Source organism: Streptomyces sp. NPDC048172, from assembly GCF_043202595.1.
Taxonomy (GTDB): domain Bacteria; phylum Actinomycetota; class Actinomycetes; order Streptomycetales; family Streptomycetaceae; genus Streptomyces.
The window spans coordinates 630,655-1,077,202 of the sequence record NZ_JBIDAT010000002.1 but is presented as its reverse complement, the minus strand read 5'-3'; the positions used below and the strand labels follow the sequence as shown (position 1 = coordinate 1,077,202).

Genomic DNA, 446,548 nt, shown 5'->3' with positions numbered 1-446,548 from the left:
ACCCGCTACGACAAGACGGCCGAGTCCTACCAGGCAGCCGTCGCCCTCGCCTCGCTCCTGATGTGGGCGTGACATTTGAAGACACTGCCTAGGGGGAGAGGCGTTCCACGGTCCACTTGGCTTCGGTGGCGTCCGTACGGGCGTAGCGGAGGCGGTCGTGGAGGCGGTTTTCTCGGCCCTGCCAGAACTCGACGGTCTCCGGGCGGACCCGGAAGCCGCCCCACTGCGGGGGTGCCGGGATGTCCTCGCCCTCCGGATAGCGGTCGGCCAGCCGTGCGTACACGGCGTCCAGCTCCTCGCGGGAGGCGACCGGCACGGACTGCTCGCTGGCCCAGGCGCCGAGCTGGGAGCCGTGCGGGCGGGTGCGGAAGTACGCGGCCGTCTCGTCGCGCCCGGTCCGCTCGGCCGTGCCGGAGACGATGACCTGGCGGGCGATGTCGTGCCAGGGGAAGAGCAGCGAGACGTACGGGTTCGCCTCCAGCTCGCGGCCCTTGCGGGAGGCGTAGTTGGTGAAGAAGACGAAGCCCCGCTCGTCGTACTGCTTCAGCAGGACCGTGCGGGAGCTGGGGCGGCCCTCGGCGTCGGCGGTGGAGACGACCATGGCGTTCGGCTCGTGCAGGCCGCTGTCGGCCGCCTGCTCGAACCAGCGGGTGAACTGCTGGTACGGGTCGGGCGCGAGGTCGCTCTCCGCGAGGCCCCGCGCGCGGTAGTGGGCGCGCATCGAGGCCGGATCGAGGGTGGTGGGGGCGGTGGTTGCGGCGTCGTCAGCATGGTCAGCGTGAGGCACGCCGCCAATCTTGCAGCATCCCGGCGCCGCGCGGTCAGACAGTCTGCCCGGAGCCGGGAACGGAGACGGGAGAGGTGGGGGTGGTGTGGGTTCCGGGCCGCACCGGATATCGTGACCGCTCCGTACGAGGAGGGGACCGGAACCACGGCCCCGACCTCGCAGCGGGTGACGACCGGCCGCACCGGGCATGACCGGGGAGACGGCAGGTCCAGGGAGCCGCACTCACGAGGGAGCCGCCACTATGTCCGATTTCGTACCCGGACTTGAGGGAGTCGTCGCGTTCGAGACGGAGATCGCCGAGCCCGACAAGGAAGGCGGTGCGCTGCGCTATCGAGGCGTGGACATCGAGGACCTGGTGGGCCATGTGTCCTTCGGGAACGTCTGGGGTCTCCTGGTCGACGGCGGTTTCAACCCCGGGCTGCCGCCCGCCGAGCCCTTCCCCATCCCCGTCCACTCCGGTGACGTCCGCGTCGACGTGCAGTCCGCGCTGGCCATGCTCGCCCCCGTCTGGGGCCTGAAGCCGCTGCTCGACATCGACGAGCGCACCGCCCGCGACGACCTGGCGCGGGCCGCCGTCATGGCGCTGTCCTACGTGGCGCAGTCCGCGCGCGGCCAGGGCGTGCCGATGGTGCCGCAGCGCGAGATCGACAAGGCCGACACCATCGTCGAGCGCTTCATGCGGCGCTGGCGCGGCGAGCCGGACCCGCGCCACGTCGCGGCCGTCGACGCGTACTGGACGTCGGCCGCCGAGCACGGCATGAACGCCTCGACGTTCACGGCCCGCGTCATCGCCTCCACGGGCGCCGACGTGGCCGCCTCCCTGTCGGGCGCCGTCGGTGCCATGTCGGGCCCGCTGCACGGGGGCGCGCCCTCGCGGGTGCTCGGCATGATCGAGGAGATCGAGCGCACGGGCGACGCCCGCGCCTACGTCAAGCGCCAGCTCGACCAGGGCGAGCGCCTCATGGGCTTCGGGCACCGCGTGTACCGCGCGGAGGACCCCCGGGCGCGGGTGCTGCGGCGTACGGCGAAGGAGCTGGGCGCGCCCCGCTTCGAGGTCGCCGAGGCGCTGGAGCGGGCGGCCCTCACGGAGCTGCGGGAGCGGCGTCCGGACCGGGTGCTGGAGACGAACGTCGAGTTCTGGGCGGCGATCGTGCTCGACTTCGCCGAGGTCCCGGCGCACATGTTCACGTCGATGTTCACCTGCGCCCGTACGGCCGGATGGTCGGCGCACATCCTGGAGCAGAAGCGGACGGGCCGACTGGTCCGGCCGTCGGCCCGGTACGTGGGGCCCGCGCCCCGCGACCCCCGTGAGATCGAGGGGTACGTGGAGCAGGGCTGAGCGCACCGCGAAGGGGCGGGTGGGGCGGCGCCGCCCCACCCGGCGCCGCCCCGGCCTGCGGCGTCTCACCTCGTGGGCGAGGTGGGCGCCTCCTCCGCGACGGGCGGCGCGGCCTCTCCCGCGTGCCCGTCGGGCTCGGGGTCGGTCCCCAGGGAGTCGACGAGGGCGTCGCCCTCGACGGAGCCCTCCGGTTTGACCAGGCCGATCACCACGTACAGCACCAGCGAGGTGAGCAGCGGCCAGCCGACCGTCATCGCCTCGGTGACGTCCGCGTCGGGGACGCCCCAGTAGAGGTACGACCAGACCGCGAGGCCGCCCGCCCAGGAGCCGATCGCGGCCCAGGCGCCGTTCCGTTTGAACCAGGGCAGGAGCCCCAGCATCAGCGGGATGGAGATCGGGCCCATGGTGGCCGCGACGATGCTGACGACCACCGTCATGATGAAGCCGTCGGGGTCGCTGAAGAGCGCGAAGCCCATGCTCACGGTGACGAAGGCGACCGTCGTGATGCGGGCGAAGAGCAGTTCGCGGCGCTCGGTGAGGCGGCGCAGCCTGGGGAAGAGGACGGGCGCGAGGTCGCGGGTGATGACCGCGGTGATGACGTTGGAGTCGGAGGCGACCATCGCCATCGTGTGGGAGAAGAAGCCCGCCAGCAGCAGTCCGATGAGGCCCGTGGGCAGGAGTTCCTGCGCGAGCTTGATGTAGGACTCCTCGCCGTTCTCCAGGCCGGGGACGATCAGGGGTGCGGCGATCATCGGGATGAAGAGGATCAGCGGCCAGATCAGCCACAGGGCGCTGGAGAGCAGGGCCGACTTCTTCGCCCGTGAACCGGAGGGCGCGGACATGTAGCGCTGCGCCAGGTTCCACATGCCGCCGTTGTACTCGAAGGTCTTCACGAGCAGGAACGCCATGATCAGGCCGGTGGTGACGCTGCCGTTGACCGGGTCGCCGTGGCTCTCGGGGAGGTCGCCCCACATGGTCCACAGGGTGGAGACGCCGCTCAGGTGCGCCATGACGGCGACGAGCATCGCGAGGCCCGCGACGGCCTGGATGACGAACTGCCCGAAGTCCGTGAGGACATCGGCCCACAGCCCGCCGAACGCCATGTAGAACATCGTGCAGACGCCGGTGAGGATGATCCCCCACTCCAGCGGTATGTCCGCGAAGCCCTTGAGCAGGACGGCGATCGCGACCCACTTCGCCGCGATGTCCACGACCTTGAGGGCCGCGCCGCTGTAGGCCAGGACCTGCTGGGTGGGGAGGTTGTAGCGGACCGCGAGGTACTCCAGCGGCGACTTGACGTCGTGCTTGGCCCGCAGTCTGTTCCAGCGCGGGGCGAAGAGGAAGGCGCCGACGCCGACCCCGAGCCCGATGGTGAGGGGCCACCAGAAGTAGACGGTGATCCCGTAGTCGTAGGCGACGGCCGCGAAGGTCACGAACATGATCGCGCTGTAGCCGGACATGTGGTGCGAGATGCCGGAGAGCCACCACGGGATGCGGCCGCGCGCGGTGAAGAAGTCAGCGACGTTCTCGATGCGTTTCGTCGACCACAGGCCGATCCCGATCATGACGCAGAAGTACGCGCCGACGACGACCCAGTCCAGACCGGACATGGCGGCTCCTCTGGTTCATCCATATGAACTCGTGCCAGCTCGCTGAACAATCGCCGTCACACTAGGAGCGCCCTATAGGAGCGTCAAGACTGCGCACACGGCGAAGCGCACAAGAAAAGCCCCTTCCGGTTCACATCCGTGTCGGATACGAACCAGAAGGGGCAGTACGGCAGTTGCGGGCGTTCAGGCGGTCAGGTCCAGCCACTCCCCCACGGCCAGCACGCGTGCGCGCCGCCCGGCGTGCGCGCGGAACTCGCCCTCCGGGTCGGGGACCTCGGCGTAGCCCGCGATCTTCTCCGGCTGCTCCGGCGCGTAGTGGACCGGCACCGCGTGGCGGGCGTCGAGGATCTCCGCGGCAGCGGCGGCCTGTTCCGGGTCGAGTGCGGCGGGCAGCGGGCTCGGCGGCTGGAGGTGCGGCGCGTCGACCACCGCGCCGTTGGCGGGCAGGAACACCGCGTCGAACGGGCTGAACCGGCGCGCGACCAGCCACCAGTAGCCGTGGAACATCGTGTCGCCGCCGTGGAAGACCCGCTGCCCGTCGGCCTCCACCACCCAGTTCACCTGCGGGTCGCCCAGCCCGTCGACGGCCGGGACGGCGGTGACGCGGAACGGCCCCTCCTCGCGGGTGGACCAGACGTCCACGGTCTCGGCGGCCAGCCCGTGCTGGACGAGTTCCTTCTCGGCCAGGAGCGTCGTCGCGTTGTCCACGTCGTCGCCGTGGCCGGGCGCCGGGCGCAGCACCGGCGCCCCCGGTGTCAGCGCCTCCGCGAGCGCCGCCGCGTCGGTGTGGTCCCGGTGCAGGTGGGTGACGAGCGCGAGACCGGCCCGCCCGTCCGGCGCCACCAGCCCCTCGCCGGACGTCCACCCCGTGAACAGCGGCGAGAGGTCCCGCACATGGTCGATCAACAGCCGCTCACCGCCGCCCGCCTCGACCTCCACCCCGGCCCAGCCCAGCCGTCGTACGCGCATCCCGCACTCCTTCGCTCATGGTTCCTGACTCCTGTGACTGCCGCGGAATTTAGCGTACGAGCGTTCTCCAAGGCAATAGAGAACGCCCGTACGCTATCCTTCTCGCATGTCACCACGACGCTCGGCGGCCGAAGCGCTGCTCACCAGGGGCCGGATCCTCGGCCGCGCGGCGGAGATCGCCTCCGAGGAAGGGCTCGACGGCATCACCATCGGCCGCCTCGCCGACGAGCTGGGGATGAGCAAGTCCGGGGTGCACAAGCACTTCGGCACCAAGGAGACGCTGCAGATCTCCACGCTGGACAAGGCGTTCGTGGACTTCTGGCACCGGGTGGTCGAACCCGCGCTGGCCGAACCGCCGGGCCTGCGGCGGCTGCGCGCCGTGTGCGCCAACTCCGTGGACTACCTGGCGGAGCCCCTGCTGCCCGGCGGCTGCCTCATGACCGCCGCGCTCTCCGAGTACGACGGCCGCCCCGGCCGGGTGCGCGACGCGGTGGCCGAGGTGTGGTCGCGCTGGCGGGGCCGGCTGCGCGCCGACCTGGCCGCTGCGGTGGACGGCGGGGAGCTGCCCGCCGGGTTCGACGTCGACCAGGCGCTGTTCGAGATCGTCGCCGCCGGGCTGGCGCTGAACGCGGCCATGCAGCTCCAGCACGACGCGGCGGCCGTGGACCGGGCCCGCCGTGCGATCGAACGGGCGCTGGCCCAGCGCTGACCCGCTGCCCCCTCACTCCGCGAGGGCCGCCTCCACCAGCGTCGCCCACTGCGCGACCACGCGGGCCCGTCGCGCGCTGTCGTCCGTCAGCAGATTGGCGAGGCCCAGCCCGCGCGCCATGTCGAGCAGCCCCTGCACGGTCTCCCGGACGCCGGGCTTCCGCTCGTCCGCGCCGAGGAGCTCGACCGCCATCCGGTGCGTCTCCCGCCCGATACGGGCCTCCAGCGCGGTCACCCGAGGCCCGAGCTGCGGCTCGTTCGACGCGGCGACCCACAGGTGCAGCGCGGCCCGGAAGAGGGGCCCGGTGTAGAGGCCGACCAGGGTCTCGACGGCCTCGTACGCCGAGCACCCCGGCCGCACCGCCTCCCGCAGCACCCGCGACCGTTCCTCCGCGACGTACTCGACGGCGGCCGTGAACAGGTCCTCGCGCGTGGGGAAATGGTGCTGCGCCGCGCCGCGCGAGACCCCGGCGTGCTCGGCGACGACCGTGACCGTACTGCCCGACCAGCCGTGCTCGGCCAGGCACGTCACGGCCGACTCCAGCAGCCGCTGCCGGGTGGCGCGGCTGCGGTCCTGCTTGGGGGCCGCGCCGCGGGTGACGTTCACCGGACCTCACCCGCCACGAAGCTGCCCGGGGTCACGCCGGGGCGCCCGGTCCGGCCGGGGGTCCGGGGGTTGCCCCCGGAAGAACACAGAACGGCCGACTCCAGCAGCCGCTGCCGGGTGGCGCGGCTGCGGTCCTGCTTGGGGGCCGCGCCGCGCGCGTTCAGGGGGTGGGCGGGTGGAGCCATGCGGGGTCCCGTCGTTCGAGGAAGGCGGTCATGCCCTCGCGCGCCTCCTCGGACGCGAAGAGCCGCGCTGACAGCTCGGCGAGGGTATCCGTGTCCCGGTCGAAGGCGTCCAGCACCTCCCGGGTGACCAGCCGTTTCGACTCCGCGAGGCCCTGCGGGGAGCCGCGCCGCAGCCCGTCGAGGACGGGCACGAGCGCGGCGTCCGGGTCCTCGGCGGCCAGCGTCACCAGCCCGATACGGGCCGCCTCCTGAGGCCCGAAGCGCTCCCCGGTGAGGTAGTAACGGGCGGCGGCCCGGGCGTCGATACGCGGCAGCACCGGCATCGAGATCACCGCGGGCGCCACCCCGATCCGCGCCTCCGTGAACGCGAACGTCGCGCCCGGCCCCGCCACCGCGATGTCGCACGCCGCGAGCAGCCCGGTGCCGCCCGCGCGCACGTGCCCGGTGACGCGCGCGACGACCGGTTTGGGGAACGCCACGACCGTACGCAGCAGCCGCGCGAGGCCGCGCGGGCCGTCCCCCTCCAGGGGCTCGCTCAGATCGGCGCCCGCGCAGAACGTGTTGCCGGTGTGCGCGAGCACGACGGCGCGGGCGTCGCCGTCCTCCTCCGCCTCCCCCAACGCCTCGTACAGCTCGGCGACGAGGCGTGCGGAGAGCGCGTTCCGGTTGTGCGGCGAGTCGAGGGTGAGCGTCGTGACGCCGTCCCCGCTCTCGCGCCGTACCAGGCCGCCCATCAGTACGACTTGGGGAGGCCGAGGGACTGGTGGGAGACGTAGTTGAGGATCATCTCCCTGCTGACCGGCGCGATACGGGCCACGCGGGCCGCCGTGATCATCTGGGCGAGCCCGTACTCCCTGGTCAGGCCGTTGCCGCCCAGCGTGTGCACGGCCTGGTCGACGGCCTTCACGCAGGCCTCGCCCGCCGCGTACTTCGCCATGTTCGCGGCCTCGCCCGCGCCCACGTCGTCGCCCGCGTCGTAAAGATGCGCGGCCTTCATCATCATCAGCCGGGCCAGCTCGATCTCGATGTGCGCCTGCGCGAGGGGGTGCGCGATCGCCTGGTGCGCGCCGATGGGCTCCTTCCACACCTGCCGCGTACGGGCGTACTCCAGGGCCTTGCCGAGCGCGTGCCGCGCCATCCCGAGGGAGAAGGCGGCCGTCATGATCCGCTCCGGGTTGAGCCCGGCGAAGAGCTGGAGCAGCCCGGCGTCCTCGTCGCCCACGAGGGCCTCCGGGGGCAGCCGTACGTCGTCCAGCGTCAGTTCGAACTGCTTCTCCGGGGCGGCGATCTCCATGTCGATCATGCGCCGCCCGAAGCCTGGCGCTTCGCGGGGGACCATGAAGAGACAGGGCTTGAGCTTGCCCGTACGGGCGTCCTCCGTACGGCCGACGATCAGCGTCGCCTCGGCGATGTCCACGCCGGACACGAACACCTTGCGGCCGGTCAGTATCCAGTCGCCGGTCTCCGGGTCGCGACGGGCGGTGGTCGTGATGCGGTGCGAGTTCGAACCGGCGTCCGGCTCGGTGATCCCGAACGCCATCTTCCGGGTGCCGTCCGCGAGTCCGGGCAGCCACTCCCTCTTCTGCTCCTCGGTCCCGAAACGGGCTATCACCGTGCCGCAGATCGCCGGCGACACGACCATCATGAGCAGGGGGCAGCCCGCCGCGCCCAGCTCTTCGAGCACGATCGCGAGCTCGGCGATGCCGCCGCCTCCGCCGCCGTACTCCTCGGGGAGGTTCACCCCGAGGTACCCCAGCTTGGCGGCTTCCGCCCACAGCTCATCGGTGTGCCTGCCCTCGTCGACGACACGCGCGAAGTATTCCCGGCCGTAACGAACGCCGAGCGCGGCGACTGCTTGGCGTAGGTCCTGCAACTCCTGTGCTTCGAGGAGGGGCTTACTCTCCGACATGGCTGAACCTCCATTTTTCACGGGGATCGAGTGGCACCGCACCTGACATCGGGGCTTGCCCCTCCAGGGGCACGGGGGTCACGACGCATCGGGGCTTGCCCCTTCTCCCCAAGGGGCGCGGGGCTGTGCTTGTTTTGCGGCTCCGCCGCGCGGGCGCGCCCGGTCACAACACATCGGGGCTTGCCCCTTCTCCCTAGGGGCGCGGGGCTGAGTTTGTTTTGCGGCTCCGCCGCGTGGGCGCGCCCGGTCACAACACATCGGGGCTTGCCCCTTCTCCCTAGGGGCGCGGGGAACTGCGCGACAAGCCACGACGCGGCGGCAGCCCGCGAACCACAGCCCGGGGCAACCCGAACCCGGCTCTTGCACCGGGGCACCCGGCGTGGGGGGCTGCGCTTGCCAACCCTGCGCCTTGCGCAGACTTCCCAAGCACAGTGGGGTCGAGGGAGAAGCAGAGCAGCCCTCTCCCAGCGCGGCGCGCGGCCCAAGCACAGCTGGCCTGCCGAGCTTCGCGGGAGGGCGAAGCGGACGTGCCCCGTCTGGGGCGCGGGGAACTGCGCGACGAGCCACGACGCGGCGGCAGCCCGTGAAGCAGTGCGAGGGGCAGGTCGGGGGGCGGTCATGTCACGACGGCCAGGACCGCGCCGGAGGCGACCTGTTGGCCGACCTTCACGGCCAGAGAAGAGAGCAACCCCTCTGTCGGCGCCACCACTTCGTGCTCCATTTTCATGGCCTCCAGCCAGAGCAGAGGCTGGCCCGCGGTCACCGGGGAGCCCGGAGCGAGGCCCTCGGCCACCCTCACCACCGTTCCCGGCATCGGGGCCACCAGGGAGCCGGGCGCGAGGGTGGATTCCGGTTCGCGGAGGAGGGGGAGGGCCGTGAAGGCGTGGGCGCCGAGGGGGGAGTCGACATGGACGCGGGCCCCGTAGGCCGAGACGGCGAACGCACGCCGCACCCCCTCCGCTTCGAGGACGACCAGCGCACCGGAGGCGCTCACCACCCGTACCCCCGGCAGATCCACGGGCGTCAGGGCGCCACCCCTCTCCCAGCGGTACCGGACAGTGCGTTCCGCGCCCTCCGGCTCACACCGGAAGCGCTTCGTGCACGGCTGGGAGACCACGTTGCGCCAGCCGCCCACCCGCGGGGCCGCGTTCCGGGCCGCCTCCGCCAGGGCCGCCGCCAGCAGCGGGAGGGAGTCGTCCTCCTCCGCTGCCGTCAGCAAGGGCAGGTGGCGGTCGTAGAAGCCGGTGTCCACGCGTCCGGCCATGAACTCCGCGTGCCGGAGCGACCGTACGAGCAGGGAACGGTTCGTCTCCGGACCGTGGACGCGGGCCCCGTCCAGTGCCCGCGCGAGCTTCCGTACGGCCTCCTCGCGCGTGGGCGCGTGGGCGACGACCTTGGCGAGCATCGGGTCGTAGTGGACGCCGACCTCGGTGCCCGCCTCGACGCCGCTGTCCGTACGCACGGAGTCGGGCACGTCGAGCCGCAGCACCGTCCCCGTCTGTGGGCGCCAGCCGCGCGCGGGGTCCTCCGCGTAGAGGCGGGCCTCGACGGCGTGGCCGCGCGCGGGCGGCGGGCCGTCCGAATCCAGCGCCGTGCCCTCCGCTATCCGCAGCTGCCAGGCGACGAGGTCGAGGCCGTGGACGCACTCGGTGACGGGGTGTTCGACCTGGAGGCGGGTGTTCATCTCCAGGAAGTACGGGCGGCCCTCGGCGGAGACCAGGAACTCGACGGTGCCCGCACCCACGTACCCCACCGCGCGCGCCGCCGCGACGGCGGCCTCGCACAGGACACCGGTCAGGGCCTCGCCGAGCCCCGGCGCCGGGGCCTCCTCGATGACCTTCTGGTGGCGGCGCTGGAGCGAGCAGTCGCGGGTGCCGAGCGCCCAGACCGTGCCGTGGGTGTCCGCCAGGACCTGGACCTCGACGTGGCGCGCCCGCTCGGCGTACGGCTCGACGAATACCTCGCCGTCCCCGAAGGCGGAGGCCGCCTCCGCGCGCGCGGATTCGATCTCGCGTTCCAGCAGGGCGAGTTCGCGTACGACGCGCATGCCGCGTCCACCGCCGCCCGCCGCCGCCTTCACGAGCAGCGGCAGGTCGGACTCCCCCGGATCTTCCAGCGGTGCGAAGACCGGCACGCCCGCCCCGGCCATGAGCTGCTTCGCCCGCGTCTTGGAGGCCATGGCCTCGATCGCGGCGGGCGGCGGCCCGATCCAGACGAGCCCGGCGTCCGCGACGGCGCGCGCGAAGTCCGCGTTCTCGGAGAGGAAGCCGTAGCCGGGGTGGACGGCGTCGGCGCCCGCGGCGAGCGCGGCCTTCACGATCAGGTCGCCGCGCAGATAGGTGTCGGCGGGCGCGGCGCCCGGCAGCCGTACGGCGGCGTCGGCCTCCCGCGCGTGCGGGACACCGTCCGCCTCGTCGGCGTCGGAGGCGACGGCCACGGTGGAAAGGCCCAGGTCGCGGCACGTACGGAAGACGCGGCGCGCGATCTCCCCGCGGTTGGCGACCAGTACAGAAGTGATCACGTCCCAGTCCCCTTCACAAGTCCCGTCATTTCAGATCACATCCGGAAGATGCCGAAGCCGCCGCGCGCGCCCTCGACGGGCGCGGTGTGGATCGCGGACAGGCACAGCCCGAGCACGGTGCGCGTGTCGCGCGGGTCGATGACGCCGTCGTCGTAGAGCCGCCCGGACAGGAACATCGGCAGCGACTCGCTCTCGATCTGCTGCTCGACCATGGCCCGCAGCCCGGCGTCCGCCTCCTCGTCGAACGGCTTGCCCTTGGCCGCCGCCGACTCCCGCATGACGATCGACAGCACGCCCGCGAGCTGCTGCGGGCCCATGACCGCGGACTTGGCGCTGGGCCAGGCGAAGAGGAAGCGGGGGTCGTAGGCCCGGCCGCACATGCCGTAGTGCCCGGCGCCGTAGCTCGCGCCCATCAGCACGGACAGATGGGGCACCTTCGAGTTCGAGACGGCGTTGATCATCATCGAGCCGTGCTTGACGATGCCGCCCTGCTCGTACTCCGTGCCGACCATGTAGCCGGTGGTGTTGTGCAGGAAGAGGAGCGGGATGTCGCGCTGGTTGGCGAGCTGGATGAACTGGGTGGCCTTCTGCGACTCCTCGCTGAAGAGCACGCCCTGCGCGTTGGCCAGGATGCCCAGCGGATAGCCGTGCAGCGAGGCCCATCCGGTCACCAGGCTCGCCCCGTACAGCGGCTTGAACTCGTCGAAGTCCGAGCCGTCGACGATCCGCGCGATCACCTCGCGCGGGTCGAACGGCGCCTTGAGGTCCCCGGGGACGATGCCGAGCAGCTCCTCGGGGTCGTGCAGCGGCTCCCGTACGTCCGTGGCCACCGGGTCCGCGTGCGCCTTGCGCCAGTTGAGGCGGGCGACGACGCGGCGGGCCTGGCGCAGCGCGTCCGGCTCGTCCTGCGCGAAGTAGTCGGCGAGGCCCGAGGTACGGGCGTGCATCTCGGCGCCGCCCAGCTCCTCGTCGTCGGCCTCCTCGCCGGTCGCCATCTTGACCAGCGGCGGGCCGCCGAGGAAGACCTTCGCGCGCTCCTTCACCATGATCACGTGGTCGGACATCCCGGGGATGTACGCGCCTCCGGCGGTCGAGTTGCCGAAGACGACGGCGAGCGTCGGGATCCCGGCCTCCGACAGCCGCGTGATGTCCCGGAAGAGCGCCCCGCCGGGGATGAAGATCTCCTTCTGGCTGGGCAGATCGGCGCCGCCGGACTCCACGAGCGCGATGCAGGGCAGCCGGTTCGCGTAGGCGATCTCGTTGGCGCGCAGCGCCTTCTTCAGCGTCCACGGGTTGCTGGCCCCGCCGCGTACGGTCGGGTCGTTCGCCGTGATCAGGCACTCGACGCCCTCGACGGTGCCGATGCCGGTCACCAGCGAGGCGCCCACCGTGTAGTCGCTGCCCCACGCCGCGAGCGGCGACAGCTCCAGGAACGGCGTGTCCGGGTCGAGCAGCAGCTCGATCCGCTCCCGCGCCAGCAGCTTGCCGCGTCCGCGGTGCCGCTCGACGTACTTCTCGCCGCCGCCCGCGACCGCCTTCGCCTGCTCGGTGTCCAGCTCGTCGAGCTTGCCGAGCATCTCCTCGCGGTTGCGCGCGTACGCGGCTCCCGCCGTGTCCAGTGCGGTCCTCACCTCGGCCACTTCAGCAGCTCCTCCGGTATCTCCATGTGCCGCGACCTCAGCCACTCCCCCAGCGCCTTGCCCTGCGGATCGAACCGGGCCTGCGAGGCGACGCCCTCGCCGAGGATCCCGTCGACCACGAAGTTGAGGGCCCGCAGGTGGGGCAGCACGTGCCGCGTGACGTCCAGCGCCGCCGCCTCCGGGAGCAGCGCGCGCAGCCGGTCGGCGGTCAGCTCCGCCTCCATCCACTCCCATACGTCCGGGTCCTGGTCCCGCGCCCAGACCCCGATGTTGGCGCTGCCCCCCTTGTCGCCGCTGCGGGCGCCGAGGACGTGCCCGAGGGGGACGGCGCGCGTCTTCCCTCCGGGTGCGTCCCCGAGCCCGAAGCAGGCCGTTCTCATCGGCCGGAGCGCCCGTACGGGCTCGTGGTCCCCGTCCGGTTCGGCGGTCCAGGACACGTCCACCCGTGCCCCGTCCGGCAGCACCGCGACATGCGGGACCTCCGTCGCCGGGACGAACGCCGCCTCGAACACCCCGTACGGCGCGCCCTTCCCCGGCGGTGCCGTCACATGGAAGCCCGGGTAGCTCGCGAGGGCCAGCTCGATCGCGGCGCCGGACAGCGCGCGCCCCACCGCTTCCTGGTCCGGGTCGCGGACGACGAGCCGCAGCAGCGCGCTGGCCTCCTCCTCCGACCCGGCGTCGGCCCGGTCCGTACGGGCGAGGGTCCAGCGCACGTGCTCCGGCCGGGCCTTGGCCAGCGCCGCCTCCATCTGCTCCCGGACCAGCGCGGCCTTCTCCTCGACGCCGAGTCCGGTGAGCACGAACGTGACCTCGTTCCGGAAGCCCCCGAGCCGGGTGAGGCCCACCTTCAGCGTCTCCGGGCGGGGTTCGCCCCGTACGCCCTCGACGCGGACACGGTCCGGCCCGTCCTGCGTCAGCCGTACGGTGTCGAGCCGGGCGGTGACGTCGGGGCCCGGGTAGCGCGCGCCCGTCGTCTCGTAGAGGAGCTGGGCCGTGACCGTGCCGACGGTGACGGCGCCGCCCGTTCCGGGGTGCTTGGTGATCACAGAGGAGCCGTCGGCCCGGATCTCCGCGAGGGGGAAACCGGGGTGGCGTACGTCGATGGCCTCTTCCGCGAAGAGGGCGTAGTTGCCGCCCGTCGCCTGGGTGCCGCACTCCAGGACGTGGCCCGCGACGACGGCTCCGGCGAGCGCATCCCAGTCGTCCTCGGCCCAGCCGAAGCGCGCGGCGGCGGCCCCACTCACCAGCGCGGCGTCCGTGACGCGCCCGGTGACGACCACGTCGGCGCCCGCGCGCAGGCACGCGGCGACGCCCGCGCCGCCCAGGTACGCGTTGGCCGTGAGCACGCCCTCGCCCCAGCCCCCGCGCGCCAGCAGGTCGTCGCCCTCGACGTGCGCCACGCGCGCGGGTACGCCCACGCGCTCGCTCAACTCCCGTACGGCGTCGGCGAGCCCTGCCGGGTTGAGCCCGCCCGCGTTCGTGACGAGCGTGACGCCCCTCTCGCGCGCGAGCCCGAGCCCCTCCTCCAGCTGCCGCAGGAACGTCTTCGCGTACCCCCGCGCGGGGTCCTTCAGCCGGTCGCGGCCGAGGATGAGCATGGTCAGCTCGGCGAGGTAGTCGCCGGTGAGGACGTCGAGGGGCCCGCCGGTGAGCATCTCGCGGACCGCGCCGAAGCGGTCGCCGTAGAAGCCGGAGGCGTTCCCGACGCGCAGCACGCCGTCCGTGGCCGTGGGCGTGGGCGTCACGGCTTCTTCCGCTCCCGCCCGGCGCCCGGCGTTCCCGCGAAGGACTGCGCGATGCCGAGCCAGCGCTCGGCCTCCTCGCCCTCGGCGCGTACGTCCGCGTCGTCGCGGTGCAGGCGCTGGGTGACCAGGAGGCAGAAGTCGACGGCGTCCCCGGTCACGCGCTGCGCCGCGTCCTCGGACCCGTGGGTCCACACCTGGCCCGCCGGTCCCGTCACCTCCACGCGGAACGGCTCGGCGGGCGGCTCCAGGCCGCGCACCGCGTACGCGTAGTCCCGCGCCCTGACGCCGATGCGGACGACGTGCCGCAGCCGGTCCGTGACGGGGTGGGGGACGCCGAGCGCGTCGGTCACGTCGCGGCCGTGCGCCCACATCTCCATGATCCGCGCGGTGGCCATGCCGGGCGCGCTCATCGGCAGCCCGTACCAGGGCATCCGGGCCCCGGACGGCTGCGCGGCCAGCGCGCCCAGCAGCTCGGCGCGGCTGGTGCGCCAGCGGCCGAGCAGCGCGCCGGGCTGCGCCTGGGCGCCCTCCTCGGCGGCGTCGTCGACGAACCCCATCGGGTCCTCCCGCGCCATGAGGCGCTCGGTCTCCCGCTGGAAGCCCTCCGCGTCGGTGGCCGCGAGCAGCGCCCGTTCGTCGGTCCAGGCGAGATGGGCGATCTGGTGCGCGACGGTCCACCCGGCGGCCGGTGTCGGGAGGGCCCACTCCTTGGCGGAGAGCCCGGCCACGACGGCCTCCAGTTCCTCGCCCTCCGCCCGCATGTCGTCGAACACCTCGTGCGATACCGCCGCGTCAGGCATGCCGCTCCTTCAGGTCCTTCGTGGACGTCACGTCAACAAGCCGCGTGCGGATCGAGAGTGACAGCGATCCCAAAAACAAGCAAGCGTGCTTGCATAAATCGAAGTCGCGGCTCCCCAGGAGACGTTGACGGCACGGGAGGTCAACGGTATGCAAAGGATTGGCCTAGTCCAGAGGAACGAGGATCGGGGAAGGACGGAGGAGCGACCGTGACCAGCGCCGCCCCCACCATGCCGCTGCACCAGCTGGACGTGCCCGCACCGCAGGTGCTGCCCTTCGCCATCGGCTCGTTCGACTCGATCGGGCCGCTCTCGCGCGCGTCCTTCCCGCACCGGCACACGTTCCACGAGATCGCCTACGTCACCCAGGGCACCGGCTCCCACGTGATCGACCTGCGCCGCTGGCCGCTCGCGCCGCCGCACCTGTGCTTCATCACGCCGGGCCAGGTGCACCACTGGGAGCGGGTCACCGGACTCCAGGGCGTCGTCGTGCTGTTCGAGGACGCCTTCCTCCTCGCGCACCCCGGCGACCGCGACCGGTTACGGCGCCTCGGCGACGCCCCCTCCCTCCCGCTCACGGGCCGCGCCGCGCACCGCGTGGACGGGCTGCTGGCGCGGATGCGCGAGGAGTACGCGGAGCAGCAGCACGACATGGTCTCCGTGCTCCAGGCGTATCTCCACATCCTGCTGGCCGAGGCGGCACGGCTGCCGCCCGCAGCGCCGCCCGGCGACCCGGCCAGCGCGCCCGAGCCGGTGGGCAGGACCGCCGCCGTCGCCGCGGAGTTCGTACGGCTGCTCGCCCGGCCCGGCGCCGCCGCCGAACTCTCCGTCCGTACGTGCGCGGCCGAGCTCGGCGTCTCGGTCGGCCATCTGACGGCCGCCGTCCGCGAGTCGACGGGCCGCACCCCCGGCCGGCTCATCCGGCACGCGCAGGTGCTGGAGGCCAAGCGGCTGCTCGCCGGTACGGCGCTGACCGTGGGGAAGGTCGCGCGCGAGGTGGGCTTCGCGGACCCGGCGTACTTCTGCCGCTTCTTCCGCCGCGAGACCGGCACGAGCCCCGGCGAGTTCCGCCGCAGGGCCGACGGAAATCACCACGCTCCCCGCGCTCCGTCCATCGACCACGGCACACCCCGCCCGTAACGTCGCAGCCACCGGGCCCACAGAGCACCCCCTGAGGGCCGGACGCGTCCCGCCCCGCACTTCCCCCACCCCAGGAGAGCGAGGAAAGCACCGTGGACGAGACCCCCGAAGAGACCCCCCGCGAGACCCCGGACGGCTCCGCCAAGCGCGGCATGACCCGTAAGAGCGTGCTGAGAGCCGCCATGGCCGCCGCGCCCGCCGCCGTCCTGCTGGGCGCGGGCGCCGCCGCGACCCCCGCGCTGGCCCGCGACAAGGTCGCGGACCGCAAGCCGCTGGAGGCCACTCCGACCTGCGACGACGGCGACGATCCGACCCCGCCGCAGATGGAGGGCCCCTACTTCAAGCCCAACTCCCCGAAGCGGGACTCGATCGTGCCGCCGGGCGCGCCCGGACGCCCGCTCAGCGTCAGCGGCTACGTCTTCAGCGTGGGCTGCAAGCCGCTCGCCAACGTCCTGCTGGACTGGTGGCAGGCCGATGCGAACGGCGCGTACGACAACGTGGGCTACCGCTTCCGCGGCCACCAGTTCACGGGCGCCGACGGCAGCTTCAAGCTCACCACTCTGCGGCCCGGGCTCTATCCGGGGCGCACCCGGCACCTGCACGTCAAGCTGCAGGCGCCGAACCGGCCCGTCCTCACCACCCAGCTCTACTTCCCGGGCGAGCCCAGGAACCAGACGGACCCGATCTTCGACGCCCGTCTCCTGATGACGGTCCAGCCGGTCGGCTCCGGCTACCAGGCCAGCTTCGACTTCGTCCTGAACGTCTAGCCCGAAGCCTGGCTTCTCCCTCCGCCCCACAGCGCTTGGCAGGCCTGGGCTTCTCCCTTCGCCCCACTGTGCTTGGGAAGTCTGCGCAAGGCGCAGGGTTGGCAAGCGCAGCCCCCTGCGCCGGGTGCCCCGCGCAACGGGGCCGCGCCCGGGGTGCCCCGGGCCGTGATTCGCGGGCTGCGGCCGCGTCGTGGCTTGTCGCGCAGTTCCCCGCGCCCCTTAAGGAGAAGTAGGTGAGCTCCTTCAGGGGTGCGGGGGCGAGGGGTCTCAGGGGGTTTTCAGGGCTTCGGCCAAGACTTCCGCGAGGTGGCGGCTCCGGACGCCGCCCAACTGTTCGAGCTGGGTCCGACACGAGTACCCGTCAGCAAGAAGCTCCGTGCCGGGCGCGGCCGAACGGACGGCGGGAAGGAGCTGGTCCTCGGCGCAGGCCGCCGAGACCTCGTAGTGCCCGTCCTCGAAGCCGAAGTTGCCCGCCAGGCCGCAGCAGCCGCCGCTCAGCTCGCCGGTCAGTCCCGCCCGTTCACGCAGCCGCTTCTCGGATGCCTCCCCGATCACGGCGTGCTGATGGCAGTGGGTCTGACCGGCGACCGGCCGGTCCAGCCTCGGCGGCGTCCAGTCCGGCGCGTACTCCTCCAGGACCTGCGCGAACGTACGTACGGACGCGGCGAGGCGGGCCGCGCGCGGGTCGTCGCCGAGCAGCTCGGGCACGTCCGTCTTGAGCGCCGCCGCGCACGGCGGTTCGAGCACGGCGACCGGCAGCCCCGCGTCGAGCGCGGGCTCGATGTGGTCGAGGGTGCGGCGCATGACCGTACGGGCGCGGTCGAGCTGGCCCGTGGAGACGTACGTCAGGCCGCAGCACACCTGCTTCGGCGGCACGGCGATCCGCAGCCCCGCGTCCCTGAACACCTCCACCGCCGCCGAACCGGCCTCCGGCGACAGGTAGTTCGTGAAGGTGTCCGGCCACAGCACGATCCGCTGCCCGTCCTCCGGACCCCGGTCCCTGTCGCTCTGCTTGCGCCACCAGCGCGTGAACGGCGTACGCGGCAGCGCCGGGATGTCGCGCTCGGGCGCGATCCCGCCGAGCTTCTTGGCGACGGCGGCGAGCGGGCCGATCCGCGCGCCCGCGTTCAGCAGCGGCACCGCGCGGGTCGCCGCGCCGAGCCGCAGCCACTCGGGCAGCCACCCCATCGAGTAGTGCGCCATGGGGCGGCGCTTCCCCTCGTAGTGGTGGTGCATGAACTCGGCCTTGTACGTGGCCATGTCCACGCCCACCGGGCAGTCCGTGCGGCAGCCCTTGCAGGACAGGCACAGGTCGAGCGCGTCGCGCACCTCCTCCGACTGCCAGCCGTCGGTCACCACCTCGCCCGCGAGCATCTCGTGCAGCAGCCGCGCGCGCCCGCGCGTGGAGTGCTTCTCCTCGCCGGTCGCGCGGAAGGACGGACACATCACGGAGGCGCCGGGCGCCGACTCCGTACGGCACTTGGCGACGCCCACGCAGCGCCGTACGGCCGCCGAGAAGTCCCCGCCGTCGTGCGGATAGCCGAACTCGACGTCGACGGGCCCGCGCCGGGCCAGCGGCTCGAAGCGCAGGTTCTGGTCGATACGGTCGGGCCGCACCAGCATCCCGGGGTTGAGCCCGCCCTTCGGGTCCCACAGGTCCTTGAAGCGGTTGAAGAGGCCGATCATCTCGTCGCCGTACATCTTCGGCAGCAGCTCGGCGCGCGCCTGCCCGTCCCCGTGCTCGCCGGAGAGGGAGCCGCCGTGCGCGACGACGACGTCTGCCAGGTCGTAGGAGAAGTCGCGGAACTTCTGGATCCCCGCCTCGCCCAGCAGATCGAAGTCGATACGGACGTGGATGCAGCCGTCCCCGAAGTGCCCGTACGGCAGCCCGCGCAGCCCGTACTCGCGCAGCAGCCCGCGGAAGTCCTTCAGATACGCGCCGAGCCGCGCCGGCGGCACCGCGCAGTCCTCCCACCCGGGCCAGGCCTCCGCGCCGTCCGGCATCCGCGTGGCCGTCCCGGAGGCGTCCTCACGCACCCGCCACAGCGAGCGCTGCGCGCCCGGGTCCGTGACCAGGGAGTGGTCCGTGGTCCCCTCGCGCGCGGCCCGGCACAGGTCTTCAGCGTTGGCCCGCGCGTGCGTCGGGTCGTCCCCGCCGACCTCGACGAAGAGCCAGGCGCCGCCCCTGGGCAGCGAGGCCCGGGCCGCGTCGCTCACGAGATCGTTGGCCATGCCCTCGACGGTGAGCGGGCCGTACGGCAGCAGTCCGGCCGCCGCCTCGGCCGCCGCGCTCTCGTCCGCGTACCCGAGCACGGCCAGCACCCGCGCGCCCGGCACGGGCACGAGCTTGACGGTCGCCGCGGTCAGCACCCCCAGCGTGCCCTCGCTGCCGGTGAAGGCACGGGCCCAGTCCTCACCCTTCTCGGGCAGCAGCTCGTCCAGCGCGTACCCCGAGATACGGCGCGGCAGCTCGGGAAACCCGGTGCGCAGCCGCGCCAACTCACCCTGCACGAGTGCCGCCGCCCCCTCGCGCAACCGCCCCGGCACCCCCTCGCCGCCCGCCGCGAGCCGGGCACGCTCACCCCCGTACGTCAGCACGTCCAGCGCGCTCACGTTGTCGGCGGTCGTGCCCCAGGCGACGGAGTGGGAGCCGCACGAGTTGTTGCCGATCATCCCGCCGAGCGTGCACCGGCTGTGGGTGGACGGATCGGGCCCGAACGTGAGCCCGTACGCCCCGGCGGCGTTCCGCAGCTCGTCGAGGATCACGCCGGGCTGCACGACGGCGGTCCGCGCCTCCGGGTCGATCTCCTGGATCGCCCGCATGTGCCGCGTGAAGTCGAGGACGACCCCGACGCCGGTCGCCTGCCCGGCAATCGACGTCCCGGCCCCTCGCGCGACCACGGGCACGCCCCGCTCCCGGCACACCGCCAGCGTGGCGGCCACGTCGTCGGCGTCCCTCGGCGCCACCACGCCCAGCGGTACGCGCCGATAATTGGAGGCGTCCATCGTGACCAGCGCCCGACTGGCCGTGTCGAACTCGACCTCGCCCCGCACCACGCCGCGCAGGGCCCGCGCCACATCCTCTGCCTGTGCCTGTGCCATGGGGACAGGGTGCATCCTGAAGGGGCCGTACGCGATCACTACGGTTCGGACGAGTCGCCCTAACAGCCCTACCGATACGGCACATTGCCGCCCCCGTTCAGGCGGATCCCCGTTCGATACCGCGACGCACCTGGGTGATCACGTGCTGCGCCTCCGCGCCGAACACGGCCGAGGCGTGGAACGTCTCCCAGACCCGCCGGTAGGTCGCGACACTGTCGGCGTCATCGATCCACAGCTCGGCGTGCCAGTCCTCTACGACGACCAGTCGTTGGTCAATGACCCGGAACGAGTTCCCCGGAGGCAGTGCGAGCTCCGCGTCCTGCGGCACGATCCCCAGGCACACGGTGTCCATGCCCACGACACCCGACAGACGGTCGAGCTGCGCGGCCAGCACAGGAGCGGGCGCCACGCGGGCACGCAACGCTCCCTCCCAGATCAGCACGTTCAGCTGGTTGCCCGGCTGGTAGAGCCATTCTTGCCGCCTCATGCGGGCCCGTACCGCGTCTTCTGTGTCGCGGGGAGAACAGTGGAGCGCCGCATAGTGCTCGAAGATGTGGCGGGCGTAGTCAGCGGTCTGGAGCATCCCGTCTACCGCGAAACTGGCCCACTTGTGCAGCGTGCTGGAGTCGTCAACCAGCGTTTTCCACGTGTCCTGCACCGGTCGGTGGCCTGCCGCGAGCTGCCGTCGCCATGAGCGGATGTGCGACTCAAAGCCCTTCAACCGGCCATGCAGCTCGGCGAACGCCCCGGCATGCCCCGTGGCCTCTGCCCACGCCCGGAGGTCTCCGGACGTGGGCGTCTGTCTGCCGTTCTCCAGCTTGCTGACCTTCGACTGAGGCCAGCCGAGCCGTTCCGCCAATTCCGTACCGGTGAGACTGCCGAGAGGGCTCTCCACGCGGAGTTCTCTGAGACGTCGCCCCAGGTCCTCCCGGGCCTTCTGGTAATCCGTGCTCACCGGTACAGTTCTGCGCCCTCCTACTCGTTCTTGTCCAGCCCTGCGGCGAACTCCTCGTGCGGCACCGCGTGGTGCCACGCCGCTTCCCGGACCATGGAGTACCGCACCACCTCGGCGGGTTCCGTGATCAGCTCCACGTCGAGAAGCTGATCGTCGTCATCGAACCGCAGGAGAGCCACCAGCCGGCCGTCGAACAGCCAGAAGTCCTCGGCGGGGAGCCTCAACCGGTCGGCCTCTTCCCGCGACAGATTGCGGATGTCCTCACCGAAGGTGCTGTTGTGCTTCGCGTTGTCGAGCAGATAGAGCTGGCCGACAGTCGGTGGCTCATCCACGATCCGTACCCGTTCCACCCGCTTGCCCTGCTCGGTCTGCGAGCGGATCAGCCGGGGGTACCGTCGGTCGGGATCCCAAGCGGCAGCTCCGGACTCCACGAACTGCCGATAGCTCTCCGTCGCTTCGTCGCTGGCATATCGGCGGCGGGTCTCCAGCCGCCACGTCGAGTGCTCGAACGTGCGGAAGAGATCACCGAACTCCTTCAGATCGATGATCCGCGCCTGTCGCGTCGAGTCCTTCGGCGCCCAGTCCACCAGAAGCTCACGTGGCACGACGACCGCGACCTCGCCCTCTGCCAGGCGCTGCAGTTTCGCCATATCGTCCGGATCGGTGAGCGGGGGTCCATGGACGATCACCTCCCCGCTGTCCAGATCCTCGTGCACGGAAGGACACCCGTCGTCCCCGCTACCCGTCCCGTTGAAACGCAGCCTGCGCGCCATGCGATCGCCTCTCGCTCGTCCACCGCTTGTGGATCCCCGCGCAGCAAGACTGTCCGGGGTCACAGAGGAATGTCGAGGCATTACCGGGTGTCACGAGAGAATAATCAAGAATATTCCCCGCGACTCCCAACTCCCGCCGCATAACGTCACGTTCCATCAGCTCCCAGCCATGAGGGCATGACGGAGGGAAACTCCGCGTGACGGACGACAAGCCCGCGCTCACACTCCGCGTCTACCACGCACGCGACGGCAGCCGTACGGCCCGGTTCGCGTCCGACAGGACCATCCCGTACGACGCATGCAAGCCGCTCGCTTCCGAGCGATGGCCCGTCTGCGAATGCCCTCGATGCCGGAACAGCGCTCACGTACGGCAACAGTCCCTGACCGGGAATCGACCTGAAGGAGATCGATCGTGACTGGCACCCACAAGGGCGACCCCGCGCCCATCGAGCCCCCACCGCCGCCCCCGCCGCCGCACCCCGACAGCGGTCCGCCGCCCGGAGACGGGGGGCGGCGCAAGTGACCGGGACCTCTCTCGGCTGGCAGACGCTGGTCCGTGACCTGCGCGGCTCCGGGGTCCTGTCGGACGACTGGGCAGCGGCCTTCACCGCCGTCCCCCGCGCCGGGTTCCTGCCCGATCGGGTCTGGCCGTTTCGCCAGGAGAGCGGCACCTACTCGGTCGCCGACCGAGCCGAGGACCCCGACGCGTGGCAGCGCTGGGCCGAGTCCGACGTCCCGCTCGTCACCCAGTGGGACGACGGCGGCCATACGGGCAGCGGGCCGGGCCGGGTCTCCACCAGCTCGGCGTCGATGCCCAGCGTCGTGGCCCGCATGCTGGACCAGCTCGAAGCGCGCCCGGGCATGCGGATCCTGGAGATCGGCACCGGCACGGGCTGGAGCGCCGCGCTCCTCGCCCACCGGTTCGGCAGCCGCGGCGTCACGAGCGTCGAGGTCGACGAGGCCGTGGCCGCTCGCGCGCGAACCGCACTGCGTGGCGCGGGGCTTGCCCCGAACGTACGTGCCGCCGACGGCCTCAAGGGGTGCCCCGAAGGGGCGCCGTACGACCGGATCATCGCCACCTGCGGACTGCGCGAGATCCCCGCCGCGTGGCTGGAGCAGGCACGGCCGGGCGGGGTCATCCTCGCTCCGTGGGGCACCGACTACAGCAGTCAGGACGCCCTCGTCCGTCTCGTCGTCAGTGCCGACGGCACGTCGGCGTCCGGCCGCTTCACGGGCCCGGCGCAGTTCATGAAGGCCCGCTCCCAGCGCCTGCGTCAGCCCCCGCACGCCGCGTACGTCCCCGACTTCCCCGGAGACGCCACCCGGACGTCCACCAGGCTGACGGCGGACGACCTGGGCGACGGCGACCCGTACGACGTGGCCGGCTTCGCCATCGGCCTCCGCGTACCGGCGTGCGCGCACACGGTGCACCGGCAGACGGACGGCACGACGGCCTTCTGGTTCTACGGGCTCACCGACAAGTCCTGGGCCGTCGCCGCGTTCCCCAGCGGAGACGTCCACCAGTCCGGGCCGCGCCGCCTGTGGGACGAAGTGGAGAGCGCCTTCCGCTGGTGGGACGGCCAGGGTCGCCCCTCGTACGAGCGCCTGAGCCTGACCGTCACGAGCGACGGCACACAGAATGCGAGGGCCCATGACGACGCAACGCAAACTCGTCCGCGCCCTTGAGGGCGAAGGGGCACTCCCGGCGGCGTGGCGGGACGCCGTGGCCTCGGTGGACCGGGCCCTGTTCATTCCCGAGGTCTTCGAGGGAGGCGACTTCAGCGCCGACCCCGAGGCCTGGCTCCGGACCGTCTACAGCGATGTTCCCGTGGTCACCCAGGTGAACGACGGGAAGGAGACGGATCCAGGAGCGTTCCGGCTGCCCACCTCGTCCTCCTCGATGCCGTCGATCATGCTCGAAATGCTGGAACTGCTCGAAGTCCAGGACACGGACACCGTGCTGGAGATCGGCACCGGAACGGGATTCAACACGGCGTGGCTGGCCCACCGGCTCGGTGACCGGCGGGTGTTCAGCGTGGAGCTCGACCCGGTGATCGCAGCCGGGGCGGAGGAGAATCTGAAGCACGCCGGGTTCCGGCCGACCGTGGTGGTCGGCAACGGGTACGAGGGGTACGCCGAAGGGGCGCCGTACTGCCGCGTCATCTGTACGTGCACCGTGCGCGAGATCCCGCGCGCCTGGCTGGCGCAGTGTCCCGACGGCCGGATCGTCACGCCCTGGGGCAGCAGTTTCTTCAGCGGCTCGTACGCCACGCTGGACGTGGCGGACGGTGAGGCGCACGGCACGTTCTCCGGCTACCCGGCCTTCATGTGGGACCGCACTCAACGGGCCGGAGCGGGACGCATCGTAGACCTATACGGCCGCGAGGAGGGCGAGAAGGGAACGACCGGCATCGAGCCGCGGAACGTCATCCAGGACGGCCCCGCGTTCTTCACGGGCCTGACCGTCACCGACGCGTGGTACCGATGGTGCGAGGCGGTAGACGGCAGCGGCGAAGCCACCCTGTGGCTCTTCTCCGACGACCGGAAGTCGTGGGCGACCGTGGAGTACACGCCGCATGCGGAGACGTACGAGGTGGAGCAGTACGGGCCACGGGCGCTGTGGGACGAGGTGCGGGCGGCGTTCCTGCGGTGGCACGACCTGGGTGGACCGGAGCGCCACCGGTTCGGGCTGTCAGTCGGCGCCGACGGCCAGCGGGTATGGCTGGACGACCCGCGAACACCGTCACATGACCGTTCCGGGTGGGAGGCGCTGGTCCGGGGCCTGTGCGACTGTGCGACTCCGGGTCCTGACGGACGGCTGGGCACGTGCCTTCGCCGCGCCGGTCCGAGTGCTCGGCGCGCGTCAGGCGCCGCCCGGCAGCGCGGCCTCCAGCAGTGCCAGCTCCTCGGTGCTCAGGGCCAGTGATGCCGCACCGGCCGAGTCGCGGATCGACTCCGGGCGGCTGGCTCCCGGGACCGGGACGACCACGGGTGAACGGGCCAGCAGCCAGGCCAGGGCGACGCGTTGCGGGCTGGCGCCGTGGGCTGCCGCGACGCGGTGGAAGGGCGTGCCCTCGGCCGCGGCCGGGGGCCCCGTAGGGCCTTCGAGGGAGCTGCGGGAGATGCCGCCGAGCGGGCTCCAGGGCAGGAAGGCCAGGCCCAGTTCCGCGCACAGGCGCAGTTCGGGCTCGCTGTCGCGTACGGCGGGTGAGTACCGGTTCTGTACGGAGACGAGGTCGTCGCCAAGGATTGCGCGCGCCTCGCGGATCTGGCCGGTGTCGGCGTTGGAGATCCCCGCGGCGCGGATCGTGCCCGCGTCCAGCAGTTCGCGCAGCGCGCCGACGGAGTCGGACCAGGGCACGGACGGGTCCGGCTTGTGGAGCTGGTAGAGGCCGATCGCCTCGACGCCGAGCCGTCGCGCCGACGCCTCTGCGGCCTGCTTCAGGCGCTCGGGCCCGGCGTCGACGGTCCAGCTTCCGTCCCCGGGGCGCCCGCGTCCGCCCTTGGTGGCGACCAGGACGTGGGAGGTGTCGCCGCCGTAGCTCGCGAGGGCGCGGGCCACGAGCAGCTCGTTGTGGCCGGTCTCGTCCGCATGCCAGTGGTAGCTGTCGGCGGTGTCGATGAGGGTGACGCCCGCGTCGAGGGCGGCGTGCACCGTGGCCACCGCGCGCTCCTCGTCCGGCCGCCCCTCGATGGACAGCGGCATGGCGCCGAGCCCGATGGGGCTCACGGCGGTGTCTCCGATGGTGCGGTGCGAGTGTGAGTGCAAGTGCAGGTACGGCATGCGGTCCAGCCCCTTACGCTACGGCTTCGGCAACGGCGCCCGGCAGCCACTCGGCCGTGCGGGAAAAGGCGAAACCCAGGCTCTTGGCGCGGGCGTTGCTCATGGCGTAGTGACGGTCGTACGAGAACGGTGAGGCCGACTCGCCCGCCGCGACGGTCCGGTAGAGGGGCTCGCGGCCGAGCCCTTCGCCCACGGCGGCGGCCAACTCGCGCACGTCGAGCAGGCCGTCGGAACAGGCGTTCAGCGGGCCGGTGAAGTCGGTGTCCGTGGCCGCCCACGCCAGCAGGTCCGCCAGTTCCTCATGGTGGACGAAGACCGTGGGAAGCGCCTCGTCGTGCACCAGGATCTCCTCGCCCCGGGCGACGCGCGTGACGTAGTGCGCGAGGCGTCCGGTGAACTCCCGTGCGCCGCCGCCGAGTACGTGCGCGCTGCGTACCGTCGCGAAGGGGGAGCCGGCCTGCCGTGTGAAGACGGCCTCCGCCTGCCGCTTGCCCTCGCCGTAGTGGTCATCCAGGTAGGCCTCGTCGTGCCAGGGCAGGTCCATGCTCACGGCCCAGTCGGCCGGGGCCACCTGCTCCTCCGGCACGGGCACGCCGGGCGGTACGGGCGGGAGCGCCGCGCTCGCCGGGTCGTACACCTCGATGGTGGACGTCATCACGTAGCGCCGGGTCCGGCCCCGGAAGACGCGGGCCGCCATGGCCGCCTGCACGGGCGTGTAGCAGACCTGGTCGATGACCACGTCGAACTCCCGCGAGCCCAGCGCCCCGGTCAGCGCCGCCTCGTCGTCGCGGTCGGCGACGAGGTGGTCGACGCCCTCGGGCGGCGCGGTGGAGCCACGGTTGACCACGGTGACGTGGTGTCCGGCGTCGCGCAGCCGCTCGACGAGGTGCTTGCCGATGTACCGGCTGCCGCCGATGACACAGATCCTCTTCACTCGATGCACTCGATCCGTCGGGTTCATGTGTTCATCGTGGCGAGCTACGGTCGCCAGCAGAAGTGCCGACCTACTGACGCCGTATGAAGGAAAACTGTTGATGGACGTCCAGCGGTTCCGCGTCCTGCGCGCGGTCGCGGAGCACGGCAGCTTCAACCGTGCGGCAGCCGCCCTCCACCTCACCCCCTCGGCCGTCTCCCAGCACATGGCGGCGCTGGAGCGCAGCGTCGGCACCGAGGTCGTCGCGCGCAGCACGCGCGGGGTCACCCTCACCGAGGCCGGGCGCATCATGGTCGGCGCCGCCGAGTCGGTGGCGGCCGAACTGGAGGACGCCCGGCGGCGGATCGACCGGCTCGGCACGGGACGCGCGCAGCTCACCGTCGCCACGTTCACCACCGGCGGCCGGGTCCTGCTGCCCGGCGCCCTCGCCCGGCTCACGGCGGCCCACCCCGACACCGTGCTCCACGTCAGGGAGGGCGAGCCGGAGCAGAGCGTTCCGCTGGTGCGCCAGGGCGCGGCGGACCTCGCGCTCGCCTACCACTTCGACGGCCCCCTGCCGGACGGCCAGGGCCCGCGCCCCGGCGTGCGGTGGACCCCGCTCATGGAGGACCCGCTGCACGCGGTCCTGCCCGAGGACCACCCGCTGGCGGCCCGCGAGACGCTCGACCTCGCCGAGCTGGCATCCGAGCCCTGGGTGCTGGGCTGCCTCAAGACCGAGGCGTACCTGCGGCGTTACGCCGAGCGCGCCGGGTTCGCGCCGGAGATACGGGGCACGACCACCGACTACTTCTTCGCCCGCACCCTCGTCGCCTCGGGCCTCGGCGTCTCGCTGGTGCCCTCCCTCGCGCACACCCCCGCGGTCGCGGGCCTGCGCACCGTCCCCCTGGCCGCCCCGGCCCCGGCCCGCCACCTCGGCGTCCTCACCCTCACCCGCCACGCGGACCGCCCCCGGACCGCGACCCTGGTACGGGCGCTCCGGGAGCAGGCCGCCGCGCTCAGCACCGTCAGTACCGGAAGCTCGCCCCGTCCTCCGAGAGGTAGAGCATGAAGGGCCTGATCAGCTCGCCCCCTCGGACAGGACGCAACTCGACCCCCAGCTCCCGCACCGCGGCGATTGCCCCCACCAGCTCGGGCGGGAAGCCCTGCCGCCTGGCCTCCTCCTGGGCCGCGTAGAGCGCGCTCACCTCGGCCCAGCCCTCCCCCGGCTCGAACCGGCAGACGAACCACGGCTGGTCCACCTCGACGTCCGACAGATGGCCGACGAGCGAGGAGCCGTACAGGACCTCGTAGTCACGGCGGGGCCGGTCCGCGGTCACTCCGCGCCCACCCGCAGCTCAGGCCACGCCTCCAGCAGTCGCGGCGGCGCCGCCTGCTGCCAGGAGTCGAGGAGCATGTCGCGCAGCTCGGCCATGTCCTCCAGGGCCGCCAGCCGGGCCCGCACCCAGTTCGACGAGAACTCGTGCGGCGGGACCCAGAACTTCTCCGGCTCGGCCTTGATGAGCTCCTCGCGCTCCAGCCGGGGGCAGCGCACCGCGAACGAGGACTCGTCGTCCGGCATCGTCACGAACATCTTTCCCGCGACCCGGAAGGTGGGCATGCTCCAGGCCGTCACCTCCTTCGTCTCCGGGAAGGAGAGGGAGATGCGGCGCACGTCGTCGGGTCCCGGGCGGGGTGCGGTCATGGCGCTCATGGCGCCCAATCGTAGGACCGGGCACCGACACCCTCCCGTCGGCGGATGATCACCGAGAGTGGCCCTCATCTCACGCGGTGGACTCCAGGCATAGGACAGAGTCCTGGCGGCTAGGCTGCCCGCGTGGCTGATCTCGAGATTCCCGCTGACATCAAGCCCGCCGACGGTCGTTTCGGCTCGGGTCCCAGCAAGGTGCGTACGGAGGCGCTCAGCGCCCTGGCCGCCACCGGCACGTCACTCCTCGGCACCTCCCACCGCCAGGCCCCGGTCAAGGACCTGGTCGGCAGGGTGCGGGACGGCGTGCGGGAGCTCTTCTCGCTCCCCGAGGGTTACGAGGTGGTGCTCGGAAACGGCGGTTCGACCGCCTTCTGGGACGTGGCGACCCACGGCCTCATCGACGCCAGGTCCCAGCACCTGTCGTTCGGCGAGTTCTCCTCCAAGTTCGCCAAGGCCGCCCAGCAGGCGCCCTGGCTCGGCGAGCCCAGCGTCGTCAAGAGCGACCCGGGCACCCACCCCGCCGCGCACGCCGAGAGCGGCATCGACGTCTACGCGCTGACGCACAACGAGACCTCGACCGGTGTCGCGATGCCCCTGAAGCGCGTCCAGGGCGCCGACGAGGGCGCGCTCGTCGTGGTCGACGCCACGTCCGGCGCGGGCGGCCTGCCCGTCGACATCGCCGAGACCGACGTCTACTACTTCGCGCCGCAGAAGTCCTTCGCCGCCGACGGCGGCCTGTGGATCGCGGTCTTCTCGCCCGCCGCGGTCGAGCGCGCCGAGCGCATCGCCGCCTCCGACCGCCACATCCCGGCGTTCTTCGACCTCCAGACGGCGATCGACAACTCGCGCAAGAACCAGACGTACAACACCCCGGCGCTCTCCACGCTCTTCCTGCTCAACGACCAGCTGGAGTGGATCAATGGCCAGGGCGGCCTGGACTGGGCGGTCAAGCGCACCGCCGACTCGTCCTCGCGGCTGTACGGCTGGGCGGAGAAGTCGCCGCACGCGTCCCCGTTCGTCACCGACCCGGCGCAGCGCTCGCAGGTCATCGGCACGATCGACTTCGACGACAGCGTGGACGCGGCGGCCGTCGCCAAGGCCCTGCGCGCCAACGGCGTCGTGGACACCGAGCCCTACCGCAAGCTGGGCCGCAACCAGCTGCGCGTCGCGATGTTCCCCGCCATCGAGCCCGCGGACGTCGAGGCCCTCACGGCCTGCGTCGACTACGTGATCGAGCGACTCTGACCCCTTTCGGGCATCCCGCTCATGCGTGCCGGGTACCCGGCACGCATGAGCACTCCCACCACCGGCCTCCGGATCTTCGCCCGTGAGCGCAGGGTGCGCCTGACGACGTACGCGCGCGAGGGCACCCCCGTGGGGCACGTCTCCGGCATCGCCGTCGAGGGCGATCGCGCGTACGTCCGTACGTCCGGCCGGGACAGCCGGAACGCCCATCTCGCCCGCTACCCGGAGGTCGAGATCACCCCGGCCACCCTCGGCGGCACCCCGAACGGCGCCCCCGTGAAGGCCCGGGCCCGCCGCCTGGAGGGCGCCGAGGCGCGGCACGCGGCCGCCCGCCTCGCCCGCCGCCACCCCCTCACCCAGGGCCTGGCCGTCCCCTTCTGGTGCGCGGTACGACTGAGCAGACCCGTCCACTACGAGCTCCGCCTCGTCGGCGAATAAGAGGGCACCAACCAGGGGCGCGGGGAACTGCGCGCCCAGCCGGCCACCGGGCGGCAGCCCGCGACGCACGGCAAGGGGCAGCCCCTGCTCGGCACAGCAGCAACCGTCACTTGCTCAGGCGTTGGAACTTCCGTACCGCCAGCGGCAAGAAGACCGCGGTGATGATCACCGGCCACACCACGGCCATCAACCCGGAATTCTGCTCGATCCAGGAGTCCCCGACCGGCAACGGGTTGCCGTACAGCTCCCGGATCTCGTTCGCCGTCGCGGACACCGGGTTCCACATGGCGACGGCTCCCAGCCAGTCCGGCATCGCGGACGGCGGCGTGAAGACGCTGGAGATCATGCCGAACGGGAAGGCCACCGCGAAGAGGTTGCCCGCCGCCTCCTGGTTCGGCGTCACCAGCCCCAGCAGCACGCCGATCCAGATCAGCGAGAACCGCAGGAGCAGCAGCAGCACGAAGGCGTAGAGCGTCTCCAGCAGCGAGCCGTCCGAGCGCCAGCCGACGACCAGGGCGATACCGGCCAGCACCGCGAGGTCCAGCGCGGCGTGCAGCACGTCGGAGACGCCGCGGCCCGTGACGACCGCCGAGGGCGCCATCGGCATCGAGCGGAAGCGGTCGGTGACGCCCCGCTCCTTGTCGACGACGACGGCCATGGCGGTGTTCATGAAGCCGAAGGCCATGGTCATCGCGAACATGCCGGGCAGCGCGAAGTCCTTGTACTCCACGCCCTCGCCGACGTCCATGGCGCTGCCGAAGACGTAGACGAAGAGCAGCACGGAGACGATGGGGAAGCCGAGCTGCCAGGCGATCAGGGACGGCTGCTTCACGAGGTGGGTGAGGTCGCGGCGGACGATGGTCCAGCAGTCGGCCGCCGCCCAGTACAGCCGCCGTTCCGGGGCCGACGTGCTCATGGCGTGCTCTCCTTCTTCTCGGCTTCGTCCGTACGGCTGCCGGTCAGGGTCAGGAAGACCTCGTCCAGCGTCGGGCGGCGCAGCCCGATGTCCTCGACGGCGACGCCCGCCTCCTGGAGGGCGCGCGCGACCTCCGTGAGCGCGGGCACCCCGTCGGTCACGGGCGCGTGCACCCGCAGCTCCTCCGCCTCGGTCTCCGGCTCCACGCCGCCCGCCGCCACCCGGGCGACGGTCTTGACGACGGCGGGGAGGTCGACGGCCTCGGCGGCCACGACCTCGACGCGGTCGCCGCCGATGGCGCGCTTGAGCCCGGCGGGGGTGTCCTCCGTGACGTTCCGCCCCCGGTCGATGACGGTGATGCGGTCGGAGAGCTTGTCGGCCTCGTCCAGATAGTGCGTGGTCAGCAGGACGGTCGTGCCGCTCTCGGTGAGGCCGCGCACCGCCTCCCAGACCTCGCTGCGCCCGCGCGGGTCCAGGCCCGTCGTCGGCTCGTCGAGGAAGAGCACCTCGGGCGCCAGGATCATGCTGGACGCCAGGTCGAGGCGGCGCCGCATGCCGCCGCTGAAGTCCTTGGGCTGCTTGTCGGCGGCCTCCGTGAGGCTGAACCGCTCCAGCAGCTCCCCGGCGCGGGCCCGTGCCCGCGCGGTGCCGAGGTGGAAGAGGCGGCCGAACATCTCCAGGTTCTGCCGGGCGGTGAGGATCTCGTCCACCGCCGCGTTCTGCCCCGTCAGTCCGATGCTGCCGCGCACGCGGCGCGGCTCGGCGCTCACGTCGAAGCCGCCGACGCGCGCCCTGCCCCCGTCGAGCCGGACGAGCGTGGTCAGGATGCGGACCGCGGTGGTCTTGCCCGCCCCGTTCGGCCCCAGCAGCCCGTGCACGGTGCCGCGGGGCACCGCCAGGTCGAATCCGTCCAGCGCCCGCTTGTCCCCGTACGTCTTCCGGAGCCCCTCGGCGAGGATCGAGTGCTCACCCACGTGCCCTCCCTCTTCGTCCCGCCCATAAAATTGAGTACGCTGTACCCATATGAAAGAGCGTACACCCTACGCAGATCGCCGCAAGGGAATTTAGGATGGCGGCACCATGACGACGGACTCCGCAGACAGTGCAGACGGCCCGGACAACGAGGGCCTCGCCCGGCTGAAGCGCAGCCTCGACCTGCTGTGGAGCGGCGGGGAGAGACCGCGGCCCGCGCGCGGCCCCAAACCGGGGCTCACGCTCGAACGGATCGTCGTCACCGCCATCGACCTCGCCAACCGCGAGGGGCTCGGCGCCCTCTCCATGCGCAAGGTCGCGGGCGAGCTGGGCGTCGGCACCATGTCGCTGTACCGGTACGTGCCGGGCAAGGGCGAGCTGATCGACCTGATGGTCGACCACGTCAACGGGCCCGTGGAGGAGCTGGAGGAGAGCCGCGGCCTGGGCTGGCGGGCCACGATGGAGTTCATCGCGGAGTCCTCCTGGACCCTCTACACCACGAACTCCTGGATCCTCCAGGTCAACCAGGCCCGCCCGATCCTGGGCCCCAACTCCATGGCGGGCTTCGAATACGCCCTGGAGGCCCTGGAGGGGCTCGGGCTCAGCGGCCAGGAGCAGGTCGGGCTCCTGGTCGCGATCGACAACCTGGTGACGGGCGCCGCGCGCTCCCACGTGCTCTACCAGCAGGCCGCGCAGCAGTCAGGGGTGACGGACGAGGAGTTCTGGAACACCCAGGGGCCCTACGTGGAGCGGGCGATGCGGGACGGCGCGTTCCCGCTGATGGAGGCGCTGCCGGAGGACTCGTTCGCGGCGACCGGCGAGCAGCTCATGCGCTTCGGCCTGGGGGCCCTGCTCGACGGCTTCGCCGCGCTCATCGCGAGCCGCGCCGGAAGAGACGGCGCAGCCCCAGCCACAGGCCCAGAGCCACCGCGAAGGTGACGCCGCCGATCACGACCTTCCCGCCGTCCCGGTCCGTGCCCTCGCCGTCGCCGCCACCGGCCCCGGACGAGGCGCCGGACGAGGCGCCGCCGCCCTTGCCGTCCTCGCCGCTCCGCTCCGCGCGGATGACGCTCTCCGGGCGGCGCTGGCCCTCCAGCTCGACCGGCTCGACCTCGCTGTTCGCGCCCTCCGAGCCGAACATCAGGGTCCGCCCGTCGGGCGTGAACGTCACCGACTCGCCCTGCCGCTGGAGCGGCACGGGCACCGTGCCGAGGCTCTCCGGCTCCGTGCCGTCCTTCCAGCGGAAGATCTCGCCGCTGAAGTAGCTGCGCAGCATCAGCCGGGTGCCGTCGGGCGAGAACGCGCCGTCCGTCGCGTAGACCTTCGTGTCCGCGATCCGGCGGAACGTGTTGACGCCGCCCGCCGTCAGCTTCCCCGGGCCCTCGTAGATCCCGCCCTTGCCCTCGTCGCTCTTGCTGGTGAGGTAGACCCGGCCGGTCTTCGGGTGGACCATCAGCGACTCGGCGTCGCGCGGCCCGTCGTCGTACTTCACCGTGTAACGCGTAGGGGTGACCGAGATGTTGCCCTTGAGCCGCTCGGGCTCGTGGAAGCGGTAGATCCACACCTCGGGCCAGCGGCCGTTGAAGTTGTCGCCGATGTCCCCGACGAAGACGTCGCCGTCCGGGCCGACCGAGACCGCCTCGACGTCGCGCGGGTCGATGCCGCGCAGCGTGACGGTGGCGACCGTCTTTCCCGTACGGCCGTCGACCGCGTACACGTACGGGCCGTCGTCGGAGTCGTTGTGCGTCCAGTAGACGCCCTTGTGGGCGCGGCTGGCGGCGAGGCCGCTGGACTCGGTGATCCGCTCGTCCTCGATCGTGAAGCTGTCGGGGGTGTCGGCCGCGGCCGGGGGCGCCCCCGTCAGCAGCAGACCGGTCACACCGGCCAGACCGGCGGCACCGGCCACCCCGGCGACAGCGACAGCACGCACACGCGACCCCACAGACATGCCCTCCAGTGTCCAGCATCACGGTGCAGCTCAGAGCGTGATCCACAAGGATGTGGGGATGCGCGTTCTCTGCGTCGGCGACTCGATGACCATCGGCGCCGCCGGCGACTACACCTGGCGGTACCGGATGTGGCGGCACCTGTGCCGTACGTACGGCGGGCCGTTCCGTATCGTCGGGCCGCGCACCGCGCTGCACGAGGACTCCCTCGACTACGCCGAGCCCGCGTTCCCCGAGAAGGCCCGCGGCCATCTCGCCGGGTGGGGCGAGGGCTGGCAGCACCTGGCGCCCGTCGTCGGGGACGCCGTCCGCGCGCACAAGGCGGACACGCTGCTGGTCTCGCTGGGACTGATAGACCTCGGCTTCTACACGGACGCCGAACAGACCGTCGAGCACGTCCGCCGCTTCCTCGACGGGGCCCGCGCCGCCGCGCCGCGGCTGCGCGCCGTGCTGCTGCCGGTCATCCCCAACGTCCGCGCCGCCTCCGACCCCGCGTTCGGCGCCGAGTGCGCGCACTTCAACGAACTGCTGGCCAAGACCGCGGCCGACCTCTCCGAGCCGCGCTCACCCCTGCTGCTCGCCTCCCCGCCCCACGACTGGGACCTCGACCGCGACACGTACGACGGCACGCACCCCTCGTCCGAGGGCGAGCACCGGATCGCCGCCGCCTTCGCGGAGGCGCTGCACCAGGGCTGGGACGTCGGCGGCCCGTACGTCCGCGAGGGGCACGGGGAACGTCAGGGCACCTCGCGCAGATAGAGCGCGCCGCAGCTGTGGCAGAGCGGCTCGCCCTGCGGTGTGCCCCACGCTTCGCTGGACTGCGTCGCCGAGGCGGGGTCCAGGTCGCGCCCGCACATGGCCGTGGTGCCGTCCAGCCGCACCACGTGCCAGATCTTGACCTTGGCGTCCCGCTCCCCCGGCGAGACCCCTTCCTCGTATTCCGCTCGCAATTCGTGTTCCATGCGCCCACACTGCCTCAGTCGCCGCGATACCGCGCGGCGTCGAACGCCCGCCCCGCGCGATCCCGGCACGATGTACGCACCGGAGAGGACCAGTCCCATGCAGTCGCCGCAGCAGCCCGGCACCGCCGCCGTACGCGAGTACCCGGTCGGAGGCGCGGCCTCCGGTCCGTACGGGATCGCGTGCGGGCCCGACGGCGCGCTGTGGCTGACCCTGGTCCACAGCGGCGAGATCGCCCGGCTCGTCCCGGGCGACGAGACCGGCGCCGAGACGCGCACGTTCCCGCTGGACTCCCGGGCCTGCGGGCCCACCGTGATCACGCCGGGGCCGGACGGCGCGCTGTGGTTCACCCGCTTCCAGGACCACCGCCTCGGCCGGATCACGACGCGCGGCACCGCCGAGTCCTTCTCCCTGCCCGAGCCGGACAGCGGGCCCTACGGGATCGCGGCGGGCCCCGACGGCGCCCTGTGGTTCACCGAGATGAACCGGGACCGGATCGGCCGGATCACCCCGGACGGCGAGGTCACCGAGTTCCCGCTGCCCTCCTCCGGCACGTACCCCTCGGCGATCGTCCAGGGCCCGGACGGCGCGCTGTGGTTCACCCTCAACCAGGGCAACGCGGTCGGCCGGATCACCGTGGACGGCCGGATCACCCTCCACCCGCTGCCCACGCCGGGCGCGGCGCCCGTCGGGATCGCGTGCGGGACGGACGGGGCGCTGTGGTTCGTGGAGATCGGCGCGGGCGCGGTGGGCCGCATCGCGGCGGAGGACGGCCCCGGCGACGGCCGGATACGCGAGTTCCCGCTCCCCGACCGTACGGCCAGGCCGCACGCGATCGTCGCGGACCCGGCGCCGGGCGGCGGCTGCTGGTTCACCGAGTGGGGCGGCAACCGGCTGGGCCACGTCTCGCCCGACGGCGCGATCACCGAATACCCCTTGCCGTCCCCCGCCTCCGAGCCGCACGGGCTCACGGTCGGCCCGGACGGCGCGGTCTGGGCGGCCCTGGAGACGGGCGCGGTGGCCCGCCTGGAACGTTGAACAGGTGACATCGGCGGAGCGCGCCCCTTGCCTGGAGCCCACTCGAAGCGCCTAGCGTGACGGCCATGGAGTACACGCAGCTAGGACGCACCGGGCTCAAGGTCAGCCGCCTCGTCCTCGGCACCATGAACTTCGGGCCGCAGACGGACGAGGCCGACAGTCACTCGATCATGGACGCGGCGCTCGACGCGGGCGTCAACTTCTTCGACACCGCCAACGCCTACGGCTGGGGCAACAACAAGGGCCGCACCGAGGAGATCATCGGCAACTGGTTCGCGAAGGGCGGCGACCGCCGCGACAAGACGGTCCTCGCCACCAAGGTCTACGCGAACATGGCGCCCGACGGCGCCTCGCCCTGGCCCAACCACGACCGCCTCTCGGCGCTGAACATCCGCCGCGCCGCCGAGGCCAGCCTGCGCCGGCTCCAGACCGACCACATCGACCTCTACCAGTTCCACCACGTCGACCGGCACACGCCGTGGGAGGAGATCTGGCAGGCCCTCGACGTCCTCGTCCAGCAGGGCAAGGTCCTCTACGCGGGCTCCAGCAACTTCGCGGGCTGGCACATCGCCCAGGCCAACGAGACGGCGGCCCGCCTCGGCTCGTACGGCCTGGTCAGCGAGCAGTGCCTCTACAACCTCGCCGAGCGCCGCGCCGAGATGGAGGTCGTCCCCGCCGCCCAGTCGTACGGCCTGGGGGTCATCCCCTGGTCCCCGCTGCACGGCGGACTGCTGGGCGGCGCCCTGCGCAAGTCCCGCGAGGGCGGCAAGGGCCGCTCCGCCTCGGGCCGCGCCGCGGACGCGCTGGCCCACACGCAGGTCCGCGAGCAGATCGAGGCGTACGAGGCACTCGCCGACAAGCACGGCCTCGACCCCGGCGAGATCGCCCTCGCCTGGCTCCTGACCCGCCCCGGCGTCACGGGCCCCATCGTCGGCCCCCGCACGAGCGCCCAGCTCGACTCGGCCCTCCGCGCGGTCGACCTGACCCTCCCGGAAGAGCTCCTCACCACCCTGGAAACCCTCTTCCCCGGCCCGGGCCCCTCCCCGGAGGCCTTCGCCTGGTAGCCCCGACGGGCCTCACTCGAAGGTGACGCTCCCCTTTTGACCTGGGCAGACATTGTGCAAGCATGGGCGCATGGCTACCAGGATGCTCAGCGTGCGCATAGACAGCGAGACCCTTGAGTCGGTGAAGGAGCGGGCCCAGGAGCGAGGCATGACCGTCCAGGACTACGTCGTGCGGTCACTCCAGCGGGACGAGTTCGAGGAGCGCTTCAAGGAGGCGTTCACCGAATCGCTGGAGCTGTACGGCGATGTCCTGGCCGAGGCGGACATCGAGGCGTTGCCACCCCAGAAGGGGACCGAGGCCGCGTGACCCACCACCTCGACTTCCGCCAGCTCCTCTGGGCGGCGGAACAGCTCCCTGGCGATCCGCAGGCGGACGACTACGGCGCACTCGTGGTCGCCGCCGAGCGGACCGCGGCCGAGGCGTTCGGTTACGAGGTCTACGGCTCCACGCCGCTCAAGGCCGCCGCCCTGCTCCAGACGATCGTCCTCCTCGAACCGCTGGAGCACAGCAACCGCACATTCGGCTTCGCCGCCGCCAGGGCCTTCCTGATGGCGAACGGCATGCGCCTGCGCCCGAAACCGGACGAGTTGCGTGAGCTGATGGCGGACATCCGACCCGGCGCAGCCGGTGTCCGGGCCATCGCCGAACGGCTCACACGCTGGACCGAGATCTAGCTCTCAGTTGCCGCCCAGGGCCGAGGCGAGGATCACGACGACGAAGAGGAGCAGAAGCGTGGCCGTCACCACGCGCATTCTGGTCTTGGCATTCACACCGACAACGGTAGCCGGGTGCCGGGCGGCGCCGTGGTGAGGGGTCACTCACCCAGGGGCCAGCTGGTCAGCGGCTCGTAGCGGGGCTTCTCGCCCTCCTGGCCCGAGACCGGCAGGCGGCTGTGGACCAGGGTGAGGCGGTCCGCCGTCCAGGAGGTGCCGGTGAAGGGGCCGAGGGCCTCGACGTACGGGCGCAGGTCCACCGGGTCCGAGCGGCGGACGCGGGCGAGGGTGAGGTGGGGGCGGAAGGGGCCGTGGGGCTCGTCCATGGTCAGCCCCGAGCGGCGTCCGGCGGCGGCAGCGGCTCCGGCCAGCCGCTTCAGGGGCTCGCGGTCGCTGCCCTCGCCGAGCCCCGCCCACAGCGCCCGGTCGCCGAACCGGCCGCCGCCCGCGAGCCGCAGCGTGAGGGGCGCGGCGCGGTGGGCGGCGCGGGCGAGGCGTTCGCGCAGTTCCTCGCGCGTCTCCGGGTCCTCCACCTCGCCGTAGAAGGCGAGGGTGAAGTGCCATCCCGCGCGCTCGGTCCAGCGCAGCTCGCCCGCGCCGGGGAGGGCGCGCAAGCCCTCGGCGGCACGGGCGAGTTCGTCGGCGACGGGGTCCGGCGGCAGGACGGCGGCGAAGAGTCTCATCGGGACAGGATGCGGTCTCCTACGCCGCCTCGGCGACCGGCTCCCGTTCACGCTCGTGCGAGCGCGCCGTCGCCGCCGCGGTCGCCGCCGTCGGCACGAAGCGGACGTGCGGGTGGCCAGGGCGCAGGTCGACCGCGAGCTTCAGGCCCGCGAGGCGCCCGAGGACCAGCGCGACGACGACCGCGATCGCGGCCGAGATCAGCCCGCCCGCCACGAAGCCGATCCGGGGACCGTACGTGTCGGTGACCCAGCCCATGATCGGTCCGCCGATGGGCGTGCCACCCATGAAGACCATCACGTACAGGCTCATCACCCGGCCCCGCATCACGGGGTCGGAGGCCATCTGGACGCTGGCGTTCGCCGTGACGTTGAAGGTCAGGCCGACGATGCCGATCGGGGCCATCAGCGCGGCGAAGATCCAGTACGACGGCGAGAGCGCGGCGGCCATCTCCAGCACCCCGAAGAGCAGCGCGGCGCCGACCATCAGCCGCATCCGGGAGTGCCCGCGGCGCGCGGAGAGCAGCGCACCGGCCACGGAGCCGACCGCCATCAGCGAGTTGAGCAGCGCGTACGTGCCGGGGCCCGCCTCGAAGACCTTGTCGGTGAACGCGGTCAGCCAGATGGGGAAGTTGAAGCCGAAGGTGCCGATGAACCCGACGAGGACGATGGGCCACAGCAGCTCGGGGTGCGTACGGACGTAGTTCAGGCCCTCGCGCAGCTGGCCCTTGCTGCGCGGCGCGCGCTCGCTGGGCGTCAGCTCGCCGGTGCGCATCAGCAGCAGCGCGACGAGGGGCGCGACGAAGGAGAGCCCGTTGAAGAGGAACGCCCAGCCGCTGCCGACGGCCGAGATCAGCAGACCGGCGACGGCGGGCCCGGTGATGCGGGCCGTCTGGAAGTTCGCCGAGTTGAGCGCGACCGCGTTCCGTATCTGGTCGGGGCCGACCATCTCGGAGACGAAGGTCTGCCGCGCCGGGTTGTCGACGACGGTGACCAGGCCGAGGACGAACGCGAGCGCGTAGATGTGACCGGCCTGGACGTGCCCGGAGAGCGTCAGCGCGGCGAGCGCGAGCCCGGTCAGGCCCATCATGGTCTGGGTGATCAGCAGCAGCATGCGCTTGGAGCAGCGGTCGGCGATCACGCCGCCGTACAGCCCGAAGAGCAGCAGGGGGAGGAACTGGAGGGCCGTGGTGATGCCGACGGCCGTGGAGGAGCCGGTGAGGCTCAGGACCAGCCAGTCCTGGGCGATGCGCTGCATCCAGGTGCCGGTGTTGGAGACGACCTGGCCGCCCGCGAAGAGCCGGTAGTTACGGATCCGCAGCGAGCTGAACATCGAGGTCTTGGCGGGACCTTGGGCAGCGGGGGTCTTGGTCGTGGTGGTGTGACGGGGTGCGGGTGCGGAGTCTGCTCCGTTGCCCGTACTCACAGGGGGTTCGCCTCCTCGGCTCTTTCGTCTTGCTTCTTACAGATGCGCGAGTTTCTCCAGCACGGGCGCGGCGGCGCGCAGCGTCGCCCAGTCGTCCTCGTCCAGCTCGGCGACGAGCTCGGCCAGCCACGCGTTCCGCTTCGTGCGGGCGGCGGCGAGCATGGATTCGGCCTGCTCGGTCTGGGTGACCACCTTCTGGCGGCGGTCCTCCGGGTGCGCTTCGAGCCTGACCAGCCCCTTGGCCTCCAGCATCGCCACGATCCGGGTCATCGACGGCGGCTGCACGTGCTCCTTGCGCGCCAGCTCGCTCGGGGTGGCCGAGCCGCAGCGGGCGAGGGTGCCGAGCACGGACATCTCCGTGGGGCTCAGCGACTCGTCGACCCGCTGGTGCTTGAGCCGTCGGGAGAGGCGCATCACGGCAGAGCGCAGCGCGTTGACCGCGGCGGCGTCAGCGGTGTCGGGAGTGTCGGGGGGCTGTTCCGGCATGTTATTTAGAGTAACTCATTACTGCGCCTAAAGACCACCAGGTTTACGGCCCGTATCTCACACGTACGGGTGAGACGGCGCACATTCCCAGGACAACTCAAGGGGTCTGGCGTGGACCTTGGTGGGGTGACCGCGTCAACCTCGCACTCTCCCGACTCCAAGGTGCTGAGCCTGCGGATAGACAGCGCGCTCTTCACCCGTCTCTCCGAGCACGCCGCCAAGCGCGGAATGAGCGTCCAGGACTACGTGGTCCGCATGCTCGTCCGCGACGATTTCGACGAACGGTTCCAGACAGCCGTCGAGGAGACCGAGCGGTTCTACGGGCATTCGGCCTGAGCCCCGCGTTCCCCGCACTCCCCCGTCGGGAGCGGGAGGCGCAGGGCGAACACCGAGCCCCGTCCCGGCGTGCTGGCCGCCGTGACCGTGCCCCCGTGCGCCTCCGCGAGCTTGCGGACGATGGCCAGGCCCAGCCCGCTGCCGCCGCCTCTGCGGCCGCGGGACTTCTCCGCGCGCCAGAACCGGTCGAAGACGTGCGGCAGTTCGCCGGGCGCGATGCCCGTCCCCGTGTCCGCGACCTCCAGCACCGCCTCCCCGCCCTCGCACCGGGCCGACAGCGTCACCGTGCCGCCCGCGGGCGTGTGCCGGACGGCGTTCGAGACGAGGTTGCCGACCGCCTGGCGCAGCCGTACGGGGTCGGCGTCCAGCTCCGGGGCCCCCGCCCCCGTCCCCGCCCCCGCGCCTTCGCCGGGTTCCGCGACCGTCAGCGTCACGCCCGCCGCCTCGGCCGCGGCGCGGTGCGCGACGGCGGTCGCGCGCAGCAGCTCCGCCACCTCCACCCGCTCCTTCTCCAGCCGCAGTTCGCCCGCGTCCGCCTCCGCCAGGTCCCGCAGGTCGTCGATGACGTGCTGGAGCAGCAGGGCCTGGCTCAGCAGTGCGGAGACCAGCTCGGGGTCGGGGTCGGCGAGGCCGTCCTCCACGGCCTCCAGCCAGCCCCGGATGTTGCTCAGCGGCGTCCGCAGCTCGTGCGCGACGTCGCTGGTCATCGCCTTGCGCGCGGCTTCGAGCTGGGCGCGGCGCGCCGACATCGCGTTGAAGGCCGCCGACAGCCGCGCGATCTCGTCGCCGCCCGCCACCTCCACGCGCGCCGCGAGATCGCCCTCCTCCATCCGCCGCGCGGCCCGCGTCAGCGTCCGCAGCGGCCTGACCAGCCGTACGCCCGCGAGCGCGGTCACCGCCACCGTCACCACCAGCACCAGCGCCGCGCCCCCGGCGATCCGCAGCTTGTTGCCCGGCGAGAGGTCGAAGAAGGTCGAGGCGGTACGGCCCGTGCTGCCGACGTAGAGCCGCACGGCGGGCGCCACGTACGAGGCGAGCTGCTGGCTGCGGCTGGTGGCGAGGCACGAGGCGGCGCGCGGGGAGCGGGCGTCGTCGCGCACCCGCGTCGGCTGCCAGCTCCCGTCCAGCTCCAGCCGGACGCCGGGCTCGCCGCGCCGCGACAGGCAGGCATTCACCAGGGAGTTGAGCGCCTTGAGCGCCTTGGCCTCGGTGGGGGTGGGCTCGTCGAGCCGCTCGTCCGAGCAGCGCACGCCCCCGGTGCCCGGCGGCGCGGGCGCGGGCGCCTTCGACGGCGCCTCGGGCGGCCTGGACGGCACGTCGGTCGGCGCCGCCGTGACCGGCCTGCCCGACGGTTCGCCCGAGGGCTCGGCCGGCACCTTGGGCACGCCGCCCTCGGTCGGCGCCCCGGAAGGTTCCGTGCCGGACGGTTCCGTACGGGACGTGACGACCCGGGGCCGTCCGCTCGGGCCGACCTCGACCCGCGCCCGTACGCCCCGCGCGGCGGTCCGGCACTCGGCCACCCGCTTCGCGTAGGTACGCAGGCGGGTGCGCTCGGCCTCGGGCAGCCGGAACGGGCCCACCGCGCGCGGGTCGATCCCGTCCGCCGCGCCCTCCGGCAGCAGCTGGGGGTCGACGGCGAGCGGGTCGACGACCGCCGTGGGCCGGTCCGGCGGCCGGTACGGACGCTCCGGTTCCGGGTCGGAGTCGGCCACCGCGCGCCCGGCCTTGTCGAGCAGCACGACGCGGTGCCCCGTACGGGCCGCGAGCCGGCCGACGAGGGGACCGGCGCCGTCCCAGTCCGGGTGCGCGGCGGCGTGGCCGAGCAGCGCGTCGTAGATCCGCGCGTCGTCGGCGAGGGCCTGGCCGCGCTCCTCGCTGATCGCCACCGCCGTCGTCCGCACGACCACCCAGCCGGTCGCCGCGACCGAGCAGACGGAGACCAGCGCGGAGACCGCGAGCAGCCGCAGCAGCAGGCTGCGGCGCAGCGGGACGCCGGACTCCGGGGCCGGTCGCCCCACCGCGCGCCTCACCGGCCCGCCGCCCCTGCCGCGCGGACCGTCCGCAGTGCGCGAAGCCCCATGACGTATGCGGCGGCGCCGCGCGGCGGAACGCCGGGCTCCGGCGCGGGTCTCCGCGCGGACCGCCGGACCGGGGGCCTCACCGGCCCTCCTCGCCGACGGCCGGGTCGGCGAGCTTGTAGCCGACGCCGTAGACCGTCAGCAGGGTGCGGGGGTGGCGCGGGTCGTCCTCGATCTTCTTGCGGAGGTTCATGACGTGCACGTCGACCGTCCGGCTGGTGATGTACCCGTCGAAGCCGTGCAGCCGCTCCAGGATCTGCGCGCGCGTGAACACCTGCCCCGGCCGCTCCACGAGCACCTCCAGCAGCCGGAACTCGCCGGGCGTGCACTCGATGCGGCGGTCGTGCGCCCGTACCTCGTGTCGCGCGGGATCGACCGCCAGCGGCCCGGCGCACAGCGCGGCCGAGGCCTCGGGCTCCGGTCGCGCCCGGCGCTCGCCCCGGCGCAGCAGCGACCGGGCGCGCGCCGTCAGCTCGCGGGGGCTGAACGGCTTCGTCATGTAGTCGTCGGCGCCCAGGTCGAGCCCGAGCAGCAGGTCGTCCTCGGTGGAGCGGGCGGTCAGCATCAGCACCGGCAGATCGGCCAGCGCCTCCTCGGACCGTACGATCCGGCACACGTCGAACCCGCCCACGCGCGGCATCATCACGTCCAGCACGAGCAGGTCGGGCCGGTGCCGCCGCAGGGCTTCGAGGGCCGCCCGGCCGTCGTGGACGACGGTCACCGTGTGCCCCTCGCGGTCCAGGTAGCGGCGGATCAGCTCGGCCTGTCCCTCGTCGTCCTCGGCGACCACCACGTGCGCGTTCATGACGGCGAGTCTAGGAACGTCTGTTCCTTTCGGGGCCGTTCAGGGGCGGCTCCGGGCCAGGGCTCATCGAGCGGCCACCGGTTCCTGACAACCGTCTGACAATTGCCCGGCACTCTCACCGCCATGACACATCGCCTCACATCCGTACGGCGCGCCACCGCCGCCTGTGCCCTCGTCCTGTCCGCCTGCGCGGCGCTCACCGCCTGCGGAGGCGGCGGCTCCGGCGAGGACACCGGCGCGCGGAAGAACGTGGCCAACGTGAGCGACGCCTCGCCCTCGGCGAAGCCCGCGAAGCCGGAGAAGCAGGGGAAGCCGGGGAAGCCCGGCGAACCGAAGCCCGAGAAGCCCTCGAAGACGCCCGGGAAGCCCGGGAAGCCCGCCCCCGCGAAGCCCCCGAAGGCGGGGAATCCGGGGAGCCCGGGGAATCCGGAGCGGCCCTCGGCCCGGCCGAAGCGGCCGGGGACCCCGCGGTCGGAGTCGCCGTCCGCCGCGCCGAAGCTGCCCGGCTCCGCGAAGGACCGCCGCGTCTACCTCGACTGCCTGCGCGAGCACGGCGTGAAGGTGGAGAAGGCCACGCCCGCGCCCGTACCGGCGTCGAAGGCGAAGGCCGTGCGGGCCTGCGCGGCGAAGGTGTCCGGCGCGCGGGGATAGCGCCGGCGCGGCCGGGGCCATCGGCCACTGACCACCGGCCGCACAACGGAACGGGCGGGGCCTCCTGGGAGAGGCGCCCGCCCGTTCGCCCGTACGTCATCACGTCCGTACGTCAGCGGCTACTTCACGCCGAGCACCTGCTCGATCGGGTTGAGCAGGAAGTAGACGAGGAAGCAGAAGCCGACGGCGTTCAGCAGCCACGGCACCTCACGGATCCGGCCCGTCGCCGCGCGCAGCACGATGAACGCGATCACGCCCATGCCGATGCCGTTGGTGATGCTGTACGTGAACGGCATCGAGATCAGCGTCAGGAACGCCGGGATCGCGACCGTCGGATCGCCCCAGTCGATGTCCCGGACGTTCGAGGACATGATCAGGAAGCCGACGACGATCAGCGCGGGCGTCGCGGCCTGCGAGGGGACGACCGTCGCGAGCGGCGTGAAGACGAGCGCGAGCAGGAAGAGCCCGCCGGACATCAGGTTGGCGAGGCCCGTCCTGGCGCCCTCGCCGACGCCCGCCGTGGACTCCACGAAGCAGGTGTTGGCCGAGCAGGAGCCGACGCCGCCCGCCGCGACGCCGACGCCGTCCATGAAGAGGATCCGGCCCATCCGCGGGAGCTGGCCGTCCTTGTCCGCGAGGCCGGACTCCTCGCCGACGCCGATGATGGTGCCCATCGCGTCGAAGAAGCCGGACAGCAGCACGGTGAAGACGAAGAGGCAGCCCGTCAGCCAGCCCACCTCGTGGAAGCCGCCGAAGAGGCTCACGTCGCCGATGAGCCCGAAGTCCGGGGTGCCGACGATCGAGTCCGGCACCTTCGGGACGGCCAGGCCCCAGGCGGTGTCGGGGATCTCCGCGATCGTGTTGATCAGGATCGCGACGAAGGTCATCACGACGATGCCGATCAGGATGGCGCCCTTGGTCTTCCGGACCAGCAGGACGAACATCAGGATCAGCCCGAGCACGAAGACCAGCACCGGCCAGCCCTGGAGCTGGCCGCCCTGGCCGAGACCGAGCGGCACGGTCGTGTGCGCCTTGTCGGGGTTGCGGGTCACGAAGCCCGAGTCGACGAGGCCGATGAGGCAGATGAAGAGGCCGATGCCGATCGCGATGGAGCGGCGCAGCCCGTTCGGGATCGCGTCCATCACGCGCTGCCGCAGCCCGGAGGCGACCAGCACCATCAGCACGAAGCCCGCGAGCACGACCATGCCCATGGCGTCGGGCCAGCTCATCTTGGGCGCGAGCTGGAGCGAGACGACGGCGTTGATGCCGAGCCCGGCCGCGAGGGCGATGGGCACGTTGCCGATGACGCCCATGAGAACGGTCGTGAGCCCGGCCATCAGCGCGGTGGCGGTCACGAGCTGGCCGTTGTCGAGCTGGTGGCCGAACTTGTCCGTACCGGCGCCGAGGATGATCGGGTTCAGGATGATGATGTACGCCATCGCAAAGAACGTGGCGAGGCCACCCCGGATCTCCTGGCTCACGGACGAGCCGCGCTCCGAGATCCGGAAGAAGCGGTCCAGCGGGGAGCTGGGGATGGGCTTGAGGGAAAGGGGTTCGCCCTTGCCCTTCTCGGTGTCGGCCGGACCGGCCGGACCCGAAGCGGACATGCGTGACCTCGAAGGTGCTCAGGAGTGGCGGTGCGTGGATCAACTTGGAGCATCGAACGAATGAAACCGGTCAATTCCAAGTAGGTTCAGTATGAACAAACAAGCCCGGTGATCGCTATCTCCGCGCGTAGACATCTCCGGGGACTGGCTAGGCTTGGCCCCATGGGCCTGATGAGCAAGTGGACCGACGGCGAGCGCGAGGCGCCCGAACCGCTGGAGGGCAACGTCGTCGCGACGACCGTCGCCGGGACGGTGGTCTGGCTGGTCCTCTTCCTCGCCCAGCTCCCCTTCTACGGCTGGTTCGACGAGCGCGGGCACACGTGGTGGGTCTGGACGTGCGCCGCGGGCACGGGCCTCGGCGTGATCGGCATCTGGTACGTCCGGAAGCGGGACGCCGCGATTCGCCGGGCCGCCGCCGCTCGGCCCGAGGCCTGACACCCGGTAACCCGACACAAGAGGGTGCCCCCTCAGGGGCGCGGACCTGTCCTCGATATGCGGCTCCAAGACTTCGGGGCTCGCCCCTTCTCCCTAAGGGGCGCGGGGCTGTGTTCGTTTTGCGGCTCCGCCGCGTGGGCGCGCCCGGTCACGACACCTCGGGGCTTGCCCCTTTGCCCTCCAGGGGCGCGGGGAACTGCGCGACAAGCCACGACGCACCCGCAGCCCGCGAACCACAGCCCGGGGCAACCCGAACCCGGCCCTGTACGCGGGGGCACCCGGCGTGGGGGGGGCTGCGCTTGCCAACCCTGCGCCTTGCGCAGACTTCCCAAGCGCTGCAGGGAGAGGCAGGGGCGCGGGGAACTGCGCGGCCAGCCACTACGCAGCCGCAGCCCGCGAAGCACAGGACGGGGCACCCCGAGCCCGGCCCTCGGGCGAGGGGCCCCGGCGAAGAGGTTGGTGTGACCGGAGTTCGTCCCTGATCGGGAGAAACCCGGACGGGCCACGTACGGTCAAGGCATGACGCACCGCATCCCGGAGAGGCCCGCGCCCGACGAGGCTCTCGGCACGAGTCCGGCACGTCTCACCGGGCTGACCCGTCAAGAGGTCGCGGAAAGGGTGGGGCGGGGCGAGGTCAACGACATCCCCGTCCGCAGCAGCCGCTCCACCGCGGACATCGTCCGCGCCAACGTCTTCACCCGCTTCAACGCGATCATCGGCATCCTCTTCCTGATCATCCTCGTGGTGGGACCGATCCAGGACGGCCTCTTCGGCTTCGTGATCGTCGCGAACACCGGGATCGGCATCATCCAGGAGCTGCGGGCCAAGAAGACGCTCGACAATCTGGCCGTCATCGGGGAGTCCAGACCCACCGTCCGCCGCGACGGCGCCTCCGCCGAGATCCCGACCGGCGAGATCGTGCTCGGGGACCTGGTGGAGCTGGCGCCCGGGGACAAGTGCGTGGTCGACGGCGAGGTGGCCGAGGCCGACAGCCTGGAGGTCGACGAGTCGCTGCTGACCGGCGAGGCCGACCCCGTCGTCAAGCGGCCCGGGGACAAGATCATGTCGGGCAGCTTCGTGGTCGCGGGCAGCGGTGCGTTCACCGCGACCAAGGTCGGCCGCGAGGCCTACGCGGCGCAGCTCGCCGAGGAGGCGTCCCGCTTCACGCTCGTACACTCCGAGCTGCGCAGCGGCATCAGCCAGATCCTGAAGTACATCACCTGGATGATGGTCCCGGCCGCGATCGGCCTGATCGTCAGCCAGCTCGTCGTCGAGGACCACGGCGTGGACGAGGCCATCCGCCGCATGGTCGGCGGCATCGTGCCGATGGTGCCCGAGGGCCTGGTGCTGCTGACGTCCGTCGCCTTCGCGATCGGCGTCATCCGGCTGGGCCGCAAGCAGTGCCTCGTGCAGGAGCTGCCCGCGATCGAGGGCCTGGCCCGGGTGGACGTCGTCTGCCTGGACAAGACCGGGACGCTGACCGAGGGCGGCATGGACGTCCGCGAGGTACGGCCGCTCGGGGGCGCCGACTCCGCGACCGTGGGGCGGGTCCTCACCGCGCTCGGGGCCTCCGAGGCGCACCCCAACGCGAGCCTCCAGGCGATCATCGAGGCGTATCCGGCGGGCGAGGGCGTCTGGGAGTGCACCGGGACGCTGCCCTTCTCCTCCGCGCGGAAGTACAGCGGAGCCTCGTTCACCGAGACCGACGGGACGGCCAGTTCCTGGCTGATGGGCGCGCCCGACGTGCTGCTCGCCAAGGACGACCCGGCTCTCGGCGACATCGACCGGCTCGACCGCGAGGGGCTGCGGGTGCTGCTGCTCGCGCAGGCCGCGCACCCGCTCGACGCGCCGCACGTCGCCGAGGGCGCCGTGCCCACGGCCCTCGTCGTCCTCGAACAGCGGCTGCGCCCCGACGCCGCGGCCACCCTTGAGTACTTCGCCGAGCAGGACGTGCAGACCAAGGTCATCTCCGGTGACAACGCGGTCTCCGTCGGCGCCGTCGCGGGCAAGCTCGAACTGCCGGGCGCCGAGGCCCCGGTGGACGCGCGCAAGCTGCCCGAGGACCAGGCGGAGATGGGCCGCAAGGTCGAGGACGGCGCCGTCTTCGGCCGCGTCACCCCGCAGCAGAAGCGGGACATGGTCGCCGCGCTCCAGGCGCGCGGCCACAACGTCGCGATGACGGGCGACGGCGTCAACGACGTCCTCGCCCTCAAGGACGCCGACATCGGCGTCTCCATGGGCTCGGGCTCCGAGGCCACCAAGGCCGTCGCCCAGATCGTCCTGCTCAACAACAGCTTCGCGACGCTGCCCTCGGTCGTCGGCGAGGGCCGCCGCGTCATCGGCAACATCGAGCGCGTAGCGAACCTCTTCCTCACCAAGACCGTCTACTCGGTGCTGCTGGCGCTCCTGGTGATCTGCTGGCAGATCCCGTACCCGTTCCTGCCGCGCCACCTCACGCTGCTCTCGACGCTGACGATCGGCGTCCCCGCCTTCTTCCTCGCCCTCGCGCCCAACAAGGAGCGCGCCAGGCCCCACTTCGTACGGCGCGTGATGCGGTACGCGATCCCGTCCGGCGTCATCGCCGGGATCGCCACCTTCACCACGTACCTGCTCGCCCGGCACCACTACACGGGCGAGAACGCGCTCGACGCCGAGACCAGCGCGGCCACGCTCACCCTCTTCCTCATCGCCATGTGGGTGCTGGCCATCGTCGCCCGCCCCTACACCTGGTGGCGCGTCGGCCTGGTCCTGACGATGGGCGCGGGCTTCCTCATCGTGCTGGTCACGCCCTGGCTCCAGGACTTCTTCGCCCTGAAGCTCGTCGGGACGACGATGCCGTGGGGCGCGGTCGGGGTCGCGGCGGTCGCGGCCGTACTGCTGGAGATCGCCTGGCGCTGGGTGGCCCGCAAGTTCCCCGCATAGCGGACAGTCTTCGACACGGAGGAGCGTCATGCCGCTCACAGGCGAGTACGAGCCGAGCACCGCGCAGGTGGTGCGCGACCACGTGGAGCTGTACGAGGGCTCCGGTGGCACGGAGGGGACGACGATGCTTCCGCTCGTCGGCCCGGAGGACACCCGGCGGCGGGACCTGCCCGTCGTCGTCCTGACCACCGTGGGCGCGCGGAGCGGGAAGCTCCGCAAGTCCCCGCTGATGCGGGTGGAGCACGAGGGGGCGTACGCCGTGATCGCCTCCAACGGCGGCACGCCGCAGCACCCCGTCTGGTACCACAACGTGGTGGCCGACCCCCGGGTGGAGCTCCAGGACGGCCCGGTGCGCCAGGACATGCGGGCCCGCGAGGTGACCGGGGCCGAGAAGACCGAGTGGTGGGCACGGGCCGTCGAGGCGTACCCGGACTTCGCCGACTACCAGCAGAAGACGACCCGCGAGATCCCCCTCTTCGTCCTCGAACCGGTGCCCGGGGGCCACTGAGCAGGGGCTGCCCCGCCTGTCCGCCGCAGGCTGCGGGGGGGGGGGGGGGGCGCCCCCCCCCCCCCGCCCCCCCCCCGCCCGCGGGGGGGGGGGCAACGCCGCGACAAGCCACGACGCAGTCGCGGCCTGCAACGCCACCGCACGGGGCAGCCCCTGCCCAGCCCCGAGACGAGGGCAACCACGATCCGCCGGACCGGCTAACCCGCCTCCCCGTCCCGGGGGTTCTGGCCCGGGCCCGGGTTGCCGAGGTGCAGTGGGCCGTGGACGTCGCGTGCCTGGAGGACGACGCCCTGGTTCCCGCCGGAGATCGTGTTGTGCACGTCGCCCGTGCCCGTGCGCGCCGTCTCGGCCTGCTGGCGCCAGCTGGCGAGCTCCCGCGCGAAGTCGGCGTCGGCACGTGCGCGCATGGCGAGGGCGAAGGCCAGCGCCTGGGCCCGGTCCTGGTCTGCGGGGGACCGGGCCAGGTCGTCCCATTCCGGCTCGCCGGTGGGCGCCGGATCGCTCTCCCCACGCTGGAACGGACGCCGCACCAGCGCGCCGAGCGAGGTCCAGGCCGCCTGCCCGGCCCCGCCCGCGGCGCCTCCCGCCAGTGCCAGCAGAAGAGAGATCGACAGTGGCTCCACGGAGCGCCCCCTGAGTCAAGTCATGTTCGCGTCCCGCCGGTTGAGGACCCGCGGGCTTCCCCCGAACGATACGGCGGGGCGCCCGTGTCGTCTGCCAGGAGGCGGGCGATGCCCTCCGGGCTGAAGATGTCGCGGGCTGCGAGGGCCACGCCGCCCGCGAGGCCGGGGGCGGAGTCCGGTTCGGTGGTGGTGATGGTCAGGCGGCGCGTGGCCAGCGGCAGGGCGCGCTGGTAGACGACGGCGCGGACGCCGGAGAGCAGTTCGTCGCGCTGCTCGCTCATCGGGCCGCCGAGCACCAGCGTGCGCGGGTTGTACATGTGGACGAGCATCGCGACGACCTCGCCGATCTCGGTCGCGGCCTGCCGGATGCGGTAGAGGGCCTCGGGGTCGCCGTGCGCGACGGCCTCGGACAGCAACCGCGGGCCCTCCTCGCCCGTGAAGCCGAGGTCGCGCAGGACGGCGCTGTGCGAGGCGATGGCCTCCACGCAGCCGGTCTTGCCGCAGCGGCACAGCACCTCGCTGTCGCCCGAGGCCCGCAGATGGCCGATGTCGCCCGCCGCTCCGTCGGCGCCGCGGTGGACGGAGCCGTCCGCCGTGATGATCCCGGCGCCGATGCCCGCGCCGATCTTCAGCGCGAGGAGCGGCGCGTCGACGTCGTCGCGGGCGGCCTCGCCCAGCGCCATGAGGTTGACGTCGTTGTCCACCACGACGGGCGCGGCGAACTGCTCGCGCAGGTGGGCGCCGACGGGGTAGGCGTCCCAGCCGGGCATGATCGGCGGGCGTACGGCGCAGCCGTGCTGGAAGTCGACGGGGCCCGGCAGGCCGACGACGAGTTCGCGCACCGGTGCGCCGTCCCGGCCGTGCGCGCCGAGGAGTTCGCGGATCCGGGAGGTGACGGCGCCGAGCACCGCCTCGGGCCCGTCCTCGACGGGGACGGGGACGACGGAGCGCGCGACGACCGTGCGGGAGAGGTCGGCGAGGGCGACCGTCGTCGCGTTCACGTCGACGTCCGCGACGGCGATGGTGCCCGCGTACGGGCTGATCGTCAGCACCTTCGGGGGACGGCCGCGCACCGAGGAGCCCGCCTCGGTCTCGGCGAAGATCCCGCGCCGCAGCAGATCGTCGACCTGCTGCCCGACGGTGGAGCGCGCCAGCGAGGTGCGGCGGGCGATCTCCGCGCGGCTCGTGGCCTCTCCGGAGGCCACCGCGCCAAGTATCCGGCGCAGGGCGACAGTTGCAAAGTTTCCGCCTGAATCAGTCGCCATGATGCCGCTCCCCGCCCCTTAAATCTTCGAATTTATGCACTCCGAAAAACTAAATTCGGCCTCTTGTGCGTGTCAATGGACTGAAACAAGCTGGCGGCCGAACGTCAGCAACACAGGAGGTCCGCACATGAGCCGCGCGAGCAGCGGAGCGGCCGTAGTCGGCGCCGGGATGATCGCCCGCGTCCATGTCCGAGCGATACGCGCCGCGGGGGCGGAGGTGCGCGGGGTCGTCGCCTCGTCGCCGGAGCGCGGCACGCGGACGGCGAAGGAGTGGGGCCTCCCCCACGGATACCCGGACCTCGCGGCGGCGCTCGCCGACGACACGGTCGGCGTCGTCCACGTCTGCACCCCCAACGCGCTGCACGCCGCGCAGGCCGAGGCCGCGCTGCGCGCCGGGAAGCACGTCGTCTGCGAGAAGCCGCTGGCCACCTCGGCCGCCGACGCCGCGCGCCTCGCGGCCGTCGCCGAGGAGACGGGCCGCGTCCTCGCCGTCCCGTTCGTCTACCGCTACCACCCGCTCGTACGCGAGATCCGGGCGCGGGCGCAGGCGGGCGAGTTCGGGGCCTGGCAGCTCCTGCACGGCAGTTACCTCCAGGACTGGATGCTCGACCCGGGCGCGGGCTCCTGGCGCACGGACCCCGGACTGGGCGGTCCCTCGCGGGCGTTCGCCGACATCGGCTCCCACTGGTGCGACCTGGTCGAGTGGGTCGCCGGGGTCCGCTTCGAGGAGGTCTCCGCGCGGCTCGCCACCACCGTCGAGGGGCGCGCCCCCGGCACCGAGGACACCGCGGCGGTCCTGCTGCGCACGGACGAGGGGCTGCTCGGCACGCTCACCGTCTCCCAGGTCTCCGCGGGCCGTAAGAACCGCCTCTGGTTCGAACTGGACGGGGCCCGGGGCAGCGCCGTCTTCGACCAGGAGCAGCCCGAGACCGTCTGGCTCGGCACCGAGGAGGGCGCCCGCGTCCTCGCCCGCGACCCCGACCGGGGCAGCCCCGAGCAGCGCCGCCTCTCCACGCTGCCCGCGGGCCATCCGCAGGGCTACGCCGACTGCTTCCGCGCCTTCGTCGCCGACGCGTACGCGGCCATGGCGGGCGAGAAGCCCGAGGGGCTGCCCGAGGCGGAGGACGGGGCGCGCTCGGCGCGGCTGGTCGAGGCCGTCCTCGACTCCGCGCGCTCGCTCGCATGGACCCGTATCAGAAGGGACGACTCCGCATGAAGCTCGGAATGCTGACCGCCTGCCTGCCGCAGCTCCCGCTGGAGCAGATCGCCGACCATGCCGCGTCCGCGGGGTACGAGGCGCTGGAGGTGGCCTGCTGGCCGGGGACCGGCGGGCGCGACTTCGAGGCCGCGCACCTGCCCGTCGCCTCCTTCGGACAGCGCGAGGCCGACGCGACCCGCGCCCTCTTCGACCGGCACGGCCTGGAGCTGTCGGCGCTCGCGTACTACGAGAACAACCTGCACCCCGACCCCGCGCGCCGCGAGGAGATCCGCACCCATCTGCGGCACACGATCGACGCGGCGACGGCCCTGGAGGTGCCGTACGTCGGTACGTTCGTCGGCCGGGACTGGAACCGGTCGGTGGCCGAGAACCTCGCCGAGGCCGAGCGGATCCTCCCGCCGCTGGTCGAGTACGCGGGCGAGCGCGGCGTGAAGCTCCTCATCGAGAACTGCGTGATGGAGGGCTGGCACCCCGACGGCTACCCCGGCAACCTCGCCTACTCGCCGGAGCTGTGGGAGTGGATGTTCTCCCTCGGCCTCTACCTCAACTGGGACCCCTCGCACCTCACCTGGATCGGCATCGACCCGGTGGAGACGATCGCCCCGTACATCGACCGGATCCCGCACGCGCAGGCCAAGGACGTCGAGCTGCGGCCCCGGGACCGGCAGCGCTACGGCCACTTCGGGCCCGCGACAGGCCGCGAGGCGAACCCCTGGGACATGGGCTGGTGGCGCTACCGCGTGCCCGGCCTGGGCCAGGTCGACTGGCCGCGCGTCGTCGACCGGCTCTACGAGGCGGGCTTCACCGGCACGCTCTCCGTCGAGCACGAGGACCCCGTCTGGGGCGGCGACGAGACCCGCGTCAAGCAGGGCCTCGACATCGCCCACCGCACCCTGCGCCCGCTCATCGTCGGCTGACCCCTCACCACTTGGAGCACCACGTGACCTTCTCCCCCTCCGCACCCGCCCGGGTCGGCATCGTCGGCACCGGCAACATCTTCGACCGGTACGTGAAGGGCATGGCGCGCTTCCCGCGCCTCAGCCTCACCGGCTGTGCCGACCTCGACCACGCCCGCGCCGTCAAGGCGGCGGCCGAGCACGGCATCGCGGCGTACGACTCCGTCGAGGCGCTGCTCGCCGACCCGGACGTCGACATCGTCGTCAACATCACGCCGCCCGTCGCGCACGCCGCCGTCACCACCCAGGCGATACGGGCGGGCAAGCACGTCTACGTCGAGAAGCCCGTCGCCGCCACCGTCGCCGAGGCGGAGCCGCTCACGGCCCTCGCCCAGGAGCGGGGCGTGCGCTACGGCTCGGCGCCCGACACGTTCCTCGGCAGCGCCGCGCAGACGGCGCGCGCGGCGCTGGACGACGGCGCCATCGGCACGCCCGTCGGCGCCACCGCGTTCGTCACCCACAGCAGGGCCGAGACCTGGCACCCGGACCCGACGTTCCTCTTCGCGCCCGGCGGCGGCCCCGGGCTCGACCTCGGCCCGTACTACCTCACCCACCTGGTGAACCTCCTCGGCCCGATCGCCACCGTCTCCGGGCTCAGCCGGATCGGCGCGCCCGTGCGCACGGTGACCAGCCCCGGCCGCACCGTCGAGAGCATCGAGGTCACCACGCCGACCCACGCCGCGGCCGTCCTCGGCTTCACCTCCGGCGTCATCGGCTCGCTCCAGATGAGCTTCGACGTCTGGAACCACCACCTGCCGTTCATCGAGGTCTACGGCACCGAGGGCACCCTCAGCCTCCCCGACCCCAACGGCTTCGACGGCGACGTCCGCGTCCGCCGCAACCTCGACGCGGAGTGGACGACGCTGCCGCCCGTCCTCCCGCCGTCCGGGCCGCTCGACATGGAGGTCCAGATGCTGCGCGGCAGCGGCGTCGACGACCTCGCGGGCGCCGTGGACGGGGCCCCGCACCGCGCCTCGGCCGCACTCGCCTTCCACGTCCTCGAAGCGCTCGAAGCCGTCGAGAGGTCCAGCACCACGCGCCAGGTCGTCGAGCTGTCCTCGACGGTCGGGCGTCCGGCACCCATGCACAGCGAAGGAGCAACCGCATGACCGCGCACGCACCCGTGAAGTTCGGCGTCGACCTGATCACCTTCTACAGCCCCTCGTTCTGGGACCTGCCCGACGAGAACGCCATCCAGGAGCTCTCCGACCGCGACCCCGAGGCGATCTGGCGGAAGATCCTCGACGCGGCGGGCGAGGCCGGGATCACCAGCCTGGAGGTCACCTTCGGCCCGGCGGACACCGACAGCATCCGGCGCGCGTTCGGCGGCCCGAAGGAGTTCAGGAAGGAACTCGAAGGCCGCGGCATGGAGCTGAAGAGCGCCTTCTACCTGGAGGGGAGCTGGGAGCCGGACGCCGACCGCGGGGCGATAGCCGACAGCGCGGCGGCGTACGCCCGGTTCATCAGGGAGGCGGGCGGCGACGTGCTGGTGGCCGCGCCGCCGATGCGTACGACGTGGAACGCGGAGCCCCCGGTCTTCGCCGACTTCGACTTCATGAAGAACGTCGCCGACATCGCCCACGTCGTCGGCCACGCCAGCCTCCAGGAGGGCGTGACGACCGCGCTGCACACCGAGGCCCACTCGACGTTCTGCACGGCGCGCGACGTGGACCTGCTGATGTCCCTCACCGACCCGCTCTTCGTCAGCCTCTGTCCCGACACCGGGCATCTGGCCCTCTCCGGCGGCGAGCCCTCCCACATCGTCTCCCGGCACCGCGAGCGCGTCGTCATCTCGCACTGGAAGGACGCCACGGGCCCGGCGCCGCTGCGCGTCCCGATCGACGAGTCGATCCACGAGGAGCACCGGGAGTACTTCCGCCGCGTGGGCGCCGGTTCCGTGGACTGGTTCTCCTGGGGCCGGCTGATGCGCGAGATCGGCTTCACCGACCTGGCGCTCCTGGAACTGGACGCGGTCGCCGACCCGGTCGCGGAGATCACGGCGGCGCGCGAGTTCATCGAGCGTTCGCTCACGACGGTCTTCCCGTAAGGCACGACCATGACTGACAGTGTCGTCAGCTCCCCGGAGCAATCCGGGGAGGTCCCGCCGCTCCCCGCGCAGGGCCGCGCGAGCGCCTCGTTCATCGCCCTGTTCATCCTGGCGCTCTTCGGGAGCTACGTCGCGATCATCACGCCGTCCGTCGTCTCCCTGGCCCTCAAGATCCAGCAGATCGACCCCGACGGCAAGGTCGGCTCGCTCTCCCTGGTGCTCAGCGTCGGCGCGCTGTGCGCCGTGATCGCCAACCCTCTCTTCGGCAAGCTCAGCGACCGTACGACCTCCCGGTTCGGGATGCGCCGCCCCTGGATGCTCGCGGGGCTGGTCGGCGGCGGCGCGGGCCTCGCGCTCGTCGCCGGGGCCACCACCACCGGGATGGTCCTGGTCGGCTGGTGCGTGGCGCAGACCTTCTTCAACGCGCTGCTGGCGCCGCTCGTCGCGATCCTGCCCGACCAGATCCCCCCGCGCCAACGCGGCGTCGTGGGCGGCCTGATGGGCATCTGCTACCCCGTCGGGCTGATCCTCGGCACCTGGATCGCGCAGCGAATGGCCACCTCGGCGCCCCGGGCGATGATCCTCGCCCCGATGGCCGTGGCCGCCGTCACCGTGCTGCTGCTGTGCGTGAAGCTGAAGGACCGCAGGCTGGAGAAGGCCGACCAGGAGCCGTGGAACCTCCGCGAGTTCCTGCGCACCTTCTGGTTCAACCCGCGCAGGAACCCCGACTTCGGCTGGGCGGTCCTCAGCATCCTGCTCGTCTCGACCGCGATCATGACGTTCGTGACCTACCAGGTCTACTACCTCTCCGACTATCTCCACATCGACGAGGACCGGCTCCCGTCGCTGACGTTCGTCCTCACCCTCGTCGTCAACGGCACGAGCGCGGCCACCGCCGTCGTCTCGGGCTGGCTCGCCGACCGCTTCCACCGGCGGAAGTTCTACATGGTGTGCGCGGGGCTGCTCGCCGTCGCCGGGTTCGCCGTCCTGATCGGGACGCGCTCGCTGCCCGGCATGTTCACCGGGGCCACCATCCTCGGCCTCGGCATGGGCTTCTTCTACAGCGGGCACTACACCCTCCCCGCCTCCGTGCTGCCCAGCGAGCAGGACGCCGCGAAGGACATGGGCGTCGTCAACATCGCCGTCACGCTGCCCAGTTCGCTCGTCCCGGTCTACGCGCCGACGCTGCTGGACCTCGGCGGGGACGGGAGCAACTACCCCGCGGTGTTCGTCTCCGGCATCGTGCTCGCACTGCTGGGTATTCCGGCCGTCCGCCGCATCCGAGGCGTGAGCTGACGAATCCGGACAAGAATCCGGGATGTCAATTCGGCGCCACCGCACGGGACCTGGGATCAGTTCAACTGAACCAGCGGAAAGTTTACGCGTGTTGAAATCGCGAAACACAGCGGGAAGAATCGCGTCGCGTTCCCACGCATGGCCGCACGCCGCCATGCGTCAGTACGCGAAGGAGAATTCAGATGCCCCCCAGGTCCCGTATGGTGGTCGCCGTCGGCGCGGCGTTGGCCACCGTGTCCCTGATCAGCGGCTGCGGCCCGGAAGAGGGAAGCGGTGCGGGCGGGGAGGGCGGCTCCTCCGGCTCCACGGCGGCGAAGGCGAAATTGCTGCACCAGGTCCCCATGCCGAAGGTCTCCGAGATGGCCGATGCACAGGGCATGTGGACGACGAAAAGGAATTTCGTGAAGGTCGGCCTCAAGCGGATAACCGGATATCCGCTGAACGGCGGCACGGCCCGCTGGCAGATACCCCTCGACGGTGAGGTCTGCTGGTCGTCCCCCGAACCCACGAAGGACGGCCTCGTCGCCGTCCTCTTCGAGAACGACAAGGCGGACTACGCCGACTGCACGGAGGTCGGCCTGGTCGACCTGAACTCGGGCAAGCTCCGCTGGAAGAAGCGGGCCATGGACGACGGCGACCCCATATCGCTCGACGAGGTGACCATCGGCGGCGGCACCGTCGCCGCGGGCGGCACCGGCGGCACCGCGGGCTGGTCGACGGGCGGCCGGGGGCTGTGGAAGTCGGACAACATGGACGGCAAGTGCCCGGCCGACGCGTACGCGGGCGAGGGCGAGAAGCTGATCGCCGTCCGCGACTGCGGCACCGTGAAGAACCCGAAGCTGCGCGTCGAGACGGTCGACCCGCGGACGCGGAAGCCCAAGTCGGCCTTCACCCTCCCCGCCGGTACGGAGAACGTCCACGTGGCCTCGACCGACCCGCTGGTCCTCGCCGTGGACGACGGCAAGGCCAAGGGCGGCAGCGGCGTCTCCGAGTTCCTCACCGTCGACGACAGCGTGCGCCGCGGCCAGCTCCTCTCCCGCATCCCGATGGGCGGGGGCAAGTACGGCGAGTACGACGCCGACTGCCCTGCGACCGAGGTCACCGACTGCCAGCAGGTCGTGGTCAGCAAGGAGGCCGACGCCCTCTACCTGGGCACCCAGGACTCGGCGAAGGGCAACGCGAACAACGACGTCGTCGCGCTCAGCCTCAAGACCGGCAAGCGCGTCGCCAGGATCCCGGGCGACACCGGCAGGTTCATCCCCATCGGCCTCACCCCGGGCGGGGAGGTGCTGGCCTACCAGCAGGCCGGCTACACCAGCGGCGGCGCGGTCTGGAAGATCTCCCCCAACACCCGCAAGAAGACGAAGATCCTCCAGAACCCCACCTCCTCGCGGAAGATCGAGAGCGCCCTGGAGATCGGCGATGGCCGGATCCGCTACGCGGGCAAGCGGCTCTACATCGGGAACGACGACGTCACCGAGCCCTCCGGCAGCAGCGCCGAGAAGGACCCCCTCGCCGCCGTCTTCGGCCCGAAGTGACGAAGTGACCCCGGGGCGGCCCCCACGGCCGCCTCCTGAAACCCCGGTGCCGGGGTCACCCTGGCAGGGCCCCGGCACCGGTCACCGCTCGTCCAGGTCCGCTCAGTCGAACCAGCGCGCCCGCGCCAGCTCCTCCGTCCGCGTCGGGTCCTCCAGCAGCGCCGCCACCTCGAAGCGGCGGCTCCACGCGCCCGCCGCCCAGGCCAGCCCCGCCGCGACGCCCTCCAGCGTCGCCGCGTGCAGCGTGCCGTCGAACGTCAGCCGCCAGTCGGCGCCCTCCCCGTCCACGAACAGCTCGTCGTGCTCGCGGTACGTCTCGGGGGCGCCCGGCAGCAGCACCCGTACGGCGTCCGGGACGGCCCGCTCCACGCCCTCCCCGGCGACCGCGCCGGGCACCGCCTCGCTCAGCCTCCGCACCTCCAGCAGCGCCGCCAGCTCACCGGCCAGCTCCGGCCGTACGGGCAGCAGCGCGCGGTCCCCGGCCAGCTCCAGCAGGTCCGGCGCGTCGGCGATCAGCACCTCGCCCGCGTCGGTCACCACCACGTCCTCGTCCCGTACGGCGCGCAGCTCGTCCGGCAGCGTCACCTCGGCCGGGTCGAGGCCCGCGTCGGCGAGGAGCGAGTACAGGCCGTGCAGCTGGGCCGCGCCGACGGGCAGTTCGGGGTCGGCCAGCCGCGTCAGCAGCTCGGCCGCGCCGCCCGGCTCCTCCAGCAGCGCCGCGGCCGACGTACGGACGCCGAGCGCGCGGAGCACCTGCGTGTCCCGCACCTCGCCGGGGTCGGCCTCCTCGTACAGCCCGCGCAGCAGCGGGTCGCCGCCCGCCGCGCGCAGCCCGGCCGGGCGCCTGCCGTCCAGCACGGGGTGGCCGCGCAGCCACCAGGCGGTGTACGGCCGTACGGTCTCGGTCCCGCCGCCCGGCATCCGTACCCGTACGGGCGCGGTGAGCGCGTCGCGCAGCGGGGGCCGGGAGAGCATCGCGAGGGCCTCGGGCCAGCAGTCGTCGTCCACGAGGTCCAGGTCCCGTACGGCGACGATCTCGGTCGCCACGGGCGGCACCGGCGCCTCGGAGTCGCCGAGCCGGTCGAGGACGTCCTCGCACCACACGTCGACGGCGTCGAGGAGGCCCACGTCGTCGGGCTCGGGGAAGTCGCTGTCGCGCGGCTCCAGTTCGTCGGGGTCGAGGACGACGTCGGTGGTGCGGACCAGCGCGAAGCCCGCCTGCACGCCGACGGCGGTCAGCGGCTGCTCGCCCCAGCGTTCGGCCAGCTCCTCGTCGCAGGCGGCCAGCTCGCCCTCGCGCAGCACGCGGGCGAAGGGGCTGCCGGGGTAGACGAGTTCGGCGGCGGGCGCGGGCTCGCCGTCCTCGTCGGGGAGCGCGAGGGCGCCCAGCCACGGCTCGTCGCCGGGCCCGAGCCCCGCGTCCCGGACGAGCCCGAGCACGGTGTCGGCCAGCTCGTCGGGGTCGATGTCCGGCTCGTCGTCCTCCAGCGAGGCGGCGACGGCGGCGCGCACCTGCGGCGTCGTGAGCACGGCGCGCGGCGTGGCCGTGGTCGCGCCCAGCTTCTCCAGCAGCGGGTGCACGGCGTCCTGGTGCGCGACCTTCAGCCCGAAGCGGGCGAGCTGCTCGGCGGGGACGGCGCCGTCCGGCTGCGGCAGCAGCACGTGCCGGGGCCCCACGGCCGTACGGGCACCGTCCGCGAGCGGCACGGGCAGGCCGGTGAGCCGGTCGGGGTCGGTCCCGGCCAGCGAGTCGTAGAGCCGGTACCACCAGCCGGGGGCGCGTTCGACGCCCGCGAGCCGGTCGACGGCCTCGCCCAGCGGCACCCGGGCGACCTCCAGGACCCGCAGCTCGGTGCGGCGTTCGAGCCCGGCGGGCAGCAGGTTGGGGAAGATCTCGGCGAGCACGGCGACCGTCGCGGCGCTCGCGCCCTCCACCAGCTCGGCGTCCCTGGGCCGCAGCGCGTACGGCTCGTCGGCGGCCCCTTCGCCTTCCTCGGGGCGTGCGGCGCCCGCCAGGAACGGGACGCGCGGCAGCCGTTCGAGGACCAGCGCGCGCAGCTCCCCGTCCAGCTCGCCCAGCCCGAGCGGCCCGGGGACCAGGCTCAGGGTGCCGGTGGCGACGGGGTGCCAGTCGCGCAGCAGCGCGGCGTACGCGTCGGCGGCGCGCTCCAGCAGGAAGCGCGTCAGCGGCCCGGGCGCGACATGGCGGCGGGTCGGCTCCAGCGGGAACGTCGCGAGCAGCAGCGCGGGGAAGCCCAGCGGCTCGTCGGTCGGCGTCGGCGCGTGGACGAAGGCGGCGGTGCGCGGCCGGACCGGCGCCCCCTCCGTATCGACCGGAACGGCCCAGGTCACGGACCACTCGGGCCGTACGCGCTCCTCCACGGGCCGGTCGGCGAGCAGCTCGGGCGCCGCGGCGCCGTGGTCGGCGGAGACCCGCCAGCGCGTGGTCCCCGAGGCCGAGTCCTCGACCCGGACGTACGGCCCGTCCTCGTGCCGCGTCAGCGTGCGGACGCCGTCGCCGTCGCCGGTCTCCACGACGACCTCGGCGAGCCCGGGGAGCGCGAGCAGCAGCGCGTCGTCCACCGCGGCCAGCAGCTCAGCGGCGAACCGGTGCGCCGCCTGGTCCCGCAGCGGCAGCCGTACGACCGTGTCGTAGCCGTCCGGGACGGGCCCGGCGTCCTCCTCGCCCGCGGGGAACGGCAGCCGCAGCAGCGGCACATGCCCCTCGCGCCGCCCCAGCTCCTCGGCCAGCGCCGGGTGTTCCTCCGCGGTGCGCCGGGTCAGCTCCCGCGCCTCCTCCAGCGACCAGCGCACGCCCTCGCCCGTACGGCCGACGAGCGCGGGCGCGTCCGTCACCGCGAGGACGGCGGAGAAGCCGACGCCGAAGCGGCCGACGGCGCGGCGGTCGGTGTCGTCCCGCTTCGCGGAGGCGCGCAGCGTGGAGAGGGACTCCACCCCGGCCGCGTCCACCGGCCGGCCGGTGTTGGCGGCGGTGAGCGCGGTGCCGGTGAGGGTCAGCCGGAGTCTTCCGGGGACGCCCGCGCGGGCCGCCGCGTCCGAGGCGTTCTGCGCCAGCTCGATGACGAGACGGTCGCGGTAGCCGCCCAGGGCGAGGTCCTGCTCGGCGTTCGCGTCCTCCCGGAAGCGGGCGGCGGACGCCGCCCAGCCTCCCAGCACTCCGTCACGAAGCCGCCCGGTCCCGAAGCTGTCCTTCACGACTCCCCATTCCGTCGACGTCCCGGCCCGTACGGGCCCACCGGAGCATAGGCGCAACGGGGCGTGTACCCGGACGGCGAGGGATCAGCCCCCTCGCGTCAGCCCACCTCGCCGGGGCGGGTGTCCGTGGAGGGGTCGGCGTGCTCGTCGCCCGACGGGCCGAAGTCGGCCCTCGTCTCGTCGAGGACGGGCGGCGGGGGCTGCGGGGGCCGGGGCATGACGGCGGCCTCGGAGTGGCCGCCGCAGCCGTAGGCGAGCGAGACGACGTGCCCGTCCGCCGGGCCGAACTCGTTCGCGCACACCCCGAAGGCCTGGCGCAGCGAGCCCGCCATCGGCACCAGGAAGCCGCAGCTCACGCAATTCGCGGGCGCCGACTGGGCCATGGGGGCCTTCGGCCCGTACTCCTCCTCCCAGCGGTCGGCCGCCGCGTGCAGCCCGAACCGCGACAGGACGCGGGGCCGGGCCATGCCCAGCTCCTCCGCCACGGGCGCGATGCCGCCGCGGACCGGGGGCTCGGCCGGGGTCGCCAGCTCCTCCGGCTCCTCGTCCTCGCCCGAGAAGCCGGGTTCGAGGCGCAGGTCCTCCGCGTCGGTCGGCAGCAGGTCGCCCGGGCCCAGGTCGCCGGGGCGCAGCCGCTCGTTCCACGGCACCCACTCGGGCGCCATCAGCGCCTCGGGCCCCGGCAGCAGCACCGACTCGTCGACGGTGACGTGCTTGGCGCGGGAGGCCCGCGCCACCGTGACGGCCCAGCGCCAGCCCCGGTAGCCGGGCTCGCGGCTCTCGAAATGGTGGGTGACGACACGGTCCCCGTCGGCGACGGCCTCGATCCAGTCGCCCACTGCCTCGGGGCCCGTGACCTCGGTCAGCGCGTCGCGCGCGAGAGCGACGGCCTCGACGCACAGCTTGTCGGGGGCACGTCGGCTCCGGGAGGCGCCGCGGGTGGTCGCTCCCACGTTCCTGGCCCCCGCGTCACTGGCTTCCGCGCCACTGGCCCCCGCGCTACGCGTAGCGCTCCGCGTCGCGGCACTCATGCAGCACTCACAAGAATCGTCTCTCCTACGCCGTTGCGCCGTTGTCGGCGTGCACAGCCCGTACGGCCTCTGAGGAGACGGCGCGTGACCGGCGGGGACGGAGCGGGACCTGTAGGCCGCTGCGACGTCCGCGCCCGCGCTCAAAGGGCCGTGCGGTGCGCACCGTCCACCCACGCTACCCCACAGGTCCCGGGAAGGAATCCGCAGCCAGCCGCAATGACCCGCCGAGACCCTCTTCTCCGGCGGTTCTGCGGCACACTGAACGTCGTGGCTGCGGACATCCCCGGGCGCCGCTCCGGGAAGCCCTCCCGTGCGGCGCGCGCCCTCAGAAGGCCGCCCGCCGCACTGGCGCGCCGCATCCGGCGGGCCACGCACGCGCACGGCGCGGGCGAGTCGGGGCTCGGCAGACTCATAGAGCTGCACGCCGTCAACTCGGCGGGCGACATGCTCATCACCGTGGCACTCGCCTCCACGGTCTTCTTCTCCGTCCCCACGGGGGAAGCGCGTGGCCGTGTCGCGCTGTACCTCCTGGTGACGATGGCGCCCTTCGCGCTCCTCGCCCCGGTGATCGGCCCGCTGCTCGACCGGATCCCGCACGGGCGGCGGGCCGCGATGGCGGGCGCCATGCTGGCCCGCGCGCTGCTCGCTCTGACCATGGCGGGCGCGGTGGCCACGGGCGGCCTGGAGCTGTACCCGGCGGCGCTGGGAGTGCTGGTCTCCTCCAAGGCGTACGGCGTGGTGCGCTCGGCGGTCGTGCCCCGGCTGCTGCCGCCCCGGATCTCCCTGGTCAAGGCCAACTCACGGGTCACCCTCGCCGGGCTCCTCGCCACGGGCGCCGCGGCCCCGGTCGGCGCGGGCCTCAACGCGATCGGGCCCGGCTGGCCGCTCTACGGGGCCTCCGCCGTCTTCGTCACCGGCACCTTCCTCTCGTTCTCCCTCGACCACAAGGTCGACTCGGCGAAGGGCGAGCGCAAGGCGAAGCTCGCCGCCGAGTCGAGGGCGGCCGGCGACAACGACGGGCGGGACGGCAAGGGAGGCACGAGCGGCAGGGACGGCACGCGCGGCAAGGGCGGCACAGGCGGCATGCACGGCACACGCGGCAAGGGCTCCCGGCCCGGCCTGCGGACGGTCGGCACCTCGGTCCTCAGCGCCCTGTTCGCGAACTCCGCGCTGCGCGCCCTCTCCGGCTTCCTCACCTTCTTCCTCGCCTTCCTGCTCCGCGAGCACCCGCTCGGCGGACTCTCCGCCGCCCTCTCCCTCGGCCTGGTCGGCGTCGCCGCCGGTACGGGCAACGCGCTGGGCACGGCCCTCGGCGCCCTCCTCAGGTCCCGCGCGCCCGAGGTGATCATCACCTTCGTGCTGTTCTGCGCCCTGGGCGCGACGATCACCGCCGCGCTGCTCTACGGCACGATCGCCGTGACCGCCGTCGCCGCCACGGCGGGCCTCGTCCAGGCGCTCGGCAAGCTGTCGCTGGACGCGCTGATCCAGCGGGACATGCCGGAGGAGTTCCGCACCTCGGCCTTCGCGCGCTCCGAGACGCTGATGCAGATGTCGTGGGTCGCGGGAGGCGGCATCGCCATGGCCCTGCCACTCGTCGGGCAGCTCGGCATGGCCGTCGCCGCCGCCGTCGTGGCCGCCGGGGTGCTCGCTGCCGTACGGGGGCTGCTCGGCTCGGCGCGCCGCGGCACGCCGCACCCCCGCGTCGCCTGACGCGACCAGCCCGGTAGCCTGCCCGCATGTCGTCACAGTCGCGGCGGACCATCCGCACCGCCACCGTCATCGGGGCCGTCTCGCTCGGCCTCATCGCTCTGTCCGCGTGCGAGAAGCCCACCCCGCGTGCCACCGCCACGGTCGGCAGCACCACGATCTCCACCGAGGCGTCCTGCTACGACGACGGGAAGACGATCCCGCAGGACGAGGTCCGCAAGTGCCTCAGCAAGAAGTCGGAGAAGACGATCTCCGTCGGCACCGGCGAGAAGCTCCGCATCGGCGTCGAGCCCGACATGGCGGAGAACGGCTGGCTCGTCTTCGTCAACGGCCAGCCCGCGCTGCCCGACCCGGTCAAGAAGACCTACTACTCCTTCCCGGGCGAGGCCTTCTTCCAGTCCCAGAGCGCCCAGGGCCAGCCCTCGGCGCCGAAGAAGACGGCGCAGATCAGCATCGTCGAGGCGGACGGCAGCGACTTCAAGGGCGTCTGGCACCTCAAGCTGAAGAACGACAACGGCTGATCCCCTGACGACCGTGCCGGGCACCCTCGTCGTGACCGCCGTCGACGCCGAGCGCGACGCCGTCGCCGCCGCCGACGGGGGTCTCGACGTCCTCGCGGGCGGCGTGGGCCCGGCCGCCGCCGCGGCCTCCACCGCGACCGCGCTGGCCCTGGCCCGGCGCCCGTACGGCCTCGTCGTCTCCGCCGGGATCGGCGGCGGCTTCCACGACGGCACGGCCCTCGTCGTCGCCGAGCGGATCGTCGCCGCCGACCTCGGGGCCGAGACCCCCGACGGCTTCATGCCCGTGACGGAGCTGGGCTTCGGCCGCGACGCGCACACCGCGCCCCCCGCGCTCGTACGGGACGTCGCCCGGGCGACCGGCGCCGTGCCCGGCGACGTCCTCACCGTCTCCACCGTGACCGGCACCGCCGAGCGGGCCGCCGCGCTGAGGGGACGTCACCCCCGCGCTGCGGCCGAGGCCATGGAGGGGTTCGGGGTCGCCGAGGCGGCGGCCGCGCACGGCGTGCCCGTGCTGGAGATCCGCGCCGTCTCCAACCCCGTGGGCCCGCGCGACCGCGCGGCCTGGCGGATCCCGGAGGCGCTGGCGGCGCTCACCGCCGCCTTCTCCGCGCTCGTACAGACAGGAGCAGCACCATGGACGCCATGAGCGACGCCATAGGCATCGCCTACTCCCCCTGCCCCAACGACACGTTCGTCTTCGACGCGTGGGCGCACGGCCGCGTCCCCGGCGCCCCGGAGCTCGACGTCACGTTCGCCGACATCGACGTGACCAACGGGATGGCCGAGCGCGGCGAGGGCGATGTGCTGAAGGTGTCGTACGCCGTTCTCCCCTGGGTGCTGGAGGAGTACGCGCTGCTGCCCTGCGGCGGCGCGCTCGGCCGCGGCTGCGGGCCCCTGGTCCTGACGGCGGAGCCGGGCGGCCCCGCGTCGCTCGCCGGGAAGCGCGTGGCGGTGCCGAGCGAACGCTCCACGGCGTACCTGCTCTTCCGGCTCTGGGCCGCGAGCGAGGTGCCGGGCGGGGTCGGCGAGGTCGTCGTGATGCCCTTCCACGAGATCATGCCCGCGGTGCGCGACGGCAAGATCGACGCCGGTCTCGTCATCCACGAGGCCCGCTTCACGTACCAGGAGTACGGCCTGCACAAGCTGGCCGACATGGGCGAGCACTGGGAGGCCACCACGGGCCTGCCCATCCCCCTCGGCGCGATCATCGCCAAGCGCTCGCTGGGCGAGGAGACCCTGCGGAACCTCGCCGACAGCGCCCGCGCCTCGGTCCGCGCGGCCTGGCGGGACCCGGAGACCGCACGCCCCTACGTCGCGGCCCACGCCCAGGAGATGGACCCCGCGGTCGCCGACCAGCACATCGCGCTCTACGTCAACGAGTTCACGGAGAGCCTCGGCGAAGACGGTTACGGAGCGGTCCGGGCCCTTCTTTCCCGTGCGGCCGAGGAAGGGCTGGTCCCACCTCTTCCGGCTGACGCCCTCGTTTTTCCCTGACAAGGGAGTGCCGCGGACCGCGCGTCGCAGTCCGCGGCTCATGCCCTGGCCGGGCGCGCCCACGCGGCGGAGCCGCATATCGGATGCAGCCCCGCGCCCCTGCGGGGCGCCTGTCAGACGTCCAGCTGGTCCGCCACCGCGCGGAGCATGCCCGCGATCTTGCGGCCGTGCTGCTTGTCGGGGTAGCGGCCGCGCTCCAGCGACTGGGAGACGCCGTCCAGCAGCGTCGTGAGGTCCTGCACGATCGAGGCCAGCTCGTCCGGCTTGCGGCGCTGCGCGGCCGCGACGGACGGGGCGGGGTCCAGCAGGGTCACCGAGAGAGCCTGGTCACCGCGCTGCCCCGCGACGACGCCGAACTCGACCCGCTGGCCAGGCTTCAGTGCGTCCACTCCGTCCGGGAGGACGGACGAGTGGACGAAGACGTCACCGCCGTCGTCGCGGGAGAGAAAGCCAAAACCTTTCTCACTGTTGAACCACTTGACCTTGCCGGTAGGCACGTCTGTCCTCGTCCTTGTACTCGTCCGGCCCATCTTTCTTGAGGATGACGGCCGGGCTGCGGCTGCTGGAAAAACAACTGGCTCTGCTGCGCGAGGCTGCCGAGAGCCGTCGAAGCTCGTGAAGACGCCCCCCAAACCCCCGGAATAGCAGTTGAGCGGGCCCGAAAGACCCGCCGACAACAAGGTTAATGGCCCGAAGCCCGGTGGCAAGGTGCCGCCGAGTGGTTCCTCCGCGCTCCTGCCCCGGGCCTACCCTGAGCGGGTGAACGCTGAAACTCCCTCCGCCGGTGATCTTCTCGTACGGATCGGCGGCATCGTCTTCCTGGTCGGCGCGGTCGCCACGCTCGTCACGGTGGCGCCGCTCTTTCTCGGCACCGACCGCTTTCCCGCGCCCGCCTATTTCGTCTGCATGCTGATGGGCGTGGGTTTCGCACTCGCCGCCGCCGGGCTCGTACGGTCGGCCGCCGCGCAGCGCAGGGCCGCCGCGGACGGCTCAGCGGGCTGACGCCAGCCACTCCGGGAACGCGGTGAGGTCGGGCAGCACGACGTCCGCCCCCTCCGCGCGCAGTTCGTCCGCGCCGCAGGGCCCGGTCGCCACTGCGACAGAGATCACACCGGCCCTGCGGGCGCCGCGCACGTCCCCCACGTGGTCGCCGACGTACGCCGTCGCGTCGTGCTCGCGCAGCGCCGTCGCCTTGCCCTCCGCCCACAGCTCGCCGATCAGCACGTCGGGCGCCAGCCCCACATGGTCCAGGTGCAGCTTCGCGTTGCCCTCGTGCTTGGCCGTGACGACGAGGGAGCGCCCGCCCACCGCCCGTACGGCCTCCAGCGCCGCGAGCGCGCCCGGCAGCGCCGGGGACGGGGCGACGGCGAACCTCGGGTACAGCGCGCGGTAGCGGTCCGCCATCTCCGGGATCGCCTCGGCCGGGAACCAGTGCGCCAGCTCCTCGGCGAGCGGCGGGCCGAGGCGGGTGATGGCCAGGTCCGCGTCGATGTACGCGCCCGTCTCCCGCGCCAGTTCGACGTACGCCGCGCGGATGCCGGGGCGCGAGTCGATCAGGGTCATGTCGAGGTCGAAGCCGATGGTCGGGGCCGGGAGGTCGTGCTGAGCCATGCCGATCATTCTGCCTTGCCCCACCCCGTACGATTAGGGCTGCCTAACCTATGAACCCGAGGACACGATGCCTTCCGCCGCACCGACGACCACGCCCCAGGGCGCTCAGCGGCGATCCGGCGGCACCGGGTCCCGCACCCCGCGCCGCGCGGTGCTCGCGCGGCGGCTCGCCTGGACGCTGGCGGCGCTCGGCGCGCTGGCCCTCGCCGCGCTGCTGAGCCTGGCGCTCGGCTCCCGTTCGATCGCGCCGGGCGAGGTCTGGCACATCCTGCTGCACGGCGGCGACAGCAACGCCGCCGAGGTCATCCGCACCATGCGCGTCCCCCGCACCCTCGTCGGCCTCATGGTCGGCGCCGCGCTCGGCGTCGCGGGCACGGTCATGCAGGGCATCACCCGCAACCCCATCGCCGAGCCCGGCATCCTCGGCATCAGCCAGGGCGCCTCGGTCGGCGTCGTCTGCGCGATCGCCTTCGCCGGGGTGCACTCGCTGACCGGCTACGTGTGGTTCGCGTTCGCCGGTGCCGGTGTCGCGGCCGTCGGCGTCTACGCGGTCGCCGCGCGGGGGCGTGGCGGCGCCACGCCGGTGAAGCTCGCGCTGGCGGGCGCCGCGGTCAACGCGCTGCTGGTCGCCGTGATCTCCGCGATCCTCACGACGCGGGCCGCGGCGCTCGACGAGTTCCGCTTCTGGCAGGTCGGCTCGCTCTCCGGGCGGGACGCGGAGATCGCCGGGCAGATCTGGCCGTTCCTCGTCGCCGGGCTGCTGCTCGTCCTGACCGTCGCGCGCGGGCTCGACGCGCTGGCCCTCGGCGAGGACGTCGCGAAGGGGCTCGGCCAGAACGTCGCGACGGTACGGGTGGTCGGCGGTCTCGGCGCGACGGTCCTGACGGGTGTCGGGGTCGCGGCGGCCGGCCCGATCGCGTTCGTGGGCCTCGCGGTCCCCCACATCGCCCGAGCGATCGTCGGCGGCGACCACCGCTGGCTCTTGCCGATGGCCGCGCTTCTGGGTCCCGTCGTCTTGCTGGTGTCCGACGTCGCCGGGCGCCTCGTCATGCGCCCCGGCGAGGTCCCTGCGGGCGTCATGACGGCCCTGATAGGCGTCCCGTTCCTGATCGCCCTCGTCCGGAGAAGGGGGGTGGCGGCGTGATTCCGGTTCCGCCTTCCGGGCTGCCACGCGTGGACGCGTTCGCGGCTGCGGATGCGTCGTGGCTTGTCGCGCAGTTCCCCGCGCCCCTGACGGGGCACGACGAAGATGCGCCCTGTAGGGGCGCGGGGAACTGCGCGAGCAACCAGCACGCTCCCGCGCTCGGCAGCGGCGCCCGGGGGGCAGGACGGTGACCGCACTGCACACCCCCGCCGGGTACAAGGCGATACGCAACGGCCGTACGTCCTGGTTGATTCACAAGCGGGGCTCGATGGTCGCGCTCGGGCTCGCGGTCGCCCTCTTCGCCGCGACCGTCGCGAATCTGACGCTCGGAGAGACGACGGTCAGCCCCACCGAAGTGGTGAAGGTGATGTTCGGCCAGCCGTCTCCGGACGAGCTGGTCGTCGGCACGTTGCGGATGCCGCGGCTCGTCGTCGGGCTCCTCGCGGGCGCAGCCCTGGGCGTGGCCGGCGCCCTCATCCAGACCGTGGCCCGGAACCCCCTCGCGAGCCCCGAGATCATCGGGGTGACGCACGGGGCCTCGGCACTCACCGTCGGCGCGATGACGTACGGCATCACCTCGTACGCCGCGCTCCCCTACCTCTCCGTCGCGGGCGGGCTCGCCGCCGCCGCGCTCGTGTACGTGTTCGCGTGGCGCGGCGGCCTGCACGCGACCCGCTTCGTGCTGATCGGCATCGGCATCTCGGTGGCGCTGCGCTCCGTCACCCAGCTCTTCCTGACCAAGGGCGACTATCTCGTCGCGCAGCAGGCGAAGGTGTGGATGACCGGCTCGCTCAACGGCCGGGGCTGGGACCAGGCCGGGCCGCTCGGCGTCGCGCTGCTGGTGATGCTGCCGCTGGTCGTCTGGTCGGCGCGCGCGCAGCGGAACGTCACGCTGGACGACGACACGGCCACAGCCCTCGGCGTGCGGCTGGGGCGCAACCGGCTGGGGCTCGTGTTCACGGGCGTCGTCCTCGCGTCCGTCGCGACGGGCGCTGCCGGGCCCGTCGACTTCGTGGCGCTGCTCGCCCCGCAGATCGCCCGCAGGCTGACCCGTACGGCGCAGATCCCGCTCGTCTCCTCCGCGCTGCTGGGCGCGTTCATCGTGACGCTCGGGGATCTGCTGGCCCGCAAGCTGTTCGCGCCGACCGAGCTGCCGGTGGGTGTGCTGACGGCGGCGGTCGGCGCCCCGTATCTGATCTGGCTGATCGTGCGCACGAGCAGCAGCCGTCGCAGCCGTAGTGGAGCCACTCATGAGTGAGACCCCGAAGTCCCGCCTGGCCGCGCGCGGGCTGACCCTGGCGTACGAGGACCGTACGGTCGTCGAGGGCCTGGACCTGGACGTGCCGGACGGCGAGGTGACCGTCGTCGTGGGGCCGAACGCCTGCGGCAAGTCGACCACGCTGCGCGCCCTCGGGCGGCTGCTCAAGCCGAAGCACGGCTCGGTGCTGCTGGACGGCGCGGAGCTGGCGCGGATCCCGACGCGGAAGATCGCGCAGTCGATCGGGCTGCTGCCGCAGTCGCCCGTGGCGCCCGAGGCGATCACGGTCGCCGACCTCGTCTCGCGCGGGCGGCAGCCGCACCAGCACTGGTGGCAGCAGTGGTCCGAGGACGACGAGCGGGCCGTGACGGACGCGATGGAGCGGACCGATGTGACGGACCTCGGTGACCGGCCCGTGGACGAGCTGTCGGGCGGGCAGCGGCAGCGCGTGTGGATCGCGATGGCGCTCGCGCAGGAGACGGATCTGCTGCTGCTCGACGAGCCGACGACGTACCTCGACATCGCGCACCAGGTCGAGGTGCTGGACCTGGTGCGGCAGCTCAACCATGACCGCGGGCGCACCGTCGTGATGGTGCTGCACGACCTGAACCAGGCGGCACGGTACGCCGATCATCTGGTCGCCATGAAGGACGGCCGGATCGTCGCGCAGGGGCCGCCGGACGAGACCGTGACGGCCGGGCTCGTCCGCGAGGTGTTCGGGCTGGAGTCCGTCGTCATCCCCGATCCGGTGACGGGCGACCCGCTCGTCGTCCCCGGCACCCCCAGCATCGCCATACGAAAGGCCACACAATGAAGGTCACCCGCTCCGCGGCCCTCATCTCCCTCTCCCTGGCCTCCGCGCTGACGCTCTCCGCGTGCGGCTCGGACGACGACTCCGGGGAGAAGTCGTCCAAGGGCGGCACCCACACCGTCAAGACCGTCAACGGCGACGTGAAGGTCCCGAACGACCCGAAGCGCGTGGTCGTCCTGGACACCGCCGAGCTGGACTCCGCGATCACGCTGGGCGTCAAGCCGCTGGGCGCGACGACGGCGCAGCCGGGCAAGCCCTTCCTCTCCTACCTCCCCAAGGAGAAGACGGAGGGCATCGAGAACGTCGGCGTCATCGCGCAGCCCAGCATGGAGAAGGTCGCGGGCCTCAAGCCGGACCTGATCCTCACCAACAAGGAGCGGGACGCGGACCGTTACGACGAGCTGTCGAAGATCGCGCCGACCGTGATGACGAAGACGACCGGCTACCCCTGGAAGGAGAACTTCCAGGTCCACGCCGACGCGCTCGGCAAGAAGGCCGAGGCGAAGAAGGTCCTCGCGAAGTACGACGCGCGCACGGCGAAGGTGACCAAGGCGCTCGGCGGCGAGAAGAAGGCCGCGGGCATCGAGACGAGCGTCATCCGCTTCCAGGAGGGCGCGGACACCCGTATCTACGGCCACAAGGCGTACATCGCCACGCTGCTCAAGGACGTCGGCCTCGGCCGCCCCAAGGTCGCCGACCAGGCGAAGGCCTACAACGGCCTCGCGATGGACGTCAGCCCCGAGCAGGTCGACAAGGGCGACGCGGACGTCGTCTTCTACACCTCGTACGGCGACACGAAGAAGTCCGGCGAGCAGAAGACGGTCAAGAGCCCGCTGTGGAAGAACATGCGCGCGGTGAAGGAGAAGAAGGCCTTCCACGTCGAGGACGAGCTCTGGATCCAGGGCATCGGCTACACGGCCGCCGACAAGATCCTCGACGAGATGGAGGACGACCTCACCAAGTGACCCTGGTGAGGCCGTCTCCCGGACCGCGGGCCGTCAGCTTCTGACGGCCCGCAGTCCCTTCGGGACCAGGGCGCGCTGGAGGAGGGCGAGGCCTCCGTCGGCGAGGAGGGCGAGGGCGGCGACCCAGAGGGCTGCCGCGATGACGCCCTGGAGGCCGTACGTGGCCTGGCCGAGGACGATGTCGCCGAGGCCGCCGCCGCCCGCGACCGTGGCGAGGGTCGCGCTGGAGATCACGTAGACCACCGCGATCCGGATGCCGGAGAAGAGCAGCGGGAGGGCGAGCGGGAGTTCGACCTTGAAGAGGACCTGGGCCGGGGTGAGGCCCATGCCGCGGGCCGAGCGGACGAGGTCGGGGTCGACCTGGTCGACGGCCAGGTAGGCCTGGCTGAGGATCGGCGGGATCGCCGTGATCAGCAGGGCGATGGCGATGTTCGTGAAGTTCAGGCCGAAGATGCCCAGGCCGATGGCGATGACCGCCAGGTTCGGCAGCGCGCGCCCGATGTTGGAGACGCTCGTCGTCAGGAACTCGCCCTTGTGGAGGTGGCCGAGCCACAGGCCCGCCGGTACGGCGACCGCCAGCGAGACGGCGATGACGATCGCGCACATCCACACGTGCTGGCCCGTCTTCTCCAGGAGGAGGGGCAGCCGGTCGGCCATGAAGGTGAAGGAGTCGAAGAAGGTGTGCATCTCTCAGACCGTCCTTCTCGTGCGCGCCCACGGGGTGAGCAGGCGTCCGGCCAGCACCAGTACGGCGTCGGCCGCCAGGGCCAGCGCCACCGCCAGCGCGCCCGCGCCGATGAACTGGGTGTTGAACGGCGACTGGAGCGCCTTGAGGATCAGCGAGCCGAGGCCCTGGTCGACCACGTAGGCCGCGATGGCGACGACGCCGATCGTCATGACCGTCGCCACGCGCAGGCCCGCGACCAGGGACGGTACGGCGAGCCGGAGTTCGACCTTGAAGAGGATCTGGCGCCGGGTCAGCCCCATGCCGCGCGCGGCCCGCACGGCGTCCTCGGGGACCTCGCGCAGGCCCGTGAGGATCGTGGTGAAGAGGAGATAGAGGGTGTACGAGACGAGCGCGATCTCCACCGTCAGCACCGAGAAGCCCGTCACCGGGACCAGGAGCTGGAAGAGGGCGAGCGGCGGGATCGTGTAGAGGAACGAGGCCACGCCGGAGACCGGGGCCGCCAGCCAGCCCTGGAAGTGCGCCAGGACCGCCGCCGCCACGGCGAGGACGAAGCCGATCGCGACCGCGATCAGGGTGAGTTCGAGGTGCTCGACCAGCGCGGGCCAGAACAGGTTCGACCAGTGGCCGGTGAACCAGTCGGCGCAGAACGTCGAGTCGTTCGCGACGCAGGAACTCGGCTCCCCGAAGTCGGGGATGACGGGACCGCCGGACAACGGTGCGCTCATGCCGCGCCCGCCTTCCGTACGGCGTCGAGCGAGGCGTCGCCCAGCGCTTCGCCGGACGCGCTCACGACCCGTACGGCGTCCGTGCCCTCGGCGACCATCAGGGAGAGCGCGGAGCGCAGGGTGGCGTCGGACGCGAGGGCGGGGAGCGCGTCGGAGGCGGGGGACGTGAGGTCCAGGTCCGACAGGCGCGTCAGCGTCAGCCGCTTCAGGCCGCGGTCGGCGCCGACGAAGCGGGCGACGAACTCGTCGGCGGGCTCCTTCAGCAGGGTGCGCGGGGTGTCGTACTGGGCGAGCCTGCCGCCCTCGCGGAAGATCGCGATACGGTCGCCCATCTTCACGGCCTCGTCGATGTCGTGGCTGACGAAGATGACCGTCTTGCGTATCCGCTCGTGCAGCGCCAGGAACTCGTCCTGGACGTGCTCGCGCGTGATCGGGTCGAGCGCGCCGAACGGCTCGTCCATCAGCATCACCGGCGGGTCGGCGGCGAGCGCACGCGCGATGCCGACGCGCTGCCGCTGGCCGCCGGAGAGCTGCGAGGGGTACCGCTTGCCGTACTCGCCGACGGGCAGCCCGACCAGCTCCAGCAGCTCGCCGACGCGTTCCTTGACGCGCTTCTTCTCCCAGCCGAGGACCTTGGGCACGGTCGCGACGTTGTCCGCGATGGACAGGTGCGGGAAGAGGCCGGTCTGCTGGATGACGTAGCCGATGGAGCGGCGCAGCTGGATCGGGTCGAGGTCGTTGATGGACTTCCCGCCGATACGGATGTCGCCACCGGTCAGCTCCGCGAGGCGGTTGACCATCATCAGGGCGGTCGTCTTGCCGGAGCCCGAGGGGCCGAGCAGCACGCAGATCTCGCCCGCGGGGACGGTGAGGGAGAGGTCGTCGACGGCGGGCGTCTCCGAGCCGGGGTACGTCTTGACGACGTGGTCGAAGACGATTTCTTCAGCGTCCGCTGTGGATTGCTGGGTCATTAGGTTGTTCTCCTAGAGAAGGCCGTTGGCCTTGAGGAACTGCTCGGCGACCTCGCCGGGGGTGAGCCGTACGGTGTCGACGGCCCGGTTGAGGTCCTGCACGGCCTTCTCCGTCAGCAGGCTGTCGATCCGGTTCAGCACCTTGGCGAAGCCGGGGCCCTGCTCCTTGAGCACGTCCTCGTGCACGACGGGGGCGACGTTCTGGAAGCCGTAGAAGCCCTTGTCGTCCTTGAGCAGCGTGTAGTCGCCCTTGGCGAGCTGCGGGTCGGTGGTGAAGACGTCGGCCGCCTCGACCTCGCCGTGGTCCAGCGCGGTGTACTGGAGGCCGATGTTGAGGGACTTGACCTTGGTGTTGGTCAGGCCGTACTTCTTCGCCATCTCCGTGTAGCCGACGGCGCCCTCGATGTTGTCGGGGTACTCGGCGAAGGCCACCTTGGGCGCCTTCCTCAGGTCGCCGATGGTCTTGAGGCCGTACTTCTTCGCGAAAGCGGGCTTCACGGCGACCGCGTTCTTGTTCTGGAACGGCGTCGGGTCGAGCATCGTCAGCCCGTGGCCGCGCTTCTCCTGGAAGGCCTTGGCCTCGCGGAAGGTGGCCGCCGCCGAGTGCGGGATCCGCTCCTGGTCGGCGAGGACCTGGAGGATCACGCCGGTGTACTCGGGGTAGAGGTCGATCTGCCCGGAGGTCAGGGCGCTGTCGATGATCTCGGTGCTGCCGATGTTGGACTTCAGCTCGACGTCGTACCCGGCCTTCTCCAGGGCCTGCTTGTACATCTCGCCGATGATCCACTGCTCGGTGAACTGCTTGGCGCCGATGACGACCGTCGGCTTCCCGCCGGGGGCGGCGCCCGCCCGCGCGCAGCCCGTCAGGGCCGCGAGGCAGGCGAGGGCGAGGAGGGCCGCGCCGGTCGCGCGGACGGCCGGGGCGACGGCCGGGGCGGGCCTCACACCTCGTCCCGGGGGACGGAGAACGACCAGGTCCGCGTGAAGACCTCACGCTCCTCGGCGCCGCTGCCCTCGTACGCCGTCAGCTCGTTGACGACGAGGAAGTCGGTCGAGTCGGCCGTCATCCGGGAGCGGGTGTGCACGCGGGTGGCCCAGCCGTCCCGCGCCCGGCCGATGATCTCCTCGCGCTCGCACTCCACGGCGGCCGAGAGCGGGTCGCCCTCGGTGAGCCGGAAGCGGTTGAGGTCCCGGCCCGTACGGGTGAGGCCGTCGGCGTGGTCGGTCATGGTGCCGTCGGCGGGCGTGGTGAGGATCGTCTGCTCGCCGGTCTCCAGGTCGAGCGTGACGGTGCGTTCGCCGGGGATGTCCGTCAGCTCGATGCTGTGCGGCGGGCCCTCGCGCGGCGGCTCGTACGGGCGCAGCGCGGCGTCGGCGTCCTGCGGCGCCCGTACCGGGAGGCACAGCTCGCCGTGCGCCGGGTCGAGCGCGACGGTGACCTTCTCCGGGGACGGCCAGGCCCAGGGCCAGAGCGAGGCGGAGACGGCGACGCGTATCCGGTTCCCGGCGCCGAAGGCGTGCCCGATCGCGAAGAGCGGCACGGTGACCTCGTACGTACGTCCGGGCTCCAGCGGCGTGGGCTCGGCGTGGCCGTCCCGGTGGGTGAGGTTGAGCAGCCCGGTGGTGACGAGCTTGGAGGAGCCGTCGGGGAAGACCTCGCACAGCCGCACCGCGAGCTGCGCCTGCGGGCGGTCGCTGGTGACGCGGAGGGTGACGGAGGGGGCGCCGAGGATCTCGACGGTCTCGGTGAGGACTTCGCCGGTGAAGCAGGCGGACCGGCCGTCGTCGGCGGCCTGGTCGGTGTACTGGCCCGGTACGTCCCCGAACTTGAGGAAGTCCCCGGAGGCCGCGCCGAGCGTGAGCGGGGAGCGGAGGAGGGCCGTCCCCTCGTGGCTCAGCTCCGCGAGCGGGGTGCGGGCCTCGGTGACGCCGGGCGCGGGCCAGGAGGGCTCGGCGACCCAGCGGCCCGGGCGGGCCTCGCGGTCGGTGCCGACGGGCGCGGAGTCCGGCATCCAGGCGCGCAGCCGGGGCTCATCCATGATCCCGTTGTCGGCGCCGCGCATCCAGTGGTCGAACCAGCGCACGCACTCGCCCTGGAAGTCCATCGCCGGGCCGGGTTCGGCCTGGTGCGGGTAGGTGTGCGCCCAGGGCCCGACCATGGCCTTGACCGGCGCCTTCTCCGGGTCGAGGTGCTCCAGCAGCCGGAATATCGCGCCCCGGTACGGGTCGAGCCAGCCGCCGACCGCGTAGACGGGCACCTGGATCGCGGAGTGGTCCTCGCAGACGGAGCCGTGCCGCCAGTAGGCGTCGCGGCGCTGGTGGGAGAGCCACGTCTCGGCGTACGGGACGGTCGCGTCGAGGCGCGCGAGCCACTCCTCGCGCCAGCGCTCGCCCAGCACGGAGGGGTCGCCGGGCCGGGCGTTGTACGCGAGCATCGTCGCGGCCCAGGGCAGCATCTCGGAGGCGAGCAGCGCGCCGCCCGCGTAGTGCACGTCGTCCGCGTAACGGTCGTCGGTGGAGCAGACGGTGACGACGCAGCGGAGCTGCGGGGGCTGGAGCGCGGCGATCTGGAGGCCGTTGAACCCGCCCCAGGACTTGCCGATGATCGCGACCTGCCCGTCGGACCACTCCTGGCGCTCGATCCAGGCCAGGACTTCGAGCGCGTCGTCCAGCTCCGTCTGGTGGTACTCGTCGAGCATCACGCCGTCCGAGTCGCCGCTGCCCCGGCAGTCCACGCGGACGGCGGCGTACCCGGCCTGCGCGAACTGCCCGTGCAGCGTCGCGTCGCGCGGCGCCGTCCCGTCGTTCTTCCGGTACGGGATGTACTCCAGGACGGCCGGGACGGGGGCGCCCGTCCCCGCGCCCGTCCCCGTCCCCGCGCTCGCCGGGAGCCAGACGCGCGCGGCGAGCCGCGTGCCGTCCTTGAGCGGGATCCATACGTGCCGGAGCACCCGGACGGGGTGGGCGGCGGGATGGGGGTTATGCGGTGCGGAGGTCGAACTCATGCCCTGGGACCCTAGACGAGCCCTAGGGGCGAATTACCCCTTATGCGGCCTACGTTCCTTGTTGTTCAACGATGAACAACGACACAGGAATGGGGGGCTCCGGATTGGGTAGGCGTGCGTTCGAGTGCATGCCTATGCAATGACAGAACAACGGTTCACGGCGCTCAGGACGCCGCCTCCCACTCCGGGGCGAGCACCGACCAGATCTCGATGTCGTGCCGTACGCCGTGGTGCTCGCGGTACCCGCGCAGCACCGCGTCCCGGCGCATCCCCAGCCGCTCGGCGACGGCGAGGCTCGCCGCGTTCTCCGAGGCGGCCCACCACTCCACCCGGTGCATCCCGCGCTCCCGGAACGCCCAGTCGATCAGGACCCGCACGGCCCGCGTCACCAGCCCGCGCCCGGTGGCCGAGGGCTCCAGCCAGCACCCGGCCTCGCACACGCCCTGTTCCGCGTCGAACGTCCGGAAGAGCACGCCCCCGACGAGCCGCCCCTCCAGCCAGATCCCGTCCAGCCGCCCGGCGTCGGCGGCGGCCTTGTCCGCGTACGACTGGAGCCAGGCCCGCGCGGAGTCGAGATCGACGGCGGCGTCCGCCAGCCCGATGAACCGGCCGACGTGCTCCCGCCCCCGGTCCATGTGCTCCAGGAACTCCCCGGCCCGCCACGGCTCCAGCGGCCTCAGCTCGGCCCCGTTCCCCAGCTCCCGCGCGTACATCCCCGCCACCTCCGTACCACCGCGCCGTACCTTCGCCTCGCGATCTTCGCACGCGGCGGGGAACGGGCCGTCAGCCGTCGTACGCGTAGAAACCCTGGCCGGACTTCACGCCCAGGTGCCCCGCCTCGACGTACTTCCGCAGCAGCTGCCTGGGGCCCTCGGGCAGGTAGGGGCGCTCCCGCGCGTAGTGGTTCTCGATGTCCAGGACGACGTCGAGGCCGACCTGGTCCATCATCCGGAACGGACCCGCCGCGAGCCCCATGTTGATCCGCCACATCGCGTCCACGTCCTCGGGCGTCGAGACCCCCTCGGCCACCACGGCCAGCGCCTCCCGCTTGATGGCGGCCCAGACGCGGTTGAAGATGAAGCCGGTGGACTCCCTGTGCGCCACGAACGGGAAGACCCCGAAGCCCGGCAGCTCGCGCTTGAGCAGGTCGAGGATCCCGGGGTCGGTGTGCCCGTCGGACATGAGGTCGATCGCGACCTGCTGCGGCGGCATGTAGAAGTGCATGTTCAGCACGCGCTCGGGGCGAGAGACCCGCTCGATGAACTCGCCGGTGGCGTACGACGAGGAGTTGCTGGCCAGGATGGTGTCGGGACCGGCCTCCTGGTCGAGTCGGCCGAAGATCTCCTTCTTGAGGTCGAGCCGTTCGGGCACCGCCTCCACCACCAGCCAGGCGTCACGCAGCGCCTCCGCCATGTCGTCGGTGATCGCGACCCGGCCCGGCGTCCCGCCCTCGATGCCCGCCGCGACCTCGGCCACGTGCTCCTCGACGTAGGACCGCGCGGCGTCGCCCGCCTGCTGCGACTTGTCGTAGACGCGTACGAGCCCGCCCCGCGTGGCGAACATCAGGGCGATGCGGCGGCCGAGGGTGCCCGCGCCGATCACGGCGACGGGCCGGTCGTGGATGCCGGTGGGGAGCGTGAAGGTCATGTCTCGTCCTGTGCTTTCCGTGGGGGGTGGAGAGGGGGAACGGGAGGAACGGGAGGGCTAGCGCAGGCACAGCCCGGTCAACGGGAACGGCAGCGCGACGACTTCGCGCGGCTCCTGCCCGGCGGCGGCGCCGCCCGGCAGGGGGACGGCGCGGATGCGGCCGTGGAGGTCGGACACGTAGGCGAGGCCCGCCTCGCCGTCCACGGCGAGGCCGATCGCCTCCCCGAAGCCGTCGGCGAGGATCTCGGGCGCCTGCCCCGCCGATCCGGCGGGCGGAACGGGGGCGCGGTTGAGGGTGTTGCCCGCGGGCGCGGCGCCCCGGTCGGTCCAGTACAGCCAGCCGCCGTCGAGGTGCAGGTCGATCGGCTCGGGCAGCCCGCTCCAGAGCACCTCGACGTCGGTCCGGTTCCCGGCGCTCTGCCCGGCCGGGAGCTCCAGACCCACGCGGAGGATCCGGCCCTTGCCGCCCTTTGCGGGGCCCTTCTGGCTCCAGTACAGATGCCCGCGTACGGGGTCCACCGCGACGCCGACGCACTCGCCCATGACCCCGTCCCCGGCGGGGTTCACCACCAGGTCGGCCAGGCCGCCGCCGTCCACCCGGACCCGGCTGACCCGGCGCCCCTCGCGGTCGCCCCAGTACAGGGTTCCGGCGCCGTCGGAGGTGAGCTGCTTGCCGGTCGTGAGCGCGCCCTGTGGGACCACGTCGCGCCGCTGCCCGCCGTCGGGGCCCACGGCGTGCACGCCGCCGTTGCGCCGGGAGAAGTCCTGCCCCGCCTCGCCGGACCTGTCGGGGTCGGCCACCGGGGCTCCCATGGTGGTCCAGCAGACGGTTCCGGTTCCGGTGTCCACGGCGATGCCGTCCGGGGCGGCTCCGGCGTCGTCCACGAAGGTGTCCACCCGGCCGTCCGGGAGGCTCACGCGCAGCACTCTCCCCGGCGCGAACTGGAGTACGAGCAGTTCTTTCGGCTCTTCCGGCTCTTTCGGCTCATTCGGCATGACGGGTCGTCCTCGTTCTCGCTCGTTCTCGCTCGCTCTCGCTCGCTCTCAGTGCTTCGCGGTCTGTTCCGGCCAGCCCAGCGGGCCGAGGACCGCGCGGGTCCGTCCGTCGCGCCGCTCGACGAGGCGCTCGTAGGCCTGTTCGCCGGTGCCGTAGGTCTCTTCGACGGCGTCGAGGACCTCGCCCATGCGGGCCGGGTCGGGGCTGCCGTCCTCGAAGGTCAGCTGCGAGCCGACGTGCTCCACGAGATGGCGCATGCCGCCGGGCCCGCCGCCGAGGGCGCCGCTCTCGAACGGCCCGGTCACCGCCCAGCGCAGCCCGAGCGAGGCCCGCACAAGGTCGTCGAGATCCTCCACTCCGATCACGCCCTGCTGCACCAGGTAGGCGCACTGGCTGTTGAAGACCTTCTGGAGGCGGTTGCCGACGTAACCCGGGATCTCCTTCTTCAGCCGGACCGGCAGCTTGCCGAGACTCCGGTAGACCTCGACCGCCCGGTCCACGGCCCGCGCGGCCGTCCCCGGCCCCGGCACCACTTCCACCAGCGGCATCAGCTCCGGCGGGTTGAACGGGTGGCCGACCACGATCCGCCCGGCCGCCGGGTTGCCCCGGGCGATCACCGAGGGCAGCAGGGACGAGGAGGACGAGGCCAGCACCACGTCGTCGCGCGTGTGCGCGGCCAGCGTGGCGAACATCTGCTCCTTGACCTCGACCCGCTCCGGTCCGGCCTCCTGCACGAAGTCCGCGCCCGCCGCCGCGGCGGCCAGGTCGGCCGTCGCCGTCACCGGTACGCCCGCCAGCTCCCTGTCCACCAGCTCGTCCAGGTCGGGCCGCGGGTCACTGAGGCGTACCTCCCACCCCGCCGCGTCGAACAGACGCGCCCAGGAGACGCCGATGACACCGGCGCCGACGATGGTCACGACCGCCATGAAGATCACCCCAAAGGAACGACGGGCTATTTCCGCAAAACAGTCGACACCCGAGATGGCAGGTCTGTCCAATATATGATTGCCTAGTAGGCCATATGACCAGCGATATCAACCTGTCACGGCGACTGCTGGAGCAGTTCCTGGTCGTGGCCCAGGAGAAGCACTTCGGCCGGGCCGCCGACCGGCTCGGAATGAGCCAGCCGCCCCTCAGCCAGTCCATCCAGCGCCTGGAACGGACGGTGGGCGCCCGCCTGTTCGACCGCGGCCCCGGCGGCGTCCGCCTGACCGCGGCGGGAGAGGCGTTCGCCGTGGACGCGCGGCGGCTCCTCGACCTGCAGACCGCCGCGGTCGTACGGGCGCGGCGGATCGCCTCCGGCACGGAGGGCGCCGTCCGGGTCGGCTATGTGAGCCTCCTCAGCCACCTCTACCTGCCCGCGCTGCTGCGCGCGGCGGCCGAACGGCTGCCCGGACTCCGCGTGCACCTCCAGCACGACTCGTCGGCGGGGGTGGTCGACCGGGTGCGGGACGGGACCCTCGACCTCGGGTTCGTCCGCGATCCGGCACGGCTCTCCGACGACCTCCTCAGCGAGGTCGTCGCCACCGAGCGGATCGCCGCCGCTGTGCCGCGCGGCCACCCGCTGGCCGACGCGGACGGGATCGACCTGGCGGAACTGGCGCACGAGGACTTCGCCCTGCCCGACCCTGCCGCGCTGCCCGCCCTCGCCGGACAACTCCAGGTCGCCTGCCGCGAGGCGGGGTTCACCCCGCGGGGGGTGGCGATGGCCGACGACCTCAGCGGCCTGTTCAGCTACGTCGGCGCGGGCCTGTGCGTCAGCCTCGCGCCCGAGGGGCTACGCCATCTCGCCGTCGCCGACGTACGCCTCGTCCCGCTCCGCGGACACTCGGGGCACCTCGACACCGCCGTCTACGCGATCCGCCGCCCCGACGCGGACCCGGCGGTCCTCAGCCTGCTTGACCTGGCGGTCGCCTTGCGGCCCTCCACCGCCTGAGTGGCGTGGCCGCTGGGCAGAGGTTGCCCCTGTCTGTGTGTCGCAGGCTGCGGGTTGTTGGGTGGTTGCTCGCGCAGTTCCCCGCGCCCCTGAGGCCTCAGGGGCGCGGGGAACTGCGCGCCCAGCCACAGCGACAGCCGCAGCCTGCAAGGCACCGCACGGGGCAGCCCCTGCCCAGCCCCGAGACGAGGGGCAACCACGGTCCAACGGCCCCGTCCCCTCACGTGTCGCAGCCGACCCCGTCCCCGTCCCGGTCCAGGTGCCGCCCGTAGCCGGGCTCGCCCCGGTGCACGGGGGCGGCACCCGCGGCACGGGCCTCGGAGCAGTTGCCGTAGGAGACCGGCGCGCCTCCGCCGCCGCCCTCCTCCTCCGCGGGAGCGGGGGCGGGCGCCTTCGCGGTGACCGTCGCGCGTGCCGTCTTCGTGACCCGTACCTTCACGGTCTCGGTGACGGTGGGCCTCGGCGCCGCCTTCTTCGCCTTCGGCGCGGCGGTCTTCGTGGCCGTGGCCGTGGCGGTCACCGTCGCCGTCGCCTTCGCGGACGGCTTCGAACTCGCCGCCGCCTTCCCCCCGTTCTCCTCGCCGTTCGCGCCTATCCCCACCCCGAGGAAGAGCGCGAGCGCCAGCCCCGGCAGTACGAACCGCTTGCGCGCCCAGCGCGGGCGGGGCTGCGGCTGAGGGTAGGGCTGAGGCTGCGGTGGATATCCCTGTGGATACGGATTCGTCATGATCCCCCCTGGATTCAGGTGGGATGACGTTAAGTCGACGGGACGCGTGGGACGAGGGCCGAGTGGCCCTACCCCTTCGCCGGGCGGCGTGAGCGCCAGAGCAGGAAGAGGGCGCTGGCCACCGCCGCCACGCGGAGCACGACGGGCACCAGGCCCTGCATCGCCTCGCTCATCGCGTCACCGCCCTGCGGAATACGGTCGCCCCAGCGCCCCTCCGTACGGCCCCAGAGCCAGACCGCCGCGCCCGCCACCACCAGGCCCGGCATACCGGCCGCCGCCCACTTGGCCTCGACGCGGCTCAGTCTCGGGGACCACCAGGCCGCGAGCCAGCCCGCCGCCAGGGGGATCAGCGAGCCGGTGACCGCGCCCGCGACCAGCAGGAGCCCGGCGCCCAGCTCGACGATGCCGCCGACGCGGGGGCCGCTCGCGGCCTTGCCGGTGGCCTTGGCGGTGGCCTTGGCGGTGGCGCGGGCGCCGAGGAGCCGCCCGAACAGGGTGTTGCGGGGCGTGGATTCCGTGGATGGGGGCGCCGCGGCGCCCGCCCCGTCCGCGGCCTCCTTCTCCTTCTCCTCCTCGTCCTTCTTCTCCGGCGGCGGCTTGAGCACCTCCGGCAGCTCGATGCCGCCCGAGAAGCCCGGCACGTGCTCGCCCATGGCCATCGGCACGCCGCCGCCCTGGCCGAAGGGGCCGGGGTCCACCCGCCACCAGTCCGGGTTGGACTCCTCGGGCCCCAGCTCGTCCGCGCTCGCCAGGTGCGGGGGCGCCCCGCTCTGGCCCAGCCCGGGCGGCGAGACCGGCGCTTCCGGCTCGGCGCGCGGGATCGGCACGCTCGGCACGGCGGGGCCGGTGCCGGGGCCCGGCTCGTCGTCGTCGCGGAACCGCGTGGTGTCCGCGGCCGCCGCTGCGGCCCGCTGCGAGGGGACGGCGGCGGCGGACGACGGCGGGGGCGCGCCCCCGTTGGCCGCCGCGACGACCTCCGCCGGCTCGCCGAGCGAGCCCAGGATCTTCCGTACGGCCGCCTTGCTCTCCGCGCCGCCGTCCTCGGCCCGCATCCGGTCGATGCGCGTGCGCAGGCCGCCGACCAGCCGCGCCCGCTCCGCGGCCGTCATCGACGTGCCGTGCGCCAGATCACCGATCCGGCTCAGATAGTCGAATACGAGCTGATCGCTCTCGATCCCCACCAAGTCCCCAACGCCTGCTCGCTGCCCGCCGCCCGTCCGCCCGCCGGCCCGGGATGTGCCCGCCGTACGCCGCCCGCCCGTACGGCCCCGTCCGCCACCCGCTCCGACAGGCCCTGACGCCTCCGCAACGACCGTACCGCGCTCACCCCGCTACCGTGGGAGGGGTGAGCAGCGAGCAGAACGGCCGGACACCCCCACGTCAGGCAGGCCCCTCGGCGCCGCGCACCCTCGCGGAGGACCTGCGGGCACGGGAGGACGGCGCGCTGGCCGATCTGCTGCGCACGCGCCCCGACCTCCTCTCGCCCGTCCCCGGCGACCTCACGCAGCTCGCGACCCGCGCGGGCACCCGCGCCTCCGTGGCCCGCGCGCTCGAACGGCTCGACCAGTTCACGCTCCAGGCCGCGCAGGCCCTCGCGCTGCTCCCCTCCTCTCCCACCCCCGCCGACCCTCCTCCGGACGAGGCACTGGCCGCGCTGCTCCCGGGTGACGAGGCGGCGGCCCAACTCCCGTACGCGCTGCGGCGATTGCGCGAGCAGGCCCTCGTCTGGGGCGGCGAGGGGCAGCCCCGTCTGGTCCGTACCGCCCGCGAGCTGCTCACCTCGGCCTCCCCCACCGGGCTCGGGCCCACGCTCGCGGAGGCGGCGACCACCGCGAAGCTCTCCCCCGCCCGCCTCCAGGAGATCCTGGCCGCCGCCGGGCTCCCCGCCACGCACGACCCGGTGAGCGCCCTCGCCGCGCTGACCTCGCTCTTCACGGACCGTACGCGGACGGAGGCGCTGCTCGGCGGGGCCCCGGACGGCGCCGGGGCGCTGCTGCGCAAGCTGGAGTGGGGCCCGCCGTACGGCACGGCCGACACCGAAGCGCCCTCGCCGCCGGTGGCCTGGCTGCTGGACAGAGGCCTGCTGGTCCAGGCCGGACCCTCCGAGCCCGGCAAGGTCGTCCTGCCGCGCGAGGTCGCGCTCCAGCTGCGCGGCGGGCACGCGCACCGCGTCCTCGAACCCGTACCGCCGCCCGTCGCCGTGGCCCGCGCGCACGATCCGCAGACCGTGGACGCGACGGCCGCCGGGCAGGCGCTCGCCGCGCTCGCCGCCGTCGAAGAGCTGCTCACCGCCTGGGAGTCGGAGCCGCCGCCGGTGCTCCGCGCGGGCGGCCTGGGCGTACGCGACCTCAAGCGCGCGGCGCTCGCCCTCGACGTCCCCGAGCCCACCGCCGCCTTCTGGGCCGAACTCGCCTACGGTGCCGGGCTGCTGGCCTCCGACGGCGAGGCCGACGAGACGTACGCGCCGACGCCCGCCTACGACGACTGGCTCCGCCTCCCGCCCGCCGAGCGCTGGACCCGCCTCGTGGCCCCCTGGCTCACGGCCACCCGCGTCGCGGGGCTCGTCGGCGAGCGCGACGCGAAGGGCCGCACGCTCTCGGCCCTGGGGCCGGGCCTCGACAGGGGCCTGGCCCCGGAGATCCGCGGCCGTACGCTCGCACTGCTGGCGGAGTTGTCGGAGGAACCTTCCGGCGCGGCACCCGACCCGGCACCCGGCGCGGCACCCGACCCGGCGACGCTCCGCGAACGGATGCGCTGGGAACGGCCCTTGCGCGGCCAGGACGTGCCCCCGCCGCACGACCTGCGCTCCCGCCTCGTCAACTGGACCCTCACCGAGGCGGAGGCGCTGGGCCTCACGGGGAGAGGGTCCCTCGCGAGCTACGCCCGCCCCCTGCTGGCGGACGAGCCGAAGGCGGCCGAGGCGGCCCTGTCCCCCCTGCTCCCCCCGCCCCTCGACCACGTCCTGCTCCAGGCCGACCTCACGGCCGTCGCGCCGGGGCCGCTGGAGCGCGAACTCGCCACCGCGCTCGGCACGCTCGCCGACGTCGAGTCCAAGGGCGGCGCGACCGTCTACCGCTTCACGCCCGGCTCCGTCCGCCGCGCCCTCGACGCCGGACGCACCGCCGCCGACCTGCACGCCTTCCTCGCCGCGCACTCCCATACGCCGGTGCCGCAGCCCCTCACGTACCTGATCGACGACGTGGCCCGGAAGCACGGCGTCCTCCGGGTGGGCGCCGCGAGCTCGTACGTCCGCTGCGACGACGACGCGCTCCTCACCGAGCTGCTCGCCGACAAACGCTCGGCGCCCCTGCGCCTCCGCCTCCTGGCCCCCACGGTCCTGGCGTCCCCGGCGCCCCCGGACCAACTCCTCGCCCGCCTCCGCGACATGGGCTACGCCCCCGCGGCGGAATCCTCCGACGGCGACGTGCTCCTCACCCGCCCCGACGCCCACCGCACCCCGCCCCGCACGGCCCCCGCCCCGGTCCCCGACGGGCCCCCGCTCCCGGCCCGCACCCTCCTCACGGCGGCCGTACGCGCGATCCGCGCGGGCGACCACGCCGCGACGCTCCCCCACACGCCCCCGCGCCCCTCCGCGGCCCCGAACGGCGATCTCCCCCGCACGATCATGGCCGAGACCCTCGCCACCATGCAGTCCGCGACCCTCACGGGCACCCCCCTCTGGATCGGCTACGTCAACGCCGACGGCGCCGCCAGCCAGCGCGTCATCGCCCCGGTCAAGGTCGAGGGCGGCTTCGTCACGGCCTACGACCACACGGCGGACGAGGTCCGCACGTATCCCCTCCACCGGATCACGGGGGTGGCGGAGGTCCCGGAGGACTGAGCGTCCACGCTGTACGGCTCCGCGTTCGATGGCCCCCTCTATCGGGTGAACGTACCGTCGTACGTGGGACCGCGAACCGCATCGACGTCCAGACTCACCACCCATGGGAGCAGTGATGGCCACCGACGTACACAACGAGCACTGGGTGTGCCCTCGCCCCGAGGGGTGGACATTCGATCAGGCGCAAGACCTGGATCTGCCCTTCGACTGGGAACTCGTGGATGGGAAGATCGTGGTTCGTGGGCAGGCCATGGTGTGGCACAGCCGAGTGCAGCGGAAGCTCGCCAACGCCCTGGAACAAGTACAGGTCAGGCCATACGCGGTGGACACCGAGGTGTGCGTGCTGCTGGACGAGCACAATGCCCGCAAGCCGGATGTGCTCGTCTACGACGACGAGGGTCTCCGGATCGGCGACGCCGAATACGTATCCGTCTCCCGGGTCGCGCTGGCCGTCGAAGTGGTGTCCCCCGGCTCCCGCAGCACGGACCGTTCCATGAAACCCGCGCAGTACGCCGCTGCCAAGATCCCCTACTACTGGCGCGTGGAGCTGGAGCGGGACGAGCAGATCGCCGTGCACGAGTTCTGGCTGAACGTGGACACCCTCTCCTACTTCCCCCGCCCCGAACGCCCCGTGCACCGCCGCGAACTGGTGACGGAGCACCCGTTCCCCACCAAGATCGACCTGGCGGCTCTGACCGGCTTCTGAGCCCATAACCCGTGGTCTATCGATACGCGGCCAAGGCCGATCAAGAATCTCTTCCCCGGCCCCCCGCCCCTCCGTGAGACTCGAATGCGTCGGAACCACTCGTCAAACGGGGGAGAGTGGCGATGAAGCCATCAGGTGATCATCCGCGCCCCGGACGACACACGGAGAAACGGAGCGCGACATGATGCGTACGCGTACACGAATCGCCGCCGCGGCGGCCACCCTGCTCACCGCCGGGATGCTGGCGGTCGGCACCGCCGGTTCGGCCCAGGCGGCGGACGCCCAGCCGACGCGGGCCGCCGGCACGGTGTCGGTGGCCGAAGAGGGTGAGTTCTACGGCGACTACTGGAACCGGAACGACTGCGAGAACACCGGTCAGTGGCTCAAGAACACTGGCCAGTACGGCCACTACGTCTGCGAGAAGGACTGGCTGAGCGGCGACTGGAACCTGTATGTCTACAACTGACCGGTTCCGGTGAAGCCCGCCGCCGGGCCCTGACACGGGTCCGCTGACGACTTCGCCAAGTCCTCCAGCCGGACGGGTCCGGCTGGAGGACACGCGTCAGACCGCGCCCGAAGACCCTCACCCCTCCCAGGAGATCAGCCCCTCCACCTCCGGGACCACGAACCGTCCGTAGCGGAACGCGTCCCCCAGCCGCAGCAGCCGTTCATACTGCTCGCGCCCGATATCTGTTCCCGTCGCAGATACAGCCCGCAGCAGAAACCTGATGCCCAATTCAGGAGAACACTGCCTGACGCATCTCGAAAGAGCGGAAATCACCGATTCGTCGAACCCGGTACGGGCGAGGGAAGAAATCTCGCCGAGAGCCTCATCGACGTGATCCCGGCCGGGGTCCAGATCCTCGGCACTCAGCTCCTCCTCCCCCCTCGTCGACAGCCAGCTCGTGCATTCCCCGGCGATGATCCGCATCCACTCCTGACCGGAGGAGATGCGGAGCCCGAACCGGAACCCGCCTTCTACGCTCCAGGTCCAGAGGGTCTCGATGTCGGCGACATCCATGGTCTCGGCGAGGGCGACCACGTCTCGGCGCAGAACCTGCACGTCGCGCGGGTCCGAGTCGCCCGCCAGAGCGGCCTTGAGGTTGTCCACCTCCGTACCGTAATTGCTCCAGTCTTGATGGTAGACACTCGACAGCCAAGTGACACCGAAATCGAACGCTGTGAACCGCGACATGAGACCACCAGTCAAAATGGATAAGCCGTCTTGATTATATAGCCACCCGGGGCCCCCTTATGGCGCTCCAGCGTGACCCTGTATCCATTCCCCGCATCAGTGATGCTCCTGTCGTGATGCGCCACCCACCCGAGCGAATTATCGGCCCCGAAGCGACCGGGCGGAAGCGAAAGTTCCTGCCTGCTACCCCGAAGCCAATTCGAGATCCGTTCCGAATTGTTCGCAAGGGCATAGTCGACTACTTGCTGAGCCGTCTGCTGGTCGACGAACACACCATTCGGCGTGGGTCTTCCCATTCTTGCAGTCTTCTCCTGAGCGAGTTCGATCGCTCGCCGCTGCGTGACATGCACGTGCTCGTCGAGTGTGTGCGCGACGCGGCTGTTTCTCCTACGGCTCTCTTCCAGATCTCCCGCTCCGCATTTCGGCGCGAGGCCCATGGGATCGGTCCAGGCGTACGGGTTGTCGACGTACGTCGAGGGATTGGGCGAGGGCGAGAGACCGAGGGGATCTGGGGTGGCGTAGCGGGCGGTGTCGGGATCGTAATGGCGGTGATAGTTGTAGTGGAGTCCGGTTTCGGGGTCGTGGTACTGGCCTGGGAAGCGAAGCGGTGTGTGGGCGGTGGCGTCGCGGTTCCAGGTGGTGGTGCCCCAGAGTGTGGTGCGGGTGTGCCATGCGACTTCGCCGAGTTCGTCCACCAACTCTGTCGGAGTGCCGACCAGGTCCGTGACGATGGCGTAGAAGCGCGCGTCCATCTCACGCTGGGACGTGGCGTCGGTGAGACGTTCGGCCTGGGTGACGGGGTGCAGGCCCCGGTGGTCCCACGTGAGGGTGACGGGGTGGCGGCCGTCGATCGCGGTAGTGGTCTGCTCGACAAGGATGGCGCCGTCCCAGGTGAACTCCACACATTCCAGAACGGTGTCACCGTCGGCGTCGAGTCGCCGCTTGCTGGTGCGGCGGCCCAGCGGGTCGTAGGTATAGCGCCAGAGCGTGCCGTCCGGGGTGGTGCAGGAGAGCAGACGGTCCTCGGCGTCCCATTCGTATCGCCAGGTGTCGGGCTTCTTCGAGAGGCGAGGCTTCTGACGCAGGACGATACGGCCCGCCTCGTCGTGTTCGTAACGGACGCGACCCGCTGACCGGATGCGGGTGCCGGTGTAGGCGCGCTCGCCTCGCGCGTCGGGAGAGGCGTGGCCGGAAGGCCAGTTGGCGTGGGTTTGGTTGCCCGCCTCGTCGTAGGCGTAGGACTCACTCCAGTCGCGGGCATGGACGGCGGTCACGCGGCCTGTCCGGTCGAGGGTGAAGCGGCGCGCGCCGTCGCGGGAGTCGTCGATGCCCAGCAGGTTCCCGGTGGGAGCGTAGGAATAGGCGCGCTGGACGACTTCGCGCTGTCCGGCGCCGTTCACGGACAGCGCGGCCAGGCGGCCCGCCTGATCCCACACGTGGTCCAGTGTCAAGGCGCCATTGAGCTGACGGGTGGTCTCACGGCCCGCCGCGTCGTGGGCCGAGTCGAGGGCGTGGCCATTGGTGGTGACGCCGGTGCGGTTGCCCGCCGCGTCGTAGACGTACGTCGAGACCGTGCCGGTGGGGGTGACGCGGCGGGTGACACGGCCCAGCGCGTCGAAGACGCGGGTCAGCACTCGGCCATCCGCCATCTCCGTCCTGATCCGGCCCAGCTTGTCGTGCTGGTAGCGCAGTTCGCCATCCGGGCCCGAGGCGTGAGTGAGGCGTCCGACCGGGTCGTAGGCGTAGGTGGTCACCTCGCCCGCCGCGTCCTTACGGACCAGTTGTCCGAACACGTCACGGTCGAAAGCGATGGTCTCGCCCAACGGAGTGGTACGAGAGACCAGCTGGCTCGCCGCATCGTAGGCGTAGTGCTGGGTACGGCCGTCGAAATCCGTCTCCCGGACCAGGCGGCCCACCGCGTCATAGTGGTAACTCCACTCCAAGCCCTGGGGGTTCATCACCTTCGTCAGGCACAGATGAGCATCGTGCTCGAAGGTGTAGCGGGCCCCGTCCGGGCCTGTGCGGGACTCCAGGACGTCGAAATGGCCGTACTCGTACGCCGTTTCGCCGCCTGCGGCGTCGATGTGGCGGGTGCAGTTGCCCTCGCCGTCCCATTCCCAGCGCTCGGTGACGCCGTTCGCGTCAGTGCGGCGAGCCAGGTGGCTCTCCGGGGTCCACTCCAGTTCGGTGCGGGCGCCCAATGGGTCCACGATCTGTGTCGGGCGCCCGAAGGCATCGCGTCCGTAGGCGGTGGTGGCGCCCAGGGGGTCGGTGATCTCGACGGGGAGGCCCGCCGCGTCGCAGCGCACGTGTGTGGTCGCGCCGAGCGCGTCCGTCAACGTCGTGAGGTGGCCCCGGCTGTCGTACGTGCAGCGGGTGGTGTGGCCCGCCGGGTCGGTCACGGTCGTGCGGTTGCCGTACGCGTCCCACTCCTCGCGCCAGACCGTGCCGTCCGGGCCTGTTGTCGCCGTGGGGAGGCCCATTTCGTTGCGGACGAACGACGTGCCCGTTCCGTCCGGCCACACGATGCTCGCCAGGTCGCCTCGCTGGTCATAGGCGTAGCGGGTGGTGCGGCCGAGGGCGTCTGTGTGGGAGAGGGGGCGGTTGTACGCGTCCCTTTCCGTCTTCGTGCGGTGGCCCAGGGGGTCGATTTCGCCGACCATTTGGCCGCGGTCGTCGAAGAGGGTGCGGGTCGACTCGCCCGCCGCGCTTGTCAGGGTGGTGGCCCGGTGGCCCGTCGTCTGGTCGGTGCCGTCGTAGTCGATGCGGACCTGCATGTGGCCCGCGGTGCCGCCCTCGGCGATGACGCGGTCGAGGTTGTCGTAGACGTAGTCGTAGCGGCGGTCGTTGGTGTCGGTCCAGGCGATCACGCGGCGCTCTTCGTCGTACTCGAAGCGGAGCGGTACGCCCGTGGAGTTGGTGACCTCCGTCAGGTTGCCCGCCTCGTCGTAGCCGTAGCGCAGGACCTCGCGCGAACCCAGGGACAGGGTCCTTACGCGGTCGCCCTCGACCGTCAGGCGGATCTCGTAGCCGCCACTGTGGACCAGGCGGGACGGGGTGCCTGTCTCCTCGTCGTACTCGAAGGTGACGCTGTTGCCGTTGCGGTCGGTGAGCTGCTCCAGCACCGCGGTGCCGTCCTCGCCCGACAGCGGGGGAGCGAAGTGGCGGGTCCAGCCCGTGTCCGGGTCCGTGAGGGTGTAGCCGCCGTCCACCTCGCGGTCCAGGGGCATCCTGGCCGTGCCCGCCGTCGGCAGCGTGGGCAGGCCCGGGGCCGGGTGCGGGAAGGACAGGAGGCGGCCGTCCTCCCCCACGTAGATGACGCCCTCCGCGTCGACGTCCAGGCGCTGGTCCAGCGTCGAGGACCAGGACGGGCCGAACCAACGCCCCTGCCGGTAGCCGGACTCGACTCGGCGCACGAAGGAGAAGGGCAGGGTGCCGGGCAGCGTCAGGTCCGTCTGGGGGAGGTACATCCGTCCCGTGGACAGGTCGACCGGATCCGTCCCTCCCGACGGGGTCTCCTCGCCCTTCTTGGCCGCGTCGTCCGGGCCCTTCTTCTCCAGGTCCACGCGGGGTTTGGGGACGTCGTCCGCGACGCGTGCCCCGCGTGCGGCGGTGCGGCTCGCCTTCGCGGCCCGCAGCGCGGCCCCCGCGCCCTTGGTACCGGCCAGTTCGGGGATGAGGCGGCCGACGCCCTCCGCGCCGTCCTTCTGGAAGCCGTCCCACATCTGCTTGCCGGTGCCGACCGGGTCGTTGGCCATCCGGACGATGCCCATGTTGGTCGAGGCGAGGTTGGTGGCGTACTCGGCGGGGTGGGTGAGGTTGTAGGGGTCGACCGGGTTCACCGACCGTACGAAGCCGTACGTGCCCGCGACACCCTTGACCACGCCACCGGCCACATGCGTCGCGTCCAGCTTGAGGCCTTCCAGGCCGTCCTTGGCGCGCTCGCCGTAGTCCGGCTTGGGCGGTGCCGCCTCCGCCGCGGCCTTGACCGCCTTCTGGGCGCGTGCTGCGGCCGTGTTGCGCTGGGTACGGGCCTCGACCAGCTGCTCCTCGGCCTCGTCCTTCTTGTCGTCCTTGTACTTGGCCACCGCCTCGCGGGCCTGACGCTGCGCCCACTCCACCGTTCCGGCGAAGTCGTCCAGCGCTCCGGCGGCCTTCTCGCAGGCGTCGGCGGCCTTGGTCCACTTCGCGGGCTCCAGGCCGACCTTGTCCCAGAACGCGTCCGCCGCCTTGCCCTTCAGCTTCCCCTCGGGCAGCCGCTTGAGGCCGCGCGCGACCTGGTTGAACGCCTTCTGGAAGTCGGTCAGATGCTCCGACGTCGCGCGCAACTTGCCGGGGCTGCCGTAGACCAGCCGGTCGGGCTCGTCCGACTCGTCGAGCTGGAGTTCGGCGACGTCCGCCCCCAGCCGGTTGGCCATCGAACGGGACTTGTCCCGTACGAAGTCCGCGCCGCCCTGCCAGCCCGCGTCGTCCAGCCGGTCAGCGCCCCAGTTGCCCATCCCCTCGACGCCATCACCGACGGCCTCCTTGGCGTCCTCGAACTTGTCCTTCACCCCGTCCGGAACAAGATCGCCCCAGCCCATCAGCCCCGCCCGCAGAATTCCTCGAAGCTCGCATCCGGGAGTCCCATCCCCGCCCCTCCAGCATCGTCGTCCCCACGGATGACACAGCACGCTACCAAACGCGCAATCCTTTGATCACACAGAGCGACCGAACGCCGGGTGCGGCACACTGGACGGATGCCCGGACCTCTGATCGTCCAGTCGGACAAGACCCTGCTTCTCGAAGTCGACCATGAGCAGGCCGACGCGTGCCGTCGTGCCATCGCGCCGTTCGCGGAGCTGGAGAGGGCGCCGGAGCACATTCACACGTACCGGCTGACGCCGCTGGGGCTCTGGAACGCGCGGGCGGCCGGGCATGACGCGGAGCAGGTCGTGGACGCGCTCGTGGCGTACGCGCGGTATCCGGTGCCGCACGCGCTGCTCGTGGACATCGCGGAGACGATGTCGCGTTACGGGCGGCTCACGCTGAGCAAGCACCCGGCGCACGGGCTGGTGCTGACCACCACCGACCGGCCCGTCCTCGAAGAGGTGCTGCGGTCGAAGAAGATCCAGCCGCTCGTCGGGACGCGGGTGGACGAGGACGCCGTGGCCGTGCACCCCTCGGAGCGGGGGCAGATCAAGCAGGTGCTGCTGAAGCTGGGCTGGCCCGCCGAGGACCTCGCGGGGTACGTGGACGGGGAGGCGCATCCGATCGCGCTGGACGAGAGCGGCTGGGCGCTGCGGCCGTATCAGGAGCAGGCCGTCGAGGGGTTCTGGCACGGCGGCTCCGGGGTCGTCGTGCTGCCCTGCGGTGCCGGGAAGACGCTCGTGGGGGCCGGGGCCATGGCGCGGGCCCGCGCGACCACGCTGATCCTCGTCACGAACACGGTCTCCGCGCGACAGTGGAAGCACGAGCTGGTGAAGCGGACCTCGCTCACCGAGGACGAGATCGGCGAGTACAGCGGGACGCGGAAGGAGATCCGGCCCGTCACGATCGCCACGTACCAGGTGCTGACGACCAAGCGGAAGGGCGTCTACCCGCATCTGGAGCTGTTCGACTCCCGCGACTGGGGCCTGATCGTCTACGACGAGGTGCATCTGCTGCCCGCGCCCGTCTTCAAGTTCACGGCGGATCTGCAGGCCCGGCGGCGGCTGGGGCTCACCGCGACCCTCGTACGGGAGGACGGGCGGGAGTCCGACGTCTTCTCCCTCATCGGCCCGAAGCGGTTCGACGCGCCCTGGAAGGAGATCGAGAACCAGGGCTACATCGCACCCGCCGACTGCGTCGAGGTCCGGGTCAGCCTGACCGACTCGGAGCGGCTCGCGTACGCGACGGCCGAGGCCGAGGAGAAGTACCGCTTCTGCGCGACGACGGACAGCAAGCGGAAGGTCACCGAAGCGCTGGTCCGCAAGCACGAGGGCGAGCAGACGCTCGTGATCGGCCAGTACATCGACCAGCTCGACGAGTTGGGCGAGCACATCGGCGCCCCCGTCATCAAGGGCGACACCAGCAACGCGCAGCGCGAGAAGCTCTTCGACGCCTTCCGGCAGGGCGAGCTGTCCTGCCTCGTCGTCTCGAAGGTCGCCAACTTCTCCGTCGACCTGCCGGAGGCGACGGTCGCGATCCAGGTCTCGGGGACGTTCGGGTCGAGGCAGGAGGAGGCCCAGCGCCTCGGGCGCGTGCTGCGGCCGAAGGCCGACGGGCACGAGGCCCGCTTCTACTCCGTCGTCGCCCGCGACACGATCGACCAGGACTTCGCCGCCCACCGCCAGCGCTTCCTCGCCGAGCAGGGGTACGCGTACCGCATCGTCGACGCGCACGAACTCCTCGCGGAGTAACTACACCAGGGCCAGCGTCCCCGGCACGGCCAGCAGCGCGGCGAGGGCCACGAGCCAGCGGAGCGGTGCGTGGCGGCGGCGCCATGGGACGCAGGCGCTGAGCGCGGTCATCGCGAGGAAGACGGTGAGGGCGAGCGAGAGCGCGGAGCTCTGTTCTGCGGCAGCGGTACGGCCGAGCGTGCCCGCCTGACGACCCATCTCGATGCTCCAGGCCCAGAAGAGGAAGAAGGGCCCGGCGAGGAGCAGGGCGCACAGCGGCGCCACCCACCCGTGAGGACCCGCTCCGCCCCGTGGGCGAGACGGGCCGCGCGTTCCTCTTCGGGCTCGGCGTTCGCCGCCGCCCACCAGGCGCGCAGTGCGGTGTCCCCCGTATCGGTCATGGTTCCACTGAACCGCCGTACGGGGCGCGGGTCTTGAGTACGGGTACTCAGCGGTACGGGTACTCAGCGGTGGCGGCGGACGACGCCGGGTTCGTCGCAGGCGCCGAGGACGGCGACGCTGAAGGCGGCGCCCGCGAAGACACGGACGGCGCGCAGGGCACGGGTGGCACGGAGGGCGTCACCGGCACGGCGCCGGGACGACGGGCGGATTCCGGTCGCGGGGGCGTTCACGGTTGCGGTGTTCATGGTTCAAGGATGCGTTCGCGCAGGTCCCGGCACATCGGCCGAAGGTCCGGAACCCCGGTGCCCTTCGTCAGCCGTACGGCTGACCCCGGACCAGGGAGAACCCTGAGAACCCTCCCGGCCCCCCTCAGGGGCGTACGCCGGGGCGGGTCCTAAATTCGTTGGCCCCGCCATCCGCGTCTGGTTAGACTCCCGCACTTGCCCCCTCCCCTCCGGCCCCGCGCGGCCGTGCGGCGGGAGGAGCCTGCCGCACGGAAACCGGCCGGCCGTCCGACACACGTATTCCAGACGTCACCGCACGCGCCCCTGACCGCGTGCGGCCCGGAGGCATGCCCGTGACCAGTGATTCCCTTACGCCCGATCCCCTGGCCCGGGAGCGTGCCCATCTCGCCGGCTCGCGTGCCGCGCTGCGCGCGATGCGGGCCGACGCCGAGGCCCTGGACATCCGCGACGTGACCGCGAACTGGGTCAACGCCGAGGTGCTCCAGTCCGGCCTCGAACAGCGGATCGCCTCGCTCGCCGACCTCGCGCACGCGCCGCTGTTCTTCGGCCGCCTCGACTATCTGCACGACCACGGCGGCGAGGACGGCCACAGCTTCTACATCGGGCGGCGGCACGTCCACGACGCGGACGGCGACCCGATGGTGATCGACTGGCGGGCGCCGGTCTCGCAGCCGTTCTACCGGGCCTCGAAGAAGGACCCGCAGGACGTCGCGCTGCGCCGCCGGTTCGGTTACACGGGCGGCGAGCTGACGGCGTACGAGGACGAGCACCTCACCGACCCCGCGGAGGCCGAGAGGACCAGCGCGCTGCTCCAGGCCGAGATCGAGCGGCCGCGCGTGGGGCCGATGCGGGACATCGTCGCGACGATCCAGCCCGAGCAGGACGAGATCGTGCGTGCCGGGATCGAGGGCACCGTGTGCGTGCAGGGCGCGCCGGGGACGGGGAAGACGGCGGTGGGCCTGCACCGTGTCGCGTATCTGCTCTACGCGCACCGCGAGCGGCTGACCCGCACCGGCACCCTGGTCATCGGGCCGAACGACTCCTTCCTCAGCTACATCGAGCAGGTGCTGCCCGCGCTGGGCGAGCTGGAGGCCCGGCAGACGACCGTGGAGGGGCTGGTCGCCCGCCCGGATGTCCTCGTGCGCGGTACGGACTCCGCCGGGACCGCCCGCATCAAGGGCGACGCGCGGATGGCCGAGGTGCTGCGCCGCGCGGTGCGGTCCGGGGTGCGGATGCCGGACGAGGGGTGCGTGGTGGTACGGGGCTCGCGCCGCTGGCGCGTACCGGCGTACGAGATCGAGGAGATGGTCCGCGAGCTCCTCGCCCGCGGCATGCGTTACGGCGCCGCGCGCGAGGCCCTCCCGCAACGAATCGCGCACGCCGTGCTCGTACGGATGGAGGCGGCGGGCGAGGCGCCGGACGACCGTACGCAGAACGCGGTCGCGCGGAACGCGGAGGTCAAGGCCCTCGTCAAGGCGGTCTGGCCCGCGGTCGATCCGGCGAAGCTGGTGCTGCGGCTGCTGTCGGACGCGGAGTTCCTGGCGGAGCAGGCGGAGGGGATCCTCACGCCGGACGAGCAGAAGCTGCTGCTCTGGGCGAAGCCCGCGCGCGGCGTGCGGTCGGCGAAGTGGTCGGCGGCGGACGCGGTGCTGGTGGACGAGGCGTACGACCTGGTGGAGCGGACCTCCTCGCTCGGCCATGTGGTGCTGGACGAGGCGCAGGACCTCTCCCCGATGCAGTACCGCGCGGTGGGGCGGCGCTGCACGACGGGCTCGGCGACGGTGCTGGGCGACCTCGCGCAGGGCACCACGCCCTGGGCGACGGAGAGCTGGGCCGAGGCCCTCTCCCACCTGGGCAAGCCGGAGGCGGCGGTCGAGGAGCTGACGGAGGGCTTCCGTGTGCCGCGCGACGTCATCGCGTACGCCTCACGGCTGCTGCCCGACATCGCGCCGACCCTGCGGCCCGCGACCTCGGTGCGCGAGTCGCCGGGCGACTTCGCCGTACGTCCGTCCGACGGCCTGGACACCGACATCGTGACCGCCTGCCGCGAGGCTCTCGGCAAGGAGGGCTCGATCGGGCTGATCGCGGCGGAGCCCCGTACGGCCGCGCTGGGCAAGGCACTTGAGGCGGCGGGACTGCCGTACCTCTCCCCCGGCGAGGAGACGAGCCAGGACGTCCGCCTCACCCTGGTCCCCGCCACCCTGGCCAAGGGCCTGGAGTACGACTACGTGGTGCTGGACGAGCCCGCGGCGATCGTCGGGGCCGAACCGGACGAACGCACGGGCCTGCGCCGCCTCTACGTGGCCCTGACCCGCGCGGTCTCGGGCCTGACCGTCCTGCACGCGACACCGCTGCCGGGGGCGCTGGCGGAATAGGGGCCGCCCCCTGGGTCAGGGGGCGGTGGGTGTACGCGCACGAAGCCGGTCCGGTAGGCGATGGCGACGAGCTGGGCGCGGTGGCGGGCGCCGAGCTTGGTCATGATGCGCTGGATGAACGTGCGCACGGTCAGCGGGCTGACGTACAGGCTCTCCGCGATCTCGTCGTTGGTGAGACCTTGGGCGGCCTGGGCCAGGACTTCACGTTCCCGGGGGGTGAGGGACCGGAGTGCGTCCGGTGTGGCGGCGGTGGCGGCGTCGGGACCCGCGAGGTAGCGGGTGACCACGGCGTGGGTCGCCAGGGAGGACAGGACCATGTCCCCGGCCGCCACGGTACGGATGGCGCTGAGCAGTTCGGCGGGGCCGACGCCCTTGCCCAGGAAGCCGCTCACCCCCGCGCGCAGCGCTCCGGTCACGTACTCGTCGGTCTCGAAGGTGGTGAGGATGAGGACACGGGTGTCGCCCAGGGCCGGGTCACCGGTGATCTCCTGCGCGGCGGCCAGACCGTCCTGCCCCGGCATTCTGATGTCCATGACCACGACATCCGGTGCGGTCGTGCGGGTCAGCTCGACGGCCTGGGCGCCGTCGCCCGCGACGCCGACGACGTCCATGTCGTCGCTGGCGTCGATGAGGATCTGAAAGGTGCCGACAAGGAGTGCCTGGTCGTCGGCGAGGAGCACCCGGATGGTCATACGTCGTCCTCGTGGTCGGTGAGCGGGACGCCCGCGGCGTGGGGCGCGTCGGTGGGGAGCTCCGCGACCACCTCGAATCCGGCGCCGGACCTCGGCCGGGCGCGCAGGCGTCCGCCGACGGCCTGGGCGCGCTCCCCCATGCCGACCAGGCCGTATCCGGCCGCGCGTGGCTGCGTCCGCTGCTGCCCGTCGTCGCTGACGGTGAGGGTCAGGAGCCGGTCGGCGTAGGCGAGGCGGACCGAGGCCGTGGTCGTCAGGGCGTGCTTGGTGACGTTGGTCAGCGCTTCCTGGACGATCCGGTACGCGGTGAGGTCGACCCCCGGTGACAGCGGCTGCCGAGCGCCGTCACAGGTGAGGCGGACGGTCAGTCCGGCGTGCCCGAACGAGTCGAGGAGCGCGGGGATCTGGGCCAGGCCGGGTGCGGGTTCCGCCGGGTCCCCGGCATCGCCGGTCTCGCGCAGCAGTCCCACCGTCGCCCGGAGTTCGTTGAGTGCGGAGACCAGGGTGGTGGTGAGGTTGCGCATCACGTACTGCGCCTTGTCCGGCTTGGTGGCCAGCAGATAGTCGGCGGTGGCGGCCTGGGCGTGGGCGAGGGTGATGTGGTGGGCGACGACGTCGTGGAGTTCACGGGCGATACGCATCTGCTCGGCGCCGACCCGCAGGCGCGCTTCGTCCTCGCGCGTGCGTTCGGCGAGTTCGGCGCGTGCTTCCACGGCGGTGACATAGTCGCGTCGGCTGCGGGTGGAGTCGGCCACGGCGCTGGACAGGAGGGTGAAGCCGACGAGTCCGACCTGCTCGGACTGCAGTCGCGTGCCGTCCGGTGCCCAGCTGACGGAGGCGGCCAGCAGGGCGAGGACGCACGCGGCGGTGGCCCGTCCGGCGGTGCGCCGGTCGGTGCGCAGGGCGAGGGAGTACAGCGCCGCCATGGCGGTGGCGGCGACGGTGGAGCCGAACTCGTAGCCCAGCCAGGGGCCCATCGCGCCCAGGACGGCGCCGCACGCGGTGGTGGCGGCCACCGTCAGGCGCGGGAACCCGCGGTGCGCGAGGAAGACGGCGGCCGAGACCGCGGCGACGAACGCCGCGGGCAGCGGCGGCCATTGGGCGATGCGGGGTGGCTGGTCCATGGCGGTGGAGACGGCCGTGACGCCGAAGAGCGCCACGGCGAGCGTGACATCGACGGTCCGGGGATGGCCGCGGGCCCACAGCCGCAGTTCGGCGATCAACGTGATCTCCTTGGCCGGTCGTTGCTTCATCGTCGGCTCGGGTTCCTGGCGGTCGGCCCGGCGGTCGCGGGGCGGTCGCGGGCTATGCGTTCACCGACTCCTCCCGGGGTGTGGTCCGTGCCGGAGGGCCGGGGTCGGCTCCGAGGCGCCGGGTGAGCTTCTCGCCCTCGACGTCCACGTCCGGCAGCACCTTGCCCAGCCAGCGCGGCAGCCACCACGCTGTGCGGCCCAGCAGGGCGAGGACCGCCGGGACGAGGGTCATCCGGACGATGAACGCGTCGAAGAAGACGGCGGCGGCCAGGCCCAGACCCATCATCTTGATCATGGAGTCGGTCATGCCGATGAACCCGGCGAACACCGCGATCATGATGACGGCGGCGGCCACGACGACCCGGGCGCTGTGCCGGAAGCCGGTGACGACGGCCTGAGCGGGCCGCTCGCCGTGCACGTACGCCTCCCGGATGCGGGTCACCAGGAAGACCTCGTAGTCCATGGCCAGGCCGAAGACCACGCCGATCAGGAAGATCGGCATCATGCTCATCACCGGGCCGGTCTGTGCGACACCGAGCAGGTCGGCCAGCCATCCCCACTGGAACACCGCGACGATGACGCCGAACGCCGCGGCGACCGAGAGCAGGAAGCCCAGCGCCGCCTTGAGCGGTACGAGCACCGAGCGGAACACGATCATCAGCAGCAGGACGGCCAGGCCCACGACCACCGCGAGATAGGGGACGAGCGCGGCGGTGACCTTGTTCGAGACGTCGATGTTCATCGCCGTCTGGCTGGTCACCAGCATGGACGCGCCCGCGTCGGCCTCCACCCGGTCCGCTTCGGCGCGGAGGGTCTTGACGAGGTTCTTGGTCGCGGTGGCGCTGGGGCCTGTGCTGGGCACGGCGGAGACCATGGCGGTGTCGCCCGCCTTGTTGAACAGGGGCGGGGAGACGTCCACCACGCCGTCGGTGGCCTTGAGGGTCTTCGTGGCCTGCGCGACGGCCGCCTTCGGGTCATCGGCCTTCTTGGCGTCGATGGCCACGGTCAGGGGGCCGTTGAAGCCGGGGCCGAATCCGTCGGCGAGGGCGTCGTAGGCGCGGCGCTGGGTGGTGGAGGTGGGCTGTGCCTCGTCGCCGGGCAGGCTGAGCTGCAGATCCAGCGCCGGGACGGCGACGACGCCCAGGCCCACGACGCTCAGCAGCAGTGAGGCCAGCGGTCGGCGAATGACGAAGCGCGCCCACCGGCTGCCCGCCGCCTCCTTGGCCCCCGTGGTCTCCTTGGCCCCCGTGGTCTCCTTGGCCCCCGTGGTCTCGTTGGCCCCCGCCGCCTCCTTGGCCGCGGCGGTCGGCTGCCGTGCCGCGCGGTGTGCGCGGGGCAGGACGGCCTGGGGGAAGAACCCCAGCAGCGCGGGCAGCAGCGTCAGCGCGACCAGCACGCCGATCACGACGGTCCCCGCGGCGGCGAGCCCCATCTCGGTCAGCATGGGCACGCCCGCCACGGACAGTCCGGCCAGAGCGATCACGACCGTGGCTCCGGCGAAGACGACGGCGGATCCCGCCGTGCCCACCGCCCGGCCGACGGCCTCTTCGGCCGGGTGCCCTTCGGCTCGTTCCGCCCGGTAGCGCGAGACGATGAACAGGGCGTAGTCGATGCCCACGGCCAGCCCCAGCATGAGCGCCAGGGTGATCGTCGTGGTGGGCAGGCCGAGGGCCATGATCGCGCAGATGCCCGCGCCGAGCCCGACGAGGGCGGTGACCAGCGGCAGACCGGCGGCGACCAGCGCGCGGAAGGTGAGGAACAGCACCAGTGCCGCGACGCCGATGCCGATCAGCTCGGTGACACCGCCGAACTCGGGGCCCGCGTCCACGGCCGACCCGCCGACCTCCACGGTCATGCCCGCGTCCCGGCCGTCCTCGACGGCGTCCATGAGGGCCTTCTTCGTGTCCTCGGTCAGCTTCTCGCCCGGCGCGTCGTAGGTGACGGTCGAGTACGCGGTGCTGCCGTCCTCGCTGACGGCGTCGTCCTCGAAGGGGCTCAGGGCCTCTCTCACCTGAGAACCGGCGCCGACTTCGTCGACGACCCTCTCCACCGCGGCCCTGGTGTCGCCGGCGGTCACCTTCCGCCCGTCAGGGGCCGCGAAGACGATCCGCGCGTCGGCGCCCTCGGAGTTTCCGCCGGGGAAGCGCTCGTCGAGCAGGTCGAACGCCCTCTGCGACTCGGTGCCCGGGACCGTGAAGCCTTCGTCCTCGGCTTCCGGCGCGTTCACCGCGGCGAAGGCGCACGCTCCCAGGAGCACCACCCACAGCAGCGCGAAGTAGCGGCGCCTGCGGAAGGACAGCCGACCGAGTCGGTAGAGCAACGAGGCCATGACGAGGTGCTCCAGTCAGGAGGGAGGAATGCGCGGCGGCGACGGCTGTCTCCGGCCGCTGTGGCTCCATCGTTCGGGGCCGGAGGCGTCATCGTCGTCCCGCACCTGCTGACACCGCGGCGTACTGAAACGGCAGTACGGGCGTCGTGGGAACCGCGCCCCGGAGCGGTGCGGAACCTAGGCCCTGGGCGAGGCGGCCTTGAGTTCCGGGTACTCCGGGAGTCGCCAACCACCGCCCCGGTCCTCCTTCGAGAGCCGCGCGGCGAGATCGGGGATGCGCAGAAGGCAGGCCAGCGCCGTGACGGAGTGGAGCGCGCCGATGGCCGGTCGGCTCCTGGGCATGCCCAGCCGCAGGAGGCGCGGTTTCACCTCGGCCTGGATCCCGTCGGCGAACGGCCGCAGCGTGGACTCGTAGTGCGCCAGGGCCGTGGGCAGGTCGTGCGCATGCCGGTTGATCTCACCGGCCAGGACGTACGCGCCGACCAGGCCGCCGGAGACGCCCATGCCGCTGTAGGGGGAGGCGCAGTGTGCGGCGTCCCCGGCCAGTACCACCCGCCCCTTCGACCAGGTGTCGGTGCGTACCTGCGCGACCTCCTGGGAGTAGAAGCTCTCGGTGGTCCGCATGCCGTCGAGGAACCGCTCGGTCTGCCATCCCGCGTCACGGAACCTGTCCGTCCAGAACTGTTTCTGGCGTTCGACCGGCTCCCGGTGGACGGCTGAGGCTTCCGCGGACTCCTCCCGCAGCACGGCATAGACCTGCGTCTCGGTCGGATTGTGGCTCCTGCGCATGATCATCCGGCCGCCGGGGGCGTTGTAGGTGTCCCGGATGTCGCTGTCCGACGCGATGCGCGGCACGAACCAGTACGCCATGTGGATGCCCACCCGCCAGTACGGCTCGGGGGAACCGGTCGGCAGGATGGCGCGCCGGACGCGTGACCCTTGCCCGTCCGCGCCGACCAGAAGGTCGAACTCGCCGGACGTGCCGTCGGAGAAGTGGGCGACGACGCGCTTCTCGTCCTGCTCGAAGCGCTCCACGCCGATGCCGAAGACGTGGTTGACGTGGTTGCCGTGGTTGACGTGGTCCGCGTCGTGCTTCGTCGCCTCGTGGAGGATGCGCACCAGGTCGCCGCGCATGATCTCGTACTCGGACGTCAGGCTCTGCCGGCCCCGCCCGGTGGTGTTGGCCATGATCGTTGCCCGCGCCTCGCCCTTCGCGTTCACGAAGGCGACCCCCGCCTCGTCGACGAGCGCGCGCCGGACCGCGCCGAGCAGCCCCATGCGCGCGACGGCCTCGATGCCCTGACCGCGCAGATCGACCTGCGCGCCGCTGGCCCGCAGGGCCGGGAAGCGCTCGACGACGGTGACCTCGTGGCCTCCTCCGGCCAGCCAGTACGCCAGTGCCTGGCCGGTGACTCCGCCGCCGCAGACGAGGACCTTCAGGGAGCCGGACGCTGCCGCACGCACCATGGCGCACACCCTTTCTATCGGTGATAGGCACTTTTGCAGCGTCGTCTATCACCGATAGATTGTCAACGTGAAGATGAACCGCGAGACCGTCGTCGCCGAAGCGCTGGACCTGCTGGACGAGGTCGGCCTGGACGCCGTGAGCACCCGGCAGCTGGCCAGACGACTGGGCGTGGAGCAGCCGTCGCTCTACTACCACTTCCGGAACAAGAGTGAGCTGCTCAGCGCCATGGCGGAGGCTGCCGTAGCGCCCCACGCGGCGGCTCCGCTGCCGCAGCCCGCCGATCACTGGCGGGACTGGTTCCTTGAGAACACACGCAGCTTCCGGCGGACCCTGCTGATGCGCCGCGACGGCGCGCGGCTCCACGCCGGAAGCATGCCCGGCGGGGCGGACCTCGACAGGATCGCCCGCAAGATGGACTTCCTGCTCGCCTCAGGGCTGCCGGAGCGGGAGGCCCAGATGGCGATGCTCGCCGCCAGCCGTTACACGGTCGGGTGCGTCCTGGAAGAGCAGGCGAACGCCACCGTCGCCCCCGGCGCCGACCCCGACCCCGGCGCCGACACGGACCACCCGGTCGTCCCGGCGATCGACGAGGAGTCGGCGTTCGAGGCGGGCCTGGCCCTCATCCTGGACGGCCTGGCGCGGCACGCCGAGGCGTGACCCCCGGCCCCCCGTCAGCCGTCCGTGGAGGTGAGCAGCACCTCCACCAGCCCCGGGAACCTCGACTCCAGGTCGTCGCGGCGCAGTTCGACGTAGCGGTTGCGGCCGACGACCCGGGTCGAGGTGACGCCCGCCTCGCGGAGGATCCGCATGTGGTGGGAGATCGTCGACTTGTGGAGGTGCTCCAGGCCCAGCCGCCGCGCGGAGCAGTCGCACTGGACGTCGCTGCGCGCGAAGACGCCGAAGAGGTGCAGCCGCGTCGGGTCCCCGAGCGCGTGCAGCACCTTCACCATCTCGATCTCCTCGATGTCCGGTTGGGGCAGCAGCTCACCTTCGGCCACGCCTCGCACCTCCCTCGCCCGAAACTGTTTGATACTCGTCCAACAATCTCTATTGTTTGACGTACCTCAAACTGTATCCTCCGGGGGAAGGACACCCGTGCGTCTGCGTCTGCTCCTGCTCGCTCTCGGCACGTTCGCCGTGGGCACCGACTCGATGGTGATGGCCGGGATCCTCGGCCGTATCGCCCGCGACATGGACGTCAGCGTCCCCGCCGCCGGGCAGCTGGTCACCGTCTTCGCCCTCTCCTACGCGCTGCTCGCGCCGGTCCTCGCGACCGTCACCGCGCGCTGGCCGCGCCGCCGGGCGCTGCTGGCCGGGATGGCCGTCTTCACCGTCGCCAACGCGCTCAGCGCGCTCGCCACCGACTACCCGTTCCTGCTGGCCACCCGCGTGCTCGCGGCGGCGGGCGCCGCGCTCTACACCCCGACGGCGACGGCCGCCGCCACCCTCCTCGTCGCGCCGGAGCGGCGCGGCAGCGCGATGGCCACCGTGTACGGCGGGATGACGGTGGCCACCGCGCTGGGCGTGCCGCTCGGCACCTACATCGGCCGCAGCGACTGGCGGCTGACCATGTGGCTGGTGGTCGTCCTCGGCGCGCTCGCGCTGGCCGGGCTCGCGGTGCTGCTGCGCGGGCTCCCCGCCCCGTCCGGCGCCCCCGGGCTGCGCGACCGGCTGCGGCCGCTGCGCGACGGTCGGATGCTGGGCGCCGCGAGCACCACGTTCCTCTTCCTCCTGGCCGTGAACGCGGTCTACATCTACCTCGCCACCGCCGTGCACGACGCCACCGGCGGCCGCGCGGCGCAGCTCACCCTGGTCATGCTGACGACGGGCCTGGCCTCGGTCGCCGGGAGCTGGCTGGGCGGCCGGTTCGTCGACCGCCTCGGCGCCCGTACGGTCCTGCTCACCGGCGGCACGGCCCTCGTCCTGGCCTTCGCCGCGCTGCCGTGGCTCGGCCGTACGATGCCCGGCGCGCTCACGTACGCCGTCGCCGCGCCGCTCGCCGGGTGGATCGTGGCCGTCGCGCTCGCGCACCGCATGTCCTCCCTGGACCCGGCCAGCACGCCGCTCCTGCTCTCCCTCAACAGCAGCGCGCTCTACCTGGGCGTCGCGGCGGCGGGCGGCGTGGGCAGCCTCTCCCTCACGGCGTTCGGGGAGCGCTGGTTCCCGCTGACGTCGGCCGCCGTCGCCCTGGCCGCGCTCGCGCTCACGGCGGTGACGACGGCACGCGGGCGCACGCGGCTCCCGGAGCCCGCGGAGCACCCGGACCCCCCCCGTACCCCCTCCACCCCTTCCGCGCGGGAGCGGACGCCCGCATAAGGTGACGCGATGAGCACCCTGTCGTACGCGGACGTGAAGGCGGCGGCCGACCGTGTCGCGGGCCATGTGCGCCCGGTGGCCGTCGCCCCCGGCGATCCGGACGGGCCCGCGCTGGCCCTGGAGTTCCTGCAGCACACCGGCACCTTCAAGGCGCGCGGCGCGCAGAACTTCCTGCTCGCGCACCGCGAGTCGGGCACCCTCCCCGACGCGGGCGTCACCCTCGCCTCCGGCGGCAACGCGGGCCTGGCCAACGCCTGGGCCGCCGGACGCCTCGGCGTCCCCGCCACCGTCTTCCTCCCGGAGACGGCCCCGCCCGTGAAGGTCGCGCGGCTGCGCGGGTACGGCGCCGAGGTCCGGCTCGCCGGGTCGGAGTACGCGGAAGCGGCCGCGGCCTGCGAGGAGTTCGCGGACCGTACGGGCGCGCTGCGCTCCCACGCCTACGACCACCCCCTGATCGCGGCGGGCGCGGGCACGCTCGTGGACGAGATCCTGGAACGGTCGTCTTCCACGCCGGACACGCTGATCGTCTCGGTGGGCGGCGGCGGCCTCTTCGCGGGCGTCGCGACGGCCGCCCACCACCACGGCGTCCGTACGGTCGCCGTCGAGCCCGAGCACTGCCGCGCGCTCCACGCGGCCCTGGAGGCGGGCGCGCCCGTGGACGTCCCCGTCGACTCGGTCGCCGCCGACTCGCTCGGCGCCCGCCGCGCGACCCCGCTCGCCCTGGCGGCGGCCCGCGCCTCCGGCGCCCCCTCGGTGCTGGTGCCGGACGCCGAGATCGTACGGGCGCGGCGCGCGCTCTGGGACGGGCACCGCGTCGCAGTCGAGCACGCGGCGGCGACGGCGCTGGCGGCGCTGACCTCGGGGGCGTACGTCCCGGAGGACGGCGAGCGCGTCACGGTCGTCCTGTGCGGCGCGAACACGGACCCGACGGACCTCGCGGGGCCCGCGAGCTGAGGGCTGCCGCCCGCTCGGGGCCGTGCAGAGACTGCCCCTGACCGTGCTTCGCGGGGTGCGGGCGCGCTGCGCTTGCGCGCGCAGTTCTCCGCGCCCCTCACGGGGCGCTCAGGCGCGGGGGACCTCCACGAACCACTCCCGCCCCAGCACCAGCGCGAACAGCGGTGCGGGCAGCCGCACCAGGGCCCGCCACACGGCGGCCATCCGGCCGTGGCCGCCCACCGCGGAGGTGTGCGCGGCGAGCGCGTCCCGCTTGCGGCGCGCGTACCGCCCGACGCGGAGCGTGTGCGTGATCGCCTCGCGCGGGCTGAACGCGGCGCGCAGCGCGGCCGGGTCGTGCCGGAAGGGGATCCGCAGCAGCCGTACGAGCCGCACCAGGCGGGCCACGACGTCGCGCGGGATCGTGGCCTCCAGCAGCCGTACGCCGCCGTCGAGTTCGGCGGCGCGGCGCCCGACCTCGTGCACCTTGACGTGGTCGGGGTGGCCGTAGCCCCCGTTGGGGTCGTAGCTCAGCAGCACGTCGGCGCGCTCCTCCGCGAGCACCGCCGCCAGCCGCCCGGCGGCCTCCTCCAGCCCGGCGCGGACGAACCGCTGCCGGTCCGGCGGGTCCGGGTACAGCACCGGGCCGTGCCCGCTGTCCGCGTACCCCAGGTGCACCACGCGGGCCACGCCCAGCACGTCCGCGCTGGCCTGCAACTCCCGCAGGCGCGGCGCGGTCTCCCCCTCCGGCACCGGGCCCATCAGCCCGTCGGCGGCCACCACGACGACGACCCGGTGCCCCTCCGCGGCGGCGCGCGCGAGCGTCCCCCCGGTGAGCAGCACCTCGTCGTCGGGGTGCGCGTGGAAAGCGACCAGAACGGACATGCCTACGCCTCCGCTTCCGCGTCGCCGGGTTCCTGGACGTTCGCCGGGGTCGCGACGGGCGTGAGGTGGGTCAGCGCGCACAGCCAGCCGCCCGCGCGCCGCACGAACACATCGGTCGTCCACTCGTCGGCGTCGTAGCGCTGCCCCCGGTAGTGCGCCGTGTTGGTGATACGGCCGGTGACGACGGCGGTGTCGCCGTAGACCCGGATCCGGGGCGGCCCCACGAAGCGCATCGCCGAGTGTGTCAGGTCCCCCGACGCGACGAGCGCGAGGAACTGCTCCCTGGTGGCGGGGCCCGTCGCGCCGACGATCGTCCACTCCTCGGCCATGAAGGCGCCGATCCGCGCGGCGTCGTCGGAGACGATCGCCTCCGCCCAGTCCTCGGCGACGCGCAGCAGCAGCGCGTACTCCTGCTCGCTCGCTTCACCCGTTTCGTGCGTCATGGGGGGATTATCGGGCGCGGCCCCCGCCGGTGATCGCCGTTCGGCGAGATTCCGCGCGAACGACGGTACGGCCGCACCTCCGCCGCCCGTACCGTCACCCGTACCGTCGTTCGTATGGGTTGTGGTTCGGAGATCCGGGACGGTTACCTGACGGCGGCCGAGAGCGCCCTCGAACTGCTGCGCGCACGCGCCGTGGCCGAGGCGTGGGAGGAGCCAAGCGCGCTGGAGGGGTACAGCGTGGGCGGGCTCGCCGCGCATCTCGCGAACCAGATCCTCCAGGTCCCCGAGGTCGAACCCACCGCACCAGGGACCCCCGTTCCGGTGCTGGAGCACTTCACCCGCGCGCCCTGGTTCGGCCGGGACGACACCGCGCGCGAGGTGAACGACGCGATCCGTACGGCGGGCGAGGACGCCGGACGCGACGGCCCCGCGGCGCTCGTCGCGCGGACCGCCGCGGCGCTGGAGGAGGTACGGGCGCGGGTGGACGCGGCCCCCGACGACCTCGTCGTCCATCTGCCGCGCGCGGGCTGGGACCTGACGTACGACGACTTCCTGCTGACGCGCCTGATGGAACTGGCCGTGCACGCCGACGACCTCGCCGTCAGCGTGCGCGTACCGACCCCCGGGCTGCCGGAGCCAGCGCTCCTGGCCGTCACCGACCTGCTGTCGCGCCTCGCCGTGCGGCGGCACGGCGCGCTGCCGGTGCTGCGCGCGCTCTCCAGGACGGAGCGCGCGCCGGGCTCGGTCTCGGCGTTCTGAGGGTGCCGGGGGCCGTTACGGCCGTGGCCGCCAGTCGGCGATGAGCTGGAGGAGGCCGGGGAAACGGGCCTCCAGGTCGTCGATGCGGACCTGGTTGCGCCGCGAGAGGCCGTACTGGCGCTGCCGGATGAGGCCCGCGTCGCGCAGCGCCCGGAAGTGGTGCGTGAGCGAGGACTTGGGGCGATCGAGCCCGAACCAGGTGCAGGCGTGGTCGTACTCCTCGGCCTCCAGCAGCAGCTTGCGCACCACACCCAGCCGCAGCGGATCGCTCAGCGCCGCCATCACGACCTCCAGCCGGATCTCGTCCCGCGCGGGCTCCGGCAGCGGCTCGGGAACCTCGCCCTCGCCGGAGGGCGGAGGCGGCATACGGAACGCGGTCGGGTTGGCGGTCGGGTTGGCGGTGGCGGTGGCGGTCATGGGGCGGCTCCTCTCGCGCGGCACGGCACCATTGTACGAGTTGATTCGTACCGCCGGGCGGTGGTACGACTTCTCTCGTACCGACTGTACGAGTCTCTTCGTACCGCTTCCCCTGGAGCCTGGAGCCCCCATGCCCGCGTCCGTGTCGACACCCCTGTCCGTGCCGCCGTCCACCGAGGCCCCTACCCCCTCCCGCCGCTGGGTCCGGCTGGCGGCCTGGCCCGTCGTCGCCGTACTGGCCCTCTCCAACGAGCCCGCCCCGCTCTACGTCCTCTGGCAGCGCGACCTCGGCTTCTCCTCCGCGACCCTCACCCTGATCTACGCCTTCTACATCGCGGGGCTCCTGGGCACCCTCACCGTCGCGGGCACCCTCTCCGACCGCTTCGGGCGCAAGCCGGTGCTGGTCCCCGGCCTCCTCCTCGGCATCGTCGCCGGGGCGCTCTTCGCCACCGCCCACTCCGTGCCCGCGCTCGCCCTGGCCCGGCTGCTGAGCGGCATCGCGGTCGGCGCCTTCCTCTCCGCGGGGCTCGCGGCCGTGACCGATGTGGCCGACCGCGCGGACAAGAGGTTCGCCGGGCTCGTGGCGTCCTCGTCCATGGTCGGCGGCGCGGCGGTCGGCCCGCTGCTCGCCGGAGTGCTGTCCGAGACACTGCCGGGCCCGTCGGTGACGGTCTTCGTCGTCCAGATCGCGCTGCTGCTGGCGGCACTGCCGGTCGTGCTGCGGATGCCGCTGCCGCGGCCGGAGGGGCGGCCGGGCCTCACGGGAGGCGGTTGGATACGGATCCCCAACGCCCCGCGCCCGCACCGCCGTCAGCTCCTCCTCGGCCTCGCGGTCTTCGCGCCCGCCATCGCCGCGACCGGCTTCGTGCTCTCGCTCGGCCCCACGCTGCTGGCCGACCTGCTCCACACGAGCAGCCGGATCCTGTCCGGGGTCACGATCTTCGGGCTCTTCGCGGCGGCGACGGGCGTCCAGTTCGCCGCGCGCCGCCTCCGTACCCGTACGGACCTGCTGGCCGGTGCCGCGCTCACCGTGACGAGCATGGCCGCGCTCGCCCTCGCCGTCGCGACCACCTCGGTGCCCGCGCTGCTGGCCTCGGCCGTACTGGCGGGCCTGGGCCAGGGCCTCACCCAGCTCGGCGCACTGACCATGCTCAGCGCGAACGTCCCCACGTCCCGCCTCGCCGAGGCGAACGCGGCACTCACCGCCGGGGGTTACCTCCTCGCGGGCCTCCTCCCGGTGGCGGCGGGCACGGTCAGCGACGCGACGACCCTGACGACGGGCACGACCGCCTTCGCTCTCGCGGTCACGACCCTGGTGACGACGGGAGCGCTGACGGTCCTACGAGCGGACCGCACGCCCTGACACAGGAAGGCGCTCCCGGTCACGACACGTCGGGGCTTGCCCCCTCAGGGGCGCGGGGAACTGCGCGCCAAGCCACGACGCACTCGCACCCCGCGAACCACAGCCCGGGGCACCCCGAACCCGGCTCCCACTTCGGGGGCTCAGGCGTCGAGGGCGTCGCGCCACACTCGTACGGAGGACGCGCCGACCGGCCCGGCCCACCCGCCGGGCCGGGCGGCGCCCCCGATGTGGAAGGCGGTGATCCCCGCCTCCCGCAGACCCGGCAGCCGCTCCAGCGTGAGGCCGCCCCCGACGAGGATCGACGCCCCGTAACCGGGCTCGCCCGCACGCGTACGGGCCGCCTCCTCGTACAGCGTCTCCAGGCCCTCGCCGACACCGTCCGGCGAGCCCGCAGTCAGATACGTGTCCAGGCCGCCACGGCCCGGCGCCCCGGCCCCGGCCGGCACCTCGGCCCCGACCCCGGCCTCAGCAAGCTGCTTACGCAGCGCCGCACGGTCGGCGGCGCGGTCGACCGCCCGGTGGAACGTCCAGCGGCAGCCCCGGATCTCCTCGGCCAGCGCCCCGATCGCCGCCATGTCCGGCTGCCCGGCCTCGTCGAGGAAGCCCAGCACGAACTCCTCGGCCCCCTCGGCACGCAGCTCGCGCGCCCGCGCGCACAGCGCCGCGACACCCGCCTCTCCCCCGGCGGAGAAGCCGTCCGCGAGCCGGAGCATCACGCGCGCCGGGATGTCGCACGCGGCGCGGATCGCGGCGAACGTCTCACGCGTGGGCGAGAGGCCGTCGGCGGCGATGTCGCTGACCACTTCGAGGCGGTCGGCGCCTCCGGCCTGCGCGGCAGCCGCGTCCTCCGCGCTGAGCGCGATCACCTCAAGGATTGGTCTAGACATATCGCACACACTGCCATACCCCGGGTAGCCCTGGAAGACACGGATCACTCCGGAAGAGAATTGTCGCCATGACCGCGCCCGCCGCACGTACACCCCACGACCCTGACGACCTGCACGCCGTCCTCCTGTCCCGGTGGAACGCGCTGCTCCTACGGGCCCGGGGCGGTGCCACGAGCCCCGACCCCACACCGTACGGGCAGGAGCTGCTCGGCCGCTGGTCCGAGCCCCAGCGCCGTTATCACGACCGCTCCCATCTCCTCGCCGTCCTCAACCGGGTGGACGAGCTGGCGCCGCACGTCTCCGGCGACCCGGGGTTCGACCTCGACGCGGTGCTGTTCGCCGCCTGGTTCCACGACGCCGTCTACCGCCCCGACCGCAGCGAGAACGAGGAGCGCAGCGCCCACCTCGCCGAGCGCGCCCTCCCCGAGGCGGGCGTCGCCGACGCGCTGACCGCCGAGACGGCACGCCTGGTCCGCCTCACCGTCACCCACGACCCGTCCCCCGGCGACACCAACGGCGCCGTGCTCTGCGACGCCGACCTCGCCGTCCTCGCGGGCTCCCCCGAGGAGTACGCGCGCTACGCGTCCGACGTCCGCGAGGAGTACGCCTTCGTCCCCGACCCCGTCTTCCGCGAGGGCCGCGCCGAGGTCCTGCGCCAGCTCCTCGCCCCCGAACGGCTCTTCCGCACCCGCTACGGCCGGGACAACTGGGAACACACCGCCCGCCGCAACCTGAGCACGGAACTGGAGCTGCTGACCTAGCCGCTGAGCCGCCGGCCCCGCCGTATACGCTCGCGCACGCCCGTCTCAGGTCCACAGGGGGAAGGTCATCATGCCACTGCGCTGCGCCGTGCTCGACGACTACCAGGGGGTCGCCACGACCCTCGCCGACTGGAGCCCCCTGAGCGGCCAGGTCGAGGTCACCAGCTTCCGCGAGCACCTGGCGACCGAGGACGAACTGGCCCGGGCCCTGGCGGACTTCGAGTTCGTAGTCACCCTGCGCGAACGCGTCCCCTTCCCCGCCAGCCTGCTGGACCGCCTCCCCCGCCTCAAGCTGCTCATCGCCTCCGGAATGCGCAACTCCGTCATCGACTACGCCCACGCCGAACACCTCGGCATCACCGTGTGCGGCACGCAGAGCACCCAGGCGCCCCCGGTAGAACTCACCTGGGCCCTGCTCCTGGGCCTCGCCCGCAACCTGGTGACGGAATCCGAGGCGCTGCGCACGGGCGGCCCCTGGCAGTCCACGATCGGCGCCGACCTGACCGGGCGCCGCCTCGGGCTGCTCGGCCTCGGCAAGACGGGCGCCCGGATGGCCCCGATCGGCGCGGCGTTCGGCATGGACGTCGTCGCCTGGAGCCAGAACCTGACCCGCGAACGCGCCGAGGCCGCAGGCGCGCAGCTGGCAGCCTCGCAGGAAGAGCTCCTGGAGAGCGCCGACTTCGTCTCCGTACACCTCAAACTGAGCGACCGTACGCGCGGCCTGCTGGGCGCCCCCGAGCTGGCGCTGATGAAGCCGACGGCGTACCTGATCAACACCTCGCGCGCCGCGATCGTGGACCAGGAAGCGCTGCTGGCGGCTCTGCGCGAGGGCCGCATCGCAGGCGCGGGCCTCGACGTCTTCGACACCGAGCCTCTCCCCCCGGACCACCCTCTCCGCACGGCCCCGCGCGTCCTCGCCACCCCGCACCTGGGCTACGTCACGGAGGCCAACTACCGCACGTACTACGGCCAGGCGGTCGAGGACATCCAGGCCTACCTGACGGGTTCGCCGGTACGGGTACTGGGCTGAGGAGGGCCGATCTAGAGTCTGGAGGGTGGACGAGGAGACGAAGCCAGCACCGGTGCCCATAGCGGCGCACAAGGCCCTTCTCCTGGGCGCGAGCGCGTACGACGACCATCCGCGCATCGCCTCGCTCCCCTTCGTCCCCGAGGACCTGCAACGCCTGGCCGACGCCCTGCGCGAGCGCGGCTTCGCGAGCGCCGAGATCCCCGAGTCCCCGCGCGGCACGACCCGCAATTTCCTCACGGCCCAGCTCACCCGCTTCCTGCGCGGCGCGTCCCCGGACGACTCCCTGCTCATCGTCCTGAGCGGCCACGGAATGCACCACGACGGCGCCGACTACCTCATCCCCGAGGACGCGGAGATGGACGTCCCGCACTTCGAGGAGAGCTGCGTACGGATCGACTGGTCCCGCGAACTGGAACTCTCGCCGGCAGCGCAGGTCATCTTCCTGGTAGACGCCTGCCGGGAGGGCGTGGCCCAGGACGCGATGTCAGGCGGCGGCCCACCCGGCATGCGCGCCTGGGGCACCCACGAGATCGCCACGAACCTCCGCCGCAAGGTCGCCTACGTCTACGCCTGCTCACCGGGCGAACTCGCCCTCTACGTCCGCCACTCGGACGTCGCCGAAGGCGACTCCTTCAGCCTCTTCTCGCGCGCGGTGAGCGAAGTCGTGAAGGAACGACCGGGGGCGTTGGATCTGGCGGCCTTCGAAACGGCGGTCCAGGAGAGGGTCACCGCGCTGCGCGCCTCGTACGCCCGTACGCGCCCGCCACAGACGGTCCGCGTCCTCACGGACACCGACAAACGGACGTTCCCGGTCCTGCCGGGCCCGACGCGGGACGCGGGCGAGCACCCGTGGGTACGGGTGGTGGCCCGGCACGCGGCGTGGGAACGGGTCCCGGAGCTGTGGCGGGACGAGGCGCGCTCAGGGGCGTTGACGCTGGCATCGCGCCTGGCGGAGTCCTACGAGGAGGCGGCATCGGCACTCCGTGACGACCCTTGGCACGACGGAGAGTTGGCCGAACGGACGAGCGTCCGCACAGCCTTCCTCGTAGGCCGCATGCGCCGCGACGAGGAGCTGTCGCCGACGGAGGCGGCCCTGATCGCGCTGCTGCCGCTGGTGAGCCAGGCGCTGTGGGCGAGGGAGACGGCGACGTCGCCCCTGGCCCCGTCCTTCGTCCAGGGCTACCCGAGGCTGAACCGCCGCCTGGAGGGCGGGGGCCCGGTCCCGGAGATCGAGTGGTGGCTGCGCCACCGGGCCTCGCTGCGTCGCCCGGAGATGTACGCGCCGGACGCGCTGAAGTCCCTGCTGGGCGACGACGGGTACGAGGGCGTGACGTCCTCCCGCCTCATCCGCCTCCTCAAGGACCAGCGCTCGGCCCCCTTCGGCCCACCCGGTGACGACTTGACGGACGGCGTCCCCGTCGCCCCGAGCACGGCGTACGAGCACGAGGTACGGGAACGCCTGGTGGCGGCACTCACGAAAACGGGCCACGCGCTGGCGATCGACCCGGTGGACCTGCCGGAGGTGGTGGTCGAGCATGTGGGCATCTCGGACAGCGTGGATCTGTCCGAACTCCTGCGGACCCTCCGTAAATCGGAATGGATAGCGAGCGGGGTCGGGAGGGCACTGAGTGCGGTCTGCGAACACCCGGCGGTTCAGATCGCGTTGCAGGAGCACGCGGGGCGGGTGGACGAGCTGCTGCGCGGCGTAAACGGAGCGGCGGGGAAGGCGGACCCCGTGGCCTCGCTCCCCCCGTTCGCGAACCCGGACCGCGTACGCCTGAGCGGCAACACCCCGGCGGACCTGTCCTCGGGCATCCGTTTCCACTTGGCGGAGGACCGCGTACAGGAGCTGCTGATCGGCGAGGACCTGTACGGGGACGCGGGGCTCGCGGTGCGGGAGCTGTACCAGAACGCGCTGGACGCGTGCCGGTACAGGGAGGCGAGGACGGAGTATCTGCGCCGGAGCGGCACGGATCTCCCCGCCTGGGATGGGGGAATCTCTTTCACACAGGGTGTGGATGAACGAGGCCGCCCGTACCTCGACTGTGCGGACAACGGCATCGGCATGGGCGTGGAGGAGTTGAGTCACACCTTCTCGCAGGGCGGCTCGCGGTTCGTCGATCTCCCCGAGTACGTCGAGGAGTCCGCGGAATGGTCCCGCCTGGACCCGCCTGTGGAGTTGCACCCCAACAGCCGCTTCGGCATCGGGGTGCTGAGCTACTTCATGCTCGCCGACGAGATCACGGTCCACACCTGCCGTCTCGACCGGGATGGCCGCCCGGGGAGAGAGCTGCGGGTCACGATCGCGGGGCCCGGAAACCTCTTCCGGGTGGAGGACGTGGGGCAGGGGCGCGAGGCCGGTACGCGGGTGCGGCTGCACCTGACTCGACGGGCGGCCCGTCGCTCGTGCGTGGACCAGTTGTTGAGCGTGCTGTGGGTGGCCCAGTACGCGACCCGGGCGGTGCACGGGTCGCGGGTGCAGGACTGGGAGCCGGGGGTGCTGTGCGGGGAGGCGGTGGAGGTACGGCGGCGGCAGCAGGAGGACAGCTCCCCGCAGCGCTGCCAGCCCTCGTCCCGTCCGGACCTGTGGTGGGCAGAGGACAATGGTCTCGTCCTGGCGGACGGCCTGGCGCCCCCGCCCGGCCCACAGCCGCACGTCGAACTGCACGGGATGGTCATCAACCTGACGGACCGGGACGCGCCCCGCCTCTCCGTGAGCCGTCGGGAGACGCTTGCCTTCGACGCCCCACTCGTGCGGCTCCGCGCCCTCGACGCACTGCCGAGCCTCTTCGGACCACTTGCCCGGGAATTCGTCACACCGATGTGGCTGAACGCGATCACTCACAACGATCCGTTGCTGGCAGACGCCATGACGACGTACATGGAGGAGCACAGCATCGACTGGCCCTCCGCCCCCCAACGGCCCTTCACCGGGGTCGGCGTGTTTCCTCCAGATGGGCTGTTGCGGCCGTTGACCACCGGATACGACCCGCACATGGACGACGACGACGTCCCCTGGCACCTGGACAGCGACGGAACCGTGCCCGTGGTCGAGGCTCTGCCCGCCTACCTACTGCGCCGGAGGCTGGGAACGCTGCTGTGCGCCACAGGGGAGGCCGTGCCGGGTTCCCCCTGGATCGCCCGACCGTCGGATCTCCATCTGCTGACCGGTCTGCGCGCGGCGCTGCGGGGGTGGGAGAACGCCCTCGCCTCAGTGCCCCACCCTGACGGCTTCGGCGATTCCATCCAGCGGGCCCTGCAGGCACTGGGCTGGCTGGACACGACCGTTCCTGTGCCGCCTTCGGCGGTCTTCCAACGCGTATGGGCGACGCGCCGTCCGGCCCGATACGTCGTGGAACGGCTGAAGCACCTGGATCACACGGTCGCGCCCATGGGAGCCGCCCTCGACGTCACGCCCGAAGACGTACCGCTGCTCCGCCCCTTCTCTCCCACGGATGACTGGCTGACCCCGGGCATCGAACTCTCGCGGGCCCAGATCTCGTTCAGCGCGGCTCAGGCCGGGGTGACACCCGCGGAGGCGGCAGACCGGCTGCGGCAGCTCGGCTTCGGCACGGCCGAGGGCGAGGACGAGGGCGACCGATCGGGCAGGACACACCAGTCGGCCGACGAGGCGGCGATCCTTCACGCGACGTGGGACCTGCCCGTGCGCGGCGACAGAACCGGCGACACCGCCGTGCCTCTGGCCCGTATCGTCCAGGCCGCCCATCGCACGGGCCACCCGATCCACTCCGTGCACCGGGTGCTGGGCGAGGCGGGGTTCCGCCCGGCCCCGGAAGCCACGTCGCTCGGCCTGCTCAGCGATGACGACAACACGGTGCTCAGCGAAGTTCTGCCACTGGATTTCCCCGTACCGATCGGCCCGATATGGCACGCCGCGACGCGCCTGAATCGTGACGTGCGTGACGTGGCGGGACGACTGCGCGAACTGGGCTACACCGTCCCCGACCCGATTCCGACCCCGTGGACGACGCACCCGGACCTAGCGGCAGAGGCGCTCCATCTCCAGGCTCGGCTCCCCCAGGCTCTGCGCCGTCAGCTGGCCACAGGCGCCGCGATACACGAGGACACGCTCGACAGCCTGACTCGCCGCATCAGATCAAGAAGCTTCGACCGTGAGCCGGCGGCCCTGTTCCTCAGCATCCTCGGCTACGAGACGGCTCCCGAACCGCCCGCCTCCCCGAGGTCCAACCCCCAGATTTCGCTCCTCACCGGAGAGCTGACCGCCCGCAAGGGCTACGGAGAGAACCCCAGCCCCCGCATCGCCCCCGGCCACATGACCCTCCGCGACCTCGCCCTCGCGGCGGCCCACAACCACACCACCCTCCGCGAAGCGGCCGAGGTCGCCACCGACCTCGGCATCCGCCACGACATCGAAGACTGGTTCAGCTAACGGACCAGAAACCCCGTGTCCAGCACCGGATACGGCTCCGGCAGCCGCAGCGGGCGCCCGAAGGCGACCTCCGTCTTCTCCGTGTACGCGGAACCTTCCGGCTGGGAGAAGGCATACGCCCTGCCTTCCTCACGGTGGACGAGGACGTAGACCGGCACGCCGGCTGCGGCGTAGCTCCGGTACTTGGGGCCGGTATCCGTCTCGTGGTTGGACGAGGTGATCTCCCCGGCCAGGGCCAGCAGTTCGACGGGGTACCACCCTCGATGGGCCTTGCGGTACGCCTCGTCCACCTCGCTGGGCTCACGATGCTGAACGTAGAAGTCCGGAATCACCAGCGCCTGCGTACGTCCGCCCTTCGGTCCCGCCCGATAGCCGTTTCCGAAACCAGCCGCGTGAAAGCCTGCTGAGCGGAGCTGAAAGTAGAGCTCACTGGCGGCGTGGTTGTGTTCGTTGTCAGGCTGCGGCGGCACGATAGCCATCCCCTCGACGCACTCCGGCCGAACGGGCACCTCTGATGCCCGTTCGATCGCGATCAGTAGATCGATGGGGTCTTGTGGCTGGTTCGTCGGCTCAGGCATGGGATCGGCGCTCACGCTGTCCTCCGTCGTCTCTGTTGCCAGGCTACGCCTGGGCCAGATACCCCAGCAGGAGCGTCACAGGTTCGACGGGGACACGTACGGATCCCGCCGGTGTTCACCCGATCGTGGCAGGCAGCGGGCCAAGTGTGATCCGGCGCACCTCACCAAATGTCTCTTCATGGAATGCCACCCCCGTCCCCCAGGTTGACTCCTGACATGCCCACCGATGCCCTCGCCGAGGCCGAGAAGCCTGCCCCTGCCCGTGTCCCGCTCGCCGTTTACGTGCTTGGGCTGGCGGTCTTCGCGCTAGGGACCTCGGAATTCATGTTGTCCGGGATTCTGCAGCCCCTGGCGCGGGACATGGGGGTGAGCATTCCGAAGGCGGGGATGCTGATCTCGGCGTTCGCGATCGGGATGGTCGTGGGGGCGCCGCTGCTCGCCGCCGCGACGCTGAAGCTGCCGCGGCGTACGACGCTGATCGCGCTGCTCATCGTCTTCATGCTGGGGCAGATAGCGGGGGCGCTCGCGCCGACGTACGGCGTGCTGTTCGTGTCCCGCGTGGTGAGCGCGCTCGCGTGTGCCGGGTTCTGGGCGGTCGGCGCGGCCGTCGCCGTCTCGCTCGTACCCGTGAACGCGCGGGCCAAGGCCATGGCGATCATGGTGGGCGGGCTCAGTATCGCGAACATCGCGGGGGTGCCCGCGGGCTCGTTCCTGGGGCAGCAGGCCGGGTGGCGGTCGGCGTTCTGGGCCGTGGCGGTGCTGGCGGCGGTCGGGCTGGTGGGCGTGATCGCGTTCGTGCCGCGTACGGCGCCCGCGACCGGCGACGATGCCCCGAACCTCCGGCGTGAGCTGGGGATCTACCGGGACAAGCAGGTCTGGCTCGCCCTCCTCACCATCGCGCTCAACGCGGGCGCCGTCTTCGCCCTCTTCTCCTACCTCGGACCGCTCCTCACCGACGTCGCCGGGCTCCCGGAGAGCTGGGTGCCGACCGTGCTCGGGCTCTTCGGGATCGGCGGGCTGGTCGGCACGGTCATCGGCGGGCGTATCGCGGACGCGCACATGTTCGGGACGATGTACGGCGGGATAGCCGCGTCGACCGGCGTGCTCGCGCTCCTCGCGCTGCTCGCCGAATACCGGTGGGCGGCGATCACGCTCGCGCTGATGCTCGGCGTCACCGCCTTCACCACGGCCCCGGCGCTCAACGCCCGGATGTTCAACGTGGCGAACGCGGCCCCCACCCTCGCGGGCGCGACCACCACCGCCTCCTTCAACATCGGCAACACCGTGGGCCCCTGGCTCGGCGGCCTCGTCATCAGCGCGCACTGGGGGTACGAGGCCGTGGCCTGGACCGGCGCGGTCCTCGCCGCCGCGGGCGTCGCCGTCACCGCCGTCGCCTCGCGCGTACAGCGCCGGGAGAGCGAAACGCGCGTCGTGGCCTCCGGGAGCGCCGCGCCCCGGGCCGTGGGCGTCAGCTCGGACTGACCGGACTGACCGGACTGACCGGACTGACCGCGACCGCCTTGAAGAAGGCGTAGTGGAACGTGCCGCCGCCCTCCCCCGTACGGCGCAGGTCCGCGACGCCCCGCTCCCAGTCCTCGGCCGTCATCATCCCGGCGGCCAGCGCCTCGTCCCGTACGCCCTCGACCATGGCCGTGAAGGTGTCGAGGATGACGCCCTGTGCCAGGTCCGGGCGGGAGTCGTCGACGTAGACCTCGCGCGGCGTCACGGTCACGTCCGTCAGCCCGGCGGCGGTCAGGAGCGGGTGCAGGCGGCGGCCCAGCAGGGCGTTTCCGCCCGCCCCGGCCTGGAGGCGTACGAGCGCGTCGACCGCCGCGCGGGCGTAGGCGCTCTCGGGGTGGAAGACCGCCGTGCCGTGGTCGCCCTCGATCACGGTGAGCGTGCCGCCGGGGCGCAGGACGCGGCGCAGCGCGCGCAGGCCCGCGACGGGGTCGGGCAGGTGTTCCAGCACGAAGCAGACGAAGACGTGGTCGAACGCGCCGTCCTCGAAGGGGAGCGCGTGCAGGTCGGCCTCGTGCCACTCCACCTCGGCGCCGGGCGCCTCTGCCGCCAGCCGCACGCGGGCCTGCGCGAGCGAGTCGGGCGAGATGTCGACGGCGGTGATACGGGCGCCGGGGCTCCCGGCGACCAGGTGCGTGGTCTGCGCGCCGACCCCGCACCCGGCCTCCAGGACCCGGCTGCCCGGCGGGTACACGGTGCCGGCGTGCAGCAGCCCGGCGAGCGAGTCGGCCTGGTCGCCGAGCCTGCGGGACTCGTACGGGGAGTAGCCGTGGACGTAGCGCGGGGATTCGGGCGTCGTGGTGGTCACAGCACTCGCTCTCTTCTCTCGGTTCGTGTGCTCCCCCTCAATCTCCCGTCCACAATGGTCCTGTGCACAGGTCCAATGGCGACGCTGCCCACCGGTCCAAAGGTGCCGACCGGTCCAAAGGTGCCGACCGGCCCCACAGCTCCGGCTCCGACTTCCTGCAGCTCGACATCGCGCAGGCGCCCCCCGGCGGGCTCGCCGACTGGCTCGCGCGGCGGCTGCGGCGCGCGATCTCCGACGGCCGCCTCCCGCTGGGCAGCACCCTGCCCGCCACGCGCGTGCTCGCCGCCGAGCTGCGGGTCTCGCGCGGCGTGGTGACGGAGGCGTACCAGCGGCTGGTCGAGGACGGGCACGTGGTGGGGCGGGGGCGGCGCGGGACGGTCGTCGTGTCCGTACCGCCGACGGCGCCCGCGCCTCCAGCGCCGCTCGGGGACCCGAGCGCCGACGCGCTCTTCGCCCCCTCCCCCACCGACGAGGTCTTCGAGACGCTGCGCGCCGCGCCCGCGCGCGTGGACCTCACGCCCGGGGTGCCGGACCTCGCGGCGTTCCCGCGCGCGGCCTGGCTGCGGGCCGAGCGCGCGGTGCTCGCCGAACTGCCCGCCGCCGAGCTGGGGTACGGGGATCCGCGCGGCGCCCCCGCGCTGCGTGCCGCCATCGCCCGCTGGCTCGCCCGCAACCGGGGCATCGCCGCGTCCCCGGACGAGGTGCTGGTGGTGAACGGCACGGCGCAGGCGCTCGTCCTCGCCGGTGAGGCCCTGCACCGGGACGGGTACGGCGCGATGGCGGTCGAGGAACCGGGCTCCCTCGGCGTACGGCTGCACATCGCGCGCACAAGGCTCGCGACGCCGCCGGTCCCGGTGGACGAGGAGGGCGTACGGGTGGACGTGCTCCGCGAACTCGGCGTGCGGGCGGCGCTGCTGACACCGGCCCACCAGTTCCCGACGGGGGTGGTGCTCAGCGGGGAGCGGCGCCGGGCGCTGATGCGCTGGGCGGAGGCGACGGGCGGCCTGGTCTTCGAGGACGACTACGACGCCGAGCACCGCTACGACCGGCCGCCCGTCCCCGCGCTGCGCTCCGTCCTCCCCGAGCAGGTCTGCTACACGGGCAGCGTCTCCAAGCTGCTGGCGCCCGCGCTGCGGGTGGGCTGGGTGCTGGCGCCGCCGCGGCTGCACGCGGCGATGGTGGCCGCCAAGCGCCACGCCGACCTGGGCAACCCGGTGCTGCCGCAGCTCGTGCTGGCCCGGCTGATGGACTCGGGCGAACTGGAGCGCCAGCTCCGCCAGTTGCGCCTCCGGCACCGCCGCCGCAGGGACGCGATGGTGGCGGCGCTGCGGGAGCTGGTGCCGGAGGCGGTGGTGCACGGCGCGGCGGCGGGGCTGCACCTCATGGTCACGCTGGAGGGCCCGTACGGAGACGTGGACGACACCCGTCTCGCGGCCCGCGTCCTCGAACGGGGCGTCAAGACGCATCCCCTCTCCTGGCACCGCCAGCGCCCCGGCCCCCCGGGCCTGGTCCTCGGCTACGCGGCCCGTACGCCGACGGACATCGCGGAGGGCATCGGGGAGCTGGCCCGGGCACTGGACGGCCGGTAGCCGGGCGGGCCGCTCACGCCGCCTACTTCACCGGCTTCAGCTTCTTGCAGAGGTCCGAGGCGTCGTACTTCACGTCGGCGTCCTTCTTCACCTTCTTGAAGTTGCCGACGAAGGCGTCATGGACCTTCGAGCCCCCGACGCGCGCGAGGAGTTCGTCGTTCTCTTCGAGCGAGGACGGGGTGAAGTTCTCCGAACCGGTGACGGTGACCTTCTGCTTCTTCCCCAGATAGGTGCCGTCGATCATGATGTGCTTCTGGTGGTTCCCCGTCTCGCGCGCACCGCGCGAGAACCCCTGGAGCCGGACGTCCTTCTTGAAGGGGACGGGCAGGGTGAGCAGTCTGCAGGCTTGCGAGGACACCTGGTTGGCTACGACATCGACGGAGCACCCGTTGAGGGCAAGGGCCCGGAGCTGCCAGGCCGCCTTCTCCCGCGCGACCCACCAGTTGCTCACGCGCACCTTCGTGCGGCGGCCGTCCTTCCGGCAGGTGACTCCCTTGAGGATGTTCGCGATCGTGTCGTTCCCGTCGTTCCGCGGGTGGAAGTAGGTCTTGACGTTGCCGGTGGTCCTGGGCCGGTTCTTGTTGTAGTAGTCATCGATCGGCTTGTCCTTCTTGAGGACGTCGAAGTACCCCTTGAGCCGCTTGTGGAGGCCCTTGTTGCCGACGGCGGTGTAGCCGGAGTTCCAGCCCTTGGTGCCGCCCACCCCTCCGGTCTTCTTCGTCGTGAGGTTGGACGTCGTCACGAAGCTGACGTCGGTCTCGTCGAAGGTGTTGGAGAACAGCGCGAACTTGCTGTGCAGCGCGGGCGAGCCCTTGGACCCGAGGCAGCCCTTCTCGCAGAGCTTCGCCCAGGAACCGCGGCCTTCCGCCGTCAGCTTGTCCCTGAGGCCGACGAAGATCTCGGGAGCCTTCCGCAGCGTGCCGCTGTCGGCGAGGACCTTGACGGTGACGCCCTCGTCGGCCGCCTCGGCCAGCTCCTTCGCGACCGTGCGGTCACGGAAGAGGAAGGTCGAGAGGCGGATCGTGGAGCCCGGCCGTGCCCCGCGGATCAGGCCGATCAGATGGTCCTGGACGTCGTCCCGGGCTTCCGGATAGCGCGGATCGTTGAAGACGACGGGCTTCAGCGGGTCGCCGGGCGGATCGGCCGCCGCGGGCGTGCTCGCCAGCAGGGGCGCGGTCACGCCGAGGGCCACGGCCGCCACGACCGCCCGTCCCTGCCTCTTGCCGAGTGTCCTTCTGGTACGGCTGCTCATGGAGTCGCTCCCCCGTGCGAGTAGGTGGGGTTTCCCCCTTCTGCTCCGCGCGATGCTCCGGGAGGGACGAACGGCCGCACCACCTCTTTCGGCGCTGCCCGAAAGAGGAAAAGAGGACAGGTCACTTCTTACGGCGCCGCAGCCCCGCCTCGGTCAGGCGCCGTACGAGCTCCTTGCTGCCGACCTCCACGGCCCCCGCCCGCACCGCGTCCGCGTACCGCCCGCTCGGCACGTCGTAGTGGTCGCCGTCGAAGGCGCGGAGGGGGCAGCCGATGCGGGCGGCGAACTCGTGCAGCTCCTCGTACGAGTGGTCGCTGACCAGGTGCGACCACATGCGGCCGTGCCCGGGCCACTGGGGCGGGTCGATGAGGACGGTCACACGTGCTCCCCCAGCGCGCCCACCCGCGCGACCACCGTCATCGTCTTGCCACACACCCAGTGCGGGTCCTCGCCCAGCTCGGGCTCGACGTCCATCGCGTGCGGGTCGGCGCCGACGCAGACGGGGCAGACGGGCCACCGCCCGAACCGTTCGAGCAGGGCGTCCTGGACGTCCTGGGCGACCAGACCGTCCACGTAGGCGACTCCGTCGGGCCACTCGCCGACCCACCAGCGGCGGTGCGCGATGGACTCCTCGACGAGGGAGACGATGTCGGCGCGCGCGACGTCGCTCGCCTCCAGGTCCGCGAGGATCAGCGCCCGCGCGGCGTGCAGCGCCTTCTCCAGGTCCGGTGCGTCCGGTTCCGCTTCCTCTTCCATACCTCCATTGCACCATCTGACCCATTGACGCGGCGCGTGTCTGAAAATATCTTCCAAGGGTGACGAGCAACGTGAAGGAAACTTTCTCCATGCCCTCGCGGCCCCCGAGCCAGTCGCGCGGGACGCCGGGTCCGGGACCGGCCCGGACGCCGGGTCCGACCGCGCTGGCCGCCAAGGTGCGGACCATGGCCCCGTCGATGACGCGCTCCATGCAGCGCGTCGCCGAGGCCGTCGCCGGGGATCCGGCGGGCTGCGCGCAGCTCACCGTCACGGGGCTCGCGGAGCGCACCGGCACGAGCGAGGCCACGGTGGTCCGGACGTCGCGGCTGCTCGGCTATCCCGGGTACCGGGACCTGCGGCTGGCGCTCGCGGGGCTCGCGGCGCAGCAGGAGTCGGGCGCCGCGCCCGCCGTCACGGCCGACATCGCGGTGGACGACCCGATCGCGGACGTCGTCGCCAAGCTCGCCCTCGACGAGCAGCAGACCCTCGCCGACACGGCCGCCGGGCTCGACACCGCGCAGGTCGAGGCCGCCGTCATGGCGCTCACCGCCGCCCGCCGCATCGATGTGTACGGGGTGGGGGCTTCGGGCCTCGTGGGCCAGGACCTCGCGCAGAAGCTGCTGCGCATCGGGCTCGTCGCGCACACCCACGCCGACCCGCACCTCGCGGTCACCAACGCGGTGCAGCTGCGCGCGGGCGACGTGGCCGTGGCGATCACCCACTCGGGGCGCACGGTCGACGTGATAGAGCCGCTGCGCGTGGCCTTCGACCGCGGCGCGACCACGCTGGCGATCACCGGCCGCCCGGACGGCGAGATCGCGCAGTATGCGGACCATGTCCTCACCACCTCCACGGCACGCGAGAGCGAGCTGCGCCCCGCCGCCATGTCGAGCAGGACGAGCCAGTTGCTGGTCGTGGACTGCCTGTTCATAGGAGTCGCGCAGCGTACGTACGAGACGGCGGCCCCGGCCCTGTCCGCGTCGTACGAGGCGCTGGCCCACCGCCATTCGCCGCGCCCCCGCGCCCGCTGATCCACGGGACACCCCGCGCCCGTACGGGCGTACCGGCGTGCGGGCGTACCGACGTACCGGCGTACGCACAAGCGCCCGACGACCCTCCCTCACCTGCCCGAACGCAGAAAGAGCCGCGCCTTCATGACCACGCACCCGACAGATCCCTCCGTCTCCACCTCGTCCGCGTCGCTCCGCGCCCAGCTGGAGACGCTCACCACCGAGGCGTTCCGCAGCGAGCTGTCCGAGATCGACCGGCTGCCCACGCTGGAGATCGCGAAGATCATGAACGGTGAGGACGCGACGATCGCCGCCGCCGTCGCCGAGCAGCTCCCCCGCATCGCCGCCGCGATCGACGGCACGGCGGAGCGCATGGCCCGCGGCGGCCGGCTGATCTACGCGGGCGCGGGCACCGCGGGCCGCCTCGGCGTGCTGGACGCGAGCGAGTGCCCGCCCACCTTCAACACGGCGCCGGGACAGGTCCTCGGCCTGATCGCGGGCGGCCCCAGCGCGCTGGTCACGTCCATCGAGGGCGCCGAGGACAGCAAGGAGATGGCCGCCGCCGACCTCGACGAGCTGGAGCTGCGGGCCGAGGACACGGTCGTCGGCATCTCCGCCTCGGGTCGTACGCCGTACGCGGTGGGCGCCGTCGAGCACGCCCACGACGGGTACGGGGCGCTGACCATCGGCCTGTCCTGCAACGCGGACTCGGCGCTCGGCGCCGCCGCCGACCACGGCATCGAGGTCGTCGTCGGCCCCGAGCTGCTGACCGGCTCCACCCGGCTGAAGGCGGGCACCGCCCAGAAGCTCGTCCTCAACATGCTCTCGACGCTGACCATGATCCGGCTCGGCAAGACGTACGGGAACCTGATGGTCGACGTCCGGGCCTCCAACGACAAGCTGCGGGCCCGCTCCCGGCGCATCGTCGCGCTGGCCACCGGCGCGCCCGACGACGAGATCGAGGCGGCGCTCGCCGCCACGGACGGCGAGGTGAAGAACGCGATCCTCACCCTCCTCGGCGACGTCGACGGCCCCACCGCCGCGCGTCTCCTCACCGAATCGGGCGGCCACCTGCGGGCCGCCCTGAAGTCCGCGGCCTCCACGACCAGAACCCCCTGAACCACTGCCCAGCACCACTCGAAGAAGAGCGACTGCACCATGAGCACTGAGAACAGCGCGGCCCGCGAGATCGCTGCGGCGATCCTCCCGCTCGTCGGCGGGGCCGGGAACGTCACATCCGTCACGCACTGCATGACCCGTATGCGCCTCGGCCTCGCCGACCGCTCCCTCGTCCGGGACGAGCCGCTCAAGGCGCTCCCCGACGTGATGGGCGTGGTCGAGGACGACACGTACCAGATCGTGCTGGGGCCGGGGAAGGTCGCCCGGGTCACCCCCGAGTTCGAGGCGCTGGTCGAGGAGGGCCGGGAGGCGCACCCCGTCTCGGCGGACGAGCTGGCCGAGCGGGGCGCGGCGATGCGCGCCGCGCGCAAGGAGAAGAACGCGACGCCGGTGAAGCTGATGCTGCGCCGCATCGCCAACATCTTCGTGCCGCTCATCCCCGCCCTCATCGGCTGCGGCATCGTCGCGGGCATCAACGGCCTGCTCACCAACCTGGAGTGGCTCCCCTCCCTCACCCCGGCGCTCACCGCCATCGCGTCCGGCTTCATGTCGCTGATCGCGGTGTTCGTGGGCGTCAACACGGCCAAGGAGTTCGGCGGCACCCCGGTGCTCGGCGGCGCCGCGGCCGCGGTGATCGTCTTCCCGGGCGTCGCGGACGTCTCCGCCTTCGGCGAGAAGCTGGCGCCCGGTCAGGGCGGCGTCCTGGGCGCGCTCTTCGCGGCGCTGCTCGCGGTGTACGTCGAGAAGGGGTGCCGCCGAGTCGTCCCGCAGGCCCTCGACGTCCTCCTCACCCCCACGCTCACGGTGCTGGTCTCGGGCCTGGTCACGCTCTACGGCCTGATGTTCGTCTGCGGCGAGCTGTCCACGGGCATCGGCCACGTGGCGAACTGGCTCCTGGAGCACGGCGGCGCCTTCGCGGGCTTCGTCCTCGGCGGCCTCTTCCTCCCCCTCGTCATGCTGGGCCTGCACCAGGCGCTCATCCCCATCCACACCACGCTCATCGAGCAGGACGGCTTCACGGTCCTGCTCCCCATCCTGGCGATGGCGGGCGCGGGCCAGGTGGGCGCGGCACTGGCGATCTACCTCCGCCTCCGCCACAACACCTCGATCCGTACGACGATCAAGTCGGCGCTCCCGGCGGGCTTCCTCGGCGTCGGCGAACCGCTGATCTACGGCGTCTCGCTCCCCCTCGGCCGCCCGTTCATCACGGCCTGCGTGGGCGGCGCCTTCGGCGGCGGCGTCGTCGGCCTCTTCTACCAGCTCGGCACGTCGGTCGGCTCCACCGCCATCGGCCCCTCCGGCTGGGCCCTCTTCCCCCTCCTCAAGGGCAACCACTCCCTCGGCGCCATCGCCGCGATCTACGCCCTCGGCCTCGCCGTCGGCTACGCGGCAGGCTTCCTCGCCACCTACTTCTTCGGCTTCAGCAAGCAGATGCTGCACGACCTGAACACGGAACAGGAGCCCCCGGCACCCGTCGCCGGATCAGAGATCGAGGACACACCCCCGGCCCCGGCTCCGACCCCGGCACCGGCCTCGGGCTCACTCGTATGACTGAAGCACCGGGATACGGGCCCCGGTACCCTTGGCCTCGGCGAGGATCCCGGCCATGGGAGCAGCAATGAGCGTCGAGCCCGAGTACGAGTGGCCCCGCCCGCCGGAAGGCGGCTACACCGCAGAAGACCTGGACCGGCTCCCCAACCTTCCGCCCCACACGGAGCTGATCGACGGGAGCCTCGTCTTCGTGAGTCCGCAGGCCTATTTCCATATGCTCGCGATCGACCTGCTGAGTCGACGCCTAACGCAGCAGGCACCGCCAGAGACCCTGGCGGTGCGCGAGATGACGGTGACGCTGGATCGAGGCAATCGTCCAGAACCAGACGTCATGGTTGTCGCCAAGGAGGCTCTGCACAGCCTGGACCAGACCACGTTCCGCCCCGAGGACGTGCGCCTCGCCGTCGAGGTCGTCTCGCCGGACTCGCTGGCGCGCGATCGAGACACCAAGCCCCGGAAGTACGCGGGGGCAGGCATCCCGCACTTCTGGCGGGTCGAGAACGACGGAGGCCGAGCGGTCGTCTACGTCTTCGAGCTGGAGCCCGCAACCAAGACGTACGCCGTCACCGGCATCCACCACGACCGGCTCAAGCTGACCGTCCCGTTCGCCCTCGACATCGACCTGGCGGAGATCAGGCTCAGCCCAGCAGCTCCGTGAGCTCCTCCCAGCCCGCCTCCGTGTCCGGCGTACGGGTGTGGGGCGCGCGGAACCAGGCGAGGTACTCGGTCATGTCCTCCAGGTCCCAGCGGGTCCGGTAGAGGTCGAGGGCCGCCGGGTCGGGTTCGTGGCCGGTGGCCTCGGCGTAGTGGGCGAGGTCGGCGGGGGTCTCGGCGACCTGCCACAGGTCGCGTTCGGGGGCCGCGAGGCCGACCGTGTCCCAGTCGGCGAGGCGGAGGCCGCCGGGGGTGCGGAGGATGTTCGCGCTGTGCGGCTCTCCGTGGGTGACGACGGGGCGGGCACCGGCGGCGGCGACGCGGGCGGCCAGGGCGTCGAAGGCGTCCAGGCGGTGCCGCAGGGACGCGGCGTGCGCGGCGAAGAGCGCGCGGGCCGGTTCCGCGAAGGGGCCGCCGTCCCAGGGCCCGGACAGATCGGCGAGCGTCTCCTCCAGGAGGCCGCGCCGGGAGAGGGCCGGGCCGGCGGCGGGCGCCCGCGGCGGGGGCTCGGCGCGGTGCAGGGCCGCGAGCGCGTCGAGGGCGCGGACGCGGTCGTCCGGCGGGAGCGGCGCCCCGTCCGGGTCCGACTCGCCGTCCTCGTACGGGAAGACGCTGAGCGCGTACCGCTCACCGAGGCGCACGGTCGTACGGCCGTCCCGGTCGCGGACCGGGGCCAGCACGAAGCCGAGGCCCCGGTCCGCGCGGAGGGCCGCCGCCGTGTCCATGGCGGCGGTCAGCCCCCGCGCGGCGGCCTCGGTCCCCTCCCCGCAGTACGGCTTGGCCGTCAGGTCGGCGACGGTCACGAACCATCGCCCGTCACCGGCCCCCGACGCGTCCTCCGCGTGCCAGTGGTGGTCGCCGAAGCCGACCGGCAGGTATGCCGGGTCCCGTTCGGGCTCGATCCCCCATCCCCGCAGGGCACTTCGCAGGGCGCGTACGTCCAGGTCGTCCGGCTGATGCCTCATGCGGGGACGGTAACAAGCGAGACGGACGGGGCGTCAGCGCACCGTGACGGTCAGGACGTTGGACGCCTTGCCGCCCGCGAGCAGGCGCAGCTCGTTCTTGCCCTTGAGGCCGAGCTTCACGCGCAGCGTGTACGCGCCCGACTTGTTGACGGTCGTCGTCGCGGGCAGCGCGCGCCACGTGCCCTTCTGCTTCTGCTCCAGCACGACCTTGCTGCCTGCCTTGATGCCCTTGGTCTCGCCCTTGACGCGGAACTCCTGCCACGCCTTCACGACGGTGTGGTCAGCGGTCGCGTGGTGGCTCGCGGCGGCGGCCGGGGCCGGGTCGGTGTGCGCCGGGACCGGCTTCGGCGGCGCGGGGACCTGCGGCGCGGCGACGGCGGTGGCGGCACCGGCGCCCAGGAGCCCCGCCGTCAGCAGACCGGCTGCGGCGACCCGGACCCGACGCGACATGACGATGCTGTGCGTGCTGTGCATGGAGACGCTTCCTCTGCTGTGAGCGGTGAGTGGTGAGTGGTGCGTAGTGGGTACAGCTCCAAGAAACAACAGATGCGACGAACGCGCCATAGGACCTGAGTGCCTGATTTATGCCTTACATGCGTACAACCTCCGGGACCTGCGGGACGTCTGACCCCTCGTCCGATCGGAGAACAGGCCGACTGGCGGTCACCCGCCCGGCCCGCCCGGCCCGCCGCCTCGCCCGTACGTCCGGGACGAGGGAGACGAGCCCGAGCACGGCGAGCCCGGCCCCGATCCAGACCGGGGCCCGCATCCCGTACGAGGGGATCGCGGCGCCGCCGAGCGACGAGCCGATCATGACGCCGAGGGTGATGAAGGAGGAGTGGACCGTGTTGACCAGCGGCCCCGCGTTCCCGACCCGCTGCACACGGGCCGCCATCGCCGGGTTCATGGTGACGCCGACGAGGCCGATGCCCAGCATGAACAGCACGGCGGGCACGGGCAGATGGGCCAGCAGCGCGAAGCCCGCGAGGAAGAACGTGTTCAGCACGAGCCCGGTCAGCAGCACGCCGAGCGTCCAGCGGTCGGCGAGCCGCCCGACGACGTAGTTGCCGACGACGGTCGCGGCCCCGTAGGCGATCAGCAGCGGGGGCACGCTGCCGGTGCTGAAGCCGGTGACCTCGGTCAGGATCGGGTTGAGGTACGAGAACGCCGAGAAGGTCGCCCCGATGATGAGCGTGCTGGTGCTCATCACCACCCAGAGCCGGGGCTTGCGGAAGACACCCAGCTCACCCCGTACACCACCCTTGTCCTCCGCGGCGCGCTCCATCCGGGGGACGCCGACGACCGTGACGAGCGCGGCGACGACGGTGAGCGCGGTGATCGCCCAGAAGGCCGCGCGCCAGCCGTACCGCTCGCCGACCAGCGTCGAGAGCGGCAGCCCGAGCAGCGTGCCGAGCATCAGCCCGCTGAGCGCGACGGAGACCGCGCGCCCCCGCACCTCGGGCCCGGCCAGCCGTACGCTCAGTGAGATCGCGAGGCCCAGGAAGGCCGCCGAGGCCGTCCCGGTGACGAGCCGGGCCGCGAACATCGCTCCGTACGTGGGCGCCGCGGCGGCGAGCACGTTCCCGGCGAGGAAGATCGCGAAGATCACGGCCAGCGCGCGCTTCGGCGGCAGCCGCAGCATGGCCGCCGCGAGCAGCGGCCCGCCGAACGCCATCGCCGCGGCGAACGCGGTGATCAGGTAGCCGACCTGGGGGATGCCGACGTCGAGCCCGTCGGCGATCTGGGGCATCAGCCCGGCGACGACGAACTCGCTCGTGACCATCGAGAAGACGCCGAGAGCGAGGACGTAGATGGCTAGGGGCACGGTGGGCCGCCTCTCCGTGGTGACGGTTACGGTTACGGTGATGGTTTTGGATGGATCAGTTCAAAACTTGGGCAGAGAAAAGCACGCCGCCAGGCGTACGGAAGATCAGCGCGCCAGGGCGCCCACGGCCGTCTCCGCGACGGACTCCAGCGCGGCACGGTCGGCGCCGCCCTGCCCGGAGACCCGCATGCCGCCGATCACGGCGTTCACGAAGCGGGCCAGCGACTCCGCGTCCCGCCCGTCCGTGACCGTGCCGTCCCGCTGGCCCGCCTCGATCACGGCCCGCAGCGCGGCGAGCCGGACGGCGAGGTCGCGGTCGATCATGCGCGAGAACTCCGCGTCGCGCCCGGCGAGTTCGACGGTGGTGTTGACGGTCAGACAGCCGATGCCGTGCCCGTCCCGCCGATACTCCTCCTCCTGCTCGACGATCCGCGCGAACAGCGCCCGCAGCCGCGCCAGCGGCTCCCGCTCCTCGTCCTCCAGGATGTCGAGCTGGATGCCCGTCATCGCGTCGATGTACCGCGCGAGGGAGCGGCGGAAGAGGTCGTGCTTGCTGGTGAACGTGTTGTAGATGCTGCTGCGGCCCAGGCCGGTGGCGGCGCACAGATCCTGGGTCGAAGTGGCCTCGTAGCCCTTCTCCCAGAAGGCGCGCATCGCCGCGTCCAGGGCCCGCTCCTCGTCGAAGAGGCGTGGTCGGGCCATGCGGAGCACGCTAACAGGTTATGTATCGGTCAGTCCAATACAGGTGAGGGGGCCGGATCCCACCGGCTCAGCGGGTCAGATAGCCGCGCAGGCCCTCCAGGAACGGGGTCAGCCGCGTCTCGTAGTGCTTCTGGAGCGGCTCCAGGTCGGCGAGGAAGTCCTCCCGCATGAAGTCCAGCGCGTTCGGCGTCAGGAGCGAGCCCGGGAGCGCGGCCAGCATCCGGGCCGTGGGCCTGGCCACCCGGTCCGACACGTCGACGACCGGACGTCCGCGCCCCACCATCTCCAGCGCCGTCGACAGCATGGACCGCATCGTCATCCGGTCCGGCCCGCCGATCTCGAACGTCCCCTCCGGCGCGCCGGGTTCGGACGCGCGCGCCACGAGCGAGCCGACGTCGTCCACATGGACCGGCTGGTGGTTCTGCCTCCCGGCGCCCGGCAGCGGCAGCACGGGCAGATAGCGGCAGGCACGGACGATCCGGTTGATGCCGTTGTCCCGCGGCCCGTAGACGAACGCGGGGCGCACCGTGACGTGCTCCATCCCCGATCCCTCGACGGCGAGCTCGCCGCGGCGGATGGCCTGGAAGTACGGCTTGACGGGGTTCTCCGTGACACCGACGCCCGCGACGTAGACGTACCGCCGCACGCCCGCCGCGCGGGCCGCGCGCACCAGGCGCTCGGTGCCGAGGCCGTCGTACTCCAGGAAGTCGTGCCGCTGCCGCGGCTTCTCGAAGGGGTAGTCGGGGAAGTTGGCGCTCTGCACCACGACGTCCACCCCCTCGACGGCCGGGCCGAGGGTCGTCGGGTCGAGCATGTCGCCCCAGCGGTAGCCGTCGTGCCGGGCCGCGAGCGGCGCGTTGTGCGTCACGACGACGACGTCCCAGCCCGTGTCGCGCAGCGCCTCGACGCAGGCGCCGCCGATGAATCCCCGGCCGCCGACGACGGCGGCCGTGCCTCGCTTCTCTCGTGCGCTCATGTGTGCCCCGTATCGGTGGAGTTCGGACGGGTGGAAGAGAGAGGACCGGCGTCGCGGCGCTACAGCATCATCATCCGCATCCGGGTGCCCAGCGAGGGCACCGACGGCGAGGCCAGCTCGCGGTAGAACCGGGAGGCCAGCTCCACGTTGCGGGCCATCCGGCGCATCGCCAGGTCGCGTGCCGTCCGCGCCCCGGGGGTGGTGCTGCACAGCACCCGCGCCCACTGGTTGGAGATCCGCTGCGCATACGCCGTACGCGCCTGCCGGCGGCGCTGGAAGGCGGAGAGCCGGGCGGCGCAGAAGTCGCCCGTGCGGACCGCCTCCTCGGCGACCTCGCGCAGCAGCGGTACGTCCTCCAGCGTGAGCGAACCGCCGAGCCCGAGGTGCGGCAGCATCCCGTGCGCCGCGTCGCCCATCAGCACGGCGCCGTCGGTGGCCCAGCGCGGCACGGTGACGGTCCAGGGGCGGACCACCACGGCCCGCTCGACCTGGTCGAAGGCCGCGGCGTACTCCTCGTCGAGCCCGTCCAGCTCCGCGTACCTGCGCAGCGCGCGCTCCGGGTCCGCCGCGGCGTCCGCCTCCGGCTCGACGCTGTAGAGCCAGCTCGCCTTGTCGCCGAGGCTCACACAGCCGCCCGAGCCCGTCGCGGAGAGGGCCTGCCGGGACTCACGCGCGGGCAGCGGTCCGCCGACGCCCGTCACGATGGCCTGGCCCCGGGGCTGCCAGCGCGAGGAGGGGAGCCCCAACTCGCCGCGGAGCCGGGAGCCCGAACCGTCGGCGCCGATCAGCAGCGGGGTGCGCAGCTCCGTCGTGTCCTCACCGCGCCGCAGCCGAACGGTCCAGGTCGCGCGCTCGCGGCGGAGGCTCCACTCGTCCACGGAGTCGAGGATGCGCACCCCCGCGCGGAGCGCGGCGTCGCGCAGCACGGATTCCAGCCGCGAGGGCCGAATTCCCAGGAAGGTGCCCGCGCCGAGTTCCGCCAGATCCACCTGTATCCGGGTGTCGGTCCGCTCGGTCAGAAACCATGCGAGCGAATCCAGCTCGGCGCCCTCGCGGAGCGCTTCGGGAAGCACTCCCAGCCATCGGAGACTGCGAGTTCCCGGAGGCCAGAGCAGAAAGCCGAAAATATCCGCCTTGGCTTTCCCGCGCGATTCGACGATCGCCGTGTCGATTCCGGATTCAGCCAGTGCAATGCCCGTGGACAAGCCCGCGAGACCACCACCGACGATGGTGATATCGGGCTTCTCCACGGCGGGACGTACTCCGTCGCTCACCACGCCCCAACGTTCGCATCGGAACCAGAGGTGCACAAGTGAAGTGCGGAACAACAACTGTGATCCGCAAAAGAGTTGAGATATTCCGCGCGGCGCGGTGCCGGAGCTCAGTCCGCGCGCAGCCCGCAGAGGCTCTGGCCCGCCACGAGCTGTTCCGTGCGGACCGACCGGAACCCCGCCTCGCGCAGCTCGGGGGCCAGCTCCCGCGGGGTCGTCAGCGGGTGACAGCCCTGGGTGCACGCCAGCACCAGGTCCAGCCCGAGAGCGGTCGGGTTGCTGTCGTGGAAGATCGAGACCAGCACGAGGGTGCCGCCCTCGCGCAGCGCGCCGCGCAGTGTGCGGAAGAGCGCGGGGCGCTCCTTCGCCGCGAAGTAGTAGACGTTGTTGAGCAGCAGGATCACGTCGTACGGGCCGTCCAGTTCGGCCTCGCGGACGTCCCCCCGGCGCACGGTGAAGCGGTCGTCGAGGGACCAGCGGCGCAGGTTTGCCGTGGCCAGCTCGACGGAGGCGGGCTGCACGTCCAGGCCGGTGCCCGTGCTGCCGGCCCGGTGGCTCGCGGCCCGCAGATAGGTGCCGGAGCCGCAGCCCACGTCGAGCACCCGGCCGCCGCGCGCCTCGGCCACCGCCTCCCGCACGTACCCCGCGATCACGCCTTCGGCGATGCGGGACGACTCCGCGATCGTCCCCGCGTACCGCGGCAGATGGTCGCCGAGCGCGCCGCCGCGCAGCGTCTCGGGCAGCTCGCGGTAGACGGTGCCGTGGTACGCGGTCTGCTCCTCGACCAGCGCGCGCAGCACGCTGCCGTTCCGCCCGACGAGGGCACGGGCGCGCCTTCCCTTGAGGCGGTACCGGTCGCCGGACGCCGCGAGCTCGCCGAGCGAACGTCCGAGTTCGAGGAAGATCCGGAACTGCGCGGCGCGGTCCGCCGCCACGCCGAGCCGCTCCTCCAGCTCGGCCGCGGTGGCGGGGGATTTCAGCTCCTCCAGCAGGCCGAGATTCACCGCGGCATGGAGGAAATGCATGCGCGTGAACTGCTGCGAATCCCGCAGCAGCAGTGCGTGGGCGGTCGGGTCGGGCTGGCCGAGCGCCGCTCGGAGAGTCCTGCTCCATTTACTCGAAGGCACGCCGGATTTCCTCCAGTTCGCCGCAGGCGAGAAATTGACAAGTGGGAGCCAGCGTAGAACTCCCCCTTGACGCCCACCAGATGACCGGTAGCGTCGTTTCTCGCGTTGCACCTTGATCATTGATGAATTGGACGGTCGGTCGAGTCGAGCATCCCGGCGGAATGCGCCAGGAATGCCGGGGAACGGGGAGAACGCGGTGGAGAACAATGACCTGCGGGGCCGCGGCGGGCCCGCCCGTCGTACGTTCGTCGTCGGCACGCTCGGCGCCGGCGCGACCGCGCTCGGCATCGGCGGGGTTCCGGCCCTCGCCGCCGGTGGCGGGCGGCGGAAGGTCGCGGTCCTGGGCGGCGGCGTCGCGGGCCTGACCGCGGCACAGGAGCTGGCCGAGCGCGGCTTCGAGGTGACCGTCTGGGAGCGCAAGGAGCTGGGCGGCAAGTCCCGTTCGATCCCCGTCAAGGGCACCGGCTCCGGCGGGCGCAAGGACCTGCCCGGCGAGCACGGCTTCCGCTACGTGCCGGGCTTCTACCACCACCTGCCCGAGACGATGGCGCGCATCCCGGCGGCCGGCGGGGGCGACGAGAGCGTGCACGACCACCTGGTGGCGCAGGCGGGCGTGCTGTACTCCCGCACCGGCGGCCGGGAGGACCTCCAGCTCGAATCGAACCCGGACGGCCTGCCGTCGCTCGAGGAGATCCAGCGGCTGGTGACCGCGCTCGTGCAGCAGCTCGGGGCGCTGCCCGCGCGCGAGACGGCGTTCTTCGCCCGGCAGATCGCGATCTTCGCGACGAGCGGCGAGAAGCGCAGGTTCGGGCAGTGGGAGAAGACGCCCTGGCGCGAGTTCCTCCGCACGGACGAGATGAGCGAGGAGTTCCGCCGCATGTTCGCGGAGGGGCTGACCACGCATCTGGTGGCCTCCCGCCCCGACATCGCCTCGACGCGGGCCACCGGCATCCTCACCGAGCTCTACTTCTACGCCCTCGCCGGGCGCGGCAGCACCGGCAAGCTCGGACGGGTGCTGGACGCGCCGACCAGCGAGTCCTGGATCCAGCCCTGGGTGGCGTATCTGCGGGAGCGCGGCGTGCGCTTCCAGGTCGGCTGGACGGTGGACCGACTGACGCTCGGGGACGACGGACGGCTCGCGTCGGCACACGCCAAGGGCCCGGGCGGCGAGGAGCGCCGGATCGAGGACGACTGGTTCGTGTGCGCCCTGCCCGTCGAGCGCGCCCGCGAGCTGTGGAGCCCGGAGCTGCGCAGGGCGGACCCGGCGCTGGCCCGGATGGACAAGCTCCGTACGGAATGGATGAACGGCATCCAGTACTACCTGGACCGGCCGACGCCGGTGCTCAACGGCTTCGTCGACTACCTCGACTCGCCGTGGGCGCTGGTCTCCCTCAGCCAGGCCCAGTACTGGGGCGACTTCCCCGCCGAGTACGGCGACGGAAAGGCCGCCGAGTCGTTCTCGGTGAACATCGCGCAGTGGGACGAGCCCGGCATCCTCCACAAGAAGCCGGCCCGCGAGTGCACCCCCGAGGAGATCGCCGAGGAGACCCTCGCCCAGATGCGGGCGGCGCTGGAGGACACCGGACGTACGGTGCTGCCGGAGAAGTCCGTGCTGCGCTGGCACCTGGACCCGGCCATCAGCTACCCCGGCGGCGGCAGCACGGCCGCCAACGACGAGCCGCTGATCGTCTCCGAGGCGGGTTCCTGGGACAACCGGCCGGGGCACCGCACCGCGGTCCCCAACCTCTTCCTCGCCGCCGACTACGTCCGCGACAACCTGAGCTGCGCCACGATGGAGGGCGCCAACGAGACGGCCAAGCGCGCCGTCAACGCGCTGCTGGAGGCGGCCGGTTCGGACGCCGACCCGTGCGCGGTGCACGAGCTGTACGCGCCGCCGGAGTTCCGCCTTCTCCGCAAGGCGGACGATGTGCGCTACCGCTTGGGGCTGCCGCACGTTCTGGATACGCCGTGGAAGTTCTGAGCGTCTTCCCCGGACGGCTGAGCAGGGACTGCCCCTACCTGTGCGTCCCAGTCCGCGCGTGAGTTGTGGCCGAGCGCGCAGTTCCCCGCGCCCCTGACGGGGCCCCTGTCGTCAGCGGCGGCGCAGCACCATCCTCAGACCGCCGCGCGGGCGCAACGTGACGGTGGGCTGAAGCGTCGGCACGCCCCCCGGGACGAGGTCCAGGCGGAAGCGCTGGGTCAGCATGGCCACGGTCGCTGTCGTCTCCAGGAGGGCGAAGACGTTGCCGACGCAGCCGCGTCTGCCGCTGCCGAACGGGATGAACGCGTGCTTGGGGCGGCCCTCGCCCGCGCCGGGGAGGAACCGCGTGGGGTCGAAGCCCTCCGGGTTCTCCCAGGCGGCCGGGTGCCGGTGCACGAGGTACGGCGGCAGCGCGATCGTGCTGCCCGCCGGAATCGGCACGCCGTCGATCTCGTCGTCCTCCGCCGCGTCCCGCTCCAGCGTCCAGAACGGCGGGTAGAGTCGCATGGCCTCGCTGAGCACGGCCTTCGTCCACACCAGGCGGTCCATGTCGGCGAGTTCGGGCGCGCGAGCGCCGAGCACCGTGTCGACCTCGTCCTCCAGCCGGGCGCGGGCCCACGGGTGGGCGGCGAGCAGGGCGCAGGTCCAGGTGAGGACCGTCGCGCTGGTCTCGTGCCCGGCCATCAGGAAGGTGACGATCTCGTCGCGGAGCTGTGCGTCGCCGATCGCCGAGCCGTCCTCGTAGCGGGCCGCGAGCAGCGCGTCCAGCAGGTCCTGCCGCTCGCCCTCCGGCCCCTCGCCCTCGGGCCCCCGGCCCGCGCGGCGTTCGGCCGCGAGCTGTTCGACGACCTCGTCGATGGCCTCGACCGTGCCCCGCCAGGCCCGGTAGCCGGGCGTCGTGCGCAGCCCGAGCCGGGGCGCGGGCAGCAGTAGAGGGTTGCGCATCGCCGTCGTCGCGAAGTCCTGCATGCCGGTGACGGCCGCGGAGACCCGCTCCCCCGCGCCGCGCAGGTCGGCGCCGAACAGCGCCTCGCCCACGATGTTCAGCGTGAGGAGGCTCATCGTCTCCGAGACGTGCACGAGCGCGCCGTCGGGCAGCCGGTCCCAGCCGTCGAGCGTGGCGCGCACCTGCCCGGTCATCCCGGGCAGGAATCCGCTCACCCTGCGGTGCGAGAACAGCGGCTGGATCAGCCGCCGCTGCCGCTCCCACAGCGCGCCCTCGCTGGTGACGAGCCCCTCGCCGAGGAAGACGCGCAGCGGGCGGTAGGTGGCGGCCTTGCGGTAGTTGTCCTGACGCGAGACGAGGACGTGCTCGGCGTGGGACGGGTGGCACATCAGGAACAGCGTGTGCCGGGGCAGCAGCGGGACCCGTACGAGATCGCCGTAGCGCCGGTAGAGGCCGAGCGCCGCCGCCAGCGGATCGCGGCCGATGGCGGGCAGCAGCCGCGCCGCCTCGGCCCGGCCGGGGCCCGCCGCGCGCGGGGCGGTGAGGGTGTCTCCGGTGCTCATCGTTCAGTCCCTCCGCCGCAGGGTCATCGCCATCTCGTGCGACGGGCGCAGCGTCACGGTGACCTTGGGGACCGGCTCGAAGCCGGGCAGCAGGTCCAGCCGGTACCGCTGGGTGATCATGGTGAGCGCGAGCACCACCTCGATCATCGCGAAGGCGTTGCCGACGCAGCCGCGCTTGCCGCCGCCGAACGGGATGAACGCGTGCTTGGGACGGCCCTCTCCGGCGCCCGGCAGGAAGCGCCCGGGGTCGAACGCCTCCGGGCTCTCCCACACCCCCGGATGCCGGTGCACGAGGTACGGCGGCACGATCACCGTGTCGCCCTCGCGCACCGGAAGCCCCGCGACCTCGTCATCGGCCGTGGCGTCCCGCTCGCTCGTCCACACGGGCGGGAACAGCCGCATCGACTCGTGCAGCACGGCACGCGTCCACACCAGCTTGTCCGTGTCCTCCTGGGTGGGCGGGCGGCCCGCCAGCACCGTGTCGACCTCCTCCTCCAGCCGGGCGCGGGCCTCCGGCGCGGTGGAGAGCAGGTAGAGCGTCCAGGCCAGGCAGGTCGCGCTGGTCTCGTGGCCCGCCATGAAGAACGTGACGATCTCGTCGCGGAGTTGGACGGGGCTGATCGCCGAGCCGTCCTCGTGGCGCGCTTCGAGCAGCGCGTCCAGCAGGTCCTGCCGCTCCCGTGCGGGGCTCCGGCCCGCCAGCCGGTCGTCGATCACCCGGGCCACCACCTCGTCGATGGTGTCCTTGGCCCGGTCCCACTGCCGGAAGCCGGGGCTGGTGCGGCGGGCGGCGCGGGGCGAGACCCAGGTCAGCGGGTTCTTGATGACCTTGGTGACGGCGTCCTGGAGCGTCTCGACCGCGTCGTAGACACTGTCGCGGTCCCCGGTGAGGTCGGCGCCGAACAGGGAGGCGCCGACGATGTCGAGGGTCAGGCCGCTCATCTCCTCGGTGGCGTCCACCACGGTGCCGTCCGGGCGGGCGTCCCACTCCTCCAGCATCCGCTCCACGGCGGCGACCATCAGCGGACGCAGGTTCTCCACCCGGCGGTGCGAGAACAGCGGCTGGATCAGCCGCCGCTGGGTCTCCCACAGTTCGCCGTCGCTGGTGATCAGCCCGAGTCCGATCCACTCCCGCAGCGGACGGTAGGTGAACGCCTTGCCGTAGCGCTGCGCGCGGTCCACGAGGACGTGCTCGACGTGCTCGGGGCGGGCGAACAGATGGATGGCCCGGTGGGGCGCGAGCGGCAGCCGCACGACGTCCCCGTACCGGGCCACCGTCTGGTACATCGAGCGGATCGGGTCGGAGACGGCGAGCCGCAGCAGACCCGGCATCTGGTGCGGGCGCGGCCCGGGCGCGCGGTCCCGCACCGCGCGCCGCCGTCCCGGAAGGCCCCCGCGGGGCGTTCCGTTCATACCTGTGCCTCCCCGTCACTCGTAGCGTCACTCGTAGCCGATCGCCTGCACCACGTTGAGCTTCCCCGCGCGCCGCGCCGGGGGCACCGAGCCCGTCAGCGCGATGAGGACGGCGCCGACCGCCAGTCCGAGCGCCGCCGGGGCGACCGAGAACGGGATGTCCATGGCGAGCGTCTTGGCCATCACGTCCGTCGACAGATAGTGCAGCGCCGTGCCGACGACGAGCCCCGCCAGGCCGCCGACGACGCTGACGGCCGTGGCCTCGGTGAGGATCACCCGGCGCACGTACCGTCTGCTGCTGCCCAGGGCGCGCAGGATGCCCAGCTCGCGGCGGCGCTCGACGACCGACAGCATCAGCGTGTTGAGCAGCGCGAGCCCCGCCACGCCCGCGATCACCCACTGGAGCGCGAGCGCCAGCGAACCCACCTGCTTGACGGCGGACTCGGTGGCCGCGACGGACTCGCTGCCGTCCAGGACGTGCACCGGGTACGGCTGCGCCTCGGCGCTCTTCTCGACCCGGGCCCGCACCGCGGACTCCTCGGCGCCGGGCTTGAGCAGCACCTCGTAGTAGGAGGCGCCGGTGGGGCCGAACCACCGGGAGAGCTTGTCCAGCGAGAGCGCGACGAGCCCGGCGTCCATGCTGACGTAGTCCACGACGTCCGCCACCCGGATGCGCTGCTCGCCGCGGGCCGTCGGCAGGGTGAGGGTGTCGCCCTTCTCCAGCCCCTTCTCCTTGGCGTACGTGCCGGAGACGACGGCGCCCGTGCCCGCGAGGAGCTGCTCACGGGCCTCCGGCGAGGCCAGGCGGTAGGCGGTGGCGTTGCTCGGGCCGTCCATGCCGAGCAGCAGGGCACGCTTGCCGGGCTGGTTGAGGTACGTGAACTGGCCCGCGACGACGCGCTCGACGCCCTCGGTGCGCCGCAGCTCGCGCTGCGTCTCACGGGGCAGCAGCGGCCGTACGGGCAGCACGTCCTTGGCGGCGCGCTGCACGATGAGGTCGGAGTCGGCCAGCGTGGAGACGTTCTCGGAGGCGGCGTCCACCGTGTTCTGCGAGGAGCCCGTGGTGGCGACGCCGATGGCGACGGCCAGGCACACCGTCATGCCGGTGGCCCACGCGCGGCGCGGCGCGGCACGCACCGCCGAGGCGGCGATCCGCCCCGAGGGGCCCATCAGCGTGGCGAGCCCGGCGACGGCGCGGGTGAGCGGGCCGATCAGCGCGTAGGCCAGCAGGATCACGCCGAGCAGCAGCAGCGAGCCGCCGCCGAAGGAGCGCGCGTCGTCGAAGGCGACGGCCACCCCGAACGCGCCCGCGATCAGGACGACGCCGAGCACCAGCGCCCCCACCCGGCCCTTGCCGTGCGCCTCCTCGGCATCGCCAGCGGCGGGATCGGCGGTACGCATGGCCTCCACCGGCGGTACGCGCGAGGCGCGGCGCGCGGCCAGCCACGAGGCCGCGAGCGAGGCGACGACGGCGGCGATCACGGCGGCGGGCACCGCGGTCGCGGGCACGGCGAGCTCGACCTCGGCGTCCACGGCGTCGGTGATCACCGGCGGCAGCGAGTCGATGCTGGCGCCCGCCATCGCGTAGCCGAGCGCGCTGCCGACCGCGGCGCCGACGAGGGCCAGCAGCAGCGACTCCGTCAGGAAGTCCCGCAGGATGGGGCGCCGCCGGGAGCCCAGGGCGCGCAGCGACGCCATCTCGCCGCGGCGTTCCGCCGCGGCCATGTTCATGCTGTTGAAGATCAGGAATCCCGCGACGACCAGCGCCATGAAGGCCACCAGCAGCGTGATGTTGCGGACCATGGCGGTGGCGTCGTCCGCCTGGTCGGCGCGGAACGAGGGGTCGGCGACGAACGCGCCGGGACCCAGCTCCTTCGCCAGCCGGTCGCGCAACGCGCCGGTGTCCGTGCCGGGTTCGGCGACGACGAGCACGGACTCCACCCGGTCCCCGAGCCCCGCCAGCCGCTGGGCCTCGGGCAGCGCGGCGACGAGGTACGACCCGTCGTTGACGCTCCCCGCGGCGCCGCCGTCGAGCCGGGCGCCGACCCGCACCTCGTGCGAGGCGCCCGTCATGGACGCGACGCGCAGCGTGCCTCCCTCGCCCCCCTTACCGTCCTTGCCGTCCTTGCCGTCCTTGCCGTCCTTTCCGCCCTTGATCCCCTCGACGCCGGGGCCCGCGAAGACCATGGCGTGGTCGGGGCGCCCGCCGTCGCCCGCGGTCTCGCGCGCCGCGTCGGCCGCGACCCCGGACAGGTCGCTGTCCAGCGCCGACGCCGTGCTGTCGGTGCCGAACAGCAGCAGCCGCTCGCCGTCGACCTCCACGGACGAACGCACCAGCGGCACCGCGGCCTTGACGCCGTCGACCCGCGCCACGCGGCGTGCCTCGGCGGCGCTGAGCCCGTCGTCCGTACGGCCGGTGATCTCGATGTCCGCGTCCCCGGCCACCTGACCGGCGAGACGGCCCGAGGAACCGCCGACCGAACCGTAGATGCCGAGCACGGCGACGATGAGCGCGGCGGCGACCGTCAGCACCCCGAGGGAGAGCGCGGTACGGGCCGGGTGCAGGCGCAGATGGCGCAGGTTGAACAGCCGCAGGCGGCCGAGCACGGCCAGCGGCCCGGCCCGACGGCGGCGCGCCCCGTCGGCGCTCACGGACGGGTCCCCTCGCCGATGAACTTGGCCACCACGTCCGCGGGGACGCCGTCCCCGACGACCTCGCCGTCGGTCAGCAGCACGGCGCGGTCGCTGCGCAGCGCGGCGTCCATGCTGTGGGTGACCATCACCACCGAGCGCTCCGAGCCGTCGTGCGCGAGGGAGGCGAGCAGGTCGAGGAGCTCGTCGCCGGTGCGCGAGTCCAGGTTTCCGGTGGGCTCGTCGGCGAGCAGGATGCCGGGGTCCATGATCAGGGAGCGGGCGACGGCCACGCGCTGCATCTGGCCGCCGGACAGCTCGCCCGGCCGGTGCCCCGCGCGGTCGGCGAGGCCGACGCGCTCCAGCAGCGCCATCGCCTCGTCACGCACCGAGCCGAGCTTGTCGCCGTCCAGCAGGCGGGGAACGGCGACGTTCTCCCACGCGGACAGCGCCGGAAGCAGGTTGAAGAACTGGAAGATGAACCCGACGCGGCGGCGCCGGAGATCGGCGAGCGCGTCGTCGCCGAGCTTCGCCAGATCCGTGTCGTCGATGAGCACGCGTCCCTCGGAGGGGACGTCGAGCGCCCCCATCACGTGCAGCATGGTGCTCTTGCCCGAGCCGCTCGGCCCCAGCACGGAGACGCACTGGCCGCCCCCCACCGTCAACGACACGCCGTTCAGCGCGCGTACGGGCTGACGGCCGCGTAGGTAGTCGTGCACCACGCCGTCCAACCGGACTGTGGCCATGTACGGGGTCTCCCCTCTTCCGAGGCCGACCACCGCGTACGGGAAGCGGCGGTCTCCTGCTGGGTCACCTGTGCCGTTCCGTGCGGGCACAGTCTGTCCGGGCGAGGTTCCGTTAATCCAATGGATCACCAGGCGTACCGGATGACCCGGACACCGCCGCGCGCAGCGCGTGCCGGGCGATCTTGCCCGTCGAGGTGCGGGGCAGCGCGTCCACCAGGCGCAGCGTCCGCGGCTGCTTGAACGGGGCGAGCCCGGCGCGCACATGCGCCCGCAGCTCCCGGCGCAGCGCCGCCTCGCCCTCGTCACCGCTCCCGGCGCGGTCCTCGTGCGGGCGTACGTACGCGAGGACCTCCGTCGTGGCGTGCGGGCCCGGCACGCCGATCACCGCGCACTCGGCGACGGCGGGGTGCCGGAGCAGGCAGTCCTCGATCTCGGTCGGCGCCACCTTGAAGCCGCCGACCTTCAGCACGTCGTCGGAGCGGGCGACGAACGTGTAGACCCCGTCCTCGTCCCGGCTGAGCTGGTCCCCGGTGCGGGTCCAGCCGCCCGCCATGGTCGCCAGCGTCGCGGGCTGGTCGTTCCAGTAGCGCGCGGCGTTGGCCTCGCCGCGCACCCACAGGTGGCCGGTCTCGCCAGGACCGAGCACCCGCCCCTCCTCGTCGCGGAGTTCGGCCTCGAAGCCGGGCACGACGGTGCCGCTGGCCCCCGGCGGGGTGCCGCCGGGCTCGGAGGCGAGGAAGATGTGCAGGCACTCCGTGGAACCGAGGCCGTTCACGATGTCCACGCCCGTACGGGCCCGCCAGCGCTCGGCGAGGCTCGCGGGCAGCGGCTCCCCGGCCGAGACGTACCGCCGCACGCCGGACAGATCCGCGTCCGCGTCCCCGTCGCCGCCGCGCTCGGCGACCGTCAGCATCGCGGAGTACAGCGCGGGCACGGCGCACAGCACGGTCGGCCGGCACCGCGAGACGAGCCGGAGCACGCGCGCGGCCTCGGCCGGTTCGGGCATCAGCAGCGTGGCCGCCCCGGCGGCGAGCGGGAAGAGGAAGGAGTTCCCGAAGCCGTACCCGAAGGACAGCTTGGCCGCCGACAGGCACACGTCGCCTGGGGTGAGACCGAGCCGGGCCGGGAACGTGCCGAGCACCGCGAGCAGCCCCCGGTGCAGATGCACGACGCCGCGCGGCGCGCCGGTGCTGCCGGACGTGTACTGGATGACGGCCATGTCGTCGACGCTGACGGGGGCGACGGGGCACTCCTCGTCGGCCGACGCGAGCCGCACGCCCAGGGCGGGTTCGGGCCCCTCGTGGACGTCGGCCGCGACCCACACCTCGCGGGGCCACGCGGCCTTGTCCAGCCCGGCGGCCCCGGGCGCGGCCCGCACGGCCGCGAGCTGCGCGGGCCCGACGACGGCGAGCAGCGGCCAGCAGTCCACGAAGATCCGCGCCAGGTCGTCCGGCGTCAGCTGGGTGGCCAGCGGCACGGGCACGGCGCCCAGCCGCAACAGGCCCAGCACGCAGGCCACATAGTCCGGGCTGTCCGGCATCACGAGCGCGACCCGCGTCTCGTACCCGACGCCCGCGGCCGCGAACGCGTTCGCGGCCCGGCAGGCCCGCGCGTGCATCTCGCGATAGCTGACCCGCTCATGCTCCGTCACCGCGCACAGCGCGTCGCCGCGCCCCGCGGCCAAGTGATCGTCCAGAAAACGGTGCACGCTGTTCCCGTCGGCCGGGAAGGGAGACGCGCTGCGGCGGTGCTGGGTCATGCCGGGGTACCTCCATCACGGGGCCTACCGAAGACAAGAGCGGCGGCGGGCCCATCGGGATCGGCGACACACACGGGAGCTGTCGCGGTGCGGTCGGGGCCGGTACGGGCCAGCGCGAGAACGGCCAGCGCCGCCTGGAGGGCTCCCGCCGCGCCGGCACAGTCACCGAAGGCGTCCGTCACGGCTGCGGCGTCGTGTACGGGCCGGACGGCGCGGCCCCGGAGCGGCTGGGGCGACGCCCCGGCCAGGTCGGCCGTACCGCCCGCCGCGCGGCACGCGGGACCGCCCGCCGGGCCGTACGCGGGGTCGCCCCCCGGACCGTTCGTCGGGCCGTCCGTGCAGCTCCCCGGCAGGGCGTTCGTCGGGTCCTGGCCACCCGTCAGGGACGCTTCCGCGAAGGCCGCTCTGGTCGCACGGGCGGCGGGGTTGGTCTCCGGTGGGCCGAACGCGGATCCGCCGCCCAGCAGCCGGGCCAGCACCCGCGCGCCACGCGCCCGCGCCGTGGCGGCCCGCTCCAGCACGAGCACGACCGCCGCCTCGCCCGGCACGGACGGCTCGGGGCCCTCCGCCGCGCCGGGCCGTGCCGCGTCCGTGACGGGATCACCGGGGCCCGTGCCTGCGGCCCGGCGGCCCGCCAGGGCCCGGCGGCGGGCGGTGTGTTCGGCGTGGCCGAGGAGTTGGACGCCGCCCGCGAGCATGACGTCCGCGGCGCCCGTACGGATGGCGCGGGCGGCGGCGGCCAGCGCGTCGAGGGAGGCGGCGCGGCCCGTGGAGAAGGTGAGGTTGGGGCCCGCGGCGCCGGTGAGGATTGAGACGGCGGAGGCAGGCGCGTTGAGCCCCGTCTGCGGGCCCTGCGCGGGGTTGACGCGGGCGACGCCGCGCGCCAGCCGCGTCGCGAACAGCGCCGCGTAGTCCTCCAGTCCGCCGCTGGTGGTGCCCGCGGCGATCCCCACCGCGGGATCGCGGTCCCGGGTGCGGGGCAGGCCCGCGTGCAGGCAGGCGTCCGCGGCGGCCACGGCGAACGCCCGGCACTCGGCGCTCATCGTGCGGGTGCCCTTCGTGGTGGCGAGATGCTCGGCGGGGTCGTACGGCGCGAGCGCGGCCAGCCGTACGGGAGCCGCCTCCGGCTGGCCCGGGGGCGCGGGCAGTGCCCGTTCCGCCGCGTGGGCCGCCCGGCCGCCGTCCGGGCCCGCGTGCCGCCACAGCGCCTCATGGCCCACGCCGGCCGTGGTGAGCGCTCCTACGCCGGTCACGACCACCTCGTGGCTCGCGCTCATGCGGCCTCCCCCGGGTCCGGCCCGGTGAACACCACGCAGCAGTTGTTGCCGCCGAAGCCGAACGCGTTGTTCATGGCCACGCGCAGCGGAAGGTGCCGGGGTGCGTCGCGGACGAGGTCGAGGCCCGCGGGGAGGCAGTCCGGGTCCGGGTTGCGCACGTTGGCCGTCGGCGGGACGCTCCCGTCCCGCAGCGCCAGGACGCACGCGGCCGCGGCGATGGCCCCGGCCGCTCCCTGGGCGTGTCCCAGCAGGGACTTGAGGGCCGTCACCAAGAGCGGCTCCGCCGCGCGGCGCCCTCCTGTCCCCTCCCCCTCGGTGAAGACCCGGGCGAGGGCGCGGGCCTCCGCGATGTCGTTGGCCGGGGTGCCGGTGCCGTGCGCGCTCACGAAGTCCACGTCGTCGGGGCCGAGTCCGGCCGCGCGCAGCGCCGCCCGCATCGAGCGGACCGCGCCCTCGCCCTCGGGGTGCGGCGCCGTCATGTGGTACGCGTCGGAGACGTTGCCGTGCCCGGCGACGACGGCGAGCACGCGGGCGCCACGGGCGCGGGCGCCCTCCTCGGACTCCAGCAGCAGCACCCCGGCGCCCTCGCCGAGCAGCAGTCCCTCCCGGCGCGCGTCGAAGGGCCGTACGACGTCGGGCGAGAGGGCCCGGAAGCTGGTGAACATCAGGTACATCGCCTCGGACAGCTCGTCGCTGCCGCCCGCGAGCATCGCGTCGGCCCGCCCCTCGGCGACGGCGTCCGCCGCGTGCGCGATCGCGCCGTTGCCCGCGGCGCAGGCGGTGGGCAGCAGGATGTGCGGCCCGTACAGCCGGAAGGAGGCGGCGGGCAGGGCGCTGATCCGGGACGGCTTGTACGCCCCGGGCGAGGCGCCGGGCGGGAGGCCGCCGGGGTCGTCCCCCGGCACCCCTGGCACCCCTGGCTCTCCGTACGCCCCGGGCTCTCCGTACGCCCGGCCGTACGCCGCACGCAGCGCCGGTTCGATGCCCGGTCTGTTGCCCACCACGATGCCGAACGCGGCGCCGACCCGCTCCGGCGCGTACGGCCCGGCCAGACGGCCGCGCGCGGCGGGGTCCGGGTCGGCCAGGCCGCCGTCGGCGAGCGCCAGCCGGGTGGCGGCCAGTGCGAAGGATTCGCTGCGGGTCAACGGCCCGTGCCCGTACGAGGCGTCGGGCCAGGGGGGTGTCCACTCCCGGATCTCGCCGCCGTGCCGCGTGAGGCAGCCGTCGGTGTCGAAGAGCGTGACGGGCCCCGTGCCGACCCGGCCCGCGCGGACGCCGGACCAGAACTCCTCGGCGCCCGTACCGAGGGCCGAGACGACGCCGAGGCCGGTGACCACGACGCGGCGGCGCTCCCGCATGCCGCCCATTCACTCCCCCATGACACGCCGGGTGATCTTCACCACGGCGCTCACCGAGTTCATCTCCGCCTCGTCGGCCACCGTGTACTCCGCCCCGAGCCGCTCGCGGAGCGCCGCGACGAGTTCGAGGATGAGCAGCGAGTCGCCGCCCGCCTGCCGGAAGTCCGTCTCGTCGTCCAGCTCTTCGGGGGCCAGCTCGAAGATCCGCAGGGCGTTCTCGCGGACGGCCTCGCGGATCTCCCGCTCGCTCGTCGGTGCCGTCATTCGACCTTCTCCCTTCGTTCCGGTGCGTACCGCCCGGACGTGAGCGCCACCGCCGTGCGCACGGTGTCGCGATGGATCCCGCCGGACCAGTGGAGGTGCTGGGTGGTGAGCGCCCAGAAGGCGACCGAGCCGGCGACCCCGGCGAGCGTCGCCCACTCCGGCGCGTACAGCAGGGCGCCGACGCTCAGGGTCAGCACCCAGTACTGGTAGAAGAACTCCCGCGTCGCGTGCCGCTCCTCCGCCGTCCCGGCCCGCCACAGGCAGCGTCCCAGCGCGGCGGCCACGGGGATCAGCAGCAGCCACAGCAGGAAGCGCGGCGGGAAGGCGCCGCCGAGCACGAAGGCCGTGACGAGCAGGTACGTGGAGCCCACCATGGCCCCCGCGAGCCAGGTGCCGTAGCGGTGCAGCAGGTCTATCCACGCGCTGCGGTAGCCGATGCTGGCGTCGCCCGCCAGGTCGGTGAGGTCCTTGGCGCCGCCGAGTGCCAGCAGCGTCACCATCCCGACCGTGAAGAACGGCAGCCCGTATCCGGCGAAGTCCCGCAGCACGTCCGCGTTCCAGCGCTCCTGCGCGAGGACGGTGCCGATGACGAACGTGCCCCCGAAGTGGAAGGTGAGCAGCAGCGGGGCGAGGTAGCGGTTCCGGGAGAGCCGCAGCCCGTAGGAGTAGTTGACGCCGCTGAACCCGGCGAGGAAGAGGAACAGCGCCAGCCACGGGTCCGGGTGCCGCACCAGCACCACGGCGTCCAGCAGCAGCACCACGCCCCACCCGGCGAACGCGGCGCGGCGCAGCAGCGGGAACCCGGCCCGGCGGCACAGCGCGGTGCGCTCGGGCCGGTTGATCTCGTCCTCCGCGCGGTCGGCGAGGCGGTTGAGGGACTCGGTGCCGAGACCGTGCGCGCACCAGTAGACGGCCCCGAGCGCGATCCACTCCCAGCGGGCCCGGCCCTCGGCGACGAGCGCGGTGTAGTAGGGCAGGAAGTACAGAGCGGTGAAGCGGATGCTCGTGGCACGCAGGAGCGCGTCGGTTCTGGTCAAGGGTTCGCCACTCCACGAAGAGGTGGGCTGCTCGTCGGGTCAGCTCGCGCGGTGGGCGACGCCCGCGCACAGCAGGTCGAGGGTGTCCTTGGCCGGTCCGTCCGGGAGCGGGGCGAGGGCGGCCCTGGCCTCCTCGACGTACGCGTCCAGCCGCTCGCGGGTCCGCGCGACGGCGGAGTGGTGCCGCAGCAGTTCGATCGCCTCGGCGCACTCCGCTTCGCCGAGCGCGGTTCTGCGTCCGCCGGGCTCGGTGGTGCCCAGCAGCTCCCGGAGCCGGTCGCTGTCCTCGCCGGGGCTGTTCAGCGCGTACAGGAGCGGCAGGGTGGGAGCGCCCTGGACGAGGTCGGTCCCCGGCCGCTTGCCGGACTTCTCCTCCTCGCCGAAGAGGTCGAGCAGGTCGTCCGAGATCTGGAAGGCGAGGCCGAACGCCTCCCCGTAGCGCTCCAGCGCCTGTACGGCCTCCGGTTCGGCGCCCGAGGTCAGCGCGCCGAGCCGGAGGCACGCGCACAGCAGCGAGGCGGTCTTCTCGGAGACCATCGTGGCGTAGTAGACGGCGGGGTCCTCGCCCTCGGCGGGGCCGGTCATCTCGCGGATCTGGCCGGTGACCAGCCGCACGAAGGTGTTCACCTCCAGCCGGGCCTCCAGCACCGGGAGACGGGCCAGCAGCAGGAAGGCCCGGGCGAAGAGGAAGTCCCCGGTGAGCATGGCCACCGCGTCGTTCCAGCGCGCGTTGACGCTGGGACGGCCGCGCCGCAGCGTGGCGCCGTCCAGCACGTCGTCGTGGCAGAGCGCCGCGGCGTGCACCAGCTCGCAGGCGGCGGCGGTGGACAGGACGGAGGGCCCGGTCGGGTCCCCGAACCGCGCGGCCAGCAAGGTCAGCATCGGACGGTGACGCTTGCCTCCCGCGTCCATCAAATGCTGGGACGCCTCGTGCAGCAGCGGCATTTCACTCTTGATCGACTCGCGGATGATCTCTTCGATGTCGACCAGTTCCGCCTTGATATCGGTGGCCAGTTCCTGATCGGCGATAGGAGGCTGACGCGGACTTCCTGCTGGGCTCACACATTCCCCCTGAGTGTCCGACGGACAGTGCGAACGGGACTGATGCCTGCGCCAGGGTACGTACATCGCCCCTTGTGGCAACAGGTCTTCGAGAGTCGTACGGGGCCACGGAGGAAGGACTTTTCCGTGCCGCCCGATCGGAAAACGGGATTCCACCACGTCACGGGCGCGGAATTCACGCCTCCGCCAACTTTCCCGCGATTCACGCGAGTTGCCGAATGCCATTCCTAGTTCCGCACATCGTGAATACTTCCGCACATCGTGAATACTTCCGCGCTTTTCTATGCGCCTCCTCCGGCATCGGTGAGGCTGAGGCCGTCGGCCCGAAATGAGGAGGACGAATGCACAGCACGCACTGCGCGTCTCCGTCATGCCGAGCTGCCGGGGGAAAGAGTCTGTGCCGCCCGTGCCGGGACCGGCTGCGGCGGGAGCTGTCCGGACTTCCCGAGCTGTACGAGGAGTGCGCCCCCGGCCTCGCCCGTGACTTCGCCCCGCTGGAGAGGGTGAGCGGCAGCCGGGGCTCCGCGGCCCCCGTCAGCGAGCCGCGCCTGCGGGCGCGTTCCGCCGTCCTCTCCGTCCTCGCGTCATGGAGCGACTTGGTGCTGAGCGAGCGCGGCACCGACGGCCCGCACCGGGCCGAGCACCGGGACCGGCCCGACCGGCTCGAAGTGACCGCGCTCGCGGCGTTCCTGCTGGTCCACCTGGAATGGCTGGCCGAGCACCCGGCGGCGGGCGACTTCGCCGAGGAGGTCGCCCAGGTGACGGGAGCCGTACGGCAGGCCATCCAGCCGGAGGCCGCGGCCCCGGCCGAACTGGGGCCCTGCGGGCGGCCCGGCTGCGGCAGCCCGCTGACGGCTGTCGCGTCCCGGGGCGCACCGGGCCGGGTGCGCTGCGCGGCGGGCCACGTCTGGGAGCCGCACGAGTGGCTGCGGCTGCCGCACCGCCGCCGCACGCTGCCCACCCAGCTCGCCGCCGTGGCGGCCGGGGTCTCGGAGGCGACCGTGCGCAAGTGGGCGAGCCGGGGCAAGATCACCCGGTACGGCAGCCCGCACCGCGCGCAGTACGACCCCGACGAGATCCTGGCGGCCACCGGGCGGACGACCGGGCCGGAGTCGCGGCGGACCGCTGGCTGAGCCCTGGTTGGGCCCTGGTTGAGCCCTAGCCGAGCCGGTGCCCGAGGGCCACCAGTTCGTCGGCCGCCGCCCGCACGGCCGCCACGTCCCGGTCTCCGGGCCCGGGGCCCGCGGGCAGCAGGGGCCGCACCGTGGAGCGCCCGGCGCGGACGGCGGGGTGCCGCCGCGCGACCCGGGTGAGGCCCTGCCCGGGGCCGGCCTCCAGGAGCGTGAAGTCGCCGTCGTCGAGCAGCCGTCGCAGCGCCCCCCAGAACAGCACCGGCTCGGCGGGCTGGCGGGCCCAGAACGCCGGGTCGGTGATCTGTTCCGGGGTCAGCGGCGCCGTCGTGTACGCGGAGTAGACGGGCACCGTGGGCGTGCCGGTGCGCACCGGGGCGAACAGCGGCTCGGTCGCCAGCGCGGCCGGGGCCATCAGCGGGCTGTGGAAAGCGCTGTGCGAGGGCACGGTCTGGCAGACGAGGTGGCGTTCGCGCAGCACCTCCGCCGCCTTCCGCAGCGCCTCCTCGGGGCCCGCGAGGATCGTCTGGCGGGGCGCGTTGACGGCGCCGACCACGACGTCGCCGGTCAGTACGTCCGTCAGCTCGCGCTCCGGCGCCGCCACCGCGAGCATCCCGCCGGGCGGCGCCGTGACGAGGACGCGGGTGCGCTCGACGATCAGCCGGGCGGCGTCCTCCATGCGGAAGACGCCGCCGAGGGTGGCCGCGACGGTCTCGCCGACGCTGTGCCCGAGCAGCGCCGCGGGCCGGACGCCCCAGCTCTCCACGAGCCGCCCCAGCGCGTAGTCGACGGCGAAGAGCAGCGGCTGCGAGCGGGTGGCGTGGTCGAGCGGCACGAGCGGACGTTCGGCGAGCCAGTCGGCGCGCACCCGCGCGCCCTCCTCGCCCATGGCCTCGAAGACGCTCTCCAGCGCGGCGGCGAAGACCGGTTCCGCCGCGTGGAGCCCCACGGCCATCCGGTCGTACTGCGAGCCCTGCCCCGGCAGCAGCAGCGCGACCGGCGGGGACGCGGATGCGGATGCGGATGCGGATACGTTCATGACCTCTCCTCCGGTACGTCGAGGATCTCCACCACCGCGCAGGACCACGTGAACCCGGCACCCACGCTCGCCAGCAGGCACAGGTCGCCGGCGGCGAGCGCGCCGCTGGTGAGCAGGTGGTCGAGCCCGGCGATCGGGTCTCCGGCGCCGAGGTGTCCGACGTACCGGCTCCAGGGCCAGGTGGTGCGCTCCGGCGCGATGCCGAACTTGCTGAAGTAGCCCGTGGCGAGCCGCCGGTGGCCCATGTGCGGCAGCGCGAACCAGGCGATGTCGTCGATCCCGGCGTCCGCCTGGCTCAGCGCCTGCTTGATCACCGTCTGCTGGCACGCGCTGACCCGCGAGATCGTGAAGGAGACGCTCGTACGCGCGAGGAAGTCCCGCTTGCACGTGTCCAGGTCGACGACGGAACGGCTGCTGAACGGGACGGCTCCGAAGGCGTCGTCGCCGCGGTGCATCCCCTCCAGCTCCGGTTCCGAGACGGTGACCAGGCTGCGGAGCCGTGCGAAGCCACCGTGCCGCGAGAGCACCAGCGCGGTCCCGCCGTCGCCGTACACGGTGCCCGGATCGCTCCGCCAGCGGTCGAACCCCGGCGGACACCACCGGTCCCCGGTGGTGACGAGCGCGGCCGAGGTGCCCGGGTCGGCGCGCAGGTAGGCGGCGGCCAGCCCGAGCGCGCCCAGGCCGCCGTTGGACGCCTGGTGGACGGCGTACGCCGGGCAGTTGTTGCCCAGCGCCGCCCGCTGGACGTACGAGGCGGGCGCCCAGATCTCGTGCCCCTGGTAGTAGGCGTGTGCGTGCAGCAGCAGGTCGACGTCGGCCGGGACGGTCCCGGCACGGCGCAGGGCGAGGCGCGCCGCGTCCACGGCCATCCCGGTCGCCGTCTCCCCCTCGGAGACGGCGACCGAGCGCATCTTGGTGGACGCGGCGAGCTCCGGATCGCACAGCCCGGCCTCGACGGCGTCCTCCGTCGTCATGGCCGGTGCGATCCGGGTGCCGACCCCCGCCAGATGGATGCCGGAGGTGATCACCTCGCGTTCGCCTCCGGGGCCGCGGCGTTCAGATACGCGTTGACGACCTTGAGGAACGCGGCGGGGGTCTGGGCCTGCGCCAGCTCCTCCTCCGGCACCTTGATCTTCAGCTCCCGCTCGACACGGCTGACCGTCTCCAGCACGGCCAGCGAGTCGAAGCCCAGGTCGCCGAAGTCGACGTCGGCTATGTCGCCCTCCAGCGCGGTGTCCTCCTCCTCGCCGAGGCACTCGCGCATGATGGTGGTCAGTTCCGCCAGACGCAGCTCGCTCATGGTGATCTCCTTCGGTTCCTTCGGTTCGTACGGTGGCTTCGGTCCGTGCGGTGGCTTCGGTCCGTGCGGTCAGCTCAGCAGCGCGGCCAGGCTCGCGACGGTGGCCGCGGGCGAGGGCATGGCGGCCATCTCGGCCGCGACCTCCTGGCTCGCGGCGCGCGGCGCGGGGGTGTCGAGCAGCGCGCCGACCGTCTTGGCCACGCTGTCCACCGCCACGTCGGCCGGGGCCAGTTCGAGGCCCGCGCCGCGCTCGGTCAGCACCCGCGCGTTCGACAGCGCGTCGCCCTTCGTGGTCGGCACGATCACCTGGGGCACCCCGGCTCCGAGAGCGGCGAACATGGTGCCCATGCCGCCGTGGTGCACGACGCCGTCGCACGTCGGCAGCAGGGCGCTCAGCGGGATCCAGTCCACGGCCCGTACGTGCGGCGGGGGTTCGCCGATCAGCGCGCTCAGGTCCGCGCCGCCGGAGGTCAGCACGACCTCGACGCCCAGCTCCGCCGTGCCCCGCACGAGAGCGGACAGCAGCTCGGCCTGCCCGCTGTGGGCCGCGACCGAGCCGAGGGTGACGACGATGCGCCGCCGCTCGCCCCGCCGCAGCGCCCAGGAGGGCAGCTCACCGCCCCCGTTGTACGAGGAGGGACGCATGGTCAGCACCGGGTACGGGCTCTCGCCCCGCGGGGCCGTCGGGCTGACCCGCTCCAGCGAGTCGGGGCCGAGGCTGATCTCGGCGTCCGGGTGCGCGGAGCCCTCGTGCACGGCCGCGGCCCTGCCGCGCAGCGGGAACGAGGGGTGGCGCAGGCCGAGGCCGTGGACCACCGCCGGGACGCCGGTGTTCCGCGCCGCGACGAGCCCGGCCGGCAGCATCGGGGGGTGGAGCACCGCGTCGGCGCCCCACGTACGGGCGGTGTCCTCGACCCCGTCGAGGAGCATGTCGCCGATCTCCCCGAAGGCCGCGAAGACGCGGTCCATCGTCTCCTCGACGGACATCTCCCGCTCCACCGCCGTGGTGGCGAGCGTGATGTACGGCCGGGTCACGTCCTGGCCCGGCGCGGCCTCGACGGCGGGCAGGCCCGCCTCCGTGACGGCCCGCAGCGCCGGTCCGGAGACCGCGAACAGCACCTGGTGTCCGGCGAGTTGGGCGGCGTGCGCGAGGGGGACGAGCGGGGTGACATGGGAGAAACCGGGCGTGGTGGTGAACAGATACCGCACAGGATTCCTTTCTGCGGGACGCTTCCGCTGGACGCTCGGGGGAAGGGGCGGGCCGTCAGCCGAAGAGCTCGGTCAGGCGCGCGACCACCGCGGACGGCTCGGGCATGGCGGCCATCTCCGCGGCGACCTCCCGGCTCGCCGCCCGGTAGCCCGGCGCCGCGAGGACCTCGCGGACGGCCTTGGCCACGCTGTCCGGTGTCACGTCGCGCGGGAGGAGCGTCACCCCGGCCCCGCGCCGCTCGGTGACCTCGTGCGCGGCGGGCGATCCGCCGCTCGGCGGGACGGTGATCTGCGGGACGCCGGTGGCGTAGGCGGTGTACATCGTGCCCATGCCGCCGTGGTGGACGACCGCGTCGCAGGTCGGCAGCAGCTCGCTGAGCGGCAGCCAGTCGACCAGGCGCACATGGGCGGGCAGCGGGTCCGGCAGCGCCGACAGCTCCGACTTGCCCGCCGTCACCACCAGTTCGACGTCCAGCCGCTCGGTGCCGCGCACGATGTCCGTCAGCAGATAGCCCTCGCCGCCCGTCGCGGGCGCCGAGCCCATGGTGGCGACGACGCGGGGGCGCGCGCCGGGCGTCAGCGCCCAGGGCGGGATGACGGAGGCGCCGTTGTACGGCCGCAGCCGCATGGGGAGCACGTCGACGACGCTCTCGTCCTCGCCGGGGGCGTCGTTGAGCGCCTCCAGCGAGGCGGGGCTGTAGGTGACCTCGGCGTCGGGGTGCAGGGGGGGTTCGTCGAGTCCCAGCCGCTCCGCGATGCCGCCCAGGTAGTACATGCCCCAGTAGGTGGGGTGCCGCAGACCCACGCCGTGCACGGCGGCCGGGATGCCCAGTGCGCGGGCCGCGATCAGCCCGGTGGCGAGCCCCGGCTCGTACACCAGCGCCTCGGCCCCCCAGGCGCGGGCGGTCTCCACGATCCCGTCGGCCATCCGGTCACCGATCTCCCGCATGGCGACGCCCATCAGCTCCATGAGCTGCTCGTCGGGCAGGTCCGGCTGGAGGGTGTCGGTCGTCAGCTTGTCCATCAGCACGTCGGTGCCCCGGCCGGGCGCGACGTCGACGACGGGCAGCCCGGCGGTGACGCCGAGCCGCGCCGCGCCGCCGCTGGTGGCGACGAGCACGTCGTGCCCGGCGAGCCGCGCGGCGCGGATCAGCGGGACCATGGGGAACAGGTGGGAGCCGCCGGGCATCGTGGTGAACAGGTACCGCACAGGTCTTCCTCTCTCTGGACGTGCGACGTGTGGACGTCTGGACGCTTTGGTCCGGCGGTCAGGCGGCCTGGCGGTCCCGCGCCTTCAGCGGCCCCCACCAGTCGCGGTGGGTCTGGTACCAGCGCACGGTGCGCTCCAGCCCCTCCTCGAACGAGACGTGGGCCGTGTAGCCCAGCTCGTCGCTGATCTTGCCGATGTCGACCGAGTAGCGGCGGTCGTGCCCCTTGCGGTCGGCGACGGGACGGACGGCCGACCAGTCGGCGCCGCACAGCCCCAGCACCCGCTCGGTCAGCTCGCGGTTGGTCAGCTCCGTGCCGCCGCCGATGTTGTAGATCTCCCCGGCCCGGCCCTTCTGCGCGACGAGCGCGACGCCCCGGCAGTGGTCGTCCACGTGCAGCCACTCGCGGACGTTGCCGCCGTCCCCGTAGAGCGGCAGCGGAAGGCCGTCGGCCAGGTTCGTCACGAACAGCGGGAGGAGCTTCTCCGGGTACTGGTACGGGCCGTAGTTGTTCGAGCAGCGGGTGACACAGACCTCCAGGCCGTGGGTCCGGTGGAAGGCCAGGGCCATCAGGTCGGAGGCCGCCTTGGAGGCCGCGTAGGGCGAGTTGGGCTCCAGCGGGTGGTACTCCGGCCAGGAGCCCTCGTCGATCGAGCCGTACACCTCGTCCGTGGAGACGTGCACGAACCGCCGGACGTCCGCCGCCAGCGCGGTACGCAGCATGGTCTGGGTGCCGAGCACGTTGGTGCGCGCGAAGTGGTGCGCGTCCTCGATCGAACGGTCCACATGGGACTCGGCGGCGAAGTGCACGACCAGGTCCGTGCCCCGCATGAGCTCGGTGGCGAGCTTGGCGTCGCAGATGTCGCCGCGCACGAACGTCAGGCGCGGATCGCCCGCGACCGGCGCGAGGTTGGCCATGTTGCCCGCGTACGTGAGCTTGTCCAGCACCACCACGCGCGCGCCGTCGAGGCCCGGGTAGGCGCCGGCGAGCAGTTCCCGTACGAAGTGCGAGCCGATGAACCCCGCGCCGCCGGTCACCAGGACGCGCGGTCCGCCGGGGATCATGCGGGCACCACCGCGGCGCTCCGCGCGGCGAGATCCATCAGATAGCGCCCGTAGCTCGTGCTGGCCATCTCGCGGCCCAGCCGGTGGCACTCCTCGGCGCTGATGAAGCCCATGTGCAGGGCGATCTCCTCGACGCAGGCGATGCGTTCCCCCTGACGGTGCGAGAGGAGCTGGACGTACTGCCCGGCCTGGAGGAGCGCGTCGTGGGTGCCCATGTCGAGCCAGGCGAAGCCCCGGCCGAGGGCGGTCAGCCGGGCCCGGCCCTGGGCGACGTACGCGTTGTTGACGTCGGTGATCTCCAGCTCGCCGCGCGCCGACGGGGTGATGTTCTTGGCGATGTTCACGACGTCGCTGTCGTAGAGGTAGAGGCCGGTGACGGCGAGGTTGGAGCGCGGGACGGCCGGCTTCTCCTCGATCGAGAGCAGCCGCCCCTCCGCGTCGGTCTCCCCCACGCCGTACCGCTGCGGATCCTTGACGGGGTAGCCGAACAGGGCGCAGCCGTCGAGCTGCCGGATGCTCTCGTGGAGGATCGCGGAGAAGCCGGGGCCGTGGAAGATGTTGTCGCCCAGGATGAGCGCGACCTGCTCGTCCCCGATGAAGTCGGCGCCGATCAGGAGCGCTTCGGCGATGCCGTTGGGCTCTTCCTGCTCGGCGTAGGAGAGGCTGACGCCCAGCCGGGAGCCGTCGCCGAGCGTGCTGCGGAACATCTCCAGGTGGTGCGTGGAGGAGATGACGAGGATCTCCTTGACGCCCGCCAGCATGAGCACCGACAGCGGGTAATAGATCATGGGTTTGTCGTAGACGGGCAGGAGCTGCTTCGAGACCGTGCCCGTCAGGGGGCGCAGCCGGGTGCCGCTCCCCCCGGCCAGAATGATCCCTTTCATGGGTGAACCTCCAGATGTGCTCAAGGTCGTCTCAGCGCGCGGCGCCGAACCAGCCCCGCAGCGCGTCCCGCAGCGCCGCCGTACCGGTCCCGGCCCAGGCGACATGGCCGTCCGGGCGGACGAGCGCGCTGTCGGCACCGGCGGGAAGGTCCGCCGGCGGCGGCGCGGACGCGACCGCGACCCGGTCCGCCCAGCCCGCCGCCGCCTCGCGCAGCGCGGCCCGGCGTCCGGAGCCGGAGCCGGGGCCGGAGCCGGAGCCGGGGTCGTCGGACAGGTCGATCACGGCGCCACGGCCCGCGCGCAGCGGGGCCGCCAGCTCCTCGTGCGGCAGCCGGGGCAGCCAGGTGCCGACCAGCGGGTGGGCGCCCGGCGGGGCCGGGTAGCGGATGTCCAGGCCGCTCACCGAGGCGGCCAGATGGCGCCGGACCTCGTCCAGGCCGAGGAGCTCCCCGAGGACGGTGCGCAGCCCCTCGACCTCGGGCCCGCCGAGCAGCACCCGGGCCTGCGCCCCGACGCTGCTCTGCACCCGCGCGCCGACCGCGTGCCGCTCGGTGTGGTAACTCTCCAGCAGCTCTTCGCCCGCGCGGCCCCGCACGGCCGAGGCGAGCTTCCAGCCGAGGTTGACGGCGTCCTGGAGACCCAGGTTGAGCGCCTGGCCGCCCACCGGGAGCTGCTGGTGCGCCGCGTCCCCCGCCAGCAGGACGCGGCCCTGCCGGTAGCGGGCGGCGAGGCGGCGGGCGTCCCCGAAGGCGCCCACCCACAGCGGGGTGCCGCCGCCGATGTCCTCGCCCGTCACCCGGGACCAGGCACCGGCCAGCTCCGCGAAGGGGACGGCGCCGGTGCGCTCAACCGGGGCGCGGCCGAACTCGTGCACCATCACGCGCGTCACGCCCCCGCCGAGGTCTCCGGCGACGGCCAGGCCGCGCGGGTGCCGTTCGAAGCGGCGGGCGGCGATGTCGATGCCCCGGACGTCGGCCCGCAGCAGCTCGCGCGCCGCGTCCGTGCCGGGGAACGGGATGCCCGCCAGCTCACGGACGGTGCTCTCCTCGCCGTCGCATCCGACGACGTACGCCGCGCTCATGCGCCGCTCCCCGCCGGGCGCCGCGACGCGGACGGTCACTCCGCCGGCGTCCTCCTCCAGCTCCCGCAGCTCGTGACCCCGGCGGAGGTCGGCGCCGAGCCGGACGGCCCAGCCGCCCAGCAGCTCCTCCGTCCGGGTCTGCGGCACCTTCCACTGGCCCGGCCAGTCGGTGGCGGTGCCGTCCAGGTCGAGCGGGAGCCCTCCGAAGTGGCCCCGGGGCACCTGCGGAGGGGTGCCGAACTCGGCGAGCAGCCCGCGCAGTTGGAGGATCTCCATGGTCCGCGAGTGCAGGGTGGAGGCCCGGGACTCGGTGCCGGGGGCCGGGAGCCTGTCGATGACCGTCACCCGGGCGCCGCCCAGCCGCAGTTCGCCCGCGAGCATCAGCCCGACGGGCCCGGCACCGACCACCAGCACCTCGGTGTCCGTGGTCCGTCGCATCGGCTCAGCGCCCTTCCGCGTACCGCTTGGCGTGCTCCAGCGTGGTGCGGCTGTTGGTGCTGAGCGCGTTGTGCACGAAGACCCCGGCCTCCTCGGTCGTCACGCCGGTGCCCAGGACGCGGGGGATGTTGGCGGGGTCGAGCACCACGGTGTGCTGCGAGGTGACCGTGGTGATGCCGTTGCCGTGGTCCTCCAGGGTCCAGCAGCCGGTGTGCAGCGTCATCAGGGGCGGCAGTGTCGTCTGCTTGTAGACGATCCGGTGGTGCGGGAAGCACACCCGCACCGACTTGGTGGTGTGCGTCGAGCCGTCCTTCGCGCGGGTGTCCATCTCCAGCTCCTGGAGGCCGGGGCTGTCCTCGCGCAGCGCGACGCGGGCCACGTGCGGCAGCCGCTCCTCCCACAGCCCGGCCTCGTCGAGGAAGGCGAAGACGTCCTTGGCCTCGCCGCGGACGCGGACGCTGTCCTCGAAGGAGAGCAGCCGCTCGCCCTCCCCCGCGACGGCCTCGACGTTCCGCTTGAGCGCGTCCAGCTCGGCGCGGCTGTTGCGGTCGACGGCGCCGTCGAGCCACTCCAGCTGCGCGGGGTCGTCGTCCACCGCGCGGTAGTCGTGCAGCAGCCGCACCAGGCAGCCGTCCGCCGTGGGTTCGACGACCCAGGCGCCGCCCATCGCCGCCACGGGCGGTGTGGAGACCTCCTGCCGGAAGTCGATGCGCAGGCCGTCCGGGTCGAGCCGACGGCGCGAGGTCCAGCTCTTGGCCTCACCGCGCGCGGTCGCCCAGATGCGGATGCGTTCCTCGTCCGCCGTGCGCTCGTCGCACTCGACGTGCACGGTCGGCGGGAAGATCCTGGGCCAGTTCTCGACCTCGGCGATCAGCCGGTAGACCTCGGCGGCCGGGGCGTCCACGGAGATCTGGTGTTCCACTTCACGGGTCACGTTGCTGTCCTCCGTCCGGTGTCCGTCTGTCCGGTGTCAGAAATTGCCGAGGCCCCCGCAGACGTTGAGCGCCTGCGAGGTGACCGAGGCGGCGGTGTCCGTGACGAGGTAGCCGACCAGCCCGGCGACCTCGTGCGGCATCGAGTAGCGGCCCAGCGGGATCTTGGCCTGGAAGCGCTCCAGCACGTCGTCCTCGGAGAGCTCCCAGGCGTTGGCGTAGCCCTGGCGTACGCGCTGCGCCATCGGCGTCTCCACGTAGCCGGGGCAGACCGCGTTCACGGTGATGCCGCTGCTGGCCAGCTCGTTGCCGAGCGCCTTGGTGAAGCCGACGACGCCGTGCTTGGAGGCGGAGTACGGGGCGCCCATCACGACGCCCTGCTTCCCCGCCGTGGAGGCGATGTTGATGATGCGGCCGCGCTCCTTGTGCCGCATGCCGCCGGTGTTGAGCACCTCCCGCGTCATCAGGAAGACGCTGTTGAGGTTCGTGTCCATCACGTCGAACCACAGCTCGTCGGCGATGTCGGCGGTGACGCCGCCGCCGCTGCGGCCCGCGTTGTTCACCAGCACGTCGACCGTCCCGTAGCGGTCGACGGCCGCGCTCACGAAGGCCCGTACGTCCTCGGGCCTGCGCACGTCGCACGTCGTGCCGTCGACGTCGAGGCCCTCGCCCGTGAGCTGCTTCACCGTCGCGGCCACGTTCTCCGGGTCACGGGCGCACAGGAACACCCGGTGGGCGCCCCCGGCTCCCAGGGCCCTGGCCACGGCCAGGCCGATGCCGCTGGTGGCCCCCGTGACGATCGCGGTCCGCTGTGCCCGCTGCTGCGTCTGAGCGGTCATGTCGTCCTGCTCCCCACATTCCTCGGTTCCTGCATGCGCGGCCTCATCCCGCGGCCCGTACGGCCATCGCGGAGTTGAAGCCGCCGAATCCGCGCGCCACGACCAGCGCCGCGCGCGCCGACGGCACCGGCCGCTCCTCGGTCACCAGGTCCAGCGCGTACTCCGCGGCCGGTGCCACGTTCGTGGTCGGCGGGATCACCCCGTCCCGCAGCGCGAGCAGCGCCGTGATCACGTCCAGCGAGCCGGCGCCCGCGCCGAGCCGCCCCGTCATCGTCTTGGGCGCGGTGACGGGCACCCCGCACGGGCCGAAGACGGCGGTGAGCGCGTCGGCCTCCACCCGGTCCAGCTCGGGCACGGCCGCCGCGTCCGCGAAGACGACGCCGATGTCCGAGGGCGTCAGCTCCGCGTCCTCCAGCGCCAGTTCCACGGCCCGCCGCAGTCCGGGCTCGCGCCCGCTGCCCGGCCGGGGGTCGAACGTCGCCCCGTACCCGGCGATCTCGCCGTACGCCCGCGCGCCGCGCTCCCGCGCTGCGGCCTCCTCCTCCAGGACGAGCAGCGCCCCGCCCTCACCGGGCACATGGCCGCCCGCCGCGGGGTCGAAGGGCAGGTAGGCGCGGTCGGCGTCCTCGCTGAGGCTGAGCCGTTCCTGCGCCAGGTGCGCCACCCAGCCCCAGGAGCACAGCGAGGAGTCGACGCCGCCCGAGAGCATCAGCGGGACGCCCTTGCGGACCCGCCGCCTGGCCTGCGCCACCGCGTCGAGCCCGCCCGCCTGGTCGCTGACCAGGGCGCCGCTGGGGCCCCGGGTGCCGTTGCGGATGGAGATCTGGCCGGTGTTCACGGCGTAGAACCAGGCGAAGGACTGGTAGGCGCTGACATGGTCGCCGCCCTTGCTCCACAGGTTGCGCAGCTCCCGCTCGCCGAACTCGTAGCCGCCCGCCGAGCTGGCGGTGACCACGCCCGTGCCGTACTCGGGCAGTTCGGCGGGGCTGGCGCCCGCGTCGGCCAGCGCCCAGTCGGCGGCGACGAGCGCGAGGCGCGTCATGTGGTCGGTCTGCGGCAGCAGCCTGCCCGGGAGGTGCTCCTTCGCGGTGAAGCCGGTCACCTCCCCCGCGAGCTTGGCCGGGTACCCCGACGGATCGAAGCGGGTGAGCCTGCGGATGCCGCCCCGCCCCGCCCGGGTCGCCGCCCAGTAGTCCCGTACGCCGAGCCCGTTCGGCGCCGTGACCCCGGCCCCCGTGACCACCACGGTCGCGCTCACGCCGCGCTCCTCTCCGGCCCGGTCAGCACCATGGCGCTCTGGAAGCCGCCGAAGCCGCTGCCCACGCTGAGCACCGCGTCGGTGCGCCACTCGCGGGCCGTGTTCGGCACGTAGTCCAGGTCGCACTCGGGGTCCGGCGTGGACAGGTTGGCGGTCGGCGGCACCACGTCGTCCCGGATCGACAGCGCGCAGGCCGCGATCTCCAGCGCCCCGATGCCGCCCAGCGAGTGGCCGACCATCGACTTGATGGAGCTGACGGGCGTGCGGTATGCGTGGTCGCCGAGGCTGGCCTTGAACGCGGCGGTCTCGTGCCGGTCGTTCTGCTTGGTGCCGGAGCCGTGCGCGTTGATGTAGTCGATGTCCGTGCCGTCGATCCTGGCCTCGTCCAGCGCCGCCCGGATCGCCTCGGACAGCTCCTTGCCGTCGGCCCGCAGCCCGGTCATGTGGTACGCGTTGCAGCGCGAGGCGAAGCCCGCGACCTCGGCGTGGACGGTCGCGTCCCGCCGCCGCGCCCGCTCCAGGTCCTCCAGGACGAACACCGCGCACCCCTCGGCCAGCACGAAGCCGTTGCGGGTCCCGTCGAACGGCCGCGAGGCGTGGCCCGGATCGTCGTTCCGCGGCGACGTGGCCTTGATCGCGTCGAAGCAGGCCACGGTGATCGGTGAGATGGGCGCGTCGGTGCCGCCCGCGATCATGATGTCGGCCGAGCCCTCCCGGATCAGCTCGGCCGCGTGCCCCACCGAGTCGAGCCCGGAGGTGCAGCCGGTCGAGATCACCGTGGCGGGCCCCTCCGCGCCGACCGCCCAGGCCACCTCGGCCGCGAACGAACTGGGCACGAAGTGCCGGTAGAGATGACGTGCCGCGTACTCGTGGCTGGTCAGCTCCAGTCGGCCGTCGTCGCTGGCGACGCGGTACTCCTCCTCCAGGCTCATCGAGGCGCCGACCGCGCTGCCCACGGTCACGCCGGTACGGACCGGGTCCAGCTCGCCCGGCTCGATGCCGCTGTCGGCCACCGCCTCCCGCGCCGCGACGACCGCGAGCTGCGCGGCGCGGTCCATGCGGCGGATCTCCTGCGGGGTGAGGCCGTGCGCCTCGGGCTCGAAGTCGATCTCGGCGGCGATCCGCGAGCGGTACGGCGACGGGTCGAAGAACGTGATGCCCCGTGTGGCCGTGCGCCCCTCGCTGAGCATGTTCCAGAAGTTCTTGGTGCCGGTACCGCCCGGCGCCATCACTCCGATTCCGGTGATCGCTACGCGTCGTTCCACCGTCAACTCCTCCGGTTCGGGCTCGGCATCACGAAGACGGGCTCCAGCGGTAGAACCGCGTGGCCATCGCGTCGGCGGGCGACCGCCAGGTCTCGGGGTCGTACGGGTCGACGAACGGCCGGAGGTCGGCACTGACCTTCTGGAAGAGGGGGTGCGAACGGGCCTCCTCGATGTGCCGGCCACCGCCGTCGTCGGCGAAGTCCTGGAGATGGAAGTAGAGCCCCTGGTAGCTGAAGAGCTGCCGCCGCAGCGTGCCCATGCGGTGCGGCATCTCCGTGTCGTCGAACTCCCCGAAGATCCGAGCGATGTCCCCCTCGGCCTCGGGGTGGATCCTGGCCACGATCAAGGTGCTGTGCATGTGCGTGCGTCCATTCCTGTAGCGACGTGTGGGTGGGCGCCCCGTCAGGGGCGCGGGCCTGTGCCGATATGCGACTCCGCCGCGCGGGCGCGACAAGCGCCCCGAAGCAGGCCCCGGAGGGGCCGCTTCAGGGGCGCGGGGAACTGCGCGACCGGCCACGGCGAAAGCCGCACCCGGCAACGCACGGAAAGGGGCTCCCCCTGCCCCGCTACGCGGGCGCCGGGGGCCCGAACCAACGGCTGAGCGCACCCCGCAGGTCCCCGCAACCCGGAGAGACCCAGGCGACATAGCCGTCGGGCCGTACAAGCACGGCATCCGCGGAGGCCACAGGATCGTCGTCCCCGGCGACATGCGCCGCGGCGGTGACGACGTCGACCCGCCCGGCCCAGCCCTCGGCAACGGCCCGGACCTCAGGGCTGGCCGCCAGATCGAGCAGCACGCCCCGCCCGGAATGCAAAAGCTCCGTGACGCTCGTCTTCTCGTTCTCCTGAATCAGGTCGCGCGGCGGCATGCGCCGCCCGAGCAGCGGGTGGTCGCCCTCCGCCGCGTAGCGGATCTCCAGGCCGCTGACCATGCCGACGAGGTGCCGGTTCACGTCGTCGAAGGCCATCAGCTCGGACATCACCGCGCGCAGCGGCTCCACCTCGGTGCCGCTCAGGTAGAGCAGGCCCTGGGCCTGGGTGTTCATCAGGACGCGGGCGCCCACGGGGTGCCGTTCGTCGTGGTACGTGTCGAGCAGCGCGCCCGGCGCGCCCGGCGCGTCCGGCGCGCCCGGCGCGTCCGGCGCGTCGCCGCGCACCACGGCCCCCAGCTTCCAGCCGAGGTTGACCGCGTCCTGGACGCCCACGTTGAGGCCCTGGCCGCCAGCCGGGAGGTGGATGTGCGCGGCGTCCCCGGCCAGCAGGACCCGGCCCCTGCGGTACGTGTCGGCCTGGCGTGCCGAGTCGGTGAAGGCGCTCGCCCACAGCGCGGTGCCGCCGCTGATGTCCTCCCCCGTGAGCCGCTGCCAGGCGGCGGCCACCTCGGAGAAGGCGGGCGGCCCGGTGCGTGGGGCCGGGGCCGTTCCGCGCTCGCACACGATGATCCGGTCCACGCCGTCACCGAGCGGCGCGTTCATCGCCATGCCGCCGGGGACCCGCTCGCCGATCGGGCGGGCCGGGAGGCCGCATCCCTCGACGTCGGCGAGGAACATCTCCAGCGTCGGCTCGCTGCCGGGGAAGCCGAAGCCCGCCAGCCCCCGCACGGTGCTCCGGCCGCCGTCGCAGCCCACCAGGTAGGCGGCGCGCAACCGCTCGGGCCCGTCGGGGCCCTGGACGTCCGCTTCGACGAGGTCGCCGCTCTCGCTCAGCGCGGTCAGCTCCCGGCCGCGCCGGATGTCGGCGCCGAGCCGCTCCGCCCACTCGGTGAGCACGGCCTCGGTGCGCCACTGCGGGATGCCGTTGGCGCTGAAGTGGATGCCGTCGAGGACGCTGAAGTCCACCGGCAGTCCGCCGAAGTGGCCCGCGGAGGACGTCGCGATCTCGCCGAACGCACCGAGCAGTCCGCGCTGGTCGAAGACCTCCATGGTGCGGGCGGTGAAGCCCAGTCCCCGGGACTGCCCGCTGGGTTCGGCCAGCCGCTCCACGACCACGACCCGGGCGCCCGCGAGCCGCAGCTCCCCGGCGAGCATCAGTCCGGTGGGCCCCGCGCCCACCACGATCACGTCGGTGTCCATGTCCGTACCCCCCTTCACGGCCGGCGGCATATCTCGGCCTCGATCTCCTGGCACCGCCCGTAGTCGGGGAGGGCGCCGCGGGCCTCGGCCTCGGCGAGGGTCTCCGCGACGCTGTCCCGTTCGGACAGCACGGGCTCGATGTCGTCCGGAACGGGGAGGCCCAGTGCGGGGTCGAGGGCCGAGAGGGCGAGTTCGTTCTCCGGCACGTAGCTGCTGGAGAGCATGTACGACATCACGGTGTTGTCGGTGAGCGCGACGAACGCGTGGCCGACGCCGACGGGGAAGTACATGGTGCGGAAGTCGCGCTGATCCATCAGCACCGCGTCCCACTGGCCGAAGGTCGGGGAGCCGACACGGATGTCGACGACGATGTCGAGCGCCTGCCCCCGCGCGCAGTAGACGTACTTCGCGGTGCCCGGCGGGGTCGCGGTGTAGTGGATGCCGCGCACCACTCCGCGCCGGGACTCGCTGTGGTTGGTCTGGGCCACGCGGAAGAGCGTGTGGCCGGTGGCCGCGCTGAACGCGGGTTCCTGGAACGGGGAGATGAACCGTCCCCGGTCGTCGTCGAACACCTTGGGTGTGAACTCCAGCGCGCCGTCTACGGCGAGCTTGCGTGCGTCCATGGTCTCTCTCCGTGGTCTCCGTGACTCGGTGTGCGGAACTCCGGACGGCGGCTGCTCACAGCGCCGCGAGCACCTCGCGCACGGCGCTGATCACCTTGTCCTGGTCGTCCTCCGACAGCGAGGGGTACATCGGCAGCGAGAAGATCTCGCCCGCGAGCCGCTCGGTGACCGGCAGGGAACCCTCGGACCAGCCCAGCCCGGCGAAGCCGGTCATGGTGTGGACCGGCCACGGGTAGCTGATGTTGAGGTGGATGTCGTACGCCTTCAGCGCCTCGATGACCTCGTCGCGCCGGGGGTGCCGGACCACGTAGACGTAGTGGACGTGGGTGTTGCCCTCATTCGCCCGCGGCAGTACCAGCCCGGTGTCGCCCAGCCCCTCCTCGTAGCGCGCGGCGACCCGTTCGCGGCCCTCGACGTACGCGTCGAGCCGGGTGAGCTTGCGGCGCAGGATCTCGGCGTGCACCTCGTCGAGGCGGCTGTTGTGCGCGGGGGTCTCGACGGTGAAGTACTGCTTCTCCATGCCGTAGTAGCGCAGGCGGCGCAGCTTCGCCTCGACCTCGTCGCGCGAGGTGACGACGGCACCGCCGTCCCCGTAGGCCCCGAGCACCTTGGTCGGGTAGAAGGAGAACGCGGCGGCGTCGCCCATCGTCCCGGCGAGCGCGCCGTGGTGGCGGGCCCCGTGCGCCTGGGCGCAGTCCTCCAGGACGGCCAGCCCGTGCCGCTCGGCGAGCGCGCGCAGCGGCGCCATGTCCACGCACTGCCCGTACAGGTGCACGGGCAGCAGGCACTTCGTACGGTCCGTGATCGCGGCGGCCACTTGGTCGGTGTCCATCAGGAAGTCGTCCTCGCGCACATCGACGAAGACGGGGGTCGCGCCGGTCGAGTCGATGGCCACCACGGTCGGCGCCGCGGTGTTGGAGACGGTGACGACCTCGTCGCCGGGGCCGACGCCGAGAGCCTGGAGGCCCAGCTTGACGGCGTTGGTGCCGTTGTCGACCCCCACGCAGTGCGCGGCGCCGTGGTAGGCGGCGAACTCCTCCTCGAAGCCGCGCACGCTCTTGCCGAGCACGAGCTGGCCGGAGCTGAAGACGGAGTCGACGGCGGCGAGGATCTCCTCGCGCTCCTTCTCGTACTCCGGCAGGTAGTCCCAGACCCGGGTGGTCATGCCTGCTCCTTCCTGGACGTCGGGGCGTGGGTGGCGACGAAGAGGCCGCGGCCGCTCTGCACGCCGTCGATGTAGTCGAAGTCGAACCCGGCCTCGCGCAGCGCCTGTTCGTACTCGGCGCGCGAGAACAGCCGGTGGGTGTAGCTCTCCTGGAAGTGCCGGGCGCCGTCGGCGGCGTTCGCGACGACGTAGTGCACCTCCATCCGCGAGACGTCGCCGTCGCGGCGGGTGTGCGAGACGCGCGCGATGGAGGTGCCGTCGGGGCTGATCACGTCGGCGGACACGTAGCCGTCGATGAACCGCTCGGTGAACCACCACGGATCGACGGCCACGACGCCGCCGGGCTCCAGGTGACGGGCGAAGCACGCGAACGTGTCCCGCAGCTCGCCGTGGGTCCAGGCGTGTCCGACGGTGCCGAAGAGGCAGACCAGGGCGTCGAAGCGGCGGCCGAGGTCGAAGGAGCGCATGTCCCCGTGGTGCAGGGGCACGTCGGGGAGGCGGCCCTTGGCGACGGTGAGCATGTCCTCGACGTAGTCGAGCCCCTCGACGTGACCGAAGTCCTCGGCGAAGTGCACGAGATGGGACCCCGTGCCGCAGCCGACGTCGAGCAGCGAGGCGGCTCCCGGGGCGCGCGAGCGGACCGTCTCCGTGAGGAAGGCGGCCTCTGCCGGATAGTCCTTGCCGCGCAGCGAGTACACGGCGTCGTAGATCGTGGAGAACTCTTCTCCGTACATCTGGCTGATTCAGCCTTTCTTCTCGGCGACGGTTGCGGCGTCGGCGACGGTGTCGGCGGGGCGGGCCAGCGCGGCGACCGTGCGGTCGATGCCCTCGCTGACGGACACCACGGGCGTCCAGCCCGTGGCCGACCGGAATCCGGAGGAGTCGATGGTCACGCCGCGGAAGTCGGTGACCGGCGCGTGCTCGGGCGGCGGAACCGAGACGACGCGGACCGGCGGGCTGCCGGTCCGCTCCGCGACGGTCCCGGCGATGGTGCGGAAGACGTCGCCGAGCCGGTCCCCGCGCCCGGCGCCGAGCGGCCAGTGGCCGCCGACGAGCCCGTCGGGCCTGTCGAGCGCGGCCAGGAACGCCGCGGCCACGTCGTCGACGTGCACCAGGTCGCGGGTGACGGTGCCGTCGTGCCACATGGTCAGTTCCTCGTCGGCGAGCGCCTTGCGGATCATGGCCGAGACCACGCCGCGGTCGTGCGCGTCCGGGGCCGGGGAACGGCCGTACACGGTGGGCAGGCGCAGGCTGACGCCGCGCACGAGGCCGTCGGCTGTGGCCTGCTTCAGCACCTGCTCGGCGGTGAGCTTCTGCCGGTCGTAGGCGGTCTCGGGCCGGTCGGGTTCGCTGCCGTCGATGGGGCGTTCGGGCGGGACGCCGATCTGTGAGGCGGAGCCGCTGTGGAAGACCAGCGGCGGCTGCCCGTCCCCGCTCCGTGTGCCCAGTACGGAGACGAGGTCGCGCATCACGCCGACGTTCACCCGCTCGCTGGCCGGGTCGTTCTCGGCCGCGCGCCAGCCGCCGTCGCACAGCAGCAGGCAGAAGACCGCGTCCGAGCCCTCGACCGCCTCGGCGAGCGACCGGCGCTCGGTGAGGTCGGCGGTGCGGATCTCCACCCGGGCCCGGGCGTCCCGCGGGACGGTGGCGGGGCGGCGGGCCACGGCCCGCAGCCGCACGGGGCGCCGTGCGAGCGCCGCCGTGACGGCGGAGCCGATGAAGCCCGTGGCACCGAGGACGGTGATGAGTGGCAGCTGCTCCGGGTCCGGCCCCGCGGGCGCGGTGCCGACCGGGTCGCGGGCCGTGTCGCGGGCCGTGTCGCGGGCCGTGTCGCCCGTCATGTCGAGAGCCTCCTTGTGGTGCGCAGGCACGCCAGCAGGCTGCGCGCCTGCACGTTCAGGTAGTGGCTGTGCCGCAGCAGACCGGTGAGCTGATGGACGGTCATCCAGCGGTGTTCGGGGTGCTGGAGCCCCACGTCTGACGCATCCGTCTCGACGATGAGGTGACGGTTGACGACATGGTGGAAGCGCCCGCCCTCGTCGGAGAGCACGGTGTCGAACAGCACCGCTTCCGGGCCGGCCGACAGCGCCGTGTCGAGGAAGCGCGGCCGGGCGGCGGCAGGCAGATGCGCGTAGTTCCGCGGCAGGCACTGCACGGTCGGCGCCAGCTCCGCGACGTCGACCAGGCCCGGCTCCACCCGCAGATGCATCAGCGCGTGCGGGACGCCGTCGATACGGGCGACGAGCAGCGCGAGCAGCCCGGTGCCGGGGGCGGCGATCATCGGCTGGCTCCACCGGCCGACCTCCCGGCCGGCGGCCTCCACCCGGACGCCGATCACCTCGAAGAACGCGCCGCTCTCGTGCGCGATCCGCTCCTCGTCCCGCCGCCAGCCCGTGAGCCCGCGCAGCGGCACGCTCGTGGCGCCGGTGTCCGCGCGGGAGCGGACGTCGGTGATCCAGCCGAGGATCTCCGCGTCGGTGTACAGGCCCGGCCCCTCCGGCGCGTGGTCGTCGAGGGGCAGGCACGAGAGCACCGTGCGCGCGTCCATGTTGACGAGGTCGTCCATGGCCAGCAGCCGGTGGACCTGACCGAGCGTCAGCCAGTGGAAGCCTTCGAGCGGTTCGACGTCGTCGGTGGTCTCGACGACCATGTTCCGGTTGCGCTTCCGCAGGAACCAGGCGCCCTGTTCCGACTGCCGCACGTCGGCGAGCGTCTGCCGGGGCGACGCGGAGGTGAAGTACTCCAGGTACGGGACCGCCTTGCCGCGGTGAACTCCCGTGAAATTGCTCCGGGTCGCCTGGACGGTGGGGGAGATCTGAAGGCCGTCCCGGTTTCCGGGCTCGGCCTTCAACTGCATCAGCAGGTGCAGCACTCCGTCGAATTCCTTGACCAGGATGCCGAGGATCCCGACCTCGGGTTGATTGATGATCGGCTGGTCCCAACGCGGAACCGGGCCGTCGGAGGCGCGGAAGGAGAGCCCTTCGATGGCGAAGAACTTTCCGCTGTGATGCCGGATGTCCCCGGTCTCCGGATCGCTGTCCCAGCCGTCCAGAGCGCCGAGCGGGACCCGCTCGGCGCGTGCGTAGACACGGCTCTGCAGCTCCTCGCGCCGACGGTGGAACTCGGCCAGGTCCGCGACCACGCGCCCGGGGGAGAGCACGGATTCGGCAAGCCGTGAGGAGGCATTTCCCATACGTACACCTCGCACATGAAAAAAGCCCCCGATAAGGGGGCGCGATCGGCCGGGCGGATTCAGGCACACCTCGACCGCCGGAAAAGCGTGACACGTCGGTCGAGGCAATGTCAATTACCGCAGGAAGGAGCTGAATTCCATTACTTCCGCTCACGGGTGACCATGACGTTCGTCATGGTCACCCGTGAGCGGAAAATAATGCGGGGACCCGGGAAAAGGCGTCAGGAAAATCGTGACGGATAACCACCCGCGATTCAGCGTGTCCCCCGGTAGAATTACGGACCGCTTCGGGACAGCTACTCGGGGGAGGATTTCATGAGCGCGCGGACCAGCAGGCTCACGGATGCCGACAGGACGGGTGGAGCCGCACTGCGCCGCTTCTTCCGGCGTGTGGAGAACCGGTTCAGCCGTACCGAGCCCCGGGAGCACGCCTACGCCTACCTGTGCCATCTGCTCTCCCAGCCCGTCGAGACGCGCGCGGGCTGGGAGGACGGCCGCAACCGGCTGCTCACCACGTCCCGCTGGGACGAGGACGGGGTGCGCGACCTGGTCCGCGACACGGTGGTGGAGCACCTGGGCTCGCCCGAGGGCGCCCTCGTGCTCGCGGAGGAGGGCTTCCTCAAGAAGGGCCGCCACTCGGCGGGGGTCGAGTGGCAGCACTGCGCCGCGTCGAACCGCACGGACAACTACCAGATCGGGGTCTTCCTGCTCTACGCCGACCGGCACGGCACCGCCTCCGCGATCGACCGCGAACTGCTGCTGCCGCCCAGCTGGACCCGGGGCACCGTGCGCCGCGAGCGCGCCGGCGTGCCCGCGGAGGCGGGTGCCCGTGCCCGGGACGAACTCGCCCTCGCGATGCTGGACCGCGCGTTCGCCGCGCGGGTGCCGGCCCGCTGGGTGCTCGCGGACACTCCCGGCTTCGGCGACAGTGCCCGGCTGCGCGCGGCGCTGGAGGCACGGCGGACGCCGTACGTCCTCGCCTGCGCCGAATCCGGGCACTCCCCGCGCGTCCCGTTGGAGAACGGCTTCGTCCGGTGGCGTACCCCGCGCTGGGGCGGTGGCTCCTACGTGGCCTTCCTGCCCTGGACAGCCGGGCACGACCGCCTCGTGGAGGCCGCGGAGACCGGCGCGGCGGCGGGGCTCGCGCTCGGCTCCGCCCGGCAGGAGGCGGGCCTGGGCCGCTACACGGTCCGTCAGTGGCGGGCGTGGTACCGCCACATGACGCTGGCCATGTTCGCGCACGCCTGTCTCACCGTGAGCCGGGGCCGGACCGCTCCGGGGCCCGCGTCACGGGCGGGGTGAGGGCGCCCCGTCCCGTTCCGTCCCGGCCGCCCTTCTCAGATCCAGCCCGCTTCCCGGGCCCGGCGCAACGCGGTCGTCCTGTTGCTCGCCACGAGCTTGCGGATGGCGGAGGACATGTGGTTGCGCACCGTCCCCTCGCTGAGGCCCAGTTGCCGGGCCACGGCGCTGAGCGTCCGGCCGTCCTCCGCGCACCGCAGGATCTCCGTCTCCCGGACGGTGAGCGGGTTCTGGCCGGCCGTCAGGGCGTCGGCGGCCAGCTCGGGGTCGATGTAGCGGCCGCCGTCGTGGACGTCCCGGATCACGCTCAGCAGCCGGTCGGCGCTGATGTCCTTGGAGAGGAAGCCCCGCACTCCGGCACGGAGCGCGCGCTGCACCTGCCCCGGACGGCCGTAGCTGGTGAGGATGATGACGGGAAAGCCGCTGCGCTCGGCCTGGATCCGCTCGGCCGCCTCGATGCCGCCCATGACGGGCATGTCGACGTCGAGGATGGCCAGGGACGCGTCGTGCCGTCCGATCAGCTCCACCGCCTGGTCCCCGCGCCCGGTTCCGGCGACCACTTCGAGGCCGTCCTCCAGGTTGAGCAGGGTCATGAACGCCTCGCGGGTGATGGCCTCGTCCTCCGCGATGACCAGCTTGATCATCCCAGTACCCCCTTCTCCTCGGACCGGATCCGGACGTTCCTCTGCACCTTCCGCATGAAGTCCTCCGCGCGGACGCGCCGTGCGGTACCGGACCGGCCGGGCGGGTCGGCCGGGCCGGGCGGGCCGGGCGGCTCCTCCTGCGGCAGCGGCACGACGGTGTCGACGGCGTACGTGCCGCCCGGTCCGTAGCCGTGGCTCAGCTCGCCGCCCACGGTCCGCATACGGCGGGCGAGCCCGGCCAGACCGCTGCCCTGCCCGCGGCGCGGGACGCCGGGGTCGGCGCCGTCGTTCGTCATCCGGAACCGCACGTGCGACCCGTCGATCCACACCCGGATGTCGCAGCTCACGGCGCTGCTGTGCTGCAGGATGTTCGTGCATCCCTCCCGCACCACCCAGCCGAACGCCTCCTGGACCGGCTCGGCCAGCCCCTCGGGCACGTCCGAGACGGTGACCCGGATGCCCGCCGTCTGCAACGCTCCCCGCACGCCCTCGATCTCGGTGACGAGCGACAGCGTGCGGTAGCCGCGGGCCACCTCGCGCACATCCGCTATGGAGCGCTTGGAGAGCGCGGTGACCGACTCGACCTCGCCCCGCGCGCGCTCCGGCTGCTCGTGGATGAGCCGGGTGGCCAGTTCGCTCTTGAGAGCGATGACGGAGAGGCTGTGCCCGAGGAGATCGTGGAGGTCTCGGGCGAAGCGCAGCCGCTCCTCCAGGACGGCCATGTACGTGAACCGTTTGCTGGCCTGGACGACCTCGCGGTAGAGGGCGCCGAGCCAGCCGACGAAGAAGTAGATGAAGACGATGCTCGCGCCGCCGAGGACGAGGTTCACCACGTCGACGACGTGCGACTCCTGGAGCAGCAGGACCACGGCGGCCAGTCCCAGGGTCATGGCGATGACCGGGAGCGCGGCCCGCATGCGCAGATTCAGCACCGCGAGGCCGGAGAAAGGAACGGTGAGACTGACCCAGTAACCCTGGAGCACCACCGCCAGAAGAATGGTGCAGATTCCGCAGGCGAACAGCTCTCCAGGACGCCCGTTGTGGCCGATTCCATTCCTCACCACGCTCCAAGTTACTCGCGCGTAAGTGAAGCAGAAAATCGGCACGATTAAGAGTGCGAAAAGGAGGTGAGAGGAAGGGGGGCCACTGGCGGCCCATATCGTCTTCCCGTAGAGCCCAACGGTCAGACCGATTCCCAGGAAAATGATTCCGGCGAGACGTGAGATTGAATCCGCTGATCGCTCGACCGGTATACCGCTTTCTGCCACCATTGACACACTCCCCCGCGTGTCCAATTGTTAAAAATTACCGGGTACGGTACCACGGGAATCCGGAACGGTACCGGACTGTATGCGTCCGGGTGCCCCGTGGAGCACCTGCGGACTCCACCGCACTCCTCACCTTTCGCAGTTGGCGCGACACTCTGTGGGATCGACGGACGGGTTCGGCGACGGCACGGGACGGGCTGTCCGCGGCGCGGACAGATGCGACACATCGGCGGAATCGAAACCGCCATCCTCGCTTCCTTTCGGCCATGGGCGGAGACCGCGAGCGTAATCGAGAAGCCGTGCGAAGCGCCCCCAAGTGCGGTACTGGGAGCCCAAGTGCGGAACACGAAGTCGGCCCCGGAAGCCCGCAGGACCGTCTCGCATGCCCTCCGACCTGCCCAAACACCCCTGCGAGACGGCATGTAGCGGGAGCCAGACGCGATGTCGCGCCCCAGGGTCAGGAGTCGGACGGGGCTCCCGCCCGGGCGGAGAGGACGAGTGCGCGATGACCCGAACAGCGACGGCGCCGAGCGGCCAGGACGAGGCGCTGCGTGCCGTGCTGGCCGACCGCGCCCGCCCCTCCCGGCCCCATGCGCTGCGCACCTCGCTGGTGTTCGGCTGGCGAGCCATGCTCAAGATCAAGCACGTCCCGGAGCAGCTTTTCGACGTCACTCTCTTTCCGGCCATGATGATGCTGATGTTCACGCATCTTTTCGGCGGCGCCCTGGCGGGATCGACCGGCGACTATCTGACCTTCCTGCTGCCCGGAATGATGGTGATGAGCGTCATGATGACGACGATGTACACGGGCATCGCCCTGAACATCGACGTCAACAAGGGCATATTCGACCGGTTCCGCACGCTGCCGATCTGGCGCCCGGCGGCACTCGTGGGCGCGCTCTTCGGCGACCTCGTGCGCTATACGCTCGCCTCTGCCGTGATGGTCGCTCTCGGGCTCGTTCTGGGATACCGGCCGGACGGCGGGCCGTTGGGCGTTCTAGGTGCCGTCGCGCTGCTGCTGCTGTTCTCCTTCAGTTTCTCGTGGATCTGGACGGCGTTCGGCCTTCTGATGCGCACGGAGAAGTCGGTGCAGAGCGTGAGTTTCAGCGTTCTGTTCCCGCTCGCCTTCGTCAGCAACGTCTTCGTGGAGCCCGACACCATGCCCGACTGGCTCCGGGCCGTCGTCGAGGCCAGTCCCGTCACCCATCTCGTCGACGCCATGCGGGGGTTGATGAACGGTGACGTGGACGCCGGGCGGATCGGCCTCGTCCTGCTGTCCTGCACCCTGATGACCGCCGTGTTCGGCTCGGTCACGATGCTGCTCTACAACCGCAAGAGATAGCACCCCGGCAGGCCCGGAGCCCGCTCCTACGCCCTCACAGCGACCAGCTCCGCGTGCCGCCGCCCGCGCGGTAGCAGCACGTCGCGCCCGTCGAGACGGTCTCGCGCAGATGCGCCGCCAGCTCCGGATGGCGCTGGCCGAGCCGTCGCAGCGCGTGCCGGATGCGGGCCGTCACCGTCTTGCGGGCCCGCTCCGACTCGTCCCCCAGCCTGCGGGTGCGGCCCAGGAGCCCGGCGGCGCCGCGCAGTTCGTCCAGCAGCGCCTGACGCTCCTCGTCGAGGGTCGCCGCGCGCCGGTCCTGGCCCAGGTCGAGGGCGCGCTCGATCTCCTCGTCGAGCAGCGTCAGCCGGTGGCGATAGCGGGTCTTGGCCTCCTCGTCGAGCACGGCGTCCCCGCCCAGGCTCCGCGCCGCGACGACCATGTCCCCGCCCTCCGGGGCGAGAAGCCGCGCGGCGGGCACCTCGGTGCCCGGGCTGCTGATGAGCACGTGCAGGTCGCGCAGCCCCTTCGCGTCCGGCACATGGACCGTGCGGCCCGCGAAGCTGAGCGTCCACATCCCGTCGTCGAGCCGGAAGACGGCCGTGGTTCCGTCCGGCTCCCCCTCCTCGGGACGCCGCTCCTCGGACGCCTGAAGCGCCTCGGGCGACTCCAGGACCTCGGGCGTCTCGGGTGCCTCGGGGGTCTCGGATGCCTCACGCACCTCAAGTACCTCGGACGCCTCAGACACCTCAGACACCTCAGACACCTCCGGTGTCCCGGGCGCCCCCGCCCCCGGCACCGCCGAACCGGCCGTGGTGCCCTCACCGTCCCTGGTCCGGCGGACGCGCTGCAGGACGTCGGTCATCCCCAGCTCCACCGCCTCCTGTTCGGCCTCGTCCAGCAGCCGGGCCGCGGTCTCGCCGTCCCCTCCGGCGCCGCGCGCGACCAGCGCGGCGGCAAGCCGTGCCCGCGCCTCGGTGGCCCACGGACGGGCCCGGAACCGGTCGGCCGCGCGGCACGCCGCGGTGAACCCGTCGACCGCCGCGCCCCAGCGCTCCTGCGCCGCGTCGAGCATCGCCGACCACAGCACGTACGGCCCCTGGATGTCGTACGCGGCGACCGAGACGGCCCACTGTCCGAGATAGGGCGCGAGCGCGGCCCGCGCCTCCGCCACCAGCTCCGGATCGCCGGAGGCGGCGGCGGTCTGGGCCTGGAACCGCAGCCACAGCGGCGTGAACCAGGGCACGTGCGGCTCGCCGAGCGCCGCCGTCCCGGTGAGGTAGCGCAAGGCCGGTCCGACGTCGCCGCGCTGCACCGCCGTGGTGGCTTCGATCAGCCGGGGGTAGAGGTGCGTGTCCTCGCGGCCGGCCGACTCCAGCAGCCCGTCGATCTCCTCGTAGCGGCCCTGGAGCGCGCAGAGAGCCCAGCGCTGGTGGTACCAGACACCCGCGCGGTCGATGTAGGGCTGCTCACCCAGGTCGTACGCCCGGTCGATGAACTCCCTGGCCTCCGCGAACCGCCCGGTCATCGTGGCGACCGCGCCCTGGCCGGAAAGGGCGGCGTGCACATGGCGGGGCAGGCCGGAGCGTTCGGCCCGGCCGACGAACGCGAGGTGCTCCTCCAGGAAGCGCGGATCGCCCTGCTCCAGCAGCGTGCCCGCGTACAGCGACGAGGAGTGCAGCTCCAGTTCGGCGTCGGCCGTACGGCGGGCCACCGCGGCCATCTCCTCGATGATCTTCTGCCGTTCGGGCACGCTGCCCGGTGACCAGATCGCGTCGTGCCGTGCCCGCAGGCTGAACGCGAGCGCCTCGTCGTCCTGCCCCTTCCTGGCCAGCACCACCGCGCGGACGCTCAGCTCCTGCGCGTGGTCGTACGGCGTCAGCGACGGGGCGGCGGGCGGCGCCTGGGCCTCGCCCGGTTCCGGCGTCAGGGTGCGGTAGGCGTCGGCGAGCACGTCGTCCCCCACCCGGCCCTGCCCGCCCTGGTCGCCGCCGTGCAGCGCCAGGCTGTGCAGCGTCAGCGCGACACGCGCCAGCAGCTCGTCGTCGCCCAGCACGCGCGCCGCCGCGGCGGCCTCCTCCAGCGTCCGGCGCCCGCCCTCCAGGTCGTTGGTCTGATACTGCGCCGCGCCCAGGTCGAGTGCGACGGCCGCGCGCCGGTGCGGCAGGTCGGCCGGGATCAGCTCCAGCGCCCGGCCGTAGTGGCCGACCGCCTCCTCCAGCGCGAGCCGCGCCGAGGCGTCGCGCGCGGCGGCCAGCAGATGCTCCACCACGTCCGTCACGTCCAGCTCCCCGGCCGCGAGGTACGCGTGCCGGGCCACCTCCGACGGCCCCGCGTGCCGCCGGAGCGCGGGCGCGCGCTCCAGCGCCCGGATCACCGCCGCGTGCCGCCGGACGGACTCGGCACCCTCCAGTCCCACGGACAGCGTCTCCCGCACCAGGTCGTGCACGAAGGCGAACCGCCCCTCGTCCAGCGGCACCACCAGCCGGGCGGCCACCGCCTGCCCCAGCAGCCGGTCCATGTCCTCGGCGGGCAGATCCACGCAGGCCGCGACCAGTTCGGGATGGAATTCGCGGCCGAGCACCGCGGCCGCCGTGAGAGCGACGGCCACCTCGGACGGCAGCAGCGCGAGACGGCTGCGCAGCGCCGAGCGGACACCGGGCGCGATGGCGGTGATGGAGTTGCCGCTGTGCCACAGCCGGGCGCTCTGCTCGACGAAGAACGGGTTGCCCCCGGTGCGCCGGTGGACCTCCGTCGCCAGATCGGGGGCCGGCTCCCGCCCGGCCGTCCGGGCCATGAGCGCCGCGACCTCGCGCGGTCCGAGCCCCGTCAGCGTGACGGTGCGCGCCTTCGCCGCCAGCGGCTGGAGCAGCGGGGCCAGCGGATGGTCGCCCGACTCGATCTCGGCGTCCCGATAGGTGCCGATCACCAGCAGCCGCTCGAACCACGTGTGCTGCACGACGAATTCCAGCAGCCGGACCGACTCCGTGTCCGCCCAGTGCAGATCCTCCAGTACGACCGCCACCGGACGCTCCTGCGCGACGGTCACCAGCAGCGTGGTGACCGCGTCGCTGAGCCGGAACCCCCGCTCGTCCGACGACCGCCCGACGCCGGACGCACCGGCGGACGTGGCGGACGTCCCGACGGACGTACCGGCGGACGTTGCGGACGTACCGGCGGGAGTACCGGGCGTACTCGCGGGCGCGGCGGCCTCGCCCAGCAGGAAGGCCAGGGACTCGCCGGCCGCTGCCGCCGCCCGTCGCCACTCCTCCTCGCCGAGCGCCCGCCGCAGGCCGCGCACGACCTGGACCCAGGGCCAGTACCCCGGGGCGCCCTCGCGCTCCCAGCACGTGCCGCTCACCACCAGCACGCCCCGGCCGCGCGCCCGGCCCAGCACCTCGGCGACGAGCGCGGTCTTCCCGATCCCCGCCTCGCCCGTGACGAGCACCAGTCCCCCGTGACTGCCGGACGTGCGGTCCAGCTCGGCCGTCAACAGCCGGGCGGGGTGCTCGCGGCCGATCAGCGCTGGTGTGTCCACGAAGCTCTGTCCCCCCAAGGAGTCGGTGTGGCCAGGTCGTTCGGCCGTCCGCCAGATCGTGTCTCGCAATCGCGACGTCCATTCTCGCGCCCTCCGGATGCGAGGGCCAACGCACTTGGCGTCAACACGTCCCGCACCGCACACGAGAAGTCAGGAGAGAAATTTCCATGAGCACCACGAGCCAGTCTCCCCCGAGTGGAGAGGGCCCTCCCCCGGCCGCGGAGGGGCCCCCGCGATGGACCCATCGCCTGACCGGGTTCCTCGTGGGCCGCCGCACGAAGTGGGCCGTGCTGGCGATCTGGATCGTCCTGCTGGCGGCGCTGGGCCCGCTGGCGGGCAAGCTGGCCGACGTCGAGGAGAACGACGCGGCGGCGTGGCTTCCCGGCCAGGCCGAGTCCACCAAGGTCGTCGAGCTCCAGGAGAAGCTGCGCGACGACGAGACGATCCCCGCCCTCGTGGTCTACGAGCGCGAGGGGGGCATCACCAAGGCCGACACCGCCAAGGCCCAGAAGGACGCGGCCGCCTTCGCCGGGCTCCCCGGCGCCGAGAAGGCGCAGGGCCCCTTCCCGTCCAAGGACGGCAAGGCGCTCCAGACCGTGGTGCCGATGACGGACGACAAGGTGGACAAGGCCGTCGAGAAGGCGCGGGAGATCGCCGAGCGCGGACCGCCCGGGCTGGAGAGCCACGTCACGGGCCCCGGCGGCCAGGCCGCCGACCTGTTCGAGGTCTTCGAGTCCATCGACGGGCTGCTGCTCCTCGCCGCCGCCGGCATCGTGATCGTCCTGCTGCTGCTCATCTACCGCAGCCCGGTGCTGTGGTTCATCCCCGTGCTGAGCGCGCTGTTCGCGCTGGCCGTCTCGCAGAGCGTGGTGTATCTGCTGGCCAAGTACGCCGACCAGACGGTGAACGGGCAGAGTTCGGGCATCCTCACCGTCCTCGTGTTCGGCGTCGCCACCGACTACGCACTGCTGCTCGTCGCGCGCTACCGGGAGGAGCTGCACCGCCACGAGGACCGGCACGAGGCGATGGCCTACGCGCTGCGCCAGGCGGGCCCCGCGGTGCTGGCCTCCGCCTCCACCGTCGCCGTCGGCCTGCTGTGCCTGCTCGCCGCCGACCTGAACTCCACCTCCGGGCTGGGCCCGGTCGCCGCCACCGGTGTGCTCGTCGCGCTCGCGGCGATGACGACGCTGCTGCCCGCGCTGCTGGTGATCTTCGGCCGCTGGGTGTTCTGGCCGGTCGTCCCCCGCTTCGAGCCGGAGGCGGCGGCCGCGGGCCCGACGGACGAGGCCGCGGCCCGGCACGGCGTCTGGTACCGCGTGGCCCGTGCCGTCGCCGCGCGTCCCCGCGCCCTGTGGGCGGGCGTCAGTGTGGTGCTGGTCGCGATGTCCTTCTCGCTGGTCTCGCTGAAGGCCGAAGGGCTCTCCGACGCGGGCCAGTTCACCGGCAAGCCCGACTCGGTGACCGGCGCCGCGGTCCTGGCGGACCACTTCCCGGCGGGCTCCGGCGTGCCCGCCGAGATCGTCGCGAAGGCCGCCGCCGCCGAGGACGTGCGGAAGGCCGCCGCGGGCACCTCGGGCGTGGCCGAGGTCAAGGAATCGGCCAAGGCCGCGGGGTATGTGCAGCTCGACGCGACGCTGCGCGATCCGGCGGACAGCGAGGCGGCGCGCAAGACCGTGGAGCGGCTGCGGGAAGCGGTCCATGACGTGCCGGGCGGGGAGGCCCTCGTCGGCGGCACCTCCGCCACCACGCACGACATGATCGAGGCCGCGGACCGCGACAACAAGGTGATCATCCCCGTCGTGCTGGTCGTGGTCTTCCTGATCCTCGTCGCGCTGCTGCGCGCGCTGATCGCGCCGCTGGTGATGATGGCGACGGTCGTGCTCTCCTACCTCGCGTCGCTGGGCGTCTGCGGGCTGATCTTCCAAGAGGTGTTCGGCTTCGAGGGCACGGACGCCGGATTCCCGCTGCTGGCCTTCATCTTCCTGGTCGCACTGGGCGTGGACTACAACATCTTCCTGATGCACCGCGTCCGGGAGGAGACGGAGGTCCACGGCACCCGGGAGGGCCTGGTGCGCGGGCTGGCCCTCACCGGAGGCGTGATCACCTCGGCGGGACTGGTGCTCGCCGGCACGTTCGTCGCGCTGGCCACCCTGCCGCTGGTGAACCTCGCGGAGATGGGCTTCATCGTGGCCTTCGGTGTCCTCGTGGACACCTTCGTCGTCCGGTCGCTGCTGCTGCCCGCGCTGTCCTACGACATCGGGCCGCGCATCTGGTCTCCCGGCAAGCTCTACCGCCGGGAGAAGGACCGTACCGACGGAGACGCCGGGGCAGAGGAGAAGCGCCTCGCCCCGGCCCGCTGACCCGGGCGCGGAGCCGCGCGTGCGCGCGTGAGCCACGCACCCGGAAACGGCCTTCCCGGACTGGACCCCCGCCCGTCCGGGAAGGCCTCCTCTCTTGCGAATTCTCTTGCGAAACGGCCGTGAAACACCGCTGTGCCTAGAGTCGTCCATGCAGTCAGCGCACATCCGGGCCGCGCGCCCCGCCGACCTCCCGGCCGTCGCCGCGATCTACGCGCACTACGTCGCGCGTACGGTCGTCACGTTCGACGAGGAGCCGCTGGACGCCGCCGCGTGGCGCCGCAAGTACGACGACCTGGCCGCGCGCGGCCTCCCCTTCCTCGTCGCCGCCGGGCCCGGGGACGAGATCGCGGGGTACGCGTACGCCGCGCCCTGGCGCCCCAAGCCCGCCTACCGGCACACGGTCGAGGACACGGTCTATCTGGCGCCGGGCCGTACGGGGCAGGGGCTCGGCGGCGCACTGCTCGCGGCGCTGCTCCTGCGGAGTGCGGGGGCCGGGGTACGGCAGATGATCGCCGTCATCTCCGACGTGGACGAGGAGGTGGGCCCCGCCTCGATCGCCCTCCACGCCCGCCACGGCTTCAAGGAGACGGGCCGTCTCACCGCGGTGGGCCGCAAGCACGGCCAGTGGATCGACACTGTGCTGATGCAGCGGTCCCTGGGGGTCGGTTAGGGGGTGCCCCGTCCCGTGCGTTGCGGAGTGCGCGTACGTCGTGGCTTGTCGCGCAGTTCCCCGCGCCCCTTCGGGGCTCAGGGGCGCGGCCCGCGAAGCACAGTCCGGGGCAGCCCCTGCCCGGAACCGGCGAAGGAGGGAAACCCTCACTCTCCGCGTCGTACCACCGGCTCCTGCAGCTCCGTGACCCAGTTCTCCGGCCCGCCCTCGCAAGAGAGCTGAAGCTCTCTCGGCAGCCCCGCCGAGCGATACCCGTTGGCTTCGATCCAGCGGGCGAGGGTCTGGAGGGACGGCATCACGTCGTCCATCGACCCGTGGTGGACGATCGTGGCGGCCGACTCGACCTCCGGGAGGTCGACGACCGCGAAGTCGTGGCCCTCTGCCACAGCGCCGGGCGCGATCTGCACCCCGGCGTGCACGACGACCGCGTCCTCGCCATGGTCGGGCCCGGCGCTCTCGTAGTACGCGAGCCCCATCCCCGCGGGCGGGATCCCCGCCTTCGCGAGCCGGGGGAACAGCTCCCCGTACAGCGGCTGGATGACAGGTCCGATCGACCCGGGCTCGGCGTGCTCGGCGACGCCGGTCAGCTCGGCCAGCCGTACGGCGGGCAGCCGCTTGACCACGATGTCGTCCGACGACATATGACCCTCGCTCTCGATCATCCGGAGTCGCGCGCCGACCCGCGCCAGCCGGGCGGCGTCCGCCGCGAGCTCGGCCTCCAGTTCGGCCTCGCGCAGCCGCAGCATGCCGCGCAGCTCCGCCGCGCTGACGGGCTCGCGCTCGTCGAGGATCACCCGCACCTGCTGGAGCGTGAAGCCCAGGTCCTTGAGGGCGATGATCCGGTTGAGGCGGGTGAGCTGGTCGGCGGCGTAGTAGCGGTAGCCGCTGAACGCGTCGACGTGGGCGGGGCGCAGCAGTCCGACCGCGTCGTAGTGCCGCAGCATCCGTACGGACACGCTGCCGTGGGCGGCGAAGTCTCCGATGGTGAACATGACGCCCCCTACTCCACGGCCTCACACGGTGTGAGGGTCAACCTCGCGGGACTCGGTCCGCTCGTCCCAGCACTCGATCTCGCCCGGCAGCCCCGGCACCCGGTCCCGGGTGAAGACCGGGTCGAGGCCCTCGCGGCGCTGGGCGAGGTAGTCCTCCAGCAGTTTCCACGCGATCGCGGACAGCGGCAGGATCGCGAGCAGATTGACGAGCGCCATGCCGCCCATGAAGACGTCCGCGAGGTTCCACACGACGTCGACCGAGCCGAGCGCGCCCCCGAAGACGGCCGCCAGCACCAGCACCCGGTACCCGGGCAGCACCCAGCGGCGCCCGGTCATGAAGCGGATGTTCGACTCGCCGTAGTAGTAGTTGCCGATCAGTGTGGAGAAGGCCAGCAGGAAGACGACGAGGGTGAGCACATGGCCCGCCCAGCCGCCGAGCGTGTCCGTCAGCGCGGTCTGCGTGAGGTCGGCCCCGCCGCGCTCGGAGAGCGAGGGGTTGGAGGTGAGGATGATGAACGCCGTCATCGAGCAGATCAGCAGCGTGTCGAAGAAGACACCCAGCGTCTGCACCAGGCCCTGCTTCACGGGGTGGGTGACCTCGGCCGTCGCCGCCGCGTTGGGCGCCGAGCCGAGCCCCGCCTCGTTCGAGAACATCCCGCGCCGCACGCCCTGCTGGATCGCCGCGCCCAGCGCGCCGCCCGCGACCTCGCGCACCCCGAAGGCGCCGCCGACGATGTCGGCGAAGACGCGCGGCACGTCGTTCACGTTGAGCAGCACGACCGCGAGGCCGAGCAGCAGGTAGAGCACGGCCATGACGGGGACGACGAGGGAGGTGACCGTGGCGATGCGGCGCACGCCCCCGAAGACGACCATGCCGAGCAGCACCACGAGCCCGGCGCCCGCGCCCGCCGCCGGGAAGCTGTCGCCGAACGAGCCCCGCGCGACCGAGGCGATGGTGTTGGACTGCACCGCGTTGAAGACGAAGCCGAAGGTCACGGTGATGACGACGGCGAACAGCACCCCCGCCCAGCGCTTCCCCAGCCCCCGCTGGATGTAGTACGCGGGCCCGCCCCGGTACGTACCGGAGTCGTTGCCGCCCGCGTCCCTGTTGCGCACCTTGTAGAGCTGCGCGAGCGCGGACTCGACGAACGCGGACGCGGCGCCCAGCAGCGCCATGACCCACATCCAGAACACGGCCCCGGCCCCGCCCGCCGTGATCGCGGCGGCCACACCGGCGATGTTGCCCGTACCGACGCGGGCGGCGGCGGAGATCGTGAAGGCGCCGAAGGCGGAGACCTGCTTACGCCCGTCGGGCCCGGTCTCCGCCTTGTCGCCGAGCACCCGGATCATCTCGGGCAGCATCCGTATCTGCACGCCCCGTGACCGGAGGGTGAACCAGAGCGCGGCGCCCACGACCAGCGGGATCAGGAGATACGTCCAGAAGACGTCGTTGACGTCGAGGATGAGGGAGTTCAGCGAGTCCACACGGCGCCCTTGGAAGTTATGACGGTAACTACGGCAAATCTTCCGTAGCGTACGTGTCCGGACGGACCCGGCGCGAACCCGTAGGAAGCGGCTGACCATGCGCTTTCTCACACGCCCACACGAAAGAGCACCCCGGTGACCGGGGTGCTCTTATGTACGGAAGCGATGCGCGGGGTGGAGGACGGTGTCGGGGACCCGCCGGGGTCACAGGCTGCCGCTCCGCAGCATGACCCGGCCCAGGCCGGCCTGCGCGGTGGCCAGGCCGCGGATCACGGGGATCGTGGTCGCGAGGAGCACGACGCCCAGCGCGGTGTTGAAGGCGATGTCGGGGCCGCGGCCGGTGAGACCGAAGGCCAGGTCCATCAGCCCGTCGTTCTCGTCACGCGGGATCGACCAGGACCACAGGCCGTACGTCAGCCCGCCGATGCCGCCCACCAGCCAGGTCAGCGTGATCGAGAACGTGGCGACCCGGACCGGGAAGGCGACGACCGCGTGCACCAGGTCGCGCCAGCCCTGCGCGTCGGCCAGCATGCCCCAGCCGCCGCGCGGGGTGCGCTCGGGCTCGGCGGGCAGCGGACGGCCGCTGATGCGCTCGATCTGCGCGGCCTCGACCCGGGCGAACCAGCGGGCCATGGCGAGCGTGCCGCCGAGGACCGGGAGGCCGACCAGCAGGATCAGCGTGGAGAGACCGAGGGAGAAGCCGGTCACCATCAGCACGAAGGCCGCGATGCCGAGCGGCAGACCCGAGAGGAGGTACGCCACCTCCCGCCGGAACCGGCCCGGAACGCGGGCCGCCGTGCCCATGTGCTGGTCGGTGACCGTCGGTGCCATCTGGAACTCCATCGTCGTCGTCATGTCTCTACGATCCCGCCGCGCGGGCCCGGAGAGCAGCCGCCTGAGTGGCGTCTCGGAAGGTGTAGCTAACACCACCCCTTGGGGCGTCCCAGGTCAACACCGGCCCCCGGGAGCACAGTTGGAAAGAGACAGGAAGACCGTCACTCACCACGGATAAACTCCCGCACCATGCGTGAACACCGGCACCACAAACAGCAGTTCGCCGCACTCGTCCTCACCGCCGCGGTCGCGCTGACCGGGTGCGGGGGCGAGGACGGGGGGTCCGCCGACGGCAAGAAGGACGGCGGGAAGAACGGCAAGGGAGACGCGGCGGCGAAGGCCGACCCGTCGGGGCCTTCGGGGAAGTCCAAGGGCGCGATCCCGGCGAAGGGCGTCGTGGTCAAGGCGTGGTGCGCCGTCCCGGCGAACAAGCCCGCGGACGTCGTCGTCGAGGCGTGGGACCCCGGGTCCTGGAAGAAGGTGGCCACCACCACGTTCACGCTCCCGACGACCACGGTCATGACGGAGGAGGACAACGCGAGCACCCCGCTCGCCGAGCTCTGCAAGGGCGACGTCGTCACCCCGGAGGACACCGGCACCGGCACCGGCACCGGCACCGAGGACGAGGGCCCCAAGGCCCTCGCGGAGCCCCGCGTCCGCCAGCTCTTCAACGACGACTTCACCAAGCTGGCCGTCGTCCTCAAGGACACCGAGACGGAGGGCACCCGGGCCGCGGTCGTCACGCCCGGGAACGCCAAGCCCACGATGGTCAACAAGTCCGGGGGCTCGGACTTCGCCGACGCCCCCACCGAGCAGCACCCGGTCTTCGCGCCGGGCGGCTCCGACCAGGTCTGGTACATGACCAAGGCCGAGAACGAGGACAAGCCCACCTTCTTCACCGCCCCCGCCGAGCGGCGCGGCAAGGGCGACGAACTGAGCGCCCAGCGCCCCGGCTTCACCCTCGCGGGCAGCCCGGCCGGCCCGGCCAGCGCGCTCACGGCAAGCGTGCTGCGCCTCAGCCCCGACAGCCGCAAGGCGGCGGGCTTCCACGAGATGCAGGGCATGAACGTGGTGGACGTCCCCCGCCGTACGACCGTCCAGCGCGACGACGACGCCCCGCTCCACCCCCTCGGCAGCTGCATGCCGCTGGGCTGGACGGACAGCACGACGGTCCTGTGCGGCGAGCGCGAGATGACGGAGGACGACCCGGCCAGGAAGAACAACTTCTGGACGGTGGACTCCACCCGCCTCAAGAAGGACGAGGAGCCGCCCTCGGCGGCGATCGGCAAGCCGATCCTCCCGAAGACCAGCCGCAAGAACACGCTGCGCGCCCTCTCCCCGGACGGCAAGCAGATGATCCTCACCTCCCGCCAGGGCACGGTCACCGAGCACTTCACGGCCCGTACGGCCCCGGGTGCGGCCCCGAAGAAGATCACGGCGAAGGGCGCGGACCAGGCGCTCCGCGCGGGCCAGGTCCTGGAGTGGCGCTGAGGACCCGACCGGAATCCGACGGGGACTTGCCATCTCTGTCACTTAGTGACACTGTCACTAAGTGACAGAGAGCCGCGGGGCACCAGCCCCGCAGCGTGCGGCGTCAGGGAGTCGGATCATGGAGTCAACGCAGAGCCAGCAGCAGGCGGCGCCCGGCGCCCTCACCGCCTTCGCCCGCTTCGTGCTCTGCGGCGGCGGAGTGGGGCTCGCCTCCAGCCTCGCCGTGGCGGCCCTCGCCTCCTGGATCCCCTGGGCCCTGGCCAACGCCCTGATCACCGCGGTCTCCACGCTCCTGGCCACCGAGTTGCACGCCCGCTTCACCTTCGGCGCGGGCAGGCACGCGAGCTGGAGCCAGCACGTACAGTCGGCGGGCTCCGCCGTGGCCGCGTACGCGGCGACGTGCCTGGCGATGCTCACCCTGCAGCAACTGGTCGCGGCGCCGGGCGCGTTGCTCGAACAGGCCGTCTTCCTGACGTCCTCCGCTCTCGCGGGCGTCGCACGCTTCGCGGTGCTGCGCCTCATCACCTTCACGAAGCGCCCCCACCCGAACCCCGTACTCCCCCTCCCGGCCACCCCCCGCACCCCCCTCACGCCCGCGACCCTCTGCTACGCCGCCTGACCGGCGGACAACCCCGCAGCCGCCACCTCGTGGCGGCCGCTGCCGCCGTACCGGCGAGCAGCGCCGCGGCGGCCATCCCCCAGCCGACGGGCGACCCGGCCGGTGCCCACGTCCAGTCCCACCACTCCGTTCCCGAGCTGAACCAGACGAGCGGGAGCGCCGACGCCACCGGCAGCGCCCAGGCGAGATGCTGTCCGAGCAGCCGCCGGGAGAGCAGGGCGAGCCCCAGCCACAGCAGCAGGGAGCGTACGAAGACGACCCCTGCGCCGGGCCCCGCGGCCACGCTCTCCGTGACGAAGGAGAACGCGCAGGCGAGGGCCGTCAGGGCAGCCCCGTATCCGCGACGGACGCGGGCGAACCGCGCTCCGGCGAGCGCCTCGAAGTCGTCCATCGGCCCGCTGAACGCGGCGGCCAGGAACACCGCGGCCAGCAGCGGGAGTTCCGTACGGAAGGGAACGCCACGCGTCTCGGTCCCGGCTCCGAACGAGGGGACGGGGACGAGCCATCCGCCCAGCACGGCCGACACCAGCGCCACGGCCGCCACGCCGGTCAGCACGGGCGCCGCGCGGCGGGTCCGGGCGAGCCGCAGGAGATCGGCGCGGGACGTCACTCCCCCTGTTCCCCGCAGCCGCGCAGGCTCCTGGCGAGCACGGCCCGCTGACGGGACGTCCACGCGCGCTGATCGGCCTCGGTCGCGCGGACGATCCGGCGCGCCGAACCCTGGGCCCCCTCGGCCCCGGACATGTGCAGCCCGTCGTCGGCTTCCCCGGGATCCACCCCCATGGCCCGGTACTCCAGCCAGAGGTCGATGCGGTCCGACGCCCGCCAGCCCCGCTCGTCACCGCCGGGAATCCGGCAGTCCCCGAAGCTCTGCCGCGACACCTCGACGGCCATGGCGATCGCCGCGGTCCGCACGTGCCCCTCGGTGATGTCGAAGCCCGCGTCACCCAGCCTCGTACGCCGCAGCCCGAACTCCCGGAAGGTCTCCGGCGTCCTCACCCAGTCCTGCGGGATACGCGACAACCGGTCGGCCATGGCGGTCAGTTCGGGCAGGTACCGGCGGTGCTCCGGCCATACGCACACCCGGGGCGCGTCCGCCCCGGCCTTCCGGCACAGCGGCTCGACGGCCGTCGACGGGCGCTCCACCTGGATCTCACTGCTGACGGCGACGCCCGCGAGCGTGGCGAGCGACGCCGCGGCGGCGGCCAGCACCGCGAGCCGCCCGGCGACGGTGGACCGCGGCCGGGGCAGGCCCCCGGACCGCCGACGGGGGTGCGGCACCAGAACGGCCAGCGCCGCCAGCGCCAGCGCGAAGGCCACGCGCACCGCCACCCGACCGGGGCGCAGCATCTGGTCCGGCGCCCCGGACAGCGCGGACCAGCCCCAGGGGTCGCCGACGCCCAGCATGAGAAGGAAGCCGCCCACCCCGGCCAGGACGGGGGTGAACGCCGGGGAGGGCCAGAAGCGGCCCGCCAGATGACCGGCCGCCGCGAACACGACGAGCGTCGCCGCGCCCAGCAGGAGGTAGGAGGGCCACAGGAACCCCGGCCCCGCGTCGGGGAAGGAGACCGCGGCCGCGACGGCGCAGCCGGAGCCGTACGCGGCGAAGCCGAGGGTCAGCGTCGCGGCGAGCCGCATGCTCTCCACCTGCCAGCCCGGACGCGCGGCACCGAGCACGGCCTCCGGCATGCCCGCGCGCGAACCGCGCCCGGCCTGCCAGGCCGAGACCGCCGCCAGAACCGTCCCGAGGAACAGGGTGACGACCTGCGCGGCGGCACTGGCCTCCGGCCACACCCCGATCCAGTACCGCTGCCGCCCGAACAGTACGAGCATGTCCACAGCGAGCAGCACCGGCAGCACGGCCAGCAGTGGCGAGCGCCGCAGCTCGATGCGGTAGACGCGCCACACGCTAAACCCCCTCCCGCTCCCCGAGCACGGACATGTACCCCCGCTCCAACGGGGTGTCCCCAGCAGCCCCCCACACCGCTTCCCCCGCCAGCCGCCCAGGAGTCCCCCGATAACGGACCCGCCCCTCACTCAGCACGGTCACCCCGTCACACACCGCTTGGACGTCCTCCACCAGATGCGTGCTCAACACCACGGCCGTCCCCTCCCGGGCCAGCGACCGGATGAGCCGGCGGAAGTCCAGCCGCTGCGCGGGGTCCAGCCCGACCGTCGGCTCGTCGAGCAGCACCAGCGACGGAGCCCCGACGATCGCCGCGGCGATTCCGGCCCGCCGCAGCATCCCGCCCGACAGAACCTTCATCCGCTCCCGCGCCCGGTCCTCCAGCCCCACCGCGGCGAGGGCCCGCCGCGTGGCGTCCCCCCTCGCCCGCTTGGGCACCTCCCGGAGCCAGGCGCAGTAGTGCACGAAGTCCTCGACGGAGAAGGCCGGGTAGTACCCGAAGTCCTGCGGCAGGGCCCCGATCCGCCGCCGCGCCCGGCGCGCGTCCCGCTCGGTACGGATCTCCTGCCCGAACAGCACGAGCCTGCCGTCACGCGGCGGCAGCAACGTGCTCAAGGTCCGCAACAGCGTGGTCTTCCCCGCCCCGTTGGGCCCCAGAAGCCCGGTGACCCCGGACGGCACCCCCAGATCAAGCCCCTCGATCACCGGCTCCCGCCCATACCCCTGCACAAGCCCGACGACCTGCGCGATGGCTGCGTTCATACGACGTACTCCGTGTGCGCGGGCGGTGGGCCCACCGCCATGACGGGCCCACCGCGTCCGGTCAGGTCGAGGTCAGCTCACTCGCGTCTTCCTGAGGTCGAATCGGCATTCGGCCGTGCTGAACTTGCCCCTGTATCCCGGGTCCAGGAATTCGCTGTCCCACTTGTCGGGCTGGCTCGCACAGTCGTACTTCACGCCGTACGTCCCCCCGCTGGCACTCTTGCAGTACGCGTGCCCCGTAGTGCTGTACCAGTACCCGCGGCAACCGTGGGTCCAGTTCCTCTCGTGCGAGGCGAAGGCCATCGGAGCGGTCAGCGCGATCACGGCCGACGCGGCAGCTCCCAGCGCACAGGTCTTGGCCGCGATCCCTAACTTCCGCCGTCTTTCCGGTGTGAGTGTCACGTGAACTCCTGAGCTCGTGGCAACGGTGGTTCATGACATGACCGGGTTGCACGGTGCAGCGCCACGTCGTCCGTACGACGGCAGCGCGCACCCGAGGGCGTGATGTCGTTCGCCGGAAATCGGCAGAAGGCATCGCTGGTCAGGCGATACCTGCAGAGCCCCCCGTTCGACACACGGCATTGCACGCCGTGGCGTCAGGCGATTGCCTTGAGTGACCATATGGGGGTGGTGTGAATCCTGTAAAGCCCCTGCGGTGACGCTGCGTTGATCATTCGGAACAGCTCACGGCTCAACACCGAAGGGCGGTGCCCCTCCCCCGAAGGGAAGGGACACCGCCCTCAGTTGGTGCGGGGTCGAGCGGGGGGACTCAGAAGTCCATGCCGCCCATGCCACCGGCGGCAGCCGCGTCGGCGCCCGCGGCGGCCTTCTCCGGCTTGTCGGCGATGACGGCCTCGGTGGTGAGGAAGAGCGCCGCGATGGAGGCGGCGTTCTGCAGCGCGGAGCGCGTCACCTTGGCCGGGTCGAGGATGCCCTCGGCGATCATGTCGACGTACTCACCGGTGGCGGCGTTCAGGCCGTTGCCCGGGGTGAGGTTGCGGACCTTCTCGACGACGACGCCGCCCTCAAGACCGGCGTTGACCGCGATCTGCTTGAGCGGGGCCTCCAGGGCCAGCTTGACGGCGGCGGCACCGGTGGCCTCGTCGCCCTCCAGCTCCAGCTTCTCGAAGACCGTGGCGGCCTGCAGCAGGGCCACGCCACCGCCCGCGACGATGCCCTCCTCGACGGCCGCCTTCGCGTTGCGAACGGCGTCCTCGATGCGGTGCTTGCGCTCCTTGAGCTCGACCTCGGTGGCGGCACCGGCCTTGATGACGGCCACGCCGCCGGCCAGCTTCGCCAGGCGCTCCTGGAGCTTCTCGCGGTCGTAGTCCGAGTCCGAGTTCTCGATCTCGGCGCGGATCTGGTTCACGCGACCGGCGACCTGCTCGCTGTCACCGGCACCGTCGACGATGGTGGTCTCGTCCTTGGTGATGACGACCTTGCGGGCGCGGCCCAGCAGGTCGAGACCGGCGTTCTCCAGCTTGAGGCCGACCTCTTCGGCGATGACCTGACCGCCGGTGAGGATCGCGATGTCGTTCAGCATCGCCTTGCGGCGGTCGCCGAAGCCCGGGGCCTTGACGGCGACGGACTTGAAGGTGCCACGGATCTTGTTGACGACCAGCGTGGACAGGGCCTCGCCCTCGACGTCCTCCGCGATGATCAGCAGCGGCTTGCCCGACTGCATGACCTTCTCCAGCAGCGGAAGGAGGTCCTTCACGTTGCTGATCTTGGAGTTGACGATGAGGATGTACGGGTCCTCCAGCTCCGCCTCCATGCGCTCCATGTCGGTGGCGAAGTAGGCGGAGATGTAGCCCTTGTCGAAGCGCATGCCCTCGGTGAGCTCAAGCTCCAGACCGAAGGTCTGCGACTCCTCGACGGTGATGACGCCTTCCTTGCCGACCTTGTCCATGGCCTCGGCGATGAGCTCGCCGATCTGGGTGTCGGCGGCGGAGATGGAGGCGGTGGAGGCGATCTGCTCCTTGGTCTCCACGTCCTTGGCCTGCTCCAGCAGCGCGCCGGAGACGGCCTCGGTGGCCTTCTCGATGCCGCGCTTCAGCGCCATCGGGTTGGCACCGGCGGCAACGTTGCGCAGGCCCTCCTTGACGAGCGCCTGGGCCAGGACGGTCGCGGTCGTCGTGCCGTCACCGGCGACGTCGTCCGTCTTCTTGGCGACCTCCTTGACCAGCTCGGCGCCGATCTTCTCGTAGGAGTCCTCGAGCTCGATCTCCTTGGCGATGGAGACACCGTCGTTGGTGATCGTGGGGGCGCCCCACTTCTTCTCCAGCACGACGTTACGGCCCTTGGGGCCGAGGGTGACCTTGACGGCGTCGGCGAGCTGGTTCATGCCGCGCTCAAGCCCTCGCCGCGCCTCCTCGTCGAAGGCGATGATCTTGGCCATGTGAAGTGGTCCTCCCGGACGGGATGGGATTTCTCCGGACCGCGCTGGCGCCCGCGACGGACGGTCTGCGACCCGGCGGTTCCTTGCCCCACCCGGCCTGCGGACCTCACCGACCCGGTCCTCTCTGTCACTCTCACGCGGAGAGTGCTAACGCCAATAATTAGCACTCGACCCCCCTGAGTGCAAGCGGCTCAGAGTACGTCCCGGAGCCCCCGGGCACAGCAGGAGGGGCCGCACCCCCTCGGGGTGCGGCCCCTCCTCTCAGTTCGCGCAGTCTGGTCGGCGCTCAGCCGGTCACGCGGACCATGTCCGCCTGCGGCCCCTTCTGACCCTGCGAGATCTCGAACTCGACCCGCTGCCCTTCATCCAGGGTGCGGTAACCGTCCATCTGAATCGCGCTGTAGTGGACGAACACGTCCGCACCACCGTCGACCGCGATGAAGCCGTACCCCTTCTCCGCGTTGAACCACTTGACGGTGCCCTGAGCCATTCCTAACTCCCCTATTACTGGCCCTTGCACGAGCCCGCACCTCGCGAACCCGGGTCAGACCTCACCCCCAAACCGGGACCAATCCGGAGGGGGCGTGCGCCGGAACGCGTCGACCGCCGCTGAATGTATCTGCACGGACGCCCTCCGCAACAGGTCAATCGGACGAGAATTCTGGGCACGGCCGATCGGATGATTCCCCTCAACTGCGCGGAAAGCAGGGCAAGTCGGGCCGGACATAGAGGACCTACACGACAATTAGCTCCCCGATTTCGGGCACAACTTGTCGCGGTCTCATATGCGTTCGGCAAACGCGCGGGAGGGACTCCCGTCACTCTACCGTCTCCTGAAACACGGAATCGCCCCTTCCGGCTCTGGGCCGGGAGGGGCGACTCCGTACCGTTCGACGTCAGTTGATCTTTTAGCTTCTAGCCGCCCGCGACCGCCGGAATGATCGAGACGCCCGCGCCCTCGGGGGTCGGCGTCTGCAGCCCCTGCTCGAAGCGGACGTCGTCGTCGTTCACGTACACGTTCACGAAGCGGCGCAGCTTGCCCGTGTCGTCGAGCACGCGGGCGCCGATACCGGCGTGGTTCTTCTCCAGGTCGGCCAGGACCTCGCTGAGGGTCGCGCCCTCGGCGCTCACCTCGGCCTGCCCGCCGGTGTAGGTGCGGAGGATGGTGGGGATCCGGACGTTCACGCTCATGCTTCTGCTTCCTCTCTCAAGGCGGGGACGGGGCTCAGGCCAGACCGGCGTCGCGGAACGCGTCCAGGCTGGGGCGGATGACGGCGGTGGGCCGCGACGACGGCGCCACGGCGTCCAGGGTCTTCAGCCCGTCCCCCGTGTTCAGCACGACCGTCGTGAGCGCGGGGTCGATCGCCCCGCTCTCGATCAGCTTGCGGGTGACGCCCAGCGTGACCCCGCCCGCGGTCTCCGCGAAGACGCCCTCCGTACGGGCCAGCAGCTTCATCGCGTCGACGATCTGCTCGTCGTTCACATCGTCCACCGCGCCGCCGGTGCGGCGGCAGATGTCGATCACGTAGGGCCCGTCCGCCGGGTCGCCGATGGCCAGGGACTTGGCGATCGTGTCCGGCTTCCTGACGGGACGGACCGCGTCGGTGCCGTCCTTGTAAGCGCGCGAGACCGGCGAGCAGCCCTCCGCCTGCGCGGCGAAGATCCGGACCGGCTTGTCCTCGACCAGCCCGAGCTTCACCAGCTCGCGCAGCCCCTTGTCGATCTTCACGAGCTGGCAGCCCGAGGCCACGGGGATCACGATCTGGTCCGGCAGCTCCCAGCCGAGCTGCTCGCAGATCTCGTACGCCAGGGTCTTGGAGCCCTCGGCGTAGAACGGCCGCAGATTGACGTTGGTGAAGCCCCAGCCCTCGCCGAGCGGGTCGCCGATCAGCTCGGAGCAGAAGCGGTTCACGTCGTCGTAGGTGCCGTCGATGGCGACCAGCTGGCCCCCGTAGACCGCGGCCATGACGACCTTGGACTGCTCCAGGCCGTCCGGGATGAAGACGCAGGAGCGCAGGCCCGCGCGGGCCGCCGCGGCGCCGACGGCACCGGCCAGATTGCCGGTGGAGGAGCAGGAGAGCGTGGTGAAGCCGAAGGCGCGGGCGGCCTCCAGCGCGATGGCCACCGGGCGGTCCTTGAAGGAGTGCGTCGGGTTGCCGGAGTCGTCCTTCACGTAGAGCCCGCCGGTGACGCCCAGCTCGGCGGCGAGGCGGTCGGCCTGGACGAGCGGGGTCAGGCCCGGGTTCAGATTCGGCTTCGCCGCGACGTCCGCGGGGACGGGGAGCAGCGGCGCGTACCGCCACATGTTCGACGGGCCGGACGCGATACGGGCGCGGAGCGCCTCGGGGTCGCCGCCCGGCAGCTCGTACGCCACCTCCAGCGGCCCGAAACACTCCAGGCACACGAAGCTGGGGCCGAGCGGGGTGCGGGTGCCGCACTCGCGGCAGGAGAGCGCCACGGCGGGACCGAGATCAAAAGTGGAGGTGGTGGAGGTGGTGGTGCTTTCCACTGCTTGCACAGCCATGGAGGCGAGGCCCTTTCTCCTCATCTTCCCCGTGGCGTATCTCGTCACGGGACGGAATTGGCACCGTCCCCACGCGGGGCCTCGCCGTCGGAAGAATGGCGTGGCTCGCGGGATGGTTGCCGGGGCTTCAACGGGCCGTTCCCTCTGCCCCTCTGGATGAGCTGCTATGGCGCTGACCCGCAGGCCAGGCGTTTGTCACACATCACCCGCGAACCCCGGCATGCGAGGTTCACGTGCGTTGTTCAAGACTGTAACCGACACCTCTGACCCTTGAGATAGTCGTCCGAACCGCGAGATGGATCACAGGAAGGCGGGCCCGTGCTCGACGAAGTGGGCCACTGGCTGCGGCGTCGCTCCTGGCGCGCCGCCGACCGGCCGCTCGACCAGCTCCTCGCCGCCAAGCGCCGCACCGGCACCACGGTCAGCGTGGTGCTGCCCGCGCTGGACGAGGAGGAGACGGTCGGCCGGATCGTCTCCGTCATCCGCCGCGACCTGTCCGCGCTCGTCGACGAGCTGGTGGTGATGGACTCCGGCTCCACCGACCGTACCGCCGAGGTCGCCGCGGCGGCGGGCGCCAAGGTGATCCACCGCGACGAGGTGCTGCCCCGGCTGGCGCCCAGCCCCGGCAAGGGCGAGGTGCTGTGGCGTTCGCTGCTGGCCACGCACGGTGACGTGGTCTGCTTCGTCGACGCGGACCTGCGCGAGTTCTCCGCCTCCTTCGTCTCCGGCATCGTCGGCCCGCTGCTCACGGACCCGGACGTCGCGTTCGTCAAGGCGATGTACGACCGCCCGCTGGACGGCGTCCCGGCAGGCGGCGGCCGGGTGACCGAGCTGGTGGCGCGCCCGCTGCTGAACCTGCACTGGCCGCGCCTGGCGGGGATCGTCCAGCCGCTCGGCGGGGAGTACGCGGCGCGCCGCTCGCTCCTGGAGCGCCTCCCCTTCCCGGTGGGTTACGGGGTGGAGCTCGCCCTGCTCATCGACGCCCTGGAGACGGCGGGCCTCGACGCGCTCGCCCAGGTCGACGTCGGCGTCCGCCACCACCGCCACCAGGACGGCCAGGCGCTCGGCCGGATGGCCGCGGCGATCTACGCGACGGCGGAGCGCAGGCTGCCCCAGGGGAGCGCCCGGGCCCGGAGCCTCACCCCGCTCACCCCGCTCACCCAGTTCGAGCGGGACGCCTCCGGCGCGTTCGTCCCGCGCGACCACGTCCTGGTCACGGAGGAGCGCCCGCCGATGCGCACCGTCCCGGAGTACGCGCCGCGCGGCACATACGTTTGAGTTCGAGGGCCGACGGCTAAGCTCCGCGCATGGCCGCTGGCGCAACTTCCCAGGTACTTGTGGCGTCCAACCGGGGCCCTGTGGCGTACGCGCTGGGTGCCGACGGCGGACTCGCCCCCCGGCGCGGCGGCGGCGGCCTCGTCTCCGGGCTCTCGGCGATCGGCCCCGAGGCCGGGGCGGTCTGGGTCTGCGCGGCGCTCGGCGAGGGCGACCGGGAGGCGGCCCGGCGGGCGGGGAAGCGACTGGCCCCCGAGGACACGGGCGGCCAGGCCGTACGGATGCTGGACCTCGCGCCGGACGTGTTCGAGGCCGCGTACCACGGCGTGGCCAACTCGGTGCTGTGGTTCGTCCACCACATGCTCTACGAGACGCCGCTGGAGCCGTCCTTCGACGCGGACTTCGCGCGGGAGTGGGCGGCCTACGAGGCGTACAACACCGCGTTCGCCGACGCGCTCGCCGAGGAGGCGGGGCACGGCGCCGCCGTCCTCGTGCAGGACTACCACCTCACGCTCGTCCCCCGGCTGCTCCACGAACGCCGGCCCGACCTGCGCATCGGCCACTTCTCGCACACGCCCTGGGCCCCGCCGGACTACTACCGGCTGCTGCCCGACGCGGTGGCCGAGGCGGTGCTGCGCGGAATCCTCGGCGCGGACCGCGCCGCGTTCCTGACCTGGCGCTGGGCGGAGGCGTTCGCGGAGTGCTGCGCGCGGGTGCTGGGCGCCGAGGTGCGGCGGGAGCCGTTCCGGGTGATCCACGAGGGCCGCACGACGGAGATCGGCGTGCACGGCCTCGGCGCCGACGCCGACTTCCTGCGCGAGCGCGCGCACCGCGACGACGTGGCGGAGCGGATGGCGCAGCTGCGCGAGCAGATCGGGTACGGGCCGGACGGTGCGGCGCGGAGGACGATCGTCCGCGTGGACCGCACCGAGCTGTCGAAGAACATCGTGCGCGGCCTGCACGCGTACCGGCGGCTGCTGGCCGACCACCCCGAGTGGCGCGAGCACGTCACGCACCTCGCCTTCGCCTACCCCTCGCGCCAGGACCTGCGGGTCTACCGCGACTACACGGCGGAGGTGGCGCGCGTCGCCGAGGCCGTGAACGAGGAATTCGGGGTCCCCGGCTGGACCCCCGTCCTCCTGCACGTCGAGGACGACTTCGCGCGCTCCCTCGCCGCGTACCGCCTCGCGGACGTCGCGCTCGTCAACCCGATCCGGGATGGGATGAACCTCGTCGCCAAGGAGGTCCCCGTCGTCTCCGACGAGGGCTGCGCGCTGGTCCTCTCCCGCGAGGCGGGCGCGTACGAGGAACTGCGCGAGGACGCGATCGAGGTCAACCCGTACGACGTGACGGCCACCGCCGAGGCGCTGGGCGCGGCGCTCGGCCTGGAGCGGTCGGTGCGCGCCGAGCGGACGAAACGGCTCGCGACGGCGGCCACGGCACTGCCGCCGACGCAGTGGTTCCTGGACCAGCTCGACGCCCTACGCGCCTGAGATCTCCTCCGCGAGCCCTTCCAGGAACGCGACGACTCCTTCGGGGCCCGGAACCAACAGGTCGGCCCGTGCGGCGAGTTCGGGCACGGACTCGCCCGTTCCGGCTGCCGAGCTGCACACCAGCAGCCCGTTCACCCCCTGCCCTCTCATCTCCTCGACCGCGTCGTAGGCGGCCAGATCGCCCAGATCGTCCCCCGCGTACGCGACGGAGCGCGCGCCCTTCTCCCGTACGAACTCCTTCAGCGCGGCGCCCTTGTCCGCGCCCGGCGGCCGGAGTTCGAGCACCATACGGCCGGGCTCGACGAGCAGCCCATGCCGCGCGGCGAGGCCTGCGAGGGGCTCCCGCAGGAGGTCGAGGACTCGGTCGGGGTCCGCCGTACGCCGCGTGTGCACGGCCAGCGCCCGCCCCTTGTCCTCGGTCCAGGTCCCCTCGGGGACGCCCAGCTCCGCGAGGAGCGGCGGCAGTTCGGCCCGTACGGCGGCGACGCCGGGCGGCGCGGGGGCGGCGTGCGCCTCGCCGGTGGCCGCGTCCCACCGCTCCGCGCCGTACGCGCCGAGCACGGTGAGGTGCGCGAGTGCGGCGACGCCTTTGAACCCCCCGTGGGCGACGGCCTCCTCGGCGGGGCGGCCGGTGATCACGGCGACGGCCCGCAGCCTTGGCGCGAGGCGCGCGAGCGCGGGCACGGCACCGGGGTGCGCCCGCGCGTCTGCGGGGTCCCCCACGATGGGCGCCAACGTCCCATCGAAGTCCAACCCAAGCACGGCTTCCCCGGGCCCCCGAAGCAACGCCCCCAGCCCTTCCCGCCCGACACCGGTCAGAGGCTCACCAATACCCATACCCAGAGCCTACGGCGCAAGCCCCAGCCCCTGCTTCTCCCTCGCCCCCTGCGAAGCTTGGGAAGTCTGCGCTTCTCCCTCCACCCCACAGCGCTTGGGAAGTCTGCGCTTCTCCCTCCGCCCCACAGCGCTTGGGAAGTCTGCGCTTCTCCCTCCGCCCCACAGCGCTTGGGAAGTCTGCGCTTCTCGCTCCCGCTGTGCTTGGGAAGTCTGCGCAAGGCGCAGGGTTGGCAAGCGCAGCCCACTTCGCCGGGTGCCCCGCGCAACGGGGCCGCGCCCGGGGTGCCCCGGGCTGTGCTTCGCGGGCTGCGGCCGCGTCGGGGCTGGGCGCGCAGTTCCCCGCGCCCCTTAGGGAAAAGGGGCTAGCCCCGAGGTGTCGTGACCGGTCGCGCCCACGCGGCGGAGCCGCACATCAGACACAGCCCCGCGCCCCTGAGGGAACAGGGGGCAAGCCCCGAGGTGTCGTGACCCGGGGCTAGCGTGTGCGGTCGCGGCGGGATTGGCGGCGGGCTCGGAGGCGATTGACCGTGACGGGGTCGTGGGCGAGGGCGCGAGGATCGTCGAGGAGCGCGTTGAGGAGCTGGTAGTACCGAGTAGGGGAGAGGCCCAGCCGCTCCCGTATCGCCCGCTCCTTGGTGCCGGGCGCCGACCAGCCCACCCGCTCCAGGGCGAGTATCGCCTCGTCCTGGTCGGACAGCCCCTGCCCCTGCTCGTTCATGCCTTCCAACGTACCGGGCCCTCCTGACGGGCCTACTCCGAGCGCTCCTCCGACTCCGCCGCCCGCTGGATGGCCCCGAGGACGGACGCCGGGTCGCCGCCGGGCTCGACGGCCTTGCCGATGTTCTTCTTGACGTCGGCGCTCGCCCGCGCCCAGGAGACCTTGCCCGCGGGGTAGAACTCGGCGTCCGGGAGCTGGTCCAGGAAGCGCCACAGCTCCTTGTGCCTGCGGTCGCCCCGCATCCGCTCGGTGGCCGAGGTGGTGACCGGCATCAGGTCGTAGCGGTCGGCGAACGCGTAGTGGTTCTTCTCCCGGTAGACGTAGTCGAGGAACTTACGGGCCTCCAGCCTGCGCCCGTTCTCCTTGAAGGCCATCATCCAGTCGGCGACGCCGAGCGTGGCCTCGGAGGGGCCGCCCTTGCCGGGGATGCGGCCGGTGCCGTACGAGATCTTGCCGCGGTCGGCCTGCTGCATGAGCGTGGGGTGGCCGTTGAGCATGCCGACGTCGCCCTCGCTGAAGGCGTCGAAGAGGGTCTGCCGGTCGATGCGGCCCGGCTTGCCGCCGGTGAGGCCGGGCTTGACCAGGTTGTCGCGGATCCAGGCGAAGGTGTCGATGTTGGCGGCGGAGTTGATCGTGTAGTTGCCGACGGTGTCGGTGTAGCCGCCGCCCCCGCCGAGCATCCAGATCAGCGTCTCGGCGGGTGCCTCCTCGCGCCCGAGCGGCAGCCCGTACGGGTACTTCACGCCCGCGTCCTTCAGCTTCGCGGCCGCCTCCTTGAGCGCCTTCCAGCTCTGCGGCGGGTCGTCGGGGTCGAGCCCGGCCTTGGCGAAGAGGTCCTTGTTGTAGAAGAGCAGCCGGGTGCTGGAGACGAACGGCAGCCCGTACTGGACGCGCCGCACCTCGCCCGCCTCGGCGAGGCCGGTGAGGAAGTCGGCCTGGACGGGGATCGAGAGCAGTTCGTTGGCCTTGTAGAGCTTGCCCTGCGCGGCGTAGTCGGCGTACGCGCCGATCTGGGCCAGGTCCGGGGAGTCGCCCGACTCGACCATCTCGGCGACCTTCCGGTCCACGTCGGACCAGCTGTAGACGGAGACGTCGACGCGGATGCCGGGGTGCTTCTTGGTGAAGGACGCGGCGAGACCCTTCCAGTACTTCTCGGAGCTGTTGTCGGCCGAGTCCCCGTAGTCGGCGGCGACGAGCTTGAGGGTCGCCTCGTCGGATCCCGGCCCGGAGTCGCACCCTGCCGCCGTCATCCCGACGGCACCGGCCGCGCCGGTGGCGGCGGCCAGGCTCAGGAATCGCCGTCGTTCCATCATTCCGATACCCCTCAAACCCCTGCCGTGACCTGGTGTCTCCCTGTCACGGGTCGTGCCGATCGTGCTGAGCGCCCGTAAATGTTCGATGTACGTTCACTTGCGCACTGTTGCGCGGTGTCGCGCGCCGAGTCTCTCTTGTGCGCCCTCATAGGTCTACACCAGTGTGCCCATCGACACGGAATCCTTCATTCCTCCCCCGCGCACGGGCACACCGCCGGAAAGATCCCCTGAAGTGGACTAGACCTATTCTGTCCTCTCGCGGGAGACTGCTACGTGTGAGTACCTCTGACTACGCCGCAGTCCCGTACGTCGTGGCCCTGGACGTGGGCGGCACCGGAATGAAGGCCGCCCTGATCGGCGCGGACAACGAGTTGCTGCACGAGGCGCGCCGGCCCACCGTGCGCGAGCACGGCCCGGAGGCGGCGGTCGAGGGCGTCCTCGCCTTCGCGGCCGAACTGCGCGCCCTCGGTGTCGAGCAGTACGGGACGGAGCCCCTGGCCGCGGGCGTCGCCGTGCCCGGCACCATCGACGAGGCGAACGGCGTCGCCGTCTTCTCCGCCAACCTCGGCTGGCGCGACGTGCCGTTCCGCGCGCTGCTGCGCGAGCGGTTCGCCGACGGCCGCCCCGCCGGGATGCCCCCGCTGCCCGTCGCGCTCGGCCACGACGTCCGTACGGGCGGCCTCGCCGAGGGCCGGATCGGCGCGGGCGAGGGCGTCGACCGCTATCTCTTCCTGCCGCTCGGCACCGGCATCGCCGGGGCCATCGGCATCGACGGCAAGGTCGAGCCCGGCGCGCACGGCGCCGCGGGCGAGATCGGCCACATCGTCGTGCGCCCCGACGGGCCGCCCTGCGGCTGCGGGCAGCGCGGCTGCCTGGAGCGGCTGGCCTCCGCCTCCGCCGTCGGCCTCGCCTGGGCCGAGGCGTGCGGCGACCCGCAGGCCACGGCGGCCGACGCGGCGAAGGCCGTCGAGTCCGGGGACCCCCGCGCCGTCGCCGTCTGGCGCGACGCCATCGACGCGCTCGCCACCGGCCTCGTCACGGGGCTCACCCTGCTGGATCCCCGCACACTGATCATCGGCGGTGGCCTGGCCGAGGCAGGCGACACCCTCTTCGTACCGCTCCGGGAGGCGGTCCGCGAGAAGGTCACGTTCCAGCCCCTCCCGGCCATCGTGCCCGCGGCCCTCGGGGACGCCGCGGGCTGCCTGGGCGCGGGTCTTCTCGCCTGGGATCTTCACTCCGCGGAGGTTGCGAGCCGATGACCAAGCGAACGGTGCTGACCGGGGCACGTGCGGTGCTGCCGGAAGGCGTGCGGGAGGACGGCAGACTCGTCGTCGAGGGCACCACCCTCGCCGCCGAATCCCCCGGCGGCGAGGGCGACGTCCTCGACCTGTCGGGCCACTGGATCGTGCCCGGCTTCGTGGACATGCACGTCCACGGCGGCGGCGGCGCCTCCTTCTCCGCGGGGACGCCCGAGGAGGCCCTGACCAGCATCCGCACCCACCGCGAGCACGGCACCACCACCATGGTCGCCTCCACCGTCACCGGCGACCTCGACGACCTGTGCCGCCAGGCGGCGGCGCTCAGCGAGCTGGCCGAGGAGGGCGAGCTCGCGGGCGTCCACTTCGAGGGACCGTTCATCTCCTGCGAGCGGCGCGGCGCCCACGACCCCTCGCTGCTGCGCGACCCCGACCCCGCGGACGTACGCAAGCTGCTCGACGCGGCGCGCGGCACCGCGAAGATGGTGACGCTCGCGCCCGAGCGCCCCGGCGGCCTGGAGTCGGTGCGGCTGCTGGCCGACAGCGGCGTCATCGCGGCCGTCGGCCACACCGACACGGACTACGACGGCACGCTGGAGGCCATCGAAGCGGGCGCGACGGTCGCCACGCACCTCTTCAACGCGATGCCGCCGCTCGGCCACCGCGCGCCCGGCCCGGTCCCCGCGCTCCTGGAGGACGAGCGGGTCACCGTCGAGCTGATCAACGACGGCACCCATCTGCACCCCTCCGTGCTGGAGCTGGCCTTCGACCGCGCGGGCGCGGGGCGCGTCGCGCTGATCACCGACGCGATGGGCGCCGCGGGCATGGAAGACGGCCGCTACCCGCTCGGCCCGCTGGAGGTCGAGGTCAAGGACGGCGTGGCCCGGCTGATCGAGGGCGGCTCCATCGCGGGCTCGACGCTCACGCTCGACTCCGCGTTCCGCCGCTCGGTGACCGTGGACAGACTGCCGGTCCCGGACGTCGTCCAGGCCATCTCCACCAACCCCGCACGCCTGCTCGGCGTCGACGACAAGGTGGGCACCCTGGAACCGGGCAAGTACGCGGACCTCGTCGTCCTGGACGAGGACTTCGCCCTGGCGGGCGTGATGCGACGGGGTGAGTGGGTGGTCCGCCCCCTTGGGGGCTGAGACGGAACTGCCCCTTGCGGAGCATCGCAGTCCGCGGCTTGCACGGTGGCTGAGCGCGCAGTTCCCCGCGCCCCTTCGGGGCGCCCCGAAGCGCCCCGCAGGGGCGGCTTCAGGGGCGCGGGGAACTGCGCGACCGGCCACGGCACCAGCCGCAGCCTGCGAAGCGCAGCGCGAGGCAGCCTCTGATCAGCCCCGATGCCGGGCACGGGCTAGAAGAGGCGCGGTCCCCCTGGCATGATCGCTCGGGCGTTCGCGAAAGAGCGCACGAAAGGTCGTCTCGGAGAGGACGGTGCGCAGCACGATGTTCCTGACGGTCACGCTCAACGCCGCGCTCGACCTCACGTACCGCGTACGGCGGCTGGAGCCCCACGCCTCGCACCGGATACGCGAGGTGACGGAGCGCCCCGGCGGCAAGGGCCTCAACGTCGCCAGGGTGCTGGCCGCGCTCGGGTACGAGGCGACCGTCACCGGCTTCGTCGGCGGCGGCACGGGCGCGGAGCTGCGCGGCCACCTCACCGAGGAGCCCGCGGCGTCGGGGGTGCGCGACGCGCTCGTCCCCGTGGCGGGCACCACCCGCCGCACGGTCGGCGTCGTCGACGAGACGACCGGCGACACCACGCAGTTCAACGAGCCGGGCCCGCACATCTCCCCCGCCGAGTGGACCGCCTTCCTCGGCGCCTACCGCGAGCTGCTGCGCGAGGACGTCCGCGCCGTCGCGCTCTGCGGCAGCCTGCCGCCGGGCGTGCCCGTGGGCGCGTACGCCGCGCTCGTGCGCGAGGCGCGCGCCGCCGGGGTGCCCGCGCTCCTCGACACGAGCGGCGAGCCGCTGCGCCGGGGCCTCGCCGCGCGCCCCGAGCTGATCAAGCCGAACGGCCAGGAACTCGCCGACATCACCGGCACCACCGATCCGCTGCGCGCGGCCCGCGGGGCCCAGCGGCGCGGCGCCCGTTCGGTGGCCGCCTCGCTCGGCGCCGACGGGATGCTGCTCGTCACCCCGGACGGCCTCTGGCACGCCGACCCGGTCGAGCGGCTGGCGGGCAACCCCACGGGCGCGGGCGACTCCGCCGTCGCCGCGCTGCTGTCGGGGCTCGCCGAGGGGCTGTCCTGGCGGGACATGCTGGCCCGCGCCGTCGCCCTGTCGGCCGCGACCGTACGGGCCCCGGTGGCGGGCGAGTTCGACGCGGATACGTACGCGCGGCTGCTCCCCCTGGTCCGGATCAGCGAACCGGAGGAGCCGGAAGCGCCGGCGTGAGATCGGGTCGCCGGGTCGGCCGTGGTCAGAACCTCAGTTCTTGACCCAGCCTTCCTTGAGCCAGAACTGGTCGAGGTTGAAGTTGCACTTGTTGCCGTCGCCGCAGGAGATCTGCACGCGGTTCCGGCCCTTCTCCAGGTCGACCCAGGCGAACGTCTTGGTCCAGCCCGCCTCCCAGTCGCCCTTCTTGGCGCCGGTGAAGTTCTTCATGCTGACGGGCCGGGGGATCTTCTCCCCGTTCACGGTCAGGGTCGAGTTGGCGTCCTCGCCGGGCACCCCGTAGCGCACGAAGACCGTGTACTTGCCGGACTTCGGGATGTCCTTCATGGTCCAGGTGACCGAGGCGCCGGTCTGGTTCATGCCGCCGACGTACGTGCCGCCCTTGCCCTGTGCCTTGGCGACGTCCTTGGCGGGCGCGGCTCCCCCCGCGAGCGTCGCGCCCGCGGCGTCCTTGCGCGGCGGCAGTCCGGTCTGCGGCGCGGGCTTCTTCTTGCCCTTGTCCTTGGCGTCGTCCTGGCCGCCCTTGTCCTTCTGCTCCTGGCCGCTGGGCTTCTCCGCGCCCTGCGCCGTGTCACCGTCGTCGTTGAAGACGATGGCCGCGCCGATGCCCGCGACGACGGCGGCGACGACCGCGATCGCGCCGATCAGCAGGCCGTTCCTGTTCCGCCTGGCGCCGCGCCCCTGGCCGCCTCCCGGACCGCCCGGGTGCCGCGCAGCCGCGCGCCCGCCGGGCATGGTCTCCGGCGCCGCGTAGTGCGCGTTGGGCTGCTGCGGGGGAACGGTCGGGGGCTGCGCCGGCGGCTGGTACGTCTGCGCCTGCGGGCCCCCGTACTGCCGCTCGCCGACCGCGCGCACCTGGTTGTACGACCGACGCGGGACGCCGGGCTGCTGGGCCGTCGCGCCCGTGCTGCCCTCTTGCCGGTACAGGTAGGCGAACGGGTCCTCGTCGCCCTCCGGCGCCGCCCCCGTGCCGTTGCTCTCGGCGGTCATCCCTTCACTCCCTACTGCGTCAGGTATCCGGCGAGCCTACCGCCCCCGGACTACCCGGACGCCTGCCCCAGAATGATCCACAAACCATCCACACGTGGCCGCAGGGGCCCAACGCGGGACTCATCGCAAGTTCACCTGGAGGCTACTGGTCCCGCGCCCCGGGCCCTCAACCCGCCCGGCGCTGCCCCTTCGACCGGGAGCGCTTCTCGACGTACATCCGCTGGTCGGCGGATTGCAGGATCTCCTCGGGCGTCATGCCGCAGGCCGCCCAGCCGATGCCGAAGCTGGCCCCGACCCGCACCGCGCGGCCGTCCACCCGGATCGGGGGGATGATCGCGTTCCGCAGGCGGACGGCGAGGTCCTGGGCCTCGGAGGGGCCGAGCCCGTCCGCGAGGACCACGAACTCGTCGCCGCCCATCCGGGCCACCGTGTCGTTGTCCCGCACGCCGCCGGAGAGGCGGCGGGCGACCTCGACGAGGACCGCGTCGCCGCTGTGGTGCCCGAAGCGGTCGTTGATGGACTTGAAGCCGTCCAGGTCGCAGAAGAGGACGGCGAGCCCCTTCTCCCCGGGCCCGTCGCCCTCCGGCGGCCTGGCGTGCACATGGTGGGGGTCGGGCCTGCCGCCGGGCCCGGACGCCGCCCCTGGCATGCCGGGACCGCCCACCGTGAACGGCAGCGCGCCGGGCGGCACGGGGCCCCCGAACTCCTCGGGGACCTCGACGCCGGGAAGGGAGCCGTCCACGGCGAAGCCGTCCGCGGCGTATCCGTCGTACCCCTCATAGCCCTCGTAGCCCTCGTACGCACCGGGGGCCGCGTGACCCGGGTGGCCGGGGTGGCCCGGGTGAACCTGGTGGCCCTGGTGGCCCGCGTGACCGCCGTAGGCGCCGTACGCCCCGTGCGGGTGGGCGTTGGGGTCCTGGGGCTGCCAGGCGCCCTCGTACCCATCCGAGCCGTCGTAGGGCACCTCCGGCCCCGGCCCGTAGCCCCGGGCCGCCTCGAAGGCGCCGAGGCCGGGGGTGCGGTCGTGGGTGCCCCAGCCGTGCCGGGCGTCGACGGCGCCCATCTCGTGGTTGCCCGCGGCCTCCAGGCGCGCGACGTCCGAGACGGCGGCGGTGCCGCGGCCCGGCTGCGCGCACAGGCGGCTGCCGAGCCGGGCGCGCAGCTCGGCGCTGTTGGGCAGCCCGGTGAGCGAGTCGTGGCTGGCGCGGTGGGCGAGCTGGAGCTCGTGCCGCTTGCGCTCCTCGATGTCCTCGACGTGGGTCAGCAGATAGCGCGGCCCGTCCGCCGCGTCGGCCACGACGGAGTTGCGCAGCGAGACCCAGACGTACGAGCCGTCGCGCCGCGCGAGGCGCAGCTCGGCCCGGCCGCCCTCGGCGGACGTACGCAGCAGGGTGCCGATGTCCTCGGGGTGGACCAGGTCGGAGAACGAGTACCGCCGCATGGCGGTGGCGGGGCGGCCCAGCAGGCGGCACAGCGCGTCGTTGATCCGCAGCAGCCGCCCGTGCTGGTCGCCGCCCATCTCGGCGACGGCCATGCCGCTCGGCGCGTACTCGAACGCCTGGCGGAAGCTCTCCTCGCTCGCGCGCAGCGCCTGCTGCTCGCGCTCCAGCCGGACCAGGGCCCGCTGCATGTTCGACCGCAGGCGGGCGTTGCTGATCGCGATGGCGGCCTGCGACGCGTACATCTGCAGGGCCTCGCAGCCCCAGGCCCCCGGCCTGCGGCCGTTGCGCGGCTTGTCGACCGAGAGGACGCCGAGCAGCTCGCCGTCCGACGCGTAGAGCGGGGCGAAGAGGCGGTCCATGGGGTGCCAGCCGTCGTTGTGCTGCGGCACGATGCCCGTCGCGTGCCACTGCGGCACGTCGTCGTCGTCGAGCACCCAGCCCTCGGTGTACGGGATGAAGCGGAGCGAGCCCCACTGCTCGCCCATCGTCAGACGGCGCTCCCAGGAGGCGCGGGAGCCGACACGGCCCGCCATCATCGCCTCGGCGGCCGGGCTGCCCGCCACGGCCGCGACGACGAGATCGCCGTCGGCCCGCACCAGGTTCACCGCCGCGATCTCGAAGCCCAGCCCCTCGACCACGCCGTCCGCCACGGTCTGGAGCGTGTCGGCCAGACTACGGGCGGTGTTGAGCTGCGCCACGACATGGTGCAACATACGCAGACTGGCGAGGCGGACATAGGGCTCCGACTCGGTTTCCATCGCCCTCCCCCTGAGCCTTGTACGTCATCTCCAGGTGCTCGCGGGACTTCGTCACGTCGCGGGTCCGACTGCCACGGCCACTGAATCACAGCGAGCTGTTCACCCGGTACACAGGGTCAACAATTAATGCCCTCTGTGACTCAAGTCACAACAGTGTGCTATCGGTTGACTGCGCCGCGCGGTCGGCAATCGAGACCGGAGCCGGAAAATCCGGTCGTAACCGCCTCGCATACCGCCCGTTTCACCCGCAATGCGACCGGTGGTCCTAGGCCCGGTCTGGTCCCCGAGCCCGATGCGGGCCCCGCGCGGAGATCGTTAGCGTGTACACGTGTCCCACCCAGTGCAGCAGCAGATGACGGCCCACGCGTCCCAGACCCACGTACCCCGGCAGATGCCCCATGCTGGAGGAGTGAGCGACGAGGAGTTCCGGGCCGCCATGGCACGGCTGGCGGCGGGGGTGGTGCTCGTCACCGTCCACGACCCCGACGAGGGCCCGCGCGGCGAGGACGTCGGCATGACCGCGACGGCCTTCGTCTCCGTCTCCCTCGACCCGCCCCTGGTGATGGTGAGCCTGCGCGACGGCTCCCGGATGGACGAGGTGCTGGAGCGCCAGGACCTCTGGGCCGTCTCGCTGCTGACCGAGGGACAACGACAAGCCGCCGGTCGCTTCGCAATGAAGGGGCGGCTCAGCGACCGGCTCCTCTTCCAGGACCTGCCGCACTCGCGCGGCACGGTCTCCGGCGCCCCCCTGGTCGACGGCGCGCTCGCCGCCGTCGAGTGCCGCACGGAGCAGCGCGTACGGGCCGGTGACCACACCCTGGTCATCGGCCGCGTGCTCGCCACGACCCGCACCGGAGGCGAGGGCGGCCCGCTCCTCTACTACCAGGGCCGCTACCGGAACCTGGGCTGACGCCTCTGGTCCCGGCTAGTCCCAGCCGCCGCCCGAACGGCCCCGCTTCACGTCGCCGCGGCGCTTCTTCTCGCGCAGCCTGCGCTCGTTGATCCCGCGCGGGATCCGCTTCTTGCGGCGGGGCGGCGGGGGCGGTGCCGTGGCCTCCGCGAGCAGCGCCGCCATGCGCACGGCGGCCGTCTCCCGGTTCCGCCACTGGGAGCGGTGCTCGCTCGCCCGTACGACGAGCACGCCGTCGACCAGGCGCCCCGCGAGCCGCTCCAGCGCGCGCCGCTTCCAGACCTCGGGCAGCGCCTCGGTCTTCGCGAGGTCGAGGCGGAGCTCGGCCTGACTGTCGCTGGTGTTCACATGCTGGCCGCCCGGGCCCGAGGAGCGCGAGAAACGCCACACCAGCTCGGCCTCCGGCAGGGAGACCGCACCGCGGATGACATAGGGACCGGACATGTGTCCATGGTCGCGTTCCGCGGCTCTCGCGTCACCCCGTTTTCCGGGCACGCACCGCCCCTGACCGGGCATCGCGACAGGGAAACGTAAAGAAGGCAAAGAAACCTGGAACCCGCCCGTCCCCCGGCTGCGTTGTGGAAGGTGTGAGGTCACGGGACCGGATCAAGGCATCGTGTCCCGTGGATCTCGCGACACCAAGGACCGACCCCCAGGAACACGACAAGAAGGGCTCCTCCCATGGCTGTAAGCCTGTCCAAGGGCGGCAACGTCTCGCTCACCAAGGAGGCACCGGGCCTGACCGCCGTCACGGTCGGCCTCGGCTGGGACGTCCGCACCACCACCGGCACCGACTTCGACCTCGACGCGAGCGCCATCGCCGTCACCGCCGAGGGCAAGGTCTACTCGGACCAGCACTTCATCTTCTTCAACAACAAGGCGACGCCGGACCAGACCATCGTCCACACCGGTGACAACGTCACGGGTGAGGGCGAGGGCGACGACGAGCAGATCAAGGTCAACCTCGCGGGCCTGCCCGCCGAGATCGACAAGATCGTCTTCCCGGTCTCGATCTACGACGCGGAGTCCCGCAGCCAGAACTTCGGCCAGGTGCGCAACGCGTTCATCCGCATCGTGAACCAGGCGGGCGAGGCCGAGATCGCGCGTTACGACCTGAGCGAGGACGCCGCCACCGAGACCGCCATGGTCTTCGGCGAGCTGTACCGCAGCGGCGCCGAGTGGAAGTTCCGCGCCGTCGGCCAGGGGTACGCCTCGGGTCTCGTCGGCATCGCCCAGGACTTCGGCGTCAACGTCTGAGGTTCGCGGACGGCGTCCGCGCCGTGACCGACGCGGGGTGGTGCTCTTGGGGGAGCACCACCCCGCTGACGTGTCCAGGCCCATGACACCATCGGGCCGTGCTCGACATCGGCTACTCGCTCTCCCGCCGCTTCCCCGACCCGCCCCAGACGGACTACCGCACGGCGGACGTACGGACGCTGCGGCACGATCTCTTCTGCGGCGACGTCTATCTCGCCGACACCGAGGCCGACCGCGAGCTGTCCACAGCGTGGGGATGGGTGCCCGTCCTCGACTTCGCGTGGGCGCTGTGCGACATCGCGGAGGAGCTCGACCGCGACCCCCTCGGCGCCCGCTCCCCCGGCCCGCACCGGGCCGAGCTGGACTTCACCGAGTCGGCGGACAGGCTGCGCTTCACGCGCCGCTTCGGCTGGGTGGACATCACGGCGGACTGGACCGCCTCCGACGAGCGCCCGCTCTCCTTCTCGCACAGCGAGCTGCGCCGCGAGACCCGTGACTTCCTCCGCGACCTGCTCGCGGACCTCACCGACATGCACGAGGGCCTGGACGCCAATCCGGCCGTCTGGGACCTGATGGCCCGCTTCCCCCGCGTCTGACGCCGCATCCGACCCCGCATCCGAGCGTCGGCCCCTCCGGAGTGCGCGCCCGCGCCCGCCTTCCTACGCTGGAGAGCGAACCGCACGAAGGTGGTGGGACCTCATGGGCCAGCCCCCCGAGGAGCAGCGCGAGCGGCGTGCCGAGGGCGAGATCCTCGCGCGCGTGAAGCAGCTCGTGGCCGACGAGCACCGGCTGCGCGAGCAGCTCGCCCAGGGCCGCGTGACCGCCGAGGAGGAGCACGAGGTCCTGGGCGGGCTGGAGCGCGAGCTGGACCAGTGCTGGGACCTGCTCCGCCAGCGCCGCGCGAGGCGCGACGCCGGGGAGAACCCGGCCGACGCGTCCGTGCGCCCCTCCTCGGAGGTCGAGGGCTACCTGTCCTGAGCCGCGCCCCCGGCGGCGCCGTCCCCGGCGGGGGACACCCGGACCAGCACCGTCCCGTGCGCGGGGACCTTGGCCGCTATCTCCCCCTTCGAGGTCCCGTCCTCGTGCTTCCACAGGTCACGGACCTTGTACGCGTCCGCGTCCGGGAGGCCGACGGCCTTCGCGGTCGTCGATATGGACTGCTCCTCGCCCGTCTCGTTGAAGAGCGCGACGGCACGGCTGCCGTCCTCCATCTCCTTGCCGACGACCCAGCGGCCGCCCTCCTGGGAGACGACGGCGCCCTGCTTGCCGAGCGGGTCCTGATCGACGGCGATGACCTCTTCGTTCTCCAGGATCTCCAGCGTCTCGTCGCTCGCCTTGCGCAGGTCGGAGCCGATGAGCAGCGGCGCGGCCATGATCGACCACATCGAGAAGTGCGTGCGGTACTCGGTGTCGGTCATGCCGCCGTTCCCGACCTCCAGCATGTCCGGGTCGTTCCAGGCGCCCGGCTTGGCGTACTGCGCCAGCGGCAGGTTCTGCTTCATGATGCCGAGCATGCTGTCCCAGTTGTCGGAGATGTCGCCGGTGGTGCGCCACAGGTGCCCGACGTCCCCGGCCCACTCCCAGGGCTTGTTCTCGCCCCACTCGCAGATGCTGTAGACGATGGGGCGGCCGGTCTTCTCCAGGGCCGCGCGCATCGTCTCGTAGCGGTCCTGGGCGGGGACGCCCTGGTTGTTGCAGTTGTCGTACTTGAGGTAGTCGACACCCCAGTCCGCGAACTGCTGGGCGTCGCTCTCCTCGTGGCCGAGCGCGCCGGGCATCCCCGGCTCCGTGTTGCACGTCCACGTCCCGGCGCTGGTGTAGATGCCGAGCTTGAGGCCCTTGGAGTGCACGTAGTCGGCGACGGCCTTGATCCCGTTGGGGAAGCGCTCCTTGTTCGGGACGAGCTTGCCCTCGGCGTCGCGGCCGGGCTCGGCCCAGCAGTCGTCGAGGTTCACGTACTCGTAGCCCTTCTCCTTCAGGCCCTTCTCGACGAACAGGTCGGCGATGCCCTTGACCATGTCCTCGTTGAACTCGGCGCGGCAGTGCGTGGAGTTCCAGTTGTTGAACCCCATGGGCGGGGTCTTGGCGAGCCCGTCACCGGGCGCGGAAGCAGCGGGGGCTGCGGGGGCCGGGTCCGACGCTGGTGCCGGTTCCGCTTGCGCGGGCACCGACAGCCCCAAGGTGCACAACAGGGTGAGGGCGAGCGTTCCTACCGCTCTCTTCATCCGTTCCTCCAACCTCGCTCGACACGCACATTGGACATGAACGCAACAAGTCCCCCCGCGAAGTCACCGTACGACCGTGTTCGCACGTGTGGAACCCTGCCGACAATTGTTTGTTTCCGTTGCCTCTGGAGACTCTTACTCCACCCGCACCCCGATCTGCGCCGCGAACGCGGGCGCCAGCTCCATGAGCTGGGCCGGACTGATCACCGCGCCCGCCAGCCGGTCCACCCCCGTCGCGATCTCCAGCTCCGTCACCCCGCGCAGGTCCACATCCTTGAGCGTGACCTGCCCGAACTCCGCCCGGCGCAGCACGCAGTCGACGAACGTCACCCGCTCCAGCACCGCCCCGCCGAAGTCCGGCTCGACGAGCACGCACCCCTCGAACGTGACGTCCCTGAGCTTCGCCTGACGCAGATTCAGGAAGTCCGCCTTCCCGCCCCGCACCAGCACTCGGTTCAGCCGCGCCCCGTGCAGCTGCGTCCCGCCCAGCCGCGCGTCGCGCAGCTCCACGTCCCGCAGCTCGGCCCCGGCCAGGCGCGTGCCGACGCCCCACACGCCGTCCAGCACCGAATCGAGCACCCGGGCCCGCTCCAGCCCCGCCTCGTCCAGCCCGCAGTGGTAGATCCCGCAGTCGAGGAAGGTCGCCCCCGCGGCCTCCGCACCGCCCAGGTCGAGATCCTCGAAACCCACCCCGTCGTAGTCCCCGTCGGGCTCCAGGCCCGCGCCACCCCTTCCCTCGTGCCCCTCGTACGGCCGCAGCTCGGGCAGCCCGATCTCCGGCCGCCGCGCCTCACGTACCCCCGCCGCTCCACTCGCCTTCGCCATCCACCCATGCTGCACCGCACCACTGACATCGCCCGGGACGGCCTCCGGCACCCCTTGACTTGAACGTAACTTCAAGTAGCAGACTCACACACGCCACCTGCCGCGCCGACCACGAGGAGCCCTCATGCACGCCGCCCGTCTGCACGCCTTCGGCCCCGCCGGGAACCTCACGTACGAGGAGGCCCCCGACCCCGTGCCCGGCCCTGGGCAGGTCCGGATCGCCGTGGAGGCGGCGGGCGTCCACCTCATCGACTCCGTCCTGCGCGCGGGACGGCAGCTGGGCCCCTTCCCGCTCCCCGAGCTGCCGACGATCCCCGGCCGCGAGGTCGCGGGCACCGTCGACGCGCTCGGCGAGGGCACCGACGCGAGCTGGCTCGGCCGCCGCGTCACCGTCCACCTGGGCCAGGTCCCGGGCGGCTACGCCGAGTTGGCGGTCGCCGACGCCGCCGCGCTCCACCCCGTACCGGACGCGCTCTCCGCGCCCGCCGCCGTCGCCATGATCGGCACCGGCCGTACGGTCATGGGCGTGCTCCGGTCGGCGCGGATCGCCCCCGAGGACACGGTCCTGGTCCTCGCGGCCGCGGGCGGCATGGGCGCGCTCCTCGCGCAGTACGCCAAGCACCGCGGCGCCTTCGTCGTCGGCGCGGCGGGCGGCGAGGCCAAGACCGCCCTCGTCCGCGAGCTCGACGTCGACCTGGCCGTCGACTACGCCCGCGCGGGCTGGGCGGACCGCGTACGGGCCGAGCTGGGCGGCGACCGCCCCGTCACCCAGCTCTTCGACAGCCCCGGCGGCGTCCTCGCCCGTACGGCGCTCGACCTGCTCGCCCCCGGCGGCGTCCACCACGCCTACGGCGGCTCGTCGTCCCTCGTCTCCGACGACGCGACCCCCGCCCTCACCGACGAGGAGCTGAGCGCCCGCGGCATCACCGTCCAGCCGCTGCCCGCCGCCCTGGTCCAGGGGCACAAGCGCGAGCTGGAGGAGGAGTCCCTCGCGCTCGCGGCGAAGGGCGTCCTGGTGCCGCTCGTCAGCACGTACCGCCTCGCGGAGGCGGCGGAGGCCCACGCGGCACTGGAGTCCCGGGCGACGACGGGCAAGGTGGTCCTGGTCCCGTAGACGTCCCGTGATCGTCGCGTAAGCGGAACTCGGGGTCCCGCCCCACACGGGCCCATGGCGAGGGCCTACGGTTCCCTACTATGACCACGAGGCGGAAGCGTTGGCCCATCGGCGTGGCCCTGTTGTGCGTGCTGGCACTGGCCGCGGCGGCGGCCGTATTCCTGCTGTTCAGACAGCACAAGGAGGAGACGGCGACCGTCGAGATCCAGGAGGGCTGGCGCGCGTACCAGGTGTACGCAGCCGTCGATCAGGCGCTCGACGTCCGCGAGGGCACGACGCGCAAGGCCGCCGAGCGCGCCGCGCGCAAGGGCACCCTCCGGCTGCCGCCCGAGGCCAAGGACAACCCGGAGGGTTACCTCGCCGCGGGCACGTACAACCTCAAGGACCGCACCCCGACGACCCTGCTGGCCGCCATGGTCCGTACGTACGAGAAGCGCCTGGCGCGCGACGGCGTCGACGACTACGCGACGCTCACGACCGCCAGCATCGTCCAGGCCGAGGCCGACAACCCGAGGGACATGGGCAAGGTCGCCCGCGTCATCGCCAACCGCCGCGCCCAGGGCATGCCCCTCCAGATGGACTCCACCATCAACTACGCCCTGAAGCGCTCCACCCTCGACACCACCGCCGAGGACACCCGCCTCGACTCCCCGTACAACACCTACCGCTACAAGGGCCTTCCCCCGACCCCCATCAACACCCCCGGCCTGCACGCCCGCCGCGCCACGGCGAAGCCGCCGCAGGGCGACTGGCTGTACTTCGTCACCGTCGCGCCGGGTGACACCCGCTTCACGGCGGACTACGAGCAGCACAAGAAGTGGGTGGAGGAGTTCAACGAGAACCAGCGGCAGCAGCGGAGCCAGAACTGAGGGGGCCGACGTGGTGGACGCGAACAAACGCCCGAAATAAGGCACGCTGGAAGACATGACACAAGAAGTCATCAGGGCCTTCGACGCGGCCTTCACGCTCTTCGACCGTACGGTCCACCAGGTGCGCGACGACCAGTGGACCGAGATGACCGCCTGCGCGGACTGGACGGCCCGCGACCTGGTGAACCACCTGGTCAGCGAGCACCTCTGGGCCCCGCACCTGCTCCGTAAGGAGACCCTCGCCGAGGTCGGCACCCGTTACGACGGCGACGTCACCGGCGACGACCCGACGCGCGCGTGGGAGGAGGCGAGCGCGGCCTCCCACGAGGCCTTCCACGCCCCGCACGCCCTGGAGGGCGAGGTCCACGTCACGGGTGGCACCATCCCCGCCACCGACTACGCCTGGCAGATGACGACGGACCTCGCGGTCCACGCCTGGGACCTCAGCCGCGCGACCGGCACCAAGGTCCACCTCCAGGACTCCCTGGCCGACCCCCTCTACGAGAAGGCCCGCGCCTTCGTCTCCCCGACGGGCCAGCCGGGCCTCTTCGAAGCGCCGGTGACTCCGCCGGAGAACGCGGACGCCCACACCCGCCTCCTGACGCTCCTGGGCAGGCAGCCGTAACCGTCGGTTTCATGGGGAAGGCCCCATCCGGAGATCGAACTCCGAATGGGGCCTTCCAGAGGCTGGGGCGGCCTCAGTTGCTGCAGGAACCCTGCCCCAGGACACCGAGCCCGCAGAGCAGGTTCAGCCCGAGACCCGTCGGCCCGTCGTCGGTGACGCTGGTCGGACGGTTCTGGACCACGTCCTCCGGGGTGTCGGCCGCGAGGGCGACGCCGGCGCTGGAGAAGAGAGCCGCCGTCACGACGGCGGCGCTGACAATGCCGGTACGGATACGCATTGCGCCTCCAAGAAAAGGGTGCACTGACATTTAAACGATCACCGCCCCTCCCCCGCCCCGCCATCGCAACTACGCCGTCCGGGGGACGCCTTCCTTCAAGGCCGGGGCGTAGGAGGCGGGCAGGACCGCGTCGTCGCCCGGCACTCGGCGAGCCGGGCGACGACCCAGGGGTCACCGTCGAGGAAGCCCGGTAGTCGCGTCTCGTCGTCGATGTGCGCGACGGAGAGCTGCTCAGCGGTGAGCCCTTCGCTCTCCCGGAGATCGGCGCCCCGAAGATCGGCCCCCGTGAAATCGGCGTGGCTCACCATCGCGCCCCGCAGATCGACCCGAGCCAGGGCCGTACCCGCACACCGCGCCCGATGCAGAGCGGCACGGCACATGTCGGCGTTGTTCAGGATGCTCCCCACCATGCTGACGCCCCGCAGATCAGCCCGCCGCAGATCGGAAGCCGTCAAGAACATCCACTCCAGCCGCGGCGGCGACTCGAACTCGAAGTCCCGCAGACTGAGCCCCGCGAGATCGGCATGCCGAAGATCGATGCGCCGGGCCTCTTCCCTCGCGGGCCGACGCGCCAGCACCTCAACAGCCGCCTGTACATCAACCGGAACCTCAACACCCCACTCGGGCCCGCCCTCGAACGCCCCACGCCCGGCAGGAAGCGCGGAAGGATCCCACCCCCGCCCCCTCCCTCTCTGATTCCGCACGAACCCGGCCAACACCTTGGTCACGGCACCATGTTCGGTAGCCGACTCGACCAGCACATGCTCAAGCCCGTACACGGCCCCGAGCCGCACCTCGACCTTCTCCGAAGCGAGGCTCTCGACGGCCATCCGGAACCGCTCGGTCACCTGCCCACGCCGGGACAGCAGATAGGTACGGGCCGTATAACCAAGACTGGCAACCACGGTGACCCCCGCCAACGCCGCAAGCACGGTCTGCCGCACGGCATTGATCGCCTCAGCCCGCTCCTTCCCCGCGAGCCCTTGGACGGTGTCCCCGGCAACGACCCACGAGACGGGCCCGAGCACGACCAGGACCCCACCGAGGACCACCACCCCGGCGACGCCCCACCGCACGCCCTGCCCCCTCCTCAGACGTAACCACGCACTGCGGACATCGTTGATCACGCGACGATCCTCCCCCTCTCTGACCTGGAGAAACGCATGCGCGTACGCACTGCCGCACTCACCCTCGCCGCGCTCGCCGCCGCAGGCAACGCCGCCCCGGCAGTGGCCGCCGACCAGCCCACGACCAACACGGGTCCCTGCACGGTCCCGGCAGACTCGGGCAAGGAGTACAAGTACACGGTCGACACCTGCCAGTTCCTCGGCCAGTTCGGCCTGAACTCCCTGGTCCACGGGGCAGTCCTCGGCAAGGAAGCCCCGGCGGAGGAGCCCACCGCGTAGTACGGGACGCCTCGCCCCGACGAGGCCAACGGGGGCGCGGGGCGACTGGCAAACTAGCCCCGCATGACGAGCCAGATCATCGCCTGGGTCGGCGTCCTCTTGGGCGCGGTGACGTCGTTCTTCGCCACCAGCATGGTGGAACGTGCCAAGTTCAGGCAGACGTTGGCGACACGGTGGGACGACCGCAAACTCGATGCCTACATCGAGTACAGCGCGTGCGTGAAGGATGCGAACCGCGCCGCGAAGCAGCTCCTCGACGCCCACGAGCGCGGCGCGGACACCACCGAGCCCTTGGCGGCGATGGAAGCAGCGGAGGCCCGACGCTCCATCGCCTTCGAGGGCCTGGTGCTCCTGACGGACCAGGCCTCAACCGAGGCCGCCGCCCACGTCAACGAGCGCCTGTGGGCACTCCTGAAATGCGCCAGCGCCCCAGCCGACTTCTCCCCCACCGACCGCCAGGCCGCGAGCCCCGCAGTCATCCACGCCCTGAACAAACTCCACGACACGGCACGAGCGGACCTGGCGATATCCACGCGGGAGCGCTGACCGCGGGACCGAGCGCGCTGATGCCCCATCAGACATCGCTCCCAGCCCATCCCATGGATTGCCGCACGGCACAGATAGGCACGCTCGGAATCCCAGAGCGAGCCTCCTGCGTAGAGGATCAGACCCACCTACAGAATCAAACCGTCCACCTTCTGTTTACAAGCTGTAGGTGGGTCGGGCGGTGGGGGTCATACCGGTCGCTGCGGGGTGCCGGAGGGGCGGCGCCGGACGATGGCGGTTGGCGGGGTTGCTGTACTTCGCTGCTGTACCGCAACGGCCCCCGCCTGGACCTCAGCCACAGACAGCCCGCCACGACGGCGGGAGCGCCAAACGACCAGGCGCGCGTGTGGCTCGCCGCACCGGCCGCCGGGCTCAGCCACGCTGTCGTGCTCTTCTCGTCCCGCAACACGATCAACAGAAGGCTATGCATCAGGTGCGTCAAGCGGTGCCAAGATCCCGCGCAGCATGAATCGACATGCTCGAAGCACGCGAAGGGAGAGGCAAGGACAGCGTGTTGGTCGTAATCTGTTATCAAGCGGTGGGCAAGCAAGCTGACCCGCCCGAGGTAGCCAACAATATGCGGGGCGGCAAATGGAGATCTCAGATCAGGTTACTTCTAGCGAAGCCGCAGAAAAATTGAGAGGGCTCTCAGAAACAGCTTCTGCAATAGCCGAAGAACAAACCGCAAAGTCCCCTCGTGAACTCAAGGAGGCATACCTAAACTGGGCTCTTTCAGCAGAGAGAGTCATTGGAGAGCTGACCCAAGATGATTCCGCTGATCGAATACTCTCAGACAGACACTGGAGAATTCGAGCCGAGGCAGATGACAGCACACACTGCGTCGAACTGATCATCTCCGAAATTCACTCTCAATGCAGATGGTTGAACCGGATCCAGCAGTCGATGACTGCTCAGATAGCCAGATTTCAGGCACGCGAGGGAACCGCTTTCATACTTGACAGTAACATCTTCCTTCAATTCCAACTATTCACTGATATTGACTGGCGCGAGGCGCTTGGCGCCGAAAAAGTCAGAATAATTGTACCCTTGAAAGTGCTAACCGAGTTGGACGACAAAAAAACGTCGCCCAAGAATAGCCTCCGCAAGAGGGCCCAGCGAGTAATAGTCGAGCTAGGTAACCTGCTGGAGAACTCGGCTTCCAGTCCAGCAGTATTGAGTGAAGACGTAACAATTGAAGTATTGGACCGCACGGGCACTGCTACTTCCCCTGTGAACGCCGACGACGCTATCTTGGACGAAGCTCGATATGTTTCACAGATGCTGGAAAATCCGATAACGGTGGTAAGTGACGACACCGGAGTACGACTGCGGGCAAGCCAGCGGGGTCTCCGGACACTCAGGCTGGAGGATAAGTACCGGCCAGTTGACACCTCCGACGGAAGGGAGGACTCCAGTAAGGTAAAAATGAAACTGCTGTTTCACGAGAACAGCCAATTTCTAGACCCCGGGAGCAGCACAACAAAGATTTTTGAAATTGAGTCCGAAATGGCTGAAGTGATCGGCGACCGGGAGCCTCTCGCAATGCCGGGTCGGCGCGCCTACTCGGCATTGTCTGAATACAGCGCAAGTGACGCAGAGGAATACAATCGCAAACTGGATGACTGGTACCAAGAAGTGCGAGAGTGGGCCGAGAAATGCGAACGGGTTTGCTCGGTTAGATATCGCGCCGTGGAGCTACCGCTAATTCTCGTCAACTCGGATAAAATCCCAATCGGAGACATCCGATTGCAGGTATCCATTCGGTCCGCGAAGGACGCTCTCAAGTTCTCCCAGGAAGACGATTTCAAGCTTCCGGAGAGTCCACAGCCACCTCAAAAGCCAAGCAGGTTCGGGATTAACCTCTTTTCGAATATCAGCGGTATCCAGGCATGGGAGCCCAGTTTGCCAATTCCGGGGGTAGAATCTTGGCAGATCGAAGACGATAGACGTGTCGCCAGCATTACCCTTGAACAAGTTCGACAAGGGCAGTCTCTGCCAGTTCCTGACTCCATCCTAGTTTGTCACCCTGTCCCAGGCGAAGCGGTCGGAGGTTTCGAAATTGAATGGGAATTGCTGACCTCTCAGCCGCCGGGGAGTAACAGGGGGAAGCTGCAAGTTAGACCTCGCCGCGAGAATTACATGTGATTCCGGTGGAGCGGAAGAGGAACTTGACTTGACCGCATGACTGCTGACCAGACTGTCGAAGTGCCACGTTGGGCTACAGCCCGTCGCAGCAGCTTCCTGTTGTCGCGCGGGGCGGCGGGGGCGTGCCGGAGCGGGGCGGAGACAGGAGCGGCGGCGCGGGCCCGCCGGGCCGCGCGTGGCCCGCGTGAGCGGGCCGCCTTGAAGTCGTCGGGAAAGTTGTTACGCACGCCCGCTCTCGAAGTGAGCTACAAGCAACTCGGTTCAGCCAGAGGCCGGTTCGAGCGCGCCGAGCGCGGCTGTGATCAGGGATCGGGCTTGCGCACCGTAGACCGCCGATTCCCGGAGCCGCGAGAACGCCTTGCGGTAGAGCTCGACCTCGCCAGGAGCCGTGACCGTCACCCGGGCGGACAGCAACTCGACGTGTGCGCGGCGGTCGTCGAAGACGGTGAAGGTCTCCAGCGGCCAGACGGAGCGAGCTGCGGTGAACGGGATGATGCCGACGGAGACCGCGGGCAGCGTCATCAGGGACAGCAACTGGCCGAGTTGGCCCGCCATTACCTCAGGCGTGCCGATCCGGTAGCGCAGTACGGACTCCTCGATGAGGACAGCGAAGCAGTGATCGCCCTCGCGGATCACCTGTGAGCGCTTCATCCGGGCCCTCACGGCGTCGGCCACGTCGTCCGGCGTCCCATGCATGCCCGCGATACCGGAGAGAAGCGCGGATGCGTACTCCGGGGTCTGGAAGATGCCGGGCATCACGTGGGAGCAGTAGATACGGAAACGCCGGGTCCGCTCGTACAGCGGGACGCTGGACTCCTGGAGGCGGCGCAGGCCGGCCCGTTGGAGCCTTTTCCACTGGACGTACATCGAGTCGGCCTGGCGGTTCGCCGCGATCAGGTCGGCTGCCTCGGACCCCGCGGAGCAGACGGCGCACCATGCCCGTACGTCCGCGTCCGACGGCGCCGTTCTGGCCGCCTCGATACGGGACGACTTCGACTCGCTCCAGCCGCACCGCGCGGCCACCTCCCGCCTCGTCAGTTCCGCGTCGAGGCGGACTTCCCGTAGACGTGCGGCGAGAGCCTCGCGTGCGGCCTGGGCGCTGGAGGACGGTGACGTCGGCATCGGTTGCGAGGGGGGCGTCAGAGCTCGTACTTCTCGTGCGGCACCGCCCGCTGCCACACCGCCTCGAACGCCGTCGCGCACAGGCCCAACACCCCCGCATCCGTCGTCAGTTCGTCCTCCACCACCTCTCCCTCCCCCGAGAAGTGATGGAGGCGGGCGAGGCGGCCGTCGAAGAGCCAGAAGTCGTTGCCGGGCAGCGCGAGGTCCGAGGCGTTCCGGCGCGGCAGCCAGCGGACCTCCTCACCCGCCTCGACGTTGGCACGCGTGACGTAGTGCTCCCAGCGGATGTACTCGCTCACCGGCTCCGACACGACGCGGGCCCTCCGGACGCTGACCCCACGGGCGATGGCCCGCGCGATGTGGTCGTGGAAGGGGCGCCACCATGACGCGCGCGCGTCCCAGTCGATCCGTTCTCCCCGCCGCCACGCCTCGAATTGGGGGTTGCTGGCATAGCTGTCCCTCATCTCCAGGTGGACAGCATCGGAGCGGGTGCCGAGCAGCAGCTCACCGAATGCCGGTGCCGGGAACCGTCGAGGGCATCGCACGCCTTCCTGATCATCGGCATCATGCGTGCCGGAAGCCTCACCACGTCTTCGTACTCCGGGATCGGGCCGTTGGCGGGGAAGTTCGCCTCGCACTCGTTCCGGAGCGCGGAGCTCGCCTTCCAGCCGTGCACCACGAGTTCGCCCTTCGCCTCGTCCACCCACACGGTCGGACAGTGGTCCTCATTGGTCTCCGGGTCGATCCCGACGAACCTCAGCGGCATGGCGTCCTCCCACAGCGAGTGACTTGCCTGAGCTTGCCCGCCCATCGTCCCGTCACCGGGGCACCTGCGGGATGGCTTGCCCCTTTATTGCCGTGCAAGTCCGTGCAAGTTCGTGGAGCCATGGAATCCGCCCGGTCTTGACTGAACGCACCGCATACCTACGGCAAGGACAAGGCGATGAGTGAGCATCCGTACGACCGAGGCACGCTGCTCGTGGACGAGAGCACTGCGGCGCCACCAGTCTCCCCCGCGTGGACGGGCATGGTCGTCATCGCGCTCGGCGAACCACAACATCCCCGCTATCGCCTGATCACCGCCACCGGGTACGAGTGGACCACCGGCCACCTGACCGTACGCGAGGCGACCAGCACGGAGCGCACCGCGTACGAGCGCGTGCTCACCGCTCGCGGGTACGTGCTGCCCCAGAGCCCGGCCTCCTCATGAACCGCGACGTGTCACGGCTGACGATCCGGATCTCGCGCGACGGCGGAAGGACGTGGACCACTCCGCGAACGATCACCCGCGACCCGGCACGGGACCGGCTCCCGCTCTCCGACGGCTTCCCGCCGTGCGCCTGCGCGCGCTGCCGGAGCGCTGCCGCAGGGCACGGAAAGGGCCCGCCCCAAACCCCCGGGACGGGCCTCTCACCTGCGTAGACAAACCGAGCCGCCTGTCGGATTCGAACCGACGACCTTCTGTTTACAAGACAGATGCTCTAACCAGCTGAGCTAAGGCGGCGCGCACGGGCGCGGATGGCGTGCCCGTGCAGTGTACCCACCCCCGTACCGCCGCCCGCGAGGTGGTTTCCGGGGCAGTGCAGGCCACGGTACGGACCCGGACGTGACCGGAGGTACTGACAAAACCGGAGCCTTGGGGTTAGCGTCACGTCAGGTTCGCTCGGTTCCATGTGGTTCCAGCCAGCGGGCCAGACCCCTTTACGACGGATCGTCCGGCACGTACCTGCCGGTGAAGGAGAAAAACAACATGGCCACGGTCACCTATGACAAGGCGACCCGGGTGTACCCGGGTGCGGAGACCCCCGCTGTCGACAAGCTCAACATCGACATCGAGGACGGCGAGTTCCTCGTCCTCGTCGGCCCCTCCGGCTGCGGAAAGTCGACCTCCCTGCGGATGCTCGCGGGTCTCGAGGACGTCAACGAGGGCAACATTCGGATCGGTGACCGCGACGTCACGCACCTTCCGCCGAAGGACCGGGACATCGCGATGGTGTTCCAGAACTACGCGCTGTACCCGCACATGTCCGTGGCCGACAACATGGGCTTCGCGCTCAAGATCGCGGGCGTGAACAAGTCCGAGATCCGGCAGAAGGTCGAGGACGCGGCCAAGATCCTGGACCTCACCGACTACCTCGGCCGCAAGCCCAAGGCGCTCTCCGGCGGTCAGCGCCAGCGCGTCGCGATGGGCCGCGCGATCGTCCGTGAGCCGCAGGTCTTCCTCATGGACGAGCCGCTGTCGAACCTGGACGCGAAGCTCCGCGTCCAGACCCGTACGCAGATCGCGGGCCTCCAGCGCCGCCTCGGCATCACCACCGTCTACGTCACCCACGACCAGGTCGAGGCCATGACGATGGGCGACCGCGTGGCCGTCCTCAAGGACGGTCTGCTCCAGCAGGTCGACACTCCGCGCCACATGTACGACCGCCCGAACAACCTCTTCGTCGCCGGCTTCATCGGCTCCCCGGCCATGAACCTGGTCGAGGTCCCGATCACCGACGGCGGCGTGAAGTTCGGCAACAGCGTGGTGCCCGTCGAGCGCGAGGCCCTCAGCGCCGCGTCCGACAAGGGCGACAGGACCGTGACGGTCGGCGTCCGCCCCGAGCACTTCGACCTGGCGAACGGCGAGGGCTCGACGCTCTCCAAGGACGAGCCCGCGGGCGTCGCCGTGACCGTGAACGTCGTCGAGGAGCTCGGCGCCGACGGTTACGTCTACGGCACCGCCGACATCGGCGGCGAGACCCGCGACCTGGTCGTCCGCGTCTCCGGGCGGAACGTGCCCGAGAAGGGCTCCACCGTCCACGTCGTCCCGCGCGGCGGCGAGACCCACGTGTTCTCGACCTCCTCCGGCGAGCGCCTCTCCGACTGACGTAACAGGAGAGCAGGAGCAGGAGCAGGACATACGAGTGCGGCGGGCCCTTCCACGGCCCGCCGCACTCATGTTTCCGGCCCCTCTTTACGAGCGCACGCCCGAACAACCCAAAATTCCCGTCCCTCGATACGGTGACAAAATGTCGCCAAATCACTACCCCTCGCTACGATCGCGGGCGTGAACCACGCAGCCCGCCGTATCGGCCGATCCCTCGCCCTCGTCCTCCCGGTCGTCCTCGTTCTCTCCGGGACACTCGCCGTCACCCGCGTTCCCTGGGCCACGACCGCGCCCAGCGACTCGCAGGTGCTCACCGCCTCCGCCGAGAAGGCGTCCACACAGGCGAAGTCCCGTGCCCCGCAGGACATGCTCCGCGACCGGCTCGTCGCCGAGCTCCAGGAGGAGAACCCCTCCGCCGCGCTCACCAGCCTCCAGAAGGAGATGGCGCGCAAGCCGTCCCTCGCGAAGCACTGCTCGTCCATCGCGCGGGCGCTCGGCAGGGCGGCGGTGAAGAAGTACGGCGCCGCGCACCGCGCGCACCGCTACTCGCGCCCCGTCTGCGACACCTCGTTCGCCTACGGGGTCGCCCAGATGAACTGAGGGCACGCCTGCCCCCGCACCACGCACTACGCACCATGCACCACGCACCACGCACCACACCCCGCGCATAGGCTGCGGCTCATGACCGCGCATCCGACCCAAGCCGTGATCCTCGCCGGTGGCCAGGGATCACGGCTTCGGCCGTACACCGACGACCGTCCCAAGCCGATGGTCGAGATCCCCGGCACCGGGACACCGATCATCGGCCACCAACTGGCCTGGCTCGCCGCCGAGGGCGTCACCGACGCCGTCGTCTCCTGCGGGCACCTCGCCGAGGTGCTTCAGGAGTGGCTGGCGGGCACCGAACTGCCGCTCCGCGTCACGACCGTGATCGAGCGCGAGCCCCTGGGGCGCGGCGGCGGGCTGAAGTTCGCCGCGCGCGAGCTGCCCCGCGCCGACGAGCCCTGGTACGCGACGAACGGCGACATCTGGACCCGTTTCTCGCTCCGCGAGATGGCCGCGTTCCACGCCGAGCGCGACGCCACCGCGACCCTCGCGCTGGCCCGGCCGCGCATCCCGTGGGGCGCGGTGGAGACCGACGAGTTCGGGCACGTCCTCGACTTCATCGAGGCCCCACCGTCCCCGTATCTGATCAACGCGGGGGTCTACGTCTTCTCGCCGTCGTTCACCGGCCTGCTGCCCGACCGGGGCGACCACGAGCGCGCCACGTTCCCGCGCCTCGCCAGGGAGCGCCGCCTCGCGGGCTTCCCGCTGCCCCAGGGCTCGTACTGGCGGGCCATCGACACCGCCAAGGACCTGACCGAGGCCGCACGCGAACTCGCCCAGCACAGGGGCGAATAGAGCCTCCGTACAAGGGCTCCGTACGCGTACCTGCGTACGCGCATGCGTGAGGGCTGCCGGGATCCTCTCCCGGCAGCCCTCACGGCGTTCAGAGCACTGCTCAGTCCCCTGTCACTGGCCGCCCAGCAGGCCGCCCAGCGTACGGCCGCCACCGCCGCCGCTGTCGCCGCCGCCGCCCGACGAGCTGCCGCCCGACGAGGACGTGCCGCCGCCGCTGCCCGCCGTGGACGTGCTGCGGGCCGCGCTGCCCGCGTCAGGGCCCGCGGAGCCGCCAGAGGTGGCCTCGGGCTGCGCGGGCTGCTCCTGGGCGGGAGGCGCCGTCTGGCGCTGCGCGGGGCTGGTGGTGGTCTCCTGCTGCTGGCTCGGCGTCGTCTCCGGGCCCGTGGTCGCGCGCTGCTGGTCGCCGGGCTGGGTCGCGCGGGACGAGGGGCGGGTCTTACGGCGCGAGTCCGTGCCCTCGGGTGAGCCCGTCGCCTCGCCGGGGCCCTGGGACGCCTGGCCCGTGGTGGTGCTCGCGCCGGGGCGCTTCGGGAGGGGGGAGCCGGGGAGCTGGTTGGTGGGCGTCTCGCCCTTCCTCGGCACGGTCGCGACCTGCGAGGAGCGGACCGCGCTGCCGAGCAGCGAGCCGATCAGCAGGGCGCAGCCGACGATGAGCGTGGCCAGGACCGTGCCCCGGCGCAGTACGCGGCGGCGCAGGTCCCAGAGCGGGACGCGGGGGCCGAGCTTGCGCCAGGCGTCGCCCGCGAGCCGCGCGTCGACGGAGTAGACCGGGGCGCCCGCGATGATCAGCGGGCTCCATGCGGCCAGATAGATGATGTCCGGCGCGTCGTACACGGGGACGCTGCTCCAGCTGACCGTCAGCAGCAGCGCCACCGACAGCAGCGCGCCGAACGAGGCCGCCAGCCGCTGCCACAGGCCGAACATCGTCAGCACGCCGACGATGACTTGGAGGAACGCCACCGTCAGCCCGGCGCCGACCGGGTGCGCGAGCGCGAAGTCGCGCAGCGGGGAGGCGATCGCCCAGGGGTCGAGGGAGCGCAGCCACGTCACCATCGAGCCGCGCTCGCCGCCGTCGAAGTAGACGGGGTCGCAGAGCTTGCCCATCCCGGCGTAGACCGTGATGAAGCCGAGGAAGACGCGGAGCGGGAGGAGCACGACGCCGAGGTTCATGCGCCGGTCGGGGTAGAAGCCGTGCCGTACGGAGTCGCCGCGGCGGCGCTCCCCGCCGTCGGCGTCCGCCGGGCCGACCACGACGGCCTGCATGCTGCCGGGACCGCCGGGGCCGCCGTGGAGGGTCTCGAACTCCCCGGTGTCCTCCGGCTCGTCGAACGGCTCGTCGAAGGCGCCGCGCGCCGGGCGTACGCCGCTCAGCAGCGGGGGCTGGGCCTCCGAGGGCTGGGGGCCGCGGGGCGGGCCGACGACCGTGGCGGGGCCCGTCGGGGGGCCGGCGGAGCCGGGGCGTGCGACGGGGTCGCCGACCTGGGGCAGCACCTGGGTGGCCGTGGCGTCGCCGCCTCCCACGCCGCCCTCCACGCCGTGCGTCCGCTCCGCCTCGGCCGTACGGACGGCCTGCACCAGCCGCGTCGCGCCCGTGTCGTCGGGCTCGGCGCGGCCGCTCCACACGACGGGCGTACGGCGCCTGCCGCCCGCCGCCGCTCCGGCTCCCGCCCCGACGGCGGCCCCGGCGCCCGCTCCGACCGCGGCACCCGCGGTCGCCACGGCGGGCATGGGCTGGGTCTCCTCGGCCACGTGCGGGCGCGCGGGCCCTGAGGCGGCCGCAGGGCCGAGCCGCACCCGGAAGCTCGCGTGATTGACGACCACCTCAGCGGGGTCGGACGGAACCTTGACCGTGCTCAGCACCGGCTCGTCGTCGAAGAAACCGCTCGGGCCCGCGGCGCCAGCGCGGGGTGTTCTGGTGTCCACACTCATCTAACCGAGTGATGGACGTTTAGGACACTGCCTTGACCGTCCCGATCTGTCCGAGACCCGTCAAGATCACCGGGCCCGGGACACGCCCCTCGGTCAGCGGCGGCGGCGTGCCGCCTCGTAGAGCACGACCCCGGCGGCCACACCCGCGTTGAGCGACTCGGCGCCGCCCGGCATCGGGATCCGCACACGCGCGTCGCACGTCTCGCCGACCAGCCGCGACAGGCCCTTGCCCTCGCTGCCGACGACCACGACGAGCGGCCCGTCCAGCGCCGCCAGCTCGTCCAGCTCGACCTCGCCGTCGGCCGCGAGGCCGACGACCATGAGACCGGCCTTCTGGTACGCCTCCAGCGCACGGGTGAGGTTGGCGGCGCGCGCGACCGGCGTACGCGCCGCCGTGCCCGCCGAGGTCTTCCACGCGCCCGCCGTCATCCCGGCCGCGCGGCGCTCGGGGACGACCACGCCGTGGCCGCCGAAGGCGGAGACGGAGCGGACGACGGCGCCCAGGTTGCGCGGGTCGGTGACGCCGTCGAGGGCGACGATCAGCGGGTCCTCGCCCTCGTCGTACGCCGCCGCCGCGAGGTCCTCCGGGTGCGCGTACTCGTACGGCGGGACCTGGAGGACGACGCCCTGGTGGTTGAGCCCGTTGGTCATCCGGTCCAGCTCGGGGCGCGGGGCCTCGACCAGGTGGATGCCGCCGCGCTCGCCCGCGACGCGGACGGCCTCGCGGACGCGCTCGTCGTTGTCGACGAACTGCTGGACGTAGAGCGCGTTGGCCGGGACGCCCTCGCGCAGGGCCTCCACGACCGAGTTACGGCCGACGACCAGCTCCGAGGTGCCCTTGCCGCCCCTGGCGCCCTTGTGCTGCGGGCGGCCCTGGGCGCGGCGCGCCTTGGCCTGCGCGGCGCGCTGCTTGGCGTGCCCCTTGCGCATCTCGGCGGGCGGGGTCGGCCCCTTGCCCTCCAGGCCACGGCGCCGGTTGCCGCCACTGCCGACCTGCGCGCCCTTCTTCTTGGACACGCTCCGGTTGGAACGCGGATTGTTCCCGGCCATCACGGCACCTACCTGTTTCCTGGCGCGCGGTCAGCGCGGTGTTCGAACATCAGACTGTCAACGGTACTGGGCCGCCGCACCGCTCCGCCTACTCGGCGGTGAGCTCCCAGCGGGGGCCGTGCGGGGTGTCCTCGATCGCGAGGCCGGCCTGCTTCAGCTCGTCGCGCAGGGCGTCGGCCGTCGCGTAGTCCTTACGGGCGCGGGCGGCCTGCCGCTGGTCGAGGACGAGCCGGACGAGGGAGTCGATGACGGAGTGCAGCTCCGCGCCCCGGTCCCCCGAGCCGCCCCGCGTCCAGGTCTCGTCCAGCGGGTCGAGGCCGAGGACGCCGAGCATGGCGCGGACCTCGGCCACGGCACGGACGACGGCGTCCTTCTGGTCCTCGGTGAGGGCCGCGTTCCCCTGCCGGACGGTGTTGTGGACGACCGCGAGGGCCTGCGGGACGGCGAAGTCGTCGTCCATGGCCTGCGCGAACGCCTCGGGCACCTCGGCGGCGGGGGCGACCTCGCCGACCGTCTCGCCCGCGCGCTGCAGGAAGCCCTCGATGCGGGAGAAGGCGGACTCGGCCTCGCCCAGGGACTCCGCGCTGTACTCGATCGTGGAGCGGTAGTGCGGGGAGGCCAGGTAGTAGCGCAGGACGATGGGGCGCCAGCGGCGCACCATCTCGGCGACGAGCACCGAGTTGCCGAGCGACTTGCTCATCTTCTCGCCGCTCATGGTCACCCACGCGTTGTGCGCCCAGTAGCGCGCGAAGGTGTCACCGAACGCCTTGGACTGCGCGATCTCGTTCTCGTGGTGCGGGAAGACGAGGTCCACGCCGCCGCCGTGGATGTCGAAGGCGGCGCCCAGGTACTTGTGCGCCATCGCCGAGCACTCCAGGTGCCAGCCGGGACGGCCGGGCCCCCAGGGCGTCTCCCAGGCGGGCTCGCCCGGCTTGGCGGCCTTCCACATCGCGAAGTCGCGCGGGTCCCGCTTGCCGGTCTCGCCCTCGCCCTCGGGCTGGAGGAGGTGGTCGAGGTCCTGGTTGGACAGCGCGAGGTAGTCGGGGAAGGAGCGCACGTCGAAATAGACGTTCCCGTCCGCCGCGTAGGCGTGGCCGCGGTCGATCAGGGCGCTCATCATCGCGATCATCTCGGGGACGTGCCCCGTCGCGCGCGGCTCGTACGTCGGCGGGAGGCAGCCCAGCGCGTCGTAGGCCGCGTTGAACGCCCGCTCGTTCTCGTAACCGATCGACCACCAGGGGCGGTTCTGCTCGGCGGACTTGGCGATGATCTTGTCGTCGATGTCCGTCACGTTCCGCACGAACGTGACCTCGTAGCCGCGGTGGGCGAACCAGCGGCGCATCACGTCGAAGTTCAGCCCCGAGCGGATGTGGCCGATGTGCGGGGCCGCCTGGACGGTGGCGCCACACAGGTAGATCGAGACGCAGCCCGGCACGAGGGGGCTGAATTCACGGATCTGCCGGGCGCTGGTGTCGTACAGGCGAAGAGTCACGCCTCAAAGGGTAGTAGGCGCACGTACCTGCTCGCGCGCAAGTCCGGGAGAGCCGTCGCGACGGCTCTCCCGGGGCGGGTCAGCGGTGGCTCACAGCCGCCCGACGACCTTGCGGACGCTGATCCGGACGACGACCCGCTCGCCGTCCTGGGACGCGTTGGGGTTGAACTCCGCGTAGCTCTTCCCCACGTACTTCTGCGCCAGCTCGTCGATCAGCTCCTGGCCGCCCTCGGTGCTCAGGGTGGCGGTGCCGCGCAGCTCGGCGTACGTGTACGGGTTGTCGGCGGGCTCGACCATCACCGTCACGCGCGGGTCGCGCTTGAGGTTGAGGGCCTTGCGGCGGTCGACGGTGGTGGAGATCAGGACGTCGTCGCCGTCCCGCTTCACCCAGACCGGGGAGACCTGGGGACTGCCGTCGGGCTGGATGGTCGCGACCGCCACGAACACCTGGCCGTCGAGCACCTTCTTCAGTTCGTCGGAGAGCACTGCCACGGAACTGGTCCTTCCCTCACACTGCGCTGGAACCGGATTACGTGCTTCGGACCGTATCCAACACGGGACACCGCGTGAGTGTTCCCCGGGGCCCCGGCCCCGCTAGCGCGTCGTCCGGACCACCAGTGCCGTCGCGACGGCGGCCAGCCCGTCGCCGCGGCCCGTCAGGCCGAGGCCGTCCGTCGTCGTGCCGGAGACGGAGACGGGGGCGCCGACGGCGGCGGAGAGGGCCCGCTGGGCCTCCGCGCGCCGCTTGCCGATCTTGGGCCGTACGCCGATGACCTGGACGGCGACGTTGCCGATCCCGAACCCGGCCTCGCGCACGATCCGCGCGGCCTCGGCGAGCAGCGTGACGCCGGAGGCGCCGGACCACTCGGGGCGGTCCGTGCCGAAGTGGGCGCCGAGGTCGCCGAGCCCGGCGGCGGAGAAGAGCGCGTCGCAGGCGGCGTGCGCGGCGACGTCGCCGTCGGAGTGCCCGGCGAGGCCGTACCGCTCGCCCTCCCACAGCAGGCCCCCGCACCACAGCTCGCGGCCCTCCTCGAAGGCGTGCACGTCGGTGCCGACGCCGACCAGCGGGAGTGTGACCTCAGTAGCCAACGTTCGCCCTCCTGCGTGCGAGAACCGCCTCGGCCAGGACGAGGTCCAGCGGGCGGGTGACCTTGAACGCCTCCTCGTGGCCGGGGACGACCACGACCTCCACGCCGATCCGCTCGACCATCCCCGCGTCGTCCGTGGCGCCCTCGCCCTCGCGCGCGACGCGCGCGTGGGCCTCCACGAGCACCTCGCGGGCGAAGCCCTGCGGGGTCTGGACGGCACGCAGCCGGGAGCGGTCGGGGGTGCCGGTGACGGGCTCGGCGGCGCCGTCGCCGCGCGGCTCGACCTCCTTGACGGTGTCCGCGACGGGCAGCGCCGGTACGACCGCGGGCGCGCCCTCCCGTACGGCCGCGGCGACGGCGTCCACCGTGTCGGCCGGGACGAGCGGGCGGGCCGCGTCGTGCACCAGGACCGCGCCGATGTCGGCGGGGAGGGCGTCGAGGCCGAGGCGGACGGAGTCCTGCCGGGTCTCGCCGCCGGGGACGACCTCGACGTCCTCCAGGCCGTGCTCGTCGAGCAGGTGGCGGACCTCGGCGGAGCCGTCCGGCGGGCCGACCACGACGACGAGCGAGACGGCGCGGGCACGCGCGGTCGCGCGGACCGCGTGCACCAGCATCGGGATGCCGCCGAGCGGGCGGAGCGCCTTGGGCGTGCCGGGGCCGAGCCGCACGCCGCGGCCCGCGGCGGGGATCACGACCGCGGTGCGCCCGCGGTCGGCCCCGGGGCCGCCGGACGCTCCGGATCCGCTGGATTCCGGCGATTCGATTGACATCGGTTGCGCGTTCAGGTTTGTGTCCTCAGCCGAGTTGGGTATGGCCACACCGTGCCGGGCGCGACGCGCCGACCGAACCCTTCCGTGATCTCCGGTCGAGCTAGCCGCCCGGGCCCGGCACGCCACAGCAGCACAGTATGAGCAGGACCAGAAGGGCCGCCCGGCAATGAACATGCCGCGGCGCCCGGTGACGACAGGGTCACCCGGGCACCGCGGCAGTGTGTATCAGGACGCAGTGTCCATCAAGCGGCGTCCGTCAAGCAGTGTTCATCAAGACGCGAGGACCTCGTCGAGAAGTGCCTCGGCCTTGTCCTCGTTCGTGTTCTCCGCGAGGGCCAGCTCGCTCACGAGGATCTGGCGCGCCTTCGCCAGCATGCGCTTCTCGCCCGCCGACAGGCCACGCTCGCGCTCACGGCGCCACAGGTCGCGCACGACCTCCGCCACCTTGATCACGTCGCCGGACGCGAGCTTCTCAAGATTCGCCTTGTAGCGGCGGGACCAGTTGGTCGGCTCCTCGGCATACGGCGCGCGGAGCACCTCGAAGACCCTGTCCAGCCCGTCCGAACCGACCACGTCGCGCACGCCCACGAACTCCGCATTGTCCGCTGGCACACGAACCGTCAAGTCGCCCTGCGCTACCTTCAGAACCAAGTAGGTCTTGTCCACGCCTTTGATCTGGCGAGTTTCGATGGCCTCGATCAGCGCGGCCCCGTGATGGGGATAGACCACGGTGTCGCCAACCTTGAACGTCATGTGTCAGGTACCCCTTCCGTGGCTATCCAGGGTAACACGAGAACGCCTTCTTCTGAATGGCGTTTTCGCAGGTCAGGGCATATCTCGGGGCTTGACAACGGGCCCCGTATCGTGCATCGGCCGGTCATTGCAAGCGGGTATTCGCAGGTGGGAGCGGGTCTGCACACGCCGGGAAACGCGCCTCTCACGCTCCGGGAAGCCCCCTGACGCGCCGCCTGTTGACCGTTTTGTCCCGCTGTAGCGAGACTCCACTTCGGCCGTTGTTACGCCTTTCCCAAGAATTGATCAAAGGCGTCCCGAGAGCCCCCGAGAGAGCGCTGTTGATCAATTCTTGAAGCCCCCACGTATTCCCGGGAATCGCCCGTACGGATGCCTCCGGTGATGCCGTACGGGGCGTATTCAGCGGTGACACGCGGGCGAGTTGGAGGGTCGGGTGCGGGACGCCCCCGGGCTGTCGGTAACCTGAGCGCGCACGAAACGCCCATCCGTACGCGCTCGGCACGTGCGCGACCGCGCTCGCCCGCGATCCCCGGTGCCGCCGCCCAAGCTCGCCTAGGAGTTGCCGCCGCCGTGAGCAGCAGCCTTCGACGCGGCACCCTCGCCGCCACCACCCTCGCGCTCGCCGTCGCCACGCTGACCGCCTGTGGTGCGGGGAACAGCGCTCAGACGCTGGAGGTCAAGCCCGACAACGCCGCCAAGACGGTCGGCGACATCAAGATCCAGAACGTCAACATCGTCACCGAGCCGGAGGGTTCCGGTCCGGCCACCGTGACCGGCCGGATCTTCAACGACGGGAACAAGGACCAGGTCCTCAGGACCGTGACCGTGGGCTCAGCGGGCCGCGCCGAGCTGAGCCCCGCCAAGGGCGAGAAGCGGCTCACCGTCCCGGCGGGCGGCTCCCTGGCGCTGGGCGGCAAGAACAACGCCTCGGCCCTGCTCACCGACTCCAAGGCCGCCGGGGTCCGGGACGGCAACGCGCACGCGGTCGCCTTCGACCTCAGCAGCACCGGCACCGTGAAGATGCGCGTCACGGTCGTGCCCGCGAAGCACGGCCACGACAACGTCGGCCCGAGCGTGGGCCCCTCGATCCCCGAGGGCACGGCGAAGCCGACCGAGAACGCCTCGCCGGGTGAGAAGGGCGAGAAGGGCCAGAACGGCGAGCGCGAGGGCGTCCGTGAGGGCGAGCCGAACCCCAACGCCGACGAGAAGGGCCGCGACGGCGCGGACGCGTCCGCCTCGCCGGGCGCCAACGCCACCGCCTCCGCGACCCAGGGCGCGAACGCCGGGCACTGAGCCCGGTCCGTAGGCACGTACGACGGAGCGCCGTCCCCCCTCCTCGGGGTGGCGGCGCTCCGTCGTGTGCGTACGGCTTACGGCCGCGGCCTACGGCTCGAACTTGTAGCCCAGCCCCCGGACCGTGACCAGGTAGCGCGGGGCGCCCGGGTCGGGCTCGATCTTGGCGCGGAGGCGCTTGACGTGGACGTCGAGGGTCTTGGTGTCGCCCACGTAGTCGGCGCCCCAGACGCGGTCGATGAGCTGCATACGGGTCAGCACGCGGCCCGCGTTGCGCAGCAGCATCTCCAGCAGGTCGAACTCCTTGAGCGGCAGATCGACCTTGCCGCCGCCGACCGTCACCACATGCCGGTCCACGTCCATCCGGACGGGGCCCGCCTCCAGGGCCGCCGGGGTGACCTCCTCCGGCTCGCCGCGCCGGCGCAGCACGGCCCGTACGCGCGCGACCAGCTCGCGCGAGGAGAAGGGCTTCGTCACGTAGTCGTCGGCTCCTATTTCCAGCCCGACGACCTTGTCGATCTCGCTGTCCTTGGCGGTCACCATGATCACCGGGACGTTGGAGCGGCCGCGCAGCTGGCGGCACACCTCCGTGCCGGGCAGCCCCGGCAGCATCAGGTCGAGCAGCACGAGGTCGGCCCCGTTCCGCTCGAACTCGTCGAGCCCATCCGGACCCGTGGCCGCCACAGCGACCTCAAAACCTTCCTTGCGCAGCATGTACGACAGTGCGTCGCTGAACGATTCCTCGTCCTCGACGACGAGCACTCGGGTCACGGCCGGACCTCCGGGGCAGACAGGGGTTCGTCTGTTTCTTCGGATTCGAAATGGGGCCGCTCCTCGTCTTCGAAGGCGGCAGGTTCCTTGAGCGCGCCTGACAGACGGTTCCGGCCCTGCCGGTCCGCCTCGGCCTTCTCCCGGGCGCTGCCTGCCTCCGGCAGCCGCAGGGTGAAGGTGGAGCCCTGGCCCTCGGCGCTCCAGACGGTGACCTCCCCGCCGTGCGAGGCGGCCACGTGCTTGACGATGGAGAGACCGAGACCGGTCCCTCCCGTGGCCCGGGAGCGGGCCGGGTCGACGCGGTAGAACCGCTCGAAGATCCGCTCCTTGTCCCTCTCCGAGATGCCGATGCCCTGGTCGGTGACGGCGATCTCGACGAGGTCTCCGCCCGGCGCCGCTATCCGGCGCCCGGCGAGCCCGACCCGGGTGCGGGCCGGTGAGTAGTTGACCGCGTTCTCGACGAGATTGCCGAGCGCGGCGGCGAGCTGGCCGCGGTTGCCCCAGACGTGCAGGCCCTCGGTACCGCCCGCGCCCAGCGTGATCTGCTTGCCCTCGGCGGCCTGGCGGCTGCGCTCGATGGCCTCGGTCACCAGTTCGTCGACGCGGACGGACTCGGAGTCCTCCAGCGGGTCGTCGTTCTGCACCCGGGAGAGGTCGATGAGCTCCTGGACGAGGCTGGTGAGCCGCGTCGCCTCGTTCTGCATCCGGCCCGCGAAGCGCTGCACGGCGTCCGGCTCGTCGGCGGCGTCCATGACGGCCTCGGAGAGCAGCGAGAGGGCGCCGACGGGGGTCTTGAGCTCATGGCTGACATTGGCGACGAAGTCGCGGCGTACGGCCTCGATCCTGCGGGCCTCCGTCAGGTCCTCCACCAGGAGCAGCACCAGACGGGAGCCGAGCGGAGCCACGCGTGCGGAGACCGCGAGGGCATCACCTCTTCCCGTGCCGCGCCGGGGGAGGTCGAGCTCGACCTGGCGTATCTCCCCGTCGCGGCGGGTGTCGCGCGCCATCTGGAGCATCGGCTCGACGGCGAGCCTGCCGCCGCGCACCAGCCCCAGCGCGTACGCCGCCGAGCTGGCCTTGACCACCGCGTCGCTCTCGTCCAGCACCACGGCGGAGGAGCGCAGCACGGAAAGGACGGTGTCGACGCCCGGGGGCAGCGCGGGGCCGCCGGTGGCGGTGTGCAGCGAGGTCCGCGTGGGGCGGGCCTGCTCACGCTCGCTCCAGCGGAACGCCAGCATGGCGATGACGCCGGTGCAGAGCCCGGCTATCGCTGCCGCTGCGGCGACCGCCGCGTTCACGTCCATACATCCAGGTTATGCGCCTTCGGGGAGAGCTCCCCAGCCCTCCCTGGGCTGACGCGGAGAGCTGTCGCCCAGTGTTAACCCGGAGGGGGCCTCGGGTTCACCGTGGATGCCGGAGCCGGTCGCATTTCGGGCGGACCGTGGGAGCGTAGGGCGGGAGCCCGGTGTGACGATCACAGTTGTCCAGGGGTTCGGTACCTCCGGCACCCCCGGAATGCAGTACTCATGAGCCCAGGAACCAGGAACTCAGGAACGAAAGAAGGACAGCTATGCGGGACGCGTACCACGAGGAGCTGGACTCGATCGGGGACAGCCTGGTCGAGATGGCCCGGCTCGTCGGCTCCGCCATCGGCCGCGCCACCACGGCGATGCTGGACGCGGACCTGAAGCTCGCCGAGAGCGTCATCGCCGCCGACGAGAAGGTGGACGACCTCCAGCGTGACCTGGAGACCCGGGCGATACAGCTCCTGGCCCGCCAGCAGCCCGTGGCCACGGATCTGCGGATCGTGGTGACCTCGCTGCGGATGAGCGCGGACCTGGAGCGCTCCGGCGACCTGGCCCAGCACGTCGCCAAGGTCGCCAGGCTCCGCTTCCCCGAGTCGCCGGTGCCGCGCGACCTCCAGGCCACGCTGCTGGAGATGGGGCAGCTCGCGCAGCGCCTGATGGCGAAGGCCGCCGAGGTCATCATCACCAAGGACGTCGACCTGGCCATGCAACTGGAGCAGGACGACGACGCCATGGACCTGCTGCACCGCACGCTCTTCCAGCACCTGATGGACGACCGCTGGAAGCACGGCATCGAGACCGCCGTCGACGTGACGCTGCTGGGCCGCTACTACGAGCGGTTCGCCGACCACGCCGTGTCGGTGGCCCGCCGCGTGGTCTACCTCGTCACCGGGGACTACGCGGACGAGATCGACCCGGCGCTCGGGGCCAACAACGACGGCACGGCGCCCGTCGAGTCGGCGTAGCGCGCGGACGCGCCCCGGGCGGTTTCCGGACTGACGCAGGGCGGCGTGTGCTCCTCTGCGCCCTTGATGCGCCCGTGGTCGGGGGGCGTGCAATGGGAGAGCCCGCGCCTGATTCATGGAGGCCAGGAGGCCAAGGAGGGAACCATGGCTGACTCCCGGAAGCCTGCCCCGACCACTCCGCAGTCGCTCCGCTCGTCCGGACCGCCCCCGTCCCCCACGCCCCGTCGGCGGCAGGTGCTCCCCCTGCTCGGCGCGTGCGGGTGCGGTCCGGGGTGCGGGTGCGGATGCCAGTCCGGAGGCCCCTGCCAGTGCGGCGGCTGCTGCGGCTGAGCGCTGAGCGGCTGAGGCGTCTCAGGGAAATCCGTACTGCTTCCCAGCCCCCCCACGGGGCCTCGCGGGGCCCTGGCCGGTTCGACGGGTCAGGGCCCCGCGACGTGGGCGTTCTCCTGCCTTACGGGGCGCGTAGCGGCCAGGGCAGGCGTGCGAGCAGGGTGAACGCTCCCTGGTCGACGCCGTGGTGCAGCGTGCCGTCCTCCAGTTCGAGGCGCTCGTGCAGTCCCGTGAGCCCGGCGCCCGCGCCGGGGATGCCCGTGCCCGTACCCGTGCCCGTACGGGGGACGCCCGCCGGGAGCGGGTTGCTGACCCGCAGCGTCAGGCCGTTCCCCGGACTGCCGGTGAGGCGGACGGTGACCTCGCTGCCGGGCGCGTGCTTACGGGCGTTGGTCAGGCCCTCCTGGACGACGCGGTAGGCCGTGCGCTGGAGCTGCGGGCGCGGCGGCGCGGCGCCCTCTGGCAGCGCGTCCTCGTACCGCACCCGCTGGCCCGCCTCCCGCGCCTCGCTGACCAGCGCCGCGATGCTGGACAGCCCCGGCTGCGGCCGGGTGGCGGCCCCGCCGGTGCCGACGGTCGCGCCGGACGCCGGGCCGTGCTCGTCGTCCTCCTCGTCGGCGCGCAGCACGTGCAGCACCTCGCGCAGCTCGTCGAGCGCCTGGTGCGCGTTGTCCCTGATCACCCCGGCGCTCTCGGCGATCTCCGCCTCGTCCAGCGCCGAGCCCGCGCCCGCCGCCGTCTGCTTGGTGCGGTACGCGAGCGCGCCCGCGTGCACGGAGAGCAGAGAGATCCGGTGCGCGAGCACGTCGTGCATCTCGCGCGCGATGGCGCGGCGCTCGGCGCGGCGCGCGTCCACGAGGCGCCGCGCGTGGTCGGCGCGCTCCCGCTCGGCGTCCTGCCGCAGCCGCAGTACGAGCTGGCGCCGGGCCCGCGCGGCCCGCCCCCAGGCGAAGAAGACCAGGTAGTACGCGAGGGCGAAGGCGCCGACCGGCCAGCCGCCCTCGTGCGGCACCGTGTAGACCAGCAGGTACGGGGCGACGGTGACCAGGTAGGCCACCAGCACCAGCACGGCGCGGCGCAAGGGCAGCCGCATCGCCGTGTTGAGGATGACGACGGACAGCGCCCCGAACGCGCTGTCGGTCAGCGCCCCGGCCGGTACGGCCAGCAGCGCGACGGCCAGCGGGTGGCTGCGGCGCCACCACAGCGCGAGGCAGAGCGCGCCGCCCAGCCACGGGTCGAGCAGGACGAGCCAGTGCGGCAGGTAGGCGTGCTCCTGGAGGAGCGCGGTCATGCCCATCCACCAGCCGACGGCCCAGAGGAACAGGAGCCCGTCGACCACCCAGTCACGGGCCGTACGGCGCGGCCGCCCGCCGCCGGTGCCGCCGTCCACCAGCTCACCGGGCAGGAAGAAGCTCACCTCTTGAGCCTATGGGGAAAGCGGCGGCCGGTCGCCTTACCTTCGGCGTAATCGACACCTCCGGGGCGCCCGGGCAAGCTGATCCCCATGAACACCACCGCCGCTGACACCGCCGCTGACGCCACCCGGGCCGCCGTCCAGAAGTTCTTCGACCTCCGCATCGCCGGGGACACCGAGGGGCTCACCGCGCTCTTCGCCGACGAGGTCGACTGGCTGCTCGCCGAGAACCCGGTCGTGCCCTGGATACGCCCCCGCACCACCGCCGCCGACTGCGCCGTCCAGGCCGACGACATGGCCGAGCACACGGTGCCGGAGGACGCCAAGGTCTCCATCGACACGATCCTCGTCGACGGTCACGACGCCGTCCTGATGGGCCACCTGGCGGGCACCGTCCGCGCGACCGGCAAGTCCTTCGAGGGCCCCTTCGCCCTCCGCCTCACCGTCGAGAACGGCCGCATCACCCGCCACCACCTCTACGAGAACAGCCTCTCGGTCGCCGCGGCCTGCACCCCCTGACGCCCCCGCACGCGAGCGGGCCCCTGTCCGAGGACAGGGGCCCGCTCGCGACTGGCTGTGCGGTACGGCTACTTCTTGCCCTGGTTCTTCACGGCCTCGATGGCCGCCTGGGCGGCGGTCGGGTCGAGGTAGGTGCCGCCCTTTTTGAGCGGGTGGAAGTCGGCGTCCAGCTCGTAGGCCAGGGGGATGCCGGTGGGGATGTTCAGGCCTGAGATGTCCTCGTCGGAGATGCCGTCGAGGTGCTTGACCAGGCCGCGGAGCGAGTTGCCGTGGGCGGCGACCAGGACGGTGCGGCCCGCGAGGAGGTCCGGGATGATGCCGTCGTACCAGTACGGCAGCATCCGCTCGACGACGTCCTTGAGGCACTCGGTGCGGGGGCGCAGCTCGCTGGGGATGTTCGCGTAGCGCGGGTCGCCGCTCTGGGAGAACTCGGCGCCGTCGGCGAGCTCCGGCGGCGGGGTGTCGTACGAGCGGCGCCAGAGCATGAACTGCTCCTCGCCGAACTCGGCCAGGGTCTGGGCCTTGTCCTTGCCCTGGAGGGCGCCGTAATGGCGCTCGTTCAGGCGCCAGCTGCGGTGGACCGGGATCCAGTGGCGGTCGGCGGACTCCAGGGAGAGCTGGGCTGTGCGGATCGCGCGCTTCTGCACCGAGGTGTGGACGACGTCGGGCAGCAGGCCGGCGTCCTTCAGCAGCTCTCCGCCGCGGACCGCCTCCTTCTCGCCCTTCTCGGTGAGGTTCACGTCCACCCAGCCGGTGAACAGGTTCTTCGCGTTCCACTCGCTCTCGCCGTGGCGGAGGAGGATCAGCTTGTACGGTGCGTCGGCCATGCCTTCGAGCGTACTGGGTGTGGTGCGCGCCGGTGTCCGGGCCACCCGCTGTGGTCCCCGCACACATGGGTGGGGCGGGGATTCCTTTCTACGGTCCGCGGTATGACCTCCTCCCCACCGGATTCCCGCTCGCTGCGCCGCGTCGTCGCCGCCAGCCTCGTCGGCACCACGATCGAGTGGTACGACTTCTTCCTCTACGGCTCGGCCGCGGCGCTGGTCTTCAACAAGCTGTTCTTCCCCGACTCCGATCCGCTCGTCGGCACCCTGCTGTCGTTCCTGACCTACGCCGTGGGCTTCGCGGCGCGGCCGGTCGGCGCGCTCGTCTTCGGGCACTACGGCGACCGGATCGGCCGGAAGAAGCTGCTGGTGGTCAGCCTGCTGATGATGGGCGGCGCGACGTTCGCGATCGGCCTGCTGCCGACCCACGCGACGGTGGGCGGGCTCGCGCCCGTACTGCTGACGACGCTGCGCCTCGTGCAGGGCTTCGCGCTGGGCGGCGAGTGGGGCGGCGCCGTGCTGCTGGTCTCCGAGCACGGGGACGCGCGGCGGCGCGGCTTCTGGGCCTCGTGGCCGCAGACGGGCGCGCCCGCCGGGCAGCTGCTGGCCACGGCCGTACTGGCGGTGCTGACCGCGCTGCTGTCGGACGCGGCGTTCGAGAGCTGGGGCTGGCGTGTGCCGTTCCTGCTCTCCGGCGTGCTGGTGCTGCTCGGGCTCTGGATACGGCTGGCCGTGGACGAGTCCCCGGTCTTCAAGGCGGCCCGGGCCCGTGAGGAGGCCCGGAAGAAGGAGAGGGACACGGCCGCCGAGGAGATGCCGCTGCTCGCCGTGCTGCGGCACCACTGGCGCGACGTGCTGGTCGCGATGGGCGCGCGGATGGCGGAGAACATCAGCTTCTACGTGCTGACCGCGTTCATCCTCGTCTACGCCACCGACCACCTCGACCTCTCCCAGCAGACCGCGCTCAACGCCGTCCTCATCGCCTCCGCCGTGCACTTCGCCGTCATCCCGATGTGGGGCGCGCTCTCCGACCGGGTGGGGCGGCGGCCCGTCTATCTGCTCGGGGCCGTGGGCGTGGGGGCGTGGATCTTCCCGTACTTCGCGCTGCTCGACTCCAAGAGCTTCGGGTCGATGGTGCTCGCGACGACCGTCGGGCTGGTGCTGCACGGGGCGATGTACGCGCCCCAGGCCGCCTTCTTCTCGGAGCTGTTCGCGACGCGGATGCGGTACTCGGGGGCTTCGATCGGGGCGCAGTTCTCCTCCGTCGCCGCCGGGGCGCCCGCGCCGATGATCGCGACGGCGCTGCTCGCCGAGTACGACGGGCCCGCGATGGTCGGGGTGTACGTGATCGCCGCCGCGCTGCTCACGGTCCTGGCCCTCGCGTGCGCAAAGGAGACGCGGTTCCGGGACCTGGACTCGGTGGGCGCCGATGAGCCCGCGGACGGGCCCGTCGACGAGACCTCAGCCGGTGAGCGTGCCCGTAAGGCGGTGCAGCCGTAGCGCGAGCTGGATCTCCAGCGCGCGGGCAGGGGACTGCCAGTCGTCGCCCAGCAGCCTGGCCACCCGGTCGAGCCGCTGGGCGACGGTGTTCACGTGGACGTGCAGCAGGTCCTTGGCCCGTACGGGGCTCATGGCGCTGGTGAAGTAGGCGTCCAGGGTCGCGACCAGTTCGGTGCCGCGCCGCGCGTCGTAGTCGAGGACCGGGCCGATGGTGCGGCGCACGAAGCCGCCGACGTCGCGCCCGTCGGTGAGCAGCATCCCGAGGAAGCCCAGGTCGTCGGCGGCGGCGCCCTCGCCCGTACGGCCGAGGCGGACCAGCGCGTCCAGGCAGCGCAGCGCCTCCGGGTACGCGGCGGCCACCGCGCCCGGCTCGGCGGCGGGCGCGGCGACGGGGGCCGAGGCGCCGACGGTGACGGGCGCGGCGAGGGCCGTGCCGAGCTGGACGGCGACCTGGCGGGCGAGGCGGGACACCTCCTCGGGCGAGTCCCCCGAGGGCAGCAGCAGGACCGTGCCGCCGTCGCGGGCCGCGGCCAGGCCGTGCCGGGTGGCGGCCAGGTGGGAGGCGGCCGACCAGAGGCGCTGCCGGTCGGCGGGGTCGGCCGCGTCGAGGCGGGCGGCGAGGACGGTGTGCGCGGTGTCGAGGTCGGCGTCGACGCGGGAGGCCCGTTCGCGCAGCAGGCGCGGGTCGCGCTTGGAGGCGTCCAGCAGGTCGTCGAGCAGTTCGCCCCGTACGCGGTGCTCGGCCTCCCCGGCGGAGCGGCGGGCGAGCTGGAGGAGCGAGGTGACCATCGCGGCGCGCTCCAGGGTGCGCTGGTCGACGGGGGCGAGGTCGGCGTGGCCGTGCAGGACGAGGGCGCCCAGCAGTTCGCCGCTCGCGGAGACGGCGGCGATCCAGGTGTCGCCCTCGCGCACCGCGTGCCCGTCGCGCCGGGAACGCTCGACGGGCCCGGCCCAGGCCGCGCCCGGGGACTCCGTGAACTCGGTGAACTCGACGTGGCCGCCCAGCACCTCGGCGAGCGCCGTGGCGACCTCGGTGACGCCGCCGCCGCGCAGCACCAGCTCGGTGAGGCGGTCGTGCACGTCACCGGCGCGCTGGATGGTCCCGTTGGCGGCGCGCAGCCCGGAGAGGGCCTGCCGGGTCTCGGTGAGCAGGCGCGCGTTGTCGATCGCGACGGCCGCGTGCGCGGCGAACGAGCGCAGCAGCGCGATCTGTTCGGGCTCGAAGACCCGTGCCCTGCGGTCGGCCGCGTAGAGCACGCCGATGACCTCGCGCCCGCGCAGCAGCAGCGGCACGCCGAGGATCGCGATCAGGCCCTCCTCGCCGACGGCGGTGTCGATGAGGTCGGTGTGCTGGAAGCGGGCGTCGCGCGGGTAGTCGTCGCTGACGTACGGGCGGGCCGTCTGCGCGACGAGGCCGCCCAGCCCCTCCCCCATGCCGAGCCGGAGCTGCTGGAAGCGGGCGGAGACGGAGCCGTCGGTGACCCGCATGTAGGTGTCGCCGCGCTCGGGGTCGGTCAGCGTCATGTACGCGACCTCGGTACGCAGCAGGGCGCGGGCGCGGCGCACGATCGCCCGCAGCACATCGTCCAGGTCGCGCAGCCCCGCGAGGTCGTGCACGGTCTCGAAGAGCGCCGTCAGCTCGGCCTCCCGGCGCCGCGTGCCCTCCAGTTCGGCGCGGAGCGCGCGGCAGCCCGAGCAGTCGTGGTCGGGGACGTCGTTCATGGGCACGGACACATGATCAGTGCGCGGTCCAGGCGCCGTCGAGGGGCAGTGAGGCGCCGGTGACGAACGACGCCTCGGGCGCGCACAGATACGCGACCGCCTCGGCGACCTCCTCCGGCTCCAGCAGCCGCTTCAGCGCGGAGTCCGCGAGCATCACGTCGGTGACCACGCGCTCCGGCGTGATCCCGTGCGCCGCCGCCTGGTCGGCGATCTGCCGCTCGACCAGGGGCGTACGGACGTAGGCGGGGCTCACGCAGTTCGAGGTCACGCCGTGCGGGGCGCCCTCCAGCGCGGTGACCTTGGAGAGCCCTTCGAGCCCGTGCTTGGCCGCGACGTACGCCGCCTTGTACGCGGAGGCGCGCAGGCCGTGCACGGAGGAGAGGTGGACGACGCGGCCCCAGCCCCGCCCGTACATCCCCGGCAGCGCGCCCCGGGTCAGCCGGAACGGCGCCTCCAGCATCAGCGTGAGCATGGCCCGGAAGACCTCGGGCGGGAACTCCTCCAGGGGGCGTACGAGCTGGGTGCCCGCGCCGTTGACGAGCACGTCGGTGCCGTGGGCGGCGTCCTCCGCGGCGTCCAGCCCGTCCGGCGCGGTGAGGTCGAGCGGGAACGGCTCGACCGCGCCCGTGCCCTCGGCCTCCCGCAGCTCCTTCAGGCCCCGCTCGTCGCGGTCGACGGCGCGGACCGTGGCGCCCGCGGCGGCGAGGCGCAGCGCGCAGGCGCGGCCGATGCCGCTGGCGGCGCCGGTGACGAGCGCGGTACGGCCGGAGAGGTCGAGGCGGACGGAGCGCGGGACGGAGAGGGGAGCGGGCAGGGCAGGCGGGACGGGCGCGTCAGGCGTCATACGGCCAACCTAGGCAGCGCGGAGGCCTCCCCCGATGTGCCCGGCGGCCACTCTTCAGCCCTCGGGGGTGTGCCCGAGGTACACGCGCGCGGCGTCGGCCGTCAGGCGGGCGCTGCCGGGCGCGAGCAGCACCGAGTAGTGGTTGGTGCCGTCGAGCCTGCGGGCCGTGACCCGGGCCGGGTCGAGCCCGGCGGCGGCGATCCGCCCCTCGTCGTACAGCCCCTGGGGCTCGTCCAGCATGCCGCGCTCGGCCCACAGCAGCGTCGCGGGCGGGCCCGGCCGGTGCAGCGCGCCGAGGGTCTCGGGGTCGGCCAGCACATCGGCGCCGTCCGCGCGCACGGCCTCGACCACGCAGCTGCTGCGCAGCTCGGGCGGGGTGCCGACGAGGTCCCGGTCGAAGTGCGCACGGATGCTCTCGTTCCACAGGGGGCGGAGCGCCGGGTGCTCGGCGAAGAAGCCCGCGTAGCTGTCGCGGTCCGGGAAGGTCATGGACAGGCGGCGCATGGCGGGGCCGATGACGGCCTCCAGCAGGGCGTCGATCCCGGCGCCCTCGTCCGTCTCGGGCGGCGGGAAGCCGAGCCCGCCGTCGACCAGGACGGTGGCCGCGACGCGGTCGGGATGCCGCGCTGCGGCGAGCGCGGCGACGAAGGCGCCCATGGAGTGCCCCACCAGCACGGCCCGTTCGCGCCCGATGTGGTCGAGCAGCGCGATCACGTCGGCCACGTGCGCCCCCAGCCCGTACGGCCCCGGGAGCGCGGCGCTCTCCGCGCGGCCACGCAGGTCCGGCGCGTACAGCCCCGGCACGTACGGCCCCGGCCCGTCGCCGAGGGCATCCGCCAGGGGCGCGAACATGTGTCCGTTCGCGGTGATGCCGTGCAGGGCGACGAGCACGGGCCCGTCGGCGGGACCCTCGGCCCCCGCCCAGTGCGCGACGGAGAGGTCACCGCCCCGGACGGGGACGGCGAACTGGTGTGGTGATCGGCGGCGCTCACTCATCCGGCCAGTATGAACGTCGCCTCCGACAGCGCGCCCCGCAATGTGGCCCCCGCACATCCGCGCCCCAACCGTCGTGGCGCGACGGCCCGTTCGGCCGGTGGGGCGCGCCGCCCTACGGTACGGCGGTCCCTCCACCCCCACACCGGAAGGAGCCCCCGCATGCGAGCCGTACCGCGCACGACGGCCCTGCTGCTGACGACTCTCACGCTCGCCACGACAGTCACAGCGGTGAACGCGGCCGAGGCCCCGAAGGCGGCCCTCGAACGGATCTCCGACTTCGGCGCGAACCCCGGCGCCCTCTCGATGTACCGCTACGTGCCCGACGGCCTCGCCGAGAACCGTCCCGTCGTGGTCGTCCTGCACGGCTGCACGCAGGACGCGGCGACGTACTTCGACGGCGCGGGCTGGAAGAAGTTCGCCGACGAACGCGGCTTCGCCGTCGTCGCGCCGCAGCAGGAGACGGCGAACAACGCGAACAAGTGCTTCAACTGGTTCCAGTCCGGCGACACCGCGCGCGGCAAGGGCGAGGCCGCCTCGGTGCAGCAGATGGTCGACCACACCGTCCAGAGCCTGAAGGCCGACAAGTCCCGCGTCTACGTGACAGGTCTGTCGGCGGGCGGCGGCATGACCTCGGCGCTCCTCGCCTCGTACCCGGACACGTACGCGGGCGGCGCGGTCGTCGCGGGCATCCCGCACGGCTGCGCGACCTCGGTCGTCGGGGCGTTCACCTGCATGAATCCCGGCGTGGACAAGTCCCCGGCCGCCTGGGGCGACCTCGTACGGAATGCGCACCCGGGGTACGAGGGGCGGCGCCCCACCGTCTCCGTCTGGCACGGCACGGCCGACACCACCGTCGCGCCCGCCAACGCCACCGAGTCGGTCGACCAGTGGACCGACGTCCTCGGCGCCGACCAGAAGCCTGACGCGACCCACGACCTCCCCGGGGGCACCACCCAGTCCGACCACCAGGACGCCGACGGCACCACGGTCGTACGCGACTACCGGGTGGAGGGCATGACCCACGGCACCCCGGTCAAGCCCTCCGAGGGCTGCGGCAAGGCGGGCGCGCACTTCCTCGACACCCTCTGCTCCAGCGCGTACATCACGCGCGACTGGGGTCTCACATGATGGATTGACGGCGCCCGTCAATCCGATGGCGTTCCCCCTGGTCCGTGCGTAATTTACGCAGCAGCTGACCGCCACTTACATTCCATGATCCACGGCGTCCCAGGGGGAGCACCATGGCCACCGCGCACCTGTCCTTGAGCGGGCTCAGACGGAGCCTGTCGGAGAGTGTGGGCGGCATGCCGCGCGCGTTCTGGTGGCTGTGGACGAGCACGCTCGTCAACCGGCTGGGCGCCTTCGTGTCGACCTTCCTGGCGCTGTACCTGACCATCGAGCGAGGCTACTCGGCCTCGTACGCGGGACTCGTCGGCGCGCTCTACGGGGCGGGCGGGGTCGTCTCCTCGATCGGGGCCGGGGTGCTGACCGACCGGCTGGGGCGGCGGCCCACGCTGCTGCTCGCGCAGCTGTCGACGGCGGCCTCGGTGGCGGCGCTGAGCCTGATGACGCACCCGGTGGCGATCGCGGCCGTGGCGGCGCTCGTCGGGATGTCCAGCAACGCCTCGCGGCCCGCCGTGCAGGCGATGATCGCGGACATGGTCGCGCCCGGGGACCGGGTGCGGGCGTTCGCGCTCAACTACTGGGCGATCAATCTGGGCTTCGCGGTCTCCTCGACGGCAGCCGGGCTGATCGCGCAGTACAGCTACCACCTGCTCTTCTTCACCGAGTCGGCGATGGTGCTGGCCTGCGCGATCCTCGTCTTCGTCAAGATCCCGGAGTCGCGCCCGGACCGCTCGGCCGTGCCGCTCGCGGGCGAGAAGCAGGACGACCGGCGGGTGTCGATGGGAACGGTGCTGCGCGACGGCCGTTTCATGACGGTCGTCGCGCTGAGCCTGCTCGTCGCCACGCTCATCCAGCAGGCCTTCGTCGCGCTCCCCGTCGCCATGGGCCGCCAGGGCTTCTCCAGCAGCGACTTCGGCATGGCCATCGCCGTCAACGGGGTGCTGATCGTCCTCATCCAGCTCCCCGTCACCCGGCTCATCGAGAAGCGCGAACCGGGCGGGGTGCTGGTGGTCTCCTCGCTGCTGGTCGGCTTCGGCTTCGGACTCAACGCCTTCGCCGACACGGTGCCGTTCTTCGTCTTCGCCGTCCTCGTCTGGACGGTCGGCGAGGTCATCAACACCCCGACCCAGATGGGGCTCGTCGTGCGGCTCTCGCCGGTGCACGGCAGGGGGCGCTACCAGGGCATGTACAGCATGTCCTGGGCGGCGGCGAACCTCAGCGCCCCGCTGGCGGGCGGCTTCGTGATCGACCGCTTCGGCGCGGACACGCTGTGGACGGCCAGCGCCGTGATCGGCGTGATCGCCGCACTCGGGTACGCGCTGCTGCTGCGGCGGCTCGGGAACGAGGAGACGGCACCCGTCGCCGCCGCTCCCGCCGCCCCCGCGGAGGTCACAGAGTCCGCTGCGCCTCGTACAGATTCCGTGGCCTGACGCCGCCCGGATCGCCGTACGACTCGGCCCGCGCGCCCAGTTCGCCCGCGAAGTCCGGCTCGTCGATCTGGTCGAACTCGCGGACCTCGCTGATGCCGACGGTCGCGCTGCGCGGCGCGATCCCGTCGATCTTCACGCAGCCCGCGCGCTCGTTGGTGACGGTGACGTTCCAGTGGGTGAACCGCGCTCCGTAGAGCGGCCCGGCGGAGGCGTCGCCGCCGTGCCGCCCGTCGTTGTGGACGGTGATCTCCGTACGGACGTTGGCGAACGGCATGCCCCGGTGCGTGTCGAAGGTGCCCGTCTCCATCGTGCCGCGCGACCAGACGTTGTGGCTGCTGAGCCCCTCCACGTTGATGCCGTGCAGCTGGGTGCCGGGAGGGGCGGGGACGGTGCGGCGGTCGACACGGAAGTCCTCCACGAGGTTGTCGTGCGAGCCCTCCCGGCAGAAGTACGGGTGGTGACTGCCCCGTCCGGAGACCCGGGTGCGGCGCAGGGTGCAGGCGGAGGCGGCGACGAGCCCGAAGCCGTTGTCGGCGTTGACGACGCGCACGTCCTCCACGCGGCAGTCGTACGCGCACTGCAGCGCGACGCCGTTGTACCCCTTGTCCAGCAGGTGCGGCGACTGCTCCGTCTCCTCGAACGCGACGGTCAGCCCCGTGACGGCCGACCGCTCCACCGGGCGGACGAGGGTGGTGAGTTCGGGCCGCCACTCCGTACGCGCGTCGAGCGGCAGGGGCCGCTCCAGCCGTACGTCGTTCCCCTTGACCTCTTCGATCCGTACGGGCCACTCGTACGGGACGTAGCTGACGAGTTTCGTCTTGTCGGACCAGGAGTAGCCGGCCGCTCCGGGGACGTCGCCCGCCATGTGCCGGAGCAGGGTGTGGTCGGCGTCGTCGGAGAGGCGCAGCAGGACGAGCTGACCGGGGCGGAGGGCGGCGGGGTCGGACACGCGTACGCTCCAGTCACCGCGCCTGCCTTCTGTGAGTGCGGTGAGGGCCCGCCACTCGTCCCGCGCGTTCCCGGTCCAGCCCTCGAACGGCCACTCCTTCGCCCGTATCGCGCCGGTGAGGCTCTTCCAGCGCGCGTCCGGGCAGACCCAGACGAGCCCGCCCGCCCATGACCAGGACGACTTGTCGCCGCCGTAACGGCTGCCGTACGGGCCGATCAGCTCGGTGAGGCTGCGGGTCGGGCGCAGCGTCGTACGGGCGCTGCCCGCGCCGCGCAGGGTGACGCCGCTGTGGGCGATCCGTAGGACGTCCCCGATCTCGTACGTCTTGGGCTCCAGCGTGACGGTGCCGCCGCCTGCCTCGCCCGCCTCCCGCAACGCCCGGTTGATCGCGGGCGCGGCGTCCCCCTTGCCGGGGTGGCGCACGACGATGGTCGGCCCGCGCCCCGCCTTCTGGCGGGCGCCGGCTCGGCCTATGTAGGGGATCTGCGGGTGCGTGTACGGGTGGGCCGTGAACTCTTGCCAGAGGGACGATCGGGCGGTGGCCGTCGCCGTTCCGGCGAGGGTCGCACCGGCCGTGGCGATGGCCGTACCGAGTGCTTGCCTGCGCGTGAGTGCCATGAGCTCGCCTTTCATGAATATGAACTGCGTTCATGTAGTAGGCCGTTGCCGCAGCATCCCACGCAGGACACAACCGCACCAGGGCTTGCCCCTTTGCCCTCAGGGGCGCGGGCACGCCGGGTTCAAGACTTTTGGGCTTGCCCATTAAGGGGCGCGGGGAACTGCGCGCCCAGCCACGACGCACTCGCACCCCGCGAAGCACAGCCCGGGGCACCCCGAACCCGGCCCTTGCACCGACGCACCCGGCGTGGGGGGCTGCGCTTGCCAACCCTGCGCCTTGCGCAGACTTCCCAAGCACAGCGAGGGAGGAGCGAAGATGTGCCCCGTTAGGGGCGCGGGGAACTGCGCGACAAGCCACGACGCGGCGGCAGCCCGCGAAGCACAGCCCGGGGCAGCCCCTGCTCGGCGAAGGCCTACCCGGCGTCCGAAGGAGACGCGGCGTTGGTCAGGTGGGTGAACGCGGCGAGGTTTCGGGTGGATTCTCCGCGTGACGTACGCCACGCGTACTCCCGCTTGATGGAGGTCGCGAAGCCCATCTCCAGAAGGGTGTTGAAGGAGCCGTCGGCGTTCTCCAGGACGCTGCCCAGGAGCCGGTCCACTTCATCAGGGGTGACCGCGGCGAGCGGGAGGCGGGCGACGAGGTAGATGTCGCCCATGCGGTCCACCGCGTAACTCACCCCGTACAGCCGGGTGTTCCGCTCAAGGAGCCAGCGGTGGACCGCCGCGTGGTTCTCGTCGGGGTTGCGGACCACGAAGGCGTTGACCGAGAGGGAGTGGGCGCCGACCGAGAGGGCGCAGGTCGTGGAGAGTTTGCGGGTGCCCGGCAGGGTGACCACGTACGTGCCCTCGGACGGGTGTTCCCACTCCAGGTCCGCGTCCTCCAGCGTCCGTTCGATCGCCTCGCATGCCCCGGCGTACGCCGGGTCCTTCCCCTCAGCCATGGAGCCCATGGAGCGATCGTAGGCGACGGCGCCGTTCGTGCATCGCGGCGGCGTAGACCTCCGCCGTGGCGGACGCGGCGGCGCCCCAGCCGAAGCCCTGCGCGTGCCGGGCGGCGGCCTCGCCGAGGCGGGGCGCGAGGTGCGGGTCGGCGGCGAAGCGGCGCAGCGCCCGCGCGTACGGGGCGGGATCGTGGCCCGCGACCAGGTATCCGCTGACGCCGTCCCGGACGACGACCGGCAGGCCGCCGACCGCCGCCGCGACGACGGGCGTGCCGCAGGCCTGCGCCTCGGCGGCGACGAGGCCGAAGGACTCGCTGTAGGAGGGCATGACCAGGACGGACGCCGCGCGGTACCAGTCGGCGAGCTGCTCCTGGCCGACCGGCGGGCGGAAGCTGACCAGGTCGGCGATGCCGAGCTTCGCGGCGAGCTTCTGGAGCCCCTCCGGTTTGGCGAGGCCGCTGCCGCTGGGGCCGCCGACGACGGGGACGACCAGCCGGGAGCGGAGCGAGGGGTCCTCGTCGACGAGCAGGGCGACGGCGCGCAGCAGCACGTCGGGCGCCTTGAGCGGCTGGATGCGCCCGGCGAAGAGCGGGATCAGCGCGTCCTGGGGGAGGCCGAGGCGGTGCCGCGCGGCGGCGCGGCCGTCGGCCTGGCGGAAGCGGTCGAGGTTGACGCCGGGGTGCACGACGGCCGTGCCGGAGGGCTCGGCGCCGTAGTGGAAGGCCAGCTCGCCGGCCTCCTCCTCGGTGTTGGCGATGAGCCGGTCGGCGGCGCGCACGATCTGCGTCTCGCCGATGACGCGCGCGGCGGGTTCGGGGGTGTCGCCGTCGGCCAGGGCGGCGTTCTTGACCTTGGCCATGGTGTGCATGGCGTGGACGAGGGGGACGCCCCAGCGCTCGGCGGCGAGCCAGCCGACGTGGCCGGAGAGCCAGTAGTGGGAGTGCACCAGGTCGTAGTAGCCGGGGCGGTGGCCCGCCCAGACCTGCATCACGCCGTGGGTGAACGCGCAGAGCTGCGCGGGAAGTTCCTCCTTGGCCAGTCCCTCGTACGGGCCCGCGTCGATGTGCCGGACGAGGACGCCGGGCGCCAGTTCGACGCTGGGCGCGAGGGCGCCCGTGGTGGCGCGGGTGAAGATCTCGACCTCGGTGCCCTGCGCGGCGAGCTGCCTGGCCAGCTCCACGATGTAGACGTTCATGCCGCCCGCGTCGCCGGTGCCCGGCTGATGGAGCGGAGAGGTGTGCACGCTGAACATGGCCACGCGGCGCGGCCGGCGGGGGCCGGGGAGCCGCAGGAAGGGCTGTCGGGGCGCGCGCTCTGACCGGGCACGCCGCTGGCCGAGCCGGGACACTGACTGGCTCACGGTGCCGTTGCCTCCTCCGATCGGGGCGGGGCGTGTGAACGGCCCTCGACGTACAACAGCGGAAGGGTTGCTTCCCATTTCCACTTTGCCAAATCTTGACATCGCGTAGGGCGCGGCGCCTGGCCGTACCCTCGTGACATGCCCGCCCGCACGCCGCCTCCGCCTGCCGCCCGGCGGCCCGTGGGGACGGTGACGCGCGGGACGACCAACCCCAACCGGCTGCGCCGCATGGACCGCTGGATCGCCGCCGTCCACGCCCCCGCGCTGCGCCGCGCCGACGCGCCGCCGGTCGCCGTGGACCTCGGGTACGGGGCCGCGCCGTGGACGGCCGTCGAGCTGCTGGCCCGGCTGCGCACGGTCCGCGCGGACGTGCGGGTCCACGGCGTCGAGATCGACCCGGAGCGCGTCGCGGCGGCCCTCCCCTACGTCCGCGAGGGGCTGCGCTTCACGCGCGGCGGCTTCGAGGTGCCGCTGCCGGACGGGGAGCGCCCGCTGCTGATCCGCGCGGCGAACGTGCTGCGGCAGTACGAGGAGCACGAGGTGCAGCGCGTGTGGGACCGGCTGCGCGCCCGGCTCGCGCCGGACGGGCTGCTGGTCGAGGGGACCTGCGACGAGATCGGCCGCCGCCACGTCTGGGTGGCGCTCGGCCCCGAGGGCCCGCGCACGGTCACCTTCGCCGCGCGCCTGGGCTCGCTGGGCGCGCCCTCGGATCTCGCGGAGCGGCTGCCCAAGGCGCTGATCCACCGCAACGTCCCGGGGGAGCCGGTGCACGCCTTCCTGCGCGACTTCGACCGCGCGTGGGCCGCGGCGGCGCCGTACGCCTCGCTCGGCGCGCGGCAGCGCTGGGTCCGGGCCGTGCGGGCGCTGGCCGGGGAGTGGCCGGTGGCGGACGGGGTCCGGCGCTGGCGGCAGGGCGAGGTCACGGTGCGCTGGGAGGCGCTGGCACCGCGCTGACCACGGGCGCCAGGGTCAGGTAGAACACGTGTCCAGAATTTCACACATGAGTGCATTCATGTGTTATACGCATTCGGCCCACAGAGCCTGACCGACCCCGTTATGCTCGCTGTCGCGCAGCGAGTTGTGAGGGTTACAGCACGTGACCGGTGATGCTGTGACGCCACTCGTCGCACGTGGGCTCGGGAGTCCTGGGACCCGGCTCCGCGCGTGCAACGCCGAGGGAGCGCGCCACTGTCAGGCGTGGGTGAGTACGGCCGGACGGTCGTCGCTCTCGTTCATATCCCCGTCTCCCCGGCGCTCGTATGTGCCGTGCACAACGCCCTGTCCCCTTTCATTAGCGCTCTGAGGATGCCGATGGTTAGTGCTGATTCGCCACCCGGAGAGCCGAGGTCCGCCTCCGTCACGGGGTGGCTGCTGCCGCCCGTGTTCCTGGCCCTGGGTACGGCCGTGACGATGTTGCTGGCGCCCTCGGAAGTTCGTCCCCATGTTGCCTGGATCGGCGGTGCCGCGACCGTCGCGGTGGCCGCCGTGACCTGGGAAGCGGTGCGCCGAGGCCGCGAGCTGGCCGGGCTCCGACGGCGCTTCGCCGAGCGGGACGCCCTGCTGTGCCAGTACCTGAACGACCAGCAGGCCGAGACCGAACGGCTGGCGCGGAAGTCCCTGCCCGCCGCCATCGCCAAGCTCCAGCAGGGCATCCCGTTCGAGGAGTCCTCCAAGGGCACCGATGTCGTGTCCCGCGTCAGCCCCGGCTTCGAGGCGGCGCACAAAGAGGTGCTGCGCGCCACGCTGTACGCCGTGGAGACCGAGGAGAACCTGAAGGACTCCGCCCAGCGCGCGTTCGTCAACATCGCCCGCCGCGTCCAGGCCATCGTGCACCAACAGGCCTACGAGCTGCGGGAGCTGGAGGACAAGCACGGGAACGACCCGAACGTCTTCCACGACCTGCTGCGCCTCGACCACAGGACCGCGCTGATCGGGCGGCTCGCGGACAGCATCGCCGTCCTCGGCGGCGCCCGTCCCGGCCGCCAGTGGAAGAACGACATCCCGCTCTTCAACGTGCTGCGCGGCGCCATGTCCCGGATCACCGACTACTCGCGGGTGAACCTGCACTCCGTGGCCGAGGTCGGCATCACCGGGCCCGGCGTCGAGCCGCTGATCCACGCCGTGGCCGAGCTCCTGGACAACGCCACCCGGTACTCCCCGCCGGAGACCAAGGTCCATCTCACCGCCACCGAGGTCCAGAACGGCGTCGCCGTCGAGATCGAGGACGCGGGCGTCGGCCTCACCGACGAGGCCCGTCGCCGCGCCGAGGAGTCCCTCGCGCAGGCCACCACCCACGGCATCGACCTCGACGACCTGGGCGAGACGCCCCGGCTCGGCCTGGCCGTGGTCGGACGGCTCGCCCACACGAACCGCTACAAGATCGCCCTGCGCTCCTCGGCGTACGGCGGTGTCCGCGTCGTCCTGATCGTCCCCCCGGACGTCGTCTGCGTCACGCCGGTGCCCGGCGGCGACATCGCCAGGGCACAGGTCCTGCCTCCGCCGAAGCACATCCTCGACGCGCGCAGGCGCGCGGCCGAGGCGGCGGAGGCGGAGCCCGCGGCCACGGGCGCCGCCGGTGCCACCAGCGGCGCTCGCACCACCAACGGGCTCCCGCAGCGCAGGCGGCGCTCCCGCGCGGCCGTTCCCTCCATGCGGGAATGGCACGCGGCCGGGAACGCCGGGAGCACGGCCGGCTCCTCGTCCCACGAGTCGGCCGAGAAGCCCCCGCCGCCACCCGGCCTGTGGCTGGCCGCCTTCCACGAAGGGATCTCCGGCGAACCCGACATCGGGTCCTCGGCACCTCGTTCTCATGGCCCGAGCGATGAAGAGTCCGAGCAGTAACTGAGCCAGTACGTAAGGGTGAGTAAGCAAGTGGCGACAAAGCAGCGGCTCAATATGGACTGGATGCTTGAGGATCTCGCGTCCAGCGTTCCTCAGACCCGTCATGTCGTGGTGCTGTCCTCGGACGGCCTCTGCATGGCGCAGCACGGTACGGACGAGGACACCGCGGATCGTCTCGCCGCCGCCTGCGCCGGGCTCCAGAGTCTGTCGGCGGCCGTCGGCGCGGAATTCCCCCACGGCGACGGGAAGATGAAGCTCGTCGTCATCGAGGTCAACGGCGGCTTCTTCTACCTGATGGCCGCGGGCGCCGGAGCCTATCTGGCGGTCCTCGCCGACGACGACGTGGACGCGGGCCTGATGGGCCAGCGCATGCGGGACCTGGTGCTGCGGATCGGGCAGCACTTCACCAGCCCGCCCCGTGCCGATCAGCAGGTTCCATGAGCGATCCCGAACAGGAGAAGGGCCGGTCCTGGCGGGAGGAGGGCGGCCCCGAACGGCTCTATCTCCTCGCCGACGAGAAGAAGAAACCCGACGAGCACGTCCCCCTCGACGTGGTCTCGCTCATCCTGAGCCGGGGCGAGCCCAGCGCCAGCCTCCAGCCCGAGCAGGCGTCGATCGTCCAGATCTGCGAGTACCCGCTGTCCGTCGCCGAGCTCTCGGCCTATCTCAAGCTGCCCGTCAGCGTCGTCATGGTGATCCTCACGGAGCTGCTGACGGGCGGCCATGTCGAGGCCCGCGCTCCGGCCACCCAGAGCAAATCCCTGCCCGATATCCAACTGTTGGAGGCGGTGATGCATGGACTTCAGAATCTCTGAGCCCGTGGTCGGACCCCGGAGCGAGGACGTCCTCCCGCACACCGTGAACTCGGCGGTGAAGATCGTGGTCGTCGGCGGCTTCGGGGTCGGCAAGACCACCCTGGTCGGCTCGGTCAGCGAGATCCGCCCGCTGACCACCGAGGAGACGATGACGCAGGCCAGCGCGGGCGTCGACGACCTCGCCGGGATCGAGCGCAAGACCGAGACGACCGTGGCGATGGACTTCGGCCGGATCACCCTCAGCGAGGAGCTGGTGCTGTACCTGTTCGGCACCCCCGGGCAGCAGCGCTTCTGGTTCCTGTGGAACGGGCTCTTCCAGGGCTCCCTCGGCGCGGTCGTCCTGATCGACACCCGGCGGCTGGAGGACAGCTTCGACGTGATGGAGCGGCTGGAGGAGCGCGGCACGCCCTTCGTCGTCGCGCTCAACGCCTTCCCCGACGCGCCCTCGTACCCGGAGTCCGAGATCCGTACCGCGCTGGACATCCCCGAGGCCGTACCGGTGATCGACTGCGACGCCCGGGACCGTACGTCCAGCCGGGACACCCTGCTCACCCTCATCCGCTACCTGCACGCCCTCACCACCAAGACCCCGGAGCCACGGTGACTGCCTCCTTCTCCCCCCAGCCCCGCACCTCCGCACCGCCCCAGCCGCCCCCGGGGTGCCCGGCGCACTCCCACTTCGGGAGGGTCGACGACCTGGCGTGGCTGCTCGGTCCCGAGGCCTCGCGGGACCCCCTGGCCTGGTACGAGGACCTGCGCGCCAAGCACGGGCCCGTCGCGCCCATCCGGCTGGACGGGGACCTCCCGGCCTGGCTCGTCCTCGGCTACCGCGAGATCCTCGAAGTCTCCGGCACGACCACCCGGTTCAGCCGCGACTCCCGCATCTGGACCCCGTTCCGGGAGGGCCGGGTCCCGCCCGACTTCCCGCTGCTGCCGATGATGGCCTGGCAGCCGGTCTGCCTCTTCCTGGACGGTGAGGAGCGCAACCGGCTGCGGCTGGCGGTCACCGAGAGCCTGGACCGGTACCACCGCCGGGGGGTCCGGCGGCACGTCATCCGCTTCACCCGGGAGCTGGTCGCGAAGTTCGCCGAGCGGGGAGAGGCGGACCTCGCCGACGAGTTCGCCGAGCACCTGCCCATGCTCGTCCTCACACAGCTGCTGGGGATGCCCGACGACTACGGCCCCCGGCTGGTGAAGGCCAGCCGGGACATGGTGGCGGGCACCGAGACCTCGGTGGCCAGCAACGAGTTCATCGTCGAGACGCTCAAGCGGCACGTGCGGCGCAAGCGCGGCAGTCCCGGCCACGACATCACGTCCTGGCTGATCGACCACCGCTCCGGGCTGACCGACGAGGAAGTCTGGAACCACCTGCGGGTCATCCTCATCGCCGCGAACGAGACCACGGTCAACCTGCTCAAGAGCACCCTGCGCGTCGTGCTCACCGACCCCCGCTGCCACGCCTCGCTCGCCGGGGGGCAGATGGTCCTGCCCGACGTGGTGGAGCAGGTGCTGTGGACCGAGCCGCCGCTGATGACCGTGCCGGGGCGCTGGGCCGCCGTGGACACCGAGCTGGGCGGCCAGAAGATCGAGGCGGGCGACATGCTGCTGCTCAGCCTCGCCGCGGGGAACCAGGACCCGGCGATCCGGCCCGATCCCTCGGCGCCCCTGTTCGGGAACCGCTCGCACCTCGCCTTCAACAGCGGGCCGCAGGAGTGCCCCGGCCAGAACATCGGCCGTGCCATCGCCGACACCGGCATCGACACCCTGCTGGCGCTGCTGCCGGACACCTCGCTGAACATCTCCGAGACCGAGCTGACCTGGCAGTCGGGCTGGATGACGCGCCATCTCACCCGGCTCCCCGTGCGGTTCACCCCGCCCCGGTCCCTGCGCCTGGCCGACGAGGAGGAGGAGCCGGACCTCCAGCCCGCCACGGCGACCGCTTCGTCCGCCCCGCCCGCCCCCGCGGCTGCGGAGCCCCTGCCCACGGCGCCCACGCCGCCCGCCCACGCCCCGGCCGTCCCGCGCGGGCGCGTGCCGTGGTGGGACTCCCTCAAGTCCTGGCTACGCGGCTGACGACGCCGACGGTGAGGAGGCCCCGGTGAGCTCCGTGACCGCCCCCTCGATACGGTCCAGGGCCTCTTCCACGACCCCCCGGGACGTGGCGTAGCAGAGGCGGATGTTGCCCTCGGCTCCCGGACCGAACCACTCCGGTGTCCCGGCGACCACGGCCACCCGGGCCCTCTCCAGGAGGAATTCGCCCATCTCCCGGCTCGTGAGACCGGTGGCCGTCACGTCCGGGAAGAGCACGAACGTCCCGTCGGGGCGGGGGCACGTCAGGCCCGGCATCGCGTTCAGCCGGTCCACGCAGTAGTCCCGTATCCCGTGCAGATGGGCCAGGAAGGCGTCCTTCCACGCCCAGCCGTGGCGCAGCGCCGCCAGGGCTCCGGCCTGCGCGAGGGGGGTCAGGCTGTACGCGGCGCCCAGGTTCTGGAAGGTGCGCTGGAGCGCCGCCGCCTCCCGCGCGCCCGGGGCGATCACGAAGCCCATCCGCAGGCCCGGCAGCGCGAAGGACTTGGAGAGCCCCGTCACCGTGTAGACGCGCGGCGGGCGCGGGATGTCCAGGCTCGCGGTGCTCACATGCCGGGCGGGCGGGTAGACGATCTCGCTCCACACCTCGTCGGAGAGGATCGGCACCCCGTGCTCGGCCGCCGCCTCCGCCACGGCGCGCAGCGTCTCCTCGGGGAAGACCGTGCCCAGCGGATTGTGCGGGCTGCACAGGCATATGAGCGCGGTGCGCGGCGTGATCAGCGAGGCGAGCAGCTCCGGGTCGAGCCGTCCGGTGCGCTTGTCCATCGGACAGTGGACCCTGCGGGCGCCCGCCGCGTCGACGGCCTCGCCGAAGAGCAGGTCGACCGGGTCCAGCAGGACACACTCGTCGCCCTCCCCGCACAGCAGCCGCACCACGCCCCACAGCGCGGCGGCCGTGCCGGGGGTGAGGACCACACGCTCGGGCACCGTCCTGATCCCGTAGCGCGTCTCCGCCACGTCGGCGACCGTCTCCCGCAGCTCGTCGAGCCCCTCCGGCGACTCGTACGGGAAGTAGCCGTCGGCGACGGCGGAGACGATCGCGTCCTTGACGACGCGGGGCCCGGGGAAGTCGGGCTCCGCCGCCGTCAGCGGGATGACGCCGGGCGGGTAGGCGCCCCAGCGCATGTGGGAGCGGTCGCGCAGCAGATCCGGTCGGATCCGCGCGTCGTCGAAGAGCGATCCGGCGGTGTTCCGCAGCGACACGGGGATCAGCCTCTCTGGTAACGGGCGGACGGGTAGCGGTCGTACAGCTCCGTGGACCAGTACGTGGCGACCCGGGGGCGTGCGCTCCCCACGCGCAGGGACGCGTAGGTGTGGATGCCGCGGCCGTCGGCGAGCGGGCGGCGGGCGACGTGGTCCAGCAGCGTCCGGTACTGCTCGGCGGGGAGGCCGAGGTCGCGCATCACGGCGCTGACGCGGCGCTCTATGGTCCGGTCGCTGTCCGCGTACAGCCACAGGGGGACGTAGACCGTGGCGGAGACCGGCGCGGTGCCGCCGGAGGCCGTGAAGGTCAGATTGCTGACGAGGGGCTGCTCGCGCAGCTCGCCCTCCTTGCCGGTGAGTTCGCGGCAGAAGTCGCCCAGCAGGCCGGACTCGTGCTGCGCCGCGACCTCCATGCGCGCGTCCAGCTCCTCCGGCACGGCCTCGTAGTGCCGGAAGTAGACCTTCACGCGCGCCTCGGAGCCCTCGACGAGGTCCAGGCCGAAGTAGACGATCCGGTCGAGGTCGAAGCCCCTGCCCGCGTACGCGCTGACCGCGGCCCAGGCGTCCGCCAGGCCGACGCGCTCCAGCGCCGCGCGCGTCCTGTCGACGCCGCTCAGCGTCCCGTTCGCCTCCGGGTTCAGATAGACCTTGAACTCGGGGCGTCCGGTGGGCGCGAAGACCGCGGCGTGCATCATCGCGAACCCGGCCGGGTCCTCGTGCGGCAGGAACAGGTCCCATACGGCCGCGAGCCGGCCCCCGTCGGCGCCGAACTCCTGGATCAGGCCCTGGGTGAGACCGGCCGCCGAGCGCTGGGCCGCCGGGGTGCTGGGCACCTCGGGGAGGGACTCCACGAGCGCCCGTATCTGCACGCGGTCGTCCGCGAAGGCCGCGGAGAACTCGATGGGAGAGCCGTCGGCGCACACGTCCGAGTGCCAGTCGGGGCGCTCCCCGATGCGCCGGGCGCCCCAGGGGGAGAGCATCCGCCGCAGTGTCGCCGTGCCCCCGGCGACGTCCATGCCCGCGCTGTCGAACAGTCGCGTGGCGGTGGCGATCCCGTAGTCCGAGAAGGTCACAGCCGCGGACGTCCGGGATTCCGGCTGCAAGGACAACATGGAATTCCTCCCCCATCTCGGGTCCCGCCGTACCGAGCGTGTACTGCACAGGCAGGCCGGCCGGCCGGTCGCCTCAAGACCGGGAGGTATCCGTCGCGCACTCCGTCACGCGCTCCGTCACGCACTCCACCAGGGCATAGCCATCGTTCAGCCCTGGACCGCCGCCGCCCCGCGTTCGCCAAGGAGTTACCCAGATCATGACCCTTGCATTCGTCAACGGCCTCGTGCCCCTGGGTATTGCCCCTGTCCCATGAATAGAGGACAACCCCGGGGACCGGCAGCGGCGTGCGCCGGGCTGCCGGAGCACTCACCGGCGCGACCGCGCACCTCCGCCTGACGGATGTGCAGGACGATCCTCAGAGAGACAGGAACGGTCTCAACAGGTCAACTCCCACTCCCGCCAGATCACAGGGGGAACGGGTGCGGAAAGCATTCATCAGAACGGGGGAAATCCCGCGCCACTACGGCCTTCACCGGATCTCCCCGATTCCCGCCCCTGCGGCGAATACCGCGACCGCCCACGAGAGGAATGTGTGAAAGGGGGTCACCGCCCGGCGCCGACGGGGGCATATTCCCCCGGACTTTGCGTTCGCGACGGCGGGCTTTACTGGATCACGCCGTGCGGAGGGCGGCCAGCAGGGCGTCCACGAGGGGGCGGTCGCGGTCGTAGGAGAGGGTGCGGCGGGCCGCCTCGGGGGAGAGCCAGAGGACGCGGTCGACCTCGCGGTTGGGCACGAAGGCGCCGCCCCGGGCCTCGGCGGCCCAGTAACGGACCTTCTTGGGGCGGCCGTTCGCGACATAGCGCATCGTGGAGAGCGGGGCGCCCAGCTCGCACTCCAGGCCCGTCTCCTCGCGCACCTCGCGCAGCGCGGCGCGGCGCTCGCCGGTCAGCGGGTCGGCGGCCTCGGAGCGGGTCAGCTTGCCCTTGGGGAAGGACCAGTCCGCGTACTTCGGGCGCCTGACCAGGACGAGTTCGATGCCCTCGCCCGTCTCCGCGCGGCGCCAGACGACGCAGCCCGCGGCCCGTACGAGATCGTCGTTCGCTCCGGTCGCTCCGGTCGCTCCGGTCGCTCCGTGCGCTCCGCTCATAAGGAGGCCCGCCCTTCCAGCCGTTCCGGTGGCGCCGCGGTGGAGACCCAGAGGCGGCCGAAGGCGAAGCGCGCGGCCTCGACCTCGTGGCGCTGGTCGGCGTGGAGGACGCCGAGCGCGTAGGCGGTGGCGGGGGCGATGCGCGGGGTCGCGGCGGCCGAGGCGGCAGCGGCGGCGGCCTCCGCCGCGTCGCGGTGCCGGTCCAGCGCGCGGCTCGCGGGCACGAGCCGGGGGTCGCCGCCGCCCGCGCCGCCGAGCGCGAGCACCTCCTGCGCGTACCGGTGCACCCGCAGCAGCGTCCGTACGTGGTGCCAGGCGGCGTCCTGCCGGGCCTCGGCCGCGAGGGAGCGGGCCAGGGCCTCCGCGTTGTACGGCGCCCCGGCGCGCGAGAGGGGCAGGGCCTCGACGGCCTCCGTCAACCGCCACTGCGCCTGCTGCGCGAGCGGCGCCAGCACGGGCACGGCCCCGTCGCCCGGACCGCCGTCCTTGTCGTCCGTACGGAAGGGCACCTCGGAGGCGAGCACCGCGACCTCGTCGGCCACCGCGTGGAAGCGCGCGGAGCCGAGCGCCTGGAGCGCCGCCGAGTGGGCGCGCGTCCGGGAGAGCGTCAACTGCCGCTCCAGCAGCGCCCCGGCGCGAGCCGCGCCGACGGGCAGCGAGCCGCGCTCGCGCTTGCCGCCGCCCGCGTGCCCGGGGGCTCCGTTGCCGCCGGGACCTCCGGGGCCTCCGGGGCCTCCGGGGCCGCCCGGACCGGTCACCGGGCTGTTCACCGGGCCGCCGCTGGCCAGCCGGTGGAGCGCCGAGAGCAGCCGGTCGAGCCGCGCCGCGTACGCGTACTCGCGCGCCAGCGTGCCCGACAGCCAGCTCAGCTCCGTGCGCAACTGGTCGGCCCAGACCGCGTCGAAGAACGGCCGGTACGTGTGCAGGGCCCCGCCCAGCCTGCGGGCCGCCGCGCGCAGCGCGCGTACCGCCTCGGCCGCCTCCGCCGCGCTCTCCGCGCCGCCCGCGCTCTCCCTGTGCGTGCGCAGCCCGCGCAGGAACTCGGCCGCGCGCTCCCTCAGATACGTTCCGAGGACGTCGGCTGCCGTCGCTCCGGCCGTCACCGCCACTTCCCTCCCCGCCGAGGCACCGGTCACGGCGCCGCCGTCACGTCGCCGGACCACGGCGCCGTCTCCGCCCGTCGATCAGCATTTCCTGCACGTTCGGGAGCGGTTGCCCCTCCTGATCGTGCGCCCGCCGCGTCCACTCGCCGTCCTGGCCGAGGTGCCAGGAGGCGGTGGTGTCGGACATCCCCGTCTCCAGCAGCCGGATGAGCGAGGCGCGGTGCGCGGGGTCGGTGACCCGGACCAGCGCCTCGATACGGCGGTCGAGGTTGCGGTGCATCATGTCGGCGCTGCCGATCCACACCTCGGACTCACCGCCGCCCCCGAACGCGAAGACCCGCGAGTGCTCCAGGAACCGCCCCAGCACGCTGCGCACCCGGATGTTCTCGCTCAGCCCGGGGACGCCGGGGCGCAGCGCGCAGATGCCGCGCACCCACACGTCGACCGGGACGCCCGCGCGCGAGGCGTGGTAGAGCGCGTCGCAGACGGCCTCGTCCACGATCGAGTTGACCTTGATCCGGACGTACGCCTCGCGCCCCGCCTCGTGGTGCTCGATCTCCTGGTGGATACGGGAGACCAGCCCGTCCCGCAGCGACTTGGGGGCGACCAGCAGCCGCCGGTAGGTCTCCCGCCGCGAGTACCCGGAGAGCCGGTTGAAGAGGTCCGAGAGGTCGGCGCCCACCTGCTGGTCCGCGGTGAGCAGCCCGAGGTCCTCGTAGAGCCGGGCCGTCTTGGGGTGGTAGTTGCCGGTGCCGACGTGCGCGTACCGGCGCAGCACGTCGCCCTCCTGCCGCACCACCAGCGAGAGCTTGCAGTGCGTCTTCAGGCCCACCAGCCCGTACACCACATGGCAGCCGGACTCCTCCAGCTTGCGGGCCCACTTGATGTTGGCCTGCTCGTCGAAGCGGGCCTTGATCTCGACGAGGACGAGCACCTGCTTGCCGGACTCGGCCGCGTCTATCAGCGCGTCGACGATGGGCGAGTCGCCCGACGTCCGGTACAGCGTCTGCTTGATGGCGAGCACGTCCGGGTCGCCCGCCGCCTGCTCCAGGAACGCCTGGACGGAGGTGGAGAAGCTGTCGTACGGGTGGTGCAGCAGCACGTCGCGCTCGCGGAGCGCGGCGAAGATGTCGGGCGCCGAGGCGGACTCGACCTCCGCGAGGTCCCGGTGCGTCCCGGCCACGAACTTGGGGTACTTCAGCTCGGGCCGGTCCATCGCCGAGGCGATCCCCGACAGCCCTGTCAGGTCGAGCGGGCCCGGCAGCGGATAGACCTCGGCATCGCTCACCTTCAGCTCGCGGACCAGCAGATCGAGGACGTACGGGTCGATGGACTCCTCGACCTCAAGACGGACGGGCGGCCCGAAGCGGCGGCGCATCAGCTCCTTCTCCAGGGCCTGGAGCAGGTTCTCCGCGTCGTCCTCCTCGACCTCCAGGTCCTCGTTCCGCGTGACCCGGAACATGTGGTGCGCGAGCACCTCCATGCCGGGGAACAGCTCCTCCAGGTGCGCCGCGATCACGTCCTCCAGCGGCACGTACCGCTGCGGCGACGCCTCCAGGAAGCGGGGCAGCAGCGGCGGCACCTTGACCCGCGCGAAGTGGTTGTGGCCGCTGACCGGGTTCCGCACGACGACGGCGAGGTTCAGCGAGAGCCCCGAGATGTACGGGAAGGGGTGCGCGGGATCGACGGCGAGCGGCGTCAGCACCGGGTAGATCTGCTGGCGGAACAGCGAGAAGAGCCGGGCCTGCTCCTTCTCGGTCAGCTCGGCCCAGCGGATCAGGTGCAGCCCCTCCTCGGCGAGCGCGGGGGCGACGTCGTGCTGGTAGCAGGCGGCGTGCCGCGCCATGAGCTCGCGCGAGCGGGTCCAGATCAGGTCCAGCACCTCGCGCGGCTGGAGCCCCGAGGCGCTGCGCGTCGCGACGCCGGTCGCTATGCGGCGCTTCAGCCCGGCCACGCGGACCATGAAGAACTCGTCCAGATTGCTGGCGAAGATCGCGAGGAAGTTCGCCCTTTCGAGGAGGGGCGTCCCGGGGTCCTCGGCCAGCTCCAGCACCCGTTCGTTGAACGCCAGCCAGCTCCGCTCCCGGTCCAGGAAGCGCCCGGCCGGGAGCGAGCTGTCGGCCTCGTCGGGCCCGCGTCCCTCCTCGTAGAGGTCGACGTCCGAGTCGATGTCGGGGTCGAGGCGCAGCTCGGCGCCGCCGCCCGCGACCGGCTGGGCGCGGTGGGCGGCGATCGATCCGACGGAGGGCTGGGCGGCGTGCGGGGCGGGCTGGCTCATGGCCCCATTGTTCCGGGCATTCTCCCGCCCGCGCTCGGGCTGCGGCGCGGAGAGGGGGCGGGGGGCTGCTGGGTGCATTGCGTGAGCGTCGCACTCGGGTTTGAATGCCCGGTTACGCGAGGGTGGCGCCTCGGGGTTGCCCAGGTGCCGCGGTGGTTGTGCGGCGGTACGGGCGCGGCGCTCAGCTCTCCGTGCGGTACATGAGGTCCGTCTCGTGGGTGCGGAAGCCCAGGCCCTCGTAGACCTTGACCGCCGCCGCGTTGTCGGCGTCCACGTAGAGCATCGCGGTCGGCAGCGCGCGCTCGTCGGCGAGGTGGCGCAGGCCGATCGTGGTGAGCGCCTTGCCCAGACCGTTACCTTGCTCGTCGGGGCCGACCCCCAGCACGTAGACCTCGCCGAGGCCCTCGTCCGCGTGGACCTTGGTCCAGTGGAACCCGACGAGCTCCTCGCCCCGTACGGCGAGGAAGAAGCCCGCGGGGTCGAACCAGGACTCGGCCTCGCGGTCGTCCAGGTCACGCTGGGTGAGCCCGCCCTGCTCGGGGTGGTGCGCGAACGCCGCGGCGTTCAGCCGCAGCCACGCCGCGTCGTCCTCGCCGGGCCGGAACGTCCGTACGGTCACGCCGTCCGGCAGCACCGGGTCCGGCAGCGTCAGCCCGGTCAGCGGGCGGCGGAGCTGGCGCAGCTCGCGGAAGAGGGTCAGGCCGAGGGCCTGCGCGAGGTGCCGGGCCGCCGGGTGACCGCCGTGCGCCCAGACCCGCAGCCGCTTGCCCGAGGTGTCGAGGAGGGCCTGGCCGAGCTGCCGCCCGTACCCCTTCCCGCGCTGGTCGGGGGCTACGACCAGCTCGCCGGTCGGCGCCTCCACCGGGTCGGTGTCCTCCAGCTGCGCGTATCCGGCGAGCCGTCCCTCCCCGGCGCGGAGCAGCAGATGGCGCACGCCGGTGCGCCGCCCGCCCCGCAGCTGGAGGCGGCCCTGCTCGGAGACCGCGGGCTGACCGTCCTCCCGCGCTGCGGTCTCGATCAGCTCCAGCACCTCGCGTACGCCGTCCGCCGGTACCTCGTCCACAACAACCACGTCGCTCATGGGAACGACCCTACGACCGCACCGACGGCGACGGGGCGGCACCGTCACGGCTTCACAGGCTCTGCCCCCGTCCCCGACGGCTCTCAGACCGTGGGCTCGGGGTCCGTGAGCCCCAAGTGCTCGTGCAGCGCCGCCCGTCCGGCGTCCGTGAGCGCGACGGCACGTGTGGTGCCGATCCTGGTGATCCACCCCGCGTCGAAGGCGTGCCCGCACAGCGCGGCGCCGACCGCGCCCGCCAGGTGCGGGCGGCGCTCCGTCCAGTCCAGGCACGCGCGCACGGCAGGGCGGCGCGAGGAGGCGGGGAGCGCGACGCCGAGCGCGTCCAGCCACGCCGCGCCGTCCCCGGTCAGCCGCAGCCCGCCCGCCCAGTCGAGCAGCCCCCGCCCGGTCATCGCGTCGGTGACCGCCACGCCGACGGTGCCCGCGAGATGGTCGTAGCAGGTACGGGCGCGGGCCAGCGCCTTGTTCCGGCTCGCGGCCGACAACGAACGGGGCGGTACGTCCTCGCGGCGCGGCCCGAGCGCCGCGAGGTTCTCGATCACCTCGGCGACGCGCGGGTCCGCCAGCCGCACGTAACGGTGCCTGCCCTGCCGCACCTCGCTCAGCAGCCCGCCCTTGACCAGCAGGTTCAGATGCCCGGTCGCCGTCGGCGCGGCGACACCCGCGGCCCGCGCCAGCTCGGTCGCCGTCCAGGCGCGGCCGTCGAGCAGGGCCATGCAGAACGTCGCGCGCGTACGGTCCGCGAGCAGCGAGGCGACGGCGGCGAGGTCGGGACCCTGGGCGTGGGGGGACATGGCCCCCATTCTTCCCGGCTCACGGTTCGGCGCGCGCCGAACCGTCACCGTCCCCGCCGCCCGGCGGGCCGTCCGGCGGGACGTCCGGCGGGGGCGTCGGCGCGCCCGGCAGCCACAGCACGGCCTCCGTGCCGCCGTCCCCGTCGGCGGGGGCGCGCAGCGTGACGTCGCCGCCCGCCTGCCGCGCCGTACGCGCGACGATCGACAGGCCGAGCCCGGAGCCCGGCAGGCTCCGCGCGGACGGCGACCGCCAGAACCGGTCGAAGACATGGGGCAGTTCCTCGGCCGGTACCCCCGCGCCGTGGTCCCGCACCCGCAGCGTGCCGCCGCTCAGCGAGACGTCCACGGTCCCGCCGTCGGGGCTGAACTTCACCGCGTTGTCCAGCAGGTTGACGACCGTACGCTCCAGCGCCGACGGCTCCCCGCGCACGTACCAGGGCGCGGCCCCGGCGGCGATCGTCACCTGCGGCCCGCGCAGCCGTACGCGCTCCACCGCGCGCTCGACGACCTCGTGCAGCCCCACGATCCCGCCGCTCTGCGACTGGCCCTGCGGGCGCGACAGTTCCTGGAGGTCGCCGATGAGCGCGTTCAGCTCGGTCATCTGCGCGCGGACGGAGGCGAGCAGCTCCCTGCGGTCCTCCTCGGGCAGCGGACGCCCGGTCTCCTCGCTGCGCACCAGCAGGTCGATGTTGGTCCGCAGCGAGGTCAGCGGCGTCCGCAACTCGTGCCCCGCGTCGGCGATCAGCTGCTGCTGGAGCTCGCGCGAGGAGGCGAGCGCGCCGGTCATCGAGTTGAACGAGCGCGAGAGCCGGGCGATCTCGTCGTCGCCCTCGACGGGGATACGGACGGCGAGGTCCTCGGTGCGCGCGATGTGCTCGACGGCGTGCGTCAGCCGGTCCACGGGCCGCAGCCCGGCGCGCGCGAGCACCACGCCGGCGCCCGCGGCGCCCAGCACGCCCGCGCCGCCGACCAGCGCGAGGATCAGCGCGAGCTTCCGCAGCGACTCGTCGACCTCGGTCATGGGGCGGGCCACCGACACGGCGAGGTTGGTGCCGACGACGGGCGTCGTCCGTACGCGGTACCCGGTGCCGTCCTCGGCGCGCGTGGTGTGCACGGTCACGGCGCGGTCCCGCTGGGCGACCTCGACGTCGGAGGCGGAGACGTCCAGCTTGTCGCCGACGATCACGCAACTCGTCCCCGACGGGTCCACGACCTGCACGACGGCGCTGAACGGGTTCGGGTCGTGCTGCTCAGGGGGTCTGCACTGCCCCGCCTCCACGCGGTTGACCACGTCGCTGGGCCGCACGCTGCTCTCCTTGAGCGAGTCGTCGAGGGAGCTGAGCAGCTGGGCCCGCACGAGAAACCAGCACGCGAGCGCGCAGGCGGCGACGGCGACGGCCACGGTGAGCGCCGCCATGAGGGCAAGCCGCCCTCTGAGGGGCATCGAGACAGCGCGCGCCCCCTCCCGGCGAAGCCGGGCCAAAGTAAGCCGAGGACTCATAGCCCGCACCCGGCACAGGGGCTGCGCTTGCCAGCCCTGCGCCTTGCGCAGACCTCCCAAGCACAGAAGGGAGAAGCAGGGACCTGCCCCGCCAGGGCGGAGGAGACGTGCCCCGTCAGGGGCGCGGGACTGTGTCCATATGCGGCTCCGCCGCGCGGGCGCGCCCGGCCCACGGGCTGAGCGGAGGAGACGCGCCCCGTCAGGGGCGCGGGACTGTGTCCATATGCGGCTCCGCCGCGCGGGCGCGCCCGGCCCACGGGCTGGGCGGAGGAGACGCGCCCCGTCAGGGGCGCGGGGAACTGCGCGACAAGCCACGACGCACCGGCACCCGCGCACCGGCGGCAAGGGGCAGCCCGGAAGGCGCACGGCCGCAGAGCAGGCGCACCCGCGCGACAGCGCACAGGGGCAGCCGGGAAGGCGCCCGGAGAGGCACTCACGACGCGTCGTCCCTCAGGACGTAGCCGACTCCGCGCACCGTGTGGACGAGCCGGGGCTCACCCCCGGCCTCCGTCTTGCGGCGCAGATACATCACGTACACGTCCAGCGAGTTGGACGACGGCTCGAAGTCGAAGCCCCAGACCGCCTTGAGGATCTGCTCACGCGTGAGCACCTGGCGCGGGTGGGCGAGGAACATCTCCAGCAGCGTGTACTCGGTCCGCGTCAGCTCCACCGGGCGTGAGCCCCGCGTCACCTCGCGGGTCCGCAGATCCATGCGCAGGTCGGAGAAGGTGAGCGCGGCGGGCTCCGCCTCCGCCTCGGCCTCGGCCTGTTCCCGCGCGTACGAGCTCCGGCGCAGCAGCGCCCGTACACGCGCGAGCAGTTCGTCCAGCTCGAACGGCTTGACGAGGTAGTCGTCGGCGCCCGCGTCCAGCCCCGTGACGCGGTCACCGACCGTGTCACGCGCCGTCAGCATCAGCACCGGCACGCGCTGTCCGGCGGCACGGAGCCGCCGGGCGGCGGTGAGGCCGTCCATGCGGGGCATCAGCACGTCGAGGATCACGAGGTCGGGCCGGTGCTCGGCCGCCTTCTCCAGCGCCTCGGCGCCGTCGGCGGCCAGCACGGTGTCGTACCCCTCGAAGCTCAGGCTGCGCCGCAGCGCGTCCCGCACGGCGGGTTCGTCGTCGACGATCAGGACCTTCATGGTCTCCAGCTTGTCACCGGCGGTAGCGGTGGCGCTGTCAGCCATCCCCGTTCCGCAGCTTGTCCAGGTCCTTCTTCACGTCGTTGATCGGGATGGCGAAGCCGAGCCCGATGCTGCCGGACGAGGAGGACGCCTGCGCGCCGCCGCCGCCCTGGCCGCCGCCCGCCGGGTACATCGCGGAGTTGATGCCGATGACCTGCCCGTTCATGTTGACGAGCGGGCCGCCGGAGTTGCCGGGGTTGAGGGAGGCGTCCGTCTGGATGGCCTTGTACGTGGTGGTGTCGCCGTCCGTGCCGCCGTTGAACTGCTCTCCGCCGAACTCGAACGGCCAGTTGTCGCCCTGGTTCCCGCCGCCCTGACCGCCCTGGCCGCCGCCGTCCCCGTCCTCCTTCTGGACCGTCACGTCGCGGTCCTTGGCGGAGACGATGCCGCTGGTGACGGTGCCGGAGAGGCCCTCGGGGGAGCCGAAGGCGACGACCTGGTCGCCGACGCCCACGCCGTCGGAGTCGCCGAGCGAGGCGGGCTTGAGGTTGTCGGCGCCGCGCACCTTGATCAGCGCGAGGTCGCGGTCGGGGTCGGTGCCGACGACCTCGGCGGTGCCGGTCTTGCCGTCGCCGAAGGAGACCTTCGCGGTGTCCGCGCCCGCGACCACGTGGTTGTTGGTGAGGATCTCGCCGTCCTTGGTGATCACCACGCCGGAACCGGTGGACTGCCCGCTGCCGGAGGACGCCTTGATCTCGACGACGCTCTCGTCCATGGCGTCGGCGACGGCCGAGACGCCGCCCTTCGCGGACGCGTTGCTGCCGGTGACGGGCGCGGAGGCCGTGGTCGTCGGGTCGTCGCTGAGGAGCCGCTCGACGCCGAACGCGGTCCCGCCGCCGACGACCGCGGCGCCGACGGCCACGGCGGCGATCAGCGCGACGGGCTTACGGACGCGACGCGGACCCGGCGCGGGCGGCTCGGAAGGGGGAGGCGGCGGGTAGGCGCCGCCGAGAGGGCTGCCGGTGCTGCTCACGGTGTTCTCGTCCATGCCTTTGAGAGTGGCCCGGCAACCTGAGAACAATCTGAGTGAGCGCTAAGAAACCTCGTAATTGCACGACGGCGGAGTGTCGCAGCCGCAGGAGCGCCGCACCACGAGGCGCGAGGGGAACTGCCGCACCCGGCCCTTGCCGCCCGCGACCCCGGGGCTGCGCGTCCCGCCCGAGACCCGCAGCGAGTCGTCGAGCACCAGGTCGACGGCGGCCTTGGCGATCTCCACCCGGTCCGAGCCGATGGTGGTCAGCGGCGGGTCGGTGAGCCCCGCCTCCTTCACGTCGTCGAAGCCGACGACGGCCAGCTCGCCCGGCACGTCGAGGCCCAGCTCGCGCGCGGCGCGCAGCACGCCGATGGCCTGGTCGTCGGTCGAGCAGAAGAGCGCGGTGGGGCGGTCGGGGCCGCTGAGCAGGCCGAGCGCCACGCGGTAGGTGTCGTACCGGTTGTACGGGGACTGGAAGAGGCGGCCCTCGACCGACTTCCCGGCCTCCTTCATGGCCCGCGTCCAGCCCTCGATGTGGTCGGTGACCGGGTCGCCGTACTCGGGCGTGGACTCGACGCCGCCGAGGCAGGCGACGTAGTCGTGGCCGTGCTCCAGCAGGTGGCGGGTGGCGAGCTGGGCGCCGCCGGTGTCGTCGATGACGACCGCGACGTCGTCGATGGCCTCGGGCCGCCGGTGCATCAGCACGACGCGGGCGTCCCACGCGTCGATCTCGGCGGCGGCCTGCTCGCTGGGGCCCGCGCTGATGAGGATGAGGCCGGAGACGCGCATGCCCAGGAAGGCGCGGAGGTAGTGGACTTCGCGGTCGTCGAGATAGTCGGAGTTCCCGACGAGGACCATCTTGCCGCGCTCTGCCGCCGCCTGTTCCACCGCGTACGCCATCTCGGCGAAGAAGGCCTGGCGCGCGTCGGGGACGATCAGGCCTATGAGATCGGTGCGGCGGGACGCCATCGCCTGCGCGACGCGGTCCGGCCGGTATCCCAGCTCCTTGATCGCCGCCAGCACCCGCTCCTTGGTGGCCGGAGCCACCGGGCGGGGACCATTGTTGATCACATAACTGACGACCGCGGTCGACGTACCCGCCAGCCTTGCCACATCGTCCCGCGTCACCTTGGCCACGCCGCGAAGTCTACGCGCGCCAACAGAGCCAGCCCCAGACCCCGCACCTCGCCGGATCACGCGCGGTGCGGGGGCAGGAGGGGTCCAGTCGTCCTATGTCAGGACCTCTTGGTCACGGCCTACGACCTCTTGGTCACGGCCTCGCGCGCGACGCGGGCGGCCTCGTCCGCCACGGAGCCACCGGCCGGGGCCGGCCTCTCCTTCTCGGGCTTCTCGGGGGAGACGAACCGGTACCCGACGTTCCGCACGGTGCCGATCAGCGCCTCGTGCTCGGGCCCCAGCTTGGCGCGCAGTCGCCGTACGTGGACGTCCACCGTGCGCGTACCGCCGAAGTAGTCGTACCCCCACACCTCCTGGAGGAGCTGGGCGCGGGTGAAGACCCGGCCCGGGTGCTGGGCGAGGAACTTCAGCAGCTCGAACTCCTTGAACGTGAGGTCGAGCACGCGGCCCTTGAGCTTCGCGCTGTACGTCGCCTCGTCCACGGACAGGTCCCCGTTGCGGATCTCCATGGGGCTGTCGTCGGCGACGATCTGCTGCCGCCCGGTCGCCAGCCGGAGCCGGGCCTCGACCTCGGCGGGGCCCGCGGTGTCGAGGAGCACGTCGTCCACGCCCCAGTCGGCCGTGACGGCGGCGAGCCCGCCCTCCGTCACGATCAGCAGGAGCGGGCAGCCGGGGCCCGTCGAACGGAGGAGCTGGCAGAGGGAGCGGACCTGCGGCAGGTCGCGGCGGCCGTCGACGAGGATCACGTCGGAGCTGGGGGCGTCCACGAGCGCGGGCCCCTCGGCGGGCGCGACCCGCACGTTGTGGAGCAGCAGGCCCAGCGCGGGGAGCACCTCGGTGGAGGGCTGGAGGGCATTGGTCAGAAGAAGCAGCGAGCTCATGCGCGTACGCCCTCCCTCATCGGGGCCGGGGTCGGAGTCGTACGGTCTTGTTGATGCGGATTTCGCTTGCCCATGACGTCGAGTTCCCTCGGAAGTGTGGCGGCACTGCTTCGTCCAGAAAGCACAAAAGGACCCGGGGGCGACGCTGCCCGGATCCTTCTTGTCGAGAAAGAATACCGACATGAGGCATCGCGCGGGGTGTGACATCGCTCGCCCACTCCTCGATTCCGTCACGGAAAGTGACGAAGACGGGTCGATCCGTGCCGTACTGCGGACGGCGGACGGCATACGGATCGAGGCGCGGTACGAGCCGTGCGCCGTCCCCCTTCCGCCGAGCGCCCCCGGCACCCCGGGCCAGGGAGCGGGCCCCGGAGCGGGCCCCGAAGCCCCCGCCGTCGTCCTCGCGCACGGCTTCACGGGCTCGCTGGACCGCCCCGCGCTGCGCCGGGCCGCCGCCGTGTTCCGGCAGCGTGCGGCCGTGGTCACCTTCTCCTTCCGGGGGCACGGCCGCTCCGGCGGCCGCTCCACGGTCGGCGACCGCGAAGTCCTCGACCTCGCGGCGGCGGTCGGCTGGGCGCGGGCGCTCGGCCACGCCCGCGTCGCCACGGTCGGCTTCTCCATGGGCGGCTCCGTGGTCGTCCGCCACGCCGCCCTCCACCGCCCGGACCCCGCTTCCGGTCCCGCCGCCGGGAACACAGAGTCAGAGGAGAGCGCCACGAAGCATGGGGGGCGCACGGGCGCGCGTATGCCGTCGGCCGGTACCGGCACGACCGCCGTTGACGGCCACGCCGACGTCGCCGTGGCCGTCAGCGCGCCCGCCCGCTGGTACTACAACGGCACCGCGCCCATGCGGCGGCTGCACTGGGCCGTGCAGCGCCCGCTCGGACGGCTGGTCGCCCGGCACGCGCTGCGCACCCGGATCCACCCGGAGGACTGGGACCCGGTGCCGCTCTCCCCCGTCGCCGCCGCGGCGCTCGTCGCGCCGACGCCGCTGCTGGTCGTCCACGGCGACCAGGACCCGTACTTCCCGCTCGACCACCCCCGTTCCCTCGCGGAGGCAGCAGGAGCGGAGTCGGCGGAGCTGTGGCTGATCCCCGGCTTCGGGCACGCGGAGAACGCGGCGGAGCCCGCGCTCCTCGACCGCATCGGCGCCTGGATCCTCTCCACCGGTGCACCGGCCGCCCGCGCGAGGCGCCATCATGGGACGCGCAAAGCGGCAGACGGCTGAGAGGGACCCCCACCATGGCGAGCGGCACGATCCGCTACTGGGCCGCGGCGAAGGCCGCCGCCGGTACCGCGGAGGAGCCATACGAGGCCACGACACTCGCCGGAGCGCTCCAGCGCGCCCGCGACGCGCACACGGAGCGGCCCGAGTTCGCCCGGGTGCTGCTGCGCTGCTCGTACCTCGTGGACGGCGCCCCCGTCGGGACCCGCGAGCACGAGTCGGTGCGGCTCAGCGAGGGCGGCACGGTCGAGGTCCTCCCGCCGTTCGCGGGCGGTGCGGCATGAGCACGCCGTACGAGGGTTACGAAGGGTACGAGGGCTACGAGGGGTACGAGCAGGACTGGCAGCGCCAGCCCCTCCCCCAGCAGCAGGCCCAGCCGCAGGCACAGCCCCAGCCGCAACCCCAGCCCCAGCAGTACGAGGCGTACGCGCAGCCCCTGCCGCCCGCCGAGCCGCAGTACCCGTACGAGTACGGGCACGGCTACGGGTACCCGCAGGCGCACGACCCGTACGACGTCCAGTACGAGGTGACCCGCGAGACGCCCCCGTACGAGGCGCCCTCCACACCGCTCCCCCCGCAGCACCCGCACCCGGGCCCGCTGCCCCCCGAGCACCAGCTCTACGAGCAGCAGCAGCCCCAGCCGCAGCCGCAGGCCCAGCCCCTCCCCCAGGCACAGGCCCACGCCCAGCCCCAGCCGCAGCCGCAGCCCCAGTGGTCGTCCCCCGCCGCCGTCAGCCCGAGTGCCGCTCCCGCCTCCCCCGCGTCCCCCGCCTCCCCCGCCTCCCCCGCCTCTCCCGCCGCGTCGGCGTCGCCCGCGCGGTCCGGGTCGCCGATCATCGCCCCGGGGCTGCGCCCCGCCGCGCTGACCGCCGTGCTCGGCGCGCTGCTCGCGGGCTCCGCCTCGCTCGACGGCGGCGTCGGCACCGGCCTGCTCGCGGTCTGCGTGGTGCTGCTCCAGGCGGTCACGGCGGCGGGCTGGTTCCGGCTGAACGGGATGTGGCCCGCGCGGCAGGGCATCGCCCTGGCCTTCCTCGGCGGCGTCGTGGCCGTCGTAGGCCTGCTGCTCGCGGACGAGGACAAGGCGCCGACCGTGCTCATCGGCACGTTCGGCGTCTGGTGCGTCCTCTCCCTCATCCTGCAGCTCCGTAACCACTCCAGCCCCGACGAGCGCCTCTACGCCCTCACCGCAGGCCTCGCCTCCAGCGGTCTGACCGTGCTGGCCGCCGGGCACCTGGCGGCGGAGCGCGAGGCCGTGACGGTCGGCGCCGCCGCCGTGGCGGTGGCCGCGCTCGCGCGGGCCCTGCCGCTGCCGTCGTACGTCTCGCCCGTCGTCGCCGTGGCCGCCGCGGCGGGCGCGGGCGTGGCCGTGGGGCAGCTCACGGACATGGGCGCGAGCGGCGCGCTGCTGGGCCTCGGGGCGGGCGTCTGCGCCGTGATCGGCCTGCGCGTGGCGAGCTACGACTTCCCGTCCCGCTTCGTCCACATGACCGCGGGCGTCGCGCTCCCCCTGACCCTGGCGGTCCCGGCCGTGTACCTCCTGGGACGCGCGCTCGTCTGACGTCGCGTTACGCTCCACCGCTGAGGGGGCTGCAAACCGACCACCCATGGGGGGAACGCAGGCAATGCGCGCGCTACGCATCGTGCTGGTGATCGTGATCGTGCTGGCGGGGCTCTTCGTCGCCGCCGACAGGGTCGCGGTGAACATGGCCGAGGACGAGGTGGCCAAGAAGCTCATGACGGAGCTGGAGGTCCCCTCGGACGGCGACGCCTCGGTCTCGATCGACGGCTTCCCCTTCCTGACCCAGGTCGCCTCCAAGGACCTCGACAGCGTCGAGGCCGAGCTCAGCGGCATCACCGCCGAGGCGGGCGGCCGTCAGGTGACGCTCACCGAGGTGAAGCTGAGCGGCAGCGACGTGCACCTCTCCGACGGCTACTCCTCGGCGGTCGCCAGCAAGGCGACGGGCACGGTCCACATCTCGTACGCGGACCTCTCCCGCGCCGCCGACGAGGGCGTACGGGTCGGCTACGGCGGCAAGGACAAGTCCGGCCGCGGTCAGGTCAAGGTCACCGCGGCCGTCACGGTCCCGATGGTCGGCAAGACGCTGGAGCGCAGCGTCTACAGCTCGGTGACCGTCGAGGGCGGCGACACGGTGCGGCTGCACGCGGACAAGGTGCCGGGCTCGCGGATCCCCGGCGTCGAGGACGCGATCCGCAAGAAGATCGACTTCGACCGGAAGATCAGCCAGCTGCCCGACGGGCTCAAGCTGAAGAAGGTCGTGACCACCGAGACCGGCATCGACGTCTCCATCTCCGGCACGGACGTGAACCTCGCGGGCTGACCCCCGCCCGCCCCCCTTTCCCCTCACCCCGTCCACGGAGCGAGACGCCCGCGTCCGCACCCCAGAAGGCGGCGCGGCGACCCGCCGCGCCGCCCGCCCTCCCGGCCCTGGTCAGGGCGGTCACATCCCGTATCGCGGACACATTTGTCTCATCATCCGGATCCCCGGTGACAGGCCCCCCTTCGCGTCCTTACGATCGGACCTCATGAAGCGACAGGCGGACCTCACGAAGCGACGGGCAGTCGATCTGTGCCGCGTCGCCGCCATGCTCTGTCGCCCCTCCCGCTGACGGCCGCGCGCCCAGCCGTACGAAGCCGATCCGCGACGCCGCGTCCCCGCGCCGCACAGCGCAGTGCGCGCACCGCCGCGTATCCGGGGTACTCGCCGCGCACACGCCTCCCCGCGTCCCGCGCCCGGCACCCCCTCCGCGCACCCCTCGCCTTTCAGCCGCCCACCGCATGAGGAGACACAGCATGAGCCGCAGCGACGTCCTCGTAGACGCCGACTGGGTCGAGGCCCGCATCGACGACCCGAAGACCGTGATCGTCGAGGTCGACGAGGACACCTCCGCCTACGACAAGAACCACATCAAGAACGCCGTCCGGATCGACTGGAAGCAGGACCTCCAGGACCCGGTCCGGCGTGACTTCGTGGACCAGGCCGGCTTCGAGAAGCTGCTCTCCGCCAAGGGCATCGCCAACGACGACACGGTCGTGCTCTACGGCGGCAACAACAACTGGTTCGCCTCCTACGCCTACTGGTACTTCAAGCTCTACGGCCACCAGGACGTCAAGCTCCTGGACGGCGGCCGCAAGAAGTGGGAGCTGGACTCCCGCGACCTGGTCGTCGAGGTCCCCGAGCGCGCCGCGACCGACTACAAGGCCAAGCCGCAGGACACCTCGATCCGCGCCTTCCGCGACGAGGTCGTGGACGCGATCGGCGCCCTGAACCTGGTCGACGTGCGCTCCCCCGACGAGTTCAGCGGCAAGCTGCTCGCCCCCGCGCACCTGCCCCAGGAGCAGTCGCAGCGCCCGGGCCACGTGCCCAGCGCCCGTAACATCCCGTGGTCCAAGTCGGCCAACGACGACGGCACCTTCAAGTCCGACGACGAGCTGAAGTCGCTCTACGAGGGCGAGGGCGTGGACCTGGCCAAGGACACCATCGCCTACTGCCGCATCGGCGAGCGCTCGGCCCACACCTGGTTCGTCCTGCACGAGCTGCTCGGCCAGCCCAACGTCAAGAACTACGACGGCTCCTGGACCGAGTACGGCTCCCTCGTCGGCGTCCCCGTCGAGCTCGGCTCCAACTGACCCTCCGAAAGGACTGAGGAATCACCATGTGCGGAGCGAAGGCAGGCGGCCCCGACGCCTCCACCATCAAGCCCGGCGAGACCACCATCCAGGGCAGCGTGACCCGCGACGGCGAGCCCGTCACCGGCTACGTGCGCCTGCTGGACTCGACCGGCGAGTTCACGGCGGAGGTCCCGACCTCCGCGACCGGCCAGTTCCGCTTCTACGCGGCCGAGGGCACGTGGACCCTGCGCGCGCTTGTGCCTGGCGGCTCGGCCGACCGTACGGTCGTCGCCCAGCAGGGCGGCCTCTCGGAGGTCGCCATCGCGGTATGACGTGACCTTCGCGACTTCTGTGCTTGGGAGGTCTGCGCAAGGCGCAGGGCTGGCAAGCGCAGCCCCGATGCCGGGTACGGCTGCGTAAGAGCCGGGTACGGGTTGCCCCGCCCGCTGCTTCGCGGGCTGCCGCCGCATCGTGGCCGGCCGCGCAGTTCCCCGCGCCCCTGAAGCCGCCCCTCCGGGGCGTGCTTCGGGGCGCCGCCACGCTTCGCGGGCGCCTTCAGGGCGCGCCCCGAAGGGGCGCGGGGAACTGCGCGCCAAGCCACGACGACGCCCGCGCCCCGCGACGGAACAGCAAGGGGCAGCCCCTGCCCGGCCCCCGGCAGACCTAGGCTGACCGGCATGGCAAACACCAAGCTGGTCATCAAGGTCACAGCGGGCGCTGACGCGCCCGAGAGGTGCTCGCAGGCATTCACGGTCGCCTCCGTGGCCGCGGCGAGCGGCATCGAGGTCTCCCTCTGGCTGACGGGCGAGTCGGCCTGGTTCGCGCTGCCCGGAAAGGCGGCGGAGTTCGCGCTGCCGCACGCGGCCCCGCTCCCCGACCTGATGGAGACCATCCAGGGCAGCGGCCGTATCACGCTGTGCACCCAGTGCGCCGCCCGCCGGGACATCACCCAGGAGGACGTCCTCGAAGGGGTGCGCATCGCGGGCGCTCAGGTGTTCGTCGGGGAGATCATGGAGGAAGGCGTCCAGGCGGTCGTCTACTGACCCGTCCGCTGACCCCGTCCCGCCGCCTTCCGGCCGCCGACTAGACTCGGCGGCGTACGTGCACACCGCAAAGGAGAGCCCCGTGCTTGAGGCATTCTTCACCGCCCTGATGGTCCTGGTCTGCGTCGGCACCGTGGCCTTCGCCGGTCTCACCTTCAAGAAGCTCTACCAGGGTCAGCGCTGACATGATCGAGATCCCGTCCGACCTCCACCCGGACCTCGTCCCCCTCGCCTTTCTGCTGGGCAACTGGACGGGCGCGGGCGTCGCAGAGTTCCCGGGCCAGGAGAAGTGCAACTTCGGCCAAGAGGTCACCTTCACCCACGACGGGCGTGACTTCCTGGAGTACGCCTCGCACTCCTGGGAGCTGGACGCGGACGGCAAGAAGGTCCGCCCCCTGGAGACCGAGACCGGTTACTGGCGGATCGACGCGGACCGCAAGGTCGAGGTCGTCATGATCCGCGACCAGGGCATCGCCGAGGTCTGGTACGGCGAGCTGGCCGACCAGAAGCCGCAGATCGACCTGGCGACCGACGCCATCGCGCGTACGGCCTCGGCGGGCGAGTACAGCGGCGGCAAGCGGCTCTACGGGTACGTGAACAGCGACCTGATGTGGGTCGGCGAGAAGGCCACCCCCGAGGTCCCGCTCCGGCCGTACATGTCGGCGCACCTGAAGAAGGTCGTCGACCCCAAGGAGTGGGCCAAGGACGTCGCGGATCTCCCCGACGACGGAATCGCCTTCTTCAAGTAAGGCATGCCTAACAACTCCGTGGTCTCTCTTACACTGGGCCCGTGGCAACCACCGACTGGCAGAGCGACCTCAGGGCGCGCGGGTACCGGCTGACCCCGCAGCGCCAGCTCGTGCTGGAGGCCGTGGACAAGCTGGAGCACTCCACTCCGGACGAGATCCTGTGCGAGGTGCGCCGCACGGCGGGCAGCGTGAACATCTCGACGGTGTACCGGACCCTGGAGCTGCTCGAAGAGCTCGGCCTCGTCTCCCACGCGCACCTCGGGCACGGCGCCCCGACGTACCACCTCGCGGACCGGCACCACCACATGCACCTGGTGTGCCGGGACTGCACCGAGGTCATCGAGGCCGATCTCTCCGTGGCGGAGCCGTTCGCGGTGACGCTGCGCGAGAAGTTCGGCTTCGAGACGGACATGAAGCACTTCGCGATCTTCGGGCGCTGCGCGAACTGCGCCTCGGAGGACGCCGACCCACCGTCGTAGGCTGGTCGTATGTCCTCCAGCAGCACCAGCCAGAGCCCTCAGCAGAGCCCGCTCCTGTCGCTCCCCGGCGCCGTCGCGGCCGAGGCGCCGGACGAGGGCGTCGCGGCGCACTACGGCGACCTGTTCAAGGAGCAACGGGCGCTCGCGGACGGCACGGGCTTCGTGGACCTCTCGCACCGCGGCGTGGTCACCGTCTCCGGCGACGACCGGCTCTCCTGGCTGCACCTGCTGCTGACCCAGCACATGACCGAGCTGCCGCCCGGCCGGGCCACCGAGGCGCTGATCCTCTCCGCGAACGGCCACATCGAGCAGGCGCTCTCCCTCGTCGACGACGGGGAGACGGTGTGGATGCACACCGAGCCCGGCAAGCAGGAAGAGCTGGTCGCCTACCTGGAGAGCATGCGGTTCTTCTACCGCGTGGAGACCGCCGACCGTACGGACGACTTCGCCGTCGTCCACCTCCCCGCGGGCTCGATCGCCGACGTCACCGGCGCCGCGGCCGTCCGGGAGACGGCGCACGGGCGGGACCTCTTCCTGCCGCGCGATCAGCTGCGCCCGTTCGCCGAGGCGCACGGCCCGGCGATCGGCGTCCTCGCCTACGAGGCGCTGCGCGTCGAGGCCCACAGGCCGCGCCTGGGCAGGGAGACCGACCACCGCACCATCCCGCACGAACTGGGCTGGATCGGCACGGCCGTTCACCTGGAGAAGGGCTGCTACCGGGGCCAGGAGACCGTGGCCCGCGTGCAGAACCTGGGCAAGCCCCCGCGCCGCCTGGTCTTCCTGCACCTGGACGGCAGCGAGGTGAAGATCCCCGTGCACGGCGACGCGGTCCGGCTCGCCGCCGACGGGGTGGAGGGCCGCCAGATCGGCTTCGTCACCACCTCCGCCCGCCACCACGAGCTGGGCCCCATCGCCCTGGCCCTGGTCAAGCGGAACGTCCCGGTGGACGCCGAACTGATCGCGGGCCCGGACGCGACGGCGGCGGCGCAGGAGACGGTGGTCGAGCCGTAGCGCCCCGAAGGGGCGCGGGGAACTGCGCGACCGGCCAGGACGCTCCCGCACCCGGCGAAGCACGCCAGAGGGCACCCCGGAAGCCGCCCCGACGCAACCCGGTCAGACCTCGACGAGCACCGTGAACGGACCGTCGTTCGTCAGGCTCACCTTCATCTGCGCGCCGAAGACGCCGGTCTCGACCTCGGCCCCCAACGCACGCAGCCGGGCGACCACTTCGTCGACGAGCGGCTCGGCGACCTCACCCGGAGCGGCGGCGTTCCATGTCGGTCTGCGCCCCTTTCGCGCGTCACCGTAGAGAGTGAACTGACTGATGACGAGGAGTGGCGCTCCGGTGTCCGAGCACGACTTCTCGCCGTGCAGGATCCGCAGGCTCCACAGCTTGCGCGCGAGGCGCTCGGCCTCCGCCGCCGTGTCCCCGTGCGTGACTCCGACCAGCGCGCACAAGCCCTCGCCGACTATCCGACCAACGGTCCGGCCGTCCACGTCGACGCTCGCACCGTCCACTCTCTGCACCACAGCTCGCATCCCGCCATGATGCCGTGCCGCCATTCGCCACCGTGCGCCGCCGCCGGATGGGTGCCAAGGGCGCTGCGCGCGGTAGCCACGCAGTGGCACGATGCGCACACGCGGTGTGTGCCGCTGCCACTGTGCGACGGGGATGAGGGGACACAAGCCCATGAGTACAACCGGAGCCGGACGGACACCGGGCGGCGTACCGGCCGCCCGAGCGGGCGCGGCGCCCGCCACCGCGTCCGCCGCACCTGCCGCGTCCGCCACCACGCCCGCCACGCCCGCCGCTTCCGTGCGCGCGCGGACCCCGCAGCAGCGCGGGCACCACGAGGCGCTGCGCGAGCCCGGCCGGCCCGAGCTGCACACGCTGCGGCTGCCCGAGCTGCGGACGCTGCGCCGCAGCGCGCAGCAGGACGAGGCGGACCTCAGCTACGTCCGCAGGCTCCTCCAGGGCCGTATCGACATCCTCAGGGCCGAGCTCGCGCGGCGTACGTCGCCGGGCTCGCCCCTGCTCGACCTGCTGCCGGAGATCCTGACCGACGGCCCGTCGACCCACCGCTCCTCGGCGCGGCACGTGACGCTGGGGGCGCCGCGCAGCGAGGAGTACCGGCGGCTGGCCGAGGACATGCTCGCGGAGGTCGAGCTCAGCGACCTCACGGCCCGTACGGACGACGAGCTGCACGATGCGATGGGCCGCCTCGTGCGGTACGAGCAGCAGGTCTCGCGGCACCGGCAGGCGCTCCAGCGGACCGCCGACGGGTGCAGCACGGAGATCGCGCGGCGCTACCGCGAGGGCGAGGCCCAGGTGGACGACCTGCTCCCCTGAACCGGCTCTCAGATTATTCGGGTGCGCCCGCCGGGGCCCGCGCCTAGCGTGACCCCATGTCCGACCGCCCGCGCCCGGAAGTCCGGACGCTAGCCGACATACCCGGCACCCCTGACGCTCCTGACCCGCTGCACGACTGGCTCCGTGCCTTCAACACCGGCTTCTACCGGAGCGCCGAGGTCTCCGCCGAGGAGACCGAGAGGCGCAGGGGCGGCACCGACCCGGAGCGTACGCAGGGGGCGTACGACGGGGGCCGCTGCGTCGCGACGTTCCGCACGACGCCGCAGCGGCTGACCGTTCCGGGCGGTGCCGCGCTCCCCTCCTGCGCGGTCACCAACGTCGCCGTCGCGCCCACGCACCGGCGTCGCGGCCTGCTCACCGAGATGATGGCGAACGGGCTCGCGGCGGCACGGGAGCGCGGCGACGCGTTCGCCTCGCTCGTCTCCGCCGAGTACCCCATCTACGGGCGTCACGGCTTCGGCGCCGCCACTTGGACCACCGAGTGGGAGGTCGAGGTGGCCCGCGCGGGCCTCGACCGGCGCTATTCGGGCCCGGCGGACGACGGGGACGGCGGCCGGGTGGAGCTGCTGGACGCCGCCGCGTACCGGGAGGCCGCCGCCGGGGCGCACGAGCGGTTCCGCGCGCAGCCGCAGCGGCAGGGCGCCATCGACCGTACCGACCGCTGGTGGCGGATCTTCACGGGCGCGCTCCGCTTCCCCGGCGACGGCTACGACTCCCCGTTCTTCGCGGTCTACCGCGACGCGGACGGCGAGCCGCAGGGCGCGGTGGCGTACACCGTCGACAGCCGCTGGGAGAGCAAGCAGCCCCAGCAGACCGCGACCGTCGACGACCTGTTCGCCACGACGCCCGCGGGTGAGCGGGCGCTGTGGCGGTACGTGCTCGCGATGGACTGGGTACTCAAGGTCCGTACGGGCCCGCGCGCGCCGGACGACATCCTTCCGCTGCTCCTGCCCGACCCGCGCGCCGCGCGGGTGCTCACGCACGCGGACTTCCTGTGGCTGCGCCCGCTGGACGTCCCGGCGATGCTGGAGGCCCGTACGTACGCCGTGTCCGGGACGCTGGTCCTGGAGCTGCGCGACAAGGCGGGTCTGGCCGGGGGCCGTTACCGGCTGGAGGCCGGTCCGGACGGCACCGCGTGCCGGACGACGCGCGACGAGCCCGGCCTCTCGATGGACATCGGCGAGCTGGGCGCGCTGTACCTGGGCGACGAGTCGGCGGTGCGGCTCGCGGCGCTCGGCCGGATCGCCGAGCACCGCGAGGGCGCGGCGGCCCGCGCGGACACGCTCTTCCGCACGGCGCGCCGCCCCTGGTGCCCGGACATGTTCTGAACGTCCGCCTGTGCTCTGCGCATGCTCAAGCCGCCTCCCCCGAGGCGTGGGTAGAAGGGAGGGGGAGGCGGCATGATCACCGCAGAACGGGTGCACGGGCTCTCACTGGCCCCTCATGTCTGAAGCAGCAGCGTGGCCAGGACGATCGCGCCGACGGCGCTGCATCCCGAGTGCTTGGCCTTCACGCCGATGGTCAGGAAGAGAAAGCCGATGAGCCCCATGACGCCGAACTGGAGCTGCACCAACTGCTCGAACGCGACGATGGCTCCGGCGATGACGAGCGCGACAACAGGCATGGTGGTCCCTCCTTCGGAGACACGGAACGACGGGCTGTGCGGAGGGATGGGGGACAGCGGCCCATACGCCATTGGACGGGCGGGGGCTCGGGAATGCGCGGGACGGTCCGAGCCGAAGCGGCAGTTGGCGAACTTGTCTGCCACCTTGTTGAGTTGGTCACCAACCTCGCTGTCTACATGCCCAGTTGGTCACCACCTAAAAACACTTGGCGAACAACTCCCACTTGCTGGCCTGAAGTTGTAGGGTCTTGGCGTGAGCAAGAAGAGGGCGGGCACACAGCGCAAGCGACCTCGTGACCTGGTCGCCGACACCCTCCGTGAGCGGATCCGGAGCGGTGACTTCGCCCCGGGCACGCGGCTGCCGACCCAGCGGGAGCTGGAGGCGGAGTTCGGCGTCGGCCGCAGCACGGTCCGCGAGGCACTGGGTGCCCTCGCCCAGGAGGGCCTCCTCGACTCGGTCGGCCGCGGCGCGTCACCGACAGTGGCCGCGCCCGAGGCCGCCCCGGAGGCGCCCCGCATAGCCGGAGTCGAGCTGACCGAGCGTCTCCATGAGGCATTTCAGGCCGAGCACGTCACCATCGACTCCTTCTCGCTCACCACGGAGACCTTCAACAACGCCCTGGCGTGGCCCCTGCGCGACGTCACGGCGGGCACGGCGACCCCGAGGTCCGTCACCACCCGGATGCTGGTCCCCAGCTTCGAGGCACGGCTGGCGCTCCCCCGGCTGAAGGACGACCCCGACGCGGAGGACTCCCGCCCGCTGCAGCGCCTGCACGACATCCAGCGCACGTACGTGCAGGCCGTCACGCGCACGCTCCGGTCCCTGGAGCGCTACGGGATCGAGGTCAGCACCTCGATCCGCACCGTCCGCATCACGCCGATGACCAAGCTCTACGTCCTCAACGGGGACGAGGCCCTGTCCGGTTTCTACGCGATCACCGAGAACTCGGCGGAATTCCAGGGCGACCCGCTGGAGTTCTACGATCTGCTGGGCCTCACTGCCAAGCTCTTCCGCTCCTCGGCGGGCCAGGACAGCAGGGACGTGCACGAGGCGGCCTACGTGAGGGAGTCGAAGCTCTTCTTCGACTCCCTCTGGAACACCATCGCCGAGCCCCTCCCGCTCGGCTGACCGCCCGGCCCGCGCCTCCCTTCGGGTGACAGCCGAGCCACCCGCGAGGGGCACGAAGCACCGCACCGCTACTGTTCCACCCACTCCGACCGCCGACCGCCATCCGAGGTCCCGCCGATGTCCTCCACCACGTTGCAGAAGGCCACCGACATCGGCAGGGTGGACGGCCCCCTCCAGGGCTATCACCGCGAGTGGTACGTCGTACGGCCGGGCCCGGACTTCCCCGGCAAAGGGAGGCTGAAGGTGGGCGAGCCGCGCGAGGACGTCCTCTGGTACGACAGACGGTGCTTCGCGTCCGAGGACCTGCTGCTGGTGGAGCTGGCGAAGCGGGACGTCCCGCGCATTCCGCCGGTGCACCGGCTCGCGCCCGACGGCCCGCTCATCCACGGCTTCATCGAGGGGACGCCGCTGAACCTGCTCCACCCGCGGGGCCACAGGGTCCCGCTCGTCCATCTCGGCCAGATCATGGCCGTGTTCCGGAAGCTCGCCGCCATCCGGCCCTGGGGATTCCCGGCCCCGCGGCTGTGCAAGGAGAAGGACCGCCCGGAGGACGGGAACAGTGAGGGTTTCCTCCGGACCCTCCTCCGCTTCACCCACGAGAAGAGCTTCCTGCCGCACGCCGACGAGTTCGGCGGGCTCTTCCGGCAGCTGGGGCTGACGAAGGACGTGCTGCGGCGCGGCACGCGGCTGGACTCCGAGGCGGGCCGCCTCACCCGCCGCCCCTTCTGCCTGCTCCACGGCGATCTGCACCGGGCGAACTTCATCGTGGGCGAGTCGCTCCAGCTGTGGACCATCGACTGGGAGCTCGCCATGCTCGGCGATCCCCTGTACGACCTGGCCACGCACCTCCACCTCATGGAATACCCGGCCGACCAGGAGCCCGCCGTCGTCGAGGCCTGGCGCGCCGCCGTCTCGGCCGAACTTCCGGAGGCCGTCGCGGGACTGGAGACGGACCTGCCGCGCTACCGCGCGTACAAGCGGATCCAGTCCGTCTACACCGACGTCGTACGGCACGTCAGGATGCTCCAGTCGCTCCCGCCTTCCGAACGGCGTACGGAACAGCTCGGCGCCTCCGCGAAGGCCGTCCATCAGGCGCTGTGGCGGGCACGGCACGACCTCCGGCTGACCGAGGTCCCCACACCTGCCGAAGTGGAGTACGCCTATGGGCCGTTCAGCGCTGTACTCCGGGGTTCCCCCGCGTAGATAGTGGGGGCGTCACCGAACCGAAGGACCACCGCGATGCACGAGCTCATCGAGTCGGCGAAGTGCGTGCTGTTCGACTTCGACGGCCCCGTCTGCCACCTGTTCAGGCTGCGGCCCGCATCCGACATCGCCGGACGGCTGCGCGACGAATTCCCCCAGGCGGAGCTCCCCCGCTCCCCGGACCCCCAGGATTACCTGCCGCTCGTCTTCCGCTCCCCGCGTCTGGTGGACGACGGCACCGCCCGCGCCCTGGAGGCGGCGCTCACCCGGGAGGAGCTGGCCACCGCGCCCAGCGCCCTGCCCACCGCCTACGCCGACCGGCTCATCCGCACCTTGCACGCCACCGGTCGCACCCTGGCCGTCGCGACCAACAACTCGCAGGCGGCCGTCGAGTGCTATCTCGGCACCCGGGGCCTGCGGGAGCTGTTCGACGGGCACATACACGGTCGTACGCCCGAGGGGGTGCTGCGGGTGAAGCCTGATCCCTGGTGTCTGGAGCGGGCGTTGGAGTCGACCGGGGCCTCGGCGGGGGACGCGGTCATGATCGGGGACGCGCCGCGGGATCTGGAGGCGGCGCGGGCCGCGGGGGTGCGGTTCATCGGGTACGCGCCGGAGAGGCCGCACAAGGACAAGTACGGGGAGTTGCGCGAGGCGGGGGCCGAGCACATCGTGCGCTCGCTCAGCGAGGTCCTGCTCGCCGTGGATCCCGACGCACGCGTCTGAAAGAGCTACGCGCCCGTCACCGTCTCCACCTCCACGCCGTCCCTCGGCACCTGGCGGCCGTCCGCGTCGATCGAGCGGCGGAGGGCCTCGTGGAGGCTGGCGGGGGTCAGGACGCCCGTGAAGCGGTCGGCGTCGTCCAGGACCGCTATCCACCCGGCGTCGTGCTGGAGCATCGTGCTGAAGGCGTGCTTGAGGGGCGAGCCGAGGCGGAGCCAGGCCTCCATGCGGCGTGCGTACGCCCGTACGGTCGGGGCCTCGGGCGGCGTGTCGCCCTCCAGGACCTCGGTCACCGTCTGCGCGGAGATCCAGCCGTGCAGCTCCTCCGCGTCGTCGAGGACGACCGCCCAGCGCGCGTCCTCGCTGCGCATGCGCGCGGCTGCCTTGTCGACGCGGTCGTCCAGGTGCACGACCGGCGGCTGCTCCAGGTCGCCGCGTTCGACGGGCGTGACGGAGAGCCGCTTGAGGCCGCGGTCGGCGCCGACGAAGTCCGCGACGTACGGGGTGGCGGGGGCGCCGAGGATCTGCGCGGGCGAGTCGAGCTGTTCGATGTGGCCCTCGCCGAAGACGGCCATGCGGCCGCCGAGGCGGACGGCCTCCTCGATGTCGTGCGTGACGAAGAGCACGGTCTTGCCCAGCGTCGAGTGCAGCCGCAGGAACTCCGTCTGGAGCCGCTCGCGCACGACCGGGTCGACGGCGCCGAAGGGCTCGTCCATGAGCAGCACGGGCGGGTCGGCGGCCAGCGCGCGGGCCACGCCGACGCGTTGCCGCTGGCCGCCGCTGAGCTGGTCGGGGTAGCGGTCGCCGTAGACGGACGGGTCGAGGCCGACCATGTCGAGCAGCTCGCGGGCGCGCTCGCGCCGCTTGGCCTTGGGCCAGCCGAGCAGGTGCGGGACGGTGGCCGTGTTGTCGAGGACGGTGCGGTGCGGGAAGAGGCCCGCCTGCTGGATCACGTAGCCGATGCGCAGCCGCAGGTCGACGGGTTCGACGCCGGAGATGTCCTGGCCGTCGACGGATATCCGGCCCGAGGTCGGCTCCACGAGCCGGTTGACCATCTTCAGCGTCGTCGTCTTGCCGCAGCCCGACGGGCCGACCAGCGTGAGCAGTTCGCCCTCGGACACCTCGAAGGAGAGGCCCTCGACGGCGAGCGCCCCGCCCGGGTAGCGCTTCGTCACGTTCTCAAAGCGGATCATTGCCTGCCCCGTTCCCCGTCCCTCGTCGCGCACTTCACACTGTGAGCAGTCTGACGCGAATTCCCTGTGAACCGCAGCGTAAATCGCACGCGTTAACGAGACCGCCATGGGTAGGGTCGCCGGTCGAGACGGGGGAATGGGGTGAGCGGCGTGAGTGACAACTGCCTCGCGGCGAACGACTGGCTGTGCGGCGAGTATCTGCGCACCCGCCAGAGCGAGCTGGTGGACGCGACCGTGGAGCACATCTGGATCACGGCGGCCTCGATCGCCCTCGCGCTGCTCCTGGCGCTGCCGATCGCCCTCGCCGCACGTCACTGGCGGTTCGCGCGCGGCCCCGCGCTCGGGCTCACCACGGTGCTCTACACCGTCCCGTCGCTCGCCATGTTCGCGCTGCTGCTGCCGGTCTTCGGCCTGTCGGCCGGCGTCGTGGTGACGGGCCTGGTGCTGTACTCGCTGACGGTCCTCGTGCGGAACATCCTCGCCGGGCTCGAAGCCGTCCCCGCCGAGGCCACGGAGGCCGCGCGCGGGATGGGATACGGGCCCGTGCGGCTGCTGTTCGAGGTCGAACTGCCCCTCGCGCTGCCCGCGCTGTTCGCGGGCGTACGGATCGCGACCGTCTCGGCGGTGTCGCTGACGACGGTCGGCGCGATCGTCGGCTACGGCGGCCTCGGCAACCTCATCTACGAGTCCATGGAGAACTACTTCAAGGCCCAGGTGCTGACGGCCTCGGTGCTGTGCGTGCTGCTCGCCGTCACGGCCGACCTCCTGCTGCTGGCGCTGCAACGGGCGCTGACGCCCTGGACCCGTACCGGTGCCCGTACCCGTACCCGTAGTACCGCTAGTAACGCGCGAAAGGCCGGGTGAGCGCCCCATGGGCATCTTCGCGGACGTGTGGGCCTGGCTGACGACCGGCGCGCACTGGACGGACGAGGGCGGCGTGCTCGAACGGCTCGGCGAGCACGCGTACCTGACCGTCGTCTGCCTCGCCCTCTCCTGCGCCCTCGCGCTGCCGCTCGCGCTCTGGCTCGGGCACCTGGGGAAGGGCGGCGCGCTGGCGGTCAACCTCTCGAACGCGGGCCGCGCGATCCCCACGTTCGCCGTGCTGGTCCTGCTCAGCATGGGCCCGCTCGGCAGGCACGGCGACTGGGCCACGATCGTGGCGCTGGTGCTGTTCGCGCTGCCCCCGCTGCTGACCAACGCGTACACGGGCGTACGCGAGGCCGACCGGGAGGTGGTGGAGGCGGCGCGCGGCATGGGGATGACCCACTGGCAGCTCCTGCGCCAGGTCGAACTGCCCCTCGCCGTCCCGCTGATCATGACCGGCGTGCAGACGGCCGCCGTCCAGCTCGTCGCCACCGCGACGCTCGCCGCACTCCCGGGCGGCGGCGGCCTCGGCCGCCTCATCACCGCCGGGTTCGGCAACCGCGACACGCCGCAGGTCGTCTCGGGCGCCGTGCTCGTCGCGCTGCTGGCACTGCTGGTCGAACGGCTGCTGACGCTGACGGAGAAGCTGCTCGACCCGATGCGCCGACGGCACCGCACGGACGCCGCGGCCCCCGCGGCACCCGGCCTGAAGGTCTCCTGAGCTCTTCCCCCCGAACGCCCCCGAACGCCCCTGAACTTCCGCGAACCCCTCGAAACTGGTGATCCCCATGCACACGTTCCCCCGCTCCCTCGCCGCCACCGGTGCCGTCGCCGCGCTCGTCCTCTCCCTCGGCGCCTGCGGCGACGACCTGGAGGACGAGGGCGGCAAGGACGGCGGAGGCGGCAAGGGGAAGGGCCAGCTCGTCGTCGGCTCCGCCGGGTTCACCGAGTCCCAGATACTCGCCGAGCTCTACTCCGGGGTCCTCTCCGGCGCCGGGTACGACACGACCGTGAAGAAGGTCAAGAACCGCGAGCTGTACGCCCCCGAGCTGGAGAAGGGCCGCATCGACGTCGTACCGGAGTACGCGGCGACGATGGCCGAGTTCCTCAACGCCAAGGAGAACGGCCCCAAGGCGAAGCCCGTCGCCTCCAGCGACCGCGACAAGACGGTCGCCGCGCTGAAGAAGCTCGCCGGGCCGCGCGGCCTCACGGTGCTCCCCGCGGGCGACGCGGTGGACCAGAACGCGTTCGCGGTCTCGAAGTCGTACGCCGACGAGCACAAGCTCAAGACCCTCTCGGACCTGGGCGAGTCCAAGGAGAAGGTGACCGTCGCGGCGGGCGACGAGTGCGAGACCCGGCCGTTCTGCAAGCCGGGCCTGGAGAAGACCTACGGGATCAAGGTGGCCGGAATCGACCCCAAGGGCGTCGGCACCGTGCAGTCCAAGCAGGCCGTCAAGGACGGCAAGGACCAGCTCGTGCTGACGACGACCACGGACGCCACACTGGACCAGTTCGACCTGGTGCTGCTCAAGGACGACAAGAAGCTCCAGAACGCCGACAACATCGTCCCCGTCCTCAACACCGAGGACGCCGCCGGTTCCAAGAACAAGGCCGCCGCCACCGCCCTGAACAAGCTGACGAGCACCCTCACCACGAAGGACCTCACCGACCTCAACCGCAAGGTCGACAAGGACCGTGAGAAGCCCGGGGACGTGGCGAAGGAATACCTCGACAGCAAGGGCCTGTGAGCCGGGCGCCGAGTTGTGAGGCGGTAACAAAGCGCAATGCCCGGTGTCGGGAGCGGAACGACACACGGTAAATTCCAGGCCATGCCACGTGGACGTCATCGCCATTCACCGCCCCTGCACCGGCTGCTCTCCCCGGTCGCGGTCGCGGCGACGGCGCTGGCCTGCGCGGGTGGCTCCTGGCTGGTCGGCGAGGCGGGCGTCGGGGACGTGGAGACCGTGGTGCTCCGCGGCCTCTCCGCCGCCGCCGCTGCCGCCGCCGTCACCGGCGCGGTCCTCCTGCGCCGGTGGGACCGCGCGGCCGGCCGCCGCGTCGGCGACCTCAAGGCCCAGCAGGCGAGCACCGCGTGGCGGGCCGAGGAGCGCCAGGCCGAGCTGGAGGACGAGAACGAGGACCTGCGCGAGCGCCGCACCAAGCTGGAGAGCAAGGTGCGCGACAAGCGCGCCGAGCTGGCCCGGCTGCGCTCCGAGCACGCCGACCTGCTGCGCCGCTACGCGAACGCGGAGACCGAGCGCGCCAGCGCCCTGGAGGGCCGCCGCCAGCTGGAGCTGGAGGCCGCCGAGCCCGCGAAGGCGCTCACCGTCTCCGCGACCGACCACCGGCTCAGCTCCGGCGCCCCGACCCCGCTGACGTACCTCCAGGCGAACGAGGCGCTCAACCACCTCGCGCGCAACGCCGACCGCCAGCGCGCCCACCGCAAGGCCCGCACCGTCCGCGCCACCCCGGTGGTGCCCCCGCCCCTGGAGCCGGACGGCAGCAACGCGGACACCAGCAGCTTCGACTTCTTCGGCCTCGGCCTCCCCGCCCAGGGGGAGGAACCGGAGCCGACTCCTCCTCCGGAGCCGGAGCCGGAGCCGGAGCCCGAGGAGAAGGACGAGAAGAAGGACGAGGACGCGACGCTACTTGTCGATGTCGCCGACGACGAAGAAGAACGAGCCGAGGATCGCGACCATGTCCGCAACTAGCGTCCCGGGCAGCAGCCGCGTCAGCGCCTGGATGTTGTTGTACGAAGCGGAGCGCAGCTTCAGCCGGTAGGGCGTCTTCTCGCCCTTGGAGACCAGGTAGTACCCGTTGAGCCCGAGCGGGTTCTCCGTCCAGGCGTACGTCGCGCCCTCCGGGGCCTTCAGCACCTTCGGCAGCCGCTGGTTGACGGGCCCGGGCGGCAGCTCGGCGAGCCGGTCCAGGCAGGCGTCGGCGAGGTCCAGGGAGTTGTGCACCTGGCCGAGCAGCACCTCGAACCGCGCGAGGCAGTCGCCCTCCTCGCGCGTGACGACCTTGAGGGTGTCCCGCAGCGCCGGGTCCCCGTACGCCAGGTACGGCTCGTCGCGGCGCAGGTCGAAGTCGACGCCGGAGGCGCGGGCGAGGGGCCCGCTCACCCCGTACGCGTGCACCAGCTCGGGGCTGAGGACGCCCACGTCGCGCGTACGGCCGCGGAAGATCTCGTTGCCGAGCACCAGGTCGTCGAAGACGTCCATCCGGCTCCGCGCCGCCGCGACCGCGCTCCGCGCCCGCTGCGTCCACCCGGCGGGCAGGTCCTCCTTGAGGCCGCCGACGCGGTTGAACATGTAGTGCATCCGGCCGCCGGAGACCTCCTCCAGCACGGCCTGGAGGTCCTCGCGCTCGCGGAACGAGTAGAAGATCGGCGTGATCCCGCCCAGCTCCAGCGGATAGGAGCCGAGGAACATCAGGTGGTTGAGCACCCGGTTCAGCTCGGCCAGCAGCGTGCGCAGCCACACCGCGCGCTCCGGCACCTCCATGCCGAGCATGCGCTCGACGGCGAGGACCACGCCCAGCTCGTTGGAGAAGGCCGACAGCCAGTCGTGCCGGTTGGCGAGCACGATGATCTGGCGGTAGTCACGGGCCTCGAACAGCTTCTCCGCGCCCCGGTGCATATAGCCGACCACCGGCTCGGCGGCGCCGATGCGCTCGCCGTCCAGGACGAGCTTCAGCCGCAGCACGCCATGCGTGGACGGATGCTGCGGTCCGATGTTCAGCACCATGTCGGTGCTCTCGGCCGCACCGCCAATACCAACGGTCGTCTCCGTCTGCGTCATGAACCTCAGTCTGTCAGCTTCCTTCTCCAGGTGGATACAGACGGTCACAACCACTCTTACGCTGGCAGTATGTCGACATCCCCAGGCGCCCGGCCGGACACCACGGCCTGGCGCGGCGTCGAGCGCGCCCTGCTGCCCATGCGGCGGCTCGTGCTGCTCTGCTGGCTGCTGCCGCTCGCGCTGGGGCTCGCCGCGCTGCTCTGGCTGACCGCCGGTCCGCCGTGGGCCGCGTTCGCCGTACTGCCGCTCGCGCTCGCCGCCTGGGGCTGGGGCGCGCTGGCCCGCAACTGGCGCTCGTGGCGGTACGCGGAGCGCGACGACGACCTGCTCATCGCCCGCGGCGTCCTCTGGCGCGAGCTGACGGTCGTGCCGTACGGCCGTATGCAGCTCGTGGAGGTCACCTCGGGCCCCCTGGAGCGGAAGTACGGGCTCTCCACGCTCCAGCTCCACACCGCCGCCGCGACCACCGATGCCTCGATCCCCGGGCTCGCCCCCGAGGAGGCCGAACGGCTCCGCGACCGGCTGACCGAACTGGGCGAGGCCCGCTCGGCGGGCCTGTGAGTACGGAGACCGTAAGTACGGAGACCGGCCCGTCCCGTGGACCCCGCTGGCTGCCCCGCCGTCCGGAGGGGCGCAGGCTGCACCCCATCACGCCGTGGCGGCGCGCCTGGGCGCCTCTCGCGGCGCTGCTCGCGTTCTCCGTCCACGACTTCGAACGAGCCCGCGACTGGGCCTCCCACCTCACGCTGGGCTGGCTGCTGCTGGCGCTCGCCGCGCTGCTGCCGATCGCCGCCGCGTACGGCTTTCTGACCTGGTGGTTCACGGCCTACGCGGTCACCGAAACGGAGCTGCGCATCCAGACCGGCCTGCTCTTCCGCCGCACCGCGCACATCCGGCTCGACCGCATCCAGGCCGTGGACGTCACCCGGCCGCTGCTCGCCCGCGTCGCCGGGGTCGCCAAGCTGAAGCTCGACGTGGTCGGCGCCGACAAGGACAAGGACGAACTGGCGTTCCTCGGCGAGCGCGAGGCCGTCGCCCTGCGCGCCGAACTCCTCGCGCGCGCCGCGGGCATCGCCCCCGACGCCGCCCCCGAGGCGGGCGAGGCCCCCGCCCGCGAACTGCTGCGCGTCCCGCCCCGCACCCTGGTCACCGCCCTGCTGCTGCTCGCCAGCGGCTGGGTCACGCTGGCCGCCGTCGTGGTCGTACCGCCCCTGATCTACCTCGCCACCGACAGCCTGTGGCCCGCGCTCGCCACGGGGCTGCCGCTGCTGGGCGGATTCTGGGCGAGCGGCTTCGGCAAGTTCGTCTCCGAGTACGACTGGACGGTCGCCGAATCCCCCGACGGCCTCCGCCTCGACCACGGTCTCCTCGACCGCGAGCACGCGACGGTGCCGCCGGGGCGGGTACAGGCCGTACGGCTCGTCGAGCCCGTGCTGTGGCGGCGCCGCGGGTGGCTCCGCGTCGAGCTGGAGATCGCGGGCACGGACAAGGAGAAGGACGGCGTGCTGGTGCCGGTCGCGGTGTGGGAGGACGTGGCGGACATCCTCGCCCGCGTCCTGCCCGGCACCGACCTCGACGCGGCCCTGGCCTCCCTCTCCCCCGCGCCACGCCGCGCCCGCTGGTGCGTCCCGCTCTTCTGGCGGGGCTACGGGCACGGGGTGACCGACTCGGTCTTCGTCACCCGCAAGGGCCTCGTCGTCCGCTCGACCGTCCTCGTCCCGCACGCCAAGGTCCAGAGCGTCCGCCTGGAGCAGGGGCCGTGGCAACGCCGCATGGGCGTCGCGGACGTCGCCGTCGACAATGGCGCGAACGGCGCGACGTCGGCGCGCCAACGCCCCGCCGACGAGGCGTACGCCCTGGTCCACGCCCAAGCGTCCCGCTCCCGAACGAGCCGCCACACGGCCTTGCCAGACCGCTGGCTCACCTGACGTCTGCTCTTCCCTCCGCCCCCTGCGAAGCTTGGGAAGTCTGCGCTTCTCCCTCCCGCTGAGCTTGGGAAGTCTGCGCTTCTCCCTCCCGCTGAGCTTGGGAAGTCTGCGCAAGGCGCAGGGTTGGCAAGCGCAGCCCCCTGCGCCGGGTGCCCCGCGTACAGGGCCGCGCCCGGGGTGCCCCGGGCTGTGCTTCGCGGGCTGCCGCCGCGTCGGGGCTGGGCGCGCAGTTCCCCGCGCCCCTAGGGAGAAGGGGCAAGCCCAGAAGTCCCGAACCGCACAGGCCCGCGCCCCTGAGGGAGAAGGGGCAAGCCCAGAAGGGTTGTGCGGCACGGGCCCGACACGCTCGGGGCAATGGGGGGCTGACCTCAGGAGGGGTGGCTCGTTGTGCCTCGCGGCAGGTCGCCCGCGCAAGCGCGGGCGGCGACTCATGAGCAGGACGGAATCGCCATGAACGTCACCCCCACCCCCGGCCACCGCCGCACAGGCGCACGCCTAGCCGGCACTCTCCTCGCCGCCTCGTTCGCCCTCGGCGCCCTCCAGACCGGCGGCGCCTGGGCCGCAAGCGCGGCGCCCGCCGTTCCCGCGCCCTCGGCGGCCCCGCCGATCGCCCCCGCCGACGAGCCGGGGAGCTGGCACTCCCAGGGGCTCTCCCTCGACGCCGTCGAGAACCGTCAGGTGGACCGCTACCTGGAGCGCGCCCGCGGCGCCGAGCGCGTGATCAGCACCCAGATCCGGGAGGCGGCCCGCCGCAACGGCGCCGAACTGGTCGGCTTCGGCCAGCGCCTGAAGTCCCCGGACTCGCTGAAGCGGAAGGTCGCCACGTACATGAAGGGCGACGAGAAGCACGCGCCGACGAACGTCGACCAGGCGCTGAAGCAGGTCAACGACGCGGTCCGCTACACCTTCGTCTGGGACGACGAGAAGTACACGAAGGGCGTACGGGGCGCCTCGCACGACCTGACCGCCTGGCAGTACAACAGCGTCCGCTGGTCCAACACCTGGGACAGCAAGGACCGTTACAAGGGGATCAACTCGGCCTGGCGCGACCCGCTGCGGGACCAGAAGTTCGAGATCCAGTTCCACACCCCCGCCAGCAAGTCCGCGCAGGAGCGGACGCACAAGATCTACGAGGAGCAGCGGCTGCCCAGCACGCCGCCCGCGCGCAAGGCGGAGCTCCAGCGTGAACAGGGCCGCATCTTCGCCGCCGTGCCGGTGCCGGAGGGCGCCGAGGCGCTGACGGCGCCCGCGCAGACCCGCCCGCTGCCGGTGCCCGCGCGGGTGCCCGCGCAGGCGCCCGCGGCCTGAGGTTCCGGGGGCCGGTCGCGGACCGGCCCCCACCGCCTACGCTGGACGCATGAACGCAACGCGTGGCCAGGTCACCGGGCTCCCCTCGTGGGACCGCTGCGCCGTCATGGGCGTGGTCAACGTCACACCCGACTCCTTCTCCGACGGCGGCCGCTGGTTCGACACGCAGGCCGCGGTCAAGCACGGCCTCGATCTCGTGGGCGAGGGCGCCGATCTGGTCGACGTGGGCGGCGAGTCCACCCGCCCGGGGGCCAAGCGTGTGAACGAGGCGGAGGAGCTGCGCCGCGTGCTGCCCGTCGTGCGCGGGCTGGCCGAGGAGGGCGTCGTCGTCAGCGTCGACACCATGCGTGCCTCGGTCGCCGAGCAGGCGGTCGCGGCCGGCGCGGTGCTGGTCAACGATGTGAGCGGGGGTCAGGCCGACCCCGGCATGGTCCCGGCGGTGGCCGCGACGGGCGTTCCGTTCGTCGTGATGCACTGGCGCGGCCAGAGCATCGACATGAACAACCGCGCGGTCTACGAGGACGTCGTCGCCGAGGTCATCGACGAGCTGCGGGTGAGCGTGGACCGCGCCGTCGAGGGCGGCATCGCCCCCGAGCGGGTCGTGGTCGACCCGGGGCTCGGCTTCGCGAAGAACGCCGAGCACGATCTGAGGCTCGTCGCCCAGCTCTCCCGGCTCCGCGCCGAGCTGGACCGCCCGCTGCTCGTCGCGGCCTCCAGGAAGCGGTTCCTGGGCCGTGTGCTGGCCGCGGAGCGGGAGAACGCGACGCCGCCCCCGGCCCGCGAGCGCGACGCCGCGACAGCCGCCGTCTCCGCGCTCTCGGCGCGTGAGGGCGCCTGGGCCGTGCGCGTCCACGAGGTGCGGGCGAGCGCGGACGCCGTGCGGGTGGCCCGCGCGGTCGAGGCGGCCGCCCCGTGAGCGGGGCCCGTACCGACATCGAGGCGGTCGAGGCGGCCAACACCGCGCTGTACGAGGCGGTCGAGCGGGGCGACGTCGACGCGCTGTCCGAGCTGTGGCTGGACGACGAGATCAGCGTCGTCCACCCGGGCTGGCCGGTGCTCACGGGCCGCGGCGAGGTGCTGCGCTCGTACGCGCTGATCATGGCCAACACGGAGTACATCCAGTTCTTCCTGACCGACGTCGAGATCTCCGTGCTGGGCGACACCGCGCTGGTGAGCTGCACCGAGAACATCCTCAGCGGCGGCCCGGCGGAGGAGGACGGCTCGGCGGGCCCGCTCGTGGGCGGCCTCGTCGTCGCGACGAACGTCTTCCGCCGCACCGAGGACGGTGACTGGAAGGTCTGGTCGCACCACGGCTCCCCCGTGCTCGTGGAGAGCGAGGACGACGAGGAGGACGGCACCTCCCCGGACGACGGCGACATCACGATGTGAACCCCGGCCCCCTCTCCTCCCTCATTCGTGGCACTCCCCGGGGAATGCGTGAGTGCCGGGGGTCGCTGTGGGGTATGCGGCGCCGCGAGCTGGCCCCCTCGCCGGGGGCGGCTGTCGCTCGCAGGTAGATTCGATTCGTTGGCGTGCCCAGCCGCGCCTTGTCCGTACGACCGACGGGAACGGGAGTGATTCGCGTGGACCGTGTCGCACTGCGCGGCCTCACAGCGCGGGGGCATCACGGCGTGTTCGAATGGGAACGCGAAGAGGGTCAGACCTTTGTCGTGGACCTCGACATGGGCCTGGACACGCGGGAGGCGGCCGAGGGCGACGATCTCGCGAAGACCGTCCACTACGGCATCGTGGCGGAGGAGGTCGCCGCGGTCGTCGCGGGGGAGCCGGTCGACCTGATCGAGACCCTCGCGCAGCGGATCGCCGACACCTGTCTGCGGCACGAGGCCGTCCGCGAGGTCGAGGTGGTCGTCCACAAACCGGACGCCCCGATCTCGGTGCCTTTCGAAGACGTGACCATCACTATCAAGCGGAGCCGCGCATGACGCCGAACAGTGACCCGACCGTACAGCCGGTGCCCGCTTCCGTGGTGCGCAAGGTGGACGAGGCCGATGCCACCCTGCACAACCCGAAACGCGCCGTGCTCTCTCTCGGGAGCAACCTCGGAAACCGGCTGGAAGCCCTCCAGAGCGCCGTCGACGCGCTCGCGGACACCCCGGGCCTGCGGGTCAAGGCGATCTCTCCGGTCTACGAGACCGAGCCGTGGGGCGTCGACCCCGGCACCCAGCCCTCGTACTTCAACGTGGTGGTGGTCGTGAAGACGACCCTGCCGCCCGGCTCCCTCCTCGAACGCGGCCACGCGATCGAGGAGGCCCTGGAGCGCGTGCGGGACGAGCGCTGGAGCCCCCGCCCCATCGACGTGGACATCGTCGCCTACCAGGACGTGATCTCGGACGACCCCGAGCTCACCCTCCCCCACCCCCGCGCCCACGAGCGGGCCTTCGTGCTCGTGCCGTGGCACGACATCGACCCCTCGGCGGAGGTCCCGGGCCGCGGCAGCGTCGACGCGCTGCTGGCCTCCCTCGGCAGGGAGGGCGTCACTCCCCGCCCCGATCTGGAACTCAGCCTGCCCGCCTGAGCGTTGGGAACGCAGTGAAGGAACTCCGCATCCGCATCCTGGTGGGCGTCTTCGCCGTCGCCGGGGTGCTCTCCTGGGCAGGCGCGCGGCTCTGGGACTCGCTCGGCACTCTCCCGAGCGTCCCGGTGGCGGCGCCCATCGTGCTGGGCGCCATCGCCGCCGTGCTGCTGGCCACCGCGCTCTCCCTGCGTTCCCGCCTCAAGGCCCAGCGCGAGCGGGTGCCGGGAGCCAAGGGCGTGGACCCGATGATGGCGGCCCGCGCCCTGCTCTTCGGCCAGGCGAGCGCCCTGGTCGCCGCCCTCGTCTCGGGGATGTACGGGGGTGCGGGGCTCTTTCTCGCCACCGAGCGCTCCGACGTCCCTGCCCGCGGCGACCAGGCGCTCTACGCGGGCCTGGCCGTCGTCGCGGGCATCGCGGTGATCGCGGCCGCGGTCTTCCTGCAGCGCGTCTGCCGCCTCCCGGAGGACCAGGACGACGACCACCCCCCGGCGGCTACGGCGTAGCGGCGCCGCTGTCCCTCTTCGACCCCACCGCGACCGCTACGGCGATCAGCACGGCCCCGACGACGAGCGTCACCGCCAGCCCCAGCGCCCACAGCCACGGAAAGTGCGCGTACACCCAGCTCGGCGGCCCGTCGGAGCCCCGGCGGCTGCGCCCGTTGTCCTGCGCGTCGAAGATCAGCACCGTGAGCCCGAAGAGCACCACGGCGGAGCCAGCTGCGCCCAGTCCGCCCAGCAGCGGCCGTACGGGACGCTCGCGCCAGCTCTTCTTCCAGCCGCCCCGGCCGCCCCGGGCCAGCGCGAGCCCGAAGAGCGCCACCGCGCACGGCAGCAGCGCGCCGAGGAAGGCGGCGAAGGAGTAGGCCCCGCCGGGCCAGCTGTCCGCCGCCCAGCGCCAGGTGTCCTCGCCCCACCACATGTCGGTGAGGGCCAGCAGCACGATGACGGCCGCGACGGCGAGGAAGATCAGGCAGCCGAAGACCGTGTCCTTCCGGTCCCGGCCCTTCTTCTCCCCGCTCCCCGCTCTGGGGCCGGGCTCGCGCGCGTACCGCAGCGAGGGCGCCGCGGCCTTCCCCCGCCCTCTTCTGACCGATCCCCCCACGCCGCGCCCCTACCTGAGGATCAGGCTCATGGCCTCGGAGCGCGTCGCCGCGTCCCTCAGCTGGCCGCGCACGGCCGAGGTCACGGTCTTCGCGCCGGGCTTCCTGATGCCCCGCATCGACATGCACATGTGCTCGCACTCGATGACGACGATCACGCCACGCGGCTCCAGTATCCGCATGAGGGAGTCCGCCACCTGGGTCGTCAGCCGCTCCTGGACCTGGGGCCTGCGGGCGAAGACGTCCACGAGGCGGGCCAGCTTCGAGAGGCCGGTGATCTTCCCGGAGGCCGAGGGGATGTACCCGACGTGGGCGACCCCGCGGAAGGGGACCAGGTGGTGCTCGCAGGTCGAGAACACCTCGATGTCCTTGACCAGCACCATCTCGTCGTGCCCGAGGTCGAACGTGGTGGTCAGCACGTCCTCGGGCTGCTGCCGCAGTCCGGCGAATATCTCCTTGTACGCCCGCGCCACGCGCGCGGGGGTCTCCAGGAGGCCCTCCCGGTCCGGGTCCTCGCCCACGGCGATCAGGAGCTCGCGCACCGCGTTCTCCGCCCGCTTCTCGTCGAACTCGCCTATCGGGCTCTCGCCGTCCAGCGTCACCGGGTCGGTCATGTGGTCCCTCGTTCCTCTTCCGTGCACCGTGCACAACGCGGAATAAAGCGAAAGCCGCGTCCCACAGGCTAGAACCTGTGGGACGCGGCTGACATTCCGGGGCGGCCGGGGCCGTCGGCTCAGGACCGCCCGGCGCTGTCCTCCGGGTCGGCCGGCTCCACGATCGCGTCGGAGTCGCGGGGACCGATCTCCTTGCCGATGTCCAGCGTCGACGACCCGTTGGTCAGCGCCGCGGGCGGCGCGGAGACGGGCGGCCGGGTGGACGGGGTGCGCCGCGAGGAACCGGTCCACGCGGGCCTGCTGGGACGCTTGGCGATGGCGGCGAAGACCTCGGCGATCTCCTCCTTGTTCAGCGTCTCCTTCTCCAGCAGGGCCAGCACGAGGTTGTCGAGGACGTCGCGGTTCTCCACCAGGATTTCCCAGGCTTCGTTGTGCGCCGTCTCGATCAGCTTCTTGACCTCCTCGTCCACCAGCCCGGCGACCTCTTCCGAGTAGTCCCGCTGGTGGCCCATCTCCTTGCCCAGGAAGGGCTCGGAGTTGTCGGAGCCGAACTTGATCGCGCCGAGCCGCTCGGTCATGCCGTACTGCGTGACCATCGCGCGGGCCGTTGCCGTGGCCTTCTCGATGTCGTTGGCAGCGCCCGTGGTCGGGTCGTGGAAGACCAGCTCCTCGGCCGCGCGCCCGCCCATCATGTACGCGAGCTGGTCGAGCATCTCGTTACGCGTGGTCGAGTACTTGTCCTCGTCGGGGAGGACCATCGTGTACCCGAGGGCACGGCCTCTCGACAGGATCGTGATCTTGTGGACCGGATCGGAGTTCGGTGAGGCCGCCGCGACCAGGGCGTGTCCGCCCTCGTGGTACGCGGTGATCCTCTTCTCCTTGTCGCTCATGATCCGGGTCCGCTTCTGCGGTCCGGCCACGACACGGTCGATCGCCTCGTCCAGGAACTTGTTGTCGATCAGCTTCTGGTCGCTGCGCGCGGTGAGCAGCGCCGCCTCGTTGAGCACATTGCTCAGGTCGGCGCCCGTGAAGCCCGGGGTGCGCCGCGCGACCGCGCCGAGGTCCACGTCGGGCGCCATGGGCTTGCCCTTCTGGTGGACCTGGAGGATCTCGTGGCGGCCCTGCATGTCCGGACGGTCGACGGCGATCTGCCGGTCGAAACGGCCGGGGCGCAGCAGCGCCGGGTCCAGGATGTCCGGACGGTTGGTGGCGGCGATCAGGATGACGCCGCCCTTCACGTCGAAACCGTCCATCTCGACCAGGAGCTGGTTGAGCGTCTGCTCGCGCTCGTCGTGACCGCCGCCCATGCCGGCGCCGCGGTGGCGGCCGACGGCGTCGATCTCGTCGACGAACACGATCGCCGGGGCGTTCGCCTTCGCCTGCTCGAAGAGGTCGCGGACGCGGGAGGCGCCCACACCGACGAACATCTCGACGAAGTCGGAGCCGGAGATCGAGTAGAACGGGACGCCCGCCTCACCCGCGACGGCGCGGGCCAGCAGGGTCTTGCCCGTACCGGGCGGGCCGTAGAGCAGCACACCCTTGGGGATCTTGGCGCCGACGGCCTGGAACTTCGCGGGCTCCTGGAGGAACTCCTTGATCTCGTGGAGCTCCTCGACGGCCTCGTCGGACCCGGCGACATCGGTGAACGTCGTCTTCGGCGTGTCCTTGGTGATGAGCTTGGCCTTCGACTTGCCGAAGTTCATCACCCGGGAGCCGCCGCCCTGCATCTGATTCATCAGGAACAGGAAGACGACGATGATCAGCACGAACGGCAGCAGGGAGAGCAGCATCCCGACGAACGGGTTCTGCTTCTGCGGCGCGACCGTGTACCCCTTGGGGATCTCCTTCTGCTCGTACTTGGTCTGGAGCGTCTTGGCGAGGTCGACGCCCTGGTCGTCGATGTAGCTCGCCTTGATCTTGTCGCTGTCCTCGACCTTGGCGCCGTCCTTGAGCTCCAGCTTGACGATCTGTTCGTCGCCAGTGGTGAGCTCGGCGGACTTCACCTTGTCCTGTGCGATCGCCTGTACGACCTGACCGGTGTCGACCGTCTTGAAGCCGCCGGACGAGCCGACGACCTGCATCAACACGACCACGGCAAGGACGGCCAGCACGATCCACATGACCGGCCCGCGGAAGTATCGCTTCACGTCCATCCATACGGAGCGCGTGGGCCCCGTCCCTCCTGCCACAGTGAGTTGAAAAGCCTGACCTTCGGACGGTACCCCAGCATTGTCACCCGGCGCCGCCGAGGACGGTCAACCACAACCGCCCTTCGATGCTCCAACGACGCGCCCCGGCCCAGTGTTCCCGGGCCCGAAGCATGTGCGAACGGTTGCGCCGACCGGTGACGGGGGCGCCGTGCCGGGGGTCGCTCAGCCGCCGTAGACGTGCGGGGCGAGCGTGCCGACGAAGGGCAGGTTCCGGTACTTCTCGGCGTAGTCCAGCCCGTACCCCACGACGAACTCGTTGGGGATGTCGAAGCCGACCCACTCGACGTCGATCGCCACCTTGGCCGCGTCCGGCTTGCGCAGCAGTGTGCAGACCTTGAGGGAGGCGGGCTCGCGGGAGCCGAGGTTCGACAGCAGCCAGGACAGCGTCAGCCCGGAGTCGATGATGTCCTCGACGATCAGGACGTGCTTGCCCTTGATGTCGGTGTCGAGGTCCTTGAGGATCCGCACGACGCCGGAGGACTGGGTGCCGGCCCCGTAGGAGGACACCGCCATCCAGTCCATCGTGACCGGGTTCGACAGGGCGCGGGCCAGGTCCGCCATCACCATCACGGCGCCCTTCAGGACACCGACGAGAAGGAGGTCCTTGCCCGCGTACTCCGCGTCGACCTTGGCAGCCAGCTCGGCCAGCTTCGCGTCGATCTCTTGCTTGCTGATGAGCACAGACTGAAGGTCGTCGCCCATGTCTTTCTCGTCCACCCGTGCCGCTCTCGCTCGTCGAGTCCAGGCTCAGCGCGGTGAGCCATGCCGGATGACCAGTCTGCCACCCTGCCGCTCGGCCTCCACACGCCCGGGCAGGTTGAGCGCGCGCTGACCGCGCCAGGCGGTGAGGAGACGGTCCATCTCCTCGATGTGCCGGGCGAAGAGCGAGCCCGCGGGCGCCCCCGCCTCGATCGCCGCGCGGCGCAGCACCCGGCGGCGGACGGCGGGCGGCAGCGCGTAGAGCCCGACGGTGTCGAGCGTGACCCGCTCCCGCGCGCCCGGCTCGTCCGTACGCACCTCGTCCGTACGCACCGAGCGCTCGGCCTCGGCGGCCCAGGCGTCCAGCGCGTCCGCGTCGTCCCGGGAGAGCTGCGCGGTGCGCGCGAGGGCCTCGACGACGCCCTTGCCCAGCGCCTTCTCCAGGGTGGGCAGGGCCTCGTGCCGCACACGGGAGCGGGTGTAGGCCGGATCGGCGTTGTGCGGGTCGTCCCAGACGGGGAGCGACTGGACCATGCACGCCTTGCGGGTGGACTGCCGGTCCACGGAGAGGAAGGGGCGGAGATAGCGGCCGCTGGCGCCGGAGACGGCGGCCATGCCGGAGAGGGAGCGGGTGCCGGAGCCGCGCGCGAGGCCGAGCAGCACGGTCTCGGCCTGGTCGTCACGGGTGTGGCCGAGGAGGACGGCGGCGGCGCCGAGGCGCTCGACGGCCTCGTCCAGCGCTCCGTACCGCGCCTCGCGGGCGTCGGCCTCGGGGCCCGCCGCCGTCCGCGCGACGCGCACGGCGACCGATTCGACCGGGGCGAGGCCCAGCGAGGTCAGGCGGACCGCGACGTCCTGGGCGCGCTCCGCGGAGCCGTCCTGGAGGCCGTGGTCGACGGTGACGCCTCCGGCGCGGACGCCGAGGCGGGGGGCCTCGAAGGCGAGCGCCGAGGCGAGGGCCATGGAGTCGGCACCGCCGGAGCAGGCGACGAGGACGAGGGGGGCCGGGCAGTGCGCGGGGGCGGGGTGCGCGGTGAGCACGTCGTGGAGTGCGCGGCGGACCGCCAGGCGTATCGCGGCGACCGCGGGGTGGGGACCCATGTCCGATTCACTTCCTCATTGGGGGACTGAGGGGATGCATGTGGTGTGGAGGATGGCGGGGAATACGAGAGACTTCTCGTCACGCTATGTGCACTGATGGTGACAGAGGAGTGCCGTGTTCCCCGAGCATCGCACGCATACCCGCCCCTTACGGTCCCTCAGAAGGGTGATTGGCGAGGATTTCCGTAGCCCTCAGTCGGCCTTTCGGTGCACCCTCGCGATCCAGTCCGCCGGTTTGGCGATCTCCGACTTGGTCGGCAGCGTGTTGGGCGACGTCCACACCTTGTTGAAGCCGTCCATGCCGACCTCCTCGACCACCGCGCGCACGAAGCGCTCCCCGTCGCGGTACTGGCGCAGCTTCGCGTCCAGGCCGAGCAGCTTGCGCAGGGCCTGGTCGAGGCGGCCCGCGCCGCTGGCGCGGCGCTTCTGGAACTTCTCGCGGATCTCCGCGACCGAGGGCACGACCTGCGGGCCCACGCCGTCCATCACATAGTCGGCGTGGCCCTCCAGGAGGGACATCACGGCGGTCAGGCGGCCCAGGATCTCGCGCTGCGCCGGGGTCTGGACCAGCTCGACGATGCTGCCGCGCTCGCCGCGCCCCTCGCCCGAGGGCTCGTCCTCGGCGTCGGCGCCCTCCTCCGCCTCCGGCTTGGTGCCGGTGAGCGACTGGGCGGCCTCGCGGAGCCGCTCCAGCAGGGTGGAGGGGTCGATCTCGGTCTCGCCGAGGAAGGACTGGATCTCCATCTGGATGTGGTCGCGCAGCCAGGGCACGGCCGTGAACTGGGTGCGGTGCGTCTCCTCGTGGAGGCAGACCCAGAGCCGGAAGTCGTGCGGCTCCACGTCGAGTTCGCGCTCCACGTGCACGATGTTCGGCGCGACGAGCAGCAGCCTGCCCCCGCTCTCCGTCGCGCCCGGCAGCTCGCGCGAGGCCGGGGCGAACGTCTCGTACTGCCCGAGGACGCGCGAGGCGAGGAACGACAGCAGCATGCCGACCTCGACGCCGGTCACCTTGCCGCCGACGGCGCCGAGCACGGCCCCGCCCGGGATGTTCGCCCGCCGCTCCTCGACCTTGCCGAGCAGCGGCGAGAGCAGCTCGCGGAAACCGGCGACGTTGGCCCGGACCCAGCCGGGCCGGTCCACCACGAGGACGGGCGTGTCCGCCTCCTCGGGGTTCGCCGCCTCCATGCGCGTGAAAGCGCGCACGTGCTCCTCCGACGCCTTCGCGTGCCGCCGGAGCTCGGCGACGATGTCGCGCGCTTCTTCCCTGCTGACTTCAGGCCCCGGCCGCACGAGCCGGGTCGCGGTCGCGACCGCGAGATTCCAGTCGACCATCTCCACACCACCGAGGCTCGTCATTCCTTCACGGTACGTGTCGCTCGCGCCGAGCGGGAGGAGACGTGGGGACCACCCGCCCCCTAGGGGAGGTCTTCGGTCAGGGGCCCGAAGGCGATTCGCGGCAGCCGCAGTTGGCCAGGGCCGACGCCAGCTCGTCCAGGGACTCCTGGGCCGTGTCGCGGTCCGGGGCCCCGGTCGTCATGAACGCGAAGGCCAGCATCCGCCCGTCCGCGTCCACGACGGTGCCCGCCAGGGTGTTCACGCCGGTCAGCGTGCCGGTCTTGGCCCGTACGAGCCCGGCGCCCGGCTCCTCGCGGGGGCTGTCGTACCGGCCGCCGAGGGTGCCGGTGAACCCGGCGACGGGCAGTCCCGTCAGCACGGGGCGCAGCCCGGTCCGCTCCGGGTCCGAGGCGTGGGCGAGGAGACGGGTGAGCAGCGCGGCCGAGACCCGGTCCTCGCGGTCCAGGCCGCTGCCGTCGGCGAAGCGGGCGTCCTTCAGGGGCATGCCCAGCTCGTCGAGGCGCCGCTCGACGGCCTTCCCGGCGCCCTCGAAGCTCGCGGGCTCGCCCTCGGCGATCGCGGTCTGGCGGGCGAGGGCCTCGGCGATGTCGTTGTCGCTGTGGGTGAGCATGCGCTCGACGAGGTCGCCGAGCGGGGCCGAGTCGTGGGTGGCGAGGCGCTTCGCGCCCTTGGGGGCCGTCTTCTCCTCGGCGGCGCCCTCGACCTCGATGTCCTCGTCCTTGAGTTTCTTCGCGAACGCCTCGGCCGCCTCGCCCGCCGGGTCCCCGGAACGGTCGGCGGGGCCGTGCTCGCTGTCGTCCAGCCGTCCCTCGTTCAGCATCAGCGGGACGACGGGGGCGAGGTTCTCGTTCGGGCCGATGGGGTGCTGGTCGGTGCCCTCGTAGCGGGAGAGGTCGTAGCGGAGCGTGACCTTCTCGGTGTCGCTCTTACGGAGCGTGCGCGCGGTCTTCTCGGCGAGGGCGTCGAGGCCGTCCTCGTCGAGCGTCGGGTCGCCGCCGCCGACGAGCGTGACCGTGCTGTCACCGCCGTCGTCCTCGGCGACGACGCGGGTCGGGATCCGGTGGTCCTCGCCGCGGGCGCTGAGCGCGGCGACGGCCGTGGCGATCTTGACGGTCGAGGCGGGGGTGGCGACCGTGCGCGGCTCGGTGGCGAAGAGCTCCTTGCCGGTCACGGCGTCCACGACCGAGGCCGTACGGACCGAGCCGAGCGCCCCGTCCTTGAGCAGCGGCTCCAGGGTGTCGGCGAGCGCGGAGACGGTGGGGGCGGGCGTCTGGTCGGCGCGGGCGCCCCCGCTCCCGCCGTGGCGCCCCTCACCCTTGCCCGCGCGCTTGCCGTCGCCGTCACGGCCCCGTACGGGCCCGGCCTCGGCGAGGACCTGCGGCGCGGTCAGCTCGGAGCCGGGGCCTCCGCCTCCGGGCCCGGTGTGCTCCGTGCCACTCCCGTCGCCTTGCCGCGCGGCCCAGGCGCGCTCCGCCGTACGCTGGCCGGAGTCCCACGGTCCCGTCGCGGCCACCGTCGTGAGCGCGACCGCGAGGCCGAGTGCGGCGGAACCCGCCGTCAGCAGTACGGTCTGCCGCTTTTGCGGCGTCGTGTCCTGCCAGCGCTGCAGGATCCGCACCTCGACCAGCCCCTTTCGCGAGCACACATGTGCGTGGGGGACACTTAATCACCAGACTGGAGTTCTTCTGGGGGACGGCCCCCAGGGCAATCGAGTGCTGATCTATTAATGATCTATACGGAGGAGCCTCCCTGTGGAGTTCGACGTCACCATCGAGATCCCGAAGGGTTCGCGGAACAAGTACGAGGTGGATCACGAGACCGGCCGCATCCGTCTTGACCGCCACCTCTTCACCTCGACCGTGTACCCGGCGGACTACGGCTTCGTCGACGGCACCCTGGGCGAGGACGGTGACCCGCTCGACGCGCTGGTGCTGCTGGAGGAGCCGACGTTCCCCGGCTGCATCATCAAGTGCCGCGCGATCGGCATGTTCCGTATGACGGACGAGGCCGGCGGCGACGACAAGCTGCTGTGCGTCCCCTCGTCGGACCCGCGCATGGAGCACCTGCGCGACATCCACCACGTCAGCGAGTTCGACCGGCTGGAGATCCAGCACTTCTTCGAGGTCTACAAGGACCTGGAGCCCGGCAAGTCCGTCGAGGGCGCCGACTGGGTGGGCCGCTCCGAGGCCGAGGCCGAGGTCGAGGCCTCGGTCAAGCGCCTGGCCTCCGAAGGCGGCCACTGAGCAGACAGCCGTATGAGGGCCCCGCTCGGCGAGCGGGGCCCCCGGCTTTTCCCGGCCCGGCCGGAGGGCGGCTAGAAGCCCCTCGTCCGCTTCGCCGCGCGGCGTCCCGGCAGCGGGGTCTCCACGCCCGGGGTCTTGATGAAGAGCCGGGCCAGCTCGCCGCCGAGGTTGACGCCGATGGCGATGGCCAGGGCCAGCGCACCGGCGGTGGCGAGCTTCTCGAAGCCCTGGTTGATGTCGCCCTGCGCGAGGTTGAGCAGCCCGAAGTACGTCGAGCTACCGGGCAGCAGCGGGCCGATCGCGGCCGTGATGTACGGCAGCGAGGACGCGAACTGGTACCGCGACAGCAGCTGCCCGAAGAGGCCGACCAGGCCCGCGGCGCAGACCGTGGAGGGCACCGGCGGCACGTTGGCCTTGGTCATCGCGCCGAAGATCAGCCAGGCCACTCCCCCGTTGAGCGTCGCGAGCAGCACCGTCGCGCGGGGCTGCTGGAGCAGCACGCAGAAGGCGAGCGCGAGCAGCATCGCGGCGAAGAGCTGGATCACGGGGCGGCTCACCTGGTGGACGGCGTCCGGGGTGAGGTTGGCGTTCAGCTCGGCGCCCACGTAGAGCACCATCAGCACGCCGCAGACGATGCCGACGATGAGGTAGACGACCTCCAGCAGGCGGGCGGCGGCCGTGATGTAGAAGCCCGTGAGCCCGTCGTGCACGGCCGCCACCAGCGCGCGCCCGGGGATCAGCGCGAAGAGGCCACCGGTGATCACCGCGGAGGCCATCACGCCGGACTTGGTCAGCGCGACCGTGACCCCTATCGCGGCGGGCGGCATCGCGGCCGCCGCGAACTGGTAGAACTCCGGCAGTCCGCGCCCCGCGCACAGCCACGCCAGCCGGTCGCCCAGCATCGCGCCGAGCGCGGCGAGCACGAAGACCAGCGCGTCACCGCCGACGAGCAGCGAGGCGGCGCCGGAGAGCGCGCCGCTGGCCACCGTGAGCGCGCCCTTGGAGAACGGGTGCCTGTTGCGCCGCATCTCCGCCAGCCGCCGGTAGGACTCCTCCAGCGTGACCTCGCCCTGCGTGATGTCCGCGACCAGCCCGAAGACGGACGCGAGGCGCGTGTAGTCCGTACCCCTCCGGCGTACGGTGCGGCTGAGCGTCACCGGGTCGTCGACCAGCGAGGGCTGGTGCGTGATCGAGAGCAGCGTGAAGGTCACGGTGGGCTCGGTGCGGTCCAGGCCGTAGGCGTGGGCGACGCCGAACATCGCGGCCTCGACGTCCTCGGCGCCCTCGCCGCCCGCGAGCAGCAGCTCGCCGATGCGGAGGGTGAGGTCGAGGACGCGGGGCACGGCGGGCCCGGTCTCGACGTCCTCGGTGCGGGCCACGCGCTCGGGCACCGGCCGCTCGGCGAGCGGCATCCGCACCATCGTGCGCATCCGGTCCTGCCAGGGCGAGCCCGGCTTGGCGAGCGGCCCGATGACGGGGATGCCCTCGGGCGGGGTGAACGCGCTGCCGTGCTCGAACGAGGCGGGCGGGACCAGCCCCTCGGGCACGGTGAACTCCGAGGTCGGGTGCTCGTCCTCCGGGACGGGCGGCAGCGGTACGCCCAGCGGATGCGAGAACGCGCTCCGCGCCTCGTCCGATGCGGGCTTCGCGTCCTCGTTCCTGTCGTCCCTCTCCGCTGAATCCCCGTTGCCCCTGGGCTCGCCGGCCACTTTTGTCCGCTCCTTACTCTCTTACGCGGTGTAGTTCCTATGCCTCCACTTAGTGCCACATGCTTCACGCGACGTCCAACCGCCCTGGTTGCACCCCAGGAACGTGACGCTCCCCCCAAAGATCCCCCGGGGCGCACGGAATAAAAGCGGGGCTCGCCCCGATGGGTGCGAGCCCCGCCACAGAAGGGTGCTGACGAGAGGTCAGGCGTACGGCCTGGCGTACGGTCAGGCGCGCCGTTCGGCGTTCGCCCTGATGGCGTCACGCAGATAGACCGCGAGGCCGGGCCGTACGGCCTCGTACGTGGCCGTGAACCGCGGGTCGGCCACGTACATCTCGCCGAGCGAGGTGTGCATCGCGTGGCCGCACTCGTAGCTCGTACGGGAGATGAAGAGCCGGTGCTCCTCGGCGAGGTCCGTGGCCTCCTCCGAGTCCGGCGCGGCGCCGCGCTCCATCGCCTCGGCGATCCGCCGGTGGATGCCGTCGAACTCCTCCTTGAACCGCTTCCAGTCCTCCTTCGTGTACGAGGCGGCGCGCCGCTGCGACTCGCGGTACGCCTCCGTCCCGCCCCAGCGCCGCTCCGTCTCCTCCGCGTACGCGTCGGGGTCGAAGTCGCCGAAGACCTCGAACTTCTCCTCGGGGGTGAGGTTGATGCCCATCCTGCGTGCCTCCATGGCGCGTTCCACGGCGGCGGCCATCTCCCGCAGCCTGCCGATCCTGGCCTCCAGCAGCGCGTGCTGGCGGCGCAGGTGCTCGTGGGGATCCGCCTCCGGATCGTCGAGCAGTTCGGCGACCTCCTCCAGGGAGAAGCCCAGCTCCCGGTAGAAGAGGATGCGCTGCAGCCGGTCGAGGTCGGCGTCGCTGTAGCGGCGGTGCCCGGCGGGGGTCCGCTCGCTGGGCGCGAGCAGACCGATCCCGTCGTAGTGGTGCAGGGTGCGCACGGTGACACCGGCGACGCGCGAGACCTCTCCCACGGAATGACCCACGTCCGCCTCCTTGGTCCGGACCGTCCGGACCGTCCGGTCCTTCGGTACGCCCCTACGTTCGGTCCTCACGTCGCGTGAGGTGCAAGCCCGTTCCGTGCGGGCCGCTCACGAGCCATCGTCGCCCAGGGCCCGGTACCTCCTCACCGCGAGCGGGAAGAAGACGGCCAGCAGGGCGAGCGGCCACGCCACCGCGAGCAGCAGGGAGTGGCTCGCGGCCCAGGAGGTGTCCGCGCCCCAGACGGGGTTGCCGAAGAGTTCGCGTACGGCCCTGGCGGTGGCGGACATGGGGTTCCACTCGGCGACGGCGCCCATCCAGGCGGGCATCGTCTCCGGCGAGTTGAAGACGTTGGAGAAGAAGGCGACCGGCCAGACGAGGATCTGGACGGCGGAGACCAGCTCGGGCCTGCCCGCGACCAGCGCGAGGTAGATGCCTGCCCACAGCATCGCGAAGCGCAGCAGGAGCAGCAGGCCCACCGCGGCGAGCCCCTCGGCCACGTTCCCGTGCGCGCGCCAGCCCACGGCCAGTCCGGAGAGCACCAGCACGACGATGCCCACCGTGGACTCCAGCATGTCGCTCAGGCTGCGCCCGACCAGGACGGCCGACTGGGACATGGGGATCGAGCGGAAGCGGTCGATCACGCCCTTGTTGAGGTCCTGGGTGAGCGCGACCATCGTCGACTCCAGCCCGAAGGCCATGTTCAGCGCGAACATCCCGGGGACCAGGTACTCCTCGTAGTTGTCGACCTTCATCCCGCCGCCGATGAAGTAGACGAACATCACCAGCATCATCAGCGGGAAGAACAGGTTCACCGCGACCTGGACGGGCTGCCGCTGCCAGTGCGCCAGCTCTCTGCGGGTCATCGTCCAGGCGTCGGTCAGCGTGTGCGTGCTCATGCGGCATCCCCTCCGGTCAGGTGCAGGAAGACCTCGTCCAGCGTCGGCCGCCGCAGCGCGATGTCCTCGGCCTCGATCCCCGCCGCCTCCAGCGCCCGTACGGTCTCCGCGAGCGCCTCCATCCGGTCGGCGACGGGTGCGCTCAGCCGCCGCCGGTCCATGTCGCGCTCGACGCCCGCCGACCCGGCCGCCATCCCGACGACGGCCGCCGCGGCCTCCATCCGCGCGGCGTCCCGCACGACGACGTCGATACGGTCGGCGCCCAGCTTGGCCTTCAGCTGGTCGGCGGTGCCCTCGGCGACCGCGCGCCCGCCGTCGATCACGGTGATGGCGTCCGCGAGCTGATCGGCCTCCTCCAGGTACTGGGTCGTGAGCAGTACGGTCGTGCCGCCGCCGACCAGCGCCCTGACCGCCTCCCACACCTCGGTCCGCCCGCGCGGGTCGAGCCCGGTGGTCGGCTCGTCCAGGAAGAGGATCAGCGACTTGTCGCCCCGGTCGTCGCTGCCGATCAGCGAGGCGGCGAGGTCCAGGCGGCGCCGCATGCCGCCGCTGTACTTGCCGACCGCCTTGCGGCCGGTGTCGGCCAGGCCGAACCGCTCCAGCAGCTCCCCGGCGCGGGCCGCGGCCCGGCGCGCGCCGAGGTGGTGGAGCCGCCCGAACATCTCCAGGTTCTGCCGCCCGCTCAGCTCCTCGTCCACCGCCGCGTGCTGGCCGAGCAGCCCGATGCGGCGGCGCACCTCGTCGGGCCGCGCGCTCACGTCGTACCCCGCGACCAGCGCCCGGCCCGCCGTGGGGCGCAGCAGGGTCGACAGGATCCGCACCGCCGTGGTCTTGCCCGCGCCGTTGGGACCCAGCAGCCCCCGGACCGTGCCGCGCGGCACGGCCAGGTCGAGCCCCGAGAGCGCCTGCTTCTCCCCGTACTCCTTCCGCAGCCCTTCGACGAGGATCGCTTCGCCCGTCGTCATGTCCTCTCCTCCCACCCGCAAGCCACTAGCCAAACTTGACTAGCGGCGGACGAAGGTAACCGGGATTCCGCGACTAGTCAAACTTGATTAAGAAGTGCCGGGGTCGTCGGGCCCGTCCTGCGTCAGTACGGACAGGTCGCGCTTGCCCTCGTCCGCCATCACGTACGCGCCGTTCTCCAGCCGCTCGATCAGCGCGCGGGCCCAGGTGGCGCCGCTGTCCGCGGTGGAGACCCACAGGCGCATGATCTCGCCGATGTAGTCCCACTCCGGCTGGCTCTCGCCCGGCGGGCCCGGGGTCCAGTGCTCGGAGACCTCGGCCCGCCACGCCTCCAGCGCGGCCACCCGCTCCTTGAGCAGCGCGATGGCCTCCGCGCGCTCCAGGTCGACGAGGAACCCGACGCCGCTGGTGAGCACGTCGGGCTTCTCGTCGATCGCGGTCAGCGCGTGCCGGAGCATGCGGTGGAACTCCGCCTCGCCCTCGTCCGTCAGCTCGTACTCGGTACGGGGCGGGCCGCCCACCGTGCTGGGCGCGACGTCGTGGGCGAGCAGCAGTCCCTGCTTCGCGAGTTGCTTGAGCGCGTGGTAGATCGAGCCCGGCTTGGCGTTGGACCACTCCTGGGCGCCCCAGAACTCCAGATCGTTCCGGACCTGATAGCCGTGCGCCCGCTTCCGCAGCCGCACGGCTCCCAGGACGAGCAACCGGATCGCCGACATCGTTCCTGGCTCCTTGACCACGGGGGCACACTGTGTCAGCGCATTCTAGTTCAGCTTGACTAGTCGCCCACGGCGACCAGTGAGGGAACTCCGGCTCGACGACTCTCCCGTGAGCCCCGCCCCACGCCCAGCACCATGCGCCCGATGAAACGGCGCCTCATGGGACCGTCGGCCAGTCGGGCTCCGGCATCGCGCCCGTCTCGAAGACCAGGTCGAAGGCGCCCTTGCCGTCGATCGTCTCGCGGATGACGTCCACGTGGCCCGCGTGCCGGGCCAGCTCCTCCATCAGGTGCAGCAGACCCCAGCGCCACGAGCGCTCGCCGCCCTCGTCCCAGGGGTACTTGGGCGAGACGAACGTCTCGTCGAGCGAGGGCAGTGCCCGTACGGCCGCCTCGGTCTCGGCGGCCACGCGCTCGTTACGGGCGATGAGGACCTCGATCGTCTCCTCGGGCGCCGGGGTCCAGCCGCTCTGCCACTCCTTCATCTGCTCGGCGGCGGGGCGGTCCTCCTCGCCCTTGAACTTCCGCACCCAGCCCTCTTCGCCGAGCGTCACATGCTTGAGCAGCCCGAGGACCGAGCACTCGCTCGCGGAGGGCGCGCTGCGCGCCTGCTCCTCGGTCAGGCCGTGCAGGGCGCGGCGGAAGGCGCCGCGCTGGGCCTCCAGATAGGCGAGAAGCGCTCCACGCTCGTCACCGCGGGCCTCGGGCTGAACGACTACCGGCATGATGGCTCCCCTTCGGTTCCCCGGCCCGCCCTCCCGGTGGGCCGTTGAAGAACACGTTATGAAGGGTCGCGGTCAGCTTCTGTCCTAGAACGGGAACGCGCTGCGACCCCTCTGGATCGAGATCCACTTCGTCGTCGTGAAGGCGTCGACCATCTGCTCGCCGTTGAGCCGCCCCAGGCCGGAGTGCTTCTCGCCGCCGAAGGGGACGATCGGCTCGTCCGCGACCGTCGAGTCGTTCACATGCACCATGCCGGTGTCGATGCGGCGCGCGACCTCGATGCCGCGCTCGATGTCGCCGCTGTGGACGGCGCCGCCGAGCCCGTACGGAGTGTCGTTCGCGACGTGGACGGCCTCGTCCTCGCCGTCGACGCCGATGATCAGCGCGACGGGGCCGAAGATCTCCTCGCGCAGCAGCGAGGAGGTGGCGGGCAGGCCGGTCAGGACGCTGGGCGAGACGACGTTGCCGTGCGCCTCGCCGTGCAGCAGGGGGGTGGCGCCGCTGGCGATGGCCTGCTCGACGATGGCGGTGACGCGCTCGGCCTGGCGGGAGTTGATGAGCGGGCCGATGTGGGTGGCCGGGTCCTCGGGGTCGCCGACCTTCAGCTCGCGGACGCGGGCGACGAACTTCTCGGTGAACTCGGCCTGCACGCTCCGGTCCACGATGATCCGGTTGGCCGCCATGCAGAGCTGGCCCTGGTTGACGTAGCGGCTGAAGACCGCGGCGTCCACCGCGTAGTCGATGTCGGCGTCGTCCAGGACGATCAGCGCACTGTTGGCGCCGAGCTGGAGGATCACGCGCTTGAAGTTGCGCGCGGCGACGGTCGCGACGTGCCGGCCCACGCGGTCGGAGCCGGTGAAGGAGAGCGCCTTGGGGACCGGGTGCTCGATGAGCGCGTCCCCGATCTCCGCGCTGTCCGTGATGATCACGTTCAGCAGCCCCGGCGGAAGGCCCGCCTCCTCCAGCACCTTGGCGACCAGGGTGCCGCCGCAGACGGGGGTGGACTGGTGCGGCTTGAGCACGGCCGCGTTCCCCAGCGCGAGGGCGGGAGCGAGGGATTTCACCGCGAGCAGGAATGGATAGTTGAAGGGCGAAATAACTCCGATGACGCCGAGCGGAGAACGGTAGACACGGTTCTCCTTGCCGTCGATCGCGGACGGCAGGATCTCTCCCTGAGTGTGCAGGGAAAGCTGCATCGCCTCCCGGAAGAACTCCTTGACGAGTGCGATCTCGAAGGCGGCCTTCAGGCGGGTCCCGCCCAGTTCCGCGATGATCGCCTCGGTGATCTGGGGTTCGGAATCCTCAATCACGCGGATCGCACGCTCGAACACGAGGCGTCGCGCATAGGGATTGGTCGCCGCCCAGTCGCGCTGGGCGCGCTCCGCCGCACGGTACGCCTGGTCCACCTCGTCGACGGTGGCGACGGTGATGGAGGCGAGCTTCTCGCCGTTGTACGGGTTGAAGTCGATGATGTCCCAGGAACCGGTCCCGGGGCGCCACTCACCGTCTATGCACTGGAGCGCCAGATCCGTGAAGTAGGACATGCCATTCCTTCGGGGGGTGGAAGGACGTGCTGATGGCACGTCATCGTACTGCCACTTCAGGCCAGTTGTCGGATCCTTTGCAGGTGGTCCCGGGTGCGTTCCGGTGAAAGGCTGATATCCACCAGCCGATCCAGCACCTGGTCGTACTGCGCGACCTCATCCCGTTTGTCGAGATACAGCGCACTGGTGAGCTGTTCCAGATACACGACGTCGTTCAGATCGGATTCCGGGAAGCGCAGGAGCGTGAAGGCGCCGCTCTCCGCCGCGTGCCCGCCGAACTCGAACGGGACGACCTGGACGGTGACGTTCGGGTGCTCGGAGACCTCGGCCAGGTGCTTGAGCTGGCCGTCCATGATCGAGGGGGAGCCGAACGGGCGGCGCAGCGCGGCCTCGTCGAGCACGCAGAGCAGGCGGGGCGCGTTCTCGCCGAGCAGCAGTTTCTGCCGCTCCAGGCGCAGCGCGACGCGGCGCTCGATCTCCTCGTCCGCGATCGGGGTGCGGTGGCCGGCGGTGACGACCGCGTGGGCGTAGTCGTCGGTCTGCAGCAGGCCGTGCACGAACTGCACCTCGTAGGTGCTGATGCGCTCCGCGGCGCCCTCCAGACCGACGTAGGTCTGGAACCATCCGGGCAGCACGTCGCTGTAGTTGTGCCACCACCCGGCGATGCTGGACTCCCGGGCGAGGCCCAGCAGCGGCTCACGCTCCGCCTCGTCGGTCACGCCGTAGAGAGTCAGCAGGTCTTCGACGTCACGCGCCTTGAAACTCACGCGGCCCAGCTCCATCCGGCTGATCTTGGACTCGGACGCTCGAATCGAATAACCGGCGGCCTCACGGGTCACCCCGCGCGACTCCCGGAGCCGTCGCAACTGGGATCCGAGCAGGATGCGCCGGACCATGGATCCGCTTGAGCTGCTCGCCCCCTTTGCTCCTCCGGTGACGCGACTTGCCGGTTCTGTGGCCATTTCGATCAACCCTCCGCCCCTGCTTGAAGGGAAGTGTGCCATCTTTGCGCTCCGTTGCGTGCCCGTGTGGTTACACACGATCGAAAGTCTCTCGTGCACGTGCATCTGCCCTTGCATCTGCTGTGGGCATTGGGAACCATGGGGATCGCACAAGTGCACCCAGTGCCATGCCAGTTGTGGCACAGGTAGCACTGTGGCGCCGGAACCTACCCGGGGAGCACAGCCGACAGGATCCGCACAGGATCATCACTGCCGCTAACGCCAGGAGTGGCCCGTCATGGGGACCGAAGGATCAACGGTGCTGGAGCCCTTATGGCAAGGTCTCCCGACGCTGGATGCCGCTTCAGTCTCCGGTTCGGCGTCCTGCGCGCTGCCGCCGCGGTACGAGGCGGTCAAGAGCGCCAGGGACTTCACGCGGCAGACGCTCCACCGGTGGGGGATCACCGAAGAATTCGACGACGTGGCACTCGTCGTCTCCGAACTCGTCACCAACGCGATGCGGCACGGCCTGCCCCCGGTCGCGGGGCCGGGCTCCGTGCCGGGGAGCGAGGGTGACCCGCCGGTCCGGCTGCATCTGATGCGCTGGTCCGCGCGGCTCGTATGTGCGGTCCGGGACCCCAGCAGCGAGCCTCCTCAGGTGACGGAGGTTCCCGAGCTGGGCCCCGTGGACGGAGAGTTCCCGGACCTTCCCGGCGTGCCCGGCCTTCCGGGCTTCACCGCCGAATCAGGCAGAGGGCTCTGCCTCGTCGACTCCTTCAGTGACAACTGGGGGTGGCACCCGTTGTCGGGGCCGCTGGCGGGCAAGGTCGTCTGGGCGCTGTTCCGCCTCGGTCCCCTGTAGGGGCCGGGGCCGGTTCGGCGCCGTGCCGCGAGAGGCGGCCGCCGCACGGGGGGCGGCCGTCTTGGGGCGGGCCGTACGGGGGTCAGTCCCGTATCAGGTAGTCGAACTCGCCGTCCTTGATGCCAAGAAGCATCGCCTCCATCTCCGCGGGCGTGTAGACGAGCGCGGGTCCGTCGGGGAAGCGCGAATTGCGCACGGCGACGTCACCGCCCGGCAGCTTCGCGAACTCGACGCAGGTTCCCTGGGAGTTGCTGTGCCGGCTCTTTCGCCACACGACCCCCTGGAGGTCCCTGGCGGCCATGCCGTTGTACGCGTGAGGCACTTGGATCTCCCGGACTAGTCAGGTGTGGGGGGTACTGGCTGATCAGTGTCAGAACTGTCAACTGCCCGGGATCATAACTGTGTTCACGTGCTGATGCATGTGCTAATGCACGTGCACGACGCGCCGTCGCGGGCCCATCACAGCCGGTCAAAGCGGGTTGCACACCGCTTCGCGATCGTCACGCGGGGTCTTGGACGGCGCGCATGCCGGACCCGTTCCCCCTCACTTCTCCCTGTGAGACGCAGCGGGGCCGTTTCTGCCTTATCCGAGGGCGGGAGCGCGGTCCGTACCCTTGACTTGAAGCTTCCTTCAAGTTCTACCTTCACGGCATGAGCATGGAGATGACGGCGTGGAACGCGCTCTACCACTCGACCCACGCCAAACAGGACACCCACCCGTTCTCCGCGGCCACGCTGCGGCGGATCTTCCGCTTCGCGCACCACCACCACCGCAAGCTGTACGCGTTCCTCGCCCTCAGCACGGTCCTCGCCGTCCTCACCGTGGCCACCCCGCTGCTGGCGGGGAGCGTCATCGACGCCATCACCAAGGGCGACACCACCGGCACCGTCCTCGGGCTCGCCGGGATCATCGCGCTGATCGCCGTCGCCGAGGCGGCCGTCGGCATCGTCACGCGCTGGCTCTCGGCCCGCATCGGCGAGGGCCTCATCCTCGACCTGCGCACCGCGGTCTACGACCACGTGCAGCGGATGCCCGTCGCCTTCTTCACCCGCACCCGCACGGGCGCCCTGGTCAGCCGCCTCAACAACGACGTGATCGGCGCCCAGCGCGCGTTCAGCAGCACCCTGTCCGAGGTCTTCAGCAACCTCGTCACGCTGCTGCTCACCCTCGTCGTGATGCTCCGGCTCTCCTGGCAGGTCACGCTGATCGCGCTCGTCCTGCTCCCCCTCTTCGTGCTCCCCGCGCGCCGCATGGGCGCCCGCCTGGCCCGGCTGGAGCGCGAACGCGCCGACCACAACGCGGTGATGAGCACCCAGATGACCGAGCGCTTCTCCGCGCCGGGCGCCACGCTCGTCAAGCTCTTCGGGCGGCCCCAGGAGGAGTCGGAGGAGTTCGCGCGGCGCGCGGGACGCGTCCGTGACCTCGGCGTCCGTACGGCGATGGTGCAGGAGGTCTTCTTCACCGCGCTGATGCTCGTCTCCGCGCTCGCCCTCGCGCTGATCTACGGGCTCGGCGGCTGGTTCGCGCTGCGCGGCTCGCTCGACGCGGGCACCGTCGTCTCCCTCGCGCTGCTGCTGACCCGGCTCTACGCGCCGCTGACCGCCCTGGCCAACGCCCGGGTCGAGGTCATGAGCGCGCTCGTCAGCTTCCAGCGGGTCTTCGAGGTGCTCGACCTCAAGCCGCTGATCGAGGAGAAGCCCGAAGCGGAGGCCGTCCCCGAGGGGCCCGTCTCGATCGAGTTCGACGACGTCCGCTTCAGCTACCCCTCGCCCGACAAGGTCTCCCTCGCCTCCCTGGAGGAGGTCGCCACCCTCGACACCCGGGGCGGCGAGGAGGTGCTGCACGGGATCTCGTTCCGCGCCGAGCCCGGCCAGATGATCGCGGTCGTCGGCTCGTCCGGCGCGGGCAAGTCCACCCTCGCCTCCCTCGCGCCCCGGCTCTACGACGTGGACAGCGGCGCCGTCCGCCTCGGGGGCAAGGACGTGCGCGACCTGACCGCCGCCTCGCTGCGCACGACGCTCGGCATGGTCACCCAGGACGGCCACCTCTTCCACGACACCATCCGCGCCAACCTGCTGCTGCCCCGCCCCGAGGCCACCGAGGAGGAGCTGTGGGAGGCGCTGCGCCGGGCCCGCATGGACGAGCTGATCGCCTCCCTGCCCGACGGGCTCGACACTCTCGTCGGCGAGCGCGGCTACCGGCTCTCCGGCGGCGAGCGCCAGCGCCTCACCATCGCCCGGCTGCTGCTCGCCCAGCCCCGCGTCGTACTGCTGGACGAGGCCACCGCGCACCTCGACTCGACGTCCGAGGCGGCCGTGCAGGAGGCGCTCGGCGAGGCGCTGGAGGGGCGCACCTCGGTCGTGATCGCGCACCGGCTCTCGACCGTACGGGCCGCGGACCAGATCCTCGTCGTCGAGGACGGCCGGATCGTCGAGCGCGGCACGCACGCCGAACTGCTCGCCGCGCACGGGCGGTACGAGCAGCTCCACCGGACCCAGTTCCAGGACGGGGAGCAGGGCACGGAGAAGGAGGTCACGCGAGCCGCCTGACGCTCCCTCACCCTGTCCTCACCCTGTCCTCACCCGACCGGTCCCCTCCGGCGCGCGGCGCCGTCGCGCGGCGCACACGCTGAAGTCGTCGCCGTTTCACCCCCGGAAGGACCGAGCCTCCATGAGCTCCAGCCTTGAGGACCTGCGCCGCTGCTCCGTCGCCGTCGACCTGGGCGCCGCGCGGACCCGTGTCTACGTCAAGGGCGCGGGTCTTCTCGTCGACCAGCCCTCCGTGGTCGCGGTCAACACCTTCTCCGGCGCGCTCATCGCCGTCGGCGACGCGGCGGAGCGGATGGACGGCCGTACGCCGCAGCACATCCGCGTCGTCCGGCCGGTCTCCGGCGGGACCGTCGTCGACATCGACATGGCGCAGCGCATGCTGCGCTCCCTCGTCGGCGAGAAGCTGCGCGGCATCGCCCGCCGCCGGGCGCTGCTGCGGGCCGCCGTCACCATCCCGCACGACGCCGACCCGCTGGCCCGCCGTGCCGCGTACGAGACGCTGACCGGCGTCGGGGCGCGGCGCGTGGAGCTGGTCGACGCGCCGACCGCCGCCGGGCTCGGCTGCGGGCTGCCCGTCGAGCAGCCCGAGGCGACCATGATCCTGGTCTGCGGCGCGGCCACCACCCAGGTCGCCGTCCTCTCCCTCGGCTCGATCGTCGCCGCGGGCACGGTGAGCCTGGGCGGCGACACCATCCACCAGGCCGTCGTCCAGTACGTGCGCAACCAGCTCGGGCTGCTGCTGCCCAGCCAGGCCGTACGCCCGCTGCACCTCGCGCTGACCGGCGGCGACGCGCAGGGCGAGACCGCGGAGGTGCTCGGCAGGGACGTGGTGACGGGGCTCGCGCGGACGGTCCGTATCGACCCCGCCGACGTACGGGGCGCCATCCAGACGCCGCTCACCGGGCTCACCGACACCATCCGCGCCGTCCTGCACCGCTGCCCGCCCGACCTGGTCGCCGACCTCGCCGAGCGCGGCATGGTGCTCACCGGCGGCAGCGCGCTGATGCCGGGCCTGGCGGAGCGGCTGCGCGACAGCACGGGCATGACCGTCCACGTCGCCGACCAGCCCGAACTGAACCCCGTCCAGGGCCTCGCGGCGATGCTGGAGGGCCGGGTGGGTCCGGCCCGGCTTGGCGCTGCGCGGGACGAGACGGAGGCGGACGTGAAGGCGGACGTGCCCGAGGCCGAGGCCGGGGTCCAGGCCCCTCAGTAGCCTTCCCCTATATACGGGAGTGCGGCGCGTACGGGCCGAAGAGGTCGATCAGGCGTGTGCGGGACCGGTGCAGGCGCTCGCCGATCACGGCCGCGACGGCGCGCGTGAGGGCCAGGCCCAGGCCCTGGTCCTCGTCGCACAGCACCCGCACCGAGTGCGCGTCGAACTCCAGCGCCCGTACCGGGCTCGCGGCCTCGGAGCCCAGCGTCCAGACGTACGGCGGGAACATCCAGTGCCAGCCGAGCAGTTCGCCGTGGCGGACGTTGTCGATCACGACGGTGCGGTGCCCCGGCACATGCATGTCGAGGGTGGCCGTCCCCGTGTGCAGGATCCAGAAGCGGTCGGCGGTCGCGCCCTCCTCGAAGATCCGTTCCCCGGACTCGAAGGCGACCTCGCGCCCCAGCGCGCGCAGCCTCTCCCGCTGTTCCGGTGCGAGCTCCCCGAGCAGCCCGGACATGGTCTGCATGGCGACACCTCCCCATAACCGGCATTTGCGCACGTCACGGTCCATTCACGGTACATCGCCTCACCCGGACGGGCGAGCGAGGAGAGCGGGCGGCGAGCGGGCGCGGGTGTCGTACCCCCGGCGTACGGTCGTTCCCATGTGCCGAAGCATCAAGACGCTGCGCCCGCCGTACGCCGAGATGGTCACGGAGGAGGACATGCGCGCCGCCGCGCTCCAGTACGTCCGCAAGATCTCCGGCTTCCGCCAGCCCGCCGCGCACAACGAGGAGGCGTTCGACGCCGCCGTGGAGAAGGTGACCGCGGCGACGCAGGAGCTGCTGGACGCGTTGGTCGTCCGGGGACGGTGAGCGGGCGCCATCCGTAGGATGGGCCGTTCACACTCGGACGGTCAGGGAGAGAGGGGCGGCGCATGGTGCGGCGGTTCCTCGCTCTGCTGGCTCTTCTTCTCGCGTGCGCCGCGGGCGGAGGCTCGGCCTCCGCTGCCCCGTCGGCGCCGGTGGCCCCGGTCGCCGTCACCTCGCAGGCGCAGGCCCACTCCGGATCCGGCGGCCAGACCAGCAGCCGGAGCCGCCAGGCGAGCGAGCAGCACGCGGCGGGCGTCAGCGCGACGGCGCCGCACGAGGTGCGCCCCCCGCTCCTGCCGCCCGCGCACGCCGCGGCACCGGTCCGCGCCTGGGCGACGCCCCCGCTGACCGGCCGGATCGCCGAGCGGCCCGGCAAGAGCCGCGCGCCGCCGTCCCACTCCCACTCGCCGCGCAGCACGCGCGGGCCTCCCGCCACCACGAGCAGTTGACGCGTCCCGCACGCCTCTCGTCCTCTCGTGGAGTTCACCCATGTCTTCCCGCACCTCGCGTGCGCCCCTCTGGCGTGCGCTGATCGCTCTCGCCGTCGTCGGCGTCTCACTCTTCTTCGCCCTCACCACCCCCGCCCGCCTGGGACTCGATCTCAAGGGCGGGACGCAGATCGTCCTGGAGACCAAGGACGCGCCCTCCGGCGTACGCGCCGACGCCGGGGCGACCGACCGGGCGCTGGAGGTGCTGCGGCAGCGCGTCGACGCGCTCGGCGTGGCCGAGCCCTCCCTCTCCCGCTCCGGCGAGAACCGGATCGTCGTCGAGCTGCCCGGGGTGCAGGACCCCCGTGAGGCCGCGAAGGTCATCGGCCGTACGGCGCAGCTCACCTTCCACCCCGTCGAGGGTGCGGTGGCCGAGCGGAAGAAGGGCGACGACCGTACGCTCGCCGATCCCGACGCCAAGGGCGCCTACCTGCGGCTCGGGCCCTCCACGCTGACCGGGGACGGGGTGAAGGACGCCGAGCCCCAGTTCGACAACCAGCAGGGCAACGGCTGGAGCATCGGGATCGACTTCCGGGGCGGCGCCAAGGACAAATGGGCGGAGCTGACCGGCGAGGCGGCCTGCGCGCCTGCGGGTGACCAGAAGCGGCGCGTGGCGATCGTGCTGGACAAGAAGGTGATCTCGGCGCCGAACATCCAGCAGGACGTCGCCTGCAAGGCAGGGATCAAGGGCGGCTCCACGCAGATCACCGGCAACTTCAGCGACTCCGAGGCCCAGGACCTCGCCGCGCTGATCAAGGGCGGCGCGCTGCCGGTGCCCGTCGAGGTCATCAACCAGCAGACCGTCGGCCCGGCGCTCGGCGCCGACGCCATCGAGGCGAGCGCGAAGGCGGCCGTGATCGGCCTGGTGTGCACGGGGCTCTTCGTGATCGCCGTCTACCGGCTGCTGGGCGCGCTGGCGACGGTCGCGCTCGCGCTGTACGGGCTGATCTCGTACGCCGCGATCGTGGCCCTCGGCGCGACGCTGACGCTGCCGGGGCTCGCCGGGTTCGTGCTCGCGATCGGCATGGCCGTGGACGCGAACGTTCTCGTCTTCGAACGGGCACGCGAGGAGTATCTGCGGCCGACGCTGCGGGACAAGCGCCGGAGCGATCGCCGGGGCGATCTGAGCGGCCCGCTGCGCAAGGGCTTCGCGCACGCCTGGACCGCGATCGTCGACTCGAACGTCACCACGCTGCTCGCCGCCGGGCTGCTCTTCTTCTTCGCCACCGGCCCCGTGAAGGGCTTCGGGGTGACGCTCTCGGTCGGCGTGCTGGCCTCGATGATCTCGGCGCTGGTGATCACGCGGGTGCTGGCCGAGTGGGCGGTGCGCCGGGGCCCCGTGCGGCGGCGGCCCGGCATCACGGGCATGGCCGCGGCCTCCCGCTTCCGGAGCTGGCTGGCCGAGCGCAGGCCCCGGCTCGCCTCCCGGGCCCGGGTCTGGCTGACCTCGGGGGCGGCCCTGGTCCTGGTCGCGCTGGCCGGGGTCGGGCTGCGGGGGCTGGAGTTCGGCGTCGAGTTCACGGGCGGACGGCTCGTGGAGTACAGCACGACGAAGACGGTGGACGCCGACACCGCGCGCGACGCGATCTCCGACGCGGGCTTCCCGCGCGCGGTCGTGCAGGAGTCCGGGGACGGCGACATCTCCGTACGGACGGAGAAGCTGAGCGACGACGAGCAGCAGACGATGCGCGCGGCGCTGGAGCCCGCGGGCGGCGAGGTCACCGTCGAGCGCGACGAACTGGTGGGGCCGAGCCTCGGCAGCGAGCTGCGCGACAAGGCGCTGATCGCGCTGGGCGTGGCGGTGGGGGCGCAGCTCCTCTATCTGAGCGTGCGCTTCCGCTGGACGTTCGCGACGGCCGCCGTGGTGGCGATGGTGCAGGACGTGCTGCTGGTCGTGGGGCTCTTCGCGTGGCTGGGCAAGCCGGTGGACAGCGTCTTCCTGGCCGCGCTGCTCACGGTGATCGGCTACTCGGTCAACGACACGGTCGTCGTCTTCGACCGGCTGCGCGGCATGCGGCGCGCGGACGGCAGCGCGAGCGGCAAGCCCGCCACCCCGCTGCCGGAGCTGGCGGACCAGGCCGTGCTCCGTACGGTCCCGCGCACGGTCAACACGGGCATGGGCGCGATGTTCATCCTCGCCGCGCTGGCGGTGCTGGGCGGCGACTCGCTGACCGACTTCGCGGTGGCCCTGCTCGCGGGCGTCACCTTCGGCATGGGCTCGACGGTCTTCACGGCCACGCCGCTGGCGGTGCTGCTGGAGCGGTGGAAGCCGGCGCCGGCGAAGTCGGAGGAGGCGCGGCCCCGGGAGCGGCGACGGGAGGACACCGGCGCCGTCGTGTGACCGGACCGTGTGACCGGATCTTTACCTTGGTTTTTTGCACCCTATGCCCGTATATAAGCGGGCATAGGGGCAAAAGCAGACTTCTTGCGGTGCTTTACAACTTGCCGGATACAAGGAAACAGAGCTATAAGAGAGACGTCCTTTCGGAGGTTTCCTTTTCATGTTGCTCACTCCTGCCGACACGGAGAAATTGCTGCTGAGCGTCGCCGGAATGGTGGCCAGGGACCGATTGTCCCGGGGAGTTCGGCTCAATTATCCGGAGGCCGTGGCCCTGCTCTCGTGCTGGGTCCTGGAGCGGGCGCGCGAGGGCGCGGGCGTCCTGGACCTCATGACGCGCGGGCGCTCCGTGCTGTCCCGGGACGACGTGCTGGACGGCATCCCCGAGATGCTGCACGACGTGCAGGTCGAGGCCACTTTTCCGGACGGACGCAAGCTCGTCACGCTGACGGAGCCGATCCCGTGACCCCGGGCGAGATCCGTACGGGCGAGGGCTGGGTCGAGCTGAACGCGGGCCGCGAGCGGCGGACGGCACGCGTCACGAACACCGGCGACCGGCCCGTGCAGGTCGGCTCGCACCTGCTGTTCACGGACGCCAATCCGGCCCTGGAATTCAACAGGGCGGCGACCGGTGGATTCCGGCTCGACATTCCCTCCGGGACCTCGCTCCGATTCGAGCCCGGAATCGCGACGGATGTCGTACTGGTCGAATTCACAGGGAGAGCGCGGCAGAAATGCGACTGACCAGAGAGGCGTACGCCGCGCTCTACGGGCCCACCACGGGCGACCGGATCCGGCTCGGCGACACGGACCTGTGGATCGAGGTCGAGGAGGACCGCTGCGCGGGCGGCGACGAGGCCGTGTTCGGCGGCGGCAAGTCCCTGCGCGAGTCCATGGCCCAGGGCGGCGTGCCGCACGCGCGCGGCGCGCTCGACCTCGTGATCACCAACGTCGTCGTCCTCGACCACTGGGGCGTCGTCAAGGCCGACGTCGGCGTGCGCGACGGCCGCATCGTCGCGCTCGGCCACGCGGGGAACCCCGAGACCGCCGGCGAGGAGATCCACCCCCGGCTCCTCGTCGGCCCGGGGACCGACGTGATCTCCGGCGAGGGCCGCGTCCTCACCGCCGGGGCCGTCGACACCCACGTCCACTTCCTGATCCCCGAGACCCTGCACGAGGCCCTGGCCACCGGCACCACCACCGTGATCGGCGGCGGCACCGGGCCCACCGAGGGCTCGAAGGCGACGACCGTGACGCCGGGCCCGCGCAACCTCGCGATGATGCACCGCGCCCTCGACCGGGCCCCCCTCAACGTGCTCCTCTTCGGCAAGGGCAGCACCCGGGGCCCGGACGGCGACGAAGCACTGCGCGAGCAGGCCCTCGGCGGCGCCGCCGGGTACAAGGTGCACGAGGACTGGGGCGCGGGCCCCGCCGCGATCGACGCGGCCCTGCGCGCCGCCGAGGCGTACGGCCTCCAGGTCGCGCTGCACGCCGACAGCCTCAACGAGGCCGGGTACGTCGAGGAGACCGTCGCCGCCATCGCCGGGCGCGGCATCCACGTCTTCCACGCCGAGGGCGCGGGCGGCGGCCACGCGCCGGACATCATCACGGTCGCCGCGCACGCGAACGTGCTGCCCGCCTCCACCAACCCCACGCTGCCGCACACCGTCAACACCGTCGCCGAGCACCTCGACATGCTGATGGTCTGCCACCACCTCAACCCGCGCGTGCCGGAGGACCTGGCCTTCGCCGAGTCCCGGATCCGGGCGACGACGATCGCCGCCGAGGACGTGCTGCACGACCTGGGCGCGCTGTCCATCACGTCCTCCGACGCGCAGGCGATGGGACGGGTCGGCGAAGTCATCTGCCGCACCTGGCAGGTGGCCGACCTGATGAAGGCCCGCTTCGGGCGCCGTGCCGGCGACACGTCCCTCGCCGACAACGCCCGCGCCCGCCGCTACGTCGCCAAGTACACGATCAACCCCGCCGTCGCGCACGGCATCGACCACGTCGTGGGCTCCGTCGAGCCGGGCAAGCTGGCCGACCTCGTGCTGTGGGAGCCCGCGTTCTTCGGCATCAGGCCCGCCGCCGTGATCAAGGGCGGCATGGTCGTGCACGCGCCCGTCGGCGACCCCAACGCGGCGATCCCGACCACCCAGCCCGTCCTGCTGCGCCCCTCGGCCGCCGCCGCTGCCGCGCCGCACCTCTCCGTCAGCTTCGTCGCGCCCGCCGCGCTGGAGGACGGCCTCGCCGGGCGCCTCGGCCTGGAGCGCGAGCTCGTGCCCGTACGGCCGACACGGCACCTCACCAAGGCCGACCTGCCGAACAACACGGCGACGCCCGCGATCGACGTGGACCCCGAGACGTTCGACATCCGCATCGACGGGGAGCTGGTGAAGCCGGAGCCCGCGCACGAGGTACCGCTCGCCCAGCGGTACAGCCTCTTCTGATGAGGCGCTGATGAGCCCGCTGGCCTCGCTCCTGCTGGCCGACGGACGCCTGCCGGTCGGCTCGTACACGTACAGCGCCGGGCTCGAACCGGCCGTCGCCGCCGGGCTCACCCGCGACCGGGTCCCCGCGCTGCTGCGGGCCCGGCTGCGCACGGTGTGCGTGACGGAGGCGGCGGCCACGGTCCTGGCACTGCGCGCTGGCGGCCTCGGCGAAGCCGACTACGGGGCGGTTCAGCGCGCGCTCGCGGCGCGTACGCCGACCGAGCCGCTGCGGGAGGCGTCCGTGGCACTCGGGCGGGGGGTGCGGCGGCTCGCGCGGCGCCTCGCGCCCCGCCATCCGGCGGTGACGGGCCTCCCGTCCCGCCCCTACCGCCCCGTCGCGCTGGGCGCGCTGGGCGCGGCGCTCGGCGTCGGGGAGGAGGAGCTGGCGCGGGTCGCGGTCTACGACGACCTCCAGGCCGTCGCCTCCGCCGCGCTCAAGCTGCTGCCCGGCGACCCGCTCGACTCGGCCGCCTGGCTGCTGGCAGCCGGGCCGGACGTCGAGGCGGCCGTGGCCGAGGCCGTGGCCGTACGGACGCCCGGCGGCCTCCCGGCCCGCTCGGCGCCGCTCACCGAAGAGTGGGCACTCGCCCACGCACAACGAGAACGGAGACTGTTCCTTGCATAGCCCCGACCCTGTCGTCCCCCCGCTGCGGCTCGGCGTCGCCGGGCCCGTCGGCACCGGCAAGAGCTCGATCCTCGCCACCCTCTGCCGCGCGCTCGCGGACGAGCTGGCGATGGCCGTCGTCACCAACGACATCTACACCGACGAGGACGCCCGCTTCCTGCGCTCCGCCGGGGTCCTGCCCACCGAGCGCATCCGCGCCGTCGAGACCGGCGCCTGCCCGCACACCGCGATCCGCGACGACGTGAGCGTGAACCTCGACGCCGTCGAGGACCTCGCGGAGGCGTACGGTCCGCTCGACCTCGTCCTCATCGAGAGCGGCGGCGACAACCTCACCGCGACCTTCAGCCCCGCGCTCGCCGACGCGCAGCTCTTCTGCCTCGACGTCGCGGGCGGCGGCGACGTCGCGCGCAAGGGCGGCCCCGGCATCACGGGCGCCGACCTGCTGGTGATCAACAAGACGGACCTCGCGCCGTACGTCGAGGTCGACGTGGACCGCATGGTCGCCGACGCGCGCGCGGCGCGGGACGGCGCGCCCGTCCTCGCGCTCTCGAAGAACGACCCGGCCTCCGTCGCCGAACTCGCCGACTGGGTACGCACGCTGCTCGCCCGGCACCGCGCGGGCGAGCACACGCCGGTGGACCCGGGCCCGATGGCCCCGCACTCGCACGCGCACTGAGGTCTTGGGCCGTGGAGACCGTGATCGCCGTCGAGCGCGACGGCGAAGGGCGCCACCTCGCGCGCGAGCTGCGCACCGGCGACCTCCTCGCGCCGCGCCCGCTCCACTCGCCGCCGGGCGGCCCGCTGCGCCTCGCGCTCGTCGGCACCCACGCCGGGCTGCTCGCGGGCGACGCGCTCGCCCTGCGCGTCGAGGTCGGACCCGGCGCGCGGCTGGAGCTGACGGAGGCCGCGGGCCTCGTCGCCTACGACCACCGGGGCGGCCCCGCGTCCTCCTGGAGCGCCGAGGTACGCCTCGGCGAGGGCGCGGAGCTGTGCTGGCCCTCGCGCCCGTTCGTCGTCTCCGACGGCGCGCACGTCGAACGCCGCCTGACGGCCAACCTCGCGGAGGGCGCCCGCATGCGCTGGCGCGAGCTGCTGTCGCTGGGGCGTACGGGCGAGACGGGCGGCGCGGTACGGACGCTCACCCGCGTGAGCTACGCGGGCGCCGAACTCCTCGTCGAGGACCTGGACCTGCGCGACCCGGGGCTGCGGGCCCTGCCCGGCGTCCTCGGCCTGGGCACGGGGGCCGGGGCGGTGGCGCGATGCGTCGGCGCGGTCGCCGCGTTCGGGACGGTGCCGCTCCCCTCCCTCCCCCTCCCCCATCTGACGCGCCTCGCGGGGCCCGGCGCGCTCTGCCGTGTGAGCGACACCACAGCCCCTCCGGTCGAAAACGCACTCGACCAGGCATGGGATCTGCTCGCGGGCGAGGCCCGCTCCGGCGGGGCCGTGCCCGCTCATGGTTGACTCGACAGTGCCGAACGGATCGCAGACGAGGTGGGGCCGTGCAGGAGCTACGACTGGAGTGGTGGACGCCCGAGGAGCCGCAGGCAGCGCCCGTGGGCGCCGCCGTGGTGACCGGAGTGTTCGACCTGCTGCACGTCGGGCACGCGCGGTTCCTGGGGGCCGTGCGTGAGCGGGCGGTCGCGGCCGGGCTCGGCGGGCTGATCGTCGGCGTCGAGGACGACGCCCGTACGCGCGCCTGGAAGGGGCCCGACCGTCCGGTCAACTCCGAGAACGAGCGTGCCGAACTCCTCGCGGCGCTGCGGGTGGTGGACGCCGTGTGTCTCGTCCACGGCGACCCCACGGTGGTCGACTGGCAGTCCTACGAGCGTGCGCTCGTCCCGCTGCGGCCGGGGGCGCTCGCCTTCACGGAGGGGGATCCGCATGCGGACGCGAAGCGGCGGGCGGCGGCCGAACTCGGTGCCCACGTCTGGGAGATCCCCCTCGTAGCAGGCCGCTCCACCACCCGCCTCCTCTCCACGACGTCGGCGGAACCCCCGGCAGCCTAGAGAGCCCTCCTCTGCTTGTGCCTTGCGGGCAGAGACTGCCCCGTTCCGTGCATCGCCGGGCGCGCCTGCGCTGTGGCTGGCCGCGCAGTTCCCCGCGCCCCTAACGGGGCACCTTCGCTTCTCCCTCCACCCCTGCGAAGCTTGGGAAGTCTGCGCAAGGCGCAGGGTTGGCAAGCGCAGCCCCCCACGCCGGGTGCCCCGCGTACAAGGGCCGCGCCCGGGGTGCCCCGGGCTGTGCTTCGCGGGCCGCGCCCGCGTCGTGGCTTGGCGCGCAGTTCCCCGCGCCCCTAGGGAGAAGGGGCAAGCCCCGACGTCTTGGACCCGGCGCGCCCACGCGGCGGAGCCGCAAAACAAGCACAGGCCCGCGCCCCTTAACGGGCAAGCCCTGACCCGCGGCGGAGCCGCACTACGAATACAGGGGAGGGCGTCAGCCCTCGGGGGTGGGGACGTTTGGCTCTACCGGGGGGTCGGGGGCGGATTGGAGGGTCGGGGGTATGCGACGCACCACGTGGGCCCAGGGGCCCCAGCTGGGCACGGCGCACGCCGTCCGCAGGACACGACTGGGAATCGCCACACTCGCGACGGCGACCGTAGGAGCCGTGCTCGCACTGGACGCCCTGACGCCCGCCGACTTCCGGCCCCGTTCCCTCCTGTGGCTGCTGCCCTTCGTGATCGCGATGGTGTCGTCGTGGGTGGTGACGGCGTTCACCGCCGTCGTGGTGGCGGCCGGCTGGGGCGTGCTGTACGTGTCGACCCCCGGGAACGCGGGCCAGGACCACTGGTCGCTGGTGGGGACGACGGTGGCCGCCGCCTCGGGCGTACTCGCGGTCGTACTGGCGCGGAGCCGTACGCGCGCGGAGGAGCGGTTGGCGGACGTCGACGCCGTCGCGGAGGCGAGCCAGCGGGCGCTGATGCGGCCGATGCCGGACCGGTTCCTGGGGCTGCGGCTGGCGGACGCGTACCTCCCGGCGGCCCGCGCGGCGCGCGTCGGCGGCGACTGGTACGACTTCCAGCCGTCCCCGCACGGCACCCGCATCGTGCTGGGCGATGTGAGCGGGAAGGGGCTCGCGGCGGTGTCGGCGTCGGCGGCGCTGCTGTCCGCGTTCCGGGAGGCGGCGTTCCACGAGCCGGACCTCGCGACGGTCGCGGACCGGCTGGAGACCCGGATGCGGCGCCGGAACCTGTGGGACCGGCACGTGGCCGGGGAGGAGGACGGCGAGGACCTGTTCTCGACGGGCCTGCTGCTGAACGTCGACGAGCGTGACGGCGTCCTCGACGTGCTCAGCTTCGGCCATGAGCCGCCGCTGCTGATCCGCGACGGCCGGGTCACCCGCGTCCCGGCCGAGCCCGGCCTGCCGCTGGGCATGGCCCCGCTGGGCACCCCGGGCACGGCGGAGCCGTACCGGCTGCGGTTCCGTCCCGGGGACCTGGTCCTGATGACGACCGACGGGGTCACCGAGTGCCGGGACGCGGACGGCGCGTTCTACCCGCTGGAGGAGCGCGTGGCGGCGCTCGCCGCCGAGGGCGTCGGCTCGCCGGGCGAGCTGGTCGACCGCCTCCTCACCGACCTGGCGGCGCACCGCACGGGCGCCCCCGAGGACGACACGGCGGTCATCGCCGTCCAGCGCACGGCGGTCCGCGCGGAGTCGCCGCTCACGGACGACCCGGAGTTCGTGCGGCTGTACACGAACACGTATACAAACAAAGTGTTTGCAAGTAGTCGTTGACAACGACACACACCCTCGCACACGCTGGGCGCATGGAGACGACGCCCGACCCCTTCGCGCCCCCGCACCCCGACCAGGCCCGCGCCGAGCGCGTGCACGCCTCGCTGTTCCGTATCGCGGAGCGGCACGCGGCGAGCGACGCGCAGCGCGCCCGTCAGACGCACCCCTCCGTGCTGTCCCCGCACGAGGCGGTGCGGCTCGTGTCGTTCCTGCTCAGCGGCGTGGCCCGGCGCGAGGAGGGCGAGCCGGAGGTCGACAGGGCCGACATCACCGCGGCCCTGACCCTGGTGCCGCGCGCCCGGGGCGACATGGACGAGCTGGAGGCCGGGCTCCTCCAGATGGCCCGGGGCCGCGGGATGACCTGGCCCGACATCGCCTTCGGCCTCGGCCTCGGCACCCCCCAGGCCGCCCGCCAGCGCTACGAACGCCTGGTCAGCCGCACGGAGCCGGAGGACGCCTCCTAGGGCTCTACGGGTCCGCGGTCAGTTCCGTGAGTAGCCGTTCCCAGTGGGCGCGGACGCGGGCTGTGCTGTAGCGGCGGGCCGAGGTGAGGGCGCGGGTGCCGAGGGCGCGGCGGGCTTCGGGGCGTTCGACGAGGAGGCCGAGGGCCTTGGTCAGGGCCTCCGTGTCGCCGGGCGGCGAGACGAGGAGGCCGTCGCCGCCCGTGATGATCTCCCGGGGCCCGACGGGGCAGTCGAAGCTGACCGGCGGTACGCCGTGGCTCATCGCCTCCGCCAGGACCATGCCGAAGCCCTCGTGCCGCGAGGCCAGCGCGAAGACCGACGCCTTGGCCATCTCCCGCTCCAGATGCGGGGTGAGGCCCATGAGGTGGACGTGGTTGTAGAGGTGGAGGCGGTGGATGAGGGCGAGCAGCCGGTCGCGCTCGGGCCCGGCACCGTAGATCCGCAGCCGCCAGTCGGGGTGCCGCCCGGCGATCGGTGCGAAGGAGCGGATGAGGATGTCGAAGCCCTTCGTCCGCACCAGCCGCCCCGCGCTGAGGATCAGCGGACGGTCGAGCGCCGAGCGCAGCGGCTCGGTGTCCGGCAGCGGGTTGGGGATCTGCTCGACGCGGACGCCGGAGCCCGCGAGCCGCTCCTCGTACGTCCGCCGGTCGGCGGCCGTGAGGACCGTGACGGCGTCCAGCCGCCGGTACCAGTGGTCGATCTGGCGGGCGAGCTCGGGCCCGTGGTGGCCGTAGTGCAGATGCTCCTGGCCGACGCGGAGGACGCCGGACGGCGCGAAGCGGGCCGCGAAGAGGTTGAGCGCGGGCCGGGTCGTGATCAGGACGCCGCCGTCGAGGCCGCGCAGATGGCGCACGAGGCGCCGGTCGGAGAGGCGGCTGAAGCGGTCGTACTTCCCGTCGGCGGGCTCCGCCAGCCTGCTCGGGCGCGCGGCCAGCCGGGCCGTACGGGCCGTGAGCGCCGTGTCGTCCACCAGCGCGCGCAGCCGGATGTCCGGGTGGAGGGCGAAGCGGGGCTCCGCGCGGTGGCGGCGGACGCTGGTGAGCTCCACCTCGTGCCCGGCGGCGGCCAGCGCGTTCGCCTGGTTGACGACGGTGCGGACGGTACCGCCGACGGCGTACGCGTTCAGCAGCAGGAAGCGGATCCTCATGGCGCCGCCCGTCCGCCGTCCCGTCGGCACGCGAGCGAGAAGTTGTCCCGCACCGTGAAGTAGGGCTCGACGGCGGTCCCGTGGGCGTGCTGCACGGGGTAGCGGAAGATGTGCTTCTTGCCCCGTACGTCGTCGAGGTGGCGGCCGACGCGCAGCAGCCGTGCGCCGCCCTCGGGGATCAGGTAGAGGTCCCAGGTCCACGAGCCGGTCGCGGAGTCCTCGCCCGGCTCCCTCACCAGCGGCTCCAGCGGCACCGTCGCCGTGAACTCCCGGCCACTCCCCTCCGCCGCCACCCGCAGCTCCTCGCGGTGCCGCGCGGCCCCGCGCGTCCTGAGCAGCAGCGTCGCGGCCCCGGCCGACGCCCCCACCAGCGTCAGCCGCAGCGTGATCCGGCCGTCGCGCGGCCAGACCTCCACGACCTCCGCGCACGGCAGTGCGACGGAGGAGTCCGCTTCATCCATGTCTGCCCCCCCTTCCCCTTGCCCGCACCTTAGGAAAGCCGGGGCCGTCGGGCGACGGGAAAGTGAGACACCCGGAAATCGCGACGGCCCGCACGTTTTACGTAGTGGATTCCGTAGTTCTACGGATGTCGCGGCGCGCGCCCTCCGGCAGGCTCGACGGGCGTGCCGAGCGGACCCCCTGCCGCTCGGCACCGACACTCTCCGGCCGACGACCGACGACCGACGGCCGGCGACCGACGACCGACGACCGACACGGATGGGAACGGACCGCGCGCGCATGGGCCTGCTGGGCAGATTCAAGAACTTCTTCGACACCTCGTTCAACGTTCTGGAAGGCGCCCCCGCGCTCTCCCCCGAGCAGGACAGAGGGCTGGCGCTGGGCGCGGTGTACGCGGCCGAGGGCCACCTGCCGGTCAACGCGCCCACCATGGAGGCCGATCCGCGTACGGCCGCCAAGCTGGCCAAGGGCCCCTGGGGCACCACCGACAACGCCTCGGCCCACGCCACCTACCGCTACCTCCTCGACGGCGGCCACCAGCGGATCTACGCGCTGATGCTGCTCCACCTCGAACCGTGCCTCGCGGCGCACACGGGCGGCGGGCGCCGCGACCTCAAGGAGGCGCTCACGCGGGGCACTCGGGAGCTGACGGCCCTCGCCCCGCGGCACGGGCTCGACCCGAAGCAGGCCGAACGCTGGTTCACCAACAGCGCCACCTACTTCGGCCTGCGCGCCAAGCACACCGCCGGGTGGGAGCGGCTGCCGCGCTCGATCGCCGCGTGGGACGCGGCGCGCGTGGTGCACACCAGCCGGATCTTCCTCGACGCGGGCTTCGTACGTCCCGAGGAGGCGTGGTCGGCGATCGCCGCCGCCGTGGACCTCTCCCGTCCCGCGTACCGCTCGTGGGAGGAGTTCCAGCACGCGTTCGTCATCGGCCGTCTCTTCTGGCAGCACGACGCCAAGGGCTGCGACATCGAGGGCCTCAACGACGACAGCCGCAAGTTCCAGGAGGCCGGAAAGGAGCTTCTCACCAGGGACGACAGCCCCTGGACCCGGCTCCCCTGGTGACCGTGCCGCCGCGTGTGGTCGACGGCCGCTTCGAGCTGGTGGCGCGGCTCGGCGGCGGAGGCATGGGCACGGTCTGGCACGCCCGCGACCTGGCCCTGCACCGGGACGTGGCCCTGAAGGAGGTACGCCCGCCGGACCCGGACCTCGCCGAGTACGACCCGGAGGGCGCGGCGACGCTGCGCGCCCGCGTGCTGCGCGAGGCCCAGGCCCTGGCGCGCGTCGACCACCCCAACGTGGTGACCATCCACCACATCGTCGACGGCGGCGCGGGCACGTACCCGTGGCTGGTCATGGAGCTGGTGACCGGCGGCTCGCTCCAGGACCGGCTGGACCGCGGCCCGTTGCCGCCCGGGGAGGCGGCGGAGCTCGGCCGCGAGCTGCTCTCCGCGCTGCGCGCCGCGCACGCGACCGGCATCGAGCACCGGGACGTGAAACCGGCCAACGTGCTGCTGCGGCCCGACGGCCGCCCCGTCCTCACGGACTTCGGCATCGCCGCGATCCGCGAGTCCACCCGGCTCACCGCCACCGGCTCCGTCATCGGCTCGCCCGACTACATGGCGCCGGAGCGGGTCAGCGGCCGGGACGTCGGCGCCGCCTCCGACCTGTGGTCGCTCGGGATGATGCTGTACGTCGCGGTCGAGGGCCACCACCCGCTGCGCCGCGAGAACACCCTCGCGACGCTCGCCGCCGTGCTCAGCGACCCGCTCCCGCCCCCGCGCCGCGCGGGGCCGCTCACCCCGGCGCTCACCGCACTGCTCGTACGGGACCCGGGCGCGCGCCCGGACGCCGCGACGCTCGACGGGATGCTGGAGCGGGCGACCGTGGACGTGGCGGCGCGGGCGGAACCCGAGCCGGAGGACGCGCGCGTGCCGACCTCGTACCGGCTGGCTCCCCCGTCCGCGCCGACACCGCCGACACCGCCGACGCCTCCACCACCGCCCTCGCGGCCGTCGCGGTTCCGGGTGGCCGTGCTGGGGGTGGGGCTGCTGCTCTCCGTGGCGGTACCCGCCGGGCTGCTGGCGTGGAACATGAGCACGGAGCCGGAGAAGCCCCCGACGACGGAGCGCGGCACCGGCTCCGGCTCCGGCTCCGCGGCGGCGCGGCCCGAACAGGCCGCGGAGAAGACGCTGCTGACGCCCACCGCGATCCGTACGGCCGTCAGGAAGCTGAAGCCCGTCATGGGCGGCACCCGCGTCACCGGCTTCACGGTGCACGAGGAGCACGTGTCCGCCGAGGCGTTGGTCAAGGGCAGCACCAAGCGCTACGACCGCTTCAGCTACCGGGGCGGTGACGTCGCCACCCGCGAGGGCCCGGGCGGCACGGTCATGTCGGGCAACACACCCGTGGATCTGCGGACGTACGACTGGGACGCGGTGCCGAAGCTGCTCAAGCGGGCCGAACGGGAGCTGGGCGTCGCGAAGCCCACCAGCCGGTACCTCGTCGTGACCCCGCCCTCGAAGACGTTCGACACCGGCCCGAGCATGAGCCTCTACCTCTCGGACGACTACGGCTCCGGCTATCTGAAGGCGACCCCGCGCGGCGAGGTCATCGATACGTATCCGCGGGAGAAGTGACGGCGACGAGGGTCGCGAGCGCGGCGCGCGAGGAGACGCCGGTCTTGCGGTAGACGCGGGCGACATGGCTCTCGACCGTGCGCGTGCTGAGGCAGAGCTTCTCGGCCACGGCCTGGTTGGTGAGGCCCTCGGCGACGAGACCGGCGATCTCCCGTTCGCGCCGCGTCAGTTCGGCCAGCCTGCCCCCGGCGGTCCCGGACGCGTCCGCGCCGAGCGCGGCGGTGCGCGTGTGCGCGGCGAGGCCCGCCAGGAGCCGCGCGCCGCCCGCCGTGGCGAGCTGATGGCCGCGCCGCCACATCGCCGCGGCCCGCTCGGCGTCGCCCGCCGCCCGTGCGTACGGGGCGCCCAGCAGCAGACTCTGCGCCTCCCGCAGCGCCGCGCCCGAGGCGGCGCTCTCCCGCGCCGCCCCGGCGAACGCGCGTGCCGCCTCCGCCGCCCCCTCCGGCCCGCCGCGCGCCGCCGCGACCAGGCCGCGGGCGCGCAGCGCGGCGCCGCGCTGCGTGGGCAGCCCGAGCCGCTCGGCCTCCTCAGCCGCGAGGGCCGCGGCGCGCTCCGCCTCGTCCGACGCGCCGGTGGCGAGGGAGGCGGTGACGAGCAGCTCCAGGAAGTTCGGCCGTACGGACGGCTGGACGCGGGGCAGCGCGGGGCCGCCGCCCGCCCGCAGCAGCATCTCGCGGGCACGCCCCGGATCTCCGGCGCCGCCCGGACCGCTCGCGCCGAGCACGGCGTACGCGGCCATGCAGCGGGCCAGCGTCGTCCACCAGCCGCCCTCGTGGCCCGCCTCGAAACCGCCCTCGCCCTCGACGGTGGCCACCGCCTCCTCCGCCGCCGCCCGCACCTCCGGATCGCCCGGCGGCCGGGACTGCATCAGGATCATGGAACGGATCGCGCGCGTGAAGCCCAGCAGTTCGCCGCCGCCCAGCGTCCGCGCGGCGGCCACCGCCTCGTCGGCCAGCGCGACGGCCGAGGTGACGCGGCCCGTCACGCAGTGCGTGTACGCGGCGCAGAGCAGGAGCTGCGAGAGCGCGAAGGGGCGCCCCGTGCGCCGCGTCACGTCGACGCCGCGCCCCGCGTGCCGCTCGGCGTCGGCGTACCGGTCGAGGAACACCTCGCTCCAGCCCAGCCGGACCAGCGACTCGCCCTGCCGTACGAGGGCGCCGTCCGTCATCACGTCGGTGAGGGCCGCCGCCTCCGTCGCGTGCCCGCGCGCGGTCTCCGTCGCGCCCTCGTACGCCTCGCCCATCGCGGCGAGCGTCAGCAGCTCGGCCGTGCCGGGCTCGTCGCCCCGTTCGCGGGCACCGGCCAGCGTCCGGGCCAGCTCCTCGCGCACCTCGGGGAAGCGGGTGGCGAACAGCGCGTGGTTGCCCCACTCGACGACGAGCGCGAGCCGCCGCTCCGGAGGCGGCCCGGGGCGCCGGTCCACCTCGCGCTGGAGCAGCGCGCCCGCCTCCGGGTAGCGCCCCAGGTGCCGCTCCATGAACGCGCACAGCACGAGCGCGGAGGCCCGCACTCCGTCGGCCCCGGGCCCCGGCCCCGTGTCGCGGAGCGCGAGCAGGCGGTGCAGGAGGTCGCGGCTCTCGCGCACCTCGCCGGCGGCGCCGAGCGCGCGGGCCCGCTGGAGCATCAGCTCGCAGCGGATGCCGCGGTGTTCGGGCACGTCCGGGAGGACGCCGAGCACCACGTCCAGCCAGCGTGCGGCGAGCGCGGGCGCCGAGCCCGCCGTCTGCTCGGCGGCGGAGGCCAGCGTCCCGGCCGCCTCCGGGTCCCAGCGGGTGAGCGAACGTTCGATGTGGTGCGCCTGGTCGACCAGCGGGGCCCCGGCGCGGGCCAGTTCGTCGGCGGCGCGGCGGTGCAGGTCCTGCCGCCGCCAGGGGTCCATGGCGGCCCGCACCGCACGCCCCACCAGCGGATGCCGCGGCGCCAGCCGCCGCCCGCGCCCGTCGGTCCGTACGAGGTCCCGCCGTACGGCCTCGGCCAGGGCCGCGCCCAGCCACGGCGCCCCGCCACCGGTCCCGATCCCGGCCCCCGGGCCGCCCTCGGTCACGGCGGCGAGCAGGTCGGTGCCGGCGTGCTCGCCCAGCACGGCGACGGCCTCCACGACGCCGCGCTCGTGCGGCGACAGCGGCGCCAGCTCGTCCAGCACCAGCCCTAGGGGCCCGGCGAGCAGCCCCTCGCCCTCCTCGCGCGCGGCGGCGTCCAGCAGCGCGAGGACGTAGAGCGGGTTGCCCTCCGCCTCCTCGTGGATCCGCCCGGCACGCTCGGGCGGCAGCCCGCCTGCCAGGCCCGCTATGCAGTCGCGCCGGGTGAGCGGGCCGAGCGCGATCCGCGTGACCGCGCCCGTCATGTCGCCGCGCGCCAGCGCGGACGCGAGCGCGGGCGGCGTCTGCCGGGGGCGGCGCGCGACGACGAGCAGGAACGGCGGCGGGACCGGATGCCGTACGAGGTGGTCGAGCAGCTCCAGGGAGGCGCCGTCGGCCCAGTGCAGATCGTCGAGCACGAGGACGGGGCCCGGCGCCGTACGGGGGAGGCGGGGGAGACGGGCCAGCGCGGCGGCCGTCTCCCGGCACACCGCGAACCTCTCGCGCGCGGACGGCTCGCCCAGCACCTCCGGAGGCAGCACCTCCGGAGGCAGCGCCCCCGTACGCGCGTGCCCGAGGCTCCCCAGATCCGCGAAGGCGTCGGCGAACGGCTGGAACGCGTGCCGCCGCCCCGCCTCCGTGGCCCGGCCCCCCAGCACGACGGCGCCGCGCGCCCGCGCCCGTACCCCGAACTCGGCCAGCAGCCGCGACTTGCCGGTCCCCGGGTCACCGGTGAGGTCCACGACGGCGGACCCGCCGCCGTCCAGCGCCACGTCGAGCGCCCGCAGCTCCGCGGTCCGTCCGACGAACGGCACCCGGCCTCCGTACGACTCCACCACCACGTTCCCCTCGACCAGTCCAGAGCAGCAGCGAGCCGCCCTTCCGTTGTACCTCACACGGGTGTGGACGGAAGGGCGGAACGAGCGGAGGGACGGAGGAGAACCCGGGGTCAGAGGACCGTGACGTAGCCCGGGGCCGGGAGGCGGGTGGCGGTGGCGGGCTCGTGGATGTCGGCCAGGGAGGTGAAGAGGAGGGCCACGGCGAGGGCGCCGGGGTCGGGCACGCCGAGGGCGTGGTCACCGACGTAGCTGGCGCGGCCGCGGCGGGGGCGCAGGGTCGCGGTGGCGAGGGCGCCCCGGATGGCGGCCTGCGCCGCGGTGGTGAGCGGGGCCTCCTCGGTGCCCGAGGCGGCGCTCGCCGTCAGCGACTCGGCGGCGGGCGCGAGCGCGTCGACCAGGGTGCAGTCGCCGACCTGGGCGCCGCCCACGCGGTGGATCGCGGCGTGGGCACCGGTCGCGGCCTCGGCCAGGGCCGCGAGCGAGGGTTCGGCGGAGTCCGCCTCCGCGACGGCGAGGTGCTGGAAGAGGAGCCCGAAGAGGGGGCCGCTCGTTCCGCCGACGTCGTCCAGGAACGCCTGGGCGAGCGCGGCGGCCCCGGCGGTGCCCGCCGTGTCGGCCAGCTTCACCGCGCGCCGTACGCCGCCGCTGAGGTTGTCCCCGAAGTCGCCGTCGCCGACGAGCTGGTCGAGCTTGGTGAGGTTGTCGCGGACCTGCGCGACGACGTCCGCGTACCGGTCGAGGACCGTACGGCTGCCCGCCGTGGCCGGAACCTCGACGGGTTCGGCGACAGGCGCGGCCGTCTCCGGCACCGCCGCCGTGTCCGGCACCGCCGCCGTGTCCAGCGGGCGCGGCAGGACGAGCGGGGTCTCCGTCGGCTCCGTCCACAGCTCGGCCCAGCCCGCTTCGAGGCGGGTGAGGGTGAGCGAGAACCCGGCCATGTCGAGCGCCGAGGTGAAGGTGCCGGAGGCGGTCAGTACGGGCCGGAGGCCGCGCGCGGTCAGCTCCTCGTGGAGCAGGACGCCCACGGAGTGGAGTTCGAGGTCGGTCGTGGCGCCGAGGCCGTTCACGAGGACGAGGACGTCGTCGGGACCGTCGGACCCCTCGTCGGCCCCCTCCGGCAGCGCGTCGAGCAGATCGTCCGTCATGCGCCGCACCAGTTCACCGACCGCCGGGCGCGCGATCTCGCGGGTGCCGCGCTCGCCGTGGATGCCGACGCCGTAGTCGAGGACGCCCGGCTCCAGGTCGAAGGCGGGCGCCGCCGTCGTGGGCGAGGTCTGGGCGCGGGCCGCGACGGCGACGCTGCGCGAGCGCTCCACGATCCGGGTGCCGAGGGCCTGCAGCTCCTCCAGCGAGGCGCCCCGGTCGGCGGCGGCGCCGAGCAGCTTCTCGACGACGACCGTCGCGGCGGTGCCCCGGCGGCCGGTGGCGCTGTCCGCGAGGTCGGTGGCCAGGTCGTCGTCGACGAGGACGGTGGCGACGGGGATGCCGTCGTGGCGGAGGCGTTCGGCGGCGATCTGGAAGTTGATCACGTCGCCCGTGTAGTTCTTGACGACGAGCAGCACCCCGTCGCTCATGCCGGCGGCCACCCGCGCGCTCGCCTCGTAGATCTGCCGGTTGTGCGGGGAGGCGAAGACCTCGCCGGGGCAGACCGCGTCCAGCCCGCCGCGGCCGAGGAGCCCGGTGTGCAGGGGCTCGTGCCCTGAGCCGCCGCCGGAGACGAGGCCGACCCTGCGGCCGGGGTGCGGGGCGCGGGCCCGCAGGTACAGCGGCGACGGGTTCACCTCGATCATGCCGGGGTGGGCGAGTGCCAGACCGCGCGCGGCGGTCAGCACGGGGTCGGTTTCCGGCAGGAAGTAGCTCATCGGTGAACTCTCCGTGGACGTGGCTCGACTGCGACGCTCCTCACCCTGGACGCCCTCGGCGACCCGAGATCGGCACGCCACGGTTCCGGAACCCCGGAGTGCCGGTCCGCGTGCGGCGTGCGATGCTGCGACTCCGCGCCCCTTCCGGTCCCGCCGTACGGGGATCCCCGCCCGTCCCTGTCCCCGCCCCTGCGACTGTCTTTGCGAGGTCTTTACCGTGGCGAACGCGCGACGCGAGGACCTGGGCCGGATGCTGCGCTCCTGGCGCATGGCCCGGGACCCCTCCCAGGTGCCCGGCACCGTACGGGCGCGCGGTCACCGTACGTACCTCACCCAGCTCGACATGGCGCTCCTGCTCGGCGTCTCCGAGCGCTGGTACCGGGCGCTGGAGAAGGGCGAGGACCGGCGGTACGGCCGCGAGATGATCGCCGGGGTCGCCCGGATCCTGGACCTCTCGCCGCGCCAGACGGCCGCGCTCCACCGGGGCACGGGCCTGGAGCCCCCGGCCCGCCGCGCGGACGACGTGGCACGCGAGCCCGACCCGGCGCTCGTCCATCTGATGCGCGAGCAGCGCCACGTCAGCTACCTGTGCGACCAGGCGTGGGACGTGGTCGACGCCAATACGGTCGCCGCCCGCCACTGCCCCTGGCTGGTACGCCCCGGCGCCAACGTCATGGCCTGGGCGTTCTCCCCCGAGGCCCGCTATCAGCTCCGCGACTGGGAGGAACGCTGGGCCGGGCCCCTCCTCACCCGGCTCCGGCTGGCCTGGCAGCGCTGGCCGGACAACGCCCGGCTGGACGAGGTCGTGCGCGAGGTCCGCGCGCAGCCCGGCGTCCCCGCGCTCTGGGACTCGCGCACCCCGGCCCCGCCGGAGCCGTCCCCGGCCGACGACGTACGGCCGGTGTTCTTCCCCCTGGTCTCCCCCGACCCCGTCGACGTCCGCGTGCTGGCCTGCGGCCCGTACGACGACACGACGCTGCGCTGGCACCTGGTCCTGCCGATGGACCGGACCCTGCGCTTCCCGTAATCCCTCGGCCGACGTGGCCGCTGGACAGGGGCTGCCCCGCCTGCCGGTCGCAGGCTGCGGGTTGTTGGGTGGTTGCTCGCGCAGTTCCCCGCGCCCCTAGTTGTGCCGCCTCAGTCAGACGTGCCCCGTCAGGGGCGCGGGGAACTGCGCGACAAGCCACGACGCGGCCGCAGCCTGCAACCCACAGCACGGGGCAGCCCCTGCCCAGCCCTGAGAAGAGGGCAGCCGCCGGACACGGCTAGGTCCCGAAGGTGCCCGTGCGGACCACGCCGAAGGCGTCGGCCATCCGCAGGCCCGCCTCCGGCTCGCCCTCCACCTCGATCGACCCCGCGATGAACGCGTCCTCCAGGTGGAGCGTGCCCGCGCCGAATTCGAGGAGCACGCCCAGGCTGGTCGCCAGCACGGCGTCGGGCCCGGGGGCCGGTGCGGGGCCCAGCTCCATCTCGACGGTGCCGTCGTCGACGCGGGCGTGGAAGACCGTGCCGTCGATCCGGAACTCGTACGCCTCCCGGACCCCCCGCGCCGCCTCGGGCCGGAAGGAGGCGCCGATGGCCCCGATAAGGCCGTGGCGCCCGCCCATCGCCTCCGGGTGCGAGCCGACGATCTCCACCGCGCGGTCCGCCGCGGCCCGGTCGCCCTCCAGCCCGGCGAGCCCGCGGGCGACGGCGTCGTCCAGGCCCACGAGGCGCGCGCCCAGCGCCATGAACGTACCGAGGTCCGCGGTGAGGAAGCAGACCGCCTCGGGCGCCGGGCCGTGCCGTACGTCGAGCGTGCCGTCGTCCACGGCGAGGTGGAAGGTCTCGCCCGCGATCCGGAACTCGTACGTCTCCCGGACGCCCCGGGCCGCCTCGGGCCGGAACGTGGCGCGCAGGACGTTGAGCAGCCAGTTGAGCTGGAAGGTCGCCCCGGGCCCCGGCGGGCCGCCGAGCCGCGTCCCCCAGCGCGTCAGCTCGTCCACGAGCGGGCGCATGGCCTCGCCCAGCTCCGTGAGCACGTACGCGGAACCGGCCGCGGGCGGCGGCAGCTTCGTCTGCTCCAGGATCCCCGTCTCCCGCATGTCGCGCAGCCGCTCCGCCAGTACGTTCGGCCCGATGCCGGGGAGGCCCGCGGCGAGGTCGGTGTAGCGCCGGGGCCCGAGCAGCAGCTCCCGCACGATCAGCAGGGTCCAGCGGCCGCCCACGACATCGAGGGCCCGCGCCGCGGGACAGAACTGGTCGTAGCTGCGGGCCATACGCGAGTACGCCTTCCGCATTGATAGTTGGCACTTAGTTTTTCTATAGTACCGATCAACTCGGGGACGGGATTGTCCCGTTGAGACGGATGGGACGGGGCGAGGACAGCGGCATGACCAACCGCGACGAGGCACACGAGGACCACGAGGCACACGAGGACTACGAGGACCACGGCGGGAATGGCGACGGCCAGGGTGACGGCGAGGGCGACAGCGACGGCCTCCAGGACCTCGGCGGCGTCCAGCCGCTGTGGCCCGGCGATCCGCGCCGCATAGGCCCGTACCCGCTGCTCGGGCGGCTCGGCTCCGGCGGCATGGGCCGGGTCTATCTGGCCAGGTCGGAGGGCGGCCGTACCGTCGCCGTGAAGGCGGTGCACGAGGAGCACCTCGCGAAGACCAAGTTCCGCGCCCGCTTCCGCCGTGAGATCGAGGCGGCCCGCCGCGTCGGCGGCCGTTGGACCGCGCCCGTGCTCGACGCCGACCCGGACGCCGAACAGCCGTGGGTCGCCACGGGCTATGTGCCGGGGCCGGGGCTGGACGCGGTCGTCAAGCAGTACGGGCCGCTGCCGGCCCACTCCGTACGGGCGCTGGCCGACGGGCTGCTGCGCGCGCTCCGCGGCATCCACGCCGCCGGGATCGTGCACCGCGACCTCAAGCCGTCGAACGTGCTGCTCACCGTCGAGGGCCCGCGCGTCATCGACTTCGGCATCGCCTACGCCCTCGAACCCTCCGACGAGGGCCCGCTGACCAGCACGGGAACAGCCGTCGGCTCGCCCGGCTTCATGGCGCCCGAGCAGATCCTCGGCGAGGAGCCCGGCCCGGCGGCCGACGTCTTCGCGCTCGGCGGCGTGCTCGTGTACGCGGCGACGGGCCGCCTCCCGTTCGGGCACGGCGCGAGCAACCAGCACGCGGTGCTCTACAAGATCGTCGAGTCCGACCCGGACCTGTCGACGGTCGAGGACGCGGCCCTGCGCACGCTGATCGGCCGCTGCCTGACGAAGGAGTCGGACGAACGCCCCGGCGTGGACGAGCTGCTGGACGACCTCGCCGCGACGACGGACACCGAGGCCGAGGAGGCGGGGCCCTGGCTACCGCCGCGCCTCGTGGCGCACCTGGCGCAGCAGACGGCCCGGCTCCTCGACGTGGAGGCCATGCCCGTCGGCGCGGGGCCGGCGGCCATGGCCGCGGCCGGAAGTACGGGCGCGAGCGCGAACGCGAGCGAGGACGGGAACACCGGCGGGAACAAGGACGGCAGCACCGCCACCGCGCGGACCACAGGCCCCCGGCTCACCGCCCGTAGATGGGCCGTGGTGGGCGCCGTCGTCGCCGTGGTGGCGGCGGGCGGCACCCTCGCCCTCCTCGACCGCGACGGCGACGCGCGCGCCGACTCCCGCGGCCGGCACTCCGCCGCGCCGGGCTCCGACGCGTCCCCGGCGGCCCCCGACCACCCCGGGGCGAAGGACGCCGACGGCAAGAAGGACGGCAAGGGCAAGGACGAGGGGAAGGGCCGGGACGCCGGAAGCGCCGACGACGGCGCCGCGTCCGGCGACGCCAAGGGCGGCAAGGGCGGCGAGCGGGGCGCCGACGGCAAGGACGGGAAGGACGGCAAGGACGCCTCCGGCGGGAAGGGCGACGGGGGCGGGGACGGGGACGGCGGAAAGGGCTCCGGCTCCGGGGACACGGGCGGCGGCGACGGCGGCTCCGGCGGCGGCAGCTCCGGCGGCGGCTCGGGCGGCGGCGGGGACGCCCCGTCGGGGAACCGGGTCCCGCAGCGGTTCGTCGGCACCTGGAAGCTCGGCACCGGCTTCGGGGGCCCGAGGCCGACCGAGATCCGCATCTACAAGGCGGCGCCGGGCCAGCTGGCGGCCCGTCTCATCTCCGACAACGGCCAGCCGTCGCTGAGCTGCGAGGCCACCGCCACCCTCACCGGGACGGCGGACGGCGGCAAGCGCCTGAACATCGGCACGACCAAGCTCACCGGCTCCAGCACCCCGGGCTTCTGCCAGAAGGACGACCCCTCGTACTTCACCCTCGACTCCGCGTCCGTACTGCGGCACCACCCGGCGTCGTACACGGCGGGGTACACGTACAAGAAGGGCTGAGTGAACGCGCGGCGACGAGCGTAAAACCGCAGGTCACATAGGCCGTCGGAAGAAGCGGCACAAATGGCCTCTTAGCCGTCACAGCCCTTCCGGAATGCCTGTGACCTTGGCAGACTCCGCGTGTCCCTGCTGTCCCGCGCCTTCCAAAGGTCCTCAGTCATGCCTGAACTCAACCGGCGGCGTTTCCTCCAGATAACGGGAGCGACCGCGGGCTTCGCAGCCCTCTCCAGCAGCATCGAGCGGGCCGCGGCCATCCCGGCCGCGCGCCGCACCGGCTCGCTCAAGGACGTCGAGCACATCGTCGTCCTGATGCAGGAGAACCGCTCCTTCGACCAGTACTTCGGCGCCATGAAGGGCGTCCGCGGCTTCGGCGACCCCCGCCCCGTCACGCTCCCGGGCGGCAAGAACGTCTTCCACCAGCCCAAGAAGCCGGGCGACGCGACCGAGGTGCTGCCCTACCGGGCGGACGAGGAAGACCTCGGCATGAAGTTCCTCGCGGGCCTCGACCACAGCTGGAACGGCAGCCACAAGGCCCTCAACGGCGGCAAGTACGACGGCTGGATCGCCGCCAAGTCCGAGGAGACCATGGCGTACATGAACCGGGACGACATCCCGTTCTTCTACGCCCTCGCCGACAAGTTCACCGTGTGCGACGCGTACCACTGCTCGTACATCGGCAACACCGAGCCCAACCGCTACTACATGTGGACGGGTTACCAGGGCGGCGAGAAGGACAGCATCGGCGGCCAGGTCGTCTCCGGCGACAAGCCGGGCAACCCGGGCATCAGCTACGTGGAGCGGCTGGAGGAGGCCGGGATCTCCTGGAAGTACTACCAGGACATCGGCAACGGCCTGAACGGCGCGGGCGAGTGGGGCTGGACCGAGGACGCCTACATCGGCTGCTACGGCTGCAACACGCTGCTCTACAACGAGACCTTCCGCAAGGCGAAGCCGGGCGAGCCCCTCTACGACAAGGCGCGCGGCGGCACCGAGATCAAGAAGAGCGGCGAGCTCCTCGACGACCTGCGCGCCGACATCCGCGCGGGCAAGCTGCCCCAGGTCTCGTACGTCACCGCGCCCGAGGCCTTCGACGAGCACCCGAACTGGCCGACGAACTACGGCGCCTGGTACATCGCCCAGCTCCTGGACGTCCTCACCTCCGACCCCGAGGTGTGGAGCAAGACGGCGCTGTTCATCACGTACGACGAGAACGACGGCTACTTCGACCACGTCGTCCCGCCCTACGCCCCCGCCTCCCCCGACCAGGGCAAGGCCACCATGGACACGGCCGCCGAGATCTACAAGGGCGACGCGGAGAACGAGGCCGGCCCGTACGGCCTAGGCCCGCGCGTCCCCATGCTCGTCGTCTCCCCCTGGTCGACGGGCGGCTACGTCTGCTCGGAAACCCTCGACCACACCTCGATCATCCGCTTCATCGAGGAGCGCTTCGGCGTCGAGGAGCCGCAGATCACCCCGTGGCGCCGCGCGGTCTGCGGCGACCTCACCTCGGCCTTCGACTTCTCCCTGAAGGACACCGACCGCCCGGAGCTCCCGGACGTCGACGCGTACGAGCCGCCGGACAACGACCGCCACGACTCCTGGAACCCCGCGCGCCCCGACGTCCCGCAGGCCCTCAAGCAGGAGAAGGGCGCACGCCGGACCCGCCCCCTCCCCTACGCCCCCCTGACGGACATCGCACCGGACCCCGCCACAGGCAAGGTGACGCTCACCTTCGGCGGCGGCGAGAAGGCGGGCGCCCACTTCCACGTCACCTCCGGCAACCGTACGGACGGACCCTGGGTCTACTCGACGGAGGCGGCCAAAACCCTGACGGACACCTGGTCGACGGACGGCACGGACGGCTCCTACGACCTCACGGTCCACGGCCCCAACGGCTTCCTCCGCACCTTCCAGGGCCCGGCGAAGCAGCAGACCCCGGAGGTGACCGCCCGCCACGTCGCCGCGGGGGGCGCCCTGGAGCTGACGCTCACCAACCCCACGGAGAAGAGGGTGACGCTGAACGTCACCAACGCCTACGGCGGCAAGCCCAGAAAGCTGGCCCTCCGCCCCGGCACCACCACGACCCACACCCTCCCCCTGGCCCCGACCCGCCACTGGTACGACGTCCGCATCACAACGGACTCGGCCCCGACGTACCTCCGCCGCCTGGCAGGCCACGTGGAGACGGGCAAGCCGGGCGTGACCGACCCGGCAATCGCCACCCACTAACACACTGCCCGGGCCCCACACGTGGGGCCCGGGCAGCGCTCCGACGCGCGACGTCAGCGCCAGTAGACGGAACTGGCCCTGTTGTCGAAGTTGTTGTTCGAGAAGGTCTTGTCGTAGCTGACGGGCTTCGCCGTGTACGAGACGCCCGAGTAGTTGGCGAGCTGGAACAGGATGACCTCGGAACCCGTCTGGTTCGCCATCGAGCTCGCCTTGTTGTCGAAGCCCCGCGCCGCGAGGGACGGGGTCTTCTTGTTCTCGGGTATGACGAGCTTGCTGCCCCCGTAGTTGTCGTACTGGAAGAGGCACAGGCTCACCGACGGACAGGAGAACTGCACCTGCACGTCCTGAGCCGAGACGCCCTCCTCCCCCTGGGCATACGCGGCCGAGGCCGTACCCAGCAGAGAGGCCGCACCCAACGACAGAACCCCCAGGGCCCCGACGTACTTGCGCTTCATGAAGCCATCCTTCTTTGCCAGAGAGAACGCCAAAGCACCGAGCTTTCGATCACCGAGAAGCCCGAGCGAAGCTGAGTAAAGCACCAAACCAGCACCTGGTAAACAGAGTTGCCCCGCGCGACCACCCCACCCACCCCCACGCCCGACCATTGCTCCTGCGACTCAAAGGAAAGACGAGAGGAACAGCCGAGGCCACGAGCGAGCCACACCACCACCGACAGCCCCACCGCAACGCCCGCCGCAACTGAAAAGGTCCAGGTCACCAACCCAAAGGTTGCTGACCTGGACCTCTGTCGGAGCCGCCTAGGGGAGTCGAACCCCTGACCTACGCATTACGAGTGCGTCGCTCTGGCCGACTGAGCTAAGGCGGCAAGCTGCGTGCGACCAGCGTGGCAGCCGCAGCGGCGATAAGTCTACATGGTTTATGGGGGTGCTCCTGACCATGGTCGGGAGGGCTTACGAGCAGGTGGTGCCGTCCTTGGGCGGGCGGTTGTCGAGGAGGTAGGCGTCGATGGCCTCGTCGACGCACTTGCTGCCGCGCTGGTACGCCGTGTGCCCGTCGCCCTCGTACGTGAGGAGGCGGGCCGAGTCGAGCTGGCCCGCCAGGCCGCGGGCCCAGCGGTAGGGGGTGGCCGGGTCACGGGTCGTGCCGACGACCACGATCGGGGCCGCGCCCTCAGCCTTGATGTGGTGCGGGCTGCCGGTGGGCTTCACGGGCCAGGAGCCGCAGTTGAACGCCGCCCAGGCGAAGCCCCGGCCGAAGACCGGGGACGCCTTCTCGAAGGAGGGGAGGGACTTCTCGACGTCGGCGGACGACGAGAACGCCGGGGGGAGGTCCACGCAGTTCACGGCCGGGTTCGCGAACATGATGTTGGTGTACTTGCCGTCGGCGCCGCGCTCGTAATAGTCGTCCGAGAGGGCGAGCAGCGGGGCGCCCTCGCCCTTCTTCGCGGCGGCGAGGGCCTCGCGGAGGGTGGGCCAGGAGGCCTCGTCGTACATCGCGCGGATCACGCCCGTCGTCGCGAGGGACTCCGTCAGGTCGCGGGAGCTGTCGTCCGTGGGCACCGGGTCGGCGTCGATCTTCTTGAAGAGGGCGCTCAGCTCGCGCCCCGCCGCCTTCACGCCGCCGGTGCCGAGCGGGCAGTCGTCGCGCCCCGCGCAGTCGCGCGCGAACGCCCGGAACGCGGTGTCGAAGCCCGCCGTCTGCTCACGGTTGACCCGCAGGGAGGAGAGCGTGGGGTCCATCGCGCCGTCCAGCACGAGGCGGCCGGAGCGCTGGGGGAAGAGGCCGGCGTAGTAGGCACCGAGGTACGTGCCGTACGAGGCGCCGAAGTAGTGCAGCTTCTTGTCGCCGAGCACCGCGCGCAGCACGTCCATGTCGCGCGCCGCCTCGGTCGTGGAGACATGGCCGAGCCGCTTGCCCGTACGCTCCTCGCAGCCCTTCGCGAAGCGCTCGTACGCGGAGGAGAGGCGGCGGGTCTCGGCGCCGCTGTCGGGCGTCTGGTCGGTGCGCGTGAAGGCGTCCATCTGGCGGTCGCTCAGACATTCGATGGGCTCGCTGCGGGCGACGCCGCGCGGGTCCATGCCGACCATGTCGTACCGCTTGCGCACCTCGGGCGGGTACGCGAGGCCCGCGGCCTGCTCGACGTAGTCGACGGCGGAGCCGCCGGGCCCGCCCGGGTTGACCTGGAGGGAGCCGATGCGGGCCTTCTTCCCGCCCTCGGCCTTCTTACGGGTCACGGCGAGGCCGAGATCGCTGTCGTCGTCGGCGCCCGGGTGCGCGTAGTCCAGCGGGACGCGCAGCTCCGCGCACTGGAAGCCGCCCGAGCCCCCGGCATCCCCGGAGCTCCCGGCGTCCCCGGAGCCCCCGGAGCCCTCTGAGTCGCAGGAGCGCCACTTCAGCTTCTGCCCGTAGTACGGCTTCAGCTCCTCGGGCACCTTGGCCGGGAGCGGCTTGAGGGCGGGGGCGGAGGCACCGGCGCTCGCGCTCGCGCCGCGCGCCGAGGCGTCCGTACGGGGCTCGGTGGACGAGCCCTCGTCCGAGCAGCCCGCCAGGACCGGCAGCAGCAGCGCGGCCACGGCAACCGCAGCCGCCGCCCTCCCGGCAGGGGAGGCACGGCGGATCATGCGCCTGGCGTCCGTGTCCGTGGCCTGCATGGGCTGCATGAGCTGGGTCCCTTCGCTCGCGGCGCGTCCTGGGGAGCGTATCCGGGGGCGCACGGACCATGCCCGGGCGCCCGTCCTCTTCCTCGGACGAGTGACCCAGTACAGGGAGCCAGTGCGGGGAGCCAGTACGGGGAGGGGGAAGAACCGCCCGCTCAGCCCGCCCGCAGGGCCATCGTCATCGACTCGACCGCCAGCAACGGCGCCACGTTACGGTCCAGCGCCCGGCGGCACTCCAGCACCGCCTCTATCCGGCGCAGCGTCTGCTCGGGGCCCGAGGTGGTGGCGAGGCGGCGCACGGTGTCGGCGCTGTCCGTGTGCGCGAGGGCGACCTCGGAGCCCAACTGGCGGGCCAGCACGTCCCGGTAGAACCCCGTGAGGTCGGTGAGGGCGAGGTCGAGCGAGTCCCGCTGCGTACGCGTCGAGCGGCGCTTCTGCTTGTCCTCCAGCTCCTTCATCGCGCCCGCCGTGCCGCGCGGCATCCGCTTGCCCTCGGCGCCGCCCAGGGCCGCGCGCAGCGCCTCGGTCTCCTTGGCGTCCAGCTCCTCGGCGACCTGCTTGGCGTCCTCCGTCGCGGCGTCGATCAGCTCCTGGGCCGCGCGCAGCGCCGCGCCCACGTCGTCCACCCGGCCCGGCAGCTTCAGCACGGCCTCGCGCCGCGCCCGCGCGCGCTCGTCGGTGGCCAGGCGGAGGGCGTGGTCGATGTGGCCCTGGGTGGCCCGCGCCGCGTACGCCGCCATCTCCGGCTCGATGCCGTCCCGCCGCATCAGCAGGTCGGCGACGGCGTCCACCGGCGGCGTACGGAGCGAGAGGTGGCGGCAGCGCGAGCGGATCGTCGGCAGCACGTCCTCCGTCGACGGCGCGCACAGCAGCCATACGGTGCGCGGGGCGGGCTCCTCGACGGCCTTCAGCAGCACGTTCCCCGCGCCCTCGGTGAGGCGGTCGCCGTCCTCCAGGACGATGACCTGCCAGCGGCCGCCCGCGGGCGACATCTGGGCCCTGCGCACCAGGTCGCGGGTCTCCTTCACGCCGATGGTCAGCAGGTCGGTGCGGACGACCTCGACATCGGCGTGCGTGCCCACCATCGCCGTGTGGCAGCCCTCGCAGAAGCCGCAGCCCGGCGCGCCACCGAGGGCGCGGTCCGGACTGACGCACTGGAGCGCGGCGGCGAACGCGCGCGCCGCCGCGGCACGCCCCGCGCCGGGAGGGCCGGTGAACAGCCAGGCGTGGGTCATCGACGAGCCGGACAGCTCCGCGCTGCCCGCGCCCGCCGCCTCGGCCGTCACATACGCGTCCGCGTCCCGGGCGGCGGCGCCGAGCTGCGCCGTGGCCCGCTCCTGGCCGACGATGTCGTCCCAGACCGCCATGGGCTCAGCCCTCCTTCCCAGGTCCGCGCGTCCGCCCCGTGCGTGACGTACGGCTTCCCATTCTCACCGACGCCACTGACAAACCGACGCCACTGACAACCGGCCCCGCTAACGCCTGGTGCCGCCCTTGCCGTCGTCGTCCTCGTCCGCGCGCGGCCCCAGCAGCTCGTCGGCGAGCGACGGTACGTCGTCGAGCGGCGTCTCCTCGGCCCACTCGGGCCGGGGCAGCTCGTGCGTACGGTCGCTGCGGTCGCGCCCCCCGTCGTACGCCTCGTCCGGCTCCTGGAAGTGGCTCGGCAGCATCGCCGTCTCCTCGGCCTCACCGGGCTCGTACGGCTGGGCCTGCGGCAGCAGGGCCGTCTCCTCGGCGTCCGACGGGACCTGGGCCTGCGGAAGAAGCGCGGTCTCCTCCGCGTCCGACGCCCCCGGCGTCCCCTGCGTCCCCGGTGTGCCCTCGGGCGTCACCTGGGGGATCTGCGCCGTGTCCGCCTCGGTCCCGTCCGGGTTGTGCGCGCCTCCGGGCGCCTGCTCCCGGCCCTTCTGCATGGTGTACGGCGCCGCCGCGGACTGAGCCTGAGCCCGGGCCTGCTCGGCGCGCTCGCGCTCGGCCCGCTCAGCACGCTCGGCCTGCTCCGCGCGCTCCTGCTCCGCCCGCTCCCGCTCCAGCCGGGCCTGCTCGGCCCGCGCCTGCTCGGCGCGGATCAGCGCCTCCTCGGCCTTGCGCTGGCGCTCCAGGCGGCGCTCCTCCGCCTCGGCCCGCAGCCGGGCCTCCTCCTCGTGCTGGAGGCGCAGCCGCTCCTGCTCCTCCGCGCGGACGCGCTCCTCGGCCTCGCGCCGCTGGCGCTCCTCCTCGGCGATCCGCCGGGCCTCCTCGGCCTGCTTGCGGGCCTCCTCCGCGCGCCGGGCCTCCTCGCGCTGGCGCTCCAGCTCGGCCTCGCGCTTCTTGCGCTCCTCCTCCTCGCGGCGGAGCTTCTCCAGCTGCTCCTGCCGCTCGCGCTCCTGGCGCTCTTCCTCGGCCTTCCGCGCAGCCTCTTCCTCGGCCTTGCGGCGGGCCTCCTCCTCGGCGCGCTTACGGGCCTCCTCCTGGGCCTTCTTCTCGGCCTCGGACAGGGGCAGCACCTGGTCGAGCCGGTGCCGTACGACCGTGGTGACCGCGTCCGGCTCCTGGCCCGCGTCGACGACGAGGTAGCGCGCGGGGTCGGCGGCGGCCAGCGTCAGGAAGCCGGACCGCACCCGCTGGTGGAACTCCGCGGGCTCCGACTCCAGCCGGTCCGGCGCCTCCGTGAAGCGCTCCCGCGCGGTCTCCGGGGAGACGTCGAGCAGCACCGTCAGATGGGGCACCAGGCCGTCCGTGGCCCAGCGGGAGATACGGGCGATCTCCGTCGGCGACAGGTCGCGCCCGGCGCCCTGGTAGGCCACCGAGGAGTCGATGTAGCGGTCGGAGAGGACGACGGCGCCGCGCTCCAGGGCCGGGCGGACGACCGTGTCGACGTGCTCCGCGCGGTCCGCCGCGTAGAGCAACGCCTCCGCGCGGTGCGAGAGTCCGGCCGAGGAGACGTCCAGAAGGATCGAGCGGAGCCGCTTCCCGATGGGCGTCGAACCGGGCTCCTTGGTGACGACGACCTCGTGGCCCTTGCCCCTGATCCACTCGGCGAGGGTCTCGACCTGGGTGGACTTGCCCGCGCCGTCGCCGCCCTCCAGGGCGATGAAGAAGCCCGTGGCGGCCGGTGCCTGTACGGGCTGGCCGCCGCCGAACGCCTCGCGCAGGTCGCGCCGCAGCGGCACGCCCTGGCGGTCGTCGGCGCGGCCCAGGAAGAGCGCGGCGACGGGCAGCAGCAGGGCGCCGACGAGCATCAGCGTGAACGACGCGCCCCCGTGGTCGAAGACGAACGCGCCCCGCTCGACCCGGTGCGGCCCGATCAGCGCGGCCAGTACGGGCGCGACGAGCGCGCACACGGCGAGCGCGAGCCGCGCCACGGCCTGGAGGTGCTCGGTCGTACGGGCGCGGCGGTGGTCCTCGGTCTCCTGGTCGAGCAGCGTGTGCCCGGTGTTGGCGGCGACGCCCGCCGAGACGCCCGCGAGCAGCGCGAGGCCGAGCACGGTCGCCGTGTCGGGCACCAGCCCGGCCGCGAGCAGCGCGACGCCGGTGCAGGAGAGGGCGAGGGCGAGCAGCCTGCGCCGGGAGAGCGAGGGGAGCGTACGGGGCGCGAGGCGGATGCCCGCGACCGTACCGCCCGTCAGGAGGACCACGAGCAGGCCGAACGTGACGGGCCCGCCGCCCAGATCGGCCGCGTGCAGCGGGGCGAGCGCGACCGCCGAGGCGATGGCCCCGGCGACGGCGGCGCTGGCGAGCACGAGCAGCGGAATGGCCCCCGTACGCCCCTTGTCGGTGCCGGTGCCCGTGCTGGTCTTCGGCCTGCGCAGCCCCTCCAGCGGCGAGCGGGGGCGGGGCGTCGTGGTGTCGGGGAGTTCGAGGAAATAGACGACCGAGGCGGCGGCGGCGAAGAGCCCCGCCGCGACGTACGAGGCGAGGGCGGCCTGGTGGCTGTCGAACCAGTCGATCCCGGCGCCCAGCAGATTGCTGACCAGGGTGACGACGACCATCCCGGCCGCCGCGAGCGGGAGCGCCACGAAGCTCGTACGGAGCCAGAGGCGGCGCAGCGCGTCGTGGTGGTCCGGCAGCGGGCGTACGGCCGCGCCCTCCGGCGGGGGCGCGGGCAGCAGCGCGGGCGCCGCGCTGTCCCGGGTGGCGGTCGAGAGGCGCTCGGCGGCGCCCAGGACGAAGACGGTGACGAGCAGGACGGTGAACGCGTTGGCCGCCGTCCAGTCGATCCACAGGGGCGCGACGATCAGTGCGAGGGCCCGCAGCACATCGGCGCCGAACATGGTCCAGCGCCGGTCGAGGATCTTCTTCTCCCCGCCCGAACCGTCCCGGTCCGGTCCCCGGTTCACCAGCGCGGTGACCGGGCCCAGCAGGACGGCGCCGAACAGCAGCGTGGACAGCAGCCGCACCCCGAACACCGCGGCGACGACGAAGGCCATGCCCCGGTATCCGCCGCCGAAGACGGCGTCACCCCCGGCCGACCGTACGGCCGCGGCCTGCATCGTGAGCAACAGCAGCACCAGCAGTGCCAGCATGTCGCCGATGCCGCCCGTGAACTGCGCGCTCCACAACCGCCGCAGCGGGGGGAAGCGCAGCAGCGCGCCGACCGCGTTCTCGCGGGATTCCGTGGCGAGGGAGTCGTCGGGGGCGTCGTGGGGGGTGTGGTCCGCGCCCGTTGGCTGCTCTGCACCGGTCATTCCGCCAGCGTATAGGGAGTGACCGACACGCTGCCGCGCCCCCGAACAAGTGCCCGGTTCCCCGGATTCCGCCCCGTGCGAACGGCAACGGGACGGTTGTTCCCTACGTGTCCCCCACGTGTCCGTCACGAGCCGCCCGCGTATCGCGCACAGGGGCCTCGCATCGTCGGCCGACGATGCGAGGCCCCTGTGCGTCCGTTGTGCACCCGTCCGGAGACGGCGCGATCACCTGTCCGGAGACGGCGCCATCACCCGTCCGAAGACGGCGTCGTCACTCGTCCGAAGACGACTTCTTCGCGGCGGTGGCCTTCGTGGCCGTCTTCTTGGCCGCGGACTTGGCCGTGGTCTTCTTCGCCGTCGTCTTCTTGGCGGCGGCCTTCTTCGCGGGAGCCTTCTTGGCCGTGGTCTTCTTCGCGGCCGTCTTCTTGGCGGGAGCCTTCTTCGCGGCCTTCTTGGCCGGCCCCTTCGCCCGCTTCTCGGCGAGCAGCTCGAAGCCCCGCTCCGGCGTGATGGTCTCGACGTCGTCGTCGCGCCGCAGGGTCGCGTTCGTCTCGCCGTCCGTCACGTACGGACCGAACCGGCCGTCCTTGACGACCACCGGCTTCTCGGTCTGCGGGTCGGTGCCCAGCTCCTTGAGCGGCGGCTTGGCCGCGGCCCTGCCACGCTGCTTGGGCTGGGAGTAGATCTCCAGCGCCTTCTCCAGCGTGATCGTGAAGATCTGCTCCTCGCTCTCCAGCGAGCGCGAGTCCGTGCCCTTCTTCATGTAGGGCCCGTAGCGCCCGTTCTGCGCGGTGATCTCCTGCTCCGACTCGGGGTCGGTGCCGACGACGCGGGGCAGCGCCAGGATCCTGAGCGCCTGCTCCAGGGTGACCGTCTCCAGCGACATCGACTGGAACAGGGAGGCCGTTCTCGGCTTGACCGCGTTCTTGCCGGTCTTGGGCGTGCCCTCGGGCAGCACCTCCGTCACGTACGGCCCGTACCGCCCGTCGCGGGCGACGATCGGCCGTCCGCTCTCCGGGTCGGTGCCCAGCTCGAAGTCGCCGCTGGGCTTGGCCAGCAGCTCCTTCGCGTACTCGACCGTCAGCTCGTCCGGCGGCATGTCGTCCGGCACGTCCGCGCGCTGTCCGGGCTCGCCCTCCGTCTCGCTGGGGCCCTCGACGTACGGCCCGTAGCGCCCGACGCGGAGCGTGATGCCCTCGCCCACGGGGAACGAGGAGACGCCGCGGGCGTCGATCGCGCCGAGGTCGGACACCAGTTCCTTCAGGCCGCCGAGGTGGTCGCCGTCCCCGTTCCCGGAGTCCGCCGCCGTGCCGTTGACGGTGCCGTCGCTCTCCTCGCCGAAGTAGAAGCGGCGCAGCCACGGGATCGCCTCGGCGTTCCCGGCGGCGATGCGGTCGAGGTCGTCCTCCATCTTGGCCGTGAAGTCGTAGTCGACCAGGCGGCCGAAGTGCTTCTCCAGCAGGCCGACCACGGCGAAGCTCAGGAAGGACGGCACCAGGGCCGTGCCCTTCTTGAAGACGTAGCGCCGGTCGAGGATGGTGCTGATGATCGAGGCGTAGGTCGACGGGCGGCCGATCTCGCGCTCTTCCAGCTCCTTGACCAGCGTCGCCTCGGTGTAGCGGGCCGGGGGCTTGGTCGCGTGGCCGTCGACCGACATCTCGGTCGCGGAGAGCGGGTCGCCCTCGGCGACCTGCGGGAGGCGGCGCTCGCGGTCGTCCAGCTCCGCGTTCGGGTCGTCGGCGCCCTCGACGTAGGCCTTGAGGAAGCCGTGGAAGGTGATGATCTTGCCGGTCGCACTGAACTCGGCGTCCCGCCCGTCGGCGGAGCGCCCGCCGACCTTGACGGTGACCGACTGGCCGACGGCGTCCTTCATCTGGGAGGCGACGGTCCGCTTCCAGATCAGCTCGTAGAGCCGGAACTGGTCGCCCGACAGGCCCGTCTCGGCCGGAGTGCGGAAACGGTCCCCCGAGGGGCGGATCGCCTCGTGCGCCTCCTGCGCGTTCTTGACCTTGCCCGCGTACGTCCGGGGCTTGTCCGGGAGGTACTCGCTGCCGTAGAGCTGCGTGACCTGCGCCCGGGCCGCCTGGACGGCGGTGTCGGAGAGCGTCGTGGAGTCCGTACGCATGTACGTGATGAAGCCGTTCTCGTACAGCTTCTGCGCCACCTGCATCGTGGACTTCGCGCCGAAGCCCAGCTTGCGGCTGGCCTCCTGCTGGAGCGTCGTCGTGCGGAACGGCGCGTACGGCGAGCGGCGGTACGGCTTGGACTCGACGGAACGGACCGCGAAGGCCGTGTCCTCCAGCGCGGCGGCCAGCGCACGCGCGTTCGCCTCGTCCAGGTGCAGCACCGCGGACGGGTCCTTGAGCTGTCCGTCGGCGCCGAAGTCGCGGCCCTGGGCCACGCGCCGTCCGTCGACGGTCGTGAGCCTGGCCCCGAAGGTCCCCGGGTCGCCCGTCGCGGCACCCGCGGCGGCCGAGGCATCCCCCGCCTGCCCCGCCGCGAACGTGCCGGTCAGATCCCAGTACTCAGCGGAGCGGAACGCCATCCGCTCGCGCTCCCGCTCGACCACGAGCCGGGTCGCCACGGACTGCACACGGCCCGCCGAGAGGCGCGGCATGACCTTCTTCCACAGGACCGGCGAGACCTCGTACCCGTACAGACGGTCGAGGATGCGGCGGGTCTCCTGCGCGTCGACCAGGCGCTGGTTGAGGTCGCGGGGATTGCGCACCGCGGTCTGGATCGCGTCCTTGGTGATCTCGTGGAAGACCATCCGCTTGACCGGGACCTTGGGCTTGAGGACCTCGCGCAGATGCCAGGCGATGGCCTCGCCCTCGCGGTCCTCATCGGTGGCGAGGAAGAGTTCGTCCGACTCGGCCAGAAGCTGCTTCAGCTTCTTGACCTGATCCTTCTTGTCGCTGTTCACGACATACAGCGGCTCGAAGTCGTGATCCACATTCACGCCGAGGCGCGCCCACGACTCGCCCTTGTATTTCGCGGGGACCTCCGCCGCACCGTTCGGGAGGTCACGGATGTGCCCGACGCTGGCCTCGACCACGTAGCCAGGGCCGAGATAGCCCTTGATCGTCTTAGCCTTGGCAGGGGACTCGACGATCACGAGTCGGCGCCCACCGTTTGCGGTCTCGTGGGTCGGGGACAACTTCGCTCTTCTCTCAGTCGGCTGTGGTTACTGCGGTCCGGTATCGGTTCTGCATCAGTGTCGCTGCGGAGTGTGACGGTACCTCCCGCCCCCATGTCAAACGGGAAAAGTCCGCAACGCCACTCGAACGGTAACCCGACAACCAGCCATCCTGCCGCCCGGTGACTCTGGCAACATGTCTCGGGCTTTCAGGTACCGCTCGACCTCGGAGGACCAGGTGTCCAATCCCAACCAGCCCGGTTACGGCTACCCGCAGGACCCGGGACAGAATCCCTACGCCCAGCAGCCCGGCGCCGCCCCTGGCCAGCCCGCTTACGGCTATCCCCAGCAGGCCATGGGCGCCCCGATGGGCGCCCCCGCCGGCTACGACCCGAACGCTCCGTACGGCTACGACGCCTACGGCCGCCCGCTCTCGAACAAGTCGAAGATCGTCGCCGGTGTGCTTCAGCTCTTCATCGGCGGTCTCGGCATAGGACGGTTCTACACCGGCCACGTCGGCATGGGCATCGCACAGCTCTTCACCTGCGGTGGAATGGGCATCTGGTCCCTGGTCGACGGAATCATCTTCCTCACCAGCGACAGCCGTACCGACAAGGACGGCCGCGTTCTGCGTGGCTGACATGCGCCCGGCGAAAACGGTGGCGCGGCATCACGGGGGTCAAAGCGGGGGTAAAAATCACGGGGGGATTCACGGGGGAAACGTTGACCCCGCGGTGAAGAAGCCAGTCCCCAGCCCCTTCATCGCCCGTGTCCGCGCCACCGTCAAGCATCCGGCAGCACCGCCGCTCGCCGCCGCCCTGGTGGCGGCGGGCGGTGCCGTGTATCTGTTCGGCACCAATCCGCACGAGGGCGGCCACTGGCTGCCCCGCTGCCCGTTCAACTGGGCCACCGGACTGCTCTGCCCCGCCTGCGGCGGTACGCGCATGGCGTACGACCTGATGCACGGCGACTTCTCCACCGCGCTGCACGACAACGCGGCTCTCCTCCTCCTCGGCGTGCCCGCCGCCGCGTACTTCGCGGGGCGCTGGCTCTACGAGGGGCTGCGCGGGCGCCGCTACAGCCCGAACCTGGGCCGCCGCGGCACGGTGGCCCTGCTCACGGCCGCGGTGGTGTGGGCGGTGGCCCGGAACCTCACGGGCTGAGCCCGCTGGGTCCGCTGAGTCCGCTCAGTCCCGGGGCCCGCGCGGTACGTCGACGGGCGTGAGGAAACCCTGTTCGACCAGGAGCCGGATCGAGGCGGGCGTACGGGCGCGCAGCTCCGCCGCGTCCTCGCCGAGCAGCTGTCCGATGGCGTCCAGGATCCGCCCCGCGCTGAGCGAGCCGTCGCTCACGCCCGCGAACCCGGCGCCCACCGTGTCCACGGTCGTCGCGCGCCGCATGCCCCGGTTCTGGCGCAGCACCACATATTCCGGATCCTCCGCGCCCGGCAGCCCGATCTGCTCCTGCACGACCTCGTCGGCGAGGGCGTAGTGATGGTCGAGCAGCTCGGCGTCGTCGGTCCTGCGCAGGAAGTCCTGGCGCTCGAAGTGCGCCCGGATCACCTCGCCCAGCGGCTGCTCGACCGGGTGCGTCCACTCCTCCGCGATCACAGACGGACGTTCCGCTTCCGTACGGCGCAGGGTGATCCAGCCGAAGCCGACGGCCTTGGTGCCGCGCGCCGCGAACTCGTCGAGCCAGGCGTCGTACCGCTCGGCGTACGTGGCCGGATCATTGCGGTGATCGCCCGCGTCGCGCAGCCACAGCTCCGCGTACTGCGTGACGTCCTGCACCTCGCGCTGCACGATCCACGCGTCGCAGCCGGAGGGCACCCAGGCCGAGACCCGGTCCCGCCAGTCCTCGTCCTCCCGGTGCTCCCAGTTGGCGAGCACCTGGCAGTAGCCGCCCTCCGCCAGCCGCCCGACCGACTCGCGGACGAGCGTGCGGCACAGATCGTCCCCGCTCATGCCCCCGTCCCGGTACGTCAGACGGGCGCCGGGCGAGATCACGAAGGGCGGGTTGGAGACGATCAGGTCGTACGGTTCCTCGTCGGCGACCGGCGCGAAGAGCGCGCCCTCGCGCAGCTCGGCGGCCGGGGAGCCGGAGAGCGCGAGGGTGAGGCGCGTGAAGTCCAGCGCGCGCGGGTTGAGGTCCGTGGCCGTGACGTGTGTGGCGAACCGCGAGGCGTGCAGCGCCTGGACCCCTGACCCGGTCCCGAGGTCGAGCGCCCGCCTCGCGGGCCTGCGGACCATGATCCCGGCCAGCGTCGTCGAGGCGCCGCCGACGCCGAGGACGACGTCCTCGCGCCGCTCCGCGCTCCCGCTCGCGCCGCCGACGGCGCAGCCGAGGTCCGAGACGATCCACCAGTCCTCGCCCTCGGGCCCGCTGTACGGCCGTACGTCCACGGTGGCGCACAGTTCGCCGGTGTCCCCCGTGCCGTCCCCCACGCGCGCCAGCCAGCCGTCCGCGAGGGCCTCCTCGACGGGCAGCACGGCGGCGACGCTCGCGTACGGGGCGGGCTGCTGGAGGAGGAAGAGGCGTACGAGCGTCTCCAGCGGCCCGTCGCCGCGCGTGGCGCGCAGCGCTGGCACGGTCTCGCCGCGCGCGAGAGCGGCGTACGCGGGCGCGCCGAGCAGCTCCAGCAGCCCGTCCGCGGTGAACCGGGCGCCGCTCAGGGCCTCGCGCAGCCGCCGTACGTTCTCGTCCTGGACCGCGGGAAGGGCATCGTTGATCACGGGGTCATTCTCTCCGACACCGGCCCGTCCTCCTCCCGCCGCCACGGCGAGGGCCCCGGGCGGAAAGCCCGGGGCCCTCAGGAATGACGGAGACTCAGCTGGTGGGGGTTCAGCCGGTGGGGGGGGCCGAGCCGGTGGGGCTCAGCCGGCAGAGGCTCAGCTCGCGGGCGCCGAGGGCGCTCCCGTCGGCTTCTTGCAGCCCTCCTGGCCCGCCATGGACTTGCCCAGCTCGCCCTTGCCGAGCTTGTCGAACGCCTTGGCGCCGCCCTTGCCGAGCTCGCCGACCTTCGCGGCGATGCCCTCCAGGCCCTTGTCGAAGCCCTTGTCGGGGTTGAGCTTCTCGGCCTGCTTCTTCAGGTCGGCGTATCCCTTCGAGAGGCCTTCCAGCTCGGCGACGACGTCCTTCTGGGTCTTCTCGCCACCGTCGACGGGCGGGGCACCCGCGTCCTTGAAGGAGTTCGCCAGCGAGCCGTACGCGTCGGAGACCTTCTGGAAGGCTGCCGCGTCGGCCTTCTTGACCTCCTGGGGGGAGTTCCCGCCGCGGTTCACCTTGGCGAGCGAGGTGTTCGCCTCCTGGATCTTCTTGACCTGGGTCTGCATGTCGTCGCAGATCTTCTTGGTCCAGTCATCCGTCTTCTTGCCGCTGTCGTCGCTGCAACCCGTCAGCGCGAGTACGAGTGCCGCACAGCCGGACAGTGCAGCCGCAAGCTTCTTGTTCACCGGATCGGTCCCTTCCATGGCTGTTCGGCCCGGAACATACACGCCGGAGAGGGGCTCACGACGAGTCGAGGGAATCTTCCGTCCGGGATTACAGCCATTTGCACCAAAAGCACAGACGCCACACCGCCCGGTCACACGAAGGGCGGACGAGATGCCAACGCACCTCGTCCGCCCCTGAGTTGTCCCAGCTCGCGCCGGGTGTCCGCTAGGAGGCGGTCACCGGGTCGGAGGACTTCGCGATCCTTTCGCTGTTGTCTTCCTCACCCACCACGATGCCGCGGCGCTTGGAGACGTACACGGCGGCGACGATCACCACGATGGAGACGACCGCGACCGCCGCCCGTACGCCGACGCTCTTGTCCTCGCCGTAGCTGAACTTCACGACGGCGGGGGCGATGAGGAGGGCGACGAGGTTCATCACCTTCAGCAGCGGGTTGATCGCCGGACCGGCCGTGTCCTTGAAGGGGTCGCCGACCGTGTCGCCGATCACCGTGGCGGCGTGGGCCTCGCTGCCCTTGCCGCCGTGGTGACCGTCCTCGACGAGCTTCTTGGCGTTGTCCCAGGCGCCTCCCGAGTTGGCCAGGAAGACCGCCATCAGCGTGCCCGTACCGATCGCGCCCGCGAGGAACGCGGCCAGTGCGCCCACCCCGAAGGTGAACCCGACGAGGATCGGCGCCATCACGGCGAGCAGCCCGGGCGTCGTCAGCTCGCGCAGCGCGTCCCTGGTGCAGATGTCGACGACGCGGCCGTACTCGGGCTTCTCGGTGTAGTCCATGATCCCGGGCTTCTCCCGGAACTGCCGCCGCACCTCGTAGACCACCGCGCCCGCGGAGCGCGAGACCGCGTTGATCGCCAGCCCCGAGAAGAGGAAGACGACCGCAGCCCCGAACATCAGCCCGACCAGCGTGCTGGGCTGCGCGATGTCCACCAGCTCCAGCATCTTGCCCGCTTGCTGGTCCGCCTCGGAGAGAGCCTTGGCCAGCTCCGTACGGTACGAGCCGAAGAGCGCGGCGGCCGCGAGCACGGCCGTGGCGATGGCGATGCCCTTGGTGATCGCCTTGGTGGTGTTGCCGACCGCGTCGAGGTCGGTGAGCACCTGCGCGCCCGCGCCCTCGACGTCGCCGGACATCTCGGCGATGCCCTGCGCGTTGTCCGCGACGGGCCCGAAGGTGTCCATGGCCACGATGACGCCGACGGTCGTGAGCAGGCCGGTGCCCGCGAGGGCGACCGCGAACAGCGCGAGCATCACGGTGCCGCCGCCGAGCAGGAACGCGCCGTAGACGCTCAGGCCGATCAACAGCGCGGTGTAGACGGCGGACTCGAGACCGAGCGAGATCCCGGACAGGACGACGGTGGCCGGGCCGGTCAGCGAGGTCTTGCCGACGTCGCTCACGGGCTTGCGCGTGGTCTCCGTGAAGTAGCCGGTGAGCTGCTGGATCACGGCGGCCAGCACGATGCCGATCGCGACGGCGACGACGGCGAGCACGCGGGGGTCCCCGTCATGGCCGAGGATGTCCTTCGCGTCGCTGCCGGAGACGCCCTTCAAGTCGGCGTAGCTGGACGGCAGATACGCGAAGGCCGCCACCGCCACGAGCACCAGCGAGATCCCCGCCGAGATGAAGAAGCCCCGGTTGATCGCGGTCATGCCGCTGCGGTCGGAGCGCCGGGGCGCGACGACGAACACACCGATCATCGCGGTGATCACGCCGATGGCCGGAACCAGCAGCGGGAACGCCAGCCCGTCGTTGCCGAACACGGCGGTGCCCAGGATCAGCGCGGCGACGAGCGTGACCGCGTACGACTCGAAGAGGTCGGCCGCCATCCCGGCGCAGTCGCCGACGTTGTCGCCCACGTTGTCCGCGATCGTGGCCGCGTTGCGCGGGTCGTCCTCGGGGATGCCCTGCTCGACCTTGCCGACGAGGTCGGCGCCGACGTCCGCGGCCTTGGTGAAGATGCCGCCGCCGACACGCATGAACATCGCGATCAGCGCGGCACCGAGCCCGAAGCCCTCCAGGACCTTGGGCGCGTCCGCGGCGTAGACGAGCACGACGCAGGCCGCGCCGAGAAGTCCGAGGCCGACGGTGAACATGCCGACGACGCCGCCCGTACGGAAAGCGATCTTCATCGCCTTGTGCGAAAGGGATGTCAGGTCCGTCGAGGGCTCGCCCTCGCCCGGAGTCGCCTCACGCGCCGCAGCCGCCACTCGTACATTGCTGCGCACCGCGAGCCACATGCCGATATAGCCGGTGGCCGCCGAGAAGGCCGCACCGACCAGGAAGAACAACGAACGGCCGATCCGCTGTTTCATATCGTCGGCAGGCAGCAGGAACAGCAGGAAGAACACCACGACGGCGAATACGCCGAGGGTGCGCAACTGCCGTGCCAGGTAGGCATTCGCGCCTTCCTGGACCGCTGCCGCGATCTTCTTCATGCTGTCCGTGCCCTCGCCGGCGGCGAGCACTTGTCGTACCAGAACCAGCGCGACACCGAGGGCTGCCAGAGCCACAACCGCGATCACGATCACGAGACCACGGTTGCCGCTCGTGAGCTCGGCGGCGTCGGCCAGTTGCTGGGAGTTCTGAAGTGGGCTGAGATGCCCCGCCATTCGTCCTCCTTGACGTTTGGCACATGGGCGCGCGCAAGCACGCTCAGGCGCGTCCTGCTGCAAAGATGTGGACGGATTGTAGGGAGCGCCACTAGATCAAAACAGAGCGCAGCAGCGGGAATTCGCCCCGAGCGGCGAAGATCGGCCGGAGCGGCGCCGGATAATTCCCTCGCATGAGGGAAGCCGCAAATTCAACTGACGCCGGGAAAATGATCTCTTCTGCGATCAACGGGGATCAAGAAAGCCGGTGAAATCGCTGGTCAGAACCTGCGGATAAGTGCTGTTGACGTACCGGAGAAGAGCCGGAAAATAGGCACGCAAGATCGAAAAAGCCCGCCGTGGGCACGGCGGGCGCTTTCGATCACGGAGATCACGAACCTGGCAGGTCCGTCTCAGATCTCTCTCAAGATCTCTCTCAGATGTCTCGCTCGGGCGTCTCCCGGGTGACTCCCGGGTGACTCCCGGGCGTCTCCGCTCGGGCGTCTCCCGGGCGTCTCGCTCGGGCGTCTCTCAGGGCAGGACGGGCTCCGGCGTCGTCGGCCAACTCATCCTGATCACACCGCCGTTCTCATCGGCGGAGACCTCGACGTCGTCCACGAGGCCACTGATCACGGCGAGGCCCATCTCACCGTCGCCCTCGTCCTCCTCGGCGGCCGGCTCCGGGATCTCGTCCCGGGCGCCGGGCAGCAGCGCACCCTCGGCCTCCACGACCCCATTGCCCTCGGGGCCGCCGGACACCGCGCTCGCGTGGGCCGACGCCGCATGGGCCGTGGCGGCCGCGGACGACGTGGCCAGACGCGGATGCGGGGCGTCGTCGCCGACCTCGATCGAGAACTTCTTCTCGTCCTCGATCAGCGCCACGCGCACCGGGGTCTCCACCCCGTTGCTCATGTGGAGGCCGACCGCGCGCGTGCACGCCTCGCCCACGGCGAGGCGCACCTCGTCCAGCACGGCCTCGTCCACCCCGGCCCGCCGTGCCACGGCGGCAGCCACCAGCCTCGCCGTCCGGACATGCTCCGGCAGCGCGCTGAATAGGAGCTCCACGGTGGCCATGCCATCCCCCTCGGTCTTCCTGTGTCCTGCGCGGGGGCCGGGCTGCGGGACTCACAGACCCGGTACCCCCACTCACGCGTTCCCAATCAACCGCGAGCCCGCACGCGCGCCTGGACGGCGCGCGCACCGGCTCCTGAACCCTCAGTCGGTCGCGGCCACTGCCTCGTCGACCGACGAGTGGATCGGGAACACCTTGGTCAGACCGGTGATACGGAAGATCTTGAGAATGCGCTCCTGGTTACAGACCAGGCGCAGAGAGCCCTCATGGGCACGGACCCGCTTGAGTCCGCCGACGAGCACGCCGAGCCCCGTGGAGTCCAGGAAGTCGACGCCCTCCATGTCCACGACGAGGTGGTAGCTCCCATCGTTCACGAGCTCGACGAGCTGCTCGCGCAGCTTGGGCGCGGTGTATACATCAATCTCGCCACCGACCTCGACGATCGTGCGATCGCCTACGGTACGGGTCGACAGGGACAGGTCCACAGATCCTCCAGCACCTTGCGTTCGAGCGGTCAGCCCCCTCGGTTCTCCCTCCCCCTGCCTGACGGAGAGAGGTGCCCCCAAAGGCAGGGGACGGATCGGCAGCCGCAGAAGCATTCAATCACTTACCAGCAGGCGAGTACGACGCCTTGCAGCCATTGTCCGTCTCGCCAGTGACACACTCGGTACCGATGGCCAACGAAGAGCCGACACGGGCCGCAGCCACTCGCCCTCGGTCCGTACTCACCCGCACGGCTGCCCGCGACACCCCCCGCGACGTGCTCGCTCGCCTCGCCGAGGGGGAACATCGCGCTGGGCGCATCACCCATACGGAGCACTTGCCCCCGCGGAGCGGTCGCCATGCGGATTGGCCTGAGCGGATCCGACCAGAAGTGATCGAAGCCGTACGTGCAGCAGGCATCGACCGCCTCTGGGAGCACCAGGCGCGTGCCGCCGAGCACGCCCTCGACGGCGATTCCGTGATCGTCGCCACAGGCACCGCCTCGGGCAAGTCGCTCTCCTATCTCGCCCCCGTCCTCAGCGACGTCCTCGACGGCTCCGAGGCCCCGAACGGGCGGGGCGCCACGGCCCTCTACCTCGCCCCGACCAAGGCCCTCGCCGCCGACCAGCGCCGCGCGGTCGCCGAACTGGCCAAGCCGCTCGGCAAGGCCGTACGCCCCGCCGTCTTCGACGGGGACACCCCCTTCGAGGAACGCGAGTGGGTCCGCCTCTTCGCCAATTACGTCCTCACCAACCCGGACATGCTCCACCGCGGCATCCTGCCCGCGCACGCCCGCTGGTCCTCCTTCCTGCGCGCCCTGCGCTACGTCGTCATCGACGAGTGCCACACCTACCGGGGCGTCTTCGGCTCCCACGTCGCCCAGGTCATCCGCCGCCTGCGCCGCGTCTGCGCCCGCTACGGCTCGGACCCCGTCTTCCTCCTCTCCTCCGCCACGGCCGCCGACCCCGGCGAGGCCGCGGCCCGTCTCACCGGCCACCGCGCCGTCGAGATCACCGAGGACACCTCCCCCCGGGGCGAAGTGGTCTTCGCCCTCTGGGAGCCGCCCCTCACGAACCTGGAGGGCGAACGCGGCGCCCCCGTCCGCCGCACCGCCACCGCCGAGACCGCCGACCTCCTCACCGACCTCGCCCTCCAGGGCGTACGCACCGTCGCCTTCGTCCGCTCCCGCCGCGGCGCCGAACTGATCTCCCTCATCGCCCAGGACCGCCTCTCCTCCGTCCCGGCCCCCCGCACGTCCCGCGCCCTGGCACCGGGCGAAGCGCCGGACGACGGGGCCGACGGGAACGACGGGGACGACGGCGACGGCACGGGCGGCCCCGGTGGCACGGGCGGCACGTCAGGGCCCGGCGGCGGGGGGCGCGTGAGCCTCGCCTCCCGTATCGCCGCCTACCGGGGCGGCTACCTCCCGGAGGAGCGCCGTGCCCTGGAGCGTGCCCTCCACAGCGGCGAACTGCTCGGCCTGGCCGCCACCAACGCCCTCGAACTCGGCATCGACATCTCAGGCCTGGACGCCGTCCTCATCACCGGCTATCCCGGCACCCGCGCCTCCCTCTGGCAGCAGGCCGGACGCGCGGGCCGCGCCGGACAGGGCGCGCTCGCCATCCTCGTCGCCCGCGACGAACCGCTGGACACCTATCTGGTCCACCACCCCGACTCTCTCTTCCGCACCCCGGTCGAGACCACCGTCCTCGACCCGCACAATCCGTACGTCCTCGCTCCCCACCTCTGCGCAGCCGCAGCCGAAATCCCCCTCACCGAGGACGACTTCGCCCTCTTCGGCCCCGAGACGGCCGCCCTCCTGGGCAAGCTCGAACAGCGCAAGCTGCTCCGCCGCAGGGGCACCGCCTGGCACTGGACCCGCAAGGAGCGCGCGGCGGACCTCACCGACATCCGCGGCAGCGGCGGCAAGCCGGTCCAGATCGTGGAGGCGGACACCGGGCGTCTGCTCGGCACGGTGGACGCGGCGGCGGCCCACACCACCGTCCACGACGGCGCCGTGCACCTCCATCAGGGCCGCACCTATGTCGTCCGGCACTTCGATCTGGAGGACTCCGCCGCCCTCGTCGACGAGGCCAGCCCACCGTGGACGACGATGGCCCGCGACACGACCTCGCTGGCCATCCTGGAGACCGAGGCCGAGGTCCCCTGGGGCGACGCCCGTCTGTGCTACGGCTCGGTCGAGGTCACCAACCAGGTCGTCTCCTATCTGCGCCGCCGCCTGATGACCGGCGAAGTCCTCGGCGAGACGAAACTGGACCTCCCTCCCCGCACCCTGCGCACCCGCGCCGTCTGGTGGACGGTCACCGAGGACCAGCTCGACGCCGCCCGCATCAACCCCGAGATACTCGCGGGCTCCCTGCACGCCGCCGAGCACGCCTCCATCGGCATCCTTCCGCTCTTCGCCACCTGTGACCGCTGGGACATCGGCGGCGTCTCCATCGCCCAGCACCCGGACACCCTCCTTCCCACGGTCTTCGTCTACGACGGCCAGCCCGGCGGCGCCGGATTCGCCGAACGCGCCTTCCACACCGCCCGCGCCTGGCTCACCGCCACCCGGGACGCCATCGCCGCCTGCGACTGCGAGGCGGGCTGCCCCTCCTGCATCCAGTCGCCCAAGTGCGGCAACGCCAACGACCCTCTCCACAAACGCGGCGCCATCCGCCTCCTCACCCAGCTCCTCTCCGCCGCCCCGTAGCGACACCCTCCGGCGCGTCCCCGTCGTCCACCAGGTCCACGGGCCCCGCCCGCGACCGCACCCGTGGCCCGTACGGCCCCCAGCGCACCTCCGCGACCAGGTCGGCGATCTCGCCCCGCACCACGCAGCGGACCACCCGCGCCCCCTGCGCCTCCGCCACCCGCCGGGCCCGCGCACAGGCCCGGCGCTCGCCCTCCAGGGCGTGATCGGCCGCCGCGAGCACCGCCAGATCGGCCGCCCCGCCTGCCCGGTGCCGGACCGCCACGGCCTGGCCGAACCCGAGCACCGTGCCGAACACCCCGCACAACGCCACCGCGCTCAGCGCCACCCACACCGTGGCGGAGCCCCGGTCACCCCCGGGCCACGTCCTCACCCCTCTCGCCCGTCCGCCTGTCCGTACCCGTACCCGTACGCGTACTCGTGTCCGTGCCCCCGTCCGTCTCCGTATCCGCATCGGCATGCCCACCCGCGCCGCCCCCGTCCGTGCCCGTATCCGCGTCGGTTTCCGTCCCCGTCCCCGTCCCTGTGTCCGCATCCGCATACGCGTCGGCGTCCGGGACCGCTCCCGCGCCGTCCGTGCCCGGGACCTCGTCCCCGGCCTCTCCCGGTCCCTCCCGCGACGCGACCGCCTCCTCCGTCAGCCGTACGGCCAACGGCCCCGGGCCCGTGGACCGCGCGCGGACCGTGACCCGCACCAGCTCCCCCTCCCTGTTCGTCTCCACGGCCACGCCGTCCGGTCCGGCCTCCCGCACCACCGCCCGTACGCCCTCCGCCGGCTCGCCCCGGGCCACCGCCCGTGCGCCCTCCCGCGCGGCGTCGACGCACTGGATCCGGGCGACGGCCGCCATCACGCCCCACAGGAGCGTCGAGACGAAGAGCACCAGCGCCGGGATCACCACGGCGGCCTCGGCGGTCACATAGCCCGCGCTCGGATCGAACCGGCGCCCCGGGCCGCCGCCCCGCCCTGACCACCACCGACCGTCAGCTCCCCACACTGAGCGCCCGCTCGATCAGCTGCTGCATCTCCGCGCGCACGGCCCCGGAGGTCAGAACCTTGTAGAGACCGGCCGCGAAGCCTGCGGCGGCCACCGTGCCCACCGCGTACTCAGCCGTGCTCATCCCCCTGTCCCTCGCCTCGCCGCGTGCCACGCGCCATGCCCTGCGCACCCTTGCCAACATCCCCGCTCCTCCCAGCCCTTCAGGTCTCCCTCGTGTCCTTCCGGCCCTCCTCACCACAGCGACCGCACGAGCCCGAGCACCACCGGCGCCACCCCGACCACCAGGAAGGCGGGCAGGAAGCAGAGCCCCAGGGGGCCCGTCACCAGCACCGAGGCCCGGCGTGCGCGGGCTATCGCCTGGCGCGCCCGCCGGTGGCGCAGTTCGTCGGCGAGCCGGGTCACCGTCTCCACGGCGGGGACCCCCGACGTACCGGCCCGCTCCAGGCAGCGGGCGAAACCCGCGCTCCACGGCTGCGCCCCGAACCGGCCCCACACCGCCTCCGGTTCGCCCCCGAGCCGCAGCTCCGTCGCCGCCCGGACCAGCCGCACCCCGAGCGGGCCTCCGACGGAACGTCCGACCGCCTCGGCCGCCTGTCCTGGCCCGGCACCGGCCGCGAGGCACGCGGCCATCAGATCGGCCGTCAGCGGAAGTTGGGCCTCCGCGATCCGCGCCTCGGCCGCCGCCTCGCCGCCCCGCGCGCTCTCGGCCGCGCGGCGCCGCAGCCAGCGCCAGACGACATACGTCCCGACCGCACCGAGCAGCCAGCCCCAGACCCCGCCGATCATCACCACCGCGAACACCCCGACGCCCGCCGCGCCCGCGCCCTCCTTCCACGGCCACCCCCGACATCGCGCCACGCGTCGGCCGATACGGGCGACCGGGCCTCGCGCGTCCGGCCCCGCGCCCCGCGCGTCCGGCCCCCTGCCTCGCGCAACCGGTCCCGTGTCCCGTGCGGCCGGTCCCGGACCTCCTGCCGCGTGTCCGGCCCGCTCCGCCCCCGCTCGTACGCCCAGCACCGCCGCCATCCTTCGCCGCACGCCCCTCTCGCTCCGCCAGTCGGCGGCCGAGGCGACCACGCATCCTGATCCGGCGAGCATCACGGACGCCATCCACAGGCTGGGGACACCGCCGGGCCCCAGCCCCGTCACGGCGCACCACCGTCCTCGCCCTCCGCCGCGCGGACGATCCGCGCGACCCAGGCCAGTCCCGCCCACTCCAGGAGCGCTCCGGTCACCAGGCACACCAGCCCCACCGGGCTGTGCAGCAGGACGTCGAGCGGGTCGGCGTCCATCGCGCTGCCGAGCAGCAGCCCGAACAGCGGCAGCAGCGCCAGCACCACGGCCGTCGCACGGGGGCCCGCCAACTGCGCGCGCAGCTCCTCGCGCTGGTCCCTCCTGGCCCGCAGCGCCGACGCCGTACGCTCCAGCCCCTCGGCCAGGCCCGCGCCGCCCTCGACCGCCACCTGCCAGCAGGCCGCGACGCCCCGCAGCCCCTCGGCCCCGGGCTCCCGCGCCGCCTCGCGCAGCGCCCCGGGCACGTCTCCGCCGAAGCGAGCCGCCGCGAGCAACGCGGCGCCCGGCTCCCCGAATCCGCGCGTCACCGTCGCGCCCGCCGAGAGCAGCGCCCTGTCCGGCTGCCATCCGGCCCGCAACTCGCCAGAGACGGCGACGCACAGGTCCACGACGGCCGTCTCCCTCGCCTCGGCCGTGCCGCGCCGCTCCCGCTGCCTCAACCAGCGGCGCACGCAGGGCACCGCCACAGCACCGGCGAGGAGCGGAAGCCAGGACTCCGCCAGCACGGCCGCCAGCACCGCCACCGGAAGGCACCAGCCCTCACGGCCGACCCGCCCTCCGACCCGCTGCCGGAACAGGGCCACGAGCTCCCTCAGCCACCCGGGCGGCTCCAGCGCCCGGGGCCCCGGGGCGCCCGGCTCTCCTCCACCGGCCAGCAACAGCCGCGCCCGCCGCACCCCGTCGTCGTGCCCCACCATCAGCCATGCCGCCGCTCCCGCGCACAGCATCGCCGCGTACACCGGCGTCGCCTCCGCACCCGGAATCAACGCTTCCCCCGTCCCCGTCATCCCGCGCTCCTTCCCCCCGCGACGCCGGCACCGGCACCGGCACCGGCACCGGCTCCCGCGCGCCCCGTCGCGTCCGGGCCGACTCCGCCTGTCCCGTCCCACTCACCGCGCCGGTCCCGCTCACCGCGCAGGCACAACCGCTCCAGCTCCGGCCAGCCACGCTCCTTCTCGAAGCCCCCGGCCAGCCCGCCCGTCCGCCGGGCGACGGCCCTGTCGGCACGTCCGCTCCACACCACGGCCGGGACCGTGGTCACCAGCCCTTCGCGGTCGCGCTCCAGGACGTGGATCTCGGCGACGCGGCGCCGCCCCCTCCGGTCCCGCGCCAGGTGCACGACCACGTCCAGCGCCGCCGCCAACTGGCTGTGCAGCGCCGCCCGGTCGAGCCCCGCCGTGGTACCCAGCGCCTCCAGGCGTGCGGGGACGTCCGAGGCGGCATTGGCGTGGACGGTCCCTGAGCCTCCCTCATGTCCTGTATTGAGAGCGGCGAGCAGCTCGGTCACCTCGGCCCCGCGCACCTCGCCGACGACGAGCCGGTCGGGGCGCATCCGCAGGGCCTGCCGCACCAGGTCGCGCAACTCGACGCGGCCCACCCCCTCCTGGTTCGCCGGACGGGACTCCAGCCGCACCACGTGGGGGTGGTCGGGCCGCAGCTCGGCCGAGTCCTCGGCGAGCACGATCCGCTCCTCGGGACCGACGAGACCGAGCAGCGTGGACAGCAGCGTCGTCTTCCCGGAGCCGGTGCCGCCACTGATCACGTACGACAGCCGGGCGTCCAGCACCGCGCGCAGCAGCCGCCCGCCGCCCGGGGGCACCGTGCCCGCCGCCACCAGCTCGTCCAGCGAGAACGCCCGGGGCCGTACCGCCCGCAGGGACAGGCACGTCGAGCCCACGGCCACGGGCGGCAGCACCGCGTGCAGCCGCGTGCCGTCGGGCAGCCTCGCGTCGACCCATGGCCTGGCGTCGTCGAGACGGCGGCCCGCCGAGGTCGCCAGCCGCTGCGCCAGTCGGCGCACCGCGGCGGCGTCGGGGAAGCGCACGCCTGTCCGCTCCAGGCCCCGCCCCCGGTCCACCCACACCTCGTCGGGCCGGGTCACCAGGACGTCCGTGACCTCCGGATCGGCGAGCAGGGGCTCCAGCGGCCCCGCACCGACCAGTTCGGACCGCAGCGCCTCGACCACGCCGAGCACCGCGCTGTCCCCGAGCAGCCGCCCCTGAGCGCGGAGCGCCGCCGCGACCCGCGCGGGGGTCGGCTCACCGCCGGTCTCGGCGAGGCTGCGCCGCACGGCGTCCAGCAGCCCGGCTCCCGGAACCGCGCACTCCGCCCCGGGGCCCCACGAGGCCGTACGCAGCCCTCGTGACCCCTGCGCCGGGAGCTCCCGCACCCCGCTCATGCCGCCACCTCCCCGCCGCTGAGCGCCTGGTCCCAGAAGGCGCGGCAGAAACGGGCGAGGGCTCCGCTCTTCCCGTGCCCCGGCGGGATCCCGTGGTCGATGTCCTCCAGCAGGCCGCTCTCCCAGGGCAGTTCACCGGCGAGGGGCAGCTCCAGGAGCCGGGCCACCTCGTCCTCGTCCAGCCCCGGTCCGTACCTCCGCTCGCCGCCCGGGCCGCCCGGCGTCCGCACCACCACCCGCAGGTCCCGCACGACCATCCGCACGCGGGAGACCATCCGGTGGGCCGCCGCGACGGCGCGCAGCTCGGCGGGGACGACGGCGAGACCGAGGTCGAGCTGCACGAGCGCCTCGGTGACCGTCTCGTCGATCCGGCGCGGCAGGTCGACGACGACCACCCCGCCGCGCCGCCGCGCGGCGGAGAGCACGGACTTCATCGCGTCCGCCGGGATCAGCACGGAGTCCCCCCGGTCCCAGCTGAGCACGGTCAAGTCGTGCAATCTCGGCAACGACTCCTCCAGGGCGGCGCCTGCGACCCGCCCCCGCGACTCCGCGAAGGCCGGCCATCGCAACCCCTCCGTCCCCTCTCCGCCCAGCAGGACGTCGATCCCGCCGCCGAGCGGGTCGCCGTCGATGAGCATGGTGCGGCGGCCCGCGCGGGCCGCCGTGACGGCGAGGGCGCAGGCGAGCGTGGAGGCCCCGGCACCGCCGCGCCCACCGAAGACCCCGACGGTCAGCGCGGGCTGTCCGATCTCCTCGGCCGCGTCCGCGATACGGCCGGTGAGCCAGCTCTCCGCGTCGGGCAGCACCACCACGCCCTCGGCGCCGATACGTGCTCCGCGCTCCCAGACGCCCGAGTCGTCGAGATCCCTTCCGACAAGGAGCACACCTGGTCTGCGCAGCGCGCCGCACGGCCCCGATGGCACCTCACCGCCGAGCCCCGGGCCCCGCGCGCAGTCGTCCCCCACGAGGATCAGAGGGGCACGCTCCCACGAGACGGCGCCTCCCCAACTCGCCCAGCTCACACCGCTCGTGGGGGCTCCGTGCGCGACGTCCGCCCCGGTCCCCGCGGCAGCGCACAGTCGCAGTAGGTCATCGAGGAGTTCCTCGTCCTCGGTCACAATCAGAATGTTTTCAGCCATGATCCCGACCGCCTTCGCACCGGGCGTCCTCGCGTCCGCAAACGCCTGCGGACACCGCCGGGAATCACCGTCCTGCGAACCGGAAAAACTTGGGGATCACGGTCCAAAACTGTGGACAACTCAGGGGTCGTGAAAAATTCCGTCACCCATACCAGTGACTTCCGGAGAGCAGCGCATCGATTACGCTGAGTTACTCAACCGGTGGGCCGTCTACCGCTGCCCCTGAAGATCCGAAAAAGCGGAGTGGTCGCCTCACACCCCGCGAAAATACCCCCGGACATGCGACGACCCCCGCCGGGGGGGAGAGCGGGGGTCGTCCCCACGGCCGACTCGGGGGGGGAGGAGTCGGGCCGGGTTAGCACGGTCGCGAACGATCCGTGACTTCCATGGTGTACCCGAGAGCCTTCTCAGGCAAACCCACGCGCCCCACCTTACGCCGAATGGTTGGCGCCTATGCTCACTACCGTGGAAAACCTAGCGATGCCCCGCACAGCCGCCTTCTTCGATCTGGACAAGACGGTCATTGCGAAGTCGAGCACGCTCACCTTCGGCAAGTCCTTCTACCAAGGTGGCCTGATCAATCGCCGCGCCGTACTGCGCACCGCCTACGCGCAGTTCGTATATCTCCTCGGCGGCGCCGACCACGACCAGATGGAACGGATGCGCGAGTACCTTTCGGCACTCAGCCGTGGCTGGGACGTGCAGCAGGTCAGGGAGATCGTCGCGGAGACGATCCACGACCTCATCGATCCCATCATCTACGACGAGGCCGCCTCGCTCATCGAGGAGCACCACCTCGCCGGCCGGGACGTGGTGATCGTCTCCACCTCGGGCGCCGAGGTCGTCGAGCCGATCGGGGAGATGATCGGCGCCGACCGCGTCGTCGCGACCCGCATGGTCGTCGAGGACGGGCGCTTCACCGGCGACATCGAGTACTACGCCTACGGCCCCACCAAGGCCGAGGCCATCCGCGCGCTCGCCGAGTCGGAGGGGTACGACCTCTCGCGCTGCTACGCGTACAGCGACTCGGGCACCGACATGCCCATGCTCGAAGCGGTCGGCCACCCCCATGCCGTCAATCCGGACCGGGCGCTCCGCAAGGAGGCGCTGGCACGGGACTGGCCGGTGCTCTCCTTCTCGCGTCCCGTCCGGCTCAAGCAGCGGATCCCCAGCCTCTCGATGCCGTCCAGGCCCGCGCTCGCGCTGACCGCGGCCGCCGTCGGAGCGGCCGCCGCGACGGCGGGACTCGTCTGGTACAACAGCCGACGCCGCTCCCGCTTGCCGCACGTGGCCCGCATGGCACGGATGACACGGATGGCCCGCATGACCCGCTTCTGACCGATTACGGCGCATTGCAAGCTACTTCTCCTGTTTGAAGCGAAAAGTAAAGATCTGCGTCCAGGGGTTCCGCTTACCGGCACCGGGGAGTACAAAGGATTCAACGGCCCGCGAGACCAACGGCATCCGCGAGGATCCCGTCCACGCATGAAGGCCCCACGGACCGCACGCATGAAGACCGGGCACCCACGCGACGCAGAGCCCGCGGATCGGGCAGGTCCCAGCAGGAAGCGGGCAAAGTCCCGTCCTGATGGACACACATAGGTGCACGCACTGGTAACCCGGCCGACATGCCAGCGGCGGCACGCGCCAAGGCGGTGCCGCCGCAGTTCTATGTCCGGGCGCCGAACGGCCGAAGCGCGTCAGGCAGCGCCGCGCTGCAGCGCCTCGCAGACCGCCGTGCTCTCCCGGACCCCCAGCTCCACCGCGCGGCCGCAGTGCGCGATCCACTCGGCCACACCCTCCGGCGTGCCGGACGCGTAGCCCTTCAGCGCCCGCAGGTACGCCTCGCGCCCCTGCTCCGCCTGGCCCACCTCGGCCGGGCAGATCGCCTTGGGGTCGAGCCCGCTGCCGACGAGCACGATCCGCTCGGCCGCCCGCGCCACCGGGCCGTTGAACGCGCCGAAGGGGCGCAGCGTGAGCAGCTCGCCGTGCACCACCGAGGCCGTGACCAGCGCCGGGGCCGACGTTCCGCCCGTGACGATCCCCGCCAGCCCGTCCAGCCGCGCGGCCACCTCGTCGACGTCCGGCACCGGAATTCCGAGCTCCGGCCCCTCCACCACTTCGCCGGCGAACCGGGGCCTGCCCACGGCGTCGTCCGCCACGCCCTTCCCGGCGGCGACGAGGTGGAGCCTGGCCAGCACGCGCAGCGGCGACTGGCCCCAGACGTCCAGGATCTGACCGGCCTCGGCGGTGACGCGCAGCGCGGCGCCGACCGTACGGGGCTCGCCCTCGACGCCGAAGTCGGTCCGGCGGCGCACCTCCTCCAGGGCCCAGTCCGCGCCGTCCAGCGCGGCCGAGGCACGCGCGCCGCGCAGCGCCGCCTCGCCGCTCACCTCGCTGCTGCGGCGGCGCATGATCCGGTGCCCGTAGACCCGGTCGACGGACTTCCGCACGGATTCCACGGCCTCGGGCACACCGGGCAGCGCGGCGAGCGGAGCCAGCGGGTCGGCGGGGTCAGCGGTGCTACTCATGCGTACGACCCTACGCACCGGCCGCCGCGGCCCAACACCTCGTTCGAGTGGTCTTCTTCACTCGCCCCTCCCCATGACCGGGATCTTGCGCCTTACGCTAATGAACATGAAGATCGCTTTCGTAGGGAAGGGCGGCAGCGGCAAGACGACGCTGTCCTCGCTGTTCATCCGGCACCTGGCCGCGCGGGGCCTCCCGCTGATCGCCGTGGACGCCGACATCAACCAGCACCTGGGCGTCGCCCTCGGGCTGGACGAGGACGAGGCTGCCGCGCTGCCCGCGATGGGCGCGCGTCTCCCGCTGATCAAGGACTATCTGCGCGGCTCCAACCCGCGGATCACCTCGGCGGACACGATGATCAAGACGACTCCGCCGGGCGAGGGTTCCCGCCTGCTCCGCATCGCGGAGGACAACCCGGTCTACGACGCGTGCGCCCGTACCGTCTCGCTGGAGGGCGTCCCCGCCGCCGGTCCCGTACGGCTGCTCGCGACCGGACCGTTCACCGAGTCGGATCTGGGCGTCGCCTGCTACCACTCGAAGACGGGCGCGGTCGAGCTGTGCCTGAACCATCTGGTCGACGGGCGGGACGAGTTCGTCGTCGTCGACATGACGGCGGGCAGCGACTCCTTCGCCTCGGGGATGTTCACCCGTTTCGACATGACGTTCCTGGTGGCCGAGCCGACGCGGAAGGGCGTCTCGGTCTACCGGCAGTACAAGGAGTACGCCCGCGACTTCGGCGTCCCCCTCCGGGTGGTCGGCAACAAGGTGCAGAGCGAGGACGACCTCGACTTCCTGCGCCAGGAGGCGGGGGACGACCTGCTCGTCACCGTCGGCCATTCGGACTGGGTGCGCGCCATGGAGAAGGGCCGCGCACGTCCCTTCTCAGAGCTGGAGGAGCACAACGTCCTCGCCCTGGACGCGCTGTACGGAGCGGCCGTAGGCGCGTACGAGCAGCGCGACTGGGAGCGTTACACGCGCCAGATGGTCCACTTCCATCTGCGGAACGCGGAGAGCTGGGGGAACGAGAGGACGGGCGCCGATCTCGCCGCCCAGGTCGACCCCTCGTTCGTCCTGCACGAGGACCTCGCGCCGCAACCTGCCTGACACCGCCCACCGGACGGCCGCCACCGGCCGGCCCCAGCGCGGCCCTCCGTCACCGGTAATCCATCCGGCCGGTGACGGAGGGCCGTTTCTTCTTCCCCGGAGGACTCAGCGGGCCTGTACGTCCCCGCTGTCCAGGGAGAGGAAGGAGCGCCAGCCTCCGGCGGGCCTCTCCCCCACCTCCAGGGTGCGCAGCTTGGCCAGCACGCGGGGGTCCTGCGCGTCCAGCCAGTCGGCCAGCTGCCGGAAGGAGACGCAGCGCACGCCCTTCTTGCGGCAGACCGTCTTCATGACGTTCTCGATGGCGTCCATGTAGACGCCGCCGTTCCAGTCCTCGAAGTGGTTTCCGATGACCATAGGAGCGCGGTTGGTGGTGTACGCGCGGTTGAACCCGGCGAGCAGGCCGTCACGCATCTGCTTGCCATAGGCCGCGCGTTTCTCGACGGGTCCGTTGACGGTCACGGACTGGTTGGCCAGGAAGTTGTAGTCCATGGAGAGCGTCTCGAACTTCCGCCCCGGCATGGGGACCTGCTGGAGGGGCATGTCCCACAGGCCGCTCTTCTTGCCCGGCCAGACCTGTGTGCCGTTGCCGCTGGAGTCGTAGCGGAAGCCCATCTGGCGCGCGGCGGGGAGCAGGTTGCGCTGCCCTTCGAGGCAGGGAGCGCGGCCGCCGACCAGTTCGGCGGAGTAGTTGAACGGGAGGGCCTTGCCGCCGCGCCATCCGGTGGTGGTCTTCCAGTTCTGGACGAACCACCGGGCCTGGCGGATCTCGCTCTTCCACTGCTCCACGGACCAGCTCCCGACGCCGTTCGCGCCGCAGAAGTGGCCGTTGAAGTGGGTGCCGATCTCGCTGCCGTCGAGCCAGGCGCCGCGCACCTGCCGCAGGGTGGCGCGGACGTTCTCGTCCTTCAGGTAGCCGATGTCGGACGCCCCATGGCCGTGCCCCGGGGCGGCGTAACGTTTCTTCTGTCCTTCGGGAAGCAGGTACACGCCACTGAGGAAGTACGTCTGGGAGGCGTCGTACTTCTTGCCCGCCTTGCGGAAGCGGGAGAAGAGCTTCTTGCTGTCCTCGCCCGCGCCGTCCCAGGAGAAGACCACGAACTGCGGTGGCTTCTGACCGGGCTTCAGCTCCCGGAACCGGGGCTGGGAGGGCTGCCTTCCGGTGATCGACGTCGACCCGTCGCCCAGCAGGCGGACCGGCGTCTTGGGCTTCTGCTCGGGGGCCTGTTCCTGCGTCCCCTCGGGCCGCTCCGCGGTGCCGCCTCCGCACCCGTTGAGCAGCAGGGTCAGTGACAGCACTCCCAGCAAGGCCGCGCTGCCCGCGGATCGTCTTCGCACGGCCGTCATCGGCTCACCTCGTCCTCTCGCCTCGTGCTCCGACGCGGGTGACCGGAGGCCTGGAAGGCCGCAGACCCAAAGGGCCGGTGGCCCCGAGGGCCGGAGGTCCCCGCAGGGCACAACGTGACATATGGGACGAAATACATATTTACGACAAGCCGACTTACCCCGCCGTTCACTCGATGGACGGAACACGCGAGCCATACGCGCGATCTGCGCTTCTCCGGCTCTTTACTTGGGATTACTCTCCATTTACCGCCACTTGGGAGTCACCAGACGGTCACTCACCGTGCCATCCAGCAAGGGAGACACGATGTCCGCCTGCACCCCCGTCCGCAGGGGCGCCACGGAGCGCCCACCGCCCCCCAGGCGTGCGGACCCGACCGGCCCTCCTCCACGAAAGCGCTGGTCAGCCGACCTTTCGGCATCCATCACCGTCTTTTTGATCGCCCTGCCGCTCTCGCTCGGCATCGCCCTCGCCACCGGTGCGCCGCTCCAGTCCGGGCTCGTCGCGGCAGCCGTGGGCGGCGTCGTGGGCGGCCTGCTGGGCGGGGCTCCGCTCCAGGTCAGCGGCCCCGCAGCGGGGCTCACCGTGGTGACGGCCGAGATGATCCAGGTCTACGGATGGCGCGTCACCTGCGCGATCACCATCCTCGCCGGGGTCGCCCAGATCGGGCTCGGCTTCCTCCGCGTCGCCCGCTCCGCGCTCGCGGTCAGCCCCGCGATCGTCCACGGCATGCTCGCCGGGATCGGCGTCACCATTGCCCTCGCCCAGCTGCACGTTGTGCTCGGCGGCAGCCCCGACAGCTCCGCCGTCGCCAACGCCCTCACGCTGCCGCGCCAGTTGGCCCACCCGCACCCCGCCGCGCTCTCCGTCAGCGTCCTGACGATCGCGCTGCTGCTCCTGTGGCCGCGGCTGCGCGGCGTCTCGGGCCGGTTCGGCCAGGCGCTGGGGAAGGTGCCCGCCGCGCTGGTCGCCGTGGGCGCCGCGACGGCCGTCGCCTCCCTGGCCGGACTGCGGCTGCCGCGCGTCCATCTGCCGTCCTGGCGCAGCCACGCGCTGCCGGAGCTGCCCGAAGGGCCCGTGCTGGGGCTCCTGTCGGCCGTGCTCACCATCACGCTCGTCACCAGCGTGCAGTCGCTCCTGTCGGCCGTCGCCGTCGACAAGCTGGTCTCCCAGCGCGGCGGGGACGACCGCGTGCCCCGCGCGAACCTCGACCGGGAGCTGCGCGGCCTGGGCATCTCGAACGTGGTCTCCGGGGCGCTCGGCGGCCTCCCCGTCGCGGGCGTGGCCGTACGGAGCGCGGCGAACGTGGCGGCGGGCGCGGTCACCCGCAACTCCGCCGTGCTGCACGGCATCTGGGTGCTGATCGCGGCCGGGCTGCTGGTCGGCGCGCTGGAGCTGATCCCGCTGGCGGCGCTCGCCGCGCTCGTGATGATCGTCGGCATCCAGATGGTGAGCCTGACGCACATCAGGACCGTCACCCGCCACCGCGAGGTGCTGGTCTACGGCGCGACGGCGGTCTCCGTCGTGGTGCTGGGGGTCCTGGAGGGCGTCGGGATCGGCATCGCGGTGGCGGTGGCCCTGTCGCTGCGCCGCCTGACGCGTACGCGCATCACCGTCGAGAAGGAGGACCGCCCGCGCCACCCCGTCCACCGGGTGTGCGTACGCGGCCAGTTGACGTTCCTGGCGGTGCCCCGGCTGAGCCGGGCGCTGGGCCAGGTGCCGGAGGGGGAGCAGGCGGTGGTGGAGCTCAACGGCTCGTTCATGGACCACGCGGCGTACGAGACGCTGGAGGACTGGCGCAGCGCACACACCGCGCGGGGCGGCAGCGTGGAGGTCACCGGCCGCGCGGGGCAGCACATCGGGGAGCACGCGTCCTCGCACACGTGCACGCCCTGGACCCCGTGGCGCAACCACCAGTGCACCCGTCCGCACAAGGACCACGCGCACCACACGCCCCGCAGGGGCCAGCTGCTCGGCGGGGTGCGGAACTTCCAGCGGACCACGGCCCCGCTCGTACGGGACGAGCTGGCGCGGCTGGCCGAGGAGGGGCAGCGCCCCTCGCAGCTCTTCCTCGCCTGCGCGGACTCCCGGCTGGTCACCAGCATGATCACCTCAAGCGGCCCGGGCGACCTCTTCACCGTGCGGAACGTCGGCAATCTGGTGCCCCTCCCCGGCGAGGAGGCGGGCGACGAGTCCGTGGCCGCCGCGATCGAGTACGCGGTGGACGTGCTGCGGGTCGAGTCCATCACCGTCTGCGGGCACTCGGGCTGCGGCGCGATGCAGGCGCTGCACGGGGGCGCCGGGAAGGGCGACACGCCGGAGGGCGGCGGGACGCCGCTCGGCCGCTGGCTGCGGCACGGCCGCCCCAGCCTGGACCGGCTGTCCGTACGGGACGAGGAGACCGAGCCCCGTATCGCCGACAGGGACACGGCGGACGAGGTCGAGCTGCTCTGCCTGTCCAACGTGGTGCAGCAGTTGGAGCATCTGGCGGCCCATGAGTGCGTGGCCCGGCGGGTCCGGGAGGGCGCCCTTGAGCTGCACGGAATGTACTTCCATGTGGGCGAGGCCCAGGCGTATGTGATGGACCTGGACGGGACGAGCGTGCGGCGTCCCGTGTTCGCGGCCGTACGGCCCGACGCGCGTGCCCTCTAAAGAGGGCACGCGGCGGCGTACGGCCAGGTGCGGCCATGTGCGGCGAGGCGGGCGGCGGGTGGGCGGCAGGGCGGGCGGCAGGCCGCGAGAGGTCTACACCATTTTCGACTGAGGCCCTTGTCACAGAGGTGGGGCGGCTGATGAGCTATGGCTCGGGACACAGCGCACATCCTGGGAATGGGAGATGTCGTGAGCAACGAAAGCCTGGCCAACCTCTTGAAGGAGGAGCGGAGGTTCGCCCCGCCCGCCGACTTGGCCGCGAACGCCAACGTGACCGCGGCGGCGTACGAGCAGGCGAAGGCCGACCGGCTGGGCTTCTGGGCCGAGCAGGCGCGCCGCCTGGACTGGGGCACCGAACCGACCGAGACGCTCGACTGGTCGAATCCGCCGTTCGCCAAGTGGTTCAAGGACGGCAAGCTGAACGTCGCCTACAACTGCGTGGACCGCCACGTCGAGGCGGGCCGTGGCGACCGTGTCGCGATCCATTTCGAGGGCGAGCCCGGCGACACCCGCAACCTCACCTACGCCGACCTCCAGCGCGAGGTCTCCAAGGCGGCCAACGCGCTGACGGAGCTGGGCGTCCAGGCGGGCGACCGGGTCGCGGTCTACATGCCGATGATCCCCGAGACGATCGTGGCGATGCTGGCGTGCGCCCGTATCGGCGCCCCGCACTCCGTCGTCTTCGGCGGCTTCTCGGCGGACGCGCTCGCCACCCGTATCGAGGACGCCGACGCGCGCGTGGTCATCACCGCCGACGGCGGGTACCGCAAGGGCGGCGCCTCCGCGCTCAAGCCCGCCGTGGACGAGGCGCTGACCCGCCCGGGCACCGAGAAGGTGCGCAACGTCCTGGTGGTCAAGCGCACCGGGCAGGACGACATCTCCTGGACCGAGGGCCGCGACGTGTGGTGGCACGACGTCGTCGAGCGCCAGTCCGAGGAGCACACCCCGCAGGACTTCGACGCCGAGCACCCGCTCTTCATCCTCTACACCTCGGGGACGACGGGTAAGCCGAAGGGCATCCTGCACACCACGGGCGGCTATCTCACCCAGGTCGCCTACACCCACAGCGCCGTCTTCGACCTCAAGCCGGAGAGCGACGTCTTCTGGTGCACCGCCGACGTCGGATGGGTGACGGGACACTCGTACATCGTGTACGGACCGCTGGCCAACGGTGCGACGGAGGTGCTCTACGAGGGCACGCCCGACTCGCCGCACAAGGGCCGCTGGTGGGAGATCGTCCAGAAGTACGGCGTCACCATCCTCTACACCGCGCCGACCGCCATCCGCGCCTGCATGAAGTGGGGCGACGACATCCCGGCGAAGTTCGACCTGTCCTCGCTGCGGATCCTCGGTTCGGTCGGTGAGCCCATCAACCCGGAGGCGTGGGTCTGGTACCGCCACCACATCGGCGCGGACCGTACGCCGGTGGTGGACACCTGGTGGCAGACCGAGACCGGCGGCATCATGATCAGTCCGCTGCCGGGTGTCACCGAGACCAAGCCGGGCTCCGCGCAGGTGCCGCTGCCGGGCATCAGCGCGACCGTCGTGGACGACGAGGCGCGCGAGGTCCCGGACGGCGCGGGCGGCTATCTGGTGCTCACCGAGCCGTGGCCGTCGATGCTGCGCACCATCTGGGGCGACGACCAGCGGTACCTGGACACCTACTGGTCGCGCTTCGAGGGCAAGTACTTCGCGGGCGACGGCGCCAAGAAGGACGACGACGGCGACATCTGGCTGCTCGGCCGGGTGGACGACGTGATGCTGGTCTCCGGGCACAACATCTCGACGACCGAGGTCGAGTCGGCCCTCGTCTCGCACCCGAAGGTCGCCGAGGCGGCGGTCGTCGGCGCCACCGACCCGCAGACCACGCAGGCGATCTGCGCCTTCGTCATCCTGCGGGGCGACGCGGGCGCGGCCGGCGACGCGGAGGGCCTGGTCAGCGAGCTGCGTGACCACGTGGCCAAGCATCTCGGCCCGATCGCCAAGCCCAAGCGGATCCTTCCGGTGGCCGAGCTGCCGAAGACCCGCTCCGGCAAGATCATGCGCCGTCTGCTGCGGGACGTCGCGGAGAACCGCACGCTGGGTGACACGCAGACCCTCACCGACTCCTCGGTGATGGACCTCATCCAGGCGCAGCTCCCCGGCGCCGCCAGCGAGGACTGAGCCCGCCCGTACGCCCGTACACGCGTACGACACGAGGGGCATCCGGCGACCGCGCCGGGTGCCCCTCACTCGTATTGGTTAGGGTGAGGGGCGTCGCGTCAAAGGCGCGGCAAAAAATGGGGCGCCGGGAAGTCTGGTCGGCACGTAGCACGCTATTGTCCGCCGCCGCTCCTGGAGGCCCCGCACGTGACCGCGCCGAAGCCCGACCCCAGCCGTGAGAACCGCGAGCGCCGCACCGTCCTCTTCGGGCGGCTCCCCCTCGGCGAGCGGACCTTCCTCGCCGACGCCCTGCGCACCGAGACCGTCGGCGGCATACTGCTGCTCGCCGCCGCCGTCGTGGCGCTGGTCATGGCCAATACCGGACTGAGCGGCTTCTACGAGGACGTCAAGGGCTTCCACTTCGGCCCGGAGTCGCTCCATCTGAACCTCTCCGTCGCCGACTGGGCGAAGGACGGGCTGCTCACCGTCTTCTTCTTCGTCGCGGGCATCGAGCTGAAGCGCGAGCTGGTCGCGGGCGAGCTGCGCGACCCGAAGGCCGCGGCGCTGCCCATCGTCTCCGCGCTGTGCGGCATGGTCGTGCCCGCGCTCGTCTACGTCGGCTTCGCCCTGGGCGGCGGGGGCGACGTGAAGGGCTGGGCCATCCCGATGGCCACGGACATCGCCTTCGCGCTCGGCGTGCTAGCAGTGCTCGGCACCGGGCTGCCCTCCGCGCTGCGCGCCTTCCTGCTGACGCTCGCCGTGGTCGACGACCTCGGCGCGATCATCATCATCGCCATCTTCTACTCGGCGGGGATCAGCTTCTGGGCGCTGCTCGCCTCGGTCGCCGGACTGGCGCTCTTCTGGTTCCTGCACCACCGGGGCGTACGCGGCTGGTACGTGTACGTGCCGCTGGCGCTCGTCATCTGGGCGCTGATGCACGCGAGCGGGGTGCACGCCACGGTCGCGGGCGTCGCCATGGGCCTGATGCTGCGCTGCACGCTCGCGCCCGGCGAGAAGACCTCGCCCGCCGAGCACATCGAGCACCTGGTGCGTCCGCTCTCGGCGGGGCTCGCGGTGCCGTTGTTCGCGCTGTTCGCGGCGGGCGTGGGGGTGTCCGAGAAGGCGCTCACGGACGTCTTCACGCAGCCGGAGACCCTGGGCGTGGTCCTCGGTCTGCTGGCGGGCAAGACGCTCGGGGTCTTCGGCGGCGCCTGGCTCGCGGCCCGCTTCACCAAGGCGGAGCTGAACCGGGAGCTCGCCTGGGCCGATGTTCTGGCCATCGCCGCACTCTCCGGAATCGGCTTCACCGTCTCGCTCCTGATCAGCGAACTCGCCTTCAGCGACGACCCGGCACTCGCCGACGAGGCCAAGGCCGCCGTGCTGACGGGCTCCCTGCTGGCGGCCGTTCTCGCGGGGGTCGTACTCAAGCTACGGGCGAAGAAGTACCGTTCGCTGCTGGACGACGAGGACCGCGACGAGGACGGCGACGGCATTCCGGACATCTACGAGCAGGACAAGCCGGAATACCACCTGCGCATGGCCGCCCTTCACGAGGCCAAGGCGGCCGAGCACCGCAGGCTCGCCGAAGTAGCGGGGGCCCGGGACGTGTCGGACGATGGTCCGGCATGATCTGACCTGCGGGAACCGCGCACGGGATCCAGAACACGGGAACCGGACCACAGGAACCGAGAAAACCACAGGGAGAGAGCGATGAGCGCAGCCGACGAGGGCCGCAGCCTCGGCCAGTTGGTCGCCTCGGCGACCGCCGAGATGTCCGCGCTGGTGCACGACGAGATCGCGCTGGCGAAGGCCGAGCTCCGCCAGGACGTCAAGCGCGGCGCGCTCGGCAGCGGGGCCGCGATCGGCGCGGGGGTGCTGCTGCTCTTCTCGCTCCCCGTGCTGAGCTTCGCCGCGGCGTACGGCATCCACAACCTCGGCCTCGGCATGGCCTGGTCGTTCCTCATCGTGGGTGGCGCCTACATCCTGCTGGCGGTGCTCCTGCTGGCGTGGGCGGGGCTCAAGTTCAAGAAGATCAAGAAGAGCCAGGGGGCGCAGAAGTCGATCGCCTCCGCCAAGGAGACCGCGGCCGTGCTCTCGAACGTCAAGCCTCATCCGCGGGCCGTCGAGGACGGCGCGAAGGAGAGCCCGGCCCTGGAGCATGTGACACGCTCGTCGGTATGACCCTCGCAGAAAGCCCCGCGGCAGTGGTCCGCACCGAAGGACCGTGGACGCACCGGGACGTGGCCGCCAACGGCGCCCGGTTCCACATCGCCGAAATGGGCGAAGGTCCGCTGGTGCTCCTGCTGCACGGCTTTCCGCAGTTCTGGTGGACCTGGCGGCACCAGCTGCCCGCGCTCGCCGACGCGGGCTACCGGGCGGTCGCCATGGACCTGCGCGGGGTGGGCGGCAGCGACCGTACGCCCCGGGGCTACGACCCGGCGAACCTCGCGCTCGACGTCACCGGCGTCATCCGCTCCCTCGGCGAGCCCGACGCCGCACTGGTCGGGCACGACCTGGGCGGCTATCTCGCCTGGACGGCCGCGGTCATGCGGCCCAAGCTGATCCGGCGGCTCGCGGTCTCCTCGATGCCGCACCCGCGCCGCTGGCGCGCCGCGATGCTGGGCGACGTGCGGCAGACCGCGGCCAGCTCGTACATCTGGGGCTTCCAGCGCCCCTGGGTCCCCGAGCGCCAGCTCGTCGCCGACAACGGCGCCCTGGTCGGACGGCTCATCCGGGACTGGGCGGGCCCCAAGCTCGCCGGCCCGGCCGAGGACACGGCCGTCGCGAACTACCGCCGCGCGATGTGCGTCCCCTCGACGGCCCACTGCTCGATCGAGCCGTACCGCTGGATGGTGCGCTCGATGGCCCGCCCCGACGGGGTGCAGTTCTATCGGCGTATGAAACGACCCGTACGAGTGCCGACGCTGCATCTGCACGGCTCCCTCGATCCGGTGACGCGCACCCGCAGCGCGGCGGGCTCCGGCGAGTACGTCGAAGCCCCGTACCGCTGGCGGCTGTTCGACGGGCTGGGCCACTGGCCGCACGAGGAGGATCCGGCGGCCTTCACGACGGAACTCGTGCACTGGCTGAGCGATCCCGAGCCGGACCGCTGAGTCCGCGCTGAGCCCGCGCGGACACCCGTCACCAAGAACCGAACACATGCCCGCCGCATAGGCCGATTGAGCGAGCCGCGGGCGATTACTGACCTTGAGCCGGGGGCAGGGACCGGTGTATGGGCTGGACGCACGACTTCCGTGACGTGGCACGTAACCGCAGCCAGCTGGGGGATCCGCGCGAGCATTCCGCGCGCTTCACGGCCCGGCTGCAACCCCAGCACCCGGAGCTGGGGATCCCCCGCATCCTGCGCCGCCGCGCGCGCTGGTTCAGCGCGCGGATACGGCATACGCGCGGCTGACGCGCCGCCGATACGCGGCGGGCGCCCGGCGCGACGCGACTTCCGCGCGCCGCCCCCGAGCGCCCGCACTCACATCGCGCAGCCCTCGCTGTCGACCTGCTTCGTGGCCGTACGGCCCTTCGCGATGTCCTCGCGCAGCTCGTCGGTGGTCAGCGCGTACCCCGTACGGTCGTCGTCCAGGGACTTCGCGAAGATGACGCCGTAGACGCGGCCGTCGGGGGTGAGCAGCGGGCCGCCCGAGTTGCCCTGCCGGATGGTCGTGTAGAGCGAGTAGACGTCGCGGCTGACGGTGCCGCGGTGGTAGATGTCCGGGCCGTTGGCCTGGATACGGCCGCGGACGCGGGCCGAGCGGACGTCGTAGGCGCCGTTCTCCGGGAAGCCCGCGACGATCGCCCCGTTGCCGCTGCCCGCGTCCTTCTCGCTGAAGCGCAGCGCGGGCGCCTGGAGCTGGGGGACGTCGAGGACGGCGATGTCGCGCTTCCAGTCGTAGAGCACCACACGGGCGTCGTAGCGCCTGCCCTCGCCGCCGATCTGCACGGTCGGCTCGTCGACGCCGCCGACCACGTGCGCGTTGGTCATCACCTTGTGGTCGCCGAAGACGAAGCCGGTGCCCTCCAGGACCTTCGAGCAGCTCTGCGCGGTGCCGACGACCTTGACGATGCTCTTCTTGGCGCGCTGCGGCACCGGGCTGCCCGCGAGCTTCGGATCGGGCGGCGCGACGTCCTGGATCGGCTCGTCGGAGAACGGGGTGAAGACCTGCGGATAGCCGTTCTTGGCGAGCACGGAGGAGAAGTCCGCGAACCAGCCGTCCGTCTGCTCCGGCATCACCCGCGAGACCCCGAGCAGGATCTTGGAGCCGCGCACCTCCTTGCCGAGCGTCGGCAGCGTCGTACCGGCGAGGGCCGAGCCGATGAGCCAGGCGACGAGCAGCATCGCCAGCACGTTCACCAGCGCCCCGCCCGTCGCGTCCAGGGCGCGCGCGGGGGACCAGGTGATGTACTGCCGCAGCTTGTTGCCGAGGTGGGTGGTGAGGGCCTGGCCGACGGAGGCGCAGATGATGACGACGACCACGGCCGCGATGACGCCGCCGGTGCCCGGCTTGCTGCCGTCCGTGAACTCGTCCCAGAGCGGCGGGAGTACGAGCAGCGCGATGAGGCCGCCCCCGAGGAAACCGATCACCGACAGGATGCCGACGACAAAGCCCTGGCGGTAGCCGACGATCGCGAACCATACGGCCGCGAGCACCAGCAGTACGTCCAGCACGTTCACCGAATCAGCCCTCGCCTCGGTCTCTACTCCAACGGAAGAGACACCGTCTCATGCGCGGGAGTCGAGCGAGACCCGGCGGTCGCGGTCCCACGGACGCTCCCAGCCCGCGTAGTGCAGGATCCGGTCGATGACCCCCGCGGTGAATCCCCAGACCAGTGCGGAGCCGACGAGGAAGGCCGGGCCGGCATGGCCCGAAGGGTGCACCGCCATGGCGCGATTGGCCGGATCGGTGAGGTCGGCGACGGGCACGGTGAACACCCGTGCGGTCTCCGCGGGATCCACGGGCGCGACGGGCGTCGGCCGCCGCCACCAGCCGAGCACGGGGGTCACCACGAAGCCGCTCACGGGGATGTAGAGGCTCGGGAGGACGCCGAAGAGCTGGACCCCCGAGGGGTCGAGCCCCGTCTCCTCCTCGGCCTCGCGCAGCGCCGCGCGGAGCCGCCCCTCGCCCTGCGGGTCCCCGTCCTCCGGGTCGAGCGCGCCGCCCGGGAAGGAGGGCTGGCCCGCGTGGGACCTCAGGCTGGAGGCGCGCTCCATCAGCAGCATCTCCGGCCCCTGCCGTCCCTCTCCGAAGAGGACGAGCACGGCCGAGGGGCGCCCGCCGCCGTCCTCGGGCGGCAGGAAACGGCTGAGCTGGGTGGGCCGGACCGTCCGCGAGGCGTCGCGGACGGGCGTGAGCCAGCCGGGCAGGTCGCGGTCGCTGACCTCGACACGGCCGTACGGCTGCGACGGCGGCTCCGGATCGGCGCTCCGGGCCGACCGACTGTGGGCACCCGTCACCGGGCGGCCCCGGCGGCCGTCGGCGCGGGCCGTCCCGGGAGCGGGGGCGCCGGGGTGCCCGGGTAGTCCGGCGGGGGCTTCAGGCGCTGGCCCGGCTGGCCGCCCATCTCGTACTTGAGCAGCTTCTTCGCCTTCTCCGGATCGGTCTCCCCCTCCCCGTACGAGGGGCAGATCTCGGCGATCGGGCAGGCGCCGCAGGCGGGCTTGCGGGAGTGGCAGACGCGGCGGCCGTGGAAGATCGTGCGGTGCGAGAACATCGTCCACTCGCTCTTGGGCAGCAGCTCCCCGATCTCGGCCTCGACCTTCTCGGGGTCGGTCTGCTCGGTGAGTTTCCAGCGGCGCACGAGCCGCCCGAAGTGGGTGTCGACGGTCAGCCCGGGGACCCCGAACGCGTTCCCCAGCACGACGAAGGCCGTCTTGCGGCCGACTCCCGGCAGCCTGACGAGCTCCTCGACGGTGCCGGGGACCTCGCCGCCGAAGTCGTCCCTGAGCCCCTTGGAGAGGCCGAGCAGCGACTTCGCCTTGGCGCGGAAGAAGCCGGTCGGGCGGATCAGCTCCTCCAGCTCCTCCGGATTGGCCGCGGCCAGGTCCTCGGGCGTGGGGTAGGCGGCGAAGAGCGCGGGCGTCGTCTGGTTGACCCTCAGGTCCGTGGTCTGGGCCGAGAGGACGGTGGCGACGAGGAGCTGGAAGGGGTTCTCGAAGTCCAGCTCGGGGTGCGCGTAGTAGTACACCTCGGCCAGCTCGCGGTTGATACGGCGGGCCCGGCGGACCTTGGAGAGGTGCGACTCGGAAGCGGCGGTCTTCTTAGGAGCAGCGGCCGTCTTCTTGGCTGCTGTCTTCTTAGGAGCGGCCGTCTTCTTGGGAGCGGCGGCCTTCTTGGCCGGGACCTTCTTGGCGGCCGTCTTCTTCGCCGCCGGGGCCTTCTTCGCCGCCGCCGTCTTCTTGACCGCGGTCTTCTTCGCGGGGGCCGTCTTCTTCGCGGCGGTCTTCTTGGCCGGGGCCTTCTTGGTCACGGTCTTCTTCGCGGCTTTCGTCCCCTTCGCCTTCTTGGCGGGGTCGTGTTCGCCCACAGCGGAATCCTCCGTTGCCGTCACCCGCCCGGCCCCCTCTCTCCGTGCGCTCACCGGGGTATTGGACACCCGGCCAGACTAAGGGGGGCGACCGACATTCGCCCCGCACGCAGCCGATTCACGACCCCAATCAACCCCTGCGTTGGGGGGCCCGGTGTGCGTACGTCAAACTTGTGACTGATTGCTGTGACTGATCGCACTGTTTGACCGTCCGGCATCATGGGATTGACGCATCCCATGGGCAGGTCGACAAGGAGAGAACTCGTGGACGACGTTCTGCGGCGCGCGCCGCTCTTCGCGGCGCTCGATGAGGAGCAGGCCGCTGAGCTGCGTGCCTCCATGACCGAGACGACTCTCGCCCGGAGCGAGGCCCTGTTTCACGAGGGCGACCCAGGCGACCGTCTCTACGTCGTGACCGAGGGCAAGGTGAAGCTGCACCGCACCTCCCCGGACGGGCGCGAGAACATGCTGGCGGTGCTCGGCCCCGGCGAGCTGATCGGCGAGCTGTCGCTGTTCGACCCGGGTCCGCGTACGGCGACGGCTTCGGCGCTGACCGAGGTCAAGCTGCTCGGCCTGGGCCACGGCGACCTCCAGCCCTGGCTGAACGCACGCCCGGAGGTGGCCACCGCGCTGCTGCGCGCCATCGCCCGGCGCCTGCGGCGCACCAACGACTCCATGTCCGACCTCGTCTTCTCCGACGTGCCGGGCCGGGTCGCCAAGCAGCTCCTCGACCTGTCGCGCCGTTTCGGCGTGCAGTCCGAGGAGGGCATCCACGTGGTGCACGACCTCACGCAGGAGGAGCTGGCCCAGCTGGTCGGCGCGTCCCGCGAGACGGTCAACAAGGCGCTGGCGGACTTCGCGGGCCGCGGCTGGCTCCGTCTGGAGGCCCGCGCGGTCATCCTGCTCGACATCGAGCGCCTGGCGAAGCGCTCGCGCTGATCCCGCGCGGGCACGCCGCCCGGGCGACCGGGCGCCCGGGACCAGGACACCTCCGGACCTCTGCCAGAGCCGTCAGAGGCCGCGTACGCGCCTGTGAGAGCCTCCGGGCACCTGCGGGTGCTTGTGGGTGCCCCTGAGCGCCCGTGCCCCGGAGAGGGCGGCCCCGGGCTGTCAGATCAGCCCGTGCTCGCCCAGATAGTCGAGCTGTGCCCGTACGGACAGCTCGGCCGCCGGCCAGAGGGTGCGGTCCACGTCCGCGTAGACGTGGGCGACCACCTCGGAGGCCGTACGGTGCCCCTCCTCGACCGCCGTCTCGACCTGGGCCAGACGGTTGGCCCGGTGCGCGAGGTAGAAGTCGACCGCTCCTTGTGCGTCGTTCAGCACGGGCCCGTGGCCGGGAAGGATGCGGGTCACGCCGTCGTCGACCGTCAGGGAGCGCAGACGGCGCAGGGAGTCCAGATAGTCGCCGAGCCGTCCGTCCGGATGGGCCACCATCGTGGTGCCGCGGCCCAGGATGGTGTCGCCCGTCAGCACTGCCGCGTCGGCGGGCAGGTGGAAGCAGAGCGAGTCGGCGGTGTGGCCGGGGGTCGGCACGACGCGCATCTCCAGGCCGCCGGTCGTGATGACGTCCCCCGCGGCCAGTCCCTCGTCCCCCAGGCGCAGCGCCGGATCGAGCGCCCGTACGTGCGTCCCGGTCAGCTCGGCGAAACGGGCGGCGCCCTCCGCGTGGTCCGGATGGCCGTGGGTCAGCAGGGTGAGCGCGACACGCTTGCCCTGCTGCTCGGCGGTGGCGACGACCCCGCGCAGATGGGCGTCGTCCAGCGGACCCGGATCGATGACGACGGCGAGGTCGGAACCGGGCTCGGAGACGATCCAGGTGTTCGTCCCGTCGAGCGTCATGGGCGAGGGGTTGGGGGCGAGCACACAGTGCGCGCGGGGACTCGCCTGGCCGTCGATCCCGCCGCCGCGCGGCTGGCCGGGGAGTGCTGCGGCGTCGGTCATGCGGTATCGGTCCCCTTGTCGGTCCGCTCGCCGGCCGGCCGGTCGTCCCGCTGGTCGACGCGCTTGGTGAACTCCTCGTGCCCCGGCCACGTCAGGACGATCTGCCCGTCCTCCAGGCGAGCCCGTGCGATCACGGGCGTGAGGTCGCGCCGTACGGCGGCTTCGAGCGCGGCGGCGGCCGTACCGTACGGACGCAGTTGGCGCAGGGCCGCGATGGTCGGCGGCATCATCAGAAGCTCGCCCCCGTCGTACCCGTCGGCCGCGTCCCCTGGGCGCACCCATTCCGTACGGTCGGCCTCTGTAGAGGCGTTACGGGTGCGCTGCCCCTGAGGGAGCGCGGCGACGAAGAACCAGGTGTCGTAGCGCCGTTCCTCGAACTCCGGGGTGATCCAGCGCGCCCAGGCGCCCAGCAGGTCGCTGCGCAGGACGAGCCCCCTGCGGGCGAGGAAGTCGGCGAAGGACAGCTCCCGCGCGACGAGGGCCGCGCGGTCCTCCTCCCAGTCGTCGCCCGTGGTGTCGGCCACGACGGTGCGTGCGTCGGGCCCGGCGAGCAGGACGCCCGCCTCCTCGAACGTCTCCCGTACGGCCGCGCAGACGATGGACCGTGCCGTCGCCTCGTCCGTGCCGAAACGGTCCGCCCATTCCGCGACGGCCGGACCCGCCCACCGGGTCTCCCGGGTGTCCCTCGGGTCGACGGAACCGCCGGGGTACGCGTAGGCGCCGCCCGCGAAGGCCATCGAGGCGCGGCGGCGCAGCATGTAGACGTCCGGCCCGTCCTGCGTGTCGCGCAGGAGCAGCACGGTCGCCGCGCGGCGCGGGGTGACGGGCGTGATCTCTCCCGCGGCGAGTGCCCGGATGCGCTCCGGCCACTGCGGCGGGTACCACTGGCCGTTGGTAGACGACATGGGCGGATGCTACGGCCCGCCGCCTCGATGTTCGAGAGGCAGCGGGCCGTGATGATCAGCACGCGGGCGCGGCGCCCGCCATTCGTCCCTCAGCGGTCCGTCACTCGGTGAGCTCGACCTGGATCTCGACCTCGACCGGCGCGTCCATCGGCAGCACCGCGACGCCCACCGCGCTGCGCGCGTGGACGCCCCTGGCGCCCAGGACCTCGCCGAGCAGTTCGCTCGCGCCGTTGATGACACCCGGCTGGCCGGTGAAGTCCGGGGCCGAGGCCACGAAACCGGTGACCTTGACGACGCGCGCGATGCGGTCCAGGTCGCCGGTGACGGACTTGACCGCCGCCAGCGCGTTCAGCGCGCACGTACGCGCGAGCTCCTTGGCCTCCTCCGCGGTGACCTCGCCGCCGACCTTGCCGGTGACCGGGAGGGCGCCCTCGACCAGGGGGACCTGGCCCGCTGTCCAGACGTAGCTGCCGGACCGCTGCGCGGGCACGTACGCACCCGCGGGGGTGGCCGTCTCGGGGAGGCTCAGCCCCAGCTCGGCGAGCTTGTCCTCGACGGCGCTCACGCGGACTTCTCCCGCTTGAGGTACGCCACGAGCTGCTCCGGGTTGTTGGGCCCCGGAACGACCTGGACCAGCTCCCAGCCGTCCTCGCCCCAGGTGTCCAGGATCTGCTTGGTCGCGTGCACGAGGAGCGGCACGGTCGCGTATTCCCACTTCGTCATGGGGACGACCCTAATCCCTCGCGACTAGCCCGGGCGCGCGCTGGTTAGGCTCCCAGCCGTGAGCAGGCTCCACGTAGTGACCGGCAAGGGCGGGACCGGCAAGACGACGGTCGCCGCCGCCCTCGCGCTCGCGCTGGCGGGCGAGGGACGACGCACGCTGCTCGTCGAGGTCGAGGGCAGGCAGGGCATCGCGCAGCTCTTCGAGACGGAGCCGCTGCCGTACGAGGAACGGAAGATCGCCGTCTCGCACGGCGGCGGCGAGGTGTACGCGCTGGCGATCGACGCCGAGCGCGCGCTGCTCGACTACCTCCAGATGTTCTACAAGCTGGGCAGCGCCGGACGTGCGCTCAAACGGCTCGGCGCCATCGACTTCGCGACGACCATCGCCCCCGGGCTGCGGGACGTCCTGCTGACCGGGAAGGCGTGCGAGGCGGTGCGCCGCAGGGACAAGCACCAGCGGCCCGTCTACGACGCGGTGGTGATGGATGCGCCGCCCACCGGACGGATCACCCGTTTCCTGGGGGTGAACGAGGAGGTCGCCGGGCTGGCCAAGGTCGGCCCCGTGCACAACCAGGCGCAGGCCGTCATGCGCGTCCTCAAGTCACCCGAAACAGCGGTCCATCTGGTCACGCTGCTGGAGGAGATGCCCGTGCAGGAGACCGTGGACGGTCTGGCGGAGCTGCGCGCCGCGGGGCTCCCCACCGGCGCGCTCGTGGTCAACATGGTGCGTCCCTCCCTGCCCGGCGAGGAGCACCTGGACGGCGCCGAGGAGCGCACGGGGGACCTCGCACGCGCCTTCGCGCGCGCCGGGCTGGGCGGTGCCCGCCGGGGCGGGCGTGCCGAGCGCCTGGTCGCGCCGCTGCTGGCCCAGGGTCAGGAGCACGCCGAACGCGTCAGGCTGGAGAGCGGGCTCCGCGCCGAGCTGCACGGGCAGAACGCGCCCGTACGGGAGCTGAGCCTGCTCGGCGAGGGAGTCGAGCTGGCGGGCCTGTACCGGCTCTCCAGCGAACTGCGCGAGCAGTGGCCGTGACGGCCGGAAGAGCGGGCGAAGAGCGGGCACGGACGCCGCGGAAGGGGAGACATCCATGAGCACCGGGGACAGACCGGCGGCCGAGACCGCCCTCGACACCCTCGACGCCCTCGGCACTCTCGACACGGAGACCCTGCTCGACGTCGACCCCCTGCTGGACGACCCGCGGACCCGGATCGTCGTGTGCTGCGGCTCGGGCGGCGTCGGCAAGACGACGACGGCCGCCGCGCTGGGCGTACGGGCGGCGGAGCGCGGCCGCAGGACGGTCGTGCTGACCATCGACCCGGCCCGCCGTCTCGCGCAGTCGATGGGCCTGTCCGAGCTGGACAACACCCCGCGCGAGGTTCCCGGGGTGGACACCTCGGCGGGCGGCGAGCTGCACGCGATGATGCTCGACATGAAGCGGACGTTCGACGAGATCGTCGAGGCGCACGCGGACCCCGAGCGGGCCAAGGCGATCCTGGAGAACCCCTTCTACCAGTCCCTGTCGGCCGGTTTCGCCGGTACGCAGGAGTACATGGCGATGGAGAAGCTCGGCCAGCTCCGGACGAGCGACGAGTGGGACCTCATCGTCGTGGACACCCCGCCGTCGCGCTCGGCCCTGGACTTCCTGGACGCGCCGAAGCGGCTGGGCTCCTTCCTGGACGGGAAGTTCATCAAGCTGATGATGGCGCCCGCGAAGGTCGGCGGGCGGGCCGGGATGAAGTTCGTGAACCTGGGCATGGCCGGGCTCTCGATGTTCACGGGCGCGCTCAACAAGCTGCTGGGCGCCGGGCTGCTGCGGGACGTGCAGACGTTCGTCGCCGCGATGGACACCATGTTCGGCGGCTTCCGCACCCGTGCCGACGCCACCTACCGGCTGCTCCAGGCGCCGGGCACGGCCTTCCTCGTGGTCGCGGCGCCGGAGCGGGACGCGCTGCGCGAGGCGGCGTACTTCGTGGAGCGGCTGGCGGCCGACCGTATGCCTCTGGCGGGGCTGGTGCTCAACCGGATGCACGGCACGGACGCGGCCGGACTGAGCGCCGAACGGGCCCTCGCGGCGGCGGAAAATCTTGAGGACCGCGGCATTGTGGATCGCGGCCCGGGGAAGGGTGAAGGGCGAAACGCCCCGTCGGCCGACTCCGAGGGCATGGTTCCCGAGGACGGCTCCCCCGTCACAGACGGCCCTGGCCCAGCCAGGCCCGCCACCACTCCTTCGCCCGCCGACGGCACGTCGCACGCCGCCAGGAATTCACGGACCTCTCCCGTCACGGAGAAGTCCGCACCGCAGTCCGGCCCGCCGCACTCCGACGCGCCGGACGCGACCGCTGACGCTGACACCGCCGCAGACGCGGCAGACACGACCGGGGGGACAGCACACCAGGTACCGCGTACGCACGACACGCACAGCGCATCCACGGCCGGTACGGCCGACGCCTCCTCAGCGGGTTCTCCCGCGTCCGACGCCGACACTCCTCCGTCGCCGTCGGCGCACGCCGTGGGTGCTGACAACACCGGGACCGACGAGCCCGAGACCGAGACGGAGCCCGACGGGTCCGACGGGGCCACGCAGGTGGACCTGCTGGCCGCCGGTCTGCTCCGGCTGCACGCAGAGCGCATGCGGCTGCTCGCACGCGAGCGGCGCACGCGTGACCGCTTCACGGCCCTGCACCCCGAGGTGCCCGTGGCCGAGGTCGTCGCGCTGCCCGGGGACGTACACGATCTCGCGGGCCTGCGCACCGTGGGTGAGCGGCTGGCTCGGCAGTCCGCCACGTCCTGACCCGCCCACGTCCCGACGACACCGTCTGCCGTCCGGACGTTCTGAGGCTGAGGCGCCGGGGCGGGGTACGCCCGCACGTGCTGCGCACCGCGTGCCGTACGAGCCGCGCGTGTCCTGCGTGCTGCGCGTGTCGCCGGAGCCGTCTTACCCGTCGCTGCTGTCCGTGGGTCAGTAGCCGTCGCTTGTGCCGCGGCTCCGCGCGGCGTGGCCCTGGGGCCCGTGCATGCACGCGTGTGGCACGCGTTGCCCATGTCGCACGTGTGGGCTCAGCTCGTGTCGGCATGCCTCGTGCCGACGCCTCGGATGCCGAGGCCGCGTGTGCTGACGTGGCTCGTGCTGCCGGTGTCCGAGCGGCCCGTCTGCCGTCCGGACGTCGGGGCTAGCCCGCCGCGGCGTAGTCCTGCTCTTCGTCGTCGAAGTCCACGGGCAGGATTCCGCCCGTGCCGCGCTCGTACTCCGAGCGCGCTGTCTCCAGCAGGCGGCGCCACGAGGTGACCGTCGGGCGACGGCGCAGCAGCGCCCTCCGCTCCCGCTCGGTCATACCGCCCCAGACACCGAATTCCACCCGGTTGTCGAGAGCGTCCGCGAGGCACTCCGTCCGCACCGGACACCCGGTGCACACGGCCTTGGCGCGGTTCTGCGCCGCCCCTTGCACGAATAGTTCGTCCGGATCCGTAGTGCGGCACGCTGCTTGCGCACTCCAGTCTGTCACCCAGCTCATAGCCGGCGCCGTCCTCTCCCGAATCGAGGCTCCCCCACGGCGGCGAACGGCATATTCACCGTTGCCAGTTGAGGACGTTACGGAAGGCAGGCAGGGCGCAACACCCCCTGCGGGCCCAATCTTGAATGGCCCGAACGGACTATGCGTATGCGGCAGATCACCCAACGGAGTGAGCGGGTGACAAGCCCGACGTTCCCGGCGCATCCGGGCAGTTCAGATGCCCTTCACCAGGTCTCCACGGGGGTTGCGAGGACCGCCGGACACGCGTCTTACCGATTTCTCCTGGCATATGACGGGAATCCGGGCAGTTCTCATCACTCACTTGAGTGACTACGAGGGCGAGGGAGAGTCTGTGACGGAAAACCGCCGAAGTGACGTGTGTGAGAACGAAACTGAGCCCAGCCTAAGCGACCGGGCGCGCCCCTGTCCGGCGTTTGCGTCTTTCCCCGACGGCGGGTCGTCCCACCCCGTCGCCCCCACCCCGCATCCCCCGTCCGACGGCTCCGGGCGCACCGGAGCCCGGTGGACGGCCACTCCCGTCGTAGGCTCTCCCCATGGCTAAGAAGCGCGCGGGTGGTGGACTGACCGGTCCCCAGCAGGCCGCCAAGTTCGTCGGCGTCAGTGTGCTCGCCGGTGCCGTGATGGCGGGGCTCGCGCTGCCCGCGATCGGGACACTGGGCCTGGCCGCCAAGGGAACCGTCGAGGGATTCGACGAACTGCCGGTCAATCTGAAGCGCCCGCCGCTCAGCCAGCGCACCACGATCCTGGACGCGAACGGCGGCGAGATCGCCAAGGTCTACTCGCGCGACCGTACGGTCGTCGACCTCAAGGACATCTCGCCGTACATGCGCCAGGCGATCGTGGCGATCGAGGACGCGCGCTTCTACAAGCACGGCGCCATCGACCTCAAGGGCGTGCTCCGCGCGGTCAACAAGAACGCCCGCTCGGGTGAGGTCTCCGAGGGCGCCTCGACGCTCACCCAGCAGTACGTCAAGAACGTCTTCGTCGAGGAGGCGGGCAACGACCCGGACAAGGTCGCCCTCGCCACCCAGCAGACCGTCGGCCGGAAGATCAAGGAGCTGAAGTACGCGATCCAGGTCGAGGAGGAGCTGGGCAAGAAGCAGATCCTGGAGAACTACCTCAACATCACGTTCTTCGGCCAGCAGGCGTACGGCGTGGAGGCGGCCGCGCAGCGGTACTTCTCCAAGTCGGCGAAGGACCTGACGCTGGAGGAGTCCGCGCTGCTCGCCGGGATCGTGCAGTCCCCGAGCCGGTACGACCCGGTCAATGACGAGCAGGAGGCGAAGAAGCGCCGTAACACCGTGCTCAACCGGATGGCGGCGCACGGCGACGTCTCCAGGACCGAGGTGGCCGACGCGAAGAAGAAGCCCATCAAGCTGAACGTCAGCAGGCCGCAGAACGGCTGCATCACGGCCGTGAAGGGCGCGGGCTTCTTCTGCGACTACGTGCGCGAGGTGTTCCTGAAGGACCCTGCCTTCGGCAAGACGTCCAAGGTGCGGGCGAAGCGCTGGAACCAGGGCGGGCTCACCGTCCGGACCACGCTCGATCCCAAGGCGCAGCAGTCGGTGCGCGACTCGATAGAGCAGCACGTCAACAAGTCCGACAAGGTCGCGACGGCTGTCTCGATCGTCGAGCCCGGCACGGGGAAGATCCGCGGCATGGGCCAGTCCCGTCCGTACGGCTTCGGGAAGAACCAGACGCAGATCAACCTGTCGGTCGACCGCAGCATGGGCGGCGGCGCGGGCTACCAGCCCGGGTCGACGTTCAAGCCGGTGATCGCGGCGGCGGCGCTGGAGCGGGGCACGAGCCCGTACAAGTCGTATCCCTCGCCGTACCGGATGCAGTACCCGTCGCCGGTGAAGACGTGCAAGGGCGACTGGAAGGGCAAGGCGCCGGTCGAGAACGAGAACCGGTCGGAGAAGGGTCCGTACCGGATGAAGGAGGCGACCGCGAAGTCGGTCAACACCTACTTCGTCTCGCTCATCTCCGACACCGGCGTCTGCCCCGTCACCTCCATGGCCAAGAAGATGGGCATCGACCGGGCCGACGGCAAGAAGATCGACCAGGTGCCGTCGATCTCGCTCGGCACGCAGGAGATGTCGCCGCTGACCATGGCCGAGGGCTACGCCACCTTCGCCAACCGGGGCGTCCACTGCACGCCGGTCGCCATCGAGTCCATCACGGACCCGCGCGGCAAGAAGCTGAAGGTGCCCAAGACCACCTGCAAGCGCGCCATGAAGACGAAGACGGCCGACACGGTCAACTCGCTCCTGCGGGGCGTGGTCGAGGACGGCACGGGCAAGAAGGCCGGGCTCAGCGGGCGGGACAGCGCGGGCAAGACGGGTACGACGGACCAGCGGTACGCCGCCTGGTTCGTGGGCTACACCCCGAACATGTCCGGTGCCGTCTGGGTCGGCGACCCCGCGCACCGTACGCGGATGGTCAACATCACCATCGGCGGTGTTCCGTACGACAAGGTCTTCGGCGGCGAGGTCCCCGGTCCCATCTGGCGGGACGCGATGCAGGGCGCCCTCGCGGACAAGCCCGCCCCCGACTTCAACCACGTGAAGATCCGCGACCCCGACAAGGGGCGCGGCGGCGGTCACGACGACGGCGGGGACGACGGTGGGGACGACGACAACCAGAACCCCGACCCCGATCCGGACCCGTGGCCTGACGTGACAGTCCCGCCGGACCTCATCGGCGGCGGCGACAACGGCGGCGGCAACGGGAACGGCGGCGGGAACGGCAACGGCGGCGGCTGGTCCAACGGCGGCGGGAACGGCGGCGATTGGGGCGACGGCGGCGGAGGCTGGGACGTCGGCGGCGGCTGGCCGTAAACGGTAAGCGGTTATAGGGCATAGGTAAGGGGCGCTCTCCATGGGAGGGCGCCCCTTACACGTCGTACGGCACCGATCGGTACCGATCACTGGCCGGTGCGGCTAGCCCGCCAGCCGCTGCTTCACCGCGGCCGCCACCCGGCCGCCCTCGGCGCGGCCCGCGACCTTGGGGTTGACGATCTTCATGACGGCGCCCATGGCACGCGGCCCCTCGGCGCCCGCCGCCTGCGCCTCCGCGACCGCATCGGCCACCAGCGAGTCCAGCTCCTCGTCCGAGAGCTGCTTCGGCAGGTAGTCCGCGAGCACCTCGCCCTCGGCCTGCTCCCGCTCGGCCTGCGCGGCGCGCCCGCCGTCCGCGAACGCCTCGGCCGCCTCGCGGCGCTTCTTCGCCTCGCGCGTGATGACCTTCTGCACCTCGTCGTCGGAGAGTTCGCGCGCTTCCTTGCCCGCGACCTCCTCCTTCGTGATCGCGGCGAGGGTCATCCGGAGGGTGGAGGAGCGGAGCTCGTCGCGTCCCTTGATGGCCGCGGTGAGGTCGTCCTGGAGACGGGATTTGAGCGTGGTCATGCGCTCAGTGTGCCAGGGGCCCGGCATGGGGGACCGACTGCGCCGGGCTGGCGGCGTCTGCGACGATAGGACGATGCGCGCGCGATACCGCATTCCCCTGGCAGCTTCCCTTGGCATCACGGCACTCGGCGCGGCCTGCGTCGGCTACGCGGCGGGGGTGGAGGTCCGCTCCTTCCGCCTCCGACGGGTGTCCGTTCCCGTACTTCCGCGCGGGATGCATCCCCTGCGGGTGCTCCAGGTCTCCGACATCCACATGGTCAGCGGGCAGCGCAAGAAGCAGCGCTGGCTCCAGTCGCTCGCGGGCCTGCGCCCGGACTTCGTGATCAACACCGGCGACAACCTCTCCGACACCGAGGGTGTCCCCGAGGTCCTGGACGCGCTCGGCCCCCTGATGGAGTTCCCCGGGGCGTACGTCTTCGGGTCGAACGACTACTACGGTCCGCGGCTGGGCAACCCCGCGAAGTATCTGATCGAGAAGGCGACCGGGCGGCACGGCCTGAACGGGAACGCGCCCGTGGTCGGCGCCCTCCACAACCCGTGGGAGGGCCTGCGGGACGCCTTCGACGCGGCGGGCTGGGTCGGCCTCTCCAACACCCGCGGCCGGATCAAGCTCGACGGCGGCCAGGAGATCGCCCTCACCGGCCTCGACGACCCGCACATCAAGCGCGACCGCTACGGCGAGGTGGCGGGCGGCCCCGAGGCGGACGCCGACCTCTCGCTCGCCGTCGTCCACGCCCCGTACCTGCGTGTCCTCGACGCCTTCACCGCGGACCGTTACCCGCTGATCCTCGCCGGTCACACCCACGGCGGCCAGCTCTGCGTCCCCTTCTACGGCGCCCTGGTCACCAACTGCGACCTGGACACGGAGCGTGTGAAGGGCCTCTCCGCCCACCGCGCGGGCGGCCACGAGTCGTACCTCCACGTCTCCGCGGGCTGCGGCACCAACCGCTACACCCCGGTCCGCTTCGCCTGCCCCCCGGAGGCCACGCTCCTCACCCTGACTCCGCGCGAGGACTGAGCGGGGCGGGGCCGTCGGGCCCCTCGCGCACCCGGCTCGGGCCCGGCTCGGGCCCTGCGCGGGCCCGGTGCGGGCCCCGCCAGAAACCGGATTTCGCCTCACGGCTCACCTGGGCTAAAGTAGTCGTCGTTGCTTCGGGGTGTAGCGCAGCTTGGCAGCGCGCTTCGTTCGGGACGAAGAGGTCGTGGGTTCAAATCCCGCCACCCCGACAGAGGAAACACCAGGTCAGGCCCGGTGCTGAGAGATCAGCGCCGGGTCTGTTCTGTTGTGCGGGGTCGTTCTGGGGGCCGTGTGGGGGGGCCATGGCCGTCTGCTAGGCGTCCGTGTTGCCCGGTGGTCGGGGTGGCGGGCTCGCGGGGCGGTGGGTGGCCTGGCGGGGTGCGTCAACGGGGGACGTACTCCTTGGAGTGGTCACGTCCCTGTGCGGGAGTATCCGGTCCCTTTGCCGCTAATTCGACCGGGTATGAATCTTCTTGGGCGTCATCGACGGATCGCGGCAGCGACGGTTCTGGCAGGAGCCGCGCTGAGCGCGGCGGCACTCACGCCGGCCGGTGCGGCGCCGGTGCAGAGCAAGGCCGAGGCGCCGTGGGTGGTGTCGGTGGGCGACAGCTTCATCTCCGGTGAGGCGGGGCGCTGGGCGGGCAACAGCAATGAGAGTGCCGACGGCTACTCCCGTACCGACCGGGCGTACGACGCCGCGACGGACACGGAAGATCCGCACAAGGTGTACGGCGCGTCCTACGACGACCGGTGCAACCGTTCCGACAGCGCCGAAGTCAACTCCGCGCCCGGCCAGGGCCACCGGCTCAACCTCGCCTGCTCGGGCGCCACCTCCACCGGGGTCCTGCTGCCGGAGAACGGCGGGAGCCCCTTCAAGACCGAACCCTCCCAGGCGCAGCAGCTCCAGGACGCGGTCACCGGCCACCCCGTACGCGCGGTCGTCGTCTCCATCGGCGGCAACGACCTCGGCTTCGAGGACGTCATCTCCTCCTGCGCCACCAGTTTCCTCAAGCCGTTCGGAGCCTCCCCCTGCGCTCCGGATCAAGACGCCAAGGTCGGCGAGCGGCTGCCCGCGATGCGCGAAGCGGCCGGCAAATCGCTGGCCGACGTCACCACCGCCATGGACCGGGCAGGGCACCCGAAGGGCAGCTACCGGCTGATCCTGCAGTCCTACCCCTCGCCCCTGCCCGATGCCGCACGGATGCGTTACGAAGGCGAGGGGTACGACCGTATGACGCAGGGCGGCTGCCCGTTCTTCGACAAGGACCTCACCTGGGCCCACGACGAACTCGTCCCCCGGATCAGCACCACCCTCGCCGAGGCCGCCCGCACCTCCGACGCGGAATTCCTCGACCTGTCCCGTGCTTTCGACGGCCGGGAGATCTGCTCCACCACCACCGTCCAGGCCGACCGTGACCACCAGCCCTCGGGCGGGACCAGTGAATGGGTCCGCTTCGTGACCTCCGGCCACGGACAAGGCCAGCGCCAGGAGTCCCTGCACCCCAACTACTACGGCCAGCGCGCCCTCGGCGCCTGCCTCGGCCTCAAGCTCGCGAAGACCCCCGGCGACCACGCCTGCACCAACACGCCGGGGGCAGGCCCCGGCGACATGCGCCTGCGGTCCGCCTCCTCCGCGTGACACCGCACCACCCCACCAGCGAAACGTAGCTGTTCCGGGTTCAGGGGCCTGATCCGCAGTGCGGGTCGGGCCTCTGGGCCGTTCTTGGGTGGTGGTCATGGGTGGTCAGCCCGTACGCCCCGCGCTCTCCCTGTCCCCCCACCGGCGCTACGAGGCCGGCGCCGCCGCCGGGCGGGTGCGGATCGCGGCGCCGGTGACGCGTACGCGCGGGTCGTCGGCGCGGAGGGTGACCTCCAGGTGTGAGGGGCGGCCCATGTCGTGGCCCTGGTGGAGGGTGAGCCGAGCGTCGTTCGGGACGAGGGCTTGTTCGCGGGCGTAGGCGCCGAAGGCCGCGGCTGCGGCGCCGGTCGCGGCGTCCTCCACCACGCCGCCGACCGGGAACGGGTCGCGGACGTGGAAGACGGTCGCTGATTCGCGCCACACCAGTTGCACGGTGGTCAGGTCGAGCCGCCGCATCAGCCGCAGGAGCCGGTCGAAGTCGTAGTCCAGGTCGGCCAGTCGCTCGCGGGTGGCCGCGGCCAGCACCAGGTGGCGGACGCCCGCGAAGGCGATCTTCGGGGGCAGCAGGGCGTCGAGCTCGCCGGTCCGCCAGCCGAGCGCGGCCAGGGCTTCCGTCACATCCGCCGGGGACACGTCGTCCACGTGGGGGGTGACGCTGGTGAGGGTGGCCTTCAGTACGCCGTCCTCCTCCCGGACGGTGACGGGCACGTGGCCCGCGGCGGTGTGGAAGTCGAAGTCGCCCGCACCGAGGCGCTCGCCGAGCGCCACAGCGGTGGCGACGGTGGCGTGGCCGCAGAAGCCGACCTCCGCCTTGGGGCTGAAGAAGCGCAGCGTGAAGGACCGGGCGTCGTCCGGGGCACCCCCGGATCCGGGTCGGGGGCCGGGTCCGGGTCCGGGGGTGACGAAGGCGGACTCCGAGTAGCCGAGTTCGGCGGCGATCGTCACCCTCTCGGCGTCGCTGAGGGAGGAGGCGTCGAGGACGACTCCGGCTCCGTTGCCGCCCGTCGGGCTGGTGGTGAAGGCCGTGTAGTGGAGCACCTCGGCGGTCAGCTGCTGGGCGGGTGCGGTCGCGGTGGTCGTCGTCTTGTCCGGCATGGTGGAGGTTCCTCTCACGGGTTCATGGGTTCACGGGTTCACGGGTTCACGGGTTCACGGGTTCACGGGTTGTGTGTGTCGGGGGGCGGACGGTCGTTCTCAGGTGGCGCTGGTGGTGCGGGTGGCGGCGCGGCGCCGGGCGGTGAGGGCGAGCAGGGCTCCGGTCGCGAAGGCCGCCGCGGCGAGACCGGTCGACAGGCGCAGACCCGCGGTGAAGCCCGACGCCGTGGTGGCGAAGGTGCCGAAGAGCGCGACTCCGATGGTGCTGCCGACCTGGCGGGAGACGTTGAAGACGGCGGAGGCGATGCCCGCGTCCGCGACGGGAGCGGCGTCGACGAGCGTGGCGGTGGCGGCGAGGGCAGTCATCGTCTGGCCGAGGCCCGTGGCGATCAAGGCGAACAGCAGCACGGGGTACGGGGTGTGGGGCCCGGCCGGCAGCCAGCCGAGGAAGCCGAGCATGCCCAGTACGAGGCCTGCGGCCATGACCGCGTACGTACCGGTGCGGGTGGCCATCCGGCTGAACAGCGGGGCGGCGACCAGGCCCATGCACACCGACGGCAGCAGGGCCAGGCCCGTCGCCAGGGCGCTGAAACCGCGCTCCTGCTGGAAGTACAGGGTGGTCAGGAACAGCATCCCGTAGTAACCGAGGCTGATCAGCAGGCCGATGGTTGTGGTGGTGGTGACGGCGCGAGAGCGGAACAGTGACGGTGGGAGCAGCGGGGCCCGTCGGCCGCCTGCCGGGACGCGTGCCTCAAGAGCGCGTTCCACGGCGGCGAAGGCGACGAGGGCGGCCAGGCCGAGGCCGACCGCCGAGAGCACCAGCGGTGAGGTCCAGCCGCGCGAGCCCACCTCGTTGAGGCCGCCTGCCAGCGCGATGAGGCCGACGACACCGAGGAGTTGACCCAGCGGATCCGCCTTCGCCTTCCTGCGCCTCGGCCGGGCCGTGGGCGGGAGATGACGCAGGGTCAGCGCGACCGCGAGCGCGGCGACGGGCAGGTTCAGCCAGAACACCGCGCGCCAGCCGCTGCTCGCGATCAGCAGACCGCCGACGGCGGGCCCCGCGCCGAAGGCCACCGAGGCGACCGCGCCCCAGACGGCGACGGCGCGAGCCCGTACCGCACTGTGCGGATAGGTGGTCTGCAGCAGACCGAGGGACGCGGGCACCAGCAGCGCCGCACCGGCCCCCTGCACCAGTCGGCCCGCGATCAGCGCCGCGGGGGATCCGGCGAGGGCGCAGATCAGCGAGGCGAGGGTGAAGACGCCGAGGCCGGTCAGGAAGGTCCTGCGGTGCCCGACGCGGTCGGCGAGCGCACCGCCGAACAGCAGCAGACCGGCGAAGAGGGTGCTGTAGCCGTCGACGATCCACTGCAGGGCCGTGGCGCCGGTGCCGAGCGAGGTGCGGATGTCCGGGATGGCGACGTTGACGACGGTGACGTCCAGCATGACGAGGAAGTAGCCGAGGCTGAGTGCGATCAGCGGAGCCTTGGGCTGCGCGGTGGGCTGCGCGGTGCGGGCCGTCGTGACCGGCGCGGGGTCGGTGCCTGCGGCCTGCCCGGTGCGGGCGCTCGCGGCCTGCTCGGGCTGGGCCGGAGTGGCCAACGCGGTGGGGGGTGCGGGGGTCGGCGTTGTCATGGGGAGATCATCGGAGCTGGATACTTCGTCGTACGTAAAAGTGTCGTCGTCGTATGTTGTGGTGATGAGGGACGAGCCGCTCAAGCAGCAGACCGACATCGCCCGTGCCGCCGCGCTGGTCGCCGACCCCTCGCGGGCGCGGATGCTCAAGTGCCTGGCCGACGGCCGGGCCCTGCCCGCGAGCGCGCTCGCGGGGGAGGCCGGTGTCAGCGCCGCCACCGCGAGCGTGCATCTGGCCAAGCTGGTCGAGGGCGAGTTCGTCGCGGTCACCCGGCAGGGCAGGCACCGTTACTACCGCCTGACCGGTCCGGACGTCTCCGCCGCTCTCGAGGCCCTGGCGCTGATCGCCCCGCCGCTGCCCATCACCTCGCTGAAGCAGAGCAACCGCACCAACGCGCTGCACCGCGCCCGTACCTGCTACGACCACCTGGCCGGGCAGCTCGGCGTCGGCCTGATGGGCGCGCTGCTCGACCACGCCGTGCTGACCGGCTACGACGGCGTCCACCGCCCCGAGGACGCCGTGCGTGACCGTCCCGCCTCCTACGGACGGGACATCCGCTACGAGCTCACCGAGAGCGGCCGGGAGCGGCTGCGCGAACTCGGTGTCGACACCGGCCGGTTGCCGCCGCGCCGCCCCGTGGTGCGCTACTGCGTGGACTGGAGCGAGCACCGCCACCACCTCGCCGGTGGTCTCGGCGCTGCGCTGACGGCCCGGCTGTTCGCGCTGGACTGGGTGCGCTGGGGCGCGGTGCCGCGCGCGGTCCAGGTGACCGACGAGGGGAGGGCGGGCCTTGAGTGTTCGCTCGGCCTGACCCTCCAGCCGTAGCGGAACGCCGGTCGGGCGCCGAGCGTGGTCAACCGCTGGTTGCCATGCCGCGCCCGCGGCATGGGTAGGGGTTTTCCCATGAGGTAGGTGCCCCGACTGTTGTTTGGAGCCGCTATGCCCAGCACGTCCGGCAACGACGACGCAGCCGCTCGCCGCCGACGGGAAGAGGACGAGGAGCGTCGCCGGCGGAGGCGGCAGGAGGAGGAAGAGGAAGCGCGGCGGCACGCCCAGCAGCAGGCGGACGACGATCACCGTCGGCAGCAGCAACAGCAGCAGGACGACGACGCGCGGCAGCAACAGCAGCAGTACGACTGGTAGCCCGCGCCGTGTGGCTGCGTGGCCGCCGGTCAGACGATGCGTACGCGCTCATCTCCCTGGCCAGGAACTCGTAGCGACGCCGAAGGAGGCCGGCGTAGGGGTGCCACTCGCCAGCTGTCGAGGCCCGGGCACAAGCCCGCCTCCGTGCCGTGACGGTCAGCGGTCCGCACGCGAAGGCGCGCGGACCGCTGACTCGTGCGGGTGGTCAGTCCTGCTCCAGCTCGCCTTCCGTCTCCAGGTAGATCTCCCGGAGCGCTTCCAGCGTGGCGGGGTCCGGCTTGGACCAGAGGCCGCGGGACTCGGCTTCCAGGAGGCGTTCGGTGATGCCGTGCAGGGCCCAGGGGTTGGCCTCCTGGAGGAACTCGCGGTTGGTCGGGTCCAGGACGTACGTCTCCGTGAGCTTGTCGTACATCCAGTCGGCGACCACGCCGGTCGTCGCGTCGTAGCCGAAGAGGTAGTCGACCGTGGCGGCGAGTTCGAAGGCGCCCTTGTAGCCGTGGCGGCGCATCGCCTCGATCCACTTGGGGTTGACCACCCGCGCGCGGAAGACGCGGGACGTCTCCTCGACCAGCGTGCGGGTGCGGACGGTCTCCGGGCGGGTGGAGTCGCCGATGTACGCCTCGGGGGCCGTGCCGCGCAGGGCACGGACCGTGGCGACCATGCCGCCGTGGTACTGGAAGTAGTCGTCGGAGTCCGCGATGTCGTGCTCGCGGGTGTCGGTGTTCTTCGCCGCGACCGCGATGCGCTTGTACGCCGTCTCCATCTCCGAGCGGGCCTCGCGCCCCGCCAGATCGCGGCCGTACGCGTAGCCGCCCCAGACCGTGTAGACCTCCGCCAGGTCGGCGTCGGTGCGCCAGTCGCGGGAGTCGATGAGCTGGAGGAGGCCCGCGCCGTACGTGCCGGGGCGGGAGCCGAAGATGCGGGTGGTGGCGCGGCGTTCGTCGCCGTGCGAGGCCAGGTCCTGCTGGACGTGGGCCCTTACGTGGTTCGAGGACGAAGGCTCGTCCAGGCCCGCCGCCAGGCGTACCGCGTCGTCCAGCAGGCCGATCGTGTGCGGGAACGCGTCGCGGAAGAAGCCCGAGATGCGGAGCGTCACGTCGATACGGGGGCGGCCGAGCTCGTCCAGCGGGATCGGCTCCAGGCCCGTCACGCGGCGTGAGGCGTCGTCCCAGACCGGGCGGATGCCCAGCAGGGCGAGGGCCTCGGCCACGTCGTCGCCCGCCGTGCGCATCGCGCTCGTGCCCCAGAGGGAGAGGCCGACGGAGGTGGGCCAGTCGCCGTTGTCGGTGCGGTAGCGCTCCAGGAGCGAGTCGGCCAGGGCCTGGCCCGTCTCCCAGGCGAGGCGGGAGGGGACGGCCTTGGGGTCGACGGAGTAGAAGTTGCGGCCCGTCGGGAGGACGTTGACCAGGCCGCGGAGCGGGGAGCCGGAGGGGCCCGCGGGGACGAAGCCGCCGTTCAGGGCCCGTACCGTGTGGTCGAGTTCCGCCGTCGTCGCCGCCAGGCGGGGGACCACCTCGCGGGACGCGAACTCCAGGATCGCCCTGACCTCGTCGCCGTGGGTGGTGGGGAGCGCCGACAGCTCCCAGTCCGCGTCGTCCATCGCCTGGACCAGGGCGCGCGCCGTCTCCTCGGCCTCGTCGGCCGTCGTACGGGTCGCCGCCGACTCGTCCAGGCCGAGCGCCTCGCGCAGGCCGGGAAGGGCTTGCGTGCCGCCCCAGATCTGGCGGGCGCGGAGGATGGCGAGGACGAGGTTGACGCGGTCCTCGCCGGACGGCGCGGTGCCGAGGACGTGCAGGCCGTCGCGGATCTGGGCGTCCTTGACCTCGCAGAGCCAGCCGTCGACGTGCAGCAGGAAGTCGTCGAAGCCGTCGTCGTCGGGGCGGGCCTCCAGGCCGAGGTCGTGGTCGAGCCTGGCGGCCTGGATGAGGGTCCAGATCTGGGCGCGGATGGCGGGCAGCTTGGCCGGGTCCATCGAGCTGATCTGGGCGTACTCGTCGAGGAGTTGTTCGAGGCGGGCGATGTCGCCGTACGAGTCGGCGCGCGCCATCGGCGGTACGAGGTGGTCGATCAGCGTGGCGTGGACGCGGCGCTTCGCCTGGGTGCCCTCGCCCGGGTCGTTGACCAGGAAGGGGTAGACGAGGGGGAGGTCGCCGAGCGCGGCGTCGGGGGCGCAGGCGGCGGAGAGGCCCGCGTTCTTGCCCGGCAGCCACTCCAGGTTGCCGTGCTTGCCCAGGTGGATCATGGCGTCGGCGCCGAAGCCGCCCTCCCGCTCCGGGGCCGCGATCCAGCGGTAGGCGGCCAGGTAGTGGTGCGAGGGCGGCAGGTCGGGGTCGTGGTAGATCGCGATCGGGTTCTCGCCGAAGCCGCGCGGCGGCTGGATGAGGATGAGGAGATTGCCGAAGCGGAGGGCGGCGAGGACGATGTCGCCCTGCTCGTTGCGGCTGCGGTCGACGAACATCTCGCCGGGCGGCGGGCCCCAGTGCTCCTCGACGGCCGTACGCAGCTCCTGCGGCAGCGTCGCGTACCAGCGGCGGTAGTCCCCGGCCGCGATACGGACGGGGTTACGGGCCAGCTGCTCCTCGGTCAGCCAGTCCTGGTCGTGGCCGCCCGCCTCGATGAGCGCGCGGATCAGCTCGTCGCCGTCGCCGGAGGCCAGGCCGGGGATCTCTGCGTCCCCGAAGTCGTAGCCCTCCTCGTCGCGCAGCCGCCGCAGCAGGGCCACCGCGCTGGCGGGGGTGTCGAGGCCGACCGCGTTGCCGATGCGGGAGTGCTTCGTCGGATACGCGGACAGGACGAGCGCGAGGCGCTTCTCCGCCGCCGGGATGTGGCGCAGGCGGGCGTGCCGGACGGCGATCCCGGCGACGCGCGCCGCGCGCTCCGGGTCGGCGACGTACGCCGGGAGGCCGTCCTCGTCGATCTCCTTGAAGGAGAACGGGACGGTGATCAGGCGGCCGTCGAACTCCGGCACCGCGATCTGGCTCGCGGCGTCGAGCGGCGAGACGCCCTCGTCGTTCTCCTCCCAGTCGGCGCGGGAGGAGGTGAGGCAGAGCGCCTGGAGGATCGGCACGTCCAGCTCGGCCAGCGCGCCCGCGTCCCAGGACTCGTCGTCGCCGCCCGCCGACGCCTCGGCCGGGCGGCTGCCGCCCGCCGCGAGGACGGTGGTGACGATCGCGTCGGCCTCGCGCAGCTCCTCGACCAGCTCCGCCTCGGGGGTACGCAGCGAGGCGACGTACAGCGGGCGGGCACGGGCGCCCGCGCGGTTGATCTCGTCGCACAGGGCGTGCACGAAGCCGGTGTTGCCGCTCATGTGGTGCGCGCGGTAGTAGAGCACCGCGACGAGCGGGAGTTCGGGCGTCGTGCCCGGCAGCGTCCGGTGGTCCAGCTCGCCCCAGGTCGGCGCGGGGGCCGGGGGCTCGAAGCCGTGCCCGGTGAGCAGCACGGTGTCGGAGAGGAAGCGGGCGAGCTGGTCGAGGTTGGCGGGGCCGCCGTGCGCGAGGTAGGCGTGGGACTCGGCGGCGATGCCGATGGGGACCGTGGAGGCGGCCATCAGCTGCGCGTCGGGGGCCTGTTCACCGGTGAGCACGACGACGGGGAGGCCGGTCGCGGTCAGCTGGTCGAGCCCCTCCTGCCAGGCACGCACACCGCCCAGCAGGCGGACGACGACGAGCTCGACGCCGTCCAGAAGCGCCGGGAGCTCTTCGAGGGGGAGCCGGGAGGGGTTGGCGTAGCGGTACGCCACGGGGGCGTCCGCCGCGTTCGCCGCGCGTGCGCTGAGCAGGTCGGTGTCGGACGTCGACAGGAGCAGGAGCATGCGTCGTCTGGCCTTCCTCGGGGTGTCCGCGCCCCGGGCGGTGTAGGACGGCAGGAGTTCCTGGCTCGCCCAGCCCCTTCACGTTCACGGGCCGGGCTCACAGTGGCGGGACCGCGCCGGGCTCGCACCGGCTTCCTCCCCTGTCGCCGTCGCTGGCGATGACGGACCGGGTGGTCCGCCGAGAAGCATCGTAAGGGCCGGAGGTCACGCACGGGTCATACGGTTCGAACGGGCTCACGGTGGGGGTCGGTATGCTCGCCGCCATGTCCACGGCGCCCGGCACCCCTCCCCTCACCTCGCGTGACGACGGTGAGCGCGGTGACGCCTGCCCCGGCGCGCTGCGGCTGCACGCGGCGGACGACGGGGCGCTGGCGCGCGTACGGGTCCCCGGCGGCGTGCTCACCGTCCGCCAGGCCGAGGCCCTCGCCGAGGCGGCGCGGCGGCTCGGCGACGGAGTGCTGCATCTCACGTCGCGCGGCAACGTCCAGCTCCGCGGCCTCGCGGGCGGCGACGCCTGCGGCACGGAACTCGCCGCGCTGCTCGACGCCGCCGGGCTGCTCCCCTCGTACGCCCACGAGCGCGTACGGAACGTCGTCGCGTCCCCTCTCTCGGGGCTCGACGGGCGGCAGGGTACGGCGGACGTACGGCCGTGGCTCACCCGGCTCGACGCGCTGCTCTGCGGCAGCGCGACGGCCGCCGCGCTCTCCGGCCGCTTCCTCTTCGCGCTCGACGACGGCCGCGGGGACGTGGCCTCGCTCGGCGCGGACGTGACGGTACGGGCGACGGAGGACGGGCGGCACGCGCGCGTCTCCGTCGGGACGTCCGCCGAGGCGCTGCGCGTGCCGTACGAGGACGCGCCGCTGGCCGCGCTGACCGCCGCCGAGACCTTCGTGGAGGCGGCGCGCGCGCAGGGCGGCCGGGTGTGGCGGGTCGCGGAACTCCCGCTCTCGCCGGACGCGTTGGTACAGACGGTCGCGGGGCGGCTCCCGCACGCGCAGGTCGGCACCACTGATCCCCTGCTCGTGCTGACGGAGGGCCCGGCGCCCGGCCCGCATCGCGGCGCCCTCTCCGTGCACGCGCCGTTCGGGCGCCTCTCCCCCGCACAGTGGCGGGAGTTGACGACGGTGGCCGAGGAAGCCGGGGAAGCCGGGTCCGGCGAGCTCCGGCTGACCCCCTGGCGCGGGGTCGTCGTCCCCGTGCCCGGCGTCTCCGGCGAGCGGGCCGAGGCCCTGCTCGCGCGGCTCGCCGCCACCGGCCTGGTCACCGACCCCGCCTCGCCCTGGCCCGGCGTCAGCGCCTGCGTCGGGCGGCCGGGCTGCGCCAAGTCCCTCGCGGACGTACGGGCCGACGCCGAACGGTCCCTCGCGTGGGACGTCCCCCTTCTGCCCGTCCACTGGTCCGGCTGCGAACGGCGCTGCGGTCACCCGCCCGGCGACCGGACGGACGTGGTCGCCGCCGGGGACGGGACCTACCGGGTCTCCGTCGTACGCGATGGCAAAGCCACCCCCGTCACCCCCATCTCCCCGACCCCGTGAGTGAGAGCAAAGTGTTCGACTACGAGAAGGACGGCGCGGCGATCTACCGCGAGTCCTTTGCCACCATCCGCGCGGAGGCGGACCTCTCGGGGCTGCCCGCGGACGTCAGCCAGGTCGCGGTCCGGATGATCCACGCCTGCGGCATGGTCGACCTCGTGCGCGACCTCGCGTACTCGCCGGACGCGGTGGCGCACGCCCGCAAGGCGCTGCGCGCCGGGGCACCGATCCTGTGCGACGCGAAGATGGTCGCCTCCGGCGTCACCCGCAAGCGGCTGCCCGCCGACAACGAGGTCGTCTGCACGCTCTCCGACCCCTCCGTGCCCGCGCTCGCCGCCGAGCTGGGCACCACGCGCTCCGCCGCCGCGCTGGAGCTGTGGCGCGACCGCCTGGAGGGCTCGGTCGTCGCGATCGGGAACGCGCCGACCGCGCTGTTCCGGCTGCTGGAGATGATCGAGGAGGGAGGGGCGGGCGCTCCGCGCCCGGCCGCCGTCATCGGCGTGCCCGTGGGCTTCGTCGGCGCGGCCGAGTCGAAGGACGCGCTCGCCGCGCACCCCTCCGGCCTTGAGCACCTGGTCGTCCGCGGCCGCCGCGGCGGCTCCGCCATCGCGGCCGCCGCGCTCAACGCGATTGCGAGCGAGGAAGAATGAGCGCCACCACCCCCGCAGGGCGTCTCTACGGCGTCGGGCTCGGGCCCGGCGACCCGTCGCTGATGACCGTCCGCGCCGTGGAGGTCATCACGGGCGCCGACGTCGTCGCGTACCACAGCGCCCGGCACGGCCGGTCGATCGCGCGCTCGATCGCCGCGCGGCACCTGCGCGAGGACCACATCGAGGAGCGGCTGATCTACCCGGTCACGGTCGAGATCACCGACCATCCGGGCGGCTACCAGGGCGCGATGGACGAGTTCTACGAGGAGGCCTCGGCCCGGCTCGCCGCGCACCTCGACGCGGGGCGCTCGGTCGCGATCCTCGCCGCGGGCGACCCGCTCTTCTACGGCTCGTACATGCACATGCACAAGCGCCTCGCGCACCTCTACCCGACCGAGGTGATCCCCGGAGTCACCTCCGTCAGCGCGGCCTCGGCGCGGCTCGGCACGCCGCTGTGCGAGGCCGAGGAGGTGCTGACGGTGCTGCCGGGCACGCTGCCCGAGGAGGAGCTGACCGCGCGGCTCGCGTCGACGGACGCGGCGGTGGTGATGAAGCTGGGGCGTACGTTCCCCAAGGTGCGGTCCGCGCTGGAGCGTTCGGGACGGCTGGACGAGGCGCGCTACGTCGAGCGCGCGACGATGGAGGGCGAGCGCACGGGCGCGCTCGCGGACGTCGACCCGGAGTCGGTGCCGTACTTCTCGGTGGCGGTGCTGCCGAGTCGCGTCGACGCGGCCCCCGCGCCACGGGAGCAGGGCGAGGTCGTGGTCGTCGGCACCGGGCCCGCCGGGCCGTTGTGGCTGACGCCCGAGACGCGGGGCGCGCTCGCCGCCGCCGACGACCTCGTGGGCTACACGACGTACCTGGAGCGGGTCCCGCACCGGCCGGGGCAGGAGCGGCACGGCTCGGACAACAAGGTCGAGGCCGAGCGCGCCGAGTTCGCGCTCGACCTCGCGCGGCGCGGACGGCGCGTGGCCGTGGTGTCCGGCGGCGACCCGGGCGTCTTCGCGATGGCGACGGCCGTGCTGGAGGCAGCGGCGCAGGACGCGTACGCGGAGGTCCCGGTGCGGGTCCTGCCGGGCGTGACCGCCGCGAACGCCGCCGCCGCGCGCGCCGGTGCGCCCCTCGGGCACGACTACGCGACGGTTTCGCTCTCGGACCGCCTCAAGCCGTGGGAGGTCATCGCGGAGCGCTTGCGGGCGGCAGCCCGGGCCGACCTGGTCCTCGCGCTCTACAACCCGGGCTCGCGCAGCCGCACCTGGCAGGTCGGCAAGGCCCGCGAACTGCTGCTGGAGTTCCGCGCCCCCGACACCCCCGTGGTGCTGGCGCGGGACGTGGGCGGCGAGGGCGAGCGCGTACGGATCGTACGGCTGGCCGAACTCGACCCGGCGGACGTCGACATGCGCACGATCCTGCTCGTCGGCTCCTCACAGACCAGGACCGTACGGCGCGGAACCGGCGAAGAGATCGTCTGGACCCCCCGCCGCTACCCCGAGGACTGAGCCCTGGCCCGGATCCACTCGGCCGCCGCCTCCGGGCCCGTGACCACCGGCACGCCCTCCGGCGCAGCGGGCCGCCGCACCACCACCACCGGCAGCACCGCCTCACGCGCCGCCGCCAGCTTGGGCGCGGTGGCCGTGCCGCCGCTGTCCTTCGTCACCACCACATCGATACGGTGCCGCCGCAGCACCTCCCGCTCGCCGTCGAGCGTGAACGGGCCCCGGTCGAGCAGCACCTCCATGCGGGGCGGACACGGGCCCTCGGGCGGGTCGACGGACCGCATCAGGCTGCGATCCCCCGGGGGACACCCCCCGTACCCCCGGCCGCACGACACCCGGCGCCCGGGTCAGCGCAGACGCGCACCGACCCACTCGGCCGCCGCCTCCGGCCCCGTGACCACCGGTACGCCCTCCGGCGCAGCGGGCCGCCGCACCACCACCACCGGCAGCACCGCCTCACGCGCCGCCGCCAGCTTGGGCGCGGTGGCCGTGCCGCCGCTGTCCTTCGTCACCACCACATCGATACGGTGCCGCCGCAGCACCTCCCGCTCGCCCTCCAGCGTGAACGGCCCCCGGTCCAGCAGCACCTCCATGCGCGGCGGACACGGGCCCTCGGGTGGGTCGACGGACCGCATCAGGAACCACGGGGTCTCCAGGTCGGCGAAGGCGGCGAGGCCCATGCGGCCCGTCGTCAGGAAGACCCGGTGTCCCAGCATCGGGAGCACCCGTGCGGCCTCCTCCAGGGAGCCGACGTCGTGCCAGTCGTCGCCCTCGCCCGGCACCCAGCCGGGGCGGCGCAGCGCCAGCAGGGGAACATGTGCCATGGCGGCGGCCTCCGCCGCGTGGAAACTGATCGTCCCGGCGAAAGGATGGGTGGCGTCGATGAGCGCGTCCACGTGCTGCTCGCGCAGCCACCCGGCCAGCCCCTCGGCCCCGCCGAAGCCGCCGACGCGCACCTCGCCGGGCGGCAGGCGCGGGCTGGCGACGCGGCCCGCGAGCGAGCTGGTGAGGCGGACGCCCGGCTCGGGGTGCAGCAGCTCGGCGACGCGGCGGGCCTCGGTCGTTCCTCCGAGTATCAGTACGTGCACGGCGATCGGTTTCCCTGGTGAGTGAGACGGACGCGGCCAAGGGCGGGCGCGGCGCCCAACTCAAGCACACCGGTCTGCGCCCCGGGTGGACGACCGGCGCCTGCGCGACGGCCGCGACGACCGCCGCGTACACGGCGCTGCTCGCGGGAGACTTCCCCGACCCCGTCACGATCACCCTGCCCAAGGGCCAGACCCCGGCCTTCGCGCTGGCGGCGGAGGAGCTCGCGCCGGACGGGACGTACGCCATGGCCGGGATCGTGAAGGACGCGGGCGACGACCCGGACGTCACGCACGGCGCGCTCGTCCGCTCGACCGTACGGGCGCTGCCGCCCGGCTCCGGCGTCGTCTTCCGCGCCGGCCCCGGCGTGGGCACGGTCACGCGCGCGGGGCTCCCCCTCGACGTCGGGGAGCCCGCGATCAACCCGGTGCCGAGGGAGATGATGCGCGAGCACGTGGCCGGGGTGGCACGGGCGTACGGGCGCGGCCGTGACGGGGCCGACGTCGAGATCACGGTCTCCGTCGACCACGGCGAGGAGATCGCGCGTTCCACGTGGAACGGACGGCTCGGCATCCTCGGCGGACTCTCGATCCTCGGGACGACGGGGATCGTCGTCCCCTACTCGTGCTCCGCGTGGATCGACTCGATCCGGCGCGGCGTGGACGTCGCGCGCGCGGCCGGGCGTACGCATGTCGCGGGCTGCACGGGGTCGACGTCGGAGAAGACCGTCGTCGCCGAGTACGGCCTGCCCGAGGACGCGCTGCTCGACATGGGGGACTTCGCGGGCGCCGTCCTCAAGTACGTACGCCGCCACCCGGTGGACCGCCTCACGGTCTGCGGGGGCTTCGCCAAGCTGTCGAAGCTGGCGGCGGGCCACCTCGACCTCCACTCGGCCCGCTCCCAGGTCGACAAGGGATTCCTCGCCGAGCTGGCCCGGCGCGGCGGCGCGGACGAGGCCCTCGCCGCCGAGGTTGCCGTCGCCAACACGGGCCTCGCGGCCCTCCAGCTCTGCGCCGCCGCGGGCGTCCCACTGGGGGACCTCGTCGCGGAGACGGCCCGCGACGAGGCTCTTGCGGTGCTGCGAGGGGCCCCGGTGGCGGTCGACGTGATCTGCATCGACAGGGCGGGCACGGTGGTGGGCCGCAGCGCGCTGCGCTAGGCCGCGTCCGGCGGACCGTGGTTGCCCCTCGTCTCGGGGCTGGGCAGAGGCTGCCCCGTGCCCTGCCTTGCAGGCTGCAGCCGTCGTCGTGGCTTGTCGCGCAGTTCCCCGCGCCCCTGACGGGGCGCTTCGCTGACGGGCGCTCCGAGAAGTGCCCTCCAGGGGCGCGGGGCAGCCCCTGCCCCGCCCTGAGACGAGGGGCAACCACGGTCCAGGCTCGGGTACCGCAACGGCGGTCGAGGTGACGGGGTGGCGGTTCTCCGCGCTGGCTAGCGGAGGACGCGATAGCGAAGATGGGTCTCGCTGGCGAAGGCTGAAGTGTCGAGACGTTCCAGCTCGACGCGCTGCCCCAGGCCCGCGAACAGCGAGATGCCCTCGCCGAGCAGGACCGGCGCGACGTCGAGGTGAAGCTCGTCGACGAGCCCGAGCCGGAGGCACTGCCGCGAGATGCTTCCGCCGAGCAGGCTGACCCATCCGTCACCGGCCGCCTCCGATGCCATCTCGACCGCCGCCTCGATGTCGTCGACCACGAAGGTGTACGTGACGCCGTCGCGTTCGACCGGCTCATGGGCGCTGTGGGTCATGAGGTAGACCGGCACCTTCAGCATGCCGCCGTAGGGGATCTCGCCGTCCTCGATGGTCCGGGTCTTGTTCGCCCCTCCGACCACGGCACCGATTCTGCTCATGACCTTCTCGACGACGGCGTAGTCCTCGGGAGCGGAAGGCCGGCCGAACATCCAGTCGACCCCGCCGTCCGCCTCCGCCATGAATCCGTCGAGAGTGACGGTGGAGTGGACGATCACTTTGGCCATGGTGTGCTCCTCACCCGTAGAGGTGAGTCGAGCAACTCACCTATAGCAACGTACGCACACACGTAGGGGTGAGTCAATGGACTTACCTCTATGGGACACTGGGCGCATGACACGCGGACACTCCTCCTACCACCGCGCGATGGCCGCGACGAACCGTGAGTCGATCCTCGCCGCGGCCACGCGGCTGTTCCTGGACTCGGGGTACGACCGCACGCCGCTGGCCCGCGTCGCCGAGCGCGCGGGGGTGTCCAGGGCGACCCTCTTCAAGCAGTTCCCGACCAAGGCCGAGCTGTTCGAGGCAACGGTGCTCGCGGCGGGCGGGTCGCCCGCTCCGGAGCCCGTCGACCTCCCGGCCGGAGACCTCCACGCGGGCCTGGTGGCGCTCGGTCGCGCGTACGCGGAACTACTGACTCGTCCTCACATGGTCGCCCTGATGCGCACCGTGATCGCCGAATCGCCCAAGTTCCCCGAACTGCGCGAGCGGACCTTCGACTTCGGCACGCTGCCCGTGCTGGAGGCGCTGGGGCGCTACCTGCGGGAAACGCACGCGGCGGGAAGCGCCGACATCGACGATCCGGACCTGGTGTCCGCACAGTTTCTCGGGATGATCGCGTCCGCGATCTTCTGGCCGCGCCTCATGCACGGCACGTGGTCGATCACCGAGGACGAGCAGTCGCGAACCGTCCAGGAAGCGGCCCGCACGATCACCACCCGCTACGCCACGACCGCCCCGTCGCCTCCGCCACCCTTGCGGCACTAGCACGTCACCCCTTCCTCGGCCCGTACGTCAGCCGCCGCAGCACCTTCTCGGCGGGGCCCGGCAGCGAGCGGCGCTGCAGGGACGCGGCTCCGAGCACCGTCGCCAGCCACGCCAGTACGGCCGTCACGGCGGCGGCGAGCGTCGGGCTGCCGGTACGTCCGCCGAGGTCGAGGGCGTACGGGGAGAGGACCACCACCCAGACGAGGGACTGGAAGAGGTAGCCGCTCAGCGAGCGCTGGCCCAGCGCGGCCAGCGCCCCCACGACGGGCCGCTCGCGCGAGGAGCGGCGTCCCCGCGACAGACGGAGGGCGAGGAGGCCGAAGAGCGCGACGTAGCCGGGGCCGCCGAACTGGCCGCTGACCTCGTACAGGAGCGTGAACGCGTCCACCGCGGCCTGGTCCGCGTGCAGGAAGCCCGCGCTGACGAGGCCGAGCGGGACGCCGCCCGCGAAGGCGATGCCGAGACCGGCGACGGCGGTGCGGACGAGGAGCTTCCGGTGGCGCGCGGGGTCCTCCAGCACGCCCCGGCGCGCGGCCCACGCGCCGAGCCAGACGATGATGATGAACGGCAGGACGGTCAGCGTGTGCACCGGCCACTCGGTGAGCCGGTCGCCGATGGACGTGAGGTAGTCGGGCGCGGTGAGCGAGTCGACCCCGACGGCGGGGGCGGGCGCGGAGCCCGGGCCGCCGTTCAGGGCGCGGTGGAGGGCGACGGCGCCCAGCGCGAGGGGGTACACGGTCATCGCGGCCCACAGCCACAGCACCATCCGCTGCACCTTCTCGCCCCGCCGCAGCAGGACCAGGGTGAAGACGATGCCGACGATGCCGTAGGCGCCCAGGAAGTCACCGAAGTTGAGCAGCGCGGCGTGGACCAGGCCGAAGACGACCAGCCAGGCGTTGCGCCGTACGAGTACCGAGCGGGCCGCGCCCGACCCCGCGCCCGACGCGTCCTGCCGCCGGGCGAGCTGCACCAGCCCGTAGCCGAACATCACGGCGAACATCGGGTACGCGCGGGCGTGCACGAAGACGAACATCAGCAGGTTGAACGGGCGTTCCCAGCCGTGCGGGGACGCCTCGGCGCCCGGCTGGTTGCCGAAGACGGCGACCGCGGCGTTCGCCAGGGCTATGAGCAGCAGCATCGAGCCGCGGGCCAGATCGGGGGCGAGGGCCCGTTCCGCCCTGCGCACGGGGCCGCGCGCGGTCGGGTTCGTGCCGTGGGCATGGGTGAGGGCTGTCACCTGAACCTCTTTCTGCCGGAACCATCGGTGCGTGAGTCATTAGCGTAAGCCATAATCTATATCTCATACACTAACTCCGTGCGGGATGATGCCCCGAAAGAACCCCGAGGAACGGAAGGAGCGTCCATGCCGGCCGACCAGGAGGACGCACCGGCCGAGCTCGCCCGGCTCTGGAGGCTCCGCGCCTCGTCCTCGGGCCTGGGCCGCCCCGCCGCGCTCGACACCGAGCGCGTGGTGCGTACGGGCGTCGAGCTGGCCGACCGGGACGGGCTGCAGGGCGCGACCCTGCCGAAGATCGCCAAAGAGCTGGGCGTCTCCCCGATGTCCCTCTACCGGCACGTCGGCTCCAAGGACGAGCTCCTCGTCCTGATGCGGGACCTCGCGCTGGGCGAGCCGCCCGCGCTCGGCGCCGGGGACTGGCGCGAGGGGCTGCACGCCTGGGCCGTCGCCTACCGCCTGCTCACCCACCGGCGGCCCTGGCTCGCCCGCCTCCCCGTCGCCGGGCCCCCGCTGGGCCCGTACGAGGTCGCCTGGCTGGAGGCGGGGCTGGGCGCACTGAGCGGTACGGCCCTCGACTGGGCCGCCAAGGTCGGCTCGATGACCCTGCTCAGCGGCTACGTCCGCCAGGCCTCCCTCCTCGCCGAGGAGCAGGAACAGGGCCTCAGCGACTCGGGCATGGGCCAGGCCGAGAGCGAACGGGCCTACGCCCGAACCCTCGCCCGCCTCATCACCCCCGAGCGCTACCCCCAGACCGCCCAGCTCCTGACCTCAGGCATCTTCGAGGCGGCCCCGGACGACGCCTACGACGACCCCGCCACCGACCCGGACTTCACCTTCGGCCTCAACCGCCTCCTGGACGGCATCGCAACAGCGGTCGAGACCAGCACCGAGTAGGGCCGAGTAAGGGCTGCCCCGTACGGCACTCCGCGGACTGCGGGCGCGAACGTGCGCAGCACGAGGTGCCCCGTAAGGGGCGCGGGGAACTGCGCGAGCGGCCACGGCGCGCCCGCGCCCGGCATCGCAGCGCCAGGGGCAGCCTCTTAGCCCTCGGTACGGTCACGCCCCGCGGAGTAGAGGTAGCTGTCGGAGAACTCGCTCGCGGTCAAGGTGCGGCCGACCAGGATGACCGCCGTGCGCAGCACACCGGAGTCGGCCACCTGCGCGGCGATGTCACCGAGGGTGCCGCGGAGGACGAGCTCGTTCTCGCGGCTCGCGTAGGCGACGACCGCCGCCGGGCAGTCCGCACCGTAGTGGGGCGTCAGCTCCTCCACCACACGGTCCACGTGGCGCGCAGCCAGGTGCAGGACCAGCAGCGCACCGCTCCGCCCCAGTGTGGCGAGGTCCTCGCCCTCCGGCATGGCCGTGGCCTGGTGCGCGACGCGCGTGAGGATGACGGTCTGGCCGACCGTCGGCACGGTCAGCTCCCGCTTCAGCGAGGCCGCCGCCGCGGCGAACGCGGGGACGCCCGGCACGATCTCGTACGGCACGCCCGCCGCGTCGAGCCGCCGCATCTGCTCGGCGACCGCGCTGTAGACGGACGGGTCGCCCGAGTGGAGGCGGGCCACGTCATGGCCCGCCTCGTGCGCGGTGACCAGTTCGGCGGTGATCTCGTCAAGGGTGAGCCGCGCGGTGTCCACCAGCCGGGCCCCGTCCGGGCACTCGGCGAGCATCTCCTCGGGGACGAGGCTGCCCGCGTACAGGCAGACCTGGCAGGCGGCGAGCGTACGGGCGCCGCGCAGCGTGATCAGGTCGGCGGCGCCAGGTCCCGCGCCGATGAAGTACACGGTCATCTGGCATCTCCCAGCTTGGTGACGGACCACTGCGTGACCGGCATCGCCTGGCGCCAGCCGGTGAAGCCTCCCACGGGGACGGCGTGCGCGACGGCGAGCCGCACCAGTTCGCCGCCGTGGCGCAGGCGGCGCTCGGCGAGGAGGGCCTCGGACTCCAGGGTCACGGTGTTGGCGACGAGACGGCCGCCCGGCGGCAGCGCGTCCCAGCAGGCGTCGAGCAGCCCGGGCGCGGTGAGGCCCCCGCCGATGAAGACCGCGTGGGGCGCGGGGAGCCCGGCGAGGGCGCGCGGGGCCTCGCCCGCGACGATCCTGAGCCCCGGTACGCCGAGGCGCTCCGCGTTGGCGTCGATGCGCGCGGCCCGCTCGGGGTCGCGCTCCACGCTCACGGCGCGGCAGGAGGGGTGCGTGCGCATCCACTCGACGGCGATGGAGCCGGAGCCGCCGCCGATGTCCCAGAGGAGTTCGCCGGGCGCGGGCGCGAGCGCGGCGAGGGTGGCGGCCCGTACGTGGCGCTTGGTGAGCTGTCCGTCGTGCGCGTACGCCTCGTCGGGCAGGCCCGGCACGGCGCCGAGGCGGAGCGATCCGGGGGCGCGGCGGCACTCGACGGCGACGACGTTGAGGGGATCGGGATCGCCGGGCGGCGCCGTCCAGTCGTCCGCCGCGCCCCCCTCGTACGTCCGCTCGCGCGGGCCGCCGAGCTGTTCGAGGACCCGGACGCGGCTCGGTCCGAAGCCCCGGTCGCGCAGCAGCTCCGCGACCTCGGCGGGCGTCCCGGCGCCCGCGCTGAGCACGAGCAGCCGCCGCCCGTCGTGCAGCGCGGCGGCGAGCCGGGCCACGGGGCGGCCGACGAGCGTGACGACCTCGGTGTCCTCCAGCGGCCAGCCGAGCCGGGCGCAGGCGTACGAGACGGAGGACGGGTGCGGCAGTACGCGCAGCGCGCCGGGCCCGCACTCCTCGGCGAGGGCGCGGCCGATCCCGTAGAAGAGGGGGTCGCCGCTGGCCAGTACGGCGATACGGCGCCCGGCGTGCGCGGCGAGCAGCCCGGGGACGGCGGGGCGCAACGGCGCGGGCCAGGCGAGGCGCTCGCCCCCGCACTCGTCCTCGGGGAGCAGGTCGAGCTGGCGCGGGCCGCCGATGAGGACCTCGGCGTCGCGGAGCGCCGCGCGCGAGACGTCCGGAACGCCCTCCCACCCGTCGGCGCCGATGCCGACGACGGTCACGCGGAAGGCACGGTTCTCGGAGGTCACAGGGGCGCACTCTACTGGGGGCGGTCCGGGGGCCCGTCGTCGTACCCTTTATTGCACATAGCTTGCAACAGCGAGGCACACGCAGAAAGGGGACACCGTGGGCTCTCCCGTGGTGCTCGGGATCGAGTCGTCCTGCGACGAGACGGGCGCGGGGCTCGTGCGGGACGGGCGGCTGCTCGGGCACGCGGTCGCGTCGAGCATGGACGAGCACGCGCGCTTCGGCGGCGTCGTCCCCGAGATCGCGGCCCGCGCGCATGTGCACGCGCTCCATCCCGTCGTCCGGCGTGCGCTGGACCAGGCGGGGCTGGAGCTCTCCGACATCGGCGCGGTCGCCGTGACGAGCGGGCCCGGGCTCGCGGGCGCGCTGCAGGTGGGGCTCGCGGGCGCGAAGGGGCTGGCGTTCGGGCTGGGCGTGCCGCTGTACGGGGTGCACCATCTCGCCGGGCACGTCGCGGCCGACACCCTCGCGCACGGGCCGCTGCCCGACCCCTGCGTCGTGCTCATCGTCTCGGGCGGCCACACCTCGCTCCTGCTCGTACGGGACCTCGCGCGCGAGCCCGTCGTCCACCTCGGGGACACGCTGGACGACGCGGCGGGCGAGTGCTTCGACAAGGTCGCGCGGGTGTTCGGGCTGCCGTATCCGGGTGGGCCTGCGATCGACCGCGCGGCGCGGGACGGGGATCCGCGTGCCGTCGCCTTCCCGCGTCCCCTCACCGGGCCGCGCGACGATCCGTACGCCTTCTCCTTCTCCGGGCTGAAGACGGCGGCTGCGCGCTGGGCCGAGTCGTACGGGGGCGCGGAGCTCCCCGTCGCGGACGGGGCCGCGTCGCTGCAGGAGGCCGTCGCCGATGTGCTGACCCGCAAGGCCGTCGCCGCCTGCCGGGCCCATGGGGTGGGCACGCTGGTCGTGGTCGGCGGGGTCGCCGCGAACTCGCGGGTGCGGTCCCTCGCCGAGGAGCGGTGCGCGGCCTCGGGGATCGAGCTCCGGGTGCCGCCGCTGCGGCTGTGCACGGACAACGGCGCGATGATCGCCGCCGTCGGCGACCTGCTCGTACGAGCGGGGGCCGAGCCCGCGCCGCTGGACCTCGCCGTGGATCCCTCCGCACCGCTGGAGCGCGCGGCGTTGCAGCCTCGGGGCTGGACAGAGGCTGCCCCTGGCCGTGCGTTCCAGACTGCGAGTGCTTCGTAGTTGCTCGCGCAGTTCCCCGCGCCCCTAGGTTTCAACAATCCGGAGCCTCTCCTATGCGTACCGCCGAAATCCGTCAGCGTTTCCTCGACTTCTTCGCCGCGCGTGGGCACACGGTCGTGCCCAGCGCTCCTCTCCCGACGCCCGATCCGACGTTGCTGTTCGTCAACGCGGGGATGGTGCCGTTCAAGCCGTACCTGACCGGCGAGGCGGCGCCGCCCTGGGCGCGGGCCGCGAGTGTGCAGAAGTGTGTGCGGACCCTCGACATCGAGGAGGTCGGCAGGACGACGCGGCACGGCTCGTTCTTCCAGATGAACGGGAACTTCTCCTTCGGGGACTACTTCAAGGAGGAGGCCGTCAGCTTCGCCTGGGAGCTCTCCACCACGCCCGTCGCCGAGGGCGGGTACGGGCTGGACCCGGCCCGGATCTGGGTCACCGTCCACCACAGCGACGACGAGGCCCGCGCCCTGTGGCGGCGGATCGCCCAGCTGCCGGACGAGCGGATCGTGGCGCGCGGCGACGAGGACAACTTCTGGTCGATGGGCGTTCCGGGCCCGTGCGGGCCGTGCTCCGAGCTGTACTACGACCGGGGCCCGGCGTACGGCCGCGCGGGCGGCCCGGCCGTGGACGAGGAGCGGTACATGGAGTTCTGGAACCTCGTCTTCATGCAGTACGAGCGCGGCGAGGGCACCGGCAAGTCCGGCTATCCGATCCTCGGCGACCTGCCGCGCCGCAACATCGACACCGGCATGGGTCTGGAGCGGATGGCGACCCTGCTGCAGGGCGTCGACAACCTGTACGAGATCGACGAGACCCGCCCGGTCCTGGACCGCGCCGCCGCGCTCGCCGGGGTGCGGTACGGGGACGAGGAGCAGGCGGACGTCCGCCTGCGGGTCGTCGCCGACCACGTCCGTACGGCCCTGATGCTGCTCGCCGACGGCACCGCGCCCGGCAACGAGGGCCGGGGCTATGTGCTGCGCCGCATCCTGCGCCGCGCGGTCCGTTCGATGCGCCAGCTCGGCCACGAGGAACCCGCGCTCGTCGAACTGCTGGCCGTCGCGCGGGACTGCATGGCGCCCAGCTACCCGGAGGTCGCCGAGGCGTACGAGCGGATCGCGGCGCGGGCCGGGGCGGAGGAGGACGCGTTCCGGGCGACGCTGCGGCAGGGCACGACCGTGCTGGACACGGCCGTCGCGCGCGTCAGGGAGGAGGGCGCGCGCCAACTGCCGGGCGCCCAGGCGTTCCTGCTGCACGACACCTACGGCTTCCCGCTCGACCTCACCCTGGAGATGGCCGCCGAGCAGGGCGTCGAGGTCGACCGCGAGGGCTTCGCCGCGCTGATGCGGGAGCAGCGGGAACGGGCACGGGCCGACGCGCGGGCCCGTAAGTCGGGCGGTACGGGCGACACTTCGGCCCTCCGCGCGGTGCTGGACGCGAACGGGCCGACGGACTGGCGGGCCTGGGAGGCGCTGACGACCGAGTCCCGGGTGCTGGCGCTGCTGGGCGCCGAGGGGCCCGTACCGGCGGCGCGGGAGGGCGAGATCGTGACGGCGGTGCTGGACCGTACGCCCTTCTACGCCGAGTCCGGCGGGCAGGAGAGCGACACGGGCACGCTCTCGGGCGCCTCCGTGGAGGCCGAGGTCCTGGACGTGCAGCGGCCGTTGCCGGGGCTGGTGGCGCACCGGATCCGGATCACGGCGGGCTCCCTCGCCCCCGGCGAGACGCTGCACGCCGCCGTCGACCCCGAGTGGCGGCTCGGCGCGCGCCAGGCGCACTCCGGCACGCACGTGCTGCACGCCGCGCTGCGCGAGGTCCTGGGCCCGACGGCGCTGCAGTCCGGCTCGTACAACCGGCCCGGGTATCTCCGCCTGGACTTCCCCTGGCGCGGCGCGCTCTCCGCGACGGTGCGCTCCGAGGTCGAGGAGGCCGCGAACCGCGCGCTGCGCCGCGATCTGCCGGTCGGCGTGCGGTGGATGACGCTGCCGGAGGCGAAGGAGCTGGGCGCGCTGGCGCTGTTCGACGAGACGTACGGCGAGCAGGTGCGGGTCGTGGAGATCGGCGGCGCCTGGTCGCGCGAACTGTGCGGCGGCACGCACGTCGGACACGCCTCCCAGATCGGCACCGTGGCGCTCACCTCCGAGTCCTCGGTCGGCGCGGGCATGCGCCGCCTGGAGGCGGCCGTCGGCGTCGAGGGCTTCGGCTACCTGGCGCGCGAACGCGACCTGGTGACCCGGATCGCCGAGCAGCTCCAGGCGCCGCGCGCCGAACTCCCGGACCGGATCGCGGGGCTGCTCGACCGCCTCAGGACCGCCGACCGCGAGAACCAGCGGCTGCGGCAGCGGGCCACCGAGGAGCGCGCCGCCGCGCTCGCCCGCGCGGCCGAACCGGTGGACGGCGTCGTCACGGTGACCGCGACCGCCGAGGAGGGCGGCGGCACGGACGAGGCCCGCGCGCTCGCGACGGCCGTACGCGACCGGCTGCCCGCGCGCGCCCCGGGCGTGGCCGCGGTCGGGGTGCCCACCGGGGAGCGCGCTGTCGTGGTGATCGCCGTCAACCGGGCCGCCCGCGAGGCCGGACTCGCGGCGGACGCCCTGGTCAAACGACTGCTCGACGGCCGCGGCGGCGGCTCCCCCGACCTGGCCCAGGGCGGCGGCACCCCGGCGGCGCGGCTCGCGGAGCTGCTGACCCGGGTGCCCCGGCTGACCACGCCGTCCCGCTGAGCGCGGAGACGGCGCGCGTGACTCCCGTACGCCGCGCGCAGCGCACAACGCGCCGCAACTGACCGATTACGGGCCGGGCTTGACCGTCCTAGCGTCGTGACATGTCCTCCAAAGACGTACAGGCGATCGAGCAAGCCAACGAGTCGGGCCGCACCCCGATCGTGTTCGTGCACGGGCTCTGGCTGCTCACGGGGAGCTGGGCGCCCTGGGCCGCGCACGTCGAGGCGGCGGGGTACGCGCCCGTCCCGCTGACGTGGCCGGACGAGCCGGAGACCGTACGGGAGGCGCGGGCGAAGCCGGAGGTGTTCGCGCGCAAGAGCGTGGGCCAGGCCACGGAGCATCTGGCGGGGATGGTCGGGCGGCTGGAGCGGAAGCCCGCGCTCGTGGGGCACAACTTCGGCGGGCTGCTCGTCCAGATCCTCGCCGGGCGCGGGCTGTCGGCGGCCACGGTCGCGATCGGCCCGGAGCCGTTCCGCGGGGTGCTGACGGTGCCGCTCTCCTCACTGCGCGCGTCCATGCCGGTGCTGGGCAGCCCGTTCAACAGGCGGCGGGCCGTGCCGCTGACGTTCCCGCAGTTCCGCTACGCCTTCGCGAACGCGGTGAGCGACGACGAGGCCCGCGCCCTGTACGACACCTTCGCCGTGCCCGCCTCCGGCGTCCCGCTCTTCCAGCAGGCGGGGGCGAACCTCAACCCCCGGACCGAGCTGCGGGTCGACACCCGCAACCCCGACCGGGGACCGCTGCTGATCCTCGCCGGCGAGAAGGACACCTCCATCCCCTGGGCGCTCGCCCACGCCGCCCACCGGCGGCAGCGGCGGAACGCGGGCGTCACCGAGATCACCGAGATGCCGGGGCGCGGCCACTCCCTCGTCGTCGACAGCGGCTGGAAGGACGTCGCCGACGCCACGCTCGCGTTCGTACGCCGTCACGTACCCCCCGACCCGGCCGGACCGGCGGAGACCGGACCGGCAGAAGGGAACACGACACCGTGAACCACTTCACGACCTCCGACGGGACCGAGATCTTCTTCAAGGACTGGGGCGAGCGCGACGCGCGCCCCGTCGTCCTCAGCCACGGCTGGCCGCTCAACGCCGACGCGTGGGACCGGCAGGCCCGGCTCGTCGCCGAGCACGGCTACCGCGCCGTCGTCCACGACCGGCGCGGCCACGGCCGCTCCGGGCAGCCCTGGCACGGCAACGACATGAACACCTACGCCGACGACCTCGCCGAGCTGATCGACACCCTCGGCCTGCGGAACGCCGTCCTCGTCGGCCACTCCACGGGCGGCGGCGAGATCACCCGTTACATGGGCAGGCACGGCACGGACCGGGTCTCCAAGGCCGTACTGCTGGGCGCCGTACCGCCGCTGATGCTGCGCACGGAGATCAACCAGGAGGGCACCCCGGTCGAGATCTTCGACGGGCTGCGGGAAGGGCTGCTGCGCGACCGTTCGCAGTTCTACCTCGACCTCTCCGAGAGCTTCTTCGGCGCCAACCGGCCGGGCTCCACCGTCTCGCAGGGCCTCCGCCACGCGTTCTGGCAGCAGAGCATGGCGTGCGGGCTGAAGGCGGCGTACGACTGCGTACGGCAGTTCTCCGAGACCGACTTCACCGAGGACCTGCGCCGGATCGACGTCCCCCTCTTCGTCGCGCACGGCGACGACGACCAGATCGTGCCCGTCGCCGCCTCGGCCCGGAAGACCGCGGTCCTGGTCAAGGACGCCGACCTGAAGATCTACCCCGGGGCGCCGCACGGGCTGAGCGGGGCCTTCGAGGAGGAGTTCGAAGCGGACCTGCTCCGCTTCCTCGCGGGCTGAGTTGCCATGCGCCCGGTACGGAGGTGCACTGGGAGGAGAGCCTGAGGGGGGCGAGGGGCGGGGATCGCGAGGCAGCCCCATGGCACACGCACACGTACACGCACCCGCACACTCCTCCGCGCACGCCTCCGCGCACGCGCGTCGCCCGCGGACCGGGATGCCCGCGCTCATGGGCCCGGTCCTGGTCGGCCTCGTCTACGGCCTGTGGGCGCTGGCCATCCAGCGCAAGGGCGAACCGGCCACCGGCGGCGAGATCCTCCTCGCCGTCGTGGCCGGTGCGGTCGTCGCCGTGCTCTTCCACGTCCTGCGCCACCAGGCACGGCGGCTCCCCGACGAGACACGCGCCGCGGCCTGGGGCGTCTCGGCCGGGGTCGCGGTGGGATTCCTCCACAGCCTGGTGAACACCAGCGTGCTGTGGTCGAGCACGCTCGGCTTCTTCGTCGCACTCGGAGTGATCCCGCTCGCCTACTACCGCTTCGCCGAAGTGGAGAAGTGACGGACCGGAGTGACGGACCGGGGTGACGGACCCGGAGCGACAGGCCCCTCCCCCGGCGGAAGGGGAGGGGCCCGCGCACGGGCGGCGGTCGGGGGTCAGTCCTCCGCCCGTGTCCTCGGCTCCTCCGGCTGCGGCGCCGTGAGGAACCGGTGCATGGACCGCAGCAGGAGGAAGAGCGCGTCGTCGGGAGGGCGCCCCGCGCGCGCCCGGTGCCGGAGCGCCGGTACGTGCCGGGGGCGGGTCCACCTCATCGGTACGTCCCCTCCCCGTACGCGTACGCCGCCCGCTCGTCCTCCGGGGTCCAGTGCGCGGCGGCACCGGCCACCGGTGGCGGCGGCGTGTACGGGGGCGAGCCGTGGTACGCGGGGGCGTACGCGTTCGCGTACTGCGGCACGGCCTCGAACTCCGCCGTGTCCCGCACCGGATCGAACTCCGGATCCGGACCGCGCTCCGGCACCGGATCCGTCTCCTCGCCGGGCAGCAGCACCCGCGTCTCCTCCGCGCCCGCCTTCCTCCGCTGCTCCGCCCACTCCTCGACCCGGCTGCGGCAGGCGAGGTCGAGATGGTGGACGCCGGTGAGGTCCACGCACACTCGCGCATGGTCCGCGACCGACTCCAGCGCCTCGCTCAGCCGGGGCAGCCGCAGGAACGTCATGTTGCCGCCGAGGACCAACCGCGTGGCGGCACCGTCGCCCGTCTCCGTCTCCGTCTCCGTCTCCGTCTCCGTACGGACCGTGACGCGCGACATGCGCAGCGCGGAGAGGACGATCGCGACGGCGAGGCCCGCGAGCACGCCCTCCAGCAGGTTCGCCACGATGATGGCGAGCGTCGTGACGATCATGACGACGCCCTCGCCGCGGTCGGTGCGCCACATCTTCGGGAACGCGGCGGGGTCGAAGAGCTTCCACCCCGCATGGACCAGGATCCCGGCGAGCACTGTGACGGGGATGAGCCCGAGGAGCCCGGGCAGCAGGAGCCCGAAGCCGAGCAGCCAGCCGCCGTGCAGCACCCGGGAGATCTTCGTCTTCGCGCCCGCCTGGACGTTGGCGGAGCTGCGGGCGATGACCGCCGTCATCGGCAGCGCGCCCGCCAGGCCGCACAGGGAGTTGCCGACGCCCTGCGCGAACAGCTCCTTGTTGTACTCGGTCCGCGGGCCGGTGTGCATACGGTCCACGGCCGCGGCGCTGAACAGGCTCTCCGCCGACGCGATCACGGCGAAGGTGACGACCATGCCCAGCACCGCGGGGTCGGCGAGCCCGGAGAACTCGGACGGGCCCGGCATGTCCACGGCCCCCAGCAGATCGCCGACGACCACGCGCCGGACGTCGAAGCCGGGCAGGGCCGCGACGGCGGCGCCGAGCACGACGGCGACCAGCGGCGCCGGTACCTTCCCCGGCGGTCCGGGGACCTTCTTCCACAGGAAGCAGACCGCCAGGCTCAGCACACCGAGCGCCAGGGCGCGGGCCATGCCGGGATCGGCGAAGGTGTCGCCCAGCAGCGCGGGCAGGCCGGAGAGGTTCTCCAGGGCCGAACCGTGCTGCTCGGCGTCCATCAGCGCGTAGCTCTGGCTGAGGATCAGCGGCAGTCCGATGCCCGCGAGCATCCCCTGGACGACCGAGACGGAGATGGACTGGAAGACGCGGCCCATCCGCAGCAGCCCGAGGGCGATCTGGACGAGCCCCGCCGCGAGCACGACGGGACCGAGCATGCCCACGCCGTGGGTGGTCACGAACTCCAGGACCAGCGCGGCGAGTCCGGCCGCGGGGCCGCTGACCTGGAGGCTGCTGCCGGGCAGCAGCCCGACGACCAGGCCGCCGATGATCCCGGAGATGATGCCGAGGGAGACCGGCACTCCGGACGCCGCGGCGACCCCGATGCACAGCGGGAGCGCGACGAGGAAGACGACGAGGGACGCGACGGAGTCGTTGACGACGACACCGCCGCCAGGCGCCACGGGCGCTCTGCGGGCATGACGTGCGGTGGTCTTTCCCCTGGTCGGCATGGTCGGCATGGTCGGCACAGTGATCCTCTCGTTCGCCCGCGGTTCACCGGTCGCCAGGTGCGAGCTCCCGCACCTCACCGGTGTCCACCCGGTAGAACCAGCCGTGCAGCCGCAGCCGGCCCGCCGCGAGCCGGTGCGCGATCGACGGATAGCCGCGCAGCGTCTCCAGCTGGGCCGCCACATGACGCCGTACGAACGCGGAGAGCGCGGGGTCCTCGGGCGGCGCCCCCGCCGGAGCTCCCGACCCCGGCGAGGTGCCCGCGGCCGTGGCGTCGGCGAGCAGCGGGCCGAGCGAGGGCTGCGCGAGCGCCACCCAGTTCGCCACGCAGGGCAGCGCGGTCAGGTCCTCGGCCCTGACCAGCGCGCCCACGGCGCCGCAGTGCGAGTGCCCGCAGACGACGATGTCGCCGACGCCGAGCACCTCCACCGCGTACTCGACGGTCGCGGCCTCGCCCGAGCCCGTCTCCGTCTGGTATGGCGGCACGATGTTGCCCGCGTTCCGCAGTTCGAACAGCTCGCCCGGCTCCGCCGCGGTGATCAGCGTGGGGACGACGCGTGAGTCCGAGCACGTGACGAAGAGGGTCGAGGGCCGCTGGCCGGCGGCGAACCGGCTGAAGCGCTCCCGGTGGGGGACGATCCGGTCCCTGAAGGTCTGTGCCCGTTCGAGCAATGCGTGCATGCTGCTTCTCCCGGTCTCTGGGACTCCGGCACCGGGGGGATGCCGGTCCCGGAAGCATGTGGGAGGAGCGTGAGTTGCCCGTGAGACGGCAGTGAGACCGTGCTCACGAGTCCTTCACATTGCCTTAAGGCGGTAGCCGACCCCCCGCACCGTCTCGACCCGCTCGGTGCCGACCTTGCGGCGCAGATAACGCACGTACACGTCCACGATGTTGGACCCCGGGTCGTAGTCGAAGCCCCACACCCGGCTCAGCAACTGCTCGCGGGTCAGCACCTGGTCGGGGTTGCGCAGGAACGCCTCGGCCAGCGCGAACTCCCGCGAGGACAGCTCGGCCACCCGCCCGTCCACATGCGCCCGGCGCGTCCGCAGGTCGAGGGCGAGGTCCCCGACGCGTAACACGGTGGCCTCCGGGGCGACTTCGCGCCGCAGCCGGAGCCGCACCCGGGCGAGCAACTCCTCGAACGCGAAGGGCTTGGAGACGTAGTCGTCGGCGCCGCCCTCCAGCCCCGCGACGATGTCCGGCACCGTGTCGCGGGCCGTCAGGATGATCACCGGAAGGGTGATCCGCCCCTCCCGCAGCTTGCGCAGCACCGTGAACCCGTCACTGACCGGCAGCCCCAGGTCCAGGATCAGCAGATCGCAGTCGCCGCCCCGCGCCCGCTCGTAGGCGGTGAGCCCGTCACCGACGACGGCGGTGGCGAAGCCATGGCTTTGCAGCCCTCTCTCGACGAAGGCCGCGATCCTTGGCTCGTCCTCCGCTATGAGTATGCGATTCATGGTGTCCTCTCTGCCAAGACCCCGTATGCCAGGGGAAATGAGCGGGCAGCTCGATGACGAAGCACGCGCCGCCGCTCTCCGGTTCCACCACCGAGGCCGCTCCGCCGTGCGCCTGGGCGATCTCCATGACGATCGCGAGACCGAGCCCGATGCCGGTGCGCGCCGGATCGGCCGGCACCGCGCCGCCCAGCTGCGCGAAGCGGCCGAAGACCCGCTCCCGTTCCGCGGTCGGGACGCCGGGCCCGGTGTCCCGCACCCACAGCCGCACCCGCCCGTCGCGCACCAGCGAGCCCGTCTCGATCAGATCGCCGTCCCGCGTGTGGCGCACGGCGTTGGCGGCGAGCTGCATCAGCGCCTGCGTCAGCCGCTGCCCGTCGACCAGCACCGTCTCCTCCGCGACATGGGCGACCCGCCAGTCACGGTCGCCCAGCGCCCGCGACTTGGCGACCACGTCGACGACCAGGTCGGTGAGGCTGACCGGGCCGGGCGTGAGGAAGTCGGGGCGCTCGGCCTTGGCGAGCAGCAGCAGGTCGTCCACGATGCGGCTCATGCGGTCCAGCTCGTCCACGACGAGGGCCCGCGTCGCGGCCCGTTCCTCCGGCCGCTCGTCCATCAGCTCCAGATGCCCCCGGACCACGGTGATCGGCGTGCGCAGCTCGTGCGCCACCTCGTCGAGGAACCGCCGCTGCGCCGTGAACCCCCGCTCCAGCCGGTCCAGCATGTGGTTGAACGTACGCGCCAGCGCGGCCACGTCGTCGGCTCCGGTGACCTCCAGGCGCCGCGTCAGGTCGCTCTCCCCGATCTGCGCGGCCGCCTGCCGCACCAGCCGGATCGGCGCGAGGACCCGCCCGGCCACCACCCAGCTCGCGAGCCCGGCGAGGACGAGCCCGCCGCTGCCCGCGTACAGGAACAGGTCGGCGACCCGGCGCTGCGCCCGTATCTGCCGGTCGCGGAACTCCAGGATCACCAGCCGGACGCGGTGCGGGTCGCCCTCGACCCGGACGGGCACGACCCCGTACCGCACCTTTCCCGCCGGGGAGTCGAGCCAGCCCGTCCTGGTGCGCGTGCCCTCGGACAGCCGCGCCACCACCGCCGGGTCGCGGTCGAGGCGGGCGGGTGCCCGGTGCGGGCTGCGCCGGTCGGCACGGCCGTCGACGATGCTGAAGAAGGTCTGCTCACGGCTCGGCAGATGGACGGTCATGAACGCGGTCAGCAGCGCCGCCCCCTCCGTGAACTGCTTCCCGGTGTCCGGCTCACGCGCCGTGCGCGCGAACCGGCGCAGCTTGTCGGCCTCGCCGCACAGCCGCGCGTCCAGCTCGTCGTCGACCGACTCCTGCCACACCACCGTGATGCCGACGGAGGGCACGGCGAGGGCCGCGGTGACGAGCAGCAGCATCCACCCGACGATCCGGGTGCGCGCGCTCGGCATCCGCCCGATCTGCCCGCGCACCGCTCAGCCCTCGCCGTCGCTGCCGTCGCCCTCGCCGTCGTCGCTCTCGTCCCCGTCGTCCTCGTCGCCCGTGTCGTCGTCACCACCCCGGGGCGGTGGGGGCGTCGTGACAGGGCTGCCGCCGGGCGACCGGTCGGCCGAGGAGAACGGGGAGGGGGACGGGGAGGGGGACGGGGACGAGGAGGCGGGAGCGCTGCTGTCCGTGACCCGTACGACGACGGCGGGGCCCAGACTCGGTGGCTCGCCGTCGCCGATCCAGAACCTCCCCACGAGGAGCCCCCCGACCACGGGGGCGCTCAACGCGAGAGCGATCAGGCCTGCCTTCCGCAAGGTCATCCGGCCAGTCTGCTGCCGCCGCCACGCGCGGGAACGGGAGAGGAGAAGATTCTCACCTCCGCTTCATCCGCCGTGGAGACACAATGGGCGCATGAGTGAGAGCTTGGGTCAGAGCCAGGGGATGCCCGACTGGGAGAAGAGGTTCCGGGCGGCGCGCGTATCGCTGCCCTCGTGGGCCGAGGACGCGCCGGAACGGTCGCTGTTCATCTCGAACGCCACGGGGACGTTCGAGCTGTACGCGTGGGACCGGACGGACGGCGAGCAGCGACAGGTCACCGACCGGCCGAACGGGACGACCGACGGCACGCTGACCCCGGACGGGAAGTGGATCTGGTGGTTCTCCGACACCGACGGGGACGAGTTCGGCGTCTGGCTGCGGCAGCCGTTCGGCGGCGGTGAGGACGAGGCCGTGGCGGAGCTGCCCGCCTCGTACCCGGCCGGGCTCGCGCTGGGCAGGGACGGCACGGCGGTCATCGGCCGCTCCACCGACGAGGACGGCTCGACCCTCCACGTCGTACGGCCCGGCGAGCCCGGCTCCCGCGAGATCTACCGGCACCGCGAGTCGGCCGGCGTCGGCGACCTTTCGCACGACGGGACGCTGCTCGTCATCGAGCACACCGAGCACGGCGACGCGATGCACTCCGCGCTGCGCGTCGTACGGGCCGGGGACGGCACGGCGGTCGCCGAGCTGGACGACAGCGAGGGCGGCACCAAGGAGCTGGGGCTGTCGGTGCTGGGCTTCGCGCCCGTCTCCGGCGACCAGCGGCTGCTCGTCGGCCACCAGCGCAACGGCCGCTGGGAGCCGATGATCTGGGACCCGGTGGCGGGCACCACGACCGAGCTGACGTTCGACCTCCCGGGCGACGTCGAGGCCGAGTGGTACCCGGACGCCAGCGCCCTGCTCGTCTCGCACAGCCACCAGGCCCGCGACGAGCTGTGGCGGTACGAGATCGCCACGGGCACCCTCTCCCGCATCGAGACGCCCGCGGGCTCCGTCCTCTCGGCGACGGCCCGCCCGGACGGCACGGTCGAGTTCCTGTGGTCCTCCGCCGAGCGCCCGCCGCGCGTGCTCTCGACGACGGGCGAGGTCGTCATGGACCCGCCCGGCATGAAGGCGCCCGCCTCCGTCGCCGTCGAGGACGCGTGGGTGGAGGGGCCGGGCGGCACGATCCACGCCCTGGTCCAGAAGCCGGAGGGCCCGGGTCCGTTCCCGACCGTATTCGAGGTGCACGGCGGCCCGACCCACCACGACACCGACTCCTTCGCGGCCCAGCCCGCCGCCTGGGTCGACCACGGCTTCGCGGTCGTCCGCGTCAACTACCGCGGCTCGACCGGGTACGGCCGCGAGTGGACCGACGCGCTCAAGCACCGCGTGGGCCTGATCGAGCTGGAGGACGTCGAGGCCGTACGGGAATGGGCCGTCGGCTCCGGCCTCGCCGACCCGGAGAAGCTCGTCCTGGCGGGCGGCTCCTGGGGCGGCTACCTCACCCTCCTCGGCCTCGGCACCCAGCCGGAGGCGTGGGCACTCGGCCTCGCGGCCGTGCCCGTCGCGGACTACGTCACGGCGTACCACGACGAGATGGAGGCCCTGAAGTCCATGGACAGGACCCTCCTCGGCGGCACCCCCGAGGAGGTCCCGGAGCGCTTCGAGGCGTCCTCACCGCTGACGTACGTCGACAAGGTCCGCGCGCCCGTCTACATCTCGGCCGGGGTGAACGACCCCCGCTGCCCCATCCGGCAGGTCGAGAACTACGTCGAGCGGCTGAAGGAACGTGGCCACCCCCACGAGGTCTACCGCTACGACGCCGGGCACGGCTCCCTCGTCGTGGAGGAGCGGGTCAAACAGGTGCGGCTGGAGATCGACTTCGCCCTTCGTCACCTTCCGGGGACGACTCAGGGGACTCCGGAATGAGCCCGAGGGCGGCGTCCTTGGCGATCTCCCGCTCGCGGCGGAAGAGCCGGAACCACATGAAGATCACGAACCCGGCGAAGACGAACCACTCCGCGGTGTAGCCGAGGTTCTGGAAGGCCTTCATGTCGAGGCCGGTGTTGTCGGGCGCGACCGGCGGCACCGGCCTCAGCGGCTTCTCGGTGTGCTGCACCGTGAGCCAGGCGTCTTCCACGTCGTACGACACCACGTTCACCAGGCCCGCCGCGCTGATGAAGCCGAGCTGCCCCTTGGGCAGCGCCCCCGAGGCCCCGGGCCCCGCGGTCTCCTGCGACTCCGACGCCTGGAGCACGCCCTTCACGGTGACCTCGCCGCGCGGCATGGGCGGCACGTCGGCGGGATCCGGCTTCCCCGGCATCCACCCCCGCACGACGGGAATCGCCTTCCCGTCACTGGTCCGCAGCAACGACAGCACGTAAGAGCCGGATTTCCCGCTCCCGTCCAGCGTCCGCTCCGGGACGAGCAGCGGGCGATCTGTGTCGTACCGCCCCCGCGCCTCCGCGGTGCGCCCCGCCGTCTTCTCCGTGATCGGCAGCAACGAGCCCAACGGCTCGGCCTTCGCGTGCGCGGCGCGCGAGGCGTTGTCCTGCTGCTCCCGGTGATTGTCGACGCGGGCGTCGAACCGCCCGAGCTGCCAGCTTCCCATCAACAGGCAGACCGGGATCGCCAGCACGGCGAAGATGTTGATCCCCCACCAGCGTGGAGTCAGCAGGAACCGGTACACACCCCTACGGTACGACCGCCCCCCTACCCCCCGGCACGGGGGCTCCCCCCACTTCTCCCTCCACCCCACAGCGCTTGGGAAGTCTGCGCAAGGCGCAGGGTTGGCAAGCGCAGCCCCCCACTCCGGGTGCCCCGCGCAACGGGGCCGCGCCCGGGGAGCCCCGGACTGTGCATCGCGGACTGCAAGTGCGTCGTGGCTTGTCGCGCAGTTCCCCGCGCCCCTAGGGAGAAGGGGCAAGCCCCGATGTGTCGTGACCCGTCGCGCCCACGCGGCGGAGCCGCACATCAAACACAGACCCGCGCCCCTGAGGGAACAGGGGCAAGCCCCGATGTGTCGTAGGAGAAGAGGGCAAGCTACTTCGCGGGGAGGACGCCTGTGCGGTAGACCGTGCCGCCGCAGGCGCCGTTGACCACGGCATCCGCCGCCGCAGGATCGCCGACGTCCGGAGTATGGCTGATGACGACCTTGGGCTCCTCGCCCGTACCCCCGCCGGATTCGCCGCCCGTCGCGCCACCGTCGCCGGGCCCCTCGCTGCCGCCGCCGGTGCCCGCGCCGCCCGAGTCCGTACCGCCGCCGCCGGTGGTCTCGCCGCCGCCGCTCGTCTCGGCGCCCGCGGTGGGCTCCGCGTCTGTGCCGGTGCCGGTGTCGGGGCTGGTCTCGGGCGAGGGCGTGGTGCTGGAGCAGCTCCCGCTCTGGGTCGGCACCCAGGCGAAGCGGACGAGATACGACTCACCCGGCTTCAGCACCAGCTCGTCGCTCTCGGCCGCGGGGTCGGGCAGTCCGGTGGCCGGGTCGCCCGCGGTGTGGACGGCGACCTGGACACGGGCGCGCGCGTTCCCCTCCGTGGACGCGCCGACCATGCCCTCGCCGTCGACCGTGCACGCGTCGCCCGAGGTGTTGGTGACGCGGAAGCTGCCGTAGACCTTGCCGGCTCCGTCGGGCGAACCGGCCTGCGCCGAGCCGTTGCCGAGCTGCTCGCGGCCGCAGGTGGGCGCGCTGGCCACGAGGGAGTCGCTGGGGTCGGCCCCGCCGCTCGTCTTGCCGCCGGACGGCTCGGAGGGGTCGGTCTTGTCCTTGCCCTTCTCCTCCTTGTCCTTGCCGCCCTTGTCGCCGTCCTTGCCGCGGTGCTCGCCCTCCTTGCCGCCGCCGGACTCGGAGCCCTCGCCGGGGCCCTGCGTCTGGCCGTGGCTGCTGGAGGCGGTCAGCGGGTGGCGGTCGTCGCCGACGCCGGGGACGACGCCCCCGTAGAGCAGCGCGGGGATGCCGACGACCGCGACGAGCGCGGCGGCGACCGCGCCGACCAGTGCCTGGCGCCGGTGCTGGCGGCGCGCGGGCACGGCGCGCTGGAGCGCTTCGAGGGATTCGGGGGAGGGTTCGATGTCGCGGACGCTGTCCTGGAGGAGACGCCGCAGCGCCTGCTCCTCGGGGTCGACCCCGTCCCCGTTCAATCCGGTCGTGCCGTTCGCGCGGTCGTCACCGCTGCCGCCGCCCGGCCCCCCGTTCAGGCCGTCGCTCATGAGGCTGCCTCCATGGCGGTACGGAGGGCGGCTATGCCGCGCGAGCCGTACGCCTTCACGGAGCCGAGGGAGAGGCCCAGTGTCTCGGCCACCTGGACCTCGGTCATGTCGGCGAAATAGCGCAGCACGAGGACCTCCCGCTGCCGCCGCTGGAGGCCACGCATCGCCTGGATCAACTGGTCCCGTTCGAGCTGTTCGTACGCCCCCTCCTCGGCGCTCGCCATGTCGGGCATCGGCTTGGAGAGGAGCTTCAGTCCGAGTATGCGGCGGCGCAGCGCGGAGCGGGAGAGGTTGACGACGGTCTGGCGGAGGTAGGCGAGGGTCTTCTCGGGGTCGCGGACGCGCTTGCGCGCGGAGTGGACCCGGATGAAGGCCTCCTGCACCACGTCCTCGCAGGAGGCGGTGTCGTCGAGAAGCAGGGCCGCGAGTCCGAGCAGGGACTTGTAGTGAGCGCGGTAGGTCTCGGTGAGGTGGTCGACTGTGGTGCCCGCTGCCATCGCGTCGTCAGTGTCCCCACGCTGTCCGGGCATGGGTGCGGGGCGCGCGGCCGGCCATGGCGCGATCACGGGCATGCCTCCGGCCGTGATGCCGGAGCGCCCAGGGGCCGAGCTGATTCCGAGTACCTCTGCCACGCTTGTTGGACACACTTCCCCCCGTCAGGGTTGTACGCGAAAGGCACTGTGTTAAACCATGCACCAAATGCCTTCATACGTACCAGCTCTTCCTCAATGCCCCAATTTCCACAGCTTCTTACCTCCCCCGAGCTCTTCGAGCAGGGGGTCCCCCAATGCCCCGTGGAAGTCCCTGGCAGCGGGAACGAAGACGCTCCCCGCCTGCCTGCCGGTTGCAGGAAGGCGGGGAGCGAAATTCTCCGTCAGGAGACAGGCGACCCGCCAGTGGCCAGAGGGCCCGTGCGGTCACACATGCTTCACATGCGGAGCGGCGTACCTACGTTGTACGTAGACGGCGTACGTACGCGGGATGCCCGGGGCGTCTAGCGGCCGGTCCCGCCGTAGACGACCGCCTCGTCGCTCTCGCTGTCGAGGCCGAACGCCGTATGCACCGCACGCACCGCGTCGTTCACCGCCTCCTCGCGCGTGACGACCGAGATGCGGATCTCGGAGGTCGAGATCAGCTCGATGTTCACGCCCGCGTTCGACAGCGCCTCGAAGAAGGTCGCGGTCACGCCGGGGTTGGTCTTCATCCCGGCGCCGACGAGCGAGATCTTCGCGATCTGGTCGTCGTAGCGCAGCGAGTCGTAGCCGATCGAGCCCTGGATCTTCTCCAGCGCGGCGATCGCCTTGCGGCCCTCGGACTTCGGCAGCGTGAAGGAGATGTCCGTCAGTCCCGTCGACGCGGCGGAGACGTTCTGCACCACCATGTCGATGTTGACCTCGGAGTCGGCGATCGTACGGAAGATCGCCGCGGCCTCACCCGGCTTGTCGGGCACCCCGACGACCGTGATCTTCGCCTCGGACGTGTCGTGCGCGACACCCGAGATGATCGCCTGCTCCATCGACTCTTCCCCTTGCCCGTCCGGCTGCTCGTTGCTGACCCACGTGCCCTTCAGGCCGGAGAAGGACGACCGCACGTGGATTGGGATGTTGTAGCGGCGCGCGTACTCCACGCACCGGTGCAGCAGCACCTTGGACCCGGAGCTGGCCAGCTCCAGCATGTCCTCGAAAGAGATCCGGTCGATCTTCTTCGCCTTCTTGACGACCCGGGGGTCGGCGGTGAAGACGCCGTCGACGTCGGTGTAGATCTCGCAGACCTCGGCGTTCAGCGCGGCGGCCAGCGCCACGGCGGTCGTGTCCGAGCCGCCCCTGCCGAGGGTGGTGATGTCCTTGCTGTCCTGCGACACGCCCTGGAACCCGGCGACGATGGCGATGTTGCCCTCGTCCACCGAGCTCTGGATCCGGCCCGGCGTCACATCGATGATCCGCGCCTTGTTGTGCGCGGAGTCGGTGATCAGCCCGGCCTGGCTGCCCGTGAAGGACTGCGCCTCGTGTCCGAGGGATTTGATCGCCATCGCCAGCAGGGCCATGGAGATGCGCTCTCCGGCGGTCAGCAGCATGTCGAACTCGCGCCCGGAGGCGACGGGAGAGACCTCTCCCGCGAGGTCGATCAGCTCGTCCGTCGTGTCACCCATCGCCGACACCACGACAACCACCTGGTTGCCATTCTTCTTGGCTTCGACGATTCGCTTGGCAACGCGCTTGATGCCTTCGGCATCGGCAACGGAGGAGCCGCCGTACTTCTGCACGACAAGGCCCACGTGTGCTCGCTCCTCGTAACTCACTCCGGGGCCGTTCCAGCCGGGCCCCGCGTCGGCTCAGTCTAACGAGTGACCGGAATCGTCCCTTCTGGCCTCAGCATGTGAGACGCCAAAGGCACCCAGTGCCACTCATCGTCCGAACCGGCACCTGCCCCCCGTCCCTGGGTGCCACACGGAAACGTGGCGTGACTCACAACCCCGGCCCCCCCCTGGCCCCTCAGAGCCGCGAGGTGTCGAGCTCCAGCTCGAAGGGAGCGGGCAGCAGCACGGGAGCCCCGAAGGGCCGGGGCCCCTCCTTCACCTCGTACCCCATCGGGCCCGGCTTGGAGAACAGGGTGCAGGTCCGCTCCTGGCGGTCGACGAGGAGATAGAGGGGCGCCCCGTACTCGGCGTAGCGGCGCCGCTTCACGACGCGGTCCGTGTCGGCGTTCGACTCCGAGGTGATCTCCACGACGAGCAGGGTCTGATCGGGGAGGAGGGCCCCGGCGCCTTCCAGCAGGTCCTCCGGAACGACCGCGAGGTCGGGGACGAACCAGTTGGCGGATCCGGGGAGGTCGAGGTTCCCGGCCCCGATGACGCACCCGAGGTCCTCGGCCACCGGGTCGATCTGCCTCTGGAGACGTGCCCCGGCCTTCTCATGATCCCAAGTCGGTGACACCTGCTCGATGACTCCCTCGATGATCTGAGAACGACCGTCGCGCTTGATGCGCTGGATCGCGTACTTCAGCGCGGTCTCCGGGTCCTCGGGCACGTAGGAACCCGGCTGCTCATGCGGCTGTGCAGTCATCGAGGGGCCTCACTGCTGGCGAAGGGACCGGCTTGTCGTCGCTCAGGCTAGCCACGGCAGGGCCCACGGGACGGGTTCGGACAGAAGGTCACCCGTTCGAGTATTCGCTAGCGCGAGGCGTACGGGAGAAGGGCCATCTCGCGGGCGTTCTTGATGGCGCGGGCGAGCTGTCGCTGCTGCTGGGACGTGACGTGGGTGACGCGGCGGCTGCGGATCTTGCCGCGGTCGGAGATGAACTTCCGCAGCAGGTCGGTGTCCTTGTAGTCGACGTACGTGATCCCGGCGGCGTCGAGCGGGTTCCGGCGGGGCTTGGCCGGTTTGCGGCCGACGGCGTTACGGCGCGAGGGCATGGCTGGTCTCTCCTTACGGTCTACGAGGGCGTGCTGAGCAGGTCGTCGAAGGCGCCCGCGTAACGGCGCCAGGCGTCGGGGCCGCCCGCGTGCTCCGCGTCCGTCAGCACGCAGGAGTCCAGCAGCGCGCCGAGTCCGTCGGCGTCCAGTCCCGGCGCCGTGAAGACCAGGTGCTGGCCCCGGTCGCCCTGCACCGGGTGCCAGTCGAGCGCGGCGGCGGCACGGCGTACGGCGGGGACCATCTCCCAGGCCGCGTCCGGCAGCGCGGCCAGCCAGGGCCCGCGCTCCTCGACGCAGAGCGCGCCGCCCGCCGCGTCCCACGACAGCAGCGTGTCCGGCCGGTCGGCGAGCCAGAACCGGCCCCGGCTGCGCACCGCCGCACAGGCCAGCTCCTGGAGCGCCGCGTGCAGGCGTGCCGGGTGGAAGGGGCGCCGCGCGCGCCAGACGAGGGTCGTGACGCCCTCGGCGTCGGCCTCCTGCGGCAGCAGCGCGCACGCGGGGTACTGCCGCGCCGCGGCGGCGCCCACGTCGAAGCCCTCCGTGGCCACGCGGGCCAGCCCGGCGCCGTCGTCGGCGCGGACCCGGCGGGCCACCGGGTGGAGCTGGCGCAGCAGCTCCCTGTCGGCCTCGTCGGCCTCCTCCTCGCCGTCGGCGCCCTCGGCGCCCTCGGCGCCCTCGGCCAGCACCAGTACGGGCGCGTATTCGAGCTGCCGCGCGAAGGTGTCGGCGACCGTACGCTCGTCGGTCGGCGCCGCCGCCAGTCCGGCCTCGGCGAGATCTTCGGCGGCGGCCAGGTACGGCAGGACCAGCGCCGGGTCGACGGCCGTCAGCACGCCGGTCACCGCCAGCGCGTCCGCGCTGTGCGCGGCGACGACCTCGGCCATGGCCTGCGGCTCGACCGAGTCCCACAGCTCGACGACGGCCAGCGCGCACGTACGGGACTCCGCGAGCCGCAGCAGCTCCGGTACGAGGTCCTCGCGCAGCGCGCAGCAGGCGCAGCCGTTGACGAGCGGCGCCTTGCCCTCGTCGAGCGCCCCCGCGTGCGACCGTACGGTGCGCCGTACGCTCCCCTCCGACGCGGCGGCCGACAGGTCGTGGTGCAGCGCGACGGCACCGGGCACCGCGCGCAGCAGCCCCTCGACGGCCGCCCGCCGCGCGTCGGCGTGCAGCCCCGCGACGAGCACGACGGGCAGCCGCTCCCCGCCGCCGGTCATCGGGCCGCCTCCCGTTTCCCGCCCCGGCCGTAACGGCGCTCGAAGCGCTCCACGCGCCCCGCGGTGTCGATGACGCGCTGCGCGCCGGTGTAGAAGGGGTGGCTCGCCGAGGAGATCTCGACGTCGATGACGGGGTACGTCGCGCCGTCCTCCCACTCGACCGTCCTGTCGCTGGTCACGGTGGACCGCGTCAGGAACGCGAAGCCGGCAGCCCGGTCGCGGAAGACGACGGGGCGGTAGGGCGGGTGGATTCCGGGTTTCATCGTGCTCGTTCCTCCTTCTCGGCTCGGTTTCTCAGCGCTCTTCGCGGAACGCGACGTGGCGGCGGGCCACGGGGTCGTACTTGCGCAGCTCCAGCCGGTCCGGCTGGTTCCGGCGGTTCTTCCGGGTCACGTACGTGTAGCCGGTGCCCGCCGTGGAGCGGAGCTTGGTCACGGGGCGTAGGTCGTTGCGGGCCATGTCGGCTACCCTACACAAACGACAATCGTTTTCAATAAGAGCAGGGAGCCGTCCCGTGGCGAAGAAGAGCAAGGTCGCGAAGAACGAGCAGCGCCGCGCGGTCGTCGCGCGCTACGCGGAGCGCAGGGCCGAGCTGAAGGAGGTCATCCGCAGTCCGCGCACGCCGGAGGCCGAACGCCTCGCCGCGCAAGCCGAGTTGCGCCGCCAGCCGCGCGACGCGAGCGCCACCCGCGTCCGCAACCGGGACAGCGTGGACGGCCGCCCCCGCGGCCATCTGCGCGCGTTCGGCCTCTCCCGTGTGAACCTGCGCACGATGGCGCACGCCGGGCAGCTGCCCGGCGTGCGCAAGTCGAGCTGGTAGGGCTCAGCCCCAGATCTCCTTGACCCACTCGGGGTGGTCGATGAACGGGTTCCGGTTGTGCTGGAACTTCTCGAATATGACCTCGTTGCGGTTCTTCTCGAAGTCCGAGGGCGGGTCCTGCTCGTTCCACTTCTTGAGGGTGGAGAGCTTGCCGTGCAGCGGCTTGGAGCCGTTCTCGACCTCGTCGTTGGCTTCCAGGTCGGGGTAGTCGTCCTTGCCCTCGTAGCGGACGGACATGTAGAGGATCATGCGGGCGACATCGCCCTTGACCTCGTCGCGGGGCTCGAAGGAGTCGCCGTCGGTGAAGTTGCCGGGGGCCTCCTCGAGCTCCTCGCCGCCCTCGTCGAAGTCCTTGCTGCCGCGCGTGCTGTTGACCGAGACATCGGTGGGGCGCAGGTGGTGGATGTCGGTGCCGGGTCCGGTCGCGGTGCCGAAGTCGCCGTGGGACTTGGCCCAGGTGTGCTCGCGGTTCCACTGGTCGGCGCCGCCGCCGTTGTCCTCCTTGGACTGGGAGCGGCCCGTGTAGAGGAGGAGGACGTTGGACTTGTTGTCCGGGTCCTCGTCGGTGGCCTTCAGGGCCTCCCAGACCTGGTCGTAGGAGAGCTGGTCGCCCTCGCTGATGATGGTGTTGAGGGCCGCCTTCAGCTCGTCGCCGGTCTTGCCCTCGGCGTCCTTGTAGTAGTCGCCGGGCGCCTCGGCCGCGGCCTGCTTCGCGGCCTGCTTCGCGGGCTGCGGCGGCTCCGCGGACGCCGTCGCCGGGAGCTGCGTCAGGGCACCCGCGAGCAGCGCCGTGCTGCCGAGCAGCACGGCGGAGCGGCGCCAAGTGACGCGCGTAGAAAGAAGGTTGCGCATGGTGGGGGGCCTCTCCGTTTCCGGGAAAGGAGCGCAGGATGAACAGCCCATGACCGGCGCACGTCCAGTGCGTGTCCAGTGCATGACAAGCTACTGCTCGAACTGACGCCCCAGGGGCATACGTCCGTGGCAGCTTGCCACAGAGACGTACGCCCCCGTAAGACCCCGGAGGGGCGTGCGGGAGCCCGCGGGCTCCCGCAAGATCCCGCGGGTCAGGCGTTCTTGAGGCCGAGCGGCGCGCCGATCTCCGCCGCCATGACCTTGCCCGCCTCGGCCTCCAGCTTGCCGTCGTCACCGTCGGCGTCGCTGTCGGTGTCCAGCCCGTTCAGCTCGTCGAGCGGCGTGTCCAGGCGGACGTGCGCGACCAGCGACTGGAGCGCGCGCAGCGCGGCCGAGGCGGTCGGACCCCAGTTGGACAGGTACGAGAACTGCCACCACCACAGCGCCTCGGTGACCCGGCCCGCGCGGTAGTGCGCCATGCCGTGCCGCAGGTCCGTGACGACGTCGGCGAGATCGTCCGAGATCCGGCAGGCGACGGGCGCCGTGCGCGGCACGTACGGATCGAAGACCTCGGAGTAGACGTCGACCGGTTCCAGCAGCGTGGCGAGCCGCATGCGCATCTCGTCCACGTCCGGTTCCGGGCCGACATCCGGCTCGTACCGCTCGTCCGGGACGATGTCCTCGTGCGCGCCGAGCCGCCCGCCCGCGAGCAGCAGCTGCGAGACCTCCAGCAGCAGGTACGGCACGGCACTGTCCGGGTCGTCCCCTCTCGCCACCTCGGCGACCGAGACGATGAAGCTCTCGACCTGGTCGGAGATCTGGACCGCGAAGTCGTCGGGCGCGTCCTTGATCGAGTTCAGCGTGGCGTCAGACATCGAGCAACCTTCTCCCCTCAAAGGCACGCCCAAGCGTGACCTCGTCCGCGTACTCCAGATCTCCCCCGACGGGGAGTCCGCTGGCCAGTCGCGTCACCTTGAGCCCCATCGCGGAGACCATGCGCGCGAGATACGTGGCCGTGGCCTCGCCCTCCAGGTTGGGATCGGTGGCCAGGATCAGCTCTGTGACGGTGCCGTCCGCCAGGCGGGCCAGCAGCTCCCGTATCCGCAGATCGTCCGGGCCGACGCCCTCGATCGGGCTGATCGCCCCGCCGAGCACGTGGTACCGACCGCGGAACTCACGCGTCCGCTCGATCGCGACCACGTCCTTGGGCTCCTCGACCACGCAGATCACCGCCGGGTCGCGACGCGGGTCGGCACAGACCCGGCACTGCTCCTCCTGCGCGACATTGCCGCAGACGGCGCAGAATCTGACCTTCTCCTTGACCTCGGTCAGCGCGTGCGCGAGGCGCCGGACGTCGGCGGGCTCGGACTGGAGGATGTGGAAGGCGATCCGCTGCGCGCTCTTGGGACCGACGCCGGGCAGCCTGCCCAACTCGTCGATGAGGTCCTGGACCACGCCTTCGTACACGGATGCTCCCGCTCTGCCGCTGCCTCTGCCGATGCCTCTGCCGGTGCCGCTGGCTTCCTGTCGTGCTGCTCTCCGTACGTTAGTTGCCCGTACGGTCCTCTAGAAGGGAAGCCCCACTAGAAGGGAAGCCCCGGCATTCCGCCCAGGCCCTGCGCGAGGGGGCCGAGCTTCTGCTGCTGGAGCTCCTGCGCGGCGCTGTTCGCGTCGCGGACGGCCGCGAGGACGAGGTCCGCGAGGGTCTCGGTGTCCTCCGGGTCCACGGCCTTCGGGTCGATGACCAGGCCCCGGAGCTCGCCGGAACCGGTCACGGTCGCCTTCACCAGGCCCCCGCCCGCCGAGCCCTCGACGGGGGTCTCGGCCAGCTCCTGCTGGGCCGCGGCGAGGTCCTGCTGCATCTTCTGGGCCTGCTGCAGCAACTGCTGCATATCGGGCTGGCCACCACCGGGAATCACGTCTTGGCTCCTGGCTCGCTTGACGACGTCTTGCTGGCTGGTCCGAGCCTACGTGCTCACCGGGGCGCCCCGCCGCCCCCTGCCGGTCACCCGCCCGCACGGGGCTCTTCTCGCTCACCCGTGCTCAGGACGTACGGCCCGGGGCCCGGGACGCGGCTCACTCGTGCTGGAACTCCTCTATGACCGTCGCCCCCAGCTCGCGGACGATCAGGTCGTGCCCGGAGAGCGCCGTCTCGTCGAGGTCGGGGTCGTCCTCGGCGGGCATGTCGTCCTCGACGCCGACGTACGGCCCGGCCTGGGCCGGGGGCGCCTCGACGGGCGGAGCGGCCGGCTCCGGGGCGGTGGCGGGAACGGGCGCGGGAGCGGCCGGGGCGGTCGGCGCGGCCGGGGCGGGTGCTGCCATGCCGTCCCGGACAGCGCCGCCGGGTCCGCCGGGGCCGCCGGGGCCGCCCTGCGACGAGGACGGCTCCGGGTGCTGCGGGGCCTGCGGGGGCGGTGCGGCGGCCTGGGGCGGCGCGGGGGCCTGCTGCGGGCGCGCCGGGCCACCGAAGCCGGGACCGGGACCGGGGCTGCCGGGCGCGCTGCCGCCCCCCGCGCCCCCCGCGCCACCGGTGCCGCCCGACGGATCGACGATCGCCTCGACCTTCCACTGCACGCCGAGCGCGTCGCTGAGCGCCTGGCGCAGGATGTCCTCGCTGCCGCCGTTGACGAAGCTGTCCCGCGCGCCCGCGTTGGAGAACCCGACCTGGAGAGTGGTGCCGTCGAAGCCGACGATCTGCGCGTTCTGACTGAGCAGGATCCAGGTGAAGCGCCGCCGGTTCTTCACGGCCTCCAGGATCTGCGGCCACATCTGCCGCACCTGCGAGGGATCACCGGCGCTCGCCGAGGCCGGAGCCGGGGCCTGCGCCGGGGCCGGTGCGGCGGACGGCGGGGCAGGCGGGGCGGAGGGCTGCGGCGCGACAGCCTCCGGGGTGGCGGCTGCCTGCGGCGTGGCCGCGGTGGGCCACGCGCCGGGCCGGGCACCCCCACCACCGCTCCCACCGGGAGAGGCGGCATCGGGCCAGGCCCCGGGCCGGTGCCCACCGGACTGGGCCGCCGGGGCGGGCTCGGCCGCGGGGCTGGCCTCAGGCGCGACGGGAGCGGGCGCCGGGGCGGCGGGATCGGGCCCGGGAACCGGCGCGGAGGCGGGCACAGGGGCGGGAACGGCGGCGGGAACGGCCGCCGGAGCGGCACCAGCGGGGGGACCGGTCGCGGCACCGGTCGCGGCACCGGGCACGGCACCGGTGACGGC

410 protein-coding genes, 3 tRNA genes, 2 pseudogenes and 2 riboswitches (1 of these 417 cut by a window edge) are annotated in these 446,548 nt (G+C 72.4%); of the genes and pseudogenes, 176 read left to right on the top strand and 239 right to left on the bottom strand.

The window, feature by feature from the left end; genetic code table 11:
- Positions 1–88: 88 nt before the first annotated feature.
- The gene (gene pdxH / locus ACGF3A_RS13545; protein ID WP_393729131.1) at positions 89–721 is read right to left on the bottom strand and encodes a pyridoxamine 5'-phosphate oxidase; all 633 of its coding nucleotides are present in this window, start codon (positions 719–721) and stop codon (positions 89–91) included.
- Between the two features lie 307 nt (positions 722–1,028).
- Between pdxH and ACGF3A_RS13540 the strand changes: the two genes are divergently transcribed.
- A complete protein-coding gene (locus ACGF3A_RS13540) occupies positions 1,029–2,126 on the top strand; it encodes a citrate synthase 2 (RefSeq protein ID WP_393729036.1) in 1,098 nt (365 codons plus the stop codon).
- A 65-nt stretch (positions 2,127–2,191) separates the two neighbouring features.
- Here the strand turns inward: ACGF3A_RS13540 and ACGF3A_RS13535 are convergent, their stop codons facing one another.
- Together ACGF3A_RS13535 and ACGF3A_RS13530 are read right to left on the bottom strand one after the other, a co-directional pair.
- On the bottom strand, positions 2,192–3,736 hold the full coding sequence (locus ACGF3A_RS13535) for a sodium:solute symporter family protein (RefSeq protein WP_393729034.1): 1,545 nt from the start codon (positions 3,734–3,736) through the stop codon (positions 2,192–2,194).
- A gap of 183 nt (positions 3,737–3,919) precedes the next feature.
- A complete protein-coding gene (locus ACGF3A_RS13530) occupies positions 3,920–4,705 on the bottom strand; it encodes an MBL fold metallo-hydrolase (RefSeq protein WP_393729032.1) in 786 nt (261 codons plus the stop codon).
- 106 nt (positions 4,706–4,811) lie between these two features.
- Here ACGF3A_RS13530 and ACGF3A_RS13525 point away from each other — a divergent pair, with 106 nt between their 5' ends.
- Positions 4,812–5,414 carry a TetR/AcrR family transcriptional regulator gene (locus tag ACGF3A_RS13525; RefSeq protein WP_393729030.1) on the top strand — a complete coding sequence of 201 codons (603 nt, stop codon included), beginning with the start codon at positions 4,812–4,814 and terminating at the stop codon, positions 5,412–5,414.
- A gap of 12 nt (positions 5,415–5,426) precedes the next feature.
- Here the strand turns inward: ACGF3A_RS13525 and ACGF3A_RS13520 are convergent, their stop codons facing one another.
- From ACGF3A_RS13520 to ACGF3A_RS13490, 7 genes are all read right to left on the bottom strand, one after another.
- Positions 5,427–6,020, bottom strand: coding sequence for a TetR/AcrR family transcriptional regulator (locus ACGF3A_RS13520; RefSeq protein WP_393729028.1), 594 nt, complete (start codon positions 6,018–6,020; stop codon positions 5,427–5,429).
- A 160-nt stretch (positions 6,021–6,180) separates the two neighbouring features.
- Positions 6,181–6,939 carry an enoyl-CoA hydratase family protein gene (locus ACGF3A_RS13515; protein ID WP_393729026.1) on the bottom strand — a complete coding sequence of 253 codons (759 nt, stop codon included), beginning with the start codon at positions 6,937–6,939 and terminating at the stop codon, positions 6,181–6,183.
- Positions 6,939–8,114, bottom strand: coding sequence for an acyl-CoA dehydrogenase family protein (locus ACGF3A_RS13510; RefSeq protein WP_393729024.1), 1,176 nt, complete (start codon positions 8,112–8,114; stop codon positions 6,939–6,941). The genes ACGF3A_RS13515 and ACGF3A_RS13510 overlap by 1 nt, the downstream gene beginning before the upstream one ends.
- Positions 8,115–8,730: 616 nt before the next feature.
- Entirely contained in the window at positions 8,731–10,635 is a 1,905-nt protein-coding gene (locus tag ACGF3A_RS13505; protein WP_393729022.1) for a biotin carboxylase N-terminal domain-containing protein, read from the bottom strand.
- A gap of 35 nt (positions 10,636–10,670) precedes the next feature.
- Positions 10,671–12,275: an acyl-CoA carboxylase subunit beta gene (locus ACGF3A_RS13500; protein ID WP_393729020.1), complete on the bottom strand. Its 1,605-nt coding sequence runs from the start codon at positions 12,273–12,275 to the stop codon at positions 10,671–10,673.
- A complete protein-coding gene (locus ACGF3A_RS13495) occupies positions 12,263–14,020 on the bottom strand; it encodes an acyclic terpene utilization AtuA family protein (RefSeq protein ID WP_393729018.1) in 1,758 nt (585 codons plus the stop codon). Before ACGF3A_RS13495 ends, ACGF3A_RS13500 begins: the two co-directional genes overlap by 13 nt.
- Complete coding sequence (locus ACGF3A_RS13490; RefSeq protein WP_393729017.1) at positions 14,017–14,820, bottom strand: TIGR03084 family metal-binding protein; 804 nt, start codon at positions 14,818–14,820, stop codon at positions 14,017–14,019. Before ACGF3A_RS13490 ends, ACGF3A_RS13495 begins: the two co-directional genes overlap by 4 nt.
- A gap of 228 nt (positions 14,821–15,048) precedes the next feature.
- On the opposite strand from ACGF3A_RS13490, the gene ACGF3A_RS13485 reads away from it, so the two are divergent.
- The gene (locus ACGF3A_RS13485; protein WP_393729129.1) at positions 15,049–15,957 is read left to right on the top strand and encodes an AraC family transcriptional regulator; all 909 of its coding nucleotides are present in this window, start codon (positions 15,049–15,051) and stop codon (positions 15,955–15,957) included.
- Between the two features lie 152 nt (positions 15,958–16,109).
- A pseudogene (locus ACGF3A_RS13480) lies at positions 16,110–16,721 on the top strand (dioxygenase); the annotation flags it as partial.
- Between the two features lie 270 nt (positions 16,722–16,991).
- On the opposite strand, the gene ACGF3A_RS13475 reads toward ACGF3A_RS13480, so the two are convergent.
- From ACGF3A_RS13475 to ACGF3A_RS13465, 3 genes are all read right to left on the bottom strand, one after another.
- Positions 16,992–19,826, bottom strand: coding sequence for an FAD-binding and (Fe-S)-binding domain-containing protein (locus ACGF3A_RS13475; protein WP_393729016.1), 2,835 nt, complete (start codon positions 19,824–19,826; stop codon positions 16,992–16,994).
- A 97-nt stretch (positions 19,827–19,923) separates the two neighbouring features.
- A complete protein-coding gene (locus ACGF3A_RS13470) occupies positions 19,924–20,781 on the bottom strand; it encodes a helix-turn-helix domain-containing protein (protein WP_393729014.1) in 858 nt (285 codons plus the stop codon).
- Positions 20,782–20,801: 20 nt separating this feature from the next.
- Positions 20,802–21,554, bottom strand: a complete 753-nt coding sequence (locus tag ACGF3A_RS13465) for a DUF6879 family protein (protein WP_393729012.1) — start codon at positions 21,552–21,554, stop codon at positions 20,802–20,804.
- A gap of 519 nt (positions 21,555–22,073) precedes the next feature.
- On the opposite strand from ACGF3A_RS13465, the gene ACGF3A_RS13460 reads away from it, so the two are divergent.
- Positions 22,074–23,240, top strand: coding sequence for a methyltransferase domain-containing protein (locus tag ACGF3A_RS13460; protein ID WP_393729010.1), 1,167 nt, complete (start codon positions 22,074–22,076; stop codon positions 23,238–23,240).
- Positions 23,206–24,480 (top strand): methyltransferase domain-containing protein, encoded by a 1,275-nt coding sequence (locus tag ACGF3A_RS13455; protein ID WP_393729008.1) that lies wholly within the window; start codon positions 23,206–23,208, stop codon positions 24,478–24,480. The genes ACGF3A_RS13460 and ACGF3A_RS13455 overlap by 35 nt, the downstream gene beginning before the upstream one ends.
- On the opposite strand, the gene ACGF3A_RS13450 is transcribed toward ACGF3A_RS13455, so the two are convergent.
- Together ACGF3A_RS13450 and ACGF3A_RS13445 are read right to left on the bottom strand one after the other, a co-directional pair.
- Positions 24,418–25,338: an aldo/keto reductase gene (locus tag ACGF3A_RS13450; RefSeq protein ID WP_393729006.1), complete on the bottom strand. Its 921-nt coding sequence runs from the start codon at positions 25,336–25,338 to the stop codon at positions 24,418–24,420. The genes ACGF3A_RS13455 and ACGF3A_RS13450 overlap by 63 nt on opposite strands.
- 13 nt (positions 25,339–25,351) lie before the next feature.
- On the bottom strand, positions 25,352–26,272 hold the full coding sequence (locus tag ACGF3A_RS13445) for an NAD-dependent epimerase/dehydratase family protein (RefSeq protein ID WP_393729004.1): 921 nt from the start codon (positions 26,270–26,272) through the stop codon (positions 25,352–25,354).
- Between the two features lie 97 nt (positions 26,273–26,369).
- Here ACGF3A_RS13445 and ACGF3A_RS13440 point away from each other — a divergent pair, with 97 nt between their 5' ends.
- Entirely contained in the window at positions 26,370–27,320 is a 951-nt protein-coding gene (locus ACGF3A_RS13440; RefSeq protein ID WP_393729002.1) for a LysR family transcriptional regulator, read from the top strand.
- On the opposite strand, the gene ACGF3A_RS13435 is transcribed toward ACGF3A_RS13440, so the two are convergent.
- Positions 27,277–27,588, bottom strand: coding sequence for a hypothetical protein (locus ACGF3A_RS13435; protein WP_393729000.1), 312 nt, complete (start codon positions 27,586–27,588; stop codon positions 27,277–27,279). The two genes, ACGF3A_RS13440 and ACGF3A_RS13435, sit on opposite strands and share 44 nt — an antisense overlap.
- The gene (locus ACGF3A_RS13430; RefSeq protein ID WP_393729127.1) at positions 27,585–27,953 is read right to left on the bottom strand and encodes an MmcQ/YjbR family DNA-binding protein; all 369 of its coding nucleotides are present in this window, start codon (positions 27,951–27,953) and stop codon (positions 27,585–27,587) included. Before ACGF3A_RS13430 ends, ACGF3A_RS13435 begins: the two co-directional genes overlap by 4 nt.
- A gap of 132 nt (positions 27,954–28,085) precedes the next feature.
- On the opposite strand from ACGF3A_RS13430, the gene serC reads away from it, so the two are divergent.
- Positions 28,086–29,204 (top strand): phosphoserine transaminase, encoded by a 1,119-nt coding sequence (gene serC / locus ACGF3A_RS13425; RefSeq protein WP_393728998.1) that lies wholly within the window; start codon positions 28,086–28,088, stop codon positions 29,202–29,204.
- 45 nt (positions 29,205–29,249) lie between these two features.
- Positions 29,250–29,642 carry a hypothetical protein gene (locus ACGF3A_RS13420; RefSeq protein WP_393728996.1) on the top strand — a complete coding sequence of 131 codons (393 nt, stop codon included), beginning with the start codon at positions 29,250–29,252 and terminating at the stop codon, positions 29,640–29,642.
- Between the two features lie 106 nt (positions 29,643–29,748).
- Here ACGF3A_RS13420 and ACGF3A_RS13415 read toward each other — a convergent pair whose 3' ends face one another.
- Together ACGF3A_RS13415 and ACGF3A_RS13410 are read right to left on the bottom strand one after the other, a co-directional pair.
- Positions 29,749–30,558, bottom strand: coding sequence for an ABC transporter permease (locus ACGF3A_RS13415; RefSeq protein WP_393728994.1), 810 nt, complete (start codon positions 30,556–30,558; stop codon positions 29,749–29,751).
- Entirely contained in the window at positions 30,555–31,532 is a 978-nt protein-coding gene (locus tag ACGF3A_RS13410; RefSeq protein WP_393728992.1) for an ATP-binding cassette domain-containing protein, read from the bottom strand. Before ACGF3A_RS13410 ends, ACGF3A_RS13415 begins: the two co-directional genes overlap by 4 nt.
- A 106-nt stretch (positions 31,533–31,638) precedes the next feature.
- Here ACGF3A_RS13410 and ACGF3A_RS13405 point away from each other — a divergent pair, with 106 nt between their 5' ends.
- Positions 31,639–32,469, top strand: coding sequence for a TetR/AcrR family transcriptional regulator (locus tag ACGF3A_RS13405; protein WP_393728990.1), 831 nt, complete (start codon positions 31,639–31,641; stop codon positions 32,467–32,469).
- Here ACGF3A_RS13405 and ACGF3A_RS13400 read toward each other — a convergent pair.
- Positions 32,402–33,478, bottom strand: a complete 1,077-nt coding sequence (locus tag ACGF3A_RS13400) for a hypothetical protein (protein WP_393728988.1) — start codon at positions 33,476–33,478, stop codon at positions 32,402–32,404. The two genes, ACGF3A_RS13405 and ACGF3A_RS13400, sit on opposite strands and share 68 nt — an antisense overlap.
- 58 nt (positions 33,479–33,536) lie before the next feature.
- Between ACGF3A_RS13400 and ACGF3A_RS13395 the strand changes: the two genes are divergently transcribed.
- Positions 33,537–34,235: a GDSL-type esterase/lipase family protein gene (locus tag ACGF3A_RS13395; protein ID WP_393728986.1), complete on the top strand. Its 699-nt coding sequence runs from the start codon at positions 33,537–33,539 to the stop codon at positions 34,233–34,235.
- Here ACGF3A_RS13395 and ACGF3A_RS13390 read toward each other — a convergent pair.
- Entirely contained in the window at positions 34,214–34,438 is a 225-nt protein-coding gene (locus ACGF3A_RS13390) for a hypothetical protein (RefSeq protein WP_393728984.1), read from the bottom strand. The two genes, ACGF3A_RS13395 and ACGF3A_RS13390, sit on opposite strands and share 22 nt — an antisense overlap.
- Before the next feature lie 97 nt (positions 34,439–34,535).
- On the opposite strand from ACGF3A_RS13390, the gene ACGF3A_RS13385 reads away from it, so the two are divergent.
- The 4 genes from ACGF3A_RS13385 (at position 34,536) to ACGF3A_RS13370 (ending at position 37,213) form a co-directional block, all read left to right on the top strand.
- Positions 34,536–35,474 (top strand): virginiamycin B lyase, encoded by a 939-nt coding sequence (locus tag ACGF3A_RS13385; protein WP_393728982.1) that lies wholly within the window; start codon positions 34,536–34,538, stop codon positions 35,472–35,474.
- 65 nt (positions 35,475–35,539) lie between these two features.
- Complete coding sequence (locus ACGF3A_RS13380) at positions 35,540–36,538, top strand: aldo/keto reductase (protein WP_393728980.1); 999 nt, start codon at positions 35,540–35,542, stop codon at positions 36,536–36,538.
- 70 nt (positions 36,539–36,608) lie between these two features.
- A complete protein-coding gene (locus ACGF3A_RS13375; RefSeq protein ID WP_393728978.1) occupies positions 36,609–36,845 on the top strand; it encodes a plasmid mobilization protein in 237 nt (78 codons plus the stop codon).
- Entirely contained in the window at positions 36,842–37,213 is a 372-nt protein-coding gene (locus ACGF3A_RS13370; protein ID WP_393728976.1) for a fic family toxin-antitoxin system, toxin component, read from the top strand. Before ACGF3A_RS13375 ends, ACGF3A_RS13370 begins: the two co-directional genes overlap by 4 nt.
- Before the next feature lie 140 nt (positions 37,214–37,353).
- On the opposite strand, the gene thpR is transcribed toward ACGF3A_RS13370, so the two are convergent.
- The 3 genes from thpR to ACGF3A_RS13355 are packed head-to-tail and all read right to left on the bottom strand — an operon-like array spanning position 37,354 to position 39,844.
- A complete protein-coding gene (thpR, locus tag ACGF3A_RS13365; RefSeq protein ID WP_393728974.1) occupies positions 37,354–37,935 on the bottom strand; it encodes an RNA 2',3'-cyclic phosphodiesterase in 582 nt (193 codons plus the stop codon).
- 19 nt (positions 37,936–37,954) lie between these two features.
- Positions 37,955–39,358 (bottom strand): MFS transporter, encoded by a 1,404-nt coding sequence (locus ACGF3A_RS13360; RefSeq protein ID WP_393728972.1) that lies wholly within the window; start codon positions 39,356–39,358, stop codon positions 37,955–37,957.
- Between the two features lie 36 nt (positions 39,359–39,394).
- Entirely contained in the window at positions 39,395–39,844 is a 450-nt protein-coding gene (locus ACGF3A_RS13355) for a MarR family winged helix-turn-helix transcriptional regulator (RefSeq protein WP_393728970.1), read from the bottom strand.
- A 126-nt stretch (positions 39,845–39,970) separates the two neighbouring features.
- Between ACGF3A_RS13355 and ACGF3A_RS13350 the strand changes: the two genes are divergently transcribed.
- Positions 39,971–40,180 (top strand): hypothetical protein, encoded by a 210-nt coding sequence (locus tag ACGF3A_RS13350; protein ID WP_393728968.1) that lies wholly within the window; start codon positions 39,971–39,973, stop codon positions 40,178–40,180.
- Here ACGF3A_RS13350 and ACGF3A_RS13345 read toward each other — a convergent pair.
- Both ACGF3A_RS13345 and ACGF3A_RS13340 read right to left on the bottom strand, forming a co-directional pair.
- Positions 40,162–42,198 (bottom strand): sensor histidine kinase, encoded by a 2,037-nt coding sequence (locus ACGF3A_RS13345; protein ID WP_393728966.1) that lies wholly within the window; start codon positions 42,196–42,198, stop codon positions 40,162–40,164. The genes ACGF3A_RS13350 and ACGF3A_RS13345 overlap by 19 nt on opposite strands.
- A 139-nt stretch (positions 42,199–42,337) precedes the next feature.
- On the bottom strand, positions 42,338–43,063 hold the full coding sequence (locus ACGF3A_RS13340; RefSeq protein WP_393728964.1) for a response regulator transcription factor: 726 nt from the start codon (positions 43,061–43,063) through the stop codon (positions 42,338–42,340).
- A gap of 123 nt (positions 43,064–43,186) precedes the next feature.
- Here ACGF3A_RS13340 and ACGF3A_RS13335 point away from each other — a divergent pair, with 123 nt between their 5' ends.
- The gene (locus ACGF3A_RS13335) at positions 43,187–43,714 is read left to right on the top strand and encodes a hypothetical protein (RefSeq protein WP_393728962.1); all 528 of its coding nucleotides are present in this window, start codon (positions 43,187–43,189) and stop codon (positions 43,712–43,714) included.
- Between the two features lie 119 nt (positions 43,715–43,833).
- Here the strand turns inward: ACGF3A_RS13335 and ACGF3A_RS13330 are convergent, their stop codons facing one another.
- Complete coding sequence (locus tag ACGF3A_RS13330; protein ID WP_393728960.1) at positions 43,834–45,321, bottom strand: NCS2 family permease; 1,488 nt, start codon at positions 45,319–45,321, stop codon at positions 43,834–43,836.
- A 171-nt stretch (positions 45,322–45,492) separates the two neighbouring features.
- Between ACGF3A_RS13330 and ACGF3A_RS13325 the strand changes: the two genes are divergently transcribed.
- The 3 genes from ACGF3A_RS13325 to ACGF3A_RS13315 all read left to right on the top strand — a co-directional run bounded on the left by ACGF3A_RS13325 (position 45,493) and on the right by ACGF3A_RS13315 (position 49,186).
- Entirely contained in the window at positions 45,493–45,756 is a 264-nt protein-coding gene (locus tag ACGF3A_RS13325; protein ID WP_393729125.1) for a DUF2530 domain-containing protein, read from the top strand.
- Positions 45,757–46,275: 519 nt separating this feature from the next.
- Entirely contained in the window at positions 46,276–48,678 is a 2,403-nt protein-coding gene (locus ACGF3A_RS13320; RefSeq protein ID WP_393728958.1) for an HAD-IC family P-type ATPase, read from the top strand.
- Between the two features lie 28 nt (positions 48,679–48,706).
- On the top strand, positions 48,707–49,186 hold the full coding sequence (locus ACGF3A_RS13315) for a nitroreductase family deazaflavin-dependent oxidoreductase (RefSeq protein ID WP_393728956.1): 480 nt from the start codon (positions 48,707–48,709) through the stop codon (positions 49,184–49,186).
- A 197-nt stretch (positions 49,187–49,383) separates the two neighbouring features.
- On the opposite strand, the gene ACGF3A_RS13310 is transcribed toward ACGF3A_RS13315, so the two are convergent.
- Together ACGF3A_RS13310 and ACGF3A_RS13305 are read right to left on the bottom strand one after the other, a co-directional pair.
- Positions 49,384–49,809, bottom strand: a complete 426-nt coding sequence (locus ACGF3A_RS13310; protein ID WP_393728954.1) for a hypothetical protein — start codon at positions 49,807–49,809, stop codon at positions 49,384–49,386.
- 20 nt (positions 49,810–49,829) lie between these two features.
- Positions 49,830–51,074: an ROK family protein gene (locus ACGF3A_RS13305; RefSeq protein ID WP_393728952.1), complete on the bottom strand. Its 1,245-nt coding sequence runs from the start codon at positions 51,072–51,074 to the stop codon at positions 49,830–49,832.
- A gap of 127 nt (positions 51,075–51,201) precedes the next feature.
- Between ACGF3A_RS13305 and ACGF3A_RS13300 the strand changes: the two genes are divergently transcribed.
- From ACGF3A_RS13300 to ACGF3A_RS13275, 6 genes are all read left to right on the top strand, one after another.
- Positions 51,202–52,290 (top strand): Gfo/Idh/MocA family protein, encoded by a 1,089-nt coding sequence (locus ACGF3A_RS13300; RefSeq protein WP_393728950.1) that lies wholly within the window; start codon positions 51,202–51,204, stop codon positions 52,288–52,290.
- The gene (locus tag ACGF3A_RS13295) at positions 52,287–53,210 is read left to right on the top strand and encodes a sugar phosphate isomerase/epimerase family protein (protein ID WP_393728948.1); all 924 of its coding nucleotides are present in this window, start codon (positions 52,287–52,289) and stop codon (positions 53,208–53,210) included. The genes ACGF3A_RS13300 and ACGF3A_RS13295 overlap by 4 nt, the downstream gene beginning before the upstream one ends.
- A gap of 23 nt (positions 53,211–53,233) precedes the next feature.
- Positions 53,234–54,358 (top strand): Gfo/Idh/MocA family protein, encoded by a 1,125-nt coding sequence (locus ACGF3A_RS13290; RefSeq protein WP_393728946.1) that lies wholly within the window; start codon positions 53,234–53,236, stop codon positions 54,356–54,358.
- The gene (locus ACGF3A_RS13285; protein ID WP_393728944.1) at positions 54,355–55,296 is read left to right on the top strand and encodes a sugar phosphate isomerase/epimerase family protein; all 942 of its coding nucleotides are present in this window, start codon (positions 54,355–54,357) and stop codon (positions 55,294–55,296) included. Before ACGF3A_RS13290 ends, ACGF3A_RS13285 begins: the two co-directional genes overlap by 4 nt.
- Before the next feature lie 9 nt (positions 55,297–55,305).
- Entirely contained in the window at positions 55,306–56,592 is a 1,287-nt protein-coding gene (locus ACGF3A_RS13280; RefSeq protein WP_393728942.1) for an MFS transporter, read from the top strand.
- Positions 56,593–56,774: 182 nt separating this feature from the next.
- On the top strand, positions 56,775–58,130 hold the full coding sequence (locus tag ACGF3A_RS13275; protein WP_393728940.1) for a hypothetical protein: 1,356 nt from the start codon (positions 56,775–56,777) through the stop codon (positions 58,128–58,130).
- 102 nt (positions 58,131–58,232) lie between these two features.
- On the opposite strand, the gene ACGF3A_RS13270 is transcribed toward ACGF3A_RS13275, so the two are convergent.
- Entirely contained in the window at positions 58,233–61,346 is a 3,114-nt protein-coding gene (locus ACGF3A_RS13270; protein WP_393728938.1) for a sacsin N-terminal ATP-binding-like domain-containing protein, read from the bottom strand.
- 98 nt (positions 61,347–61,444) lie between these two features.
- A complete protein-coding gene (locus ACGF3A_RS13265; RefSeq protein WP_393728936.1) occupies positions 61,445–62,377 on the bottom strand; it encodes a DUF3027 domain-containing protein in 933 nt (310 codons plus the stop codon).
- Between the two features lie 267 nt (positions 62,378–62,644).
- Between ACGF3A_RS13265 and ACGF3A_RS13260 the strand changes: the two genes are divergently transcribed.
- From ACGF3A_RS13260 to ACGF3A_RS13245, 4 genes are read left to right on the top strand one after another with little or no spacing between them, the layout of a single operon-like run.
- Positions 62,645–64,087: an MFS transporter gene (locus ACGF3A_RS13260; RefSeq protein WP_393728934.1), complete on the top strand. Its 1,443-nt coding sequence runs from the start codon at positions 62,645–62,647 to the stop codon at positions 64,085–64,087.
- Between the two features lie 26 nt (positions 64,088–64,113).
- Positions 64,114–64,605, top strand: a complete 492-nt coding sequence (locus tag ACGF3A_RS13255; protein WP_393728932.1) for a DUF2771 domain-containing protein — start codon at positions 64,114–64,116, stop codon at positions 64,603–64,605.
- Positions 64,606–64,618: 13 nt separating this feature from the next.
- Positions 64,619–65,251, top strand: a complete 633-nt coding sequence (locus ACGF3A_RS13250) for a futalosine hydrolase (protein ID WP_393728930.1) — start codon at positions 64,619–64,621, stop codon at positions 65,249–65,251.
- Positions 65,248–66,099: a 1,4-dihydroxy-6-naphthoate synthase gene (locus ACGF3A_RS13245; protein ID WP_393728928.1), complete on the top strand. Its 852-nt coding sequence runs from the start codon at positions 65,248–65,250 to the stop codon at positions 66,097–66,099. The genes ACGF3A_RS13250 and ACGF3A_RS13245 overlap by 4 nt, the downstream gene beginning before the upstream one ends.
- A gap of 113 nt (positions 66,100–66,212) precedes the next feature.
- On the opposite strand, the gene ACGF3A_RS13240 is transcribed toward ACGF3A_RS13245, so the two are convergent.
- Entirely contained in the window at positions 66,213–66,596 is a 384-nt protein-coding gene (locus tag ACGF3A_RS13240) for a cold-shock protein (protein WP_099882193.1), read from the bottom strand.
- A 262-nt stretch (positions 66,597–66,858) separates the two neighbouring features.
- Between ACGF3A_RS13240 and ACGF3A_RS13235 the strand changes: the two genes are divergently transcribed.
- Positions 66,859–67,101: a hypothetical protein gene (locus ACGF3A_RS13235; protein WP_393728925.1), complete on the top strand. Its 243-nt coding sequence runs from the start codon at positions 66,859–66,861 to the stop codon at positions 67,099–67,101.
- Here the strand turns inward: ACGF3A_RS13235 and ACGF3A_RS13230 are convergent.
- Entirely contained in the window at positions 67,090–67,710 is a 621-nt protein-coding gene (locus ACGF3A_RS13230) for an HAD family hydrolase (protein ID WP_393728923.1), read from the bottom strand. The two genes, ACGF3A_RS13235 and ACGF3A_RS13230, sit on opposite strands and share 12 nt — an antisense overlap.
- 67 nt (positions 67,711–67,777) lie before the next feature.
- Between ACGF3A_RS13230 and ACGF3A_RS13225 the strand changes: the two genes are divergently transcribed.
- The 4 genes from ACGF3A_RS13225 (at position 67,778) to ACGF3A_RS13210 (ending at position 71,888) form a co-directional block, all read left to right on the top strand.
- Positions 67,778–68,854, top strand: a complete 1,077-nt coding sequence (locus ACGF3A_RS13225) for a FecCD family ABC transporter permease (RefSeq protein WP_393728921.1) — start codon at positions 67,778–67,780, stop codon at positions 68,852–68,854.
- A gap of 187 nt (positions 68,855–69,041) precedes the next feature.
- Positions 69,042–70,112, top strand: a complete 1,071-nt coding sequence (locus ACGF3A_RS13220) for a FecCD family ABC transporter permease (protein WP_393728919.1) — start codon at positions 69,042–69,044, stop codon at positions 70,110–70,112.
- A complete protein-coding gene (locus ACGF3A_RS13215) occupies positions 70,105–70,926 on the top strand; it encodes an ABC transporter ATP-binding protein (protein WP_393728917.1) in 822 nt (273 codons plus the stop codon). The genes ACGF3A_RS13220 and ACGF3A_RS13215 overlap by 8 nt, the downstream gene beginning before the upstream one ends.
- A complete protein-coding gene (locus tag ACGF3A_RS13210) occupies positions 70,923–71,888 on the top strand; it encodes an ABC transporter substrate-binding protein (protein ID WP_393728915.1) in 966 nt (321 codons plus the stop codon). The genes ACGF3A_RS13215 and ACGF3A_RS13210 overlap by 4 nt, the downstream gene beginning before the upstream one ends.
- 33 nt (positions 71,889–71,921) lie before the next feature.
- Here the strand turns inward: ACGF3A_RS13210 and ACGF3A_RS13205 are convergent, their stop codons facing one another.
- The 9 genes from ACGF3A_RS13205 to ACGF3A_RS13165 form a co-directional block, all read right to left on the bottom strand.
- Positions 71,922–72,575: an ABC transporter permease gene (locus tag ACGF3A_RS13205; protein ID WP_393728912.1), complete on the bottom strand. Its 654-nt coding sequence runs from the start codon at positions 72,573–72,575 to the stop codon at positions 71,922–71,924.
- Between the two features lie 3 nt (positions 72,576–72,578).
- Positions 72,579–73,301 (bottom strand): ABC transporter permease, encoded by a 723-nt coding sequence (locus tag ACGF3A_RS13200; protein WP_393728910.1) that lies wholly within the window; start codon positions 73,299–73,301, stop codon positions 72,579–72,581.
- Positions 73,298–74,272 (bottom strand): ABC transporter ATP-binding protein, encoded by a 975-nt coding sequence (locus ACGF3A_RS13195; RefSeq protein WP_393728908.1) that lies wholly within the window; start codon positions 74,270–74,272, stop codon positions 73,298–73,300. Before ACGF3A_RS13195 ends, ACGF3A_RS13200 begins: the two co-directional genes overlap by 4 nt.
- A 12-nt stretch (positions 74,273–74,284) precedes the next feature.
- Positions 74,285–75,217, bottom strand: a complete 933-nt coding sequence (locus tag ACGF3A_RS13190; RefSeq protein WP_393728906.1) for a glycine betaine ABC transporter substrate-binding protein — start codon at positions 75,215–75,217, stop codon at positions 74,285–74,287.
- Entirely contained in the window at positions 75,214–77,277 is a 2,064-nt protein-coding gene (locus ACGF3A_RS13185) for a CocE/NonD family hydrolase (RefSeq protein WP_393728904.1), read from the bottom strand. The genes ACGF3A_RS13190 and ACGF3A_RS13185 overlap by 4 nt, the downstream gene beginning before the upstream one ends.
- A gap of 164 nt (positions 77,278–77,441) precedes the next feature.
- Positions 77,442–77,990, bottom strand: a complete 549-nt coding sequence (locus tag ACGF3A_RS13180; protein ID WP_393728902.1) for a GNAT family N-acetyltransferase — start codon at positions 77,988–77,990, stop codon at positions 77,442–77,444.
- A gap of 70 nt (positions 77,991–78,060) precedes the next feature.
- A complete protein-coding gene (locus ACGF3A_RS13175; RefSeq protein WP_393728900.1) occupies positions 78,061–78,924 on the bottom strand; it encodes a 3-hydroxyacyl-CoA dehydrogenase family protein in 864 nt (287 codons plus the stop codon).
- 57 nt (positions 78,925–78,981) lie between these two features.
- On the bottom strand, positions 78,982–79,920 hold the full coding sequence (locus ACGF3A_RS13170; RefSeq protein ID WP_393728898.1) for a hypothetical protein: 939 nt from the start codon (positions 79,918–79,920) through the stop codon (positions 78,982–78,984).
- 48 nt (positions 79,921–79,968) lie between these two features.
- Positions 79,969–80,847: a 3-hydroxyacyl-CoA dehydrogenase NAD-binding domain-containing protein gene (locus ACGF3A_RS13165; RefSeq protein ID WP_393728896.1), complete on the bottom strand. Its 879-nt coding sequence runs from the start codon at positions 80,845–80,847 to the stop codon at positions 79,969–79,971.
- Positions 80,848–80,942: 95 nt separating this feature from the next.
- On the opposite strand from ACGF3A_RS13165, the gene ACGF3A_RS13160 reads away from it, so the two are divergent.
- Positions 80,943–81,857: a LysR family transcriptional regulator gene (locus ACGF3A_RS13160; RefSeq protein WP_393728894.1), complete on the top strand. Its 915-nt coding sequence runs from the start codon at positions 80,943–80,945 to the stop codon at positions 81,855–81,857.
- Between the two features lie 220 nt (positions 81,858–82,077).
- Here ACGF3A_RS13160 and ACGF3A_RS13155 read toward each other — a convergent pair whose 3' ends face one another.
- Positions 82,078–82,584 (bottom strand): excalibur calcium-binding domain-containing protein, encoded by a 507-nt coding sequence (locus ACGF3A_RS13155; protein ID WP_393728892.1) that lies wholly within the window; start codon positions 82,582–82,584, stop codon positions 82,078–82,080.
- A gap of 68 nt (positions 82,585–82,652) precedes the next feature.
- Positions 82,653–83,765 carry a hypothetical protein gene (locus ACGF3A_RS13150; RefSeq protein ID WP_393728890.1) on the bottom strand — a complete coding sequence of 371 codons (1,113 nt, stop codon included), beginning with the start codon at positions 83,763–83,765 and terminating at the stop codon, positions 82,653–82,655.
- Between the two features lie 164 nt (positions 83,766–83,929).
- Between ACGF3A_RS13150 and ACGF3A_RS13145 the strand changes: the two genes are divergently transcribed.
- From ACGF3A_RS13145 to ACGF3A_RS13135, 3 genes are all read left to right on the top strand, one after another.
- Positions 83,930–86,425, top strand: coding sequence for a helicase-associated domain-containing protein (locus ACGF3A_RS13145; RefSeq protein WP_393728888.1), 2,496 nt, complete (start codon positions 83,930–83,932; stop codon positions 86,423–86,425).
- A 115-nt stretch (positions 86,426–86,540) separates the two neighbouring features.
- Positions 86,541–87,131, top strand: coding sequence for a Uma2 family endonuclease (locus tag ACGF3A_RS13140; protein ID WP_393728886.1), 591 nt, complete (start codon positions 86,541–86,543; stop codon positions 87,129–87,131).
- A 181-nt stretch (positions 87,132–87,312) separates the two neighbouring features.
- Positions 87,313–87,597, top strand: a complete 285-nt coding sequence (locus ACGF3A_RS13135) for a hypothetical protein (RefSeq protein ID WP_393728884.1) — start codon at positions 87,313–87,315, stop codon at positions 87,595–87,597.
- 117 nt (positions 87,598–87,714) lie between these two features.
- Here ACGF3A_RS13135 and ACGF3A_RS13130 read toward each other — a convergent pair whose 3' ends face one another.
- Positions 87,715–88,242 carry a hypothetical protein gene (locus tag ACGF3A_RS13130; protein WP_393728882.1) on the bottom strand — a complete coding sequence of 176 codons (528 nt, stop codon included), beginning with the start codon at positions 88,240–88,242 and terminating at the stop codon, positions 87,715–87,717.
- Positions 88,243–88,337: 95 nt separating this feature from the next.
- A complete protein-coding gene (locus ACGF3A_RS13125; protein WP_393728880.1) occupies positions 88,338–92,909 on the bottom strand; it encodes a putative T7SS-secreted protein in 4,572 nt (1,523 codons plus the stop codon).
- A 156-nt stretch (positions 92,910–93,065) separates the two neighbouring features.
- Here ACGF3A_RS13125 and ACGF3A_RS13120 point away from each other — a divergent pair, with 156 nt between their 5' ends.
- Positions 93,066–94,706, top strand: coding sequence for a DNA repair helicase XPB (locus ACGF3A_RS13120; RefSeq protein WP_393728878.1), 1,641 nt, complete (start codon positions 93,066–93,068; stop codon positions 94,704–94,706).
- On the opposite strand, the gene ACGF3A_RS13115 is transcribed toward ACGF3A_RS13120, so the two are convergent.
- Positions 94,707–94,970 carry a hypothetical protein gene (locus ACGF3A_RS13115; protein ID WP_393728876.1) on the bottom strand — a complete coding sequence of 88 codons (264 nt, stop codon included), beginning with the start codon at positions 94,968–94,970 and terminating at the stop codon, positions 94,707–94,709.
- A 179-nt stretch (positions 94,971–95,149) separates the two neighbouring features.
- Positions 95,150–95,332, bottom strand: a complete 183-nt coding sequence (locus tag ACGF3A_RS13110; protein ID WP_393728874.1) for a hypothetical protein — start codon at positions 95,330–95,332, stop codon at positions 95,150–95,152.
- 326 nt (positions 95,333–95,658) lie between these two features.
- Here ACGF3A_RS13110 and ACGF3A_RS13105 point away from each other — a divergent pair, with 326 nt between their 5' ends.
- Complete coding sequence (locus ACGF3A_RS13105; protein ID WP_393728872.1) at positions 95,659–97,707, top strand: HelD family protein; 2,049 nt, start codon at positions 95,659–95,661, stop codon at positions 97,705–97,707.
- Here ACGF3A_RS13105 and ACGF3A_RS13100 read toward each other — a convergent pair.
- The 4 genes from ACGF3A_RS13100 to ACGF3A_RS13085 all read right to left on the bottom strand — a co-directional run bounded on the left by ACGF3A_RS13100 (position 97,629) and on the right by ACGF3A_RS13085 (position 103,448).
- Complete coding sequence (locus ACGF3A_RS13100; protein ID WP_393728870.1) at positions 97,629–98,399, bottom strand: response regulator; 771 nt, start codon at positions 98,397–98,399, stop codon at positions 97,629–97,631. The genes ACGF3A_RS13105 and ACGF3A_RS13100 overlap by 79 nt on opposite strands.
- The gene (locus ACGF3A_RS13095; protein ID WP_393728868.1) at positions 98,396–99,652 is read right to left on the bottom strand and encodes a sensor histidine kinase; all 1,257 of its coding nucleotides are present in this window, start codon (positions 99,650–99,652) and stop codon (positions 98,396–98,398) included. The genes ACGF3A_RS13100 and ACGF3A_RS13095 overlap by 4 nt, the downstream gene beginning before the upstream one ends.
- A gap of 52 nt (positions 99,653–99,704) precedes the next feature.
- Positions 99,705–101,981 (bottom strand): MMPL family transporter, encoded by a 2,277-nt coding sequence (locus ACGF3A_RS13090; RefSeq protein WP_393728866.1) that lies wholly within the window; start codon positions 101,979–101,981, stop codon positions 99,705–99,707.
- Between the two features lie 177 nt (positions 101,982–102,158).
- Positions 102,159–103,448, bottom strand: coding sequence for an FAD-dependent monooxygenase (locus tag ACGF3A_RS13085; protein WP_393728864.1), 1,290 nt, complete (start codon positions 103,446–103,448; stop codon positions 102,159–102,161).
- Positions 103,449–103,521: 73 nt separating this feature from the next.
- Here ACGF3A_RS13085 and ACGF3A_RS13080 point away from each other — a divergent pair, with 73 nt between their 5' ends.
- The gene (locus ACGF3A_RS13080) at positions 103,522–104,106 is read left to right on the top strand and encodes a TetR/AcrR family transcriptional regulator C-terminal domain-containing protein (RefSeq protein ID WP_393729123.1); all 585 of its coding nucleotides are present in this window, start codon (positions 103,522–103,524) and stop codon (positions 104,104–104,106) included.
- 14 nt (positions 104,107–104,120) lie between these two features.
- Here ACGF3A_RS13080 and ACGF3A_RS13075 read toward each other — a convergent pair whose 3' ends face one another.
- Positions 104,121–104,447 (bottom strand): ArsR/SmtB family transcription factor, encoded by a 327-nt coding sequence (locus ACGF3A_RS13075; protein ID WP_393728862.1) that lies wholly within the window; start codon positions 104,445–104,447, stop codon positions 104,121–104,123.
- 97 nt (positions 104,448–104,544) lie between these two features.
- On the opposite strand from ACGF3A_RS13075, the gene ACGF3A_RS13070 reads away from it, so the two are divergent.
- The gene (locus ACGF3A_RS13070; RefSeq protein ID WP_393728860.1) at positions 104,545–105,765 is read left to right on the top strand and encodes an MFS transporter; all 1,221 of its coding nucleotides are present in this window, start codon (positions 104,545–104,547) and stop codon (positions 105,763–105,765) included.
- Between the two features lie 9 nt (positions 105,766–105,774).
- The gene (locus tag ACGF3A_RS13065) at positions 105,775–106,719 is read left to right on the top strand and encodes a serine/threonine dehydratase (protein ID WP_393728858.1); all 945 of its coding nucleotides are present in this window, start codon (positions 105,775–105,777) and stop codon (positions 106,717–106,719) included.
- Positions 106,720–106,827: 108 nt separating this feature from the next.
- On the opposite strand, the gene ACGF3A_RS13060 is transcribed toward ACGF3A_RS13065, so the two are convergent.
- Positions 106,828–107,583, bottom strand: a complete 756-nt coding sequence (locus tag ACGF3A_RS13060) for a PIG-L deacetylase family protein (protein WP_393728856.1) — start codon at positions 107,581–107,583, stop codon at positions 106,828–106,830.
- A 2-nt stretch (positions 107,584–107,585) separates the two neighbouring features.
- Positions 107,586–108,026, bottom strand: a complete 441-nt coding sequence (locus ACGF3A_RS13055; RefSeq protein ID WP_393728854.1) for a nuclear transport factor 2 family protein — start codon at positions 108,024–108,026, stop codon at positions 107,586–107,588.
- Between the two features lie 114 nt (positions 108,027–108,140).
- On the opposite strand from ACGF3A_RS13055, the gene ACGF3A_RS13050 reads away from it, so the two are divergent.
- Complete coding sequence (locus tag ACGF3A_RS13050) at positions 108,141–108,785, top strand: maleylpyruvate isomerase N-terminal domain-containing protein (protein ID WP_393728852.1); 645 nt, start codon at positions 108,141–108,143, stop codon at positions 108,783–108,785.
- A 15-nt stretch (positions 108,786–108,800) separates the two neighbouring features.
- Here ACGF3A_RS13050 and ACGF3A_RS13045 read toward each other — a convergent pair whose 3' ends face one another.
- Positions 108,801–109,202: an ArsR/SmtB family transcription factor gene (locus ACGF3A_RS13045; protein ID WP_393728850.1), complete on the bottom strand. Its 402-nt coding sequence runs from the start codon at positions 109,200–109,202 to the stop codon at positions 108,801–108,803.
- Between the two features lie 130 nt (positions 109,203–109,332).
- Here ACGF3A_RS13045 and ACGF3A_RS13040 point away from each other — a divergent pair, with 130 nt between their 5' ends.
- The gene (locus ACGF3A_RS13040) at positions 109,333–110,565 is read left to right on the top strand and encodes an MFS transporter (protein WP_393728848.1); all 1,233 of its coding nucleotides are present in this window, start codon (positions 109,333–109,335) and stop codon (positions 110,563–110,565) included.
- Between the two features lie 140 nt (positions 110,566–110,705).
- On the opposite strand, the gene ACGF3A_RS13035 is transcribed toward ACGF3A_RS13040, so the two are convergent.
- Entirely contained in the window at positions 110,706–111,452 is a 747-nt protein-coding gene (locus ACGF3A_RS13035) for a copper homeostasis protein CutC (protein ID WP_393728846.1), read from the bottom strand.
- Between the two features lie 68 nt (positions 111,453–111,520).
- Here ACGF3A_RS13035 and ACGF3A_RS13030 point away from each other — a divergent pair, with 68 nt between their 5' ends.
- The 3 genes from ACGF3A_RS13030 (at position 111,521) to ACGF3A_RS13020 (ending at position 117,654) form a co-directional block, all read left to right on the top strand.
- A complete protein-coding gene (locus ACGF3A_RS13030) occupies positions 111,521–112,213 on the top strand; it encodes a hypothetical protein (RefSeq protein WP_393728844.1) in 693 nt (230 codons plus the stop codon).
- Positions 112,214–112,283: 70 nt separating this feature from the next.
- Entirely contained in the window at positions 112,284–113,243 is a 960-nt protein-coding gene (locus tag ACGF3A_RS13025) for a D-2-hydroxyacid dehydrogenase family protein (protein ID WP_393728842.1), read from the top strand.
- 25 nt (positions 113,244–113,268) lie between these two features.
- On the top strand, positions 113,269–117,654 hold the full coding sequence (locus ACGF3A_RS13020; protein WP_393728840.1) for a hypothetical protein: 4,386 nt from the start codon (positions 113,269–113,271) through the stop codon (positions 117,652–117,654).
- Here the strand turns inward: ACGF3A_RS13020 and ACGF3A_RS13015 are convergent.
- Complete coding sequence (locus ACGF3A_RS13015; RefSeq protein ID WP_393728838.1) at positions 117,651–118,247, bottom strand: Uma2 family endonuclease; 597 nt, start codon at positions 118,245–118,247, stop codon at positions 117,651–117,653. The genes ACGF3A_RS13020 and ACGF3A_RS13015 overlap by 4 nt on opposite strands.
- 201 nt (positions 118,248–118,448) lie before the next feature.
- Between ACGF3A_RS13015 and ACGF3A_RS13010 the strand changes: the two genes are divergently transcribed.
- A complete protein-coding gene (locus ACGF3A_RS13010; RefSeq protein ID WP_393728836.1) occupies positions 118,449–119,714 on the top strand; it encodes a Cmx/CmrA family chloramphenicol efflux MFS transporter in 1,266 nt (421 codons plus the stop codon).
- On the opposite strand, the gene ACGF3A_RS13005 is transcribed toward ACGF3A_RS13010, so the two are convergent.
- Positions 119,701–120,558: a methyltransferase domain-containing protein gene (locus ACGF3A_RS13005; protein WP_393728834.1), complete on the bottom strand. Its 858-nt coding sequence runs from the start codon at positions 120,556–120,558 to the stop codon at positions 119,701–119,703. The two genes, ACGF3A_RS13010 and ACGF3A_RS13005, sit on opposite strands and share 14 nt — an antisense overlap.
- Before the next feature lie 62 nt (positions 120,559–120,620).
- Between ACGF3A_RS13005 and ACGF3A_RS13000 the strand changes: the two genes are divergently transcribed.
- Positions 120,621–122,147: a PLP-dependent aminotransferase family protein gene (locus tag ACGF3A_RS13000; RefSeq protein ID WP_393728832.1), complete on the top strand. Its 1,527-nt coding sequence runs from the start codon at positions 120,621–120,623 to the stop codon at positions 122,145–122,147.
- Positions 122,148–122,169: 22 nt separating this feature from the next.
- On the opposite strand, the gene ACGF3A_RS12995 is transcribed toward ACGF3A_RS13000, so the two are convergent.
- The 3 genes from ACGF3A_RS12995 to ACGF3A_RS12985 all read right to left on the bottom strand — a co-directional run bounded on the left by ACGF3A_RS12995 (position 122,170) and on the right by ACGF3A_RS12985 (position 124,155).
- Entirely contained in the window at positions 122,170–123,399 is a 1,230-nt protein-coding gene (locus tag ACGF3A_RS12995) for a phosphatidylserine/phosphatidylglycerophosphate/cardiolipin synthase family protein (protein ID WP_393728830.1), read from the bottom strand.
- Between the two features lie 121 nt (positions 123,400–123,520).
- On the bottom strand, positions 123,521–123,778 hold the full coding sequence (locus ACGF3A_RS12990; protein WP_393728828.1) for a DUF4031 domain-containing protein: 258 nt from the start codon (positions 123,776–123,778) through the stop codon (positions 123,521–123,523).
- Complete coding sequence (locus ACGF3A_RS12985) at positions 123,775–124,155, bottom strand: hypothetical protein (protein ID WP_393728826.1); 381 nt, start codon at positions 124,153–124,155, stop codon at positions 123,775–123,777. The genes ACGF3A_RS12990 and ACGF3A_RS12985 overlap by 4 nt, the downstream gene beginning before the upstream one ends.
- A 59-nt stretch (positions 124,156–124,214) precedes the next feature.
- On the opposite strand from ACGF3A_RS12985, the gene ACGF3A_RS12980 reads away from it, so the two are divergent.
- The 4 genes from ACGF3A_RS12980 to ACGF3A_RS12965 all read left to right on the top strand — a co-directional run bounded on the left by ACGF3A_RS12980 (position 124,215) and on the right by ACGF3A_RS12965 (position 128,493).
- Positions 124,215–125,186 carry a MurR/RpiR family transcriptional regulator gene (locus ACGF3A_RS12980; RefSeq protein ID WP_393728824.1) on the top strand — a complete coding sequence of 324 codons (972 nt, stop codon included), beginning with the start codon at positions 124,215–124,217 and terminating at the stop codon, positions 125,184–125,186.
- Between the two features lie 123 nt (positions 125,187–125,309).
- On the top strand, positions 125,310–126,284 hold the full coding sequence (murQ, locus tag ACGF3A_RS12975; protein WP_393728822.1) for an N-acetylmuramic acid 6-phosphate etherase: 975 nt from the start codon (positions 125,310–125,312) through the stop codon (positions 126,282–126,284).
- A gap of 39 nt (positions 126,285–126,323) precedes the next feature.
- The gene (locus ACGF3A_RS12970; RefSeq protein WP_393728820.1) at positions 126,324–127,835 is read left to right on the top strand and encodes a PTS transporter subunit EIIC; all 1,512 of its coding nucleotides are present in this window, start codon (positions 126,324–126,326) and stop codon (positions 127,833–127,835) included.
- Positions 127,836–127,902: 67 nt separating this feature from the next.
- Entirely contained in the window at positions 127,903–128,493 is a 591-nt protein-coding gene (locus tag ACGF3A_RS12965; protein WP_393729121.1) for a Uma2 family endonuclease, read from the top strand.
- Here the strand turns inward: ACGF3A_RS12965 and ACGF3A_RS12960 are convergent.
- The 7 genes from ACGF3A_RS12960 to ACGF3A_RS12930 form a co-directional block, all read right to left on the bottom strand.
- On the bottom strand, positions 128,474–129,454 hold the full coding sequence (locus tag ACGF3A_RS12960; protein ID WP_393728818.1) for a phosphotransferase family protein: 981 nt from the start codon (positions 129,452–129,454) through the stop codon (positions 128,474–128,476). The genes ACGF3A_RS12965 and ACGF3A_RS12960 overlap by 20 nt on opposite strands.
- Before the next feature lie 33 nt (positions 129,455–129,487).
- Positions 129,488–129,928 carry a hypothetical protein gene (locus ACGF3A_RS12955; protein ID WP_393728816.1) on the bottom strand — a complete coding sequence of 147 codons (441 nt, stop codon included), beginning with the start codon at positions 129,926–129,928 and terminating at the stop codon, positions 129,488–129,490.
- 115 nt (positions 129,929–130,043) lie between these two features.
- Positions 130,044–131,279 carry an MFS transporter gene (locus ACGF3A_RS12950; protein WP_393728814.1) on the bottom strand — a complete coding sequence of 412 codons (1,236 nt, stop codon included), beginning with the start codon at positions 131,277–131,279 and terminating at the stop codon, positions 130,044–130,046.
- A gap of 105 nt (positions 131,280–131,384) precedes the next feature.
- Entirely contained in the window at positions 131,385–131,981 is a 597-nt protein-coding gene (locus tag ACGF3A_RS12945; RefSeq protein WP_393728812.1) for a TetR/AcrR family transcriptional regulator, read from the bottom strand.
- A 67-nt stretch (positions 131,982–132,048) separates the two neighbouring features.
- Positions 132,049–132,957: an NAD-dependent epimerase/dehydratase family protein gene (locus tag ACGF3A_RS12940; protein ID WP_393728810.1), complete on the bottom strand. Its 909-nt coding sequence runs from the start codon at positions 132,955–132,957 to the stop codon at positions 132,049–132,051.
- 59 nt (positions 132,958–133,016) lie between these two features.
- On the bottom strand, positions 133,017–134,207 hold the full coding sequence (locus ACGF3A_RS12935; RefSeq protein WP_393728808.1) for an FAD-dependent oxidoreductase: 1,191 nt from the start codon (positions 134,205–134,207) through the stop codon (positions 133,017–133,019).
- A 131-nt stretch (positions 134,208–134,338) separates the two neighbouring features.
- A complete protein-coding gene (locus ACGF3A_RS12930) occupies positions 134,339–135,355 on the bottom strand; it encodes an SAM-dependent methyltransferase (RefSeq protein WP_393728806.1) in 1,017 nt (338 codons plus the stop codon).
- 196 nt (positions 135,356–135,551) lie between these two features.
- Here ACGF3A_RS12930 and ACGF3A_RS12925 point away from each other — a divergent pair, with 196 nt between their 5' ends.
- Positions 135,552–137,336, top strand: coding sequence for an FAD-dependent oxidoreductase (locus ACGF3A_RS12925; RefSeq protein WP_393728804.1), 1,785 nt, complete (start codon positions 135,552–135,554; stop codon positions 137,334–137,336).
- Positions 137,337–137,447: 111 nt separating this feature from the next.
- On the opposite strand, the gene ACGF3A_RS12920 is transcribed toward ACGF3A_RS12925, so the two are convergent.
- The 10 genes from ACGF3A_RS12920 to ACGF3A_RS12875 all read right to left on the bottom strand — a co-directional run bounded on the left by ACGF3A_RS12920 (position 137,448) and on the right by ACGF3A_RS12875 (position 150,392).
- Positions 137,448–138,845 (bottom strand): cytochrome P450, encoded by a 1,398-nt coding sequence (locus tag ACGF3A_RS12920; RefSeq protein ID WP_393728802.1) that lies wholly within the window; start codon positions 138,843–138,845, stop codon positions 137,448–137,450.
- A 3-nt stretch (positions 138,846–138,848) separates the two neighbouring features.
- Positions 138,849–140,258, bottom strand: a complete 1,410-nt coding sequence (locus ACGF3A_RS12915) for a cytochrome P450 (protein WP_393728800.1) — start codon at positions 140,256–140,258, stop codon at positions 138,849–138,851.
- Between the two features lie 27 nt (positions 140,259–140,285).
- A complete protein-coding gene (locus ACGF3A_RS12910) occupies positions 140,286–142,910 on the bottom strand; it encodes an FtsX-like permease family protein (RefSeq protein WP_393728798.1) in 2,625 nt (874 codons plus the stop codon).
- On the bottom strand, positions 142,907–143,635 hold the full coding sequence (locus ACGF3A_RS12905) for an ABC transporter ATP-binding protein (RefSeq protein WP_393728796.1): 729 nt from the start codon (positions 143,633–143,635) through the stop codon (positions 142,907–142,909). Before ACGF3A_RS12905 ends, ACGF3A_RS12910 begins: the two co-directional genes overlap by 4 nt.
- 112 nt (positions 143,636–143,747) lie before the next feature.
- On the bottom strand, positions 143,748–145,394 hold the full coding sequence (locus ACGF3A_RS12900) for a benzoate-CoA ligase family protein (protein WP_393728794.1): 1,647 nt from the start codon (positions 145,392–145,394) through the stop codon (positions 143,748–143,750).
- Complete coding sequence (locus ACGF3A_RS12895) at positions 145,391–146,671, bottom strand: beta-ketoacyl synthase N-terminal-like domain-containing protein (RefSeq protein ID WP_393728791.1); 1,281 nt, start codon at positions 146,669–146,671, stop codon at positions 145,391–145,393. Before ACGF3A_RS12895 ends, ACGF3A_RS12900 begins: the two co-directional genes overlap by 4 nt.
- The gene (locus ACGF3A_RS12890) at positions 146,668–148,038 is read right to left on the bottom strand and encodes a beta-ketoacyl-[acyl-carrier-protein] synthase family protein (RefSeq protein ID WP_393728789.1); all 1,371 of its coding nucleotides are present in this window, start codon (positions 148,036–148,038) and stop codon (positions 146,668–146,670) included. The genes ACGF3A_RS12895 and ACGF3A_RS12890 overlap by 4 nt, the downstream gene beginning before the upstream one ends.
- Positions 148,039–148,293 (bottom strand): acyl carrier protein, encoded by a 255-nt coding sequence (locus tag ACGF3A_RS12885; RefSeq protein ID WP_393728787.1) that lies wholly within the window; start codon positions 148,291–148,293, stop codon positions 148,039–148,041.
- Complete coding sequence (locus ACGF3A_RS12880; protein WP_393728785.1) at positions 148,290–149,330, bottom strand: UbiA family prenyltransferase; 1,041 nt, start codon at positions 149,328–149,330, stop codon at positions 148,290–148,292. Before ACGF3A_RS12880 ends, ACGF3A_RS12885 begins: the two co-directional genes overlap by 4 nt.
- A 39-nt stretch (positions 149,331–149,369) precedes the next feature.
- Positions 149,370–150,392 carry a polyprenyl synthetase family protein gene (locus ACGF3A_RS12875; RefSeq protein ID WP_393728783.1) on the bottom strand — a complete coding sequence of 341 codons (1,023 nt, stop codon included), beginning with the start codon at positions 150,390–150,392 and terminating at the stop codon, positions 149,370–149,372.
- 341 nt (positions 150,393–150,733) lie between these two features.
- Between ACGF3A_RS12875 and ACGF3A_RS12870 the strand changes: the two genes are divergently transcribed.
- Positions 150,734–151,525, top strand: a complete 792-nt coding sequence (locus ACGF3A_RS12870; protein WP_393728781.1) for a hypothetical protein — start codon at positions 150,734–150,736, stop codon at positions 151,523–151,525.
- A gap of 25 nt (positions 151,526–151,550) precedes the next feature.
- Here the strand turns inward: ACGF3A_RS12870 and ACGF3A_RS12865 are convergent, their stop codons facing one another.
- From ACGF3A_RS12865 to ACGF3A_RS12775, 19 genes are all read right to left on the bottom strand, one after another.
- Positions 151,551–152,561: an acyltransferase domain-containing protein gene (locus tag ACGF3A_RS12865; protein WP_393728779.1), complete on the bottom strand. Its 1,011-nt coding sequence runs from the start codon at positions 152,559–152,561 to the stop codon at positions 151,551–151,553.
- Positions 152,558–153,589: a ketoacyl-ACP synthase III family protein gene (locus ACGF3A_RS12860; RefSeq protein WP_393728777.1), complete on the bottom strand. Its 1,032-nt coding sequence runs from the start codon at positions 153,587–153,589 to the stop codon at positions 152,558–152,560. The genes ACGF3A_RS12865 and ACGF3A_RS12860 overlap by 4 nt, the downstream gene beginning before the upstream one ends.
- Positions 153,586–153,861 carry an acyl carrier protein gene (locus ACGF3A_RS12855; protein ID WP_393728775.1) on the bottom strand — a complete coding sequence of 92 codons (276 nt, stop codon included), beginning with the start codon at positions 153,859–153,861 and terminating at the stop codon, positions 153,586–153,588. The genes ACGF3A_RS12860 and ACGF3A_RS12855 overlap by 4 nt, the downstream gene beginning before the upstream one ends.
- Before the next feature lie 69 nt (positions 153,862–153,930).
- Entirely contained in the window at positions 153,931–155,070 is a 1,140-nt protein-coding gene (locus tag ACGF3A_RS12850) for a nucleotide disphospho-sugar-binding domain-containing protein (RefSeq protein WP_393728773.1), read from the bottom strand.
- A 55-nt stretch (positions 155,071–155,125) separates the two neighbouring features.
- Positions 155,126–156,280: a nucleotide disphospho-sugar-binding domain-containing protein gene (locus tag ACGF3A_RS12845; RefSeq protein WP_393728771.1), complete on the bottom strand. Its 1,155-nt coding sequence runs from the start codon at positions 156,278–156,280 to the stop codon at positions 155,126–155,128.
- 58 nt (positions 156,281–156,338) lie between these two features.
- On the bottom strand, positions 156,339–157,343 hold the full coding sequence (gene rfbB, locus ACGF3A_RS12840; RefSeq protein WP_393728769.1) for a dTDP-glucose 4,6-dehydratase: 1,005 nt from the start codon (positions 157,341–157,343) through the stop codon (positions 156,339–156,341).
- Positions 157,340–158,227: a glucose-1-phosphate thymidylyltransferase RfbA gene (gene rfbA / locus ACGF3A_RS12835; RefSeq protein WP_393728767.1), complete on the bottom strand. Its 888-nt coding sequence runs from the start codon at positions 158,225–158,227 to the stop codon at positions 157,340–157,342. The genes rfbB and rfbA overlap by 4 nt, the downstream gene beginning before the upstream one ends.
- Positions 158,228–158,258: 31 nt before the next feature.
- A complete protein-coding gene (locus ACGF3A_RS12830) occupies positions 158,259–159,746 on the bottom strand; it encodes an FAD-dependent monooxygenase (RefSeq protein ID WP_393728765.1) in 1,488 nt (495 codons plus the stop codon).
- A gap of 4 nt (positions 159,747–159,750) precedes the next feature.
- The gene (locus tag ACGF3A_RS12825; RefSeq protein ID WP_393728763.1) at positions 159,751–160,680 is read right to left on the bottom strand and encodes an aromatase/cyclase; all 930 of its coding nucleotides are present in this window, start codon (positions 160,678–160,680) and stop codon (positions 159,751–159,753) included.
- A 36-nt stretch (positions 160,681–160,716) separates the two neighbouring features.
- On the bottom strand, positions 160,717–161,517 hold the full coding sequence (locus tag ACGF3A_RS12820; protein ID WP_393728761.1) for an SDR family NAD(P)-dependent oxidoreductase: 801 nt from the start codon (positions 161,515–161,517) through the stop codon (positions 160,717–160,719).
- Positions 161,518–161,560: 43 nt separating this feature from the next.
- On the bottom strand, positions 161,561–162,775 hold the full coding sequence (locus ACGF3A_RS12815) for a ketosynthase chain-length factor (RefSeq protein WP_393728759.1): 1,215 nt from the start codon (positions 162,773–162,775) through the stop codon (positions 161,561–161,563).
- Positions 162,772–164,040: a beta-ketoacyl-[acyl-carrier-protein] synthase family protein gene (locus ACGF3A_RS12810; protein ID WP_393728757.1), complete on the bottom strand. Its 1,269-nt coding sequence runs from the start codon at positions 164,038–164,040 to the stop codon at positions 162,772–162,774. The genes ACGF3A_RS12815 and ACGF3A_RS12810 overlap by 4 nt, the downstream gene beginning before the upstream one ends.
- 28 nt (positions 164,041–164,068) lie before the next feature.
- The gene (locus ACGF3A_RS12805) at positions 164,069–164,398 is read right to left on the bottom strand and encodes a TcmI family type II polyketide cyclase (RefSeq protein ID WP_393728755.1); all 330 of its coding nucleotides are present in this window, start codon (positions 164,396–164,398) and stop codon (positions 164,069–164,071) included.
- A gap of 208 nt (positions 164,399–164,606) precedes the next feature.
- Complete coding sequence (locus ACGF3A_RS12800; RefSeq protein ID WP_393728753.1) at positions 164,607–166,112, bottom strand: FAD-dependent monooxygenase; 1,506 nt, start codon at positions 166,110–166,112, stop codon at positions 164,607–164,609.
- 14 nt (positions 166,113–166,126) lie between these two features.
- Positions 166,127–166,735, bottom strand: coding sequence for a dTDP-4-dehydrorhamnose 3,5-epimerase family protein (locus ACGF3A_RS12795; protein WP_393728751.1), 609 nt, complete (start codon positions 166,733–166,735; stop codon positions 166,127–166,129).
- A gap of 55 nt (positions 166,736–166,790) precedes the next feature.
- The gene (locus ACGF3A_RS12790) at positions 166,791–167,900 is read right to left on the bottom strand and encodes a DegT/DnrJ/EryC1/StrS family aminotransferase (protein ID WP_393728749.1); all 1,110 of its coding nucleotides are present in this window, start codon (positions 167,898–167,900) and stop codon (positions 166,791–166,793) included.
- Positions 167,897–168,634, bottom strand: a complete 738-nt coding sequence (locus ACGF3A_RS12785) for a class I SAM-dependent DNA methyltransferase (RefSeq protein ID WP_393728747.1) — start codon at positions 168,632–168,634, stop codon at positions 167,897–167,899. Before ACGF3A_RS12785 ends, ACGF3A_RS12790 begins: the two co-directional genes overlap by 4 nt.
- A gap of 9 nt (positions 168,635–168,643) precedes the next feature.
- Positions 168,644–169,741: an NAD-dependent epimerase/dehydratase gene (locus tag ACGF3A_RS12780; RefSeq protein ID WP_393728745.1), complete on the bottom strand. Its 1,098-nt coding sequence runs from the start codon at positions 169,739–169,741 to the stop codon at positions 168,644–168,646.
- Positions 169,738–171,093 (bottom strand): NDP-hexose 2,3-dehydratase family protein, encoded by a 1,356-nt coding sequence (locus ACGF3A_RS12775; protein ID WP_393728743.1) that lies wholly within the window; start codon positions 171,091–171,093, stop codon positions 169,738–169,740. Before ACGF3A_RS12775 ends, ACGF3A_RS12780 begins: the two co-directional genes overlap by 4 nt.
- Positions 171,094–171,408: 315 nt before the next feature.
- On the opposite strand from ACGF3A_RS12775, the gene ACGF3A_RS12770 reads away from it, so the two are divergent.
- A complete protein-coding gene (locus ACGF3A_RS12770; RefSeq protein ID WP_393728741.1) occupies positions 171,409–172,395 on the top strand; it encodes an IS701 family transposase in 987 nt (328 codons plus the stop codon).
- Positions 172,396–172,430: 35 nt separating this feature from the next.
- On the opposite strand, the gene ACGF3A_RS12765 is transcribed toward ACGF3A_RS12770, so the two are convergent.
- Positions 172,431–173,036, bottom strand: coding sequence for a response regulator (locus ACGF3A_RS12765; protein WP_393728739.1), 606 nt, complete (start codon positions 173,034–173,036; stop codon positions 172,431–172,433).
- Positions 173,033–174,097 carry a sensor histidine kinase gene (locus ACGF3A_RS12760; RefSeq protein WP_393728737.1) on the bottom strand — a complete coding sequence of 355 codons (1,065 nt, stop codon included), beginning with the start codon at positions 174,095–174,097 and terminating at the stop codon, positions 173,033–173,035. The genes ACGF3A_RS12765 and ACGF3A_RS12760 overlap by 4 nt, the downstream gene beginning before the upstream one ends.
- Before the next feature lie 712 nt (positions 174,098–174,809).
- Here ACGF3A_RS12760 and ACGF3A_RS12755 point away from each other — a divergent pair.
- The gene (locus ACGF3A_RS12755) at positions 174,810–175,646 is read left to right on the top strand and encodes an ABC transporter permease (RefSeq protein ID WP_393728735.1); all 837 of its coding nucleotides are present in this window, start codon (positions 174,810–174,812) and stop codon (positions 175,644–175,646) included.
- 34 nt (positions 175,647–175,680) lie between these two features.
- On the opposite strand, the gene ACGF3A_RS12750 is transcribed toward ACGF3A_RS12755, so the two are convergent.
- Positions 175,681–179,163: an AAA family ATPase gene (locus tag ACGF3A_RS12750; RefSeq protein WP_393728733.1), complete on the bottom strand. Its 3,483-nt coding sequence runs from the start codon at positions 179,161–179,163 to the stop codon at positions 175,681–175,683.
- 167 nt (positions 179,164–179,330) lie between these two features.
- Between ACGF3A_RS12750 and ACGF3A_RS12745 the strand changes: the two genes are divergently transcribed.
- Positions 179,331–181,523, top strand: a complete 2,193-nt coding sequence (locus ACGF3A_RS12745; protein WP_393728731.1) for an MMPL family transporter — start codon at positions 179,331–179,333, stop codon at positions 181,521–181,523.
- A gap of 148 nt (positions 181,524–181,671) precedes the next feature.
- Entirely contained in the window at positions 181,672–182,193 is a 522-nt protein-coding gene (locus ACGF3A_RS12740) for a GNAT family N-acetyltransferase (protein ID WP_393728729.1), read from the top strand.
- 146 nt (positions 182,194–182,339) lie between these two features.
- Here the strand turns inward: ACGF3A_RS12740 and ACGF3A_RS12735 are convergent, their stop codons facing one another.
- The 3 genes from ACGF3A_RS12735 to ACGF3A_RS12725 all read right to left on the bottom strand — a co-directional run bounded on the left by ACGF3A_RS12735 (position 182,340) and on the right by ACGF3A_RS12725 (position 185,525).
- Entirely contained in the window at positions 182,340–183,185 is an 846-nt protein-coding gene (locus ACGF3A_RS12735; RefSeq protein ID WP_393728727.1) for a MerR family transcriptional regulator, read from the bottom strand.
- A gap of 21 nt (positions 183,186–183,206) precedes the next feature.
- Positions 183,207–184,670: an alanine/glycine:cation symporter family protein gene (locus ACGF3A_RS12730; RefSeq protein WP_393728725.1), complete on the bottom strand. Its 1,464-nt coding sequence runs from the start codon at positions 184,668–184,670 to the stop codon at positions 183,207–183,209.
- Positions 184,671–184,874: 204 nt separating this feature from the next.
- A complete protein-coding gene (locus ACGF3A_RS12725) occupies positions 184,875–185,525 on the bottom strand; it encodes a sensor domain-containing protein (RefSeq protein WP_393728723.1) in 651 nt (216 codons plus the stop codon).
- A gap of 168 nt (positions 185,526–185,693) precedes the next feature.
- On the opposite strand from ACGF3A_RS12725, the gene ACGF3A_RS12720 reads away from it, so the two are divergent.
- Together ACGF3A_RS12720 and ACGF3A_RS12715 are read left to right on the top strand one after the other, a co-directional pair.
- Entirely contained in the window at positions 185,694–186,995 is a 1,302-nt protein-coding gene (locus ACGF3A_RS12720) for a hypothetical protein (protein WP_393728720.1), read from the top strand.
- A 118-nt stretch (positions 186,996–187,113) separates the two neighbouring features.
- A complete protein-coding gene (locus tag ACGF3A_RS12715; RefSeq protein WP_393728718.1) occupies positions 187,114–187,614 on the top strand; it encodes a hypothetical protein in 501 nt (166 codons plus the stop codon).
- Here the strand turns inward: ACGF3A_RS12715 and ACGF3A_RS12710 are convergent.
- The 7 genes from ACGF3A_RS12710 to thrC all read right to left on the bottom strand — a co-directional run bounded on the left by ACGF3A_RS12710 (position 187,583) and on the right by thrC (position 195,204).
- Positions 187,583–188,224 (bottom strand): hypothetical protein, encoded by a 642-nt coding sequence (locus ACGF3A_RS12710; RefSeq protein ID WP_393728716.1) that lies wholly within the window; start codon positions 188,222–188,224, stop codon positions 187,583–187,585. The genes ACGF3A_RS12715 and ACGF3A_RS12710 overlap by 32 nt on opposite strands.
- Positions 188,221–189,522 (bottom strand): ABC transporter permease, encoded by a 1,302-nt coding sequence (locus tag ACGF3A_RS12705; RefSeq protein WP_393728714.1) that lies wholly within the window; start codon positions 189,520–189,522, stop codon positions 188,221–188,223. Before ACGF3A_RS12705 ends, ACGF3A_RS12710 begins: the two co-directional genes overlap by 4 nt.
- Position 189,523: 1 nt before the next feature.
- Positions 189,524–190,282 carry an ATP-binding cassette domain-containing protein gene (locus tag ACGF3A_RS12700; RefSeq protein WP_393728712.1) on the bottom strand — a complete coding sequence of 253 codons (759 nt, stop codon included), beginning with the start codon at positions 190,280–190,282 and terminating at the stop codon, positions 189,524–189,526.
- A 769-nt stretch (positions 190,283–191,051) separates the two neighbouring features.
- Positions 191,052–192,680 carry a chaperonin GroEL gene (groL, locus tag ACGF3A_RS12695; RefSeq protein WP_393728710.1) on the bottom strand — a complete coding sequence of 543 codons (1,629 nt, stop codon included), beginning with the start codon at positions 192,678–192,680 and terminating at the stop codon, positions 191,052–191,054.
- Between the two features lie 286 nt (positions 192,681–192,966).
- Complete coding sequence (locus ACGF3A_RS12690; RefSeq protein WP_016472377.1) at positions 192,967–193,170, bottom strand: cold-shock protein; 204 nt, start codon at positions 193,168–193,170, stop codon at positions 192,967–192,969.
- A gap of 425 nt (positions 193,171–193,595) precedes the next feature.
- On the bottom strand, positions 193,596–193,871 hold the full coding sequence (locus tag ACGF3A_RS12685) for a MoaD/ThiS family protein (RefSeq protein WP_393728707.1): 276 nt from the start codon (positions 193,869–193,871) through the stop codon (positions 193,596–193,598).
- A 34-nt stretch (positions 193,872–193,905) separates the two neighbouring features.
- Positions 193,906–195,204, bottom strand: a complete 1,299-nt coding sequence (gene thrC, locus ACGF3A_RS12680; RefSeq protein WP_393728705.1) for a threonine synthase — start codon at positions 195,202–195,204, stop codon at positions 193,906–193,908.
- Between the two features lie 17 nt (positions 195,205–195,221).
- Positions 195,222–195,367: riboswitch (SAM riboswitch) on the bottom strand.
- A gap of 155 nt (positions 195,368–195,522) precedes the next feature.
- Between thrC and ACGF3A_RS12675 the strand changes: the two genes are divergently transcribed.
- Complete coding sequence (locus tag ACGF3A_RS12675) at positions 195,523–196,482, top strand: glucosyl-3-phosphoglycerate synthase (RefSeq protein WP_393728703.1); 960 nt, start codon at positions 195,523–195,525, stop codon at positions 196,480–196,482.
- Between the two features lie 29 nt (positions 196,483–196,511).
- A complete protein-coding gene (locus ACGF3A_RS12670) occupies positions 196,512–197,972 on the top strand; it encodes a trehalose-6-phosphate synthase (protein ID WP_393728702.1) in 1,461 nt (486 codons plus the stop codon).
- Here the strand turns inward: ACGF3A_RS12670 and otsB are convergent.
- The 3 genes from otsB to ACGF3A_RS12655 form a co-directional block, all read right to left on the bottom strand.
- Positions 197,961–198,809, bottom strand: a complete 849-nt coding sequence (gene otsB, locus ACGF3A_RS12665) for a trehalose-phosphatase (RefSeq protein WP_393728700.1) — start codon at positions 198,807–198,809, stop codon at positions 197,961–197,963. The two genes, ACGF3A_RS12670 and otsB, sit on opposite strands and share 12 nt — an antisense overlap.
- A gap of 475 nt (positions 198,810–199,284) precedes the next feature.
- Positions 199,285–199,527 (bottom strand): DUF3263 domain-containing protein, encoded by a 243-nt coding sequence (locus ACGF3A_RS12660; RefSeq protein WP_393728699.1) that lies wholly within the window; start codon positions 199,525–199,527, stop codon positions 199,285–199,287.
- Between the two features lie 32 nt (positions 199,528–199,559).
- Complete coding sequence (locus tag ACGF3A_RS12655) at positions 199,560–200,837, bottom strand: extracellular solute-binding protein (protein WP_393728697.1); 1,278 nt, start codon at positions 200,835–200,837, stop codon at positions 199,560–199,562.
- A gap of 341 nt (positions 200,838–201,178) precedes the next feature.
- Between ACGF3A_RS12655 and ACGF3A_RS12650 the strand changes: the two genes are divergently transcribed.
- From ACGF3A_RS12650 to ACGF3A_RS12640, 3 genes are all read left to right on the top strand, one after another.
- A complete protein-coding gene (locus ACGF3A_RS12650; protein WP_393729119.1) occupies positions 201,179–202,099 on the top strand; it encodes an ROK family protein in 921 nt (306 codons plus the stop codon).
- Complete coding sequence (gene nagA / locus ACGF3A_RS12645; RefSeq protein ID WP_393728695.1) at positions 202,096–203,244, top strand: N-acetylglucosamine-6-phosphate deacetylase; 1,149 nt, start codon at positions 202,096–202,098, stop codon at positions 203,242–203,244. The genes ACGF3A_RS12650 and nagA overlap by 4 nt, the downstream gene beginning before the upstream one ends.
- A 301-nt stretch (positions 203,245–203,545) precedes the next feature.
- Positions 203,546–204,496 (top strand): 1-phosphofructokinase family hexose kinase, encoded by a 951-nt coding sequence (locus ACGF3A_RS12640; protein WP_393729117.1) that lies wholly within the window; start codon positions 203,546–203,548, stop codon positions 204,494–204,496.
- 33 nt (positions 204,497–204,529) lie between these two features.
- Here the strand turns inward: ACGF3A_RS12640 and ACGF3A_RS12635 are convergent, their stop codons facing one another.
- Both ACGF3A_RS12635 and ACGF3A_RS12630 read right to left on the bottom strand, forming a co-directional pair.
- Positions 204,530–205,486: a hypothetical protein gene (locus tag ACGF3A_RS12635; RefSeq protein ID WP_393728693.1), complete on the bottom strand. Its 957-nt coding sequence runs from the start codon at positions 205,484–205,486 to the stop codon at positions 204,530–204,532.
- A 166-nt stretch (positions 205,487–205,652) separates the two neighbouring features.
- Positions 205,653–207,686, bottom strand: a complete 2,034-nt coding sequence (locus ACGF3A_RS12630) for a diguanylate cyclase domain-containing protein (RefSeq protein ID WP_393728692.1) — start codon at positions 207,684–207,686, stop codon at positions 205,653–205,655.
- Between the two features lie 352 nt (positions 207,687–208,038).
- Between ACGF3A_RS12630 and ACGF3A_RS12625 the strand changes: the two genes are divergently transcribed.
- Positions 208,039–208,596: a flavin reductase family protein gene (locus ACGF3A_RS12625; RefSeq protein WP_393729115.1), complete on the top strand. Its 558-nt coding sequence runs from the start codon at positions 208,039–208,041 to the stop codon at positions 208,594–208,596.
- A 15-nt stretch (positions 208,597–208,611) separates the two neighbouring features.
- Here ACGF3A_RS12625 and arfB read toward each other — a convergent pair whose 3' ends face one another.
- Positions 208,612–209,040, bottom strand: a complete 429-nt coding sequence (arfB, locus tag ACGF3A_RS12620) for an alternative ribosome rescue aminoacyl-tRNA hydrolase ArfB (protein WP_393728690.1) — start codon at positions 209,038–209,040, stop codon at positions 208,612–208,614.
- A gap of 237 nt (positions 209,041–209,277) precedes the next feature.
- Here arfB and ACGF3A_RS12615 point away from each other — a divergent pair, with 237 nt between their 5' ends.
- From ACGF3A_RS12615 to ACGF3A_RS12605, 3 genes are all read left to right on the top strand, one after another.
- Positions 209,278–209,853 (top strand): TerD family protein, encoded by a 576-nt coding sequence (locus ACGF3A_RS12615; protein ID WP_393728688.1) that lies wholly within the window; start codon positions 209,278–209,280, stop codon positions 209,851–209,853.
- 98 nt (positions 209,854–209,951) lie between these two features.
- Positions 209,952–210,449 carry a hypothetical protein gene (locus ACGF3A_RS12610; protein ID WP_393728686.1) on the top strand — a complete coding sequence of 166 codons (498 nt, stop codon included), beginning with the start codon at positions 209,952–209,954 and terminating at the stop codon, positions 210,447–210,449.
- Positions 210,450–210,552: 103 nt separating this feature from the next.
- Positions 210,553–210,831 carry a DUF2630 family protein gene (locus tag ACGF3A_RS12605; RefSeq protein ID WP_393728684.1) on the top strand — a complete coding sequence of 93 codons (279 nt, stop codon included), beginning with the start codon at positions 210,553–210,555 and terminating at the stop codon, positions 210,829–210,831.
- Between the two features lie 14 nt (positions 210,832–210,845).
- Here the strand turns inward: ACGF3A_RS12605 and ACGF3A_RS12600 are convergent.
- Positions 210,846–212,078 (bottom strand): annotated as a pseudogene (locus tag ACGF3A_RS12600) (glycoside hydrolase family 27 protein); the annotation flags it as partial.
- Positions 212,079–212,213: 135 nt separating this feature from the next.
- Positions 212,214–212,903, bottom strand: coding sequence for a pentapeptide repeat-containing protein (locus ACGF3A_RS12595; protein ID WP_393728682.1), 690 nt, complete (start codon positions 212,901–212,903; stop codon positions 212,214–212,216).
- 124 nt (positions 212,904–213,027) lie between these two features.
- On the opposite strand from ACGF3A_RS12595, the gene ACGF3A_RS12590 reads away from it, so the two are divergent.
- The 3 genes from ACGF3A_RS12590 to ACGF3A_RS12580 all read left to right on the top strand — a co-directional run bounded on the left by ACGF3A_RS12590 (position 213,028) and on the right by ACGF3A_RS12580 (position 215,511).
- On the top strand, positions 213,028–214,017 hold the full coding sequence (locus ACGF3A_RS12590) for a zinc-binding dehydrogenase (RefSeq protein ID WP_393728680.1): 990 nt from the start codon (positions 213,028–213,030) through the stop codon (positions 214,015–214,017).
- A gap of 80 nt (positions 214,018–214,097) precedes the next feature.
- Positions 214,098–214,886 (top strand): endolytic transglycosylase MltG, encoded by a 789-nt coding sequence (gene mltG / locus ACGF3A_RS12585; protein WP_393728678.1) that lies wholly within the window; start codon positions 214,098–214,100, stop codon positions 214,884–214,886.
- Positions 214,887–214,941: 55 nt separating this feature from the next.
- A complete protein-coding gene (locus ACGF3A_RS12580) occupies positions 214,942–215,511 on the top strand; it encodes a TIGR03086 family metal-binding protein (RefSeq protein WP_393728676.1) in 570 nt (189 codons plus the stop codon).
- A 73-nt stretch (positions 215,512–215,584) separates the two neighbouring features.
- On the opposite strand, the gene ACGF3A_RS12575 is transcribed toward ACGF3A_RS12580, so the two are convergent.
- Both ACGF3A_RS12575 and ACGF3A_RS12570 read right to left on the bottom strand, forming a co-directional pair.
- Positions 215,585–215,788, bottom strand: coding sequence for a hypothetical protein (locus ACGF3A_RS12575; protein ID WP_393728674.1), 204 nt, complete (start codon positions 215,786–215,788; stop codon positions 215,585–215,587).
- A gap of 95 nt (positions 215,789–215,883) precedes the next feature.
- On the bottom strand, positions 215,884–216,915 hold the full coding sequence (locus ACGF3A_RS12570) for a pentapeptide repeat-containing protein (protein ID WP_393728672.1): 1,032 nt from the start codon (positions 216,913–216,915) through the stop codon (positions 215,884–215,886).
- A 36-nt stretch (positions 216,916–216,951) separates the two neighbouring features.
- Between ACGF3A_RS12570 and ACGF3A_RS12565 the strand changes: the two genes are divergently transcribed.
- From ACGF3A_RS12565 to ACGF3A_RS12555, 3 genes are all read left to right on the top strand, one after another.
- Positions 216,952–217,194, top strand: a complete 243-nt coding sequence (locus ACGF3A_RS12565; RefSeq protein WP_393728670.1) for a hypothetical protein — start codon at positions 216,952–216,954, stop codon at positions 217,192–217,194.
- 63 nt (positions 217,195–217,257) lie between these two features.
- Entirely contained in the window at positions 217,258–217,740 is a 483-nt protein-coding gene (locus ACGF3A_RS12560) for a hypothetical protein (protein WP_393728668.1), read from the top strand.
- Between the two features lie 591 nt (positions 217,741–218,331).
- A complete protein-coding gene (locus ACGF3A_RS12555; RefSeq protein WP_393728666.1) occupies positions 218,332–219,885 on the top strand; it encodes a PIN domain-containing protein in 1,554 nt (517 codons plus the stop codon).
- 261 nt (positions 219,886–220,146) lie between these two features.
- On the opposite strand, the gene ACGF3A_RS12550 is transcribed toward ACGF3A_RS12555, so the two are convergent.
- The 3 genes from ACGF3A_RS12550 to ACGF3A_RS12540 are packed head-to-tail and all read right to left on the bottom strand — an operon-like array spanning position 220,147 to position 221,773.
- Positions 220,147–221,007 carry a helix-turn-helix domain-containing protein gene (locus ACGF3A_RS12550; RefSeq protein WP_393728664.1) on the bottom strand — a complete coding sequence of 287 codons (861 nt, stop codon included), beginning with the start codon at positions 221,005–221,007 and terminating at the stop codon, positions 220,147–220,149.
- Between the two features lie 17 nt (positions 221,008–221,024).
- Positions 221,025–221,471 (bottom strand): DUF6879 family protein, encoded by a 447-nt coding sequence (locus ACGF3A_RS12545; RefSeq protein WP_393728662.1) that lies wholly within the window; start codon positions 221,469–221,471, stop codon positions 221,025–221,027.
- Positions 221,468–221,773 (bottom strand): hypothetical protein, encoded by a 306-nt coding sequence (locus ACGF3A_RS12540; protein WP_393728661.1) that lies wholly within the window; start codon positions 221,771–221,773, stop codon positions 221,468–221,470. Before ACGF3A_RS12540 ends, ACGF3A_RS12545 begins: the two co-directional genes overlap by 4 nt.
- A gap of 177 nt (positions 221,774–221,950) precedes the next feature.
- Here ACGF3A_RS12540 and ACGF3A_RS12535 point away from each other — a divergent pair, with 177 nt between their 5' ends.
- Positions 221,951–222,217: a hypothetical protein gene (locus ACGF3A_RS12535; protein WP_393728659.1), complete on the top strand. Its 267-nt coding sequence runs from the start codon at positions 221,951–221,953 to the stop codon at positions 222,215–222,217.
- 220 nt (positions 222,218–222,437) lie between these two features.
- Here the strand turns inward: ACGF3A_RS12535 and ACGF3A_RS12530 are convergent.
- Positions 222,438–222,511, bottom strand: a tRNA-Thr gene (locus tag ACGF3A_RS12530).
- Between the two features lie 246 nt (positions 222,512–222,757).
- Here ACGF3A_RS12530 and ACGF3A_RS12525 point away from each other — a divergent pair.
- From ACGF3A_RS12525 to ACGF3A_RS12515, 3 genes are all read left to right on the top strand, one after another.
- Positions 222,758–223,876, top strand: coding sequence for an ABC transporter ATP-binding protein (locus ACGF3A_RS12525; RefSeq protein ID WP_393728657.1), 1,119 nt, complete (start codon positions 222,758–222,760; stop codon positions 223,874–223,876).
- Positions 223,877–224,056: 180 nt separating this feature from the next.
- A complete protein-coding gene (locus tag ACGF3A_RS12520; protein ID WP_393728655.1) occupies positions 224,057–224,476 on the top strand; it encodes a hypothetical protein in 420 nt (139 codons plus the stop codon).
- Positions 224,477–224,557: 81 nt separating this feature from the next.
- Positions 224,558–225,277, top strand: coding sequence for an NDP-sugar synthase (locus tag ACGF3A_RS12515; RefSeq protein WP_393728653.1), 720 nt, complete (start codon positions 224,558–224,560; stop codon positions 225,275–225,277).
- Positions 225,278–225,388: 111 nt separating this feature from the next.
- On the opposite strand, the gene ACGF3A_RS12510 is transcribed toward ACGF3A_RS12515, so the two are convergent.
- The 7 genes from ACGF3A_RS12510 to ACGF3A_RS12480 all read right to left on the bottom strand — a co-directional run bounded on the left by ACGF3A_RS12510 (position 225,389) and on the right by ACGF3A_RS12480 (position 232,359).
- Positions 225,389–227,206, bottom strand: a complete 1,818-nt coding sequence (locus ACGF3A_RS12510) for a DoxX family membrane protein (RefSeq protein ID WP_393728651.1) — start codon at positions 227,204–227,206, stop codon at positions 225,389–225,391.
- 93 nt (positions 227,207–227,299) lie between these two features.
- Complete coding sequence (gene rlmB, locus ACGF3A_RS12505; RefSeq protein WP_393728649.1) at positions 227,300–228,256, bottom strand: 23S rRNA (guanosine(2251)-2'-O)-methyltransferase RlmB; 957 nt, start codon at positions 228,254–228,256, stop codon at positions 227,300–227,302.
- A gap of 88 nt (positions 228,257–228,344) precedes the next feature.
- Entirely contained in the window at positions 228,345–229,748 is a 1,404-nt protein-coding gene (gene cysS / locus ACGF3A_RS12500; RefSeq protein WP_393728647.1) for a cysteine--tRNA ligase, read from the bottom strand.
- Positions 229,749–229,838: 90 nt separating this feature from the next.
- Positions 229,839–230,240, bottom strand: coding sequence for a PPOX class F420-dependent oxidoreductase (locus tag ACGF3A_RS12495; RefSeq protein ID WP_393728645.1), 402 nt, complete (start codon positions 230,238–230,240; stop codon positions 229,839–229,841).
- A 102-nt stretch (positions 230,241–230,342) separates the two neighbouring features.
- Positions 230,343–230,837, bottom strand: a complete 495-nt coding sequence (gene ispF / locus ACGF3A_RS12490; protein WP_393728643.1) for a 2-C-methyl-D-erythritol 2,4-cyclodiphosphate synthase — start codon at positions 230,835–230,837, stop codon at positions 230,343–230,345.
- Positions 230,827–231,606, bottom strand: coding sequence for a 2-C-methyl-D-erythritol 4-phosphate cytidylyltransferase (gene ispD / locus ACGF3A_RS12485; protein ID WP_393728641.1), 780 nt, complete (start codon positions 231,604–231,606; stop codon positions 230,827–230,829). Before ispD ends, ispF begins: the two co-directional genes overlap by 11 nt.
- A gap of 270 nt (positions 231,607–231,876) precedes the next feature.
- On the bottom strand, positions 231,877–232,359 hold the full coding sequence (locus ACGF3A_RS12480; RefSeq protein ID WP_016472332.1) for a CarD family transcriptional regulator: 483 nt from the start codon (positions 232,357–232,359) through the stop codon (positions 231,877–231,879).
- 570 nt (positions 232,360–232,929) lie between these two features.
- Between ACGF3A_RS12480 and ACGF3A_RS12475 the strand changes: the two genes are divergently transcribed.
- Positions 232,930–233,652, top strand: coding sequence for a DUF461 domain-containing protein (locus tag ACGF3A_RS12475; RefSeq protein WP_393728639.1), 723 nt, complete (start codon positions 232,930–232,932; stop codon positions 233,650–233,652).
- 90 nt (positions 233,653–233,742) lie between these two features.
- Here the strand turns inward: ACGF3A_RS12475 and ACGF3A_RS12470 are convergent, their stop codons facing one another.
- Together ACGF3A_RS12470 and ACGF3A_RS12465 are read right to left on the bottom strand one after the other, a co-directional pair.
- Positions 233,743–234,423 carry a response regulator transcription factor gene (locus ACGF3A_RS12470; RefSeq protein ID WP_344523514.1) on the bottom strand — a complete coding sequence of 227 codons (681 nt, stop codon included), beginning with the start codon at positions 234,421–234,423 and terminating at the stop codon, positions 233,743–233,745.
- Entirely contained in the window at positions 234,420–235,727 is a 1,308-nt protein-coding gene (locus ACGF3A_RS12465; RefSeq protein ID WP_393728636.1) for a sensor histidine kinase, read from the bottom strand. Before ACGF3A_RS12465 ends, ACGF3A_RS12470 begins: the two co-directional genes overlap by 4 nt.
- A 266-nt stretch (positions 235,728–235,993) precedes the next feature.
- Between ACGF3A_RS12465 and phoU the strand changes: the two genes are divergently transcribed.
- Together phoU and ACGF3A_RS12455 are read left to right on the top strand one after the other, a co-directional pair.
- Positions 235,994–236,695: a phosphate signaling complex protein PhoU gene (gene phoU / locus ACGF3A_RS12460; protein WP_393728634.1), complete on the top strand. Its 702-nt coding sequence runs from the start codon at positions 235,994–235,996 to the stop codon at positions 236,693–236,695.
- A gap of 144 nt (positions 236,696–236,839) precedes the next feature.
- Positions 236,840–237,025: a hypothetical protein gene (locus ACGF3A_RS12455; protein WP_393728632.1), complete on the top strand. Its 186-nt coding sequence runs from the start codon at positions 236,840–236,842 to the stop codon at positions 237,023–237,025.
- A 121-nt stretch (positions 237,026–237,146) separates the two neighbouring features.
- Here the strand turns inward: ACGF3A_RS12455 and ACGF3A_RS12450 are convergent, their stop codons facing one another.
- Entirely contained in the window at positions 237,147–238,442 is a 1,296-nt protein-coding gene (locus ACGF3A_RS12450; protein ID WP_393728630.1) for a sensor histidine kinase, read from the bottom strand.
- Positions 238,443–238,529: 87 nt separating this feature from the next.
- On the opposite strand from ACGF3A_RS12450, the gene ACGF3A_RS12445 reads away from it, so the two are divergent.
- Positions 238,530–238,958 (top strand): nuclear transport factor 2 family protein, encoded by a 429-nt coding sequence (locus tag ACGF3A_RS12445; protein ID WP_393728628.1) that lies wholly within the window; start codon positions 238,530–238,532, stop codon positions 238,956–238,958.
- A 68-nt stretch (positions 238,959–239,026) separates the two neighbouring features.
- Here the strand turns inward: ACGF3A_RS12445 and ACGF3A_RS12440 are convergent, their stop codons facing one another.
- Positions 239,027–239,785, bottom strand: a complete 759-nt coding sequence (locus ACGF3A_RS12440) for a phosphoglyceromutase (RefSeq protein ID WP_393728626.1) — start codon at positions 239,783–239,785, stop codon at positions 239,027–239,029.
- 102 nt (positions 239,786–239,887) lie between these two features.
- Here ACGF3A_RS12440 and ACGF3A_RS12435 point away from each other — a divergent pair, with 102 nt between their 5' ends.
- A complete protein-coding gene (locus ACGF3A_RS12435) occupies positions 239,888–241,282 on the top strand; it encodes an MFS transporter (protein WP_393728624.1) in 1,395 nt (464 codons plus the stop codon).
- Here the strand turns inward: ACGF3A_RS12435 and ACGF3A_RS12430 are convergent.
- From ACGF3A_RS12430 to ACGF3A_RS12420, 3 genes are read right to left on the bottom strand one after another with little or no spacing between them, the layout of a single operon-like run.
- Positions 241,244–243,004 (bottom strand): helix-turn-helix domain-containing protein, encoded by a 1,761-nt coding sequence (locus tag ACGF3A_RS12430; RefSeq protein ID WP_393729113.1) that lies wholly within the window; start codon positions 243,002–243,004, stop codon positions 241,244–241,246. The genes ACGF3A_RS12435 and ACGF3A_RS12430 overlap by 39 nt on opposite strands.
- Positions 243,005–243,020: 16 nt before the next feature.
- The gene (locus ACGF3A_RS12425; protein ID WP_393728623.1) at positions 243,021–243,848 is read right to left on the bottom strand and encodes a 3-hydroxybutyrate dehydrogenase; all 828 of its coding nucleotides are present in this window, start codon (positions 243,846–243,848) and stop codon (positions 243,021–243,023) included.
- Between the two features lie 54 nt (positions 243,849–243,902).
- A complete protein-coding gene (locus ACGF3A_RS12420; RefSeq protein ID WP_393728621.1) occupies positions 243,903–244,844 on the bottom strand; it encodes an alpha/beta hydrolase in 942 nt (313 codons plus the stop codon).
- A gap of 159 nt (positions 244,845–245,003) precedes the next feature.
- Here ACGF3A_RS12420 and ACGF3A_RS12415 point away from each other — a divergent pair, with 159 nt between their 5' ends.
- Both ACGF3A_RS12415 and ACGF3A_RS12410 read left to right on the top strand, forming a co-directional pair.
- Positions 245,004–245,972 carry a PHB depolymerase family esterase gene (locus ACGF3A_RS12415; protein WP_393728619.1) on the top strand — a complete coding sequence of 323 codons (969 nt, stop codon included), beginning with the start codon at positions 245,004–245,006 and terminating at the stop codon, positions 245,970–245,972.
- Positions 245,973–246,085: 113 nt separating this feature from the next.
- Positions 246,086–247,399, top strand: coding sequence for an MDR family MFS transporter (locus tag ACGF3A_RS12410; RefSeq protein ID WP_393728617.1), 1,314 nt, complete (start codon positions 246,086–246,088; stop codon positions 247,397–247,399).
- On the opposite strand, the gene ACGF3A_RS12405 is transcribed toward ACGF3A_RS12410, so the two are convergent.
- From ACGF3A_RS12405 to mshA, 3 genes are all read right to left on the bottom strand, one after another.
- Positions 247,359–248,966 carry a hypothetical protein gene (locus tag ACGF3A_RS12405; RefSeq protein WP_393728616.1) on the bottom strand — a complete coding sequence of 536 codons (1,608 nt, stop codon included), beginning with the start codon at positions 248,964–248,966 and terminating at the stop codon, positions 247,359–247,361. The two genes, ACGF3A_RS12410 and ACGF3A_RS12405, sit on opposite strands and share 41 nt — an antisense overlap.
- Before the next feature lie 413 nt (positions 248,967–249,379).
- A complete protein-coding gene (locus tag ACGF3A_RS12400) occupies positions 249,380–249,907 on the bottom strand; it encodes a YbjN domain-containing protein (protein ID WP_393729111.1) in 528 nt (175 codons plus the stop codon).
- Positions 249,900–251,267, bottom strand: coding sequence for a D-inositol-3-phosphate glycosyltransferase (mshA, locus tag ACGF3A_RS12395; protein ID WP_393728614.1), 1,368 nt, complete (start codon positions 251,265–251,267; stop codon positions 249,900–249,902). The genes ACGF3A_RS12400 and mshA overlap by 8 nt, the downstream gene beginning before the upstream one ends.
- A 138-nt stretch (positions 251,268–251,405) precedes the next feature.
- Here mshA and ACGF3A_RS12390 point away from each other — a divergent pair, with 138 nt between their 5' ends.
- The 6 genes from ACGF3A_RS12390 (at position 251,406) to ACGF3A_RS12365 (ending at position 256,996) form a co-directional block, all read left to right on the top strand.
- A complete protein-coding gene (locus ACGF3A_RS12390; RefSeq protein ID WP_393728612.1) occupies positions 251,406–252,221 on the top strand; it encodes a class I SAM-dependent methyltransferase in 816 nt (271 codons plus the stop codon).
- A gap of 357 nt (positions 252,222–252,578) precedes the next feature.
- Positions 252,579–254,108, top strand: a complete 1,530-nt coding sequence (locus tag ACGF3A_RS12385; RefSeq protein WP_393728610.1) for a sensor histidine kinase — start codon at positions 252,579–252,581, stop codon at positions 254,106–254,108.
- Positions 254,109–254,162: 54 nt separating this feature from the next.
- The gene (locus ACGF3A_RS12380) at positions 254,163–254,549 is read left to right on the top strand and encodes a roadblock/LC7 domain-containing protein (RefSeq protein WP_393728608.1); all 387 of its coding nucleotides are present in this window, start codon (positions 254,163–254,165) and stop codon (positions 254,547–254,549) included.
- Entirely contained in the window at positions 254,546–254,923 is a 378-nt protein-coding gene (locus ACGF3A_RS12375; RefSeq protein WP_393728606.1) for a DUF742 domain-containing protein, read from the top strand. Before ACGF3A_RS12380 ends, ACGF3A_RS12375 begins: the two co-directional genes overlap by 4 nt.
- Positions 254,904–255,527, top strand: coding sequence for an ATP/GTP-binding protein (locus tag ACGF3A_RS12370; RefSeq protein ID WP_393728604.1), 624 nt, complete (start codon positions 254,904–254,906; stop codon positions 255,525–255,527). Before ACGF3A_RS12375 ends, ACGF3A_RS12370 begins: the two co-directional genes overlap by 20 nt.
- Positions 255,524–256,996, top strand: a complete 1,473-nt coding sequence (locus ACGF3A_RS12365) for a cytochrome P450 (protein WP_393728602.1) — start codon at positions 255,524–255,526, stop codon at positions 256,994–256,996. Before ACGF3A_RS12370 ends, ACGF3A_RS12365 begins: the two co-directional genes overlap by 4 nt.
- Here the strand turns inward: ACGF3A_RS12365 and ACGF3A_RS12360 are convergent.
- From ACGF3A_RS12360 to ACGF3A_RS12305, 12 genes are all read right to left on the bottom strand, one after another.
- Positions 256,985–258,214: a pyridoxal phosphate-dependent aminotransferase gene (locus tag ACGF3A_RS12360; RefSeq protein WP_393728601.1), complete on the bottom strand. Its 1,230-nt coding sequence runs from the start codon at positions 258,212–258,214 to the stop codon at positions 256,985–256,987. The two genes, ACGF3A_RS12365 and ACGF3A_RS12360, sit on opposite strands and share 12 nt — an antisense overlap.
- Positions 258,215–258,219: 5 nt before the next feature.
- Positions 258,220–259,287, bottom strand: coding sequence for a tryptophan dimethylallyltransferase family protein (locus ACGF3A_RS12355; protein WP_393728599.1), 1,068 nt, complete (start codon positions 259,285–259,287; stop codon positions 258,220–258,222).
- 651 nt (positions 259,288–259,938) lie between these two features.
- Positions 259,939–260,415 (bottom strand): NUDIX hydrolase, encoded by a 477-nt coding sequence (locus ACGF3A_RS12350; RefSeq protein ID WP_393728597.1) that lies wholly within the window; start codon positions 260,413–260,415, stop codon positions 259,939–259,941.
- On the bottom strand, positions 260,412–261,551 hold the full coding sequence (locus ACGF3A_RS12345) for a CHAD domain-containing protein (protein ID WP_393729109.1): 1,140 nt from the start codon (positions 261,549–261,551) through the stop codon (positions 260,412–260,414). Before ACGF3A_RS12345 ends, ACGF3A_RS12350 begins: the two co-directional genes overlap by 4 nt.
- Positions 261,552–261,561: 10 nt before the next feature.
- The gene (locus tag ACGF3A_RS12340; RefSeq protein ID WP_393728595.1) at positions 261,562–263,796 is read right to left on the bottom strand and encodes an RNA degradosome polyphosphate kinase; all 2,235 of its coding nucleotides are present in this window, start codon (positions 263,794–263,796) and stop codon (positions 261,562–261,564) included.
- A 181-nt stretch (positions 263,797–263,977) separates the two neighbouring features.
- Entirely contained in the window at positions 263,978–264,877 is a 900-nt protein-coding gene (gene mshD / locus ACGF3A_RS12335) for a mycothiol synthase (RefSeq protein WP_393728593.1), read from the bottom strand.
- An 83-nt stretch (positions 264,878–264,960) separates the two neighbouring features.
- On the bottom strand, positions 264,961–265,680 hold the full coding sequence (locus ACGF3A_RS12330; RefSeq protein ID WP_393728591.1) for an ArsR/SmtB family transcription factor: 720 nt from the start codon (positions 265,678–265,680) through the stop codon (positions 264,961–264,963).
- A gap of 10 nt (positions 265,681–265,690) precedes the next feature.
- A complete protein-coding gene (locus ACGF3A_RS12325) occupies positions 265,691–267,172 on the bottom strand; it encodes an ATP-binding protein (RefSeq protein ID WP_393728589.1) in 1,482 nt (493 codons plus the stop codon).
- 433 nt (positions 267,173–267,605) lie between these two features.
- Positions 267,606–268,358 carry a response regulator transcription factor gene (locus ACGF3A_RS12320; protein WP_393728587.1) on the bottom strand — a complete coding sequence of 251 codons (753 nt, stop codon included), beginning with the start codon at positions 268,356–268,358 and terminating at the stop codon, positions 267,606–267,608.
- Positions 268,351–269,343 (bottom strand): S1C family serine protease, encoded by a 993-nt coding sequence (locus ACGF3A_RS12315; RefSeq protein ID WP_393728585.1) that lies wholly within the window; start codon positions 269,341–269,343, stop codon positions 268,351–268,353. The genes ACGF3A_RS12320 and ACGF3A_RS12315 overlap by 8 nt, the downstream gene beginning before the upstream one ends.
- A 45-nt stretch (positions 269,344–269,388) precedes the next feature.
- A complete protein-coding gene (locus ACGF3A_RS12310) occupies positions 269,389–270,465 on the bottom strand; it encodes a LacI family DNA-binding transcriptional regulator (protein WP_393728583.1) in 1,077 nt (358 codons plus the stop codon).
- A 119-nt stretch (positions 270,466–270,584) separates the two neighbouring features.
- Entirely contained in the window at positions 270,585–271,346 is a 762-nt protein-coding gene (locus tag ACGF3A_RS12305; RefSeq protein WP_393728581.1) for a winged-helix domain-containing protein, read from the bottom strand.
- Between the two features lie 181 nt (positions 271,347–271,527).
- On the opposite strand from ACGF3A_RS12305, the gene ACGF3A_RS12300 reads away from it, so the two are divergent.
- From ACGF3A_RS12300 to ACGF3A_RS12255, 10 genes are all read left to right on the top strand, one after another.
- The gene (locus ACGF3A_RS12300; RefSeq protein WP_393728580.1) at positions 271,528–272,574 is read left to right on the top strand and encodes an alpha/beta fold hydrolase; all 1,047 of its coding nucleotides are present in this window, start codon (positions 271,528–271,530) and stop codon (positions 272,572–272,574) included.
- Between the two features lie 14 nt (positions 272,575–272,588).
- Positions 272,589–272,855, top strand: coding sequence for a MoaD/ThiS family protein (locus tag ACGF3A_RS12295; RefSeq protein ID WP_393728578.1), 267 nt, complete (start codon positions 272,589–272,591; stop codon positions 272,853–272,855).
- Positions 272,852–274,129, top strand: coding sequence for a hypothetical protein (locus ACGF3A_RS12290; RefSeq protein ID WP_393728577.1), 1,278 nt, complete (start codon positions 272,852–272,854; stop codon positions 274,127–274,129). Before ACGF3A_RS12295 ends, ACGF3A_RS12290 begins: the two co-directional genes overlap by 4 nt.
- Before the next feature lie 64 nt (positions 274,130–274,193).
- A complete protein-coding gene (locus ACGF3A_RS12285; protein WP_393728576.1) occupies positions 274,194–274,910 on the top strand; it encodes a DUF2993 domain-containing protein in 717 nt (238 codons plus the stop codon).
- A 473-nt stretch (positions 274,911–275,383) separates the two neighbouring features.
- Positions 275,384–276,220 (top strand): sulfurtransferase, encoded by an 837-nt coding sequence (locus tag ACGF3A_RS12280; protein ID WP_393728575.1) that lies wholly within the window; start codon positions 275,384–275,386, stop codon positions 276,218–276,220.
- Positions 276,221–276,246: 26 nt separating this feature from the next.
- Positions 276,247–276,534 (top strand): DUF1416 domain-containing protein, encoded by a 288-nt coding sequence (locus ACGF3A_RS12275; protein ID WP_393728573.1) that lies wholly within the window; start codon positions 276,247–276,249, stop codon positions 276,532–276,534.
- A 345-nt stretch (positions 276,535–276,879) separates the two neighbouring features.
- Entirely contained in the window at positions 276,880–277,245 is a 366-nt protein-coding gene (locus tag ACGF3A_RS12270) for a DsrE family protein (RefSeq protein ID WP_393728571.1), read from the top strand.
- 185 nt (positions 277,246–277,430) lie between these two features.
- A complete protein-coding gene (locus tag ACGF3A_RS12265) occupies positions 277,431–277,994 on the top strand; it encodes an FABP family protein (RefSeq protein WP_393728569.1) in 564 nt (187 codons plus the stop codon).
- 41 nt (positions 277,995–278,035) lie between these two features.
- Positions 278,036–278,473 (top strand): Fur family transcriptional regulator, encoded by a 438-nt coding sequence (locus tag ACGF3A_RS12260; protein WP_393728567.1) that lies wholly within the window; start codon positions 278,036–278,038, stop codon positions 278,471–278,473.
- Between the two features lie 9 nt (positions 278,474–278,482).
- Entirely contained in the window at positions 278,483–279,484 is a 1,002-nt protein-coding gene (locus ACGF3A_RS12255) for a YgfZ/GcvT domain-containing protein (protein ID WP_393728565.1), read from the top strand.
- A gap of 102 nt (positions 279,485–279,586) precedes the next feature.
- On the opposite strand, the gene dtd is transcribed toward ACGF3A_RS12255, so the two are convergent.
- Positions 279,587–280,012, bottom strand: a complete 426-nt coding sequence (gene dtd, locus ACGF3A_RS12250) for a D-aminoacyl-tRNA deacylase (RefSeq protein WP_393728563.1) — start codon at positions 280,010–280,012, stop codon at positions 279,587–279,589.
- A gap of 151 nt (positions 280,013–280,163) precedes the next feature.
- Between dtd and ACGF3A_RS12245 the strand changes: the two genes are divergently transcribed.
- Entirely contained in the window at positions 280,164–280,823 is a 660-nt protein-coding gene (locus ACGF3A_RS12245; RefSeq protein ID WP_393728561.1) for an ABC transporter substrate-binding protein, read from the top strand.
- Positions 280,824–280,879: 56 nt separating this feature from the next.
- Positions 280,880–282,172: a GNAT family N-acetyltransferase gene (locus tag ACGF3A_RS12240; protein WP_393728560.1), complete on the top strand. Its 1,293-nt coding sequence runs from the start codon at positions 280,880–280,882 to the stop codon at positions 282,170–282,172.
- Positions 282,173–282,285: 113 nt separating this feature from the next.
- On the opposite strand, the gene ACGF3A_RS12235 is transcribed toward ACGF3A_RS12240, so the two are convergent.
- Complete coding sequence (locus ACGF3A_RS12235; RefSeq protein WP_393728558.1) at positions 282,286–282,468, bottom strand: hypothetical protein; 183 nt, start codon at positions 282,466–282,468, stop codon at positions 282,286–282,288.
- 253 nt (positions 282,469–282,721) lie between these two features.
- Here ACGF3A_RS12235 and ACGF3A_RS12230 point away from each other — a divergent pair, with 253 nt between their 5' ends.
- The 3 genes from ACGF3A_RS12230 to ACGF3A_RS12220 all read left to right on the top strand — a co-directional run bounded on the left by ACGF3A_RS12230 (position 282,722) and on the right by ACGF3A_RS12220 (position 285,523).
- Positions 282,722–283,597, top strand: coding sequence for a FadR/GntR family transcriptional regulator (locus tag ACGF3A_RS12230; RefSeq protein ID WP_393728556.1), 876 nt, complete (start codon positions 282,722–282,724; stop codon positions 283,595–283,597).
- Positions 283,598–283,714: 117 nt separating this feature from the next.
- A complete protein-coding gene (locus ACGF3A_RS12225) occupies positions 283,715–284,800 on the top strand; it encodes a phosphotransferase family protein (RefSeq protein ID WP_393728554.1) in 1,086 nt (361 codons plus the stop codon).
- 36 nt (positions 284,801–284,836) lie between these two features.
- Positions 284,837–285,523, top strand: a complete 687-nt coding sequence (locus ACGF3A_RS12220) for an HAD family hydrolase (protein ID WP_393728552.1) — start codon at positions 284,837–284,839, stop codon at positions 285,521–285,523.
- 5 nt (positions 285,524–285,528) lie between these two features.
- Here the strand turns inward: ACGF3A_RS12220 and ACGF3A_RS12215 are convergent, their stop codons facing one another.
- Entirely contained in the window at positions 285,529–286,713 is a 1,185-nt protein-coding gene (locus tag ACGF3A_RS12215; RefSeq protein ID WP_393728550.1) for a betaine/proline/choline family ABC transporter ATP-binding protein, read from the bottom strand.
- A 141-nt stretch (positions 286,714–286,854) separates the two neighbouring features.
- Between ACGF3A_RS12215 and ACGF3A_RS12210 the strand changes: the two genes are divergently transcribed.
- From ACGF3A_RS12210 to ACGF3A_RS12195, 4 genes are all read left to right on the top strand, one after another.
- Complete coding sequence (locus tag ACGF3A_RS12210; protein ID WP_393728548.1) at positions 286,855–287,577, top strand: ABC transporter permease; 723 nt, start codon at positions 286,855–286,857, stop codon at positions 287,575–287,577.
- A 7-nt stretch (positions 287,578–287,584) separates the two neighbouring features.
- Positions 287,585–288,298, top strand: coding sequence for an ABC transporter permease (locus tag ACGF3A_RS12205; RefSeq protein WP_393728546.1), 714 nt, complete (start codon positions 287,585–287,587; stop codon positions 288,296–288,298).
- A 67-nt stretch (positions 288,299–288,365) separates the two neighbouring features.
- Positions 288,366–289,325 carry an ABC transporter substrate-binding protein gene (locus ACGF3A_RS12200; protein WP_393728544.1) on the top strand — a complete coding sequence of 320 codons (960 nt, stop codon included), beginning with the start codon at positions 288,366–288,368 and terminating at the stop codon, positions 289,323–289,325.
- A gap of 81 nt (positions 289,326–289,406) precedes the next feature.
- Positions 289,407–290,288, top strand: coding sequence for a hypothetical protein (locus ACGF3A_RS12195; protein ID WP_393728543.1), 882 nt, complete (start codon positions 289,407–289,409; stop codon positions 290,286–290,288).
- Here ACGF3A_RS12195 and ACGF3A_RS12190 read toward each other — a convergent pair.
- Entirely contained in the window at positions 290,223–291,377 is a 1,155-nt protein-coding gene (locus ACGF3A_RS12190) for an NADH-quinone oxidoreductase subunit D (protein ID WP_393728541.1), read from the bottom strand. The genes ACGF3A_RS12195 and ACGF3A_RS12190 overlap by 66 nt on opposite strands.
- Before the next feature lie 69 nt (positions 291,378–291,446).
- Here ACGF3A_RS12190 and ACGF3A_RS12185 point away from each other — a divergent pair, with 69 nt between their 5' ends.
- The 8 genes from ACGF3A_RS12185 (at position 291,447) to ACGF3A_RS12150 (ending at position 297,652) form a co-directional block, all read left to right on the top strand.
- Entirely contained in the window at positions 291,447–291,938 is a 492-nt protein-coding gene (locus tag ACGF3A_RS12185; RefSeq protein ID WP_393728540.1) for a PH domain-containing protein, read from the top strand.
- Between the two features lie 50 nt (positions 291,939–291,988).
- Complete coding sequence (locus tag ACGF3A_RS12180) at positions 291,989–293,305, top strand: PH domain-containing protein (protein WP_393729107.1); 1,317 nt, start codon at positions 291,989–291,991, stop codon at positions 293,303–293,305.
- A 450-nt stretch (positions 293,306–293,755) separates the two neighbouring features.
- On the top strand, positions 293,756–294,613 hold the full coding sequence (locus ACGF3A_RS12175) for an ATP nucleotide 3'-pyrophosphokinase (protein ID WP_393728538.1): 858 nt from the start codon (positions 293,756–293,758) through the stop codon (positions 294,611–294,613).
- A 49-nt stretch (positions 294,614–294,662) separates the two neighbouring features.
- The gene (folP, locus tag ACGF3A_RS12170; protein WP_393728536.1) at positions 294,663–295,529 is read left to right on the top strand and encodes a dihydropteroate synthase; all 867 of its coding nucleotides are present in this window, start codon (positions 294,663–294,665) and stop codon (positions 295,527–295,529) included.
- Positions 295,526–296,002 (top strand): nuclear transport factor 2 family protein, encoded by a 477-nt coding sequence (locus tag ACGF3A_RS12165; RefSeq protein WP_393728534.1) that lies wholly within the window; start codon positions 295,526–295,528, stop codon positions 296,000–296,002. Before folP ends, ACGF3A_RS12165 begins: the two co-directional genes overlap by 4 nt.
- A gap of 194 nt (positions 296,003–296,196) precedes the next feature.
- Entirely contained in the window at positions 296,197–296,556 is a 360-nt protein-coding gene (gene folB / locus ACGF3A_RS12160; RefSeq protein WP_344523625.1) for a dihydroneopterin aldolase, read from the top strand.
- Positions 296,553–297,149 (top strand): 2-amino-4-hydroxy-6-hydroxymethyldihydropteridine diphosphokinase, encoded by a 597-nt coding sequence (gene folK, locus ACGF3A_RS12155; protein ID WP_393728532.1) that lies wholly within the window; start codon positions 296,553–296,555, stop codon positions 297,147–297,149. Before folB ends, folK begins: the two co-directional genes overlap by 4 nt.
- A 14-nt stretch (positions 297,150–297,163) precedes the next feature.
- Complete coding sequence (locus tag ACGF3A_RS12150) at positions 297,164–297,652, top strand: DUF3180 domain-containing protein (protein ID WP_393728531.1); 489 nt, start codon at positions 297,164–297,166, stop codon at positions 297,650–297,652.
- On the opposite strand, the gene ACGF3A_RS12145 is transcribed toward ACGF3A_RS12150, so the two are convergent.
- The 7 genes from ACGF3A_RS12145 to dacB form a co-directional block, all read right to left on the bottom strand.
- Positions 297,642–298,250 (bottom strand): hypothetical protein, encoded by a 609-nt coding sequence (locus ACGF3A_RS12145; protein ID WP_393728529.1) that lies wholly within the window; start codon positions 298,248–298,250, stop codon positions 297,642–297,644. The two genes, ACGF3A_RS12150 and ACGF3A_RS12145, sit on opposite strands and share 11 nt — an antisense overlap.
- 9 nt (positions 298,251–298,259) lie before the next feature.
- Positions 298,260–298,862, bottom strand: coding sequence for a GTP cyclohydrolase I FolE (gene folE / locus ACGF3A_RS12140; RefSeq protein ID WP_393728527.1), 603 nt, complete (start codon positions 298,860–298,862; stop codon positions 298,260–298,262).
- A gap of 119 nt (positions 298,863–298,981) precedes the next feature.
- The gene (gene ftsH, locus ACGF3A_RS12135; RefSeq protein WP_393728525.1) at positions 298,982–301,015 is read right to left on the bottom strand and encodes an ATP-dependent zinc metalloprotease FtsH; all 2,034 of its coding nucleotides are present in this window, start codon (positions 301,013–301,015) and stop codon (positions 298,982–298,984) included.
- Positions 301,016–301,234: 219 nt separating this feature from the next.
- Positions 301,235–301,774, bottom strand: coding sequence for a hypoxanthine phosphoribosyltransferase (gene hpt / locus ACGF3A_RS12130; RefSeq protein WP_393728523.1), 540 nt, complete (start codon positions 301,772–301,774; stop codon positions 301,235–301,237).
- A 45-nt stretch (positions 301,775–301,819) separates the two neighbouring features.
- Positions 301,820–302,872, bottom strand: a complete 1,053-nt coding sequence (tilS, locus tag ACGF3A_RS12125) for a tRNA lysidine(34) synthetase TilS (protein ID WP_393728521.1) — start codon at positions 302,870–302,872, stop codon at positions 301,820–301,822.
- 192 nt (positions 302,873–303,064) lie between these two features.
- Positions 303,065–304,228 (bottom strand): zinc-dependent metalloprotease, encoded by a 1,164-nt coding sequence (locus ACGF3A_RS12120; protein ID WP_393728519.1) that lies wholly within the window; start codon positions 304,226–304,228, stop codon positions 303,065–303,067.
- 76 nt (positions 304,229–304,304) lie between these two features.
- Positions 304,305–305,846 (bottom strand): D-alanyl-D-alanine carboxypeptidase/D-alanyl-D-alanine-endopeptidase, encoded by a 1,542-nt coding sequence (gene dacB, locus ACGF3A_RS12115; RefSeq protein ID WP_393728517.1) that lies wholly within the window; start codon positions 305,844–305,846, stop codon positions 304,305–304,307.
- A 133-nt stretch (positions 305,847–305,979) separates the two neighbouring features.
- On the opposite strand from dacB, the gene ACGF3A_RS12110 reads away from it, so the two are divergent.
- Complete coding sequence (locus ACGF3A_RS12110) at positions 305,980–306,471, top strand: inorganic diphosphatase (protein ID WP_393728515.1); 492 nt, start codon at positions 305,980–305,982, stop codon at positions 306,469–306,471.
- 71 nt (positions 306,472–306,542) lie between these two features.
- On the opposite strand, the gene ACGF3A_RS12105 is transcribed toward ACGF3A_RS12110, so the two are convergent.
- The 8 genes from ACGF3A_RS12105 to ACGF3A_RS12070 all read right to left on the bottom strand — a co-directional run bounded on the left by ACGF3A_RS12105 (position 306,543) and on the right by ACGF3A_RS12070 (position 314,965).
- Entirely contained in the window at positions 306,543–308,180 is a 1,638-nt protein-coding gene (locus ACGF3A_RS12105; RefSeq protein ID WP_393728513.1) for a threonine/serine exporter ThrE family protein, read from the bottom strand.
- 225 nt (positions 308,181–308,405) lie between these two features.
- Positions 308,406–309,164 (bottom strand): MerR family transcriptional regulator, encoded by a 759-nt coding sequence (locus ACGF3A_RS12100; RefSeq protein WP_393728511.1) that lies wholly within the window; start codon positions 309,162–309,164, stop codon positions 308,406–308,408.
- 105 nt (positions 309,165–309,269) lie between these two features.
- Positions 309,270–310,058: an ABC transporter permease gene (locus ACGF3A_RS12095; RefSeq protein ID WP_393728509.1), complete on the bottom strand. Its 789-nt coding sequence runs from the start codon at positions 310,056–310,058 to the stop codon at positions 309,270–309,272.
- A complete protein-coding gene (locus ACGF3A_RS12090; protein ID WP_393728508.1) occupies positions 310,055–311,023 on the bottom strand; it encodes an ATP-binding cassette domain-containing protein in 969 nt (322 codons plus the stop codon). Before ACGF3A_RS12090 ends, ACGF3A_RS12095 begins: the two co-directional genes overlap by 4 nt.
- Positions 311,024–311,110: 87 nt before the next feature.
- Positions 311,111–311,737, bottom strand: coding sequence for a PadR family transcriptional regulator (locus tag ACGF3A_RS12085; protein WP_393728506.1), 627 nt, complete (start codon positions 311,735–311,737; stop codon positions 311,111–311,113).
- A gap of 157 nt (positions 311,738–311,894) precedes the next feature.
- Positions 311,895–312,461 (bottom strand): DinB family protein, encoded by a 567-nt coding sequence (locus tag ACGF3A_RS12080; protein ID WP_393728504.1) that lies wholly within the window; start codon positions 312,459–312,461, stop codon positions 311,895–311,897.
- Positions 312,462–312,545: 84 nt separating this feature from the next.
- Complete coding sequence (locus tag ACGF3A_RS12075) at positions 312,546–314,003, bottom strand: aldehyde dehydrogenase family protein (protein ID WP_393728502.1); 1,458 nt, start codon at positions 314,001–314,003, stop codon at positions 312,546–312,548.
- A 56-nt stretch (positions 314,004–314,059) separates the two neighbouring features.
- Positions 314,060–314,965 (bottom strand): helix-turn-helix domain-containing protein, encoded by a 906-nt coding sequence (locus tag ACGF3A_RS12070; RefSeq protein WP_393728501.1) that lies wholly within the window; start codon positions 314,963–314,965, stop codon positions 314,060–314,062.
- 277 nt (positions 314,966–315,242) lie between these two features.
- On the opposite strand from ACGF3A_RS12070, the gene ACGF3A_RS12065 reads away from it, so the two are divergent.
- Positions 315,243–315,806 carry an ATP-binding protein gene (locus tag ACGF3A_RS12065; protein ID WP_393728499.1) on the top strand — a complete coding sequence of 188 codons (564 nt, stop codon included), beginning with the start codon at positions 315,243–315,245 and terminating at the stop codon, positions 315,804–315,806.
- 82 nt (positions 315,807–315,888) lie between these two features.
- Here ACGF3A_RS12065 and ACGF3A_RS12060 read toward each other — a convergent pair whose 3' ends face one another.
- On the bottom strand, positions 315,889–316,128 hold the full coding sequence (locus ACGF3A_RS12060; RefSeq protein WP_393728498.1) for a DUF397 domain-containing protein: 240 nt from the start codon (positions 316,126–316,128) through the stop codon (positions 315,889–315,891).
- Between the two features lie 329 nt (positions 316,129–316,457).
- On the opposite strand from ACGF3A_RS12060, the gene ACGF3A_RS12055 reads away from it, so the two are divergent.
- Positions 316,458–318,356, top strand: coding sequence for an ABC transporter ATP-binding protein (locus ACGF3A_RS12055; RefSeq protein ID WP_393728496.1), 1,899 nt, complete (start codon positions 316,458–316,460; stop codon positions 318,354–318,356).
- Between the two features lie 121 nt (positions 318,357–318,477).
- Positions 318,478–319,569 carry a rod shape-determining protein gene (locus ACGF3A_RS12050; RefSeq protein WP_393728494.1) on the top strand — a complete coding sequence of 364 codons (1,092 nt, stop codon included), beginning with the start codon at positions 318,478–318,480 and terminating at the stop codon, positions 319,567–319,569.
- Positions 319,570–319,576: 7 nt separating this feature from the next.
- Here the strand turns inward: ACGF3A_RS12050 and ACGF3A_RS12045 are convergent, their stop codons facing one another.
- Positions 319,577–320,035, bottom strand: a complete 459-nt coding sequence (locus tag ACGF3A_RS12045; protein ID WP_393728492.1) for a Crp/Fnr family transcriptional regulator — start codon at positions 320,033–320,035, stop codon at positions 319,577–319,579.
- Between the two features lie 136 nt (positions 320,036–320,171).
- On the opposite strand from ACGF3A_RS12045, the gene ACGF3A_RS12040 reads away from it, so the two are divergent.
- The 12 genes from ACGF3A_RS12040 (at position 320,172) to ACGF3A_RS11985 (ending at position 330,518) form a co-directional block, all read left to right on the top strand.
- Positions 320,172–320,381, top strand: coding sequence for a DUF2277 domain-containing protein (locus ACGF3A_RS12040; RefSeq protein WP_393728490.1), 210 nt, complete (start codon positions 320,172–320,174; stop codon positions 320,379–320,381).
- Between the two features lie 62 nt (positions 320,382–320,443).
- A complete protein-coding gene (locus ACGF3A_RS12035) occupies positions 320,444–320,827 on the top strand; it encodes a hypothetical protein (RefSeq protein ID WP_393728488.1) in 384 nt (127 codons plus the stop codon).
- A gap of 40 nt (positions 320,828–320,867) precedes the next feature.
- The gene (gene secD, locus ACGF3A_RS12030; protein WP_393728486.1) at positions 320,868–323,207 is read left to right on the top strand and encodes a protein translocase subunit SecD; all 2,340 of its coding nucleotides are present in this window, start codon (positions 320,868–320,870) and stop codon (positions 323,205–323,207) included.
- A gap of 160 nt (positions 323,208–323,367) precedes the next feature.
- Entirely contained in the window at positions 323,368–323,670 is a 303-nt protein-coding gene (locus ACGF3A_RS12025) for an urease subunit gamma (RefSeq protein ID WP_393728484.1), read from the top strand.
- Positions 323,667–323,948 carry an urease subunit beta gene (gene ureB / locus ACGF3A_RS12020; protein ID WP_393728482.1) on the top strand — a complete coding sequence of 94 codons (282 nt, stop codon included), beginning with the start codon at positions 323,667–323,669 and terminating at the stop codon, positions 323,946–323,948. Before ACGF3A_RS12025 ends, ureB begins: the two co-directional genes overlap by 4 nt.
- Positions 323,939–325,654 (top strand): urease subunit alpha, encoded by a 1,716-nt coding sequence (locus tag ACGF3A_RS12015; protein WP_393728480.1) that lies wholly within the window; start codon positions 323,939–323,941, stop codon positions 325,652–325,654. Before ureB ends, ACGF3A_RS12015 begins: the two co-directional genes overlap by 10 nt.
- 10 nt (positions 325,655–325,664) lie before the next feature.
- Positions 325,665–326,321 (top strand): urease accessory protein UreF, encoded by a 657-nt coding sequence (locus ACGF3A_RS12010; protein ID WP_393728478.1) that lies wholly within the window; start codon positions 325,665–325,667, stop codon positions 326,319–326,321.
- Complete coding sequence (gene ureG, locus ACGF3A_RS12005) at positions 326,314–326,997, top strand: urease accessory protein UreG (RefSeq protein WP_393728476.1); 684 nt, start codon at positions 326,314–326,316, stop codon at positions 326,995–326,997. Before ACGF3A_RS12010 ends, ureG begins: the two co-directional genes overlap by 8 nt.
- A gap of 11 nt (positions 326,998–327,008) precedes the next feature.
- Positions 327,009–327,782: an urease accessory protein UreD gene (locus ACGF3A_RS12000; RefSeq protein ID WP_393728474.1), complete on the top strand. Its 774-nt coding sequence runs from the start codon at positions 327,009–327,011 to the stop codon at positions 327,780–327,782.
- 38 nt (positions 327,783–327,820) lie between these two features.
- Positions 327,821–328,327, top strand: coding sequence for an adenylyltransferase/cytidyltransferase family protein (locus ACGF3A_RS11995; protein WP_393728472.1), 507 nt, complete (start codon positions 327,821–327,823; stop codon positions 328,325–328,327).
- 494 nt (positions 328,328–328,821) lie between these two features.
- Positions 328,822–330,054 (top strand): PP2C family protein-serine/threonine phosphatase, encoded by a 1,233-nt coding sequence (locus tag ACGF3A_RS11990; protein ID WP_393728470.1) that lies wholly within the window; start codon positions 328,822–328,824, stop codon positions 330,052–330,054.
- 32 nt (positions 330,055–330,086) lie between these two features.
- Positions 330,087–330,518 (top strand): DNA-binding protein, encoded by a 432-nt coding sequence (locus ACGF3A_RS11985; protein WP_393728468.1) that lies wholly within the window; start codon positions 330,087–330,089, stop codon positions 330,516–330,518.
- Between the two features lie 4 nt (positions 330,519–330,522).
- Here ACGF3A_RS11985 and ACGF3A_RS11980 read toward each other — a convergent pair whose 3' ends face one another.
- Together ACGF3A_RS11980 and ACGF3A_RS11975 are read right to left on the bottom strand one after the other, a co-directional pair.
- Complete coding sequence (locus ACGF3A_RS11980) at positions 330,523–331,665, bottom strand: glycosyltransferase family 4 protein (protein ID WP_393728466.1); 1,143 nt, start codon at positions 331,663–331,665, stop codon at positions 330,523–330,525.
- Positions 331,662–332,126: a hypothetical protein gene (locus ACGF3A_RS11975; RefSeq protein WP_393728464.1), complete on the bottom strand. Its 465-nt coding sequence runs from the start codon at positions 332,124–332,126 to the stop codon at positions 331,662–331,664. Before ACGF3A_RS11975 ends, ACGF3A_RS11980 begins: the two co-directional genes overlap by 4 nt.
- Before the next feature lie 256 nt (positions 332,127–332,382).
- On the opposite strand from ACGF3A_RS11975, the gene ACGF3A_RS11970 reads away from it, so the two are divergent.
- Both ACGF3A_RS11970 and ACGF3A_RS11965 read left to right on the top strand, forming a co-directional pair.
- Positions 332,383–333,192 (top strand): DUF1266 domain-containing protein, encoded by an 810-nt coding sequence (locus ACGF3A_RS11970; RefSeq protein WP_393728462.1) that lies wholly within the window; start codon positions 332,383–332,385, stop codon positions 333,190–333,192.
- A 2-nt stretch (positions 333,193–333,194) separates the two neighbouring features.
- A complete protein-coding gene (locus ACGF3A_RS11965) occupies positions 333,195–334,766 on the top strand; it encodes a serine/threonine-protein kinase (protein ID WP_393728461.1) in 1,572 nt (523 codons plus the stop codon).
- Here ACGF3A_RS11965 and ACGF3A_RS11960 read toward each other — a convergent pair.
- Positions 334,738–337,680, bottom strand: coding sequence for an AAA family ATPase (locus ACGF3A_RS11960; RefSeq protein WP_393728459.1), 2,943 nt, complete (start codon positions 337,678–337,680; stop codon positions 334,738–334,740). The two genes, ACGF3A_RS11965 and ACGF3A_RS11960, sit on opposite strands and share 29 nt — an antisense overlap.
- A 113-nt stretch (positions 337,681–337,793) precedes the next feature.
- Positions 337,794–339,545 carry a dihydroxyacetone kinase family protein gene (locus tag ACGF3A_RS11955; RefSeq protein WP_393728457.1) on the bottom strand — a complete coding sequence of 584 codons (1,752 nt, stop codon included), beginning with the start codon at positions 339,543–339,545 and terminating at the stop codon, positions 337,794–337,796.
- Positions 339,546–339,762: 217 nt separating this feature from the next.
- On the opposite strand from ACGF3A_RS11955, the gene ACGF3A_RS11950 reads away from it, so the two are divergent.
- Positions 339,763–340,572 (top strand): XRE family transcriptional regulator, encoded by an 810-nt coding sequence (locus ACGF3A_RS11950; protein WP_393728455.1) that lies wholly within the window; start codon positions 339,763–339,765, stop codon positions 340,570–340,572.
- A gap of 238 nt (positions 340,573–340,810) precedes the next feature.
- Here the strand turns inward: ACGF3A_RS11950 and ACGF3A_RS11945 are convergent, their stop codons facing one another.
- Positions 340,811–341,803 carry a winged helix-turn-helix transcriptional regulator gene (locus tag ACGF3A_RS11945; protein WP_393728453.1) on the bottom strand — a complete coding sequence of 331 codons (993 nt, stop codon included), beginning with the start codon at positions 341,801–341,803 and terminating at the stop codon, positions 340,811–340,813.
- Between the two features lie 113 nt (positions 341,804–341,916).
- Between ACGF3A_RS11945 and ACGF3A_RS11940 the strand changes: the two genes are divergently transcribed.
- Together ACGF3A_RS11940 and ACGF3A_RS11935 are read left to right on the top strand one after the other, a co-directional pair.
- A complete protein-coding gene (locus ACGF3A_RS11940) occupies positions 341,917–343,905 on the top strand; it encodes a serine/threonine-protein kinase (RefSeq protein WP_393728451.1) in 1,989 nt (662 codons plus the stop codon).
- Between the two features lie 159 nt (positions 343,906–344,064).
- Complete coding sequence (locus ACGF3A_RS11935) at positions 344,065–346,134, top strand: phosphocholine-specific phospholipase C (protein WP_393728449.1); 2,070 nt, start codon at positions 344,065–344,067, stop codon at positions 346,132–346,134.
- Between the two features lie 53 nt (positions 346,135–346,187).
- On the opposite strand, the gene ACGF3A_RS11930 is transcribed toward ACGF3A_RS11935, so the two are convergent.
- The 7 genes from ACGF3A_RS11930 to topA form a co-directional block, all read right to left on the bottom strand.
- Positions 346,188–346,589: a peptidase inhibitor family I36 protein gene (locus ACGF3A_RS11930; RefSeq protein ID WP_393728447.1), complete on the bottom strand. Its 402-nt coding sequence runs from the start codon at positions 346,587–346,589 to the stop codon at positions 346,188–346,190.
- A complete protein-coding gene (locus tag ACGF3A_RS11925) occupies positions 346,586–346,852 on the bottom strand; it encodes a hypothetical protein (RefSeq protein WP_393728445.1) in 267 nt (88 codons plus the stop codon). Before ACGF3A_RS11925 ends, ACGF3A_RS11930 begins: the two co-directional genes overlap by 4 nt.
- A gap of 34 nt (positions 346,853–346,886) precedes the next feature.
- Positions 346,887–346,960 (bottom strand) — tRNA-Thr (locus ACGF3A_RS11920).
- 85 nt (positions 346,961–347,045) lie between these two features.
- Positions 347,046–348,746 (bottom strand): alpha/beta hydrolase, encoded by a 1,701-nt coding sequence (locus ACGF3A_RS11915; RefSeq protein ID WP_393729105.1) that lies wholly within the window; start codon positions 348,744–348,746, stop codon positions 347,046–347,048.
- Between the two features lie 161 nt (positions 348,747–348,907).
- The gene (locus tag ACGF3A_RS11910; protein ID WP_393728443.1) at positions 348,908–350,119 is read right to left on the bottom strand and encodes a DNA polymerase III subunit delta'; all 1,212 of its coding nucleotides are present in this window, start codon (positions 350,117–350,119) and stop codon (positions 348,908–348,910) included.
- Between the two features lie 108 nt (positions 350,120–350,227).
- Positions 350,228–353,419, bottom strand: a complete 3,192-nt coding sequence (gene tmk / locus ACGF3A_RS11905; RefSeq protein ID WP_393728442.1) for a dTMP kinase — start codon at positions 353,417–353,419, stop codon at positions 350,228–350,230.
- Between the two features lie 271 nt (positions 353,420–353,690).
- Complete coding sequence (topA, locus tag ACGF3A_RS11900) at positions 353,691–356,576, bottom strand: type I DNA topoisomerase (RefSeq protein WP_393728441.1); 2,886 nt, start codon at positions 356,574–356,576, stop codon at positions 353,691–353,693.
- Positions 356,577–356,751: 175 nt separating this feature from the next.
- Here topA and ACGF3A_RS11895 point away from each other — a divergent pair, with 175 nt between their 5' ends.
- Positions 356,752–357,195: an NINE protein gene (locus tag ACGF3A_RS11895; protein ID WP_393728439.1), complete on the top strand. Its 444-nt coding sequence runs from the start codon at positions 356,752–356,754 to the stop codon at positions 357,193–357,195.
- Positions 357,196–357,289: 94 nt separating this feature from the next.
- Positions 357,290–357,718 (top strand): DUF2752 domain-containing protein, encoded by a 429-nt coding sequence (locus ACGF3A_RS11890; protein ID WP_393728437.1) that lies wholly within the window; start codon positions 357,290–357,292, stop codon positions 357,716–357,718.
- A 24-nt stretch (positions 357,719–357,742) separates the two neighbouring features.
- Here the strand turns inward: ACGF3A_RS11890 and ACGF3A_RS11885 are convergent, their stop codons facing one another.
- The 5 genes from ACGF3A_RS11885 to bldG all read right to left on the bottom strand — a co-directional run bounded on the left by ACGF3A_RS11885 (position 357,743) and on the right by bldG (position 364,148).
- Entirely contained in the window at positions 357,743–359,287 is a 1,545-nt protein-coding gene (locus ACGF3A_RS11885) for a methyltransferase (protein WP_393728435.1), read from the bottom strand.
- Positions 359,288–359,443: 156 nt separating this feature from the next.
- Positions 359,444–360,007 (bottom strand): small secreted protein, encoded by a 564-nt coding sequence (locus ACGF3A_RS11880; RefSeq protein WP_393728433.1) that lies wholly within the window; start codon positions 360,005–360,007, stop codon positions 359,444–359,446.
- Positions 360,008–360,212: 205 nt separating this feature from the next.
- Positions 360,213–362,612, bottom strand: coding sequence for a sodium-translocating pyrophosphatase (locus ACGF3A_RS11875; protein ID WP_393728431.1), 2,400 nt, complete (start codon positions 362,610–362,612; stop codon positions 360,213–360,215).
- Between the two features lie 510 nt (positions 362,613–363,122).
- The gene (locus ACGF3A_RS11870) at positions 363,123–363,665 is read right to left on the bottom strand and encodes an ATP-binding protein (protein WP_393728429.1); all 543 of its coding nucleotides are present in this window, start codon (positions 363,663–363,665) and stop codon (positions 363,123–363,125) included.
- A 141-nt stretch (positions 363,666–363,806) separates the two neighbouring features.
- Entirely contained in the window at positions 363,807–364,148 is a 342-nt protein-coding gene (gene bldG / locus ACGF3A_RS11865; RefSeq protein ID WP_016473000.1) for an anti-sigma factor antagonist BldG, read from the bottom strand.
- Between the two features lie 389 nt (positions 364,149–364,537).
- Here bldG and ACGF3A_RS11860 point away from each other — a divergent pair, with 389 nt between their 5' ends.
- Positions 364,538–366,862, top strand: coding sequence for a DEAD/DEAH box helicase (locus ACGF3A_RS11860; RefSeq protein ID WP_393728426.1), 2,325 nt, complete (start codon positions 364,538–364,540; stop codon positions 366,860–366,862).
- Here ACGF3A_RS11860 and ACGF3A_RS11855 read toward each other — a convergent pair.
- From ACGF3A_RS11855 to ssd, 7 genes are all read right to left on the bottom strand, one after another.
- Positions 366,834–367,190, bottom strand: a complete 357-nt coding sequence (locus ACGF3A_RS11855) for an Rv3654c family TadE-like protein (protein WP_393728424.1) — start codon at positions 367,188–367,190, stop codon at positions 366,834–366,836. The genes ACGF3A_RS11860 and ACGF3A_RS11855 overlap by 29 nt on opposite strands.
- A 22-nt stretch (positions 367,191–367,212) precedes the next feature.
- Positions 367,213–367,779 (bottom strand): TadE family type IV pilus minor pilin, encoded by a 567-nt coding sequence (locus ACGF3A_RS11850; protein WP_393728423.1) that lies wholly within the window; start codon positions 367,777–367,779, stop codon positions 367,213–367,215.
- A 64-nt stretch (positions 367,780–367,843) separates the two neighbouring features.
- Positions 367,844–368,041, bottom strand: a complete 198-nt coding sequence (locus ACGF3A_RS11845; RefSeq protein WP_393728421.1) for a DUF4244 domain-containing protein — start codon at positions 368,039–368,041, stop codon at positions 367,844–367,846.
- Between the two features lie 50 nt (positions 368,042–368,091).
- Positions 368,092–368,718 carry a type II secretion system F family protein gene (locus ACGF3A_RS11840; RefSeq protein WP_393728419.1) on the bottom strand — a complete coding sequence of 209 codons (627 nt, stop codon included), beginning with the start codon at positions 368,716–368,718 and terminating at the stop codon, positions 368,092–368,094.
- Between the two features lie 287 nt (positions 368,719–369,005).
- Positions 369,006–369,941 (bottom strand): type II secretion system F family protein, encoded by a 936-nt coding sequence (locus tag ACGF3A_RS11835; RefSeq protein ID WP_393728417.1) that lies wholly within the window; start codon positions 369,939–369,941, stop codon positions 369,006–369,008.
- Positions 369,938–371,332, bottom strand: coding sequence for a TadA family conjugal transfer-associated ATPase (locus ACGF3A_RS11830; protein ID WP_393728416.1), 1,395 nt, complete (start codon positions 371,330–371,332; stop codon positions 369,938–369,940). The genes ACGF3A_RS11835 and ACGF3A_RS11830 overlap by 4 nt, the downstream gene beginning before the upstream one ends.
- Positions 371,329–372,471, bottom strand: a complete 1,143-nt coding sequence (gene ssd, locus ACGF3A_RS11825; RefSeq protein WP_393728414.1) for a septum site-determining protein Ssd — start codon at positions 372,469–372,471, stop codon at positions 371,329–371,331. Before ssd ends, ACGF3A_RS11830 begins: the two co-directional genes overlap by 4 nt.
- A 453-nt stretch (positions 372,472–372,924) precedes the next feature.
- Here ssd and ACGF3A_RS11820 point away from each other — a divergent pair, with 453 nt between their 5' ends.
- On the top strand, positions 372,925–373,809 hold the full coding sequence (locus ACGF3A_RS11820; protein WP_393728412.1) for an HAD family hydrolase: 885 nt from the start codon (positions 372,925–372,927) through the stop codon (positions 373,807–373,809).
- A 362-nt stretch (positions 373,810–374,171) separates the two neighbouring features.
- Here the strand turns inward: ACGF3A_RS11820 and ACGF3A_RS11815 are convergent, their stop codons facing one another.
- Entirely contained in the window at positions 374,172–375,002 is an 831-nt protein-coding gene (locus ACGF3A_RS11815) for an oxidoreductase (protein ID WP_393728410.1), read from the bottom strand.
- A 106-nt stretch (positions 375,003–375,108) separates the two neighbouring features.
- Here ACGF3A_RS11815 and ACGF3A_RS11810 point away from each other — a divergent pair, with 106 nt between their 5' ends.
- Complete coding sequence (locus ACGF3A_RS11810) at positions 375,109–376,104, top strand: ATP-binding protein (protein ID WP_393728409.1); 996 nt, start codon at positions 375,109–375,111, stop codon at positions 376,102–376,104.
- A 105-nt stretch (positions 376,105–376,209) separates the two neighbouring features.
- Here the strand turns inward: ACGF3A_RS11810 and ACGF3A_RS11805 are convergent, their stop codons facing one another.
- Positions 376,210–377,448: a hypothetical protein gene (locus ACGF3A_RS11805; protein ID WP_393728407.1), complete on the bottom strand. Its 1,239-nt coding sequence runs from the start codon at positions 377,446–377,448 to the stop codon at positions 376,210–376,212.
- Positions 377,449–377,752: 304 nt separating this feature from the next.
- Here ACGF3A_RS11805 and ACGF3A_RS11800 point away from each other — a divergent pair, with 304 nt between their 5' ends.
- The 6 genes from ACGF3A_RS11800 to ACGF3A_RS11775 all read left to right on the top strand — a co-directional run bounded on the left by ACGF3A_RS11800 (position 377,753) and on the right by ACGF3A_RS11775 (position 385,655).
- Positions 377,753–380,098 carry a SulP family inorganic anion transporter gene (locus tag ACGF3A_RS11800; RefSeq protein ID WP_393728405.1) on the top strand — a complete coding sequence of 782 codons (2,346 nt, stop codon included), beginning with the start codon at positions 377,753–377,755 and terminating at the stop codon, positions 380,096–380,098.
- Positions 380,099–380,287: 189 nt separating this feature from the next.
- Positions 380,288–382,261, top strand: a complete 1,974-nt coding sequence (gene acs / locus ACGF3A_RS11795; protein ID WP_393728403.1) for an acetate--CoA ligase — start codon at positions 380,288–380,290, stop codon at positions 382,259–382,261.
- Between the two features lie 186 nt (positions 382,262–382,447).
- Positions 382,448–383,869 carry a Na+/H+ antiporter NhaA gene (nhaA, locus tag ACGF3A_RS11790; RefSeq protein ID WP_393728401.1) on the top strand — a complete coding sequence of 474 codons (1,422 nt, stop codon included), beginning with the start codon at positions 382,448–382,450 and terminating at the stop codon, positions 383,867–383,869.
- Between the two features lie 81 nt (positions 383,870–383,950).
- Positions 383,951–384,421, top strand: a complete 471-nt coding sequence (locus tag ACGF3A_RS11785) for a phage holin family protein (protein WP_393728399.1) — start codon at positions 383,951–383,953, stop codon at positions 384,419–384,421.
- Positions 384,418–385,353 (top strand): alpha/beta fold hydrolase, encoded by a 936-nt coding sequence (locus tag ACGF3A_RS11780; protein WP_393728397.1) that lies wholly within the window; start codon positions 384,418–384,420, stop codon positions 385,351–385,353. The genes ACGF3A_RS11785 and ACGF3A_RS11780 overlap by 4 nt, the downstream gene beginning before the upstream one ends.
- A 119-nt stretch (positions 385,354–385,472) precedes the next feature.
- Positions 385,473–385,655, top strand: a complete 183-nt coding sequence (locus ACGF3A_RS11775; protein WP_393728395.1) for a hypothetical protein — start codon at positions 385,473–385,475, stop codon at positions 385,653–385,655.
- Positions 385,656–385,724: 69 nt separating this feature from the next.
- Here the strand turns inward: ACGF3A_RS11775 and ACGF3A_RS11770 are convergent, their stop codons facing one another.
- The 3 genes from ACGF3A_RS11770 to nth form a co-directional block, all read right to left on the bottom strand.
- Positions 385,725–386,924, bottom strand: coding sequence for a MarP family serine protease (locus tag ACGF3A_RS11770; protein ID WP_393728393.1), 1,200 nt, complete (start codon positions 386,922–386,924; stop codon positions 385,725–385,727).
- Between the two features lie 48 nt (positions 386,925–386,972).
- Complete coding sequence (locus ACGF3A_RS11765; RefSeq protein ID WP_393729104.1) at positions 386,973–387,614, bottom strand: NUDIX hydrolase; 642 nt, start codon at positions 387,612–387,614, stop codon at positions 386,973–386,975.
- A gap of 86 nt (positions 387,615–387,700) precedes the next feature.
- Positions 387,701–388,774 (bottom strand): endonuclease III, encoded by a 1,074-nt coding sequence (nth, locus tag ACGF3A_RS11760; protein ID WP_393728391.1) that lies wholly within the window; start codon positions 388,772–388,774, stop codon positions 387,701–387,703.
- A gap of 264 nt (positions 388,775–389,038) precedes the next feature.
- On the opposite strand from nth, the gene ACGF3A_RS11755 reads away from it, so the two are divergent.
- Positions 389,039–389,713: a Crp/Fnr family transcriptional regulator gene (locus ACGF3A_RS11755; protein ID WP_393728389.1), complete on the top strand. Its 675-nt coding sequence runs from the start codon at positions 389,039–389,041 to the stop codon at positions 389,711–389,713.
- Positions 389,714–389,884: 171 nt separating this feature from the next.
- On the opposite strand, the gene ACGF3A_RS11750 is transcribed toward ACGF3A_RS11755, so the two are convergent.
- The 4 genes from ACGF3A_RS11750 to ACGF3A_RS11735 all read right to left on the bottom strand — a co-directional run bounded on the left by ACGF3A_RS11750 (position 389,885) and on the right by ACGF3A_RS11735 (position 392,343).
- Positions 389,885–390,715, bottom strand: a complete 831-nt coding sequence (locus ACGF3A_RS11750) for an MBL fold metallo-hydrolase (RefSeq protein WP_393728387.1) — start codon at positions 390,713–390,715, stop codon at positions 389,885–389,887.
- Entirely contained in the window at positions 390,712–391,620 is a 909-nt protein-coding gene (locus ACGF3A_RS11745) for an NUDIX hydrolase (protein ID WP_393728385.1), read from the bottom strand. The genes ACGF3A_RS11750 and ACGF3A_RS11745 overlap by 4 nt, the downstream gene beginning before the upstream one ends.
- A 100-nt stretch (positions 391,621–391,720) precedes the next feature.
- A complete protein-coding gene (locus ACGF3A_RS11740; protein ID WP_393728383.1) occupies positions 391,721–392,185 on the bottom strand; it encodes a RidA family protein in 465 nt (154 codons plus the stop codon).
- Positions 392,182–392,343 (bottom strand): DUF4177 domain-containing protein, encoded by a 162-nt coding sequence (locus ACGF3A_RS11735; protein ID WP_075033571.1) that lies wholly within the window; start codon positions 392,341–392,343, stop codon positions 392,182–392,184. Before ACGF3A_RS11735 ends, ACGF3A_RS11740 begins: the two co-directional genes overlap by 4 nt.
- Positions 392,344–392,401: 58 nt before the next feature.
- Between ACGF3A_RS11735 and ACGF3A_RS11730 the strand changes: the two genes are divergently transcribed.
- Both ACGF3A_RS11730 and ACGF3A_RS11725 read left to right on the top strand, forming a co-directional pair.
- Entirely contained in the window at positions 392,402–393,373 is a 972-nt protein-coding gene (locus tag ACGF3A_RS11730) for an ArsA-related P-loop ATPase (protein ID WP_393728381.1), read from the top strand.
- 55 nt (positions 393,374–393,428) lie between these two features.
- The gene (locus ACGF3A_RS11725; protein ID WP_393728379.1) at positions 393,429–395,132 is read left to right on the top strand and encodes an ArsA-related P-loop ATPase; all 1,704 of its coding nucleotides are present in this window, start codon (positions 393,429–393,431) and stop codon (positions 395,130–395,132) included.
- 379 nt (positions 395,133–395,511) lie between these two features.
- Here the strand turns inward: ACGF3A_RS11725 and ACGF3A_RS11720 are convergent, their stop codons facing one another.
- The gene (locus ACGF3A_RS11720) at positions 395,512–395,853 is read right to left on the bottom strand and encodes a WhiB family transcriptional regulator (RefSeq protein WP_393728377.1); all 342 of its coding nucleotides are present in this window, start codon (positions 395,851–395,853) and stop codon (positions 395,512–395,514) included.
- A gap of 554 nt (positions 395,854–396,407) precedes the next feature.
- On the opposite strand from ACGF3A_RS11720, the gene ACGF3A_RS11715 reads away from it, so the two are divergent.
- Positions 396,408–398,714: a transglycosylase domain-containing protein gene (locus ACGF3A_RS11715; protein ID WP_393728375.1), complete on the top strand. Its 2,307-nt coding sequence runs from the start codon at positions 396,408–396,410 to the stop codon at positions 398,712–398,714.
- A gap of 102 nt (positions 398,715–398,816) precedes the next feature.
- Here the strand turns inward: ACGF3A_RS11715 and ACGF3A_RS11710 are convergent, their stop codons facing one another.
- Positions 398,817–399,281, bottom strand: coding sequence for a GatB/YqeY domain-containing protein (locus ACGF3A_RS11710; RefSeq protein ID WP_393728373.1), 465 nt, complete (start codon positions 399,279–399,281; stop codon positions 398,817–398,819).
- A 73-nt stretch (positions 399,282–399,354) separates the two neighbouring features.
- Between ACGF3A_RS11710 and ACGF3A_RS11705 the strand changes: the two genes are divergently transcribed.
- From ACGF3A_RS11705 to ACGF3A_RS11695, 3 genes are all read left to right on the top strand, one after another.
- Complete coding sequence (locus ACGF3A_RS11705) at positions 399,355–400,299, top strand: metallophosphoesterase (RefSeq protein ID WP_393728371.1); 945 nt, start codon at positions 399,355–399,357, stop codon at positions 400,297–400,299.
- A 135-nt stretch (positions 400,300–400,434) separates the two neighbouring features.
- Positions 400,435–400,508, top strand: a tRNA-Pro gene (locus ACGF3A_RS11700).
- A gap of 353 nt (positions 400,509–400,861) precedes the next feature.
- Positions 400,862–401,938 carry a GDSL-type esterase/lipase family protein gene (locus ACGF3A_RS11695; protein WP_393728369.1) on the top strand — a complete coding sequence of 359 codons (1,077 nt, stop codon included), beginning with the start codon at positions 400,862–400,864 and terminating at the stop codon, positions 401,936–401,938.
- A 147-nt stretch (positions 401,939–402,085) separates the two neighbouring features.
- On the opposite strand, the gene ACGF3A_RS11690 is transcribed toward ACGF3A_RS11695, so the two are convergent.
- Positions 402,086–403,033, bottom strand: coding sequence for a PhzF family phenazine biosynthesis protein (locus tag ACGF3A_RS11690; protein WP_393728367.1), 948 nt, complete (start codon positions 403,031–403,033; stop codon positions 402,086–402,088).
- Positions 403,034–403,132: 99 nt separating this feature from the next.
- On the bottom strand, positions 403,133–404,665 hold the full coding sequence (locus tag ACGF3A_RS11685; RefSeq protein ID WP_393728365.1) for an MFS transporter: 1,533 nt from the start codon (positions 404,663–404,665) through the stop codon (positions 403,133–403,135).
- Positions 404,666–404,729: 64 nt separating this feature from the next.
- Here ACGF3A_RS11685 and ACGF3A_RS11680 point away from each other — a divergent pair, with 64 nt between their 5' ends.
- Both ACGF3A_RS11680 and ACGF3A_RS11675 read left to right on the top strand, forming a co-directional pair.
- Positions 404,730–405,491 (top strand): ArsR/SmtB family transcription factor, encoded by a 762-nt coding sequence (locus ACGF3A_RS11680; protein ID WP_393728363.1) that lies wholly within the window; start codon positions 404,730–404,732, stop codon positions 405,489–405,491.
- A gap of 114 nt (positions 405,492–405,605) precedes the next feature.
- Entirely contained in the window at positions 405,606–405,809 is a 204-nt protein-coding gene (locus tag ACGF3A_RS11675) for a hypothetical protein (RefSeq protein WP_393728361.1), read from the top strand.
- A 205-nt stretch (positions 405,810–406,014) separates the two neighbouring features.
- Here the strand turns inward: ACGF3A_RS11675 and cobN are convergent, their stop codons facing one another.
- Positions 406,015–409,620 (bottom strand): cobaltochelatase subunit CobN, encoded by a 3,606-nt coding sequence (gene cobN, locus ACGF3A_RS11670; RefSeq protein ID WP_393728360.1) that lies wholly within the window; start codon positions 409,618–409,620, stop codon positions 406,015–406,017.
- A gap of 54 nt (positions 409,621–409,674) precedes the next feature.
- Positions 409,675–409,758, bottom strand: a riboswitch (cobalamin riboswitch).
- Positions 409,759–409,883: 125 nt separating this feature from the next.
- On the opposite strand from cobN, the gene cobG reads away from it, so the two are divergent.
- Genes cobG through ACGF3A_RS11655 form a run of 3 tightly spaced genes read left to right on the top strand, consistent with a single transcriptional unit; the run spans position 409,884 to position 413,301 of the window.
- Positions 409,884–411,155 carry a precorrin-3B synthase gene (cobG, locus tag ACGF3A_RS11665; protein WP_393728358.1) on the top strand — a complete coding sequence of 424 codons (1,272 nt, stop codon included), beginning with the start codon at positions 409,884–409,886 and terminating at the stop codon, positions 411,153–411,155.
- An 11-nt stretch (positions 411,156–411,166) separates the two neighbouring features.
- Complete coding sequence (locus tag ACGF3A_RS11660) at positions 411,167–411,802, top strand: precorrin-8X methylmutase (protein ID WP_393729102.1); 636 nt, start codon at positions 411,167–411,169, stop codon at positions 411,800–411,802.
- Complete coding sequence (locus ACGF3A_RS11655) at positions 411,799–413,301, top strand: precorrin-2 C(20)-methyltransferase (RefSeq protein WP_393728356.1); 1,503 nt, start codon at positions 411,799–411,801, stop codon at positions 413,299–413,301. The genes ACGF3A_RS11660 and ACGF3A_RS11655 overlap by 4 nt, the downstream gene beginning before the upstream one ends.
- Here the strand turns inward: ACGF3A_RS11655 and ACGF3A_RS11650 are convergent.
- Both ACGF3A_RS11650 and ACGF3A_RS11645 read right to left on the bottom strand, forming a co-directional pair.
- Positions 413,286–413,582, bottom strand: a complete 297-nt coding sequence (locus ACGF3A_RS11650) for a precorrin-6A/cobalt-precorrin-6A reductase (RefSeq protein WP_393728354.1) — start codon at positions 413,580–413,582, stop codon at positions 413,286–413,288. The genes ACGF3A_RS11655 and ACGF3A_RS11650 overlap by 16 nt on opposite strands.
- Positions 413,583–413,645: 63 nt before the next feature.
- Positions 413,646–414,386 carry a cobalt-precorrin-6A reductase gene (locus ACGF3A_RS11645; protein WP_393728352.1) on the bottom strand — a complete coding sequence of 247 codons (741 nt, stop codon included), beginning with the start codon at positions 414,384–414,386 and terminating at the stop codon, positions 413,646–413,648.
- Positions 414,387–414,403: 17 nt separating this feature from the next.
- Here ACGF3A_RS11645 and ACGF3A_RS11640 point away from each other — a divergent pair, with 17 nt between their 5' ends.
- Positions 414,404–415,543: a cobalt-precorrin-5B (C(1))-methyltransferase gene (locus tag ACGF3A_RS11640; RefSeq protein WP_393728350.1), complete on the top strand. Its 1,140-nt coding sequence runs from the start codon at positions 414,404–414,406 to the stop codon at positions 415,541–415,543.
- Positions 415,544–415,812: 269 nt separating this feature from the next.
- Here ACGF3A_RS11640 and ACGF3A_RS11635 read toward each other — a convergent pair whose 3' ends face one another.
- Positions 415,813–416,355, bottom strand: coding sequence for a dihydrofolate reductase family protein (locus tag ACGF3A_RS11635; RefSeq protein WP_393728348.1), 543 nt, complete (start codon positions 416,353–416,355; stop codon positions 415,813–415,815).
- A gap of 106 nt (positions 416,356–416,461) precedes the next feature.
- On the opposite strand from ACGF3A_RS11635, the gene ACGF3A_RS11630 reads away from it, so the two are divergent.
- Positions 416,462–417,115, top strand: a complete 654-nt coding sequence (locus tag ACGF3A_RS11630) for a TetR/AcrR family transcriptional regulator (RefSeq protein ID WP_393728346.1) — start codon at positions 416,462–416,464, stop codon at positions 417,113–417,115.
- A 4-nt stretch (positions 417,116–417,119) separates the two neighbouring features.
- Here the strand turns inward: ACGF3A_RS11630 and ACGF3A_RS11625 are convergent, their stop codons facing one another.
- Positions 417,120–418,352 carry a DUF418 domain-containing protein gene (locus ACGF3A_RS11625; protein WP_393728344.1) on the bottom strand — a complete coding sequence of 411 codons (1,233 nt, stop codon included), beginning with the start codon at positions 418,350–418,352 and terminating at the stop codon, positions 417,120–417,122.
- 126 nt (positions 418,353–418,478) lie between these two features.
- On the opposite strand from ACGF3A_RS11625, the gene ACGF3A_RS11620 reads away from it, so the two are divergent.
- Positions 418,479–419,246, top strand: coding sequence for a TetR/AcrR family transcriptional regulator (locus tag ACGF3A_RS11620; RefSeq protein ID WP_393728342.1), 768 nt, complete (start codon positions 418,479–418,481; stop codon positions 419,244–419,246).
- A 146-nt stretch (positions 419,247–419,392) separates the two neighbouring features.
- Here ACGF3A_RS11620 and cobM read toward each other — a convergent pair whose 3' ends face one another.
- Together cobM and cbiE are read right to left on the bottom strand one after the other, a co-directional pair.
- Entirely contained in the window at positions 419,393–420,142 is a 750-nt protein-coding gene (gene cobM / locus ACGF3A_RS11615; RefSeq protein WP_393728340.1) for a precorrin-4 C(11)-methyltransferase, read from the bottom strand.
- Complete coding sequence (gene cbiE, locus ACGF3A_RS11610) at positions 420,139–421,389, bottom strand: precorrin-6y C5,15-methyltransferase (decarboxylating) subunit CbiE (protein WP_393728338.1); 1,251 nt, start codon at positions 421,387–421,389, stop codon at positions 420,139–420,141. Before cbiE ends, cobM begins: the two co-directional genes overlap by 4 nt.
- A 97-nt stretch (positions 421,390–421,486) precedes the next feature.
- On the opposite strand from cbiE, the gene tsaD reads away from it, so the two are divergent.
- From tsaD to ACGF3A_RS11585, 5 genes are all read left to right on the top strand, one after another.
- Positions 421,487–422,578 carry a tRNA (adenosine(37)-N6)-threonylcarbamoyltransferase complex transferase subunit TsaD gene (gene tsaD / locus ACGF3A_RS11605; RefSeq protein ID WP_393728336.1) on the top strand — a complete coding sequence of 364 codons (1,092 nt, stop codon included), beginning with the start codon at positions 421,487–421,489 and terminating at the stop codon, positions 422,576–422,578.
- Positions 422,579–422,631: 53 nt separating this feature from the next.
- The gene (gene alaS / locus ACGF3A_RS11600) at positions 422,632–425,295 is read left to right on the top strand and encodes an alanine--tRNA ligase (protein ID WP_393728335.1); all 2,664 of its coding nucleotides are present in this window, start codon (positions 422,632–422,634) and stop codon (positions 425,293–425,295) included.
- 101 nt (positions 425,296–425,396) lie between these two features.
- The gene (locus ACGF3A_RS11595; RefSeq protein WP_393728333.1) at positions 425,397–426,287 is read left to right on the top strand and encodes an alpha/beta hydrolase; all 891 of its coding nucleotides are present in this window, start codon (positions 425,397–425,399) and stop codon (positions 426,285–426,287) included.
- Positions 426,284–427,111 (top strand): alpha/beta fold hydrolase, encoded by an 828-nt coding sequence (locus ACGF3A_RS11590; protein WP_393728331.1) that lies wholly within the window; start codon positions 426,284–426,286, stop codon positions 427,109–427,111. Before ACGF3A_RS11595 ends, ACGF3A_RS11590 begins: the two co-directional genes overlap by 4 nt.
- Before the next feature lie 79 nt (positions 427,112–427,190).
- Positions 427,191–427,607, top strand: a complete 417-nt coding sequence (locus ACGF3A_RS11585) for a hypothetical protein (protein WP_393728329.1) — start codon at positions 427,191–427,193, stop codon at positions 427,605–427,607.
- A gap of 95 nt (positions 427,608–427,702) precedes the next feature.
- Here ACGF3A_RS11585 and ACGF3A_RS11580 read toward each other — a convergent pair whose 3' ends face one another.
- The 6 genes from ACGF3A_RS11580 to ACGF3A_RS11555 form a co-directional block, all read right to left on the bottom strand.
- Complete coding sequence (locus ACGF3A_RS11580; RefSeq protein WP_393728327.1) at positions 427,703–427,858, bottom strand: hypothetical protein; 156 nt, start codon at positions 427,856–427,858, stop codon at positions 427,703–427,705.
- Positions 427,855–429,609 carry a SulP family inorganic anion transporter gene (locus ACGF3A_RS11575; RefSeq protein WP_393728325.1) on the bottom strand — a complete coding sequence of 585 codons (1,755 nt, stop codon included), beginning with the start codon at positions 429,607–429,609 and terminating at the stop codon, positions 427,855–427,857. Before ACGF3A_RS11575 ends, ACGF3A_RS11580 begins: the two co-directional genes overlap by 4 nt.
- Positions 429,610–429,652: 43 nt before the next feature.
- Positions 429,653–430,288: a carbonic anhydrase gene (locus tag ACGF3A_RS11570; RefSeq protein WP_393728323.1), complete on the bottom strand. Its 636-nt coding sequence runs from the start codon at positions 430,286–430,288 to the stop codon at positions 429,653–429,655.
- Between the two features lie 114 nt (positions 430,289–430,402).
- Positions 430,403–431,065 (bottom strand): response regulator transcription factor, encoded by a 663-nt coding sequence (locus ACGF3A_RS11565; RefSeq protein WP_393728321.1) that lies wholly within the window; start codon positions 431,063–431,065, stop codon positions 430,403–430,405.
- Positions 430,968–432,461 (bottom strand): sensor histidine kinase, encoded by a 1,494-nt coding sequence (locus ACGF3A_RS11560; RefSeq protein ID WP_393729100.1) that lies wholly within the window; start codon positions 432,459–432,461, stop codon positions 430,968–430,970. The genes ACGF3A_RS11565 and ACGF3A_RS11560 overlap by 98 nt, the downstream gene beginning before the upstream one ends.
- Positions 432,462–432,518: 57 nt before the next feature.
- Positions 432,519–432,851, bottom strand: coding sequence for a hypothetical protein (locus ACGF3A_RS11555; RefSeq protein ID WP_393728319.1), 333 nt, complete (start codon positions 432,849–432,851; stop codon positions 432,519–432,521).
- 91 nt (positions 432,852–432,942) lie between these two features.
- On the opposite strand from ACGF3A_RS11555, the gene ACGF3A_RS11550 reads away from it, so the two are divergent.
- The gene (locus tag ACGF3A_RS11550; RefSeq protein WP_393728317.1) at positions 432,943–434,763 is read left to right on the top strand and encodes a prolyl oligopeptidase family serine peptidase; all 1,821 of its coding nucleotides are present in this window, start codon (positions 432,943–432,945) and stop codon (positions 434,761–434,763) included.
- Here ACGF3A_RS11550 and ACGF3A_RS11545 read toward each other — a convergent pair.
- The 9 genes from ACGF3A_RS11545 to rpmG all read right to left on the bottom strand — a co-directional run bounded on the left by ACGF3A_RS11545 (position 434,690) and on the right by rpmG (position 442,125).
- Positions 434,690–435,523 (bottom strand): SURF1 family protein, encoded by an 834-nt coding sequence (locus ACGF3A_RS11545; RefSeq protein WP_393728315.1) that lies wholly within the window; start codon positions 435,521–435,523, stop codon positions 434,690–434,692. The genes ACGF3A_RS11550 and ACGF3A_RS11545 overlap by 74 nt on opposite strands.
- 353 nt (positions 435,524–435,876) lie before the next feature.
- Positions 435,877–437,040: a DUF4232 domain-containing protein gene (locus tag ACGF3A_RS11540; protein WP_393728313.1), complete on the bottom strand. Its 1,164-nt coding sequence runs from the start codon at positions 437,038–437,040 to the stop codon at positions 435,877–435,879.
- The gene (locus ACGF3A_RS11535; RefSeq protein WP_393729098.1) at positions 437,037–437,612 is read right to left on the bottom strand and encodes a SigE family RNA polymerase sigma factor; all 576 of its coding nucleotides are present in this window, start codon (positions 437,610–437,612) and stop codon (positions 437,037–437,039) included. Before ACGF3A_RS11535 ends, ACGF3A_RS11540 begins: the two co-directional genes overlap by 4 nt.
- A gap of 422 nt (positions 437,613–438,034) precedes the next feature.
- Positions 438,035–439,315: an aspartate kinase gene (locus ACGF3A_RS11530; RefSeq protein WP_393728311.1), complete on the bottom strand. Its 1,281-nt coding sequence runs from the start codon at positions 439,313–439,315 to the stop codon at positions 438,035–438,037.
- Between the two features lie 217 nt (positions 439,316–439,532).
- A complete protein-coding gene (locus ACGF3A_RS11525; protein ID WP_393728309.1) occupies positions 439,533–440,102 on the bottom strand; it encodes a Uma2 family endonuclease in 570 nt (189 codons plus the stop codon).
- 107 nt (positions 440,103–440,209) lie between these two features.
- Positions 440,210–440,452, bottom strand: a complete 243-nt coding sequence (gene rpsR, locus ACGF3A_RS11520) for a 30S ribosomal protein S18 (protein WP_393728307.1) — start codon at positions 440,450–440,452, stop codon at positions 440,210–440,212.
- Between the two features lie 20 nt (positions 440,453–440,472).
- Positions 440,473–441,666, bottom strand: a complete 1,194-nt coding sequence (locus ACGF3A_RS11515; protein WP_393728305.1) for a CobW family GTP-binding protein — start codon at positions 441,664–441,666, stop codon at positions 440,473–440,475.
- Complete coding sequence (locus tag ACGF3A_RS11510) at positions 441,663–441,929, bottom strand: type B 50S ribosomal protein L31 (RefSeq protein WP_393728303.1); 267 nt, start codon at positions 441,927–441,929, stop codon at positions 441,663–441,665. The genes ACGF3A_RS11515 and ACGF3A_RS11510 overlap by 4 nt, the downstream gene beginning before the upstream one ends.
- Before the next feature lie 31 nt (positions 441,930–441,960).
- Positions 441,961–442,125 carry a 50S ribosomal protein L33 gene (rpmG, locus tag ACGF3A_RS11505; RefSeq protein WP_393728301.1) on the bottom strand — a complete coding sequence of 55 codons (165 nt, stop codon included), beginning with the start codon at positions 442,123–442,125 and terminating at the stop codon, positions 441,961–441,963.
- A 55-nt stretch (positions 442,126–442,180) separates the two neighbouring features.
- Here rpmG and rpsN point away from each other — a divergent pair, with 55 nt between their 5' ends.
- Positions 442,181–442,486, top strand: coding sequence for a 30S ribosomal protein S14 (gene rpsN, locus ACGF3A_RS11500; protein ID WP_393728299.1), 306 nt, complete (start codon positions 442,181–442,183; stop codon positions 442,484–442,486).
- Positions 442,487–442,489: 3 nt separating this feature from the next.
- Here rpsN and ACGF3A_RS11495 read toward each other — a convergent pair whose 3' ends face one another.
- The 5 genes from ACGF3A_RS11495 to ACGF3A_RS11475 form a co-directional block, all read right to left on the bottom strand.
- Positions 442,490–443,338 (bottom strand): endonuclease I family protein, encoded by an 849-nt coding sequence (locus ACGF3A_RS11495; RefSeq protein ID WP_393728297.1) that lies wholly within the window; start codon positions 443,336–443,338, stop codon positions 442,490–442,492.
- Positions 443,339–443,550: 212 nt separating this feature from the next.
- Positions 443,551–444,213, bottom strand: a complete 663-nt coding sequence (locus ACGF3A_RS11490) for a DUF5063 domain-containing protein (RefSeq protein ID WP_393728295.1) — start codon at positions 444,211–444,213, stop codon at positions 443,551–443,553.
- Positions 444,206–444,805: a recombination mediator RecR gene (recR, locus tag ACGF3A_RS11485; protein WP_393728293.1), complete on the bottom strand. Its 600-nt coding sequence runs from the start codon at positions 444,803–444,805 to the stop codon at positions 444,206–444,208. Before recR ends, ACGF3A_RS11490 begins: the two co-directional genes overlap by 8 nt.
- Before the next feature lie 116 nt (positions 444,806–444,921).
- A complete protein-coding gene (locus tag ACGF3A_RS11480; RefSeq protein ID WP_393728291.1) occupies positions 444,922–445,257 on the bottom strand; it encodes a YbaB/EbfC family nucleoid-associated protein in 336 nt (111 codons plus the stop codon).
- Between the two features lie 157 nt (positions 445,258–445,414).
- Positions 445,415–446,548, bottom strand: partial view of a DNA polymerase III subunit gamma and tau gene (locus tag ACGF3A_RS11475; RefSeq protein ID WP_393728289.1) — the end only. Its footprint extends 1,167 nt past the window's final position; only the last 1,134 of its 2,301 coding nucleotides appear in the window; its start codon lies beyond the right edge, outside the window; its stop codon occupies positions 445,415–445,417.

What these genes read in the sequence shown, in the direction of transcription:
- ACGF3A_RS13245 (WP_393728928.1), top strand. Translation starts at nt 65,248, where the DNA reads ATGAGCGACGCCATAGGCATCGCCTACTCCCCCTGCCCCAACGACACG.
- rlmB (WP_393728649.1), bottom strand. Translation starts at nt 228,256, where the DNA reads ATGGCCGGGAACAATCCGCGTTCCAACCGGAGCGTGTCCAAGAAGAAG.
- ACGF3A_RS13430 (WP_393729127.1), bottom strand. Translation starts at nt 27,953, where the DNA reads ATGACCGCACCCCGCCCGGGACCCGACGACGTGCGCCGCATCTCCCTC.
- ACGF3A_RS12295 (WP_393728578.1), top strand. Translation starts at nt 272,589, where the DNA reads ATGGCGAGCGGCACGATCCGCTACTGGGCCGCGGCGAAGGCCGCCGCC.
- ACGF3A_RS13055 (WP_393728854.1), bottom strand. Translation starts at nt 108,026, where the DNA reads ATGACGCACGAAACGGGTGAAGCGAGCGAGCAGGAGTACGCGCTGCTG.
- ACGF3A_RS12455 (WP_393728632.1), top strand. Translation starts at nt 236,840, where the DNA reads ATGGCTGACTCCCGGAAGCCTGCCCCGACCACTCCGCAGTCGCTCCGC.
- ACGF3A_RS13485 (WP_393729129.1), top strand. Translation starts at nt 15,049, where the DNA reads ATGCCGCTGCACCAGCTGGACGTGCCCGCACCGCAGGTGCTGCCCTTC.
- ACGF3A_RS12805 (WP_393728755.1), bottom strand. Translation starts at nt 164,398, where the DNA reads ATGCACAGCACCTTGATCGTGGCCAGGATCCACCCCGAGGCCGAGGGG.
- ACGF3A_RS12320 (WP_393728587.1), bottom strand. Translation starts at nt 268,358, where the DNA reads ATGGCTGACAGCGCCACCGCTACCGCCGGTGACAAGCTGGAGACCATG.
- ACGF3A_RS12865 (WP_393728779.1), bottom strand. Translation starts at nt 152,561, where the DNA reads ATGAACGTATCCGCATCCGCATCCGCATCCGCGTCCCCGCCGGTCGCG.
- ACGF3A_RS12410 (WP_393728617.1), top strand. Translation starts at nt 246,086, where the DNA reads ATGGCCACCGCGCACCTGTCCTTGAGCGGGCTCAGACGGAGCCTGTCG.
- ACGF3A_RS13180 (WP_393728902.1), bottom strand. Translation starts at nt 77,990, where the DNA reads ATGTACGCGCGGGAGCTGGGGAACGGGGCCGAGCTGAGGCCGCTGGAG.
- ACGF3A_RS11635 (WP_393728348.1), bottom strand. Translation starts at nt 416,355, where the DNA reads ATGGCCAAAGTGATCGTCCACTCCACCGTCACTCTCGACGGATTCATG.
- ACGF3A_RS11720 (WP_393728377.1), bottom strand. Translation starts at nt 395,853, where the DNA reads ATGAGCTGGGTGACAGACTGGAGTGCGCAAGCAGCGTGCCGCACTACG.
- ACGF3A_RS13315 (WP_393728956.1), top strand. Translation starts at nt 48,707, where the DNA reads ATGCCGCTCACAGGCGAGTACGAGCCGAGCACCGCGCAGGTGGTGCGC.
- ACGF3A_RS12285 (WP_393728576.1), top strand. Translation starts at nt 274,194, where the DNA reads ATGCGCGCGCTACGCATCGTGCTGGTGATCGTGATCGTGCTGGCGGGG.
- ACGF3A_RS13065 (WP_393728858.1), top strand. Translation starts at nt 105,775, where the DNA reads ATGAGCACCCTGTCGTACGCGGACGTGAAGGCGGCGGCCGACCGTGTC.
- ACGF3A_RS11565 (WP_393728321.1), bottom strand. Translation starts at nt 431,065, where the DNA reads ATGAATCGCATACTCATAGCGGAGGACGAGCCAAGGATCGCGGCCTTC.
- ACGF3A_RS12640 (WP_393729117.1), top strand. Translation starts at nt 203,546, where the DNA reads ATGTTCCTGACGGTCACGCTCAACGCCGCGCTCGACCTCACGTACCGC.
- ACGF3A_RS13535 (WP_393729034.1), bottom strand. Translation starts at nt 3,736, where the DNA reads ATGTCCGGTCTGGACTGGGTCGTCGTCGGCGCGTACTTCTGCGTCATG.
- ACGF3A_RS12080 (WP_393728504.1), bottom strand. Translation starts at nt 312,461, where the DNA reads ATGCCGGTAGTCGTTCAGCCCGAGGCCCGCGGTGACGAGCGTGGAGCG.
- ACGF3A_RS11575 (WP_393728325.1), bottom strand. Translation starts at nt 429,609, where the DNA reads ATGCCGACCAGGGGAAAGACCACCGCACGTCATGCCCGCAGAGCGCCC.
- ACGF3A_RS13110 (WP_393728874.1), bottom strand. Translation starts at nt 95,332, where the DNA reads ATGAACACCGCAACCGTGAACGCCCCCGCGACCGGAATCCGCCCGTCG.
- ACGF3A_RS11510 (WP_393728303.1), bottom strand. Translation starts at nt 441,929, where the DNA reads ATGAAACCCGGAATCCACCCGCCCTACCGCCCCGTCGTCTTCCGCGAC.
- ACGF3A_RS12085 (WP_393728506.1), bottom strand. Translation starts at nt 311,737, where the DNA reads ATGTCGGCGATCCGGTTGCTCGTCCTGGGAGCCGTGCGGCTGCGGAAG.
- ACGF3A_RS11570 (WP_393728323.1), bottom strand. Translation starts at nt 430,288, where the DNA reads ATGCACGCATTGCTCGAACGGGCACAGACCTTCAGGGACCGGATCGTC.
- ACGF3A_RS12755 (WP_393728735.1), top strand. Translation starts at nt 174,810, where the DNA reads ATGACCCGAACAGCGACGGCGCCGAGCGGCCAGGACGAGGCGCTGCGT.
- folK (WP_393728532.1), top strand. Translation starts at nt 296,553, where the DNA reads ATGACGCCGAACAGTGACCCGACCGTACAGCCGGTGCCCGCTTCCGTG.
- ACGF3A_RS11745 (WP_393728385.1), bottom strand. Translation starts at nt 391,620, where the DNA reads ATGTCGTCTACCAACGGCCAGTGGTACCCGCCGCAGTGGCCGGAGCGC.
- ACGF3A_RS13450 (WP_393729006.1), bottom strand. Translation starts at nt 25,338, where the DNA reads ATGCCGTACCTGCACTTGCACTCACACTCGCACCGCACCATCGGAGAC.
- arfB (WP_393728690.1), bottom strand. Translation starts at nt 209,040, where the DNA reads ATGTCCGGTCCCTATGTCATCCGCGGTGCGGTCTCCCTGCCGGAGGCC.
- ACGF3A_RS12670 (WP_393728702.1), top strand. Translation starts at nt 196,512, where the DNA reads ATGGCCGCTGGCGCAACTTCCCAGGTACTTGTGGCGTCCAACCGGGGC.
- ACGF3A_RS11930 (WP_393728447.1), bottom strand. Translation starts at nt 346,589, where the DNA reads ATGAAGCGCAAGTACGTCGGGGCCCTGGGGGTTCTGTCGTTGGGTGCG.
- ACGF3A_RS12045 (WP_393728492.1), bottom strand. Translation starts at nt 320,035, where the DNA reads ATGCAGACCATGTCCGGGCTGCTCGGGGAGCTCGCACCGGAACAGCGG.
- ACGF3A_RS12895 (WP_393728791.1), bottom strand. Translation starts at nt 146,671, where the DNA reads ATGAGCGCGAGCCACGAGGTGGTCGTGACCGGCGTAGGAGCGCTCACC.
- ACGF3A_RS11820 (WP_393728412.1), top strand. Translation starts at nt 372,925, where the DNA reads ATGCTCACTACCGTGGAAAACCTAGCGATGCCCCGCACAGCCGCCTTC.
- ACGF3A_RS13185 (WP_393728904.1), bottom strand. Translation starts at nt 77,277, where the DNA reads ATGAGTTCGACCTCCGCACCGCATAACCCCCATCCCGCCGCCCACCCC.
- ACGF3A_RS12635 (WP_393728693.1), bottom strand. Translation starts at nt 205,486, where the DNA reads ATGACCGCCGAGAGCAACGGCACGGGGGCGGCGCCGGAGGGCGACGAG.
- folE (WP_393728527.1), bottom strand. Translation starts at nt 298,862, where the DNA reads ATGACCGACCCGGTGACGCTGGACGGCGAGAGCCCGATAGGCGAGTTC.
- otsB (WP_393728700.1), bottom strand. Translation starts at nt 198,809, where the DNA reads ATGGGTATTGGTGAGCCTCTGACCGGTGTCGGGCGGGAAGGGCTGGGG.
- ACGF3A_RS12305 (WP_393728581.1), bottom strand. Translation starts at nt 271,346, where the DNA reads ATGAGCTCGCTGCTTCTTCTGACCAATGCCCTCCAGCCCTCCACCGAG.
- ACGF3A_RS11980 (WP_393728466.1), bottom strand. Translation starts at nt 331,665, where the DNA reads ATGAGGATCCGCTTCCTGCTGCTGAACGCGTACGCCGTCGGCGGTACC.
- ACGF3A_RS11630 (WP_393728346.1), top strand. Translation starts at nt 416,462, where the DNA reads ATGACACGCGGACACTCCTCCTACCACCGCGCGATGGCCGCGACGAAC.
- ACGF3A_RS11975 (WP_393728464.1), bottom strand. Translation starts at nt 332,126, where the DNA reads ATGGATGAAGCGGACTCCTCCGTCGCACTGCCGTGCGCGGAGGTCGTG.
- ACGF3A_RS13390 (WP_393728984.1), bottom strand. Translation starts at nt 34,438, where the DNA reads ATGGAACACGAATTGCGAGCGGAATACGAGGAAGGGGTCTCGCCGGGG.
- ACGF3A_RS12435 (WP_393728624.1), top strand. Translation starts at nt 239,888, where the DNA reads ATGACCTCCTCCCCACCGGATTCCCGCTCGCTGCGCCGCGTCGTCGCC.
- ACGF3A_RS11940 (WP_393728451.1), top strand. Translation starts at nt 341,917, where the DNA reads ATGACCAACCGCGACGAGGCACACGAGGACCACGAGGCACACGAGGAC.
- tmk (WP_393728442.1), bottom strand. Translation starts at nt 353,419, where the DNA reads ATGACCGGTGCAGAGCAGCCAACGGGCGCGGACCACACCCCCCACGAC.
- ACGF3A_RS12480 (WP_016472332.1), bottom strand. Translation starts at nt 232,359, where the DNA reads ATGACGTTCAAGGTTGGCGACACCGTGGTCTATCCCCATCACGGGGCC.
- ACGF3A_RS13135 (WP_393728884.1), top strand. Translation starts at nt 87,313, where the DNA reads ATGATGCGTACGCGTACACGAATCGCCGCCGCGGCGGCCACCCTGCTC.
- ACGF3A_RS12545 (WP_393728662.1), bottom strand. Translation starts at nt 221,471, where the DNA reads ATGAGGGACAGCTATGCCAGCAACCCCCAATTCGAGGCGTGGCGGCGG.
- ACGF3A_RS11815 (WP_393728410.1), bottom strand. Translation starts at nt 375,002, where the DNA reads ATGAGTAGCACCGCTGACCCCGCCGACCCGCTGGCTCCGCTCGCCGCG.
- ACGF3A_RS12890 (WP_393728789.1), bottom strand. Translation starts at nt 148,038, where the DNA reads ATGGGCGGCATGCGGGAGCGCCGCCGCGTCGTGGTCACCGGCCTCGGC.
- ispD (WP_393728641.1), bottom strand. Translation starts at nt 231,606, where the DNA reads ATGTCAATCGAATCGCCGGAATCCAGCGGATCCGGAGCGTCCGGCGGC.
- ACGF3A_RS12120 (WP_393728519.1), bottom strand. Translation starts at nt 304,228, where the DNA reads ATGACGAGCCTCGGTGGTGTGGAGATGGTCGACTGGAATCTCGCGGTC.
- ACGF3A_RS12560 (WP_393728668.1), top strand. Translation starts at nt 217,258, where the DNA reads ATGACGAGCCAGATCATCGCCTGGGTCGGCGTCCTCTTGGGCGCGGTG.
- ACGF3A_RS12430 (WP_393729113.1), bottom strand. Translation starts at nt 243,004, where the DNA reads ATGAACGACGTCCCCGACCACGACTGCTCGGGCTGCCGCGCGCTCCGC.
- ACGF3A_RS11910 (WP_393728443.1), bottom strand. Translation starts at nt 350,119, where the DNA reads ATGGCGGTCTGGGACGACATCGTCGGCCAGGAGCGGGCCACGGCGCAG.
- ACGF3A_RS13375 (WP_393728978.1), top strand. Translation starts at nt 36,609, where the DNA reads ATGGCTACCAGGATGCTCAGCGTGCGCATAGACAGCGAGACCCTTGAG.
- ACGF3A_RS12915 (WP_393728800.1), bottom strand. Translation starts at nt 140,258, where the DNA reads ATGAACGGAACGCCCCGCGGGGGCCTTCCGGGACGGCGGCGCGCGGTG.
- ACGF3A_RS11800 (WP_393728405.1), top strand. Translation starts at nt 377,753, where the DNA reads ATGTCCGCCTGCACCCCCGTCCGCAGGGGCGCCACGGAGCGCCCACCG.
- ACGF3A_RS13030 (WP_393728844.1), top strand. Translation starts at nt 111,521, where the DNA reads ATGACCGCGCCCGCCGCACGTACACCCCACGACCCTGACGACCTGCAC.
- ACGF3A_RS13320 (WP_393728958.1), top strand. Translation starts at nt 46,276, where the DNA reads ATGACGCACCGCATCCCGGAGAGGCCCGCGCCCGACGAGGCTCTCGGC.
- nagA (WP_393728695.1), top strand. Translation starts at nt 202,096, where the DNA reads ATGACCAAGCGAACGGTGCTGACCGGGGCACGTGCGGTGCTGCCGGAA.
- ACGF3A_RS11845 (WP_393728421.1), bottom strand. Translation starts at nt 368,041, where the DNA reads ATGTTGGCAAGGGTGCGCAGGGCATGGCGCGTGGCACGCGGCGAGGCG.
- ACGF3A_RS12565 (WP_393728670.1), top strand. Translation starts at nt 216,952, where the DNA reads ATGCGCGTACGCACTGCCGCACTCACCCTCGCCGCGCTCGCCGCCGCA.
- ACGF3A_RS13415 (WP_393728994.1), bottom strand. Translation starts at nt 30,558, where the DNA reads ATGAGCACGTCGGCCCCGGAACGGCGGCTGTACTGGGCGGCGGCCGAC.
- ACGF3A_RS11515 (WP_393728305.1), bottom strand. Translation starts at nt 441,666, where the DNA reads ATGACCGGCGGCGGGGAGCGGCTGCCCGTCGTGCTCGTCGCGGGGCTG.
- ACGF3A_RS12255 (WP_393728565.1), top strand. Translation starts at nt 278,483, where the DNA reads ATGTCCTCCAGCAGCACCAGCCAGAGCCCTCAGCAGAGCCCGCTCCTG.
- rpmG (WP_393728301.1), bottom strand. Translation starts at nt 442,125, where the DNA reads ATGGCCCGCAACGACCTACGCCCCGTGACCAAGCTCCGCTCCACGGCG.
- ACGF3A_RS12240 (WP_393728560.1), top strand. Translation starts at nt 280,880, where the DNA reads ATGTCCGACCGCCCGCGCCCGGAAGTCCGGACGCTAGCCGACATACCC.
- ACGF3A_RS12175 (WP_393728538.1), top strand. Translation starts at nt 293,756, where the DNA reads ATGAACGTCACCCCCACCCCCGGCCACCGCCGCACAGGCGCACGCCTA.
- ACGF3A_RS12215 (WP_393728550.1), bottom strand. Translation starts at nt 286,713, where the DNA reads ATGATCCGCTTTGAGAACGTGACGAAGCGCTACCCGGGCGGGGCGCTC.
- ACGF3A_RS12920 (WP_393728802.1), bottom strand. Translation starts at nt 138,845, where the DNA reads ATGAGCACCGGAGACACCCTCACCGCCCCGCGCGCGGCGGGCCCCGGC.
- ACGF3A_RS11495 (WP_393728297.1), bottom strand. Translation starts at nt 443,338, where the DNA reads ATGCGCAACCTTCTTTCTACGCGCGTCACTTGGCGCCGCTCCGCCGTG.
- ACGF3A_RS12425 (WP_393728623.1), bottom strand. Translation starts at nt 243,848, where the DNA reads ATGACGCCTGACGCGCCCGTCCCGCCTGCCCTGCCCGCTCCCCTCTCC.
- ACGF3A_RS12970 (WP_393728820.1), top strand. Translation starts at nt 126,324, where the DNA reads ATGAGCACTGAGAACAGCGCGGCCCGCGAGATCGCTGCGGCGATCCTC.
- ACGF3A_RS12650 (WP_393729119.1), top strand. Translation starts at nt 201,179, where the DNA reads ATGAAGGCCGCCCTGATCGGCGCGGACAACGAGTTGCTGCACGAGGCG.
- ACGF3A_RS13335 (WP_393728962.1), top strand. Translation starts at nt 43,187, where the DNA reads ATGACACATCGCCTCACATCCGTACGGCGCGCCACCGCCGCCTGTGCC.
- ACGF3A_RS13105 (WP_393728872.1), top strand. Translation starts at nt 95,659, where the DNA reads ATGCCCGTGACCAGTGATTCCCTTACGCCCGATCCCCTGGCCCGGGAG.
- ACGF3A_RS12870 (WP_393728781.1), top strand. Translation starts at nt 150,734, where the DNA reads ATGCACAGCACGCACTGCGCGTCTCCGTCATGCCGAGCTGCCGGGGGA.
- ACGF3A_RS11830 (WP_393728416.1), bottom strand. Translation starts at nt 371,332, where the DNA reads ATGAGCGGGGTGCGGGAGCTCCCGGCGCAGGGGTCACGAGGGCTGCGT.
- ACGF3A_RS12330 (WP_393728591.1), bottom strand. Translation starts at nt 265,680, where the DNA reads ATGGGGGCCATGTCCCCCCACGCCCAGGGTCCCGACCTCGCCGCCGTC.
- ACGF3A_RS12185 (WP_393728540.1), top strand. Translation starts at nt 291,447, where the DNA reads ATGTCGACATCCCCAGGCGCCCGGCCGGACACCACGGCCTGGCGCGGC.
- ACGF3A_RS12615 (WP_393728688.1), top strand. Translation starts at nt 209,278, where the DNA reads ATGGCTGTAAGCCTGTCCAAGGGCGGCAACGTCTCGCTCACCAAGGAG.
- ACGF3A_RS13340 (WP_393728964.1), bottom strand. Translation starts at nt 43,063, where the DNA reads ATGAACGCGCACGTGGTGGTCGCCGAGGACGACGAGGGACAGGCCGAG.
- ACGF3A_RS12525 (WP_393728657.1), top strand. Translation starts at nt 222,758, where the DNA reads ATGGCCACGGTCACCTATGACAAGGCGACCCGGGTGTACCCGGGTGCG.
- ACGF3A_RS12690 (WP_016472377.1), bottom strand. Translation starts at nt 193,170, where the DNA reads ATGGCTCAGGGCACCGTCAAGTGGTTCAACGCGGAGAAGGGGTACGGC.
- ACGF3A_RS12040 (WP_393728490.1), top strand. Translation starts at nt 320,172, where the DNA reads ATGTGCCGAAGCATCAAGACGCTGCGCCCGCCGTACGCCGAGATGGTC.
- ACGF3A_RS11580 (WP_393728327.1), bottom strand. Translation starts at nt 427,858, where the DNA reads ATGAGGTGGACCCGCCCCCGGCACGTACCGGCGCTCCGGCACCGGGCG.
- ACGF3A_RS12375 (WP_393728606.1), top strand. Translation starts at nt 254,546, where the DNA reads ATGAGCGATCCCGAACAGGAGAAGGGCCGGTCCTGGCGGGAGGAGGGC.
- ACGF3A_RS13405 (WP_393728990.1), top strand. Translation starts at nt 31,639, where the DNA reads ATGACGACGGACTCCGCAGACAGTGCAGACGGCCCGGACAACGAGGGC.
- dtd (WP_393728563.1), bottom strand. Translation starts at nt 280,012, where the DNA reads ATGCGAGCTGTGGTGCAGAGAGTGGACGGTGCGAGCGTCGACGTGGAC.
- cobG (WP_393728358.1), top strand. Translation starts at nt 409,884, where the DNA reads ATGTCCACGGCGCCCGGCACCCCTCCCCTCACCTCGCGTGACGACGGT.
- ACGF3A_RS12630 (WP_393728692.1), bottom strand. Translation starts at nt 207,686, where the DNA reads ATGGAAACCGAGTCGGAGCCCTATGTCCGCCTCGCCAGTCTGCGTATG.
- ACGF3A_RS11775 (WP_393728395.1), top strand. Translation starts at nt 385,473, where the DNA reads ATGGGCTGGACGCACGACTTCCGTGACGTGGCACGTAACCGCAGCCAG.
- ACGF3A_RS12715 (WP_393728718.1), top strand. Translation starts at nt 187,114, where the DNA reads ATGGAGTCAACGCAGAGCCAGCAGCAGGCGGCGCCCGGCGCCCTCACC.
- ACGF3A_RS12550 (WP_393728664.1), bottom strand. Translation starts at nt 221,007, where the DNA reads ATGCCGACGTCACCGTCCTCCAGCGCCCAGGCCGCACGCGAGGCTCTC.
- ACGF3A_RS13025 (WP_393728842.1), top strand. Translation starts at nt 112,284, where the DNA reads ATGCCACTGCGCTGCGCCGTGCTCGACGACTACCAGGGGGTCGCCACG.
- ACGF3A_RS12590 (WP_393728680.1), top strand. Translation starts at nt 213,028, where the DNA reads ATGCACGCCGCCCGTCTGCACGCCTTCGGCCCCGCCGGGAACCTCACG.
- ACGF3A_RS12245 (WP_393728561.1), top strand. Translation starts at nt 280,164, where the DNA reads ATGAGTACAACCGGAGCCGGACGGACACCGGGCGGCGTACCGGCCGCC.
- ACGF3A_RS11655 (WP_393728356.1), top strand. Translation starts at nt 411,799, where the DNA reads ATGAGCGCCACCACCCCCGCAGGGCGTCTCTACGGCGTCGGGCTCGGG.
- ACGF3A_RS12415 (WP_393728619.1), top strand. Translation starts at nt 245,004, where the DNA reads ATGCGAGCCGTACCGCGCACGACGGCCCTGCTGCTGACGACTCTCACG.
- ACGF3A_RS13510 (WP_393729024.1), bottom strand. Translation starts at nt 8,114, where the DNA reads ATGTCGGAGAGTAAGCCCCTCCTCGAAGCACAGGAGTTGCAGGACCTA.
- ACGF3A_RS12275 (WP_393728573.1), top strand. Translation starts at nt 276,247, where the DNA reads ATGTGCGGAGCGAAGGCAGGCGGCCCCGACGCCTCCACCATCAAGCCC.
- ACGF3A_RS12195 (WP_393728543.1), top strand. Translation starts at nt 289,407, where the DNA reads ATGCCACGTGGACGTCATCGCCATTCACCGCCCCTGCACCGGCTGCTC.
- ACGF3A_RS12270 (WP_393728571.1), top strand. Translation starts at nt 276,880, where the DNA reads ATGGCAAACACCAAGCTGGTCATCAAGGTCACAGCGGGCGCTGACGCG.
- thrC (WP_393728705.1), bottom strand. Translation starts at nt 195,204, where the DNA reads ATGGCTGTGCAAGCAGTGGAAAGCACCACCACCTCCACCACCTCCACT.
- ACGF3A_RS12380 (WP_393728608.1), top strand. Translation starts at nt 254,163, where the DNA reads ATGGACTGGATGCTTGAGGATCTCGCGTCCAGCGTTCCTCAGACCCGT.
- ACGF3A_RS13155 (WP_393728892.1), bottom strand. Translation starts at nt 82,584, where the DNA reads ATGACGAATCCGTATCCACAGGGATATCCACCGCAGCCTCAGCCCTAC.
- ACGF3A_RS11705 (WP_393728371.1), top strand. Translation starts at nt 399,355, where the DNA reads ATGCGCGCGCGATACCGCATTCCCCTGGCAGCTTCCCTTGGCATCACG.
- ACGF3A_RS12540 (WP_393728661.1), bottom strand. Translation starts at nt 221,773, where the DNA reads ATGCCGCTGAGGTTCGTCGGGATCGACCCGGAGACCAATGAGGACCAC.
- ACGF3A_RS12055 (WP_393728496.1), top strand. Translation starts at nt 316,458, where the DNA reads ATGAGCATGGAGATGACGGCGTGGAACGCGCTCTACCACTCGACCCAC.
- ACGF3A_RS12855 (WP_393728775.1), bottom strand. Translation starts at nt 153,861, where the DNA reads ATGAGCGAGCTGCGTCTGGCGGAACTGACCACCATCATGCGCGAGTGC.
- ACGF3A_RS13325 (WP_393729125.1), top strand. Translation starts at nt 45,493, where the DNA reads ATGAGCAAGTGGACCGACGGCGAGCGCGAGGCGCCCGAACCGCTGGAG.
- ACGF3A_RS11935 (WP_393728449.1), top strand. Translation starts at nt 344,065, where the DNA reads ATGCCTGAACTCAACCGGCGGCGTTTCCTCCAGATAACGGGAGCGACC.
- ACGF3A_RS12945 (WP_393728812.1), bottom strand. Translation starts at nt 131,981, where the DNA reads ATGGCCCGACCACGCCTCTTCGACGAGGAGCGGGCCCTGGACGCGGCG.
- ACGF3A_RS12070 (WP_393728501.1), bottom strand. Translation starts at nt 314,965, where the DNA reads ATGGCCACAGAACCGGCAAGTCGCGTCACCGGAGGAGCAAAGGGGGCG.
- ACGF3A_RS12685 (WP_393728707.1), bottom strand. Translation starts at nt 193,871, where the DNA reads ATGAGCGTGAACGTCCGGATCCCCACCATCCTCCGCACCTACACCGGC.
- ACGF3A_RS13080 (WP_393729123.1), top strand. Translation starts at nt 103,522, where the DNA reads ATGAACCGCGAGACCGTCGTCGCCGAAGCGCTGGACCTGCTGGACGAG.
- murQ (WP_393728822.1), top strand. Translation starts at nt 125,310, where the DNA reads ATGACCACGCACCCGACAGATCCCTCCGTCTCCACCTCGTCCGCGTCG.
- ACGF3A_RS12400 (WP_393729111.1), bottom strand. Translation starts at nt 249,907, where the DNA reads ATGGCTGAGGGGAAGGACCCGGCGTACGCCGGGGCATGCGAGGCGATC.
- ACGF3A_RS12820 (WP_393728761.1), bottom strand. Translation starts at nt 161,517, where the DNA reads ATGACCGCTCAGACGCAGCAGCGGGCACAGCGGACCGCGATCGTCACG.
- thpR (WP_393728974.1), bottom strand. Translation starts at nt 37,935, where the DNA reads ATGAGACTCTTCGCCGCCGTCCTGCCGCCGGACCCCGTCGCCGACGAA.
- ACGF3A_RS13045 (WP_393728850.1), bottom strand. Translation starts at nt 109,202, where the DNA reads ATGACCGCCACCGCCACCGCCAACCCGACCGCCAACCCGACCGCGTTC.
- ACGF3A_RS12075 (WP_393728502.1), bottom strand. Translation starts at nt 314,003, where the DNA reads ATGTCCTACTTCACGGATCTGGCGCTCCAGTGCATAGACGGTGAGTGG.
- ACGF3A_RS12535 (WP_393728659.1), top strand. Translation starts at nt 221,951, where the DNA reads ATGAGTGAGCATCCGTACGACCGAGGCACGCTGCTCGTGGACGAGAGC.
- ACGF3A_RS12700 (WP_393728712.1), bottom strand. Translation starts at nt 190,282, where the DNA reads ATGAACGCAGCCATCGCGCAGGTCGTCGGGCTTGTGCAGGGGTATGGG.
- ACGF3A_RS12790 (WP_393728749.1), bottom strand. Translation starts at nt 167,900, where the DNA reads ATGACCACCCGGGTCTGGGACTACCTGCCGGAGTACGAGAAGGAGCGC.
- ACGF3A_RS11990 (WP_393728470.1), top strand. Translation starts at nt 328,822, where the DNA reads ATGCGACGCACCACGTGGGCCCAGGGGCCCCAGCTGGGCACGGCGCAC.
- ACGF3A_RS11585 (WP_393728329.1), top strand. Translation starts at nt 427,191, where the DNA reads ATGGCACACGCACACGTACACGCACCCGCACACTCCTCCGCGCACGCC.
- ACGF3A_RS13205 (WP_393728912.1), bottom strand. Translation starts at nt 72,575, where the DNA reads ATGCACACCTTCTTCGACTCCTTCACCTTCATGGCCGACCGGCTGCCC.
- folP (WP_393728536.1), top strand. Translation starts at nt 294,663, where the DNA reads ATGAACGCAACGCGTGGCCAGGTCACCGGGCTCCCCTCGTGGGACCGC.
- ACGF3A_RS12735 (WP_393728727.1), bottom strand. Translation starts at nt 183,185, where the DNA reads ATGTTCACCATCGGAGACTTCGCCGCCCACGGCAGCGTGTCCGTACGG.
- ACGF3A_RS11970 (WP_393728462.1), top strand. Translation starts at nt 332,383, where the DNA reads ATGGGAACGGACCGCGCGCGCATGGGCCTGCTGGGCAGATTCAAGAAC.
- ACGF3A_RS13230 (WP_393728923.1), bottom strand. Translation starts at nt 67,710, where the DNA reads ATGGCTCAGCACGACCTCCCGGCCCCGACCATCGGCTTCGACCTCGAC.
- ACGF3A_RS13395 (WP_393728986.1), top strand. Translation starts at nt 33,537, where the DNA reads ATGCGCGTTCTCTGCGTCGGCGACTCGATGACCATCGGCGCCGCCGGC.
- ACGF3A_RS12800 (WP_393728753.1), bottom strand. Translation starts at nt 166,112, where the DNA reads ATGGACACCGACGTGATCGTGGTGGGCGCGGGGCCCACCGGACTGATG.
- ACGF3A_RS13225 (WP_393728921.1), top strand. Translation starts at nt 67,778, where the DNA reads ATGCCTTCCGCCGCACCGACGACCACGCCCCAGGGCGCTCAGCGGCGA.
- ACGF3A_RS13040 (WP_393728848.1), top strand. Translation starts at nt 109,333, where the DNA reads ATGCCCGCGTCCGTGTCGACACCCCTGTCCGTGCCGCCGTCCACCGAG.
- ACGF3A_RS11915 (WP_393729105.1), bottom strand. Translation starts at nt 348,746, where the DNA reads ATGCAGGCCACGGACACGGACGCCAGGCGCATGATCCGCCGTGCCTCC.
- ACGF3A_RS12625 (WP_393729115.1), top strand. Translation starts at nt 208,039, where the DNA reads ATGACGGCCCACGCGTCCCAGACCCACGTACCCCGGCAGATGCCCCAT.
- ACGF3A_RS13255 (WP_393728932.1), top strand. Translation starts at nt 64,114, where the DNA reads ATGTCGTCACAGTCGCGGCGGACCATCCGCACCGCCACCGTCATCGGG.
- ACGF3A_RS13475 (WP_393729016.1), bottom strand. Translation starts at nt 19,826, where the DNA reads ATGGCACAGGCACAGGCAGAGGATGTGGCGCGGGCCCTGCGCGGCGTG.
- ACGF3A_RS11685 (WP_393728365.1), bottom strand. Translation starts at nt 404,665, where the DNA reads ATGACAACGCCGACCCCCGCACCCCCCACCGCGTTGGCCACTCCGGCC.
- ACGF3A_RS13330 (WP_393728960.1), bottom strand. Translation starts at nt 45,321, where the DNA reads ATGTCCGCTTCGGGTCCGGCCGGTCCGGCCGACACCGAGAAGGGCAAG.
- ACGF3A_RS11870 (WP_393728429.1), bottom strand. Translation starts at nt 363,665, where the DNA reads ATGGCCACCGTGGAGCTCCTATTCAGCGCGCTGCCGGAGCATGTCCGG.
- ACGF3A_RS11735 (WP_075033571.1), bottom strand. Translation starts at nt 392,343, where the DNA reads ATGACGAAGTGGGAATACGCGACCGTGCCGCTCCTCGTGCACGCGACC.
- ACGF3A_RS12325 (WP_393728589.1), bottom strand. Translation starts at nt 267,172, where the DNA reads ATGAGTCCTCGGCTTACTTTGGCCCGGCTTCGCCGGGAGGGGGCGCGC.
- rfbA (WP_393728767.1), bottom strand. Translation starts at nt 158,227, where the DNA reads ATGAAAGGGATCATTCTGGCCGGGGGGAGCGGCACCCGGCTGCGCCCC.
- ACGF3A_RS12780 (WP_393728745.1), bottom strand. Translation starts at nt 169,741, where the DNA reads ATGACGGGCGACACGGCCCGCGACACGGCCCGCGACACGGCCCGCGAC.
- ACGF3A_RS12405 (WP_393728616.1), bottom strand. Translation starts at nt 248,966, where the DNA reads ATGGCACTCACGCGCAGGCAAGCACTCGGTACGGCCATCGCCACGGCC.
- ACGF3A_RS11985 (WP_393728468.1), top strand. Translation starts at nt 330,087, where the DNA reads ATGGAGACGACGCCCGACCCCTTCGCGCCCCCGCACCCCGACCAGGCC.
- ACGF3A_RS12660 (WP_393728699.1), bottom strand. Translation starts at nt 199,527, where the DNA reads ATGAACGAGCAGGGGCAGGGGCTGTCCGACCAGGACGAGGCGATACTC.
- ACGF3A_RS12965 (WP_393729121.1), top strand. Translation starts at nt 127,903, where the DNA reads ATGAGCGTCGAGCCCGAGTACGAGTGGCCCCGCCCGCCGGAAGGCGGC.
- ACGF3A_RS12420 (WP_393728621.1), bottom strand. Translation starts at nt 244,844, where the DNA reads ATGAGTGAGCGCCGCCGATCACCACACCAGTTCGCCGTCCCCGTCCGG.
- ACGF3A_RS11780 (WP_393728397.1), top strand. Translation starts at nt 384,418, where the DNA reads ATGACCCTCGCAGAAAGCCCCGCGGCAGTGGTCCGCACCGAAGGACCG.
- ACGF3A_RS12095 (WP_393728509.1), bottom strand. Translation starts at nt 310,058, where the DNA reads ATGAGCACGCACACGCTGACCGACGCCTGGACGATGACCCGCAGAGAG.
- ACGF3A_RS12575 (WP_393728674.1), bottom strand. Translation starts at nt 215,788, where the DNA reads ATGCGTATCCGTACCGGCATTGTCAGCGCCGCCGTCGTGACGGCGGCT.
- ACGF3A_RS13455 (WP_393729008.1), top strand. Translation starts at nt 23,206, where the DNA reads ATGACGACGCAACGCAAACTCGTCCGCGCCCTTGAGGGCGAAGGGGCA.
- ACGF3A_RS11785 (WP_393728399.1), top strand. Translation starts at nt 383,951, where the DNA reads ATGAGCGCAGCCGACGAGGGCCGCAGCCTCGGCCAGTTGGTCGCCTCG.
- ACGF3A_RS11750 (WP_393728387.1), bottom strand. Translation starts at nt 390,715, where the DNA reads ATGACCGACGCCGCAGCACTCCCCGGCCAGCCGCGCGGCGGCGGGATC.
- ACGF3A_RS12010 (WP_393728478.1), top strand. Translation starts at nt 325,665, where the DNA reads ATGAGCCCGCTGGCCTCGCTCCTGCTGGCCGACGGACGCCTGCCGGTC.
- ACGF3A_RS13210 (WP_393728915.1), top strand. Translation starts at nt 70,923, where the DNA reads ATGAAGGTCACCCGCTCCGCGGCCCTCATCTCCCTCTCCCTGGCCTCC.
- ACGF3A_RS13280 (WP_393728942.1), top strand. Translation starts at nt 55,306, where the DNA reads ATGACTGACAGTGTCGTCAGCTCCCCGGAGCAATCCGGGGAGGTCCCG.
- mshD (WP_393728593.1), bottom strand. Translation starts at nt 264,877, where the DNA reads ATGAGCGACGTGGTTGTTGTGGACGAGGTACCGGCGGACGGCGTACGC.
- ACGF3A_RS12015 (WP_393728480.1), top strand. Translation starts at nt 323,939, where the DNA reads ATGCGACTGACCAGAGAGGCGTACGCCGCGCTCTACGGGCCCACCACG.
- ACGF3A_RS13090 (WP_393728866.1), bottom strand. Translation starts at nt 101,981, where the DNA reads ATGGCCTCGTTGCTCTACCGACTCGGTCGGCTGTCCTTCCGCAGGCGC.
- ACGF3A_RS11620 (WP_393728342.1), top strand. Translation starts at nt 418,479, where the DNA reads ATGCCGGCCGACCAGGAGGACGCACCGGCCGAGCTCGCCCGGCTCTGG.
- groL (WP_393728710.1), bottom strand. Translation starts at nt 192,680, where the DNA reads ATGGCCAAGATCATCGCCTTCGACGAGGAGGCGCGGCGAGGGCTTGAG.
- ACGF3A_RS12300 (WP_393728580.1), top strand. Translation starts at nt 271,528, where the DNA reads ATGAGGCATCGCGCGGGGTGTGACATCGCTCGCCCACTCCTCGATTCC.
- mltG (WP_393728678.1), top strand. Translation starts at nt 214,098, where the DNA reads ATGACCACGAGGCGGAAGCGTTGGCCCATCGGCGTGGCCCTGTTGTGC.
- ACGF3A_RS11725 (WP_393728379.1), top strand. Translation starts at nt 393,429, where the DNA reads ATGAGCACCGGGGACAGACCGGCGGCCGAGACCGCCCTCGACACCCTC.
- ACGF3A_RS11535 (WP_393729098.1), bottom strand. Translation starts at nt 437,612, where the DNA reads ATGCCCGTGATCGCGCCATGGCCGGCCGCGCGCCCCGCACCCATGCCC.
- ACGF3A_RS12200 (WP_393728544.1), top strand. Translation starts at nt 288,366, where the DNA reads ATGCACACGTTCCCCCGCTCCCTCGCCGCCACCGGTGCCGTCGCCGCG.
- ACGF3A_RS11690 (WP_393728367.1), bottom strand. Translation starts at nt 403,033, where the DNA reads ATGCCGGACAAGACGACGACCACCGCGACCGCACCCGCCCAGCAGCTG.
- ACGF3A_RS13490 (WP_393729017.1), bottom strand. Translation starts at nt 14,820, where the DNA reads ATGCCTGACGCGGCGGTATCGCACGAGGTGTTCGACGACATGCGGGCG.
- ACGF3A_RS11595 (WP_393728333.1), top strand. Translation starts at nt 425,397, where the DNA reads ATGTCCTCCAAAGACGTACAGGCGATCGAGCAAGCCAACGAGTCGGGC.
- ACGF3A_RS13140 (WP_393728886.1), top strand. Translation starts at nt 86,541, where the DNA reads ATGGCCACCGACGTACACAACGAGCACTGGGTGTGCCCTCGCCCCGAG.
- ACGF3A_RS12280 (WP_393728575.1), top strand. Translation starts at nt 275,384, where the DNA reads ATGAGCCGCAGCGACGTCCTCGTAGACGCCGACTGGGTCGAGGCCCGC.
- ACGF3A_RS12740 (WP_393728729.1), top strand. Translation starts at nt 181,672, where the DNA reads ATGCAGTCAGCGCACATCCGGGCCGCGCGCCCCGCCGACCTCCCGGCC.
- ACGF3A_RS13085 (WP_393728864.1), bottom strand. Translation starts at nt 103,448, where the DNA reads ATGGTGCGTGCGGCAGCGTCCGGCTCCCTGAAGGTCCTCGTCTGCGGC.
- ACGF3A_RS12720 (WP_393728720.1), top strand. Translation starts at nt 185,694, where the DNA reads ATGCGTGAACACCGGCACCACAAACAGCAGTTCGCCGCACTCGTCCTC.
- ACGF3A_RS12390 (WP_393728612.1), top strand. Translation starts at nt 251,406, where the DNA reads ATGCCCGCCCGCACGCCGCCTCCGCCTGCCGCCCGGCGGCCCGTGGGG.
- ACGF3A_RS11550 (WP_393728317.1), top strand. Translation starts at nt 432,943, where the DNA reads ATGAGTGAGAGCTTGGGTCAGAGCCAGGGGATGCCCGACTGGGAGAAG.
- pdxH (WP_393729131.1), bottom strand. Translation starts at nt 721, where the DNA reads ATGCGCGCCCACTACCGCGCGCGGGGCCTCGCGGAGAGCGACCTCGCG.
- ACGF3A_RS13125 (WP_393728880.1), bottom strand. Translation starts at nt 92,909, where the DNA reads ATGGGCTGGGGCGATCTTGTTCCGGACGGGGTGAAGGACAAGTTCGAG.
- ACGF3A_RS13380 (WP_393728980.1), top strand. Translation starts at nt 35,540, where the DNA reads ATGGAGTACACGCAGCTAGGACGCACCGGGCTCAAGGTCAGCCGCCTC.
- ACGF3A_RS12090 (WP_393728508.1), bottom strand. Translation starts at nt 311,023, where the DNA reads ATGACGACGGGCGAAGCGATCCTCGTCGAAGGGCTGCGGAAGGAGTAC.
- ACGF3A_RS11835 (WP_393728417.1), bottom strand. Translation starts at nt 369,941, where the DNA reads ATGACGGGGACGGGGGAAGCGTTGATTCCGGGTGCGGAGGCGACGCCG.
- ACGF3A_RS13275 (WP_393728940.1), top strand. Translation starts at nt 56,775, where the DNA reads ATGCCCCCCAGGTCCCGTATGGTGGTCGCCGTCGGCGCGGCGTTGGCC.
- ssd (WP_393728414.1), bottom strand. Translation starts at nt 372,471, where the DNA reads ATGGCTGAAAACATTCTGATTGTGACCGAGGACGAGGAACTCCTCGAT.
- ACGF3A_RS12225 (WP_393728554.1), top strand. Translation starts at nt 283,715, where the DNA reads ATGTCCTCCACCACGTTGCAGAAGGCCACCGACATCGGCAGGGTGGAC.
- ACGF3A_RS12065 (WP_393728499.1), top strand. Translation starts at nt 315,243, where the DNA reads ATGGGGACCGAAGGATCAACGGTGCTGGAGCCCTTATGGCAAGGTCTC.
- ACGF3A_RS12940 (WP_393728810.1), bottom strand. Translation starts at nt 132,957, where the DNA reads ATGAGCGCACGAGAGAAGCGAGGCACGGCCGCCGTCGTCGGCGGCCGG.
- ACGF3A_RS12885 (WP_393728787.1), bottom strand. Translation starts at nt 148,293, where the DNA reads ATGACGGCACCGACGAGCGAGCGGGAGATCCGCGAGGCCGTCCGCGAG.
- ACGF3A_RS11555 (WP_393728319.1), bottom strand. Translation starts at nt 432,851, where the DNA reads ATGACCTTGCGGAAGGCAGGCCTGATCGCTCTCGCGTTGAGCGCCCCC.
- ACGF3A_RS12955 (WP_393728816.1), bottom strand. Translation starts at nt 129,928, where the DNA reads ATGCACAGCACGCACAGCATCGTCATGTCGCGTCGGGTCCGGGTCGCC.
- ACGF3A_RS12515 (WP_393728653.1), top strand. Translation starts at nt 224,558, where the DNA reads ATGACCGCGCATCCGACCCAAGCCGTGATCCTCGCCGGTGGCCAGGGA.
- ACGF3A_RS13400 (WP_393728988.1), bottom strand. Translation starts at nt 33,478, where the DNA reads ATGTCTGTGGGGTCGCGTGTGCGTGCTGTCGCTGTCGCCGGGGTGGCC.
- ACGF3A_RS12235 (WP_393728558.1), bottom strand. Translation starts at nt 282,468, where the DNA reads ATGCCTGTTGTCGCGCTCGTCATCGCCGGAGCCATCGTCGCGTTCGAG.
- ACGF3A_RS11955 (WP_393728457.1), bottom strand. Translation starts at nt 339,545, where the DNA reads ATGAGCTACTTCCTGCCGGAAACCGACCCCGTGCTGACCGCCGCGCGC.
- ACGF3A_RS12655 (WP_393728697.1), bottom strand. Translation starts at nt 200,837, where the DNA reads ATGGAACGACGGCGATTCCTGAGCCTGGCCGCCGCCACCGGCGCGGCC.
- ACGF3A_RS13010 (WP_393728836.1), top strand. Translation starts at nt 118,449, where the DNA reads ATGCCCACCGATGCCCTCGCCGAGGCCGAGAAGCCTGCCCCTGCCCGT.
- secD (WP_393728486.1), top strand. Translation starts at nt 320,868, where the DNA reads ATGTCTTCCCGCACCTCGCGTGCGCCCCTCTGGCGTGCGCTGATCGCT.
- rfbB (WP_393728769.1), bottom strand. Translation starts at nt 157,343, where the DNA reads ATGATCCCCGGCGGACCGCGCGTCCTGGTGACCGGCGGCGCGGGGTTC.
- hpt (WP_393728523.1), bottom strand. Translation starts at nt 301,774, where the DNA reads ATGGGCGACGACCTTCAGTCTGTGCTCATCAGCAAGCAAGAGATCGAC.
- ACGF3A_RS11875 (WP_393728431.1), bottom strand. Translation starts at nt 362,612, where the DNA reads ATGGCGGGGCATCTCAGCCCACTTCAGAACTCCCAGCAACTGGCCGAC.
- ACGF3A_RS12765 (WP_393728739.1), bottom strand. Translation starts at nt 173,036, where the DNA reads ATGATCAAGCTGGTCATCGCGGAGGACGAGGCCATCACCCGCGAGGCG.
- ACGF3A_RS12510 (WP_393728651.1), bottom strand. Translation starts at nt 227,206, where the DNA reads ATGAGTGTGGACACCAGAACACCCCGCGCTGGCGCCGCGGGCCCGAGC.
- ACGF3A_RS11810 (WP_393728409.1), top strand. Translation starts at nt 375,109, where the DNA reads ATGAAGATCGCTTTCGTAGGGAAGGGCGGCAGCGGCAAGACGACGCTG.
- ACGF3A_RS13465 (WP_393729012.1), bottom strand. Translation starts at nt 21,554, where the DNA reads ATGGCGCGCAGGCTGCGTTTCAACGGGACGGGTAGCGGGGACGACGGG.
- ACGF3A_RS12465 (WP_393728636.1), bottom strand. Translation starts at nt 235,727, where the DNA reads ATGGACGTGAACGCGGCGGTCGCCGCAGCGGCAGCGATAGCCGGGCTC.
- ACGF3A_RS11490 (WP_393728295.1), bottom strand. Translation starts at nt 444,213, where the DNA reads ATGTCTGACGCCACGCTGAACTCGATCAAGGACGCGCCCGACGACTTC.
- tilS (WP_393728521.1), bottom strand. Translation starts at nt 302,872, where the DNA reads ATGGGTCCCCACCCCGCGGTCGCCGCGATACGCCTGGCGGTCCGCCGC.
- ACGF3A_RS11540 (WP_393728313.1), bottom strand. Translation starts at nt 437,040, where the DNA reads ATGAGCGACGGCCTGAACGGGGGGCCGGGCGGCGGCAGCGGTGACGAC.
- ACGF3A_RS12340 (WP_393728595.1), bottom strand. Translation starts at nt 263,796, where the DNA reads ATGAGCCAGCCCGCCCCGCACGCCGCCCAGCCCTCCGTCGGATCGATC.
- ACGF3A_RS11675 (WP_393728361.1), top strand. Translation starts at nt 405,606, where the DNA reads ATGCCCAGCACGTCCGGCAACGACGACGCAGCCGCTCGCCGCCGACGG.
- ACGF3A_RS11525 (WP_393728309.1), bottom strand. Translation starts at nt 440,102, where the DNA reads ATGACTGCACAGCCGCATGAGCAGCCGGGTTCCTACGTGCCCGAGGAC.
- ACGF3A_RS11650 (WP_393728354.1), bottom strand. Translation starts at nt 413,582, where the DNA reads ATGCGGTCCGTCGACCCGCCCGAGGGCCCGTGTCCGCCCCGCATGGAG.
- ACGF3A_RS13050 (WP_393728852.1), top strand. Translation starts at nt 108,141, where the DNA reads ATGGGTTGTGGTTCGGAGATCCGGGACGGTTACCTGACGGCGGCCGAG.
- ACGF3A_RS13420 (WP_393728996.1), top strand. Translation starts at nt 29,250, where the DNA reads ATGAGCACTCCCACCACCGGCCTCCGGATCTTCGCCCGTGAGCGCAGG.
- ACGF3A_RS13525 (WP_393729030.1), top strand. Translation starts at nt 4,812, where the DNA reads ATGTCACCACGACGCTCGGCGGCCGAAGCGCTGCTCACCAGGGGCCGG.
- ACGF3A_RS13305 (WP_393728952.1), bottom strand. Translation starts at nt 51,074, where the DNA reads ATGGCGACTGATTCAGGCGGAAACTTTGCAACTGTCGCCCTGCGCCGG.
- ACGF3A_RS13170 (WP_393728898.1), bottom strand. Translation starts at nt 79,920, where the DNA reads ATGCCGAATGAGCCGAAAGAGCCGGAAGAGCCGAAAGAACTGCTCGTA.
- ACGF3A_RS13175 (WP_393728900.1), bottom strand. Translation starts at nt 78,924, where the DNA reads ATGACCTTCACGCTCCCCACCGGCATCCACGACCGGCCCGTCGCCGTG.
- ACGF3A_RS13530 (WP_393729032.1), bottom strand. Translation starts at nt 4,705, where the DNA reads ATGCGCGTACGACGGCTGGGCTGGGCCGGGGTGGAGGTCGAGGCGGGC.
- ACGF3A_RS11945 (WP_393728453.1), bottom strand. Translation starts at nt 341,803, where the DNA reads ATGGCCCGCAGCTACGACCAGTTCTGTCCCGCGGCGCGGGCCCTCGAT.
- ACGF3A_RS12580 (WP_393728676.1), top strand. Translation starts at nt 214,942, where the DNA reads ATGACACAAGAAGTCATCAGGGCCTTCGACGCGGCCTTCACGCTCTTC.
- ACGF3A_RS12960 (WP_393728818.1), bottom strand. Translation starts at nt 129,454, where the DNA reads ATGAGGCATCAGCCGGACGACCTGGACGTACGCGCCCTGCGAAGTGCC.
- ACGF3A_RS12315 (WP_393728585.1), bottom strand. Translation starts at nt 269,343, where the DNA reads ATGGACGAGAACACCGTGAGCAGCACCGGCAGCCCTCTCGGCGGCGCC.
- ACGF3A_RS12205 (WP_393728546.1), top strand. Translation starts at nt 287,585, where the DNA reads ATGGGCATCTTCGCGGACGTGTGGGCCTGGCTGACGACCGGCGCGCAC.
- ACGF3A_RS12050 (WP_393728494.1), top strand. Translation starts at nt 318,478, where the DNA reads ATGAGCTCCAGCCTTGAGGACCTGCGCCGCTGCTCCGTCGCCGTCGAC.
- ACGF3A_RS12985 (WP_393728826.1), bottom strand. Translation starts at nt 124,155, where the DNA reads ATGGAAGAGGAAGCGGAACCGGACGCACCGGACCTGGAGAAGGCGCTG.
- cobM (WP_393728340.1), bottom strand. Translation starts at nt 420,142, where the DNA reads ATGACCGTGTACTTCATCGGCGCGGGACCTGGCGCCGCCGACCTGATC.
- ACGF3A_RS11895 (WP_393728439.1), top strand. Translation starts at nt 356,752, where the DNA reads ATGTCTCGGGCTTTCAGGTACCGCTCGACCTCGGAGGACCAGGTGTCC.
- ACGF3A_RS12830 (WP_393728765.1), bottom strand. Translation starts at nt 159,746, where the DNA reads ATGCGACGGACCACGGACACCGAGGTGCTGGTGGTCGGTGCCGGGCCC.
- ACGF3A_RS12265 (WP_393728569.1), top strand. Translation starts at nt 277,431, where the DNA reads ATGATCGAGATCCCGTCCGACCTCCACCCGGACCTCGTCCCCCTCGCC.
- ACGF3A_RS13385 (WP_393728982.1), top strand. Translation starts at nt 34,536, where the DNA reads ATGCAGTCGCCGCAGCAGCCCGGCACCGCCGCCGTACGCGAGTACCCG.
- ACGF3A_RS13215 (WP_393728917.1), top strand. Translation starts at nt 70,105, where the DNA reads ATGAGTGAGACCCCGAAGTCCCGCCTGGCCGCGCGCGGGCTGACCCTG.
- ACGF3A_RS12440 (WP_393728626.1), bottom strand. Translation starts at nt 239,785, where the DNA reads ATGGCCGACGCACCGTACAAGCTGATCCTCCTCCGCCACGGCGAGAGC.
- ACGF3A_RS13295 (WP_393728948.1), top strand. Translation starts at nt 52,287, where the DNA reads ATGAAGCTCGGAATGCTGACCGCCTGCCTGCCGCAGCTCCCGCTGGAG.
- ACGF3A_RS12995 (WP_393728830.1), bottom strand. Translation starts at nt 123,399, where the DNA reads ATGAGCAGCCGTACCAGAAGGACACTCGGCAAGAGGCAGGGACGGGCG.
- ACGF3A_RS11805 (WP_393728407.1), bottom strand. Translation starts at nt 377,448, where the DNA reads ATGACGGCCGTGCGAAGACGATCCGCGGGCAGCGCGGCCTTGCTGGGA.
- ACGF3A_RS12905 (WP_393728796.1), bottom strand. Translation starts at nt 143,635, where the DNA reads ATGGCCACAGTCCGGTTGGACGGCGTGGTGCACGACTACCTACGCGGC.
- ACGF3A_RS13035 (WP_393728846.1), bottom strand. Translation starts at nt 111,452, where the DNA reads ATGTCTAGACCAATCCTTGAGGTGATCGCGCTCAGCGCGGAGGACGCG.
- ACGF3A_RS12795 (WP_393728751.1), bottom strand. Translation starts at nt 166,735, where the DNA reads ATGGACGCACGCAAGCTCGCCGTAGACGGCGCGCTGGAGTTCACACCC.
- ACGF3A_RS13100 (WP_393728870.1), bottom strand. Translation starts at nt 98,399, where the DNA reads ATGACCATCCGGGTGCTCCTCGCCGACGACCAGGCACTCCTTGTCGGC.
- ACGF3A_RS11710 (WP_393728373.1), bottom strand. Translation starts at nt 399,281, where the DNA reads ATGACCACGCTCAAATCCCGTCTCCAGGACGACCTCACCGCGGCCATC.
- ACGF3A_RS12385 (WP_393728610.1), top strand. Translation starts at nt 252,579, where the DNA reads ATGGTTAGTGCTGATTCGCCACCCGGAGAGCCGAGGTCCGCCTCCGTC.
- ACGF3A_RS12035 (WP_393728488.1), top strand. Translation starts at nt 320,444, where the DNA reads ATGGTGCGGCGGTTCCTCGCTCTGCTGGCTCTTCTTCTCGCGTGCGCC.
- ACGF3A_RS12220 (WP_393728552.1), top strand. Translation starts at nt 284,837, where the DNA reads ATGCACGAGCTCATCGAGTCGGCGAAGTGCGTGCTGTTCGACTTCGAC.
- ACGF3A_RS12350 (WP_393728597.1), bottom strand. Translation starts at nt 260,415, where the DNA reads ATGAGCGGAGCGCACGGAGCGACCGGAGCGACCGGAGCGACCGGAGCG.
- ACGF3A_RS12190 (WP_393728541.1), bottom strand. Translation starts at nt 291,377, where the DNA reads ATGACGCAGACGGAGACGACCGTTGGTATTGGCGGTGCGGCCGAGAGC.
- ACGF3A_RS12770 (WP_393728741.1), top strand. Translation starts at nt 171,409, where the DNA reads ATGAGCGCGCGGACCAGCAGGCTCACGGATGCCGACAGGACGGGTGGA.
- ACGF3A_RS13160 (WP_393728894.1), top strand. Translation starts at nt 80,943, where the DNA reads ATGACCAGCGATATCAACCTGTCACGGCGACTGCTGGAGCAGTTCCTG.
- cobN (WP_393728360.1), bottom strand. Translation starts at nt 409,620, where the DNA reads ATGCTCCTGCTCCTGTCGACGTCCGACACCGACCTGCTCAGCGCACGC.
- ACGF3A_RS13200 (WP_393728910.1), bottom strand. Translation starts at nt 73,301, where the DNA reads ATGAGCGCACCGTTGTCCGGCGGTCCCGTCATCCCCGACTTCGGGGAG.
- ACGF3A_RS13095 (WP_393728868.1), bottom strand. Translation starts at nt 99,652, where the DNA reads ATGAAGCAACGACCGGCCAAGGAGATCACGTTGATCGCCGAACTGCGG.
- ACGF3A_RS13285 (WP_393728944.1), top strand. Translation starts at nt 54,355, where the DNA reads ATGACCGCGCACGCACCCGTGAAGTTCGGCGTCGACCTGATCACCTTC.
- ACGF3A_RS12900 (WP_393728794.1), bottom strand. Translation starts at nt 145,394, where the DNA reads ATGACCCAGCACCGCCGCAGCGCGTCTCCCTTCCCGGCCGACGGGAAC.
- ACGF3A_RS12745 (WP_393728731.1), top strand. Translation starts at nt 179,331, where the DNA reads ATGAGCACCACGAGCCAGTCTCCCCCGAGTGGAGAGGGCCCTCCCCCG.
- ACGF3A_RS12785 (WP_393728747.1), bottom strand. Translation starts at nt 168,634, where the DNA reads ATGTACGGAGAAGAGTTCTCCACGATCTACGACGCCGTGTACTCGCTG.
- ACGF3A_RS12775 (WP_393728743.1), bottom strand. Translation starts at nt 171,093, where the DNA reads ATGGGAAATGCCTCCTCACGGCTTGCCGAATCCGTGCTCTCCCCCGGG.
- ACGF3A_RS13540 (WP_393729036.1), top strand. Translation starts at nt 1,029, where the DNA reads ATGTCCGATTTCGTACCCGGACTTGAGGGAGTCGTCGCGTTCGAGACG.
- ftsH (WP_393728525.1), bottom strand. Translation starts at nt 301,015, where the DNA reads ATGGACGTGAAGCGATACTTCCGCGGGCCGGTCATGTGGATCGTGCTG.
- ACGF3A_RS13195 (WP_393728908.1), bottom strand. Translation starts at nt 74,272, where the DNA reads ATGACCCAGCAATCCACAGCGGACGCTGAAGAAATCGTCTTCGACCAC.
- ACGF3A_RS12445 (WP_393728628.1), top strand. Translation starts at nt 238,530, where the DNA reads ATGAACACCACCGCCGCTGACACCGCCGCTGACGCCACCCGGGCCGCC.
- ACGF3A_RS12725 (WP_393728723.1), bottom strand. Translation starts at nt 185,525, where the DNA reads ATGACGACGACGATGGAGTTCCAGATGGCACCGACGGTCACCGACCAG.
- alaS (WP_393728335.1), top strand. Translation starts at nt 422,632, where the DNA reads ATGCGTACCGCCGAAATCCGTCAGCGTTTCCTCGACTTCTTCGCCGCG.
- rpsR (WP_393728307.1), bottom strand. Translation starts at nt 440,452, where the DNA reads ATGCCCTCGCGCCGTAACGCCGTCGGCCGCAAACCGGCCAAGCCCCGC.
- ACGF3A_RS12595 (WP_393728682.1), bottom strand. Translation starts at nt 212,903, where the DNA reads ATGGCGAAGGCGAGTGGAGCGGCGGGGGTACGTGAGGCGCGGCGGCCG.
- ACGF3A_RS13060 (WP_393728856.1), bottom strand. Translation starts at nt 107,583, where the DNA reads ATGTCCGTTCTGGTCGCTTTCCACGCGCACCCCGACGACGAGGTGCTG.
- ACGF3A_RS13165 (WP_393728896.1), bottom strand. Translation starts at nt 80,847, where the DNA reads ATGGCGGTCGTGACCATCGTCGGCGCCGGTGTCATCGGCGTCTCCTGG.
- ACGF3A_RS12370 (WP_393728604.1), top strand. Translation starts at nt 254,904, where the DNA reads ATGGACTTCAGAATCTCTGAGCCCGTGGTCGGACCCCGGAGCGAGGAC.
- ACGF3A_RS11715 (WP_393728375.1), top strand. Translation starts at nt 396,408, where the DNA reads ATGGCTAAGAAGCGCGCGGGTGGTGGACTGACCGGTCCCCAGCAGGCC.
- ACGF3A_RS12025 (WP_393728484.1), top strand. Translation starts at nt 323,368, where the DNA reads ATGTTGCTCACTCCTGCCGACACGGAGAAATTGCTGCTGAGCGTCGCC.
- ACGF3A_RS13265 (WP_393728936.1), bottom strand. Translation starts at nt 62,377, where the DNA reads ATGAGTGCCGCGACGCGGAGCGCTACGCGTAGCGCGGGGGCCAGTGGC.
- ACGF3A_RS12605 (WP_393728684.1), top strand. Translation starts at nt 210,553, where the DNA reads ATGGGCCAGCCCCCCGAGGAGCAGCGCGAGCGGCGTGCCGAGGGCGAG.
- ACGF3A_RS12555 (WP_393728666.1), top strand. Translation starts at nt 218,332, where the DNA reads ATGGAGATCTCAGATCAGGTTACTTCTAGCGAAGCCGCAGAAAAATTG.
- ACGF3A_RS11560 (WP_393729100.1), bottom strand. Translation starts at nt 432,461, where the DNA reads ATGCTGCTGCTCGTCACCGCGGCCCTCGCCGTGCCCTCCGTCGGCATC.
- ACGF3A_RS11680 (WP_393728363.1), top strand. Translation starts at nt 404,730, where the DNA reads ATGAGGGACGAGCCGCTCAAGCAGCAGACCGACATCGCCCGTGCCGCC.
- ACGF3A_RS13515 (WP_393729026.1), bottom strand. Translation starts at nt 6,939, where the DNA reads ATGGGCGGCCTGGTACGGCGCGAGAGCGGGGACGGCGTCACGACGCTC.
- ACGF3A_RS13300 (WP_393728950.1), top strand. Translation starts at nt 51,202, where the DNA reads ATGAGCCGCGCGAGCAGCGGAGCGGCCGTAGTCGGCGCCGGGATGATC.
- phoU (WP_393728634.1), top strand. Translation starts at nt 235,994, where the DNA reads ATGCGGGACGCGTACCACGAGGAGCTGGACTCGATCGGGGACAGCCTG.
- ACGF3A_RS13120 (WP_393728878.1), top strand. Translation starts at nt 93,066, where the DNA reads ATGCCCGGACCTCTGATCGTCCAGTCGGACAAGACCCTGCTTCTCGAA.
- ACGF3A_RS12290 (WP_393728577.1), top strand. Translation starts at nt 272,852, where the DNA reads ATGAGCACGCCGTACGAGGGTTACGAAGGGTACGAGGGCTACGAGGGG.
- ACGF3A_RS13355 (WP_393728970.1), bottom strand. Translation starts at nt 39,844, where the DNA reads ATGCCGGAACAGCCCCCCGACACTCCCGACACCGCTGACGCCGCCGCG.